A 359,114-nucleotide genomic window follows, 5' to 3' on the forward strand; every position below is an offset into this window, starting at 1 on the left:
CCGTCAGGCCAGCCATATTTGCTGACCTGACAGGCTGTTTTTATCAGTTATATGAAATGCTAAATTGTGTCGTGGCATTAGCCGGCCCGACCGTGACCTTATCCGATGTCGCCATATATTTAGCGACATAGGTAAAGACGTTGTTGATGTCTTTCTGCACGCTCTGCGCATTAGAAAACGAAGCCATAGGAATTTGCGTGGTGCCGTCAGCCTCATAGAGGGCTACGCCAAGACCCGTTGCCACACCGCTTTCTGAATTGAGTGACAACAATGTCGAGTTGCCTTGTGCATATGTCCCGTCGAATTTTACCGACGCTTTTGTCACCGTTTCAGGGCAGCTGGTTAAAGCAATACTGAACTTTGTCGGCAGGGCGGTATCGCCAGCACTTTTAAATGCTTTGGCGCTGATGTTGCCCATCGGAATGGTTTGGTTGGCGCTGCCGGCGACTACGGTGCAGGTTTGATCGGTGACATTGCCGGTGAAATTAATGGTGCCGTCCGCCGCGGCAGCCTTGGTAATGGTGGTCATCGCCAAAGGAACACCGACAAGCAGCAATGAGTTCAGCATGTACTTATTCATATAAATATCCTTGTGTTATAACTGTATGTAAATTATACGTTTTCTACTCTTGTACCATCATGTGTAAATAGATGTTAAATACCCCCTTTTTCTGGTGATTGATACCATGATTTTCATGTTAGATTTCTTTAAAAAACTGATTCTAGTTTTTTAAATGGTGTTTTGTGCTGGTTGTGTCGCGCATTTGGTGTGCTGTTTGTTAATGAAATTCAGTCTACATGAAAAAAAAATTGTCAGTCGTTAAGGGCGGCTATGGCTGTATTTTTGGTTTATAATTCTATATAAATAGTTTTTTGTGCTGTAATGGTGTGAATTTATATCAAATTTTAGCGATGTTAATAGTTTTATCCTCTGATTAATCGCGAAATAGTTAATGTGCTAATTAATGTTGGTTGTTGGTATCTATTGACATTGGTGCTGTTTTCTTGAAGAAACTATTGTCATTATTTCATTACGGCTGGATGAGGTTATCCATGAAAAAAAATAAAAATATCGCAATTGTGGGTGGCGGTGGGGTAACTGCGGCGATGACGGCGCTGGCTTGCGCCAGAAAAGGAATTTCCGTCGATTTCTTCCTTGATGACAGAGATTATGATGACTTTAAAACCTCCTTTGGAAATCATTGTCTGTGGCGACGCATTCATGAAAATAACCAACGCCTCAGCCGTTTATGTACCCAGTCGCAATGGATGTGGGAAAAATTCATTCTTTCCTCCAGCGGTGAGTTCGGCAGAAAAGAAAAGATGGTGCGCATCGTCGAAAGATCTGAAATACCTCACCTCGCGAGACTCTATGAACAGCATGATCTACCCTATGAAGTGAAAAACGGCGGAGATGATGAATCCATCAATTTTCCCTCTTTCCTTAACTGTAAAAATAAATCTGTTTTTGTGAGTTATGATTCCATTTTGCTAAATACGGCAGAAATTTTTTCCTACTTTCAGGATGAGCTGGCTTTCTTTACCAGTGTCAATGTTTTTAGAAACAAAAATATTGGCGACTTGAACAGTATCGAGAGTGGCGTGATTTTTTTTGATGAAAATAAACGCATGTACGACACGGTCATAAAGTTTACAAATGGCTATAATATCAATGAGATAGAATCACCCTTCGAGGTGTGCCCTGCCGTTAATCGGGTATTCAGAGATTATTATCTTTCCCACTCTGTGGGTAATCTGCTTTCGCCTATGATGATTACAGAAAGGGAGTTCAATTTGTGGATTGTCCCTTCTGTTGATGGCAAGATCGTCAGAGTAGGAGGAGATATTCATGTCCCTCAGTCTGCGGAGTTTTTGACGCGAAGCTTAGATATCGGTGCCTACATCGACCGCAGAAAGTTAGATATCATTTCGGATTCGTTGTTTACCATTATCTCTTCATTTTCCTATGTGGAAGGGACTTTGGCGGTGGTTCCATGTTGGACTTCAAGTGAAGATCACAAGAAAATCGTGGTCGTGGAAAGTGTTGATTCTTACTATAATGCGTCGCCGATTATTTCTGAGGAAATCACAGCGTTTTTAACGGATTCGAGCAACTAGCCTTTATTTTTAAAAGTCGGTTCAGAGTAAGGATGCATCTTATCATTAGCCGCTAGTGAACATTCTTCTTCACAATAACGTGCGTTCAATTTTACCGATATAATGGAAAGTACGCCCTAAAAACTAAGGTATTCGTTTTTTAGCGTGTTTTCTTTTTATACAAACTGCAAGTAAGGCTTTATGATTTGGCATGCCAACAGGCGCTGAGATTTATTTCTTCCCAGCGCAGAGGTGAGAGGTGCGGCAAATAATAAAAAAGGCGCCCGCAGGCGCCTTATCATTGCTGTAAATTTCAGGTTTAGCCCAGCACCAGACCCGCGATGGAAGCGGACAGGATGCTGACCAGCGTAGAGCCGTAGACCAGCTTCAGACCGAAGCGGGACACTACGTTGCCCTGGTGTTCGTTCAGACCCTTGATCGCACCGGCCACGATGCCGATGGAAGAGAAGTTGGCGAAGGACACCAGGAACACCGACAGGATCCCCAGGCTGCGCGGCGACAGCTCGGCAGAGACTTTCTGCAGTTCCATCATTGCCACGAATTCGTTGGAAACCAGCTTGGTGGCCATGATGCTGCCGACCTGCAGGGCTTCGTGCTTAGGAATACCCATGATCCAGGCGAACGGATAGAAGAAGTAGCCGAGGATTTCCTGGAAGCTCAGGCCGAAGATGGCGCTGAACACGCCGTTAAGCGCGGCGATCAGGGCGATGAAACCAATCAGCATCGCGGCGACGATAATCGCTACTTTGAAGCCGGCCAGGATGTATTCACCCAGCATTTCGAAGAAGCTCTGGCCTTCGTGCAGGTTGCCGAGGTGCAGCTCTTCTTCTTTATTGGTGTCGTACGGGTTGACCAGCGACAGCACGATAAAGGTGCTGAACATGTTCAGTACCAGCGCCGCCACCACGAACTTGGCGTCCAGCATGGTCATGTAGGCACCGACGATGGACATGGACACCGTAGACATCGCGGTCGCCGCCATGGTGTACATGCGCTTTTCCGACATCTTGCCCAGGATATCCTTGTAGGCGATGAAATTTTCGGATTGGCCCAGGATCAGCGAGCTGACGGCGTTGAACGACTCCAGCTTGCCCATGCCGTTCACTTTCGACAGCACGGTACCGATAATACGGATGATGAACGGCAGCACCTTGATGTACTGCAGAATACCGATCAGCGCCGAAATGAAGACGATCGGGCACAGCACCTTCAGGAAGAAGAACGCCAGGCCTTTGTCGCCCATGCCGCCGAACACGAAATCAGTCCCTTGTCCCGCAAACCCGAGCAGTTTGTCAAACAGCGCGGCGAATCCTTTTACGAAGCCCAAACCCGCTTCCGAATGCAGGAAAAAGTAGGCCAGCAGTACTTCGATAACTAATAATTGAATAACATAGCGAATGCGGATGCTTTTGCGATCGCGGCACACCAACAGGGCCAGGATCGCCACCACCACTATCGCCAACGCAAAGTGCGCAATATGGGACATGTTTGCTCCAAATTTGAGGCAGGCTGAATTTCGGCTGTCATTTTATGTAACGCTACGTTTAAAAACGAGACTTCTATTGCAAATATGGAAAATCATAGTGGGAGTTCTCCTAAAGTGTTGCGCAAAAGCATAAAAAATCAAGATGTTAACTCAGACATAGGAAATTCGTATTCTTGTGCTAACCTGTCTTTCAGGGGTATTGCAGCCAAAATCCCAACCCAAAAGCACGGAAATCGGCAAGTACGGTGTCGAACCCTTCGATAAAACCGTTAATGTTGGCTATTGCAGAGATAAGTTTTACCACTCTAAATGCGCTTGATAATTATTATCATTTATATAGAGTGGAGATAAACGTAATTTCAGTAAGGGTTCAACATATGCTGAACAGTCGCGTGGTTGAAACCACCTCCGGTCGCTCCGCCAGAAAAATCAAACTCTCGCTGATGGGGCCCGCCTTCATCGCCGCTATCGGCTACATCGACCCCGGCAACTTCGCCACCAATATCCAGGCCGGCGCCTCGTTTGGCTATAGCCTGTTGTGGGTCGTGGTCTGGGCCAACGTGATGGCGATGCTGATCCAGCTGTTGTCCGCCAAGCTGGGGATCGCCACCGGAAAAAATCTGGCCGAGCATATTCGCGATCGCTTTCCGCGGCCGGCGGTATGGGCCTATTGGGTTCAGGCGGAGATTATCGCCATGGCGACCGATCTGGCCGAATTCATCGGCGCGGCGATCGGCTTCAAACTGCTGCTCGGCGTCTCCTTGTTGCAGGGCGCGGTGCTGACCGGCATCGCCACCTTTTTAATTCTGATGCTGCAAAAGCGTGGACAAAAGCCGCTGGAATGGGTGATCGGCGGCCTGCTGCTGTTCGTCGCCGCCGCTTACATCGTCGAGCTGGCGTTTTCCCAGCCGCAGCTTGCGCCGCTGCTGAAAGGCATGGCGTTGCCCGATTTGCCCAACGGCGACGCGGTATTCCTGGCCGCCGGGGTATTGGGTGCCACCATCATGCCGCACGTGATCTATCTGCATTCGTCGCTCACCCAAGTTGGCGGTGAGCACGATAAGGCGGAGCGCTATGCTGCCACCAAAGTCGACGTCGCCGTCGCCATGACCATCGCCGGTTTCGTTAACCTGGCGATGATGGCCACTGCCGCCGCCGCGTTTCATTTCAGCGGCCACAGCGGCATCGCCGATCTTGACGTGGCCTATCTGACGCTGCAACCGCTGCTCGGGCAAGCCGCCGCCACCGTGTTTGGCCTGAGCCTGGTGGCCGCCGGTCTTTCTTCCACCGTGGTGGGCACGCTGGCGGGGCAGGTGGTTATGCAAGGGTTCGTGCATTTCCATATCCCGCTGTGGCTGCGCCGCGCGGTGACCATGCTGCCGTCGTTTATCGTCATCATGCTGGGAATGGACGCCACGCGCATTCTGGTATTGAGCCAGGTGCTGCTCAGCTTCGGCATTGCGCTGGCGCTGGTGCCGCTGCTGGCTTTCACCGGCAATCGGGCGCTGATGGGGGAGATGGTTAACGGCCCCGTGGTGCAAAACCTGGGCAAGCTGATCGTGTTGGTGGTGGTGGGGTTGAATGGCTACTTGCTGATCGGCAGTGTGCTGTAGGCGAAAACAGTGCGGGCCGGCGTTGCGCCGGCCCGTTGTCGTTAATCGCGGTCGTCATCGCCGTGGCGGCGCCAGCGATCGCGGTCATGATCGTGGTGGTGTTTTTTCTCTTTCTTCCAGTAATGCTTGTCGCAATGATGGTCGCATTTGTAATAGCGCCCGTCGCGCGAGTAGTAATATTTGCGCCAGTAGTCGCGGTCGCGCCAGCGATAGCCATCCCAGTAATAGCCGCGCGGGCTGCGATCGCCGAGATAGCGTCCCTGATGGCCTTGCCACCAGTCGCGATCGCGCCAGTCGTAACCGTCCCAGTAACGGCCGCGATTGTCCTGATCGCCGATGCGCAATGAAACGCCCGGCATCAGATCGATGCTGATCCCTTCGGCGTGCGCCTGCTGTGCGGCGGGCAGTACCGTCGCCGCCAAGATGGCGGCCAAGAGCAGAGGTTTAAACATGACTTCTCCTTTCCGCTTGCGCGGCCTGGCCGTTGATCACTTTATGAAGCGCGTTCATCAGTTTAAAAAACGGCCTTATCGTTATTTTTACTGCAATATCGGCATCATAGCGCCGGCGCATGGGGTTGAATCTGAGAGCCACTCTGAAAAGGGTGCCGGAGGCCGAGATTTGAGAGTTTTCTGGGGCATCGCCGCTCAATTGAGCGGCGGGATTTGTAAGCGATTACAATAAAATGTTCTCGATCTGCGCAAGCTCTTCTTCAGTGAAGTGACGATTGGCCAGCATGCCCACCGCGTCTTCTATCTGCGCAGTCTTGCTGGCGCCGATCAGCACCGAGGTGACGCGATCGCCGCGCAGCACCCAGGCCAGCGCCATCTGCGACAGCTTCTGCCCGCGTTGCCGCGCCAGCGCATCGAGGCGGCGCACCTTGTCCAGTCGGTCGGCGGTCAGCTGTTCCGGCTGCAGGAAACGGCTGCCGCTGGCGGCGCGGGAATCTTGCGGGACGCCGTGCAGATAACGATCGGTCAGCAGGCCGCCCGCCAGCGGGGAGAAGGCGATCGCGCCGACGCCATGATCCGCCAGCGTATCCAGCAATTCCGCCTCCGGCCCGCGTTCAAACATCGAATACTTGGGCTGGTGGATCACGCACGGCGTACCGAGCCGCTGCAGGATGTCGAACGCCTGGCGCGCGCGCTCGGCCGGGTAGTTGGACAAACCGACATACAGCGCTTTGCCCTGGCGCACCAACAGATCCAGCGCCGCCATGGTTTCTTCCAGCGGCGTGTCCGGGTCCGGCCGGTGGTGATAAAAGATATCTACATACTCCAGCCCCATGCGCTTCAGGCTCTGATCGAGGCTGGCGACCAGGTACTTTTTCGAGCCCCAATCGCCGTAGGGGCCGGGCCACATGGTGTAACCGGCTTTGGACGAGACGATCAGCTCATCGCGCCAGGCCCGCAGATCGGCGTTGAGTATGCGGCCAAAGTTCTCCTCGGCGGCGCCGGGCGGCGGGCCGTAGTTATTGGCCAAATCGAAATGGGTAATGCCGCGATCGAAGGCGCAGCGGATCAGGCCGCGGGCGTTGTCGTACAGCGTGGCGTCGCCGAAGTTGTGCCACAGCCCGAGCGAGACGGCGGGCAGCTTCAGCCCGCTGCGGCCGCAGCGCCGGTATTCCATATCTTGATAACGCGTAGGGGAGGCTTGGTAGGACATAGTTATCCTTGTCGGCGGGAGGTGAAGTGCTTTGAGTGTATACGCTTTCACACCGCGCTGCCGGGGGAGCGATCACAGCGCCGGCATGTAACGCCAGGTTGCCGCTCGACACGGAAAGCGCTGTTCGAAAATTAACCGTCATCTTCGATACTTAAAGATAATCGCTTCAGCTGCAGACAGGTGATGATCATGACTCAGATCTACACGGTGGCCGATTATCTGCTCGATCGTCTGGCCCAGATTGGCATCCGCCACGTCTTCGGCGTGCCGGGGGATTACAACCTGCAATTCCTCGATCACGTCATCGCTCATCCGCAAATCACCTGGGTAGGCTGCGCCAACGAACTCAACGCCGCCTACGCCGCCGACGGCTATGCGCGTTGCAAACCGGCGGCGGCGCTGCTCACCACCTTCGGCGTCGGGGAGCTGAGCGCGCTGAACGGCGTGGCCGGCAGTTATGCCGAATACCTGCCGGTGATCCACGTGGTGGGCACACCGGCGCAGCGTGCCCAGCGCGCCGGCGATTTGCTGCACCATTCGCTGGGCGATGGCGACTTCACTCACTTTGCGCGGATAGCCAAAGAAGTCAGCGTCGCACAGGCCAATCTGACCGCCGACAACGCCGCCAGGGAGATTGACCGCCTGATCGACGCCGCCTTGCTGGAGCATCGTCCGGTTTATCTGATGCTGCCCAGCGACGTAGCGGAAGCGCCGTTGCCGGCTAAACCGGCGCCGCTGATGCTGCGCCAGGCCAGGCTGTCGCGAAGCGCATTGCAGGCGTTTATCGCCGCAGCGCGTGAAAAGCTGCAATCGGCGCGGCAAGTGTCATTGCTGGCGGACTTTCTGGCGGACCGCTTTGGTGTTGAAACGGCGCTGGATAACTGGATGCAGGAGGTGGCTATCCCGCACGCCACGCTGCTGCTCGGCAAGGGCGTGCTGGATGAGAACCGCGACGGTTTTGTCGGCACCTACAGCGGCGGCGCCAGCGCTGCGGCGACCAAAGCGCTGATTGAAAATGCCGATGTCGTGATCACCGTTGGCGTGCGTCTCACCGACACCATTACCGGAGGATTCACGCATCATCTGCCGGCGGAAAAATGCATCGATATCCAACCGTTCGAAGCCTGGGTCGGTCGTCAACGGTTCAGCCGCATCCCGATGTGCGCCGCCGTGCAGGCGCTGCGCCGCCTGACTCTGTCGCTGGCGTCGCGCTGGCCGTTGCCGACGATCGGCCGTCCGGCGATGCCGGAAGGCGATGGGGAAGGGTTGGATCAGCACGCCTTCTGGCGGCAGATACAGGATTTCCTGCGGCCGGGGGATATCGTGCTGGCCGAGCAGGGCACGGCCTGTTTCGGCGCCGCGACCTTGACGCTGCCGCGTGGCAGCCGGATGATCGTGCAGTCGCTCTGGGGCTCGATCGGCTATACCTTACCGGCGACCTTCGGGGTGCAAACCGCCGAACCACAGCGCCGGGTGGTGCTGTTGATCGGCGACGGCGCCGCGCAATTGACCGTGCAGGAGCTGGGATCGATGCTGCGCGACGGGCTTAAACCGGTGATCTTCGTGCTGAATAATCAGGGCTACACGATTGAACGCGCTATCCACGGGCCGGAGCAGAGTTACAACGACATCGCCCGGTGGAACTGGACGCAGCTGCCAACGGCATTGGCCGGTGGGCGGCCGGTGACAGCGTTACGGGTCAGTCAGCCGGAGGCGCTGCGCCAGGCGCTGAGTGAGGCGGCGCAGGGCGACCGGCTGGCTTTCATCGAAGTGATGCTGCCGAAGATGGATATTCCCGAACTGCTCGATACGATCTCGCGCGTCATTCAGTCGCGCAACGCCGCCGCCTGAGCCGCGTCGTCTTCCAGCAATCGCTCCAGCATCCAGTACCCCGCCGGGCCCGGCGGGGTCAGTTTGGACCATACCGCATCCACAGAAATCAGTTTGGGCCAACCGCGCGGGCGCAGCTGGGTGAGCCTGCCGTGGCCGTATTGTTGCACCAGCCAGTGCGGCAGCACCGCCCAACCGAATCCCTGTTCCGCCATCTCGAGCAACAGCAGATAGCTGGGCGCCGACCAGACCAGCCCGCCTTGTCTGGCCGCTTCGGCGCCGGTGTAAGTGTTCAGGATCAGCTGACGAGTGCTGGATAATTGCTCCGGGGTCGGCGCGGCGACCTGCGCCAGCGGATGCCCATGCGCGACGAACAACCCCATTTCGGTCTGCTCAGGCAGGCGGGAGAAGGCGATATCCGGCGGATAACGTTTTTGCACTTCCACCATGCCCAAATGCGCGCGGCCGCTTTGCAGCAGATCGATAACGTCGCCTTCCTCGGCGATCATCCATTCCAGCTCAATCTCCGGGTAACGTTGTTCAAACCGCTGCATCAGGCTGTCGTGATGCTTCGGTTGATAGGTATCGGAAAATACCATGCTCAGGCGCGGTTCGACATTGCCCGCCAGCTGAATGCTCAGCGCGTCGAGTCGCTCGCTGGCGGCGAGGATCTCCTGCACGTGCCCCAGCACCTTGCGGCCGGCGGCGGTGAGCACCGGTTGGCGCGCGCTGCGATCGAACAGCGTCAATGCCAGGTCGGCTTCCAGATTGGCGATGGCGGTGCTGACGGTGGATTGGCTTTTGCGCAGCTTGCGCGCGGCGGCGGAAAATGAGCCGAGGGCGGCGGCTTCAACGAACGCCTGTAACGCTTCCGGTGAATAGTGCATATATCTACTTTATCGATGGAACCCATTTTTAATCTACCCAAAAAAGCGATGATAATCACCTGGCTTTCGCAACAACTGTTGAAAAAAAGGTGATGTATGCAACTGCAAAACAAGTCTCTCATTGAACGTATCGTCCACGCCGTCGGTTTCGAGGCCATCGCCGTGATGGTTTGCGCCCCGCTGGGCGCGTGGCTGCTGAACCGCTCAATGGTGCAGGTCGGTGCGTTGGCGGTGATGCTGTCCACCGTCGCGATGCTGTGGAACATGGTTTACAACACGGTGTTCGACCGCCTGTGGCCGGTCAGCCGGGTGGTGCGTAACCTGAAGGTGCGTGCGCTGCACGCCGTCGGCTTTGAAGCCGGTTTTATTCTGATCGGCGTGCCGATCGCCGCCTGGATGCTGAGCATTTCCTGGGCGCAGGCGTTTATGCTGGAAATCGGTTTCTTCCTGTTCTTCCTGCCGTACACCATGGCCTACAACTGGCTGTACGACACGCTGCGCCAGCGCTGGTTCGAAGCGCGCCAGCCGATCAATTCCGGCGCCAAATAAGGCGTCGTCAGCCCGGCGATTCTCAGGTAAGGTCAGAGGATCGTCGGAAAATACTGAGGAATGAAGGATGAAAGTGTTGGGTCTGCTGGGTGGCATGAGTTGGGAATCCACCATTCCGTATTACCGCACCATCAACGAGCAGGTAAAGGCGCGCCTCGGCGGGCTGCATTCGGCCAAAATCGTGCTCTACAGCGTCGATTTTCAGGAGGTTGAACGCTTGCAGCACCAGGGCGATTGGGATGGCGCCGGCCGGCTGCTGGCCGCCGCCGCCGTGGCTTTGCGCGCCGCCGGCGCCGAAGCTATCGTGATCTGCACCAACACCATGCACAAGGTGTCGGAGGCGGTCGAGCAGGCCAGCGGCCTGCCGCTGATTCACATCGCCGACGCCACGGCGCTGCAGGTGCGGGAGAAAAACATTCGCCGCGTCGGGCTGCTGGGCACGCGTTTTACCATGGAGCAGACCTTCTACCGCGGCCGCCTGCAGGAATTGCACGGCATCGATGTGGTGACGCCGATCAGCGCCGATCGTGACATCGTGCACCGCATCATCTATGACGAACTCTGCCTCGGCAAAATTCGCGACGCCTCGCGCGACGAGTATCGCCGGATCATCAGCGATCTGGAACAACAGGGCGCGCAGGGGATTATTTTCGGCTGCACCGAGATAGGGTTGCTGGTGAGCGAGCGGGATGCCTCGGTGCCGGTGTTCGACACCACCGCGATCCACGCTCGCGCCGCCGCGGCGTTCGCGCTGGCCTAATCGTCGTGCGGCGGTTGCCGGCGGTTCACCAGCATCAAGGGTTTGCCCGCCAGCGCCAGCCAGGCGGGCAGCATCACGATGCACAAGATCGGCAACAGGTGCAGATCCGGCACCACCGCCACCGCCATAAACAGGCTGAGCCAGCCGTCGCGCGTTACCACCAGCACCAGCCCCATGATGGCGCAGGAGACCGTGATCGCCGCCGGCACCGCCGGAACGTGCTGGTGCAGCATCAGCCCCAGCGCCACCCCGACGAACACCGCCGGGAAGATGCGCCCGCCGCGAAAGCCGCAGGCGGCGGCGATCACCAGCGCCGCCAGCTTGGTCAGGGTAACGGCCAACAGCGCCGGCACCGAATAGTTGCCGTCTGCCGCGAGGCGCTTCATTTCATCCAGCCCTTTGAACAGGGTAATCTCTCCGCCCACCAGCGCCAGCAGGCCCAGCACAAAGCCCCCCAGTCCTAGCATCAACACCGGATTCTTCATCGAATGGAACAGACGGTGCACGTGCGGGAAGCACCACAGCGCCACCATGCCGAGCGCGATGGCGATCAGCGCCACGATGGCGCCGCTGAAGATGTCCGGCAGCCGGGTTACGTCATAGGCGTCGAGCTGCAGGGCGAAATTGGGCACGAAGAACAGCTGGGTGGTGACCGCGCCGGCTGCGGCGGCCACGAGCGGGGCGAACAGCCGATCCCACAGCGGCGTTTCGTTATTGCCCGCCAGGGTTTGCGAGAAGATCAGCGCGGCGGCGACCGGCGTGCCGAACATCGCGCCGATGGTGCCCGCGGCCGCCAGGATGATCCAGTCCATGCGCGGCACTTTAGGCAGCAGGCGCGCCCCCGCCGCCGCCACCAGCGCGATATTGATGGCGGTGATCGGGTTCTCCGGCCCCAGGCTGACGCCGCCGGCCAGGCCGACGATCAGCGCCAATCCCAGCCCCGGCAGGGCGGAGAGCGGCAGCGGCATGCCGATCAGTGATTCCGTCGCCGGATCCGGCCCGGCATGGCCCGGCATGTAGCGCACGATCAGGCCGACCGCCACGCCGGTCAGCGTCAGCATGCCGAGCGGCCACCAGGGTGCCTGGGCGTCCAGGCTCAGTGCGTCGGGCAGCGTCACCCACAGCCATTGCTGCAGCGTAGCGGCGACTTTCATCATCAACAGCAGCACCAGACTGGAGGCGGAACCGATAATCAGCGCAGGCAAAGCAAAGGCCAACATGGCATTGGCGCGCGGATGCAGCATGGATAATCCCTTGTCGATGCCTCCATGCAGGGCAGGGAGAGCGGGTGGTTGGACAGTGACCACAGCTTGCCAGACTATCGGCGAGCAGGCACGCATTGATATTGCCCGGCGTCGATGACGGTTAACAGTCGCGGCGGCGCGTTTTTTGCCGCAATTTGTTTCAAATCGCGGCTTGGCGGGCCAGCTGAAACGTTTTTTGTGATCCGGATCGCTATTGGGGTGCAGATCCGAGGCGGGTGATTGTTGTTTTCGCAGCAGGATTTTACAGTGTGGGCAGCTTTTTATTTTTCATTTTGCGGAGACGAAATCAATGACCTATGCCCTCGTGGGTGATGTTGGCGGCACCAATGCCCGCCTGGCGTTGTGCACTGTTGCGACGGGTGAAATTACCCAGGCGAAAACCTATTCCGGCCTGGAGTTTGACAGTCTGGAGGCGGTGATCCGCCAATACCTGAAAGCGTGCGATATCGAGGTGCAGGACGCCTGTATCGCGATCGCCTGCCCGGTGACGGAAGACTGGGTCGCGATGACCAACCACAGCTGGGCGTTCTCGATCCAAGCGATGAAGGCCAGCCTGGGGCTGAGCCACCTGGAAGTGATCAATGATTTCACCGCCGTTTCGATGGCGATCCCGATGCTTTCACCTGATGACGTGCTGCAGTTTGGCGGCGGCGATGCGCAGCCGGGCAAACCGATCGCGGTGTACGGCGCCGGCACCGGGCTGGGTGTTGCCCACCTGGTGCAGGTCGATCGCCGCTGGGTCAGCCTGCCGGGCGAGGGCGGCCATGTCGATTTCGCACCGAATAGCGAAGAAGAAGACATTATTCTGGAGGTGCTGCGCGGTGAAGTGGGGCACGTTTCCGCCGAGCGCGTGCTGTCCGGACCGGGCCTGGTCAACCTGTATCGCGCCATCGTCAAGGCGGACAACCGCCTGCCGGAGAAACTGGAGCCGAAGGACATTACCGAGCGGGCGCTGGCCGACAGCTGCATCGACTGCCGCCGTGCGCTGTCGCTGTTTTGCGTGATCATGGGGCGCTTCGGCGGCAACCTTGCGCTGAATCTGGGCACCTTTGGCGGCGTGTACATCGCCGGCGGCATCGTGCCGCGCTTTATGGAATTCTTCAAGTCCTCGGGCTTCCGCGCCGCCTTCGAAGATAAAGGGCGTTTTCGTGACTATGTGCGAGACATTCCGGTGTTCATGATAACCCATGGCCAACCGGGCCTGCTGGGAGCCGGCGCGCATCTGCGCCAGACGCTGGGCATGCAGCTGTAAGCAACGTGGCGGCATGATAAAAAAAGGGGCGCAACCCGCAGGTTGCGCCCCTTGTCGTTTTCGCGGGGTATCAGGCTTTGGCCAGCTCTGCCGCCTGTGCCGTTTCTTCGCTTTCCACTTCCACGGCTTTCGGCGCTTTGATGAACAGCGTAATCAGCAAGGAGGCGGCGGACAGGACGCCAATCACCATGAAGGTGGCGTGGAAGCCGCCGAAGTATTTGGCGACGAACGAACCGGCCAGCGCGCCCAGGCCGAAGCCCTGGTAGATGATGCCGTAGTTCTTGCTGTGGTTTTTCAGACCGAAGAAGTCGCCGACAATCGCCGGGAACACGGTGATGTTGCCGCCGAAGCAGAAGGCCACTGCGCCGACGCAGATGAAGAACAGCGTGTGGTTCAGGGTCATGAAGCTCAGGGCGACAATCGCCAGCACGGTAACCAGCATGGTGAAGCTGATGACGCGCATACGGCCCACTTTATCGGACAGCGTCCCCAGGATGATGCGGCCGGCGGTGTTGAAGATGGCGACGGCGGACACGGTGTTGGCGGCGGTGGCCAAGTCCATCCCGGCCAGTTGAACGCCCATGTCTTTCACGATGCCAATCAGATACAGACCGCTCATGCAGGCGGCAAAGAAGATGGTGAACAGCAGGTAGGCTTCTTTGGTGGCCAGCATCTGGCGCACGCTGAAGTCGTTGCCCAGACCGTTGGCGCCTGGCTGTGCGGCGTTGGTCGCCAGCACCGGCTCTTTCAGCAGCAGGGAGCCGACGACGATCAGGCCCATCACGATGGCACCCCAGTAGAAGAAGGCGCCGGAAACGCCGACGTCGGCGATCAGGGCGGCGTTGACGTATTTGAACAGCAGGCTGCCGCTGCCGAAGGCGCCGACGGAGATGCCGGAAATCAGACCTTTGTTGGCCGGGAACCATTTGATCAGGTTGGACAGGGTGGAGATGTAGGCGATACCGACCGCAAAGCCCACCACCACGCCGGCCAGCAGGTAGATCATGTCGAGAGAGCTGACGTGAGCGCTGGCGATCAGGCCCAGGCCGACCAGGATGCCGGAGCACAGCGTCAGGTTGCGGATGCCGAAGCGTTCTTGCAGCTTACCGGCGAACAGCGTGGCGAAGGCCAGGAAGAAGCTGGTGATGGAGAAGGTGGTGGCGACGTCCGCCAGCCCCCAGTGGAACTTGTCGACCAGCGGCTGGTTGAACAGGCTCCAGGTGTAGATGGTGCCCAGACCCATCTGACAGATGATGGTGCCGAGAACGATTAAGCTGCGATTTGCCGGTTTGGTGTTCATGGCCGGTCTCCTTCCTGTGTGTGCGTTGCCGGGCGTGAGCCGTTGGCTGAAATTTGCGGGGTGAATCAGCGTTCCCGCGGTATGGGCTTATTATATGGCCGGCCCCTGTGGCGGGCGGCGGATCGGGAATGAGTTGCATGACGGAAGGAATGAAATGCATGTTATGCGGCGTGAGTTGCCGTTTTTGCGCCTGAAAGCCCGTGAAATGCCGGGGATGACACGTGATCTACATCAAAGATATCAACGATTTATTGTTAATCGCCGGTGAACGATTGTGGTGGAATTGTGAAGGATGCGTCTGAAAGGCGTAAATCGGCATTGCGCCTATAGAGCGGCGGTGAGCGCGGGGCTATGTTATCTGCGATCGGACAAGGTCCGCTCTGCAGGAGCCATGAAATGAAAAAAACGCTGTTGTTACTGGCTGCGCTGCTGGCGCTGCCGCTGGCGAGCCAGGCCGACGTCTCCATCGGCGTGAACGTGCCTGGCCTGTCGTTGCATATCGGCGATCGCGACAATCGCGGCCATTACTGGGACGGCTATCGCTGGCGCGATCCGCGCTGGTGGGCCGATCACCGCCGGTATGAACGCCCGCGCGGGTACTATTACGGCCCGCCGCCCCGGATTATTTACTACGGGCCGCCGCGGCGCGACTGGCGCGACCGGCCGCATTACCGCATGCCGCCACCGCCGCCGCCGGGGTATTACTACCGTCCGGGCCCGCGCTGGTAAGCGCTTACAGGCGCATCAGCTGGCGAAACTCTTTCACCTTGCTGCGGCTGACCGGCACTTCAAACTCAAGATCGCTCAGCCGCAAAATGTAGGTATTGTTGAACCAGGGCACGATCTCGCGGATCTTCGCTAGGTTAACGCAGTAAGAGCGGTGGCAGCGGAAAAAATGTTCTTCCGGCAGCCGGCCGTAAAACTCGGTGATGTTCATCGGCATCACGAACTCTTCCCGGCGGGTATAGACCCGCGTCACCTTTTCATCGGCGGCGGCGTAATAGATGTCGTTGATGTCGGTAACGATGATCCGCTCATCTTTGATCAGGTTGATGCTGTGGCTGCCGCGGCTCGGCGCGCTGGCCGTCTCCGTCGCGCCGGCGGGGCGCTGGTGCAGCGCCTCCAGCTTTTGCAGCATGGTGACGATGCGCGCCTCGTGATAGGGCTTGAGGATATAGTCGAACGCTTCGATCTCGAACGCTTCCACCGCGTGCTCTTTATAGGCGGTGATGAACACGATCGACGGGCGATGCGCGAACTTGCTGATGTTTTGCGCCAGCAACACGCCGTCCAGCGACGGGATGTTGATGTCGAGGAAAATGGCGTCGACCTGGTGAGTCTGCAGGTATTTGAGGACGTCGAGGCCATCTTCGAAGGTGGCGACGATATCGATATTGCTGTGTTTCTTGATCAGGTAGCTGAGTTCTTCCTGCGCGAGGAATTCGTCTTCCACGATAATGGCTTTCATGAGGCCTCCCCGACCGGCGGCGCGCTCGGCTCCTGATGCAGCTTGCCGCCGTTTTTGCTGATGTAGAACGCGATTTCGGTGCCCGGCTCCAGGCGGCGGATATGCAGCCCTTCACCGTACAGCAGTGACACGCGGTGGTGTACGTTGAGCAGGCCGATATTGTGGCCCGGCATCTCGTTGCGCGCCACCCGATCGATGGTTTCCTGATTGATGCCGTGGCCGGTATCCTTCACCGAAATTTTCACCCGGTCGCCCTGATCTTTCACTGCGATCACCACCACCCCTTTGCCCTTGCAGGGCTGGATGCCGTGCACGATGGCGTTCTCCACCAGCGGCTGGATCAGCAGGCTCGGAATGCGCACCGAGACGTCGTCGTCGATGTCGTAAATCACCGTCAGCTTGGCGCCGAAACGCGCTTGTTCGATGGCGATGTAATCCTGGATCTGATGCAGCTCCTTGCGGATATCGATCAGTTCGTCGTTCAGCTCCAGGTTGTAGCGCAGGTAGCGCGACAGGTTGATGATCAGCTGGCGCGCGGTGTCCGGATTCAGGCGGATGGAGGAAGAGATGGCGTTCAGAGCGTTGAACAGGAAGTGCGGGTTAATCTTGCTCTGCAGCGCGCGCATTTCGGCTTTATCCGCCATCTGGCGCAGGTGCTCGATGCGCGAAACCTCCATCTGCGTGGAGATGATCTGCGACAGCCCGACCGCCATCACCTTCAGCGTGTTGGTGATCTGGTGAGCGTGGCAGTAGTAAATTTTCAGCGCGCCGGTCACTTCGCCTTTTTCCCACAGCGGCACCACCAGCTGCGAATGGATTTGCGGCGCGGCCGGGTTTTCCAGGTTGTTTTTGATGATGATTTTGCCGTGGCGAATGCTTTCGCGAGTGACGCGGCTCAGCCCTTCGCGGCCGATCGGGTAGGCTTCGCGCCCTACGCCGACGTAAGCCAGCACCTGATGGGTATCGGTGATCGCCACTGCGTCGGCGCGGATATCCTGGCGGATGATATCGCAGATGGTGGCCAGCGATTCGCTGTTGATGTTGCGGAAATAGGGCAGCGTCTTGTGGGCGATATCCAGCGCCAGCTTGGCCTGGCGCGCGGCGATCACTTCTTTCTCATCCTCGACGCTCTGCACCAGCAGCACGATCAGGCCGATGCACACCGTGCCGAGGATCATCGGCAGGGCGATCTGCGACACGATGTCCAGCCCGAGCTCGGTCGGCTTGGCCCACAGCACGATCAGCAGCATGGTGAGGGATTCGCACAGCATGCCGCCGACGATGCCGGCGCGCCAGCGCTGCTCTTTTTTGACCTTGAGGTTGATGTAACCGGCGCTGATGCCGGCGATGATGCTGGTGATAAGGCAGGGCACCGAGGTGATGCCGCCGATGTCGATCAGATAACGGTGCACCCCGGCGATGATGCCGGTGACGATCCCCACCCAGGGGCCGAACAGGATGCCGCCGGCCATGATGGCGATGACGCGCACGTTGACCAGCGAGCCCTCAACGTTGATGCCGGAGTAGGTGCTGAACAGCGCGAACAGCGAGAAGATTGCCGTGACGATGCCGAGCTCAAGCGGCGTATGGTCTTCTTTTTGCAGCAGTTGGCGGAACAGCCGGGTGCGGGTCAGGAAAAACAGACAGATCAACATCAGCGCGGCGCGATCAAACACCGCCAACAGCATTTCAAAAAAAGGGTGCACGACGGGTTCTCGCTGCGGCCTACGGATGACGGCAGTATACCACAGCGAGAGAGGCCCGTGGCTGGGGGCGGCGGTCAGCGCATGCCGAGCTGCGCTTTGCCCAGCGGCGTCAGCAGCTCGACGGTGGCGCGGCCCTCGAAATCGACCTCGAAATCGTCGGGGGCGAAGTCCGGCGGCGTTCTGCCGTCGATAAAGCTCGGCAGCTGGCGCTGCAGATAAGCGTCGTTTTTCTCGCAGCCCGGCGCGGCGGCGATGTACATCACGTTGCTGTCGAACTCGCCGTTATGTTCGTTCTCCACCGCGTGGATCACATCGCAGTGCCAAAAGACCGTGTCGCCCGGCTCCAGATCGGGAATAGGGGAAATCCCGCTTAATAAAAGGGGATGCCATTTTTCCGAGATCGACAGCGCGCGGCCCGGCGCCGCATCGCACAGATCGTCATCGGCGACGTCGTCCTGCAGCGCGCGCAGCAGCACATAGGCCATGGCGTTGGCGATTGGCACCAGGTTCAGCGTGCCGGCGTTGGTGCGCTGCGGCGTCAGCGCCGTCCAGCCCTGGAAGGTGCGGAACATCGAGCAGACCGCCGGAGAGGCTATCTCGCGCACTTCGGTGCGGCCGTCGGCGGCGAAGGGATCGTACTGCTGCCAGTCGCCGGAGAAGACGTGGCGATACACATAGCGGAAGTTCTCGTCCAGCCAGCGCTCGATGGTGCCGCTGTCGACGTGCGGCGACAGGCCCAGCGACGAGGAGTTCGGCGGGCGGCGGCGGGTGCGATCGGCGTAGGTGGCGACGCGAGTCGGATCGAAATGCTGTTTGCCGTTGCTTTCGGTGGCCCACAGGCTGTTGAGGAACACCTGCACCGCATGCATGCGCGCGTCCTGCCGCGCTTCAACCTGCGGTTTTGACCAATAGATGCCGTAGATCTGTGGCTTGCTGGCGGCCAGCTTGCCGAAATAGTTGTCTTCGGCGGCGTTCTTCAATCGCTCGACGAAGTTGTTGCGATCGAGGTAATCGCCGATTTCGCGGTTCCAGCCCTCAGCTTTGGCGCGCGGAAACACCCCGCGAATAGCGCAGGCACCGCGTTGTTTGATCAGCGCTTTTTGTTGTTCAGTGACGCGCTGCTGCAGGATATCTTCCGCGTCAATTTGCGGCACCGGGTTGTGGCCGGCGGCCAGTTCGCGGCGAATCTGTTCGACCTGGCCGCGGATGTTCTCTTCCAGTGCCTGGAATACGTCGCGATAGTTGGGCAATGCCTGGCGCAGCTGACGCTTGACGTTAACGATCGCCTGCGGAATATCGTCGATGACTAAAGAGGCCATGGTGTTCTCCTGATGCCGCGTGGGTAACGGCGGCGGGCAGTTGTAGGGAATCGGGCAAGACGTTATGGTTTTGTGGTTTTAACGTAAATGATTATCGGCAACCAATCGGGGAAAATAAAGAGATATCTTTCATTCGTAAGTTCCTCTTTTTCGTTTTTCGGAGATTTTATGAAGCTGGTCACTGAACGTCTGCAGTTACAGTCGATAACCGCCGAGGATTGGCCGCTGTTTCTGCGCCTGTACCAAGATCCCGAGGTGATCCGTTACATCTCCGATCCGCGCAGCGAAGCGGAGATCCGCGCACGGTTCGAGGAGCGCCTGCCGGTCTGGGACAAACACGGCGACCAGTGGCTGTGCCTGGTGATGCGTGAGAAGCACAGCGGAGAGGCGGTGGGCATTACCGGCTTTCGCCCGCACTGGGCGCCGTATCGGCAGGCGGAAGTGGGATATGGGAGTTTGCCTTCCGGGCAGGGCAAGGGCTATGGCAAGGAGTCGCTGCGGGCGGTGCTGGATTTTGCGGTGAACGCCTGCGGTTTTCACAAGCTGACCGCCACCGTGACCGCCGGCAACCTCGCCTCGCGTGGCCTGCTGGAGTCGTGCGGTTTCCAGCTGGAGGGCACGCTGCGCGACAACTACCGTCTGGCGGATCAGTGGTGCGACGACTGGCTGTTCGGGCTGCTGGCGGCGGAGTTTCAGAGCGCTAAATAAAAATATCGCGCAGGGTATCGACAAGCTCGTCGGCGCTGCGCTATGTTCGATATTCGGTCAGTTCGCTGGCCAGCGTCGCTCGGACGGTCCGGGCGCTAACGTCTATCGAGGAATCCCCTATGGCTGATAACAGTCCACAGCGCCGTTTCACGCGCATTGAACGCCTTCCCCCTTACGTATTCAACATCACCGCCGAACTGAAGATGGCCGCACGCCGTCGCGGCGAGGATATTATCGACTTCAGCATGGGTAACCCCGACGGCCCGACGCCGCCGCACATCGTGGAAAAACTGTGCGCCGTCGCCCAGCGCGACGACACCCACGGTTATTCCACCTCGCGCGGCATTCCGCGCCTGCGCCGCGCCATTTCGCGCTGGTATGCCGATCGTTATCAGGTGGATATCGATCCGGAAAGCGAAGCCATCGTCACTATCGGTTCGAAAGAGGGTCTGGCGCACCTGATGCTGGCGACCCTCGATCACGGCGATACCGTGCTGGTGCCGAACCCCAGTTACCCGATCCACATTTACGGCGCGGTGATCGCCGGCGCTCAGGTGCGCTCGGTGCCGCTGGTGGACGGCGTGGATTTCTTCGGCGAGCTGGAGCGCGCCATTCGCGAAACCATTCCGCGCCCGAAAATGATGATCCTCGGCTTCCCGTCCAACCCGACCGCGCAGTGCGTGGAGCTGGATTTCTTCGAGCGGGTGGTGGCGCTGGCCAAGCAGTACAACGTGCTGGTGATCCACGATCTGGCCTATGCCGATATCGTCTATGACGGCTGGAAAGCGCCGTCGATCATGCAGGTGCCGGGGGCGAAAGACATTGCGGTGGAGTTCTTCACCCTGTCGAAAAGCTACAACATGGCCGGCTGGCGCATCGGTTTCATGGTCGGCAATCCCGAGCTGGTCAGCGCGTTGGCGCGCATCAAGAGCTATCACGACTACGGGACCTTTACGCCGCTGCAGGTGGCGGCCATCGCCGCGCTGGAAGGCGATCAGCAGTGCGTGCACGATATCGCCGAGCAGTATCGGCAGCGCCGCAATGTGTTGGTGAAAGGGCTGCATGAGGCCGGCTGGATGGTAGAAAACCCGAAGGCGTCGATGTACGTCTGGGCGAAAATTCCCGAACCTTATGCCCATCTCGGTTCGCTGGAGTTCGCCAAACGCCTGCTGGCGGAAGCCAAGGTTTGCGTTTCGCCGGGCATCGGCTTCGGCGACTATGGCGATACCCATGTGCGCTTCGCGCTGATCGAAAATCAGGACCGTATTCGCCAGGCGGTACGCGGCATCAAGGCCATGTTCCGCGCGGACGGGTTGCTGATGCCGGGCAAAGGCGGCGGCGCCAAATAATCCTGTCAGGCCGGACGTTTGTCCGGCCTTATTTTTTCCCGTCCCAAGGTTTTCTTCATTATTTCCCCATTATGCTCGACTACGCTGAATTTTATTTTTTGGATAGAGTGTATGAGCAACCGCTACGCGCGATCGCAAATCGTTTTACATTGGTTGACGCTGCTGATGGTGATCCTCACCTACGCGGCGATGTTGCTGAAGGATTCGGTGCCGGAGGCGTGGGCGCCGCTGGTCAAAAATCTGCACTTTAATTTTGGGGCTTCGGTTTTTGCCCTGATGCTGATTCGGCTGGCGGTGCGCACCCTCCACGCGACGCCGCCGACCACGCCGCCGCTGGAGGAATGGCAGGAAGTGGGCGCCAAGATCTTCCATTGGCTGCTGTACGTGGTATTCCTGATGTTGCCGCTGCTGGGCGTGTTAACCCTGGCCTACGGCGGGAAATCGTGGACTTTACTGGGGTGGCCGGTACCGCAATGGGTGACGCCGGATCCGGTGATGCGCAAGCTGGTTAAAACGGTTCATGAGACGCTGGCGAATATCGGCTACTTTATCATTGGCGCGCATGCGCTGGCGGCGCTGTATCACCACTACCTGCGCAAGGACGACACCCTGCGCCGCATGATGCCGGGCAAATAACGGCGAACGACGGAAACGACAAAGGGACGCTCGCGCGTCCCTTTGGCTGTGTTCCCGGTCAGGCAACCATCAACATGAAGGTGCCAACCCAGGCAACCAGCATGAATGACACGCCCATCAAAAAATATTTCACTGAACAACTCCTGTCTGGAGTCCTCGCCAGCAATGATCCCGATTGTTGTGCTGAGTGTTTTATGGGCAACCTGTTTGTCGGGCGGGTTCTTCCAAACGAAAGAACAACGTCCTCGCGCGCGGGTTGTCCGGTTGTCGCGCCTCATGCTCCGTGAGGTAAAATCCGAACCGCGACAGGATCGGCGCTAATGTACTCTCAATACTGGTCTGATTTCAATACTGTGTTTTTGATCACAATTTTCGGCTATTTTTTGAACAGCGCGCGCTGTTTTATAACGCTTTTTATCGGCGGGCGACAGGAACTAGCCCGCCGTGGCGGGCTGTAAAATAAGGGATGAAGCAATGCAGCGGCAGGCGCTCAGGCGACGGCGTTGATGCCGGTCGCCAGAATGACCCAAAAAACGAGACAAGACAGCAGAATAACGGCCCAAATATGACGGCGACTCCACTCCATTTTTAGCCTTCGTTGTTGCGACAGAGGATTAGGTAACGATCACATCGGCGCGAATGGGGGAAAATTTAGCCCCTGCGGATAATATTTTGCTTACCTGTTGCTAACTTATTGGCAAACTTCACTTATTGTCACGCGCACGTCGTAGCCCAACAGATACAGCGCCTGCTCCAACGCTTCCACCTTCGAGGCGTAACCGATATCCAGCAACCGCTCCATTTGCCCGCCGTTGAAACCCAGCTTGCGCGCCAGCGCCGCTTTACCGGTGTTTTTGCGCAGCATGGCGTTGTGCAGTTCGATTTTCAGCGCCACCAGCGCCGGCAGGTGTACCCTCAACTCATCGGCTTGCAGAGGGGAAGGGGCGGGCAGGGGCAAACCTTCATCCATCGTGGCGGCGATGGCGGCCAACAGGCTTTCCTGTGCCTCCAGTTCGATGTCTTCGCGTTTATAGCAGGCGGTTTGCCACTCGGGGAAGTCGCGAAAACCGATCTGCCAGGCGTCGCTGTCGCGATCGAAGGCGTAATGGGCGAAGTAATGGCTGAACATGGCGATCCCTGATTAAAACTTGAATGAGGCGCTATTGTGACGGCACGGCCGGCGGATAGCCATAGCCTTGAGCGGAATGGCGCTCAATCGGTCTGTTCACGCGGCTTGCGTCGCAGCCCGTCGGGCGGCAACAGCAGGGCGCAGAGCATGACTGCCAGACTGAACAGCGGCAGCCAGCGCGCTACCGGGCCGGGGGAGTAGTTGTTGAGCACCGAGCAAACATAGCACGCTACGGCCAACGCCCAACCGGGCAGGCCGATATCGTTGAGTCGGAATGCGGTTTTGGCCATGAACCACGTGACCAGGCCGAAACAGAACAACGCCCACACCATAATGCACAGCAGATACAGCAGCACCGAGACGAATTCGGCGCCGTCGCCGTGCGCGTGGGCGCGAAAATGGTTTTTATCCAGATAGGTCGACAGAAACGACAGCAGCACGATACCGATGGCGAAGATCGCCAGCGAGAAAATAAACGGTTTGCGCGAGATGCGCCCACGGTACAGGTCTTTGGCGAGTTGTCCGAGAGATTCCATCACAGTCCATTGTCGTGATCATTGCGGCGATAGCCGGGTGGCAAGCAGTCGGGCATTTTATCGGGGCAAACGTGGGCGTCAAGGTGATAACTTTTCTCATTTAGTTGCGGTTGAGATTCAGCGCGGCCGCACCGGGCGTTCTTTGCCCGTGCAAAACGTCACAATTTGGCACGTTTGGCTACCTGACGCGGTCATTGGCGGCATAATCCTGTTTGTTCGCGTTGAACAATGCATTAACATAACTCCCACTTATCTCTTGCATGGCTATATGGATATCCGATGCGTCACCTGGTTGCGCTTTTACCGCTGATTACCTTGCTTGCTGCCTGTAGCAGCACGCCGAAACCCAGTACCACCGCTACGCCGCAGAGCACCCCGGTAAAGGGCGGCTTTTTGCTGAGCCCGGCGCACAGCGGCGCGCCGCTGGGTGGGGATTTCGCCAATAACCCGAATACCGCGCGCTTTATCGAGAAGATGGTGCAGGAACACGGTTTTGACCGGCAGCAGCTGCACGACGTGCTGGCGCAGGCTCGGCGATTGGATTCGGTGCTGCGACTGATGGACAGGCAGGCGCCGACGCCGTCTACCCAGGGGCCAACCGGGCCGAATGGCTCCTGGCTGCGCTACCGCAACAAGTTCATCACCCCGGATAACGTGCAAAACGGCGTGGTGTTCTGGAATCAATATCAGGATGCGCTGCAGCGCGCCTGGCAGGTGTACGGCGTGCCGCCGGAGATTATCGTGGGGATTATCGGCGTGGAAACCCGTTGGGGCCGCGTAATGGGTAAAACCCGCATTATCGATGCGCTGGCGACGCTGGCCTTCGACTACCCGCGCCGCGCCGATTACTTCGCCGGTGAGCTGGAAACCTTCTTGCTGATGTCGCGCACCGAAGGCGACGATCCGCTCGAGTTGCGCGGCTCCTTCGCCGGTGCGATGGGCTACGGGCAGTTCATGCCTTCTTCCTTCAAAAGCTATGCGGTCGATTTCAACGGCGATGGGCATATCAACCTGTGGGATCCGGTCGATGCCATCGGCAGCGTGGCCAATTACTTCAAAGCGCACGGCTGGTCCAAAGGCGAGCCGGTCGCCATTCAGGCCAACGGCCAGGCGCCGGGGTTGGAAAACGGCTTCAAGACGCGCTACTCGGTCGCCGCGCTGGCCGAAGCCGGCCTGAGCCCGCAGGGTTCGCTTGGTGATAACCAAGAGGCCAGCCTGCTGCGGCTGGATGTCGGCACCGGCTACCAGTATTGGTACGGTCTGCCGAACTTCTACGTCATCACCCGCTATAACCACAGCACCCATTACGCCATGGCGGTATGGCAACTGGGCGAAGCGGTCGGGCGCTCGGCGCGCGGCGGCTTCTGACGCTGCGTCAATAAACGAAAAAGGCCGCTTGTGCGGCCTTTTTTGCATTCTGAGCAATCAGAAATCGTAGCGCAGACGCACCACGGTCATATCGCCGAGGTTGTCGGTGCTCGATGTCAGCACGTGCTCCACGTCAACGCGGAAACCGTAGTCAAACTGTACGGTCACCCCGAGGCCGTTATCGATGCGCTGGTAGTTGCGGCCGGTGATGTATTCCAGGCGGTCGCCCATGAAGTACGGCATCACCGATTTCACCGCGTACTGACCTACCGGCACGGTATAACCGGCCAGGTATTCGATACCCCACGCATCGCCGGCGAAGTAATTATTGACGTCGGCTTTCTTGGTGGTCAGGAAGTCGTTGTAGTAACCGCCGCCGAAGGTCAGGGTCCAGTTGTCCGGTTTCCAGCTGATGGCGGTGCCGAAAATGTTCTGATCGTAGCTTTTGCTGCCGCTGGTGGACGGGTTGCGCATTTCGGCGCGGGTGTAGTTCCAGGCGGTGCCCCAGGTCAGATCCGGCGTAATATGGTAATCCACACCCAGAGAGCCGCCGCCTTTGCGCTTGTAGCGCAGGCCGTTGCCCGGCAGATAGTCGCTGTCGCTGAACAGGTACGAGGCGTAAACGTCCGCATCGCCGAAGCGGTTCTTGTACTTCAGCATTTTGCGTGAACGGTAAGAGCCGTCGTAGTCGCCGTTAATGCCGTTGCCCGGCGCCTGGGCCAGCATGTCGTAGTCCCAAATATCAGTCTTGGCGCCCACCACGTCATAATAAACGCTGTTCTGTTGACCGAAGGTCATCTGGCCCCAGGTGTTGCTTTTCAGGCCGGTGTACAGCATGCGGCGGCTGGTGTTTCTCGCGCCGTCGGCATAGTGATGATCCCAGTCAAACAGCGCCGGAATGTTCACGCCCAGCTCGTAGTAGCTGATCCAGCTGATATCGTCGAACAGATAGTAGTCCGCCGCGAAACGGAAGCGGGTGCCGCCGTCGAAGCCGTTACGCTTGTACGAGCCCTTGTCACCGTCGCCCGTCATGTTGTTGAACTGCGGACGAATACTGCCGCCAACGGTGAAGTTCAGGCGGCTGAGCGGATCGCCGGCCTGTGGATCTTGCTTCAGCAGGGTGATTTCCGCCTGAGCAGCGAACGACGCGCTGCCGATCGCCAGACCCAGCGCCACCGCTTGAGTCATTACGCGCAATTTCATTGCCATGTGTTATCCCTGTTTTAGGTATGACCGCCCTCATCAGCGCCGCCATGCCGATGTTTTGCGCAGAAAGCTGCGTTTTTGCGCATTTTGACGGTTTTTTTTGGTGTTTTAGCGGCGGGCGGCATTTGTAGCATAAACGGTGAAATAAATAATTACTTTTCTTGCTAATTATTGGCCGGTTTTTGACCATTTCGTGCGGTGAAAGTGGCCGCTCTGCCTCTCTCTCCACTCGGATGAATTCATTTAACGCCAAGGTTTATATTTTTCATTTGTCAGTCACCAACCCCAGCCTGTAATTTCAGCCATGCAAGAGATAATTAATTCCAGCCTGTCACCGCCGTATTAACGTGAGGCATTTTTGCGTAATCGGTTGGCAGGAATAAGCGATTGGGAGGTCGCCATGAGAAACCTGTTAATGTTGTTGGTGGGGCTGTTTTCATTACCGGCGATGGCGGCGGAGTCGCACGTCTGCCATTCTCAAGCTTATGATTATGCAGAGGTTAGTAAGCTAAGGTTGTCTGACGACACTCTGTTTTTCTGCCGCGGCGTGGGGCGCCTGACGATCCCGGAATTGGCGCGAAAAGGCTGGAAGGTGATTCACCTGGCGCAGCAAACTGAATATACCGACTCCGTCGACAGCGATGGCGAAGTTATTAAGCTTTATCAGGAAATCGTGGTGTATAAAGAATAACGCGGCGGCAGCCTGTGATTATTTCAACGGCGGCGGGAACCCTATTATGAATGCAAGAATCGGTATCGACGGCAGGGCTGCCGCCGCCATGATGATGCTATGCGCCATTTGGGGAATGCAGCAGGTGGCGATCAAGGCCGCCGAACCGGATGTGTCGGCGGTGCTGCAAATTGCTATTCGCTCCGGTCTCGCCGCGCTGGGGGTTTACCTGCTGGCGCGCTGCTGCGGCGAGTGCTTCACCTGGGATCGCGCCACGCTGAGCGCCGGTTTGAGCGTAGGGGCATTGTTCGCGCTGGAGTTCTTTTTTGTCTCCGAAGGGCTGCGCTATACCAGCGCTTCGCATATGGCGGTGTTTTTGTACACTGCGCCGCTGTTTTCCGCTCTCGGCCTGCATTTTCTGATTCGCCAGGAACGCCTGTCGCCGGTGCAGTGGCTTGGCATGCTCATCGCCTTTGGCGGCGTGGTGTTGGCCATATCGGGCATGGCTGAGGGCAGCGGCGACGCAGCTCGGTTGAAGGGCGATCTCTACGGCCTGCTGGCGGGGATCGCCTGGGGCGGTTCTACGCTGGTGATCCGTACCTCGCGTCTGGCGGAGTGCCCGGCTAAACAGACGCTGCTGTTCCAGTTGACGGGCGCCTGCGTGCTGCTGTCGTTGCTGGCGATAGCGTCGGGCAATTTGCACGTCGCTCTGAGCCGGGTGGCCTGGAGCAGCCTGCTGTTCCAAACGGTGATCGTGTCGTTTTTCAGCTACCTGATCTGGTTTTCACTGTTGCGCCGTTATCAGGCGTCCTCGCTGGGCATTCTCACCTTTATGACGCCGGTATTCGGCATTCTGGCCGGCGTCGTCATGCTCGGCGAGCCGCTGCAAATTGAGTTTGTATTGGGTGCCGTGCTGATCGTGCTGGGGTTAATCGTGGTGAGTTGTTCATATCTTATTTATTTTGACCGTAGGGTGGCACCAAAAATATAAATTATGGATGTTGATGTACAGAATTACCAAATAAGCTGCGCAAGCCAATTCATTATTCAGCTGCAAATATCCCGCTATGCCTGGGGCGTGCCGTTGATTACGCTCAGCGATAACGGTGACTTTACCGTGATAAGAAGCCGAGGTTGGTCAAAATTGGCTAACGGAATGCCGCTGGAGGTTTATTACTTTGCCAATAATTCCCTGCTGACCTGGGATAAAAATCGCAAATATATCTCTTATTCAAAGGCCGGCCGGCTCTATGCCTGCGCGTTGCATTTTTCTTATTCTCCCAAAGTATGGCGATAACCCTCTGGCCATCAGACCAGAGGGGATATTTTCATGATCCACTGCTTAAATGCGAGGATCTTCGGCCACTGCCGCTCGGAGATGGTCGAGGTAAAATAGCAGTGTTCGCAGGGCACGGTCATATCGGCGAAGGGAATGATCAGCTCGCCGCTTTTGATCCAGTCCTGCACCAGATTAAGCCGCCCCATGGCGACGCCAAGGTGCCGCGTAGCGGCCAGCACCGCGAGATCGGAACGGTCGAACTCCATACTTTTACTGTCGGTATCCAGCCCCAGCGCAAAGTGTTGTGACCAGGTTTGCCACTCATCTTCGCCGGAGTTGTAGCGATCGTGCAGCAGCGTACAGTGAGCCAGGTTTTCCGGCGCATCATACAGATTATGTGCGGCGGCGTACTGCGGCGTGCAGATCGGCACCATCGATTCCTGCATAAAGGCTTCTTCCAGATGCCGCCCCGAGCGCAGTTTGCCGAAGTACATCGCCAGATCCACGCCGCGGTTGGCCAGGTTGATGATTTCTTGCCCGGTCAGAATGTTGAGGTGAATGGTGGGGTGCTGGGCGATAAAGTCGCCGATGCGCGGCAGCAGCAGACATTGCACCAGGGACGGGTGCGAGTAGAGGGTCAAGGTCCCCGTCAACTCGCGATTTTTGATGTCCAGGATTTCCTGATTCAAGGTGTTGAAGGAGCTGTCCAGCGCCCATTGCATGCGCTCGCCCTCCGGTGTCAGCGTAATTCTGCGATGAAAGCGTTGGAATAGCAGAAACCCCAATTCCTTTTCGAGCAAATTAATGCGGTGGCTCACGGCACTGGGGGTGATCGACAATTCTTGTGCCGCCAGCGCAAAAGATAAATGACGGGCGACGCATTCGAAAGTATGCAGCCTGGAAAATTGATAGCTGGTCAGCGGGGTCGCCCGTTGCGAATGTTTTTTACTGGGGAACATGCTATTTCTCCGTGCGCATAATCCGGCAATATTAACATTTAATGGTGCGGAGGATAAACCCAGCCTGATTGATATATTCGGTTTTTATGCCGAGGAATTTCGTTATCTTGAGGGGAAATTAACTTACTGGCATAACACGCGGAAATAACAGACACAGGGGGCGTTGATTGAGAGGGCGATGATAATCAGCAATAGGACGAATATAATAAAAGAGGTGCCGTTAAGCCGTGAGTAAAGGCGGTGTGCGACAGCCTGAACGATAAAGGCTCATGTTCCATGCGGGATAGAATGGTTTCGCCATAATAATCCGTCGCATGGCGACGCAGAGCACGCGTTAAGCCCGGATGCCAACGAGAGGGAGGCAGCAATCCCCCGTCTGGCCAAAGAACCGTGCCCGGTGGCTGCCCACCGGACACGGCATTCAGGGAAAACCGGTTTGCTCGTCGGCGCCCATCAACGGCGACGCAGCAGCAGGCCGGCCAACAGACCTGCGCCGGCAACGAGTGCCAACGCGGCGAGGGGATTTTTCTTCATCATGCTGCCGGCGCAGCTCAGGGCGTCGCCGTATTTTTCTTGCAGCGCGCCCACTGCCTGGCGCGTGACGCCTTCGGCCTGCCAACGTTCGTTGCCGCTGACGTCGCCCGCGATTTCCTGCGCTTTGCCCGCCACTTTTTCCATCATGCCATTGGCTTTTTCGCTGTTCATTATGATGCGCTCCTTAGGTTCGATCCGTTTGGCGTTCGCTCAGGGCGAAAGCCTGCATTTGCACCGCCATGTTATGCACTTCACTCGGTGCTCATAAGGGGCGTTTGCATCGGTATGGCTAGTGCATTTGCAGGCTACTTGCCATTCATCGAGGCCGGTCCGCCGGTAAACAGCCCGCGTTCTCTGGCCCATACGATGGCTTCGCTGCGGCTGTGCACGCCGAGTTTGGAATAGACCGTCGCGACATGATTGCGAATGGTGTTGAGCGCCAGATTGAGGCGCGCCGCGATTTTCTTGTCCGGCAGTCCCTCGCAGATCAAACCCAGCACATCGCGCTCGCGCGGGGTGAGATCGCTGGCGGCAAACCCGGCCTGGTTGGAGCGATTGATGCTTTTCACATTAGCCAGTTTTTCGATCAGGGTTTGGCTAAACCACGAGGCGTCCTGCATCACTTCCTCGATGGCGTTCACCAGCTCCAGCTCAGAGCGCTTGCGTTCGGTAATGTCCATGAGCACCAACAGATAGCAGGGCGCATTATGGATGCTGACGGCATCCGCTGAGGCCACGCAGTCGATTAACTCGCTCCCTTTCTTGCGCACCCGGATGTCCATCCCTTCGACATTGCCGGTTTTTTCCAGGGCGGCAAACAAACGGCTGCCCGCCTCGGGATCGTCAAAAACCGGGATCTCGTCGACCGATTTGCCGACTAAGGCTTCGGCGTCGTATTCGATGGCGCGGACGAAGGCTTCGTTAACGTCCAGCACGCGCCGCCCGTCTGCGGTGCACACCAGCGTTGGCACCGGGCTCAGGCGGAAAGATTTGGCGAACCGCTCTTCACTTTCTCGCAGCGCCGATTCAGCCTGGCGCCGGGGTTCGAGATCGGTAAACGTGAACAGCATGCAGTCGTCTTCATTGATGTCCAACGGTTGACCGGCAACCACCACCAGCTTGCTGCCTCCGTCGGGCAGTTTCAGCTCGGCCTCCATCTGCGGAATGGTGGCGCCTTCCCCCAGGCGCTGCACGGCCAGCTCTTTATGCTCGGCCTGTTGCAGGACGTCCAGTTCATAAACCGAACGCCCCAAGACCTGTTCACGTTGGTAACCGGTCATATCAAGGAACCCTTGATTGACCTTGACGTAGCGCAGATCGCTGAGCCGACAGATGACCGCCGGTGCCGGATTGGCGTTAAAGGTTTTTTCAAAGCGCTGTTCGGCGCTGGCCCACTCCGTCGCGTCGCTCATGATCAGCGCCAGCAGCTCCGGCTGCCCCTGCGGATCGGTGACGATCAGGCTCCGCAGGCGGTGCACCCAGAAACTGTCCGGATCGTCGACCTGGCGAACTTCCACCACCACATCGGTGAAGGTCTCGCCATCGGCAACCCGGTTCAAAGGGTACTGTTCCAAAGCCAGCGGATGGTTGTTGCGATAGCGCAGGGCAAAACGCGCCGCGTACTCGCCGGCATTGGCCCCCAGGGCTTGCTGGTGGCTCACGCCATGCATGGCTAACGCGGCCTCGTTGGCCCATAGCAGGGTTTGATCGGTATCCGTCAGGATCACGCCGTCGGACAAGCCGGAGATGATTTGCTGCAGGTGGCCGCGGTTGGTTTCGCTGGCCAAGACGGATTGGCTCATGTGTTCTCCGCTAGACAGAAGGGGAGCGGCCTCTTTAGGGGCCGCGGGTTACGCTACTCGCTGAGCAGCTTAGTGCATAACGTGCGTATTCGCAGGGTGTGAATGCACCAGGCGTTCTGGCGCAAATGAACCGGGACGGCCGATGATGCCGCGCGGCAGACTGAATTTGTCTGCGCGGTTTTCTGCCGTGTGTGCAATCACTTGTCCAGAAAATATAAGGAACAACGATGACCACTGTCTATGAATCAAATCGCTTTGCGTTTCAGGTGTCATGGGGCTCGATATTGGCCGGGAGTGCCGTGGCGCTGGTGACTTATCTGATATTCAGCGTGCTGGGTACGGCGATCGGCGCCCAGGCCGTGGATATGATGCAAAAGGGCAACCCGCTGAGCGGATTTGGCACCGGCACCGGGATCTGGCTGCTGGTTTCAACGCTGGCGTCGCTGGCCGCGGGCGCATTCGTCGCCGGCCGCACTGCGCCGAATCGCGGCGGCTTGCATGGCCTGCTGAGCTGGGCGATCACCACCTTGCTGACCACCTGGTTGATGGTGTCGCTGGCAAGCGGTGTGGTTGGGCTGGCTGGCAACGCGGTTGGCAAAGGGCTCTCGCTGGCGGGCAGCGGCCTGGCGGCGGCGGCGCCAAGCGTGGGCGACAGCCTGAAGCAACAGTTGGATAAAAAGGGCATCAGCCTGGACTGGGGAAACCTGGAAAGCCAGTTGAACGCAACGCTTAAGCAAACCGGTAAGCCGGAGCTGGATCCGGCTCGGTTGGAGCAGAAAGCCAATCGGGCGGCCGCCGACGGCAAACAGTCGGCCGTGGATGCCGCGGCCGATCCGGCGCAGGCCGCCACCGAGCTTAAGCAGTGGTTCGAGCGCGTTAAGCAGTCCGGTGAGCCGACGTTGAGCGCCGCCGATAAGGACGCGCTGGTGAATATTGTTGCGGCACGCACCGGCAAGAGCCGTGATGAAGCGAGCCAAATCGTCGATAACTACGCCCAGGCTTATCAGCAGGCGGTGCAGAAGGTGGAAAAACTCAAGGCCGAGGCCGAGCAGAAAGCGCGGGAAGCGGCTGATGAAGCGGCCAAGCAACTCTCTCGCGCCGCGTGGGGCTCACTGCTGATACTGCTGCTGGGCGCTGCGTTGAGCGCCGGCGTGGGGCGAATTGCCGAGTCAACCCGCCGTAGCGTCGCGGTGAGTTGAGATGGGCAAAAACCTGTCGTGCATCTCGCTGAATTATCGAAAAGTGGCGGGAGCGTCCGCGCCCGTACTGGTCATCGATTTTTGCAACGAGAACAACGAGCGCTACACCTTGCGCTATAACTTGCCGCCGGATACCCCGGAACGGACCGAGCGACGGGTGTCCTTGCTGCTGTATCTGTTGCGTAAGCACAGAGCGGCAGAGATCGACAACCTGACGGACTAATCCGCTCATTGGATGAAAAGCCCAGCTTTGCGTGCTGGGCTTTTTTTTGAGGAGCGGGCGGTTACGGTAACAAACTATGGCGCGTATCGGCTTGGCGCTTGACGGCGGAGAGGCTGGCGCGGTGCGGGAGCATCAATGCCCCCGGGACGGGAAGGCAATATATGACCTCTAACATGATTTGTTGATGCATCCGCTTTTTCTGTGCAGGGAAAGATAAAAAAGAAACTCACTGTTGCGACACGTGATTATTAAGCCTGATGTTCAGGCTTTGCGTTTATTCCTCTCAGCTTCCTTAGCCACGGCTCAGGCTTTACCCATTAGCTGCAATAAGTGTTATCAACAATCAAGGCTATAAAATGCGATTTCATTTCTGATGATGAAATTCCTATTCGGCCATGCAATTGATGCGATAAAAAACACTTTAAGATAAAAAATTTAACAGAAAGTGTGATTCTCACTGGCGGCGCAAGTGCTCCTTCAATAGATGCACTTTGTGTCGTTAAATTTTGTTTTTCGATTTTCTTGTGGGTGGATTTATATAACATGATCATTTTCAGTTATTTATATAATGACCTCTTGGAGGGTGTGAGAATAAAAAGAAGAGGGCGTGATTTTTTAGGATTAATCTTAATGACTTAATTTCTTCGCTTAACGATTTTAATGAAAATGATACGGCTTTTATAAATGCAAGGAGCGCACATGGATTACAGAAGAGATATTCTTTTACAAGTATTGGAGTATATGGAAAAGAATATTGTGGAAGGGCTTTCGGTTGAGAAGGTTTCAATTATCTCGGGTTACTCTAAATGGCATTTGCAGCGGTTGTTTAAGCATTACTTTGGCATTACGCTCGGGACGTATATAAGGAATAGAAAGCTGAGCCGATCGGCTGTCTTGCTCAAACAGCATCAAGGGAACATATTGGATGTCGCCTTGGCATCGGGGTTTGCCTCTCAGCAATGCTACACCCGGGCATTCAAACGTTTCTTTGGCGAAACGCCCAACAGCTTTAGAAACAGCCGGGGATGGGATTTCTCCACCCAGATCCCCCCGTACGGCAGCGACAATAAACCCTATTTTTATCATACGGTCATGCCGGATGACATCGAGATGCTGAAGCATTACAAAACATTAATTTTCCATTCTATAAGGAAATACAGAGATGCCAATGATATTGCGCAGACTAATGAGAAACGGCTAAGCAAAAATTGGGGGGTATATAATGTAGAGAAAAGCAGGGGGAATAAGTGCCATGCCAACGGCAAGGAGCAGGCAGTTTTTCACTCCATCTTCAACTTCTATATCCCAATGGGCAAATATATTGTTATTCCCTTTATGGGCGAGTTGCCTGAGTACGTTAATTTTTTTGAGGGGATATATGACGCTTACTTGCCGGCTATCAACGTCAAAATGAGGGAGAGCTTCTTTATCGAGCTATATAGAGATGAAAATTCAAACAGTAAAGTTATCAATGTCGATATACTTATTCCTGTGACGTAGTGATGGAAAAGGAGACGTCATGAATAGAGAAAATCGCCCCGATTCGATGAATAAACGGCACCACATACTCCTGCTACTGTATTTAAGGCTGTCTGCCTTTGGCCGAATCATCGTCGCCGGTTTAGGAAAACGGGCCATTCAATTCACGCTGGCATTTATTCTGTTCATGTTTTCAGGAAATGCGATGGCCAATAATCGGGAACATCAGCCAATCGCGTTGGCAGGAATGACCTGGATGGCGTGCCTGCACCCGCAGGGATGAAATTAGGGCTGAACAAGGGATTGGAGCAGGGGCCGCGGGCGGTCGATGCGCATTGGCTCGATAAGGAAAAATGGCGTCCCCGACTGGAATCGAACCAGTAACTAGCCCTTAGGAGGGGCTTGTTATATCCGTTTAACTACGGGGACGCTGCGGACCGGCAACCGAAGCTGCCGGGGCATTATACCTTTTTTTACCCGCAGAATAAGCGCTTAGCGGCGCGTTTGCTCAATACCTCGCCAGTTCGCGCCGAAATTTCCTCGGCTAACCGACGGCGATCACGGTTTTTCCCCGCCGTGGCGCCGTTTTTCCTCTTGCAGGCGCGCCGCCTTATTTTTGGCGCTCAAATCGTTGCGGATTTGTGCGTGGCTTATCAGCGCAAAGATAAAGGTGCCGCCGATGATGTTACCCGCCAGCGTCGGCAGGGCGAACGGATAAACGAATGCTTGCCATCCCATCGCGCCGTTGAACACCAGATACAGGATCTCCACCGAGCCGACCACGATATGCGTCAAATCGCAAATCGCCACCAGGTAAGTCATCAACACGATCACCCAGATTTTCGCCGCGCCGGCGGCCGGGAACATCCATACCATGGTGGCGATGATCCAGCCGGCCAGGATGCCGTTGGCGAACATTTCTCCCGGCGTATGGCGCATCACCTCTTCGCCCAGGCTGATGAAGGCGCGGCGCGTTTCGGCGTCGAACAGCGGCATATGGGTAAACGCCAGCGCCGCCAGCGCGGTGCCGATCAGATTGCCGAGCAGCACCACGCCCCACAGGCGCAGCAGGATAAGCAGGTTGCGCGGCGTGGGCTTATGCATGATCGGCAACACCGCCGTGACGGTGTTTTCGGTAAACAGCTGCTGGCGCGCCATAATGACAATGATAAAACCGAAGGTGTAGCCGAGGTTCTCAATGAAAAAGCGGCTGGGATCGTCCGGCAAGCGGGCGTGGAAAATGCCTTTCGCCGCCAGCGAGGCGCCCATCGACAGCCCGGCGGCGATCGCCGACCACAGCAGCGCCAGCCCGTCGCGCTCCAGCTCTTTTTCGCCTTCCATCCGGATCTGCTCATGCACCGCCGCCGCGCGCGAAGGCAAATTTTCTTCCCTGACTTCGATTTCGCGTTTGCCCTGTTCCTGCTCTTCGCTCTCTACCTGCATTGTCTCATCCGGCTCGTGCTCCTGGCGTGGCTGTTCGTTCATGCTGTCGCTCCTGCTCAATAAGGGTGAGTTCACGTCATTAAGCGTAGTTGCCCGGTCTAAATGCGGCGAAATACAGAAAAAGGTAACAAGAGTTAAAATCCGCCGATTTTTTCCACGCATTCTTGATCCTGCTCGCCATATTGGCCCCTCGGCGCGCCCGCCGCAGGCTGCGTGCGGGGAAAGGCTTATGCTATGATTCGCTATCCCAAAGAAAAATATGAGTTCCCTGATGCTGGAAGCCAAAAGTCTGAGTTGCGTGCGCGATGAGCGCATCCTGTTTAGCGAGCTAAGCTTTTCAGTTCAGCCGGGCGATATCATTCAGGTAGAAGGGCCGAACGGCGCGGGCAAGACCAGTTTGTTGCGCATCCTCGCCGGTCTGGCGCGGCCGGACGGCGGTGAGGTGTGCTGGCGCGGGCGCAACACGCTGCGCGATCGCGCGGCGTATCAGCAAGATTTGCTGTTTATCGGCCATCAACCGGGCATCAAAGCCGTATTGACACCCTTTGAAAATCTGCAGTTTTATCAGGCGGTGCGCGGCGCGGTCGAGCATCAGGCCATCTGGCGCGCGCTGGAGCAGGTGGGGTTGGTGGGGTACGAAGATCTGCCGGTGGCGCAGCTTTCGGCCGGGCAACAGCGGCGGGTGGCGCTGGCGCGATTGTGGCTCAGCGCGGCGCCGCTGTGGATCCTCGATGAACCCTTGACGGCAATCGATAAACAGGGCGTAGCCGAGTTGATTAGCCTTTTTGAACAACATGCGCAGCGGGGCGGCATGGTATTGTTGACCACGCATCAGGATTTGGCCGGCGTCAGCCAAACGGTGGGCAAAATTCGTTTGGCGGAACACGACGCGGGGAGTTTGTGATGTTTTTGACTCTGGTGCGTCGCGAATTGAAGATCGCCTGCCGTAAAGGGTCGGAGATCGTCAACCCACTGTGGTTTTTCCTGATTGTGATCACGCTGTTCCCGCTGGGGATTGGCCCTGAACCGCAGCTGCTGGCGCGCATTGCGCCGGGCATCGTGTGGGTGGCGGCGCTGCTGGCTTCGCTGCTGTCGCTGGAGCGGCTGTTTCGCGACGACTTTCTCGACGGTTCGCTGGAGCAGCTGTTGCTGCTGCCGACGCCGCTGCCGATGACGGTGCTGGGCAAAGTGTGTGCTCACTGGGTTGTGACGGGATTGCCGCTGCTGATCCTGTCGCCGCTGGTGGCGCTGCTGCTGTCGCTCGATATGCAAACCTGGCTGGCGGTGGCGGGTACGCTGCTGCTCGGCACGCCGACGCTGAGTCTGATCGGCGCTATCGGCGTGGGGCTGACCGTCGGCCTGCGCAAAGGGGGCGTGCTGCTCAGCCTGCTGGTGCTGCCGCTGTATATCCCGGTGCTGATCTTCGCCACCGGCGCGATCGACGCCGCCTCGATGGGCATGCCGATCGACGGCTATCTGGCGATACTCGGCGCGATGCTGGCGGGCAGCGTGACATTGGCGCCGTTTGCCACCGCGGCGGCGCTGCGAGTGAGCGTGCACTAGCTAACGTATTGAATGAACAGACGGGGCAAGGCCGACAAGAGCGTACCCCGCAGAAGATTTTCGCCGTTTCGAACGCTCGGAGCGGCCGACGCATAAAAATTACCGTGAGCACTGACGACAATGTGGAAATGGTTACATCAACTGGCGCGGCCCGAACGGCTGTATCACGTCTGCGGCCGCTTTATCCCCTGGCTGGGGCTGGCGGCGGCGGCCTGCCTGCTGCTCGGCTGGGCATGGGGCTTTGGCTTCGCGCCGAAGGATTATCAGCAGGGCGACAGCTTCCGCATCATTTATATTCATGTGCCGGCGGCCATGTGGTCGATGGGCATCTACGCCTCGATGGCGGTGGCGGCGTTTATCGGCCTGGTGTGGCAGATGAAAATGTCCGATACCGTGGTGGCGGCGATGGCGCCGATCGGCGCGGTGTTCACCTTTATCGCGCTGGTGACCGGTTCCGCCTGGGGTAAGCCGATGTGGGGCACCTGGTGGGTATGGGACGCGCGGCTGACCTCCGAGCTGGTGCTGCTGTTCCTCTATATGGGTGTCATCGCGCTGTATAACGCTTTTGAAGACCGTCGCCTGGCGGGCCGGGCCGCCGGCATTCTGGTGCTGGTGGGCGTGGTGAACATTCCGATCATCCATTTCTCCGTCGAATGGTGGAATACGCTGCATCAGGGCTCGACCAACATGCAGCAATCCATCGCGCCAAGCATGCGCACCCCGCTGCGCTGGGCGATCCTCGGCTACCTGCTGTTGTTCGTCACGCTGACGCTGATGCGCCTGCGCAATCTGATCCTGTTCCAGGAGCGCCAGCGCCCGTGGGTTGCCGGGCTGGTGAATAAGGAGCGTCAGTCATGAATGCCGCGTTCGATTCCTGGCCGGCGTTTTTCGCCATGGGCGGTTATGCCTTCTATGTCTGGCTGGCGGTCGCCGTCACGCTGATTTCGCTGTTGGGGCTGGTGGCGCACACCGTCTGGCAGCGGCGGCTATTGCTCGCCGAGATCGGCCGCCGTCAGGCGCGCGAGCGGCGCATTCGCCATGCGCAACAATCAAAACAAAAATCCGCCGCACCGCGGGAGAAATCATTGTGAATCCACGTCGTAAAAGCCGCCTTTATCTGGCGATCGTTGTGCTGATCGGCATCGCGCTGACCGCAACCCTGATGCTGTACGCGCTGCGCTCCAACATCGATCTGTTCTACACCCCGGGTGAAATCCTGCAGGGTAAGGGCGAAAACCATGAGAAGCCCGAGGTCGGCCAGCGGCTGCGCATCGGCGGCATGGTGATGCCCGGCTCGGTGAAACGCGATCCCAATACGCTGCAGGTCAGCTTCAAGATTTACGACGCGCGCGGCGCGATCGGCGTGACCTACACCGGCATTCTGCCGGACCTGTTCCGCGAAGGGCAGGGCGTGGTGGCGCAGGGCGTGCTGGGCGAGGGCAACGTGGTCAACGCGCGCGAAGTGCTGGCCAAGCACGACGAGAAATACACCCCGCCGGAAGTGGCCGACGCGATGAAAGAGAATCACAAAGGGCCGGCGGAAGCGTATAACGCGCCGCAGGCGGAGGGCGCCAAGTCATGATGCCGGAACTGGGCAGTTTTCTGCTGTGCCTGGCGCTGGCGATCGCGCTGCTGCTGAGCATTTACCCGCAGTGGGGCGCGGCGCGGCAGGACAGCCGCATGATGGCGGTGGCCCGCCCGCTGACCTACGGCATGTTCGCCGCGATTGCGCTGGCGTTTCTGTGCCTGGTGCATGCCTTCGTGGTCAATGACTTTACCGTCGCCTACGTGGCCACCAACTCCAATACCCAACTGCCGGTGTATTACCGCATCGCCGCCACCTGGGGGGCGCACGAAGGTTCGCTGCTGCTGTGGGTGTTGCTGCTGAGCTGTTGGTCGCTGGCGGTGGCGTTGTGCAGCCGGGCGATGCCGCAGGACGCGGTGGCGCGGGTGTTGTCGGTGATGGGCATGATCACCGCCGGCTTCCTGCTGTTCATCATCATGACCTCCAACCCGTTCACCCGCACGCTGCCTAACTTCCCGATCGACGGCAGCGATCTCAACCCGCTGCTGCAGGATATCGGCCTGATCTTCCACCCGCCGCTGCTGTACATGGGCTATGTCGGCTTTTCGGTCGCCTTCGCGTTCGCCATCGCCTCGCTGATGGCCGGCCGGCTCGACACCGCCTGGGCGCGCTGGTCGCGCCCGTGGACCACCGCCGCCTGGGTGTTCCTCACGCTGGGCATCGTGCTCGGATCGGCCTGGGCCTACTATGAGCTGGGCTGGGGCGGCTGGTGGTTCTGGGATCCGGTGGAGAACGCTTCCTTTATGCCGTGGCTGGCCGGCACCGCGCTGATGCATTCGCTGGCGGTGACCGAGAAACGCGGCACGTTCAAAGCCTGGACGGTGTTGCTGGCGATCACCGCTTTCTCGCTGTGCCTGCTGGGCACCTTCCTGGTGCGCTCCGGCGTGCTGGTCTCGGTGCACTCCTTCGCCTCCGACCCGGCGCGCGGCATGTTTATCCTCGCCTACCTGGTGATCGTGATCGGCGGTTCGCTGCTGCTGTACGCGGTCAAGGGCGGCCAGGTGCGCAGCCGGGTGCAGCACGAGACCTTCTCGCGCGAGACCTTCCTGCTGGGCAACAACGTGCTGCTGATCGCCGCCATGCTGGTGGTGCTGTTGGGCACGCTGCTGCCGTTGGTGCACAAACAGCTGGGGCTGGGCAGCATCTCGATCGGCGAGCCGTTCTTCAACACCATGTTCACCTGGCTGATGGCGCCGTTGGCGCTGCTGTTGGGCATCGGGCCTTTGGTGCGCTGGCGCCGCGATGAGCCGAGCAAGCTGTGGCGCCGCCTCGGCGTGGCGCTGTTGGCGACGCTGGTGCTGTCAATCCTGCTGCCGTGGCTGCTGCAGGACAGCATCGCCGGCATGACGGTGGTGGGCCTGATCATGGCGCTGTGGGTGATCATCCTGACGCTGATGGAGCTGCATGAGCGCGCTACCCACCGTCACGGTTTCTGGCGCGGCCTGCGCCAGCTGTCCCGCAGCCACTGGGGTATGGTGCTCGGCCACCTCGGCGTGGCGGTGACGGTGATCGGCATCGCCTTCAGCCAGAACTACAGCGTGGAGCGCGACGTGCGGATGAAGGCCGGCGACAGCGTGGATATTCACAACTATCACTTCGTGTTCCGCGACGTGCACGACATTCGCGGCCCGAACTACAGCGGCGGCGTCGGCATCATCGACGTCACGCGCAACGGCAAGCCGGAGGCGACGCTGCACGCGGAGAAACGCTACTACAGCGTGGCGCGCAGCATGATGACCGAAGCGGCGATCGATGGCGGTTTCAGCCGCGATCTGTACGCGGCGCTGGGCGAGGAGCTGGAGGACGGCTCCTGGGCGGTACGCCTGTATTACAAACCCTTCGTGCGCTGGATTTGGTTCGGCGGCGTCTTTATGGCGATCGGCGGCCTGCTGTGCATCCTCGACCCGCGTTACCGCATGAGCAAAAAACTCAAGCGCGAAGGCAAGCTGGAGGCGCAACCATGAATCGTAAGCTGCTGTTTATCCCGTTGGTCCTCTTCCTGCTGCTGGTGGCGGCGCTGATGGTGCAACTGACGCGCAACGCCGGCGGCGAAGATCCGACCATGCTGGAATCGGCGCTGATCGGCAAACCGGTGCCGACCTTCAGGCTGGAATCGCTGGATCAGCCCGGCAAAACCTACGATCAGGCGGTGCTGCGCGACGGCAAGCCGATATTGCTTAACGTCTGGGCCACCTGGTGCCCGACCTGCCGCGCGGAACACCAGTATCTCAATACGCTGGCGGCGCGCGGCGTGCGGGTGGTCGGCCTGAACTATAAAGACGATCGCGCCAAGGCGGTGACCTGGCTGAATTCCCTCGGCAATCCCTATGCCCTCAGCCTGTACGACGGCGACGGCATGCTGGGGTTGGATCTCGGGGTGTACGGCGCGCCTGAGACCTTCCTTATCGACGGACAGGGGATTATTCGCTATCGCCACGCCGGCGACATGAACGAGCGCGTTTGGCAGCAGGAAGTGCTGCCGCTGTATAGAAAGTACGGGGGTGAGGCATGAGGCTGATTGTCCTGCTGTGCGCCGCACTGCTGAGCTGGAGTGCCGCTGCGGCGATCGATACCTATCGCTTCAACTCCGTCGAGCAGGAGCAACAGTATCGCGAGTTGACCGAACAGCTGCGCTGCCCGAAATGCCAGAACAACAGCATTGCCGATTCCAACGCCATTATCGCCGCAGACATGCGCACCAAGGTGTACGAGCTGATGATGCAGGGGCAAAGCAAGCAGCAGATCATCGACTACATGGTGGCGCGTTATGGCAATTTCGTCACCTACGAACCGCCGGTAACGCCGGCGACGCTGATCTTGTGGATCGGCCCGCTGCTGTTCGTGCTGATAGGCGGGGCGGTGGTGATCCTGCGCACCCGTCGCCGGCCCGACGCGGCGGTGGACGATGAATTCTCCGAACGGGAACGGCAGCGCCTGGCGGCGTTGTTGCAAGAGACTGACAGGAAGAAACCCTAATGGCTTTTTGGCTGATTATTTGCGTGTTGCTGGCCGGCGCCGCAGCAACGCTGGTGGTGCCGGCGATGCGCCACGGCAAGCAGAGCGCCGCTACGCGCGATGCGCTGAACAAGGCGTTCTATCAGGATCGCCTCAGCGAACTGGAGCAGGACGAGCAGCAGGGCGTGGTGGCCGAGCGCCCGGAGCTGGTTAAAGAGCTGCAACAGAACCTGTTGAACGACATCCCCGTCGAACAGGCAGAGCAGGCGAAACCGATCAACCGTTGGGCGTTAGTGCCGGGCGTGCTGTTATTGCTGGCGGTGACCGTTGGCTTTTATCTGAAAACCGGCGGGTTGGCGCAGGTGCTGGATTGGCGTCTGGTGCAGGCGCAAATGCCGGAATTGCGTGAGCGCGTCGCCAATGAGCGCGCCAAACCGCTGAGCATGGAAGAGATCGCTCGCCTCGGGCTGGGGCTGCGCACCGAGTTGCAGCAGGACGATCGCAATATCAATGACTGGATGATGCTGGGGCGCGTCGGCATGGCGTTGAACAACGCCACCACCGCCACGCAGGCGTTTGCTCATGCCTATCAATTGAATCCGAATAGTCTGGAAGTGCGGCTCGGCTATGCCGAGGTCTTGACGCGATCCAACGATCCGGAGGATAACAAGCAGGCGACGCAGCTGTTGCGGCGCATGATCGCGGAAAATCACAGCGATCCGCGGGTGCTCAGCCTGTTGGCGTTCAACGCTTTCGAACAGGGCGATTTCAAACAGGCGATCGGCGCCTGGCAAGTGATGCTGCAGCTGCTGCCGGCTAACGATCCGCGCGCGGAAGTGATAAAGCGCAGTATTGCACAAGCAAAAGCCCAGGCCGGCGGAGAAACTGTTAAACTGAATGTGACTGTTTCGCTGTCACCGCAGGTGGCGAAAGCCATGCCGCTGCAGGGGACGCTGGTTATCTCGGTGACCGACGGCGTCAGCCCGGTGCCGGTCGCGGTAAAACAATTGCCGCTGAGCCGTTTTCCGCTGTCTTTCTCTCTGGACGACAGCAACGCCATGATGCCCGAGCGTCTACTCTCGGCACAGCATCAGGTGCAGGTGCGTGTGCGCCTCTCACAGGACGGATTGGCCACGCCGCAGCCGGGGGACTGGTTCGGCGAAAGCTCGCTGCAGACATTCAGCGGCAAAGAGCAGGTTAGCGTTCAGATAAACAAGCAGGTCCCTGAAAAATAAGACCGAACGTGTTTTTATGGAGAAAAATATGAACTTTCGCCTGACTGGGGTGGCATTCGCAGCGGCATTACTGGTGGGCTGTGCCAGCGCGCCAGACAATGAGCCGCAAGGGCGTTCCGATCCTCTGGAAGGATTTAACCGGACGATGTTCGACTTCAACTACAACGTCCTGGATCCTTATATCCTGCGTCCGGTCGCGGTGGCCTGGCGTGACTACGTGCCGATGCCGGCGCGTAACGGCATCAGCAACTTCACCTCCAACCTGGAAGAGCCGGCCAGCATGGTCAACGCCTTCCTGAAGGGGGATCCTTACCGCGGGATGATCCACTTCAACCGTTTCTTCCTGAACACCCTGCTCGGGATGGGCGGCCTGATCGACGTGGCCGGCATGGCCAACCCGAAACTGGCGCGCGAAGAGCCGAACCGTTTCGGCAGCACGTTGGGGCATTACGATGTGGGCTACGGTCCGTACGTGATGCTGCCGGGCTACGGCAGCTTTACCCTGCGTGAAGACGGCGGCGACTTTGCGGATACGCTGTATCCGATGCTGAGCTACCTGACTTTCTGGATGTCGGCGGGCAAATGGGTGGTCGAGGGTATCGAAACTCGCGCTCAACTGCTGGATTCCGACGGCCTGCTGCGCAACTCCTCCGATCCTTATGTCATGGTGCGCGAAGCTTACTTCCAGCGCCACGACTTCATCGCCAACGGCGGTTCGCTCAAGCCGGAAGAGAACCCGAACGCCAAGGCGATTCAGGGCGATCTGGACGAGATCGACTCGCAGTAACCGCCGGCCTTATGCCCATGAAAACCCGCCGTCTGGCGGGTTTTTTTACGCCCGCTGCGAGCGACAGGCAAAGAAAAAGCGCCCCGCGGGGCGCTTTGGCATCCATCTCAAACGAGATTAGAAGCGGTAGTTGAAGTTGGCGCCGTACAGCCAGGCTTTACCCACCGAGTTGAAGGTGTAAGGACCTTCATTGATGGTGACTTTCTGGCCGTGCATGTAGGACACGCCGACGTCAACCGAGGCGTCTTTGTTGAACGCATAGGTAGTACCGGCACTCAGCCAGAAACGATCCTGATCGGGAATGGAAATCGAACGGTTTTGGGCAGGCACCGGGCTGTCATCGAAGGCGATACCGGTACGGAAGGTCCAGTTGTCGTCGTAGAAGTAGGTGGTGCCCAATGCGATACGGTAGGCATCGCGGAAGCCTTCATGCTTCTCGAACAGCGTCTGGCCGTTGTTGCCGGTGGCTCTCAGCTCCTGGAACTGGCTCCAGCTGGTATAAGCCAGGCTGTAGTGAACGGCCCACTGCGGCGCCACTTTGTTGTAACCGGACAGCTCCCACATTTCCGGCAGGTTCAGATCCAGAGAACCTGGAATGGTGCTGCCGCTGGTGCCCCACGGTAAACCAACGCCCAGCGCCTGGGTAATTGGGTTGTACTGTGCCGGCAGGCTGCTCTTGTAATCGCCGTCGAACTTGATTTTCACTTCAGAGCGATAGGTGAAGCCGTAACGGTTGTTTTCATCCACTTCGTAGAGAATACCGGCGTTCCAGCCGAAGCCCCATTTATCGCCTTTCAGGTGAGAAATCTGGGTATCGCCAGGGATTTGAGCGATCATTCCGGCTTGCTGCTGCGTTAATCTACCGGTTTGTAAGCCTTGAGCGGCCAATAGCTTAGGCAATTCACCGGCGTAACGCTCGAGTTTAGCCTTGGCGTAGACGGCGTCAAAGCCCAGGCCAAAGCTGAAGTGTTGGTCCAGACGATAGGCGCCGCTCAGGTTCAGGTTCAGGGTTTCCAGATCGGTTTTACCGCCGTAAGCGCCTGCGGTGTAACCGTTATTGAATTCGGTCGCCAAACCGAAGTTGCTGGTGACCGAGCCGCCTACGGCGAATTGATCGTTAATCGGGTGAACATAATGCAGGTTCGGCACCCAGGCGGTCGGCGCGATGTTTTTCGCATCCAGACTGGCGCGGGAAGGCGAGGTACCGGAAATATCTACGTCCGGATCGATGAAGACTGCGCCGAAAGAGAGTTCCGGGCGGGTATACATCATCAGCAACGCCGGGTTGCGGCTTGCGGAGGCCGCCGTATCCGCCATGGCGCCTTCGCCAGAATACGAACGTCCTAAACCAGCTGATGAGAACTCATTCAGCTGGAATCCTGCGGCAGACACGTTTGAAGAAATAATTGCCACTGCAGCTGCGAGAGCTGATTTAGTCAATAGGTTTTTCTGGCTCATGACCAAAACCTCATTATGTGTTTATTATTTAAACTATTGTTACACGAAGTAACAAGGAGCGCGGGATTGTAGGGTCCGTTATCGTTCAGACAAATCAGACCAGTGGCTGAAGTATAGGTCTGACCTGTGAAAATGTTGCAAGTTTGTTTTTGAAATATTTCCACTCTGATATCAAAAAAGAGATCTGCTTAACAAAAAGACAGTGGTAAATAACAAAATTCTTACCATTTCTTAGCAGGCGCTCATTTTTATTTGTGATTTCCATCACTTAAAACACCCAGTAAAAGTAAGTGCTAGTGATTGCCGGCTTGGGAGCGTAAAATACCCACAGAATTTTGTGGCTTTGCGCCGGTGAATAAAACGGCAATTTGGGCTGATAACAGAGGCCCTTGAGGAGAACCAACCATGTCAGATGCAATTAATAAATGCAGCGCCCAGGAAACCGCCGCGTGTTGCTGCGTGGATGTCGGCACCGTGATGGATAACACCGATTGCACCGCATCCTACAGCCAGGTGTTCAGCAATCAACAAGATGCGGAGGCGATGCTGGCGGCCCTGAGCGAAAAGGCGCGCGCGGTCGAATCCGATCCCTGTGACATCAGCAGTAGCATTAAACCGGTTGACGGCGGCGTACAATTGGAAGCCGATTTTACCTTCGCCTGCCAGGCGGAAACCCTGATCTTCCAGCTCGGCCTGCGTTAATCCCCGCTTTACCCCCGGCGCCGCCCTGCTGCGCGCCGGGGATTTCCTTCCCCGCCTCGTTCCCGATAGAAAGTGCGCCTGCTCGCAGTTTTGATCTCTGCCGGTTTGCCAAATGTAACCGTTTGGTTAACAATGACCTCATCAGGTCAGACCTCTTTCTGCCCATTGCGCTGACGTTATTTTCTTCAGGAGCATTTATGAGTAAGGCACTGCCGTTGGTGACCCGTCATGGTGACCGCATTGCGATTGTGAATGGACTGCGTACCCCCTTTGCCAAACAGGCGACTGCCTATCACGGCATTCCGGCGGTGGATTTAGGGAAAACGGCGGTGAGCGAGCTGTTGGCGCGCAGCGGTATCGAGCCGCAACTGATCGAACAGCTGGTGTTCGGCCAGGTGGTGCAAATGCCCGAGGCGCCGAACATCGCGCGTGAGATCGTGCTTGGCACCGGCATGAGCGTCCATACCGACGCCTACAGCGTGTCGCGCGCCTGCGCCACCAGTTTCCAGGCGATCGCCAACGTGGCGGAGAGCATCATGGCCGGCAGCATCAGCGTCGGCATCGCCGGCGGGGCGGACTCTTCCTCCGTCTTGCCGATCGGCGTCAGCAAGGCGCTGGCGCGCACGTTGGTGGACGTCAACAAGGCGCGCACGCTGTCGCAGCGCCTCAAATTGTTCAGCCGGCTGAAATTCCGCGATCTGATGCCGGTGCCGCCGGCGGTGGCGGAGTATTCCACCGGCCTGCGCATGGGCGATACCGCCGAACAGATGGCGAAAAGCCACGGCATCACCCGTGAAGCGCAAGATGCGCTGGCGCATCGTTCCCACGAGCTGGCGGCCAAGGCCTGGCGGGAGGGGTGGCTGCGCGACGAGGTCATGACCGCCTACGTGCCGCCTTACCGCGCTCAGCTTTCTGAAGACAACAATATCCGCAAAGACTCCAGCCTGGCTTCCTACGCCAAGCTGAAACCGGCGTTCGATCGCAAACACGGCAGCGTCACTGCGGCCAACAGCACGCCGTTGACCGACGGTGCGGCGGCGGTACTGATGATGAGCGAATCGCGCGCCAAAGAGTTGGGGCTGCAGCCGCTCGGCTATCTGCGCAGTTTCGCCTTCGCCGCCATCGACGTGTGGGAAGACATGCTGCTGGGGCCCTCCTACGCCACGCCGCTGGCGCTGGATCGCGCCGGCATCGGCCTGGCCGATCTGACGCTCATCGACATGCATGAAGCCTTCGCCGCGCAAACGCTGGCCAACCTGAAGATGTTCGCCAGCGAAGCGTTCGCCCGCGAGAAGCTTGGCCGCAGCCAGGCAATCGGCGAAGTGGACATGGACAAATTCAACGTATTGGGCGGTTCTATCGCCTATGGTCACCCGTTCGCCGCCACCGGCGCGCGCATGATTACCCAGACGCTGCGTGAGCTGAAACGCCGTGGCGGCGGGCTGGGCCTGACCACCGCCTGCGCCGCCGGCGGGTTAGGGGCCGCGATGATCGTGGAGGTGGAATGATGAGCGTCGAAAACGCATTGCACGAGCAGCGCGCCAAACCGTCGGCCTTTCAACTGACGATCCGCCCCGACAACATCGGGGTGATCACCATCGACGTGCCGGGCGACAAGGTCAATACGCTCAAGGCCGAGTTCGTCGAACAGGTTAACGACGTGCTGATCCGCGCGCAGCAGCATACTGCGCTGGAAGGGCTGGTGATCGTTTCCGGCAAGCCGGACTCGTTTATCGCCGGCGCCGATATCACCATGATCGCCGCCTGCACCAGCGCCAAAGAGGCGGAAACGCTGGCCAAGAAAGGGCAGAGCACGCTGGCGCAGATCGCCGCCTTCCCGGTACCAGTGGTGGCGGCCATCCACGGCGCCTGCCTTGGCGGCGGGCTGGAATTGGCGCTGGCCTGCCACGGCCGCGTCTGTTCACTGGATGACAAAACCGCGCTCGGTCTGCCGGAAGTGCAGCTGGGCCTGCTGCCGGGCTCCGGTGGCACTCAGCGCCTGCCGCGCCTGATAGGCGCCGCCAAGGCGCTGGACATGATCCTGACCGGCAAGCACATTCGCGCCCGCCAGGCGCTGCGCATGGGGCTGGTGGACGACGCCGTGCCGCAATCGATTTTGCTGCAGACCGCCATCGAGCGGGTGAAACAGGGCTGGAAGCATCAGCGCGAGCTGCCGTGGCAGGATCGTCTGCTCAACGGCCCGCTGGGCAGAAATCTGCTGTTCAGCATCGTGCGCAAGAAAACGTTGGCGAAAACGCACGGCAACTACCCGGCGGCGGAGCGCATCATTCAGGTGGTGCGCACCGGGCTGGATCACGGCAGCGCCAGCGGCTATGAAGCCGAAGCGCGCGCCTTTGGCGAGCTGGCGATGACGCCGCAATCGGCGGCGTTGCGCAGCCTGTTCTTCGCTTCCACCGCGCTGAAAAAAGAGCGGGGCGGCGATGCTCAGCCGCGCGCCTTGCATCGCGTCGGCATTCTCGGCGGCGGCCTGATGGGTGGCGGCATCGCCTGCGTCACCGCCACGCGCGGCGGTTTGCCGGTTCGCATCAAAGACATCAATGAAACCGGCATCAATCATGCGCTGAAATACAGTTGGGACGTGCTCGGCAAGCGGGTGCGCAGCAAGCGCATGCGCCCGGCGGAACGGCAAAAACAGATGATGTTGATCTCCGGCTCTACCGATTACACCGGCTTCGAGCAGGTGGATATCGTGGTCGAGGCGGTGTTTGAGGATCTGGCGCTGAAGCAGAAGATGGTGGCCGAGGTCGAAGCGAACTGTGCACCGCATACCGTGTTCGCCTCCAATACTTCCTCGCTGCCTATCGGTCAAATCGCCGAACAGGCCCAGCGGCCGCAGCAGGTGATCGGTCTGCACTACTTCAGCCCGGTGGACAAAATGCCGCTGGTGGAAGTGATACCGCACGCCGGCACCAGCGAACAAACCATCGCCACCACCGTGGCGCTGGCGCACAAGCAGGGCAAGACCGCCATCGTGGTGGGCGACAGCGCCGGTTTTTATGTCAACCGCATCCTGGCGCCGTACATCAACGAAGCGGCGCGCTGCCTGCTGGAAGGCGAGCCCATTGAATCGCTGGACAAAGCGCTGGTGGACTTCGGCTTCCCGGTCGGCCCCATCACCCTGTTGGACGAAGTGGGCATCGACGTCGGCACCAAGATTATTCCGGTGCTGGTTGAGGCGCTGGGGCCGCGCTTCGCCGCGCCTGCCGCGTTCGATGCGGTGCTGAAGGACGGGCGCAAAGGGCGCAAGAACGGCCGCGGCTTCTATCTTTACCCGAGCGAGGGGCAGCAGCGTCAGCGGCGTAAGCGCGCGGACACCTCATTGTATACGTTGCTCGGCGTCACGCCGAAGGCGCACATGCTGCCGGCGACCATTGCCCAGCGCTGCGTGATGATGATGCTGAACGAAGCGGCGCGCTGTCTGGATGAAGGCGTGATCCGCAGCGCGCGCGACGGTGACATCGGTGCGGTGTTCGGCATCGGTTTTCCGCCGTTCCTTGGCGGCCCGTTCCGCTATATGGATGAACTCGGCGCCGAGAAAGTGGTGAAGACGCTGGACTACCTGCGTCAGCAGCACGGCGAGCACTTCGCGCCGTGCGAACGCCTGCAGCGCATGGCGCAGCAGGGCGAACGTTTTTACCCGCTGGGGAGTTGAACGCAGGGCGGCCCGATTTGCACTATAGTTGCAACAGGGCCGCGTTGTGATCGCCATCACTCCTTGCGACAGCGTCAGCCCGTGAGGCTGTACAGCAAGGTTGCGGCAGCGGTAAGTTAGCTTGAGCGCCATCAATAATTTTCATGGCGGGAAGGTTAAAATTTAACCCGTTGAATTGATTGTTCTATGAGCAATCGAGGTTTGCCTGGGGAGGATTGCTGTAAAAAACAGCATTTTCTTTACGCAAACTTTCAGGCAAAATGCCCGGCCGCCATAAAGAGACGGCGCGTTATCGTTTTAAAGCTTTGGCTTTGGGGTTGTAAAACTCGGCGGTACAGCACGCACGGCGTTTCTGTATAGCGTTACTTTGTCAACAACAGCGGTGCAATATGCAAGTTTTGATTATGCGTCACGGAGAGGCGGCGCTCGAGGCAGCCAGCGATGCGGTAAGGCCCCTTACCCTGTGCGGCCGCGACGAGTCCCGTCAGATGGCGGCCTGGTTGAACACCAAGTCTGTGGATATTGAACGCGTGCTGGTCAGCCCCTATCTGCGGGCCGAACAGACGCTGGCGACGGTGCGTGAAGCCTTGACGCTGCCGGAGGGCGAAGAAGTGCTGCCCGAACTGACGCCGGGCGGGAACGCCGAACAAGTCGGCAGCTATCTTCAGGCGCTGGCGATGCAAGGGGTGAGCTCGGTGCTGATCGTGTCGCACCTGCCGCTGGTAGGGTATCTGGTGGCGGAGCTGTGTCCGGGCGAGTGCCCGCCGATGTTCGCGACCTCGGCGATCGCCAACGTCGATCTGCCGGCGGACGGCAGCTACGGCAAATTTGAATGGCAGGTCAGCCCGTCACAGGTAATGGCCAAAGTGTGAGCCGCGGATGCGGTGCGGAATAAACTCAGGGCGATGTCTGACATCGCCCTGAGTCGTTTCTGCGGGAGGCTATTCTGCCAGCTCCACCAACAGCAGGACGGCGGCGTTGCCGCCCCATTCCTTCGGCGCCTGATGGAACGCCAGCACGTCGGGATGCTGCGCCAGCCACAGCGGCGTTTGCTGTTTGAGAATGTGTTTGCCGTGCCCGTGCATCACGCAGGCGCAGTGTACATGCTCGCGTTTGCAGGCGGCGATCAGCGCCCCCAATTCCTGCTTGGCCTGCAGCTGAGTCAGGCCGTGCAAATCAAGAAACAGCTCCGGCGAATAATCGCCACGTCGCAGCTTCTTCAGCTCATACGGGCTGCTGCCGGGGCGCACGTAGCGCGTCGGGCCTTCCTCTTCCAGCTGCGGCTGATATTCATCTGAAAAATAATAGCTGGCATCGACCTGCTCCTGCAGCAGCCGCTGCGGCGCAACCTGTTTGATCTTGAGCTTCGGCGGGCGGTGGACGATGGTGTCCTGGCGCAGCTTTTTTGCGCCCGCCACCGACTCTCTGAAGAGCTGTTGTTCGTCTTTGCTCAGAGGGGGCTTGTTCTTCATGCTTCATTCACCGGAAATCGTTTATTTCGCTAGTTTACCTTGTGAATGAGCGCTGTCGACGCAAAACTCGGGCCAGAGTGAAAAGCGCGAGGGGCGCGCGTGATTTGTCGCGGGCTTCATGGCAAACTATGCGGCTAAATCATGAAACACAGCGCCTGCCGGAGGGCAAATTGGACAAAATTTTCGTCGACGAAGCAGTGAACGAACTGCACACCATTCAAGATATGCTGCGCTGGACGGTAAGCCGTTTCAACGCCGCCAATATCTATTATGGTCACGGAACCGACAATCCGTGGGACGAAGCGGTGCAATTGGTGCTGCCAAGCCTGTTTCTGCCGTTGGACATTCCGGAGGACATGCATACCGCTCGTCTGACTTCCAGCGAGCGCCATCGCATCGTTGAGCGCGTGATCCGCCGCGTCAACGAACGCATCCCGGTCGCCTATCTGACCAACAAGGCCTGGTTCTGCGGCATGGAATTTTACGTCGACGAGCGCGTGCTGGTGCCGCGTTCACCGATCGGCGAGCTGATCAACGATCGTTTCAGCGCGCTGATCCCGCACCCGCCGCGCCATATCCTCGACATGTGCACCGGCAGCGGCTGCATCGCCATCGCCTGCGGCTACGCTTTCCCGGAAGCGGAAGTGGACGCGGTGGACATCTCCAGCGAAGTGCTGGCGGTGACCGAGCGCAATATTCAGGCGCACGGCGTCGAGCACCAGGTGATCCCGATCCGTTCCGATCTGTTCCGCGACGTTCCCGCGATCCAGTACGATCTGATCGTCACCAACCCGCCGTACGTCGATGCGGAAGACATGTCGGATCTGCCGCAGGAGTTCCGCTTTGAGCCGGAACTGGGGCTGGCGGCGGGCAGCGACGGCCTGAAGCTGGTGCGCCGCATCCTGGCCTGCGCGCCGGACTACCTGACCGACGACGGCGTGCTGATTTGTGAAGTGGGCAACAGCATGGTACATCTGATGGAACAATATCCGGACATCCCGTTCACCTGGCTGGAATTCGAAAACGGCGGCGACGGCGTGTTCATGCTGACCAAACAGCAGCTGGTGGATTGCAAGGATCACTTCAGCCTCTATCGCAGCTAAGCCGCATTTCCAAGGCCCGCATGGCGGGCCTCATAACGATAAAAGACTAACGGTAAGGAGCCGTGATGGCAGGAAACAGTATTGGGCAGATTTTCCGCGTCACCACCTTCGGTGAATCTCACGGGGTGGCGCTGGGTTGTATCGTCGACGGCGTGCCGCCCGGCATCCCGCTCACCGAAGCCGATTTGCAACACGATCTGGACCGCCGTCGTCCGGGCACCTCGCGTTACACCACCCAGCGTCGCGAACCGGATCAGGTGCGCATTCTCTCCGGCGTATTCGAAGGCGTGACCACCGGCACCAGCATCGGTCTGATCATTGAAAACACCGATCAGCGCTCGCAAGACTACAGCGCCATCAAAGACGTGTTCCGTCCCGGGCATGCCGACTACACCTACGAACAGAAATACGGTCTGCGCGACTATCGCGGCGGCGGCCGCTCTTCGGCGCGTGAAACCGCCATGCGCGTCGCGGCGGGCGCTATCGCCAAGAAATACCTGCAGCAGAAGTTCGGCGTGCAGGTGCGTGGCTATCTGGCGCAGATCGGCGACGTGACCTGCGAGCTGAAAGACTGGGATCAGGTCGAACAGAACCCGTTCTTCTGCCCGGATCCGGACAAGCTGGAAGCGCTGGACGAACTGATGCGCGCGCTGAAAAAAGAGGGTGACTCCATCGGCGCCAAGGTCAGCGTGATTGCGGAAAACGTGCCGGTTGGCCTGGGCGAGCCGGTGTTTGACCGCCTCGATGCCGATCTGGCGCACGCGCTGATGAGCATCAACGCGGTGAAAGGCGTGGAGATCGGCGACGGATTCGCCGTGGTGACCAAACGCGGCAGCGAAAACCGCGATGAAATCACCCCGGAAGGCTTCCAAAGCAACCATGCCGGCGGCATTCTCGGCGGCATCAGCAGCGGCCAACCGGTGATCGCGCATCTGGCGCTGAAGCCAACCTCCAGCATCATGGTGCCGGGCCGCACCATCAATCGCCACGGGGAAGCGGTGGAAATGGTGACCCGCGGTCGCCACGATCCGTGCGTGGGCATCCGCGCCGTACCGATCGCCGAAGCGATGATGGCGATCGTGTTGATGGATCACCTGCTGCGCCAGCGTGCGCAAAACGGTGATGTGGTTTCCGACGTGCCTCGCTGGTAATCGCCATGAAAAACTGGATGTTGGGCCTGGTGGCCCTGACGGCCTCCGCTTCCGCCATGGCGCTGACGCCGTGGCAGAAAATCGACCATCCGGTGGCCGGCGCGCCGCAGGCGGTGGGCGGTTTCGCCAACGGCTGCATCATCGGCGCGCAGCCGCTGCCGCTGAATTCACCGGACTATCAGGTGATGCGTACCGACCAGCGCCGCTATTTCGGCCATCCGGATCTGCTGGCGTTCATACAGCGCCTCAGCAGCAAAGCGAACCAGAAAGCGCTGGGCACGGTGCTGATCGGCGACATGGCGATGCCGGCCGGCGGGCGCTTCAGCAGCGGCCACGCCAGCCACCAGTCTGGGCTCGACGTCGACATCTGGCTGCAGCTGCCGCGCCAACGCTGGAGCGCGCAGCAATTGCTCAAGCCGCAGCCGATCGACCTGGTGTCGGGCGACGGCAAACAGGTGGTGGCGAGCCAATGGCAACCGCAGATTGAGTCGCTGATCAAACTGGCGGCGCAGGATGCGGACGTGACGCGCATCTTCGTCAACCCGGCGATCAAGCAGCGTCTGTGCCTGGACGCCGGCGCCGATCGCGCCTGGCTGCACAAGGTGCGGCCGTGGTTCGGCCACCGTGCGCACATGCACGTGCGTCTGCGTTGTCCGGCCGGCAGCCTGGAGTGCCAGGAGCAGGATACGCCGCCGCCGGGCGATGGCTGCGGCGCCGAACTGGCGAGTTGGTTCGTACCGCATCAGCCGAACGCGAAGCCGGGCAAACCCGTGCCGCCGCCGTTACCGCCTACCTGTCAGGCATTGCTGGATCACCATTTCTCAGCGGAATAACACATGGACTGGTTCGTCATTGGCCCCGAAATGCTCGGGGTGTTGTTTGCGGTAGCGCTGCTGGCGGGGTTTATCGACTCCATCGCCGGCGGCGGCGGATTACTGACGGTGCCGGCCTTGCTGGCAGTGGGGGTTCCTCCGGCGCAGGCGCTGGCGACCAATAAGCTGCAGTCGGTCGGCGGCTCTTTCTCCGCCAGTCTGTACTTCATTCGTCGGCGAGCGGTGAACCTCAACGACCAGAAGCTGACGATTTTTCTGACGCTGATCGGCTCGATCGCCGGTGCGATTCTGGTGCAGCACATGCGCGCCGATTTGCTGCGGCAGATGTTGCCGCTGCTGGTGATCGGCATCGGTCTCTATTTCTTGTTGATGCCGCGACTGGGTGAGGAAGATCGTCAACGCCGCCTCGGCGCCTTGCCGTTCGGGCTGGTGGCCGGCGGTTGCGTCGGGTTTTACGACGGTTTCTTCGGCCCCGGCGCCGGCTCATTCTACGCGCTGGCCTACGTGACGCTGTGCGGTTTCAACCTCGCCAAGTCTACGGCGCACGCCAAAGTGCTGAACTTTACCTCCAACGTCGGCGGGCTGGCGCTGTTCATCATCGGCGGCAAGGTGGTGTGGAGCATCGGTCTGGTGATGCTGGTGGGGCAGGTGCTGGGGGCGCGTTTGGGCGCGCACATGGTGCTGACCCGTGGCCAGAAATTGATTCGGCCGATGATCGTGATCGTCTCGCTGGTGATGAGCCTCAAGCTGCTTTACGACAATCACGGCGCAGAGATTCAGCAGTGGCTGTCCGCCTTCGTGCACGGCTGACGATGAAAATGGGCGCCGTTTATACGCCCGTATCCCCCCGCCGGTTATCGGGTATAATGGCCTCTTTATTTTTGTGGTTATAGAGTTTTTTATGTCAGACACGCAGACCCGCCATCATTATGGGCAGTTGATCGAGATCTTCAATCGCTGCTTCAGCGATGACTACAACACCCGCCTGGTGAAGGGAGACGACGAACCGATCTACCTGCCGGCCGACGACGAATTGCCGTATCACCGCATCGTGTTCGCCCACGGTTTCTACGCCAGCGGCCTGCACGAAATTTCGCACTGGTGCATCGCCGGTGACGCGCGCCGTCAATTGGTGGACTTCGGCTATTGGTATTGCCCGGATGGGCGGGACGCGCAGACCCAGAGCGAATTTGAAGCGGTAGAGATCAAACCGCAGGCGCTGGAATGGATGTTCTGCGTGGCGGCCGGTTTCCCGTTCAACGTCAGCTGCGACAACCTGAACGGCGACTGCGAGCCGGATCGCATCGCGTTCCAACGCAAGGTGCGCGCCCGGGTATTGGCGCTGCTGGAGCAGGGAATACCCACAAGGCCTGCGCGCTTTATTCAGGCGTTGCAATCGTTCTACAATACGCCACCGTTGGCGGCCGAGCACTTTCCGTATCCGGAAGATCTCAACTGATGCCACAGCCCGTTATTTAATGAGGAAATTTGATGATCGCAGAATTTGAAGCGCGCATTTTGGCGCTGATTGATGACATGGTAGAGCACGCCAGCGATGATGAACTGTTTGCCGGTGGCTACCTGCGCGGTCATCTGACGCTGGCGGTGGCCGAGGCGGAAGAGCAGGGCGAACACACCGCCGAAGCGCTGAAAGCGCGGGTGGAGGAGAGCCTGCACAAAGCGATCGCCGCCGGGGAACTCTCGCCGCCGGATCAGATCCTGGTGCGCGGCATGTGGGAAAACCTCTATCAGGCTGCAACCCCTGCCGCCTGATCGTCATGCCGGGGCGCGTCGCCGCGCCCCTCAAGGTTGATTAAACCGCACGTCCTTTCAGCAATTTCCGCACCCACATCCGATTCGGATTCAACGCCGCCAGCAGGCGTGCATCGCCCGGCAACGGCTCGCCGAACAGCTGCGCCGCCAAAATTTCCGCCGCCAACGGCGCCGAGCACAAGCCGCGCGAGCCTAACCCGCCGATAGCGAACAGACCGGGATAGACCGGCGCATCGGCGACGGTTTCGCCGCGCTGGTTCTGCCGCTGCAAATCCTGATACTGCGCCAGCGTGGCCTGATAGTCCGGCAGCGCGCCGACCATCGGCAGATGATCGCGGGTGGCGCTGCGCACGCCGCAGCGCGCCTGATGAGCGCTGACGTCCACCTGCTGCGGCCAGGCCTGCTCCGGCAGACAGCGCAGCAGGCGCTCGCGGTTCTCCTGTTGCTCCTGCTCGCGGTAGTCGGTGGCGATGTCGCCGCGCTGGTAGCTGGCGCCAATGCAGTGGTGGCCGTTGTTGGCATTAACCGGCGTCAGGTAACCGTCGTAACACAATACCTGTTTCAATTGACCGAGGGCCGGCGAGGTCGGGATATGCGACACCTGCCCGCGTACCGAATACAGCGGCAGGGCCTCCGTCGGCGCCAGTTCGGCCAACCGATGGCCGTTGGCCAGGATCACCGTCGCATGGCGCCGGCTGTCGCCGTTGGCGAAATCGATGCGCCAGCCGTTCTCTTCCTGCGTCAGCCTCTGTGCATCGTGCTGGTAGTGGCAGACCAAGCCCTGACACTGCGCCAGCGCGATAGCGCCGCGCGTCAGCTCGGCCGGGCAGAGCCAGCCGCCTAGTGGGTAGGTGATGCCGCCAAAGCCGGTATCAACACCGCACCGTTCGCTGAGCGTCTCGCGGTCGGCCGCCATCGCCAAGGCCTGCGGCCAGTCGGTTTTCAGCATATTGGCGATCTTGGCGCCGCTCTTTTCGTCATAGGCCAACTGGCTGACGCCGCACCACTGGTGATCAAAGGCGACGCCTTGTTGCAACAGGGCATCGTATTGGCGGCGGGCGAAGGGAAACGCGGCGCTGAAAAAGCTCTCCAGCGCGTCGCCGCTGCCGTTCAGCAAAGGATAAATCGCGCCCTGGCGGTTGCCGGATGCGCCCTCGGCCGCCTGCTCATCGGCGCAGTACAGCGTGACGGTGGCGCCGCGGCGCAGCAAGGCCAGCGCGGTGAGCGCGCTGGCGACGCCGCCGCCGATCAGGGCGATGTCGGCGGTGTTGTCCGCCGCCGGGCGTCGATACCAGGGCGCTGGATGTGCGGCGGGCTGCGCATCGGCCGGGAGCTCGCCGGCGAGCATCTCACGCTTTTGGCCGAAGCCTTTGCAGCGGTTGACCTGAAAACCGGCCTGTTGCAAGCCGCGGCGCACGAAGCCGGCGGCGGTAAAGGTGGCGAAGCTGCCTCCCGGCCGGGCGAAGCGCGCCATGGCGGCGAACAGTTGATCGGTCCACATGTCGGGGTTTTTTGCCGGCGCGAAACCGTCGAGGAACCAGGCATCCACCTGGTTATTCATGCTGGCGTCAAACTGCGGCAGCAGATCGTTGACGTCGCCGAACCACAGATCGAGCGTAATGCGGCCTTCGGCCAACAGCAGGCGATGGCAACCCGGCAACGGCAGCGGCCACTGGGCGCGCAGCTCGTCGGCATAAGGCGCCAGCTCCGGCCAGCGTGCATGCGCCGCCGCCAGGTCAGCCTGCTGCAGGGGGAATTTTTCGAAGCTGATAAAGTGCAGGCGCTGCAGCGTCGCGTCCGGCTCGGCCTGGCGGACGCCGGCGAAGGCCTGCCACAGCGTGAGGAAATTGAGCCCGGTGCCGAACCCGGTTTCCGCCACGACAAACAACGAACGCGGATGGGCGGCGAAACGTTGCGGCAGCCGATTGCCGTGCAGGAAGACGTAGCGAGTTTCTTCCAGCCCATCCTGATTGGAAAAATAGACGTCATCAAACTGTTTCGAAACAGGTGTACCCTGTTCGTTCCAGGTTAGCGTTGCGGTTTGGATGGGGGCGTGGTTCACGGTCAATGGCTCGAAATTCAAGGGATGCCGCGAATTCTAACGGCGCTGGCGCCCCGGCGCAAACTGGACAACAATAAAGCTGAAAAACGCTGATCGGACTTGTTCGGCTTACATCTGTACGCTAAAGTGCGATGCAAAATCCCGTAGGTAAATAGTGGAAGAGGTATTGAATGAAACGTGCAGTGATTACTGGCCTGGGAGTTGTCTCCAGCATTGGTAATAACCAGCAGGAGGTCCTGGCAAGCCTGCAGGAAGGACGTTCTGGGATCACTTTCTCCCAGGAGCTGAAAGATTCCGGCATGCGTAGTCACGTATGGGGGCAAGTTAAGCTCGACACTACCGGCCTGATCGACCGCAAGGCGGTGCGTTTCATGAGCGACGCTTCCATTTATGCCTTCCTGGCGATGCAAGAAGCGATCGCGTCTTCAGGCCTGAAGGAAGAAGAGTATCAAAACAACCCGCGCGTGGGCCTGATCGCCGGTTCCGGCGGCGGTTCTCCGCGCTTCCAGGTGTTCGGCGCCGATGCGATGCGCAGCCCGCGCGGCCTGAAAGCGGTTGGCCCGTACGTGGTGACCAAGGCCATGGCTTCCGGCGTTTCCGCCTGCCTGGCAACGCCGTTCAAAATCCACGGCGTGAACTACTCCATCAGCTCCGCTTGCGCCACCTCCGCGCACTGCATCGGCAACGCGGTTGAGCAAATCCAGCTGGGCAAACAGGACATCGTGTTCGCCGGCGGCGGCGAAGAGCTGTGCTGGGAAATGGCCTGCGAGTTCGACGCGATGGGCGCGCTGTCCACCAAATACAACGACACGCCGGAAAAAGCGTCCCGCACCTATGACGCCGATCGTGACGGTTTCGTCATCGCCGGTGGCGGCGGCATGGTGGTGGTTGAAGAGCTGGAGCACGCGCTGGCGCGCGGCGCGCACATCTATGCGGAAATCGTCGGCTACGGCGCGACTTCCGACGGCGCCGACATGGTTGCCCCTTCGGGTGAAGGCGCAGTGCGCTGCATGAAGATGGCGATGCAGGATCTGGATGCGCCGATCGATTACATCAACGTGCACGGCACCTCTACGCCGGTAGGCGACGTGAAAGAGCTGGGCGCCATTCGTGAAGTGTTCGGCGACAATACCCCGGCCATCTCCTCCACCAAGGCAATGACCGGCCACTCGCTGGGCGCCGCGGGCGTGCAGGAAGCGATCTACAGCCTGCTGATGCTGGAGCACGGCTTTATCGCGCCGAGCATCAACATCGAAACCCTGGATGAACAGGCGGCCGGCATGAACATCGTGACTCAGCCGACCCAGCGCGAGCTGACCACCGTGATGTCCAACAGCTTCGGCTTCGGCGGCACCAACGCCACGCTGGTGATGCGCAAACTGGCGAAATAATCCCGCCGGCGCGTCATTCCGCCAACAAGCCCGCGTTTTCGCGGGCTTTTTACTGCCTAAAGCCCGCCGGCCGGGCGCTCGGAGTTTTCCCAAATCACATCCCCTGACACATCATTACCTCGCCATTACACGCGTTGGGCATACAATAGCCAGGTAGCGTGATTATCGCTCGGCGTAGCTTTCTAAAGTGATCGAACATTGAGGCAAGAAGTATGAAAAAGTTAATTGCGGTTGGGTTACTGTCGGCCGTGTTGGCCGGATGCGCCACCGATTCTCCCTGCGTGCCGGTCTACGATGACCAGGGGCGTCTGGTGCACACCAACACCTGTATGAAGGGCACCACTCAGGATAACTGGGAAACCGCGGGCGCGATCGCCGGCGGTGCGGCGGCGGTTGCCGGTCTGACCCTCGGTATCATCGCGCTGACCAAGTGATCGGCGCGGAACAGGAATAAGCCCGGCCATTGCGCGCCGGGCTTTTTTATCTCACTGCACTAAAAATGCTTTGAACTGCGGCGTCATCACGGCGCTGAAACCGTCGTCGGTTTTGCTGATCAGGTAGACCGCCAGCCCTTTCTCTTCTGCGAGCTGCAACGCTTTCTCCGGGCCCAGCACCATCAAGCCGGTATCCCAGCCGTCGGCCTCGAGCGCGGTCGGGGCGATCACCGTGGCGGAAACCAGCCGGTGGTTGATCGGCCTGCCGGTGGTCGGATCGATGACATGGGAGTAACGCTGGCCGTTTTGTTCGAAGTAGTTGCGGTAGCTGCCGGCGGTGCTGATGCCGTAACCGTGCAGATCCACCAGCGCCTGCACCGCATTTTCACGGTCGGTCGGCTTTTGGATCGCCACCCGCCAGGGTTTGCCCTGGCCGTTGACGCCGCGCGAAGAGACCGCGCCGCCTACCGACACCAGGTAGTTGGTAATGCCGTGACGGTTCATCAGGCGCACCAGCTCATCGGCGCCATAGCCTTCGCCCAGCGTCGAGAGATCGACATACATGCCCGGCAGATCTTTTTGCAGCCACTCCCCGCGATTGTCGCTGATCAGCTTCAGGTGCTGCAGGCCGATGTTCTGCTTCGCCGCGTCGATCTGCGCCTGTTCCGGCACCTTGACCGGATGCTTGTCTGGGCCGAACCCCCACAGGTTCACCAGTGGGCCGACGGTGATGTCCATGGCGCCGCCGGTATCGCGGCCGATGCGTTGGGCCATCAATACGATGTCCGCCATGCCGCGCGGGATAGGCTGCGGCTCGAGGCTGGCGCTGCGGTTAAACCGCGACAGCACCGAATCGGCGCGGTAGGTAGAGATATCGTCGTTGGCCCGTTCGAGCACCGTGTCGATCTGCCGCTGCAGCTCTTGTTTGCCGATCGCGACGTCACCGCTGACCTTAACGCTGTAGAAGGTGCCCATGGTCTTGCCGTCGATATCGATTTGCGGGCGAGAGGCGGGATCGTCACAGGCGGCGAGCAGGGCGCATAAGGCGCTGAGCAACGCCCCTTTAGCGAGCAGGGAAGCCATAACATGTCCTTTGAAAACCGTGAAAGCCGCTACAAATAAAGTAAAGCGCGGCAAATGAAAAGCGGATAAAGGTAAAATAGCATTTTGCTGGCGCTGAAGCCGCGTCTGAGCTAACGTCTGCCCATTCTTTTCGGTGAGGTTCACACTGCCGCTATGAGTTCAACCGCCATTTCTCGGCTTATCCACCCCTTTGTCAAAGATCGCTTCTTGCATACATTGCTGCTGGCCGGCGTGGTGATGTTCGCTTTTCATCCGCAACCGCTGTCGGCGCTGGGTGGTTTCATCGACGGCCGTACCCTCATCACCCTGTTGGGGCTGATGCTGCTGACCAAAGGGGTGGAGGTCAGCGGCTACTTCGATTTTGTCGGCCGCAAGATTATCAACCGCTTGCACAGCGAACGGCGGCTGGCGCTGTTCCTGGTATTTTCCGCCGCGCTGCTGTCGTCGTTTCTGACCAACGATGTGGCGCTGTTTATCGTCATTCCGCTCACCATCACGCTAAAAAAGCTGTCGGCGCTGCCGGTTGGCCGCTTGATCATCTTCCAGGCGCTGGCGGTGAACGCCGGTTCGTTGCTGACGCCGATCGGCAACCCGCAAAATATCCTGCTGTGGAGCCGCTCCGGCCTCTCTTTCCTCGGCTTCATCGGCCAGATGGCGCCGTTTGGCGCCGCAATGATGTTGAGCCTGCTGGCGCTGACCTGGTTCAGCTTCCCGGCGCGCGACATCGTGAAAACGCCGAATACCGAGGGGTATCCCTACCAGCGGCCGCTGTTGCTGAGCTGTGTAGGGCTGTATGCGGTTTTCCTGCTGTGTCTCGATTTCGATCTGCCGTTGTACGGGCTGCTGGCGGTGTTCGCCGGTTTCTTGCTGCTGGCGCGCCGAGTGCTGTTGCAGATCGACTGGAGTCTGATTTTCGTGTTCGCCGCCATGTTCATCGATGTCGGCCTGTTTACCCGTTTGCCGCCGCTTCAGCCGGCGTTCGCCGCCATCGCCGGGCTGAGCGAGGGGAGCGTGTATGCGTTGGGCGTCGGGCTGTCGCAGATCGTCAGCAACGTGCCGGCCACCATACTGTTGCTCAACTATGTGCCCTCCAGCGCTCAGCTGGCCTATGCGGTCAACGCCGGCGGCTTCGGGTTGGCGATCGGATCGCTCGCCAACCTGATTGCGCTGCGCATGGCGGGGGAGCGCAAGATCTGGTTGCACTTCCACTATTATTCGCTGCCGCTGTTGGTATGGGCCGCGTTGCTCGGCTGGGTGATGAGCTAAGCCGGTTGGCCGCTTTGTCGCGCGGCCAGCAGGCAAATGCTGCGGGTCACCTGATAGGATTTCACGAAGGCGCTGACGGGTAAAAACTCGAAGCGCGAGTGGAAGTTATGCGCGCCGGTGAAGTAATTGGGCGTCAGGATGCCACGGCTGGAGAGCGCCGCGCCGTCGGTGCCGCCGCGCATCGGGATCACCTTCGGCGGGATGCCGTGGGCGGCGAGGGCGCCGAAGATCAGATCGATGGCGCGCCGGTCCTCGCCGATGGCGTTGCTGATGTTGCTGTAGATGTCGCTGACGCTGCAGCTGACGTTGGCCCGCGGATAGTTGGCCGCCACCTGGCGCACCGTCTCCTCAAGGCGGGCCTTGCGTGCCTCGAACGCCGCGCGATCGAAGTCGCGAATCGACACCTTCAGCGTCGCCTGATTGGCGTTGGCGGCCAGATCGGTGAACCAGAAATAGCCCTCGCGCCCTTCGGTGTGCTCCGGGGTATCCTGCACGTCGAATCGGTTAATGATGTCGTTGGCGATGCGTATCGGGTTGATTAATACGTTTTTCGCCGACATCGGGTGGGCGGTCACCCCCTCGATGCGGATCTCCGCCGCCGCCGCGTTGAAATTCTCGTACACCACTTCACCCAGTTCGCAGCAGTCGATGGTGTAGGCGAAATCGACGGGGAAACGCTGCAGATCCAGCGCCTTGGCGCCGCGCAGGCCGATTTCTTCGTCCGGCACGAACGCCACTACGATATCACCGTGGCGATCGGCCGCGGTCAGGTTGGCCAGCAGCGTCATCACCACGGTGACCGCCGCCTTATTGTCGGCGCCCAGCACGCTGGTGCCGTCGCTGAACAGGATCTCTTCGTTCCGGTAGGGCAGGATCTCCGGATGCTCGGCGGTACGCAGCCAGATGTCTTGCTCGGCATTCAGGCATAAATCCTCGCCGGTGAAGCGCAGGCGCTGCGGGCGAATCTCGGGCGACAGGCCGACGTCCACGGTGTCGATATGCGTGATGAAGCCGATGCGCGGCGCGCCGGGTTGGGTGCCGGGCTTGCGGGCGGTCACGGTGGCGTGCTCGTCGATTTGAACGTCGGCCAGGCCGAGCCGGCGCAGCTCGTCCGCCAACAGTTGCGCCATCTCATGCTGCCCCGGCGTGCTGGGCAGGGCGGTTGCGGCGGCGTCGCTCTGGCTGGTCACCGCCAGATAGCGGAAGAAACGTTCGGTAAGCTGTTCGGCAATCGGGCTGGTCATCGGAACTCCTCGCGGTTGGCAATCTACCGGTTTTAAAACGAAATCAGCCGATTGTCCAACGGCGCAATGCGTAAACCGCCAGAATGCGAAGCATCGCGCAGAAACGAAAAATAGCGGTGCAACTAGGAAATAGTCGCAGGTTTCTGCGGCAAAATCGGTGTTAGCTGTGGGCCGGGAAGCGCCCGCATAACACTTATCTGTCCCTCAAGGAGAATTCATGCACACCGGTCACGCTTTGCTCATCACCTTACTGTCCCTGGGCATCTCTCACAGCGCCTGGTCGTCCGCCGATACCGGGCACGCCAACAGCAACGCCAACAGCCGCGAGGTGGCCAGCGCGTTGGGCGGCCTGAAGAACAAAACCTACGAACTGGAACAGGCGCCGAAGATCCGCGTCGCCAGCTTCAATATCGCCGCCGGCAAGGTCAGCGACATGACCGCCATCGCCAAGGCGATTCGCGCGATGAACGTCGACGTGGTGGCGCTGCAGGAGGTGGATAAACTCACCGCCCGCAGCGGGCGGGTCGATCAGGCGGCGGAACTGGCGAAGCTGACCGGCATGCAGGCGGTGTTTGGCCGGGCGATCGATTTCGACGGCGGTGAATACGGCCTGGCGTTTCTCTCGAAGTATCCGCTGCACGACGCCGTGATCTATCCGTTGCCGTCCGGCCAGCGCGAGCAGCGCATCGCCTTCAGCGCCAAGGTCGATGTGCCGGAGTTCCCGACGCCGATCACCCTGTTCAACACCCACCTCGACACCAAGGAAGATCCGACGATGCGTCTGGATCAGGTGCGGGAGCTGAACGATCGCACCATCGAAGTGCGCGGCATCAAACTGCTGTTCGGCGACATGAACGACGTGCCGGGCAGCGTCACCTGGCTGGAGCTGAGCCGCTATTGGAACGATATCATGCCCAACGGGCAGGACGGCCGCAGCTGGCCGGCGGAAAACGCCGAAATCAAGGTGGATTACATCTTTAGCGGCAATGCGCAGCGTTGGCATCTGGACAGCCTGACGGTGCCGAACGCCAGCGGCGATTGGAACGGCGTGCACTGGCCGGCGGTGAGCGATCACCTGCCGCTGGTGGCGGAGATGCGCCTGACCGAGCAATAAGCCGGCCGGCGTCTCTCCGGGGCAGGGCTAAGCCGCGGCGATCCGCGCCAGCCGCTCGACGGCGCTGCGGATCTCGCCCGGCGTCAGGGCCGAAAAACCCAGCAGCCAGCCGTCGCGCTGGGCCTGAACCGTTTGGTATTGCGCCGTTAACCCGGGCGTAAGGACGCCGAGCCGCCGCGCCTGTTGGCTGAGCGCCGCCTCCCGGCCAGGCGGCAGCCAAACGCTGAGCTGCAGGCCGCCGGCGGCGGGAGCGGCCGTGGCGAAGTGGCTCAGCTTTTCGCGCACTTCCGTCAGCAGCACATCGCGCCGGCTGTGGTAGAGCTGGCGCATGTAACGAATATGCGCGGCGAAGTGCCCCTGGCGGATGAACTCGGCGGTCACCGCCTGCATCAACTGCGCGCTGTGGCCGTCATAGACCGTGCGTGCGGTGACGAAGGGAGCGACCAGCGCGGGCGGCACGATCAGGTACGCCAGCCGCAGCGAAGGGAACAACGATTTGGAGAAGGTGCCGAGATAGAGCACCCGGCCATGGCGATCCAGGCCTTGCATCGCCGGTATCGGCAGCCCGTCGTAGTGAAACTCGCTGTCGTAATCGTCCTCAATGATCCAGGCCTGTTGCCGCTCCGCCTGCGCCAGCAACGCTAAGCGGCGTGCCAGGCTGAGCGCCGCGCCGGTCGGGTATTGGTGCGAGGGCGTCAGATAAATCAAACGCGGATCGGGCAAGGAAGGTTCTGCTCGCAGGCCATCGCCGTCTACCGCCACCGGCGTCAGCGCGGCGCCGGCGCTGATAAAGGCGTTTCTCGCCCCGGTGTAACCCGGCTCTTCCATCCAGACGCTGTCGCCGCTGTCCAACAGTAAGGTGGCGATCATTTGCAGCGCCTGCTGCGAACTGGTCAGCACGATAACCTGGCTCGCATCGCAGACTACGCCGCGTGTTTGGTTGACGTGGGCGGCAATGGCTTCGCGCAGCGGCAGATAGCCTTGCGGATCGCCGTAGCGCAGCAGGCTTTCCCCCTGCAGGCGCAGGCGTTGAGCGGTCAACTGCTTCCACAGTGCCAGCGGAAACGCGCGCAGGTCCGGCGAGCCGGCAGCGAAGGCCTGAGGATGCTGCGGATCGCGGCAGCCGCCGGTGTGCACGATCTGTTGGCCGCGCAGCGAAAGGCGCGGCATGGCGGTGCGGGTCGCCGGCGGCGGCGATTTGGCGATGTGGATAGCCACAAATGTGCCCTGGCCGACGCGGCGCTGCAAATACCCCTCCGCCTCCAACTGGCCGTACGCTGCTTCGACGGTCACCCTTGAGAGGTTCAGATCCCCAGCCAGCACTCGGCTGGAGGGCAGCCGTTGCCCAACGCTCAATGCGCCGTGGTGGATGGCCTGCCGCAATGCCGCACACAGACGATCGCGCAGCGTGCCGATGGCCTGGGGCGATTGCTGAAACAGCGTGATCAGCGTGTGCCGCATAATGGGTCTTATCATGAGTAAAAAATGGGTATCAATCATAAGACCAAAATCGGGCACTATTGTCATCTGTCTTGATCAACGGGAGTGAGTGATATGTCGAAAGAATCCTTGGTGCTGGCCTTTCCGCCGGCAGCGCCGGAAGAGAGCCTGGCCTATCTGGCGGCCAAGCTGAGCCGCTATGCGGATGCCTGGGACGTGGCGGAAGATTTGCGCAATGGCGTGGACGGGATGGTGGTGATCGACACCCGTGCGGAGGCGCTGTACGCCGCCGGGCATATCCCCGGCGCATTCAGCTTGCCGCATCGCCTGATGGATGAAGCCGGCACGGCGCACCTGGATCGCCAAAAGGTGTATGTGACCTACTGCGACGGCATCGGCTGCAACGGCTCCACCAAAGGCGCCTACAAGCTGGCGAAGTTGGGGTTTAGGGTGAAGGAGTTGATTGGCGGGCTGGATTTCTGGCTGCGCGACGGCCATCCGTTGGCCATCGGCGAACTGCCGGGGTCACTGCGCTCCCGGGCGGCCGCAGCGGACTGCGGCTGCGCCTGAGGCGTTAAAACACCAGCGCCAGCACGACGGCCAACGCCAACAGCAGCAGGATCAGCGCCACGGCGGGCTTACTCAGCGCTTTTTGCAGCGGCAGAGGCAGGGTGGCGATCAGCGGGTTGAGCAGCGGCTGCGGTTCGACAGGGGGGCTTGCGATCGGCTGCGCCTGGCCGGCTTTCTCCAGACGGCGGGCAAACAGCTGATGAATGGCGTCGCTCATTTGCGGATGCGTCAGCGGCGCGTTGGCGCCGCAGTTGAAGCGCGTCTGGCAATAGTCGTTCATTTGCTGCAGTTCTTGCTCATCCGCCGGCTGTTTGAGCGCCGCCAGCAGGTTGTTCAGCGTTGGCGCGTTCTGCGGGCTGAGCGCCACCTTCACCTGTAAAAACTGGTTCAGCAGCTGGAAGTGGCGCGCCGGCAGCGGATCGTTGGTTTTCACGCCCGCCAGATCGAACAGCGTTTGCCAAATTTTAGCCGGCGCTTCACCGGTCGCGGCGCTGAGTTTGGTAACCTGCTGCTGCAGGCTTTGATGCTCTGCGGGCAGCAGCGGGCGATCGCTGGTGGCGGTTTGCTGCGGTTGGGGAATGGTCAGGCCGCCGGTCTGCAACAGATTCAGCACCTGCTGCAGCTGTGGTGGGCTTAACTGGCTCAACACCGTATGGCCGAACCGTTGACGAATAAAGTCACTGACCGCCTGGCGATTATTGCCCTGCGGCAGCAACTCGGCCAGCTGTTGCAGCAGTTGGCGCCCGGCATGGTTTTGCTGCGCCTGCGTCAGGCGCGTTTGCAGCAGCTGTTCCGCCGGTTGAAAATGGCGCGCCAGCAGTTCGCCGCCTTTGTCGGCGCCGAGATCGTGACGCAGAGACGCCCAGATCTCCGCCGATTTTACCGGGCTGAGCGTCATGATTTTCACGATCAGTTTTTCCAGCGTTGTGCGCTGCGCCGGAGAGAGGGGTTGATCGTCAGTGGCCGCCGTTTTGCCCGGGGAAGGGGGGCGCTCGCCGGCGATTGGGGTGCCCGGCCCACTCAAAGGTTGCATATCACCAGTCCTTCGCTGTGTATCCCCGCAGTGTGCCTGGAGGAGAGAATCGTCATTGTACCCGGCGAAAAGCGCAGGCTTACCCTCTATGATACCTGTAATTCGCCGCCATCAATACCGCCGCTCAGACATTTCTTTACCGACAAAACGTTGCTAATCGCGTCTGCGCCGCTAAGATAACCCCAGATCTGAACATGAGGATGGCATGGTTAAACGGCAGCGGATTGCAAAATGGTTTTTATGCCTGGCTTGCCTGGTGGTGCTGACGTGCATGACCCAGCGCATGGCGGGCCTGCATGCGCTGCAGCAAACGCTGGGGATCCCGGCCGCTACCGCCGTTCAGTCCAGCGACGCCGCCGCCGAAGCGCAGCCGACGCCCTGTGAACTGAGCGCCAAATCATTGCTGGCCGCGCCGCCGGTAATGTTCGAAACCGTGCTGTTCGGGCTGGGTCTGCTGCTGGCGCTGTTGGCGCCGACCATTGCCGCGCGTCTGCGCATTCCTCCTCCTCGCGCCATTTCTCCGCCCACCCTCAGGGTGCACCTTCGATTATGCGTCTTCCGTGAATGAGTTAATCGCCCGTTTTTCGCGGTGAATTAATCATTTATGGAGAATTAACATGTTGAAAATTATCAGGCTGGCCTGCGCTTGCCTGTTTATGCTGTGGCTGCCCGCCTTGCAGGCGGCGGACAGCGGCTGGCTGCAAAATCCGGCCAACGATCATGCCAAGGTGCGGCTGCGCGCCGACACGTCACAGCCGGGAGAGACCCGTCTGTTGCTGTCGGTCGAGCTGCAAAAAGGCTGGAAAACCTACTGGCGTTCCCCGGGCGAAGGCGGCATCGCGCCGGCTATCGTTTGGCAAGGCCACCCGCCGCCGGCGACCTGGCACTGGCCGACGCCGCAGCGTTTCGAGGTGGCCGGCATTTCCACCCAGGGCTATCACGATCGGGTCACGCTGCCGATCGTGATGCCAGGCCAGGTGTCCGGCCCGCTGGCGGGTACTTTGACGTTGTCCACCTGCAGCAATGTCTGCATTCTGACCGACTACCCGTTCAGTCTGGATCTGACGACGCCGAACGATCCGCAGTTTAATCACGACTTCGCGCAGGCGATGGGGCAAGTGCCGATCGCCGCCGGGTTGACGGATAACGTCAAGGCCGGGTATCGCAGCGGCGAGCTGCAGATTGCCGCCGAACGCGCCGGCGGTTGGCAGCGGCCCGCGCTGTTCTTCGATACACTGGCGGATGCCGATCTCGGCAAGCCGCAGGTTGAAACCGACGGCGATCAGCTGCTGGCGCGAGTGCCGGTCAGTGATGGCTGGGGAGAGGCGGCGCCGGATCTGCGCGGAAAAACGCTGACGCTGGTGATCGACGACGGCGGCATGGCGCAGCAGATTACGCTGCCGATCGGCGAGCCGCTGGCCGCGCCCGCCGGTGCGGCGTTCCCGTTATGGCAGGCGGTATTGATGGCGCTGGCGGGCGGGTTGATCCTCAATCTGATGCCGTGCGTCCTGCCGGTGTTGGGCATCAAGCTCGGTTCCATCCTGCAGGTGGAGCGGCGCGATCGGCGCAGCGTTCGTTTGCAGTTCCTGGCATCGTCGCTGGGCATCGTCGCCTCGTTTATGGCGTTGGCCCTGCTGATGACGCTGCTGCGGCTTGGCAACCACGCGCTCGGCTGGGGCATTCAGTTCCAGAATCCGTGGTTTATCGGCTTTATGGTGCTGGTGACGCTGCTTTTCAGCGCCAACCTGTTCGGCCTGTTCCATCTGCGCCTCTCTTCCGATCTGAACACGTCGCTGGCCACCCATAACGGGCACGGTCTGAGCGGCCATTTCTGGCAGGGCGCGTTCGCCACGCTGCTGGCGACGCCGTGCTCGGCGCCGTTTCTCGGCACGGCGGTGGCCTTCGCGCTGGCGGCGTCGCTGCCGGTGCTGTGGGGCATGTTCATCGCGCTCGGCATCGGCATGAGCCTGCCGTGGCTGCTGATCGCCGCCGGGCCTTCGCTGGCGCTGCGGTTGCCGCGCCCCGGCCGCTGGATGAATACCGTCAAGCTGGCGATGGGATTGCTGATGCTGGCGTCGTCGCTGTGGTTGCTGAGTCTGCTGAGCAATCATATCGGCGTGCAGGCTACGCTGTGGCTGGGGGTGGTGGCGCTGCTGGCACTGCTGCTGGCGGTGTGGCGCCGGCAGGGGGCACGGTTGGCGGCCAAGCTGGCGGCGGGCACGTTGGTGCTGGCGGGCGCCGTCTTGCTGGCCGGCTCGCTGACCGCCGGTCTGTGGCACCAGCCGTTGCAGGATCGGGTGCAGTGGCAACCGCTGAGCGAACAGGCGATCGCCGAGGCGCTGGCGCAACATAAACGGGTGTTCGTCGACGTGACCGCCGATTGGTGCGTGACCTGTAAAGCCAACAAATTCAATGTGCTGCTGCGCGATGACGTACAGCGCGCGCTGAGCGCCGACGACGTGGTTGCGCTGCGCGGCGACTGGAGCCGCCCGTCGGCCGACATCAGCGCCTTCCTGCAAAAGCGCGGCAGCGTCGCCGTGCCTTTCAACCAAATCTATGGCCCCGGCAGCCCGGACGGCGAGGTGTTATCCCCGCTGTTGACCCGTGACGCCGTGCTGCAAACGCTTTCCCATGCCAAAGGAACCGAACAATGAAAAAGCTACTGATTTTACTGATGATCATCGCCGCCCCGGTGTGGGCCGCCGAGCCTTTCACCCCGGCACAAGAGGCGCGTATCAAAGAGATGATCCGCGAAACGCTGGTGTCCAACCCGGACATTCTGGCGCAGGCGGTGGACGCCTGGCAGCAGCAAACCGCCGGCCAGCAAATCAGCCAGGCTATCAAGCAGAACGCCAAAACGTTGTACCAGGATCCGGCCAGCCCGCGCCTCGGCGCCGCCAACGCCAAACTGACGCTGGTGACTTTTACCGACTATAACTGCCCGTACTGCAAGCGTTTTGATCCGATGCTGGAGAAAATCGTCAAGCAATACCCGGATGTGGCACTGGTGGTGAAGCTGCTGCCGTTCAAGGGCGAAAGCTCGGTCAGTTCGGCGCGCGTGGCGCTCACCACCTGGCAACAGCACCCGGATCAATTCTGGGCCCTGCACCAGCGGCTGATGGCGAAAAAGGGCTTCCACGACAACGCCAGCATCGCCGCCGCGCAAGAGAAAACCGGCGTCAAGGCGGTGGCGCCCAGCGAACAGAGCATGACCACGCTGCGCACCAATATGGCGTTGGCGGAACAACTGGGCGTACAAGGGACGCCGGCGACGCTGATCGGCGATCGGATGCTGCCGGGGGCGGTGTCGTATGAAGAGCTGGAAACGATGGTGAAGCAGCAGCTGGCGAAGGCCAACCATGGCTAAGCTCAAGCGCTGGGGGCGCGAGTTGCTGCTGCTGGCGCTGATCGCACTGGCGGTGATCACGGTGATGGATTGGCTGAACGCGCCGCAGGCGCCGCCGGCCTTCGATGCCCAGACGCTGACCACGTTGGACGATGAGCGCGTGTCGTTGGCGCAGCTCAGTCATGAGCGGCCGCTGCTGGTTTACTTCTGGGCCAGCTGGTGCGGCGTTTGTCGTTTCACCACGCCGGACGTCGCCCGTTTGCAGGCGGCGGGCAGCAACGTGCTGACCGTCGCGCTGCGATCGGGCGACGATACCCAGGTGAAACAGTGGCTGGCGCGCAAACGGCTGGCGCTGCCGGTGGTCAACGATCCGGCCGGTACGCTGTCGGCGCAGTGGCAGATTGGCGTGACGCCGACTTTCGTGGTGGTCTCGCAGGGCAAGGTGGTGCAGAGCACCACCGGCTGGACCAGCTACTGGGGGATGAAGCTGCGGCTGTGGTGGGCCGCCGTCTAACCGGCGTTTTTCTCTGCTATCACTTCCTCAATCGCCCGGCTAAGCCGGGCGATACCTTCTTCAATCTGCGGCGGCGAGTTGGCGGCGAAGTTTAGCCGCAGACTGTGCGCGCCCAGCTGTTCCTGGGCATAAAAGCATTCGCCGCGCGCGAAAGTGACGCCGTGCCGCCAGGCCACCGGCATCAGCTCGGTGGTGGTCACCGTCGCGGGCAGCGTCAGCCAGATAAACAAGCCGCCTTGCGGCGTTTCGAAACGGCACCCCGGCGGCAACCGCCGTTGCAACGCGTCGATCATCACTTCCAGATGCAGGCGATAGACGCGCCCGGCGCGGCGCAGCTGCTTGTCGTAACGGCCGACGGTGACAAACGCGTCCAGCGCCCGCTGGATCAGGCTGGAACTGGTGAAGCTGTCAACGTGCTTGCGCCGCGCAAAGCGCTGATAGTGCTCGCTGTCCGCCACCAGATAGCCGATGCGCATGCTGGGCAGCAGCATCTTGGAGAAGGTGCTGACGTAGATCACCGCGCCCGGCTGCGCCAGCGCACGCAGCGACGGCAGCTGTTTGCCCTGGTAACGCAGATCGCCGACGAAATCGTCCTCCAGGATCACCACGCCGGCCCGTTGGGCGATCGCCAGCAGGCGCCGCCGGCGAGCTTCGCTCAGGCAACGGCCGGTCGGGTTGTGAAAGTTGGGGATGGTGTAGATCAATTTGGGGCGGTGGCGTTCCAGCAACTCGGGCAATCGTTCGACCAGCATGCCGTGGCGATCGCCCGGCACGGTGACGATATTGATGCGGTGCTGGCGCAGCAGGCCCAGCGCTTCGGCGTAGGTCGGTTCTTCGACGATCACCGTATCGCCCGGCGCCAGCAGGCTTTGCACCACCAGGCTGATGGCATGCTGCGAGCCGTTGGTGATCAGCACCTGTTCCGCCTGCGTGGGGATGCCCTGCGCGCTGAGGATGCGGCTCAGCGTATCCCGCAGCGGGTAGTAGCCGCAGTATTCGCCGTAGCTAAAGGCCTCTTCCGCGTGGCGGCTGAGCACTGACAGCAGCACTTTGCGAAATGCCTCCAGCGGGAACACCTTAGGGCTGCCGACGCCGGCGGCGAAGTTGATCAGCCCCTCCGGCAGCGGGGCGTCGGCATAGCCGTCCAGCCGCGAGGTGAGGGTGGTGAAGCTCTCCAGCGGGAAGGGGGCGTCGCTGGTCGGCCGGGCCGGGCGCGTTTGCGCCTGCGGGTGCGCAACATAGGCGCCGCTGCCGCGTCGCTGGTGCAAAAAGCCCTTGGCCGCCAGTTCGGCATAGGCGTTATCCACCGTCAAACGGCTGACCGCCAATTCGGCCGCCAGTGTGCGCGTCGAGGGCAGCTTGTCGCCATCCACGAACACGCCGGTGAGGATGGCGCGCCGCAGCGCTTCTTCGATCTGTAAATAGAGCGGAACGTCCTGCTCGCGATCTAACGGAATGTGCATGCGAAATTGGCCCGGTCAGGGAGAGAGATTTTTACTATACCCCATATCAACAGGGCTTCAAGCGCAGAAAAGTGGCCTGCATGACAAGGCCGAAAAGTGGCTATAGTGGGAAAATATGGCCGCGTTACACTGTGCGCCTGAGCATTTATGTCGCCATTTTCCCGAGGATCTCATGTCATTACCGTCAGGCGTTTCCGCCCGGCCTTTGCTGCCCGGCGCGCGTCTCTTTCAGGGCAGCCGCCAGGGTTACGTCATCGCCATTATCAGCGCCATGCTGCTGGCCTTTACCGCCATCATCATCCGCGCGCTGACCGAATACTATCACCTGCCGACCTTCGTGCTGGCGTTCTGGCGCGCGGCGCTGGTGGCGCTGGTGCTGTTGCCGCTGCTGTTGGTGGTGAAACCGCAGTGGGCACGCCTGCGGCGTGAACAGGTCTTGTTCTACGCGCTTTACGGGCTGCTGCTGGCGTTGTTCAACAGCCTGTGGACGCTGTCGGTGGCGCTGAACGGCGCATCGGTGGCGACCATTCTGACCTACTGTTCGGTGGGCTTTACCGTGTTCCTCGGCTGGGTGATGTACAGCGAACGCCTGACGCTGCGCCAACTGCTGGTGATCGCCATCAGCCTGGGCGGTTGTTTCCTGGTCAGCAACGGCGACAGCATGGGCAACCAGCACTTCGACTTGTTGGGGCTGCTGGTGGGGATGCTGTCGGGCATCGGCTATACCCTGTATACCCTCGGCGGGCGGGTGGCCAGCGAACGGGGCTATCCGGTGTGGAACACCATTTTGTACGTGTTCGGTTTTTCGGCGCTGTATCAGCTGGTGTTCAACGCGGCGCTGACGGCGTTCCCGCTGACGGCGTTCCACGGCATGGCCGGCGATCTGTGGTTCCTGTCGCATGGCGCGCAGGGCATTCAGTGGAGCGGCTGGCTGTTGCTGCTGGCGCTGGCCGCCGGGCCGACGCTGTTGGGCTTCGGGTTGTATAACATCAGCCTGAAAACGCTGCCGCTGGCCGTAGCCAACCTGATCCTGTCGTTGGAGCTGGTTTTCACCGCGGTGATCGCCTATTTCCTGCTGGGGGAAAACATGAATCAGCTGCAGCTGCTGGGCAGCGCGTTGGTCATGGGCGGGGTGCTGCTGTTGAAAAGCAAGACCGCCGAGGCGTGATCGGTTACCATTTCGCCTCGCAAGAGAGGCGGTAATCATGAATAACCCGAGATTGAAACGAGCGCTTATCGCTTGAATGGCCGTGTTGAGTGAACGACAACACGGCCACAGACATTCCGTTCCGTGGCTTTTATTCCCGTAACAAGAGAATACGCCATGTCCGAAAAACACTGGTCCAACACCGAACTGCTGCATCAGACGGTGACTAACCCGAATATTATCGTCAAAGGCACCCACAGCTACTACAGCGACTGCTGGGATAACGGTTTCGAACGCTCGGTGGTGCGCTATCTGCACGGCGACGCGGTCAGCCGGCAATGGCAGCCGCTGGGCGAAATAGATCGCCTGCTGATCGGCGACTATGTCTGCATCGCGGCCGAAGCGGTGATCCTGATGGGGGGCAATCACACCCATCGCATCGACTGGTTGAGCCTGTACCCGTTTATGGCAACCATCAAACAGGCGTACCGCCCCAAAGGCGATACCCGGCTGGGTGACGGTTGCTGGATTGGCATGCGGGCGATGTTGATGCCAGGGGTATCGATAGGCGAAGGGGCGATCGTCGCCGCCGGCAGCGTGGTGACCGGCGACGTTGAACCTTATGCCATCGTCGGCGGCAATCCGGCGAGGTTTATCCGTTGGCGATTCGCGCCGGAAGTTATCGCGCGCTTGCTCGCCCTGCGCCTCTATGAGTTGCCTGAGGCGGACTTTGCGGTGATTCAGCCCCTGCTCGCCGATGACGATATTGGGGCGCTGGAAAGGGGAATTGCGGCCTTGCGCCGTTAAACACAACGGGCGGGAAATTCCCGCCCGTTACGCGTTATTCGGCCTTGGCCTTGGCCTCGGCCGCCGGATGGCGGCGTTTGCGCATCAGGCGCAGCAGCGGCGGCAGCGCCAGCACCGCGACCGCCAGCACCAGCAGCGTTTGCGCGATGCTGCTGCTCCACAGGATGCCGAATTCACCGTTGCTGATCGACAGCGCGCGGCGCAGATTCTGCTCCAGCATCTCACCCAGCACGAAGCCCAGAATCAGCGGCGACATCGGGAAGTGCATTTTGCGCAGGATGTAGCCGAACACGCCCAACCCGACCATCAGCAGCAGGTCGAAGGTGGTGCTGTGCACCGCATAAACCCCCACCGCCGATACCGCGGCGATCGCCGGCACCAGGAACCACAGCGGGATGGTCAGCATGCGGGTGAACAGGCCAACCAGCGGCAGGTTCATGATCAGCAAGATGACGTTAGCGATCAGCAGCGCGGCGATCAGTCCCCAGACGATATCCGGTTGTTCGGTAAACATCGCCGGACCGGGGGTGATGTTGTACAGCGTCAGCGCCCCCATCATCACCGCCGTGGTGCCGGATCCCGGCACCCCCAGCGTCAGCATCGGAATGAACGAACCGCAGGCCGAGGCGTTGTTGGCCGCTTCCGGCGCCGCTACGCCGCGGATGTCGCCTTTGCCGAAGGTGTCGCTGTTGCCGCTGATTTTCTTCTCGGTCATGTAGGTCAGCGCGCTGGCGATGGTAGCGCCGGCGCCCGGCAGAATGCCGACGAAGAAGCCGATCACCGATGAACGCAGGGTCGGGCCGGCGCACTGCGCCGCCTCTTTGCGGTTGAACAGCAACCGGCCGGTTTTACGCACCAGCTTTTGCCCGGCGCTGGTGCTTTCCAGCATCAGCAGGATCTCGCTGACCGAGAACAGGCCGATCACCACCACGATAAACTGCACGCCGTCGGAGAGGTGTACGCTGTCAAAGGTAAAGCGGTAAACGCCGGTGTTGGCGTCGACGCCCACCGTCGCCAGCCCCAGGCCGATCAGCGCCGCCAGCAGGGATTTCAGCGGGTTTTGGCTCATCATGCTGCCGAGGCAGGCGATGGCGAACACCATCAGGGCAAAATACTCCGCCGGGCCGAAGGCCAGCGACCAGCGGGCCAGCAGCGGCGCGAACAGAATAATGCCGCCGATGGCGATCATCGAGCCGACGAACGAGCTGACCGCCGAGATGGACAGCGCCACGCCGGCGCGCCCCTGCTGCGCCATCGGGTAGCCGTCCAGCGCGGTCATGATCGCCGCCGCATCACCCGGCACGTTGAGCAGAATCGACGAGATGCGCCCGCCGTATTCGCAGCCGATATACACCGTCGCCAGCAGGATCAGCGCCGATTCGGCCGGCAGTTTGAGGGCGAACGCCAGCGGCAGCAGGATCGCCACGCCGTTGATCGGCCCCAACCCCGGCAACAGGCCGACGATGGTGCCGACGAAGCAGCCGATCAGGGCGATAATCAGGTTTTGCGGCACCAGCGCCACTTCAAACCCTTGGGTCAAATACATCCAGGTATCCATCATCGCTCCCGTTAGCTCAGCCAGGCGCCGAGCGGCAGTGTGACATCGAGAAGTTGGTCAAAGGCGTAGTACAACGCTGCGCCCATGATGACGCCGGAGATGGCCGCCGCCGGCAGGCTGGCCTGAAACAGCAGGCCGATGCTGAACGTCAGCAGCGCGGTCGCCAGCGGAAAGCCGAGCCATTCAAACCCCCAGGCATACAGCACCAGGGTGATCACCAGCACCAGCAGCCGCTGCATCACCTTGTGGTGCGGCCATTCCACCGCCTGCGGGCGGCGCAGCAACAGCAGCGCCGCGCACAGCGCCATCAGGCTGAGGATCGCCAGCGGGAAAGGGCGCGGCCCCAGCGGTTCATAGCTGTATTCGCTCTGGATGCCCCAGCCGATGAACAGCCCGCCGATACACAGCAGCAGCCAAAAGCCGGCAAAAATACGATCGCTCATGGTTTTCCCCTGCGGTTATTTGGCCAGGCAGAACACTTTCGCCTGCTCACGGTATTGGGCAACCTGATTCTTCACGTAGGCGTCCAGCTCTTTGCCGGTCAGGTTGAATTCGAACAGGCCGCGCAGATCGCGCTGCTGCTTGAATTCGTCGGTCGCCATCATTTTCTGGAAGGTATCGATCCACCACTGATACTCTTCATCGCTGACTTTCGGCCCGACGTAGAAGCCGCGAATGATCGGCCACACCAGGCTGTATCCTTGCTCTTTGGCGGTGGGAATATCGGCCAACTGGCCCGGCAGACGTTGCTCGGCATACACCGCCAGCACGCGGATCTTGTCGCCCTGCAGGTAAGGCACCATTTCGCTCAGATCGCCGGATACCGCCTGGATGTGGTTGCCCAGCAGCGCGGTGACCGGTTCCCCGCCGCCCTCGAACGCCACGTAGCGCATCTTGCGCGGATCCACGCCGACTTCGCGCGCCAGCAGCGCGGTTTTCATCCAGTCCTGGCTGCCGATCGAGGCGCCGGCGCCGAACACCACGCTGTTGGGATCTTTTTGGAAAGCGTCCATCAAGTCTTTCAAGGTTTTGTAAGGCGAGTCGGCGCGCACCGCGATCATGCCGTAGTCGGTACCGACCGCCGCCAGCCATTTCACGTCGTCCACGTTGTAGCGGCCGAACTTGCCCTGGGCCAGGTTGAGCAGCGAACCGCCGGAGAAGGCCACCACGGTGCCGAACTCCGCCGGGCGCTGCGCGACGATGGCGTTGTAGGCCACCGCGCCGACGCCGCCGGGCATATAGGTGACGCGCATCGGTTTATCAATGGCCTTGGTGTCCTGCAGCGATACCTGAATCAGTTTGCAGGTCAGATCGAAGCCGCCGCCGGGTTTGGCCGGCGCAATGCATTCGGTGCGTTTGGGCGCTTCCACGGCAAAGGCCTGAGAGACCGCCAGCAACAGGGCGGCGGCGGTAAAGGTACGGGTCATTATTTTTTTCATTGTGACTTACCCTCGATATTGTCTGATGGTGAATCCCGCCGAATGCGGTTGCGGAATTGTTAAAACAACAACCTTTCATTTACCTTTCAGTGGCCGGAAAAGTTTCCAGTCTGTGATTAGGGTCTCTTGTCGCGAGCGAACGGCGGGTGCGCTAACATAGAATGGGCGCAGAGAACAGCGCGCAAAACCGGCCAAAACCCTGCGTAATGTCAGGATTGCCGATAGTCATTCGCGTTAAAATCATCTGTAATAAAATGAATAGAGATGTAGTGATATGTTTTCGTTAGGGAAATTGTTTGGCGGCAGGGACAGCGCCAAGGTATGTGCGATTAAACGCTTGCCAGAGGTCTACGCCGAGATGGCGGGAGAAGCCGGGCAGTGTCGTGTGAAGCGCTTGCGCCCTGAGATTGGCGTATTTGAGCTGCATTTCGTCAACGCCGACGGTGAAAAGTATGTCTGCCCGATGACCGCCTGCGTGACCGGCATCGATCTGGTGTTTGCCGCCAACAACCGCTCCGTGCTGGTTTCTTCGCCGTTTACCGCCGACAAGCTGCGTCCGGTGTTGGATCTTGCTCTCGCCGATAGCCCCATCACGCTGATCTGAGGCGTCACACGAGCGCGCCCCAGTACGCATAATTGTGTGCCAGCTCCCAAAACTGGCGGCGCGGCGCTCTTTTATCCCCTTATTTTCCATGCCATTCTCTGTTATCGACCTGTTAACAGACGCCGCATCGGTGTCTGGTTGTTCAGGTAAATCAATGGAATGGGAACATGCGACTGTTATTGGTTGAAGATCACCCCGAGCTGTCTCACTGGTTGCAAAAGGCGCTGACCGGCGCCGGATTTGCCGTCGACGTCGCGCCGGACGGCGTGGCCGCCGACCACCTGTTGCTTAATGAACGCTATGCGCTGGCGGTGCTGGATGTGGCGTTGCCGCGTCTGAACGGTCTCGATTTGCTGGCGCGCCTGCGCAAGCGCGGGCAGGATCTGCCAGTGCTGTTGCTGACGGCGCGCACCGACGTGACCGACCGGGTGAAAGGCCTGAATCTGGGGGCGGACGACTACCTGACCAAACCGTTCGAACTGGACGAGCTGGAGGCGCGCATTCGGGCGTTGCTGCGCCGCAGCGTCGGCGCCGCGCAGCCGGCGTTGCAATACGGCGCGTTGACCTATCATGACGAAGGTTATTTCCTGCTGGAGAGCAAACCGCTGGCGCTGACGCCGCGCGAGCTGGCGGTGCTGACCGCGCTGATGCACCGGCGCGGCCGCCCGGTGGCCAAGCAGCAGCTGTTTGAGCAGGTGTTTACGCTGTCTGACGAGGCCAATCCGGAGAGCATTGAGCTTTACGTACACCGTTTGCGGAAAAAGCTGCAGGGCAGCGACGTGGCGATCGTCACGCTGCGCGGTCTGGGCTACAGCCTGGAACTGTGCAATGCGGTGGTTTAACGCGCCGCGTTCGCTGTTTTATCAACTGCTGCTGTTTTTTGGCCTGCCGCTGCTGGCGCTGGGCGGCATCTCTATCTACACCCACTACTTCAGCGCCATGAGCGCCGCCACCCTGGCCTACGACCGCACGCTGCTGGCGTCGGCGCGCACCGTGGCGGAGCGGCTGGTGGTGCGCGAAGGCAAGCTGGCGGTCGATGTGCCTTATGTGGTGCTCGACAGCTTCGAGCGCAACATGAACGATCAGCTCTATTACGAGGTGATCTCGCCACAGGGGAAAAGCATCTCGGGCTATGACGATTTGCCGTCGTTGCCGCCCCACATTCCACGCTCCACCCTCTATCCGGCATTGGTGCATTTCTACGATGCGGAATACCTTGGCCGGCCGATCCGCGTGGCGGCGCTGTTTCAACCGGTCAACGAGTCGGGCGTGAGCGGCATGGCGACCATTCTGGTGGCGGAAACCCTGGAATCGCGTCGTTACCTGGCGCGGCAGATGATGATCGCGGCGCTGTTGAGCCAGGGCACGGTGGTGGTGTTGACCCTGATCCTGGCGTTCGCGCTGCTCAAGCGGGTGTTGAAGCCGATGCGTAAACTCTCCGGCATCATGCTGCGGCGCGATCCGGGCGAACTGACGCCTTTGCCGCGGGTTCTTCCCTGGTCGGAGATGCAGCCGCTGCTGGTGGCCTTTAATCGTTACATCGAACGGCTGCGGCTGATGGTGGCGCGTCAGGAACGCTTCAGCGCCGACGCCTCTCACCAGCTGCGCACCCCGCTGGCGGTGCTGAAGACCCAGGTCGGGGTGGCGCTGGCCAGCGATCGGCCGCAGCAGTGGCGCGAAAGTCTGCAGGCGATGAGCGCGACGCTGGATAACACCGTGGCGCTCACCGACCGTCTGCTGCACCTCTCGCGTCTGAAAGCCAGCGAGCACAGCGCCGATCGCAAGCTGCAGCCAGTCAATTTGGCGCAGGTGCTGCGCGACGCCTGTTTCTCTCGCTTGCCGCAGGCGCGCAGCAAACAGATCGATCTCGGTTTCGAGGGTGAAGCGGCGTGTCAGGTCGCGGGGGAGCCGCTGCTGTTGGCCGAGCTGTGCGCCAATCTGCTGGACAACGCGCTGAAATACACGCCGCGCCAGGGCGTGGTGACCGCCCGCCTTACGCGGGACAAGGCTACGGGGGAAGGGGTGCTGGAGATAGAAGACAGCGGCCCGGGCATCGCCTTGCAGGACAAGGCGTTGGCGCTGCAGCCGTTTCATCGTTTGGACAACGTGGGCGATCAGCCGGGCGCCGGTTTGGGATTGGCGTTGGTGAAGGACATCACCGCGTATCACGGCACCCGCCCGGAGCTGTTGAGCTCCGCCGCGCTGGGCGGCCTGTTGGTGCGGGTGCGTTTCAGGTTGCTGGCTTAGGCCTGTTCTTTGCAGGAATCTGCGCCTGCCGCCGGGGCTTTGGCTTTACGCGTCAGCGGCGTGCGCAGCCGCTGCGACAGGATCACGCCCAGCAGGGTGATGCCGCCGCCGATCAGGTGGTAACCGTGCAATTGTTCATGCAGGAACAGCACCGCGATAGCGGCGGTAAACACCGGCGCCAGGTTCATGAAGATCGAGGTGGTGTTGGCGCCCAGGCGCAGGACGCCCTGGATCCACAGGTACGGCGCGATGATCGAGGCCGGAATGCCGGCGAACAGCACCAGCGGCAGGTTATGGCCGTTCAAGCCAACATCCTGCGCCATCAGGAAATTCGGCAGCAGCAACAGCACGCCGAACAGGATCTGCACGTAGAGCGATTGCCAGTTCGGCAGCGCGATGGCCCAGCGTTTGGTCAACACGCCATACAGCGCGTAAGAGGCGGTGGCGAGCAGCATCATCAATTCCCCTTTGCCGATACCGTGCTGCAACAGCGCGCCGGGCTGACCGCCGCTGACCAGCCAGATCAAACCGCAGAAGGAGAGAATGCTGCCGAGCAGCACGCCGACGGTCGGCGCAATGCGCAGCAGTACGATGCTGATCAGGATGGTCAGCAGTGGGATCAGCGACACGATGATGCCCATAAACAGCGCGCTGACGCTGTGCGCCGCGTAATAGGCCAGGCTTTGATACAGCACCATGCCGAGCAAGCCGAGGATCATCAGCTTCCACCAGTTGGCGCGCACCTGCGCCCAGTTGCGAAGCACGCCCGGCAGCACAAACGGCGTCAGGGCGATCAGCGCCAGCAGCCAGCGGTAGAGCGAGATGGCCGCCGGATCGATGGCGGTGGCGGAGAGTTTGCTGACGACGGCGTTAATCGACCAAATCAGCACGGCCAGCAGGGGGAAAAGCATATTCATGACAATTATTCTCAATAGCGTCCAACATGCTGGCTAGTCTACGCGTGTCCGGTTTATCATATATAACGATATTCAGACAAAAATCGGCGTAAATAAGACAAATCACGAGACGAAACCATGCCAGAAATCCGCCATTTCCCCGAGTCGCTGATCCCGGCGCCAAACCCGGTGCAGTTTCGTTGCGAGGAGTTCAACGTCCGCACCGAATTCCAGCCGCACAGCCATACCTGGGGCCAATTGATGTGGGTCAAAGCCGGGGTGATGGTGCTGCGCATCGGCGGGCAGCGCTTTCTGGCGCCGCCGGAGTACGTGCTGTGGACGCCGGCGGGCATCGAACACTCCTGTTACAACCAGCGGCTGGCGCAGTGCCGCATGGTGGACATCGCGCCGGCGCTGTGCGCCGGCATGCCGGCCGATCCTTGCCTGGTCAATGTGACGCCGATCTTTCGCGCCATCGCCGAGGATTTCTATGCGCGCAAACAGTACATTCCGCAGGCGGAGGCGGATTTGCGCCTCTGCCAGGTGCTGATCGACCAGCTGCATCTGTCGCCGCGCCAGCAAACCTATCTGCCGTCGTCGGACGACAAGTTTTTGGCGCCGGTGCTGGAAGCGCTGGAACATTGCCCGGCGGACAACACTTCGCTGGCGACGTGGGCGAAGCGGGTATACACCACCGAGCGCACGCTGTCTCGCCGCTGCCAGCAGGATTTGGGCATGCCGTTCAGCGAATGGCGCCAGCGCCTGCGGTTCCTGCATGCCGTGTCGCTGCTCGAACAGGGCAAAACCGTGCAGGACGTGGCGCTGGAGGTCGGCTACAGCTCCGCGTCGGCCTTCATCGTCATGTTCCAGCAGATCGCCGGCACCACCCCTGAGCGCTTTCGCCGTGCCTGATTCAGTGGCACACTATTTCGCAGACAAATAGCCGTAAACCGTCGGAGAACGCAGTGAAAATTCTGGTTGATGAAAATATGCCGTATGCGGCCGAGCTGTTCAGCCGCCTGGGCGACGTGCGGGCGGTGCCGGGGCGTCCGATCCCGCTTGAGGCGCTGGCGGATGCCGACGCGCTGATGGTGCGTTCGGTCACCAAGGTCAATGAAGCCTTGTTGGCCGGCAGCCGCATCGGCTTTGTCGGCACCGCTACCGCCGGCACCGATCACGTCGATGACGCCTGGCTGCAACGGCAGGGCATCGGGTTTTCCGCCGCGCCGGGCTGCAACGCCATCGCGGTGGTCGAGTATGTGTTCTCCGCATTGATGCTGCTGGCCGAGCGCGACGGCTTCCAACTGCGGGATAAAACCGTCGGCATCGTCGGCGTGGGCAACGTCGGTTCGCGTCTGGACGCGCGCCTCAAAGCGCTGGGCGTGCGCACGCTGCTGTGCGATCCGCCGCGCGCCGATCGCGGCGACGCCGGGGAATTCTGGCCACTGGAGAAATTGGTGGCCGAGGCCGACGTGCTGACCTTCCATACGCCGCTGAATAAATCCGGCCCGTATCATTCATTGCATCTGGCGGACGCCGATCTGTTGGCGGCGTTGCCGGACAACCGTATTCTGATCAACGCCTGCCGTGGGCCGGTGGTGGATAACGCCGCGTTGCTGCAGGCGCTGGAAAAAGGCAAAAAGCTGAGCACGGTGCTGGACGTGTGGGAACCGGAGCCGGATCTCGCCTTGCCGCTGTTGGCGCGGGTGGATATCGGCACCGCGCACATCGCCGGGTATACGCTGGAAGGCAAGGCGCGCGGCACCACCCAGGTGTTCGAAGCGTTCAGCCGCCATCTGGGGCAGCCGCAACAGGTGGCGCTGGCCTCGCTGCTGCCGGTGCCGGAGTTCAGCCAGATCCGTCTCAACGGCCCGCTGGATGAAGCGCGGTTAAAACGATTGATGCACTTGGTGTATGATGTGCGCCGCGATGATGCGCCGCTGCGCAAAGTCGCCGGGCAACCGGGCGAGTTCGATCGCCTGCGCAAGCACTACCAGGAACGCCGCGAGTGGTCTTCGCTGGCCGTGCAATGCGATGACAGCGCCAGCGCCGAGCTGCTCGGCAAGTTGGGCTTCAGCATCGCGTAGCGCGTAAGGTTGTCTTAAGCCAACGCCGCTACAGTGAGCGGCAAAGATTATCGGGCGGTGGCTGCACTGCCCGTCTGCTTTTATGAATGAAATACTCTGGAGAAAACCCAATGTCTGACGGCTGGAATATCGCGCTGCTCGGCGCCACTGGCGCGGTTGGTGAAGCGTTGCTGGAATTGTTGCAGGAACGCCAGTTCCCGGTGGGTGAGCTCTATCCTCTGGCAAGCGAACGCAGCGCGGGCGCCAATGTGCGCTTCAACGGCAAGTCTCTTCTGGTGCAAAACGCCGAAGAGTTCGATTGGTCGCAGGCGCAGCTGGCCTTCTTCGTCGCCGGCAGCGACGCTTCCGCGCGCTATGCCGAAGAGGCCGGCAATATGGGTTGTCTGGTGATCGACACCAGCGGCCTGTTCGCCATGGAACCGGATGTGCCGCTGGTGGTACCTGGCGTTAACCCGCAGGTGCTGGCGGATTACCGCAACCGCAACATCGTCGCGGTGGCCGACAGCATGGTCAGCCAACTGCTGACGGCGATCAAACCGCTGACCGAACAGGCGGGGCTGTCGCGCCTGCACGTCACGACGCTGATGTCGGTATCCTCGCGCGGCAAGGCGGCGGTGGACGATCTGGCCGGCCAGAGCGCGCGCCTGTTGAACGGCATCCCGGCCGAAGAAGGCGTTTTCACTAAACAGCTGGCGTTTAATATGCTGCCGCTTGTCGCCGACGAGCAGGGCAGCGTGCGCGAAGAGCGCCTGATCGTCGATCAGGTACGCAAGGTGCTGCAGGACGAAGGGTTGCCGATTTCGGTGAGCTGCATCCAGTCGCCGGTGTTTTATGGCCACGCCCAGGTCGTGCATCTGGAAGCGCTGCGTCCGCTGTCCGCCGAAGAGGCGCGCAGCGAGCTTGAAGAGGTCGAAGACGTTCAACTGAGTGAAGAGGATGATTACCCGACTCAGGTCACCGAAGCTTCCGGCAGCGATGCGCTCAGCATCGGGTGTCTGCGCAACGATTACGGCATCCCCGAGCTGTTGCAGTTCTGGACGGTGGCGGACAACGTCCGCTTCGGCGGCGCGTTGATGGCGATCGAAACCGCCGAGCGTCTGGTGCAGGAGCAGATGTACTGATGTCTGAGGTGGTCTCGCCCGCTCAGCCGACGCTGAAGGTAGCGCTGGGCATCGAATATGACGGCAGCCGTTACTACGGCTGGCAGCGGCAGCAAGAAGTGGCCAGCGTGCAGGAACGGCTGGAGCAGGCGTTGAGCAAGGTGGCGGATGCGCCGATCAACGTGCTGTGCGCCGGGCGCACTGACGCCGGGGTGCACGCCACCGGGCAGGTGGTGCACTTCGAAACCACCGCGCGCCGCAAGGACGCCGCCTGGACGATGGGCGTCAACACCCATTTGCCGCCGGACATCGCGGTGCGCTGGGTGAGCCCCGTCGCCGATGATTTTCACGCGCGTTTCAGCGCCACCGCGCGCCGTTACCGCTATATTATTTTCAACCATCGCTACCGGCCGGCGGTGTTGCAACAGGGGGTGACGCATTTTTATCACCCGCTGGACGCGGACCGCATGCATCGGGCGGCGCAGGCATTGCTGGGCGAGAACGACTTTACCTCGTTTCGCGCGGTGCAATGCCAGTCGCGCACCCCGTGGCGCTGCGTAAAACACGTTAAGGTTACGCGCTACGGCGAATATATTGTGGTAGATATCAAGGCGAATGCCTTCGTGCATCACATGGTTCGCAACATCGTCGGCAGCCTGATGGAGATCGGCTGCGGCAATCAGGATGAGAACTGGATGGCCGAGTTGCTGGCGCTGAAGGATCGCAATCTGGCGGCGGCGACGGCGCGAGCCGAGGGGCTGTATCTGGTTTCCGTGGACTATCCCGACCACTTTGGCATCCCGCGGCCGCCGATGGGGCCGCTGTTTTTACCCGACGATTAAACGCCGGCACGCCTGAAAGCGTCGCTCCCTTGTGCTTCTGCCGGGTGATTGAAACGCCCGGTATCAATGAGAGAATTTATGGACATCATCAAGTTTATTATTGATTTCATTCTGCATATTGATGTGCATCTGGCCGAACTGGTCGCACAATACGGCATGTGGGTCTACGCTATTCTGTTCCTGATCCTGTTTTGCGAGACCGGTTTGGTGGTGACGCCGTTCCTGCCGGGGGATTCTTTGCTGTTCGTCGCCGGCGCGCTGGCGGCTTTGCCGACCAACGATCTGAACGTGCACACCATGGTGGCGTTGATGGCCGTGGCGGCGATCATCGGCGATGCGGTGAACTACACTATCGGGCGGTTGTTCGGCGAGAAGCTGTTCAGCAACCCGAATTCGAAAATCTTCCGCCGCAGCTACCTGGATAAAACGCATCAGTTTTATGAGAAGCACGGCGGGAAAACGATTATTCTGGCGCGATTCGTGCCGATCGTGCGTACTTTTGCGCCGTTCGTCGCCGGCATGGGGCATATGTCCTATCGCCACTTCGCCGCCTACAACGTGATTGGCGCACTGGTTTGGGTGCTGCTCTTCACTTATGCTGGCTACCTGTTCGGCGATCTGCCGGTGGTGCAGGAGAACCTGAAACTGCTGATCGTCGGGATCATCATCGTTTCGATTCTGCCGGGGGTGATTGAAATTTGGCGCCACAAGCGCGCCGCCGCCCGCCAGCAAAAACAATAAAAACATCGCTCAACCTGTCGGTTCGACCAGTTTTTTGTCCACAGCGTCGGGCCGATATGGTTTAATGAGCGACATTATGGTCTGTTCCTGCGAACAACCCTGAAGCCGATGCCTCGGTCGCGCGCTTGCCGCGCGGCGAACAGGCATTTTTTCATTGGGGGTGTTTTCAGGGGGATTGTTAAAGCATGAACAGCGGACTGGCGTGTGCCAGGTTCAAACAGAAAGGTCATCGATGAGCTGGATTGAACGAATTCTTAACAAGAGCAATATCACACAAACCCGTAAGGCGAGCATTCCTGAAGGGGTCTGGACCAAATGCGACAGCTGCGGCCAGGTTCTCTACCGCGCCGAGCTGGAGCGTAATCTGGAAGTGTGCCCGAAGTGCGACCACCATATGCGTATGAGCGCGCGCGCGCGTCTGCATACCCTGCTGGATGAAGGCAGCGAAGTGGAGCTGGGCAGCGATCTGGAGCCGAAAGACGTTCTGAAATTCAAGGATTCCAAGCGCTATAAAGATCGTCTGGTCGCCGCACAGAAAGCGACCGGCGAGAAAGATGCGCTGGTGGTGATGAAGGGCACGCTGTACGGCATGCCGATCGTCGCGGCGTCCTTTGAATTCGCCTTCATCGGCGGTTCGATGTCTTCCGTGGTTGGCGCGCGTTTCGTGCGTGCGGTTGAGCAGGCGCTGGAGGACAACTGTCCGCTAGTGTGCTTCTCCGCCAGCGGCGGCGCGCGCATGCAGGAAGCGCTGATGTCGCTGATGCAGATGGCGAAAACCAGCGCGGCGTTGGCCAAAATGCAGGAGCGCGGCTTGCCGTACATCTCCGTGCTGACCGACCCGACCATGGGCGGCGTCTCCGCCAGCCTGGCGATGCTGGGCGACATCAACATCGCCGAGCCGAAAGCGCTGATCGGCTTTGCCGGCCCGCGCGTGATCGAGCAGACCGTGCGCGAGAAACTGCCGCCGGGCTTCCAGCGCAGCGAGTTCCTGATCGAAAAAGGCGCGATCGATATGATCGTTCGCCGCCCGGAAATGCGCCAAACGCTGGCGAGCATTCTGTCCAAGCTGACCAACCAGCCGCAGCCGCATTTCGATGAGGCCGCGCCGGTCATTGAGCCGGAGCAGCAGGCCGACGCCTGAGGCAAAGACGGATCCCCCCCGGGTTCAGCCGCCACTTTGTGGCTAAGTGACGGCTGATGCCCGTTCCCTGCCGGCCGCGGCCTATGACGTTGCGGTTTGCAGGTGGGCGGCAGTGACGAAGCGCATCGCCTTTACCGCGGTGAGGGTGGTGCCCTGATGGATTAATGAACCCAAGTTCAGTGATGGGACTCATGCAAAACCACCAAATTCCCCAAGCCACGTCGCCATTGAGCTCGTGGCTTTACTATCTGGAACGTCTGCACAGCCAGGCGATCGAACTCGGCCTCGAGCGCGTACAGCGCGTCGCGGCGCATCTGGACTTACTGACCCCCGCTCCCACGGTGTTCACCGTTGCCGGCACTAACGGCAAAGGCACGACCTGTCGCACCCTTGAAGCTATTCTGCTGGCCGCCGGCCTGCGCGTCGGCGTTTACAGCTCACCGCATCTGGTGCGCTACACCGAACGTGTGCGCATTCAGGGGGAAGAGCTGAGCGAAGCGGAGCACAGCCGCTCGTTTGCCACCATTGAAGCCGGCCGCGGCGAAACGTCGCTGACCTATTTCGAATTCGGCACCCTGTCGGCGCTGCAGCTGTTCAAACAGGCGCGGCTGGACGTGGTGATCCTGGAAGTCGGCCTGGGCGGGCGCCTCGACGCCACCAACATCGTCGATCCGAGCGTGGCGGTGATCACCAGCATCGCGCTCGATCACACCGACTGGCTGGGCAACGATCGCGAAAGCATCGGCCGTGAAAAGGCCGGCATTTTCCGCAGCGGCAAGCCGGCGGTAGTGGGCGAACCCGACATGCCGGACAGCATTCGCCAGGTCGCCGAAACGCTGGGTGCGCCGCTGTATCGCCGCGGTGAAGCCTGGAGTTTCAGCGAGCAGGGCGATCGCTGGCAGTGGCAGGGCGGCGACACGCTGCTGACCGATCTGCCGACGCCGAACGTGCCGCTGGCGAACGCCGCTACCGCGCTGGCGGCGCTGAACTGTTCCCCGCTGGAAATCGACGAGCGCGCGATCTTCACCGGGCTGCAGCAGGCGACGCTGCCGGGGCGTTTCCAGATCGTGCGGCGGGAGCCGATGCTGATCCTCGATGTGGCGCACAACCCGCACGCCGCCGGCTATCTCGCCGGGCGTCTGGCCAAGCTGCCGCGCGACGGCGGCAAGGTGCGCGCGGTGGTGGGCATGCTGTCGGACAAGGACATCGCCGGTACGCTGGCCTGCCTGAGCGAGCAGGTGGATGAATGGTACTGCGCACCGCTCGACGGCCCGCGCGGCGCCAGCGTCGAACTGCTGGCGCAACATCTGGCGGAACCGCGACGCTTTAATGATGTCGAAACTGCCTGGCGGCAGGCTATGCAGGATGCTGATAAACAGGATATTGTGATCGTCTGTGGATCGTTCCACACCGTTGCGCAGGTGATGGCGGCGTCAGACGAGATGCGGGGAGTGTGAGTGGCGAGTAAATTTCAGAACCGACTGGTCGGAACCGTGATTCTGGTGGCGCTGGGGGTGATCATCCTGCCAGGGTTGCTGGACGGCAAAAAGAAGCATTACGAGGATGAATTCGCGGCCATTCCTTTGGTACCGAAGGCGGGCGACGTCGAAGAGAACGACGTGTTGCCGCCGGTGACGCAGCCGTTGCCGGCGCAGCCGCCGGAAGGGGCGGGGGCGCTGGTCGAGCAGCAGGCGGCTAACGAAGCGGCGGCGCAACAGGCGGTGCGACAGAATGCTCAGCAACCGACGCAGGTGGCGCCGCCGCCGGTCGAGACGCGTCCTCAGCCGGTGCAGCAGCAGCCTAAGCCGAAACCGGTGGAAACCAAACCGGTAGAGGTGAAACCGAAACCGGCGCCGCAGCCGAAGCCGGTGGAAGTGAAACCGACGCCTAAGCCGGAGCCGAAACCTGAACCGACGCCGAAGCCTGAGCCGGCACCGCAGCCGAAACCGGCGGAAGAAAAAGCGCCGGCCGGGCAAGCCTATGTCGTGCAGCTCGGGGCGTTGAAGAATGCCGCCAAGGCGAACGAGATTGTCGCTTCGCTGCGTCTTTCGGGCTATCGCGCCTTCACCGTGCCGTCAACGCCGGTGCAAGGGCAGATCACCCGCATCTACGTCGGCCCGGATGCTTCCAAGCAGAAGCTGCAGGCGGCATTGCCGTCGCTGAACTCGATCAGCGGGCTGAGCGGGCAGGTGAAGCCGTACGGTCGTTAAACCCCGCAGGGGCGCAGCAGGATGCGCCCCTGAATTAAGGAGTGGTGGAGAGATCTCGAGAGAAACCGCGCCTTTTACAGGCGAAATCACCTATGTAGGCGCGGCGATTGGGAATTTTTTAATCGCCGCTTTTTATTTGTAACGTGGTAGGAAATCCCCTACGCAAACGTTTTCTTTTTCTGTTAGAATTCGCCGCGAATTGGATGCAGGGGCGATTCATCATTGGAATAGTTCATGGTCTGGATTGATTACGTCATTATAGCGGTGATTGGATTTTCGGCTCTGGTGAGCCTGATCCGAGGGTTTGTTCGCGAAGCATTGTCACTTGTGACATGGGGATGTGCGTTTTTTGTTGCCAGCCATTTCTACTCTTACCTTGCGGTCTATTTCACTCGTTTTGAAGATGAACTGGTGCGAAACGGCATCGCGATCGCGATTTTGTTCATCGCGACCCTGATCGTAGGGGCTATTGTTAACTATGTGATTAGCTCACTGGTAGAGAAAACCGGGCTGTCGGGCACCGACAGGGTGCTGGGCATCTGCTTCGGCGCATTGCGCGGCGTGTTGATCGTTGCGGCGATCCTGTTCTTCCTGGATACCTTTACCGGCTTTTCACAAAGTGCCGACTGGAAACAGTCGCAGCTGATTCCCCAGTTCAGTTACGTCATCAGGTGGTTCTTTGACTACCTGCAGAGCACGTCGAGTTTCTTGCCGACCCAATTGCCGGGGCGGTAGCGCTGATGAGGAAAAGACAACATGTGCGGTATTGTCGGTATCGCCGGTTTTATGCCGGTAAACCAGTCGATTTATGATGCGCTGACGGTGCTTCAGCACCGTGGCCAGGATGCCGCAGGCATCGTCACCATTGACGCCCACAACGGGTTCCGTTTGCGCAAAGCCAACGGCCTGGTGAAGGATGTGTTTGAGGCGCGCCATATGCAACGCTTGCAGGGCAACATGGGCATTGGCCATGTGCGTTACCCGACGGCCGGCAGCTCGAGCGCCTCTGAGGCCCAGCCTTTCTACGTTAACTCGCCGTTCGGCATTACGCTGGCCCACAACGGCAACCTGACCAACGCCCATGAGCTGCGCCAAAAGCTGTTCGAAAGCGGCCGCCGCCATGTCAACACCACCTCCGACTCGGAAATCCTGCTGAACGTGCTGGCCAGCGAGCTGGATCGCTTCCCGCATTATCCGCTGGAGGCCGACAACATCTTTACCGCGGTCGCCGCCATGCATCAGCAACTGCGCGGCGCTTACGCCTGTGTGGCGATGATTATCGGCCACGGCCTGCTGGCGTTCCGCGACCCGTACGGCATTCGTCCGCTGGTGATCGGCAAACGCACGCTGGAAGATGGCCGCAGCGAGTATATGGTGGCTTCCGAGAGCGTGGCGCTGGATACCCTGGGCTTTGAATTCCTGCGCGACGTGGCGCCGGGCGAAGCGGTGTACATCACCACCAAGGGCCAGCTGTTCACCCGCCAGTGCGCAGAGAATCCGAAAACCAATCCGTGTCTGTTCGAATACGTCTATTTCGCGCGCCCGGACTCCTTTATGGACAAGATCTCGGTCTACAGCGCCCGCGTGCGCATGGGCCAGAAGCTGGGCGAGAAGATTGCCCGCGAATGGGAAGATCTGGACATCGACGTGGTGATCCCGATTCCGGAAACCTCCTGCGACATCGCGCTGGAGATCGCGCGCATTCTCGACAAACCCTACCGCCAGGGCTTTGTGAAGAACCGCTACGTCGGCCGCACCTTCATCATGCCGGGCCAGCAGGCGCGTCGTCAGTCGGTGCGCCGCAAGCTGAACGCCAACCGCGCCGAGTTCCGCGACAAGAACGTGCTGCTGGTGGATGATTCCATCGTACGCGGCACGACCTCAGAGCAGATCGTCGAGATGGCGCGCGAAGCGGGCGCCAAGCGCGTGTACCTGGCTTCCGCCGCGCCGGAAGTGCGTTTCCCTAACGTCTACGGCATCGACATGCCGAGCGCCAACGAACTGATCGCCCACGGGCGCGAAGTGGATGAAATCCGCCAAATCATCGGCGCCGATGGGCTGATCTTCCAGGACCTCGACGATCTGATCGAAGCGGTGCGTGAAGAAAACCCGGACATCACCCAGTTCGAATGCTCGGTATTCAACGGCATCTACGTGACCAAAGACGTCGATCAAAGCTATCTGGAATACCTGGAGTCGCTGCGCAACGACGACGCCAAGGCGCTGCGGGGACAAACCGAAGCGGAAAATCTGGAACTGCATAACGAAGGCTAACCGACTGCGTTGATCCATCAGGGGGCATCGTCGCGTCTGCGGCGGTGCGCCTTGCTTCTGTGAACTTGCTTATCCCTCGCCATTGCGGCAAAGTCTGCCTGATCTTATTTTTTACTTTTTACGGCAGAGGCCATTCTTCATGAAACGACTCATCATCGGCATTTCCGGCGCCAGCGGCGCGATCTACGGCGTGCGCCTGTTGCAGGTTTTGCGCGACGTCGCAGAGGTGGAAACCCATCTGGTGATGAGTAACGCGGCAAGGCAGACGCTGGCGCTGGAAACGCCGTACAGTCTGCGTGAAGTGCAGGCGCTGGCCGATGTGGTTCACGATGCGCGCGATATCGCCGCCGCCATCTCTTCCGGTTCCTTCAAAACCCTGGGCATGGCGATTTTGCCTTGTTCAGTCAAAACGCTGTCCGGCATCGTCAACAGCTACAGCGACGGACTGCTGACCCGCGCCGCCGACGTGGTGCTGAAAGAACGCCGCCGCCTGGTATTGTGCGTGCGTGAAACGCCGTTGCACCTTGGGCACCTGCGGCTGATGACGCAGGCGGTGGAAATGGGCGCGGTGATCATGCCCCCGGTGCCGGCGTTTTATCACCAGCCGAAAAGCGTGGAAGACATCATCGATCAGACCGTCAATCGGGTGATCGATCAGTTTGATATCGAATTGCCGGCCGATCTGTTCACCCGTTGGCAGGGTGCTGATTAACATTTTCATCCCCAAATTGGTACATTTGTGCAACACCGCACTGAATTAGGGCGGCGCATGCACCATAATGATCCCACTTCATCACGTTCACTGTTTCATGGCGCCGTCCTGTCGCGGCTGCCAGTGGCGCGGCCCCGAGCGGCCGATTTAATTTTGCGGTTATCGTCCCAGGAAACAGTATTGTGAAGGCCGGAGCCGTTCCCTCCGCCCGTAGCACCTAATGTGGCACGATTACTGCAAATTGATTTGGTGGGGAAAAGTAATGCCCGTAGTGGCATCAAAAAAATCAATTTGAGGGTAATTTATGAAAAAGCTGGTTAAGGTTCTTCCTTTAGTCTTGGCTTTGGCGGCCGCAAACAGCGCATTCGCCGCTATCCCATCGACATTGAAGATTGGCACCGATCCGACTTATGCGCCGTTTGAATCCAAAAACGCCAAAGGCGAGCTGGTCGGCTTCGATATCGATTTGGCCAAAGAGCTGTGCAAACGCATAAATACCCAATGCACCTTCGTGGAGAGCGACTTTGACGCGCTGATCCCATCCCTCAAGGCGAAAAAGATCGACGCTATCATCTCTTCGCTGTCCATCACCGAAAAACGCCAGCAGGAAATCGCCTTTACCGACAAGCTGTATGCCGCCAACGCCCGCCTGATCGCGCCGAAGGGGTCTAAGCTGTTGCCTACCGTGGATGCGTTGAAAGGCAAGAGCGTGGGCGTGCTGCAGGGCACGACCCAGGAAGCCTACGCCAACGCCATGTGGCAGCCGAAGGGCGTCACCGTGGTGCCTTATCAGAACCAGGATCTGGTCTACGCCGATCTGGCCTCCGGGCGTATCGACGCCGCCTTCCAGGATGAAGTGGCGGGCAGCGATGGCTTCCTGAAACAGCCGCCGGGCAAAGACTATGCGTTCGCCGGCGAATCGGTGAAGGATGACAAATTCTTTGGCGTCGGCACCGGCATGGGGCTGCGCAAAACCGATACCGAGCTGAAAGCGGCGCTGGACAAAGCCTTCGCCGAGATGCGCAAAGACGGCACCTACGATAAATACGCGAAAAAGTACTTCGACTTCGACGTCTACGGCGGCTAATCCGCTAACCGTTCCATGCTGTGACTGCGGGGCCGGTGCGCCGGCTCCGATGGTTCGGATCCTAGACGACAGGGTGAAGTAGATGCTGCAAGGCTATTCCCAACTGATTTTCGAGGGGGCTCTGGTGACGCTGGAGTTGGCCCTCAGTTCCGTATTGTTGGCGGTGGTGATCGGGTTGATCGGCGCCGGCGGCAAACTCTCCCACAACCCCCTTATTTCCGGCCTGTTCGGCGCTTACACCACGCTGATCCGCGGCGTGCCCGATCTGGTGCTGATGCTGCTGATTTTTTATGGCCTGCAAATCGCCTTGAACAACATCACCACGCTGCTCGGTTTCTCGCAGATCGATATCGACCCGCTCGGCGCCGGCATCATTACCCTCGGTTTTATTTACGGCGCGTACTTTACCGAAACCTTCCGCGGCGCCTACTTGGCGGTGCCGAAAGGGCAGATTGAGGCGGCGACGGCCTACGGCTTCAGCGGCGCGCAGATCTTTCGGCGCATTTTGTTCCCGGCGATGATGCGCTTCGCCTTGCCGGGCATCGGCAACAACTGGCAGGTGATCCTGAAGGCGACGGCGCTGGTGTCAATCCTTGGCCTGAACGACGTGGTGAAAGCCACGCAGTTGGCGGGGAAAGGCACCTATCAGCCGTTCTTCTTCGCCATCGTAGCCGGCGTGGTTTACCTGATTTTCACTACCGTTTCCAACGGCGTGCTGTTGTGGCTTGAACGGCGTTACTCACTGGGCGTCAAGAGGGCCGAGCTATGATCGAGATTTTGCAACAGTATTGGCAGTCGCTGCTGTGGAGCGACGGCTACCGTTTCACCGGCGTGGCGGTCACGCTGTGGCTGCTGATCGCCTCCGTGGTGATGGGCGGGCTGCTGGCGATCCCGATGGCGGTGGCGCGCGTCTCTTCCCTGCGCTGGGTGCGTTTCCCGGTGTGGCTCTACACCTACGTGTTTCGCGGCACGCCGCTGTACGTGCAGTTGCTGGTGTTCTACTCCGGCATGTACAGCCTGGAAATCGTGCGCGGCAGCGAGTTTCTCAACGCGTTTTTCCGCAGCGGGCTCAACTGCACCATTCTGGCGCTGACGCTCAACACCTGCGCGTATACCACCGAGATCTTCGCCGGGGCGATCCGCTCGGTGCCGCACGGTGAAATCGAGGCCGCCAACGCCTACGGTTTCTCGCGCTTCAAGATGTATCGCTGCATCATTTTGCCTTCGGCGCTGCGCACCGCGCTGCCGGCCTACAGCAACGAAGTGATCCTGATGCTGCACTCCACCGCGCTGGCGTTTACCGCCACCGTGCCGGATCTGCTGAAGATTGCGCGCGACATCAATGCCGCGACCTATCAGCCGTTTTACGCTTTCGGCATTGCGGCGGTGTTGTACCTGATCATCTCCTACGTGTTAATCAGCCTGTTCCGCAAAGCTGAAAAACGCTGGATGGCACACGTTAGTCACTGATAAATGACGGGAAGAAAAACCATGTCTGAGAATAAATTAGCCGTCACGGAACTGCACAAACGCTATGGCGATCACGAGGTGCTGAAGGGCGTCTCGCTGGCGGCCAACGCCGGGGATGTGATCAGCATCATCGGCTCCTCCGGCTCCGGCAAAAGCACCTTTCTGCGCTGCATCAACTTCCTCGAGAAGCCGAGCGAAGGCTCGATCAGCCTGAACAACGAAGATATTCGCATGGTGCGCGACAAGGACGGCCAGCTGAAGGTATTCGACAAGAAGCAGCTGCAGCTGCTGCGCACCCGCCTGACCATGGTGTTCCAGCATTTTAACCTGTGGAGCCATATGACGGTGCTGGAGAACGTGATGGAGGCGCCGGTGCAGGTGCTGGGGCTGAGCAAGGCCGACGCGCACGAGCGCGCGGTGCGCTACCTGGATAAAGTGGGCATCGACGAGCGGGCGCGCGGCAAGTACCCGGTGCACCTGTCGGGCGGCCAGCAGCAGCGCGTCTCCATTGCCCGCGCATTGGCGATGGAGCCGGAAGTGCTGCTGTTTGACGAACCGACGTCGGCGCTGGATCCCGAGTTGGTGGGCGAGGTGCTGCGCATCATGCAGAAGCTGGCGGAGGAGGGAAAAACCATGGTGGTGGTGACGCACGAAATGGAATTTGCGCGCCACGTTTCGAACCACGTGATCTTCCTGCACAAAGGGTTGATCGAAGAGCAGGGCCCGCCGGCCGAGCTGTTCGGCAATCCCAAAAGCCCGCGCCTGCAGCAGTTCCTGTCCGGCGCGTTGAAGTAACCTCAGATCAGCGGGCTTCGGCCCGCTGATTGACAACGTCATCCAATGCCTGTTCCAGCTCCAGATAACGGAAGTGGAAACCGGCCTCTTCCAGGCGCTTCGGCACCGCCCGCTGGCCGCCGAGCACCAGCACCGCCGCTTCCCCCATCAACAGCCGCATGACGAACGCCGGCACCCGCAGAAACGCCGGGCGATCGAGCACGTTGGCCAATTGGGCGGCGAATTGCTCGTTGTGCACCGGGTAGGGAGCGACCATGTTGAACGGGCCGCTCAGGGTGGCGTGATCCAGCAGATAAATAATGCCGTTGACCATGTCTTCGAGGTGGATCCACGGCAGGTATTGGCGACCGTCGCCGATCGGGCCGCCGAGCCCGAAGCGGAACGGCGGCAGCATTTTGGCCAGCGCGCCGCCCTGTGGCGCCAGCACCACGCCGGTGCGCAGCAGGCAGACGCGGGTGGCGTCGCTTTGCGCCTGCAGCGCCAGCGCTTCCCAGCGTTGACACAGCTGGTGGGTGAATTCGTCGTGCGGCGGCTCCTCTTCGGTCACCACCGCCTGCCCCTGATCGCCGTAGTAGCCGACGGCGGAACCGGAAATCAGCACGCCGGGGGGCGTGCTGCCGGCCTTGATCAGCTTCGCCAAGCGTTCGGTCAGATCCCAGCGGCTGCGGCACAGCCGCTCTTTCTGCTGCGCGCTCCAGCGCTTGTCGGCGATAGGTTCGCCGGCCAGGTTGATCACCGCGTCGAATTCATCCAGCGATTGCCGGTCGTCCAGCGTTCGCCAATAGCTCGGCCGGTCGCCCAGCCGGGCTCGGGCTTGCCGTTCGTCTCGGGTCAGCACCGTAATGTGGTGAGAAAGCGCCAGCAGTCTTGCCGTCAGGCTGCTGCCTATCAATCCCGTTGCGCCGGTGATCAGGATCCGCATGGTCGACCTCCCTGAATTAGTCCCGGCGGTAGCTCATGGTCATGGAAACCGAGTCGGCGTAGCGCAGGGCCAGAAGTTTATCTATCTCCACTTCAGCATAGGTCACCCAGGCGTGTTCTTTTACGATATCGAGCACATCCTGCGTTAATTTTTCCAGCAACGCGAAACGGTTATCTTCCACATGGCGGATGATCGCTTTGGTGATGGTGCGGTAGTTGAGCGCATCGGCGATATCTTCGCTGTTGCGCGCCTTGTCCGCCGGGTAGTGGATCACCACGTTGATCAGGACGTCCTGTCGGTTGTTGATTTCCTCTTCCTTGATACCGATGAACGTACGCAGCCGCAGATTTTTAATGCGAATAACGGCGTCGGGTTGACTGAAAGACATCAGAGATTCTCCATAGGTCTGATTATTAGCGTTCAGAATACACGGAAAGTAGGGAAATGATAACGCAGGGACGATGTGACTCCCCGGCCGACGGGGAGTCGGGGGGGCACTTAGGCTTGTTCGGCCAGTTTGTAGGCGCGCTCGGTCGCCGGGCGATTGCTGATGCGCTCGAACCAGTTGCGCACCGCCGGGTAATCCGCCAGATCGATGCGCTGGCGCGGATGCGACACGACCCACGGGTAGGTGGCGATATCGGCGATGCTGTAGTTATCGCCGCCCAGGTACGGGTGTTTTTGCAGTTCAGCTTCCAGCACGCCGTACAGCCGCTTGGTCTCCAGATGGTAACGCTCGATGGCGTAAGGCACCGGCTGCGGCGCGTAGTGGTTAAAGTGGTGATTCTGCCCGAGCATCGGCCCGAATCCGGCCACCTGCCAGAACAGCCACTGCAGGGTAGCGGCGCGTTCGCGCAGGCCCTTGCTCAGCAGCTTGCCGGTCTTCTCCGCCAGATACAGCAGGATTTCCCCGGATTCGAACAGGCTGATCGGCGCGCCGCCGTCCACCGGTTGCTGATCGACGATCGCCGGGATTTTGTTGTTGGGAGAAATGCTCAGAAAGTCCGGTTTGTACTGCTCGCCGGCGCTGATGTTTACGCGATGGATACGGTAGGGTAAGCCGACCTCTTCCAAAAACAAGGTGATCTTGTGACCATTGGGAGTAGGCGCGTAATACAGGTCAATCATGTTGCCTCCTGCGGTAAGGTGATCTGTAATTCATTACACGTTGCTGCGGTCTTCGCCGCGCACAAAGGTATATCAGAGATCCAACAATAGCAGCTAAGGATAGCAGGCTATGTGGGATTCGTCCGATGCTATCTGCGCAGTTGGATCACAATTCTCCACCGGGGCGGGCGGCGGTTTGCCGCACGGCGCCGGCGCGGTAAAATGGCGCTTATTTCCCTCTATAGGACAAGGTTATGAAGCTGATGTTCGCCTCGGATATCCACGGTTCGCTGCCGGCGACCGAACGCGTGCTGGAATTGTTCGCACAACACGGCGCCGACTGGTTGATTCTTCTGGGTGATTTGCTGAATCACGGCCCGCGCAACGCGCTGCCCGCCGGGTATCAGCCCGCTCAGGTTGCCGAACGATTGAATCGCTATAGCGACAAGATCATCGCCGTTCGCGGCAATTGCGACAGCGAGGTCGATCAGATGCTGCTGACGTTTCCCATCGAGGCGCCCTGGCAACAGGTTTTACTGCAAAAAAGACGATTGTTTTTGACCCACGGTCACCTTTATCATCCCTCGGCACTGCCGCCGTTATCCTGCGGTGACGTCTTGGCCTATGGCCATACGCATCTGCCGCAGGCGGAGCGGCAGGGTGAGATCTATTGCTTCAATCCGGGCTCGGTCAGCATCCCGAAAGGGGGCTTTCCCGCCAGCTACGGCATGTTGGAAAGCGGCACTTTGCGCGTGCTGACGCTCGACGACGGCAAGGTCGTCGCGGAGGTGGCGTTAACACGCTAAACGCACTAATTTATACACACACAATAAAAATCTTTGAAAAACACTCATTGATTAACCAGCGCGCGGGATTGCATCGCGCCAAAATAGAAGGTTTTAGAGGATGGCGGAACAGGGTCAGGCTGCAGATACCGAGTGGGTTGATATCGTCGACGAGCAAAACGAGGTGATTGCTCAATCCAGTCGTCAACAGATGCGGGCGGAGCGGCTGCGTCATCGTGCTACCTATATTGTGGTGCATGATGGGATGGGAAAAATTCTGGTGCAGCGTCGCACCGAGATCAAGGACTTCTACCCGGGCTGGCTGGACGCGACGGCGGGCGGCGTAGTGCAAAGCGGTGAAAACGTGCTGGATTCGGCGCGCCGCGAGGCGGAAGAGGAGCTGGGCATCGCCGGCGTGCCTTTCGCCGAGCACGGTCTGTTCTACTTCGAGGAAGAGCAGTGCCGGGTGTGGGGGGCGCTGTTCAGCTGCGTATCGCACGGGCCGTTCGCGCTGCAGGAAGAAGAAGTGGCCGAGGTGTGCTGGCTGACGCCGGAAGAGATCACCGCCCGCTGTGACGAGTTTACCCCGGATTCGCTGAAGGCGCTGTCGCTGTGGCTGACGCGCAACAATGAACAGGATTACGGCAAGCCGCTCGACAATCACTGAGCCGCCTGCGCATGGAAAAGCCGGTCATCGACCGGCTTTTTTTACGGGCGGATTCAGCAGCTGTCGCGGCGGCACAGCGTGGCGGGCAGGGAGCCTGGCGGCTGCCAGGGATGCTCGTTCAGCCGCGCCAGCAGCGCCTGGCCGGCCTGAATGCCGATGTCGCGATGCGGAATGGTCATGGTGGTCAGCGGCGGCTGGCACACCCGGCTGAACTCGCTGTTGCCGAAGCCCACCACCGCCAGATTATCCGGCACCTTGATGCGCCGCCGCTGGCATTCATACAGCACGCCGCCCGCCAGTTCGTCCGACGCGCACACCAGCGCGTCCAGCTCCGGCCAGGCCAGCAAGAATTCCGGCAGCTGCTGCGCGCCGGTGCTGAAGCTGGCGGGCTGCGCGGCGTTGATGACCCGATGCGGCGACATATGGTTGCGCAGCAGCGCCTTGTGCCAGCCCTGCAGATGCTGCTGGAAAATCCACTGCTCCTGATTGGCGCACAGCAGCCCGATATTCTGGTAACCGCTGGCGATCACCGTTTGCGTCAGCTGATACATGGCCGCCACGTAATCGATGCCGATGCTCATGTCGATCGGATCGGCGCGTACGGCGCCGATCTCCACCACCGGAATGTTGGCGGCGATCAACGCGTTGCGGGCATTTTGCGAATGCTCGACGCTGAGCAGCACCGCCGCCGCCAGGTTGTAAGAGAGCAGCGTCTCCAGCAGTTTCTCCTCGCGTTCCAGGTGGTGCTGCGACTCCGCCAGCATGATGTGATAGCCGGCGGGCTGCAGCACTTTCTGCAGGCCGGCGAACATCTCGGCGCAGCCGGATTCGGACAGGCTGGGCACCACCATGGCGATGGTGTAGGACGAGGCCGAGGCCAGCGAGCTGGCGGCCAGATTGGGCAGATAGCCCAGCTCGTTTACCGCCGCGTCTATCTTCTCGCGCAGTTTGTCCGAAACCTGTTCCGGCGTGCGCAGCGCGCGCGACACCGTCATGGTGCCGACGCCCGCCAGATGCGCTACGTCAGCCAACGTCACCCTGCCTGTGCTGCGGCGTTTTTTACCGATCGACATGCCTAATCCTGACTGAAATGCGCGCGCGGCGCATAAAGATTGTGAGGGTGGGAAGCCGACGGCGCGGCTTCGACGATCCCAGTATGCGGCACATTCTACCCCGTAACCCGGAAGAGCGAGAAAAAATTGTGGTTAACGCCGGCCGCGGCATGGCGTTTTGATAGCGCTATCACAGTTCTGCATGATAGCGCTTTGGTAGCGCTATCTTTGTGATGCCAATCACTGTGCAGCCGAGAGGGGTTGATTAAAGTTTTACCGTCGTCGGTGAATTAATCACCGGCCGAAACCATCAACGCTTGGGAGGGTAACGTGCTGAAAGAATGGCTGACCGCCGATCATATACAGCTGTGCGAACGGGTGGAGGACTGGCGCCAGGCGGTAACGCTGAGCGCGCAACCGCTGCTGCAACGCGGCGTGATTACGCCGAATTACCTGACGGCCATCTTTCATCAGCAGGAGCAGCTTGGCCCCTACTTCGTCCTGGCGCCGGGCATCGCGATGCCGCACGCGCGGCCGGAGCAGGGCGCCAACGCGCTGGGGCTGTCGCTGTTGAAGATCCACCAGGGCGTGAATTTTCATTCTGCGGATAACGATCCGGTTCAGGTGGTGGTGATGCTTTCCGCACCCGACGGCAACAGTCACATTGAAATGATTTCGCAGTTGGCGGAATTATTTTCCGATAACACGGCGATGGAGGCGTTATTTCACGCCACAAATAAACGGCAAATTGAGGATATTATTGCCCGCTATTAACGTTTAATCACCAGGAACATTATTAATGCCCATAACGTCGGGAATATTCCCGGCGGCGCTACCCTACACGCTAAATTCAACAGGTGGATATCATGAAAATCATGGCGATTTGCGGTTCAGGTCTCGGCAGCAGCTTTATGGTGGAAATGAACATTAAAAAGGTGCTGAAAAAGATGGGGGTGGAGGCCGAGGTCGAACACTCCGATCTGTCGTCCGCCACTCCCGGCGCCGCCGACGTGTTCGTGATGGCGAAAGACATCGCCGACAGCGCCAGCGTACCGGCCGAGCAGCTGGTGGTGATCAGCAACATCATCGACATTAATGAGCTGGAAGCCAAGCTGCGCGCTTACTTCGAAGCCCACTCAATCATCTGAATAAAACGATTGGCGAGGTGGATATGTTTATCCAGGAAACGCTTAAGTTTGTGGTGGATATATTAAAGGTGCCTTCGGTACTGGTCGGGCTTATTGCGCTGATCGGTTTGCTGGCGCAAAAGAAATCGTTTTCCGACGTGGTGAAAGGCACGGTAAAAACCATTCTCGGCTTTATCGTGTTGGGCGGCGGCGCCACGGTATTGGTCGGGTCGCTCAATCCGCTGGGCGGCATGTTTGAACACGCGTTTAATATTCAGGGCATCATTCCGAATAACGAAGCCATCGTCTCCATCGCGCTGGAGAAATACGGCGCGTCCACCGCGCTGATCATGGCGTTCGGCATGGTGGCGAATATCGTGGTGGCGCGATTTACCCGATTGAAATACATCTTCCTCACCGGCCACCACACCTTCTACATGGCCTGCATGATTGGCATCATCCTGACGGTGGCGGGCTTCGAGGGCGTACAGCTGGTGTTCACCGGCGCGCTGACCCTGGGGCTGGTGATGGCGTTCTTCCCAGCGATCGCCCAGCGCTATATGCGCCGCATCACCGGCAACGACGATATCGCCTTCGGCCACTTCGGCACCCTGGGCTACGTGCTGTCCGGTTGGATCGGCTCGAAAGTGGGGAAAAACTCGCGCTCGACCGAAGAGATGAACCTGCCGAAAAACCTCAGTTTCCTGCGCGACAGCTCCATTTCGATCTCGATGACCATGATCGTCATCTACCTGATCCTGGCGATCTGCGCCGGGCGGGCCTATGTGGAAAGCGAGCTCAGCGGCGGCCAGAACTACCTGGTGTATTCAATAATCCAGGCCATTACCTTCGCCGCCGGGGTGTTCATCATCCTGCAGGGCGTGCGCTTGATTCTGGCGGAGATCGTGCCGGCGTTCACCGGCTTCTCGGAAAAACTGGTGCCTAACGCGCGGCCGGCGCTGGATTGCCCGGTGGTGTATCCCTATGCCCCCAACGCGGTGCTGATCGGCTTCCTGTTCAGCTTCCTCGGCGGGTTGGCCGGGCTGTTCCTGCTGGGGCAACTGAAGATGGTGCTGATCCTGCCCGGCGTGGTGCCGCATTTCTTCACCGGCGCTACCGCCGGGGTGTTCGGCAACGCCACCGGCGGGCGGCGCGGCGCGATGCTGGGCGCTTTCGCCAACGGTCTGCTGATCACCTTCCTGCCGGTGCTGCTGTTGCCGGTGCTGGGGGCGCTGGGCTTTGCCAACACCACCTTCTCCGACGCCGACTTCGGCGTGATCGGCATCCTGCTGGGCAACATGGCGCGCTTTATGTCGAAAGAGATGATCATGCTGGCGATTGTCGCCGTGTTCGCGCTGCTGGTGGCGCATAACTTCCTGGGAAAACGCAAAGGCGCGCCGGCCGCTGACCGCGTCGAGAAATAACGAGGGCAGAGTGATGAATGACACAACGAGCGAAATGGAAATTGAAGAGCTGCGCGCCCTGGCGCGCGCCATCCGCCTGGAAACCTTGAAGGCGTTGACCGGGCTGGGGTTTGGCCACTACGGCGGCTGTATGTCGGTGGTCGAGACGCTGGCGGTATTGTACGGCGGCGTGATGCGCATCGATCCGGCGGATCCGGACTGGCCGGAGCGCGATGACTTCGTGCTGTCGAAGGGGCACGCCGGCCCGGCGCTGTACAGCACGCTGGCGATCAAGGGCTACTTCCCGCTGGCGGAGTTGCAAACCCTCAATCAGAACGGCACGCGCCTGCCGAGCCATCCGGACCGGCTGCGCACGCGCGGCGTGGATGCCACTACCGGCTCGCTGGGGCAGGGGGTGTCGATCGCCGCCGGCATGGCGCTGTCCCATCGGCTGGCGGGGCGCCGCAATCGGGTGTTCAGCATCCTCGGCGACGGTGAACTGAACGAAGGGCAGTGCTGGGAGGCGTTCCAGTTTATCGCCCACCACAATCTGAACAACCTGACGCTGTTTATCGATTACAACAAACAGCAGCTGGACGGCGCGCTGGACGAGGTGATCCAACCGTTCGATCTGGCCGCCAAGTTCCGCGCTTTCGGCTTTGAGGTGCAGACCATCAAGGGCGACGACATTGCGGCGCTGCTGGCGGCGGTGAGGCCGGCGCGCGGCGGAGAACAGCGGCCGCTGGCGATCGTGCTCGACAGCATCAAGGGACAGGGGGTGACCTATTTGGAAAACCTGTCGAACTCACACCACCTGCGCCTGACGCCGGACGTGCAGCAGGAGATTGAAAAAGCCATCGCCGAACTGGAGGCCGCCCATGTTTAACGTAGTGACGCAGTTGGAAAACGACGCCGTCGAAATGCGCAAAGTCTATGCCGGCGCGGTCCGGCGGCAGATTGAAGCGGGCGCGCCGATCATCGCGCTGGAGGCGGATCTGATGAGCTCCATGGCGATGGACGGCGTGCATAAGGATCACCCGCAGCACGTGATTAACTGCGGCATCATGGAGGCTAACGTGATCGGCGTCGCCGCCGGGCTGTCGCTGACCGGCCGGGTGCCTTTCGTGCACACCTTTACCGCCTTCGCCAGCCGCCGCTGTTTCGATCAGCTGTTCATGTCGCTGGATTATCAGCGTAACAACGTCAAGGTGATCGCTTCCGACGCCGGGGTGAGCGCCTGCCACAACGGCGGCACCCACATGTCGTTCGAGGATATGGGCATCGTGCGCGGGCTGGCGCACTCGGTGGTGCTGGAAGTGACCGACGCCACCATGTTCGCCGACATTCTGCGCCAGCTGATGGATCTGCGCGGCTTCTACTGGGTGCGCACCATCCGCAAGCAGGCGACGCGCATCTACCAGGACGGCTCGCGCTTTACCATCGGCAAGGGCAACCTGCTGCGCGACGGCGACGATATCACGCTGATCGCCAACGGCATCATGGTGGCGGAAGCGCTGAAGGCGGCGGAGATGCTGGCGCGGCAGGGCGTCAGCGCGGCGGTGATCGATATGTTCACCCTCAAGCCTATTGACCGTGAACTGATCAAAACCTACGCGGCCAAGACCGGACGCATCGTCACCTGTGAAAACCACAGCATTCATAACGGGCTGGGGTCGGCGGTGGCGGAGGTATTGGCGGAGGAATGCCCGACACCGATGCGGCGCGTGGGGGTGAAGGAGCGTTACGGCCAGGTGGGCACCCAGGCGTTTTTACAGCAGGAGTACGGCCTGACCGCCGAGCACATTCTGGAGGCTGCCGGGCAGTTGCAGCAAAAGTAGTTTTTGAGTCAATAACAACTGCTGTAACGAATGAGGCTCGGTGCTCTGGAGAAAGCATATACCTTCCGACCCGGAATTTGAGTCATGACTCACGTATTATTAACTGATAAGCCCCTTAGGGGGCTTTTTGTTTTCGGTGAATATAGGTGGCCAATGCTTGGGTAAAAAGAGATAATAAAAATAATGCAATAAATACAATTAGTTATATTCATGGAGTGAATAATGATAACAGCAAGGGGCTCATTCAGAAGGCTGACGCTAGGCGAGATCACGCTATCCCGCTCTCTCTATAAAAATGCCATCGACTACAGTCTTGTTAAAGTGCATAACGCGAGCTATTTCCCGTTTGATTTGCAGAATGAGGAAACGGCCGTTACGCCTAATGGTGAACTTTATTGGCCTGAAAAACACTTCAGGGAAGATTTTTCCACAGAAACAACACGCTATCTATGGTGGTTCATGCATGAAATGGCCCACGTATGGCAGTATCAGATGGGGATGAACGTCCGGCTACGGGGAATAATGAGCTGGGCGGTAACTTATAAATACTCGCTGCCCGATTACTACTCATTAGCTGATTATGGTATGGAGGCGCAAGCCAGCCTTCTTGCAGATTACTTCATCCTTTCTCGTTATGGAAAAGAACGGTGGTTTGAGGTGAAGCTGATGCAAGGTATTATAGGTCCAGATTTGAAAAGCCGTTATGAGCATGTTTTGAAAAGATTTCTTAATGCTCCTACCGACAGGAAAAACCTGAAATGAGAAGAATCTATACCCTCATCATGATGATGTTGCTCAGTGGTTGTATGCTTGAAAAGCAACGTTTTTACACTGCTGATATTACGCTACGGGGAAATGATCTCTGTTTCTCTTTGCCGCAGACTTACCAAACACAGAGTGGCAGGGTCAGTCTGGTCAGTATCGCTATTGAACAACGGTTGGGTAGCCAAACGCATGAACTCTGGCGCAGGACCATTCTACCGCCAAAACCCGCTGAGACGATCACGCCCGGCCAGTGTATCCCATACTCGTTCAAAGCATTTGAGAGCAATATGCCATACACCGTAGCAATCAGTACCGTGGATCCTCAGGATGCGGATTCCAAACGTTTCTGGCAGCGCAGTTTCTCGCTGAAAATCAGTGACGGCCAGATTTCGCAGGTTATTACCAGCGCGGAGTAATAAAAAGTCAGAGAAAGGATGAATGAAATAACAAGGGCCGGCAATGCCGGCCCTTGTTTCGTTTGGCGATGAATTACGCCTTGGCGGCGGCAGCGTCAGCCTGGGAAGACTGGATCGCCGTCAGCGCGACGGTGTAGACGATATCGTCAACCAGTGCGCCGCGCGACAGGTCGTTCACCGGCTTGCGCATGCCTTGCAGCATCGGCCCGATGGAGACCAGGTCAGCGGAACGCTGTACCGCTTTGTAGGTGGTGTTGCCGGTGTTCAGATCCGGGAAGATGAACACGGTCGCCTGGCCGGCCACCGGCGAGTTCGGCGCCTTGGACTTGGCGACGTCGGCCATGATGGCGGCGTCGTACTGCAGCGGGCCGTCGATGATCAGATCCGGGCGTTTTTCCTGCGCCAGACGGGTCGCTTCGCGCACTTTCTCTACGTCGCTGCCCGCACCGGAGTTGCCGGTGGAGTAGGAGATCATCGCCACGCGCGGCTCGATGCCGAAGGCCGCGGCGGAATCCGCAGACTGGATGGCGATTTCAGACAGCTGCTCGGCGGTCGGATCCGGGTTGATCGCGCAGTCGCCGTAGACCAGTACCTGGTCAGGCAGCAGCATGAAGAACACGGAGGAGACCAGCGAGCTGCCCGGTGCGGTTTTGATCAGCTGCAACGGCGGACGGATGGTGTTGGCGGTGGTGTGAACCGCGCCGGAGACCAGGCCGTCGACTTCGCCTTGTTCCAGCATCAGGGTGCCGAGCACCACGTTGTCTTCCAGCTGCTCGCGCGCGACCACTTCGGTCATGCCCTTGCTCTTGCGCAGCTCAACCAGACGCGGCACGTAGTTTTCACGTACGGCGACCGGATCGACGATTTCGATGCCTTTGCCCAACTCAACGCCCTGCGCTGCCGCGACGCGCTGGATCTCGTCCGGGTTGCCGAGCAGCACGCATTCCGCGATGCCGCGTTCGGCGCAGATGGCCGCCGCTTTCACGGTGCGCGGCTCGTCGCCTTCCGGCAGCACGATGCGCTTGCCGGCTTTACGCGCCAGCTCGGTCAGTTCGTAACGGAACGCCGGTGGAGACAGGCGGCGTGAACGCTCAGAGGTGGCGGTCAGCGAGTCGATCCACTCGGTGCTGATGTGGCTGGCCACGTAGTTCTGCACTTTCTCGATGCGCTGGTGGTCGTCCGCCGGCACTTCGAGGTTGAAGCTCTGCAGGCTCAGCGAGGTTTGCCAGGTGTTGGTGTCAACCATGAACACCGGCAGGCCGGTTTGGAAGGCGCGTTCGCACAGCTTCTTGATCGGCTCGTCGATGGCGTAGCCGCCGGTCAGCAGGATGGCGCCGATTTCCACGCCGTTCATCGCCGCCAGGCAGGCGGAGACCAGCACGTCAGGGCGGTCTGCGGAGGTCACCAGCAGGGAGCCAGGGCGGAAGTGTTCCAGCATGTGCGGGATGCTGCGCGCACAGAAAGTCACGGACTTCACGCGGCGGGTCATGATGTCGCCTTCGTTGACCACGCGGGCCTTCAGGTGGCGAGCCATGTCGATGGCGCGGGTGGCGATCAGATCGAAGCTCCACGGCACGCAGCCCAGAACCGGCAGCGGGCTGTTGGCGAACAGCTGCGCAGGATCGACGTGGGCGATGCTGGCCTTGGTGGAGTCGTCGAAGATTTCGGACAGGTCAGGACGGGTGCGGCCCTGATCGTCGACCGGTGCGTTCAGCTTGTTGATGATAACGCCGGTGATGTTTTTGTTCTTGCTGCCGCCGAAGCTGGTGCGCGCCAGTTCGATGCGCTCTTTCAGCTGCGCCGGGGAATCGTTGCCCAGTGCCAGCACGAAGACGATCTCGGCGTTCAGGGTTTTGGCGATCTCGTAGTTCAGCGCGTTGGCGAACTGGTGTTTGCGAGTCGGCACCAGGCCTTCGATCAGCACCACTTCCGCGTCTTTGGTGTTCTCGTGGTAACGCGCCACGATCTCTTCCATCAGCACGTCTTGCTGGTTGGAGCTCAGCAGGCCCTCAACGTAGTCCATGCGCAGCGGTTCGGCCGCCGGAATGGTGGAGTTGCTGCGGATGATGGTGGTGGTCTGGTCGAGTGCGTTGTCGCCGGTGCGCGGTTGAGCGATAGGTTTGAACACGCTCAGACGAACGCCTTTTTGCTCCATGGAGCGGATGACACCCAGGCTGACGCTGGTCAGGCCGACGCTGGTGCCGGTGGGGATCAACATAATAGTACGTGACACAGAATAGTCCTCTTCACGATTAACATGAGGCTAAAACAACACCGTCAGCCTGGGCTGACGGTGTTTTGAGAGCATTACGCGGTCAGGCGGGATGCGTCCTGCGCGATGACCAACTCTTCATTGGTCGGGATCACCAGCGCCAGGCGGCTGCCGTCTTTGGTGATGGCGCCGGATTTGCCGAAGCGAGCGGCCATGTTGCGGTCGTGGTCGATTTCGAAGCCCAGCAGGCCCAGTTTGTTCAGGGTCAGCTCACGCACCATGCCGGCGTTCTCGCCGATGCCGCCGGTGAAGATCACCGCGTCCAGACGGCCTTCCATCAGCGCGCTGTAGGCACCGACGTATTTGGCCAGACGGTGGCAGAACACGTCCATGGCACGTTTGGCGTCGGCTTTGCTGTCGTAGTTGTCTTCAACGTAACGGCAGTCGCTGGTGACTTCGGTCAGGCCCAGCAGGCCGGATTCTTTGGTCAGCATCTTGTTGATCTGGTCAACGCTCATGCCCAGAGAATCGTGCAGGTGGAAGATGATAGCCGGATCGATGTCACCGCTGCGGGTGCCCATCACCAGGCCTTCCAGCGGGGTCAGACCCATGGAGGTGTCAACGCACTGGCCGTTGCGCACTGCGGTGACGGAGCCGCCGTTGCCCAGGTGGCAAGTGATCACGTTCACTTCGTCTACCGGCTTGTTCAGCATCTTCGCGGCTTCTTGAGTCACGTAGAAGTGGCTGGTGCCGTGTGCGCCGTAGCGGCGAACGCCGTGGTCGCGGTACAGGCTGTACGGCAGGGCGTACAGGTAAGATTCTTCCGGCATGGTCTGGTGGAACGCGGTGTCGAACACGGCAACGTTCTTGTCAGCCAGGTGAGGGAAGGATTTCAGTGCTTCCGCGATGCCGATCAGGTGAGCTGGGTTGTGCAGTGGTGCAAACGGCACGGAATCTTTGATACCCTGCAGAACTTCGTCGTTGATTACGGCGGAAGCGGTGAACTTCTCGCCGCCGTGCACGATGCGGTGGCCGATAGCGGTCAGCTGCGCAGAAAGCTCTGGTTTTTGTGCCAGAATAGTATTAACAATGAAGTTCAGCGCTTCGCTGTGTGCAGCGCCGGCCCCCAGGGCAGCTTCGTGTTTGGCGCCGTCCATTTTCCACTTGATGCGAGCTTCAGGCAGGTGGAAACACTCGGCCAAACCGGAGAGGAATTCGTCGCCGTTAACGGCATCGATGATGGCGAATTTCAGAGAAGAACTGCCGCAGTTAAGAACCAGTACTAGCTTACTCGACATGGAAGTACCTACTTAAATAGTCGTGTTGTTAAAAGAAAATCGAACACACGTGGTGAATTAATCGTCAATCAGACAACAAGCGTAGCGCATAGTGCCGATGACATTTATGATTAACATCATGTGAAGAGCACAAATCACAGGATGATGGAAAAACCGATGATTTCTCTGCGGTTTAAATAATCTTGATTTTTATAGGGCTAAAAGTTGACAAAATTTACGTCATCTTCTACCGGCCACAAGGCCGGCTTAGGATACCGATAGCCCGGTGCAAACACAAAATAAATTTAAAGCTTCAAATTTTTTAGTATGGGCTCTGGCAGCACGCTTTTAGTTTCTTTACGTGACGTTGAGGTACGCAATGACGAGCAAACCGTCCGGTTCCGTAAGCTGGTTTCAGGTCTTCCAGCGCGGGCAGCATTATATGAAAACCTGGCCGTCAGACAAACGTCTGGCACCGGTCTTTCCGGAGAACCGCGTTGCGCGTGCCACCCGTTTCGCTATCCGTTTCATGCCGCCGTTGGCGATTTTCACGCTGACCTGGCAGATCGCGCTGGGCGGCCAGCTCGGCCCGGCGATCGCCACCGCGCTGTTTGCCTGCAGCCTGCCGATGCAGGGCTTGTGGTGGCTGGGGCGCCGTTCTGTTACGCCGCTGCCACCGACGCTGCTGCAATGGTTCCATGAGGTGCGCAACAAGCTGACGGAAGCCGGGCAGGCGGTGGCGCCGCTCGAGGGCACGCCCACCTATCAGACGTTGGCCGATCTGCTTAAGCGCGCCTTCAAGCAGTTGGATAAAACCTTCCTCGACGATCTGTAAATGAAAAAGGCCGCGCTGATGCGGCCTTTCTCGTGAAAGCGCCAATAACCCCGGTTTAAATCAAAGAACGGTCGAGTTGTGATTTCCTGCGTTCTTGCGCTGTGCGATGCTCCCGCCATCATACAGAAATGAGGAAATCCTGATGGAAATGACCCATGCCCAGCGCCTGATCCTGTCGAATCAGTATAAGATGATGACGCTACTCGATCCGGACAACAGCGATCGTTATCGCCGGTTGCAAACCATCGTCGAACGCGGCTTCGGCTTGCAAATGCGCGAGCTGGATCGTGACTTTGGCGAACTGAGCGAAGAGGTGTGCCGCACCATCATCAACGTGATGGAGATGCACCATGCGCTGCAGGTTTCCTGGGGCAATCTGAAAGAGAAACAGGGGCTGGACGAGCGCCGCCTGGCGTTTCTCGGCTTCGACGCCGCCACCGAGGCGCGCTACCTGAGCTATGCGCGTTTCCTGGTCAACACCGAGGGGCGCTATACTCACTTCGATTCCGGCAGCCACGGTTTCAACGCCCAGACCAAAATGTGGGAAAAATACCAGCGTATGCTGGCGATCTGGCTGGCCTGCCCGCGCCAGTATCACTTGAGCGCCGTTGAGATAGCGCAAATCATCAATGCTTGATTAAAAAGAGGTTTTCTGTGGAGTGTAAGGGTTTTCTGTTCGATCTTGATGGCACCCTGGTGGATTCGCTGCCGGCGGTAGAGCGCGCCTGGACGCACTGGGCCGAGCGTCGCGGCGTCGATCCGCAAGCGGTGCTGGACTTCATTCACGGTAAACAGGCCATTACTTCTCTGCGCCACTTTATGCCGGGTGAAAGCGAAGCGGAAATTCAGCGCGAGTTCCAACTGCTGGAGCAGGTGGAAGCGCAGGATACCGAAGGCGTTCGCGCGCTGCCGGGCGCCATCGCGTTGTTGGCGCGCCTGAACGCGCTCGGCATCCCTTGGGCGATCGTCACCTCCGGTTCGGTGCCGGTGGCCGGCGCTCGCCGCCAGGCCGGCGGTTTGCCGCAGCCGGCGGTGTTCATCACCGCCGAGCAGGTTAAACATGGCAAGCCTCAGCCCGATGCCTACCTGCTGGGCGCCGAACGTCTGGGGCTGGCGCCGCACGAGTGCGTGGTGGTTGAAGACGCGCCGGCCGGCATTCTTTCGGGGCTGGCGGCGGGCTGCCAGGTGATTGCGGTCAACGCCCCGGCCGACGCGCCGAAGCTGGAGCAGGTTGACCTGCGGCTGGATTCGCTGGCGCAGATCGCCGTTGATAAAACGGCGCAGGGCGCGATCGTTCGTCTACTGGCCTGAGTGGCATTATCTTCACCCTAATTGATTAGACCCCGCCTTTGCGGGGTTTTTTTATGCTATTTTTTAAGCCCTTGGACATTTGCCGGATGAGGCCGTTTTGAACAGCGAATTACTGTGGGTGCTGAGTTTACTGCTGATTGCCATCGTGCTGTTTACCACCAACAAGCTGCGCATGGACGTGGTGGCGCTGTTGGTGATCATCGCCTTCGTGCTGAGCGGCACGCTCAGCCTGCAGGAGGCGACGGTCGGGTTCAGCGATCCCAACGTGATTCTGATTGCCGCGCTGTTCGTGATCGGCGAAGGGTTGGTGCGCACCGGGGTGGCCTATCAGGTGGGCGACTGGCTGGTCAAAGTGGCCGGCAGCAGCGAAACCAAAATGTTGATGCTGCTGATGGTGACGGTCGCCGGGCTGGGGGCATTTATGAGCTCGACCGGCGTGGTGGCGATCTTTATCCCGGTGGTGCTCAGCGTGACGGCCAGAATGAAGATCGCGCCGGGGCGGCTGATGATGCCGCTCAGCTTCGCCGGGCTTATCAGCGGCATGATGACGTTGGTGGCCACGCCACCCAATATGGTGGTCAACAGCGAGCTGGTGCGCGAAGGCATCCATGGTTTCGGTTTCTTCAGCGTGACGCCGATCGGCCTGGTGGTGCTGGCGCTGGGCGTCGGCTACATGCTGATCGCCCGGCGTTGGCTGGGCAGCGGTGACACGGGCAAAGCCGGCGACGGCTGGCAGCGCCGCACCTTCCGCGATTTGATCCGCGATTACAGACTGACCGGCCGCGCGCGGCGGCTGGCTGTCCGCAGCGCTTCGCCGCTGATTGGGCGTTCGCTGGATGAACTGCACCTGCGTGCGCGCTACGGCGCCAACGTGGTGGGCATCGAACGCTGGAAACGCTTTCGGCGGGTGATGGTCAGCGCCTCCGGCAGCACCGAGCTGCGCGAGGGCGACGTCCTCTTGATCGACATGTCGGACAGCCAGGTCGATCTGCGCGAATTCTGCGGCGAACAGCGGCTGGAGCCGATGGTGCTGCGCGGCGATTACTTCTCGGAACAGTCGCGCAACGTCGGCATGGCGGAGGTCTCGCTGATCCCTGACTCGGCGCTGCTGGGCAAAAGCCTGCGCGAAGCGGCGTTCCGCAGCCGCTACGATCTGAACGTGGTGGGCATCCGCCGCCACGGCGAGACGCTCGGCGGCAAACTGGTGGACGAGCCGCTGGAGCTGGGCGACATTTTGCTGGTGATCGGCGACTGGAAGGCGATCCGTCAACTGCAGGCCAAAACCCATGACTTTATCGTGCTCAACTTGCCGGCCGAAGTGGACGAAGTGGCGCCGGCCATCACACAGGCGCCGCACGCGCTGTTTTGCCTGGCGTTGATGGTGGCGATGATGCTGACCGACGAAATCCCCAACCCGATCGCGGCGCTGATCGCCTGTTTGCTGATGGGCAAATTCCGCTGTATCGACATGGAAAGCGCTTATAAATCGATCCATTGGCCGAGCATCATTTTGATCGTCGGCATGATGCCGTTCGCGCAGGCACTGCAAAAGACCGGCGGGGTCAGTCTGATCGTCAGTGGGCTGATGGATGTCGCCGGCGGGGCGGGGCCGCGCGTGATGCTGCTGTGCCTGTTCGTCTTGTGCGCGACTATCGGGCTGTTTATTTCCAACACCGCGACGGCGGTGCTGATGGCGCCGATCGCCATCGCCGCCGCGCGCGAAATGGGCGTCTCGCCATACCCGTTCGCGATGATTATCGCCATCGCCGCGTCCGCCGCCTTTATGACGCCGGTCTCTTCACCGGTCAACACGCTGGTGCTGGGGCCGGGCAATTACAAGTTCGGCGATTTCGTGCGTCTCGGCGTGCCGTTCACCCTGCTGGTGATGGCGATCAGCGTGATTGTGGTGCCGTGGCTCTACGGTTTTTAACGGCGCAGCGAGGCTGCGCCGGCGGGGTTACAGCGAACTGTCGAGGCTGATTTCGTCCAGCGACAGGCTGAAGCTGGGAATGAACACTTCCATGAAGTAGTCCATCTCCGGGCTGCGGCGCTGTTCCAGGGTTTTATCCAGCCTCGCCTTGGCCAGGGTGAATTCGTTGTTGCCGGCAGACAGCTCTTCCAGGCATTTCAGGTAGGCGCACAGCGCGTCAGCCTGCTTCACCACCTGCTTTTCATCTTCGCTGTAATAATGCTCATCGAGAATGGTGCGAAAATCGTTGCGCAGCTCCGCCGGGATCATATCCAGCAGCTTTTGCTGGGCGATCTTTTCGATCTTCTTGTACTCATGGGCGATCTGCGGATTGTAGTATTTGATCGGCGTCGGCATGTCGCCGGTGATCACTTCGCTGGCGTCATGGTACATCGCCAACAGCGCAACGCGGTCGGCGTTGAGGTTGCCGTTGAATTTGCGGTTCTTGATCACCGCCAACGCGTGGGCGACAAAGGCCACCTGCAGACTGTGTTCGGAGACGTTCTCGGTGCGCACGTTGCGCATCAGTGGCCAGCGGTTGATCAGTTTCAGGCGGGACAGATGGGCGAAGAAATGGCTCTGACTCATGGTGCTCTCTTTAACGGCAAGTGAGGGCCCCATTGTGAAGCAGTGTCGGCGAATTTTGCAACCGGGCTGTGAGGGAAGGGCGCAGCGAGGCGCTGCACCCCTGATGATTATTGGTGATAGCCTTCCAGGAAGCGGCCCAGCTTGCCGACCGCCATTTCCAGTTCGTCTACGCGCGGCAGGGTGACGATGCGCACGTGATCGGGGTAAGGCCAGTTGAACGCGGAGCCCTGCACCAGCAGCACTTTTTCCTGCAGCAACAGATCCAGCACCAGCTTCTGGTCGTCATGGATGTTGAAGCGTTTGGCATCGATGCGCGGGAACATGTACAACGCGCCCTGCGGCTTCACGCAAGAGACGCCCGGGATGTCGTTGAGCAATTCCCAGGTGCGGTTGCGCTGTTCGTACAGGCGGCCGCCGGGCTGAATGAATTCGCTGATGCTCTGATAACCGCCCAGCGCGGTCTGAATCGCGTGCTGCATCGGCACGTTGGCGCACAGGCGCATCGAAGCCAGCATCTCCAGCCCTTCGATATAACCTTTGGCGTGCTTTTTCGGCCCGTTCAGTACCATCCAGCCTTGGCGGAAGCCCGCCACGCGGTAGGTCTTCGACAGGCCGTTGAAGGTCACGGTCAGCAGATCCGGCGCCAGCGCGGCGATAGAGTGGTGCTCTGCTTCGTCGTACAGGATCTTGTCGTAGATCTCGTCGGCGAAGATGATCAGGTTGTGTTGACGGGCGATCTCGACGATCTGCTCAAGCAGCGCTTTGCTGTAGACCGCACCGGTCGGGTTGTTCGGGTTGATGATCACGATGCCGCGGGTGCGCGGGGTGATCTTGCTGATGATGTCGTCCAGATCCGGGAACCAGCCGGCCTGCTCATCGCACAGGTAATGTACGGCCTTGCCGCCGGACAGCGACACTGCGGCGGTCCACAGCGGATAGTCCGGCGCCGGCACCAGCATTTCGTCGCCGCTGTTGAGCAGCGCCTGCATGGACTGAACGATCAGCTCGGAGACGCCGTTGCCAATGTAGATATCCTCAACGGTCACGTCACGCATGTTGCGCGCCTGATAGTGCTGCATGATCGCTTTACGCGCCGAGAAGAGGCCTTTGGAATCGGAGTAGCCTTGCGCCGTGGGCAGATTGCGGATCACGTCGACCAGGATTTCGTCCGGGGCGTCGAAGCCGAACGGGGCAGGGTTGCCGATGTTCAGTTTCAGGACTTTATTGCCTTCTTCTTCAAGACGTTTAGCTTCTTTAAGCACCGGGCCGCGAATGTCATAGCAGACGTTGTCCAGTTTGCTGGATTTCTCAATGGGGGACATAAAAAGTTGAGCCTTTTGCTGGGATAGGGGCGCTCCTACCGTGGGACGCCGCAACCCGCCCAATGTACTCCTGGCGTAGTTGCTTTTGAAGGGTTTTGCACGCCTTTGGTGCAAATGCATGTCGTAACGGGGGATTTTAGTTATGATAAGCAAAGGTAAAGTTATTTTGTGGTTCATAATTTCATGAACTATAATTTTACTAGGGTTTTGTTCTGTGAAATCGAGCGTCGTTCAACGCGACGCGCTGGCGTCAGCGCTTGGGTGTGGAGAACTGATAAGCCATAAGGGAGAATGGTTTTCAGTAACTGTAAAGGAACGATAATACCGGAGTTGTCTGATAGCGGGTTGTCAGATGACACACCACACTAAGAAAAATGGCATATTTACATAAGCTTTACTTTATATTTTATCTTAAGCATTGTTTATGTGGTTATGAGAATATTATTTAAAGTAAAAATCTTACTGATTGAATTTATTAAATTCATTGCGTGGTGATACGAAGTCGGTGCCGTTAATTATTTATATTTCTTGCTCGTAAATGCAGTCTGAACGCCAGTTGATAAGGGTTATCAGTAGCACGAATGGAGTGGAAATTAGGCAGTATGAATGAGTAAAATCTCAGGCCCGGTGGGGGTTTTCCCCGTATGCCGGCATTTAGTCCCCCGCGTTCTATAAGCAGTATCGATAGATCGCATTTCAAAAAGCGATAGAGGTAACGAATCATAAGTAATTTTTTTGCCCTCCACTTATGAGTGGGGTACTGTCATAACAGGCTCCGTCCTTTTTCAACGGCGTCTGAGAAACACACCAGGGTAGTAGTTCGTAAATTAGAATTTAAAAAAGTGAAGAATACACTATGACAACTGCAAATCGTCCGATACTTAATCTCGACCTCGATCTGCTAAGAACCTTTGTTGCGGTTGCTGATTTGAATACTTTCGCAGCGGCGGCTGTCGCCGTTTGCCGTACTCAATCAGCCGTCAGCCAACAAATGCAGCGATTAGAGCAACTGGTCGGCAAAGAACTGTTTGCCCGCCATGGGCGCAACAAACTTCTGACTGAGCATGGTATTCAGCTTCTCGGTTATGCCAGAAAAATCCTGCGCTTTAACGATGAAGCCTGTACCTCTCTGATGTACAACAATATTAAAGGTGTTCTGACCATCGGCGCTTCCGACGACACCGCCGATACCATTCTGCCTTTCCTGCTGAACCGCGTAACCGCCATCTATCCGAAGCTGGCTATTGACGTGCGCGTGAAGCGCAGCACGACGATGGTCGATCTGCTGGAGGAGGGCGAGATCGATCTGGCGGTGACCACGGCCGATCCCGAAGGGCATCCGCACATCGTGCTGCGCACGTCGCCGACGTTGTGGTACTGCGCCGCCGATTACCATTACCAGGCCGGCGAGCCGATCCCGCTGGTGGTGATGGACGAGCCAAGCCCGTTCCGTTCGCTGGCGATCAAGCAGTTGGACGAAGCCGGCATCCCGTGGCGCATCGCCTACGTCGCTTCCACGCTGTCCGCGGTGCGGGCGGCTTGCAAGGCCGGCCTGGGCGTGACCGCGCGGCCGATCGAGATGATGAGCCCTGACCTGCGGGTGCTGGGCGCGGCGGAAGGTTTGCCGCCGTTGCCGGATACCCAGTATGCGCTGTGCAAAAACGCGCAGTGCAGCAACGAGCTGGCGATGGCCATCTTCAGCGCGATGCAGGGCGGCAATGACGGCTATGGCTTCAACGGCGCGGAAGGCGGTCTCCAGAGCGATCAGGATGACACCAGCCTGGTGGACGAAGAAGAATAACGCTGCGGCGCGATATCTGATGAAAACCTCTGCTTCGGCGGAGGTTTTTTTTGTCCTTTTTTTACCTAAAATTGTATTTATATGTATTTGGTTTGTTTTTTAAATTGAGTTGGCTGTTTTGTTAACTTTTAAGCGTTACTGAAAAGAGAGTTTGGCCGGGTTTAATACGCTAAGTTCGTTTTTTGAGCAATAAGATTGAATGGGTTAAAGGCATGGTAATAGCAGGGTTATTTTGTTAGCTTATAGCGGCCGTTTTTGCGGCTCAATTTGAGGAAAATTGTTAAAGGGCCACACTTTTTTTGAGGATTTATGCTGAAAACGTGTCCTGGATCAAAAAAATACCCCTAGGTAGTGAGTGGAAGAACAGGGAATTCCTGAGACAATGGTATAGTAAAACTGAAATGTGCATGTTGGTTTATATCTATCTGTTTCTACACAAAAATTAACTGACACGATTTAGCCTGTCCCTGGCGCATCAAATGTTAATCAAATGATACGTATGTAAACTAGTGTGTAGATACTTTTGTCAAAGTTGACAAAAGGTTATAGAAAGGAGTAAAAAGCCCACAGAAAAACGCTGCCTAACTCGCTGTAAAAGCAGTTTGTTTGTGTGGTTATTTATCCTTCCCTTAAATCGATGTGGCGCACTAACTGCCGGTGACAAGAGCAGTGCGATCGACGCCACTTTTGATGAGTAAGCATAGAGTATGTCAACAACCACTGAAGTTATCGCTCATCACTGGGCGCTCGCCGTATTTCTCGTTGTGGCTATCGGGCTCTGCGGCTTAATGCTGCTGGGCGCGTTCTTCTTGGGCGGGAGAGCCCGGGCGCGCGCCAAACACACCCCGTTTGAATCAGGCATCGACTCGGTCGGCACGGCGCGCATGCGTTTGTCCGCCAAGTTCTACCTGGTGGCCATGTTCTTCGTTATTTTCGACGTTGAAGCCTTATACCTGTATGCCTGGTCGGTCTCGATTCGCGAGAGCGGCTGGGTGGGCTTTATCGAAGCCGCCATTTTCATTTTGGTGCTATTGGCCGGTCTGGTTTATCTGGTGCGCATCGGCGCGTTGGATTGGACTCCGGCGCGTTCCCAACGCCGCAGCAAACCGAGCACGATCACTAACACCAACAGTCATCCGCAGTAACAGCGAGGCATTAAGATGGACTATACGCTCACCCGCATAGACCCGAACGGTGAGAACGACCGTTATCCCCTGCAAAAACAGGAGATCGTCGCCGATCCCCTGGAACAACAGGTCCACCGCACGGTTTACATGGGTAAACTCGAACATGCGCTGCATGACATGGTGAACTGGGGGCGTAAAAACTCTATTTGGCCGTATAACTTCGGCCTTTCGTGCTGTTACGTGGAGATGGTGACGTCGTTTACCGCCGTTCACGACGTGGCGCGTTTCGGTGCGGAAGTACTGCGCGCCTCCCCGCGTCAGGCTGACCTGATGGTGGTGGCCGGCACCTGCTTCACCAAGATGGCCCCGGTTATCCAACGCCTGTACGAGCAGATGCTGGAGCCCAAGTGGGTGATCTCGATGGGCGCTTGCGCCAACTCCGGCGGCATGTACGACATCTATTCCGTGGTGCAGGGCGTGGACAAGTTCCTGCCGGTCGACGTGTACATTCCCGGCTGCCCACCGCGTCCGGAAGCCTACATGCAAGCGCTGATGCTGCTGCAGGAATCCATCGGCAAAGAACGTCGCCCACTGTCGTGGGTTGTCGGCGATCAGGGCGTTTACCGCGCCAATATGCAGTCTGAAAGAGAGCGTAAACACGGCGAGCGCATCGCGGTGACCAACCTCCGGACGCCTGACGAGATTTAAGACGTTCATTTAACGTCCATCTTAGTGCGCTATTGGTTAACACAGCGAAAAGTGAAACTTGCGGCGAATAACCCTTTAGTGTGGTGAAAAAAAATTATGACAGATTTGACGACGCACGACGCCTTGCCTGCCTGGCAGACCCGAGATCACCTTGACGACCCGGTGATCGGCGAACTGCGCAACCGTTTTGGGCCGGAAGCCTTTACTGTTCAGGCCACCCGCACCGGCATGCCCGTGGTATGGGTTAAACCTGACCAGTTACTGGAAGTAATGACGTTCCTGAGAAAACAGCTGAAGCCGTATGTCATGCTGTTCGATCTGCATGGCGTGGACGAACGTCTTCGCACCCACCGCGACGGCCTGCCGGCTGCGGATTTCTCCGTTTTCTACCATCTGATTTCCATCGAGCGCAACCGCGACATCATGCTGAAGGTGGCGCTGTCTGAAAAAGACCTGCACGTGCCGACGGCTACCAAGGTGTTCCCAAACGCCAACTGGTATGAGCGCGAAACCTGGGAAATGTTCGGCATCACCTTCGACGGCCACCCGCACCTGTCGCGCATCATGATGCCGCAGACCTGGGAAGGGCACCCGCTGCGCAAGGACTACCCGGCGCGCGCCACCGAATTCGATCCTTTCGTGTTGACCAAGCAGAAAGAAGATCTGGAGATGGAAGCGCTGACCTTCAAACCGGAAGACTGGGGCATGAAGCGCGGCACCGAGAACGAAGACTTCATGTTCCTCAACCTCGGCCCGAACCACCCGTCTGCGCACGGTGCGTTCCGCATCATTCTGCAGCTGGACGGCGAAGAGATCGTCGACTGCGTGCCGGATATCGGTTATCACCACCGCGGCGCCGAGAAGATGGGCGAGCGTCAATCCTGGCACAGCTACATTCCGTATACCGACCGTATCGAGTACCTCGGCGGCTGCGTGAACGAAATGCCTTACGTGCTGGCGGTTGAAAAGCTGGCCGGCATCAAGGTGCCGGAGCGCGTTGACACCATTCGCGTGATGCTATCCGAACTGTTCCGCATCAACAGCCACCTGCTGTACATCTCCACCTTCATTCAGGACGTCGGCGCGATGACCCCGGTGTTCTTCGCCTTTACCGACCGCCAGAAGATCTACGATCTGGTGGAAGCGATCACCGGCTTCCGTATGCACCCGGCCTGGTTCCGCATCGGCGGCGTTGCGCACGATCTGCCGCGCGGCTGGGATCGCCTGCTGCGTGAATTCCTCGACTGGATGCCGAAGCGTCTGGACTCCTACGTGAAAGCGGCGCTGAAGAACAGCATCCTGAAAGGCCGTTCCATCGGCGTCGCGTCTTACAACGCCAAAGAAGCGCTGGAGTGGGGCGTGACCGGTGCCGGCCTGCGCGCCACCGGCGTCGAGTTCGACGTGCGTAAATGGCGTCCGTACTCCGGCTACGAGAACTTCGACTTCGAAGTGCCGGTCGGTGACGGCAACAGCGACTGCTACACCCGCGTGATGCTGAAGGTGGAAGAGCTGCGCCAGAGCCTGCGCATCCTCGAACAGTGCCTGAACAATATGCCGGAAGGCCCGTTCAAGGCCGATCACCCGCTGACCACGCCGCCGCCGAAAGAGCGCACGCTGCAGCACATTGAAACGCTGATCACCCACTTCCTGCAGGTTTCCTGGGGCCCGGTGATGCCAGCCAACGAATCATTCCAGATGATTGAAGCCACCAAAGGGATCAACAGCTACTACCTGACCAGCGACGGCAGCACCATGAGCTACCGCACCCGGGTACGTACGCCGAGCTTTGCGCACCTGCAGCAGATCCCATCGGTCATCCGAGGCAGCCTGGTTTCCGACCTGATCGTCTATCTGGGTAGTATCGATTTTGTAATGTCAGATGTGGACCGCTAACTATGCATGATCAAAAAGACAATCACGCAGTCAATGATGCGCTTGAGCCCATCAACGCAGCCGCTCCTCAGAGCGGCGTTGATGCATTTGTACTGAGCGCGGAAGAACGTGATGCGATCGAGCACGAAAAGCACCATTACGAGGATCCGCGCGCCGCTTCCATCGAAGCACTGAAAATTGTGCAGAAGCAGCGCGGCTGGGTTCCGGACGGTGCGATTTACGCCATCGCGGAAGTGCTGGGCATCCCCGCCAGCGACGTAGAAGGCGTGGCCACGTTCTACAGCCAGATTTTCCGTCAGCCAGTAGGACGTCACGTGATCCGTTATTGTGACAGCGTTGTCTGTCACATCACCGGTTACCAGGGCATTCAGGCCGCTATCGAGAAGAAGCTGAACATCAAACCGGGTCAAACCACCTTTGATGGCCGCTTCACGCTGCTGCCGACCTGCTGTCTGGGCAACTGCGATAAAGGGCCGACCATGATGATTGATGACGACACGCACAGTCAGCTGAAGCCTGAAGATATCGAGACGCTACTGGAGCAGTATCAATGACCAAGCACATTGTACGCACTCCCGAAACGCATCCGCTGACCTGGCGTCTGCGCGATGACAAGCAGCCGCTGTGGCTGGACGAATACCGCAGCAAAAACGGCTATGCCGGCGCAGAGAAGGCCCTCAAAGGCCTGGCCCCGGACGAGATCGTCGGCCTGGTGAAAGATTCCGGGCTGAAGGGCCGCGGCGGCGCGGGCTTCTCCACCGGTTTGAAGTGGAGCCTGATGCCGAAGGACGAATCCATGAACATCCGTTACCTGCTGTGTAACGCCGATGAGATGGAGCCGGGCACCTATAAAGACCGCCTGCTGATGGAGCAGCTGCCGCACCTGCTGGTGGAAGGCATGCTGATCTCCGCGTTCGCGCTGAAAGCCTATCGCGGGTACATCTTCCTGCGCGGCGAGTACATCGAAGCGGCGGCGCACCTGCGTCGCGCCATCGCGGAAGCCACCGAAGCCGGCTATCTGGGCAAGAACATTCTCGGCACCGGGTTTGATTTCGAGCTGATCGTGCACACCGGCGCCGGCCGTTACATCTGCGGCGAAGAAACCGCGCTGATCAACTCGCTGGAAGGCCGCCGCGCCAACCCGCGTTCCAAGCCGCCATTCCCGGCCAGCGCCGGCGTCTGGGGCAAGCCGACCTGCGTCAATAACGTCGAAACGCTGTGCAACGTGCCGGCCATTTTGGCGAACGGCGTGGAGTGGTACACCGGCATCTCCGGCAGTGAAGACAAAGGCACCAAGCTGATGGGCTTCTCCGGCCGGGTGAAAAATCCGGGCGTCTGGGAGCTGCCGTTCGGCACCACCGCGCGCGAGATCCTGGAAGACTACGCCGGCGGCATGCGCGACGGTCTGCGTTTCAAAGCCTGGCAGCCGGGCGGCGCGGGCACCGACTTCCTGACCGCCGATCACCTCGATCTGCCGATGGAATACGGCGCGATCGGCAAAGCCGGCAGCCGTCTCGGCACCGCGTTGGCGATGGCGGTAGACCACGAGATCGGCATGGTGCCGCTGGTGCGCAACCTGGAAGAGTTCTTTGCCCGTGAGTCCTGCGGCTGGTGTACGCCATGCCGCGACGGCCTGCCGTGGAGCGTGAAGATCCTGCGTGCGTTGGAAAACGGCGAAGGGCAGCCGGGGGATATCGAAACCCTCGAACAGCTGTGCCGTTCCCTCGGCCCGGGCAAAACCTTCTGCGCCCACGCGCCAGGTGCCGTAGAGCCACTGCAAAGCGCGATTAAATATTTCCGTGAAGAGTTCGAGGCGGGTATCGCCGTGCAGCACTTCGGCAACGCGCATGCGATTGGCGGCATTCAGCCGAACAATCTGCTGAAGCAACGCTGGTAAGCCGACTCGCCCGAACACGGCCAGAATTTTTGATTAACGCCTGCCGCAAGGCAGGCCACTTGGAAGCATGCTGACTATGGCTACGATTCATGTAGACGGCAAAGAGTATGAGGTAGACGGGGCGGACAACCTGCTGCAGGCTTGTCTCTCCCTCGGCCTTGATATTCCTTACTTTTGCTGGCATCCGGCGCTGGGAAGCGTCGGCGCTTGCCGCCAATGTGCGGTAAAGCAATACCAAAACGCGGAAGATACGCGCGGCCGTTTGGTGATGTCCTGTATGACCCCGGCATCCGATGGCACCTTCATCTCTATCGATGACGGCGAAGCGAAGCAGTTCCGTGAAAGCGTGGTTGAGTGGTTGATGACCAACCACCCGCACGATTGCCCGGTGTGTGAGGAAGGCGGTAACTGTCACCTGCAGGATATGACGGTAATGACCGGCCACAGCTTCCGTCGCTACCGTTTCACCAAGCGCACCCATAACAACCAGGAGCTGGGGCCGTTTATCTCGCACGAGATGAACCGCTGCATCGCCTGCTATCGCTGCGTGCGTTACTACAAAGACTATGCGGACGGCACCGACTTCGGCGTGTACGGTGCGCACGACAACGTCTACTTCGGTCGCCCGGAAAGCGGCACGCTGGAAAGCGAGTTCTCCGGTAACCTGGTGGAAGTGTGCCCGACCGGCGTCTTCACCGACAAAACGCACTCCGAACGCTACAACCGTAAATGGGACATGCAGTTCGCGCCGAGCATTTGCCAGCAGTGCAGCATCGGCTGTAACACCAGCCCGGGCGAGCGCTATGGCGAGCTGCGCCGTATCGAAAACCGTTACAACGGCAGCGTGAACCACTACTTCCTGTGCGACCGCGGCCGTTTCGGTTACGGCTACGTCAACCAGAAAGATCGTCCGCGTCAACCGCAGCAGCTGCGCGGCGACGACTGGATCACCCTGAACGCCGAGCAGGCGATGCAGGGCGCGGCGGACATCCTGCGTCAGGCGAAGAAAACCATCGGCATCGGCTCCCCGCGCGCCAGCCTGGAAAGCAACTTCGCGCTGCGCGAGCTGGTCGGCGCCGAGAACTACTACACCGGTATCGCTCAGGCGGAGCAATCACGCCTGGCGCTGATGCTGAACGTGCTGAAGAACGGCGGCGTGCATACGCCGGCGCTGCGTGAGATCGAAGATTACGACGCGGTGCTGGTGCTGGGCGAAGACCTGACGCAAACCGGCGCGCGCATCGCGCTGTCCGTGCGTCAGGCCGTCAAGGGTAAAGCCCGCGCGATGGCGGCGGCGCAGCGCGTTGCCGACTGGCAGATCGCGGCGGTGCAGAACATCGGCCAGCACGCCAAGTACCCGCTGTTTACCACCAACGTCGACAACACCCGCCTGGACGACATCGCCGCCTGGAACTACCGCGCGCCGGTTGACGAGCAGGCGCGCTTCGGCTTCGCCATCGCGCACGCGCTGGATAGCGCGGCGCCGACGGTGAACGATCTGGCCGAAGGCCTGAACAAGAAAGTCGACATCATCGTGCAGGCGCTGACCGGCGCACGCAAACCGCTGATCATTACCGGCAGCAACGCCGGCAGCGAAGCCATCATCGAAGCGGCGGCCAACATCGCCAAAGCGTTGAAAGGCCGCGGTTCCGACGTCGGCATCACCTTCGTGGCGGGCGCCGCCAATAGCATGGGCCTGGCGATGATCGGCGGCGGTTCGCTCGATCAGGCGCTGGAACAGCTGGCGAGCGGCGCAGCCGACACCGCCATCGTGATGGAAAACGATCTCTATCGCCATGCGCCAGCGGCGCAGGTGGACGCGGCGTTGGCCAAGGTCAATAACCTGATCGTCGCCGATCACCAGCGCACCGCGATCATGGACAAAGCCAACCTGATCCTCTCCTCGGCCAGCTTTGCCGAGAGCGACGGTACGCTGATCAACCAGGAAGGCCGCGCGCAGCGCTTCTTCCAGGTATACGATCCGGCTTACTACGACGACGCCAAGAAGAATCAGTTCACCGTGATGCTGGAAAGCTGGCGCTGGATGCACTCGCTGCACTCCACCTACACCAGCCGCCATGTGGACTGGACTCAGCTCGATGACGTGATCGCCGCTTGCGTCGCCGCGTTGCCGCAGCTGCAGGGCATCGTCGATGCCGCGCCGGACGCGACTTTCCGCATTCGCGGTCAGAAGCTGGCGCGTTCGCCGCACCGTTCCAGCGGCCGTACCGCCATGCGCGCCAACATCAGCGTGCACGAGCCGCGTCAGCCGCAGGATAAAGACACCATGTTCGCCTTCTCGATGGAAGGGAACAACAGCCCGCTGGCCGATCGTCAGCAGATCCCGTTCGCCTGGGCGCCAGGCTGGAACTCACCGCAGGCATGGAACAAGTTCCAGGCCGAAGTGGGCGGCAAATTGCGCCACGGCGATCCGGGCGTGCGCCTGATCGAAGCGGGGGAGGGCAGCCTCGGTTACTTCGACCGCGTGCCAGCCGCCTTCAATCCGAACGACGGCTGGCGTGTCGCGCCTTACTACCACCTGTTCGGCAGCGATGAAATGTCGCAGCGCTCTCACGTGATCCAGCAGCGCATGCCGGAAGCCTACGTGATGGTCAACCCGGCCGACGCGGCGACGCTTGGCGTCAACGCGGGCAGCCTGGTGGAGTTCAGCTGTGCGGGCCAGACCTTGCGTCTGCCGGTGCGTCTGAGTGAAACCCTGACCCAGGGCCAGGTTGGTTTGCCGCTCGGCTTGCCAGGGATCCCGCCGATCTTGGTGGGTGCTAAGGTAGACAATCTGCGGGAGGCGGCACGATGAGCTGGTTTACCCCTGAGGTGATCGACATTCTGATCGCCGTTCTTAAAGCGGTCGTGATCCTGTTGGTGGTCGTGGCGTGCGGGGCGTTCATGAGCTTCGGCGAACGCCGCCTGCTCGGCCTGTTCCAGAACCGTTACGGACCGAACCGCGTAGGCTGGGGCGGCTCGCTGCAGCTGGTCGCCGACATGATCAAAATGTTCTTCAAGGAAGACTGGGTGCCGAGATTCTCCGACCGGGTGATCTTCACCCTGGCGCCGATGATCGCCTTTACTTCCCTGTTGCTGGCATTTGCCATCGTACCGGTCAGCCCGACCTGGGCGGTGTCCGATCTCAACATCGGTATTCTGTTCTTCCTGATGATGGCCGGCCTGGCGGTGTACGCCGTGCTGTTCGCCGGCTGGTCGAGCAACAACAAATACTCGCTGTTGGGCGCGATGCGTGCCTCCGCGCAAACCCTGAGCTACGAAGTGTTCATTGGCCTGTCGCTGATGGGCGTGGTGATGCAGGCGGGTTCGTTCAACATGCAGGCTATCGTTGAATCGCAGGCGCACGTCTGGAACGTCATTCCGCAGTTCTTCGGCTTCGTGACCTTCGCGATCGCCGGCGTGGCGGTGTGTCACCGTCACCCGTTTGACCAGCCGGAAGCCGAACAGGAACTGGCTGACGGTTACCACATCGAATATTCCGGCATGAAGTTCGGTCTGTTCTTCGTGGGGGAATACATCGGTATCGTCACCGTGTCCGCCCTGATTGTGACGTTGTTCTTCGGCGGCTGGCAGGGTCCGTTCCTGCCGCCATTCATCTGGTTCGCGTTGAAAACGGCCTTCTTCATGATGATGTTCATCCTGATCCGCGCCGCGCTGCCGCGTCCGCGTTATGACCAGGTGATGTCTTTCGGCTGGAAAGTGTGCCTGCCGCTGACGCTGCTGAACCTGCTGGCAACCGCCGCGGTCATTTTGTACAACGCTCAATAAGGGGTGAATAAACCATGACATTGAAAGAGTTAGTGGTTGGTTTCGGCACCCAGGTGCGCAGCATTTGGATGATTGGCATGCATGCCTTCGCCAAGCGTGAAACCCAGATGTACCCGGAAGAACCGGTTTACCTGCCGCCGCGCTACCGCGGCCGCATCGTGCTGACGCGCGATCCGGACGGCGAAGAGCGCTGCGTCGCCTGTAACCTGTGTGCGGTTGCCTGCCCGGTCGGCTGTATCTCGCTGCAAAAAGCGGAACAGAAAGACGGCCGTTGGTATCCGGAGTTCTTCCGCATCAACTTCTCGCGCTGCATCTTCTGTGGCCTGTGCGAAGAGGCTTGCCCGACTACCGCTATCCAGCTGACGCCGGATTTCGAACTGGGTGAGTACAAGCGTCAGGATCTGGTGTACGAAAAAGAAGATCTGTTGATCTCGGGGCCGGGTAAATATCCGGAATATAACTTCTACCGGATGGCCGGTATGGCGATTGACGGCAAAGCCAAAGGCGAAGCCGAAAACGAAGCCAAACCGATCGACGTCAAAGGTCTGTTGCCCTAAGGAGCCAGCAAGCATGGAAATTGCATTTTATCTGGCAGGTTTGATTGCGGTGGCCGCGACGATTCGCGTGATCACCCATACCAACCCTGTGCATGCGCTGCTGTATCTGATCGTCTCGTTATTGGCGATCTCGGCAGTCTTCTTCTCTCTCGGCGCCTACTTTGCCGCCGCGTTGGAAATCATCGTTTATGCGGGCGCCATCATGGTGCTGTTCGTGTTCGTGGTGATGATGCTGAACCTCGGCAACGTGCAGCAGCAAGAGCGCGACTGGATGAAGCCGACGGTGTGGATCGGGCCTGGCCTGCTGTCGCTGGCGCTGCTGGTGGTATTGATCGTCGCGATCCGCAGCGTATCCGATCAGGGTATCAGCGGTGAGATGGTCGACGCGAAGGCGGTGGGCATCAGCCTGTTCGGGCCTTACGTACTGGCGGTTGAGCTGGCTTCAATGCTGCTATTGGCGGGTCTGGTTGTCGCCTTCCATATCGGCCGCGAGCACAAGCCTGGCGAGGTGCTGAGCAACGCGCCGGCGAGTGGCGAAATGGCGAGAAGAAAATCGGAGGAGCAAGCATGATCCCTCTTCAACATGGCCTGATCCTGGCGGCTATCCTGTTTGTGCTCGGGCTGACCGGGTTGCTGGTGCGCCGCAACCTGCTGTTTATGCTGATCAGCCTGGAAGTGATGATCAACGCTGCGGCGTTGGCGTTTATCGTGGCGGGAAGCTACTGGGGCCAGGCGGACGGACAGGTGATGTACATCCTGGCGATCAGCCTGGCGGCAGCCGAGGCCAGTATCGGCCTGGCGCTGCTGCTGCAGCTCTACCGTCGTCGTCATACCCTGAATATTGATACTGTCAGTGAGATGCGCGGATGAACCTATTATATTTAACAATTCTGCTACCGCTGATCGGGTTCCTGCTGTTGGCATTTTCCCGCGGTCGTTGGTCTGAAAACACGGCGGCCACCGTCGGCGTGGGTTCTATCGGCCTGGCTGCGCTGGTCACCGTCTATGTGGCGATGGATTTCTTCGCCCAGAAAGCCGCCGGCGTGCAGCTGTTCGAGCAAAGCCTGTGGACCTGGATGGCCGTCGGCAACTTCAATATCGGCGTGACCCTGGTGCTGGACGGCCTGTCGCTGACCATGCTGTCGGTGGTCACCGGCGTCGGCTTCTTCATCCACATGTTCGCTTCCTGGTACATGCGCGGTGAAGAGGGCTATTCGCGCTTCTTCGCTTACACCAACCTGTTTATCGCCAGCATGGTGGTATTGGTGCTGGCGGACAACCTGCTGTTGATGTACCTGGGTTGGGAAGGCGTGGGCCTGTGCAGCTACCTGTTGATCGGTTTCTACTACAAAGATCCGGCCAACGGCGCGGCGGCGATGAAAGCCTTTATCGTGACCCGCGTGGGCGACGTGTTCCTGGCGTTCGCGCTGTTCATCCTCTACAACGAGCTGGGCACGCTGAACATCCGCGAGCTGATGATCCTGGCGCCGCAGAAACTGGCGGTGGGCGACACGGCCATCACCTGGGCGACCCTGATGCTGCTGGGCGGCGCGGTCGGCAAATCGGCGCAGCTGCCGTTGCAAACCTGGTTGGCGGACGCGATGGCGGGCCCAACCCCGGTTTCCGCACTGATCCACGCGGCGACCATGGTGACCGCGGGCGTCTATCTGATCGCCCGCACGCACGGCCTGTTCCTGATGGCGCCGGAAGTGCTGCACCTGGTGGGCATCGTCGGTGCGGTCACTCTGCTGCTGGCCGGCTTCGCCGCGCTGGTGCAGACCGACATCAAGCGCGTGCTCGCTTACTCCACCATGAGCCAGATCGGTTACATGTTCCTGGCGCTGGGCGTGCAGGCATGGGACGCGGCGATCTTCCACCTGATGACCCACGCGTTCTTCAAGGCGCTGCTGTTCCTGTCATCCGGTTCGGTGATCCTGGCTTGCCACCACGAGCAAAACATCTTCAAGATGGGCGGTCTGCGCAAGAGCATCCCGCTGGTGTACGTCTGCTTCCTGGTGGGCGGCGCGGCGCTGTCTGCGTTGCCGCTGGTCACGGCCGGCTTCTTCAGTAAGGACGAGATCCTGGCGGGCGCGATGGCCAACGGCCACATCAACCTGATGGTTGCCGGCCTGGTCGGTGCGTTCATGACCTCGCTGTACACCTTCCGTATGATTTTCATCGTGTTCCATGGCGAAGAGAAAATCAAAGCGCATGCCGGTAAAGGCATCACTCACCACTTGCCACTGCTGGTTCTGCTGGTGCTGTCCACCTTCGTCGGCGCGATGATCGTGCCGCCGTTGCAGGGCGTGCTGCCGGAGACCACCGAGCTGGCGCACGGCAGCGTGCTGCGGCTTGAAATCACCTCCGGCGTGGTGGCTATCGTCGGCATTCTGCTGGCGGCCGCGCTGTGGCTGGGCAAACGCAGCCTGGTCAACAGCATCGCCAACAGCGCGCCGGGTCGTTTCTTCTCGACCTGGTGGTTCCATGCCTGGGGCTTCGACTGGCTGTATGACAAAGTGTTCGTCAAGCCGTACCTGGGCATTGCGAAGCTGCTGCAACGCGATCCGCTGAACTCGCTGATGAACCTGCCGGCCGTCTTCTCCCGCTGGGGGAACCGCGGTCTGACGGTGAGCGAGAACGGTCAGGTGCGTTGGTATATAGCGTCTATGGGTGTGGGTGCAGTGGTCGTATTGGCTCTGTTGATTTTGGTTTAATTGAATAATTTAAACAGACGCATTTTTCGGGCGTAGCGCCGGGCAGGCGCTACGTACAAAGTTTGAAATTATTCGTATAAGGGACACAAAACGCCATGCTATTACCTTGGCTAATTCTTATCCCCTTTATCGGCGGTCTGCTGTGCTGGCAGCTTGAGCGCTTCGGTACTAAGGTGCCGCGCTGGATAGCGCTGATCGCAATGGGGCTGACGTTGGCGCTCTCTCTGCAGCTGTGGATGCAGGGCGGCTATACATTGACCACGCCGAAAGGCATTCCGCAGTGGCAGAGCGAATTCCTGCTGCCGTGGATCCCGCGCTTCGGCATCTCCATCCACCTGGCGCTGGACGGTCTGTCGCTGCTGATGGTGGTGTTGACCGGTCTGCTGGGCGTGCTGGCGATCCTCTGTTCCTGGCGTGAAATCCAGAAGTATCAGGGCTTCTTCCACCTCAACCTGCTGTGGATCCTGGGCGGCGTTATCGGCGTGTTCCTCGCCATCGACATGTTCCTGTTCTTCTTCTTCTGGGAAATGATGTTGGTGCCGATGTACTTCCTGATCGCGCTGTGGGGTCACAAGGCGTCGGACGGTAAAACCCGCATCACCGCGGCGACCAAGTTCTTCATCTACACCCAGGCCAGCGGTCTGGTGATGCTGATTGCGATCCTGGGCCTGGTGTTCGTGCACTATAACGCCACCGGCGTGTGGACCTTCGATTACGAAGACCTGCTGCAAACGCCGATGTCCCATAACGTGCAATATATGCTGATGCTGGGCTTCTTCATCGCCTTCGCGGTGAAAATGCCGGTGGTGCCGCTGCACGGCTGGTTGCCGGATGCGCACAGCCAGGCGCCAACCGCAGGTTCCGTCGACCTCGCGGGCATCTTGCTGAAAACCGCGGCCTACGGCCTGCTGCGTTTCAGCCTGCCGCTGTTCCCTGAGGCTTCGCACGAGTTCGCGCCAATCGCCATGTGGCTGGGCGTGATCGGCATCTTCTACGGCGCCTGGATGGCGTTCGCGCAGACCGACATTAAGCGCCTTATTGCTTACACCTCGGTATCGCACATGGGCTTCGTGCTGATCGCCATCTACACCGGCAGCCAGCTGGCTTACCAGGGCGCGGTTATCCAGATGATCGCGCACGGCCTGTCCGCCGCCGGCATGTTTATCATCTGCGGCCAGCTGTATGAGCGTCTGCATACGCGCGACATGCGCCAGATGGGCGGCCTGTGGGGGCGCATCAAGTTCATCCCTGCGCTGTCGCTGTTCTTCGCCGTGGCTACGCTGGGGATGCCGGGTACCGGTAACTTCGTCGGCGAATTCATGATTCTGTTCGGCAGCTACCAGGTGGTGCCGGTGATCACCGTGATCTCCACCTTCGGTCTGGTGTTCGCTTCGGTTTACTCGCTGATCATGATGCAGCGCGCTTACTACGGTGCGCCTAAATCCGACCAGCCGCTGCAGGGCATGACCGCGCGCGAACTGTTCATCATTCTGCTGCTGGTGGTGTTGCTGGTTCTGCTGGGGGTTTACCCGCAGCCGATTCTGGATACTTCCAACGCGGCGATGAGCAACGTGCAACACTGGTTTGGTTCGTCAGTTTCAGCAATTTCAACAACAAGGCCGTAATTCGCCATGACAATAACTCCTCAACAACTGATCGCACTGCTGCCGCTGTTGATCGTCGGATTGACGGTGGTGGTTGTGATGCTAGGCATTGCGTGGCGACGCGACCACTTTATCAACGCCACCCTGACCGTGATCGGTCTCAACCTGGCGCTGCTTTCGCTGTACTTTGTCGGCCAGGCAGGCCCAATGGACGTCACCCCGCTGCTGCGGGTTGACGGCTACTCGATGTTCTACACTGGGCTGGTGCTGCTGGCGAGTCTGGCGACCTGCACCTTCGCGTATCCGTGGCTGGTCGGCTATCCGGATAACCGCGAAGAGTTCTACCTGCTGGTGCTGATCGCCGCCATGGGCGGCATCCTGCTGGCGAGCGCCAACCATCTGGCTTCGCTGTTCATCGGTATCGAGCTGATCTCGCTGCCGCTGTTCGGCCTGGTGGGCTATGCCTACCGCCAGAAGCGCCCGCTGGAAGCCGCCATCAAGTACATGCTGCTGTCCGCCGCCGCGTCGTCGTTCCTGCTGTTCGGTATGGCGCTGCTGTACGCCGAATCCGGCGATCTGTCGCTGGCCGGCCTCGGCAAGAGCCTGCAGGAAAACATGATGCACCAGCCGCTGATTCTGGCCGGCATGGGCATGATGATCGTCGGTCTGGGCTTCAAGCTGTCGCTGGTGCCGTTCCAACTGTGGACGCCGGACGTTTATCAGGGCGCGCCTGCGCCGGTCTCGACCTTCCTGGCGACCGCCAGCAAGATCGCGATCTTTGCGGTCGTGATGCGTCTGTTCCTGTATGCCCCGGCCGCCGACAACGAAGCGCTGCGCATGGTATTGTCGATCATCGCGTTCTGCTCCATCTTGTTCGGTAACCTGATGGCCATCAGCCAGACCAACATCAAGCGTCTGCTGGGCTACTCGTCGATCGCTCATCTGGGCTACCTGCTGGTGGCGCTGATTGCGGTGCAAACCCATCAGCTGTCGCTGGAAACCGCCGGCGTTTATCTGGCCGGTTACCTGTTCAGCAGCCTGGGCGCCTTCGGCGTGGTCAGCCTGATGTCCAGCCCATACCGCGGCCCGGATGCGGATTCGCTGTTCTCTTACCGTGGTCTGTTCTGGCACAAGCCAATCTTGTCCGCGGTAATGACGGTGATGATGCTGTCGCTGGCCGGTATCCCGATGACGCTGGGCTTTATCGGTAAGTTCTTCGTGATCGCGATGGGCGTCAGCGCGCACCTGTGGTGGCTGACCGGCGCAGTCGTGGTAGGCAGCGCCATCGGCCTGTACTACTACCTGCGCGTGACCGTCAGTCTGTTCCTCAGCGCGCCGGAATCGCTGCAGCGCGACACCCCGAACAACTGGGCGTTGACCGCCGGTGGCGTCGTGGTGCTGATCTCAGCCGCGCTGGTGCTGCTGTTGGGGGTTTATCCTCAGCCGCTGATTTCGCTGGTGCAGATGGCGCAGCCGACGTTCTGATAACGCTTCAGACGGTAAAAAGGTCGCTTCGGCGGCCTTTTTTTATGGAGAAACGGCACTCAGTCGTAATGGGCGCTAAACGACGTTTCCAGCGCCTGCACCACCGCGCGCACGCGAGCGGCGCGTTGCAAATCGGGGTGCAGCACCAGCCAGATATCCACCCAGTCTTTGCTCTCGGGAAAGAGGCGCACCAGTTCCGGGTCGTGGTCGGCCAGGCACGACAAGAGCAGCCCGATGCCCAGCCCGCTGCGGGTGGCCGAACGTAACAACAGCTGCGAATTGCATTGCAGCACGGCGTTGGGCTCGAACAGGGTCTCGCCGCCGAAATTGCTCCAGTGGCGCGGCACCAGTTCGCGCGGGAACATCAGCAGATCGTGGCCGCGCAGCTGCTCGCCTTTGACCGGCATGCCGCGTTGCGCCAGATAGTGCGGGCTGGCGTACAGGCCCATTTCGATAGTGGCTAAGCGTTTGATGATCAGCTCATCGTCATCGGGGCGCGCGCCGCGGATCGCCAGATCCGCGCTGTGGTAAGCGATATCGGTGATGTTCAGCGCCGTCAACAGCGTGACGGTGATGGCCGGATAGCGTTGCCGCAGATCTTGCAGCGCCGGTATCACGAAGGCTTCGGCCAGGGTATCGGTGGTGGCGATGCGCACGTTGCCGCACAGACTTTCGTCGCCGCCGGCGGCTTTGCGAGCGATCGCCTGCACGGCATTTTCCATCTTCATCATGTCCGCCAGCATGGATTCGCCCAGCGGGCTGAGGGAGAAGGATTTTGGCGTGCGGATAAACAATTTCGAACCCAGCGAGTTTTCCAGGGCGGTGAGACGTCGGCCGACTGTCGCCTGATCAACCTGCAGCTGGTTGGCGGCTTTACGTAACGTGCCGCAGCGCGCGACGGCCAGAAAGAAGCGCGCGTCATCCCAATTCATCATGCCATTTCCTCTCTGCAGATTTGTCGGCGCCAGGGGAGCAGTGCGGGCCGGGCGAACGATAACGGTATCTATCATAAAGCGTTGTTCCGCCTGGAGGGAGAGAAAGACGGTCAACGGCACGCACATCGGCGGTTATTTCTCCGGTGATGCAAGAATGCATCAGGGTGATTCATTCTTGACGATACTTCGCCCGTCGCCGTAACGCTATGATAAGCGCCGTTCCCGGTAGGCCGGGTGAGGAAAGACGACGATGGCAGGCCGCCGCCTGCCGACTTTGGGAGTGGAAGCATGTCAGAAAATACCGCCATCCAGGACGCGGCGCCAGCAAACGCACAGGCGTCGCGCACGGCCATTTTACTGTTCCTGGCGCTGGCTTTGATGTCGGCATTGCTGAACAGCAGCGCGCCGACGCCGCTTTATCCGCTGTATCAGCAGCAGCTTGCGCTAAGCTCGGTCAGTCTGACCGTCATCTACGGCGCCTATGCCGCCGGCGTGCTGATCTCTTTGTTCGGCGTCGGCAATCTGGCCGGCAAAGTAAAGGATTTACGCAGCATGATCGTGCCGGCGTTGCTGGTGGTGTTGAGCGGCGCGCTGCTGTTCGCGCTGGCTGATACCTTTGCCATGATGCTGATGGCGCGGCTGCTGGCCGGGGTAGGCACCGGGGCGCTGACCGGCGCGGCGAACATCGCGTTGGTGCGGTTTGGGCCGCGCGACGGCGGTAAAAGCGCGGCGTTAATCGCAACGCTGTCATTCACCACCGGATTAGCGCTGGGGCCGATCTTCAGCGGCATCGCTTTGCAGACCGGTTTTCATCCTACGACGCTGCCGTTCGTTTTCATCATGGCCATTGCCGCCATGGCGGCGTTGGGCGTCATGCTGCTGTGGCCGCGTGGCCAGGTTGCGTCGCCGGCCCGCGCAGCGCCGGCCGAACAGGAAAAAAGCACGCTGCTCGATGGCCTGCGCGCTACCGGCGGTAAATTCTTTGTGTGCGCCGGAGCGCTGTTTGTCTGTTGGGCGCTGGCCGCCAGTATTTTGGCAATCGGTCCCGGTGTGGCGGAAACGCTGTTAGGCATGCACCAGCGTGGCGTCTTTGGCTATGCGATTGCGGTGTATCTGCTGATCGCCGGCATCAGCCAGATCCTGAGCCGCCGCGTTAACGCCCGCCATTCGCTGTTGTTCGGTTGCCTGGCGCAGGTGCTGGCGGCAGTGGTGTTCGCCATGGCGATCCAGTGTCATTCTGTGGGGCTGGCGGCGGTGGGGCTGGTGGTGGCCGGCTATGCTTACGGCGCCATTTTCGTCGGCAGCGCGACCCTGGTGAACTTGATTTCGCCGCCGACCAGCCATGCGCGTTTGCTTTCTCTGTTTTACGTTATCGCTTATATCGCCAACTGGGTGCCGATCTTGCTGGGCGTGGTGGTCGATCGCGTCGATCTGCAGCAGGCGACCCATTTGCTGTTCTTGAGCAGCAGCGCAGTGTGCCTGTTGCTGGCATGGAAAACGTCCCGGGTGGGGTTCCCTTGCTAATTATTTTGTGATGAATATCTATTTTTTATAATTAATGATTCTTTAATTACATTTATGGTGTGATTTGTATCGCATAAATTGGCCTGTTTTCGGGTAAACTGCGCGCTTTCTTTTTGCTGCAGGTCACTTTATGAACGTTCTTTTCGCCATTGCCGTCACCACCGGGATCCTGTCCGGCGTTTGGGGATGGGTTGCCGTCAGTCTGGGCCTGATCGGTTGGGCCGGTTTTCTCGGCTGCACGGCCTATTTTGCCTGCCCGCAGGGCGGCCTGAAAGGGCTGTTGATCGGCGCGTTGACCTGCTGCAGCGGCGTTTTCTGGGCAATGGTCATCATCCACGGCAGTGAACTGGCGCCGCAATGGAATTTGCTGGGGTATCTGCTGACCGGCGCCGTGGCGTTCTTGATGTGCATACAGGCCAAACAGCAATGGCTGGGGTTCGTGCCCGGCACCTTTATCGGCGCCTGTGCGACCTTCGCCGGCGGCGGCGACTGGCCGCTGGTGACGCTCTCTTTGCTGGTGGGCCTGCTATTCGGCTATGCGATGAAAAACAGCGGGCTGTGGTGGGCGGCGCGCAGCGAAAAAGCCCGCGCTGCACAGCCGGTCAGCCGGCATACCGGCTCAAACGGTGCCGCCGAGTGAGAGGCGGTAGTGCAGATCGAGACGCTCGGCGCTGGGCTCGCCCGCGATCCGCTGCAGCAACAGTTCACTGGCGGCCTTACCCATCTCAAAGCGCGGCGTGATCACGCTGGCGATGCCCGGCGTGGTTGCTTGGCCGATATCCAGACCGTGAAAACCCGATAGCGCAACCTCCTGCGGCACGCGCACGCCGAGACGCAGGCAGGCCTGCAACACGCCTACCGCCAAATCGTCGTTGGTGCACAGGATACCGTCCAACTGCGGGTAGCGTTCGCGCGCCATTGCCAGCATGTCGGCGCCGATCGAAACCGATGAGACCCGATGCGGCGTGATCTGGCGCGGCGTTTGCCCCTGAGCCGCCATGGCGCGGCAGTAACCCTGGTAACGTTTAGTGTCGCGGGCGTCGGACATGGCGCCAAAGTAAACGATATGGCGTTTGCCGCTGGCCAGCAGCGCGGCGGTCATGTCATACCCCGCCTGTTCATTGTCAAATCCCACCGCGATCCGCCCCGGCGGCGCGTCGAGATCCATCACCTGCGCGATGGGAATTTTCGCGGCGGCGAGATAGGTCTCCGCGCGTAAGGTGTGCGCCGAATCGGTGAGGATTAGCCCGGCGATTGGATAAGCCAGCAGTTGTGCAATCTGCTCTTCTTCCCGCGGCGGGCTGTAATCGTAGTTCACCACCAGCGTTTGATAACCCCGCGCCTGGGTGACGGATTCGATGCCGGCCAGCAGATCGGCGAAAATCTGGTTATTGAAAGAGGGGATCAACACGCCGATGCGCGGTTTTCTGCCGGCCTGTGCGGTATCGGCGTCAGTGATGTTCAGCTCCCGCATGACCTGCGCAATGCGTTCAGCGGTGTCGGCCGCCACTTTGTCCGGCGTGCGCAGAAAACGGCTGACGGTCATTTTGGTCACGCCGGCCAATTGCGCGATGTCCTGTAGCGTTACGCGGGGGTGTTTCATTCGGTAGCCTTAACGGGCGGCGCGGCAAGGGTGGATAGCGGTATGTTAACAAATCGATTTGGTGATAACAACGCATGCGATTTTATTGAAAGTGGCTATTTTTCAATTTGATAGGTTGGTTTTGTTCTCTCGCTGTCTGCGTGAGTTCACGTTAAGGGTAACAGGGTTTCGTAACATTATTTTCAGTGATTTCCATCACGTTTTTACCGGTAACAATCGGCTGAGATAGAGGCCTGTCCGATTGGAGGCCTGAAGGCCGGGAATTACCATGAACAACCTGTTTTCTCTGGATAACAAAACCGTCTTGATCACCGGCGCCTCGCGCGGCATCGGTTTTCTGCTGGCGCGCGGCCTGGCGCAGCAAGGCGCGCATATTCTGGTCAACGCCACCACCGAAGAACATGCCCGGCACGCCGCCGATCGCCTGCGCGAAGAGGGGCTGCGCGCCGACGCGGCGGCGTTCGACGTCACCGACTCTCAGGCGGTGCATGCCGCCATCGGCCGTATCGAAGCGGACATCGGCGCGATAGACGTGTTGATCAACAACGCCGGCATCCAGCGCCGTCATCCCTTCACCGAGTTCCCGGAGCAAGACTGGGACGACATCATCGCCGTCAACCAGAAGGCGGTCTTCATCGTGTCGCAGACCGTGGCCCGTTACATGGTGCCGCGCCGGCGCGGCAAGATAGTCAATATCGGCTCGATGCAAAGCGAGCTGGGGCGGGACACCATCACCCCTTACGCGGCGTCCAAAGGGGCGGTGAAAATGCTGACGCGCGGCATGTGCGTGGAGTTGGCGCGTTACAACATTCAGGTCAATGGCATCGCCCCCGGCTATTTCAAAACCGAGATGACGCAGGCGTTGGCCGACGACCCGGCCTTTACCGCCTGGCTGACCCAGCGCACGCCCGCCGCGCGTTGGGGGGATCCGCAGGAGCTGATCGGCGCGGCGGTGTTCCTGGCTGCCGACGCTTCCAGCTTCGTCAACGGGCAACTGCTGTTTGTCGATGGCGGCATGTCCGCCGCGGTGTAATCCCTCTTTCGTGGAGTGTTGAGATGAAAATTCAAACCCAGTCCTGCATGGTCAACGGCAAACGCGACGTGGCGGTGATCGCGCAAGAAGTGAATTATCAGGGGCAGGGCACGCTGGTGAAAATCCGCCGCGGCGGCATCTGCGGCTCGGACCTGCATTACTTTCAGGAAGGGAAGGTCGGCAATTTTCAGGTACGCCAGCCGATGGTGCTGGGCCACGAGGCGATCGGCGAGGTGGTCGCCAGCGATTCGCCGCAGCTGGCGATCGGGCAGAAGGTGGCGCTCAATCCCAGCAAACCCTGCGGGCAGTGCAAATATTGTCTGGCGCAGCAAAGCAATCAGTGCGTTGAAATGCGCTTTTTCGGCAGTGCGATGTATTTCCCGCACGTCGACGGTGCTTTCACCCAATACAAGGTGGTGGATAGTGCGCAGTGCATTCCTTACGCCGCCGATCGCGACGACAGGGTGATGGTATTCGCCGAACCGCTGGCGGTGGCGATCCACGCGGCGAAACAGCCCGGTGCGGTGAAGGGTAAAACGGTTTTCGTGTCCGGCGTCGGCCCGATCGGTTGTTTGCTGGTGGCGGCGCTGAAAGCGCTGGGCGCCGCCGAGATCGTCTGCGCCGATCTCAGCCCGCGCTGTCTGGCGCTCGCCGGCCAGATGGGGGCGGACCGCTGTCTGCATGCCGCAGACGACGATTTCAGCGTATATCAGCAACACAAAGGCTATTTCGACATTGCTTTCGAGGCAGCAGGGCATCCGACGTCGCTGCAGCGCTGCCTGGAAGTCACGCGCGCCAAGGGCACCGTCGTGCAGGTCGGGATGGGCGGCAGCTTCCCTGATTTCCCGCTGATGCTGTTGATCGCCAAGGAGTTGAATCTGCTCGGCTCCTTCCGCTTCGTGGAGGAATTCGCGCTGGCGGTGGCCTGGCTGGCCGGCGATGTGGTCGATCCGCTGCCGCTGCTGTCGGCGGAGTTCGCCGGGGACCAACTGGCGCAGGCGCTGGAGTTTGCCGGCGACAAGCGCCAGGCCGCCAAGGTGCAATTAGTGTTTTAGGGTAAAAGTCCGATGGCCGCAGGTGACGATCGTTGTCTATAGTGTAGGAACGCTTAATTTTTCAACCACGGAGATCTCACGATGGCAAGACATACGGATGCTGAGCAAACTACGCTGGATGACGATCTGAGAATGCTGACCGAAACGCTGGAAGAAGTGTTGCAATACAGCGGCGATCGCGCGGATCAGGCCTACATCGACATCAAGTCGCACGCCGAGCAGGCGCTGAGTGAGGTCAAGGCGCGCTGGGTGAACACCGGCGAATCCTACTATGCCCGCGCCAAAGAAGCGGTGCACCGCACCGACGACTATGTGCGGGATAAACCCTGGCACAGCGTGGGCATCGGCGCCACCGTCGGGCTGGTGCTGGGGCTGCTGCTGGCCCGCAAATAAATCACGAGCCGGGGGCGGCGCAAGCCGCCTCGTTCTTTTCTGCAGACTGTGTGCTTCATCCCGCTGTTTCTCCGATAGTTCTTCCATATCCCGCCTATACTTTCCGCTAGCCGCCGCAGGCGGGGCGCTATTCCCCTATTTTTTGTGCGGACGGATTGAGGCCATGTCGCCGCAGGTGTAAAGTGTTTGTGTATTTATTGTTTATTTTTTGTTCTAAATCAAATAATTATCTGGTGTAAACACCCAGGGATATACGGCGTTTTTGCGCTGGCGCAAAAGCCGTGAAAATAACACCTCATATAATACAGAGCGTAACTACAGGCGCGGCGTTCGTCGGCTGCGCCGGGGACGATCTCTGCTAACTGACTTGTGAGCGAACTATGTCGACAAGTGTTTTTAATCGCCGGTGGGCGGCTGTGCTGCTCGAGGCGCTGGCCCGCCATGGGGTGCGGCATGTTTGTATCGCTCCGGGATCGCGCTCCACGCCGTTGACGCTGGCCGCTGCGGCCAACCGATCTTTTATCTGTCATACCCACTTTGATGAACGCGGGCTTGGCCATTTGGCGCTTGGGCTGGCGAAGGCGGCGCGTGAGCCGGTAGCGGTGATTGTCACGTCCGGCACCGCGGCGGCGAACCTTTACCCGGCTTTAATCGAGGCCGGCCTGACCGGTGAGCGGCTGGTGTTTCTCACCGCCGATCGGCCGCCGGAACTGATCGACTGCGGCGCCAATCAGGCGATCCGTCAAAACGGCCTCTACAGCAGCCACCCGACGTTGGCGATCGATCTGCCGCGTCCTACGCCGGATATTCCGGCCGCGTGGCTGGCCTCCAGCGTCGACAGCGCGATGGCGCGCCTGCAGCACGGCGCGTTGCATATCAACTGCCCGTTCGCCGAACCGCTGTACGGCGGCGATGAACGTCAGTATGCCGATTGGTCCGCCGCGCTGGGCGGCTGGTGGCAGAGCGATCGGCCTTGGCTGCAGGAAAGCGAGACGCGTGCGGCGCCGTCGCCGCAGCCGGACTGGTTCTTCTGGCGGCAAAAACGCGGCGTGGTGCTGGCTGGCCGTATGAGCGCGGAAGAGGGCGCACAGGTGGCCGACTGGGCCGAGACGCTGGGCTGGCCGCTGATCGGCGATGTGCTGTCGCAGACCGGGCAACCGCTGCCCTGCGCCGATTTATGGCTCGCTCATCCGCAGGCGCAGCGCGTGTTGCAAGACGCGCAGCTGGTGGTGCAGTTCGGCGGCAGTCTGACCGGTAAACGCTTGCTGCAGTGGCAGGCGCAGTGTCGGCCGGAAGAGTATTGGGTCATCGACGAGCTGCCGGGGCGGCTCGATCCGGCCCAGCACCGGGGGCGGCGTCTGCGTGCCGGGGTGGCGCAGTGGTTGGCGCAGCATCCGGCGCAACCGCGCGCGCCGTGGGCCGCCGGGCTGGCGGTCTTGGCGGATAAGGCGCTGACGGCGGCGTCCACGCATCTGCACGATAACTTTGGCGAAGCGCAGCTGGCGCACCGCCTGCCGGAACTGCTGCCGGAGAACGGCCAGCTGTTTCTCGGCAACAGCCTGGTGGTGCGACTGATCGACGCGTTAACCACGCTGCCTGTCGCTTACCCGGTATTCAGCAACCGCGGCGCCAGCGGCATCGACGGTCTGATTTCCACCGCCGCCGGCGTACAGCGCGCCACCGCCAGGCCGACGTTGGCGGTGGTGGGCGACCTTTCCGCGTTGTATGACCTCAATGCGCTGGCGTTGTTGCGCCACTGTTCGGCGCCGACGGTGCTGATCGTCGTCAATAACAACGGCGGCCAAATTTTCTCGCTGTTGCCGACGCCGGACGAGGAGCGCCAACGCTTTTACTGCATGCCGCAGAACGTCGAGTTCAGCCACGCGGCGGCGATGTTCCAGCTTGACTACGCGCGGCCGGAAAACTGGCGCCAACTGCAACAGGCGGTTGAGCAAGGCTGGCGGCGCGGCGGCGCCACGCTGATAGAACTGCAGGTGTCGCCGAGCGCAGGGGCCGAGAGTCTGCAATTCCTGGTACAACAGATGGCGGTGCAATGATGCTGGCGACGCGAATTTTGCAACAGGGCGAAGCGGGGCGTCCGTGGCTGGTATGGCTGCACGGCCTGCTGGGCAACAACAATGAATGGCGGGTGATCGCCGCGCGTTGCCCGGAATGGCCGTCGCTGGCCATCGATCTGCCCGGCCACGGCGATTCCGTGGCGGTGAGCTGCCGCGGCTTCGACGACATCAGCGCGCAAATCGCCGCGACCCTGCAACTGCGCAATATTGAACGTTATTGGTTGGTGGGCTACTCGCTCGGCGGGCGCATCGCCATGTATCACGCTTGCCACGGCCGCCATGACGGCCTGCAAGGCGTGATCGTCGAGGGCGGCAACCCGGGGCTTGAGGACGAACAACAGCGCCGCGATCGTTGCGAGCAGGATGCGCGATGGGCGGCGCGTTTTCGAAGTGAGCCGATTGCCGAAGTCCTGGCGGACTGGTATCAGCAGCCGGTGTTCAAAGAGCTTAGCCATGTGCACCGCCAGGCGCTGATCGCCGCGCGTTCGGTCAACAGCGGCCCGGCGATTGCCGACATGCTCGAAGCCACCTCGCTCGGGAGACAGCCTTATCTGGCGCCGCAGCTGCGCCAACTGACCGTGCCGCTGCGGGTGCTGTGCGGTGAGAACGACCCCAAATTTCAACGGCTGGCGCGCGACGCCGGGTTGCCGTTGCGCATCGTGCCGCAGGCCGGCCACAACGCGCATCTGGCCAATCCGCAGGATTTCGTCGCCGAGCTGCAGACCTTTCTCGTTAACCCTGGTTAAAGGAACCGAACATGCTTTATCCGAATGAAGAACACCTGTATGCCGCCATCGCCTGGCAGGATTGCACCGGCGATTTCGAAGACATTCTGTATCACAAGTCCGCCGACGGCATCGCCAAAATCACCATCAACCGGCCGCAGGTGCGCAACGCGTTTCGTCCGCAAACGGTCAAAGAGATGATCGACGCGCTGGCCAACGCCCGTTACGACGACGGCATCGGCGTCATTATTCTGACCGGCGCCGGCGATAAGGCCTTCTGCTCCGGCGGCGATCAGAAAGTGCGCGGCGACTACGGCGGCTATCGCGACGACAGCGGCGTACATCACCTCAACGTGCTGGACTTCCAGCGCCAGATCCGCACCTGCCCGAAGCCGGTGGTGGCGATGGTGGCCGGCTATTCGATCGGCGGCGGCCACGTGCTGCACATGATGTGCGATCTGACCATCGCGGCGGATAACGCCATCTTCGGTCAGACCGGCCCGAAAGTGGGCTCGTTCGACGGCGGCTGGGGCGCGTCTTACATGGCGCGCATCGTCGGCCAGAAGAAGGCGCGCGAAATCTGGTTCCTGTGCCGCCAGTACGACGCCGCCGCCGCGCTGGACATGGGCCTGGTCAATACCGTCGTGCCGCTGGCCGATCTGGAAAAAGAGACGGTGCGCTGGTGCCGCGAAATGCTGCAGAACAGCCCGATGGCGCTGCGCTGCCTGAAGGCGGCGCTGAATGCCGACTGCGACGGCCAGGCCGGTTTGCAGGAGCTGGCGGGCAACGCCACCATGCTGTTCTACATGACCGACGAAGGGCAGGAAGGGCGCAACGCGTTCAACGAGAAGCGCCAACCGGACTTCAGCAAATTCAAGCGTAACCCGTAATGAGCGGGGCAAACCGCAGCGCGGCGCTATACCGTTACAGCCTGCCGATGGAGGCGGGCGTGGTGCTGCGCAATCAACGGTTGAAAACGCGTGACGGATGGGTGGTGCAGCTGCGTCAGGGCGAGCGTGAAGGTTGGGGCGAGATCGCGCCGCTGCCGGAATTCAGCCGGGAAACGCCGGCGCAGGCCGAACAGGCCGCGTTGGGCTGGCTGCAGGCGTGGTTGGCGGGCAACGAACCGGAGCACAGCGCGCTGCCCTCGGTGGCCTTTGGGCTCAGCTGTGCGCAGGCCGAGCTGGAGCAGCGTTTGCCGATGCAGGCGGATTTTCGCAAGGCGCCGCTGTGCACCGGCGATCCGGATGAGCTGTTCGAGACATTGAGCGCTTTGCCGGGCGAGAAAGTCGCCAAGGTGAAGGTGGGGCTGTATGAGGCGGTGCGGGACGGCATGATCGTCAACGTGTTGCTGGAGGCGCTGCCGGATCTGCGGCTGCGGCTGGACGCCAACCGCAGCTGGACCCGCGCCAAGGCCGACGGCTTCGCCAGGTACGTTAACCCGGCGTGGCGCGATCGCATCGCCTTCCTGGAAGAGCCCTGCAAGACCCGTGATGAATCGCGCGACTTCGCCCGGGCGACCGGTATCGCCATCGCCTGGGATGAGAGCGTGCGGGAGGCGGACTTTGTGGTGCAGGCCGAGCCGGGCGTGGCGGCCATCGTGATCAAGCCGACGCTGGTCGGCAGCCTGGCGCGTTGCCAGACGCTGGTGGCGCAGGCGCACGCGGCGGGCCTGACGGCGGTGATCAGCTCCAGCCTCGAATCCAGCCTGGGGTTGACTCAACTGGCGCGCATCGCCCATTGGCTGACGCCGGATACCGTGCCGGGCCTGGACACGCTGGGGTTGATGCAGGCGCAGGTGCTGCGCCCGTGGCCGGGCAGCGCGTTGCCGCTGCTGGATGTCTCGGCGCTGGAGTGCCTATGGCGCCGTTGAACGATTGGCCGTGGCGGCACTGGGCACGCACTCAGCCGCAGGCGACGGCGCTGATGCTCGGCGAACAACCGCTGAGCTGGCTGGCGTTGCAGAGCCAGGTGGATGAGCTGGCGGCGGATTTCCAGCATCAGGGCGTTGAACCGGGCTGCGGCGTGGCTCTGTGCGGTAAAAACAGCTATCCACTGCTGCTGGCCTATCTGGCGCTGTTGCAGTGCGGCGCACGCCTGTTGCCGCTCAATCCCGCCTTGCCGACGCCGCTGCTGGCGCAGCTGTTGCCGGAATTGGATATGACCTTTGTCTTCGGCCCGGACTCGTTGCCGGCGCTGCCGGAAGACGTGATTCGATTGACCCCGCCGTCGACAGAGCCGCGTTGGCCAGACCTGCCGACGTGGGATGCGCAGCGTCTGGCGACGCTGACGTTGACCTCCGGTTCCAGCGGCATGCCGAAAGCGGCCGCGCACAGCTATGCCAACCATCTGGCCAGCGCCGCCGGGGTGTTGGGGCTGATGGCGTTTCAGCGCGAGGATTGCTGGCTGCTGTCATTGCCGCTGTTTCACGTCTCCGGACAGGGCATTGTCTGGCGCTGGCTGGCGGCGGGCGCCCGGTTGGCGGTGCGCGAGATGCACCCGCTGAACGAGGCGTTGGCGGGATGCACGCATGCCTCGTTGGTGCCGACCCAGCTGTGGCGGCTGCTGGCGCAACCGCTGGCGGGTATGACGCTGAAGGCGGTGCTGCTCGGCGGCGCGATGATCCCGGTGGAACTGACCGAACGGGCGGAGGCGGCGGGGATCCGTTGCTGGTGCGGCTACGGGCTGACCGAACTGGCCTCCACGGTGTGCGCCAAGCGTGCCGATGCGCGGGCGGGCGTCGGCCTGCCGCTCGGCGGCTGCGAGGTAAAACTGGTGGATGAAGAGGTCTGGATCCGCGCCGACAGCCTGGCGCTTGGCTACTGGCGTCATGGCCATCTGCAGCCGTTGGCCGATGAGCAGGGCTGGTTCCCGACCCGCGATCGCGGCGCGATGATCGAGGGGGAACTGCGAATTCTCGGCCGGCTGGACAACCTGTTTTTCAGCGGCGGCGAAGGGGTGCAGCCGGAAGATATCGAACGCGTGCTGGCGGCGCATCCGCAGATCACACAGGCGTTTGTAGTGCCGGTGGCGGACGCCGAATTCGGCCAGCGGCCGGTGGCGGTGATCGACGGCGATCCGTCGCTGTCGCTGGCGACGCTGCTCGCCTGGTCGCAGGATAAGCTCGCCAATTTCCAACGCCCGACGGCATTGCTTCCGCTGCCTGACGAGCTGAAAAACGGCGGCATCAAGATTTCGCGCCGCCGGTTGCAGGCGTGGGTGGCGGAGCGCCTGCGTCAGGCATAAAAAAGCCGCCCGAAAGGGCGGCTGAGCGAATGATGACGGCGGGTTATTTCAGTCCCAACGCCTTGGCGACGCCGGCGCCGTAGTCCGGGTGCACCTTGGTGAACAGCTCGACCTGACGGCGCTGGATGTGTTCCGGCACCTGCGACAGTTCGCCGGCGATGCGGGTGAACATGCGCTGGTGCTCTTCGGCGCTCAGCAGGTTGAACAGCGCGCGCGGCTGGCTGTAGTAATCGTCGTCTTCACGATGATTCCAGTGGTCGGCCGCGCCTTCAATGCTCAGCGGCGGTTCGCTGAAGTCCGGCTGCTCTTGGAACAGGCCAAAGCTGTTCGGTTCGTAGGTTGCGCCGTTGCCGCTGTTGCCGTCCACGCGCATCGCGCCGTCGCGATGATAGTTGTGGAACGGGCATTTGGCGCCGTTCACCGGGATTTGGTGGTGGTTGACGCCCAGGCGGTAGCGGTGCGCATCGCCATAGGAGAACAGGCGGCCCTGCAGCATTTTATCCGGCGAGAAACTGATGCCCGGCACCACGTTAGCGGGGTTCATCGCCACCTGCTCGACCTCGGAGAAGTAGTTGTCGGGGTTGCGGTTCAGCTCGAAAAAGCCGACGTCGATCAGCGGGTAGTCGCCGTGCGGCCAGACCTTGGTCAGATCGAACGGGTTATACGGCGTCTGCGAGGCTTCGTGTTCCGGCATGATCTGGATCTGCAGTTTCCAGCGCGGGAAGTCGCCGCGTTTGATCGCATCGAACAAATCGCGCTGTGAGCTTTCGCGATCCTTGGCGATGATCGCTTCCGCTTCTTCATCCATCAGGTTTTCAATGCCTTGTTCGCAGCGGAAGTGGAATTTCACCCAGAAGCGCTCGTTGGCGGCATTGATAAAGCTGAAGGTGTGGCTGCCGAAACCGTGCATGTGGCGGTAGGACTTGGGAATGCCGCGATCGCTGAAGTCGATGGTCAGCTGGTGCAGCGATTCCGGCAGGTGAGAGAAGAAATCCCACTTGTACACCGGATTACGCAGGTTGGTATGCGGATCGCGTTTCACCACGTGATTAAGATCGGGGAATTTCAGCGGATCGCGCAGATAGAACACCGGCGTATCGTTGCCCACCAAATCCCAGTTGCCTTCTTCGGTATAGAACTTCATGGCGAAACCGCGAATGTCGCGTTCGGCGTCGGCCGCGCCGCGCTCACCGGCGACGGTGGAGAAGCGGATAAACATGTCGGTCTGCTTACCGATTTCGGAGAAGATCTTGGCGCGCGTGTAGCGGGTGATGTCATGGGTGACGGTAAAGGTGCCGTAGGCGCCGGATCCTTTGGCGTGCATGCGGCGCTCGGGGATGACCTCGCGGTCGAAGTGGGCCAGTTTTTCCAGGAACCACACGTCCTGCAACAGCATCGGGCCGCGTTTGCCCGCGGTGATCACGTTATTGTTATCGACAACCGGGGCGCCGGCTGCGGTGGTCAGTCCTTTCTTGCTCATCACTTGCTCCTTATCGTAGTGCAGTTAAGTAAAGACTCGGGCGGTTTAAGCGTTCATCAGCATAGTCCTTTGGCGGGGCTTCTTCCCCTGACCTTGGTCAAAGCCACTACTAGTTGTAGCCCTATTGCCGAGCGACGGCAAATAGGTCTCGGTTATCGTTGGCATCGCCTTGACGAATATGGATTTTTGTTTGCAAATTTTTACATTTATTTGATTATTGAAGAATTTTTTCGCTTTTATCCCTTAAATACTCATTGCGCTTTGGTATAGACTCATGACGTTATTATTTTACGTTGATTCGATCATTCGGTACGGATGACAAACCAGAGGGAAAGATGATGAAAAAGACTTGGGTCGCGTGCGCGGCAGGATTGCTGTTTGTGACCGGCGCGGCGAACGCCATCAGCGTGTCGGGCGAAGCCGGGCAACACTACACCAACCTGGGCGTTGGCATGAGCACCGGCTCTTCAGGTCTGGGCCTGACCGGCAACTGGGCGCGCAGCGACCACGACGGCAACGTCGGCAGCGTGGGCCTGAACTTCGGCGTGCCGCTGGGGCCGTTGACGGCGACCGTGGGCGCCAAAGCGCTGTACCTCAGCCCGAAAGACGGGAAGAGCGGCGGGGCGGTGGCGCTGGGCGGCGGCCTGGAGTGGGAAATTAACCGTTACTTCAGCCTGCACGGCGAAGGTTACTTTGCCCCTGAGTCTTTCACCAGCGGCGTGAAGGCCTATAACGAAGCCAGCGGCGGCCTGCGCTGGAAGTTCCGTCCGCTGAGCGTGGACGTGGGCTACCGTTACATGCAGATGGAAGGCAAAGACGGGCGTCGCGACAACACCCTGGCCGATGGCCCTTATGTCGGTGTCGGTCTGAGCTTCTGACGCTCAGCAAAAAGGGGCCATTGCGGCCCCTTTCTCTTTATCATTCTTTGTCTTTCGTCGCTTACCCGACCGCCGGCAGCATGCCGCTGGCGATGCCCAGTTGGATGGCGATCACCGTTACCCCACAGACGAACACCAGCGCCAGCGCAGGGGTGCCGCCCCAGACGCGATACTGCGCCTGATGCTCTTGGCGGGTTTTCCACACCAGCAGCGAAGGCAGCAGCAGCGCCAGCACCGACAGGGCGATGGCGGCGAAACCCAACGCCAGCACGAAACCGCGCGGATAGAACAGCGCGAAGGCCAGCGGCGGCAGGAAGGTGATGGCGCCGGTTTGCAGGCGGCCACGCACGTTATCTTGCCGCTTGAACAGGTCAGCCAGGAAATCGAACAGCCCAAGCGCAACGCCGAGGAACGAGGTCGCCAGCGCCAGATCGGCGAACAGGTGCACCGCCAGTTCAACGTGCGGCGAAGCTACTGCATCACGCACCGCCTGCAACAGGCCATTCAGCCCGGCCTGCTGCGCCAGAATGCCGACGAAGGTGTCGGAGCTGATACTGCCCAACGTCGCCAGCTGCCAGAAGATATAGGCGATCAGCGGGATGGCGCTGCCGATGATGAACACCCAACGCAGTTTGCGAATGTTGCCGCCCATGTAGTTGACGATGCTCGGCACGCTGCCGTGGAAGCCGAATGAGGTGAAGATCACCGGAATGGCCGATAACGCCAGGCCTTGCTCCAGCGGCAACGTCATCAGATTGGTCTGGTGGATATTCGGCAACATCAGGCCGAGCATCACCACCAGAAACACCACTTTCGCGCTGAACAGGATGCGGTTGAACAAGTCGACCGAGTGGGTGCCGATGCACACCACGCCGCCGGCCACCAGGGTGAACAGCAGGACGCCGAGCGACACCGGGAAGTCCTGTGATGTCCATTGGCTGATGCTGGTGGCGAGCAGTTCGCCGGCGCCGCTAATGTAGGCGGCGGTGAGGGCATACATCAGGAACATCATGCTAAAGCTGGTCAGCCACTGGCCGCCGCCGCCGAGATAACGTTTGGCGAGCGTGCCCAGACCGGTATCCGCCTGCTCATGCTGGTAAACCTCCACCAGTAACAGCGCGGTGTAACACATCAACAGCCACAGCCCGACCAGTAAGGCCAGCGTGACGCCGAAACCGACGCCGGCCGCCGCCAGCGGCATCGCCAGCATCCCGGCGCCAATGGTGGTACCCGCCACGATAAAAACACTGCCAAGAGTGCGATTCTTCACGTTTTTTCTCTACCAGCCGAAAGATTTTGAAAATTATAGGTAACGATTTATGAGGATGGCAGGATAGTGGAAGCCCTAATTTGTGTCAAACCGGCGTTACGCGCATTGTAAATTAAAGTTTACAACCTTGCGGGCGGCATGGCGCATGATGAACGACGCGATGGCGGAAATAATCCGACGGCGGCTAGTGAAAAGTTATTTACGGGCTTCTATAGTGGAATGACCAAAAAATGTGGGAGAGATCAATGTTAAGGGTGGAGATGCTCAGCACCGGCGATGAGGTGCTGCACGGGCAAATTATTGATACCAACGCCGCCTGGCTGGCGGACTACCTGTTCCAGCAGGGCGTGCCGATGAGTGGGCGGGAAACGGTAGGGGACAGCCTCTCTGCTTTGATCGAGATCCTGCAGGAACGCAGCCATATCGCCGATGTGCTGATCGTCAACGGCGGCCTGGGGCCGACCAGCGACGATTTGAGCGCGCTGGCCGCCGCGAAAGCCTGCGGCGTAGAGCTGATTGAACGGGCCGACTGGCTGGCGCGTATGGAAGCCTATTTCGCCGAGCGCGGGCGGCCGATGGCCCCTTCCAACCGCAAGCAGGCGCAGATCCCGGCCAATGCGGAAATGCTGGATAACCCGGTGGGCACCGCCTGCGGTTTCGCGTTGCAGCTGAACCAATGCCTGATGTTCTTCACCCCCGGCGTGCCTTCGGAATTCAAAGTGATGGTCGAACAGCAGATCGTGCCGCGTCTGCGCCAGCGCTTCACTTTGCCGGCGCCGCCGCTGTGCCTGCGTCTGACGACGTTCGGTACCTCCGAGAGCGATCTGGCCGCCGAACTGGACAGCCTGCCACTGCCGCCGGACGTGGTGCTGGGTTACCGCTCGTCCAGCCCGATCATTGAGCTGAAGCTGACCGGGCCGGAAAGCCGGCGCGCGGAGATGGAGCTGGCCTGGCGACGCGTGCGCGAGGTAGCGGGGGACAACTGCATCTTCGAAGGCACCGTCGGGTTGCCGGCGACGCTGACGCAGCGCCTGAATCAGCAAGGGCTGAAGCTGGCGTTGAGCGAGCAATTCAGCGGCGGCTTGATCAACCTGCAGCTGCAGAGCGAAGGCGCGCCGCTGGCGGGGGGAGAGCTGCTGCCGGCCCACTGCATCGAAACGCTGGAAACGACGCTGGCGCGCGCCCGCTCGCTGGCGGAATTGACCGGCGCGCCGTTGGCGTTGGCGGTCAGCGCCATGCGCGATGAGCAGGTGAGCATTGCGCTGCACACGCCGCGCGGCGGGATTGGCCAGACCGTGCGTTATCGCGCGTCGCGCCACGGGCTGCGGCTGCGGCAGGAGTCGGTGGCGATGCTGGCGCTGGATATGCTGCGCCGTTGGTTGAATGGGGGCCAGGCGTGCGGTAAAAACGCCTGGCTGGAGGTGGTGGAAATTATCGAGTGACGCTCATGGCGCTGAGTTGTCTGCCTCACTGTTTTGTTGTAGCCGTTCGGACGCCAGGCGTGAAAGACGTATTGCCGCCGCGCCTCGCGTTTGCAGCTCTGTACCGTAGTTCCTGAGCGCCTGCGCGGCGCTGTCTGAGTGCGCCAGATGCGCCGCCAGGCTGGCGGCGTCTACCAGCGCGGTGTTGGCGCCGAGCCCACCTGCCGGGCTCATGGCGTGCACGGCGTCGCCGAGAAAGGCGATGCGTTCGCTGTGCCATTCCGGCATCGCCGCCGTAACCTGCACCGTCCGCACGCTGAGCGATAGGGGATCCGCCAGCGCTAACGCCGTTTGCAAGGCGGGCGCCCATCCTTGCGAGATATGCCGTACGCGCGCCTGCAACGCGGTGTTCTCCTCCAGTCCCGGGGCTCCGCCGAGACGTTCAGCCGATCCGATACAGGCCCAATAGAGATAGTCGTCGACCGGCGAGAGGCGGCAATCGGGCGCGTAGTCGGCCGCCAGTTGCGCCATGGGGGCCTGAAAGCGCATCGGTTCAACCACCAGCGACACGCCGTCGGCGAAGATCACCGATACGCCGTTCAGCAGCTCAGGGGCCAATTGGGCCCGGGTCGCCGCATCGAGCGGCGTTTTGCCGTAGAGGGTGACCGCACCGCTGTCTTCTGGCCCCGCCTCGGGCAGGCAGCGCCGCCGCACCAGCGAGTTGACGCCGTCGGCGGCGATCAGCACATCGACTCGCACTTGCTCGCCGTTGGCGAACTGAAGTTCCACACCCTGCGGCGTTTGTGCAAATTCACGCAAGGTATGGCCGAAACGCACCCGGTCTTGCAGGCCGGCAAGCAGGATCTCGCGCAGCGTTTGGCGATGAATGCCGAGATCGCCGCCCGGTTCTTGCGTTTGGCGCTGGCTGGAGGGCAACCAGTGCTCGGGGCGCCGGCCGGTGAGCGGGGCAAGCTGCGGATCCCATAGATTACTCTCGCCGCTGTTTTGCGCGCTGCCGGCGCAGAGCAAGCGGTAGTGCGCCGGCGGCAGGCAGGCGGCCAGCGCCTGCTGGCCCGACGGATCGATGCGCAGCCGGTAGCCCTGATCGCGTGCTTGCGGTGTGGTGTCGCGTTCAAACACCGTGGCATGGATGCCAAAGCGGCGCAGTCCCTGAGCCAGACACAGGCCGCCGGGCCCGGCGCCGATAATGCCAATGCTGAGTGTTGTCATCATGTTCCCTCGTGAGTCAGTGGCCGCAGACGGTCGCGGCCGGAAGCATTTCATTATGTCGGTGCAGGAAAAGGTTGGTATAACGGTATCTGGACTAAAAATAGTGATTAGTGGCCAATATGAATGCGAACCTTCACGCCCTCGACGCTGACTGCAGCGAATGGTCGACGGGCCCCTGGCTGATCGCCCTCGGCGGCCGCGACGCGGCAGGCCGGGAGTATCGGTTGGGCACGCGCGAATACGACTGGCATCAGCATGTGCGCGGGCAGTTGCTGTGCGTTGAAAGCGGTTTGCTGCATGTAAGCACGGCGCAGGGCGATTGGGTGCTGCCGCCTCAGCGGGCGGGTTGGATCCCGCCGGCGACGGAGCACCGGGTGCAGGTTTGCGGCGCGCTGAGCGGCTGGAGTTTACTGCTGGCGCCGGAGGCCTGCCACGATCTGTCGAATACACCTTGCGTTATCGGCATCAGCGCAGTGCTACAGGCGCTGGCTCAGCGTGCGGAAGGTTGGGACAAACGCAGCGCGCTTACCCTGGAGCAGGAGCGTATGGCGCAGGTGATGCGTGACGAGATACGGCTGGCGCCGACGGAGCCGCTGTATTTACCGATGTCGTCCCATCCGCGCCTGGCCGGCGTTCTGCAGGCCTTGCTGGCGCAACCGGGGAGCGAACGTTCACTGGAGGCGTGGGCTGAATGGGGGGCGATGTCGCCGCGTACCCTGCGGCGGCTGATGATCGGCGAGACGGGGTTGAGTTTTGCCCAGTGGCGTCAGCAGGCTCGGTTGTCATATGCGTTGGCGAAGCTGGCCGAAGGCGAAACGGTGCTGCAGATTGCGGAGGCGCTGGGGTATGCCTCGCCGAGCAATTTTATCGCCATGTTTCGTAAAGCCTTCGGCGATTCCCCGGCGCGTTATTTTTCCACATCGGCGGGAAAGGGGGCGCTAAGGGAAATACTTTGAGGATAGTTATATATCCCTGATTAATCATAATCTTATAGGGGATATTCGCGGTGAGGGAATGCTGTTACTCTCTTGACGGGTGCTTGAGACTGTTCGTCTTGGGCATTGTGTGACAAGGCGGATAGATGAAAGCCCCAGACTGACTCTCAATCAGAATGGGGCTGCCCTAACGTCTAGACACCGTTATGGTAGCCCCTTCACAGCAAGGAGGCAAGCATGCGCTTAAGGCATGTGTTTCACTCGCTAACCGTTGTATGTATTACGGTTTTGTTATTTATCTGGATGATAAGAGACTCGCTGTGCGAGTTGAAAATCTACCAGGAAAATATCACTATCCTGATCAGGTTGGCGTGTGAGGTGAAGCGGTAATCCTAGGGCGGGGGCAACCCCGCCTTCTGGTCTCCAGGCGCGGTTTCCGGCACCCGACTTTACATTTCCAGCTCGATATCCGTCAGCGGCATGCAGCAGCAGGGCAGGATTTCACCGGCGTTGATAAACGCCAGCGGCTGTTGGCGGTAGGCCACTTCGCCTTTCACCAGCTTCAGGCGGCAGGCGCCGCAATAGCCGGAGCGGCATTGGTACTCCACCTGCACGTCGTGCAGTTCCAGCACGTCGAGCAGGCAGTTTTCACTGTTAGGGCAAGAGAGCTGCGTGCCGGCGGCGCGCAGCGTTACGGTTGGCGTCGCCATCGCTTACAGTTCGAAGTCGCTCAGGTCGTCGGCGTTGATCTCCGAGTCGATCTGGCCAACCAGGTAAGAGCTCACTTCCACTTCCTGCGGCGCTACCTGCACGTTGTCGGACACCAACCAGGCATTGATCCACGGGATCGGGTTGGAGCGGGTTTCGAACGGCAGACCGAGGCCGACCGCCTGCATGCGGATATTGGTGATGTACTCCACATACTGGCACAGGATGTCTTTGTTCAGGCCAATCATCGAGCCGTCGCGGAACAGGTATTCCGCCCACTCTTTCTCCTGCTGGGCGGCCAGCACGAACAGATCGTAGCACTGCTGCTGACATTCCTCGGCGATCTCCGCCATTTCAGGATCGTCGGCGCCGGAACGCATCAGGTTCAGCATGTGCTGGGTGCCGGTCAGGTGCAGCGCTTCGTCGCGGGCGATCAGTTTGATGATTTTGGCGTTGCCTTCCATCAATTCGCGCTCGGCGAAAGCGAAGGAGCAGGCAAAGCTGACGTAGAAGCGGATCGCTTCCAGCGCATTCACGCTCATCAGGCACAGGTACAGCTGCTTCTTCAGCGCACGCAGATTGACGGTGACGGTTTTACCGTTCACCTGGTGGGTGCCTTCACCCAGCAGGTGATAGTAGCTGGTCATCTCGATCAGATCGTCGTAGTAGCCGGAAATGTCTTTCGCGCGCTTCTTGATCTCTTCGTTGGTGACGATGTCGTCGAACACCAGCGCCGGATCGTTGACGATGTTACGGATGATGTGGGTGTAGGAACGGGAGTGGATAGTCTCGGAGAACGACCAGGTTTCCACCCAGGTTTCCAGCTCAGGGATCGAGATCAGCGGCAGCAGGGCGACGTTCGGGCTGCGGCCCTGGATGGAGTCCAGCAGGGTCTGATACTTCAGGTTGCTGATGAAGATGTGCTTCTCGTGCTCCGGCAGCGCCTGGTAATCGATGCGATCGCGGGAAACGTCAACCTCTTCCGGGCGCCAGAAGAAGGAGAGCTGTTTTTCGATCAGTTTTTCGAAGATTTCATGCTTTTGCTGGTCGAAACGCGCAACGTTTACCGACTGGCCGAAGAACATCGGCTCTTGCAGCTGGTCGTTTTTGGTCTGAGAAAAAGTGGTGTAAGCCATAAGCCTGAATCCATCGTAACGTGGCTAAATGAAGGGGCCGGAAAATTCCGGCCCGCTAGGTCAAACTTTAGATCTTGCAGGCGCCGCTTTCGCAGTCGTCATCGCCGGCCTTGGCAGGCTGCAAATCTTCCTGGGCGTCTTCCGCACCGTCGCGGGTGTTTTGGTAGTACAGCGTTTTCACGCCGAACTTGTAGGTGGTGAGCAGGTCTTTCAACAGCTGCTTCATCGGCACCTTGCCGCCCGGGAAGCGGGTCGGATCGTAGTTGGTGTTGGCCGAAATCGACTGGTCGATGAATTTCTGCATCAGCCCCACCAGCTGCAGATAGCCGTCGTTGCTCGGCATTTCCCACAGCAGCTCGTAGTTGTCTTTCAGACGCTCATACTCCGGCACCACCTGGCGCAGGATGCCGTCTTTCGACGCCTTGATGCTGATGTGACCGCGCGGCGGCTCGATGCCGTTGGTGGCATTGGAAATCTGCGAAGAGGTTTCCGACGGCATCAGGGCGGACAGCGTCGAGTTGCGCAGGCCGGTTTCCTGGATCTCTTTACGCAGGGTTTCCCAGTCGTAGTGCAGCGGCTCGCTGCAGATCGCATCCAGGTCTTTCTTGTAGGTGTCGATCGGCAGGATGCCCTGCGAATAAGTGGTTTCGTTGAACCACGGGCAAGCGCCTTGTTCCTGCGCCAGACGGTTGGAGGCTTTCAGCAGGTAGTACTGAATGGCTTCGAACGTTTTGTGGGTCAGGTTGTTGGCGCTGCCGTCGGAGTAGCGCACGCCGTTCTTCGCCAGATAATAGGCGAAGTTGATGACGCCGATGCCCAGGGTGCGGCGACCCATCGCGCCACGGTGCGCGGCCTTGATCGGATAATCCTGATAATCCAGCAGGGCGTCCAGCGAACGTACCGCCAGGGTCGCCAGCTCTTCCAGATCGTCCAGGCTGTCGATCGCGCCCAGGTTGAAGGCGGACAGGGTGCACAGCGCGATCTCGCCGTTTTCGTCGTTGACGTCTTCCAGCGGCTTGGTCGGCAGGGCGATTTCCAGACACAGGTTGGACTGGCGCACCGGCGCGATCTGCGGATCGAACGGGCTGTGGGTGTTGCAGTGGTCGACGTTCTGGATGTAGATACGGCCGGTAGAGGCGCGTTCTTGCATCATCAGCGAGAACAGCTCAACCGCTTTCACGCGCTTCTGGCGAATGCTGTCGTCTTTCTCGTACTGGGTGTACAGGCGCTCGAATTCGTCCTGATCGGCGAAGAACGCATCATACAGCCCCGGCACGTCGGACGGGCTGAACAGGGTGATGTCTTCGCCTTTGATCAGGCGCTGGTACATCAGACGGTTCAACTGCACGCCGTAGTCCATGTGGCGCACGCGGTTGCCTTCAACGCCGCGGTTGTTTTTCAGCACCAGCAGGCTTTCCACTTCCAGGTGCCACATCGGGTAGAACAGCGTTGCCGCGCCACCGCGCACGCCGCCCTGCGAGCAGGATTTGACGGCGGTCTGGAAGTGTTTGTAGAACGGGATGCAGCCGGTATGGAAGGCTTCACCGCCACGGATCGGGCTGCCCAGCGCGCGGATGCGGCCGGCGTTGATGCCGATGCCGGCGCGTTGCGAAACGTATTTCACAATGGCGCTGGAGGTGGCGTTGATGGAGTCCAGGCTGTCGCCGCACTCGATCAGCACGCAGGAGCTGAACTGGCGGGTTGGGGTGCGCACGCCGGACATGATCGGCGTAGGCAGCGAAATCTTGAAGGTGGAAATCGCGTCGTAGAAACGTTTGACGTAGTCCAGACGAGTTTCACGCGGGTAGTTGGAGAACAGGCACGCGGACACCAGCATGTACAGGAACTGGGCGCTTTCGTAGATCTCGCCGCTGACGCGGTTCTGCACCAGATACTTGCCTTCCAGCTGCTTGACGGCGGCATAAGAGAAGTTCATGTCGCGCCAGTGATCGATAAAGGAGTCCATCTGCTCGAACTCTTCAGCGCTGTAGTCTTCCAGCAGATGTTTATCGTATTTGCCCATCTCGACCATGCGGGTCACGTGAGCGTGCAGCTTCGGCGGTTCGAACTGACCGTAAGCCTTTTTACGCAGGTGGAAGATCGCCAGGCGAGCGGCCAGGTACTGATAGTCCGGCGCATCGCGGGAGATCAGATCGGCAGCGGCTTTGATGATGGTTTCGTGAATGTCGGCGGTTTTGATGCCGTCATAAAACTGAATGTGGGAACGCAACTCTACTTGAGAAACCGAGACGTTGTGCAATCCTTCTGCGGCCCAATCGATGACCCGGTGGATTTTGTCGAGGTTGATGCGCTCTTTACGGCCATCGCGTTTAGTTACAAGCAGACTTTGGTTCATGTGGTGTTTTACCTGTCCGTATGGTGCCCCTAAGCAGAAGTGTAGTCGCTCTGCTCAGTATGTAAACACTATATATAGGGGTTGTATGTCGGTGAGGTAACAAGATAGTGAGAAAAAACGGCGTTTGCAAGTGAACAAAACCGGCCTAATTTGTGGATAACTTGGGGGTGAAATGTAACTTGCCGTTCGCAGTGCGCGCCGTGACTGGCGCGACAAGCTTGTCAATAAGCGAGATCAGATTTTACTGAAAAACTGAAAAAACCGATCGTTTGGCGCTTTATTAAACGTTAGAAAAAAACGGCATATTGATCTGATTTAATATTCTAAAAAACTGTCTACAACCACGATTTTGATCGAAGTCGCGGAAATTAGGTATTTTTCCTAACAGCGCGTTGGCGCCGAACCCCGATAACGCAGGGCCGGCGCGGTTTACAGCGCTCAGCCTTCGTGCTGGGTGTGCACCATGTAGTTCACGTCAACGTTGCGCCCAAGCTTGAAATGATCGGTGATCGGGTTGTAATGCAGGCCGATCATGTGCTTTTCGCGCAGCGGCGTGCCGTCGACCCAGCCGATCAGTTCGGAAGGGCGAATAAACTTCTTATGATCGTGGGTGCCCTGCGGCACCATCTTCAGCACGTACTCCGCGCCGATCACCGCCATCAGCCAGGCTTTGGTGTTGCGGTTGATGGTGGAAAAGAACACGTGGCCGCCCGGTTTCACCAGTTGGGCGCAGGCGCGCACCACCGAGGCCGGATCGGGCACGTGCTCCAGCATTTCCATGCAGGTGACCACGTCGTAGCGCTGCGGGTTGGCCTGAGCGTGGCTTTCCACCGTCTCCTGCACGTAAGTCACGTTCACGCCGCTTTCCAGCGCGTGCAGCCGGGCGACCTGCAGCGGCTCCCCGCCCATGTCCAGGCCGGTCACTTCGGCGCCTTCGCGCGCCATGCTTTCCGCCAGAATGCCGCCGCCGCAGCCCACGTCGAGCACCTGCTTGTCAAAAATGCCGCCGGCGCGCTGCATGATGTAGTTCAGGCGCAGCGGGTTGATACGGTGCAGCGGTTTGAACTCGCCTTCCAGATCCCACCAGCGGGAGGCGACGGCCTCGAACTTGGCGATTTCCTGGTGGTCAACGTTTTGCACTCGGCTGGATGATTCTGCGTTCATGGGCTTGTCTGGCTCCTTGTTCTCGTTGCGCGGATTATACATGTTCCGGCGCGGCATCGTCTGCGTCGATGCGTTTTTAGCGCACTAATCTGTACAATTTCCGTGAAACAGCGGCGGTTATTTTCCCGTAAAGCGTGCTTTGTGATATAGTTTTACACCTTTGCCACTATGGCAGCGGGCAGATGAATCATTAGTAGAGGGATAGCAGCTCCATGAGCGACCTTGCCAGAGAAATCACACCGGTAAACATCGAAGACGAGTTGAAAAACTCGTATCTGGACTACGCGATGTCCGTTATTGTCGGACGTGCGCTGCCAGATGTTCGTGATGGACTGAAGCCGGTTCACCGCCGCGTTCTTTACGCGATGAGTGTATTGGGTAACGACTGGAATAAACCATACAAGAAATCGGCCCGTGTCGTCGGGGACGTGATCGGTAAATATCACCCGCACGGTGACAGCGCGGTTTACGACACTATCGTGCGTATGGCTCAGCCGTTTTCACTGCGCTACATGCTGGTGGACGGTCAGGGTAACTTCGGTTCCGTCGACGGCGACTCCGCCGCGGCGATGCGTTATACCGAAGTGCGCATGTCCAAGATTGCTCACGAACTGTTGGCGGATCTGGAAAAAGAAACCGTCGACTTCGTGCCTAACTATGATGGCACCGAGCAGATCCCGGCCGTTATGCCGACCAAGATCCCGAACCTGCTGGTAAACGGCTCGTCGGGCATCGCCGTGGGCATGGCCACCAATATTCCGCCGCACAACCTGGCTGAAGTCGTCAACGGCTGCCTGGCCTATATCGATGATGAAAACATCAGCATCGAAGGGCTGATGGAACACATCCCGGGGCCGGACTTCCCGACGGCGGCGATCATCAACGGCCGTCGCGGCATTGAAGAGGCCTACCGCACCGGGCGCGGCAAAGTCTACCTGCGCGCGCGCGCGGAAGTGGAAGCCGACGCCAAAACCGGCCGCGAAACCATCATCGTTCACGAGATCCCGTATCAGGTGAACAAGGCGCGTCTGATCGAAAAGATCGCCGAGCTGGTGAAAGAAAAACGCGTAGAAGGCATCAGCGCGCTGCGTGACGAGTCCGATAAAGACGGCATGCGCATCGTGATCGAAGTCAAACGCGACGCGGTCGGCGAAGTGGTGCTGAACAACCTGTATGCGCTGACGCAGCTGCAGGTTACCTTCGGCATCAACATGGTCGCGCTGCATCAGGGGCAGCCTAAGCTGCTGAACCTGAAAGATATCCTCGAAGCCTTCGTGCGCCACCGCCGCGAAGTGGTTACCCGCCGCACCATCTTCGAACTGCGCAAGGCCCGTGACCGCGCCCATATCCTGGAAGCGCTGGCTATCGCGTTGGCTAACATCGATCCGATCATCGAGCTGATTCGCCGTGCGCCGACGCCGGCGGAAGCGAAAGTCGCGCTGGTGGCTCAGCCGTGGGATCTGGGCAACGTCAGCGCTATGCTGGAACGCGCCGGTGACGACGCCGCTCGCCCTGAGTGGCTGGAGCCGGAGTTCGGCATCCGCGACGGCAAGTACTACCTGACCGAGCAGCAGGCTCAGGCGATTCTGGATCTGCGTCTGCAGAAACTGACCGGCCTGGAGCACGAAAAGCTGCTGGACGAATATAAAGAGCTGCTCAACTTCATCGCCGAGCTGATCTTTATTCTGGAAAGCCCAGAGCGCCTGATGGAAGTGATCCGCGAAGAGCTGGTGGCGGTCAAAGAGCTGTACAACGACGGCCGTCGCACCGAGATCACCGCCAATACTTCCGACATCAACATCGAAGACCTGATCAACCAGGAAGATGTTGTGGTGACCCTGTCTCACCAGGGCTACGTGAAGTATCAGCCGCTGTCCGACTATGAAGCTCAGCGCCGCGGCGGCAAAGGCAAGTCCGCCGCGCGCATTAAAGAAGAAGACTTTATAGATCGCCTGCTGGTGGCCAACACCCACGATACGATCCTGTGCTTCTCCAGCCGTGGCCGCCTGTACTGGATGAAGGTGTATCAACTGCCTGAAGCCAGCCGTGGCGCGCGCGGCCGCCCAATCGTCAACCTGTTGCCGCTGGAAGCCGATGAGCGTATCACCGCCATTCTGCCGGTGCGCGAGTATGAAGAAGGGCGTCACGTGTTCATGGCCACCGCCAGCGGTACCGTGAAGAAAACCGCGCTGACCGAGTTCAGCCGTCCGCGCAGCGCCGGCATTATCGCCGTCAACCTCAACGAGGGCGACGAGCTGATCGGCGTCGATCTGACCGATGGCACCAACGAAGTGATGCTGTTCTCCGCCAACGGTAAAGTGGTGCGCTTCCCGGAAACGCAGGTGCGTTCGATGGGCCGCACCGCGACCGGCGTGCGCGGCATCAACCTCGGCGAAGGCGACAGCGTGATTTCGCTGATCGTGCCGCGCGGCGAGGGCGACATTCTGACCGTCACGCAAAACGGCTTCGGTAAACGTACCGCAGTCACCGAGTACCCGACCAAGTCACGCGCCACCCAGGGGGTTATCTCCATCAAGGTGAGCGAGCGTAATGGCCAGGTGGTCGGCGCCGTGCAGGTGGAAACCAGCGACCAGATCATGATGATCACCGATGCCGGCACGCTGGTGCGTACCCGCGTTTCGGAAGTCAGCGTGGTCGGTCGTAACACCCAGGGCGTGACGCTGATCCGTACGGCGGAAGACGAAAACGTCGTCGGTCTGCAGCGCGTGGCCGAGCCGGTGGAAGACGAAGAGCTGGACAGCCTGGAACCGGGCGCGGAAGCGGTAGAAGAAGACACTACGCCGCTGGACGATGGCGACGACGCGGCTGAGCCGATGGACGACGACAACGTTTAAGCAAGGTGAGGGCGTCGGTATGCCGACACCGTAATGCACTGAGACAAAAGGGCCTGGCAGCGATGCTAGGCCCTTTTTCAGTTATATGGTTTAATTGGCGCACCGAGCCGCCGGCCGCTGCGCCGGCGACAACGCGCGCCGCCACTGACTTTCGTATGGTATCCGATTGAAATATTTAGCCTCTTTTCGAACTACGCTGAAGATATCCCGCTATCTGTTCCGGGTGCTGGCGATGTTGCTGTGGTCGTTGGGAGCGCTGCTCACCACCTTTTATATTCTGAATATCCTGCATCAGAAAGAATCGGACATCCGCCAGGAGTACAACCTCAATTTCGATCAGGCGCAGGGCTATATTCGCCATTCCGCCGACATCATACGCGACATCAAGTACATGGCGGAAAACCGCCTCAACGGTTCGGTCAGCGGCCTGGACATGTTCAGCGGCGTGATCCCCGGCAAGGGCAGCCCACCGCAATTCTATCCGCTGTATCCAGAGTCTAACTGCGCCCTGAGCGCCACTTACCGCAGTTCACTCGATTCGCTGAGCGGCCTGATCCAGTATTGGAAAGAGAACTTCGTGGCGGCCTACGATCTCAACCGGGTGTTCTTTATCGGCGGCGACAGCCTGTGTCTGGCGGAATTCGGCGGCGGCAACGCGGTCGCCAACCGGGAAAACATGCTGAAGTTGCTGCACGAGCGCATTCTGAAATACCGCAACGCCAAGAATCTGGACAAAGACAACAACCTGTATTGGATTAGCCCCAGCGCGCAGCGGCCTGACATCGGTTATCTGTATGTGCTGACGCCTCTCTATATCGGCAACAAGCTGGAGGCGCTGCTGGGCATCGAGCAAACCGTCCGGCTGGAAGATTTCGTCACCGCCGGCAACCTGCCGATCGGCGTCACGCTGCTGGATGAAAACAACGATCCGATACTGCGCCTGGCGGATGGCGATCGCTATGCCGCTGCGCTCAACAGCTACCCCGAAGAGCATGCTTACTTCGGTTATGTCGATAACTACCGCGATCTGATCCTGAAAAAAGCGCTGCCGCCTTCATCGCTGAGCATCGTTTATGCGCTGCCGGTGAAAAGCGTGGTGGAACGCTTCAAAATGCTGATTCTCAATGCGCTGTTGCTGAACCTGTTGTCGGCAATCGTGCTGTTCACGCTGGCGTGGCTGTTTGAGCGCAAGATGTTCCTGCCGGCGGAGGACAATGCCTTCCGGCTGGAAGAACACGAACAGTTCAACCGCAAGATCGTCGCCTCGGCGCCGGTGGGCATCTGTATCCTGCGCATCAGCGATGGCACCAATATTCTGAGTAACGAACTGGCGCACAACTACATCAACCTGTTGACCCACGAAGATCGCGATCGCATTACGCGCATCATCTGCGAACAGCAGGCGAACTTCGTCGATGTGATGACCAGCAACAACAATAACCTGCAGATCAGCTTTGTCCATTCGCGTTACCGCAACGAAGAGGTGGCGATCTGCGTGCTGGTGGACGTCAGCGCGCGCGTGAAAATGGAAGAGTCGCTGCAGGAGATGGCGGCGGCGGCGGAGCAGGCCAGCCAGTCTAAATCGATGTTCCTGGCCACCGTCAGCCATGAGCTGCGTACGCCGCTGTACGGCATTATCGGCAACCTCGATCTGCTGCAGACCAAGGCGCTACCGCCAGGGGTCGATCGGCTGGTCAATGCGATGAACAATTCTTCCGGGCTGCTGCTGAAAATCATCAGCGATATTCTCGACTTCTCCAAAATCGAGTCCGAGCAGTTGAAGATTGAACCGCGTGAGTTCTCCTGCCTGGAGGTGATCACCCATATCGCCGGCAACTATTTGCCGTTGGTGGTGAAGAAACGTCTGGGGCTGTACTGCTTTATCGAGCAAAACGTGCCGGAGCGTATCTTCGGCGATCCGGTGCGGCTGCAGCAGGTGCTGTCCAACCTGGTGAACAACGCCATCAAGTTCACCGATACCGGCTGCATCGTGCTGCAGGTCTGCACCCGCGGCAGCTACCTGGAATTCAGCGTGCGCGATACCGGCGTCGGTATTCCGGAGAAGGAGATCTCACGCCTGTTCGATCCGTTCTTCCAGGTGGGCACCGGCGTGCAGCGCCACTTCCAGGGCACCGGTTTGGGGCTGGCGATCTGCGAGAAATTGGTCAACCTGATGGACGGCGACGTCTCCGTCGAGTCCGAACCGGGGCTGGGCAGCTTGTTCAGCATTCGCATTCCATTGTTTAACGCCCAGTTCCCGATCCCGCAGGCCAGCGATACCTGGCAGGGCCGGCGGCTGTGGCTGGATATCCGCAATCAGCGGCTGGAAAGCTACCTGATGGCGATTCTGGGCGGCTACGGCGCCGATATCCAGCGCTATGACGGGCAGGAGACCGCCGCCGACGAGGTGATGCTCAGCGATTATCCGCTGATGCTGAACACGCCGCTGTTGGCTCAGATCCAGTTCTCGACCGAACATATCGGCCCGTCGCTGGAAACCCGGCCAGGCTATTGGATGCACAGCACCTCTACGCCGCGTGAAACGCTGACCTTGATCAACCGATTGTTCGGCGTCGGCAACGGCGCGGCAGAGGCGCTGGTGCAGCTGCCGGTGCCCGCCAAGGCCAGCGCGGCGGACAACGGCGATATTCATCTGCTGGTGGTCGACGATCATCCGATCAACCGTCGCCTGCTTTCCGATCAGCTGGGGTCGCTGGGGTATCAGGTGGTGACCGCCAACGACGGCGTAGACGCGCTAAGCGTACTGAAACAGCACCACGTCGATATTGTGTTGACCGACGTCAATATGCCGAACATGGACGGCTATCGCCTGACGCAGGCGCTGCGGGAGATGCAGTTCAGCGCGCCGGTGATCGGCGTGACGGCGAACGCGTTGGCGGAGGAGAAGCAGCGCTGTCTCGAGGCGGGCATGGATAATTGCCTGTCGAAACCGGTTACGCTGGAGACGCTGGAGCAGACATTGGCTTATTACAGCCAGCAGGTACGCTACAACCGCAGCGAGGCCTGAAAAGCAAACAGGCACGGCGGATGCCGTGCCTGTTTGGCGTTAACCTGCCGTGAGGCGGGCTTTAGTCTTTGTCCAACGGCGTCATGCTGACGGACGAGAGGTAGTTGAGCAGGGCGATGTCGTTTTCTACGCCCAGCTTCATCATCGCCGATTTCTTCTGGCTGCTGATGGTTTTGATGCTGCGGTTGAGTTTCTTGGCGATTTCGGTCACCAGGAAACCTTCGGCGAACAGACGCAGCACTTCGCTCTCTTTCGGCGACAGGCGTTTGTCGCCATAGCCGCTGGCGCTGATTTTCTCCAGCAGTTTGGAGACGCTTTCCGGCGTGAACTTCTTGCCTTTCTGCAGGGCGGCCAGCGCCTTCGGCAGATCGGTCGGCGCGCCTTGTTTCAGCACGATGCCTTCGATATCCAAATCCAATACCGCGCTCAGGATCGCCGGGTTGTTGTTCATGGTCAGCACGATGATCGACAACTGCGGATAATGACGCTTGATGTACTTAATCAGCGTGATGCCGTCGCCATACTTGTCACCCGGCATCGACAGATCGGTGATCAGCACGTTGGCATCCAGCTTGGACAGATTGTTGATCAGTGCGGTTGAGTCTTCGAACTCCCCAACGACATTCACCCATTCAATTTGCTCAAGTGACTTCCGGATGCCAAACAGTACGATAGGATGGTCATCAGCAATAATTACGTTCAGGTTATTCATGTTGTTGGCTACCTTGCTTCAGCAGTCTGCTGACGAAAAAATCAATCTGACTGATGTTATTCTCGATCTCGGGCGCATCACCTTCTGCGATGCGCTGTTCTAACGATTCGCACAGCTGCTTGCCGGGAAGCAGATTTAACATGGCAAACACGCCTTTCAGGCGGTGTGCGGTTTGTGACAGCGCATTGAAATCACTGCTGCCCGCCTCAGTATACAGTTTTTTGACATCATCGGGTACTGTATCGACAAACAGCCCATAGTAATCACTTGATTTCAATTGTTTTTCATAGAGTTGGATATCTTCTGAGCTCAATGAAAGCGGACTTTCTTCCTGCTCCAGCGCGGCCATTTGCTGTTCGATCAGCATCAGCACGGCGTCGATTAATGCGCCGTTCAGGTTATAGTTCACCCGAATGTAGCGTTTATCCAGCGCTTGCCAACCCGGTTCATCGGTCGCCAGCAACAGCGTGTAATCATCGGCTCGCTGCGGGTTATCGGTCAGCAGCACGTCATAATCGCGGTTGACCGCGCGATCTTCGGCGACGAGGCAGTCGGCGCCGTAAGCCTGCAACAGGCGGGTCACGATGCCGCGCACTTCATCTGACGTGATGTCCAGCAGGGCGGTGACGCCGTCGAGCAGCTTTTCCTGTTCCTGCGGCTCTTTTCTCTCCATCTCCATGGCGACGCGAATGGTATAGCGAGTACCGATATCCACTTTGCTGCGAATGTCCAACTGGCCGTTAAGCTTCTTGCACAGCTGATTGCACAGGAAGAAAGTGAGGCCGGAACCGTGGTTGAAGCGGTCCACCAGCGTCTGGCTGAGGAACGGGTAATTGAGATTGCTGATCTCTTCGTTGGAGATGCCGGAGCCGGTGTCGTTGATTTGGAAAATCAGGCGATCCGGGTGTTCGGGCTCATGGTCGATGACCAGAGAAATCTTGCCGCAGGCGGTGGTGATAATGGCGTAATGCACCAGCAGCGAGATCACTTTGCGCAGCGCGTTGGCGTCGCCGATGTAGTTCTGTTCGACGTCCAGCTGGAAATGCTTGAACAGCGCCAGCCCCTTTTGATTGAGGGCGGGCAGGGCTTCCAGCAGCAACTCGTCGATCATTGCCGCCGGGTTGAACGGCTCGCGCGTCGGTTGCCAGTCCTGGGTTTCCAGCCGCGTCAGCAGAGTGATGTTATCGATCAATCCCAGCACCGACGACGACGCCGCCGTCAGTTGGCCCAGCAGCGCCTGCTGTTGTTCCTCATCCGGCTGGTTGCGCAGGCTGTCGACCAGATCGTACATCTGGCGCACCGGCTGATTCAGTTCGATGCCCAGGTTGTGCAACATCAGTTTGCGCGCCTGCACGTTCTTGTCGTATTCACGCCGTGCCTGCTGCAGCCGCTTGTTCACCATGACCTCTTTATCCTGATCGTGCATCAGGAACAGGTAGGTATCCGGCGACAGTTGGCTGCGGAAAATACGGATTTCATACACCTCGTTGTTGACCGTTGCCTGAATGACGCCGTGGTGCTGTTCGGCCATATGGGCGATTTTTTGCAGGCTGAGGTGCGGCAGCAGGTGCTCGGCGATTTTGTTGCTGGCGATCACCGCATTGTTGGCGAAGCTGTAAACCAGCAGGCCGGAGGGCAGGCTGGAGACGATTTCCTGATTCAGCGCGCGCTCGGCCTCCAGCTCAACCGCCATGTTTTCGCTCGGGCGGATGTACTGGCGGCGGATAAAGTAGATGCTCAGCATCGAGAGCGCCAACAGCAGCAGGTTGACCGCGATCAGCCAGATGTTGTTGCGCAGCAGATCGATGGCCAGATTAATGGCCGAAACGCGATACACCACCTTCAGCGGCGCATTGGGCAGGGCGGCGCTGAACTCCACCCAGCCGCCGCTCATCGCCGCCTGGGCGCCGAGGGCGGTTTCCGCCGGGATGGCGCTGTCGTCGAGCTCGACATCGTCCGGCTGCAGCAGGAAATTGGCGCGGGCCAGGTTGGCCGGAATGATGTCGTTGATCGGCAAGTCGAAGGCGATCACCGTCGCCAGATGTCCCGGCTGATTAAAGGTGGTGCGAATCGAGAATGAATAGGCGTTCTGGAAGCGCTGTTTGCGCAGATCGGAAAAGCTCTCGCGTTCGTCGAGCATATTGGCCTGTTGCAGCATCTCGGCGCGGCGTTCGTCCGCCGAAGTGGTCAGGTAGCTTTCCCTAAAGCGCGAAGCCAGCTCTTTGAGCGGCTGAGTGGTGATCAGACTGAGGCTGTTGTCCTGACCATTGAGGTAATACATGGCGTAGCTCTCGGTCTTGGCGCCCCAACGGTTGTCCAGGTAGTCCGAGATGTTGGCGATCATCGCCAGCGTGTTCTCGTCATGGCTGCCGAAGATCACCGCGTCGGTTTTCTTGTGCGGCTTCTCGACATAGTAGACGTCGGGGCGCAGGCGGGTTTCCTGCAAACCGGGATCGACATTCTGCGCCGGCGCGTTGCCGAATTTGTCATAGACCTGATAGGTCATGTAGCGATAGGTATCGATGCGCTTTTGCAGCGAACCGGCGATGCTGTTCAGCGTGTACTTCTTTTCCGCCAGCCAGGCGTTGGTGTAGTTGTAGCCATACAGGCCGATGCCGATCGTCAGCAGCACGATAAACAGCAGGAAGCAGCGAGTGATATTGCTGGAGCTAATGGTCAGTTGTTTATTTTGCATAGTGGCTGCGCATTCCTGAATCAGCGAGTGACGGCCCTGGCGCTGGCGGTCACCGCCAACAGCAGAGCGGCTACGCAGGCGAAGGCCACCGTCAGGCTGGAAAACTGAGCGACAAAGCCGATCAGCGCCGGGCCGGCCAGAATACCGGCATAGCCGACGGTGGTAACGGACGCGATCGCCAAATTGGCCGGCATATCGCGTTGGTTGCCCGCGGCGCTGAACAGAATCGGCACGACGTTGGAAGCGCCCAGGCCAACCAGCATAAAGCCGGCCAGCGAAACGGTGGCGTGATTGAAGGCGATAGCCAGGCTGAGACCGACAGCGGCGCACAGGCTGCCCAGCAGCAGCACCCGGTAGCGGCCCAGCGAGTTCACCACCCGATCGCCATTGAGGCGGCCGAGCGTCATGGTGATGGAAAACAGCGCATAGCCCAGCCCGGCCTGGCTGTGTTCGACGCCGCGCAGCGTGGTGAGGAACAGCGCGCTCCAGTCGAGCATCGAGCCTTCCGCCAGGAACATGATAAAGCACAGAATGCCGATAAACATCACCCAACCGCGCGGCAAGACGAACATCGGTCCGCCGTCGTCGTCGGCGCCGCTGTCACGCAGCAGATGGCGGCTGGCGAACGCCAGCAGCACGATCACCGCCAGCACGGTGATCAGGGTGGATTGCAGCGGCGTCAGCCCCAGCCACAGCAGCGCGCTGACGCCGCCTGCGCCGGCGATGCCGCCGATACTGAAGAAGCCGTGAAAGCCGGACATCATCGCCTTGCCGCTGTTGCGCTCGACGATCACCGCCTGCACGTTCATCGCCACATCTATCATGCCGATCGCCGCGCCGAACAACAGCAGCGCCACGGCCATGCCGCCGAGGGAGTCCATCAGCGCCAACAACGGCAAATCGATGCACAGCCCCAGCCCCGCCATCAGGATCACCGCGCGGCAGCCCAGTTTGCCGGTCAGGAAGCCGGTCAGCGGCATCGCCAACATGGAGCCGGCGCCGATACATAACAACAGCAGGCCGAGCGAGCCGTCATCGAGGCCGATGCGCGTTTTGGCGAAGGGCACCAGCGGCGCCCAGGCGGCCATGCCGAGGCCGGCGACGAAAAAGGCCAGGCGGGTGGCGATCTGTTGAGGAACGCCGGGCGTTTGCTGTTCATTGCACAAGGTGGCTGTCATGTAAGCGTCAGGATCTTGGGTCAAAAGAGTGGCGAAAGTTACTGACAGTTTTTATCACAATCCGCGATCCGGGTCGAAAAGATTCGCGCCTGATTCCTCTCTGGCGCCGCCTCGGCGCACCAGCCACAGGGCGATCGCCTGGACAATATAGTCTTTTTGCTGTTCGTCCAGCGCGATGCCCTGCGGTATGCCGTGCCATTTTTCCAGGCAGCTTCGGCAGCAGGTGGCGGTGGCGTGTTGGGCGACGAACACCGGATGGCCGCGCATCGGCGTCTGCTTGCCATCGTTTTTGGGGTGGGCGGCGGCCAGACGGCGATCGATAAAGTCGCGGGCATGGCTGAGGATCAGCGGCAAGCCTTTGTCGTCAAGATAGCTCTGGTCTTTGGGATTCAAACGGAAACGGGCGCGGAAGGGCGAGCCTTGCAGCCGCCGCCATAGCGCCTCTGGGTGAAATGGCATCATGACTTTACTCGCTGAGGGTGAGCTTTTTTTCAGGCTACCAGAAGTGAAACTCTGCGGCCAATTTTGCCTGTGACACACAATATTCGGCGAGATAAAGCACGAAATGAAAAACAAATTCAATTTGTAGACCAAAATAAGAGAAAAGATTAGCAATTAGTGCGGATGTAAATTGGCGAAACTATATCGCGAGGTTATTTATTTGCGTGCTATTTGTGCGGATTGAAATTGTGAGGACAGTGTGGAGGAAAATAAAAAACCGGCCAGAAGCCGGTTAAAGGTATGCAGAAATTATCTTCGGATAATGAAGGTAATAATGAAAATAATGATGATAGCGAGGTGATTATAGCGGCTGCGTGCAGGCGGCGTTTTGGCACAATGTGCTTATTGTCCAGTACAATTGTATGGTTGGCTTTTTTTTCTTAAAGATTTGTATAAATGTATGATTTTTTATCAATTAATCTATTCTTTGTCTTTAAGTGCTTTATTTTGTTTGTCGGTAATGTTTTGTGAAAGTTCGCGCACATTTACATTTTGAAACCTTTATTAATCACGCTGAAACACTATCGGATACTTGGTATCATTTTCTTTCTGGATTAATATAACCCTTGTTACCAGAATGGTAATGCACAGTCGTGCTAATAATGCTCGAAAAGGGCAGTGGCCGTAGCTCGACATAATTAACGAGGATAATAACGATGAAACTTCGAGTACTCTCTCTGATGGTACCCGCACTGCTGGTTGCAGGCACAGCAGGCGCGGCGGAAATCTACAACAAAGACGGTAATAAACTGGATTTGTACGGTAAAGTCGACGGTCTTCACTATTTCTCCAGCAACAACGGCGTGGACGGTGACCAGTCTTATATGCGTTTTGGCCTGCGCGGCGAAACGCAAATCAGCGATCAGCTGACCGGCTACGGCCAGTGGGAATATCAGGCTAACCTGAACCACGCTGAAAACCAGGACAACAAGAACTTCACCCGTTACGGCTTCGCCGGTCTGAAATTCGGCGACTACGGTTCCTTCGACTACGGCCGTAATACCGGCGTGCTGTACGACGTCGCGGCGTATACCGACTTGCAGCCTGAGTTCGACGGTATGACCTACGGCGCCGACCAGTTCATGTTCCAGCGTTCCAGCGGCCTGGCGACCTACCGTAACAACGACTTCTTCGGTCTGGTTGACGGCCTGAACTTCGCCCTGCAGTACCAGGGTAAAAACGGTAATGGCGAAGAGACCAACAACGGTCGCGACGTCCTTGGCCAGAACGGCGAAGGCTACGGTATGTCCATGAGCTATGACATGGGCTACGGCATCAGCGCGGCGGGCGCCTTCTTCAACTCTCGCCGCACCAGCGAGCAGAACGGCGCTAACGGTCACCAGAACATCATGGGCCGCGGCGACAAGGCCGAAGGTTACTCCGGCGGTCTGAAATATGACGCCAACGACGTCTACCTGGCGGTGATGTTCACCCAGTCCTACAACGCGGCGCGTTTCGGCAGCTCCGACAGCAGCGTTTACGGCTACGCCAACAAGGCGCAGAGCTTCGAAGCCTACGCGCACTACCAGTTCGATTTCGGTCTGCGTCCGTTCGTCGGCTATAACCAGACCAAAGGTAAAGACCTGGGCCGCGCCGGTAACGGCAAGGACTACGGCGATCAAGACCTGGTCAAATTCGTCGACCTGGGTGCGACCTACTTCTTCAACAAAAACATGTCTACCTATGTTGATTACAAAATCAACCTGGTAGACAACAACGACTTCACCGACGCTGCCGGGATCAACACCGACAACGTGGTTGCCGTGGGCCTGGTTTACCAGTTCTAAGCACCTCAGTGTGAACGTCATCGCGCGGCCTTCGGGCCGCGTTTTTTTTGCCTGTAAACCGGTAAAAAGCACGGATTGATCCGCTATCGGCACGGGAAGCACCGTGGTTTTCCTCCTCTAAGCCTACGCTGTCAGTACAAAAAAGAGGGGGATGATATGGAACTCAAGATCGATAAGGTGATCGAAACGGTGCTGTACGTCAGCGATATTGAGCGAGCGGACGCCTTCTACCGAGAAGTGCTGAAGCTGCCGGCGATGGTCGCCAACGAGCGGTTCCGCGCCTATAACGTTGGCGATCGGAGCGTATTGTTGCTGTTTGTCGAGGGCGATTCGCTGCGTGGGGCGCATTATCCGACCGGCTTTATTCCCGCGCACGATGGCGTGGGGCCGGCGCATATCGGGCTGGCGGTGGCAAAAGACCAACTGCCGCACTGGGAACGGCATCTGACGGCCAACGGCGTGGAAATTGAGGGGCGCATGCGTTGGGATCACGGTGGCGAGAGCATCTACTTTCGCGATCCCGACGCCCACCTGTTGGAACTGGTGACGCCGGGCATCTGGGCCAATTACTGATCGAACCCGCCTTGCGCCAACAACGCCAGCGCGGCATTCAGCACCTGCAACGCCGGCTGCGGCTGGCGCTCAATCTGTACCCTGACGATGGCGCCGTCGATCAGCATCGCCAATATCGCGGCGTGCTGTTCCCGCTGCGGGCCTGCGGGCAGGTGGCGCGCCAGTTCATCCGTCATCTGTTGCTTATGCCGGCCGGCGAGGTGCAGGCTTTCCGGCAGCAGATCGGCGATCTCCACGGCCGTATTGATAAACGCGCAGCCGCGAAAACGCGGATCGTCGAACCATTCCGCCAGGCAGGGCGCCAGCGCCGGCAGTAACCCGCCGCTCTGCGCCACATGTCGATCCAACGCTGTACTGAACCAGGTTAGCCACTGCTGGTGGCGATAGGCCAAAAACGCCGTAATCAAATCGTTCTTGCTGGGAAAGTGGCGATAAAACGTCACCTTAGTGACGCCTGATTCCTTGATGATGCGATCGATGCCGGTGGCGCGGATCCCTTCCTGATAGAACAGATCGTGGGCCGTCAGCAGGATGCGCTGACGGGCGGGCAAGGTGTTGCGATCAACGGTCATCATTTTTCTCCCAGGCTATTTTCGAGTGATTGTAGACAACTCTGTCTACATGCGCTAGCGTAATGATGTAGACAGAGTTGTCTACGCACCTTCACCCAGGAGATGATCATGAGCATTAAACCCCCATTGCCGCCTTTTACCCGTGAATCTGCCATCGAAAAAGTACGGTTGGCGGAAGATGCCTGGAACAGCCGCGATCCTGAGCGGGTTTCGCAGGTCTATTCCCTCGATACCCATTGGCGTAATCGCGCGGAGTTTGTCGACGGCCGCGCGGCGGTGGTCGCATTTTTGCAACGCAAGTGGGCGAAAGAGCTGGAGTATCGGCTGATTAAGGAACTGTGGGCGTTTGACGGCGCGCGCATCGCGGTGCGTTTCGCCTATGAGTGGCGCGACGATTCCGGCAACTGGTATCGCAGCTTCGGCAACGAAAACTGGGAGTTCAATCAGGAAGGGTTGATGATCAACCGCCATGCCTGCATCAACGACATGCCGATTCGCGAACAGGGTCGGCGTTTTCATTGGCCGCTGGGTCGGCGCCCAGACGATGTCCCGGCGCTGAGCGATTTCGGCTTTTGAATCCGATGTCGCGCCCGCGCCGGCCGATCGCGAGAAAAAGCGCACCGATCGACAAAGGGGAGTTTGTAGAAAAGCCTTTCCACTTCTAGACTTAGGGGACAACAAACGTACTCCAAGAGGACAAGCTATGACGAAGAAGTTGGTTTTGGCCGTCGGCACTGCGGCGGTATTTTCCATTCTTGCCGGCTGCACCGCCTATGACCGTGCAACCAGTTATGTCAATGAGCCGGTGGTCAGCGATGTCAAAGTAGGGATGACCAAGCAGCAGGTGCGGGCGATTGCCGGTCCGCCGTCGACGTCTGCCACGCTGATCCATGCGCAGGGCACCTGCGACACCTATGCGGTCGCGCCGCGCGATGGCAAAGTGCAAACGTATTTTGTCAGCTACAACGACACGGGCCATGTCATGAACAAGGGCTATCAAACCTGTTCAGACTACGATTCGCAGCCGAAGTAATCGCGTTTCAGCCGAACATAAAAGCCTCGCTTTTGCGGGGCTTTTCATTTTTTAAGCGTTTAAGGCCTGAAGTTTAGGCAACTGCGCCACCGATGTGATTTTTTTGCATCAAAACGATAGACATTTCATAACGGTATCGCTAATATCAGCGCCCATTGGAAGGATGGCCGAGTGGTTTAAGGCAACGGTCTTGAAAACCGTCGAGTGTAACAGCTCCCAGAGTTCGAATCTCTGTCCTTCCGCCAAATTCAGCCGGCTTAGCTCAGTAGGTAGAGCAACTGACTTGTAATCAGTAGGTCACCAGTTCGATTCCGGTAGCCGGCACCATGACAAAGCAGTACCGGCGCCCTGAGTGCCAAAAAAACCGTCAGCCGCAAGGTTGGCGGTTTTTTGCATTATGTCGTCTCAAACGGGTAGGTCAGGGCAGCCAGGCACCGAGCACCACCCCGAGAATCATGTACTCATCGGCATTCAAAGTCGGACAACCCGGCATGTTCCCCTTAAGCCACTGATGACCGGCTTCCTCAACATATCTTCTAAAGATAAGTTCTGCGCTGTCGCAGCGTTTCGCTATCACCTTATCACCGGACACGAGCTCGGTTATACCGGCAGTCATGGGTTCGACAAGAATCAATGCTCCCTTTGGGTAATTGGCGCCGGCAGAGCCGCTCATCGTGTCATCCCGCACCGGCAACCAGTAGGCCAGAGCGCTGCATTGCACCATCGCCGGGTAGTGGACGGTCGTTCCTTTGCGCAACTGTTCATGAGACAACGGCAATGTCCACGCCAGCAGCGGCAGCGTTTTAGCCAAGGCCTGTGCGGCCTTCTGCCTGACGGGGCGTTGCCCGGTCTGCTCCAGGCCATCCAGCCAGCCGATTTGCACGGCGAAGTACTGTTCAATCCTTCGCGCCATGTCCCCACTGATGCCCTTTTTACCCTTCTTGCCCGGCGGGTAGAGCAGACGAGAAACATAGTCTGCGGCAATGCCGAGCGCCTCGGCAAGGCGCTTTTGCCCCCCGACGCCGAGGTTATCGATCAGGATGATCAGGCGCTCTCGCCGCATCTCCTGCAGGTGCATTTTTTGCTCGTTTTTCATGAGGCCATCGTACCTAAATTTACCTGCAGGTAAATGGATTTTCGCTATTGAAAAAAAGATACCTCTGGGTATACTTGGTACTGGTTATTTGTACAGTATTTTGTGCGATATCCCTCGGTGAGCCCGCCGGGCGGATCGGTTGTTGCGTCTTGGCGCACGCCGAGCAGAAGAACGGCTCGAACGACGTCGGTCAACAACATGGAGCCCTGGCGATATGGCAAACGCCCAAAGGAGGTGGAAGCATGAGAGATATGAATGAAGTTTTGGAGCGGTGGGGCGTATGGGCCAGGGATAACAGCGGCATCGACTATTCCCCCATTGCTGCCGGGTTCAAAGGGCTGTTGTCCTATAAGTCGAATGGCGAGCGTTCCTGCTGCGATGATGACGGCCTGGTGATCGACGGTTGCGTGGGCAGATTGAAGAAATACAAACCCGAAGAGTTCGATCTCATCATTGCCCACCATGTTTATGGCATATCTCTGCGTAAGATCGCCCTGAAAAGGAAATGTTCAGACGGTACGATACGCAAAGAGATGCAAACGGCGGAGGGATTTATCGGGGGATGCCTGGCGATGTTGGATATAAAGTTGAGTATGGATCGCTGAAACGCCTGTCGTTGACGTTGATGAGGGTTTATTTCTTGTTTCCCTATTGCGTCAGGAATAACAATAGCGCATGCGCGTTGCAATAATTAATAAAAGGCTCACGCGTACGCAAATAAGCGTGTAATCTGATAAAACTGAATTGTTGCCGGCGCCGCCGCACGATAGCTAAACCTCGCTTCGGCGGGGTTTTATTTTTTATAATAAAAGGCTCGCGCGTACGCAAATAAGCGTGTAATCTGATAAAACTGAATTGTTGTCGGCGCCGCCGCACGATAGCTAAACCTCGCTTCGGCGGGGTTTTATTTTTTATAATAAAAGACTCACGCGTACGCAAATAAGCGTGTAATCTGATAAAACTGAATTGTTGCCGGCGCCGCCGCACGATAGCTAAACCTCGCTCCGGCGGGGTTTTATTTTTTATGATAAAAGACTCACGCGTACGCAAATAAGCGTTTAATCTGATAAAACTGAATTGTTACCGGCGCCGCCGCACGACAAATAAACCTCGCTTCGGCGGGGTTTTTCATTTTTAGCCTCCTTGTCAAAACGGTCAATCACTCACTGAATAATGACTGTCGTTGAATGGCCACGACGGGAGGCTAATCCTTCTCCTTTATAAAACGGCGCAATCCTTATTTATCTGCTCAGGTTGGGCAGAACGGATAAGCCATTTTCGACAGCGTAAATGGCCGTTTTTTAAATGGAACAGGAATGACGGTTAGGGGCTGCATTTCGCCGCTCTTTTCCATGACTCCCGACGATCGGGCTATGCCCCGGTAAGGGGAGGGGGATGACTATGCCTTGGAAAAATGAACCAAACATCCTTTCAATGCTGCTTGCTTTCGGTATGACGCTGCTGGGGGCGATCGCCAGCTATTCCTTCAAGGTCTTGAACGGCGAAACCTTTAGCTGGAGGACGCTGTTTTTGCAGCTGTTCGTTTCTATTTTCGCTGGTTTGACCATGGTGATGATTGCGCTGCATTACGACTGGCCTTCGGAGGTGATGGGCGGCGTATGCGGTATGGCGGGATGGTCGGGAGCATCGCTGATCAAGGCATTGGAACGCCGATTTCTCAATAAAGCGTCAGGAGGAAACCATGAAGATAAGTGACGACGGCATGGCGCTGATTAAGCGTTTCGAAGGCCTGCGGTTGCAGGCTTATCAGGACTCGGTCGGCGTTTGGACGATCGGCTACGGGTGGACTCAACCGGTAGCGGGACGAAAAGTTGGGGCCGGCATGGCGATCGATGCCGCAACGGCCGAGCGTTTGCTGGTGTGCGGTGTCGCTCAATTCGAACAGGGCGTCGAACGGCTGGTGGCGGTGACGATCACGCAGGGGCAGTTCGATGCGCTGGTGAGCTTCGCCTATAACCTGGGCCTGCGCGCGTTGGAAAACTCGACGCTGTTGCGCAGGCTGAACGCCGGCGATCGGCAGGGGGCGGCCGACCAGTTCGGCCGATGGGTGAATGCGGGCGGTGTGCGGCTCGATGGGCTGGTTGCCCGGCGCGCGGCGGAACGCGCGCTATTCCTTTCCTGATGCCCAAATGCATCTGCAGAACGATTCAACTCTCGAAACGACGGAGACCTTGTCCAAATGATTGAAGATGAAATCCAACGCTCGCTGACTGCGCTAACCCATCTGGCGGTTCATCCGCTGATCCTGCCGGATCCGCAGCAAGAAGGCGTGACCTATCAGAAGATCAGCGATCTGAAAGTGAACACCGGTCTGGTTGACAGCTCGCTGGTGCAGAGCCGTTTTCAGGTCGTGTTGTACGTAATCGACGATTACTCCCGGCTGATCGCTCTGGACAAAGCGGTTTTGAATGCCTGGGAAGGGGTTCGACATGGTCATATCGGCGAATGGCCGGTACAAGCGGTCACGCGCAGCACCCTTTTGCAGAGCGCCACGCCCCTGGCGGATAACCGCGTCCAGTATCGGATGGCCCGCGATTACCTCATCACCCATTCCGAGGTGGCGGCGTGATCGCCATAAACGTTACCGGCATGGCGGAATTGACTCGCCGTTTGGAAGCGATTCGGCGCGAGGTCGCCAGTCACATTCTGCCGGAGGCCGGCCACGCCGCATTGGCCCCGGTTCTTGGCACCATGCGGCAGTGCGCCGAACGAGGGGCGCCAAACAGCGGACCCTCGCTGAGCGCCGGTATCGCGATACGCCCGGCCGTTACCGGATGGAACGCGGTGACGTTGCGCGTCGGCCCCAGTAAACAGCATTACCGCAGAGCCCTGGAGCAGGAGTACGGCACGGCAACGCAAGCCGCCGCCCCGTTTATTCGCCCTGCGCTGGATCACCACAAGCACCAAGTGTTACGCATCCTGGCGGCTCACGTCCGCTATGGCATCGAAAACCGGTAGCGACCGCTACCATCCTTCATCAAAAAGAGAGAGAAAAACTATGGCTGATAAAACTTCGCCAGAATACGCCATGCTGCCTGCCGGCACTATCGTCAAATGGGGCACCGTCGGGGCTGCAACCACGGCCATGAAGGCGCTGACCAACTGTAAAGCGGTAGGTGAAATGGGGCAAACCGGCGGTTTTGTCGATTGCACCACGCTGCTGGATACCGCCAAGCAGTTTATTTCCGACCTGCCGGAAGGCGCGGAGAAATCCATCGGTTTCATCGACGATCCGTCCAACGCCGATTTTGCGGCGCTGCTGAATGCGGCAGACAAGCGCGAAACGGTGCAGTTCTACGTCGAGTTGCCGAACGGCCGCACCTCCACCTCCATCCTGTCGCTGTCCGGCTGGAAAATGAATGAGATTACCGCCCCGGCGAGCGAAGTCATTCAGATTACCGTCCAGGGCAAGCAAAACAGCAACACCTGGGGCACGGTCACCCCGAAAGTGTGACAAACCGACGGTTCGCGCTGGCTTAACGTCTGAGGGCGTTCGGCGCGAACGCTTCCGCCGCGGGCCATGTGGCCTGTGGCAACCCGCTTATGTACAGAGTAAACCGAATTGAACAAGGAAAAACTGATGACAGAGAAATACGATCTGAAAGCGCTGAAAGCGGCGCTGCTGAAATCCGACGACCACGTGATTGAAACGCAGATCTTTGGCGCCAAAGCCTTTATCCGCCGCCTGAAAGCGGCGGAGCTGCAGGAAAATGAAGACGGCATGAAGGCCGCCATCGACAGCGGTGACATGAACAAAGCCGCGCAGCTTAACGTGCAGCTGCTGCTGTCATGCCTGATGACGCCGGACGGCAAACGCATTCCGGCCGGCGCCTTGCCGAGCGTTGACGATCTGCTGGCGGCGCACGATAACCCAACGCTGGTCGAAGCCATCGGCGCCGTCAAGCGCCATGCGGTCGGCAGCCTGGAGGAAGCGGAAAAAAACTGACTGACTCGCCCTGGCTGATGTTGGTGTTCCAACTGGCCGATCGCTGGGGTGAGTCGGATCCTCGCAAGATCGCCGCGATGCCGGCGCACATCCTGAATCACTGGCGGGCATACTTCAAACTGCAAGGCATGACGGCCGATGCGGCGGAGAGTGCCCCCGTTCATCAATCCGGTCAGCCCGCGCAAAGCAGTATTGATATGCAGTGTGCTGACGTTATGCGAGTGCTGGGAAATGGCTGATACCGCACAGTTGGTCGTCGGGTTGCAACTGAATGACACCAACTTTAAAAACAAACTGACGGCGGCTTACCGTACCGCCGGGGAACAATCCGCCAAATTTAACCGCCAGGCTCAGCAGGACGCGAAAAAGACCGACGAGTCCTATCAACGCATCGGCGGCACGCTTGGCGGCCTGGCGGGGAAACTGGCGGGGCTGGCCGGCGTTGAATTGTCGCTGCAGGGCCTCGCCGCCACCTCGCGCCAGTATGGACAGGCGCTCACCGAACTTGCGTCCATCACCGTCGCCGCGACGGCGCAGATGAAGCAGTTGGACGACGCGGCTCGCCAGGCGAGCAGCGCCTCCGGCGACGGCGGCAGCCGCGCGGAGGAGATGCTGAAACTGGCCGGCGGCCTGAATGACAGCGCGGCGGCCTGGCGCGATCAGGCGGCGGCGGCGCGCGGGGCGGCTCAGGCGACATCAGGCGTCGGCGCGGCGTCTCGCGTTGCGCTGGGGATGCTTGGTGGCCCGATCGGTGTCGCCATCCAGGCGGGATTGGGGATGGCATACTTTTATGAGCAAACAATGCAAGCCAAAGAGGCTGCGGTGAGTCTGAAAGATGCTGCGATTCTAACCACGTCAGAGCTTATAAAACTGTCTAGTAAGCAACTTGCCCTGAGAAAGTTAGATCTCAGTGAGCAGCTCGAGGAACAGCTTAGTGAGCGAGATAAGCAGCAGAATTTGTTGAATTACGCAAACGAGAGAATAGAACGAATCCAGAGTAACCCAGGTCGACTGGGTGACATATTTGGTGTTGAAAAGCAGTTGCAAGCTACGCGGGTGCGTGCAGAAGCGGCTCTCGAGTCAATAGACATCGGGATTCAAAATACTCGCACTAGCATGCAAAATATTGACCAAGCTAACCTTCTTGTTTTGACAGGGGCTGCTCGTCATTTTAATCAGCCAGCAGGTAATATTTTGCCCGCTACTGCAACTGCGCAGGCGCAGTTGATGCCCTCTCCGCCCCCTGCTTATACATTGGATATTGTAAATACAGATAATCGTGGACGTGAGCGACAGCAGGTTCTTGATCAGTACCAACAACTGCGTCAGGAAATCGAGCAGGCGCATCTGAGCAGCCTCGAAAAAATCACCCAGGATGAACAAAGCGCACAGACCAAGCTGGCGTCAGCGGCCAAGGCGGCCGGTGCCGGGCAGGCCGATGTGCAGCGTGCGATGGCGCTGAACGCCGAGAAGTATCAGCGGCAGCGGCAACAGCTCGCTGAACAATACGCGCCAGGGCAGGCGGCGGTGCGCAAAGAGCAGGAGGTCGGCAAGGAGCTGAAGGCGTTGTATGACGGGCGGCTGTTGACCGAACGCGAGTACCACACCGCCAGCCGGATGCAGCAGCAAGAAACGACGCGCCAGCGGCTGAAGGCTGAAACCGATGCGCTTGCCGCGCCGCGTATGAACATTGCCGGTGATGTGGATCCGGTCGCTCGCCTTAACAACCAGCTGGTGCAGCAGCAGGCGCAATACCAGGCTTACTACCAGCAAGGCATTCTGGATAAACAGCGCTATGAACAGCTGATGCAGGCGGCGACGCAAGAATCGTCGGACGCTCAGTATCAGCAGGCGCTAAGTCTGTTCGGCGGGCAGAGCCGCGTGCACAAGATGGCGCTGGGGCTGGTGGACATGACGCGGGAACGGACCTCCGGCATGATGTTCGATCTGCTGACCGGGACGCAAAACTTTAAGCAAAGCATGCTCGGTTTGATGACCTCCATGACGCAGTCCATCATTCAGCAACTGATCGATCTGGCGATGCAGGCGCTGTTGACCAGAACCATTCTTTCCACCTTTATGAATATCGGCAGCGGCTTGCTGGGCGGGGCTGCAAGCGCCGGCACGGGCGCGGCCGGTTCAGGTGCGATGGGCATGCCGACCGGTTGGCAAGGCTATGTCCCCAACGCCAAAGGCGGCGTATACGCCTCGCCTTCGCTGAGCGCATTCAGCGGCCAGATCGTCAGTAATCCCACGTTGTTCGCGTTCGCCAGAGGCGCCGGCTTGATGGGCGAAGCCGGGCCGGAGGCCATTATGCCGCTCAAACGCAGCGCGGACGGTTCGCTCGGCGTGCGGGCGATCGGCGGCGGCCAGCAGTCTGCGGCGGCGCCGAATGTCTACATCACCATCGAGAACGGCGGCAACGTCAGTTCGCAGGCCGATCCGGGATGGGGCGAGTTCGGTAAACGGATGGGCAATATCGCCGCGCAGGAAAGCCAAAAGGTAATCAACCGTAACCTGATGCCGGGCCAGCCGATTTGGAAAGCAATCAAGGGGATGTAATGGGCATTCAGACATTTGAATTTCCGGCGCGCGTCAATGCCGCCGGCGATATGCGCTTTCGCGTCAGAAAGGCGCAGTTCGGCGACGGCTATGCGCAGGTCTCCGGCGACGGCATTAATCCGATCGTGCGCTCCTGGGAGCTGACCTTTGTCGGCAAGTATGACTACATCACGCCGATCATCGTCTTTCTGGAAAATCATCATGGGGTGAAATCTTTCCAATGGACGCCACCGACGCAGGTTCCCGGCCTTTACCGCTGCGAGGGTTATAAGCCGGTCGCGATGGGCGGGGACAACTATTCACTGACGGCCACGTTTACCGAGGCTTTTCACGTTTAACCGGGGGAGATGATGCTGAATTCAGATTTGCAAAAGCTGGAGCCGGGCAACCGCATCCGCCTGATTGAGGTGGACGGCACCCGGTTTGGCGCCGATATTCTGCGCTTTCATTGCGATACCCTGCCGTTTACGCCGCAAGAGCTGGCCGCCGCCGGCGGTGATGAAAGCAAACTGCCGGCGAAATCGGTCTGGTGGCAGGGGCTGGAGTACGGCCCGTGGCCGTTTAGCGTTGAAGGGCTGGAGATTTCCGCCGACAGCCAGGGCAACGCGCCCAAGCTGTCGGTCGCCAATATCAACGGCCTGATCAGCGCGCTCTGCCTGCAGTTTGAGGACATGGCGCAGGCTAAGGTGCGGATCCACGACACGCTGGTGCACTACCTTGATGCCCGCAATTTCCCGCAAGGGAACTCTTCGGCCGATCCGCTGCAGGAAAAGCTGCAGGTGTTCTACATCGATCGCAAGGCGACGGAAAGCGACGAAGCGGTGGAGTTCGAACTCTCCAGTCCGGCGGACCTGCGGGGATTGCGCATCCCGACCCGGCAAATCCACAGCCTGTGCACCTGGTGCTCGCGCGGCGGCTATCGCACCGGCAAGGGCTGCGATTACGCCGGTAGCCGTTACTTTGACGACAAGGGCAACCCGGTGGATGACCCGAGCCAGGATCGCTGCGGCGGGCTGTTGAGCGACTGCCAAAAACGTTTTGGCGAGCACGAGCCGCTGCCGTTCGGCGGCTTCCCCGGCGCGGCGTTGATCCGGCAGTAGGGGGCGAGCATGAAAGAAAAAACCGCGGCAGCCATTATGGCGCACGCCAGGGCCGAGTATCCGCGCGAATGTTGCGGTGTGGTGGCGCAAAAGTCCCGCGTGGAGCGCTATTTCCCGTGTCGTAACCTGGCGGACAACCCCACCGAGCAGTTTCATCTGGCGCCGGAAGACTACGTGGCCGCCGCCGAATGGGGCACCATCACCCTCATAGTGCACAGCCACCCGGACGCCACCACGCAGCCGAGTGAACTGGACAAGGCGCAGTGCGACGCGATGGAGTTGCCCTGGGCGATAGCCAGCTGGCCGGAGGGGGATTTGCGCACCATTTTGCCGCGCGGCGAACTGCCGCTGGTGGGCCGCCAGTTCGTGCTGGGGCATACCGACTGTTGGGGACTGATCATGAGCTATTTCCGCCAGGAGCACGGCATAACGCTCCAGGATTACCGCGTTGATTACCCGTGGTGGGAGCAAGGTGAAAACCGCTATCTGGAAAACTGGCATGCCTGCGGCTTTCGCGAGTTCGATGGCCCGCCGCAGCAGGGGGACATGGCGATCATGCAGGTTTCTGCGCCGGTGGCCAACCACGCCGGCATTCTGCTGGCAGATGGCCTGTTGCTGCACCATATGTACGGCATGCTTAGCCAGCGGGTGCCTTACGGTGGGTATTGGAAAGAGCGAACGGTGAAGGTGTTGCGCTACAAAGCCCTGATGTGATGCTATCATTCCACTTTTCAGCTTAAGGAAAAGGTAATGAAGAAAATTATCGCTGCAATTGCCACAGTAATTTTGTCTGGCTGTTCAACTACGGCTAACGAACTTCGATTGACAACACCGGCTATCCAAGGCCATACAATTAAAGCAGCGGATGTATATATTGGATGTGTTCTTAATGTTTGGAATGAAAAAAACACCATCTCACCAATTAGCCCACAGCCTGCGGAGCGCGGTTATACAGCTCAGATAAATGATATGTCTAGAGGTGTTGTAATGTTAATTGACGTGAAAAAGACTGACTCTGGTAGCGATTTCTTATTTTATAAAAAACGAGATATGGACTTCTATGAGGCGGCAGTTAATGCATGTAAATAGTATCTTGGTTACACGCTATATACCCGCCTAGGCGGGTTTTTTATTGGGGGTCATATGAGCTTTATCGAGGTGCCATTAAGAGTAGTTCACTTCCACGGCCCGATGGTTAGGTTGTTTGGTAAAAACTTTAAATATCGTGCTCACAATGTTCCAAAAGCTATCGATGCTATGAAAAATCTAATAGACGGATTTGAACGATATATGTTGGAAGCACATAAGCGCGGACTGACCTTCGCTGTATTTGTGGGGAAACGTAACGTTGGTCAAGACGAGATGGAGCTGACGAAAGGCACGGAAGACATTCACCTGGTGCCAGTGGTTATTGGAAGTAAACGTGCAGGGCTTTTTCAAACTATTGCAGGAATAGCATTAATTGCTCTGGCTGCTTGGAACCCAGTTATAGGTGGAGCGGCAATGATGTCGGCAACCACAGCCACTTCCGTTGGCCTGATGGGTGCTTCCCTTGCCCTCGGCGGCGTCGTCCAAATGCTTTCCCCGCAAATGGGCGGGCTGCGCATGCGGCAAGGCCCGGAAAATAAACCGAGCTATGCCTTTGGCGGGCCGGTCAACACCACGGCGCAGGGCAACCCCGTCGGCGTGCTGTACGGCACGCGTGAAATTGGCGGGGCGATTATCTCCGCAGGTATTTATACCGAAGACCAGCAATAACGACATCCGTTTGAACAGACAGCCGCAATAGCGGCTTTTTTTATGGGCGAAATATGGCACAGAACATGATCCGTGGGCGAAAAGGCGGCGGCGGTGGCGGCCACACGCCGGTAGAATCGCCGGACAGCATTCAGTCGATCGCCAGAGCGAAGATGCTGTTCGCATTAGGCGAAGGGGAATTTGCCGGCGGGCTGGATGGCACAAACATTTTTGTTGACGGTACGCCGGTACTGAGCAGCGACGGCACGGAAAACTTTCCCGGTTTCCGCTGGGAGTTCCGCCCTGGCTCGCAGGCGCAGGAATATATCCAGGGCATTCCCGCCGTTGAAAATGAGATCTCGGTCGGCAGCGAACTGAAAAGCGGCGCGCCGTGGGTGCGCTCCGTCTCTAACCTGCAGCTTTCCGCCGTCCGCCTGCGCCTGGGTTGGCCCATGCTGCAAAAGCAGGCGGACAACGGCGACGTCAACGGCTATCGCATCGAGTACGCCATCGACGTGGCGACCGACGGCGGCAGCTATCAGGAGGTGTTAACGGCGGCGATCGACGATAAAACCACCTCGCTGTATGAACGCTCGCACCGCATCAATTTGCCGAAGGCCACCACGGGATGGCAGCTGCGCGTGCGCCGGTTGACGCCTAACGCCAACAGCGCCCGGATCGCCGACCGGATGAACATCGAGGCGCTGACCGAAATCATCGACGCCAAGCTGCGCTATCCGAACACTGCGCTGCTTTACGTGGAGTTTGATTCAAAGCAGTTCCCCAACATCCCGAAGATCAGCTGCAAACCGCGCGGCCGCCTGATCCGCGTGCCGGACAATTACGATCCGCAAACGCGCAGCTATACCGGCATCTGGAGCGGCGGCTTTAAGTGGGCCTACAGCGATAACCCGGCGTGGGTGTTTTACGACATTATTTTGGCCGAGCGCTTTGGCCTGGGCGATCGCATCGACGCCTCCCAGGTCTCCGAGTCCGAACTGTACCGCATCGCGCAGTATTGCGATCAGCCGGTGCCGGACGGGCGCGGCGGCGAGGGCATGGAGCCGCGCTTTACCTGCAACGTTTATCTACAGTCGCGGGAAGAGGCCTGGACGGTACTGAGCGATTTGGCCGGCATCTTCCGCGGCATGACCTATTGGGGGCAAAACCAAATGGTCGCCCTGGCGGACATGCCGCGCGATATGGACTTCACCTACACCCGCGCCAACGTGATCGACGGCAAGTTTACCTACTCGTCCGCCAGCGAACGCACCCGCTACAGCACCGCGATGGTCAGCTGGTCCGATCCGGGCAACCATTACGCCGATGCGATAGAGGCGGTATTCGACAGCGATCTGGTGCGCCGCTACGACGTGAACCAGACCGAGCTGACGGCTATCGGCTGCACCACGCCGAGCGAAGCGAACCGCCGCGGCCGCTGGGCGCTGTTGACTAACAGCAAGGATCGTACGGTCAGCTTTTCCGTGGGGCTGGACGGCATGATCCCCATGCCGGGGCATATCGTCGGCGTGGCAGACCAGATGCTGGCTGGGCGGGTGATTGGCGGGCGCCTCAGCGGCGTGGACGGCCGTAAACTGACGCTGGACAGGACGCCGGGCGCCAAAGCCGGCGATCGCCTGATCGTCAACCTGCCTTCCGGCCGGGCGCAGGCGCGCACCGTGCAGGCGGTGAATGAACGCGTAGTGACCGTCACCACGGCCTACAGCGAGACGCCGGCGCCGGAAGCGGCCTGGTCCATCGACGCGGACGACCTGGCGGTGCAGCTTTACCGCGTGGTGGGTATCGCCGACAACGGCGACAACACCTATACCGTCAACGCGGCGGAACACGATCCGAACAAGTACGCCCGCATCGATACCGGCGCGCGTATCGACGATCGTCCGATCTCCATCATTCCGCCCGGCGTGCAGGCGCCGCCGAAGAACATCACCATCGACAGCTACTCCTCGGTGAGCCAGGGTATCGCCATTACCACCCTGCGCGCCGCCTGGGGCTCGGTTGAAAATGCCATCGCCTATGAGGCGGAATGGCGCAAAGATAACGGCAACTGGGTGTCGGTGCCGCGCACCTCGGCGCTCGGCTTCGAGGTGCCGGGGATTTACGCCGGTCGTTATCGGGTGCGGGTGCGAGCCATCAACGCCAGTGACGTATCGTCTATTTGGGCGACGTCGATGGAAACCTACCTCAAGGGCAAAGAGGGTAAACCGCCGATGCCGCTTGGCTTCAAGGCATCGCCTTTGCTGTGGGGCATCCAGCTCGACTGGGCGTTCCCTGGCGGCGCTGAAGATACGCTCAAGACCGAAATTCAGTATGCGGACAACGCGGCCGGAAATAACGCGATGCTGCTGGCCGATATCCCGTACCCGCTGCACACCCACGCCATGACAGGGTTGAAGGCGGGGCAGGAGTTCTGGTTCCGCGCGCGGTTGCAAGACCGCACCGGCAATCAGGGCGACTGGACAGGCTGGACCGCTGGGCAGGCGAACGCGGACGCCGGCGATTATCTCGAGAACATCGGCGACGATCTCCTGACCGCGAAAGACGGCGAGCGGTTGGTGGGCGATATCGACACCAACATCGACGCTATCTTGCAGAATGCGCTGGCCAACAACGCGACGGTGGGTCACCAATGGGCGCAGTACGGTACGGTGCGCGCCGATATTATGGTGGTGAAAACCACCATCGCGGAGGTCGATCGCGGGCTGGCCGAGATGAAAACCCAGGTGCAGGCGCAGATTGACGACGTGGCGGCGGTGCTGGAAGACAAACTGACGGCGACGGTAGACGCCGACGGCGCCACGGCCATCCATACGTTGAAAGCGGGCGTGCGGGTGAACGGCACCTTCTACAACGCCGGCATGTCGATCGCGGTATTGGCGGAAAACGGCAGGCCGGTTACCACCCGCGTGGGCTTTAACGCCAACCAGTTCGTGCTGATGAGCGGCAACAACAGCAATCAGTATTCGCCGTTTGCCGTGGTGGATGGGCAGGTGTTTATTAGCGACGCGTTTATTCGCAATGGTACTATCGATAGCGCAAAGATCGCACAGCATATCCAGTCTTCTAATTGGGTAAGTGGGCAGCGTGGCTGGGCGATAAATAAAGATGGCGGGGCACAATTCAATAACATTAGCGCCCGTGGAGCGATATATGCCGACACTGGTGAGTTTAAAAATGGCGTGATTGGCAATTGCCGGATCCTTGAGAATTGCTCCATTGAGGGAAAACTTTCCGCCGCGAATATCGAAGGCGCGATCATGGATGGCTCGATGTTAAGCTGGACGGGTTATCATACTAATGCGAGTCGGTTATTACGCTTTGGCGGTAATAATGTTATTCCCGTTCGTGTCTTTGGACAGATTCAAATTAAAAGAAGTGGACGAGGCTATCCTCACGGTTATGGCGGGGTTAGGCAAAACACAACCGGCGGAGGCTATATGCCAGAGGTTTCCTTTAGTTCCAGTTCTAGTAGCGGGCAACCTTCAGTATCCATCGTTTATATCGATACATTAATTGGAAAGTCTTCGACTGCCTTTTGGCAGCTTGCCGCAGGAGAGCTTGACCAAGGACAATCGCACTCAACGACTTTTATTGTGAACATCTTTGCCACTCCGCAATATACAGCCTTTGGGCTGGAGTAACCATCATCTCCGTAACGAGGTTTTTATCAGGCTAATTCAGGAGGATATTTATGCCAGCAGGCACTCTCACCCTAACAAATAATTCCACAATAGTAAAAGGTACCGGAACGGCCTTTAATACCGAGCTGAAAGCCGGTGATTTCATCGTGAGCGTGGTCGGCGGCGTAACCTATACGCTGCCGGTTAAAACCGTTGATAATGCTACGCAGGCAACGCTGGTTAAAGCCTATGACAGCTCGACTCAGGTCGGTGTTGCCTGGAATGCTGTACCGCGCGATGCAATGAACGCCATCACTGCCCAGCTGGCTGCCGAGACGGCGAAAGCCCTGCGTGGGTTGAATTCCGATAAAGAGAATTGGCAGCAGGTCTTCAGCGGCAGCGGAAATATTACGGTAACGCTCCCTGATGGCAGCACCTATACCGGTCCAGCCTGGAATAATATTGCAGATTCACTCAATAATAAATTAGACAAGACGATTAGCGCTGCCCAGGAAATTAAAGGTTCACTGTCTTTACAGGGTTCTTTGGTGACAGGGCAAACGGCAAACCTTGACGTGGGGGGATATTCACGCTTCCGTAAGTCAACGACATTTGATGATACCATGATGGGGCGAAATGGGATTCATTTGAACTCTGGTGATACGGGGTCTTCTAATGTCCGTGCTGAAAAAACGTTTACTAGGTCTACCGGAACTGTAGATGGCCCCACATTACTATCGGTTATGACAACTGCAGGTGGTGTTGTCACAGCTATGCAAATGTTTTGTCGCCGTGAAATTGGTGTAACTGATTATGGTGCGATTTCATTTAAGGATTATGCCAATGTTTGGCATGAGGTTCGTCTACAGAATAACGGAGACTTTAATAACTTAACTGGAAATTGGGTGACCGGCTCAGATCTTAGAATTAAAACTGAAGTAAAAGAAATTGAAGATCCCATAACACTCATTCGTGGTCTAAAACTCTATACCGGCAAGCGCGATGGCAAGCCCTTTATCGGTGGTATCGCACAAGAAATTGAAAAGAAGCTTCCTCAGGTTGTTGCTGAAGGTGGTTCTTTAGAGTTGCAAAATGGCGAAACCGTTACTCGAGTAAAATCCGTCGATTATTCAACGTTGGGATATGTGGCCTTGGCTGCCTTGAATCAGGCTCTGGATAGAATCGATCGCCAGGATGAATTAATCAAAGAACTCATGGAGAAAGTGCAATGACTTTAATCAGCGGCGTATTAAAAGGGCCTTATGGCGATCCTCGTTCCGGCGTAACCATTACCATGCGCGCAGTCAGAACCTCGTCAACGGTATTGAGCCTGGCTAAATCACAATCGGTGACGGATGACAGCGGTAAATACGCTCTATCCGTGGAGCCGGGCGCTTACGAGGTTATCATCTCTGTCTATGGCGCACAGCCGGAACGGGTGGGGGCTATCGAGGTGTATAGCGATTCCTTGCCCGGCACGCTCAATGATTTCCTGAGCCGGCCAGGGGAAAGCGATATCACGCCGGAGATTGTGCAAACCGTCGATCGTTTGCGTGCAGAGGCGGCCGCCTCCGCAGGCAAGGCATCTTCCTCCGCTACGGCGGCGAAAACCAGCGAGCAAAATGCGGCGAAGAGCGCCGCACAGGTGGTGACCGCCTTTGATAATGTGCGGTTCAAGTTCCCGGAAAACAACACCAATATCGCCACTTGGTTCCTGTTGGGGCAGTTTAAAAATGTGGGGCAAAATGGTGTCGGGATCGCGCTCAATTTCTACGGTTCGAACGGCTATAACGGATTTGTTTATAACGCCGGCCTGTCACGCCTGATGCTGAGGACGGGTAATCTTGGCGCCAGCGATACGACCAATAAGGCCAATCGTATCGGCGGCACCTTTCTTAACGATACCGGAACGGCGATCTTGGATATTCAGGTTATTGAATCCAGTCGCGATAATTATGATATCTATGTGAAAGTGAATACTTTCACCATCAACTGCTGGTATACGGTTGAGCAAATCACCTATGCGAACGCGGCCGGCTTGCGCTGGGAGCATAAGGCGGTAAAGCAATCGGTGGAACCGAGCGGGGTGATGAAAATTGATATGCGCACGGGCGTTTCGTTTTCGCAATCCCAGGCGTTACCCGATTATGCTACTGTCGCCCAATCTGCTATCGGTGGTTTTGGTACCGGACCAATTCATACCGAGGATGCATTTGCGAAGGATAATAAATCCTCCATTCAGCGCTACACGGTAGCGACGGTCAATCGGCCGGGCAACGTGTCCGGGGGCATATTAACGCTGCCGGTGGATGGCGGGCCATCTTGCGCGTATTTTGCCACATCGGTTTCGCGGCAGGCTTGGGTGGGGAGTTCATCTACCGCATTGCCTTCGACTATCACCTGGTCGCGGTTATTTAGCTCGTCCGATCAACCCACCGTCGCGGATATTGCAAACCTGAAAGATTGGGGCTTGAGTAAAGGTGCTACCGCCGCAAACAAAGGCAACTTCAATGCGCAAATGCAGAGCCGACGGGGTTATGTGAGCACAGCTCCCATTGGCAATCCCTTCAAAGATGTCGGCACTCACTTTCTCGATACGCGATCGTGGGCGGTGACGCAGGCGGGAACCGACGACAGTTACCGTACGGTGCAAACCTGTTACGGCTATGGTGTAAGTGCGGCGCAATCGGGGAAAATTGCCGTGCGCAGCTGGAATGGCGCTACGTTTACCCCCTGGGTTTGGATGTGGTCGGAAGCCAACACCACCGTTGACGCCAACGGCTTTATCAAGAAAGCCTCGCCGATCGCCAGATTGTCCGCGGCGCCGCAGCATATGCAAGCGGACTATCTGGACGGTGGCTTTGCTTTGGCCGGCTATGTCGCCGTTAATGGCGAAGCGGCCGGGGTGAGCGCGGAACGAATCGCTACCGGCCTTTATCAGCTGAATGGGTCGCTGGGGTTGGCAAAGGAGGGCTGGACTATCGAAGTGCCGCAGGACGTGAACGGCAACCGCCTGTGCTTTGTGGAAACCGCCACCGATAACGACGGCGTCATTACGGTGAAAATCAGCAAACGTCGTTTTGACATCGATACCGCGACGGTCGTGGCCGGCGAAGCGATGGATATCCCTGAGGGGCGCTGGATCGATCTGCGCCTCGCCATGCCGGTGCGTGAAGAGGTGGAGGTGTTGCCGCCGGAGGCGCTGGTGTTAAACGATGACACGCCATCGGAAACCAACGCGGTTTCATAAACTCGAATGGATGCCAGGTAAATAATGCCGGTGCAGTCGGTTTCAGGTATCTGCGCCGGCATCATCGCCGCCAGGCTCGGGCAGAGTCACTGCCCGTTCCGCTATGCAGGGTTCCCGCTGAGTGGGAGTTCGCCCCTGCGAATAACGTTCTTTCCCGTCAAATATCAGTGACCAGCCACTGATCCGCTTCTTCGAACATCTCTTCCAACATCCGGTTCAGCTTTTCGCGATCGCTTTTGCTGGCGTCGGAGTTCAGGCCGTTGGCCTGCATCGGTTTCACGCGCACTTCCGCCTCCGGGAACAGCACATGCACGCGTTTTTCCAGCTCGCTGCGAATAATCTCGGCGGCGTTGGGCAGCCCAGCGACGTTGCGTTTGTCGTACACCAATTCTACAAACATGACTCACCTGTAAATACTGATTTAATGTACAGTATTCTGGCCTGAGCCGCTCGGGTTGGCAAGAGGGGGCGCGGAATTTTACAAGGGGTGTTTATTCTTGCGCGGCGTGCGCTAAAGCCCGCCGCTGAATCCCCGTTCTGCCAGAAAAGGGAGCCGTCGCGTTAAGGCGATTTTTATCTGGCCTGCGTCAGCAGCTGCAAAAAGCGGCTCAGTGCGGCAAAAGGCGGCTCGCTGTTGCGCCAGAAAACACCCACGCTGCCTTTCTGCTCAATCTTCGGCAGGTTCAGGATCGCCAGTTGCCCCTGGCTGGCATAACGCTGCGCCAGCCGTAGTGAAAGAATGGAGATCATGTCGCTGCTTTGCAGCAGGTTGGTGCTGACGTTCATCGATGCCGATTCAACCGTGTTTTCAGGCAGCATCACGCCGTTATCTGCCAACGCATTATCGATGCTGAGGCGGATTGGCGTGCCGGTCGGCCAGACTATCCAGCGCCAGTGGGTGAGATCGTGCCAGGTGAGGGAGGCGGATTTTGCCAGCGGATGGTGAGGGCGGGCAACGAAGCATACCGGTTCGGTGTAGAGCACTTGATAGTTGAGCGGCAGTTGCAGCGCCCGCCCCCCGACGCGGCCAACGACGACATCCACCGCGCCCGCGAGCAGATCGTGCAGCAGGGGGGTCATCACCTTTTCCTCAATATTGAGATGCAGCGTCGGCATTTCCTGCAGCAGGCTCAATATGGCCTGCGAAACGCAGTCGGTCGCCACCGGCGAGCAGCCGATTTTCAGGCTTCCCACCAGCCCGCCTTGCTTAAAGCGGGCGATTTCAGACTGCGAACGCTCCAGATCATTGATCAAACGCTGCGCATGCTGAAGCAGCAATTTCCCCCCCTCGGAGGGGCGTAGCCCTTTGCTATGCCGCTCAAAGAGCGTGAGCCCAATCTCATCTTCGAGCTGCGACAACCATTTTGACAGAGCGGGTTGGGAGATGTTCATCATCCGCGCAACGTGGGTCAGATTTCCCTGTTCACCCAATGCCACCAACATTTGCAGATGGTGCAGCTTCAATTTCTGCGCCCAGTTCGCCATTTGTTATAGCCCTCCGGTTATGTCTCCGCCCGAAAAGCCATTGTACATTTTATCGCTAAAGATACAAATTCGTAACATACCTAAAACAACACAGACATCTCCCTACCTGCTGCGAGGCGCTCACTATGACTCAACGGCGTGATTTACAAGCACTGATCGACGCAGCCCCTATCGGCAAGACGCAGTGGCGCGTCATTCTCTGCTGCTTTTTGGTGGTGATGCTCGATGGTTTTGACACCGCGGCCATTGGTTTCATCGCGCCCGACATCCGTACCCAATGGCAACTGACCGCCGGCGAACTGGCACCGCTGTTTGGCGCGGGGTTGCTGGGATTGACGGCGGGCGCGCTGCTTTGCGGCCCGCTTTCTGACCGCTTTGGCCGCAAGCGCGTTATCGAACTTTGCGTGGCACTGTTTGGCACGCTGAGCCTGATTTCGGCCTTCTCCCCCGATATGCCAACGCTGGTCATTTTACGTTTTCTCACCGGCCTGGGGTTGGGGGGCGCGATGCCGAACACCATCACGATGACCTCTGAATATCTGCCTGCTCGCCGCCGTGGTGCGCTGGTCACGCTGATGTTCTGCGGTTTCACGCTCGGTTCAGCCCTGGGCGGGATCGTCAGCGCCCAACTGGTGCCGGTGATGGGGTGGCACGGCATTTTGGTGCTCGGCGGCGTCTTGCCGCTGATGCTCTTTGTAGTGCTGCTGTTTGCCCTGCCGGAGTCCCCGCGCTGGCAGGTTCGCCGCCAACTGCCGCAAAAGGTGATTGCCAAAACGGTCAGCGCCATGACTGGCGAGTGCGATGAAGAGACCCATTTTTATCTGAACGAAGCCGCCACGGCAGCCAAAGGCAGCATCAGCCCACTGTTCGCCGGCCGCCAGTTGCGCATCACCCTCATGCTCTGGGCGGTTTTTTTCATGAGCATGCTGATCATCTACCTGCTCTCCAGCTGGATGCCGACGCTGCTTAACCACCGCGGTATTGATCTGCGGCATGCCTCCTGGGTGACCGCCGCTTTCCAGATAGGCGGCACGGTGGGCGCGCTGGGGCTGGGCGTGTTGATGGACAAATGCAATCCCTTCCGGGTGTTGGCGGTGAGCTACGCCTTGGGCGCCGTGTGTATCGTCATGATTGGCCTGAGCGAGAACGGCCTGTGGCAAATGGCGCTGGCCATCTTCGGCACCGGCATCGGCATCAGCGGGTCGCAGGTCGGGCTGAATGCTTTGACCGCCACGCTCTATCCGACGCAAAGCCGGGCGACGGGCGTCAGCTGGTCCAATGCCATTGGCCGCTGCGGCGCGATTGTCGGCTCGCTTTCCGGCGGCGTGATGATGGCGATGAATTTCTCATTCGATACGCTATTTTTCATTATTGCCCTTCCGGCGGCGCTCAGTACGGTGATGTTAATGCGGCTGACGGCTGTCGTTCGTCTGTCTGCCCCAGCCCCTGACACGTTGCCTCGCGCAGCGTCGTGAATGAAAAAGGAGAATCCCTATGCCTGAACGCCATCAGGATGTTAACCCCAGCCGCCAGCAGTTTTACCGGCAGATTTCCGGGCAGAACCTGACCCCGTTGTGGGAGTCGCTGCACTATCTGGTACCGTCAACGCCGAATGCAAACTGCGCACCGGCTTACTGGAACTATCAGGAGATTCGCCCGCACCTGCTGGCCAGCGGCGAGTTGATTGGCGCCAAAGAAGCGGTGCGCCGCGTGCTGGTGCTGGAAAACCCGATGTTGCGCGGACAAGCCGCCATCACCCCGACGCTGTACGCCGGATTGCAATTGATCATGCCGGGCGAAATCGCGCCGAGCCATCGCCATAATCAGTCCGCGTTGCGTTTTATCGTCGAAGGGAATGGGGCGTTTACCGCCGTTGACGGCGAACGAACGCAAATGCATGAAGGCGACTTCATTTTGACGCCGCAGTGGCGCTGGCACGATCACGGCAATCCCGGCGCTGAGCCGGTGGTATGGCTGGACGGTCTGGATCTGCCGCTGGTGAACCTGCTGGGCTGCGGTTTCGCGGAAGACTATCCGCAAGAACAGCAGCCCGTGACGCGCCGGGAGGGGGACTATTTACCGCGTTATGCGGCCAATATGCTGCCGCTGCGCCATCAGAAAGGCAACTCATCGCCCATTTTCAACTACCGCTACGATCGCAGCCGCGAAACGCTGTACGACCTCACCCGCATGGGGGACGCCGACGAGTGGGACGGCTACAAGATGCGCTACGTCAATCCGGTGACCGGCGGCTATCCCATGCCCTCGATGGGCGCCTTCCTGCAACTGTTGCCGAAAGGCTTTTCCTCACGAAAGGCGCGCACTACGGACAGCACCCTCTACCACGTGGTGGAAGGGCGCGGCCAGGTCAGCATCGGCAATGAAACCCTTCACTTTTCGGCAAAAGATATCTTTGTGGCGCCGACCTGGTTCGACGTGTCGTTTCAGGCGGATGAAGACACCGTGTTATTCAGTTTTTCGGACCGGCCGGTTCAGGAAGCCCTGGGGCTGTTCCGTGAAGCACGTTATTAATTTGGGAGAGACAAAATGACGCAATACGTATTTGCACCGCCAGCCCCCGTGACTGTTCCTGTCGTGGGGAGTGATAAACAGTTCCCCGTGCGCCGTGTCTACTGCGTCGGGCGCAACTATGCCGCCCATGCTCGCGAAATGGGCTTTGATCCGGATCGTGAGCCGCCGTTCTTCTTCTGTAAGCCTGCCGATGCGGTGGTGCCGGTGGCGGCCGGCGAAACGCTGGCGCTGCCGTATCCGGCGCAAACGGACAACTATCACTACGAAATCGAACTGGTGGTGGCGATTGGCAAACGGGGGAGCGATATTCCGTTGGAAAAGGCGCATGAATATATCTGGGGATATGCCACGGGCCTGGATATGACCCGCCGCGATCGGCAGATGGACATGCGTCAAATGGGGCGCCCATGGGAAATCGGCAAGTCGTTCGATCTCTCTGCGCCCATCGCGCCACTGCATAAAGCCGGCGACAGCGCAGACGTCAACCATGCGCCTATCTGGCTGCAGGTCAATGGCAGCGATCGTCAGCGCAGCGACATCCGTCATCTGATCTGGTCGGTGAATGAAACCATCAGCTATCTGTCCGGCTTTTTTGAGCTGCAGCCCGGCGATCTGATTTTTACCGGTACGCCGGAAGGGGTGGGGGCAGTGGTGAAAGGCGATGTGATTACCGGGAATGTAGAGGGGCTTACCCCTATCGCCGTGAAGATTGTCTGAGGCTGATTCTGAGGTGAATGATGAAGCTGTACAGTTTTTTTAATAGCTCAGCGTCCTACCGCGTGCGCATTGCGCTGGCGCTGAAAGGTATCCATTACCAGACGGTGGGCGTCAATATTCGCATCGGGCAGCAGAATGAGCTGGCTTATCGGCGTATGAACCCGGTCGGGCTGGTGCCGACGCTGCTCACGGACGACGGCGAGTCTCTCAGCCAGTCGCTGGCGATTACCGACTGGCTGGATCGCCATTTCCCCCAGTCGCCGCTGTTGCCGACGGCAGATCCGGCGCGCAGCCGGGTACTGGAAATCGTTTATGTCATCGCTTGCGATATTCACCCGGTCAATAACCTACGGGTGTTACGCTACCTGAGTGAAGAGCTGAAGGTGAGTGAGGAAGAGAAAAAACGCTGGTATGCGCACTGGATCCGACAAGGGCTGAGCGCCGTGGAGCAGCTGTTGCTCCAGAGGCCGCCAGGGCCCTTCTGCGTTGGCGACAACCCGACGTTGGCGGATTGCTGCCTGATCCCTCAGTGGGCGAATGCCCTGCGGATGGGGTGCGATCTGAGCGGGTACCCGCGCTGTAAAGCGATTTACGACGCCTGTACTCAGCTCCCGGCGTTCATCGCCGCAGCGCCCGAAAACCAACAAGACAAAATCTCAGCCTGAGCTTGATAAGGAGAAAGGCCGTCGCGAAAGCGAGGCGCGCAATGATCGTTGGGGGAGGCAGTGGTGCAGCGGCTGCGCTCTCATCCTCTCGACGTGCAGACGAAAAAAACCTGCTGTTACAGCAGGTTTTTTTGAATTTGGTCGGCATGAGAGGATTATGCGCATCTTCGATGCTTGCCCTGCGGGCCGTTGCTAAAGCAACGTGGTCTCACTACGTTCGGCTCAAACCTCCTTCGGAGATTCTCATCCTCTCACGTACAGACGAAAAAAAACCTGCTGTTACAGCAGGTTTTCTTGAATTTGGTCGGCATGAGAGGATTCGAACCTCCGACCCCCGACACCCCATGACGGTGCGCTACCAGGCTGCGCTACATGCCGACGCTATGAAAAATCATACTACCGATTCTCGATGTTTATGCAAGCGCCTTACCACTTGATTGCTTTAGTTTTAGGCAGTTAGTTGGCGATAAAGCGTTTTACATCGGTCAGCACCTGCAACAGCAGAGCAAGCTGCGGTTTCTCGTCTTTTATTTCATCGCCGTTCTGATCGTAGACGCGATAGTTGCCGCTGTTGTCCAGCATCAGCGTCTGCGTCGGCGTGGTGATCACCAGCTGGTTGCCATCGCCGGTGGCGATCCAGTTGTTGCGGCGCTGGGCGGTAAACAGATCTTCGCCCTGCGAATAGTCTTTCGGCGCGGTTTTCACGTGCAGCAGCCGTTGCATCAAGGTACGCATCACGTCGTTATGGCCGGTCAGCTTGTTGATGGTCTGCGCCGGCGTGCCCGGCCAGTGGATCACCAGCGGCACCTGCAGCTGCGCCTGGTTGAAGGCGGTGCCGGCGCCCCATTGGCCTTTGCCGCTGTCGTTGAACTCGACGCCGTGCTCGGCGGTGATCACCACCACGGTTTTATCCAGCAGGCCACGCTGTTTCAGGGTATCCAGCACCTGGGCTATCTGGGCGTCCACGTCCTGAGCGCCGGTGCGATAGCGTTGGATAAAATCGGCCGGCGCCGGAGTTTTAGCGCCTTCGGCCGGCTCGGCGCCGCTGAAGTTGATATAGGAGAACCACGGCTCTTTGTCGCCCTGATCCGCCAGCCAGCGTTGCCATTGCTGCGTGGTTTGCGCGTCGCTTTGCGGCGCCGGCGTCGGCAGCGAGAAGTCGGTCAACAGGGCCTGACGGTACAGGCTGGCGTTGAAGCCGTCGGACGAGAACAGCCCCAGTTGGTAACCCTGCTCGCCGAGCGCGTTGATCAGCGCCGACGGCTTGCGGCCGGCGAGCACGCTGTCCAGATAGGTCGGGGAAATGCCGTAGAACAGGCCGAACAGCCCGGTGTCGGCGTGGTTGCCCGAGCTGTAGTGATCGCTGAAGCGCACGTTTTCCTGGGCGAAACGCGTCAGCGTCGGCATGTCCTGCGCCACGTCTTTGGCGCGAATGCCGTCCACCACGATCATCAGCAGGTTATAGCCGCTGCCTTTATCGCCGTAGCTGAGATCGCTGAGCGGGTACTCCACCGCCACCGCTTCCGGATTGCCCTGTTGCACCAGGCGGCGTTCATATTCCTGCTGATCGAGCAGGCCGTGTTTTTCGAGGAACTTGCGCGCGGTCATCGGGTACGAGAGCGGCAGGTTGGCCCGCTGCATGGTGATCGGGCGATAGAAGTTGGCGTCGGCCCAGATGTAAATCAGGTGCGAGGCGAAAAAGGCGCTGATGAACAGCGCCGCCAGCGGCTTGCCGAAACGGCGGCGGTTCAGGCTGCGCAGCTTCTGCCAGCTCCAGGTGCCGAACAGCATCTCCACCAGGAAGATCACCGGCACGCAGATAAACATCAGCTGCCAGTCGCGCGACAGCTCGCTTTGATCCGGGTTGACCACCAGATCCCACACCACCGGATTTAGGTGCAGGTGGAAATGGGAGAACACCTCGCTGTCGACCAGCAACAGCGTGAGCCCGGCGGTGGCCAGCGCGGCGGAAATAAATCGCAGCAGCCGCTGCGACATCACCACGAAGGTGAGCGGGAAGATCACCAGCAAATAGCCGGCGAACACGATAAAGCTGAAATGCCCCAGCAGGCTGACCAGGGCATAGACCCGGCCCAGCAGGGAAGCGGGCCAGTCGGTGACAAACAGGTAGCGGCTGCCCAGCCCAAGGGCGAGCAGGATGTTGAATAAGGCGAACCAGTGCCCCCAGCTGATCATCTGGGAGACTTTTTCACGATAACGCTGACGGTTTGTCACCATAAATAAATATTAATGCGCTTTATCTTCACGGACAGAAGCCTGTAGGGCTTCCGCGAACGATCTCGCCAGGGTTTTCCGCTGCGCGGGGGCAACGCTGGTGTTGATCAAATTAGTGACCATATTGCCCAGCACCATCAGGGAAAGATCGGTGGGGGTATGGTGTTTTTCCAGAACATTGACCAGCTCTGAGAGCAGTTGTTCAACGTGTTCGTCACTGTAACGGGATGATTGTGGCATAAAATTGCGCTTAGTAATCTGCAAAGTGCCCTATCTTACCGTATAGGACAGTGATTTTCCGCTCTTTTATCACTTCCTGTCATTCGGGAAAGGGTTCGCCCGCGACGGGGCGGCTCACCGCTGCGCCTTTCCGGTTTGCCGCGGTTTTTTAGTATTGCAGGGCGGGGCCTTCAGTGTTTGAATACGCGCCTAAAGAACAGGAGGATTTACCATGAGTCTGGATATCGACCAGATCGCTCTGCACCAGTTGGTGAAACGCGACGAGCAAACGCTGGACGTGGTGCTGCGCGATTCCTTGCTTCCCACCAACGCGGCGGTGGAAGAAATGATGGCGGAACTGCATCGCGTCTACAGCGCCAAGAGCAAGGCCCTGGGCTTGTTCAACGAGGGCAGCGAGCTGGCGGAAGCGCTGCGCACTTGCCGCAAGGACGATAAGGACTTTCTGGCTTTCAGCCGCGCGGCGACCGGCCGTCTGCGCGACGAACTGGCGAAGTATCCATTCGCCGAAGGCGGCGTGGTGCTGTTCGGCCAATACCGTTATCTGGCGGTCGAGTACCTGCTGATCGCGGTGCTGAACAGCCGTAACAGCATGCGCGTCAACGAAGAGCTGGATATCAACACTACGCACTATCTGGACATCAACAACGCCGATATCGTTGCGCGTATCGATCTGACCGAGTGGGAAACCAACCCGGAATCGACCCGCTACCTGACCTTCCTGCGCGGGCGCGTGGGCCGCAAGGTCGCCGACTTCTTCATGGACTTCCTGGCGGCGTCCGAAGGGTTGGACACCAAGGCGCAAAACCGCGGGCTGCTGCAGGCGGTGGACGACTACTGCGCCGACGCGCAGCTGGACAAGAATGAACGCCAGTCGGTGCGCCAGCAGGTGTACAGCTACTGCAACGAACAGCTGCAGGCGGGCGAAGAGATTGAACTGCAGGCGCTGTCGCAGGAACTGTCGCCGGTCGGTGAGAAAGACTTCATGCAGTTCTCCAGCGAGCAGGGCTATCAGCTGGAAGACAGCTTCCCGGCGGATCGCGGCACGCTGCGTCAGCTGACCAAATTCGCCGGCAGCGGCGGCGGCATCAGCCTGAACTTCGACGCCATGCTGCTTGGCGAGCGCATTTTCTGGGATGCGGCCACCGACACGCTGACCATCAAAGGCACGCCGCCGAACCTGCGCGATCAGCTGCAGCGCCGGACCGGCAGCGGCAAGTAAGCGTGCCGAAGTGCAGACAATAAAAAACGCCGCAATTGCGGCGTTCTTTATTTCGGCGTCCCGAAAGGTTCGAAAACGTAGCGATTAAACGCGAACGAAGTCGATGTGAGCCAGTTTTGGCTTGAACGGGTGACGCTGTACAGCCTGAACCTTAACTTTGGTTTCTTTACCGTCGATAACCAGAGTTACTGCTTCGCTGTAGAATTCTGGTTTAGCTTCCATGTTCTTGACAGAATCATGATCCAATTCGATGGAAACTGCAGCTTCTTTGCCACCGTAAACGATAGCTGGGAATTTGTTTGCTGCACGCAGGCGGCGGCTCGCACCTTTACCCTGGTCTTTACGTACTTCTGCATTGATAGTGAACATTGTTTTTTCTCTTAAAAGAAAATTTACCCTGCTACAGGCGACCCAAGTAGCAAGTTCGGAATTCCGCTTTAACGCTGGGCAGGCCCAGGTAAAGCGCGCGGCATTTTAACGGAAAGCCGCCCGCAGGGCAACGAAAACCTGCCCAGATTGAGGGCCGTTCGCTCAGGCCAACTGATTGGCACGGCGGAAACGGCCTTGATAATCGAACACTTTCTCACGCACCTGCCAAAACTGCCCGCGCTTGCGCGCCACCACGAAATCCGGATGGCGCAGCGCCTGCTGTTGCGACAGCACGTCGGCGGCGGTGTGCCAGGCGAACGGCACGCCCGGCGCGCGCTGGTGCGGGCGCAGGAACAGCATCTCGAACGCTTTGCGCTGCGCCGGCGTCTGCAGGCGGAAGCGCTCGCTGGTGCTGGTGCCGTCCTCGTCGTAATAGGTGGCCTTCAGCCATTCGCCCTTGTCGTCGCGGCCGCTCTGCAGTTCCATGCCGCCGCAGCGCAGCACCAGCGCGTCTTTCAGCTTCAGCGCCGCCTTCAGCATGTCGTCGGGATCGACCAACACCTCCTGACACTGATGGCAGCGGCGTGCGGCGATGTCGTTCTCCGCGCCGCAGTGCGGGCAGCTCTTGAACCGGAAGCGGTAATTGCACTGTTCGCGGTGGCCGTCGTCGTCCTCCAGCCAGCCCTGGCAGCGGCGGCCGTAGTGTTCGATGATGTCGCCGTTTTCGGTGCACTTGCCCCAGAACAGGTTGGCGAAACCGCAGGCCGGGCAGAACACCTGCACCGGCTGGCTGTCGCCGTGCGGTTTACTGACGCCGACCTCCGGCGTAAACAGATCGTGCGGGTTGCCGGCGTAGTCGAGGATCAGGCAATCCTTTTTGTCGGGAGCCAAACGCAGCCCGCGCCCGACGATCTGCTGATACAGGCTGACGGACTCGGTGGGGCGCAGGATAGCGATCAGGTCGACGTGCGGCGCGTCGAAGCCGGTGGTTAACACCGCCACGTTGACCAGATAGCGCAGACGCTGCTGTTTGAACGCCTCGATGAGCGCATCTCGCTCGGCGGGCGGCGTTTCGGCGCTGACCAGCGCGGCTTCGCCGTTCGGCAGCAGGCCGTGGATCTCGCGGGCGTGCTCGACGGTGGCGGCGAAGATCATCACGCCTTTGCGATCGTCGGCGTACTCTACAATCTGGCTGATGATATGCGGCGTGACGCGGTTTTGCCGTTTCAGCTCACGGTTCAGGTCCGCTTCGCTGAACAGGCCGTTGCTCCTGGCCTCCAGACGGCTGAAGTCGTATTGCACGATCGGCATATCCAGCCGCTCCGGCGGCACCAGAAAACCGTGTTTAATCATGTAGCGCAGCGGCAGCTCATAGATGCAGTCGCGAAACAGACTGGCACCGTCGCCGCGGGTGAAACCATGGTAGTGGTACTGGTAAATCCAGCCCTTGCCCAGCCGGTACGGCGTGGCGGTCAGCCCCAGCAGCCGCAGCTGCGGGTTGGTTTTCTGCAGGTGCTGGATGATTTGCTGGTACTGGCTGTCGTCGTCATCGCTGATACGGTGGCATTCATCGACGATCAGCAGCGAAAAGGCGCCGTCGAACAGCGGCAGGTTGCGCGCCACCGACTGCACGCTGCCGAACACCACCTTGCCGGCGCTCTCTTTCTGCTGCAGGCCGGCGGCGAAGATGTCCGCCTCCAGGCCGTAGGCGCAGTATTTGGCGTGGTTTTGCGCCACCAGTTCCTTGACGTGCGCCAACACCAGCACTCGCCCACGGGCGCGCTTCGCCAGCTCGGCGATCACCAGGCTTTTGCCGGCGCCGGTCGGCAGCACGATCAGCGCCGGCTCGGGATGCCGCCGGAAATGGTTGATGGTGGCTTCGACCGCTTCCAGTTGGTAGGGGCGTAGGGTAAAGGCCATAAATGAACGCCGTAGGTTGGAATGGGCCGCGGGGGTTAGGTTTGTCAGCGCTGTTGCCACAGAAACGCTGACATTTTACGCCCCGGGCGACCGAGAAATGTCTATATTATGCCTTCTGAGCGCGCGCGGTGCGAGAAGCGTGAAAATTACCCCTGTCGGGCAGCGCGTTGTGCCGCTATACTCGTGTGACAGCAATCGCTGTGCCCCCACGCGATTTCCCCCCTGAGCCTGCCATTTGCACCCGGTGCAACGGCGGGCGTCATATTTTGGCAATACGATCAATGCGATCATAACAACGACAGGCAAAGCAGATCCCATGCGATTGGACAAGTTTTTATCTCAGCAGTTAGGCATCAGCCGTGCGCTGGTCGCGCGCGAACTTCGGGCTAAACGCGTCACCGTAGACGGTGAGGTGGTGAAGAGCGGGGCTGTCAAACTGACCCCGGAACAAGAGGTGGCGTTCGACGGCAATCCGCTGCAGCAGCAGAACGGCCCGCGCTATTTCATGCTCAACAAACCGCAGGGTTACGTCTGCTCCACCGACGATCCTGATCATCCGACGGTGCTGTACTTCCTCGATGAGCCGGTCGCGTACAAACTGCACGCCGCCGGACGGCTGGATATCGACACCACCGGGCTGGTGCTGATGACTGACGACGGCCAGTGGTCGCACCGCGTCACCTCGCCGCGCCACCACTGCGAGAAAACCTATCTGGTGACGCTGGAGCACCCGCTGGCGGAAGACACCGCGCAGCGTTTCGCCGCAGGGGTGCAATTGCATAACGAGAAAGATCTGACGCGGCCGGCGACGCTGGAGCAGGTTGACGAGCATGTGGTGCGCCTGACCATCAGCGAAGGGCGCTACCACCAGGTGAAGCGGATGTTCGCTGCGGTCGGCAACCGGGTGATCGAGTTGCACCGTGAGCGCATCGGCGCCATCGTGCTGGATGACGATCTTGCGCCGGGCGAATATCGCCCACTGACCGAAGAAGAGATCGCCAGCGTGGGCGCGCCGCACCTGCAGGACTGATAACCGATCATTGATTGCGGCCGATTAAGGAGTCGTGGAACGTGCAACAGAACCGAACCTCTCATCTCGGTTTGATTTTCATTCTGGGCCTGCTGTCCATGCTGATGCCGCTGGCCATCGACATGTACCTGCCCAGCATGCCGGTGATCGCCGCCCAGTTTGGCGTCGAGTCCGGCAGCGTGCAGATGACGCTCAGCGCCTATATGCTCGGCTTCGCCTTCGGGCAGCTGTTCTATGGGCCGATGTCGGACAGCATCGGCCGCAAACCGGTGATCCTGTGGGGAACGCTGATCTTCGCCATTGCCGGTTGCGCCTGCGCCATGGCGCAGTCGATCGATCAGCTGATCGGATTGCGTTTCTTGCACGGCCTGGCCGCCGCCGCCGCCAGCGTGGTGATCAACGCCTTGATGCGCGACATGTTCACCAAGGACGAGTTCTCGCGCATGATGTCGTTCGTCATTCTGGTGATGACCATCGCGCCGCTGCTGGCGCCGATGATCGGCGGGGCGCTGCTGCTGTGGTTCAACTGGCATGCCATCTTCTGGACCATGGGCGCCGCGGCGCTGATCGGTTCACTGCTGGTGGCCTTGTTCATCAAGGAGACGTTGCCGAAAGAGCGTCGACAGCGGTTCCACCTGCGCACTACGCTGGGCAACTTCGGTTCGTTGTTCCGCCACAAGCGGGTGCTGAGCTACATGCTGGCCAGCGCCTTCTCGTTCGCCGGCATGTTCTCGTTCCTCAGCGCCGGGCCGTTCGTCTACATCGAACTGAACCATGTTTCGCCGCAGCACTTCGGTTACTACTTTGCGCTGAATATCGTCTTCCTGTTCCTGACGACGCTGATCAACAGCCGCAACGTGCGGCGGTTCGGCGCGGTCAAGATGTTCAAACTGGGGCTGCTGGTGCAGCTGGCGATGGGGCTGTGGCTGCTGGCGGTGAGCGCCGTCGGGCTGGGCTTCTGGGCGCTGGTGATCGGCGTAGCGGTCTATCTGGGGTGCATCGCGATGATCTCCTCCAACGCCATGGCGGTGATCCTGGATGATTTTCCTCATATGGCGGGCACCGCGTCTTCCCTGGCCGGCACGTTGCGGTTCAGCATCGGCGCGCTGGTGGGCGCGGTGCTGTCGATGGCGCCGGGCAAGAGCGCCTGGCCGATGGTCACCTCGATGGCGCTGTGCAGCATTGTGGCGGTGTTGTTCTATCTGTACGCCAGCCGGCCGCGCGATCGCGCAGCCTGACGTTCTCCAGGTTCGGGGCGAGGTTGCCCCGAGCCGTCACAGGGTTGCGCCTTGCCAGTTTGCGGTGCAACCGGCAATGAAAATTTTGTTGCCAAACATATGCCTGCTAATCAATTGGGCGTTTACCCTTCTGTGTGCTTTTTGTTAAAAAATACCGTCGCTGAGCTGCCCGATATCCTCCGGTATGCGCGGCGTTTTGCCGGCGGGTCGGTGCGGGCGGTTTGCATTAGGGGTGATGTAAATCAAGGCATTAGCGGAGGACGGTGCGCTAACGCGACGGGTGAAATGTTTCTTCAATGTAAAAATATGGCGACGAAAAAGTAGTCGCATTGCAAGAAAAAAGAGTTGAGATCGCTGCGGGAAAGGGTTACATATAACGCAAAAATGCGAGCTGAGTCGCAAAATGCCGTGAAATAACACCGCACGGCGCGCCAAAAAATGGCACGGCATCGGCAAGCACGGGGTCAGGTTAATGGCTTGCGGCAAAATTTACATTTAAATAACATTTGTGCGCGGCAGAGTCGGGAGTCAACGGCTATAACTTAGTAACCCTGTCAGGTAAAAGTGTTTCACCTTTTCAAACTAGGGATTTCATGTGGAGAGTATCCAACTTTCGGTAGTGCATCGCTTGCCGCAAAGTTATCGTTGGCTATCCGGTTTCACCGGCGTAAAGGTCGAACCGATTCCGTTTAACGGAATAGACGAGGATAACAACCTGATTGGGCTGAAGCTGCTCAGCCATGAAGGGGCCGAGGCCTGGCAGGTGATGCAACAGCTTAATCTGTCGTTGCAGGAGATTCAGGTCGACTGCGCGATCGTCGAATGGGAAGGGGAACCTTGCCTGTTCGTGCAGCGCAGCGATGAGAGCGCGACGATGTGCCGCCTGAAAAACGTCGGCGCCGCGATCGCCGAACCGCTCAGCGCGCAATACCCCTTCTGAATTCGCCGCTAATCCGCCAACTGCAACAGTTGTCGGGTATAGTCGGCTGCGGGCGCCGCGAAAATCGCCCGGCAGTCTCCCTGCTCAACCACTTCTCCCTGTCGCAGCACAATCACCTGGTGGCACAGCGAACGCACCACCTGCAGGTCATGGCTGATGAACAGATAAGCCAGCCGGTGGCGTTGCTGCAGCGATTTTAGCAGCGTCAGGATCTGCGCCTGCACCGATTTATCCAGCGAAGAGGTCGGCTCGTCGAGGATCAGCAGCTGCGGCTGCAGGATCAGCGCGCGCGCGATGGCGATGCGCTGGCGCTGGCCGCCGGAAAACTCGGTGGGGTAGCGGTGGCGCAGCTGCGGATCCAGGCCGACCTCCTGCAATACCTCGATCACGCGCTGTTCCCGCTGCTCGGCGTTCAGCCGCTGGTGCACTTCCAGCCCTTCGGCGATGATCTGCTGTACGTTCAGGCGCGGGTTGAGGGCGGAATACGGATCCTGGAAGACGATTTGCATCCGGCTGCGGTAGGGCAGCATTTGTTTCATCGTCAGCGGGTGCAGCGGTTCGCCGTCGAACCAGATGGCCCCCTGCGAGGCCAGCAGACGCAATAGCGCCAGCCCGGTGGTGCTTTTACCCGATCCGGATTCCCCCACCAGCCCCACGCTCTCTCCGGCGCGCAGTTCGAAACTCAATGACTTCAACGCATAGTGATAGTCCACCGTGCGGCGCAGCAGGCCGCGCCGAATGGGGAATCGCACCTGCAGGTCTTCCACCTTAAGCAGCGGCCGCTCATCGCCGGGACGCGCGCTGGCTGTGGCCGGCAGCGGCAGCGGTTCGCCGACGTCCTCGGCGGCCAGCAGTTGCCGCGTGTAGGGATGCTGCGGCCGGCTGAACAGCTGTGCGCGGCCGTTTTGCTCCACGCAACGGCCCTGACGCATCACCGCCACGTTGTCCGCCAGACGGCGCACAATATTCAGGTTATGGGTGATGAACAGCAACCCCATGCCCATTTCTTGTTTCAATTCTTGCAACAGCGTCAGGATCTGCGCCTGGATAGTCACGTCGAGCGCGGTGGTGGGTTCGTCGGCAATCAGCAATTTCGGGCGGGTTAACACCGCCATGGCGATCATCACGCGTTGGCGTTCACCGCCGGAGAGCTGATGCGGATAGTCCTGCAACCGGGTTTTGGCCTGGCGGATGCCGACGCGCTCCAGACAGTCGACGATCTCTGCGCGCGCGGCTTCGCGCCGCAGGCCGCGGTGCAGCATCAGCACTTCCGCCAGTTGCTTCTCAATGGTGTGCAGCGGATTGAGCGACACCATCGGTTCCTGAAAGATCATCGCGATCTGATTGCCGCGCACCTTGCGCAGTTCAGCCTCCGGCGCATGCAACAACGAGTTGCCGTTGAACAGAATATCGCCGCCAGGGTAAACCACCGGCGGCGCGGGCAGCAGTCGCAGTATCGACAGGGCGGTGACGCTTTTGCCGGAGCCGGATTCTCCTACCAGCGCCAGCGTTTCCGCCGGGGCTATTTGCAAAGAGAGTTCGTTGACCACCGGCGTGACGGCGTCGCCCTGGCGGAAGGCGATGCTGAGATCCTGGATGGCGAGCAGAGGTGTAGCCATATCAATGTGCCTTGCTGGGGTCAAAGGCGTCGCGTACCGCTTCGCCGATAAAGATTAATAACGACAGCAGCACTGCCAGCACCAGGAAGGCGGTGATGCCGAGCCACGGCGCCTGCAGATTGTTTTTGCCTTGCAGCAGCAGTTCGCCGAGCGACGGCGAACCGATCGGCAGACCGAAGCCGAGAAAATCGAGCGACGTCAGGGTGGTGATCGAGCCGCAGAGGATAAACGGCAGGAAGGTCAGCGTCGCCACCATGGCGTTGGGCAGCATGTGGCGGGACATGATCACGCGATCCGGCACGCCCATGGCGCGTGCGGCGCGGATATAGTCATAGTTGCGGGTGCGCAGGAACTCGGCGCGCACCACGCCCACCAGGCTCATCCAGCCGAAAAGAATAGTGATGCCGAGCAGCCACCAGAAATTGGGCTGGACGACGCTCGACAGCAGAATGATCAGAAACAGCGTTGGCATGCCCGACCACACTTCGATAAAGCGTTGCCCCCACAGATCGAAACGCCCGCCGTAATACCCCTGTGTCGCGCCGACGCACACGCCGATCAGGCTGGAAAACAGCGTCAGCGCCAGGCCGAACAGCATCGAAATGCGAAAACCATACAGCACGCGGGCCAGCACGTCGCCGCCGTTGCTGTCGGTGCCCAGCAGGTTATGGCGCGAAGGCGGGGAGGGGAAGGGCACCTCGGTGGCGAAGTTGATCGTGTCGTAGCTGAAACGGATCGGTGCCCAGATCGCCCAGCCATGCCGGTCGATTTGGCGCTGGACGAACGGATCCTGATAGTCGGCTTCGGTGTTCAGTTCGCCGCCGAACGCGGTTTCGCTGTAGTTGATCATAAACGGCAGGTATAGCCGGCCTTCATAACGCACCAACAGCGGTTTGTCGTTGGCGATAAGATCGGCGGCCAGGCTGAGCGTGAACAGCGCCAGAAAGATCCACAGTGACCAGTAACCGCGGCGGTTGCGGCGAAAACGCGCCCAGCGCGCCTGATTGATTGGGCTAAGGCGGCTCATTGGCGGGCCTCGAAGTCAATGCGCGGATCGACCAGGGTATAGGTGATATCGCTGAGGATGTTCAACAGCAGGCCGATCAGGGTGAAGATATATAACGTGCCGAACATCACCGGGTAGTCGCGCTGCAGCGTGGCGTCGTAACCCAGCAGCCCCAGGCCGTTGAGCGAGAACATCACCTCAATCAGCAGCGAGCCGGTGAAAAACATGCTGATAAAGGTAGCCGGAAAACCGGCGATCACCAGCAGCATGGCGTTGCGGAACACGTGGCGGTACAGGATCTTTTTCTCGTCCAGGCCCTTGGCGCGAGCGGTGGTGACGTACTGTTTGCGGATCTCGTCGAGGAACGAGTTTTTGGTCAGCATGGTCAGGGTGGCGAAACCGCCGATCACCGTCGCCAGCACCGGCAGCGTGATGTGCCACAGATAGTCGGCGATCTTCGCCGGCCACGAGAGGGTATCGAAGTTGCTGGAGACCAGGCCGCGCAGCGGGAACCAGTCGAGATAGCTGCCGCCGGCGAACAGCACGATCAGCAGGATGGCGAACAGGAACGCCGGAATGGCGTAGCCGATAATGATCAGCGTGCTGCTCCAGGTATCGAACGCGCTGCCGTTGTGGACGGCCTTGCGGATGCCGAGCGGGATCGACACCAGATAGATGATCAGCGTGCTCCAAAGGCCCAGCGTGATGGAGACCGGCAGGCTTTGGCCGATCAGTTGCATCACCGAAGCGCCGCGAAACAGGCTGTCGCCGAAGTCAAAACGCATGTAGTTCCACAGCATGGTGAAATAGCGTTCATGCAGCGGTTTATCGAAGCCATAACGCTGGGTGATCTCGGCGATCACCTCCGGATCCAGGCCGCGCGAGCCGCGGTATTGCCCTTCGGTCGCGGCCGGGACGCCGGCTCTGGCGTGCCCCAGGCCTTCATTGACCCCGCCGCTGCCGAAACCGCTGCCCTGACCCAGTTCGATGGCGGCGATGGCCTGATCGACCGGGCCGCCGGGGGCGATTTGCACGATAAAAAAGTTGATGGTGATGATCGCCCACAGCGTGGGGATCACCAGCAACAGTCTGCGTATCAGATAGGCCGCCATGCCGACTCCTTATTGCCGTTGAGCCGGCAAGCGCGCCGCCTTGTTGACGTCGTACCACCAGTTGTCGAAGCCGATGGCGTAGGCCGGGCGGATCGGCGGCGTGGAGAACTTGTCCCAATAGGCGTAGCGGTCGTGGTTGGAGTACCACATCGGCAGCATGTAGCGGTTCCAGGTCAACACCCGATCCAACGCGCGGCCGAGCGGCAGCAGCGCTTTTTCGTCGCCCTGATGCTCAGCGATTTGCCTGACCAGGCTGTCGACCGCCGGGTCCTTGACGCCGGGGGTGTTATAGCTGGAGTTGATGTACTCCGAATCCCAAATGATGCGTAAATTGGCGGTGGGGAACGGCATCGCCATGTACACCGTCGGCATCATATCGAAGTCGCGTTCGCGCATGCGGCGCGTATATTGCGAGGCGTCGATCTCGCGGATTGCCATATCGATGCCCAACCGCTGCAGGTTGTGGCGGAACGGCAACACGTACTGGAAGTTGCTGCCGCTCAGCAGCATCAGCTCAAAGGCGAACGGCTGGCCGGTTTTGGCGTTGACCAACTTTTGATTTTTGACCACCCAACCGGCCTCTTTCAACAGTTGGGTCGCCTTCAGCAGATTTTGCCGATCGTTGCCGCTGCCGTCGGAGGCGGGCGGTTGATAGATGCTGGTGAACACCTCAGGCGGCACCTGGCCTTTGAGCGGCGCCAGCAGCGCCAGTTCGGCGGCGTCCGGATAGCCGCGGGCGGCGTAGGCGGTGTTTTGGAAATAGCTGTCGGCGCGTTGATAGGCGTTGTAATACAGCGCCTTGTTCATCCAGTTAAAGTCGAAAGCCAGGGTGATCGCCTCGCGCACGCGCGGGTCGGCAAACAGCGGTTTTTGGATGTTGAACGCCAGCCAGCGGGTGTTTTGCGCCGCCTGGTTGGTCTCGTCCTGTTTGATGATATAGTTGCGCGCGAAGTTGCCACCCTGATACTGGGTGGCCCAGCTCTTGGGCGACGGCTCGATGCGGAAATCGTAAGCGCCGGCCTTGAACGCTTCCAGCGCCACTTTATCGTCCAGATAATAATCGTAGCGAATGCTGTCGAAGTTATAGCGGCCGCGGTTCACCGGCAGGTTGGCGGCCCAGTAGTCCCGCACCCGTTGATAGGTGATGTACTGGCCGAGGCGATAATCGCCGATTTTATACGGGCCGCTGGCCAGCGGCGGCGTGTTGAGCGGCTCGTTGAGCTTATGGTTTTGCCAAAAGGCGGCCGGGAGAATAGGCAGGCTGCCGAATAACGACAGCATCGCTTCTTTGTTCGGCTGCGGGAATTCAATGCGCACCGTCAACCGAGAGATGGCTTTGACCGTGACGCCTTTGTAGTAGGAGCGAAACTGCGGCACGCCCTCGGCCATGAATTTGCTGAAGGTGAAGGCCACGTCGGCGGCGGTGATCGGGCTGCCGTCGTGGAAACGCGCGCGGGCGTTGATATCCACTTCCACCCAACGCATGTCGGCCGGGAAGCGCGCCGATTCGGCAATCAGCGGATAAAAGCTGCCGGGTTCGTCGTCGGACGTTGCGAACAGCGTGTCGTAAAGTTGATCCGTGCGCTCGCCGGGCACGCCCCGGGTAGCGAAGCGGTTGAAGTTATCGTAGGTGCCGATGGCCGCCAGGCGCACGTCGCCGCCCTTGGGCGCCGCCGGATTGACGTAGTCGAAATGGCTGAAGTCGGCGGCGTATTTCGGTTCACCGAGAAGGGCGAAAGCGTAGCTTTCGTTGAGGGCTTCGGCCTGCGAGGCGAAGCTCAGTGCCGAGAGCACCAGAGCAGCGAAAATGCGCACGGACATCAGACGGTAAGCTCCTGCTGTGGAATAAAGTACAACCGGCGCCCAGCATAACATTCTTCGGGCGGGCGCAGGGTAAAGATGCTTAAAGATTAACTATTTTTTTCCTGATAATCAAAGACCTGATGAGCATTGCAGTAAGCGACGAAATTAGCGATGCTAAGCGGCTTGCTGAAGTAATAGCCCTGCATGAAGTTAACGCCGCGTTCTTGCAGGAACTGCATCTGCTCGGCGGTTTCCACGCCTTCGGCCACCGTCAGCATTTTCAGCTTTTTCGCCAGCGAAATCACCGCATCCAGCACCGGCGCGGTGACGGTGTCCTGGCCGATGGTGTTGACGAAGCCGCGATCGATCTTCAGGTAATCCATGGTGAAACGCTCAAGATAGATCAACGCGCTGTGGCCGGTGCCAAAATCGTCCACCGCGATCTCGATACCCTGTTTGTGCAGCCAGTCGAACTCCGCCAGCGCGCTCTCTTCTTCCACCATGCCGCGTTCGGTGATTTCGAACACCAGCGTAAAGTAATCGCCCGGCAGCTGCGCCAACAGTTCATACACGTCCTGATGGAATGACGGCGCGCTAAGGTGGGCGGGGGAAATATTGAGGCCGACCTTGCCTCCCCGCGGCAGCGCCTTGGCGAGCTGCGGCGCATCTTCGGCAATCAGCCTGAACAGATGGCGGGTGAGCGGCACGATCAGCCCGTTGCTTTCGGCGTACGGGATAAAGACATCCGGGGGAATGCGGCCCTCGATAGGATGCTGCCAGCGGATCAACGCTTCCAGCCCGCCGATGCTGTTGCTGCCGGTATGGAACACCGGCTGATATTCGATGAAGAACTCGTTGCGCTTGATGCCGCGCAGCAGCGCGCGCTCCGGGCTTTGCCGCAACAGCAGCATGTAGTAGCAGAGCACGCCGATCATCAGCGACAGCACCAGGCTGCCCAGCAGCGTCAGGCGAATATCGTTAGGCGTCAGTTTCTCGTTGTAGAACAGGATGCTCAGCGGCAGATTGGGCAGCGTCAGGGTGTCCGCCTTGTCTTGAGGCAACTGTGCGATCGGCATCAGGTTCGGGCTGAAGGTGGTCAGCGCGCGGTTGCCCATCACGATGGCGATACCCGGCGCCTGCTCGTCATGCGAAGTGAACAGCAGGTAGGGCATCAAATTGATGTCCAGCGTGGCGAGGATGCCGGTCGCCGATGCGCCAGGATGCCGTAGCCAAACCGCGACCGCCGGCTTGTCCGGCACGATCGGCGTGCCCTGCTGCAGCTTCAGATCCAAAGGCAGGTGGGTATCGATGTCCTGATACAGGTTTTTCATCGGCAGCATCATGTCGCCGGTGGCGGAGGAGCAGTAGGCGTAACCGTCTTTCACCAGCAGGAAGGTGCGTACGCCGCTGGTAAAGGCCGCCTGATAGGTGATGTCCGACTGGCTTGAGAGACAGGGTTTGTCCAGCAGCGGCATCATTTTTTGCATGACATCCGTCAGGTGCGAGATATAACCCAGCGCGAATTTTTGCGTACGCGCTTCAACCTTGTGTTGATATTGCGTGCGCTGGTGGTTGATCAAAGAAAGTGTGACCGCGGTGAATAGCGTAAAAAATAGCAGGGCGGCGACGACGCTTTTGGCCAGACTGCGTTGTCGGTGCGACACGCTGCGAGAGAACGCCCTTTTCAAGCCCATAACCGAGACCTCTGCAACGGGGCGTCAGGCGTGTCGCGCAGCCATTTAATGGATTGTGCCAACGGCTTTTTATTCATTTTTTGCCTTTTATCCCGTACCCAACCGGCGACGCCGTTTAAATACAAGGCGTCGCCGACAGAAATATAATGCACCTATTAAGCGGAAACGTTTTAAATAACGCCGGGCGCGCCGTTGCCGTCATCTGACGATAATAGGCGAGTTTTTCCTCGTCGGCGCGATTTCCGGCCGGCAGTTTATCAAAATAATGGTGTGAGGTGACGATAAGGCCTGGCTCAGCCCCGGGGGCTCTCATTCGACAGCCAAAAAAAACGCCGCCCGTAGGCGGCGTTTATCGCTCGTTTGGTATTCAGGATCTTCAGGGCGTTGCGCCGTCAGCCGTTGGTCAACACTCGGCGCGCTTCTCGATAACGTTTATTCCAATAGTTATCGGTCAGCTTGGAAATCATGACGCCACTGCTGGTAGAAGCGTGAACGAACTGATCGTTGCCTAAATAGATGCCGACATGGCGCCCGGTAGAACCGGCGCGGAACAGCACCAAATCGCCGGCGCGCAGTTTGGTGCGCTGGATTTTCTTACCGAGGTCTTCCTGTTCGTAGGTAGAACGCGGTAAATCCATGCCGAACTGTTCGCGGAAGGTGCGCTGTACAAACGCCGAGCAATCGATGCCGCGCTTGGTGTCACCGCCTAAACGGTAGCGAACGCCTTTCCAGTCCGCGTACTGATCCATAATCTTTGATTTGACGTCAACGTTGCGGACCATCGCTTCGAATTCATCCTGAGAGGCTTGCAGTAAAAGACCATCTTTGTCATTAACTGCACGCATCTCAGTTTGTGCGTTACTCAAGTTCGAAGTGTGAGTCGAGCTGCACGCTGACAGCATAACCGCAGCGGCAATTGCAGGGACTACCCGCAAAAAATATCTCAGAAACGGTTGAGATTTGACCATTGTTGTTGTTTTCCCTTGAAGTCCTTAACGACGAAAGTCGCTACCTGAAAAATGCCAAACGAAACGAGCCTAGTCCGCACCTGTTGCATCGACAATCAGTTACCGTTGAAAACGTGCGGGAACGCACATTTTTATCGGATTCCGTACTGATTCGACTTAAACCAGGCACAAACGCATCTGAGATTACCGGAACAAATAGGGGATTGCGAGTCTTTTTCCGGTCTTTTTTATATGAATTTGTGATGTAACATAATGTAAATCTTCATATAAAAAACGCCAATTGTCCGATGTATGAATCTGGCGTGAAATCAGGTTGCAAAAGCGTTAACGGGGGGCGGAGAAATTTTGCGCATCGCGAGGGGATAAAACGCGGGAGGCGGGCGCCTCCCGGAATGACTCATAGACGTAAGTTATGGTTGGCCGGGGCGGGGCTTGCCGGGCAACAGACGATTCAACCGTTCGATAATCCAGTCGCTGCAAGGCGTCATCAGCACCCAACTGGCGCCAACCAAGACCACGGACAGCGAGCCTACGGCGATATCGGTAAACCAGTGGGCGCCAATCATCACGCGCGGCAATGAAAAGATCAGCGTAATCAGCAGGGCGACGGCGAAGGCGCCGCGGCCGAAATAGCGCAGCATAAAGCAGGAAAAAATAATCAGCATCATGCCGTGGTCGCCGGGGAAGCTGTCGCCGGAGGCGTCCTTGGTGGGGATGCCGGTCAATGCGCTGACGCGATTGATATTGTCGAAGGTCAGGGTGGGGCTCGGATGCTTCACCGGCAGCAGGTGGCCAAGCTGATTCAGCACCACGGCGGTCAGCAGCATCACCACGCCGGTGATCACCAGACGGCGGCGGCCGGCGGCGTCCTGCTTCAGGTAGAAGTACAAATACAGCAGGCCCATGGCGAGCAGCGAAATCACATCGAACGCGCGGTTGTTGGTGATGGCCACCAGGTGCAAAAATGCCGGGTCGGTGGCCAGATGGCGGTTAAAGAAGAAGAAGATCGCCGAATCCAGGGTAAACCAGCCGCCGTGATTGGCCGGCAGGAACCAGGACAGAAACAGCGCAACGCCCAGTAAGTTGAAGAAGAGAATGAAGGGTAAATTGCGGCGTGTCATGACATAAACCTGTTGGAAAAATGAAAACGAAACAAAACCGGCCGCCCTGCGGCAACCGGGGGGCAACGGTACGGGGTTTAACTTAAACGAATCTTAAACAAGGCGGATTGCAGGGCGTTCCAGTCGGCATTTTCGCTGTGGATCAGTTCAACCCGGCTGTCGAGCGGCGCGTTCGGGCGGGTTTCGATGTTGAGATCCTGGCCCTGGCGATTGATCAGCAACGTGCCTTCGGGGATGCGCACCACGCCTTTGGCACGTTCGACCGGCGCCAGCCGCACCCATTCCATAAAGCCGACGGTGTCGAACCGGGTGTCGCCGTCAAAAATCCAGCCGCAGCTGGTGAAGCCTTGCCCTTCGTTCAGCGCTCGCCGCCAACGCGCGTTCTCCGGCAGCCGCAACGCCGCCAGTCCCTGTGTTTTCGCCTGACCATGATGATGTCGTGCGTCCGGCAATTCTGTACGATTTGTGCGAGGAAGTGACAACAACGCGACATCCGCTTCGCCTTGCGCGATGGCGTAGCAGGGCCGCTGCAGCGGATCTTGCGCCGTCCAGGCTTCCAGCGCCCGTCTGTCTTCCGGCCGATAGGTATCGCTTTTGCTGGCCAGGATAACGTCGGCCGCGGCCAGCTGATCGCGGAAGTTTTCGTTGTCGCGGTAGCGGGGCTGACTGAGTTGACGGGCATCCAGCAGGCACAGCGTGGCCTGCAGATCGATCCAGCCGGCATAGCTCTCCTGGGTCAGCAGCGACAGGATTTGCTTCGGATGCCCGAGCCCGGTCGGCTCGATCAGCAGACGGTCCGGTTTGGTCTGCTGCAACAGCATATTCAGACCCACCTGCATCGGCAGGCCGTTGACGCAGCACATGCAGCCGCCGGGGATCTCTTTGAGCACCGCACCGCTGTCCGCCAGCAGCGCGCCGTCGATGCCTATTTCGCCGAATTCGTTGACCAGTACCGCCCAGCGTTCATGCTCGGGCTTATGGGCCAGCAAATGGCGGATGGCGGTGGTTTTACCGCTGCCGAGGAAGCCGGTAATCAGATTGGTTTTAGTCATTAATCATTCCTGGGTGCAAAAATCAACCTGCCTAATAAATGAGCGATTCTGCGCGGTCGCGGCGGCGAGCGCGATTTAATTTGTGCTCTACCTCGCAAATTTTGCACGCCACCCTGCGCTTTTCAACCGGCAAAATCCACTTTTTTTGGCAAGAAAATTCTTAGATAAAACCCTGTATTAGATACGGTTAACTTTTGTTAGTAGCTTGTTTTTACATTGTTAATGACGCGATTAACGATCAAATCTCGTCCCTTTCCTTGCGATTATTCCGAACAAGATCCTCTATGGTTAAATTGGCTTAACTAAAAATGAGGTTGCCATGAATACCTTTCGGTTATTTTTGATCGTAGGAATGTTGTTTTCATGGACGGCAGTGAGTCAGGCAGGAGTGGCCGGCGGGGTAATTCGCTTCGTCGGCTCTATCGTTGAAAGTCCTTGCACGGTCAAGATTGCAGATTCTAAGGCGAATACGCAATGTTACCGCAACGGCCAGCATTATCAGGCCCAGCAAGCGTTGTCAGGTTTTGATACTACACGCAAAGAACTTCCGCTGAATCTTGGCACAACCGAAATGAAGTGGGTAGACCAACAGAAGAAACTTGCTGTTATGACGGTCGTTTATCGTTAAGTCGTTCCGCCATGCCGGCGTAACGTTACGCCGGCATGGTTATTCTCAGCCTGCAGGCACTTCACCGCTTCACCCACTCCTTCACCGTTTCACGCGCACCGCGATCGCGCAGTGACAAATAGGCTTGCGTCACCGCCTCGATAAACGCGGCATGCGTCGCCAGCTGTTCGCCAAACACCGATTTCAGCGCCAGGAGCGCCGTTACGCGCCGCCGATCGTCCGGAGTGGCGGCGATCGTCTGTTGCAGGACATCTGCCAGCGGATCGCGAATGTCGATGGGTTGGCCGGCGTCATCGACACCGCCGACGTACCGCATCCAGCCCGCCACGCCCAGCGCCAGCCCGCCATAGTCGCCGCCGTGCCGCAGATGCCAGCGCACGGCGTCCAGCAGGCGCTGCGGCAGCTTTTGCGTGCCGTCCATGGCGATCTGCCAGGTGAGGTGTTGCAGCGCCGGATTGCTGAAACGCGCGATAAGCTGCGCGGCGTAGTCGGGCAGACTGATGCCGGTGACGTTCAGGGTCGGGGCCTGCTCGCACAGCATCAGCCGCTGTGCGGCGCGGCGGTAGTGCTCGTCCGCCATGCACTCGTTGATATAGCGGTAGCCGCCCAGGTAACCGAGATATGCCAGGAACGAGTGGCTGCCGTTCAGCATGCGCAGCTTCATATGCTCAAACGGCAGCACATCGCGGACCAACTGGGCGCCGGCCAGCTCCCACGCCGGGCGTCCGGCGGCGAAATTGTCTTCCACGACCCATTGAATGAAGGGCTCGCAGGCGATGGCGCATTCGTCACGCACGCCGCCCAGCGCGGCGGCGATCTCGTCCAGCGTGGCCGGCGTGGCGGCCGGCACGATGCGATCGACCATGGTGCAGGGGAAGGTGGCGGCGGAGGCGATCCAGTCGGCGAGCGACGGATCCCGCGCCTGCGCCAAATCGAGCACCGCCCGGCGCAGCACGTGGCCGTTCTCCGGAATATTGTCGCAGGAGAGCAGGGTGAAGGCGGGCAGCTCGCGTTCACGCCGCAGCCTCAGCGCTTCCACCAAAATGCCGGGCGCGGTCTGCGGCTGATGCGGCGCCGCCAGATCGGCGACGATCCCCGGATGCCGCCGATCCAGCCGCCCGCTGCCGGGTTCGATGCAGTAGCCCTTTTCGGTAATGGTCATCGAGACGATCGCCACCTGCGGTTCGGCCAGCTTCTCCAACACTGCGGCGATGCCCTCCAGCTTGCGGTGCACGCTCTCATGCACTGCGCCGATCACCAGGGCCTGATGGCCGTCCGCGCCTTTCTCCAGCACGCTGTATAAATGATCCTGTTGCCGCAGCGCCTGAAACAGCGGCACGCCGCCGGACAGGCTGATCTCGCAAATGCCCCAGTCGCCGCCCTGGGCGTTCAACACCCGATCGGTCAGCAGCGCCTGATGCGCACGGTGGAACGCGCCGAAACCCAGGTGCACGATGCGGCTGCGCAGGGCCCGGCGATCATAATTCGGTTGCCGGACGGCGCCCGGCAGCGGGGTGTTGGCGATCGTATTCATCTCATCTCCAAAGCGAGTAGACAGCTGGCGGGCCACTTGCGTCAAGTTAGCGGACCAGTTTGCCGACGCATGGGCAGCGGGGCCCGGCGATAAAAAACTGCCACCAGTCTAAAGTTGTCGGCAGGTTAAGGGAATTGGTCAGGCCAAAATAAGCCAGAATCGTGAAGCGGATCAACCAATGAACGGTTCAATTTTGACAGCGCGCGGTGAAAGAGTAAGTTAAAGCTAGCTGACATCTAAATTAAACTGGTATAACAACATCGCGATGCGAGACAGGCATAAGGACACAACATGGAACAAACATGGCGTTGGTATGGCCCGAACGATCCGGTCTCTTTGGATGACGTGCGTCAGGCTGGGGCGACCGGGGTGGTCACGGCGCTGCACCATATTGCGAACGGCGAAGTCTGGCCGATCGACGAGATCCGCGCGCGGCAGGCGCTGCTGGCGGAAAAAGGGCTGGTGTGGTCGGTGGTGGAGAGCGTGCCGGTACATGAAGAGATCAAAACCCACAGCGGCGATTGGCGGCGGCATATCGCCAACTATCAACAGACGCTGCGCAACCTCGCGGCCTGCGGCATCGACACCGTCTGCTACAACTTCATGCCGATCCTCGACTGGACGCGCACCGATCTGGCCTATTCGCTGCCGGACGGTGCCAAAGCGCTGCGTTTCGATCAAATCGCCTTCGCCGCGTTCGAGCTGCATATCCTACAACGCGCCGGCGCCGAGGCGGACTATACGGCGCAAGAGCGCAGTCAGGCGGCGGCCTATTTCGCCGCCATGAGCGAGGAGGAGAAAGCCACGCTGACGGGCAATATCATCGCCGGGCTGCCGGGGGCGGAAGAAGGCTATACGTTGGAGCAGTTCCGCCGCCGCCTGACGGAATACGACGGCATCGACAAGGCGCAGCTGCGCGAAAACATGGCGGTCTTTCTGCGCGCCATCGTGCCGGTGGCGGAAGAGGCCGGCATCCGGCTGGCGGTGCATCCCGACGATCCGCCGCGGCCGATCCTCGGCCTGCCGCGCATCGTCTCCACGATCGAAGACATGCAGTGGCTGAAGCAGACCGTCGACAGCATTCATAACGGCTTCACCCTATGCACCGGTTCCTACGGCGTGCGCGCCGACAACGATCTGGTGCGGATGATTGAAACCTTCGGCGATCGCATTCACTTTACCCACTTACGCGCCACCTGCCGCGAGGAAAACCCGAAAAGCTTCCACGAGGGGGCGCATCTGCAGGGCGATGTGGACATGGTGGCGGTGATCGAAGCGATCCTGACCGAAGAACTGCGTCGGCAGCGGGCGGGCGATCGGCGGCCGATCCCGATGCGCCCCGATCATGGGCATCAGATGCTGGACGATTTGAAAAAGAAAACCAATCCGGGCTATTCGGCCATCGGGCGGTTGAAAGGGCTGGCGGAGCTGCGCGGCGTCGAGCTGGCGCTCAAGCGGCGCTTTTTCCCGGAATTGCCGTAGCGGAAAATGAAACGGGGCCGAATATCGGCCCCGCTGGCGCGACTAGTCGGCGCGGCTCATGTAGCGGCGTTCGGCGATATGAATGCGGATCTTGTCGCCGGCGCTGAGGTATTCCGGCACATGGATCACCAGACCGGTCGCCATGGTGGCCGGCTTGTTGCGGGCGCTGGCGGAAGCGCCTTTGATGCCCGGCGCGGTCTCGACGATTTCCATATCCACGGTCTGCGGCAGCTCCAGCGCCAGCACCTGGCCGTCCAATGTCAGCACCTGCATGCCCGGCAGGCCGCCTTCCGGAATGAACAGCAGCTCGTCTTCGATCTGGTCTTTCTTGAAGATGTACGGCGTGTAATCTTCGTCATCCATAAACACGTATTCTTCGCCGTCGATATAGGAGAAGTTCACCTTGCGGCGCGACAGGGAAATGGTGTCCAGGATATCGTCGCCCTTGAAGCGTTCTTCCACTTTCAGGCCGGTGCGCACGTCGGAGAAGCGCATTTTGTACAGGGTGCTGGCGCCGCGGGCGCTCGGGCTCTGCACGTCGATATCTTTTACCAGCAGCAGCTTGCCGTTGTAGCTGATCGCCATGCCGCGTTTAATTTCGTTAGCTCTTGCCATTTCAATTCATCCGCAATGAAGAGTATTAGAGAAGTTGCGACAAGGTACTCGCGCCGCCGATTTCAGGCAATAGCCCGGCGCAAAAACAGTGCGGGAAAGGGAGGGCGGCAGCCCTCCCGTCGGGGATTACCGGAAGACCGGCAGCAGGCCGAACAGCGACAGAATATGCGCGGTGGCGTTGATCAGTCCAAACAGGATGACGAACAGGATCACGCCGTTGCCGCCCGGTGCGCGATAACCGGCCTGTGGATAGCGACGGCGGCTGGCGCGTGCCATCAGCGCCGGCACGATCACCGCCCAGATGGTGGCCGCCAGCCCGGCGAAGCCGATGGCGTACAGGAAACCGTTCGGGAACAGCAGCGCGGCCAGCGTCGGCGGTACAAAGGTTACCAGCGCGGTCTTGCTGCGCCCGACGGCGTCGTCCTTGAACTTGCAGAAGTCCGCCAGGTAGTCGAACAGGCCCAGCGACACGCCGAGGAACGAGCTGGCCAGCGCCATATAGGAGAAGGCGTTCAGCAGTTGGCTGACGGTCTGGCTGCTGGAGACGTTGCCCATTTGCTTGAGCAGGCTGCCGATATTGCCGCCCTCGGCGATCACCTGCTTAAAGGCGTCGCGCGCGATATTGCCCTGAATCACATACTGCCACAGGATGTAGATAGCCAATGCCAACAGGGTGCCGTACACCAGGCTGCGCACCACGGAGCCGCTGTCCTTGTGGTAGTACTTCACCAGCCCGGGAATGTTGCCGTGGTAGCCGAACGAGGTCAGCAGGTAAGGCAACGCCGCCAGGGCATAAGGCAGATAGCTGGCCTGGTCATCGCCGGTATTGAACAGCACCGCAGGCTGCACGTGGGTGAACATGTCGCCCACCGACATCACGAAGGTGATCACCATGCCGCCGATCAGAATGGTGCTCAGGCGGTCGACCGCGCGGGTGGAGAGCCAGACGATAAACGCCACGACCAGCGCGAACACCAGGCCGGCGGTGGTCTGGCCGACGCCGACGATCCCCTCCAGCGTGTGCGCGATGATCGAACCGCCCGCGGAGATATAGGCGTAGGTCAGGATATACAGCACGAACGCCACCGACAGGCCGTTCACGGCGTTCCAGCCTTTGCCCAGTAGATCCTTGACCATGGTGTTGAAGCTGGCGCCGCTCGGGTAGTGCAGCGTGGCTTCAAGGATCATCAGGCCGGAAAGCAACATGCAGGCCCAGGTATACACCAGCAGCGCGACGGAGCCGCTGAACCAGACACCGGAAGTGACGATCGGAATGGAAAACATGCCGGCGCCTACGGCGGTACCGGCAATGATCATCGCGCCGCCGAGAACGGAAGGGCGGGCCAGCTTCTGGATGGTGTCCGTAGACATGTGTGCTCCTGATGGAAGAGGTTCTTTTGTACTAGCTCAATGGTACATGGGCGCATGGCGCATGTAAAGCGTGGGAATTGCATGCTTCACGCGTTTTTGTCTTTAAATTGCGGCTTTTTGGGCGTTTATTCGCCAGGCGGCGAATCCGGCGGGGCAAGACGGTTGCGAGAGGAGTGTAAAGATCGCCAAGGCGCAGGGATTCTGCTGGCGGCCGCCGCATGCGGCTGCTATTGTCGCGCTTCTTTTCCCCAGCCCACCAGGAGTAGCGCTGATGGACTGTCGCAGCGACTGCGGCGCCTGCTGTATCGCGCCGTCAATATCCAGCCCGATCCCCGGCATGCCGAACGGCAAGCCCGCCAATACCCGCTGCATTCATTTGGATGAACAGCTGCGCTGCGGCCTGTTTCATTCGCCGCTGCGGCCGAAGGTGTGCGGCAGCCTGCAGCCGAGCCGCGACATGTGCCACGATCACCGCGATCAGGCGCTGATTTATCTCGCCAGGCTGGAAGCGGACACCGCGCCTTAAGCGTCTTTCAATCGCCACAGACACAGCGTCGCGCCTGCCGCCATCGCCAGCGCGGCGTAAAACACCGCATGGTAATTCCAGATTTCCGCCACCGCGCCGGCGATGGCGCCGGCGATGATCCAACCCACCCGAATGGTATTGGTGAACAGCGTGGTGGCCGTGCCGGGCTGACCGGGCATCAAATCCTGGAAGTAGAGCATGCCGATCCCCGCCAGTACGCCGATAAACGCCGCATTCAACAGCTGCAGAGCGATGAGTTGCCCACTGCCGGTGATAAACAGCAGGCCGCAGTAGAACAGTACGCCGGCGACGGCGGCGCCGAGCATCAAACACCGTTTGCCGCAGCGTTTCGCCACCATGCCGGCGATCAGCATGATCGGGATCTCCAGCCCGGCGGCGGTGCCCATCAGCACGCCGACCAGCCGCTCCGGCAACCGCAGTTCGTGCACCATATACAGCGGCATGTTGATCAGGTACATGCTGTTGGCGGTCCACATCAGGGTGCTGGCGCCAAACAGCAGCAGCGCGTCGCGGCGATGCTGGCGCGGTGCGGCCAGAGGCGCGCTCGCCACGGCGCTTTTCGGCATGGAGGGCAGCCGTTTCCACACCAGCAGGCCGCACAGGACAAAGGCCGCCGCGCCCGCCAGATACAGGGTTTTGAAGCCGAAACCCAGCGCCAGCGCGAAGGCGATCGGCGGGCCTATCACCCAGGCGAGCGAGACCTGCGCGCGCATGATGGAGGTGAACATCATCGCCTCGCGCCCGGTGCGATCGGCGTGTTCGCGCGCCAGGGCGAACATTTGCGGGTTAGCGGTGGAACCGAAGCTGGTGAGCAGTACGCCGACGAGCAGCAACAGGGAGTAATTGCGACTCCAGGCGAACAGCGTGAACCCCAGCGCACCCAGCATACAGCAGAGGAAGATCAGCGATTTGCGGTCGCCTTTTTTATCCGAGCGGCCGGCGAGAAACTGGCTGACCAGAATGCCGATCACCGCGCTGCCGGTGAAGAACAGGCCAACCAGCGCCGGCCGCACCTTGACTTCGGTTTCCAGAAACAGGCTCAGCGTCGGGGTTTGCAACGCGCCGGCGATGCCGGTCAGGAAGGCCACCGCCAAAAAGGCCAGCGAAGTGAGATCGGGCGCGCGTCGCGTTACTGCGGATGAAGTCGGCATGGTGGTTGAGAATTCGTCGAAAAAGTGAGGTCGCGCGCATCATACGCCCGTTGAAAAGAAACGCAAACCGCTATCCCTCGGCGCAGGGTAAGCGGCTATGTCGCGCGGCGACGAGGAAAACAGAGGGCGCGTTGCGCCCTCTGTTTATCGCGGGATCAGGCGCCTTGCGGCACGGCGTGCGCGGTATTTTTCAGCGCCGGCCCCTGATACTTCTCGATCTGCAGCTGCGCCATCTGCCCGCAGTTGCCCTGCGCCAGGCTGGAGGAGCCGATGTCGAAGGTCAGGCAGTTGACGTTGCCGTTCTTGCACAGTGAGCCGGGCTGCGCCGGATCGGCCGGATCGAACCAGGCGCCTTCGCTGATGCGCACCACGCCAGGCCGCACGTCTTCGCTGACCACCGCCCCTACCAGGATCTGGCCGCGATCGTTAAACGCCCGTACCAGATCGCCGCCGGTAATGCCGCGCGGCTGCGCGTCCTGCGGGTGGATCAGGATCGCTTCACGATCCGCCACCGCGTATTTCTTGCGCAGCGGCGTATTGTCGAGCTGGGAGTGCAGCCGGTTGGTCGGGTGCGCGGTATTGAGCGACAGCGGATACTTGGCCGCTTCCGGCCCGCGATACCACTCGTGCGGCGGCATCCAGGTCGGGATGCCCGGGCAATCCTCATAATGCATTTTGGCGATGGCGTCGGAGTAGATTTCGATCTTGCCCGACGGCGTGCCCAGCGGGTTCAGCAGCGGGTTGTCGCGGTAATCGGCGAAGCGCACCCACTGCTTATTGGCCTCCGGCACCGGGAAACGCACGTAGTTATTGGATTGCCAGAACATGTCGAACGGCGGCAGCGCCACCCGCGCGGCGCGCGCCTGGTTTTTCATGTCGTCGTACATGCCTTTCAGCCACTGGGTTTCATCCTTGCCCTCGGTAAAGGCCTCCTGCACGCCCAGCCTGGCCGCCATCGCCGAGAAGATGTCGAAGTCGCTGCGCGACTCGTGCTGCGGCGGCACGCATTGATGCATCGGGAACACGTAGAGCTGCGAATAGTCGCCGCCCATTTCCAGATCGTTGCGCTCGTAGCTGGTGGTGGCCGGCAGGACGATATCGGCATGTTTGGCGGTGGCGGTCCAGTAAGGCTCGTTGACCACGATGGTGTCCGGCCGCTGCCAGGCTTTGACCAGGTTATTGGTGTCCTGATGCTGGTGGAAGGTGTTGCCGCCTGCCACATACACCATTTTCACCTCGGGGTAGGTGACCTTGGCGCCGTTGAAGTCGATGGTTTTTCCCGGATTGCTCAGGCATTCGGCGATGCGCGCTACCGGGATCGGCGCCGGCGAGTTCTTCGGCGCGTTGCCGGCGGAGATGCCGGCGATGATGCCGCCCTTGGCGGTCGGGCTGCCGCCGGACGAATAGTGGTAGCTGAAGCCGAAGCCGCCGCCCGGCAGGCCGATCTGGCCGAGCATCGCCGCCACCGTCACCAGCAGCCAGTGCTGCTGTTCGCCGTGATGCTGGCGCTGAATGCCCCAGCCGCCCATGATCATGGTGCGGTGCTTCGCCATCTCGCGCGCCAGCGCGCGCAGCGTGTCGGCATCGACGCCGCTGATGTCGGCCGCCCATTCGGCGGTTTTCGCCACGCCGTCGCTCTCGCCCAGCAGGTAGGCCTGGAACTTGTCGAAGCCGACGGTATAGGTTTTCAGGAAGTCCGGGTTATGCAGCTTCTCGGTCAGCAGCGTATGGGCGATGCCGATCAGCATGGCGCCGTCGGTGTATGGGCGCGGGGCGATCCACTGCGCATTGACGAACTTGGCGCTGTCGTTGTGTACCGGATCGATGCTGATCACCCGGGTGCCTTTTTTCTTCAGCGCCTCGAAGCCGGTCTGGCCGACGTGATCCGGCACGTTCCAGCTGTTTTTCAGCGTGACCATCGGGTTGCAGCCCCACAGGATCACCAGCTCGCTGTTCTCGATCACGTTCGGCCAGGCGGTCTGCTGTTCGTAGACCTCCATCGAGCCGACCACGTGCGACATGATCACCTGCGCCGCGCCGGTGGAGTAGTCGCCGGCGTAGCCGAGGAAGCCGCCGGTCAGGTTCATCAGGCGCTGCAGCAGCGTGCGGCTGTTGTGCAGCATGCCGACGCTTTTCCAGCCGTAGGAACCGGCGTAGATCGACTGCGGGCCGTGATCTTTTTGCAGGCGGGTGATCTCATTGCACACCAGCTCGGTTGCTTTGTCCCAGCTGACGCGCACCCACTCGTCGCGGCCGCGCAGCTCGGTGCGGCTGCCGGGGCCGCCTTCCAGCCAGCTTTTGCGCACCATCGGGTATTTGATGCGGTTCTCGGCGTGCACCTGATAAGGCGCCATGGTGATCAGCTCATTGGGATACGGATCGTCCTGCACCGGCTGCACGCCGACCATCTTGCCGTCCTGCACGATGGCTTCAAACGCGCCCCAGTGGGCGCCGGTCAGAATGCCTTTCTGCGCCTGACGCAAGACGATGAACTGCGGCAGCGCTTCGCTGATGGCCTGCGCCAGCGCCGCTTTGGGCCATAATCCCGCCAGCAGCGGGGCGGCGGTCAGCGCGGCGGCGCCGGTCAGGAAGCGGCGGCGGCTCATGGTTAACGGTTTTTGGTTGCTCATTGCGCTTCTCCCTTAAAGCTTGGCCGGTGCGGCAGGTGGCATGTCGCTGGCGTGTTTTTGTACGTATTGTGTCAGCACGCGCAGCTGTTCCTGCGTCAGCGAGGTACGCGGCGCCATGCCTTTGATGACGCCGATCCATTGGTTGGCGTTGAAGCGATCGAGCGCGGTCAGCCCGTGGCAGCCGGTGCAGTTGGCCGACATCATGTCCGCGGCGTAGCGCCAGATTTTTTGCTGATCGTCGATCAGCTGCTTGCGCGGCAGCCACACCTGCAGAGAGACCTGATGCCAGACCAGGCCGGTTTCCGCATCGGTCTGGGTGGACGCGGTCTTCAGCTGTTTGCGCGCGTCTTCACCCAGCAGCACGCTGAGGATGCGTTTGCCCTGCGCGGCGTAGAACACTTCGCTGACCCCGTCTTGCTGCCAGCCGCTCACGGTGGCCAGCACCTTGTCGCCATCCTGTTTCACCACCTGCACTTCGGTGGACGGCATCAGGTTGCCGGCATTATGGCTGTCGTCTGCGCTGAGGAAGAACGGTTCGGTGGCGATGGTGTAGAGGGTGGTGGCGCCCGGTGCGGTCAGCGCCGCGGCCTTGGCCAGCTCGGCGGCGCCGGCCTGGGTTTCGCCGCTCATGTCCGGCAGGATGTGGGCCACGCCTTTATGGCAGTCGATGCAGGTTTCGCCCTGTTTGATCGCCACCGGGTGCTGCAGGCGCGCTTCGGGACGCTGGGCGGTGATGTCCATGGCGTCGTAGCTGTGGCAGGAGCGGCAGGTGGCCGAGTCGTTCTCTTTCAGCGTCTTCCAGACCGACTGCGCCATCGCCAGCTTGTGCGCTTCATATTTTTCCGGCGTATCGATGGTGCCGACCATCTCGCCGTAGATGTCTTTTACCGCGCGGATCTTGGTCCACAGGTAATCGATCGGCTGGTGCGGCACGTGGCAGTCGGCGCACTCGGCGCGGATACCCTTGGTGTTTTGGAAGTGGACGCTGCCCTGATATTCGGCCAGCGGTTGTTGCATGGTGTGGCAGGAAACGCAGAAGGCGGTATCGCTGGTTTTATGGAATACGGTGGCGGTCCCGGCCAACAGCGCCGCGCCGAGGATAATCCCCAGCAGCAAAAGCCATAGCCATCCCCACCGGTGCTTTTTTTCAAAGCCAGTCAGTTTTTTGCTCATGGTAAACCCGCTTATAATTATGAATTTAAAATAAAATCTTGCCAAAAGGCCGCCGACCGGAGGTCAGAATGCCACGTCGATTGCAGGGGTAATGATAGAAGAGGGTTAACCCCATGGGGTTATCCGTAGTCAAAAAAATGGCGTATATCGCAAAAAATAGCGCTATATTCTATTTTATATAACGATGAGCTGTGAGGCAGGCAACGCGAACGCCGCGCGCTCGCGAAGGGCTCAGGCCGTTGGCAAGTAGGTTTGGCCGCTCAGCCACAGGCGGATCGCCGTGCGGCTGGCTTCGAAATGGGGTTCCGGCAGAGAGTCTGGCGCGCACCAGCGCCATTCGGCGCATTTTTCGGGTTCTTTCAGCTCGGCTTCGCCGCCGGGATGCGCCACCTGCAGACAGATGGACACCGTGTGTTTGCCTTCGGCGCGCCAGGTTTGCAGATTGTTGCTGACGCCAACGAAGCGCGGCGGATCGATGATCAACCCGGTTTCTTCGGCAATTTCGCGCTGGGCGCACTGCTCGAAGGTTTCACCGGCATCCAGATGCCCGCCGGGGATCGACCAAAAGGGCGCGTGGGAGCCGCAGCGTTTGCCCAGCAAAATTTCGCCTTGCGGGTTCACGATGATCACCCCGACGCCCGTCACTACATTCATGCTTTTCTCCGTCAGCAAAGTTTCAGCACAGTATGTCATTTTGCCCCGGCGCTGACCAATGCGCCGATGAAAGTGTGCGTAAGCTCAAAAATCTGCAATGGCGAAAGGGAGAAAGCTTGCTTTCATCTTGCGCTGCTTACACACTCCTTGAAACGTTTCAGCGTTATCCGACCGCTTGTGGGCAGCGGGTAACGCTCCTTTTTCTCAATGAAGCTGAAACGATTCAATTCAGCAGGAGAGGAGAATCATGTTCCAGTTGTCACCGCAAGACATTCATCTGGGCGCCGCTGCCGCCGATAAGCAGGAGGCCATCCGTCAGGTGGCCGCCGCGCTGACCGAAGCCGGCTGCGTCAGCGCCGGTTATGTGGACGGCATGCTGCAGCGCGAACTGCAGACGTCCACCTACCTGGGCAACGGCATCGCCATTCCGCACGGCACCACCGATACCCGCGATCTGGTGTTGAAAACCGGCGTGCAGGTGTTCCAGTTCCCGCAGGGCATCGCGTGGGGGGAAGGCCAGACCGCCTATGTGGCGATCGGCATCGCCGCCCGTTCCGACGAGCATTTGGCGCTGCTGCGTCAGCTCACCCACGTGCTGAGCGATGACAGCGTGACGGAGCGGCTGGCGAAAACCACCTCCGCGGAAGAGCTACGCAGCCTGTTGATGGGCGAACGGCAGAGCGCCGAATTCCAGTTCGACGTTTCGCTGATTGCGCTCGACGTCGCCGCCGACAGCCTGATGACGCTGCAGGCGCTGAACGCCGGCCGTCTGCAAAAAATCGGGGCGGTCAATGCGCAGTTCGTCAGCGATGCCATTACCCGCAAGCCGCTGAATCTGGGGCAGGGCATTTGGCTCAGCGACAGCGTTGAAGGCAACCTGGCCAGCGCGGCCACCGTCAGCCGCCCGGCGCAGGCTTTTGTGGAAGACGGCGAGCCGGTGGCGCTGCTGCTGACGGTGTCGGTCGCCGACGCGCAGCCGCTGGCGGTGCTCAACTACCTCAGCGATCTGCTGCTGGCCAACAAAGCTGAACGCTTGCTGAAGGCGGATGCCGCCGGCGTGCTGGCGCTGCTGACCAGCGAAGTGGCTGAGGAGAGCAGCGTGCTGAGCGCCGAATTCGTGATCCGCAACGAGCACGGTCTGCACGCGCGGCCGGGCACGGCGCTGGTCAACGTGATCAAAAGTTTCAACAGTGACATCACCGTCACCAACCTGGACGGCAGCGGCAAGCCGGCCAACGGGCGCAGCCTGATGAAGGTGGTGGCGTTGGGCGTGAAGAAAGGGCATCACCTGCGCTTTACCGCCAATGGAGAAGATGCTGAAGCCGCGCTGAAGGCGATCGGCGAAGCGATTAATGAAGGACTGGGCGAGGGCGCAGCATGAGCAGAAGAGTAGCAACAATCACCCTGAACCCGGCGTACGATCTGGTGGGTTTCTGCCCGCAGATTGAACGCGGGGAAGTCAACCGGGTAAAAACCGCCGGCCTGCACGCCGCCGGTAAGGGCATCAACGTCGCCAAGGTGTTGAAAGATTTAGGCATCGACGTCACCGTCGGCGGCTTCCTGGGCAAAGATAATCAGGACGGTTTCCAGCTGCTGTTCAGCGATCTGGGGATCGCCAACCGCTTTCAGGTGGTGCCGGGGCGCACCCGCATCAACGTCAAGCTGACGGAAAAAGACGGCGAAGTGACCGATTTCAACTTCTCCGGCTTCGAAGTGACGCCGCAGGACTGGGATCGCTTCGTCAGCGACTCGCTGAGCTGGCTGGGCCAGTTTGACATGGTGGCGGTGAGCGGCAGCCTGCCGGCCGGCGTCGATCCCGACGCGTTTACCGACTGGATGACCCAACTGCGCGCCAAGTGTCCGTGCATCATTTTCGACAGCAGCCGCGAAGCGCTGGTCGCCGGGCTGAAGGCCTCGCCGTGGCTGGTCAAACCGAACCGCCGCGAGCTGGAAATCTGGGCCGGGCGCCCGCTGCCGACGCTGGCAGACGTGGTCGAGGCCGCGCATGCGCTGCGCGAACAGGGCATCGCCCACGTGGTCATCTCCCTCGGCGCGGAAGGCGCGCTGTGGGTTAACGCATCCGGCGCCTGGATCGCCAAACCGCCGTCCTGTGAGGTGGTCAGCACCGTGGGCGCCGGCGATTCGATGGTCGGCGGCCTGATTTATGGCCTGCTGATGCGCGAATCCAGCGAACACACCCTGCGTCTGGCCACGGCGGTAGCGGCGCTGGCGGTCAGCCAGAGCAACGTCGGCGTGACCGATCGTCCCCAGTTGGCCGCGATGATGGCGCGCGTCGATCTGAAACCTTTCAATCAATAGCAGGAGGCAGAATGAAAACGCTGCTGATGGTAGACAGTTCGCAGGGACAGGCCCGTGGCCACCTGGCGAAACGCATGCTGGAGGCCGCCGCGGCCAAAGCCGGCCTGACGCTGGTCGAGTCGCTGCAGGACGCCGAACTGGTGGCGGTGGCGGGGCAGGCTGCTCCTGCTGACGCCGCGCTGAACGGCAAATTGATCTATGTGGGCGAGGTAGAACAGGCGGTGCGTGAACCGGACGCGTTTCTGGCGCGCGCCCAGGCCGAAGCTGAAACTTATCAGGCGCCGCAGGCGGCTGCGGTGAAAGCCGATGGACAAAAACGCATCGTGGCGATCACCGCTTGCCCAACCGGCGTGGCACACACCTTTATGGCGGCCGAAGCCATTGAAAGTGAAGCCAAGAAACGCGGCTGGTGGGTGAAGGTGGAAACGCGCGGCTCCGTCGGCGCCGGCAACGCCATCACCCCGGAAGAAGTGGCGGCGGCGGATCTGGTGATCGTCGCGGCGGACATCGAAGTGGATCTGGACAAGTTTGCCGGTAAGCCGATGTATCGTACTTCCACCGGTCTGGCGCTGAAGAAAACCGCGCAGGAACTGGACAAGGCGCTGGCCGAAGCCGAAGTGTTCCAGCCGCAGCAGCGTAGCGGTAGCGGCGCGGCGCCGACGGCGAAGAAGAAAGAGGGCAGCGGCCCGTATCGTCACCTGCTGACCGGCGTGTCCTACATGCTGCCGATGGTGGTGGCGGGCGGTTTGTGCATCGCGCTGTCGTTCGTGTTCGGCATCAAGGCCTTTGAGGTCAAGGGCACCCTGGCGGCGGCGCTGATGCAGATCGGCGGCGGCTCCGCCTTCGCGCTGATGGTGCCGGTGTTGGCCGGTTTCATCGCCTTCTCCATCGCGGATCGTCCGGGCCTGACGCCGGGCCTGATCGGCGGCATGCTGGCGGTGAGCACCGGCGCCGGGTTCCTTGGCGGCATCATCGCCGGTTTCCTGGCGGGTTATGTCGCCAGGGCGATCAGCAGCAAGCTGCGCCTGCCGCAAAGTATGGAAGCGCTGAAGCCCATCTTGATCATTCCGCTGGTGGCCAGCTTGATCACCGGCCTCATCATGATTTACGTGGTTGGCACGCCGGTGGCGAAAATCATGGAAGGCCTGACCCATTGGCTGCAGTCTCTGGGCACCGCCAACGCCGTGCTGCTGGGGGCGATCCTGGGCGGCATGATGTGCACCGACATGGGTGGCCCGGTGAACAAAGCGGCCTACGCGTTCGGCGTGGCGCTGCTCAGCTCCTCGGTGTATGCGCCGATGGCGGCCATCATGGCGGCGGGCATGGTGCCACCGCTGGCGATGGGCCTGGCGACGCTGCTGGCGCGCCGCAAGTTCCCGAAATCCGAACAGGAAGGCGGCAAGGCGGCGTTGGTGCTGGGGCTGTGCTTCATCACCGAAGGGGCGATTCCGTTCGCCGCCCGCGATCCGATGCGCGTGTTGCCGTGCTGTATCGCCGGCGGGGCGCTGACCGGCGCGCTGTCGATGGCCTTCGGCGCCAAGCTGATGGCGCCGCACGGCGGCTTGTTCGTGCTGCTGATCCCGGGCGCGATTTCGCCGGTGTTGCTGTACCTGGTGGCGATCGCCGCCGGCACGCTGTTGGCCGGGGTGGCTTATGCCCTGCTGAAACGTGCTGAAACGCCGGTCGCCGCCGCGGCGTAAGCCTCGCCGATACCGCAAAACGCGCAGCCCAAGAGCTGCGCGTTTTTATTTGTGTCTTAGGCAGTTCACGATTTACCCCTGGTCAGAAACCACAAGGCTTTCTAAGCTGATAGCGCGACTTTGTTCCTGCGAACAAGGAATGACTCAAGGAGATTCATCAGTGGCTAAAAAAGTGGCGATCGTACTGACATCCGGTTTCGCCGATTGGGAATACGCGCTGATTGCCGGCGTTGGCGGCCCGTTTTATGGGCTGGATGTGGCGTTTTTTGCGCCGCAGGCCGGAAGGCTTCGCTCACAGGGCGGGTTGACGGTGGACGTTGCTCACGGCGTGGCTGAATTGGCGGACTGGCGCCCCGAGGTGCTGGTGGTGGTCGGCGGCACCCTGTGGGAAACCGAACGGGCGCCGGATATCCGCGCGTTGCTCAATGAGCAGCGTCAACGCGGCGCGACCCTGGCGGGTATTTGCGGCGGGACGTTGGCGTTGGCGCGGGCCGGCCTGTTGAACAGCAGGGCGCATACCTCCAACGATGCCGAGTTCTTGACGCGCAACGTTGCGGGCTACAGCGGGCAGCGCCATTACGTTGCGAGCGCCGTCGCCGTTGTGGATGACCGCGTCATTACGTCACCGGGATCGGCGCCGGTCAGTTTTACCACCGCGGTGTTCAGGGCTGCGGGCCTGGATGAAGAAACGCTGCGTCAGTTCGGCGCCATGCTGGCGGCGGAGCACGCGGTGGGGGAAACCGCTCGCGCTTAAGCGAGCGGCCAGGGGAGGGTTACTGCTGCGCCTTCAGCCAGGCGATCTCTTCGGCCCAGATATCCGGATTTACCGTTTCCAGAATCAGCGGGATGTTGTCGAAACGCGGATCGCGCATGATGTAGCTGAACACCGTTTTGCCGATGTTGCCTTCCCCCAGGCTGTGATGGCGGTCGACGCGGCTGTTGAACTCGCTCTTGGCGTCGTTCAGGTGCATGCCGCGCAGGTAGTTGAAACCGACGATGTCGCCCAACTGCTTGAAGGTGCGCTCGCATTCTTCTTCGGTGCGCAGATCGTACCCGGCGGCGAAGGCGTGGCAGGTGTCGATGCAAACGCCGACGCGGCTTTTGTCTTCGACGCCGTCGATGATCGCCGCCAGGTGCTCGAATTTGAAGCCCAGGTTGCTGCCCTGGCCGGCGGTGTTCTCGATCACGGCCGTCACGCCGGCGGTTTTATCCAGCGCGATGTTGATCGATTCGGCGATGCGCGCCAGGCACTTGTCTTCATCGATTTGCAGCAGGTGGCTGCCGGGGTGGAAGTTCAGCAGCGTCAGCCCCAGCTGTTCGCAGCGCTGCAGCTCGTCGATAAACGCCTCGCGCGATTTTTCCAACGCGTCGGCTACCGGGTGCCCCAGATTGATCAGGTAGCTGTCGTGCGGCAGGATTTGCCCCGGCCCGTAACCGTACTGGGCGCAGGCGCTCTTGAACTTATCGATCACGTCGGCGGCCAGCGGGGCGGCCTTCCATTGACGCTGATTTTTGGTGAACAGGGCGAACGCGGTCGCCTCCAATTCGTGCGCGCGGATAACCGCCTGATCCACGCCGCCTGACGCGCTGACATGTGCACCGACAAACTTCATCTTCATTCTCCTGTGTTATCGGTGACATTATGGCATTGATGGCGGGCGGATTGAATGGAGAAAAGCGGCAGCCCGCCGAAGCGGGCCGCCGAGGGAGATTACAGCAGGTGTTGCACCAGTTGGTTTATCGCGCCGCCGCCGACCAGCAGCCAGACGAACAGCAGCGTTGCCAGCAGAATCGGTTTCATCCCGGCCTGGCGCACGGCGCTGATGTGGGTAGTCAGCCCCAGCGCCGCCATCGCCATCGCCAGCATCCAGGTGTCGGCGGTGATCAGGTGCCGCACCAGCGTGGCCGGCAGCAGGTTGAAGGAGTTCAGCCCGGCGACGGCGATAAACAGCACGGCGAACCACGGAATGGTGATGGCGGATTTTTCCGCCTTGCCTGCGCTGCCTCGGCTGATGTAGCCCGACAGCAGCAGCAGGAACGGCGCCAGCATCATCACGCGGATCATCTTGGCGATCACCGCCGCATTTTCGGCGTCCGGCCCGATGGCGTGCCCGGCGGCGACCACCTGAGCCACTTCGTGGATGGTGGAGCCGGCGTAGATGCCGAAGGTTTCCTGGCTGAACGGCAGCCACTGGAAGTGTTCATTCAACTGATACAGCCACGGATAGGCGAAGATCGCCAGGGTGCCGAACACCACCACGGTCGAAACCGCCACCGCCACTTTGCTGGAGTCGGCCTTCAGCACCGGCTCGGTGGCCATCACCGCCGCCGCGCCGCAAATGCTGCTGCCGGCGCCAATCAGTATCGCGGTTTGGCTGTCGATGCCGAACACTTTCTTGCCGAGCCAGCAGGCCAGCAGGAAAGTGGTGATCAGGGTCAGCGCATCGATGATTATGCCGCTGGCGCCCACGTCGGCGATCTGCTGAAAGGTCAGCCGGAAGCCGTAAAGGATAATGCCCAGACGCAGCAGGCGCTGTTTGGCCAGCTGTACGCCGCTGTGACAAACGGTTTGCCAGCGGGGGTACAGCGTGTTGCCCACCAGAATGCCGAGCAGGATCGCCAGCGTCAGCGCCCCCAGCCCCAGCTCCGCCACCCAGGGAATGTCGCCGGCCCAGACGGCCAGCGCGGTGAGCGCGCCGGTCAGCGCCAGCCCCGGCACCAGCCGCGGCAGGCCGAACAGCGGGAAGCGTCGCTCGGGGTAAGTGTGAGTGGTATCAGTCGCCATATAAAGTCAGTCCTTCAGTCTGTTTCTTGCGGTCAAGAGTACGTTTGGGCTGAATAAAAGAGAAATTGATTATATATTTATAACCTATCTGAATAAGTGGTATGGGGTCAGCCATTGGCATAACGCCGCATTGCGGCTAGGGTGTGGAGGAGCGGCGAGCCGCCGTCAATTTTCCAACTAACAGGAGCAGGCGATGGATACCGACGATCAACGCAGAGAGCAGGTAGATCAGGAAGTGGGCCGCGCGGTGCGGCGGTTGATTGAAGAAAACAAGGCGATCGACCGCGACCATCTCGCAGCGATGCTGCAATTGATACTGCGGGACGAAACCGGCACGCCGCGAGAGCCGGTGCTGGCCGCGGCGGCGCAGCTGGTCGCGTTGGGCAAATAGCGCGCCGATCTGGCCGCAAACAGGGTAGCCCGGCCGGGCTGCCCACAACACCATGTGGGGGTTCTCTGGCAGAACCTTCTTTCAATACCGGGACAGCTATGCATATCACGTTGCGTCAACTGGAAGTCTTTACCGAAGTGCTGAAAAGCGGTTCGACCACGCAGGCCTCTGTGGTGCTGGCGCTGTCGCAGTCGGCGGTCAGCGCGGCGCTGGCGGATCTGGAGGGGCAGCTGGGCGTGCAGCTGTTCGATCGCGTCGGCAAACGGCTGGTGATTAACGAGCACGGCCGGTTGCTGTATCCCAAGGCGCTGGCGCTGTTGGAACAGGCGGGGGAGATAGAGCAGCTGTTTCGCCATGACGGCGGGGCGTTGCGCATCGCCGCCAGCAGCACCATCGGCAACTACATGCTGCCGGAGATGATCGCCCGCTACCGCCGGGATTTTCCCGCCACGCCGCTGGAGCTGAACGTCGGCAACAGCCAGGACGTGATCGTGGCGGTGGCGGATTTTCGCGTCGATCTGGGGCTGATCGAAGGGCCTTGCCATATGCCGGAGCTGGTGACGCAGCCGTGGCTGGAGGACGAGCTGGTGGTGTTCGCCGCGCCGGATAACCCGCTGACCCGTCAACCGCCGACGCTGGAGGCGCTGGCCAATGCGCCGTGGATCTTGCGCGAGCGCGGTTCCGGCACCCGTGAGGTGTTGGACCATCTGCTGTTGGCGCATCTGCCGCACTTCCAGCTGGTGATGGAGCTGGGCAACTCGGAGGCGATCAAGCATGCGGTGCGGCACGGCATCGGCATCAGCTGCCTGTCGCGGCGGGTGGTGGCGGAACAGCTGGCCAGCGGCGCGCTGGTGGAACTGCCGGTGCCGTTGCCGCCGCTGCGCCGCACCCTGTACCTGATCCGCCATCGGCAAAAGCACGTCTCCAACGCGTTGCAACGTTTTCTCAGCTATTGCGTGCTGTAACCGGCGGCACGTCAAGCCCTCTGCTGCCGCGCAGGCCGGAAAAAGCATAAAAACCTGCGCGCGCTCACATTAATGAGAGTAAGTAAGGCTATAAGGGCCGCAGCTAATAATTGCCTCTGAATTATGAAGCTATCTTATATCGGTGCAATGTTGCTAGTTCACCGGCGGGTATTTGTTACAATCCGCCCTCATTTTTCGAAGAGCAGATAGATAGGGAACGAATGGCTCAGCAGGATATAAAAACATCGGGGCAGCAAGCACCCGGATTGCGCCGTGAATTGAAAGCCCGGCATTTGACCATGATCGCCATCGGCGGCTCCATCGGCACCGGCCTCTTCGTCGCCTCGGGCGCCACGGTTTCTCAGGCAGGCCCCGGCGGGGCGCTGCTGTCTTACGCTCTGATCGGTTTGATGGTGTACTTCCTGATGACCAGCCTGGGCGAACTGGCGGCCTTTATGCCGGTCTCCGGTTCATTCTCCACCTACGGCGCCAAATACGTAGAAGAAGGCTTCGGCTTCGCGCTGGGCTGGAACTACTGGTACAACTGGGCGGTGACCATCGCCGTTGACCTGGTGGCCTCGCAGTTGGTGATGAGCTACTGGTTCCCGGACACCCCGGGTTGGATCTGGAGCGCGCTGTTCCTCGGCCTGATGTTCCTGCTGAACTACATTTCGGTGAAAGGATTCGGCGAGGCGGAATACTGGTTCGCGCTGATCAAGGTCAGCACCGTGATTATCTTTATCGCCGTCGGCGTGATGATGATCGTCGGCATTCTGAAGGGCGGCGAGCATGCCGGCTGGCAGAACTGGACAATAGGGGACGCGCCGTTTGCCGGTGGCTTCTCGGCGATGATCGGCGTGGCCATGATCGTCGGCTTCTCGTTCCAGGGCACCGAACTTATCGGCATCGCGGCCGGCGAATCGGAAAACCCGGGTAAAAACATCCCGCGCGCGGTGCGTCAGGTGTTTTGGCGTATCCTGCTGTTCTATATCTTCGCCATTCTGATCATCAGCCTGATCATTCCGTACACCGATCCGAGCCTGCTGCGCAACGACGTGAAAGACATCAGCGTCAGCCCGTTCACGCTGGTGTTCCAACATGCCGGCCTGCTGTCGGCGGCGGCGGTGATGAACGCGGTGATCCTGACGGCGGTGCTGTCGGCCGGTAACTCGGGCATGTATGCGTCGACCCGCATGCTGTACACCCTGGCTTCGGAAGGCAAGGCGCCGCGCATCTTCGCCAAGCTGTCGAAAGGCGGCGTGCCGCGCAACGCGCTGTACGCGACCTGCGTGGTGGCCGGCCTGTGCTTCCTTACGTCGATGTTCGGTAACCAGTCGGTTTACCTGTGGCTGCTGAACACTTCGGGCATGACCGGTTTCATCGCCTGGTTGGGCATCGCCATCAGCCACTACCGTTTCCGTCGCGGCTACATGCTGCAGGGGCGCGATCTGAACGATTTGCCGTACCGTTCCGGTTTCTTCCCGCTAGGGCCGATCTTCGCCTTCGTGCTGTGTCTGATCATCACCCTGGGGCAGAACTACCAGGCCTTCCTGCAAGACAAGATCGACTGGTACGGCGTGACCGCGACCTACATCGGTATTCCGCTGTTCCTGCTGATTTGGTTTGGTTACAAGCTGTCGCAAGGCACCCGTGTCGTGAAGTACAGCGAGATGGAATTCCCGAAGATGGACGTGAAGTAATTTTCGGTGAGTGACACGCGGCGGGGGCTCCCGCCGCGTTTTGTTTTACTTTTTCCCGCCTTTGGCTTCCGCCAGCGCCTGCTGCGCCGAGCTCATCAAACTCTCTACCGTCGCGTAATCCTGCGTCAGCGCCACAATGCCGGCGTTAAGCTGCATGTTCACCTCGCCGAACGCGCCAAAATCGTAGGGCGCCTCCAGCGGCGGCACAATGCGCGCCAGAAACTCGCTTTCCGCGCCGTAGGGCAGATCGTGCACCAGAATCAGAAACTGGCCGCCGGTATAGCGGCAGATATAGTCGCTGGGGCGGATCAGCGTCTTGAGGCGCTCGCCGACGGTGCGCAGCACGTCGTCGCCGATCTGGACGCCGTGGCTTTGGTAGAGCGCCGCCAGCGGGCCGAATTCAAGAATGAACAGATGGGAGATCGGCTGCGCCGTTCCGGGACGGCAGATGCTGCGCATCACCGCCTCGCCGCCTGCGCGGTTGAGAAAACCGGTCAGGCGATCGCGGTGCGACGCCTGCTGCTTCTCCCACGCCAGCGTGACGTGCTGCACCAGCTGGCGGTGGTAGCGCGCGATCATGCCGTGGGCCAGCACCAGCCACAGCGGCGCGAGGTCCGCCAGGACAAACAGGTTTTGCACGCGCGACAGCGGCGCCGCCAGCAGGTAAGGCAGCGTCAGCGCGATCACCTCAAGCAGCGCGAAGCGCGGGGCGGCGGCGTGGCGCTGCATCAGCCAGCAGGCCAGGGCGGTGATCGTCAGGCCGGCGAACAGCATTAAGACGAAGCGGCCCGAGAGCATCGCCAGAGCGGCGCTGGCGCCGACCAGCAGCGCCCACAGCAGCACCGTCACCAGCATGGCGTTCGGCCAGGCCGGTTGACGCCGGCGCGCCAGCCAGGCTCGCCCGGCGGTCAACAACAGCAGCAGCAGCAACAAACCGATGCCGAGCGGCCGCTGGACCAGCCAGGCGTACCCCGCCAGCAGCGCGGCCGGCCCTGCGGCATTCAGCCAGGGCGTGAGAGGAGAGGGCGTCAGCGTGAGACGCAGCTGGCGTTGAAACGGCTCGTCATCGGCGTGCAGCGGGCTGTATAACAGCCAGTTCAGCAGCGCCGGGCGTTTGGGCGTTACCGCCGGAGATGGACTTCTCATTACAGCCTCGTCAATCAATAAGGCCGCTCTTGCGGCGGCCTGAAGTTTTTTTGCACGCGCGGTGCTGTGATTTTGGATTCTATGTGGTTTTGCCGTTATTTGTCAGAGTCTGGTCGGATCAGGAAGAATTTTCAGAATAATTAACCTACTGGCCGTTGGCGGGGGAAAGCGTGGCGGTTTGAAAAATGGCGATAAAAAACAAATTATTACATTTCGACAACGCCGTTTTCACCTATTGATATGATTGATAAGTATTATCGTTTGTTTTATTGTTAACGGCCGTGCGCAGGCTGCTGCCGCACACTTTTCGGTTCACGGCGGCCGCTTTCGCGCCGCTGTCATGATGGTTGCAACAGGTATCTTAACTAATGAGCGTATCCACCGATCCCATGACTGAAGCCAAGGGGCAACCCGACGCCGGCGTGATGGGGCGTTATCAGCATATTCTTCGCCATCGCCTGTTGATGATGGGCGTATTGGCATTGGCGATCCTGGGCTCGCTGCTGCTGGATTTCACCATGGGGCCGTCCGGCCTGTCGTTGTCGTCCTTATGGCAAACGCTGCTTGATCCCGCCGCGGCCGATGCCGGCACGCGGGTGATCGTCTGGGACATCCGCTTGCCCTATGCGTTGATGGCGGTGGTGGTGGGCTTTGCGCTCGGCCTGGCCGGGGCGGAAATGCAGACCATCCTGAATAACCCGCTGGCCAGCCCCTTCACCCTCGGGGTGTCTTCCGCCGCGGCCTTTGGCGCTGCGCTGGCGATCGTGCTAGGCATCGGCATTCCGGGGATCCCCGATCAGTGGTTCATCTCCGCCAACGCCTTTATCTTCGCGCTGTTCGCCGCGCTGATGCTTGACGGCATCACGCGCTGGACGCGGGTCGCCACCTCCGGCGTAGTGCTGTTCGGCATCGCGCTGGTGTTTACCTTCAACGCGCTGGTCTCGATGATGCAGTTCATCGCCAGCGAGGACACGCTGCAGGGGCTGGTGTTCTGGACCATGGGCAGCCTGGCGCGCGCCTCGTGGGACAAACTGGGCATTCTGTTCGGGGTGTTCGCCGTGCTGCTGCCGCTGTCGATGATGAGCTCGTGGAAACTGACCGCGCTGCGTCTGGGTGAAGACCGGGCGGTGAGCTTCGGCATCGACGTGCGTCGGCTGCGTTTGACCACGCTGCTGCGCATCAGCATGCTCTCGGCGCTGGCGGTGGCTTTCGTCGGGCCGATCGGCTTTATCGGTCTGGTGGCGCCGCACATCGCCCGCATGATCTTCGGCGAAGATCACCGTTTCTACCTGCCGGCCAGTGCGCTGATTGGCGCGCTGGTGCTGTCGATGGCCTCGGTGGCGTCGAAAAACCTGGTGCCTGGGGTAATCATCCCGGTGGGGATCGTGACGTCGTTGGTCGGGGTGCCGTTCTTCCTGAGCATTATTCTGCGCCACCGGGGGAACGTATGAGCCAGGGTTTACGGATAGAAAACTTCTCGGCGGGTTACCCGAAACGCCAGGTGATCGACAATCTCTCGGTGCCGATGCTGCCGCGCGGGCAAATCACCGTGTTGCTGGGGCCGAACGGCAGCGGCAAATCGACATTGCTGCGCTCGCTGGCCGGGCTGAACCCGGCGCAGGGCAAGCTGTGGCTGGACGACGGCGATTTGATGCAGATGCCGTTCGCCCGTCGGGCGGAGAAAGTGGTGTACCTGCCGCAGTCGCTGCCCGCCGGGGTGCATCTGCACGTGCTGGAGTCGATCATCGTGGCGCAGCGCGCCTCGGGCGGCCGCAGCAACGCCGGCAGCGAAGCGGAAGTGATGGCTTTGCTGGAACAGCTGGGCATCGCCCACCTGGCGCTGAGTTATCTCGATCAGCTGTCCGGCGGCCAGAAACAGTTGGTGGGGTTGGCGCAGTCGCTGATCCGTCAGCCGTCGCTGCTGCTGCTGGATGAGCCGCTGAGCGCGCTCGATCTCAACTACCAGTTCCACGTGATGGATTTGGTGCGCCGCGAAACCCGCAAGCGCGATATCGTGACGGTGGTGGTGGTGCATGACATCAACATTGCGCTGCGTCACGGCGACCACGTGCTGATGCTGCAGGATGGCGATCTGATCGCCGACGGCGCGCCGGATCAGGTGATTACGCCGCAGAGCCTGGCGCGGGTCTATGGCGTGCGCGGGCGCATCGAGCGTTGCTCGCAGGGCACGCCGCAGGTGCTGATAGACGGTCTGGTGAATCAGCCGACGATATAATCCAAGAAAAGCCCGGCATCGCCGGGCTTTTTTTATCGCGCAGCGCGGTTCAGTGCTTCGCTCACGCGTTCGACGACGTGCTGGGCGGTGACGATGCCGCCGGACAGATAGACCTCGGCCGCCGGCAGGTAAACCACCTGGCCTTTTTTCACCGCCGTGGTTTTCTTCAGCGCGGTGCCGGTGAGGATTTTCTGCGGCGCCACCGCGTTCGGCCGACCGGTCGCGGCATCTCTGTCGATGACGAACAGCCAGTCCGGGTTCAGTTTGGCGACCTGCTCAGGCGTCAGCTTATTGCCACGCACGTCTTTTTCGTCGGACTGCAGCGCGGACGAGAAGCCGAGGGCGTCATAGACGAAGCTGAAACGGCTCTTGGGCGCGTAAGCGCTGATCTTGCCGCCGGAGAACAGCACCACCAGCCCGCGTCCGGCCTGGGCTGCCTGCGGTTTGACCGCCGCGATCTGCGCATCCAGCTTATCGATCGCTGCCTGCGCCTGTTGCGGCTTATCGAACAGCTCGCCCAACTGCAGGGTGCGCTGTTTCAGGCTGCCCAACTGATCCTGCTGATCGACGGACATGTTCAACGTCGGCGCCAGCGCGTTCAGCTCGTCATAGGCTTTGGACGCCCGGCCGGCGATCAGGATCAGGTCCGGTTTGGCGGCGCGCAGCACGGCCATATCCGGCTCGAACAGGGTGCCGGCATTGAGGTATTTGTCATCCTGATAGCGCTTCAGGTTATCCGGCAAGTTCTTGCGGTTGCCGGGCAGCGCCAGCGGCTCGACGCCCAGCAGCTGCAGCGTTTCCAGCGAAGCGTAATCCAGCACCACGATACGCTGCGGGTGCTTCTTCACCTCGGTGCTGCCGTTCAGGTGCTGGACGTTGACGGTGGCCGAGGCCGCCGGCGCGTCGGTTTTGCTGTGGCAACCCGCCAGCGCCATCGCGGCCAGCAGGGCGATCATCAGGGGGGAGCGACGTAATCTCATGGAGCTTCCTCTCGGTGATGGAATGAAAAGGGCGCGCAGTGCGCGCCCGGGGGCATCAGAAGTTGTAGGTCATGCCGACGGTGTAACGGCGGCCGTCCAGCGTGGTGCGGTAGTGATCGTAATCCACGGTCTTGTCGAGAATGTTGTAGACCCCGCCGGTCAACTGCAGGTTTTTCGCCGCCTGGTAGCTCAGGCCCGCATCGACGAAGGTGTAGGACGGGGTGCTGGTCTCCATCGACGTGCGGCTCAGGTAGTCTGAGGTGCGGCTGCGGAAGTTAACGCGCGACCACAGGCTGAGGTCTTGCGTAGCCTGCCAATCCAGCACGGTGTTGAGCATGTGCTTAGGCATCTGGTTCAGCGCCTTGCCCTGGAACTCGCCGCTCTTCTGCTCGGAAGCGGTGTAGGTGTAGTTGGCGTTCCACTTCCAGTCTTTATTGATCTGCCAGCCGAAGGTGGCCTCTACGCCGCGCATATTGGCTTTGTCGACGTTGACGCGATCGCTGATAAAGTCGTAGACGTCATTGCCGATCTTACAGTCCGGCGTGTCTTCGCAGCGGCGCACTTCGGTGATCTTGTTCTTGAAGTCGGTGTTGAAGACCGTCACCCCGGCATTGACGCCTTTCAGGCTATCCCACATCAGGCCGATCTCTTCGCTCAGGCTCTTCTCCGGCTGCAGATCCGGGTTGCCGACGATGATGCCGTTACGCACGCCGCCGCCGGTGACCTGGCCCCAGCTGGCGGAGGATTGGCGCAGATCCGGCGAACGGTAGCCGGCGGAGACGCCGCCTTTCATCGTCCACTGTTCGGTCAGGTGCCAGACGCCGTACATGCGCGGCGACCAGTGGCTGCCAAAGTTTTGATCGCGATCCATACGGATGCCGCTGGTCAGGCTGAAGTCGTTGGTCAGCGCCCATTCGTCCTCGGCGAACAGCGCCCAGCTCCAGCGCGTCAGCTGGTTGACGTCTTGCGCCGAGCTCAGCTGGTTGCCGCTGTCGCCCAGTTTCTCATAGCGGTATTGGCCGCCGAGGTTCAGCATGTGGGCACCCAGCTCGAACTGGTTCTGGGTGTTGAAGATGGTGTTGTACATCTTCATCTTGCGGCCCGGGTTGTTGGTCTCTTCGCGCTGAACGTAGCTGGTGGAGTTGCCGAAGTCGTAATAACCGTTGTGGGTCAGCGAGTAGTTGGTGCGGGTGTAGAGATCTTCGCTGCGTGAGGACGGTTTGCACTTGCCTTTGCTGCAGCGCTCCGCCACCACCGATTTGCCCGGCGTGCTGTTGCGATCCTGCAGCGAGCGGCCGATTTCGAAGTCGAATTCGTTTTTCTCGTCCGGGGTCAAGGTGAACACCGCGGTGCCGCTGCGCATGCGCTGTTCGTTGTAACCGTTGGCGATTTTATCTTCGGCGCGGCGCGACAGCAGGCCGTTGACCCGCACGCCGAGCAGGCCTTCAATCAGCGGACCGGACGCGTAGGCGTTGGTCTGGAACAGATCGCCGGAATCGCGGTTTTCCTGAAGGGTGGCGTCGCCGTGCAGCGAGCCTTTCCACTCGGTGCGGGAAGTCTTGCGGGTGATGACGTTGATCACGCCGCCCATGGCGTCGGAACCGTACAGCGAAGACATCGGCCCGCGCACCACTTCGATACGTTCGATGGCTTCCATCGGCGGCAGCCAGCCCTGTTCGATGCCGGCGTTATCGCTGTTCGGCCGGGTGCCGCGGGTGTCGACGCGCTTGCCGTCCACCAGAATCAGCGTGTACTTGGAGGACATGCCGCGGATGCTGATGTCGCTGCTGCTGGCGCCGCCGGTGACGACCACGCCCGGCACGTCTTTCAGCGCATCGGTCACATCGCGATAGGCTTTATCTTCAATTTGCTGGCGCGGGATCACTGAGATGGAAGCGGCGGAGTCCTGAATTTTTTGCTGAAAGCCGGAGGCGGTGACGACCATGGTGTCCTGGGCGTCAGTCTGCGGCGCGGCCAGCGCGGCGGTGGCGCTGAGCGAGGCGATGACCATGGCGGCGAGCTTGCTGTAACGTGGCGTTTCCATGAGGTAAACCTTTCCTGGATTGAAGTGAAAGTAATTAACCAATTGAATTTCTAATGAAATTATTCATCGTTCGCTGAGAAATCCGGTGCTTCGTCAGCGTTGCGTGAGGGTATTGTAAGGATTTTTTACTTAATGTAAACGCTAATGATAATTCATATCATTTGTATACTTGATATTCTTGCTGGAAAGAGTAACCGGATGAATTAAAGGGAAAACCGGCGCAGCGGATGTGCGCCGGGCAGGATCAGCGTTTCTGGATGTAAGTGATGGCCAGTGCCAGCGCCAGCACCAGGCCTTTGATAATGTCCATGGCGTAGTAGGGCACCGACAGCATCACCAGGCCGTTTTGCAGCACGCCGAGGATCACCGCGCCGATCAGGGTGCCGAGCGCATTGGGTTTGCCGGAGCCCGCCAGCGAGAAACCGATGTAGGCCGCGGCCACCGCATCCATCAGATAGCCGCCGCCGGCATTGACCTGCGAAGAGCCGATACGTGACGCCAGCAGGATGCCGCCAAGCGCCGCCAGCCAGGAAGAAATGACGTAAGCGGCAACCCTGTAACGCACGGTGCGAATGCCCGACAGGCGCGCCGCCTCGGGGTTGCCGCCGATGGCGTACATGCGGCGGCCGTGCTTGGTCAACGACAGGAACAGCTGCACCGCCACGGTGACCGCCAGCATGATCAGCACGATCACCGGCACCTGGCCGAGGGCGGAAAACACTTCCGGGATCAGGCCTTCCGCTATGTCGCCATTCGGCAGCACCATGTTTTGGGTGATGGAGCCGCCGTAGCTGTAGGTCATCGCCACGCCCTGGATCACGAACAGGCTGGCCAGCGTCGCCAGCATATCGGGGATTTTGAGCACCACGATCAGCAGAGCGTTGAACAGGCCGACCAGCGTGCACAGCAACAGCGTCACCACGATGGCGCCGGCGGTGCCGAACCCGTGCCAGACGAACAGTGAAATCACCAGCGCGTTGGCCAGCGAGGCGGTCGAGCCGACCGACAGATCGAAACCGCCGACCGACAGCGAGATAGAGACGCCGATGGCGATCACCGTCACGATGGCGATCGAACGCAGGATATTGATGATGTTGTTGGCATCGAGAAAGTTGTCCGACGCCAGGCCAAACAGGGCGATCAGCGCCGCGACGGTCAGCAGCATGCCCCACTTGTAGAGGAAATCAAACAGCTGTTGGCGCCAGGGCAGCGCAGGCCGCAAGGCAAATTCTTTACTCACGCAGGGGTTCCTCCGGTGGAATAGATCAATAAGGTTTCTTCGTCGGTATCGGCGGCGTTCAGCTCCGCCACGATGCGGCCATCCCACAGCACGCAGATGCGATCGCACAGGCCAACCAGCTCGGCGAACTCGCCGGAGGCGTAAATCACGCCTTTGCCGGCGCGGGCCAGGCCGTCGATCAGGCTGAACAGCTCCTGTTTGGCCTTGATGTCCACGCCCTTGGTCGGCTCATCGAAGATCAACACGTCGGCGTCACCGCGCAGCCACTTGCCGATCGCCACTTTTTGCTGATTGCCGCCGGACAGGCGCGCCAGCCGCTGTTGCGGACCGGAGGCGCGAATGTTCAGACGCTGCATGATCTCGCGCGCCCAGCGCAGCTCTTGCCGCCGGCTGAACAGGCTCCAGCGCGAGAAGCTGTCATCGGCGCTGACGCTCAGGTTCATCGGGATCGCCTCATCGATAAAAATGCCTTCTTTGCGGCGTTCTTCCGGCACCAGCGCCAGCCCCTGTTCGACCGACAGATGCGGCGCACGCGGCGCCCAGGGCTGCCCGCGCAGTTCGCCGCGTTCCAGCTGCACGGCGCAGGCGCCGAACAATGCCTTGCACAGCTCGCTTTTCCCGGCCCCGGCCAGCCCGGCGATGCCGAGGATCTCGCCTTCATGCAGCCGCAGCGAAACGTCGCGCAACTTATGGCGATCGCGCAAGCCTTGCACCTGCAGCAGCGTACGCTCCGCGTGCGGCGGGCGCGGCGGCGGGAAAATGTCGTCCAGCCGGTGGCCAAGCATTTTCTCGACGATCTGTTCGCCGCCTAGGCCGCGCATGGCGTCTTCGCTGACGCGGCGGCCGTCGCGCAGCACCGTCAGCCGATCGCAAATGTCGCTCAGTTCGTGGATGCGGTGAGAAATGAATACGATGCCGATGCCTTCGGATTGCAGGCGGCGCACCACGTTGAACAGGCGCTCGCTCTCGGCGCGATCGAGCGGCGCGGTCGGTTCATCGAGCACCAGAAAACGGCAGCGGTGCGACAGCGCGCGCGCCAGCAGCACCTGCTGTTTTTCCGCCAGCGTGCAGTCCGCCAGGCGTCTGCGCGGGTTGAGCGGCAGCGCCCATTGCTGCAGCAGCTGTGCGGCGCGGCGGTGCAGTTCCGCCCAGTTCAGCCAGTGGCCCGGTTCGTTCAGCCAGTCCAGCATGATGTTTTCCGCCACCGACAGCGTGGGGATCAGCGCGACATCGACCTCTTGCTGCACCACGTGGATGCCGTGGCGGCGCGCCTGCAGCGGGGAATGAATTTCCACTGCCCGGCCGTCGATCAGGATCTCGCCGCGGTAGTGATCGTGGGCGCCGGAGAGGATCGCCATCAGCGTTGACTTGCCCGCGCCGTTGGCGCCGACCAGCGCGTGGATTGAGCCGCCGTGCAGCGTGAAGTCCACGTCCTGCAGCGCGTTGAAGCCGGCGAAGGCGATCGAGATATTGCGCATCTCGAGGCGCGAAGGCGTTGCGGTTGACATTGCGTAGTAAGGCCGTTTAGATGTTTAGATGGCTATTTTGCTCTGTTGTAACACAGATTGCGCCGTTGGCAACCAACAAAATGGCATAACGACGATGAAAGCGTGGGCGGACAGGGGCGCAACCCGCGTCAGGCTGCGCCGGAGCGATAAACGGTCAGAAGGTGGTGGGGGTGTGTGCGCTGACGATGCGGCAGATGCGCGCCGACGTATTGCTGAAGCTGTGCGGAATGCCGGTGTTGATGGCGTAGCTCTGACCGGCGGTCAGGCAGTAACTCTGGCCGTTGATGGTCAGCACGATCTCGCCCTCCAGCAGGGTGCCTATCTCTTCGCCCTGATGCTTGATCTTTTCGCCGGTGGTGGTGCCGGGCTGGTAGGTTTCCAGCATCATCGCCAGGTTGCGCGTCGGGCTGCCGTTGTGCACCAGCTTCATCGACACCCCCTGGCTGCCGATCTCAATCAGATCCTCGGCGTCGATCACCACGCGCGGTTCGTCGACGGCCTCCGGTTCGGCAAAGAATTCCGACAGCGACAGGCCATACACCTTAAGCAACTTTTGCAGCGTGCTGATGGCCGGGCTGACTTTGTCCTGTTCGATGGTGCTGATCGCACTGTGGGTTAACCCGGACAGTTCGGCGACCCGGCGCTGCGACAAACCCAATTGCTGGCGGATCTGCGACAGGCGTTTGCCCGGTGCCAAGCTGGCTTCGCTCATAGCGGTACTTCCTTCTGGTAAGGGCGACAGGCAGAAATGACGATCGGTATCGGGCGCCTGCCTGGTCGATAACGATGCTGCATGATATCGGTAGTTAGGGTAGGTTTGGAAAATATATTGCCCATGCTCACCGTCGGCGCGGCGGACAAAATAGTTGACGTGAAAATGGCGACAAGGCCTTTTCGGTCAATATTTTATCAATTTAGCAGCCGGTGGCGAATAATCAAACAGGATTGTAACATTTGCAAACCCATTCTGTTAAGACTATGTTTCATATTGTGGATGTTATTTTGAGCGCCCGCAGCGGCGCGACCTGGCGAGAAATCCAATCATGTGTTGAATCGAACGGCGGACGGGCGCCAACGCGCCTTAAGAGCATAATGGCGGGTGACGTATGCAAACCAATAGCGCAGCAGTTGAACATTTTGCACAGCATCATGAAGAGAGGCGAAGTAGCGCGTTCCAAAATGAGGTCGCTCATTATTTGGAACGCCATCCCGCCACGCAGTATATCGATATCCTTCTCACCGATCTCAATGGTTCCTTCCGCGGCAAACGCATACCCGTCTCAGGGTTGAAAAAACTGGAAAAAGGCAGCTACTTCCCCGCGTCGGTGTTCGCTATGGACATCCTCGGCAACGTGGTGGAGGAGGCTGGCCTTGGGCAGGAACTCGGCGAACCGGATCGCGTATGCCTGCCGGTGCCCGGTTCGCTGACGCCGTCGGCGGCCGATCCGCAGCACATCGGCCAGGTGCTGCTCACCATGCTGGATGAAGATGGCACTCCCTTTGACGTTGAACCCCGCAATGTGCTGAACCGCGTGTGGCAGGCGCTGCGACAGCGCGGTTTGTTCCCGGTGGCAGCGGTAGAGCTGGAGTTTTATCTCATCGATCGGCTGCGCGACGCGGAAGGCGATTTGCAACCGCCGTGTGCGCCCGGCACGCAGGAGCGCAACACCCAAAGCCAGGTGTACTCCGTCGATAACCTGAACCATTTCGCCGAGGTGTTGAACGATATCGACGCGCTGGGGAAGCTGCAGGGGCTGCCGGCGGACGGCGCGGTGGCGGAGGCCTCGCCAGGGCAGTTCGAGGTCAACCTACGCCATACCGACGATATCTTGCAGGCCTGCGACCACGCGCTGGCGCTGAAGCGGCTGGTGCGGCTGGTGGCCGAGAACCACGGCATGCACGCCACCTTTATGGCCAAGCCCTATGAGGATTACGCCGGCAGCGGCATGCACGTGCACGTCAGTATGCAGGATGGCGCGGGCAACAACCTGTTCGCCGACGGCGAAGGCGAGGATTCGCCGCTCTTGAAACAGGCGCTGGCCGGGATGATCACCCTGATGCCGGCGTCGATGGCGCTGTTGGCGCCGAACGTCAATGCCTATCGGCGTTTCCAGCCGGGGATGTATGTGCCGATCCAGGCCGCCTGGGGCCACAATAACCGCACCGTGGCGCTGCGCATTCCCTGCGGCGAACCGGAGAACCATCGGGTGGAGTATCGCGTGGCCGGCGCCGACGCCAATCCGTATCTGGTGATGGCGGCGATCCTGGCCGGCATGCTGTACGGGCTGGACAACCTACTGCCGCTCCCTGAGCCGGTGACCGGTAACGGGCTGGAGCAAGAGGGGCTGCCGCTGCCGATCCGCCAGAGCGACGCGCTGTACGAGTTTGAACATCAGCACGCGCTGACGCACTATCTCGGCGAGCGTTTCACCCGCGTTTATCACGCCTGCAAGACCGACGAACTGCTGCAGTTTGAACGGCGAGTGACGGAAACCGAGATCGACTGGATGTTGAAAAATGCCTGAATAGGCGTATAAAGTAAGAGGTATGTGCGGGCGACTGGCCTGCCGGCAGCGGATTAATTCGCCTGCCGGGCTGGTTTTCCGTGCGATCGACAAAAAGAATTTGTATTTGAGGGTTTCCGGATCTTGTCATTCGGAGGCATTCTGGTGCAAAATATCTCAAATGCAGATAGCCGACGTTTTGAAAGCGTCGGTTATTTTTTTTGCATTATGTTTTACCAACGTAGCGTTTCATACACCAAGCGAGGCCGGACACCGATCCGGATAGATAAATAGTTTCGTGCACGATCAAACAAAACTTTATGGTCGTGACTCATGAGGATTAGAAAGATGGGGCAATTTTTCACTTTAGCGCCGGTGCCCGCCGGTTTCCGCTGTGGCCGCAGCGACTATGGAGCAGCCGAGGTTACCTCGACCCGTTATCCAGCTTACAACCCCCTTCTTTTAGAATTAAGTCGCTCGTTGCGAAGTTTCCCCGCAACCTTAAGTCTTGGCGTGTCCGCCATCCGCAAGGCTCAAGGTAAGGGGGGGCTGAACAATGTCCGATAACACCATCAACGCCGCTCCGGCTCAGCGCACTCAGCTGCGTAAAACCCTGACTTTAGTTCCGGTAGTGATGATGGGCTTGGCTTACCTGCAGCCAATGACCATTTTCGATACCTTCGGCATCGTATCCGGCCTGACCGATGGTCACGTCGCGACCGCGTACGCCTTCGCTCTGCTGGCGATCCTGTTTACCGCCCTGAGCTACGGCAAGCTGGTGAAGAAGTTCCCTTCCGCCGGTTCCGCCTACACCTACGCCCAGAAAGCCATCAGCCCGCACGTCGGCTTTATGGTGGGCTGGTCATCGCTGCTGGACTACCTGTTCATGCCGATGATCAACATTTTGCTGGCCAAGATTTACCTGGAAGCGATTTTCCCGGGCGTACCGTCCTGGATCTTCGTGGCGGTGCTGGTCGGCTTGATGACGATTTTCAACCTGCGCGGCATCAAGCTGGTGGCTAACCTGAACTCCATCATCGTGGTGGTGCAGGTGGCGATCATGATCGTGTTCCTCGGCCTGGTGATCAACGGCATTTACCACGGCGAAGGCGCCGGTACGCTGGTCAGCAGCCGCCCGTTCTGGTCCGATAACGCTCACGTGGTGCCGATGATTACCGGCGCGACCATCCTGTGCTTCTCGTTCCTGGGCTTCGACGGCATCAGCTCGCTGTCCGAAGAGACCAAAGACGCGGAAAAAGTGATCCCGAAAGCCATCTTCCTGACGGCGCTGATCGGCGGCATCATCTTTATCGTGGTGTCTTACTTCGTGCAGCTGTACTTCCCGGACATTTCGCGCTTCAAGGATCCGGATGCGTCGCAGCCTGAAATCATGCTGTACGTGGCGGGTAAATTCTTCCAGTCGGTGATCCTGGTGTTCTCCTGCGTGACGGTATTGGCGTCGGGCATGGCGGCGCACGCGGGCGTTTCGCGTCTTATGTACGTGATGGGCCGCGACGGCGTGTTCCCGACTCGCTTCTTCGGCTATGTGCATCCGAAGTGGCGTACCCCGGCGCTGAACGTGCTGCTGGTAGGCGCCATCGCGCTGTCCGCGGTGTCGTTTGACCTGGTGACCGCGACAGCGCTGATCAACTTCGGTGCGCTGGTGGCCTTCACCTTCGTTAACCTGTCGGTGATCTCGCAGTTCTATATTCGCGATAAGATGAACCGCACCGTGAAGGACACGTTCAACTACCTGATCCTGCCGGTGATGGGCGCACTGACCGTCGGCGCGCTGTGGATCAACCTGGAAGCCAGCTCGATGACGCTGGGCCTGGTTTGGGCGGCCATCGGCCTGATCTACCTGGCCTTCGTCACCCGCAGCTTCCGTCTGCCGGTGCCGCAAGCGAGCGAAGACGCCGCCTAAGCGCGAGCCGTCTCCTCAGCCACAAAAAAGGCCGCTTTCGCGGCCTTTTCCTTTTCTGCTGCGGCGGGTTTTATCCCACCAACTCTTTGCCGTAATCGAACAGCGCTTTCAGCAGGGCGGTTTTCTCTTTGTCGCCTTCGTGCAGGTTATACAGCGATTCGAGCTGCAGCAGATAGCTCTGCACGCGCTCCGCGCTCAAGGCTTCCTGACGATGTTGCAGCCAGCGGCGCTGCTCGGCGTCGTCCAGCGTATTCGGGTAGTTGCGCGCGCGGAAGCGGAACAGCAGCTCTTTCATGCGGCCGTCGCTGAAGGCCAGATCCAGCGCCGGCAGGTTCTGCGGCTTGGTCTGCTGGATAATCCTCATCGCCGCCTTGTCGGCGTCGCTGAAGAAACCGTCGTACAAGCGGGCGTCGACGTCCTCGGAACCTTTGAACGGCTCGGCTTCGGCGAACAGCGCGACCACTTTCTCGCGCACTTCCGGATGCTGTTTCAGCAGCTGCAGATTTTGCAGGCACGCCTGACGATCGATGCCCAGCCGCTCGGCGTTCTCCGGCAGCAGGGTTTTGGCCGGCGCCAGCACCGGGCATTTGTTGATGTGCACCAGCTTGATCGGCACCGGCGCCTGATCCGGCGCCAGATCGTCGCGGCGGGTGTACAGCCGCTCACGCAGCTGCTCGGCGCTCAGCGTCAACAGCGGCGTCATGTCGCCGGCCAGATCGCACATGATCACCGCGTTCTTGTTGTCCGGGTGCCAGGCCAGCGGCGACACCCAGCTGGTATTGCCGCGCGCCGCGCCGAACATGCCGGAGACATGCACCAGCGGCGTCATGTCGGCGACGTCGATCAGGGCGTTCAGCTTGTGTTTATTGCGGTGCTGCAACAGGAAATCGAACAGCCGCGGCTGCGCCTGCTTGACCAGCTTGGCCATGGCGATGGTGGCGTAAACGTCCGACATCGCATCGTGAGCCTGCGTGTGCTCGACGCCGTTGGCGCGCGTCAGGTGTTCCAGGCGGAAGCTGGGGAAACCGTCTTCGTTTTCCGGCCAAACGATGCCGTCCGGGCGCAGAGCGTAGCAGGCGCGCATCACATCCAGCAGATCCCAGCGCGAGTTGCCGTTTTGCCAGCTGTAGGCGTAGGGATCGTAGAAGTTGCGATAGAAGATATTGCGGCTCACTTCGTCATCGAAGCGGATGTTGTTGTAACCGAGAATGCAGGTGCCGGCCACGCTGAAGGCCTGATGGATTTGGCGGGTGAATTCGGCTTCGTTAACGCCTTTGGCGCGCGCCACCTGCGGCGTGATGCCGGTGATCATCACCGCCTCCGGTTCCGGCAGGTAATCGTCGGCCGGGGCGCAGTAGATGACCAGCGGCTCTTCGATAATGTTGAAATCCATATCGGTGCGCACGCCGGCGAACTGCGCCGGGCGGTCCAGCGACGGGCTCTTGCCGAAGGTCTCGTAATCGTGAATGTAAAATGTGGCCGTTGCCTTGCTGCTCAAAATCGCGTCTCTTCAGTGGCGGATACAATATGCCTCTATTGTAACGGCGTGGGGAGCGATGCCAAGCGGCGGTTAGCGAAATGCGCGCAATTACGCACGGCGATAATAATTCAGCCGTTGATGAAAGTAGGGGAGCAGGTGGTCGGGGATCTGTTGTTCTGTTTCCGCCTGAGTGGAGGCGATGCCGTAGCGTTCGTTGTAGATCACGCTGATGGCCAGCAAATCGGTTTCTATTTTCTCGCGTTGCGCCTGCGGTAAGCTATCCAGCTTTCGAGCCATCGTTATCTCCCTGTTAACCTTAGGGCATAATAGGATCGTTAGCGGATATTGTCCCTACCCATTCCGGGGGGCAGTCGACGCCTGAGCGCCGGGTTGCGCGCAAGGCGCCTGGCCGTGGCGGGCGGCGAACTCGCTCTCTGCGTGATGTGCCTGGAAGCGATCCACGCGTTGATACAGCGAACAGGCGCCGCCGATCACCGCCACCCAAAACAGGGTGCATAGCAGCAAAACCCCCAACCAGATTTTTTGGTTATAGGTCATAAGTCCTCCACGGACGCTAAGAGAAATAACATTGACCGTTAAATTAAATCAGGGGTTACATCAATGGTATTTAAACAGCAGGGATTAATCGTAATCTTGTCCCGACTCTTTTGTTACTAAACCCATGATGGATGTTTCAAAAGATTCCTTAAGATAATATTAAGAAAAGTGTTTAAGGGCGCCGTAATTCTATTTAATAATTGTTTAATTATCCGCAGATACAATCTTCCACATTCAATGCCAATGTGGGTGACAATTATGAAAACGCTGCTGTTGACCGGCGCTACCGGCTTTCTCGGTGGTGCGGTTCTTGAAAAATTATTGATTGAAAATCAGGCTGTTAATTATCTTTTACTGGTGCGCGCCGACGATGCGCAGCAAGGGCTGGCCCGTATTCGCGCGAATATGGAAAAATTTAATATCGACGCGAATCTGCTGTCTAAAATTACGATAGAAAATATATTGTTGGGCGACCTTTCCGAACCGGCCGACTTTTTAACTGACGCACGCATTAACAAAGTCACGCACGTTATTAACTGCGCGGCCGTTGCTTCTTTCGGTAATAACCCGCTCATTTGGAAGGTAAACGTAGAAGGCACACTGGCCTTTGCCGAAAGAATGGCGCAGGTGCCGGGATTAAAACGCTTCCTGCACGTCGGTACCGCCATGTCCTGTTCGCCGGAGCCGGGTTCACTGGTGTCGGAGAGCGGCGAGTTTGAGGAAGACGCCGAACACCTGGTGGAATATACGCGTTCCAAATCCACCATCGAACAGCTGATGCGCCAGCGCTGCCCGCACATGCCGCTGACCATCGCCCGTCCGTCGATCGTCGTTGGCCACACTCGCCTGGGCTGCCAGCCTTCCAGCAGCATTTTCTGGGTGTTCGGCATGGCGCTGATGCTGCGCAAGTTCATGTGTTCGCTGCAGGACAATATCGATGTGATCCCGGCGGACTACTGTGCGGATGCGTTGGTGATGCTGATGAACAGCGAAACGCTTGAGAACGACGTTTATCATATCTCCGCCGGTGAGGAGAGCAGCGTCAGCTTTGCCGAAATCGACCGCGCCATGGCGGCGGCGCTGGAAAAGGCGCCGGTGGGCGATGAGTATGCGCAGGTGACGTATGACGCGCTGGTGAAAATGCGCCGTCAGCTGAAAGACATTTTCGGCCCGTGCAACGAGCGGCTGATGCTCAAAGCGATGCGCCTGTACGGATCGTTCGCCATGCTCAACGTGCGTTTCAGCAACGAGAAAATCCTCAAGCTGGGCATGCCGAAACCGCCGCGCTTCACCGACTACATCGCCGGCTGCGTGCAGTCGACCCGCGGGCTGTCCATTCAGCAGCAGATGGTGGTGGACTTCAAATAACCGCCGGGCGCCCTGGGCGCCCGACGCTGTGGTCCGTTACCAGGACGAAGATGACCAGAAGACGCGGCCGAGCACCACCAGTTGCTCTTTGCGCTGCTGATAGCTGAGATGCTCGTCCTGGTACTCTTCCCGGTTGAGGGAGCGGATGATGACGCCGCCGTCCGGCTGCTCAATAAGCACCTTCACCCGCAGCAAATTGCCGTGGCGGATGGCGTAGGTCTTGCCCTCGCGGATGCGCGTGTCGTCGGTGTTGATGCCGACCACGTCGCCGTCCTGCAGGCGCGGTTCCATGCTGGAGCCGGAGATGCGGATAATGCGCGCGGCGTTGACCGCTACCCCCATCTTGTGCAGATAGTAACGGCGAAAGATCAGCGAAAACTCCTCGCGATCGACGATTTCGTAGCAGCCGTCGCCGGCGGAAAAATCGATATCCAGCAGCGGGATCTCCACAAACTCTTCCTTGTCTTGTTCGGTATCTTCCCATACCACCGGTTTCAAGCGGGCGGGTTGGAAGTCCGACTCTGCCGCCACGTTGTCAAACGGGCGCACCAGCTGCTTTTCATGAAACACGTCGAACCAACCCTTGGGCAAATTCAGCTTGGCCTCGATCCGCCTGGCCAGATTGTCGCCAAGATTGCGGGAGGATTTCTCCCCGATGATTTGGCTCAGCGTCGGCGCGGAAGACTCAACCAGCGTGGCGAATTCATTCTGGTTGACGCCTTGCCGGGCGTAGCGGGCCATCAATTCGCGCAGATTGTTGCGCCTGATTTCTTTAGTTTCCATCGTGCAATGATCGCACTCTTTAGCAAAAAGGTAAATAACGATTTTGCTAAAAAAGACTTGCGCATGATTTAGCAATTAGCTAAAACAAAAAGGGTGAGCCAAGGGTTCACCCGTGCGGGGCGGTCTGTCATGATGAGGGGCCGCTCAGTGAAATCAAACGAGAGAGGGACTTTACGATGTACAAGATTGATTACAATAGCTACCGATCGGTCGCCAGCTTCGGCCACCGCGTGCGCTTTCTGGTGCTGCACTACACGGCGCAAAACTTCGCCGACTCGGTGAAGTCGTTGACCGGAAAATCGGTCAGCGCGCACTATCTGGTGCCGGATCCGACCGAGGCGACCTATCAGGCGGCCGGCTTCAGCGGCGTGCGCATTTTCAACCTGGTGGACGAGAATGAGCGCGCCTGGCATGCCGGCAGCAGCCAATGGGGCACCCGCAGCAATATCAACGACACCTCAATCGGCATCGAGATCGTCAACCTGGCGAGCGGCGACGGTGGAAACATCACCTTCCCGCCGTTCAATCCGCAGCAGATCGAGGCCGTCACCCAGCTGGCGCAGAACATCCTGCAGCGTTATCCGGACATCTCGCCGGTGAATGTGGTGGCGCACTCCGACATCGCGCCGGGCCGCAAGAGCGATCCGGGCCCGCAGTTCCCATGGCAGCAGCTGTATCAGGCCGGCGTCGGCGCCTGGTATGACGAAGCGACCAAGCAGCAGCGCCAGCAGGAATACTGCAGCCAGGGCCTACCGGCGCAGGCCGATCTGCTGAAACTGTTCGCCCAATACGGCTACGACACCTCGGCGGCGAACACCGCAGAAGGCTGTCGCCAGCTGGTGCGGGCGTTCCAGCTGCACTTCCGTCAGCAGAAGTATGACGGCGTGATGGATGTTGAAACCGCCGCCGTTCTGCGCGCGCTGGTCGACAAGTACGTCGCCTGAGCCTGAAGGTGAATGGGGGACGCCTCATTCGCCTTTTCCTCGCCGGGCTTCCTCCGCTAAAATAGCGGCCTGGCTGGTCTTTATCGGAGGCACTGTGCGCCTCGATCGAAAAATCTCTTCCCTTGAACTGCTGACCTATCGCCACTACCGCATCGTTCACGGCGTGCGCATCGGGCTGGCGTTTATCCTGACCTTTCTGCTGATCCGCCTGCTGGCGGTGCCCGAAGGCACCTGGCCGCTGATCACCCTGGTGGTGGTGATGGGGCCGATCTCGTTTTGGGGCAACGTGCTGCAGCGGGCGCTGCAACGCATTGCCGGCACGGTGTTCGGCGCGGCTTCCGGCCTGATCGCCCTGTATCTGGAACTCTATTCGCTGCCGCTGATGCTGATTTGGTGCGGCGTGGTGATGTTCGTCTGCGGTTACCTGACGCTCGGCAAACGGCCGTATATGGCGCTGCTGGTGGGGATCACGCTGGCGGTGGTGTGCGGCGCGGGCGCCGGTGACATGCACACCGCGCTGTGGCGCAGCGGCGACGTGATCTTCGGCTCGCTGTTGGCGCTGCTGTTCACCAGCATCTACCCGCAGCGCGCCTACATTCTGTGGCGCATGCAAATGGCGGACTGCCTGCAAACCGCCGCCCGCCTCTACGGCGCGTATTTTTCGCCGAACGTTATCGAGCGGCCGCGGTTGGAGCCGCAGCTCAAGGATCTGTTGAATCAGGTGGTGAAGCTGCGCAGCCTGATCGTGCCCGCCAGCAAGGAAACCCGCATCCCCAAAGCGGTGTTCGAAGCGGTGCAAACCCTCAGCCGCAATCTGGTGTGCACGCTGGAGCTGATGGCCGATGCCTACTGGGCCTCGCGCGAAACGCACTTCATCATGCTGAACGCCCGCACGCTGCGCAGTACCCAGCTGCTGACGCTGAGCTCGCTGGAGTCGCTGGCGGTGCTGATGCGCGAAGGGCCGCAGGCGCAGCGCCAGGCGGCGGCGGGGCAGCTGGCGGAAATCGCCGGCGAGCTGAAAACGCTGATGCAGGAAGTCAGCGTCGGCCAACACGGCGAAGCGCCGATTTACGGCTACGTTTGGCTCAGCATGGAGCTGGCGCAGCAGTTGGAAGAGTTGGGGGATTTACTCCAGGTTTGCACCGCCGCCGGGCGCGAATAAGGGGTCAGATCATGAAGGCGGCGCTTTGGGTTTTGGCCGCCGGGGCAAAGTGGGTAAGATAAGCCAATCACTGTTGTGCCGGACCGCCACAAACCTGTATCTTGGTGCCATGTGGCCGTAAGCAAATGAATCTGTGTATTACTAAAGCAAGGGTATAAAGATGGATAATGCAAATAAGCCGAGTTTCCAGGACGTGCTGGAGTTTGTGCGTATGTTCCGCCGCAAAAACAAACTGCAACGCGAGATCGTCGACAACGAAAAGAAAATTCGTGATAACCAGAAGCGCGTGCTGCTGCTCGACAACCTGAGTGAGTACATCAAGCCCGGCATGAGCATTGAAGACATTCAGGGCATCATCGCCAACATGCGCAGCGACTACGAAGATCGCGTTGATGACTACATCATCAAAAATGCCGATCTGTCCAAAGAGCGCCGCGAGCTGTCCAAAAAGCTGAAAGCGATGGGCGAAGTGAAGTAACCCGTTTTATCGGGCCGGGCGCGATGCCTGGCCCGTATCCTTATCCCGCCTGATTTCCCGTTCTTGCCGACACTGCCGTTTCCGTTGGGGGCGTTCCCCGGCGGCCGAAGGCGCCTCCCCATCCGGCAGGATCTGTAGGTGACCGCCGGGGAACGCGTGTTACTGCTCCGCGCCGTACATGTCGAAGTCGAAATATTGGTCGTTGATTTTCTTGTAAGTACCGTTGGCGCGGATCGTCTGCAGCGCGTCGTTGAAGGCGTTAAGCAGCGCGGTATCGTCTTTGCGCACCCCGATACCGTCGCCGACGCCGAAGTATTTGCTGTCGGTCAGCTCGGCGCCGATAAAAGCGAAATCTTTACCGCCGGGCGTTTTGAAAAACTCGCTGGCGCTGACGCTGGCCAGCAGCGACGCATCCAGGCGGCCGTTGGCCAGATCCTCATTCACTTCCTGCTGGCTTTGGTAGGCGACCACGTTGACGCCGGCCGGGCGCCACAGCGCGTTGGCGTAGGCTTCCTGGCTGGAACCTTGCTGCACGCCGACCGATTTGCCCTTCAGCGAGGCGGCGGTCGGCTGCAGGTTGCTGCCCTTATGCGCCACCAGCCGCGCCGGGGCGTTGGAGACTTTGCTGGAGAAAGCGATCTGCTGCCGGCGCTGCGGCGTGATGGTCATCGATGAGGCGATGGCGTCGAACTTCTTCGCCTGCAGGCCGGGGATCATGCCGTCCCAACTGCTTTCTACCCACACGCATTTGGCCTGCATCTGGTCGCACAGCGCCTGGGCGATATCGACGCCGAAGCCGGTCAGCTTGCCCTGCGGGTTTTTATACTCCAGCGGCGGAAAGGTGGGATCGATGCCCAGCTTGATCACTTTGCCGCTAAATTCACCGCTCAGCGCGGGAAAACTCGCGGCCAGCGGCAGCAACAACAACAGCCCTTTGATGGTTTTCATGTCATTTCCTCAGCGTTGGTGATTAAACCGCGGGGCGAGCCAAAAAGCGCTCGACCAATTTGACCCAGTAGGTGGCGCCCAACGACAGACTGTCGTCATTGAAGTCATAACCGGGGTTGTGCAAAGAATTGCCCGGCGTGGCGGGGCCGTTGCCGATCGAGATGTAGCTCCCTGGGCACTTCTCCAGCATAAAGGCAAAATCTTCGCTGGCGGTAAACGGCCGCAGCGTAGGAATAACTCGACTCTCTCCGGCCCACTCCAGGGCTACGGCGCGCGCCAGCTCGGTTTCTGCCGGGTGGTTCACCAGCACCGGGTAGCCGTGCTGGTAGTCGATCTCCGCGCGGGCGCCGAAGCTGGCGGCCTGCGCCGTGACCAGCTCGGTGATGCGCTGCTCCAGCCTCGCTCGCACCGCCGCCGTCAGCGCACGCACGCTGAGCGTCAGGCTGGCGGTCGCCGGGATCACGTTGGCGGCCTGGCCGGCCTGCATCGCCCCCACGGTGACGATCGCCGTTTCCTGTGGATCGATATTGCGCGCCACGACGGTTTGCAGGCTCATGACGATGGCCGCGCAGACCACCACCGGATCAACGGTGCTCTGCGGCACTGCGCCGTGGCCGCCGTGGCCGTGCAGGGTGATGTGTACCGTATCGGCCGAGCACATGAAGGGGCCGCTGGCGAAGCCCAGGTGGCCGGTGGGGAAACCGGGCACGTTGTGCATGGCGAACACTGCGTCGCAAGGGAAGCGCTCAAACAGGCCGTCTTCGATCATCACTTTGGCGCCGCCGCCGCCTTCTTCCGCCGGCTGAAAGATCAGGTGCAGCGTGCCGCTGAAGTTCGGCTGCTGCGCCAGATAGCGTGCAGCCGCCAACAGCATGGCGGTGTGCCCGTCGTGGCCGCAGGCGTGCATCACCCCGGCATGGGTGCTGGCGTGCGGTAAGCCGGTTGTTTCGGCAATCGGCAGGGCGTCCATGTCGGCGCGGATGCCGAGTGATTTTCCCGGCCCGCGCTGCAGTGTGGCGACAACGCCAGTTTGTCCTACGCCGCGCGTGACGCGGTAACCCCATTCCTCCAGCCGCCGCGCCACCAGATCCGAGGTGGCGAACTCCTGGAAGCCCAATTCCGGATGGGCGTGAAGGTGGCGGCGAAGGGCGACCATCTCATCATGAACGGCGGCGATATCAGGCAGTGCCAGTGAATGCATCATCACGATCTCCGGTAAAGGGTTCCGGCTAACGGGCACGGAACGGGGCAGAGGGGTAGGCATCGAGACTAGCAAACTCCGTTTTTGCCGGGTAGCCACCGTTCGGTTATGCTGACAACCAATGATTGTCAGGGGGCGAACATGAAACTGCACCAACTGCAGGCGCTGGTGGCCAGCGCCGATAGCGGCAGCATTCGCGCGGCGGCGCGGCATCTGGGGTTGTCGCAGGCGGCGGTGACCCGCGCGCTGCGCGAACTGGAACAGGAGCAGGCGCTGCCGCTGCTGATCCGCACCCCGACCGGGCTGGGCTTTACCCCCTACGGCAAAACCCTGCTGGCGCACGCCCGGCTGGTGTTGAATCAGCTGGAGCAGGCGCAGGGGGAAATGGCGGCGCTGCGCGGGCGGACGGCGGATCTGGTCAAGGCGGCGATCACCCCCTGGCTGATGCTGACGGTGTTGCCGCCGGCGGTGATGGCGTTTCGCAGCAAGGTGCCGGCGGTGCGGCTGGAATTGTCGGAAAGCCTGATGGCCAACGCTCAGTCGCAGCTGCGCGAGGGCACGATGGACTTTGCCATTACGCCGCTGCCGGCATCGTCGGCGCCGCAGGAATTTCACTGCGAGCCGCTGCTGGAGTATGAAACGGCCTACATGGTGCGGCGCGGTCACCCGCTGGCGCACAGCACCTCGCTGCATCAGCTGCTGGAGCAGGATTGGGTGATGAGCTATACCCCGGAAAGTTTTGATGCGCTGCTCGACGAGGTGTTCCACCGCCACGGCGCGCGCCTGCCGCGTCAGCGCATTATCCAGGCGCATTCGTTCGGCATGCTGCAGGCGCTGGTGGAGTCCGGCGAGATGTGCACCTGGTGCCCGCGGCCGATCGTCGCGCTGCCGCAGTTCGCCTCCCGCCTGCAGCCGCTGGCGCTGCGGGAAAGCTGCCAACCGACGCAGCTGAATATCGTCACTCGGCGCAACAGCATTCTGAGCGCCGCCGCCCATGCGTTTATCGACACACTGGTGCGCACCCTGCGCCAGCAGGCGCGATCGTCGCGGCCGGAAGATCGCCAGATCTACGATCGCGTGCGCCTGCTGATTTAGCGGATCCCCCCGGATCGACGATCCCGTAAATGGGATCGCGATCCGCATTTGTAGCATTTTTAGCCGCAATGTTAACGATATGTGATTTCGCTCAAATAATTATTTTTGCAGCTTTGGTTATATGTCGCTCTATGTTCACGTTGTCATTTTGAGTTTTCCTGGGTGTTTTATGATTAATCAATTGAAATTTATCACTTCATAACGTTTGTTGTTTTTTGTTGGATAAAAATGACAACGTCAACATTAAGAAAATTCAAGCGTTTAACGAGTGTATTGGAGGAAGAGATGAGCCAGTTGCCGGAAAAAATGCGCGCGGTCGTTTGCCACGGCCCGCAGGACTATCGTTTCGAACAGGTGCCCACGCCGCTGCCGAAGGCGCGCGAGCTGGTGATCAAGGTGGAAGGCTGCGGCATCTGCGCCGGCGACTGCAAGTGCAAGAACGGCGCACAGATGTTTTGGGGGGAGAACCCGTGGGTCAAACCGCCGGTGGTGCCGGGGCATGAGTTCTACGGCCGCATCGCCGCACTGGGCGAGGGCGCGGAAGGCAAATACCGGCTCGGCGAGCGGGTGATCGCCGAGCAGATCGTACCGTGCTGGGAGTGCCGCTACTGCAAATCCGGCAGTTACTGGATGTGTGAGACGCATAACATTTACGGTTTCCAAAAAGACGTGGCGGAGGGCGGCATGGCGGAATACATGCGCTTTTCCGAGAACGCCATCGTGCACAAGATCCCGGAAAGCCTGAGCCATGAAGACGCGGTACTGATCGAACCGATGGCATGCGCCATCCACACCGTGGCGCGCGGCGACATCCAGCTGGACGACGTGGTGGTGTTGGCCGGCGCCGGGCCGCTCGGGCTCTGCATGGTGCAGGTGGCGCGCCTGAAAACGCCAAAGAAACTGATCGTGATCGACGCCATCGACGAGCGGCTGGCGCTGGCGAAGGAATTCGGCGCCGACGTGGTGATCAACCCGCTGAAGGAAGACGCCGACCAGATCGTCAAATCGCTGACCGGCGGCTACGGTTGCGACGTGTACATCGAGGCCACCGGCGCGCCGATCGGCGTCACCCAGGGGCTGCAGATGATCCGCAAGCTGGGCCGCTTCGTGGAGTTCAGCGTGTTCGGCAAGGAAACCACCGTCGATTGGTCCATCATCGGCGATCGCAAAGAACTGGACATCCGCGGCGCGCATCTGGCGCCCTACAGCTACGAAATCGCCATCGATCTGTTCGAGCGCGGGCTGGTGACCTCCAATGGCGTGGTTACCCACAGCTATTCATTGAACGACTGGGACGAAGCCTTCGCCTTGGCGGACTCGACCGACTCCATCAAGGTGATCCTGGTTCCCTGACCCTCCCGCCGTACCGCTGTTGCAGTCACGACCGCCGACCCGCCCGCAATGGGGGGCCGGCCGGTCGGCCAAACGTAAAGACATGCTGTTGCTCTGATAACCACAACAAGAAGCTTCCCTACAGGAGAATTGGCTATGTTTTCATTATTCAAAAAGACCCTGCCTTTTATCGTCGCCGGTGGAATGTTGGCGGCCAGCCATGGGGCGCTGGCCAAGCAAATCACTATCGGTATGTCGTTCCAGGAAATGAACAACGACTACTTCGTCACCATGAAACAGGCGCTGGATCAGGCGGCGGCGGATATCGGCGCCAAGGTGTACGTGGCCGATGCGCGCCATGACGTCGCCAAACAGATCGGCGACGTGGAAGACATGCTGCAGAAGAAGGTGGATATCCTGCTGATCAACCCGACCGATTCGGTGGGGGTGCAGTCGGCGGTGATCTCCGCCCATAAAGCCGGCGCGGTGGTGGTGGCGATCGACGCCCAGGCCGAAGGGCCGCTGGATGCGTTCGTCGGCTCGGAAAACTACGACGCCGGCTTCCAGGCGGGTGAATACCTGGCGAAAGCGCTGGGCGGCAAAGGCAAGGTGGCGATCCTCGACGGCATCCCGGTGGTGCCGATCCTGGAGCGCGTGCGCGGCTTTGAAGCGGCGATGAAGAAATACCCCGACATCAAGATCGTCACCAAGCAAAACGGTAAGCAGGAGCGCGACACCGCGTTGACCGTGACCGAAAACATGCTGCAGTCGGCGCCGGATCTGGCGGGCATCTTCAGCGTCAACGACGTCGGCGCGCTCGGCGCCCTGGCGGCGATCGAAAGCAACGGCGCCAAGGTCAAGCTGGTGAGCGTCGACGGCCAGCCGGAAGCCATCAAAGAGATCCTCAAGCCTAACTCGCCGTTTATCGCCACCTCGGCGCAGTTCCCGCGCGACCAGCTGCGCATTGCGCTTGGCATTGCGCTGGCCCGCTACTGGGGCGCCACGGTGCCGAAAACCGTGCCGGTCAAAGTGAAGCTGATCGACCGCAGCAATGCGGCCGGCTTTAGCTGGTAACAGCGGCCAGGTTCGCCCCGCTGCGGCGGGGCGTTCGGCGCGGAGGGCAATACGGTGACACCTTTACTGGAACTGAAGCGAATAAAAAAGAGCTTTCCCGGCGTGAAGGCGCTGGACGGTATCGATCTGGCCATTCAACGCGGCGAGGTGCACGCCCTGCTGGGCGAAAACGGCGCCGGCAAATCGACGCTGGTAAAAATCATGTGCGGCATCTATCAGCCGGACGAGGGCGATATTTTTATCGACGGCGAGCAGCGCCGCTTTAACAACTATCGCCAGGCGATCGAGGCCGGGGTCGGCATTATTTTTCAGGAATTCTCGTTGATTCCCTACATGAGCGCCATCGACAACATCTTCCTCAACCGGGAGATCAGGAACCGCTGGGGCCTGCTGGATCGCCGGGCGATGCGGCGCAAGGCCGAGGCGATCTTCAAGCGGCTGACGGTGGCTATCGATCTCGATTGCCCGGTGGAGCAACTGAGCGTGGCGCAGCAGCAGTTCGTTGAGATCGCCAAGGCGCTGTCGCTGGAGGCGCGGGTGCTGGTGCTGGATGAACCGACCGCCACGCTGACGCCGGGCGAGGCCGAACACCTGTTCAGCGTGATGAACGATCTGCGGCTGCTGGGCGTCGGCATGGTGTTTATCTCGCACCACCTGGATGAGATCTTCACCATCTGCGATCGCATCACCGTGCTGCGCGACGGCGCCTACATCGAAACGCTGGCCACCGGCGACACCAACGTGGAAGAGCTGGTGCGGCTGATGGTCGGGCGCAAAATCGAGAACGCCTTCCCGGTGAAACAGCACCCGGTCGATACCGCGACGGTGCTGCTGGAGGCGGAGATCCAGCGCGAGAAGCACGGCGCGACCGACCGTCTCCGGCTGCACAAGGGCGAGATCCTCGGCTTCGCCGGGCTGGTGGGCTCCGGGCGCACCGAGACCGTTTCGGCGCTGATCGGCGCCAGCCGCTGCCACCGTAAACGTGTCCGCCTCGGCGGCCAACCGGCGGCGCTGCGCTCCCCGGCGCAGGCGCTGGCGCAGGGCATCGGCCTGCTGCCGGAGAGCCGCAAAACCGAGGGCCTGGTGCTGCCGTTCTCGGTGGCGCAGAACATCACCCTCAATCGGCACCACCGGCGCGGCAAGATCTTCGTCAGCGCCCGCAAGGATCGCGACGTGGTGCAGCGGCTGATCCGCGCCGTGGGGGTGAAAACCCCGGACGCCGAGACCGCCGTCAGCACCCTGAGCGGCGGCAACCAGCAGAAGGTGGTGATCGCCCGCTGGCTCAACAACGACTGCAACATCCTGATCTTCGACGAGCCGACGCGTGGCATCGACGTGGGTGCCAAGGCCGAGATCTACCAGCTGATGCAGCAACTGACCCAGCAGGGAATCTCCATCATCATGATTTCCTCCGAACTGCCGGAGATCATCGGCGTGTGCGACCGCGTGCTGGTGTTTCGCGGCGGCCACATCGTCGCTGAGCTGACCGGCGACGACATCGAATCCAACCACATAATGCTTCACGCGACCGGGAGTGCCTTATGATCGGAATTGAACAACCCGCCGTGGCGCGCCGCGCCGCCGGCCCCAGCCTCGGCAAGCGCTGGGAAAAACTGCTGCATCACCCGGCGGTCTTGCCGTTTATCGGCTTCGTAATCTTGTTCGTATTGATGAGCCTGCTGAACGACAGCTTCCTCAGCGTCAACAACCTGACCAACGTGGCGCGCCAGGTGTCGATCAACGCCATCATCGCGGTGGGCATGACCTGCGCCATCCTGACCGGCGGCATCGATCTCTCGGTGGGGCCGGTGATGGCGCTGGCCGGCTCGGTCGCCGCCGGGCTGATGCTGGCGGCGATGCCTATCCCGCTGGCGATGGTGGCGGCGCTGGCGGTCGGCGCGCTGTTCGGCCTGGCCAACGGCGCCTGCATCGCCTACCTGCGTATGCCGCCGATCATCGTCACCCTGGCGTCGATGGGCATCGCCCGCGGCCTGGCGCTGCTCTATACCGGCGGCTACCCGATCTCCGGCCTGCCCGACGTCTTCTCGTTCTTCGGCCGCGGCACGGTGCTGGGCATCCAGGTGCCGATCCTGATCATGCTCGGCGTGTACGTGCTGGCCTGGCTGATGCTCAACCAGCTGCCGTTCGGCCGCTACGTCTACGCGATGGGTGGCAACGAAGAGGCGGCGCGCCTGAGCGGCATCCGCGTACCGCGCTACAAGATGCTGGTGTACGTGATCAGCGGCCTGACCGCCGCGCTGGCCGGGCTGGTGCTGACCTCGCGCCTGATGAGCGGGCAGCCCAACGCCGGCGAAGGCTTCGAGCTGGACGCCATCGCCGCCGTAGTGCTGGGCGGGGCGGCGATCTCCGGCGGGCGCGGCGCCATCGTCGGCACGCTGGTGGGGGCGATGATGCTCGGGGTGCTCAACAACGGCCTCAATCTGATGAACGTATCGCCGTATATCCAGAATGTGGTGAAGGGCGGCATCATCCTGGCCGCCATCTACCTCAGCTCCTTGCGGCGCAAATAGGAGGCGCGATGTCAGTCTTTCTTGGCATAGACGTCGGCGGCACGGTGATCAAGGCCGGGCTGTACCGGGCAAGCGGTGAAGAGCTGGCGATCGCCGAGCGCGACGGCGCGGCGATTGCCGCCCAGCCGGGCTTCAGCGAACGCAATATGGACGCGCTGTGGGATGACGTTTGCGCGGCGATCCGCCAGACGCTGCACGCGGCGGGGCTGGAGGCCGGACAGGTGCGCGGCGTCAGCTTCTCGGCGCACGGCAAAGGCCTGTACGCCATCGACCGCCACGGCAAACCGGTCGGCAACGGCATCCTCTCTTCGGACAACCGCGCGGCGGCCACGGCGGCTGAGCTGCGCCGCGCCGGGGTGGACGCACAGACCTACCCGCGCAGCCTGCAGCCGCTGTGGCCCAGCCACCCGGCGCTGCTGCTGCGCTGGCTGAAGCAGCGGCAACCGACGCAGTACGCCGCCGTCGATCGCATCCTGATGGCGCACGACTACCTGCGCTTTCGCCTCACCGGCGAGGCAGCGGCCGAAGTGACCAACATCTCCGGCAGCAACCTGTTTAACCAGCGCAGCGGCGCTTACGATCCGGCGCTGATGGCGGCCTTCGGCATCGAAGAGGCGCAGGAGAAGACCGCGCCAACGATCGGCTCGGCGCAGCTGGCCGGGCGAGTGACGGCCGCGGCGGCGGCGCAGTGCGGCCTGCGAACGGGCACCGCGGTGTACGGCGGCTTGTTCGACGTGGTGGGCGCGGCGCTCAGCTCCGGCGTGGCCGACGATCGCACGCTCAGCGCGGTGGCGGGCACCTGGTCGATCGCCACCTGCGTGACCGAGCGCATCATTCCTGCCGACTATCCCTACGCCTGGGGGCGCTACTGCATCGACGGCCGCTATTTCGTGCACGAAGGCAGCCCGACCTCGGCCGGCAACCTGGCCTGGTTCCTGCGCCAGTTCTGCGCCGACGACCGGCAGCGCTACGCCCAGTTCAACGCCTGGGTGGCCGAGCGCCGCGAGCAGCCGAGCGGGCTACTGTTCCTGCCTTATCTGTATGGCTCCAACCTTGGCGGCAACACGCCGGGCGGGCTGATCGGCCTGAGCGCCCACCACGAGATGGCGGACGTGGTGCAGGCGATCTACCAGGGCATCGTGTTCTCGCACCTGATCCATCAGGAGCGCATGGTGCAGCTGAACCCGCGTATCGAACGGGTGCGCATGACCGGCGGGCCGACGCAGTCCGAGGTGTGGATGCAGATGTACGCCGACGCCGGCAACCTGCCGCTCGAGGTGGTGGAAACGCGCCAGAGCGGCTGCCGCGCCGCCGCCCTGTGCGCCGCCGTCGGCGCCGGGGAGTACGCCGGGTTCGCCGAAGCGATCGCCGCCGCGCCGCCCAAACTGCGCTGTTATTATCCCGCGACCGCCGCCCACCGGCGCCTGCGCGCCCAGCAGGCGCGCTATCTGGCGGTCGCTCAGGCTTTGAGTGAGGTGACTGATGCAAACGACTAACGCCGCCTGTCTGGGGCTGTATGAAAAGGCACTGCCTGCCGATCTGAGCTGGCCGCAGCGGCTGGCCACCGCCGCCGAGCTGGGCTTTGAATTTGTGGAGATGTCGATCGACGAACAGCCGGCGCGCCAGCAGCGGCTGGACTGGGATCGCCGCCAGCGGCTGGCGTTTATCCAGGCGCGGCTCGACAGCGGGGTGACGGTGCCGAGCCTGTGCCTGTCGGCGCACCGGCGCGATCCGTTCGGCAGCGCCGACGCCGCCACCCGTGAGCGGGCGCGGGTGCTGATGAGCAAGGCGCTGGAACTGGCGACGGATCTCGGCATCCGCAACATCCAGCTGGCGGGCTACGACGTCTATTACGAACCCGCCGATCGCCACAGCCGCGAGCGCTTTATCGAGGGCATGCAGTGGGCGGCGGCGCAGGCCGCCAGGGCGCAGGTGATGCTGTCGGTGGAGGTAATGGACACGCCGTTCATCAACAGCATCAGCAAATGGCGCGACATCGCCCACCACGTTAGCAGCCCCTGGTTCACGGTGTATCCCGATCTCGGCAACCTCAGCGCCTGGGGCAACGACGTCGCCGCCGAGCTGGCGCTGGGCATCGGTAGCATTACCGCCGTGCATCTCAAAGACACCGTCGCGGTGGGGCCGGGCAGCGCCGGGCAGTTCCGCGACGTGCCGTTCGGCGAGGGCTGCGTGGATTTCGCCCACGCCTTTTCCGTACTCAACGCGCTCGGCTATCGCGGCCCCTACCTGCTGGAGATGTGGGCGCGCGAAGACGGGCAGGACAAGCAACGCATCGCCCAGGCCAAGGCCTGGATCGAACAACAGATGATCGAGGGAGGCATCGCATGCTGAACGAACTCAAGCGGCAGGTGCTGGCCGCCAACCTCAGCCTGCCGGCATACGGGCTGGTGACCTTTACCTGGGGCAACGTCTCGGCGATCGACCGCCAGAGCGGGCTGGTGGTGATCAAGCCTTCGGGCATCGCCTACGAGGCGATGACGCTGGAGGATCTGGTGGTGGTGGATCTGGAGGGCAAGGTACGCGAAGGGCACCGCAAGCCCTCATCCGACACCGCCACCCATCTGGCGCTGTACCGCGCCTTCGCCGATATCGGCGGCGTGGTGCACACCCACAGCCGCAACGCCACCATCTGGGCGCAGGCCGGGCAGCCGATCCCGGCGCTGGGCACCACCCACGCCGACTACTTTTACGGCGACATTCCCTGTACCCGGCCGATGAGCGAGGCGGAGATCGCCGGCGATTACGAGGGGGAAACCGGCAAGGTGATTATCGAGACCTTCAATCAGGCGGGGCGCGATCCGCATCAGGTACCGGGAGTATTGGTCTATTCCCACGGTCCGTTTGCCTGGGGCAAGGACGCGGCGGATGCGGTACACAACGCGGTGGTGCTGGAAGAGGTGGCGATCATGGCGATGGCGACACGCCAGCTGGCGCCGGCCATCGCCCCGATGCAGCCGGAGCTATTGGACAAACATTTCCTGCGCAAGCACGGCAAACACGCCTACTACGGGCAATAGCGCCCGTCAGCGATTCAACAGCGAGCCGGTGAAGAACTCTCTGCGCACCGGCAGCTCGCCGCGCGGGCTGTGAATGGCGCTGAACAGCAGCTCCGCGGCGATCTCCCCCAGTTTCTGCGTATCGTGATACACCCCCGGAATGTGCAGGCCGTAAGCGCCGGCGCGCGGCGGTTCGTCTATCGAGAAGAACTTCACCTGCTCATAAAGCCCCATCTCGTGGCAGATGGCGATGGCGCCCAGCGTGATGATGCCGTTCAGGCCGATGATGTAATCCGGGCGGTTCTCCGGCTGCGCCAGATAGGCGCGCACCTCGCTCTCTTGCGAGGTGAAATCGTAGTCGCCGTTGATGATATGAATCTCACGGCCGCTGCCCTGCAGCGCCGCGACGATGCCGGCGGTGCGCGTTAAGGTAATTTCCGAATCCGCCGGGCCGCCGATAATCAGCAGCTTCTGCTCTGGCTGCTCCGCCAGATAGCGCCCGGCCAGCACGCCGATCTCGCGGTTATCGAGGAACACGCCGCTCAGCTGCTGATCGTAGAGATCGCGGTCGATCAGGATCAGTGGCACGCCGTACACCTCGGCCAGCTCGAGATAGGCGGGGCGGTAGCGCTTGTCGTCGCGCACCGCCGAGAGCAGGATGCCGCGCGCCTTGTAGCCGAACAGCGCCTGAATGGCGCGCATTTCCGCCTCTTCGCTGCCGTCGGTGTCGAACAGCATGATCTGGTAGCCCTGCTGGCGCGCAATGCGCGACACGGTCTTGATCAGGCCGGAATAGAACGGGTTGTACATGCTGCTGGTGACGATGCCGATAATCTGGCTGCTGCTGCTTTTCAGCCCCTGCGCGAAGGCGTTGGGCACATAGTTCAGCTCTTTGGCGATGGCGTGAATGCGCTCGCGGGTTTCCGGCTTGACCAGCTCGGGCTTATTGAAGGCGCGGGAAACGGTGATATTGGTCACCCTGGCGCGGCGGGCGATATCCACGATAGTGGCATTGGGATTGGCTTTCGACACCGTCTTTCCTTGCGTTATGCCTCAACAGATCCCTTATTGTAGGGAAAGGGCGGGGGCGGTGCTAGGGGGGAGTTGGGGGGGGGAGGGACTTTCGTGGGGAAGGGAAAATAACGAAATGAAAACGGAAATAATAATTTCATTTATTTATTAATTTCCAATCAAATCATTTCATGCGTTTTTATTTTGTTGGCGGAGAGTTTGGTAAGGTGTGTTTCATGTCCGAAGTTAGGTGTCAATGGCTGCTGGACTGACCCCACCTCAGTGACGATAAGCGTTTCATCATCGCAAGGTAGCCTTTTAATAAGCTCCACAGCCTCAATATAGTACCTGAGGCTGCGGAGTTATTCAGCGTTTCACTTATATCGACAACAGTATGAATTTTGGCTCATCGTAAAGTTTCAGGTTCCATCATCCAGGAATACCTGCTCACAGGGATGGATCAGAGTTTTGCAACGGCGAAGCGGCTTTCCGGTAAACCGGCGAATACTGCGGATTCAGCCTTTAATAATGCACCGTCATACTTCGATGGCCCGGATAGCCCCATGCTGGCTGTCGTGCAATAAAGCGTTGTCAGGTCTTCACCAGCGAGTGTAGGGCACGTGCTCTGAACAGCCGGAGAGGGCAGAATACAGTCCGTTGTTCCATCCGGATGGTAACGTACTACACGATTTCCACCCCATTCGGCATTCCATAAATATCCCATTGCATCCACGCATGAGCCGTCTGGTGCACCTTTCCCTTCTGTTTCACTGAACACGCGCTGGTTATTGAAAGAGGGATAGTCACAACAGAATATGCGGCCTTGCATGGAGTCGCAGTAATACATTGTATCGCCATCAGGGCTAAAACAAATACTGTTGGGAATAGCAACACGCGGAAGGGGAAGTGTTTCAATGGTCAGCGTCTCGGCATTGAGTCTGTGAAATTGACCGACGACAGCAACGGGATAACCATCATCCATGGTTCCAAAGATAAAATTACCAGAGCGGTCGCATCGGCCATCCCCCGTACGGGTACCTGCTTCTCCGGGAGAGACTGCTATTGTAGTGAAAGTGCCCGTACTGAGCTCATAGAAGCCAAGTCGGGATGCCAGCCCCATCAACAACACATCATTTTTTTCGGTAAGAGCAAAGGATCCTAGTCGTTCAGGTAGAGACCATCGCGTCACAACTCCTGAGCCCTCTTCTAAGGCAAGCAGTTCACTGCCTTCAATGTCGGTCCAGTAAAGTCTGCGCGTCCTTTCACACCAGAGGGGGCACTCCCCCAGAGAATTCCTGACATTAGCTGCAATTGAAAACATTTTTTCTCCAGTGTAGAAACAGTACGCATTGCGTTCAGAAAAATATATAAGGACGTCTGCACCAGGGCAGACGTCCTTAACGGGCAAGTTATTGCATTCTTTTAATTCAGAAAACGCTCAGAAAGTCGATCGCCAAATAGCATAATGGCGAGTCCGGCCAGCATGACGAGCATTCCCCCCAGCCTGAGGAGCGAAACCGGTCGCCTCATGGCACCCAGCAGACCAAAGTGATCAATCATCTGAGATGAGAGTAACTGGCCAACAATCGCCAGCCCGAGCAGGGCTGAGAAACCGATTTTTGGTGCCAGCACCACATAGCTAAACAGTGCACCGGCTCCGATCAGTCCGCCCGCCAGGCTCCACAGTGGCTGGGAAGGAATTGCCGCAAGCGAGGTGAATAATCCCCCGCGCAGCAGCGAGTAAATCCCCAGCGTAAATGCCCCGGCAGAGAAGGAAAACAACGCGGCGGTGACCGAATCGCCTCCAAGGCCTCGTGCAAGCTGGCTGTTCAGGGTTGTTTGCAGGGTGATCCCGAGGCCTGCGGCAAAAGCGATTAGGTAATAAATCATGCTCATGCGTTTCATCCCTTTCAGTGCGCCTGCTCCAGAGGCAGGAAGGTTTCTGCAAACATGTCAGGTTTGTACCCAGCGGCGGCAAACAGGTGTTCACGCGATTCATCAATCGCTGCATGGAGGCGTGCTCTGTCAACGCCCACGACCATGCCGTTCTGTTTAACAATACGCCCGCCAATCATGACGGTATCAATATTGCTGCGCTCTGTTGCATGTACCACCGTGCCAAAGGCATTCCCGTTGGGGTAGAGGTTAATGTCGCCGGCATTAATCAGGATCAGGTCAGCCTGTTTGCCTGGCGTCAGGCTGCCGACTTTATCCTGCAGCCCTGCACAGTAAGCGCCATCGACCGTAGCAGCCTTGAGAAGTTGCGCTGCCGGAAGCGTTGTCAGCGAATGCTCTGTACCGCAGCAGTGCTGTCGCTTATGCATGCCCATCACTCGCTGCAGGTAAAATGCCACGCGCATTTCCATAAACATGTCGGTGCTGTAGGACGTTTCATTATCGACGCTCAGACCCGGCGTGATGCCGTGACGTTGTGCCGCCTCGATGGCAAACATGCCGTCTTCAATACCATAGTGCGCATCAGACCGCGGACACACGTTCACCCGGACACCGGCTTCGCGTAGGATCTTCCATCCCTCGTCTGGCAATGCCGTGCAGTGGTTGAAAATATTGTCCGGACCAAGAAGTCCTTGCTGGTGCAGTGACTTGAGTTCAGAACCCATTTCCGCGCCAAAGAATTCAGTGACGATAGGGAGCCCAAGTCTGCGGGCTTCGGCCCACAATTCAGGCTCCAGCTGGGCCATTACACCAAGGGAAACAAGGCCCTCAGGATGGCTCTTGAAATACTTGTCCTGCAGACGCTGCCAGTTACCCGGCCAGTGCGCTCTGTCCCAGTCACCTGACACCGGCGCACCGGAAGCGTGGATGGCGCGAATACCTGCGTCAAGCAATGCCTCTACCGCTGCGTCTGAATGTGCAGCAGTGCGGCTGTTATGGGAATTATCAATGATTGTCGTGATACCTGCGTCAATAGCGCCCAGTGCGGTCAGCAGGTTACCCACATAGATATCGGAGGGGCGATAGTATTTTGCAAACGAGAAGTGCGTGGCGTTGCTGTAGTCGTCCAGACAGGTGGCATTCGGGTTGATGCGGCGCAATTGCCCTTCCCATGAGTGACGATGAGAGTCCACCATCCCCGGCATAGCAATCATGTTCGTGGCATCAATGATATGCGCACCCTCTGCGTTCAGGTTCTGCCCCACGGCGGTAATGGTTGTGCCCGTGATAAGAATGTCACCTCGCTCAAAGTTGCCGACATTCTCATCCATGCTCAGTATGGTCGCGCCACGGATCAGCGTCATCGGTGGGGTTATGGCCTGATTATTAATGATATTTCTGATGTAATCGGTCATTTAAATAGCCTTTTTTCTGGTCAACAGGAAAAAGATACGTTACGAAATTAATCCGAAAAAGATGCTTAACGTGTTTTCATAATTCAATATTTACGAATAATAGTGACTACAACAGACAGCCCAGAGATGCTCGGGAGCAGTAAAATGGATCGTATTCAGGCAATGCAGATCTTTATGCGGGTGGCTGAAGCCGGCAGTTTTGTGAGGGCGGCGGAAACAATGTCACTGCCGCCCTCAACGGTAACGAGTTCGATCAAGGGTCTCGAGAAATACCTGCAGGTACGCCTGCTTAACCGTACGACGAGGCGGGTAAGCCTCACCCCTGAGGGATTTCAGTATCTGGCGCAATGCCGGGAAATTCTCTCATTAATTGAGCATTCTGAATCCAGCTTGACGGATTCCGTCAAACGGCCTCAGGGAAGGTTACGCGTGGATATGCCTGGCGGCATCGCCAATTTCATCGTCATGCCCAGTCTGAAAGACTTTTACCGTCGTTATCCGGATATCTATCTGATGATTGGGGTGAGCGACCGTCAGGTCGATCTCGTTCAGGAGGGGGTTGACTGTGTGATAAGAACGGGTGAGCTAATTAACTCCACGCTCGTTGCCCGTCCGCTGGGGCGGTTACGCTGGGTAACATGTGCCTCTCCGGACTATCTGAGGGAATACGGCATCCCCCGGTCTCCTGAAGACTTATCTCAGCATCGTGCAATCCACTATTTTTCTGGTCAGCACCGTCGTAATGACGAATTACGTTTCATGAAGGGGACCGAGACTATTTCCGTATCTGTCAGCGGACAAGGGGCCGTTAACGAAACAGGACTGTATATTAAAATGTGCCTGGAGGGGTTCGGGCTGGCTCAGCTGGCCGGGAATATTGTTTCTGAGCATCTGCAGCAAGGCACGCTGGTCGAAGTGATGTCCGACTGGCAACCACCGTCAGTTCCGGTCGCTTTGCTTTATCCTCATCAGCGCTTTCTATCTCCTGCAGTGCGCGCGTTTGCTGACTGGGTAGCCGGACTTTTCCTGAAGTGATGGTCGGAGGACAGGTACACCGTATCTGAAAGAAGCATTTTTCTGAATGAGATCATGTACGAACTGTCGGATAGCGTTAACACGCGCCGGACTCCGAACGACTATAGCCCGGTCCTGAAAAACACCGGGCTATATCCTGGTTCAGGAAAAGGTTGCTATCAGATGATCGCTGAAACGACGGATTTCATTTTCCACATTCGGCGATTTGACCACCTCATTTGTGATGAAAGTGGGGAGTGGCGTCATACCCAGGAACTGATTGGCCTTATGGATATGCAGGTATAATCCGTCCACGCCAACGCCCTCAAAGAACTGCTCAGGATCGTTAAAAGCTTCCAGTGGGGCATTCCAGGTCAGGGACAGCATGTACTTTTTGTTCTGAAGAAGCCCACCCGAACCGTATTTTTTTGAGTCATCAGAACGCGTACGGCCATCACTTTCATACAGAGAACCATGACCTTCGGTAAAGACTTCATCGATCCATTTTTTTACCGTCCACGGCTCGCCCATCCACCATCCCGGCATCTGATATATCAGAACATCACTGTTAAGAATCTTGGTGATTTCGTTCTGTGGGTCATAATCGCTGTCAGCCTTGGTAACGGAGACCTTATGTCCGAGTTGGCTCAACACCTCATTTGCTGTGTTGACATAAAGTTCGTTTAGCTCGCCTCTGGCAAAGTTAAAACTTTTAGCGCCATTAATAATAAGAATGTTACTCATATAATTACTGCCTTTTCTTCATGTTTGAACCTGTATTAATAGAACAGTCAATTTTGTTTGAAATAAGATAAGAATTAGCCCGCTGATGTCGCTGGTTGCAGGTAGACGTTTCGACCTGCTGCCAGCCCAGTTAAGGCGCCGGCTACCGTAATTACAGCAGTCATCAGCAGGGGAATGGTCCAGCCACCGTACCAGTCATGGACCTTACCCAGCAAAAGGGGACCCATTGCAGCCATAAGATAGCCCACGCACTGCGCCATGCCGGACAGTGCTGCAGCATCACCTGCATTTGTTGTACGTAACCCGACAAAGGTCAGGCCCAGCATCATGCTGGCACCGCAGCCGAATCCCAGAATGGCAGCCCACAACATCGACAGGCCCGGCGCGTACAGTATTCCTATAAGAGAAATTCCCGAAAGCAAACTGACAACAACAGCCGCCATTTTCTGGTCCTTCAGACGACGCAGCGTAGCCGCCAGCATTAGTCCAGGAATTGCGGTAGTGAACTGAAGCATCCCGTGTACGGCTCCGGCTTTTTCAGGTGAAATCCCATTATCCGTAAGAATGGCTGGCAGCCAGCCTACCGCAACATAAAATGGCATTGCATTCAGTCCCATAAACAGTGTGACCTGCCATGCCAGGGGAGATGTCCATACGGAGACACTGGTGTGCTGATTAGGACTTGAGAGCTTGTGCTTCTGGTGATTGCTCAATTGTGGGGACCAAAAAACCAGGGCAAGCACAGGCGCTATCACTAACAGGGCAAGCGCATTGTCCCAGCCCCATTGCTGGGACAATGGAATGATAATAGCGGAGCCAACGGCACCTGCGGCCCCCATTGTGATGGAATATGCGCCTGTCAATGATGCGACGTTTCCGGCAAAGTCACGCTTGATAAGGCTAGGCAACAGGACATTCCCCAGCGCGATACCGGTGCCTATGAGCATCGTTCCGATGTATAGCGCCCACACACTACCTGCTGAACGTAGTAGAATACCTGCAGAAATCACTATCAGCGCGCCGAACAGTGTACGTTCCAGACCAAATTTTCGGGCAATAATCGCACTCACAGGTGAAAACACAGCAAAGGCAAATAACGGTAATGAGTTAAGCCATCCTACGGACGTTATACTCAGTTGAAAGTGATCCTGAATGAGCTTTAAAACCGGTGCTATCGAAGTAAAGGGGACTCGCAGGTTAATGGCGATGAAAAGAATTCCCGTCACAAGGGCCGCAGTGCGCCACTTGTTAGTGATATTTGACATATTTCTGACTTTCTCTGAAAAAAGAGAGACTTTAAGATACAGACCGTTTACAAGATATAGATAACCAGACAACATATTTCTAAAATATGCCAAAACATAAAAAAGTAGTTTCGTCGCCCGATGAATTTGACTCTGACATCTTTCTGCAGCCAGCGGTTGCCCTTTACGCTGCACCGGCGCAAGAGTATTCCGGCATAACGCCGCATGCACACCGGAAAGGTCAGCTTATCCTGTCCTTACACGGTGCAGTGAGTTGTGAAGTTCAAAATGCTCTGTGGCTTGTCCCTCCCCGACATGCCGTCTGGATACCCGGAAATACGCCTCACCGATGTCGTGTAACAAATAATGCCCGAACCTGTTTTCTGTTTATAGAACCCGGGGCGGCTGTCATGCCCGAAACATGTTGTACTATTGCCGTTACGTCTCTTGTTCGGGAACTTATTCTTTATCTTGCCGAGCAGGAACCCTCTTATTCCGCTGGTAGTAAGACGGCCAGGCTGGCTGCTGTGCTCCTGGAACAAGTGCCAGACGCACCGGTTGACGCACTCCACCTGGCCATATCAGACCATCCTAAAATAAGGCAAATGGCTGAGACACTTTTTGCGGATCCGGGAGACAGGACGACTTTACAGCAATGGGCTTCCCGCCTTGCAACCAGTGAGCGCTCGTTGGCCAGAATGGTGCAATCAGAGACGGGAATGAGCTTCGGACGCTGGCGGCAACAGTTACATTTGATGATTGCCCTGAATGAGTTGGCTGAAGGTAAATCGGTACAGAACGTCGCTGGCACTTTGGGCTATGACTCTGTGAGTGCCTTCATCACCATGTTCAAAAAAGCGTTGGGTAAATCGCCTACACAGTATTTTGCTTCGCTAAATTAAGTTTTACCGGCAGGCTGTAAGTTTGAAGATTACGTAATAATTCCGATAAATGAGAATGGAATGAAGCTTAATCCATAAGCAGTGAAATTATTACGGATGTCCGCTCGTCGCTCAAAACCGCCCCTCTAATACCGCCGTTCAAAGCAATAAATCAACACCAGCAGCTGTGGAACGGAGGTGTTATGGGGCTAACAGGGGAAAACCGCAATTCCCGCTTAAGGATGATAGAAAAAGCAACGGGACGATGAGCCCTACGACCGTCTACCGGTAACAACAGCGCTAATCTAACAGCGACTTTTCACCCCCCAACCTCCCGCCACAACCCCGGCAGCAACCCCAACGTCTCATCAATCAGCGCCCGCCGGTCATTGCCCGGCTTCCAGATGGTCACCATGGTTTGGCTGATCCCCTGGCTGCCCACTTCGGTGCGCAGCGTGTTGACGTTTTTCCACCGTTCGGCATGCATATGCGTCGGCAGGAAGCCCCAGCCGCAGCCTTGTTCAAGCAGGGCGCGCAGCATCTCCAGCTCGTTGGTAAATATGGTATGCCCCGAAATTTGCAGGCGGCGCGCCACCGGTTCGTCAGAATCCGGGTGCATGATCACCTGCGGCGTGAGCGAGAGTTCCAGCAGCGAGAGCGGCTGTTCCGCGCCGGGGAAAAGCGTTTCGGCGGCGTAGAAATCCATCTCTATCGCCCCTAAGGCGCGCCACTCCATGGCGTCGCCCACGCTGCGATGGCGCGCCTGGCAGATGCCCAGATCGGCCTGGCCGTTTGCCAGCAGGCTTTCTGCTTCTTCGCGCGAGGCGTTAATCAGGCTCAGGCGCGTGTTGCGTTGGGCCATAGCGGCAATCAGCGCCTGCAGTAACGCACGGGGGGTAAAGGGATCGTAGACCAGTGAGATTTCCTGCGCCGCGCTCTTCGGCACGTCTTTGGCGAACGCCTCAAACGCTTTCACCTGCCGCATCAGCAGGTGCGCCTGGCGTTGCAACTGCTCGCCTTCCGGCGTCAGGTGCAGGCTGCGCCCCTCGCGCAGGAACAGCGCATAGCCCAATCCATCCTCGAGAAAATCAATCAAATCGCGCAGCGTCGTGCGGTCTTTGCCCAGCTTGAGCGCGGCTTTCGCCAGGCTGCCGTGCTCGGCCACGGCGGTGAAGGCTTCCAGTTGGGCAAAGGAATAAATCAGGCTCGGCACGCGGCTCTCCCGTCGTTTTTGCGGGGGATTTTCCCCCATCAGGCGTTTTTTATTATAGGCCGCGTTTTTTTAAGCTGAACGCCTTCCTGAGCTAAACGAGAAAAAATATGAAAAGCAAAGTGTTTAACCGCAGCCTGCTGGCGGGCGTCGTCATCAGTCTCTGCAGCGGCCTGTTGGCGCCCGCCGCGCTGGCCGCCTGTGCGGGCACCGAACTCAGCGCCTGTCCCGCGCCTTTCGATGCGCAATTGCCGGATACGCACAAGATGCTCACCTGGAGCCAGAGCGACCGGGTGATCGGTTTTCGTAACGACTACCGCAACTATGCGGGGGATGTATTTCACCATGGCAACGCCACGCCGCTGCTTACTGCCGCTAAACAGCTAACCGATGCCAGTTATCGGGTGAATGGCAAAACCTACCACCTGCAGGATTACCTGCAGCGCCAGAACGTCAGCGGCATGCTGGTATTGAAGGACGGCAAAATCGCCTGGAAATACCTGGGGCAGGGCAATACCGACGCTACCCTGTGGACGTCGCGCTCCGTGGGCAAATCCGTGGTCGCCACGCTGGTGGGCGTGGCGATTAAACAGGGCAAGATCCGCTCGCTCGACGATCTCATCACGCAATACGAACCCGATCTGAAAGGCACCGCGTGGGACGGCGTGACCCTCAGGCAGCTGATCACCCACACCTCCGGCGTGGCGTGGAATGAGGATTACACCAACCCGAAATCGGACTTCGCGCAGCTGACCGAGTGTGAAGCCAAGCCCGGCACCTACGCCTGCGTGCGCAAGCTGGTGGCCGGTTTGCAGCGTGCGCATCCGGCCGGGCAGAACTGGTCTTACTCCTCCGGCGGCGCGTGGCTGCTGGGCGACGTGCTGGAGCGCGCCACCGGCATGCCGCTGGCGGCCTATCTGCAGCAAAGCATCTGGCAGCCCTACGGCATGGCGAGCGACGGCGTGTGGCATGCCTACGCCAAAGGCCAGCACGACGTGGGCGCGCACGGGCTCAACGCCACTCTGGAAGACTGGGGGCGCTTCGGCGAATTCATTCTGCATAACGGGAAGCTGCCGAACGGCAAACAGATCTTGCCGGAAGATTGGGTAGCCCAGTCATCCAACTGCACTCAGGCGGCGGGCTCGGTATCGGCGGCGCATCCTAACGGCATCTACGGCTACCAGTGGTGGAACAACGAAGTGCCGGTGAATGCGACCAACGTGGAACCTGCCCCGCAGGCATCCCTGAAACATTCCCTGTGGGCGCTGGGGATCTTCGGTCAGATGATCATGGTCAATCAGGCGGAGAATCTGGTGATCGTCCAGTGGTCCACCTGGCCGCAGGCGGAGCCGTCCTTCAGCGCGCAACCGCTGGAGGCATCGCTGATGTTTAGCGCGATAGCGAAGGCATTGCGTTAATTCCACGGAGCGAGCAGGGGCGGATGGCAGTTGCCATTCTGCCCCTGAACGGCATATTACATGTCTTCGACGTCGACCTTAGGGGAGTCTCAATTCTCTACAGGTAGTGGAGGCCAGTCACCACCCTTTTTAATTAATAACTCTTTTATCTTGTCAATTTTCTCTTTATCCTCGGCATCTCCTACGCCTCTATCTATAAAGCGCTGAAGCTGATTGCCCATAGTCCAACCAAACTTCCCTTTGATTTTACTATCCGCACCTCTCTCTAACAAAAGAATCGTGTGGTCAAATGAATGAGAATCCAGTGAGTTTATTAACAAGGTGTTTCCCAATGAGTCCCTTGTGTTTATATCCGCACCATAATCCAGCATCACCTTTAATGTTTCAGGGTTTTTCGCGTCTAATGCTTCGAATATAATTGGCTCGTTATGAACTTTATCTCTAGAATTCGGTGGTAACCCGCCATCCAACATTGCTTTTATCCAGACGTCTTTATCGCCCTGCAGGACAAACTCAGCTGGACTGCTTCCCCCTTCCGGTCTGGGTTGCAATGGGTCTGCACCTGCTTTAACCAAGTCAGTAATAATCCTCAGTCTTTTCGGCGTATTTTTATCGTAGATTGCGTTTAGCACCGACCAAAACAGCAGGGTCATGTCTGCTTTCACTGGTCGATTCAGTTCTTGCTTGCTTATTGAAGGAAGCTTTTCTTTCAGTTTCACTTCATCGCCATCATAAATCAGCTGTGCGATGTCCAGTTGATGGCCTTCAAAAAAATCCTGTGGCTCATATTCCATGCTCTTGTTGCATCCTTGCATCATGAGAACAGTAAATAGTAACGCCATGGCCATTATCAACTTGCTCATATTCTCTCCCTGATAGTGGCGACGTCCTCGTCTTTCTGATATTCAATCAACTTTATTGTCTGGTCTATACCGTGTTTATCGAGCAAGGTATTTTTTATAAGTTCATAATTACTTTTGTTACTAACTTCTTGATCCGTGGTGAGTGTACGATGGCATTCATCAGGTGAAATAATATCATCGGCGATATACAGCAGTTTCAAACAGGAAAACATAGTGTGTATCTTCCTTTGCTTGCTGCGTCTCGGCCTGTTCAGGCGGGCGCTCGCACTCCTTGCACTCGATGGGCCCTGAGGGGGCATGTTATCGAACGGCAGTCAGCGGTAGCTAACGGCGCATAGGACACCAGATAAGGGATGATAACGGCTCAAGCCAATTTGTAAAGCCGGCCAAATGTTAACCGGAAAGTTCTTGTTTTCCAAAGGTTGATGCGATGTTTGATCCCATTGCCGGCACAACCGCACCAACAAAAAAATACGCGCATGGCGTGGTGCACCAGCATGTTATCCCAGCCTTATCTGCCCGTTTTATGTGGCGCTTTTACTGCCGCATGATCCTGCGGCGGCAAGGTGGGGCGCAGCAGCACTTGTCTTATCTTCGACGTCTGATCGTCAGTCCATGCTGCCTGGCAAGCGTTTTGCCGGCGTTCAGAGCGGTTTCATCGCGATTGCCATAGCGGCTATAATCCGCCTGACGACGCAATTCACCGTGAACCAGCGTTTGCCGCTAAGGCGGGCGCAGGAGATGTTTTGATATTCCTTGAGACAATGCCGCATTGTAACCAAATTCCAGGATGGTCACTCGTTGTTAACCTGGGTTCATTGAGCTAAGCTTGAAAAATGACTAAACACACAAATGCGAATCCCCCGCGGGGCCCATCTGACCACAGCGTCCGCGATCAGATCGTGGACGCTGCCATGGAGCATTTCGGGCATTTTGGCTATGAAAAAACCACGGTCTCCGATCTGGCTAGATCAATAGGTTTTTCTAAAGCCTATATCTATAAATTCTTTGATTCCAAGCAGGCGATAGGCGAGGTGATCTGCGCCAACCGGCTGGCGATGGTCATGGAGATTGTCAATTCAGCGATCGCAGATGCGTCTACGGCTGCCGAAAAAATGAGACGCTTGTTGAGGGCGCTCACTGAAGCCGGCAGCGATCTGTTTTTTCACGATCGTAAGCTGTATGACATTGCCGCGGTCGCGGCGCGTGATAAGTGGCCCTCCGCCGTGCGGCATGAAGAGCGCCTGCGGCAACTCGTTGAACTCATTATCCTTGAAGGACGGCAGACGGGGGAGTTTGAGCGAAAAACGCCGCTGGATGAGGCTGCGGATGCAATATATCTGGTCATGCGGCCTTATATCAGCCCGATACAGCTGCAATGCAATCTGGAGACGGCATCCTCAGCCGCCACGCTCCTGTCATCGCTGATACTGAGAAGTTTGTCACCTTGATTTGTGACCATTGACAATATTGGTCACTAGTCAGAGAATGCGGTTACTGTCCTGTTAAATCAGTAAGGGAACCCATGCTCCGGCTTAACCCCGTCACCCTCGTTATTTGCCTGTTGCCGCTCGCCCTGGCGGGCTGCGACGACGTTTCCGGTATTGACGATCCGCGAACGCAACCGCCTCTGGTGAGAACGGCAATCGTAGTCAATGCCGTCGATACTGCTCGCGCATTCAGTGGCGTAGTCGTCGCGCGGATTCAAAGCGACCTTGGTTTTAGAGTGCAAGGCAAAATCCTTGAACGCCTGGTGGATGCCGGCCAGAGCGTTAAACGCGGCCAACCCTTAATGCGTCTCGATCCCGTTGATTTGCACCTACAGGCGCAGGCTCAGCAACAGGCCGTCGCCGCTGCGCGAGCCCGTGCCCGGCAAACCGCCAATGATGAAGCTCGCTATCGCGGTCTGGTTGCCGCCGGCGCTGTCTCTGCATCGGCTTACGATCAGATCAAGGCCACCGCGGAGACGGCCAAAGCGGAACTTAGTGCCGCCCAGGCTCAGGCCAACGTGGCGCAAAACGCGACGGGCTACGCCGTGCTGCTGGCCGATGCCGATGGCGTGGTCATGGATACGCTGGCTGAACCCGGTCAGGTTGTCAGCGCCGGTCAGCCCGTTGTCCGGCTGGCCAGGGCGGGGCAGCGCGAGGCCTTCGTGCAATTGCCCGAGACGCTGCGCCCGGCGGTCGGAAGCGAAGCCCAGGCTGCGCTGTACGGTAACGATCAACAGTCAGTGCCTGCGAAACTGCGCCTGCTCTCCGATGCGGCTGACCCTGTGACGCGCACCTTCGAGGCGAGATATGTGCTTGAGGGCGCGCTGGCGAGCGCACCGCTCGGCTCCACCGTCACGCTGCGCATTACCGAAGATAAAGTAACCCGTCAGGTAGTGCAGGTGCCTTTGGCGGCCATCTATGATGCGGGCAACGGGCCGGGCGTCTGGGGGATTGCCGGCAAGCCGGCCAAAGTGTCATGGCGACCGGTCCAGGTGCTGAGCCTCGGGGACGATGCGGCAAACGTCACGGGCGGACTGCAGGCCGGTGAACGGGTGGTCGCCCTCGGGGCGCATTTGCTGCATGACGGTGAACCTGTGCGCACGGCGCAACAAGACGATGGCGCTGTCGCGGGGAGCCGGCTATGAGCGGCGGGCGTTTTAATCTCTCGGCGCTCGCCGTGCGCGAGCGAGCCATTACCTTATTCCTGATCGTCCTGATTACGGTCGCCGGCATTTTTTCGTTCTTTGAACTGGGACGAGCGGAAGATCCGCCGTTCACGGTCAAACAAATGACGATCGTTTCCGCTTGGCCGGGAGCCACCGCGAAGGAAATGCAGGAGCAGGTCGCCGAACCGCTTGAAAAGCGTTTGCAGGAGCTCAAGTGGTATGACCGCAGTGAGACTTACACGCGTCCGGGCCTGGCTTTTACTCAGCTGTCACTGCAGGACGGCACGCCGCCCGCGCAGGTGCAGGAAGAATTCTACCAGGCGCGCAAGAAGCTTGGCGATGAGACGAAAAGCCTGCCGGCAGGCGTGATCGGGCCGATGGTGAATGACGAATTCTCCGACGTGACCTTCGCGCTTTTTGCGCTAAAGGCGAAAGGGGAGCCGCAGCGGTTGCTGGTTCGCGATGCGGAATCGTTACGCCAGCGTCTGCTGCACGTGCCTGGGGTCAAGAAGGTCAATATTATCGGTGAACAGGCGGAGCGCATCTTCGTCTCGTTCTCGCATGACAGGCTGGCGACGCTGGGCGTTTCTCCTCAGGATATTTTCTCCGCTCTCAACAACCAGAACGTCTTGACGCCGGCCGGTTCGATCGACGCCCAGGGCGCGCAGGTCTTTATTCGCCTGGATGGCGCCTTTGACAAGCTGGAGAAGATCCGTGCGACGCCCATCGTCGCTCAGGGCCGGACGCTGCAGCTCTCAGACGTGGCGACGGTGGAGCGCGGCTACGAAGATCCGGCGACCTTCCTGGTGCGCAATCAGGGAGAACCGGCATTGCTGCTGGGTATCGTTATGCGCGAGGGATGGAACGGTCTGGATTTGGGCAAGGCGCTGGATGCGGAAACGGTGAAGATCAATCAGGACATGCCGCTGGGCATGACCTTGACGAAGGTCACCGATCAGGCGGTTAACATTAGCTCCGCCGTTGACGAGTTCATGATCAAATTCTTTGTCGCGCTGCTCGTGGTCATGGGGGTTTGCTTCGTCAGCATGGGATGGCGCGTGGGGGTGGTGGTCGCGGCGGCGGTGCCGTTGACGCTGGCTGTCGTTTTTGTCGTGATGGCGGCGTCAGGCAAAAATTTCGACCGCATTACGTTGGGTTCCTTAATCCTGGCGCTGGGGTTGCTGGTGGATGATGCCATCATCGCCATCGAAATGATGGTGGTAAAAATGGAGGAGGGATACGATCGCATCAAAGCCTCCGCCTATGCCTGGAGCCACACCGCCGCGCCGATGCTGGCCGGTACGCTGGTCACGGCGGTCGGTTTTATGCCGAACGGGTTTGCACAATCCACCGCCGGTGAGTACACCAGCAACATGTTTTGGATCGTGGGCATCGCGCTGATGGCCTCCTGGGTGGTGGCGGTGGTGTTTACGCCTTATCTGGGCGTGAAAATGCTGCCGAACATCAAAACGGTGCAGGGCGGGCACGCGGCCATTTACGACACCCGGCACTACAACCGTTTTCGCCGGCTGCTGACCCGCGTTATCGCGGGCAAATGGCGCGTCGCGGGCACCGTTATCGCCGTCTTTACCGTCGCGATTCTCGGCATGGGGCTGGTAAAAAAACAATTTTTCCCTACATCCGACCGCCCGGAGGTGTTGGTCGAAGTTCAGATGCCATATGGCACCGCTATTGAGCAGACCCGCGTCGCAACGGCGAAAATCGAAGCCTGGTTGAGCAAGCAGGAAGCAGCGAAAATCGTCACCTCTTACATCGGCCAGGGAGCGCCGCGTTTTTATCTGGCTATGGCGCCCGAGCTTCCCGATCCCTCGTTTGCGAAAATTGTCGTGCTGACGGACAGCCAGGCCGCGCGTGAGACGCTCAAGCTGCGCCTGCGTGAAGCGGTGGCGGGCGGGCTGGTGCCGGAGGCGCGTATCCGCGTGACCCAACTGGTGTTTGGCCCGTATTCACCGTATCCGGTGGCATTCCGCGTCATGGGGCCGGATCCCGCCAAACTGCGCGAGATTGCGGAGGGCGTGGAAAGGGTGATGCGGGCCAGTCCGATGATGAGGACCACCAACACCGACTGGGGCCCGCGCGTGCCGACGTTGCATTTTGCGCTCAATCAAGATCGCTTGCAGGCGGTGGGATTGACCTCGAATGCGGTGGCCCAACAGCTTCAGTTTTTGCTCTCCGGTATTCCTGTCACCTCTGTACGTGAAGACATCCGTTCTGTGCAGGTCATGGCGCGCGCGGCGGGAGATATCCGGCTCGATCCGGCGAAAATAGCGGGTTTTACCCTTGTCGGATCTTCCGGACAGCGCATTCCGCTGTCTCAGATCGGAACGGTTGACGTGCGAATGGAAGAACCTGTCCTGCGTCGTCGCGATCGCACGCCGACCATTACCGTGCGGGGGGACATTGCCGAAAACCTGCAGCCGCCGGATGTCTCAACGGCCATCATGAAGGCGCTGCAACCAACCATCGACGCGCTTCCGGCCGGATATCGCATTGAGCAGGCCGGATCCATTGAGGAGTCGGCAAAGGCGACCAAAGCGATGGCGCCCTTGTTCCCAATCATGATTGCCGTGACGCTGTTGATCATCATTCTGCAGGTGCGTTCGATGTCGGCAATGGTCATGGTGTTTCTCACCGCGCCGCTGGGGCTGATTGGCGTGGTACCAACGCTACTGCTCTTTAACCAGCCCTTTGGCATCAATGCGCTTGTGGGGTTAATCGCGCTGTCGGGCATTCTGATGCGCAACACCTTGATCCTGATTGGCCAGATCCATCACAACGAGCAGCAAGGGCTGGCGCCTTTCCACGCGGTCGTGGAGGCGACGGTACAGCGAGCCCGGCCGGTGTTGCTGACGGCGATGGCCGCCATATTGGCATTTATCCCGCTGACTCACTCGGTGTTTTGGGGAACGCTCGCTTATACCCTGATTGGCGGGACGTTTGGCGGCACCGTTATCACGCTGGTGTTTCTGCCGGCAATGTATGCCATTTGGTTCAAGATACGCCCTGACGATCGGCGGCAGAATGAAAGGGCCGCGTCTTAGGTCTGTCTCTGGCCCGCATTATTCACCGCTCAGTCTAACCGCAGACCATGGCCATGAGGCTACGGTCTGCGGTTTTTCATCATTGGCGGAGAAAGGAATGTTTGCAAGCGAACGATCGCCGCCTCTCGCTGAATCCTAACCCCGCCGATCAAACCGATAAACCAGCGCCAGCGCCAACGCCAGGAGCAAAAGCGGCGGGGCGAGGGCGGTGAAGGGCGCGTTGAGGGCGAACAGCAATCCCAGGTTGAGGACGATCTGGTAAGCGATGTAGGTCAGCAGCCCGATGATGACGCCGAGCGCTAACCGGCTGCCCATGCCGGGGGCGCGCGGGGCGGTGAAGGTAAACGGGATGGCCAGCAAAATCATCGCCAGCACCAGCAGGGGCTGGCCGAGTTTTTTCCACAGCGCCAGGCGGTATTCGGTGCTGGGTTGCCCAGAGCCCTGCAGATAATAGATATAGCGATCCAGCTGTTGGAGCGAGAAACTGCCCGCCGGCAGGGTCAGCTCTTTCAGGCTCGGCACGGCGAACAGCGAGCGCCAGAGCAGGCTATCTTGCCGATTAATCGTCTCCTTTCTGCCTTGCCAGCTTTTTTGCATCACGTTGTGCAGCAGCCAGTTGCCGTCGGCGGCGGCGGTGCTGGCGCTGTCGGCGTAAATGTAAGATTCCAGCGCGCGGTTGGCCTGATAACGGAAGATCTCTATGCCGTGGGGCTGGTCGTTCTCATCGACGGTTTTGACCGTCACAAACTCGTTGCCACGCCGCGCCCACAGCGGGTTAACGGTAACATCATTACTGTTCGACTGCGCCAGCGCGTTGTTCTTCATCTGCAGCGCGCGTTGCTGCAGCGGCGAAGCGGCCCATTCATCGAGGGCGCCGAGCGAGAGGTTCATCAGCAGCCCAGCGGCGAGCATCACCAGCGCAATGCGGAATATCGACATCCCGGCGGAACGGATCGCCGTCAGCTCCAGAGTTTTCGACAGCTGCCCCAGCCCGACGATGCCGCCGAGCAGCGCGATAAACGGCCCCAGATCGACCAGGCTGCGCGGCAGGGTCATCACGGTCACCAGCAGCGCTTGCTGCCAGCGGTAGCCGCCCGGAGTGACGTCCTCCAGCTCGTTGATCAGCGTGAAGGTGGTGAACAGCGGGATGAGCAGCCCGGCCGCGGCGGCGAAGCCGATGAACACGTTGCGCATTAGGTAGCGGCTAAAAATAGTCATCGGGAGGGTTTCCGCAGCAGGGATAAGTCGCGCGCCAGCAGCAGGGCGATGCCGACAGCCATCGCTATCGGCACCAGCCAAACGCCGGGGATCGTTGGCAGAGAGCCGTTGGCCACCAGCGTGCGGCAAATGTTGCCGCCATAGAAAATCACGGTAAACAGCACCGTCAGGGGCAGCAGCGCGGCGTAGCGGCCCTGTCGCGGCTTGATGCGGCTCAAGGGGATCGCCAGCAGCACCATCAGCACGGTGGTCAGCCCGCGGCTTTCGCGCCATTGCAGTTCGGCGGCGTCACCCGGATCGGCGGAGCGCGCCAGCTCAGCCAGCGAGGCCGACTTGTGCCGGCTCTCGGCGCTGGGCACGAACGGTTTGAGCGCGATGTCGAAGTTGTCGTAATTCTGCCCGTTGTCGTCGGCACCCTCACGATCCAGCACATAGGCGGTGCCGGTTTTCAGCCGCACGGCGGGGCTGGCGGGGGAGGCGTCGAGCACTTCCACCGACTGCGCGCGGTACAGGTTGGTGTGATGGCCGCCGCGCACATAAATCAGGGCGTCCGTCAGGTGGTTGGCCGTTTTGTCGACCTGATTGGCGAGGATCATGCGGCCGTTGCCGCTGACGTTGAATTTGTCGGCCTGCAGGTGGCTCATGTCCAGCACCGACTGCGACTGTTGCTGCAGCTGATAAATATTGGCGTACGCCCAGGGCCTGCCATACAGCGACAGCAGCGTGACCGCTATCGCCAGCGGCACCGCGAGCAGCAGCACCGCCTTGTACAGCCGCAGCGGGCTGGCGCCGGCGGCCAGCATGGCGGTGATCTCCGCATCGCTGTACAGCTGGCTCAGCGCCACCGCCACCGAGACATACAGCGCGACGGGCAATATCATCTCCAGCGCGATCAGCGATTTATAGAAAACCACGTCGGCCACCACCCGCAGCGCCAGCGTGCCGTTGGCGGCGTCGGTCAGGTAGCGCTGGGCGGAGTAGCTGGCGAACATGAAGATCAGAAACCCGGCGATCATCATCACCAGGCGGCGGATCTCAACCGTGATATAGCGTTCAATCAAAGGCATGCGTCATCGGCTCCCGGCGGCGTGCGCGTCATGGCGTCTCCTGCGCGATCAGCGCGCGCAGCAGGGCGATCACCTGGTCAACTTCCTGCGGGGTGAGTGCGCCGTCCTTCGCCCACTGCACGCGCCCGGCCTTGTCCAGCACCACGATGGTGGAGCTCTCCTCCGGCAGCCGCCAGGCCATGCGCCCCAGCCCGTCGCTGTCGACGATGAACTGCGCCCAGGGGTAATGCCGTTTGTTTTTCTCGATCTTGCCGCGCACGAAGAAGCCGGAGCCCGGTATCGCATCGTCGGTGTTGACGATGGTGGTCGGCTGGAAGCGATCGCCCGGCAGGTTCGCGTCCTTGACGGCGTTGATCAGCAGCGAGTTCTTCTTTTTGGCGGAGGTGCGCCCGGCGATGTACTGGATCACCCGCACCTTACCCGCCAGTTTTGCGCTGCTCCACGGCCGGTAGCTGAAATCGCCGTTACGCAGCAACAGCTCGCCGCGATCGGCGATGGCGATCGGCGCCACTGGCCGGCCATGCACGAAGTTATGCGCGGACGCCGCCAGCGGCGACAGCAGCAGCGCGAGGATTAGCAAGCGGCGTAACGTCATCATGGCTCCGCGCAACCCGCTTATCTGCCCGCCGCGATGGCCGGCTGGGAAAACGACAGCGGAAAGCGCGCCAGCAGCAACTCCAGGCGCTGGCGGATGTCGATATCCAGGATCGCCGGCCGATCATAGATATCGCCGCCGGCCAGCTTGTCCGCCACCATCACGTCGTGCCGGTCGCCCATCAGGCCGTTAATCGCCGCCAGGAAGCGTGAGATCTGCCGGGCCTCGCGGTTGTCGGGATCGATCGATCTCAGCGTGTCGTAGAACGACACCTGGCGGCTGACGATTTTGCGCACGTCGTGAAACTGATGCCCGGTCAGCGCCGGGCCGGCGATCAGCGTTTGCAGCTGGCGCATCTGCTCCTGGCGGTAGGTGATAAAGCCCTGGGCGCTTTCCAGGCGGGTGTGGCGCAGCGCATAGCGCACGTAAGACCACACCGGCTTGCTGAGCAGCAGCCGCAGCAGGTTGCCGTACAGCGTCAGGTTCTTCTGGTTGCCGTTGCGAAACGCGTCCTGAAAATGGCCGAGCACCACGGTGGTGGTGTGGAACAGGCGGTTGGCGCGGTGGGGAGCGCCGTACAGCTGTTGGGCGAAGCGCAGGTGCTTATAGCGGGCGCGGATATATTTGTAGCGCATGCGGGTAGCCGCCGCCAACTGTGGGTCTTGCAGGAAACCGTTCACCAACTGCAGCAGCTCGCGGCGGGAAAAGCCGTCTTCCCAAAACTGCAGGCACAGCGCGTAGTTGTCCCGAATGCTCTCGGGGGAGCATTCCAGACCGATCTGCTGCGGCAGGCTGATATTCGCCTCGACCAGGTCGTCCTCTTCCACCGCGACAAACAGCGCCTGGGTGGTTTCGGCGGAGAACTTCTTCCAATTCGTGTTAGCGGTCATTGATTACTCTCTTTGGGCACATTCAGCCCCAACATAAAGCGATTGCGGTAGGCGCCGATCGTCGGTATCAGGGATAACAGAACGTCTAAACATTGCCCCAGTAAATAAGCGAAGGCGGCGCCCTGCACGCCGAAGGCATACGCCATTGACACCAGCAGCGCAATGTAGGCCGCCGAGGCCGTCGCCTGCGCGATCAGGAAGGCACGCTGCTTGCCTGCCATAAACAGTAAGGATTCCTGCGGGAAGCCCATCATGGAAACGATGATCGCGCCCAGCATGATTTGAATCAGGTCATAGGCTTCCAGGTATTGCTGCCCGAACACCGCGGAAATAAGCGGTTTGCCCACCAGCAACATCAACACCGCGACGGCCAGGCCGATGCCCCCGGCCAGCAGCGAGGAGCGCAGGCCCAGCAGCCACGGGGTCTTGGTGCGCGGATCCAGGCGCATGATCTCCGGATAGAAGCTTTTCTCCAGCAGCTTGGCCGGGGTGCCCGTCGCATCGAAGAAGGTCATGGCGATCTTGAACAGCCCGGCGGCGGCCGGCCCGAGCACCACGCCCACCAGCACGGTGGTGCAGGAGTTGCGCGCGGCCCAGATGGTATGCGCGATGTTGGTGGTCCAGACGAAGTTCCAGGCGCCCTCGATGCGGCGCGCGACGTTGAACAGGCGCGGCCTCAGCGCGCCGTGGATATCGCGGCGGCGCAGTTCGCGCGCGGTGAACCACCAGAACAGCGTGCCGCCGATCAGGTTAGAGGCGTACCAGGTGACGATAAAGCCGGGGAACCCCAGATCGAAATAATAGGAGATGACGCTGCCCACCGCCTGTAGGAACGGCTTGATCGCCTGTTGGATGGCGATGAGATCGAAGCGGTTGAAGGCACGCAGCACGCCGGTCGGCGTGGACGAGGTCATCGACGGGATCAGGGTGCAGTACAGCATGGCGAGCCAGAAGCTTTCACTGTCCAGCCCCAGGGCGTGAGACAAGAACGGCAGCATGATCATGCCGCCCAGCACGGCGATGACGCCGCTGGCGATATCCAGCCCGAAGGAGAAGGCGACGACGTCGCGGAAGCGCCCGGTGTTTTGATGCTCCAGCGCCGGGGTACCGAATTGCACCACAAACTGCCAGGTCTGGAATTTGATGAAATCGCTGACCGCTTTGGTGTAGGCCTGGATCACCACCAGCACGCCGAACATTTCAGGCGACATGCCTTTACCGGCGCAGGAGAGCGCCAGCAGGCCAAGCAGCGCGCTGGCGACGCTGCCGGAGCCTAAATAGGCGGCATTACGTAAAATGGAACGAAACGCGCCATCGGAAAACCACCGTTTCATAACTTAAACCAGCCATCATCGTTATTTTTGTGCATCTTGTGTTCCGCACTCATGCGCTTGCCCTGTCTCTTTTTAATAAACCTGAGTTTCTTTGCCGGCGTTTTCGCCGGGTTGCCCGATGTCGCTCTGTGGGCGCTTCGCGGGGGGCACCACGGCCGAAATGGCGTTGAGCGCGTTGCTCAGCACCTCGTCATAAGGGGCTCTGGCGTCCAGCTCGATGATGCGCGCGCCGTTGTATTGCAGGCGCACCATGGCGGAAATCTTGTCTTTCAGCTCTTCGTAACTGTGATCGGGCTTGCGGGAAAACGCCGTATCGACGTCGATATCAAGGCGAATGATCAATTCCGGCCGATAGACGGCCATGCGTTGATATAAGCGGCGTTCGCGCGCCGCCAGGTGGCTCAATATCCAGCCTTTTGCGCGTTCCACGCCGATGCCGGGCCCATCGTAGTAAAAACCTGAAATTTCCGCCTGCGGGTAGCGATCGCTGATCACCAGCACGCCGCTCTGCGCCAGCCGCCGCACCTTGCGCAGGTTGGAGGCGCGCCACAGCGAGAAGCCGTACATGATCAGCGCCGCCCACAGCGCCGGCGGCCTGTTGCTCATGCGCTGGGTTTTATCGGATTTGGCCGCCAGGCGCCGTTCCAGCCATACGCCGATGAACGGCAATTTCTTGATTTTGTCGCCGTCTTCGCCGGAGATCAGCCCTAAATAGCGCCGCTGCGTGGGGCGATGCTGCTGCAGGTTTTTCACCAGATCGGCGGTCAGCGTGGACTTGCCCGTGCCGTCGCTGCCCACCACGGCAATCAGTCCGGTGATGCAGGTGGAAGAGGTATCCTGTTCGGCGGTGAGTTTATTTTTTTTCATCTGTTTCGGTACGAAAAGGTTATTTGTCGGCTAGGCATTGGCTGCCCTCAGCGATATTTTAACGGCGCGCAGCGAAGCATCGAAAATATGGTCGGCGGGTTCGCGGCCGTCTAAATCCAATATGTTAGCGCCGTTAAACGTCAGGTGCGGGATGACCGCGATCTTTTCACGCAACGCCGCCAGCGAGTGATCGGGTTTGCGTGAATAGGCCGTTTGTTCGTCAATATCCAGCCGAATTAATAATAAGGGCTGATAAGACGCCATCCATTGGTACAGGTTTTGTTCGCGCTTTCTTAGCCAGCGTACCCAGCGATTACCGCCGGCGGTTTTTGCCAGCTGCGGGCCATCAAAACGAAATCCCGCCACTTCGGCCTGCGGATAACGATCGGTGATCAGTAATGCGCCGCTGCGGCTTTTCTCCAGCATGCGACGGAATTTATAAACGCGCCAATAGGAGAGTAAAAAAATCACCAGCGCCGTGGCATTATCCGGCGGCGTGGAAGGGCGCTCATGCACGCGCTCCGACTTCTTCAGCAAATAACGCCCGAAAGGCGCGCCAATAATCGGCAGCGAACTGATCCATTCGCCGATACGCCCGGAGGACTGGCCGAGATAAAGCAGTTCGGCAGGTTCTTGTGGCGATAAGGCGTTGACCAGGCTGGCGGCTAATGTGGATTTTCCCGAGCCGTCACAGCCGGTTATCGCTATTACGCGCACGGGCGAGCGATCAGATGAAGGTCTTATCTGCTGACTCACAATAATTGATCCAATGCGAAAAAAACTATTGTATTCCAATACGCCTTGGGTTCAAGATATTTATTGTGCTTTGCTGCGATAAAATAATGAGATTGCTATTCCTGTTCGCTATTTGAATTGATATTTATGGCGTTCGTTCTTGTTATTTTGTGCTAATTGTTGGTGCGTGGGCCGGTTTCGCTTTTTATGTTAATTTCCGGCCAAGCTTATGGCGAAAAAAGAGCAGAGGTTTTCAATTTTCGCTTAATATTTTGTGCTTTTTGGGCGTCGCGTTACGGCAATTTTTTTTCACGCGGCAGCCACGGCAATGATAAGCGGTAGTTCGCTTCAAATATGGCACGCCGTTTCTGGTGTATTGAAAGAGAGTCTTATTATGAGTGCAAAATTTCCGCCGCTGATTGCGGTTATCGGCAGCGACGGATCGGGTAAGTCCACCGTTTGTGAACATCTGATCGCGTATATGAAACATTATGGCCCGGCGGTGCAGGTGCATCTGGGCAAACAGGCGGGCAACGTCGGGCGCGCGGCGGCGAAATTGCCGCTGCTCGGGCGCTCGGTGGGCAAGGCTATCGAGAGCAATACCAAAAAAGTCAAAACGAAAAAATCCCGGATTGGCCTGTTGCCGTCGGCGGTGATCATCGCTTTTGTGGGGCGGCGGCTGCTGCGTTTTCGCCGCATGCTGGCGTATCGGCGGCAAGGGTTCATCGTGCTGACCGACCGTTTTCCGCAGGCGCAAATCCCCGGCGCTTATGACGGCACGGTATTTCCCGTCGATGTTGAAGGCAGCCGTTTCGTCCGTTGGCTGGCGGCGCGGGAGCGGGCGGCGTTCCAGTGGATGGCGAAGCAAAAACCGGATCTGGTGCTCAAGCTGAATGTCAGTCTGGACGTGGCCTGCGCCCGTAAACCCGATCACCGCAAAGCGGCGCTGGAGAAGAAGATCGCCGTCACGCCGTTATTGACCTTCGAAGGCGCCGACATCGTGGATCTCGATGCCGATCGGCCGATCGAGGAGGTGCTTTCGGCGGCGGAAAAAGCCATCGCGGAATTTATGGCGGCGCAGGGGTATCGCTATTCGGCTGATGGGGCATCACCGGCTGCGTGCTGAGGCGCAGCGATTCGACAGGGCGGCGATGCTATTTTGGCACCGTCGCCGCGGCCGAGAGGGAAAGGCTTTATTTTTTCAGCGCCGCAAAGGCGCGCACGATGGTGTCGATCTCTTCATCGCTGTGCGCGGCATTGACGCTGCAGCGCAGCAGGGTGACGCCCGCCGGCGCGGCCGGTGGCAGCACCAGATTCACATACACGCCGTGGGCGATCAGCTCGCGCCAGAAACGCAGCCCTTCTTCCTTTGACCCGATCATCACCGGTACCACCGGGCTGATGCGCGGCCCCAGGGTATAGCCCAGCTCGGCGAGGCCGTGGTACAGGCGGTGCGCGTTGCTCCACAGTTTTTCCCGCAGCTCGGGTTGGAGCGCGATTTTTTGCAGCGCCGTGCGCACCGACGCGATGCTGGACGGCGACGGCGAAGCGGTAAAGATATACGGCCGGCTGCTGTAGCGCAGCACGTCCATCCCCTTGCCGCCGACGGCGAAACCGCCGATCGAAGCCAGGCTTTTGCTGAAGGTGCCCATGATGATATCCACGTCTTGCTCAACGCCCAGCGCTTCGGCCAGGCCGCGGCCGTGTTCGCCCATCACGCCGAAGGAATGCGCTTCGTCGACCAGCAGATACCCGCCCAGCCGCCGCTTGATATCGACGATTTCCACCAGCGGGGCGACGTCGCCCAGCATACTGTAGATGCCTTCCACGATAATGAGCGCCTCGCGGGCGCGTTCGCCCAGGCGCACCATGCGGCGCTCCAGATCGGCGGCGTCATTGTGGCGGAAGCGAATAATCTCCGCGCCGCCGAGGGCGCAGGCGTCGTAAATGCTCGCGTGGCTGTCCGCGTCGATCAACACCACGGATCCCGGCCCCGCCAGCGTGCTGATGACGCCCAGGTTGGCGGTGTAGCCGGTGGAGAACACGATGGCGCTCGGGCGATCGAAGAATGCCGCCAGCTCCCGTTCGAGCGCCAGGTGCGATCCGTAGCTGCCGTTCGCCATGCGCGAGCCGGTGGTGCCGGTGCCGAGTGCGGCCAGGGCCGATTGGCCGGCGGCGATCGCCTGCGCATCGAACGTCAGGCCAAGGTAGTTATTGGTGCCGGCGAGGACAATCTTTTGATCGCCGATGCGGCCCTGGGTGGCGGAATACACTTCGTCGATACAGGTGCCGAACGGATTCAGACCGGACGTTTGAAATTGTTCACGGTCATTGGCGAGCCGCGCAAACTTATCATACAGTCCCATGGCTTTTCTCCAGATAAGGGCGCAGCGCGTCAAGCAGTTGCTCAGGCGTTCTGACATCAAGCAATATATTGATCGGAATGGAGATATCTAATTCATCTTCCAGCATCATCAGCAGATCCAAGACTCTGATGGATTCCAGGCCAAGATCATTGACGAGATCGCTATCAGGTTTTATTTCCACTCCGCCTTCGACGATACCTTGCAAACACGTCAGAATATAATCCATTACAGCATCGCGATTTAGCATAAGAACGTTGTCACACCTCTATTTGGAATAATTAAAACAGCCCTTCGCGCAGCGCGCGCTCCAAACTTACCTGTGGAAACCAATTAATCTGTTGCGACAGCGCGTGATTGCTGGCGGACCAGTCGTGATGGGTTAATTCGCGTATTTTGCTGCGCGTCAGCATCGGCTCCTGTTTTATCAGGCGGTTCCACACCACGCTGATATCCGCCAGGGCTTTCAGCAGCGGCAGCGGAATGCCCACCAGCCGCACCGGCCCGTGACGCACGGCGGCGCCGATGTCCCGCAGGCGCAGCCAGTCATAACCATCGGCCACGCCGTCGCACAGTTCGTAAATATTCGACTGCGCGGGCTGCGCCAATAACCATTGGCCGACCGCCTTCGCCAAATCGCTCACGTGCAGAAAAGAGAGCCTGGCGTCAGGCGCGCCCAGCCGGGGCAGCACGCCGCGCAGCAGGCCGTTGAACAGCGGTTTCAGCTCTTTATCGCCCGGCCCGTAAACCGCCGTCGGGCGGAAAATCCCCAGTGCGATCTCGCCCGAGGCGGCGATGAGTTGCTGCTCGGCGGCCTGTTTTGAATGGGCGTACCAGGACAGCGCCGGATGGCGCGCCGCCAGCGACGACATGAACAAGAAACGATTGCAGCGGCCGTTTTGCCTGGCCGCCTGCATCAGATTCAGGCTGCCGGTGACGTTGCAGCGGGTGAACACCGCTTCCGCATGCCCGCGCACCTGGCCCGCACAGTGCACGACGCACTCGGCGCCGCGCACCAGTTCGGTGAGCGAAGGCCGATCTTCCAGCGCGCCGGGGATCCACTGCAGGTTGTCCGCGGCGGCTTTGTCGGCTTGCCGCGTCAGGGCGCGCACGCTAAACCCCTGCGCCAGCAGTTCCCGGACGATATGCCGGCCGATAAAGCCGGTCGCGCCCGTCACCGCCACGGTGCCGCTCATTGCGCGAAACCGGCCAACTGCGGCATTTGCGGGTAGAGCGAAGCGCTCAGCCAGCGTTTCTTGGCTTCGGCGCGGGCGGGTTTGCCCGACGACGTGCGGGGAATGCTGTGCGGCGGCAGCAGCTCGATGTCCACCGCGATGCCGAATTCGCTTTGAATGCGCGCGCTCAGCGAATGCACGATCTGCTCCCGGCGCTCTTCCGAACTGACTCGGCATTGGATCTGCAAAATGATCCTGGCCGCTTCGTCGTGTTCTTCGGTCACGAAGGCGATCGCATCGCCGGAACGGATTTCCGGTTCGGATTCCGCGACGTACTCGATATCCTGCGGCCAGATATTGCGGCCGCGAATGATGATCAGATCTTTCTTGCGGCCGGTGACGTACAGATAGCCGTCCAGCAGATAGCCCAGATCGCCGGTGTCCATCCAGCCGGTCACCTGGATCTGTTGCTGGGATTCGTCGTCGCAGAAATAGCCGTTCATCAGGCTAGGGCCGGAAATCGTGATATGGCCGACCTGGCGTTCCGGCAGCGGCTGCCCGGTTTCGCTGCGGATCTCGATGCGGTGGCCGGGCAGCGCTCGGCCGCAGTTGACGAAGGTCGAGACGGCGCGGGTCTTCTTGCCGGGCGCGACCGCTTTACCCTCGTACTCCAAAATATCGCGGTCGACCGCATTGGTTTGCGGGCCGGAGCAGGGATCGGAAAAACTCACTGCCAGGGTGTTCTCGGCCAGCCCGTAGCACGGCATGAAGGCTTTGCTGTCGAAGTTGATGCTGCTGAAGTGTTCGCCGAACTGGCCGAGCAGCTCGGCGGGGATCGGCTCGGCGCCAACGCCTGCAACCCGCCAGCTGGAAAGATCCAGATCGGCCAGCTCTTTGGCGTTGCTGCGGCGCAGGCACAGATCGTAGCCGAACGGCGGGGCGACGGACACCGTGCCGCGATTTTTGGCGATCAGTTTCAGCCACTGCATCGGGCGCATGGCGAAATCTTGCGTGCGCAGATAATCGACGGACAGCTGGGTCGCCACCGGTGTGAGCAGGAAACCGACCAGGCCCATATCGTGATAGAAGGGCAGCCACGAAACGCAGCGGTCGCCCGCGCGCAGCTTGATCCCGTCGCGACTGATCGCGTTCAGGTTCGCCATCGCTGCCCGCTGGGTGATGATCACGCCACGCGGAAAGCGGGTGCTGCCGGAGGTGTATTGGAGATAGGCGATGTCGTCGGGCGAAGGCGCGGGCAACGCGATCTCCGGCTCCGGCAAGGCGTTAAAATCCTCGTCGCTGAGGATGTGCGGCGCCGAGGTGTTTTCCGTGGCCGACGCAATCAGTGGCGTCCACTCTTCGCTGCTGACGATCGCCGCGGGGTTGCAGCTGGCGATCAGCCCTTTCAGTTTGGCGGTGTAGGAGTCGCGTTGGCCCACGCCCATCGGGATCGCGAGCGGCACCGCCACCAGGCCGGCGTATTGGCAAGCGAAAAAGGCTTCGACGAATCCCGCGCTGGTTTCGGCGATAAGCGCCACGCGATCGCCTTTCTTGAGTTTCAGGGACAATAAACGCCGCGCGCCCGAGATCGCTTTTTGCTGCAGCGTGCGATAATCGAGAACGGTCACGAGTTGATTGCGCCGATCGTAAAAATTCATTCCCGTATTACCGAGCGCCGCGTAATCCAACGCGTCCACTAAAGTGGGGAAGTCCGCATAGCGCATGGGAAGAGAATGAACGGAACTTGTTTCAGACATAGACAAACTTAGCCATAGATTAAAAATCACCAAAAGAGTTAAATCACTCTTGGCGAGGTAATTGATGTTTTACTATGAATAGGTTTTGAATAAGTTTGTTATTCAACCATCTTCATTCCGCGAATTGCGTATATTGCCGTACTTGAGCGGCACGCCGGTTATTAACCCGGTAGCGCGTGAGCGGCCTGCATTATCAGCCTTGAGCGGCGACCTGGAGATATACGAGAGGTGATTGTAATACCCGAGGTTCGCCGTTCTTTAGTCTGCATCTGTCGGGCAGGAAATACCTGTCGGCTCATAGGTTATGACCTCATGCATGGCTATCTTCGAACTTAAACACTTCCTAAACAGTATGCCGCAAGAAATCAAAAAGTGAATGCCTCATTTAAGTTGATTCTTAAAAATAGCATTAAGTGATAAAAATGGCGGCGCGCCTCCTGATTAAAGTCGGTACACTTAAAGCGGCGGGTTTCTTTTGCCATAACAGCACGAAATAATAAAAGAGCACCATTAGCGTAGCCTGGCTGCGCCGCTTTGGGCTTTCCTTTTTTTGTTTAATCACGCCGCCTCAGTGCGCGTGATAGGCAAATAATGCGCTGGTTCACAGGGGGAAATATTCGGTTTTTCTTATCGTTGAACCGGAGGCGATACACAATCCAATAAAAGAGAACAGCATAAAAAATGCTAAAGGCGTTGTCGCGCTCATATTTAATTATTTTATTAAAACGTAAGGCTATTTATGATCCGTATTGAGAAAGTTCTGAGTAAACGCGAACTTAAAGAATTTATTGCTTTCCCCTCGCAACTGTTTCGCGATGATCCGAACTGGATTGAGCCGCTGCATATAGAGCGCGAAGAGCACCTGTCAAAGAAGAATCCCGGCACCGACCACATTGAATGGCAGGCATGGGTGGCCAAAAAACAGGGCAAAGTCGTTGGGCGCATCACGGCGCAAATCGATTCTTTGCACCGGGAGTTGCATGGCGAGGATACCGGCCACTTCGGCATGATTGACGCCGTTGACGATCCCGCCGTTTTCAGCACCTTATTCACGGTGGCGGAGGAGTGGCTGAGGTCGAAAGGCGCGCGTAAAATTACCGGGCCATTCAGCCTCAATATCAATCAGGAAAGCGGCCTGTTGGTCGAGGGGTTCGACACCCCGCCATCGGCCCTGATGACGCATGCCAAACCCTACTACGCGGCGCAAATAGCGCAACAGGGCTACAGCGAAGGGATTGATTTGCTTGCTTATTGGATGAAAAGAACCGATCTGCACTTTTCGCCGTCTTTAACCCGGATGATGGATCAGGTGCGCAAAAAGGTGACCGTTCGCCGCCTCAACCGCAAGCGCTTTCGCGAGGAGATGCAGGTGCTGCGCGAGGTGTTCAACTCGGGATGGCAGCATAACTGGGGGTTTGTTCCGTTCACCGAGCATGAGTTCGCCACCATGGGGGATCAGCTGAAGTTCCTGGTGCCCGACGATATGATCCATATCGCCGAGGTGGATGGCGCGCCCTGCGCCTTTATCGTCGGGTTGCCGAACATTAATGAGGCGATTGCCGATCTGCAGGGGCGGTTATTGCCGTTCGGTTGGGCGAAGTTATTGTGGCGGCTGAAAGTCAGCGGCGTTCGCACCGCGCGCGTGCCGCTGATGGGCGTTCGCCAGGAATATCAATTCAGCCGCATCGGGCCGATTATTGCATTGCTGTTAATTGAGGCGCTGCGCGAGCCGTTCGCCAAGCGCAATATCGACGCGCTGGAAATGTCGTGGATCCTGGAAACCAATACCGGCATGCGGACGATTTTAGAACGTATCGGCGCGGTGCCTTATAAGCGCTACCGTTTGTACGAAAAGACGCTTTAATCGACTGATATCGCATCGCCTTTTAACGCCATCAGGATAATAAGCGTATTGCGTGCGGCGCCGTTCGTTTTGGGGGACTGAGCGTGAGTGAAAGCATTGTCCCCAGAGTGGAACGGTTAAGGCCGTTAATTAATAAACCCGAGATAAATTCACGGCGCGTGATTTATTGAACCACGATCGCCGTGATGCTGAAGAGAGCAGAATGCATGCCTGTAGAAAAGAAAAAGGGAATAAGCCGATTAACCTACAGCATAAGGAACTCCTGGGCCGGCTTTATTGACGCCGCGCTGACCGAAAATGCGTTTCGTGAATTATTGGTTATTAACGCCATTTTACTGGTTGTTACATTTACTCTGGATATTACAAAAATGGAGCGGCTGTTATTAATCGCCTGCAGTTTCCTGCTGCTGGTGGTTGAGCTGCTTAATACGGCGATTGAAACCGTGGTCGATCGCATTTCGCTGGCGTTGCATCCGTTATCCAAACGCGCCAAAGATCTGGGCGGCGCAGCGCAGCTGGTGGCGGTGATAATGACCATCATTATTTGGGGGACGGTGCTGCTGGGAGGATAACGGCGAGGCGCGCTCCGGCGTTAAACCGGTTGCTGCGGCTAAATAAGCGGCTATTATCGTTGCTTTACGCCTTTGGTGCCATGGTAAGGATAGGTTGCCGTTATGCCCGTGAATTTTGATCTCAACGATCTTTATGCGTTTCGCGCGCTGGTGGAGTACGGCAATTTTCGGCTGGCCGCAGAGTCCATCTGCCTGTCGCAGTCGGCATTGAGCCGCAGGATTGAGAAGCTGGAAAACGCGCTGGGCATCAAACTGTTCGATCGCACCACCCGGCGCGTGACCTTGACGCTGTACGGGCAGGCCTTCGCCGAACGTTCGGAGCAGCTGCTGATGAACGTCGAAGCGGTGATGGCCGATATCGATAAGGTCAGCCAGGAGCGGGTGGGGCTGGTCACCGTCGCCACGGTGCCGTCGGCGGCCTACTATTTCATGCCCGACGTGATACGCCGTTTCCGGCTTCGCTATCCGCGCGTGCGCGTTAAGCTGATCGACGGCAGCGCAGGCAATGTCATCGAGGCGGTCACCGGCGGCCAGGCCGATTTCGGCATCTGCTTCGCCGGGCGGCTGCAGCCCAATCTTGAGTTTGTGCCGTTGGTGGGGGACGTCTACGTGGCCGCCTGCCGGCGCGACCATCCACTCGCCGGTAAAAAGAGCCTCACCTGGCGGGAGTTTTATCAGCAGGATTACGTGTCGCTGGATAAAACCTCCGGCAATCGCAATCTGCTCGATCAGCGCCTGGAACACCTCGTGCCGGAACGCCCCAGCGTATGTGAAACTCGCCATGTGACGACCATGCTGGGCATGGTTGAGGCGGGCATCGGCATTGCCGCCGTGCCCGCCATGTCGATGCCCGCTTCAGAGCACTCGGTGTTGACGTCGGTGCCGCTGGTCGATCCGGTGGTGAAACGCACCGTAGGCCTCATCAGACGCGGCGGCCGCATGCAGTCTTTCGTCGCCGCCGAGCTGGAAAAGCTGATTACTGAACAGTATCACTCTGCCTGACCGGCTGCGGCGCCGGCACGGTTCGCATGCCGGTCGCGCGAATGGTCGGCTGCGCCTGAGAGGAGGCGAGGAAGTCCAGCAGCGCTTTGCCTTCGCGGCGGTGTTCCGCCTTGGCGGTTACCGCGCCCGCGAAGCGGGTGATGTACTGCACGTTTTCAGGCAGCTCGCCGATAAAGGTCACGCCCGCCACGGGCAGCAATTCGCTGACCTGCTGGAAGCCCAGCGCGTATTTCCCCTGCGCCACTTCAGAGGCCACCGGAATGCGCTCAACCTTATGCGCTTTCCCTTTCACCTGTTCCTCGATGCCCAGCTTTTTGAACAGTTGGCCGCTGACATAGCGGCCGCTGGCGCTGTCGGAATAGGCGAAAGAGTCCGCCTGCAGCAAGACATTGCGCAGGTCGGCATCCGTTTTTATCACCGGCTTGGGCGCGCCCTGTTTGACCACCATGCCGATCGGCGAATCGGCCAGCTCCACGCGCGAACCCGGCTGGGTCCAGCGCTCTTTTTCCAGTTGGGTGAGCGCGTCGCCCACCATGATCAGCACATCGGCTTGCTCTCCGCGCGCCAGCCGCGCGGGGATCGCCTGCGGCGTTTTGCCCATCGAGGGGCCGGACACCAGAATGATTTTGTCGCCGCTTTGGGCTTCATACTCCGGGGCCAGCTTCTCCAGCGCGGCTTTGAAGCCGCCGGAGATCATGACGGTCACGTCTTTGGCCTGCGCCGCCGTACTGCAGGAGGCGCACACCAGCGCGGCGAGGATCGAACGAGTGAGTTTTTGCATGGCATCATTCCTTTTGAGATGGCGGCTTAGCGCGCGGTTTGCAGCGGCATGGCGATGCGGCGATACATATACAGCGTCGCCAGCAGGGCGCACAGCGCGGCGAAGCTCATCCAGTAACCCGGTGAAGCCTTGTCGCCGGTGTATTCGATCAACGCGGTGGAGACTACCGGCGTAAAGCCGCCGAACACCGCCGTCGCCAGGCTGTAGGCCAGCGAGAACCCGGCCACCCGCACTTCCGTTGGCATGATCTCCGTCAAGGCCGGGATCATGGCGCCGTTGTAGAGGCCGTAAATGAAGGACAGCCACAGCAGCACGGCCAGCATCATGCTGAAGCTGGGGGCGGCGGCGAGCAGGCTCAGCGCCGGGTAGGCGGTGGCCAACGTCAGCAACGTCATGGCGACCAGCACCGGTTTGCGGCCGAAACGGTCCGACAGCGCGCCGCCGATGGGCAGCCAGATGAAGTTGGAGATCGCCACCAGCAGGGTGACCAGCAAGCTGTCGGAAGCGCTGAGCAGCAGCACCTTTTTGCCGAAGGTCGGCGCATAGACGGTGATCAGGTAAAACGCGGTGGTGGTCATGGCGACCATCAGCATGCCGGCGATCACCACCGGCCAGTTTTTCAGCAGGGTTTTAAACACGTCGCGCATCGCCAGGTGGTGACGGCGAGCGGTAAATTCCTGCGTCTCTTCCAGCTTGCGGCGCAGGAAGAAGATAAAGGGAACGATCAGGCAGCCGAACAGGAAAGGCAGGCGCCAGCCCCATTCGCGAATGGCGCTTTCTTCCAGCGCCGCATTGAGCGCGAAGCCCATGGCCGCCGCCACCATGATAGCCACCTGCTGGCTGCCGGACTGCCAGCTGGTGTAGAAGCCTTTACGGCCCGGCGTGGCGATTTCAGCCAGATAGACGGACACGCCGCCCAGCTCCGCGCCCGCCGAGAAGCCTTGCAACAGACGCCCGCACAGCACCAGCAGCGGCGCCCAAAGCCCGATGCTTTGGTAAGAGGGGATCAGCACGATCAGGAAGGTGCCCGCGGCCATGATCGACAGGGTCACGATCAACCCTTTGCGGCGGCCGACTTTATCGATGTAAGCGCCCAGCACGATGGCGCCGATCGGGCGCATCAGAAAACCTGCGCCGAATACCGCGAAGGTCATCATCAGCGAGGCGAACTCGCTGCTGGCCGGGAAAAAGGTGTGTGCGATGTAGGTAGCGTAAAAGCCGAACAGGAAAAAATCGAACTGCTCTAAAAAGTTGCCGGAGGTGACGCGCAGTATCGCGCCGGTTCTGGCCCGGGTGGTCATGGGTGAGGTAGAGGAATGCATCTTTATCTCCAGTTTGTTATTGGCGCTTGACGCCGCGCCTGTTGCTGAAGACTCGCTCAGGAAAATAAAGTAAATAAGCGCAATAAACTCATGGCGCGATGCGTTTGACGCATCAATCGGCGTTAACAATGTTGCCTAACCCGATGTAACGTGGCGTTAACAAGTTTGTCGCTCATCGCCCGCTGCGCAGAACGCCGAAAACGTTATGCGCTTTTTGTGACAGGGTTCATAAAGGGGCGGCGGGGAAGCGCCCCGTGCCTCTGAACGATTGTTCGATACCGTGCGTAAAAAGGTGAATGCCTCGCACTGCGTTTGCAAAATACGTGGATGTACGTTCAGCCTTGCAGTATCCACGTATGCCTTTGCATGCTATCCCAGCGCCTCTCTGCTATATGTTGAGGCGGCCGGCGGCAAACTGCGCCTGGACATCGAACTGCCGGACGGCTCTCACTACGAGTTTGTGCTGTAAGCGCTAACGGCAGAAAGGCACAAAGCCCGCTCAGGTTCCCCGGAGCGGGCTTTGTGCACCAGGGCTCCTTTGACACAAGCAGGCGGCCGTGAAAGCAACGAGGCTCAAGACGGGCAGGCTGCCTGAGCGCTTTCGTTTGGGCCGGATAGCGTTAAACAAGCCACCCGCACTCCCTTCACGATGTCTTGCTTGCCCGTAACTGTCTCCTTGCTCCTTAGCTGAAACGATACAGATTATGTTGATAAGCAGCTCGTTTTGTGTGCAAAAAATCAACGTCTTTCATTAAAACTGCAATGAGATTCGTATTTTTATCGCGCTATTTCTTCAAATACTCACCCGGTGAAGCTCATCACATTTCTTTAACCTGCTTAACAGTAGATTTTCTTTGCTTAGAAAAAAATCGATTCAGCTAAAGGGGAAGGGAAATGAAAAAGACATGGGTTATGGCGGTGTTTTCGGCCCTGATTTCAGGGCAGGCGGCGGCGCAGAGTTGGGTGCTGACCAGCGCTGAAGATGGCGTGGAGAAAGGAAACTGGAAGATTTCGAGTGAGGCGCTGAAGGTGAAGGATAAAACGTTCAGCATTGAGCAGAAAGTGTTGCACGGCGGCAAGCAAGAAGGTAGCAAAGTCGTCATTATCCGCAGCGAGGATGGCCTGACCATCACGCTGAGTCCCACCCGCGGCATGAACCTCCTGCGGGCAGAAGGCTTTGGCGCGAAAATGGGATGGGATTCCCCGGTCAAAGAGGTGGTCAACCCCGCCTTTATCAACCTGGAAAGCCGCAATGGGCTCGGCTGGCTGGAAGGTTTCAATGAGATGATGGTGCGTTGTGGCTATGAGTGGACCGGGCATCCGGTGACCGACGCAGGGCAAATTTACACGTTGCACGGCAAAGCGGGCAATACGCCGGCCTCGCGGGTTGAGGTTGAGGTAGCGGATGCGGCGCCGTATGAAATTCGTATTCGCGGCCTGATCAAAGAGAGCACATTCAAAAAAGCCGATCTGCAAACCCTGACCGAATTGCGCTATGTGCCCGGCAGCAACAGTTTCAGCCTGCATGATGTGTTAACCAACCGGGCGGATTATCCCCATGACTACCAGATTATTTATCACAGCAATTTCGGCGCGCCGATTCTGGAAAATGGCGCCCGCTTCCTGGCGCCGATCGCCAGCATCAGCCCGTTTAACGACTATGCCAAAGCCGGGCTGAAGACCTGGGGAACCTATGCCGGGCCAACCAAAGGGTTCGATGAAATGGTCTTTAACATTAAGCCATTATCGGATCCGAATCATCAAACGCTGGCGGCGCTGGTCAATAACGCGGGCGACAAAGGGGTGGCGATTCAGTTCGATACCCGCCAGTTGCCCGTCCTGACGCTGTGGAAGAATACCGATACGTTAAAACAGGGGTATGTGACGGGGATTGAGCCGGGCACCAGCTATGCCTACCCGGTCACTATTGAGCGCGAACAAAAACGCGTTAAGCAACTGCAGCCTGGCGCCAGTGCGCAGTTTGATCTGACCTATACCTTGCTGCACAGCAAAGCGCAGGTGGCGGATCTGGAGAAGAAGATTGCGGATATTCAGGGCAAGGTAAAAATTGAAGAGAATGACGCGCCGATAGCCAAAGAGTAACGCTGTCTGCCCATGCATTCAGCGTTAAAGCAAAAAGCCCGCTTAAGTTTCCTTAAGCGGGCTTCTCTAAATATGGCTCCTCTGACTGGACTCGAACCAGTGACATACGGATTAACAGTCCGCCGTTCTACCGACTGAACTACAGAGGAATCGTTGGAACGGGGCGAATAATAGCGGGGCATCCGGGGTTTGTCAAAGCGCTAAACTGCAAAAAAAGCGCGTTTGCTGAGGGAATGAGCACCTTGCGCTGTTTTTCGGCATTTTCCATCGCTATGCGTTGATTTTTGCATCCCCAATCGTTTTGACGCCGCTTGCACACGCCTTTGCACGGCGATGGTGCAGGGCCGTTCTCCCACCCATACTTCCACTCGCGCTAACCGTATTGGCCAGACCCTGGTTAACGCCGCCACACGCCGCGCCGCAACTGATATGTAGGATGAATAAGCAAACAATATGTATTCGTCGTCACAATGGCTGGATTTTTGCTTACCCATTTTTGGGGAATGCGACTGCGCTCTCAAGAAAATTATTTTCCCCGTCTACACATAAAGTGACTGATCCGCGCCCCAGGGCGTTTCGCTACAACAGTGCTGAGGAAGATAACAATGTCATCGAAATTGATAAAAAGTCCGCTCGCTGCTTTGCTCATCGGTTGTTTAGGTACGGCGTTTTCCGCGCAGGCCGATATCGTCATCGGCGTCGCCGGGCCGTTCTCCGGGCCGAACGCCACCTATGGCGATCAATATTGGCGCGGGGCTTCGCAGGCGGCGGCGGACATCAACGCCGCCGGCGGCATCAAAGGGGAAAAAATCAAACTGGTGCAGGGGGATGACGCCTGTGAACCGAAACAGGCGGTCGCGGTCGCTAACCGGCTGGTGGATCAGGACAAGGTGTCGGCGGTGGTCGGCCACTTCTGTTCCTCATCCACCATGCCCGCCTCCGAGGTGTATGACGAGGCCGGCATCATCGCCATTACCCCCGGCTCCACCAACCCGCAGATCACCGAGCGCGGCATGAAGACCATGTTCCGCATGTGCGGGCGCGACGATCAGCAGGGCGTCATCGCCACCAACTACATGCTGGATACTCTGAAGGCCAAACGCATCGCGGTGATCCACGATAAAGACACCTACGGCCAGGGGTTGGCGGACGCCGCCAAGGCGGCAATGAACAAGCGCGGGGTTAAAGAGGTGCTGTATGAGGGGCTGTCGCGCGGCGAGAAAGACTTCAACGCCCTGGTGACCAAGATCGCCTCGGTCAAGCCGGACGTGGTCTACTTCGGCGGCTGCCATCCCGAAGCCGGGCCGCTGGTGCGCCAGATGCGCGAGCAGGGCGTGACCGCCAAGTTCTTCTCCGGCGACTGCGTGGTGACCGAAGAGCTGGTGACCGCCGCCGGCGGGCCGCAGTACACCAACGGCGTGCTGATGACCTTCGGCAACGATCCGCGTCAGATCGCGGAAGGCAAGGCGGTGATCGCCAAGTTCCGCGCCAGCGGCTTTGAGCCGGAAGGGTACACCCTTTACTCCTACGCTTCGATCCAGGCGATCGCCGCCGCCTTCAACGCCACCGGCGGCAAAGACAGCGCCAAGGCCGCAGAATGGCTGAAGTCGCACGATGTTGACACCGTGATGGGTAAAAAAGCCTGGGATCAGAAGGGCGATCTGAAGGTCTCGGATTACGTGGTCTATCAATGGGATGACAAGGGCAAATATCACCAACTGTAAACGGCCGAACATTGAGGGTGTGACCCTATGACCGACGGGCCGCCGCCTTGGCGCGCCCGTTCCGCGACTACCTTTGGGCCGCGTCGGACTGCGTTGGCGGCCTTACCAGGCGAGACTGCTCATTATGGATGTATTCTTTCTGCAACAGCTGATCAACGGCCTGACCCTCGGCGCGGTGTATGGCCTGATCGCCATCGGCTACACCATGGTTTACGGCATCATCGGCATGATCAACTTCGCCCACGGCGAGGTGTACATGATCTCCGCCTACCTGTGCGCCATCGGTCTGGCGCTGCTGTCGTTCTTCGGGCTGCAATCGTTCCCGCTGCTGATCCTCGGCACGCTGGTATTCACCATCGTCATCACTGGGGTGTACGGCTGGGTGATCGAGCGTATCGCCTACAGGCCGCTGCGCAACTCCACCCGCCTGGCGCCGCTGATCTCCGCCATCGGCATGTCGTTAATCCTGCAAAACTATGCGCAGATAAGCCAAGGGCCGCGCCAGCAGGGCATCCCGACGCTGCTGAGCGGCGTGTTCCGCCTGGAATTCGACGGCGGCGTGGTGCAGATCACCTACACCAAGGTGTTCATTCTGGTGGCGTCGCTGCTCGGCATGGCGATCCTCACCTACATCATTCAGCGCACCCGGCTGGGGCGCATCTGCCGCGCCACTCAGCAGGATCGCAAAATGGCCTCGATTCTCGGCATCAATACCGATCGGGTGATCTCGCTGGTGTTCGTGATTGGCGCCGCCATGGCCGGGCTGGCCGGGGTGCTGATCACCATGAACTACGGCACCTTCGATTTTTACGTCGGTTTTATCATCGGCATCAAGGCCTTCACCGCCGCGGTGCTGGGCGGCATCGGCTCGCTGCCGGGCGCGATGCTGGGCGGGCTGCTGCTCGGCGTGGCGGAGGCGCAGTTCGCCGGCATGGTGAATTCGGATTACAAGGACGTGTTCTCCTTCGGGTTGCTGGTGGCGATCCTGATCTTCCGCCCGCAGGGCCTGCTCGGCCGGCCGCTGGTCGCCAAGGTTTAAGGAGAACGCCATGTCGCAATCCGCAATCAACGGCGGGCTGAACGTCAAACGCAGCCTGCTGGATGCCGTTTTGGCCGGGCTGATCGCCCTGATCGTGTTCGGGCCGATCGTCGGCATCGTGCTGAACGGCTACAGCTTTAACTTCGAGCCGCACCGGCTGGTGTGGATCATCGTCGCGGTGATGGCCGGGCGGCTGCTGCTGAGCCTGTTCCTGCAAACCGCGCCGGGCCGCAAGGTGCTGGCGCGCTTCGACGGCGGCAACGACGGCGTGTACGTACGTCCGCTGGGCTATAAATCCAATCTGCGCTGGTTCCTGCCGCTGATGGCGGCGATTGCGCTGCTGTTTCCGTTCGTCGCCACCAAATACCTGCTGACGGTGGCGATCCTCGGCCTGATCTACGTGCTGCTCGGCCTGGGGCTGAACATTGTGGTCGGGTTGGCGGGGCTGCTCGATCTGGGGTACGTGGCGTTTTACGCCATCGGCGCCTACGGGCTGGCGTTGGGCTACCAGTATCTCGGGCTTGGTTTTTGGGCGATGCTGCCGCTCGGGGCGCTGATGGCGGCGTTGGCGGGCGCGCTGCTGGGCTTTCCGGTGCTGCGGATGCACGGCGACTATCTCGCCATCGTCACGCTCGGGTTCGGCGAGATCATCCGGCTGGTGCTGAACAACTGGATGTCGCTCACCGGCGGGCCGAACGGCGTCTCGGTGCCGGCGCCGACGGTGTTCGGCCTGGAGTTCGGCCGGCGCGCTAAAGACGGCGGGGTGCCGATCCACGAGTTTCTCGGCATCGATTACAATCCCAACCTCAAGTTCATCTTCATCTACGCGATGCTGTTTTTGGTGGTGCTGCTGGTGCTGTACATCAAGCACCGGCTGACGCGCATGCCGATCGGCCGCGCCTGGGAGGCGCTGCGCGAGGACGAGATCGCCTGCCGCTCCCTCGGGCTGAACCACGTGCTGGTGAAGCTGTCGGCGTTTATGCTGGGCGCCTCCACCGCCGGGCTGGCGGGGGTGTTTTTCGCCACTTACCAGGGGTTCGTCAACCCGACTTCGTTCACCTTCTTCGAGTCGGCCCTGATCCTGGCGATCGTGGTGCTGGGTGGCATGGGCTCCACCCTCGGCGTGGTGCTGGCGGCCTTTGTGCTGACGGTGGCGCCGGAGCTGCTGCGCAGCTTCGCCGAATACCGGGTGCTGCTGTTTGGCGTGCTGATGGTGGCGATGATGATCTGGCGGCCGCGCGGGCTGGTGCGCATCAGCCGCGCCAGCTTTGCGGAACGCAAGGGGGTGGCGCCATGAGCGACGCCATTTTGCGGGTGGAACACCTGATGATGCGCTTTGGCGGCATCAAGGCGCTGAACGACGTCAATCTGGAGGTGGAGCGCGGCTCCATCACCGCCCTGATCGGCCCCAACGGTGCCGGCAAGACCACGGTGTTCAACTGCCTGACCGGTTTTTACCGCGCCACCGGCGGCGCGATCCTGCTCAATACCCACAAGCGGCCGACCGACGTGATCCAGGTGCTGGGGCAGAAGTTCCGCGCCGGTGATTGGATACGCCCAAAGCGGCTCGGCTCGCGCCTCTATTACAAGATGTTCGGCGGCACTCATTTGGTCAACCGCGCCGGGCTGGCGCGCACCTTCCAGAATATCCGCCTGTTCCGCGAAATGTCGGTGGTGGAGAACCTGCTGGTGGCGCAGCACATGCAGAGCAACCGCAACCTGATCGCCGGGGTGCTGAATACGCCGGGCTACCGCCGGGCGGAAAGCGCCGCGCTCGATCGCGCCTTCTACTGGCTGGAGGTGGTGGATCTGGTGGACTGCGCCAACCGGCTGGCGGGGGAGATGTCCTACGGCCAGCAGCGGCGGCTGGAGATCGCGCGCGCCATGTGCACCGCGCCGGAGATGATCTGCCTCGACGAACCGGCCGCCGGGCTGAACCCGGTGGAGACGGCCGCGCTGAGCCGCATCATCCGCTTCCTGCGCCAGCATCACGGCATCACGGTGCTGCTGATCGAGCATGACATGGGCATGGTAATGGAGATCTCCGATCGGGTGATCGTGCTCGATCACGGCGATGTGATCGCCCGCGGCACGCCGCAAGAGATTCAGCACAACGAGGCGGTGATCGCCGCTTACCTGGGCGCGGACGAAGAGGAGCTGGCGGGATGAGCGAAGCGATGTTGGAATTTCGCGAGGTCGATGTGTTTTACGGGCCGATCCAGGCGCTGCGCCAGGTGTCGCTGCAGGTGAACTCCGGGGAGACGGTGGCGCTGATCGGCGCCAACGGCGCGGGCAAGTCCACGCTGTTGATGTCGATCTTCGGTCAGCCGCGCATCGCCGGCGGGCAGATCCTGTTTCGCGGTGAGGACATCAGCCGCCGCTCCACGCACTTTGTTGCCAGCAGCGGCATCGCGCAGGCGCCGGAGGGGCGGCGCATCTTTCCGGACATGAGCGTGGAGGAGAACCTGCTGATGGGCACCATCACCGTCGGCAATCGCTACCTGGAAGAGGATTTGCCGCGCATGTTCGAGCTGTTTCCGCGCCTCAAGGAGCGGCGCAACCAGCGGGCGATGACCATGTCCGGCGGCGAGCAGCAGATGCTGGCGATCGCCCGCGCGCTGATGAGCCGGCCGAAGCTGTTGCTGCTGGATGAGCCAAGCCTGGGGCTGGCGCCGATCGTGGTGCGGCAGATCTTCGGGGTGCTGCGCGAACTGACCCGCAGCGGCATGACGCTGTTTCTGGTGGAGCAGAACGCCAACCATGCGCTGAAACTGTCCGATCGCGGCTATGTGATGGTCAACGGCCAGATCCGCCTCACCGGCAGCGGGGAAGAACTGTTGAACGATCCGCAGGTGAGAAAGGCGTATCTGGGCGGCGGCTGATAGCCGCCTGCGGGCAGGGAAGCCCGCGTTCATTTTTCGGCGTCGCGCTCTTGGCCATCGTAGTGCGAGCGGGCTGTCCTGAAGGCGTCGGCGGAGGAGATAATCCACGACCAGAGCGGCAGCATGTTGAGCAGCATTTCTTCCCCGGCCTCGGTGATGGTGTAAACCACGCGGGGCAGTTTCTCCTGATAATCGCAGCGCGATATCAACCCATCCCGCTCGAGATGGCGCAGCGTCCGCGTCAGCATTCTCTGCGTCACGCCCGCTAATTGGCGGCCTAGTTCGCCGTGGCGCAGCGGCCCGTGGGTGCCCAGGAGATGCAATACGCCCAGCGACCAACGGTTGCCCGCATGCGCGAGGATCTCGCGCTTCAATCCTTCATCGTCGTTGCTCAATGCTTCACAGAACGCTTGCGAAAATTGCAGCAGCGCTTCCCGATCGCTCGTCATATTCCTCCCCGGTATCACGCGTGTACCTAATTGAACCCGTTTTTGTCAGCTGTCAGGATGACGCAGTGTCAAGACAGGAGGCAAGCATGAAATCCACAAATCCATCCATCAATACCGTGCTCATACTCGGCGCCGGCGAACTGGGGCTGCCGGTACTGCGAGCGATGAGCCGGCAGGCTCGGTTATCTCCATCTTTAAAAATCAGCGTACTGCTCCGGCCGGAGGCCGCCCGCGCCGTGAGCGGCCCGCTCCGGGCGCGGCGGGATGAGCTGGCGCGGCTCGGGATCGCCGTGGTGGAAGGCGATCTGCAGCAAAGCGGGGTGGATGCGCTGAGCGTGCTGCTGCGTGGCTTTGATGCGGTAATCAACTGCAGCGGCTTCGTCGGTGGGGCGGGCACGCAGATAAAGATCACCCAGGCCGTTTTGCAGGCCGGCGTGGCGCGCTACTTCCCGTGGCAGTTCGGCGTGGACTACGATGTCGTCGGTAAAGGCAGCGGGCAGCCGGTGTGGGATGAACAGCTCGAGGTGCGTCACCTGCTGCGCGCGCAGAGCGCAACGGAGTGGGTGATTGTTTCCACGGGTATTTTCACCAGCTACCTGTTTGACTCGGGTTTTGGCGTGGTGGATGTGGAACGCAAAACCGTGCGCGCGCTGGGTGACTGGCAGTATGCGGTGACGCTGACCACTCCCGAGGACATTGGCCGGCTGACGGCCGCGATTTTTTTCCATCGGCCCGCGTTTCGCAACCAGGTGGTCTATATCGCCGGGGACACGCTGACCTACCGTGAGCTTGCCGATCTTATGCAGGCGCACTGGGGCGTGGAGGTCAACAGAGTCCTGTTGGACAAAGAGCGGCTGCAGGCGGAGGTGCGGAACCATCCGCATGACGTCGGCGCGAAATACCGGTTGGCTTTCGCCCGACCCGACGGCGTGGCCTGGGATAAGGCGAACACCTTCAATGCGCGCCAGGGCATGGCCGCCACCACCGCCGGCCAGTGGCTGGCTTCTCAGGGCGGTTAATCGCCTGTGCGCCGCAGTCAAAACTGGCGCTGCATCCAGCGCACGTTCAGCCGCACCAGCGCGATGATGGCGCTGGAGAGCAGCCGCAGCCCGCCGGGCATGTCGCGGCGGCGAATATCCAGCAGCAGCACGGTGCGCACCTGCGGGCTGTCGTTCCATACCTCGTGCTCGAAGGTATCGTCCCACAGCATGAACTCCCCCTCGTGCAGCCGATATTCGCGGCCGTCCACCTTCAGCACCGCCGCCGGCGCGCCGTCGGCGCGTTTGGGCATGTCCAGCACCAGATAGCCGCGCAGAATGCCGCGGAACGGGCCGCGATGGGGCGGCACCTGTTTGCCGGGCGCCAGGAAGGAGAGCGACGCGGACAGCACGTCCGGCGAGGAGGCGATCAGCGCCGCCAGCGTCGGACAGCGCGCCAGGTTGCGGGGGATGGGCTGGCCATAGGCCTTCATGATGAACATGCGCCAGTCGCGCGCGTCGTTGGCGGAGATGGACGCCTGCTGGCTCATGATCTCGTGGAAGCGCGGGATATTGTGCAGATCGTGGGCGACCGTCAGCGCCTCTTCGCGGATCTGCCGCCATTGGGCGGTAAAGCGTTCGGCGTCGGGGAAGAGGGCCGCGCTGTCGAGCACCGGCTGGCCCTGGATGCGGCGATCGTAAACATTGCGCAGGGCAAGTACGGACCAATCATAAATCGCGGACATCATAATGACCTCGCCTCAGGAAACGCCAAAGGGACACTGCGCGGGTCTTCGGCGCGGCGCGTGGGCGGCCGGGGAAGAGCGGCAGGAAAAATTGGTACGCTTCAATAGATTAGCACAGCATTTTGGCAACCGTGCGTCGGTGAGCGGTGAAAAAAACCACACAATTAAAATGTGACGCGTATCGCATTTAGCGGGCCGGTTGGTTAAAATATCGCGACTTGCCCGCACCTGTCCGGATTTTTTTTACCATGGAACACGCTCCCGTTTCCCGCTCAACCGCCTGGTTGCGCGTGGTCATCCTCGCCGTCTCGGCCTTTATATTCAACACCACCGAGTTTATTCCGGTCGGTCTGCTGAGCGATATCGCCGCCAGCTTTTCGATGCAAACCGAACAGGTCGGATTGATCATTACCATTTACGCCTGGATCGTCGCCGCCGCCTCGCTGGCGTGCATGCTGCTGACCAGCAAGATCGAGCGCCGCAAACTGTTGATCGGCGTGTTCATGCTGTTTATCGCCAGCCACATACTGACCGCCGTGGCCTGGAACTTTACCACGCTGGTTATCTCGCGCGCCGGCGTGGCGCTGGCGCACTCGGTGTTCTGGTCGATCACCGCCTCGCTGGCGATCCGCGTGGCGCCGCCGGGCAAGAAAGCCCAGGCGCTGAGCCTGCTGGCGGGCGGCACCGCGCTGGCGATGGTGCTCGGGTTGCCGCTCGGGCGGGTGGTGGGGCAGTTGCTCGGCTGGCGCATGACCTTTATCGGCATCGCGGTGTGCGCCACCCTGGCGCTGGTGCTGCTGTGGCGCCTGTTGCCGGTGCTGAAAAGCGAGCACTCCGGTTCGCTGGCCAGCGTGCCGCTGCTGTTCAAGCGCCCGGCGCTGGTGGCGCTGTACATGCTGACCATCATTGTGGTGACGGCGCACTTCACCGCCTACAGCTACATCGAGCCGTTTATCCAGACCGTGGCCGGGCTGTCGGAGAACTTCACCACGCTGATGCTGCTGCTGTTCGGCGCCGCCGGCATCGTCGGCAGCCTGCTGTTCAGCCGCTACAGCGAGCGTTTTCCTTCCGGCTTCTTTATCGGCGCCATTACGCTGCTGGCCCTGAGCCTGCTGCTGCTGTTGCCGGCCGCCGGCAGCGAAAGCCATCTGACGGTGCTGTGCATTTTCTGGGGCATGGCGATCATGGCGATCGGTCTGTCGATGCAGGCCAGGGTCTTGAGCCTGGCGCCGGACGCCACCGACGTGGCGATGGCGATCTTCTCCGGCCTGTACAACTTCGGCATCGGCAGCGGCGCGCTGCTGGGCAACCAGGTGAGCCTGCATCTGGGCATGGGCAACATCGGCTTCGTCGCCGCGCCGCTGGCGCTGATCGCCCTCGGCTGGTGCTTGTTGAGCGCCTACCGCAGCGAACGGCTGCAGCACCACCACAGCCGTTAAGCGGCCGCGTTTCCCTGTCTTCCTGAGCCGGCGGCTGCGCCGGCCTCTTCAGCAAAAAAACTCGCGATCATGCGAAAATTATTCCGTTATCACTGCCTTTGCGCCTGCCGTACTGTTAACCCGTTCAAAATCCAATTCGATACCGAGCGGGGAACACGTCATGAGCACTCTTACCGCGCCCGATGGCGCACGCATTTTCTATAAGGATTGGGGCCGCGGCCAGCCGATCCTGTTCTCGCACGGTTGGCCGCTGTCCGCCGATGCCTGGGACAACCAAATGCTGTTTTTCGGCCAGAGCGGGTTCCGCGTGATCGCCCACGATCGCCGCGGCCACGGCCGTTCTGATCAAACCTGGCACGGCAACGACATCAACCAATACGCCGACGATCTGGCCCTGCTGATCGAAACGCTGGATCTGCGCGATCTGATCCTGGTCGGCCATTCCACCGGCGGCGGCGAAGTGGCGCGCTACATCGGCCGTCACGGCAGCGATCGGGTGGCGAAGGTGGTGCTGGTCGGCGCCGTGCCGCCGCTGATGCTGCAGACGCCGGTCAACCCAGAGGGCACGCCGATGGCGGCGTTTGACGGCATTCGCAGCGGCGTGGCGGGCAACCGCTCGCAGTTCTTCAAAGAGCTGGCGGTGCCGTTCTACGGCTTCCACTGCGACGAGGTGGAGAGCAACGCGGGGCTGATCGACAGCTTCTGGCTGATGGGCATGCAGGGCGGCGTGAAAGGGCAGTACGACTGCGTGCGCGAGTTCTCCGAAGTGGATTACACCGCCGATCTGCTGGCGATCGACAAGCCGACGCTGCTGGTGCACGGCGACGCCGATCAGATCGTGCCGATCGGCGCCTCGGCGCTGAAAGCCGCTAAGCTTATGCAACAGGCGGAGCTGAATGTTTACGCCGGCGGCTCTCACGGTTTGGCGCAGGCCGATCCCGATCGCTTCAACGCCGATCTGCTGGCCTTCATCCAGAATTCGCCGTTTTAAGGAGGCGCGATGAACCTGACTGTTATCGCCGCCCGCTGCGCGCAGCGGCTGCACGCGCCTGCGGTGCGCTGGGTGCTGCTGCTCGCGATCTGCGCCGCCTATATTCAGGGCGGGCTGGTCAAGGCGCTGAACGTTGAGGGCGCCATCGCCGAGATGACCCACTTCGGCCTGCAGCCGGCGGCGCTGTTCGCCGTGCTGGTGACGCTGCTGGAACTGGCGGCGTCGGCGCTGATCCTGAGCGGTTTTTATCGCTGGCTCGGCGCGTTGGCGCTGGCCGGTTTTACCCTGATGGCGACGCTGATGGCCAATCCGTTCTGGCAGTTCGACGGGGCGGAGCGCGGCCAGATGATGAACGGATTTTTTGAACACCTCGGGCTGGCCGGCGCGCTGTTGCTGGTGGCATTTAACGATTTGAAGGAGCGAACGGATGGCTGAACAGACGGAAAACAAGGCGGCGGCGGGCGGCTTCGCGCCGCTGAAAATTCCATTATTTGCGGTGCTGTGGGGCGCCACGGTGCTCGGCAACGTCGGCAGTTTTATGCGCGACGTCGCCAGCTCGTGGCTGATCACCGACCTGTCGAGCAACCCTTCGGCGGTGGCGTTGATGCAAACCGCCGCCACGCTGCCGGTGTTCCTGCTGGCCATCCCGGCCGGGGTGCTGTCGGACATTCTCGATCGGCGACGCTTTCTGATCTTCGTGCAAATTCTGCTGGCCTGCGTCAGCGGCAGCCTGTTGCTGCTGTCGCAGACCGGCGCGCTGACGGTGGAATACCTGCTGGCGCTGACCTTCGTCGGCGGTATCGGCGCGGCGCCGATGGGGCCGACCTGGCAGGCGATCGTGCCGGAGCTGGTGCCGCGCGCCGAGCTGAAAAACGCCGTGGCGCTGAACTCGCTGGGCATCAACATCGCCCGCTCCATCGGCCCGGCGGCCGGCGGTTTGCTGCTGGCCAGCTTCGGTGCCGGCGCGGCCTACGGCGCGGACGTGATGAGCTATGTGCTGGTGATCGCGGCGCTGCTGTGGTGGAAGCGGCCGAAGGCCGAGGACAGCGGGCTGTCGGAACACTTCTTCGGCGCCTTCCGCGCCGGGCTGCGCTATGCCCGTTCCAGCCGCGAGCTGCATGTGGTGTTGCTGCGGGCGGCGGTGTTCTTCGCCTTCTCCAGCTCGGTTTGGGCGCTGCTGCCGCTGGTGGCGCGCCGCATGCTGGGCGGCAGCGCCGGTTTTTACGGCGTGCTGCTGGGGGCGGTGGGCGCCGGGGCGATCCTCGGGGCGATCGTGCTGCCGCGCCTGCGCCAGCGGCTGAACGCCGACGGGCTGGTGTTGCTGGCGGCGGTGCTCACCGCCGTGGTAATGGCGGCCCTGTCGCTGGCGCCGCCGCAGTGGCTGGCGGTGGTGCTGTTGTTGGTGCTGGGCGCCGGCTGGATTATCGCGCTGACCACGCTCAACGGCGCGGCGCAGGGCGTGCTGCCCAACTGGGTGCGCGGCCGCGGCCTGGCCATCTATCTGATGGTGTTCAACGGCGCGATGGCGGCGGGCAGCCTGTTGTGGGGGCTGGTGGCGCAGGAGCTGGGCGTGGCCGCCACGCTGCTGGTCGGCGGCGTCGGCCTGTTGGCGGCGGGGCTGCTGTTCCACCGCCTGCGTCTGCCGACCGGTGAGGCCGATCTGCAGCCGTCGAACCATTGGCCGGAGCCGTTGGTTAACACGCCGGTCGAGAACGATCGCGGCCCGGTGATGATTCAGGTGGAGTACCGCATTCGCGAGCAGGATCGGCCGCAGTTCTTGCGTACGCTTCTGATGCTGGAGCGGGCGCGTCGCCGCGATGGCGCTTACGCCTGGGGCATCACCGAGCACACCGGCGATCCGGAATGCATCATGGAGTGGTTCCTGGTGGAGTCCTGGGCAGAGCATCTGCGGCAGCACCAGCGGGTATCGCACGCCGACGCCGATCTGCAGCAGGAGGCGCTGCGCTTCCATATCGGCCCTGAGAAACCGGTGGTGCATCACTTCCTGTCGCTCGACCGGCGTCAGGTGAAGCATTAACTGCACGGCCAGGCGGTGAGAAGGTGCTATGCTTTTGGTCGGTTCGGCGGCGCGGCCGCCGTAAGACGAATGTAGTCAGCACAGGGAGACATATTGATGACGGCACCTTCTGCTTTTGCCCGCGAGCTTGGGCTGCGCTATCCGATCGTTCAGGGGCCGATGAACGGCGCGTCGCCGCCGGCGCTGGCGGTGGCGGTGAGCAACGCCGGGGCGCTGGGATCGTGCGCGGCGGCGCTGTTTTCCCCGGCGGTGATCCTCGAGCGCGTGCAGCAGATCCGCGCGCAGACCGCCGCGCCGTTCAACATCAACCTGTTTCTGCTCGATGAGCAGCACCCGGATCTCGCCGAGCTCAAGCGCGCCCAGCACCTGCTGCGGCCGTTCCGCGAAGCGCTGGGGCTGAGCGAGCCGCCGATCCCCACCCAATTCGCCGAAAACAACCGCGACCAGATCGCGGCCCTGCTGGAGGCTGCGCCGCCGGTGGTCAGCTTCACCTTCGGCGTGCTGCCGCGCGCGACGGTCACGCAGTTCAAGAAGGCCGGCTCGCGGGTGATCGGCACCGCCACCACGGTGGCGGAAGCCCGCGCCTGGGAAGAGGCGGGCGCCGACTTCGTCTGCGTCTCGGGCGCGGAGGCGGGGGGGCATCGCCCGACCTTCCTCGGCGATATCGAACAGTCCTGCGTCGGCCTGATGGCCCTGTTGCCGCAGGTGGTGGCGGCGGTGAAGATCCCGGCGATCGCCGCAGGCGGCATCATGAACGGGCGCGGCATCGCGGCGGCGCAATTGCTGGGTGCGCAGGCGGTGCAGCTGGGCACTGCATTCCTGTGCAGCCCGGAGTCGGGCATCGCCGAAGCCTGGCGAGCGGCGCTGCGCAACGCCGGCGATGACAGCACGCGCCTGACGCGTGCCTTCAGCGGCCGCCCGGCGCGCGGCATCGTTAATGATTTCATGCGGCAGATGCGCGCGGAAGAGGCGCAGATCCTGCCTTATCCGGTGCAGAACGCGCTCACCGGCGATATTCGCCAGGCGGCGGCCAAGGCCGGACGCGCGGAGTTTATGTCGCTGTGGGCCGGGCAGGGCGTGGGCCTGGCGCGGCCGATGCCGGCGGCGGAGCTGGTCGCCACGCTGGCGGCGGAGCTGGAAGCGGTGTGACCTCGTCGGCGCGATTTATTGCTGTGGCAATGTAAAAAGACGCCGGGGTGAGGCCTGAGAGAGATAAACAGTCCGGCGTGAAGGCCGGACTGCGGGTTTGCCTTGGCTAGACGAGAATATCGGCGGAAGCGTCGACGTGCCCAACGATTTTGACAAGGAAATCAGGCAATTGATTGCCGGAGAGAGTGATGGCCAGATCGGTGACATTCTGCTGCGCGTCATAATTCAGCGCCGCTTCATACAACGAGCCGCTTAAACTATCCACGAAGTGCAATTCGCTCCCTTCGGCCTTAGCCGTCTGGTTGAGCCACGACAGGTCGATTTTATCCACCGCCGTCTGGAAATCGCGGATCCAATCCGGTGCGGCGGCTTGGCTGTCGCCGGCTTCGCGGAAGACGAAGGTGTCCGCGCCTGCATTGCCCCAGAGCTGATCGGCGCCGCCGGCACCGTAAATGATGTCGTTGCCTGCACCGCCTTTTAACGTATTGTTCAGCGCGTTACCCACAAGAATGTCGGCGCCGCTGCCGCCGATGATATTTTCGATCTGCGCGCCGTAGGCGATGGCGATATTCGCCTTCAAGCCGCCGACATCAGAGAATGCGCCTTCGTTAATGTTGATGCGCTGATCCTGGCTGTAGCCTGAAAAATCCAGCGTGTCATTGCCGCCGGCATCCCAGATAGCCGCCACGATTTTGTCCGTGGACGCCTTAACGCTCAAAAAGTCTCTGTCCGTATTCGAGTTGAAACCATAGGTGGTATCGCCGGTGCGCGTGGTGGTATTCGCGCCGTAAAGCTTCTGTATGGCGGTAATATCATCCAGCTGCGGCCCCGATGGCCAAACGCCTTTATAGTCAGCGCTGGTGTATTGTTCGTTAAAATAGCTCATCAAAGAATATTGATGGTCGTCTTCATAATACTTCGCCGAGTTGGCGTAGGTGGGGTAGGTGGCATTTGACGCATCATAATTGCCGGGATGAGAAAGCCCCAACGCATGCCCTATTTCATGGGTGAGTGTATCCCTGGCGTAATTATTGGTTTGCGGATTGGAGGCGTCGTAGCCGTTATTGCCGCTGATCCAAATGGTGCTTTTTAGATTGCTCTGCGTACTTTCATACGAGGTGTAATTGCCCCCGCTGGCCGCCTTATAAAAACCAAACTTTATATCTGCATTTTTCGCGTCGTTGCCTTTAACCTCGGTGAACGTGATGTTGGCCACATCCGACCAGGATTGCAATGAAAGCTTGGTTTGGGCTTGCTGGGCGGCGGTAAGCTGCGCGGCGCCCGTCTTGTCGCTGCCCGTATAGACGGGGAAAGAGTAGGTCAAGGTAGCCGCATGGTCGGTCACGCCTTTGCCATTGGCGGAATAATGGCTCCTCAGCAGCAGATCTGAAACCTCTTGCGTGGTATATGACGGTTTACTGCTCCCCGCGTGATCGCCTCTTTCATAACGGGTTAAATAATCGGAAATCTTATCGGTCGCTAATGACATATCAAACTCCTTTGGACGTTGACAATATTGCACCTAACGCTCTATATGCTCGTACACAGGTTTGAAAATCAGGGGTAATTAAAGTGATATCATTGGTTTGCCTCCTTGGTCTGGCTTGAATATTGCGTTCAAGCGGAATATATCCTTATCATTAATCACGGTGAGGAATTAATTGTGCACTGTGATTGAGTTAAAGCAGTATAAACACAATTATTTTATTAATGAGTTATTCTTATATGAATCTTTTACATAAGATATGAGTAAAAGACGTGTTTAAATAACTCGTTGGAATTAAATCTTTATTTAATATTTCTCTGTAATCGGCGCGCGGCGTTTGCGTCGCTGATTTATCTTTCTGCTTTTCCAGCTTTTTATCTGTGAAATGCGGTGAGTAGCCGCCATTGCCGTAACGCATAGAGGCGGCCGCACGCCGGCTGTCGTCATTAATCGGATACGGTATTATTGAGGGCGCCCGCGTACACCGATTAACTTGCCTGATACTTAAAAACTGTAGGTGCCCTGCGCCAGGACGAAGTTCATGCTTTTCAGCCCGGCATGGTGCTGCAGGCTGTTGCTGACGTCGAAGTAGACATAGGCCACCTTGAACTGAAGATCGCTGCGCGGTGTCCAGGTTGTTTCGACCTGGTACTGGTTGCCGATAAAGCGCGAGCCCTGCGCGCTGCCTTTCACCGGGCGCATCGGGCCGAGGTAGAAGGCATCCTCGCGGCGTTGCCGCCATAGCGCGTCCCAGCTGAAGTCGATGGACAGGGTTTGCCACGGCGTGATCGTGACCGAAGGATGGATGGCGATCAGGTTCGCCGGCGCCACCAGCCCGTTCTCGGTCAGGTAGGGCAGCTTGGGGTACATGGCGTTAAAGGTATTGAGCTGCCCGTCGTGACCGTTTTTGTCGCCGCTGGCGATGCCGATTTTGCCGCCGAAGCGCGGCCGCCAGCGCCAGTCGTTCGCCGTATAGCCGGCGTGCGCCGACGCCGACCAGGCGCGGATGTCGCGCTGTTCCGCGCTGCCGAACTGCCAGGCGGCCTCATTGTCCCAGTCGAAGCCCTGCGCCGCGCCGAAAATGCGCGCGCCGACGGTGTAGCGCCGCTCTTGCCCGCTGAGCTGCGCGTAGTGGGCGTCGTTATCTTCAAAGCCGAAGGTATAAAGATCGAGCGAGGAAGCCAGCGGCGTCAGCGGTGTGGTGCCGTACAGCCCCCATACCTTTTGGCTGTTGTCGGTATCGTCGTCGAAACTGCCGGTCTTGAGCGTAATGGGGTGGCCGATAAAGGCGTCGAGGCGGTTTTTGTCCTTGACCCAGCTGGCGCGGATAGCGTCGAAGGAGCGGCGTACGTTGGGGCCGTCGCGGGTGCCCAGCAGGTGCAGTGAGCCCAGCGCAATCTCCTGGCGGCCGATCCGCAGGGTGCCGAGGCCGTAGGCGGTGGGCAGTTTCATATCCACATAGCCCTGGCCGAGGTAGGCATGATCTTCGTCGGTCGGCTTGCGCCCGCGGTCGCGCGGCGTGGCCAGCGACGATCCCACCTGCACATAGGCGCCGACATAGTCGCCGTAGTCGAGGCGCGCGCCAACCAGCAAGCGCTGCATGAAGGTGTCGTCGCGTCCGCCGTTCAGATCCCGCTGATCCGTCCATTCATAGCGCTCGCGCAGTGAACCGTCGAAAGACAACGTGGCCGCATCGCCCAACGGGATGTTTTTCCAGGGGGAAGCGGCGGGCTCCGCCGCCAGCGCGGGGAGCGTGGAGAACAGCAACAGTGCGGGTAGCGTGCGTTTCATCATGGATATCCGAAGAAAAAAGCGCGCCGCAGCGCGCCTTGGGTTTATTTAGCCGTCTGGTGAATTTCGGCGATATAGCCGCCGGGGAAACTCACCAGCGCCGAGGCGCGGCGTTCCGCCGCCGTCGAATGCCACAGCACCTGCGCGCCGCTGGCCGTCGCTTTGGCCAGCGTGGCCGACAGATCGTCGACGCCATAGCCGGTGCGCTCATGGCCGAACGGATAAGGCAGATGCCCGTCGGTGACGAAAATGCGCGTTTTGCCGAAGCGGGAGTCCAGTTCGATCTGGCGGATCTTGCCGTTGCCGTTACGGCCGATCGCCGCATCGCTGATTTGCGCGTCGCTCGCCACCTTGGCGTGCGAGAATGCCCGATAGCTGTTAAGGAAGTCGTCGACGCGATAGGCGGAGAGGTACAGGCGGTTTTCCGGCACGCTCAGCAGCGGCTTGTAGTTGGGCGCTTTGGTGTGCCAATAAAGCTGCATGTTGACGCCGCCGGGCCACTGGATCACCGCGTCGCGGCCAATCGGGTCGTCGAAGGGTTCGACCTGCACATCGGCGCCGGCGGCCTTGGCTTGCCGGATGGCGGCGTCCATATCCCTGACCAGAAAACCGTTGCGCTCAGCGCCAAACGGATGCGGGATCGGCGTTTTGAAATCGAACACCGAGAAGCTGCCGGCCGGCGTCAGTATCAGCTGGGAGTAGGTTTCGCTGGGCGTGGGCGTGACGTTGACCAGCACGCGTTCGGTGCTGGTGCCGCCGAAGGTTTTCAGGATGCTGTCGACAAAGGCATCCATCTTGCCGCGTTCGACGTAGACATGGGTGGTGTCATACTGCGGCCCTACGGCGACAGACGCCGTATCGGCCGCCCATGACATCGCCGGGAGCAGCAGCGCAAGGGCCGATATCCTCAGCCGACGAGAAGAAATGCCGATAATATGTTGCATGTTGACCTCCAGGTAGCGGTTATTTTCCTGAGTGAAGCATAATTTTCCATGAGCTTTCCCGTCGGCTGAAAAATAAAAACCAAAAGCGCAATGCGCGCCGTGAAACATTAACGAAGGGCAAACGTCAGGCGCCCAGGCGAATATCGCGCAGGTGCAGAACATCTATTTTTATGGCGTAAAACGATGGGGCGCCTTTGCCGGCCAAACCCGCTGCCGCTAAGGGACGGAGATGATGAGACCCGCCTCGTCGCGTGTTGAGGTGTATCGAGGATAATCCATAACGGTCATCTCCTTGATGGGATATATCGCATTAACGATGTGAGTTTACGCTCTTCATTGCCCTCTAAATATAAATACAGCATTAAAAGAATTGCCGCCCATCAAATTTTTATATGACTTGTTGAGTAAATACGAATAAGCGGGAAAAGAGAATATCGCGGCGCCAGCCATGGCTCGCCGAAGCAGGCTGTTGAGGGGGCTTACGCCAGGTTTGGGCGATCGTCGTAAGGGTTGTTGAGGTTCTTTGCGGGAAGGAACAGCGCGAAGATCAGCATCACATAGGGTGTGAAGCAGAACCAGGTCAGGCACCAACCACCGGAGTAACCCGCATCGTGCAAACGGCGCACATTGGCCGCTAGCATAGGCAGCAAAAACGCTGCAAGCGCGAAAATGGAAATCTCATTCATCTTGCTGGCGATAACAGCGAGATAAAGCAGAAACCAAACGTGCTGGCACAAAAGCAGCATTGAATAAGGCCCACGGCTTTCGCGACCTGAGTAGGTGAAGGTCTTTTTGTAACAGTTGAGTAGACTATTCAGGATTCTCGGTTGTTTAGACATTGCGTGCTGATTGTCCTGACTTGTTGACGAGCCATAGCGACGAACAGGTTAAAACCAGAGAAATAAGCGCTGGGCCAGCAAGGTTAAACTGTTCAACAGCAATTGCATCCATCGGGATTTTGTTGAGAGGTTCTAGGAACTTGCTCTTAAGTATCAAGATGACGAGAAGGTAGACGAAGTGGATACCCACCCAAGTGCTATAGATAACGGCATATCGTCTAACGGATTTTGATTTTTTTGTCAGTACGCTCTGCGTCAGGATGATGACACCGCACAAAATGAAAATCCCGGCGGCCTTAAACTGGGTAACGACCGTTGCTGCAACGTCAGAAACAAACAATGTTTTCCCGGCAAAGTAGAGCTTTGCCATTGGGATGTGCAGAAAATAACCAATAAAACCATAAATGACTATCAGACTAATGAACAGCATCGTTTTCTTCATTTTTTTAGCTCCTTGGCGCTGCTCAAGGATAACATCAAATTTTTCATTTCTAGTTCAGTACGAATCATTATCAGATTCTTGGTCGTCTTGTTGTATTTTGCCATTGCAGTAGGGGCTGATTGTCCACCGTTGCTCATAATGAATGAGACGTCTTTCCTGCCATAGAGCTTCATCTCTGGGATAGGCTCTTGGCCATAAATGTAAGGTGTGGGTACGTTAATCTTATAGGATTTTCCTAAAAATTCGGGGAGGGGTGCTTTTGCTCCATCCAGAGGTGTTATTCTTGTTTCAAATCCGGCGAACTCCAGTGAATAGAGCGTGCTGCCCCCTTGTTTGTCTCTACTGACCAAGTCGTTGCCCATCAGTATCTTAAATTTTTCCCAAATGCCGAGCTGTGTATAGTCGATCTTTCGCCCCTCCCAAAAAACCTCTTGTTCCTTACGCAATTGGTAGACGTAGCGCTGGATTTGTACAGCAGAAGGAGAGAAGTGTCCTATGGACGGGAGTCCATTTTTGCTGAAAATTTGTTCTTTAATGATAAATATTCCTGTTTCTCCGTAAACATTAATATCGTCCATGATTACTCCTATTTTATTGATTTTTAATATTTTTAAATTGTCTTTGTATACATTTAATCGCCTAACCTATCATGGGGTTATAAATTTTATCAATCAGTTAGTCATTTTTATGTGTTGTGTCGTCGGTTTTTACCCTCAAATAAAAAAGCCCGCCGACTTGCCGTGGCGGGCTTTGTGCTGTCGCTAAGTTACGCCAGATCGAAGCGATCGAGGTTCATCACTTTGTTCCAGGCGGCGACGAAGTCGTGGGCGAACTTCTCTTGCCCGTCGGCGCTGCCGTAGACTTCGGCCAGCGCGCGCAGCTGCGCGTGCGAACCGAACACCAGATCGACGCGGGTGCCGGTCCATTTAACCGCGCCGCTGCGGCGATCGCGGCCTTCGAACAGGCCGTCTTCACCGACCGGGTGCCAGGTGGTGCCCATGTCGAGCAGGTTGACGAAGAAGTCGTTGGTCAGCGCCTGCGGGCGATGGGTGAACACGCCGTGCTGCGTGCCGCCGACGTTGGCGCCGAGCACGCGCAGCCCGCCGACCAGCACCGTCATTTCCGGCGCGGTCAGGGTCAACAGCTGCGCCTTATCGACCAACAACGCTTCGGCCGGCACGCGGTATTTGCCCTTCAGGAAGTTGCGGAAACCGTCGGCGAGCGGCTCCATCGCCTCGAAGGAGTCCACGTCGGTCTGTTCCTGCGAGGCGTCCATGCGGCCCGGGGCGAACGGCACCGTCAGGGTGAAACCGGCGTTCTTCGCCGCCTGTTCCACGCCCGCCGCGCCGGCCAGTACGATCAGGTCCGCCAGCGAGACGCGCTTGCCGCCGGTCTGCGCATCGTTGAAGGCGCGTTGGATGCTTTCCAGCTTGGCCAGCGTCGCGGCGAGCTGCGCAGGTTGGTTGACCGCCCAGTCCTTTTGCGGCGCCAGGCGAATGCGCGCGCCGTTGGCGCCGCCGCGCTTGTCTGAGCCGCGGAAGCTGGAAGCAGAAGCCCAGGCGGTGGAGACCAGCGCCGACACCGACAGGCCGGAAGCCAGCACGGCGTTTTTCAGCGCGGCGATGTCCTGCTCATCGATCAGCGGATGATCGACCGCCGGGATCGGATCTTGCCAAATCAGTTCTTCCTGCGGCACTTCCGGGCCGAGGTAGCGCGCGCGCGGCCCCATGTCGCGGTGGGTCAGCTTGAACCAGGCGCGGGCGAAGGCGTCGGCCAGCTCCTCCGGGTGCTCATAGAAGCGGCGCGAAATCTTCTCGTAGGCCGGATCGAAGCGCAGCGACAGGTCGGTGGTCAGCATGGTCGGGCGGCGTTTTTTGTTGGGATCGAAGGCGTCGGGAATGGTGTCACCGATGTCTTTCGCCACCCACTGGTGCGCGCCGGCCGGGCTTTGGCTCAGCTCCCATTCGTATTCGAACAGGTGGCGGAAGAAGTCGTGGTTCCACTGGGTCGGGGTGGTGGTCCAGGTGACTTCCAGGCCGCTGGTGATGGCGTCTTTGCCGACGCCGGTGCCGAAGGTGCTGTGCCAGCCGAGGCCCTGCGCTTCCAGTCCGGCGGCTTCCGGATCGGCGCCGACGTGAGACGCCGGGCCGGCGCCGTGGGTCTTGCCGAAGGTGTGGCCGCCGGCGATCAGCGCCACGGTTTCTTCGTCGTTCATCGCCATGCGGGCGAAGGTTTCACGGATGTCGCGCGCGGCGGCCACCGGATCGGGATTGCCGTCCGGGCCTTCCGGGTTGACGTAAATCAGGCCCATCTGCACCGCCGCCAGCGGGTTTTCCAGATCGCGGTCGCCCGAGTAGCGGCTATTCGGCCCGCCGCTCAGTTCCAGCCAGATCTTCTCAGAGCCCCAGTAGACGTCGTCCGGCTCCCAGGTGTCGGCGCGGCCGCCGGCGTAGCCGAAGGTTCTGAAGCCCATCGATTCCAGCGCCACGTTGCCGGTCAGGATAATCAGGTCGGCCCAGGAGATGTTGCGGCCGTATTTCTGCTTGATAGGCCACAGCAAACGGCGCGCCTTGTCGAGGCTGACGTTGTCCGGCCAGCTGTTGAGCGGGGCGAAGCGCTGCTGGCCTTCGCCTGCGCCGCCGCGGCCGTCGCCGATGCGGTAGGTGCCGGCGCTGTGCCAGGCCATGCGGATGAACAGGCCGCCGTAGTGGCCGAAGTCCGCCGGCCACCATTCCTGCGAGTCGGTCATCAGGGCGTGCAGATCCTGTTTGACCGCCGCCAGATCGAGGCTGTTGAAGGCATCGGCGTAGTTGAAGTCTTTATCCATCGGATCGGACAGGGGGGAGTGCTGGTGCAGCGGTTTCAGGCTGAGCTGATTAGGCCACCAATCCTGATTGGTGGGGCCGTTCTGCGGTGCGGGCTGCTTGCCGCCCGAAAACGGGCATTTGCTTTCAGTTGTCATAATGCGCTCTCTGCTTCCGTAAAGATGCTCCAGCCGCCGGGCGTGGAGCGGTTAACAAGGCATGCGGGTAAGGCTTGCGTCGGGTGTTGCGCTAAATAACTGAACTCAATCGATTTACGTCACCCTCGCCGCCAACGGGCAAAGGGGGACATAGGGCTAAGCTTAGTCAGCGGCGGCGGAGAGATAAAATAGGAATGAGTGAATATTGTGATAGCTTGCGGCGATTTATGGGTGTGCTATTGATAGTCAACACGCCGCGTTATCGGCGCCGCAACATGAACGCGAGCACTGCGTCCGCCAGCTTGCCGAACGGCGCGCGCAGCAGGTCGGTAAAACGCCAGCGGCTCTGGATGAAAACGCCTTTGGCGTGGCTCAGCGCCCGAAATCCTTCGATGCCGTGACAGGCTCCCATGCCGCTGGGGCCGATGCCGCCGAACGGCAGGTCGTCCTGGGCGAAGTGCAGCAGGGTGGCGTTGATGCTGACGTTGCCGGAGGCGGTGCGCGCCAGCAGCCGGTCCCGATCCTCGCCCGGCGGGCCGAAGTAGTAGAGCGCGAGCGGGCGCGGCGCGGCGTTGATAACGTCGATCGTTTCATCAAAGGCGGCGTAGGTGCGCACCGGCAGCAGCGGCCCGAAGATCTCTTCTTGCATGATCGCGCTGTCATCGGGGGCGCCGACGATAAGCGTAGGGGCCAGCGTGTTCGGCCGTTCAGACGCCGAGTCCGGGCGGTGGCCGACCGGATGGATTTTCGCGCCGCGCGCCTGTGCGTCGGCAAGCAGCGCTTGCAAGCGGCGATAGTGCCTGTCGTTGATGATGGCGCCGTAGTCGTCGCCGGTTGGCCCGTCGGGATAAAAGCTTTTAACCGCCGCGTCATAGAGCGCCATGAAGCTTGCCAGATCGTCCTGATGAACCAGCAGGTAATCGGGCGCGATACAAGTTTGGCCCGCGTTCGACAGCTTGCCGAACGCCACGCTCTTGACGTTTCTGGCGTTAACCGCGCCGCGCGCCATGACGGCAGGGCTTTTGCCGCCCAGTTCGAGCGTTAACGGCACCAGATGTTTGCCGGCCGCCTGCATGACCTGACGGCCGATCGCCGTGCTGCCGGTGAACACCAGATGGTCGAACGCCAGCTCGCTGAATCTGGCCCCGACGTCCGGCCCGCCGGTCACGACGGCGACCTCATCGGCGGGAAACAGCGCCGCCAGCATCGTTTCGATGAGGCGGCTGGTATGCGGCGTGAGCTCCGAAGGTTTCAGCATCACGCGGTTGCCGGCGGCCAGGGCGGTGGCCAGCGGGATGAAGGTCAACGAAAACGGGTAGTTCCACGGCGCCATGATGCCAATCACGCCCTTGGGCTGATAGTGCACATAGGCGCGTGCGGCCTGATACGGCAGGGCGACGTGGCGGCGCTCCAGCTTCATGAAGCGTTTCAGGTTGCGCAGCAGGTAATCGATCGCTTGAACGGTGACCAGAATCTCCAGAATGTCGGTTTCGTAGGGCGAGCGGTGGCCGAAGTCCGCGCTGACGGCCGCCGCCAGCGAGTCGCGCTGGGCCAGAATGGCGCTCCGCAAGCGGCGCAGGGCGGCCTGGCGCTGTTGCATCGTCGGCGCGCCGTCGCGCAGGAAGGCGTGGCGCTGGGCGGCAAGCCGCGGCTCCATCGTCATGAGGATGTCATCTCCCTGCACTTGAATTCTCCTGATGCCGAGTGAAAGCCGGAATGCGGTTTGCCGAATGGGGTTTGACCTTAAAGTGAACTTTAAACCTATACTCGTTAAACGATCAACGCAAGATCGTCGGCCAACCGGGATGAGGGAGCCAGAGATCCCGGCGCCGTGCGCAGTATACACCTTCTTTTTTAACCATAGTGTAAATGGGAGAAACGACATGGGTTATGTAACGACCAGCGATGGCGTCGAGATTTTCTACAAGGATTGGGGCCCAAAAAACGGCAAGGTTATCTACTTCCACCACGGCTGGCCGCTGTCCAGCGATGACTGGGATGCCCAGATGCTGTTCTTCGTGAACAAAGGGTTCCGCGTGGTTGCGCACGATCGCCGCGGCCACGGCCGCTCCAGCCAGGTGTGGGAAGGGCACGACATGGATCACTACGCCGATGACGTCGCCGCGGTGGTAAAACACCTCGGCGTACAGGGCGCCATGCACGTGGGCCACTCGACCGGCGGCGGCGAGGTGGTGCGCTATATCGTGCGCCACGGCGAGGACAAGGTGTCCAAAGCGGTGCTGATCAGCGCGGTGCCGCCGCTCATGGTGAAAACGGACAGTAACCCGCAGGGCACCCCAAAATCGGTATTCGATGATTTCCAGGCGCAGCTGGCCGCCAACCGGGCGCAATTCTATTACGACGTGCCTGCCGGCCCGTTCTACGGCTATAACCGTCCGGGCGCCAAACCGTCGGAGGCCATTATCTGGAACTGGTGGCGGCAGGGCATGATGGGCGGCGCCAAGGCGCACTATGACGGCATCGTCGCCTTCTCGCAGACCGATTTCACCGAAGATCTCAAGAAGATTGCCATTCCGGTGCTGGTGATCCACGGTGACGACGACCAGGTGGTGCCTTATCAGGACTCCGGCGCGCTGTCGGCCAAGCTGGTGCAAAACGGCACGCTCCATACCTATAAGGGCGCGCCGCACGGCATACCGACCACCCATGCCGATCAGGTCAACGCCGATCTGCTGGCGTTCGTGAACAGTTAAGCGCGAACAAGCACTTTTGCTCCGCCCTGAGTGGGCGGAGTTTTTTTCATTGCGATGAGGAACGCCAATGCAAACGATCCTGGGCGCCAGTGGCCAGATCGCCCAAGAGCTGGCGCGTGAACTGAAGCGCGCGTACACCGATGATTTAAGATTGGTCAGCCGCAACCCGAGGCAGGTCAACGACAGCGATACGCTGGTCGCGGCCGACCTGCTCGATGCACAGCAGACCCTGGCGGCGGTGAAGGGCAGCGACGTGGTGTATTTCGCCGCCGGCCTGCCGCCGGATTCGGCGCTGTGGGAGCGGCAATTTCCGACCATGCTGCAGAATGCGTTGGACGCCAGCCGTACCGCGGGCGTGCCCTTTGTCTATTTCGACAATACCTATATGTATCCGCAGAACGGCGAGCCGCAGACGGAATCGACGCCGTTCGCGCCTCGGGGGCGCAAGGGACGGGTGCGCGCTCTGATGACCGAGAAGGTGCTCGACGAGATGGAGCGCAAGCAGATCCCCGTGCTGATCGGCCGTGCGCCCGAGTTTTATGGGCCGGGAAAAACGCAGAGCTTCACCAATGCGCTGATCGTCGACAGGCTGAAAGCGGGGGAAAAACCGCGCGTGCCGGTTCGCGACGACAGGCTGCGCACGCTGATCTGGACGCCCGACGCCAGCCGTGGGTTAGCCCGGCTCGGCAATACGCCCGACGCGTTCGGCCAGACGTGGCATCTCCCGTGCTGCGACGAGCGGCTCACCTATGCGCAGTTCGCCGCGTTGGCCTGCGAGGTGTTTGGGAAGGACATTTCATATTCCGTTATCGGCAAATGGGCGTTGATCGCCGCGGGGTTGGTTTCGTCCGGGGCGCGAGAGATGCGCGAGCTGCTGCCGCGCTACGAGCACGATAACCTGTTCGACTCGACCAAGTTCAAACAGCGTTTTCCCGACTTCGCCGTCACGACGTATCGCGCCGGGCTGGAAACGATTTGGCGGGAGTGGAAAAACGCGCAAGCGCCGCGCTGAGGCGTCCGTCGCGCCATGAGCAGGCGCATTCGGCTCCCTGTCATCACTCTGCCCTCATGATCCTCTCGCACCGTCTCGATCGGCGCGAGCGAGCCTCGCCCTTCGCCGGGCGGGGCTTTTTATTGGCTGCGGCAGCGCGTCACCAGTGATAGCTGATGCCCATATCGAGTTTGTCTGACGCATCGACGCCGGGGGCGTGCCGAGAAAGGTTATTGAATTCATAGTTAATAAACACCTGCATGTTGCTATTGAGCAACCAGGTCACGCCCAACTCCTCGTAGTTCAATAAGTCGGTGTTGCGGCCTGCCCGGGCCTGTATCAAACGGGTATAGCCGATGTTGGGTTGGATGTGGTCCGTCAGCCGGTATTTGGCGAGTGCTTCATAACTGGACGCCGAGCCGCGGTTAGCGGTTTGTTGCGGGCTGATAGCGTTGTCGCTTTGGGTGAACACGGCCGCGAGATAGATTTTTTTCGACGCATAGAGAACCCCCTCGGCCAGCGTATCGATGCGCCGACGATAGCCGGCGGCGCGTTGCTGCCGCTGCGTGGTTTGAGACGCCGAAGCGGCGGCGATGAAGCTGAGCGTCGGCGTCAGCGCATAGCGGAAGGAGGCGCCGAACCCGTTGCCGTTTTGTTTGCCCGGCGCCTGTCGATCGTCGCCGTCTTTGAACTGATACTGCAGCGCGAGGGCGGCGTGCCGCTGAAATAGGCTGAAAGGTTTGCGGTAAGTGAGCAGGTTGTGCGCCCGGCCGCGCATAAAGTTGTCGATGTAGTTGTAGGCCATTTCTCTGAACAGCGGGGAGCGATCGGTCAGGGCGGTCACATCATAGAGCACGCCCCAGTTGCGGCCGATATCGAGGCTGCCCAGGGCGGCGTTCTGCACGCCGAGGTAGGCGAGCCGGGTGCTGTTTCGGGTGGCGTCGGCGAAGCTGACGGTATATTCCCAATGGGCGTAGGCCCGCCAGCGCGGCGCGATCTTTTTTTTGCCGATCAGGCCTAAATAGAGATAGCTGCGGTCGCCGTCGTCGCGTTCGCTTTGGCCGCTGTAGCGTCTGGCGATAATCGTGCCGTAGAAATTCAGGCTGCTGTGTTGCGATACCGTCAGCGGCACGGCGAAGGCGCTGCGCGGCAACAGGGCCAGCAGCGGGAGCCACAGGCTCGCCGAAAAAGCGCGAGGATTGCATTTTATCATGATGACGCCGTCCCTGTGCGCGGCAAGCCGGCCGGCTTGCCGTCCTGGTGAAGCTTAAGCGTGTGTGACGTGTTTAAAGTAGCTGACGATCCCCTGCGTGATGGCGGTGGCGATTTTATTTCGGAATGCAGGGGTGCCCAGCAGCCTTTCTTCCTCGGGGTTGGTGATGAACGAGGTTTCCACCAATACCGAAGGAATGTACGGGGATTTCAACACCACGAAGGCCGCCTGTTCGGTATTTTTGGCATGCAAATGATGGATGGGCGCAATATGTTGGATCAGGTGCGAGCCCAGCGTCAGGCTTTCTTTGATGGTTTCCGTTTGTTCCAAATCAAACAGTATCTTCTGCAAATAGCGATCTTTCTTGATGACGTGGGGGCCGGCGAGATCGTCCGCCGCGTTTTCACTGTTCGATAAGTATTTCGCCATCGCGCTGCTGGCGCCCTTAGTGGAAAGCGCAAAGACCGAAGCGCCGCAGGCGCTGGGGCAGGTAAAGCCGTCGGCATGAATCGACATGAAAAGATCCGCGCCATGCCGGTGCGCGATCTCCACCCGATCGTACAGCGGAATAAAAACGTCGCTGTCGCGCGTCAGGCGGGCATCGATGCCGTGTCGATCGAGCTGTGCCCGCACGTTTCTGGCGATCGCCAGAACGACATGTTTTTCCAGCGAACCGGTGTGGCCAATGGCGCCGGAGTCGATGCCGCCATGGCCGGGATCCAACATGACCAGGAATCGTTTTCGCGCACCCTGAGGGCCCGCCTGTTTTTTGGGGCGTGGCAAGCCGTGGGCGCTAGCCAGCGGAGAAACGGCGCTATTGAGCGCCAGAGCCGCCAGCCCGGCCAGCATCATTCTGCGGCGGGACAAGCGCGTGTTCAAAAGGTCCTTCTTAGCCATAAGGTTAACCCGCATAAAGGGAAGGTTGTTTTGTTATAACATAACAATTCATGCTGGCATCATCGTTGTCTGTTAGCGCCTGTTACTTTTAATGTCATTCTATAAATCAACCGGTTTTTTATACTGAGTGTGGTTATTTTATTGGGTGTTTATATTGTGATTTATTTGTATTGCATTTGTTAATTCTTATTTTGAAACACTATGCAACCCAATATTTCAAATGAGATTTATTACCACCCAATAATGATATGTTATAACGTAATTACAAAAATTGATAAAAACGGCGTCTTTGCCGCCGGCATGCCGGCATAAAGACACCCACGTTTTTGGAGCGTTAACATGACTTTTAAACACCAGGAAAAAGAGACGCTAAATCTATTCGCGGTTCTCGCCGTCTCGTTAAGCACGGTCATCGCCATGCTCGACAGCACCATCGCTAACGTAGCGCTGCCGGTGATCGCGAAAGATTTCGCCGTTTCCGAATCGGCCTCCATCATGATTATCAATGCCTACCAGTTTGCCGTCGTCGCGTCGTTGATGCCCTTTGCGGCGCTGGGCAGAGCGGTGGGCAATAAAAAAATCTTTATGGCCGGGGTGGTGCTGTTTGCTTTTTCCTCGTTGGGCTGCGCGCTTTCCGACACGCTGGCGATGCTGACGGCGTTCCGAGTGATACAGGGCTTCGGCGCGGCGGCGGTGCTCAGCGTCAATGCGGCGCTGATTAAGGAGATCTACCCGGCAAGGCTGCTGGGGCGCGGCCTGGGGATTAACGTGATGGTGGTGTCGGTTGCCGCCGCCGCCGGGCCGTCCATCGCCTCGGCGATACTTTCTCAAACGAGCTGGAACTGGCTGTTCACCATCAATGTTCCCATCGCCTGCCTGTCGCTGCTGCTGAGCGTGATATTTCTGGGCTCCCGCGAGCGGCGCAGCGTTGGCTTCGACAGCGGGGGCGCCCTGTTGGTGTTTGTGCTGTTTATCGCTTTCTCGCTCAGCACGATGAGCATGACCACCCGCCATCTGCCGGCGGCGGCGCTGAGCTTTGCGGTATTCGCCGGACTGGCCGGGTGGCTGTACATCAATCAGAAAAGAAAGGCCAACGCCGCGCTGATCCCGGTCGCGATGCTGCATAACCCGACGCTGTCATTGTCTTTGCTGATGTCGATGCTGTCTTACAGCACCCAGCTTTTGGCTTTTGTATCGCTGCCTTTTTATTTCCACAATGTCCTGCAAAGAAACGTGGTGGAAATCGGTCTGCTGCTGACCGCCTGGCCGCTGGCCACCATGGTGTCGTCGTTGATTTCCGGCGATTTGACCAAGAAATACGATCCCAATCTCGTCGCCCTGTCAGGCCTCGCCTGCTTATTGGCCGGCATGCTGCTGATGGCCAACCTGCCGGGCGATCCGTCGAATGGGGCGATCGTATGGCGCGTGGCGCTGTGCGGCATCGGTTTCGGCCTGTTTCAATCACCGAACAACCTGCTGATCATGACTTCGGTCTCTCATGAAAACAGCAGCATCGCCAGCGGTCTGTTGGGCAGTTCCCGGTTGATCGGGCAAATCGTCGGTTCGGCGTTAGTGGCGATTTTCTTCAATATGCGCGGCGCGCAAGCGACGACAATCAGCTTAATGGCGGGGGCGGCGTTCTCGTTTCTCTCTCTGGCCGTGAGCTATATGCGCTTCAAGTCCGCCGTTACGTTAAAAACCAGCAAATAAGCACGTTCGAGGTTTCCCATGCGATTCACCCACCTGGTGCCGCTCATTATCGGAATGGCGGCGTTTTCCCTCAGCGGCTGCTCAACCTACCACGACGTGGCGCTGCAACAAAAAGAGGCGGGGCTCAATAGCCCGTATTATCTGTTGCAGCCGCCGGTCTATGTCGGCGATCGGCTGAAATACGGCCTGAAGGACGGCAGCGGCGGCGAGCTGACGGTTGCGAAGGTTGAACCGAAAGACATCGTTGCCGACAGCGGAAAAATCATTCCCCTGTCGCAACTCTCTTTCCTGCAGCGAAAAGAGATTTCCGAAGGAAAAACCGCCGCGTTGGTCGGCGGCGGCGCGGTCGCCACCGCGGCGATCGTTTTCGTTGCCGGGATCACCATCATGGCCGCCGGCATCGCCGCCTCGGCCTGACACCATTCATCGACGCGCGCCATTGCGCGCGTGCGCAGGAGGCCTCATGGCCGTAAAACTGACATTCATCGCCACCGCCTTGCTGGCGATAGCCGCTTTGCCGATGCTGCCTTGCGCCGGCGCCAGCCAGCCGGAAGCGACCGCGCTGCCGCAGAGCGCGGCGGCGCAAACGCTGCCCGGCAGCTACCCGCGGATCGTCATCACCGGCAACTGCCCCTTCGGCGTGATCCTGGCCAACGAGGCGGCCTATCGGCACGTCGTCGGCGTCGGCCCCTGGGCATTCATGCATGCCGATATGCATGTGTTGAAAGACATGAAGCCTGACATCGGCAGGATCACGTCCGATTTCATCAATAAGGACTATCGGGTCAACATGGAGTCGTTAATGAATCTGCGGCCCGACATCATTTATTACTACGGCAAAAGCCAGGACGATCGGCTGGAAAGGGCGGGCGTGATGACGGTCGATCTGGACGCCGGCGGGGAGACCAAATACCAGCCGATGGTCACCCAGGTGTATTGGGAAAATACCTTCGCCGACACCCTCGGCCTGCCGCGCACGCATAAATTCAAAGACGCCTGGGAAAGGACCCTGAAGCAGATCCGCCCCTATGCCGCAGCCATCCGCGCGCAGCACGTCAGGGCGTTATATCTGGAAGAAAGCGACGGCAGGCAGCTGAAGGTGAGCGGCCCGCACACCTACGGCGACACCTATCTCAAAATGGCCGGCATGGATAACGTCGCCGGGAATTTGCCGGTGAAGGGCGATGCCGGCAGGTACATCAACGTGTCGATGGAGCAGATCATGGCCTGGGATCCGGATGTGATTTTCGTGGTGTTCGGCAGCGCAACAGCGCTGCTGCACGGGGGGATCCCCGGCCAGGCGTGGGAGACGCTCAGGGCGGTGAAGAACGGCAAGGTTTTCTCGACGCCGGTGGGCATTCACAACTGGGGGGGCCTGTCGGCGGAAACGTCACTGTTGCCGCTGTTCATGATCAACCGATACGCGCCCGAAGACATTAGCGACAAGACGCTGCGGCAGGAAACGCGTCGTTATTATCAGACGATGTTCTCCTACGCGATCCCGGACCGGTTGCTGGATGAGGTGCTGGCGCAACGCTAGCGCCACGGTTGAATAGCGTTAATCCATTGGAGGAGCTTGGGGATGCCGGGCAGAGGAAAATATGCGGCGATCATGGCGGGATTGTTCATTTCGCTGTGTGCAGTCGCCTTCGCATCGCTGTTTGCCGGCCGCTACGCCTTGTCGGCCCATGATGTGGCGCAGATTTTATGGCAGGGGAACATGCCGGGGGAAAATGAGGCCCGCTATTCGGTGATTTTTAACCTGCGCGCGCCGCGGATAGTGGCGGTGATGCTGGTGGGCGGCGGGTTGGCGGTCGCCGGCGCGACCTTTCAGGCGGTGCTGAAAAACGCATTGGCCAGCCCGGACGTGCTGGGTACGTCTTCCGCCTCCGCCTTTGGCGCTGCGCTGGGCATTCTATTGAGTTTGCCTTTTGCCCTGAGTTCGCTGCTGTCGTTTCTTTTCGGCGTGGTGAGCCTGTTGCTGGTGCTCGGCATCTGCCGCCTCAAACGCCGGCAGGATGCGCTCACCACGATTTTGTCCGGCATGATTATCGCGTCGCTGTTTATCGCGTTTGTCTCGGTCATAAAATATGTCGCCGATCCGCAGGATACCTTGCCGGCGATCGTCTTCTGGCTGATGGGCAGCTTCGCTTCGGTAGCGAAAGCGCAGGTTTATTGGCTGATCCCGCTGTTTGCGGCGTGTTACCTGACTATCTACCGGCTCAGGTGGAATATGAACATTCTCTCTCTTGGGGACGACGAGGCGCGCATCGCCGGTCTGAATCCGCCCCGGCTGAAGATCCTGTTGCTGATCGCCGCCTCTCTGCTGGTTTCCGCCTCGGTGAGCTTGGCCGGCGTGGTGGGGTGGGTCGGCTTGGTGATCCCGCATTTGGTGCGAAGCGTATTGGGGTATAACCACGGTCGCCTGATCCCGGCTTCGGCGCTGAGCGGGGCGCTGTTTTTGCTGGTGATCGACAATATCGCCAGAGGCGCCACCTACGCTGAAATCCCGATCGGCATCCTGACCGCGCTGATCGGCGCGCCGCTTTTCGCCCTCCTTTTTATTATGAGCAGCAAACATGATCACCGTTAGCCAGTTGACCCTGGGGTTCAAAGGGTGCGAGCCCATTCTCGACAACGTCAGTTTTCATCTGAAACGCGGTGAGATCCTCAGCGTGCTCGGGCCGAACGGCGCCGGTAAAACCACGCTGCTGAGACATATCGCGGGCCTGTGCCGGCCCCTGTCAGGCGTGTGCCAGATCGGCCGCATCGACAATCGGCCCGCCCGACTGGCCTATGTGCCGCAGGCGAAAACGCCGCATTTCGCGTATGGCGTGCTCGATTTTGTCACTTTCGGCTGCGCTCGCCAGGCGGGGTGGTTCGCCGGGCCGCGGCGGCAAGATTTCGCCAAGGCGCAGGCGGTGTTGCACGCGCTGGAGATCGCGCCGCTGGCGCAGAAAAACATCAATCAGATCAGCGGCGGGGAACTGCAGATGTGTTATTTCGCCAAGGCGCTGGCGGCGGACCCCGACGTCATGATCCTCGACGAACCGGAGTCGAACCTGGATTTTTACAATCAGGCTAAAATGATCGAGATGCTCTGGCGCCTCGCCAAAGAGCGGCAGATGACGATCGTGCTGAATACGCATTTTCTGCATTACGCCGATCGCATCTCCGACAAGTGCCTGCTGATGAATAAGCGACAGTGCATGTTTGGCGATAAAAACGCCTTGCTGCAAGAGGATATCCTGGAGCGCTACTTCCAGGTGCCGGTGAGAAAGTGCCGGTACGAATATGCCGGCGTCAGCGAAGAAACGTTCATTGTCGCGCTACGGCACCCCGCTTGAGCGCCGCCAGTGCGAGGGCGATTGAGGGATATCCCTCATTGCGGCCCCGCCGGCGGTTATTTAAGCTGAAAGAGAAATGCAACGGTGAATATGGAGATAATCATGACTGATTCAGTATCCAACGATCGTAATCCCACCCCGGATGTGGCGGAAGACAACGCGTTCTTCCCATCACCTTACTCCCTCAGCCAGTACACCTCGTCCAAAACCGACTTCACGGGCGCCAGCTACCCGAACGCCTATCGCGGCGGCAAGTGGAAGGTGCTGATGATCGCCTCGCAGGAGCGCTACCTGCTGATGCAAAACGGCAAGTTCTTCTCCACCGGCAACCATCCGGTCGAGATGCTGCTGCCGATGTATCACCTGGATCTGGCCGGTTTCGAGATCGACATCGCCACGCCGTCCGGCGATCCGGTGAAGCTGGAGATGTGGGCGTTCCCGCATGAAGACCCAGCGGTCAAGGCCACCTATGAGAAGTACCGCAGCCAACTCAAGCAGCCGAAAAAGCTGACGGAAGTCGTGAAGGATCTGGATGGCGGCAACTACCTCGGCGTTTTCATTCCCGGGGGCCACGGCGTGCTCAATGATATCCCGTTCAGTGAAGAGGTGAAAAAGACGCTGCACTGGGCCCATGACAACGATCGCTACGTGATCTCGCTGTGCCACGGGCCGGCCGGTTTGCTGGCGGCGGGCATCGGTGAGAGCAAAGACGATTTCCTCTATCGCGGCTATGAGATGTGCGTGTTCCCGGATGCTCTCGATACCGGCGCCAACATCGACATCGGCTATATCCCCGGCCCGATGCCCTGGCTGGTGGGCGAACGCCTGCGTGAGCTGGGCGTGAAGATCGTCAATGCCGACATCACCGGCAAGGTGCATAAAGATCGGCGCCTGCTGACCGGCGACAGCCCGCTGGCTTCCAACAACCTCGGCAAACTGGCGGCGGAGACGCTGCTGGCCGACGTCGCCGCGCGATGAGCGACGAGATCGCGCAGCGCGCTTTCCAGACGGCGTTGGCGATGGACCACGAGCGAACCCTGTCCGCCATTCAGGGGCGGGTTCGCGCCTTCGCCGCGCCGTTCGGCTTCGATCGCTTTGTGCTGTTTTCCGCTTCCGCCACGGCGGAGGCGGGGATCGAGCATATCTATTGGGTCGAAGGCGACTGGTTCGGCGAGGGGGGGGCGGTCGATGCGCTGACCTACGTGCGGCACTGCCCGGTGACTCGCCACATGCTGCGGGCCAGCGAACCGTTCTTCTGGACCAAGACCCGGGCGCAGCAGGGAGAGCGCTACCGGATTGTGCGCACGCCGCGCGGCGCGGGCCTGCACGGCGTGCAAATCCCGGTGTTCGGCCCCGCCGGCCTGGAGGGCGCCGTCAGCCTGGGAGGCGAGCGCATCGACGCCTCACCGCCGGTGCGGTTGGCGCTGTCGCTTGTGGGCACGGCGGCCTTTTTGGCGGCGCGGCGGTTGTTCGAACCGGCGGCCGGCAAAGAAGAAGGCCGGCTGTCGGCGCGCGAACGTGAGGTGCTGAGCTGGACCGCCATCGGCCGACGACAGGCGGATATCGCCGCGATGCTCGGCCTGTCTGAACGCACGGTGGAAAACCACCTGCGCCGCATTCGCCGGCGCCTTGGCGCCGCCACCACCGCGCAGGCGATCAGCGTGGCGATCCGCCTGGGCGAAATTGCCCCCGAGAGCCGTTAGCCTGCCGCCATTTGCCGCAGCAGCCACTCGCGCAGCGCAATGATATCGGGGCGCTGCGCGGTCTCTTCGGTGGTCATCAGATAGTAGTTGGCGCCGGGTAACGCCATCTCGAACGGCGCGGCCAGCACGCCGCGCTGCAACAAATCGCGCGCCAGCAGCCGGCTGGCGATCACCACCCCCTGGCCGGCCACCGCCGCCTGCAGCGCATGGGTTTCGTCGCTGAAGGTCAGCCCGGCTTCCACGTTCAACCCTTCCGGCCCGTAGCGCCGCCGCCAGTTCTCCCAGGTCGGCGAGTCGGCGGGCACCTGCCGATGCGCCACGTGAAACAGCGTCACCCGCTGTAAATCCTCGATGTGCGCCAGCGCCAGCGCCGGGCTGGCGACCACGATAAAGCGATCCTCATGCAGCAGGGTGCAGTGCAGATCGGTTTCCGGCGTTTCACGGTAGCGGATGGCGACGTCCACGGTGCGTTGGCTGAGATCGACCCGCTCGACGCTGGTGTGCAGGCGCAGATCGATGGCGGGAAACTCCGCCTTGAAATCCGCCAGGCGCGGCACCAGCCAGTGGGTGAGAAAATTGGAGGTGGTGGTGACGGTCAGCGCCGGCGGCTGCCGGGCGCGGGTGATTTGGGCGACGGACTGTTCCAGCGCGGCAAAGGCGCGCTGGGTGCCGGCATACAGGATCTCGCCGGTCTCGGTCAGGCTGACGCCCTGCGCGCTGCGCTCGCACACCCGGCATTCCAGCACCGATTCCAGCAGCTTGATCTGGTGGCTGACCGCCGTCGCGCTCACGCCCAGCGCCTCGGCGGCCAGTTTGAAGCTGCGGCAGCCGGCCACGGCGTGGAAAGCGCGCAGCGCGCCCAGCGGCGGCAAACGGGGTTTTCTCATGGCTGAGTTATTCTCATCTAAGGCTGAAAACTATGAGTTTGTCTGACCGATTATACAAGAGATAGGCTACTGACATGTGAACAGGGAAATGAATTTATTTCATCATTTCCACCCTATCGGGAGTGAGCGATGAGCCTTTCTATCAACAACGGCGCCCTGGGCGCCATGACACACATGGGAACGGCGGCGAGCGCCCTGGCGCTCAGCGTGCCGGTCGCGGCGGGCGCTTTGCTGCTGGAGGCGGAGAGCCTGCAGGGCATCGGCGCGACCCTGATGCTGCTGACGGCATTGGCGCTGGCGTTTCTCGGCGGCGCCGCACTGGCCCGCTGGCAGCCGCTGCGGAACCGGCCTGCGCTGGCGATTCTCCGCCACGGCTTTTTGCTGGCGGCGGCGGGATGGCTATTCACATTGCTGATGCTGTTCGGCGGCCATGACTGGCCGGCTCTGCTGGCGGGTCTCGCCCTCGGCGGCCTGGGGCAGGGCGTTGCCTACCGCACGGCGGTGGAGGAGAAAGCGGCGTTCGCCGTGGCGTGCAGGCTGACGACGGTGGTGACTATCGTGGCCGTAGTGATTGCCGCTTCGCTGGTGCAAACCTACGCCGCGCCGGGCGTGAGGGGAAGCTGTTTCGCGCTGGCGTTGCTGGTCGATCTGGCGTTGCTGGGGGCGTTGCTGGCGCGGGTGGCGGAGCGGGATGGGGCCTGAGCCGTCGCGCTGCAGGTAAACAACCCGCCGGTAAACCGGCGGGCTTCGTTTAGGCGGCCGCCAGTTCTTGCGGCGTAACGGTTTGCAAACCGACAAGCTGAATGGCCGGCTGCTCCAGATTGATGCCAAAGTATCCTTGATCCCAATTGTAGATATTGACGACGTGCTGATTGAGTGCGCTTTCGCCCTGCATGAATATCGACAGATCCTGCGTATGGGTTTGCGCGTTGTAGTTCAGTGAGAAGCTGCTGTTTGATCCTTCGGCGCCGAAGGCCAGCAGGTGGTTGTCGATAGACAGGGAGGAGGCCTGTAAAAAACCCAGCTCGAAGCTGTCGTCGATGTAGATATTGTGGGTCTGCTTCACGGGAATATTCAGCAGGCTGTTGGGGAAAGGCACATCGTTGGACAGCATGCTCAGGTTCACGCCGAGATAATCCTGCGGCGCGCTCCCTCCCGGCGCAGTGGTATAACCGTGCTCGAAACGAATCTCGCTGGAGCCTTTGCCCAGGTTGACCTCCAGGCCGTTGGCCGGCGTCAGCACCCGATCGTTAAAGGTGAGGTTGTCCTTAAAGTCGGTCAGTTTCACCGCTTCGATGTTGTACAGCCCGTCCTTAAAGCCATACAGCCCGATGCCGTTTTTCTCGATCACCCCGCGCCCGCCGTAGCTGCCCTGAGCGTCAAACTTCAGGTTTACCCCGTGCGACAGGCTGGAATAATCGACCGTATCGTGGCCGCTGCCGCCGTCGATCACCGTCCAGCCGTAGTTGCCGGCGTTGTTTTGCCAGCCGCGCGGCACGCTGATGATGTCGTCGCCGCTGCCGGTGTTAACGGCGATATTGCCGAACGCCAGCGTGAAATCGTCGTCATGCAGCGTACCGACGCGGTACAGATTCGGCGTAGACAGCACGTCGGCAATGTCGTTGAAAATCGCCGAGCCGATATCCAGCTTGCCGGGAATGAGGCTGCCGCCGCCGGTCACGCTGCTGCCGTAGGATTCGGTGTAGAAATCACGCGCCGCTTCGGCGGCGAGGCGGATGGTCTCGTGGCCAATGCCCAGGGTGGTCAAATAGGTGGGCACTTCGCCCGCCAGCAGCGTTTCAACCACGTAACTGAGGTTTTTCATTTGCATGGAGACCTGCGCCGCGGCAATGAGATCGTAAGTCCCGCCTTCCACCTTAAAGGCCGAGGTGTCGTTGGTCGCCACCCATTCGGTAAAGAACGAGGTATCGCCTAAATAAGAGAACAGCGTGGTGCCGGCCCAGGGGGAATAGTTGGGGGCGCCGGTCGAGGAGGCATCGGTGAACACCTCGGACGCCGCCGCGCCGGCGTCGATCAGGCCGACCTCGTGAATGTCCGGCACTTTGGCGCTGGTGGGCGGGGCATCCGGCAGCGGCGCGTTGGGATCGCTGCTCAGATCGACGCCAAACAGCGTTTTGGCAAAGTTTTTGGCGATGTTGTCGGAGGCATTCTGAATGCGCGCCTCCCAGTCATCGGGCACATGCCCGGTGCGCAGCTCATACTGCAGCTTGGTTTGGTCGCGAATGTAATGGGCAAACGCCCCCTGATTCGAGTTCACGCCATAGGCGCCTTTGATCCAGGTATACACCGCGATATCCACGCCCTCAATGGGTTGGTTGGCATGGTTGGGATCGGTGAGCGCATCGACGGATGCGGCATATACCGCTGGCCAGTCGCCGGCTTTGGCGGCCTCCCAAATCGCTTGCAGTTTTTCTCGGTCGGTAATGACGTAAGCCATATAAACACTCCTTGTTGCTGAGAGATTGCTGTGAAATTCAACATGATGAATGGAAGCGCGCGATGGAATAAAACCGAAACCCGAACAGCCAGAAACGCGCATGCCGCGATCTGCAGCGAACGATGGGCGGCAGGCGCCCATAGCGAAAGGATAGACGCAACTTGCTGAGCGAGAGAGTTTGGCTTATCGATTGTTTTTTCAGGATTATTGCTGTAAATCGGCGGGTAAATCCGCGTATTGGCGTCAGGAAGGCATTTCCGTCAGCTCGGTTAGGAATCTTCTTAGATAAAAGAGTGGGTTTCGCTGGTTGGGGATTGGCTAAACGTTGGCGGCATTGCGGTGATGGATGCAGGGAGGGGATTGCCCAGGGGCGAAACGGGTAGGAAAGGTTGACTGAGTAATCTGACGGTTGGCTTTGAGCCAACAGCAGACATTGGCTGAATAATGCAGCCGTGATGTGTTTTCATTAACGCCGGTTACGTTAGAATAGCCTCGTTGAAAGTGAGAACACTGGAGTAAAAATGTTTGCTGATTTTGGTGTCGTGAATTTCTGGACGTACCTGCTTGGTGCGACGCTGATAGTCCTTGCGCCTGGCCCTGAAACCATGTTCGTGATTAAAACGAGCATCACCAGCGGCATCAAGCGGGGCTTTGCTGCAATATTTTCCATTCTCCTGAGCGACGTTATTCTGGTTCTGCTGGCATGGTGTGGGTTGGCCGCGGTCATAAGCTCAACCCCTGCTTTGTTTAACGCCATCAAATACGCAGGCGCTGCTTATCTTTTCTATCTCGGTGTCCAGACGCTACGCGCTATCTTTAAGCCAGCTGTCGAAACGAGTGAGGAAAAGAAATCTTCAGCTGATGCCGGGGGGATCATCGGACGCGGAATGCTGGTTACTCTACTAAACCCAAAGACGCTGCTGTTCTATATCTCTTTCTTCGCCCAGTTCATCAATGTTCAGGCTGAACATTCTTGGATGGCGTTTATCATTCTTGCAGCAGTGATGTTCGCAATTACTCTCGTTTATTTCGGCTTTCTCGTTTTCTGCGGCTCTTATCTGCTCAGCCGTGTAAAAGGTAACCGTAGGTTATCTGCCATCGGAAACGCGCTGGTAGGTATGTTCTTCATTGGATTTGCAGCACGACTTGCAAGCGCAACTTCCTAACTGGATAGTTAAACCGCCGTGAGGCGGTTTTTTTACGTTCTTTCGCTGGATGGACTTCTGCTCTTCGCTCATAACCGCCCATGGCTAACGCCAACAGCAAAAAGCCCGCTCAGGTTTCCCTGAGCGGGCTTCTCTAAATATGGCTCCTCTGACTGGACTCGAACCAGTGACATACGGATTAACAGTCCGCCGTTCTACCGACTGAACTACAGAGGAATCGTGTGAACGGGGCGAATAATAGCGAGGCGCCGTCGGCATGTCAAAGGCGGATTACACATTCTGTGACTGTTTGCTTACAGAATGCGCAACCCGTTGAGTTTTTTGGCAGATTTAGCCCTCGGGAGCCCGCAGCAGGCGCAGCTGATAGCGGTAAACGCCGGCGGTGAGCAGGTAATCCCGGTGCACGCTCGGGCTCCAGGAGTCGTCGCCGCCCACCCCCATATGGAAACCGTCCAGGTGCAGCCAGGTGCCCGCTTCCGGTTGCAGCAGATGCTGGTGGCTGCAGGCCATCAGCTGTTGCAGGCCGTAGCGGCTGAGCGAGAAGTGGAAGCGGCCGTCGATGCGCCAGCCGCCGTAGCGCAGGCTGCGGGTGTCGCAGCGCAGGCCGTTCTCGCCGGGGAAAATATACGGCGTGTGCAGATCCGCCAGCGGCAGGCGCCAGCGCCCGTGCTGCGCGGCCAGGCGGCGATCCGGGTAGTTCTCGTGCGGGCCCAGACCCAGCCATTCCGCCTGCGGCTGCACCGTCGCCAGTTGGCAGTTCAGGCCGATGCGCGCCGGCGGCGGCAGGGCGTCGGCCACCTCGACCTCCACGTTCACGCTCACCGCGCCCAGCGCGTCGAACAGCCACTGCTTGCGGCTAATCAGCAGAATCTGCCCGTCCACGCCGAACTGGTGTTCGCTCACCACCCGCACGCCGTTTTGCAGCGCATCCGCCTGCAGCCGCACGCAGTGCTCCTCCAGCCGGTACAGGCCCGCCAGCTTCCAGCGTTCGACCCAGGCGTTGGGATCGATATGGTCCGCTTCGCTGACGCCGATGTCGTTATCGATCGGCGCGCGCGCAAAGCCGTCGCGCAGCGGCGTCAGCAGCTGCGGCTGCTCATTCTGCCACCACTGCGTCAGGTGGCCGCTGCTGCGCTCGAAGCGCCAACGCTGGTCGCCGTGGGTGAGCGTCAGCCCCTGATCGTCTTCAATCAGCGTGGGCGGCACGCCCTGCGTCGGCGGCGGCGCGGGATGCAGCGCGCGCGGCACCCGCCACTGATCCCAGGCGCAGCGGTGGTGCGCTTCAGACCAGTCGGTGGCCTGCGGCTGCACCACCTCCACGTTCAGCCACAGCTCGCCGGGCTGATGCAGCATCGGCAGGCGGTCGAGCAGGGTGAAGCGAGTGCTGCCCTGCGGCGGCAGCGCCAGATCGAAGCTGCCGCTGGCGCGCTCCACGCCGTCCAGCTCCAGCCGCCAGTTGAGCTGTTCGTTGTCGGTGTGGCGGAACAGGTAATCGCTGGTGACGGTCAGCGTCAGCGAGGCGGCGTCGAAGGCGAAGCGGAACAGCTGCTGTGCCCGCTGCGCTTCGAACAGCGCCGGGTGCGGGGTGCGATCTGCGAACACCAGCCCGTTCAGGCAGAACTGGCGATCGTTGGGGGTGTCGCCGAAGTCGCCGCCGTAGGCCCAGAACTCTTCGCCGCGATCGTCGCGTTTGATCAGCGCCTGATCGACCCAGTCCCAGACAAAGCCGCCCTGCAGGCGCGGATATGCGTGGAACGCGTGCCAGTAGCGCTCGAAACCGCCGAAACTGTTGCCCATCGCGTGGGCGTATTCGCACAGGATCAGCGGGCGCGGCTCCTCCGGCAGGCCGATCCACTTGCCGATCGCCCATTTGGGCACTGCCGGGAACGGCTGATCCTGATCCACTCGCGCATACATCGGGCAGATGATGTCGGTGGCGGCGGTGTCGGCGCCGCCGCCTTCATATTGCACCGGGCGGGTCGGATCCTGGCTTTTCACCCAGCGATACAGCGCATCGTGGTTCACGCCGTGGCCGGACTCGTTGCCCAGCGACCAGATAATGATGCAGGGGTGGTTGCGATCGCGCTGCACCATGCGGGTGACACGCTCGCTCATCGCCGGCAGCCACAGCGGATCGTCAGCCAGGCGGTTCATCGGCTGCATGCCGTGGGTCTCGATATTGGCTTCGTCCACCACGTACAGCCCGTAACGGTCGCACAGCCGGTACCACAGCGGGTGGTTGGGATAATGGGAACAGCGCACCGCGTTGAAGTTGTGCTGCTTCATCAGCAGGATGTCGTGGCGCATCGTCGCCTCGTCCATCACCTGGCCGTGGCGCGGATGATGCTCGTGGCGGTTAACGCCGCGGATCAGCAGCGGCTGCCCGTTGAGCTTCAGCAACCCGCCGCTGATTTCCACCTGGCGGAAGCCGACGTCATAGGCCTCCACCTCGATAATCTCCCCTTCGGATGAGAGCAGGGCGACGGTAGCGCGATACAGCGTGGGCGTTTCGGCGCTCCACAGCGCCGGGCGTTCCACCGGCAGCCGCAGCGTGACGCGATCGTCATAGGCGCCGCGCTCATCCACGATCTCGCTGCCGAGCGGTTGGGTGCGTTCGGCCACTCGCGCGCCGTCGCGCCACAGCTGAACCTGCACCTGCAGCGGGCCGGGCCGGCTGGCGCGCGCCGTCACCACCAGTTCGCCGCGGGTAAAGCTGTCATGCAGCGGCGTGGTGATGCGCACATCGCTCAGGTGCGCGGCGGGTTTGTGCAGCAGGCTGACGTCGCGGAAGATGCCGCTCATGCGCCACATGTCCTGATCTTCCAGGTAGCTGCCGTCGCACCAGCGCAGCACCATCACCGCCAGCCGGTTTTCTCCCGGCAGCAGCCACGGGCTGAGGTCGAACTCCGCCGGCAGACGGCTGTCCTGCGAATAGCCCACCCAGTGGCCGTTGCACCACAAATAGAACGCCGAGTTGACGCCGTCGAAGATGACGCGCGTCTGGCCGGCGGCCAGCCAGGCCGGATCGACGCTGAAGGTGCGCGAGTAGCAGCCGGTTGGGTTGTCTTCCGGCACGCGCGGCGGATCGACCGGGAACGGGTAGCGCACGTTGGTATAGATCGGCGCATCGTAGCCGGCGAGCTGCCAGTTGCCCGGCACCGCCAGCGGGGCGGCGTCCGGCAGATCCTGCCGCAGCCAGCCTTCCGGTGCCGCCTCTGGGCGCGGGAAATAGTTGAAGCGCCACTCGCCGTTCAGCGATCGGCGGCTGGCGCTGGGGGCATCGTCGCGCGCGTCTTCCACCGTGCGCCAGCTGGCGAACGGCGGGTGGGCGTCCAGCCGGCGGTAGTGGGTGCAGGTCGGGTTTTGCCAGTCACGGCGGGCGAGGATCTCGGTCAGGGAAGCAAGGGGCGCAGCGGGCATCGGCGATCGTCCAGTCGGCTAGGTGATGCTCACCAAGATGCTGACCGGCGCATAAAAAGTAAAGCGGTTACACGCAACCTTGCAAGGGCGATCAAATAACCGTTAATGCGGTTCGCCGGCGCGGTAGATCCGCTGTGGGCGGCCGACCTTGCCGTAAATGATCTCGGCGCGCAGCTGCTGCGCGGCGGTGCAAAACTCCAGATAACGGCGCGCGGTGGTGCGGCTGAGCCCCATTTTTTGCGCAACGCTTTCAGCGGTGTGGCGCGCAGCGGGTTCGGCAAACAGCGCGCGGACCTTGCCCAGCGTCAGCTCGTCGATGCCGGCGGGCAGCGCCGCCTGCTGCTCGCCGCGGGCGTAGGTATTGAACATCTCGTCGATGCGGCGCTGGTTGAGGCGCGCTTTGTCCTTCAACGCTTCGCGGCGCTGGCTGAAGCGCAGCAGCGTCTGGCTCAGCCGGTCATAGGCCAGCGGTTTGATCAGGTAGTCGAACACGCCGTAGCGCAACGCCTCGGCCACGGTGGCCATGTCGCTGGCGGCGGTGATGAACACGATGCCGCCGCGATACCCGCTCAGCGTCAGTTCGCGCAGCAGGGTGATGCCCTGGCCGTCCGGCAGAAAGTTGTCCAGCAGGATCAGATCCGGCTTGAAGCGTTCGGTCATGGCGCGCGCCTGCGCCAGCGTGCCGGCCAGCCAAATCTGGCGGCAGCCGCCGTTCTGGCGGATAAACTCCGCGTGCATCTCCGCCAGCGGCGTTTCGTCTTCAACGATCAGGATGTTCAGCCATTCCATAGTGCGACCCGTAATTGCAATAAAAATGCTAAGTGAATGTAAGTGAATTGCGGCGCCAAATAAAGATTATCTCAATAATAAACACCATAAGATTAATTAAGCAAATAAAGAACATTAAATAACTTATTAACCGGGATCGGTTTGTGAAATAGGTCAATAATCCGCGTTTTTTTTCTGCTTACCATGGGTTTATCGAACGAGAGGATGATTTTATCTTCATGGTTTTTAAGATTTTAATTGCCATTTCTGATGTTAATTAAAATGCCTTTTTGTATTTCATTTGTTGTTTGCCAGTTAACCCAGAGAGCGTGTTATGTTAGGCGATGCCGTATTTAATCGGGTAAAGCGATCGGATCATAAAGCGATTTCGGAAATAAGCGCCTTCTTGCGCAGTAACGATCTGAATATCGACACCACGGTTGAAATATTTATTACCGTTACCCAGCACGACAAATTGGTCGCCTGCGGCGGCATCGCCGACAATATTATCAAATGCGTCGCCATCAGCCCGCTGATGCGCGGCGAAGGGTTGGCGCTGGCGCTGGCGACCGAGCTGGTGAACCTGGCCTACGAGCGCCATCACACCCAGCTGTTTATCTACACCAAGGTGCAGAACGAGCCGCTGTTCCGCCAGTGCGGTTTCTACCCGATCGCCACCGTGCCGGGCATCGTGGTGCTGATGGAAAACAGCCCGTGCCGCCTGAAGCGCTACGCCGCCCAACTGGCGAGCCAACGTCGGCCGGGCGACACCATCGGCAGCATCGTGATGAACGCCAACCCCTTTACCCGCGGGCACCAGTATCTGGTGCGTCAGGCGGCCAAGCGCTGCGACTGGCTGCACCTGTTTCTGGTGAAGGAAAACACCTCGCGCTTCAGCTATGAAGACCGGCGCCGGCTGGTGCTGGCCGGCACCGCCGATATCCCCAACCTCACGGTACACGAAGGCTCGCAGTACGTGATCTCGCGCGCCACCTTCCCCTGTTACTTCATCAAGGACCAGGGCGTGGCCGACGACTGTTACACCGAAATCGATCTGAAGATCTTCCGCCAGTATCTGGCGCCCGCGCTGGGCATCACCCACCGCTTCGTCGGCAACGAGCCGTTCTGCGCGGTGACCGCGAAGTACAACCGCGACATGCGCTACTGGCTGGAAACGCCGGCGCTGCCCAGCCCGCCGATCGCGCTGGTGGAAATCGAGCGTTTGCAATATCAGGGCACGGCGATCTCCGCCTCCTGGGTGCGCAAGCTGCTGGCGGCGGGGGACTTCCACGCCGCCGCGCCGCTGGTGCCGCCGGACACCCTGTACTACCTGCAGGATCTGCAAACGCAGCGCCGGGCCAAGGCGGCCCCGCATCCTTTTGAGTCCGCACAATCAGGTGAATGATGAAAATTATCCGAGAAGCAATGGCCGGCACGCTGGAATCCAGCGATGTCATGGTGCGCATCGCGCCCGCCGAGGGGCCGCAGCACGATCTGTTGATCGCCAGCAGCGTGGAAAAACAGTTCGGCGCGGCGATCCGCCGCACCCTGCTGGAGGTGCTGCAGCGTTATGAGGTGGAGCCGGTGCAGGTGATCGTCGACGACAAAGGGGCGCTGGACTGCGTGCTGCGCGCCCGGCTGGAAACCGCGCTGATGCGCGCCTGCGAGAGCGGCCAACTGCCGTGGGAGGCGAAAGATGAAAACGCTGAATAAAACCCGGTTGCGCCGCAGCATGCTGTTCGTTCCCGGCGCCAACGCGGCGATGGTCAGCAACGCCTTTATCTATCAGGCCGATGCGCTGATGTTCGATCTGGAAGACTCGGTGATCCTGCGTGAAAAAGACGCGGCGCGCCGGCTGGTGTACCACGCGCTGCAGCACCCGCTGTACCAGGAGGCGGAAACCATCGTGCGCGTCAATGCGCTCGATTCCGCCTACGGTCTGGCGGACCTGCAGGCGGTGGTGCGCGGCGGCGCGGACATCGTGCGCCTGCCGAAGACCGACAGCGCGCAGGACGTTGTTGACATGGAGCGCGAGATCGCCGCCATCGAGGCGGCCTGCGGCCGGCCGGTAGGCAGCACCGGGCTGCTGGCGGCGATCGAATCGGCGCAGGGCATCACCAACGCGGTGGCGATCGCGCACGCTTCGCCGCGTCTTATCGGCATCGCGCTGGGGGCGGAAGACTATGTGCGCAACCTGCGCACCGAACGCTCGCCGGAGGGCATTGAGCTGCTGTTCGCCCGCTGCTCGCTGCTGCAGGCGGCGCGCGCCGCCGGCATTCAGGCGTTCGACACCGTCTACTCCGACGCCAACAACGAGGCCGGCTTCCTGCAGGAAGCGGCGCTGATCAAACAGCTCGGCTTCGACGGCAAATCGCTGATCAACCCGCGCCAGATTGAGCTGCTGCACAACCTGTACGCGCCGACCGCCAAAGAGGTGGCGCACGCGCAGCGGGTGGTGGACGCCGCCGAAGCGGCGGAGCGGGAAGGGCGCGGCGTGGTGTCGCTCAACGGAAAAATGGTCGACAGCCCGGTGATTGAACGCGCCCGGCTGGTGCTGGAGCGCGCCGCGCTGTCCGGCTTACGGGAAGAACCGGCGCAGCACGGGGAGGAAGTATGATGAACCGCCAACAACGATTGATGACCTTCGCCAACCCGGCGGATCTGCCGGGCTATCAGGACGTGTCCAAAGCCAATCTGCAGGCGCGTAAACCGCGCGATCTCAAGCTGTGCGACTCCTTGCAGGAAGCGGTGCGCCGCAGCGGGCTGCAGGACGGCATGACCATCTCCTTTCACCATGCGTTTCGCGGCGGCGATCTGGCGCTCAATCAGGTGATGGAGACGCTGGCGGCGATGGGGTTCCGCAACCTGACGCTGGCCTCCAGCTCGCTGACCGACTGCCATGCGCCGTTGGTTGAGCATATCCGCCACGGCGTGGTGAGCCGCATTTACACCTCCGGGCTGCGCGGCCCGCTGGCGGACGCCGTATCGCGCGGGCTGCTGGCGGAGCCGGTGCAAATTCACTCGCACGGCGGCCGGGTCAATCTGATCGAATCCGGCGAGCTGAAGATAGACGTGGCCTTCCTCGGCGTGCCGGCCTGCGATGAGTTCGGCAACGCCAACGGCTACAGCGGTGAAGCCTGCTGCGGCTCGCTCGGCTATGCGCGGGTGGACGCCGAGGCGGCGGGCACCGTGGTGTTGCTGACCGAGCAGCTGGTGCCGTATCCGCATCATCCCGCCAGCCTGGCGCAGGATCGGGTGGATCTGATCGTGCAGTTGGAGCGGGTGGGCGACGCCGACAAGATCGGCGCCGACGCCACGCGCATGACCTCGAACCCGCGCGAGCTGTTGATCGCCCGCCGCGCCGCCGAGGTGATCGCCGGTTCCGGCTACTTCACCGAAGGGTTCTCGCTGCAAACCGGCACCGGCGGCGCCTCGCTGGCGGTGACCCGGTTCCTGGAGGACAAGATGCGCGCCCGCGGCATTCGCGCCGCGTTCGCCCTCGGCGGCATCACCTCGACCATGGTGGATCTGCACGAGAAAGGGTTGATCGGCAAGCTGCTGGACGTGCAGAGCTTCGATCGGGCGGCGGCGACCTCGCTGGCGCGCAACCCGCGCCATATCGAAATCAGCGCCAATCAGTACGCCAACTTCAGCTCCAAGGGCGCGTCGGTCGATCGGCTCGACGTGGTGGTGCTGAGCGCGCTGGAAATCGACACCGGCTTCAACGTTAACGTGCTGACCGGCTCCGACGGCGTGCTGCGCGGCGCGTCCGGCGGCCATTGCGACACCGCCGCCGCCGCGCGGCTGGCGATCATCGTCGCGCCGTTGGTGCGCGGGCGCATCCCGACGCTGGTGGAGCAGGTGACCACCTGCGTCACGCCGGGCTCCAGCATCGACATTCTGGTGACCGACCACGGTATCGCCGTCAACCCGGCGCGGCCCGAGTTGGCGCAGCGCCTGCGGGAGGCCGGGCTCGAGGTGGTGAGCATCGACTGGCTGCGCGCCCGCGCGCTGCAGCTGACCGGCGAACCGCAACCGATCGCCTTTACCGACAAGGTGGTGGCGGTGGTGCGCTACCGCGACGGCTCGGTGATCGACGTGGTGCATCAGGTGGCGGAGTAACCGATGGCCGCCGTCGATCCTCAACTGGCCGCCGAACGCGCGGTCAGCCTGCCGGAGCTGCTCACCAGCCGCGAATGCCGCCAGGCGCGCCAGCAGGCGTGGCTGGCGCAGTACGAGTGCACGCTGCTGGTGCTGACGCTGGTGGTGCCCGGCCCGGTGAAGGACAGCGCGTTGACGCGCGGCATTTTCAACCTCGGGTGGGCGGCGCTGCTGCGGCTGTGCGCCGAACAGGGCTGGCCGAGCCCGCAGGCCGAGGCGCTGGCGCTCGCCACCGGCTGCGAAGGGTTTGTAGCGCTGCGCGCCGACGCCCAACGGGTGAAAGATTGCGCCATGCAGCTGGAGGTGAGCCGCCCGATCGGCCGGCTGTGGGATATCGACGTGCTGGATGCGCAGGGGCGAATCCTGTCGCGCCGCGACATCGGCCTGCCGGCGCGGCGCTGCCTGCTGTGCGGCCAGCCGGCCAAGATCTGCGCCCGCCAGCGGCGGCATGGCAGCGAGCAGCTGCTGCAAGAAATGGAAAGGATGTTCAACGATGCGATCTCTGCCGATTAATCCACCCGCCCGCCGAGCCGAGCCGGCCTGCGACTTCGCCCGCGCCGCCTTTCGCGCGCTGTTGGTGGAGGTCAACCTCACGCCCAAACCGGGGCTGGTGGATCGCCATAACACCGGCGCCCACCGCGATATGGATCTTGGGCATTTCTACCGCAGCGCCCGCGCCATCGGCGTGTGGCTGCCGCGTTTTATCCAGCGTGGCCGCGAAGACGCCTGCCGGCCGGCGGAGCGGCAGTTGGCGCGGCTGCGGCCGCTCGGCCTGGCCTGTGAAAACCAGATGTTTCGTGCCACCGGCGGCATTAACACCCACAAGGGCAGCGTGTTCTCACTCGGTTTGCTGTGCGCCGCCTTCGGCCGCCTGCAGCAGCAGGGCCGGGCCATCAGCGCCGCATCGTTATGCGCCGAAGTGGCGGCGATGTGCCGAGGGCTGGTGGACAGCGAGCTGCGATGCAACAACGCCGGGCAGACCGCCGGCCAGCGCTTGTTCGCTGCGTATGGCCTCAGCGGCGCGCGCGGCGAGGCGGAATCCGGTTTTCGGTTGGTGCTTGACGGCGCGCTGCCGCTGTATCGGCAACGGCTGGCCGCCGGCGGCGGCGAACAGCGGGCGCTGCTGGACAGCCTGCTGTGGCTGATGGCCCACAACGATGACACCAACGTCGCCTCGCGCGGCGGCCTGCACGGGCTGCGCTGGCTGCGGCGGCGGGCGGCCTTGCTGCTGGCGCAGGGCGGCTCGGCGGGGGAAGCGGGCCTGGCGCGCCTGCGGCGCTTCGATGCCGACTGCATTGCCCGCAACCTCAGCCCCGGCGGCAGCGCCGACTTGTTGATAGTGACCTGGCTGCTGGCGCAGCTGGGTGCCCAAGAATAATAACCAAGCCTTCAGGAGAGTCCCTATGTCCCAAACCCAGGAAAAGATCTGGAAAGCGATAGCGCCGCTGGCGGTGCTCGCGATCCTGTTATTGATACCGGTGCCCGACGGCATGCCGCCGCAGGCGTGGCACTATTTCGCCATCTTTGTGGCGATGATCGTCGGCATGATTCTGGAGCCGATCCCGGCCACCGCCATCAGCTTTATCGCGGTGACCGTCAGCGTGCTGAGCGCCAACTGGGTGCTGTTCGGCGCGCAGGAACTGGCGGAGCCGGGCTTCAAGGCCGGTAAAGAGGCGCTGAAATGGGGGCTGGCGGGCTTCTCCAGCACCACTGTCTGGCTGGTGTTCGGCGCCTTTATCTTCGCGCTGGGCTACGAGGCCACCGGGCTGGGGCGGCGCATCGCGCTGTTCCTGGTGAAGTTCATGGGCAAGCGCACGCTGACGCTGGGCTATGCGGTGGTGATCATCGATATCCTGCTGGCGCCGTTCACGCCGTCCAACACCGCGCGCACCGGCGGCACGGTGTTCCCGGTGGTGAAAAACCTGCCGCCGCTGTTCGATTCCTTCCCTAACGATCCCTCTTCGCGCCGCATCGGCGGCTACCTGATGTGGATGATGGTGGTCGGCACCAGCATCAGCTCCTCGATGTTCGTCACCGGCGCCGCGCCGAACGTGCTGGGCATCGAGTTCGTCGGCAAGATAGCCGGGGTGCACATCAGCTGGATGCAGTGGTTCCTGGCGTTCCTGCCGGTTGGCCTGCTGCTGCTGATCATCGCGCCGTTGATCTCCTACTACCTCTACAAACCGGGCGTGACCCACAGCAGCGAAGTGGCCGCCTGGGCGAATACCGCGCTGGGGGAAATGGGTAAGCTGACGCGCAAGGAGTACACCCTGATCGGCCTGGTGCTGCTCAGCCTGTGCCTGTGGGTGTTCGGCGGCAAGGTGCTGGACGCCACCGCGGTGTGCCTGTTGGCGGTGTCGCTGATGCTGGCGCTGCACGTGGTGTCGTGGAAAGACATTACCAAATACTCCAGCGCCTGGAATACGCTGGTTAACCTGGCGACGCTGGTGGTGATGGCCAACGGCCTGACGCGCTCCGGCTTTATCGACTGGTTCGCCCAGACCATGAGCACCCACCTGGACGGCTTCTCGCCGAACATGACGGTAGTGGCGCTGGTGCTGGTGTTCTACTTCGCCCACTACCTGTTCGCCAGCCTGTCGGCGCACACCGCCACCATGCTGCCGGTGATCCTGGCGGTCGGCAAAGGGTTGCCGGGCGTGCCGATGGAGCAGCTGTCGATGCTGCTGGTGCTGTCGATCGGCATCATGGGCGTGCTGACGCCGTACGCCACCGGGCCGGGGGTGATTATCTACGGCTGCGGCTATGTGAAGTCGAAAGACTACTGGCGCCTGGGCGGCATTCTCGGCGTGGTGTACATCGCCGCGCTGTTGCTGATCGGTTGGCCAATCATGAGCCTGTGGTACTGAGTTGACGCACAGCGGCCGCCGCCCGGTGGCCGCTGGTACGATCTTTTCCCGTGAACCCTGTCACACACTTGTCACACTAACCCCGCCATCATACGCAGGCAAACGCTAACACCTTAAAAATAATCATTTTCCGGGAGCCTCTGCGGATGAGAAAAAAAACGTTATTGCTGTGCCTGCCTTTGTTATTCACCGGGAACGCGCTGGCGGACGCCGGCGGTTATCAATTGGAACAGGTGCTGGTGATGAGCCGCCATAACCTGCGCGCGCCGCTGGCCAACAACGGCAGCGTGTTGGCGCAGTCCACGCCGAAGGCTTGGCCGGCCTGGGAAACGCCGGGCGGCCAGCTGACCACCAAGGGCGGGGTGCTGGAAGTGTATATGGGGCACTATTTCAACGCCTGGCTGAAGCAGACCGGCCTGTTGCCGCAAGAGGGCTGCCCGACCGCCGGCAGCGTGTACGTCTACGCCAACAGCCTGCAGCGCACGGTGGCCACCGCGCAGTTCTTCAGCAATGGCGCGTTCCCGGGCTGCGACGTCAGCGTGCACCATCAGGACAAGATGGGCGAGATGGATCCGACCTTCAACCCGATCATCACCGACACCAGCGAAGCCTTCAACCAGCAGGCGCTGGCCGCGATGAACGCCGCGCTGGGATCGCTGAAGCTGGACGCCTCTTATCAGCAGTTGGCGAAGATCATCGACTACAAGGATTCCGCCGCCTGCAAGACCGACAAACACTGCGACCTGACCAAAGAAGCCAGCGTGATGAGCGCGGTGCCGGGCAAAGAGCCGGGCGTCTCCGGCCCGCTGCGGGTGGGCAACTCGCTGGTGGACGCCTTTATGCTGCAATACTACGAAGGTTTCCCGATGAAAGAGGTGGCCTGGGGCAAAATCGCCACGCCGCACCAGTGGCAGCAGCTGGCGCAGTTGAAAGACGGCTATCAGGATTCGCTGTTCACCTCGCCGGTGGTGGCGCAGAACGTCGCCAAGCCGCTGCTGACCTACATCAACAACGCGCTGCTGGGCGAGCGTAAACCGGACGCGCCGAAGCTGACGGTGCTGGTGGGCCACGACTCCAATATCGCCTCGCTGCTGTCGGCCATGCAGTTCCAGCCGTATCAGCTGCCGCAGCAGTACGAGAAAACGCCGATCGGCGGCAAACTGGTATTCCAGCGCTGGCGCGACGCGCAGAACGACCGTGAATTGCTGAAGATCGAGTACGTCTATCAGTCCACCGAACAGCTGCGCAAGGCGACGCCGCTGACGCTGCAAACCCCGCCGCAGCGCGTGACGCTGGCGCTGAAAGGCTGCCCGATCGATAAAGACGGCTTCTGCGCCTGGAGCGATTTCGAGAAGACCATGAAAGGCATCTTGTAATGCCCGGCCTCTCTCCCGAATGCGGGGGAGAGGCCTTTTCCCACTTCGTCCAACGCGCCTCCGCGCGGGACTTAACGCCATTTATTTTGCCCAGGGTCATTGTTGCAGGCCGTTTCGGGGGCTAACATCATCAGCCTGCCTGCTTATCATGGATACCGCCGTTGCCCACTTTTATCCGCAATATCGAATTTTTCACGCCGGACGGCTATCCGGGGCAGGTGGCGCGCTGCCAGTTTGCGCTGGCGGAGTATCGCGACGACAGTTTTCCCGAGGCGGGATTTGCGCTGCCGGACCATCTGGCGCGCGCGGTGCCGAAACGCCGTGCGGAGTATCTGGCCGGGCGTGTGCTGGCGCGGCAGCTGCTGGCGCCGCTCGGTTTCGCCGATTTCACCCTGGCGCGCGGCGAAGATCGCGCGCCGCAGTGGCCGACGGGCATCGCCGGGGCGCTGAGCCATAATTCGCATACCGCGCTGTGTGCCGTACACCGAGAGAGCGGGCTGGGCGGCGTTGGGCTGGATGTGGAGACGCTGCTGTCCGTGGCGCGAGCAGAGGAGCTGTGGAGCGCGATCGTTTCACCGGCGGAGCGCGAGACGTTGCTGGGCGAAACGCTGCCGTTCAACGAGCTGCTGACGCTGACGTTTTCCGCCAAAGAGAGCCTGTTCAAAGCGCTGTACCCGCAGGTGCGCCGATATTTCGATTTTCTTGATGCGCGGATGGTGGCGGTGGATGCGCAGCGGCAGACGTTCGAATTGGCGCTGCTCACCACGTTGACGCCGCATTGCTGCGCCGGACGGCGTTTCGCCGGGCGGTTTTGGCGCGAAGGTGACGATGTCACGACTTTTATTTTTTGCTAAAACACAATAATAACAGTGTGTTATTTCTTGTTGTGGCGTAACGCGAATTTGCCGCGGCGTGCGGAAAGATTCATTCATCGGAGATTGACCGACGGTGGGGATCCGGTGTAATTTACCCACCCTTTACAGCTAATGATAATTATTCGCATAAACATTATCATTGGTGAGGCGCAACAAAGGAGTGGTCTTGTGGCGACACTGACGACAGAAAACCAAACCTTCTCCGGGTTTGAGTACGCCGAACAATCGACCTTTTTGTACCGGTCAGAATTCCGTTCCCTCTCTGCCCACGGCGTGTTTGAGCGTATCGAGACGCCGGCGTTCGGCGGCGAGCAGGAAGGCAGCGCGCTGGCGCAGCATATTCGCCAGGCGCTGGCGCGCGCCAAAGCCGCCGGCCAGGCGGCCCCGGTGGTGGTGGGCGCCATTCCGTTCGACACGCGCCGGCCTTCCTGCCTGTATATCCCTGAAGAAAGCCGATTCGTCGCCAACGACAGCTTTATCCGCGCCGCGCGCCCGATGCTGCAACAGCCGCATCGCCTGGTCGCCTGCACCAGTATTCCAGACGAACCGCGATTCAAACACGCGGTCGCGGAAGCGGTCAGCCGCTTTAAACAAGGCAAGCTGGACAAGGCGGTGCTGTCGCGCATCCTCGATATCGAGCTGGAGGATCCGGTGGCCGGCCACCGGAT

The 359,114-nt window shown here is 59.9% G+C and carries 334 protein-coding genes, 6 tRNA genes, 1 other RNA gene and 2 pseudogenes (1 of these 343 running past the window's edge); 212 read left to right on the plus strand and 131 right to left on the minus strand.

What is annotated here, in order from left to right; genetic code table 11:
* A protein-coding gene (locus tag ACJ8PE_RS00285; protein WP_053056854.1) for a fimbrial biogenesis chaperone crosses the window boundary here: on the minus strand, positions 1–16 show its start. Its footprint begins 707 nt before the window's first position; 16 of the gene's 723 nt are visible here — the first part of the coding sequence; it begins with the start codon at positions 14–16; the stop codon falls past the left edge of the window.
* Positions 17–43: 27 nt separating this feature from the next.
* Positions 44–580, minus strand: coding sequence for a fimbrial protein (locus ACJ8PE_RS00290; RefSeq protein WP_033648118.1), 537 nt, complete (start codon positions 578–580; stop codon positions 44–46).
* 473 nt (positions 581–1,053) lie between these two features.
* On the opposite strand from ACJ8PE_RS00290, the gene ACJ8PE_RS00295 reads away from it, so the two are divergent.
* A complete protein-coding gene (locus tag ACJ8PE_RS00295) occupies positions 1,054–2,118 on the plus strand; it encodes an FAD-dependent oxidoreductase (protein ID WP_197761687.1) in 1,065 nt (354 codons plus the stop codon).
* Positions 2,119–2,416: 298 nt separating this feature from the next.
* Here the strand turns inward: ACJ8PE_RS00295 and ACJ8PE_RS00300 are convergent, their stop codons facing one another.
* Positions 2,417–3,604, minus strand: coding sequence for a NupC/NupG family nucleoside CNT transporter (locus ACJ8PE_RS00300; protein ID WP_004936373.1), 1,188 nt, complete (start codon positions 3,602–3,604; stop codon positions 2,417–2,419).
* A gap of 377 nt (positions 3,605–3,981) precedes the next feature.
* On the opposite strand from ACJ8PE_RS00300, the gene ACJ8PE_RS00305 reads away from it, so the two are divergent.
* Positions 3,982–5,217: an Nramp family divalent metal transporter gene (locus tag ACJ8PE_RS00305; RefSeq protein WP_046896265.1), complete on the plus strand. Its 1,236-nt coding sequence runs from the start codon at positions 3,982–3,984 to the stop codon at positions 5,215–5,217.
* 41 nt (positions 5,218–5,258) lie between these two features.
* On the opposite strand, the gene ACJ8PE_RS00310 is transcribed toward ACJ8PE_RS00305, so the two are convergent.
* Positions 5,259–5,669 carry a DUF2502 domain-containing protein gene (locus ACJ8PE_RS00310; RefSeq protein ID WP_046896266.1) on the minus strand — a complete coding sequence of 137 codons (411 nt, stop codon included), beginning with the start codon at positions 5,667–5,669 and terminating at the stop codon, positions 5,259–5,261.
* Between ACJ8PE_RS00310 and ACJ8PE_RS00315 the strand changes: the two genes are divergently transcribed.
* A complete protein-coding gene (locus tag ACJ8PE_RS00315) occupies positions 5,668–5,901 on the plus strand; it encodes a hypothetical protein (RefSeq protein ID WP_197761689.1) in 234 nt (77 codons plus the stop codon). The genes ACJ8PE_RS00310 and ACJ8PE_RS00315 overlap by 2 nt on opposite strands.
* Here the strand turns inward: ACJ8PE_RS00315 and mgrA are convergent.
* Complete coding sequence (gene mgrA / locus ACJ8PE_RS00320) at positions 5,893–6,882, minus strand: L-glyceraldehyde 3-phosphate reductase (RefSeq protein WP_442536689.1); 990 nt, start codon at positions 6,880–6,882, stop codon at positions 5,893–5,895. The two genes, ACJ8PE_RS00315 and mgrA, sit on opposite strands and share 9 nt — an antisense overlap.
* A 189-nt stretch (positions 6,883–7,071) precedes the next feature.
* Here mgrA and ACJ8PE_RS00325 point away from each other — a divergent pair, with 189 nt between their 5' ends.
* Positions 7,072–8,733 (plus strand): alpha-keto acid decarboxylase family protein, encoded by a 1,662-nt coding sequence (locus tag ACJ8PE_RS00325; RefSeq protein WP_197792570.1) that lies wholly within the window; start codon positions 7,072–7,074, stop codon positions 8,731–8,733.
* Here the strand turns inward: ACJ8PE_RS00325 and ACJ8PE_RS00330 are convergent.
* A complete protein-coding gene (locus ACJ8PE_RS00330; RefSeq protein WP_033651995.1) occupies positions 8,709–9,599 on the minus strand; it encodes a LysR family transcriptional regulator in 891 nt (296 codons plus the stop codon). The two genes, ACJ8PE_RS00325 and ACJ8PE_RS00330, sit on opposite strands and share 25 nt — an antisense overlap.
* Positions 9,600–9,695: 96 nt before the next feature.
* Here ACJ8PE_RS00330 and ACJ8PE_RS00335 point away from each other — a divergent pair, with 96 nt between their 5' ends.
* Together ACJ8PE_RS00335 and ACJ8PE_RS00340 are read left to right on the plus strand one after the other, a co-directional pair.
* A complete protein-coding gene (locus tag ACJ8PE_RS00335) occupies positions 9,696–10,148 on the plus strand; it encodes a multidrug/biocide efflux PACE transporter (RefSeq protein ID WP_016926809.1) in 453 nt (150 codons plus the stop codon).
* Between the two features lie 67 nt (positions 10,149–10,215).
* Positions 10,216–10,908, plus strand: a complete 693-nt coding sequence (locus ACJ8PE_RS00340; protein WP_197792571.1) for an aspartate/glutamate racemase family protein — start codon at positions 10,216–10,218, stop codon at positions 10,906–10,908.
* Here the strand turns inward: ACJ8PE_RS00340 and ACJ8PE_RS00345 are convergent.
* Positions 10,905–12,152 (minus strand): ion channel protein, encoded by a 1,248-nt coding sequence (locus ACJ8PE_RS00345; RefSeq protein WP_033643940.1) that lies wholly within the window; start codon positions 12,150–12,152, stop codon positions 10,905–10,907. The two genes, ACJ8PE_RS00340 and ACJ8PE_RS00345, sit on opposite strands and share 4 nt — an antisense overlap.
* A 310-nt stretch (positions 12,153–12,462) precedes the next feature.
* Here ACJ8PE_RS00345 and glk point away from each other — a divergent pair, with 310 nt between their 5' ends.
* Entirely contained in the window at positions 12,463–13,425 is a 963-nt protein-coding gene (gene glk / locus ACJ8PE_RS00350; RefSeq protein ID WP_197779735.1) for a glucokinase, read from the plus strand.
* 70 nt (positions 13,426–13,495) lie between these two features.
* Here glk and ACJ8PE_RS00355 read toward each other — a convergent pair whose 3' ends face one another.
* Complete coding sequence (locus ACJ8PE_RS00355) at positions 13,496–14,725, minus strand: L-lactate MFS transporter (RefSeq protein WP_033643939.1); 1,230 nt, start codon at positions 14,723–14,725, stop codon at positions 13,496–13,498.
* Between the two features lie 396 nt (positions 14,726–15,121).
* Between ACJ8PE_RS00355 and ACJ8PE_RS00360 the strand changes: the two genes are divergently transcribed.
* Positions 15,122–15,454 carry a DUF2502 domain-containing protein gene (locus ACJ8PE_RS00360; protein WP_197792573.1) on the plus strand — a complete coding sequence of 111 codons (333 nt, stop codon included), beginning with the start codon at positions 15,122–15,124 and terminating at the stop codon, positions 15,452–15,454.
* A 4-nt stretch (positions 15,455–15,458) separates the two neighbouring features.
* Here the strand turns inward: ACJ8PE_RS00360 and ACJ8PE_RS00365 are convergent, their stop codons facing one another.
* The 3 genes from ACJ8PE_RS00365 to ACJ8PE_RS00375 all read right to left on the minus strand — a co-directional run bounded on the left by ACJ8PE_RS00365 (position 15,459) and on the right by ACJ8PE_RS00375 (position 19,218).
* Complete coding sequence (locus tag ACJ8PE_RS00365) at positions 15,459–16,193, minus strand: LytR/AlgR family response regulator transcription factor (protein ID WP_197761702.1); 735 nt, start codon at positions 16,191–16,193, stop codon at positions 15,459–15,461.
* Positions 16,190–17,881: a sensor histidine kinase gene (locus ACJ8PE_RS00370; RefSeq protein ID WP_025303750.1), complete on the minus strand. Its 1,692-nt coding sequence runs from the start codon at positions 17,879–17,881 to the stop codon at positions 16,190–16,192. The genes ACJ8PE_RS00365 and ACJ8PE_RS00370 overlap by 4 nt, the downstream gene beginning before the upstream one ends.
* Before the next feature lie 92 nt (positions 17,882–17,973).
* Entirely contained in the window at positions 17,974–19,218 is a 1,245-nt protein-coding gene (locus ACJ8PE_RS00375; RefSeq protein ID WP_042785138.1) for a DUF1479 domain-containing protein, read from the minus strand.
* Between the two features lie 168 nt (positions 19,219–19,386).
* Here ACJ8PE_RS00375 and ACJ8PE_RS00380 point away from each other — a divergent pair, with 168 nt between their 5' ends.
* The 3 genes from ACJ8PE_RS00380 to ACJ8PE_RS00390 all read left to right on the plus strand — a co-directional run bounded on the left by ACJ8PE_RS00380 (position 19,387) and on the right by ACJ8PE_RS00390 (position 21,911).
* Positions 19,387–19,926, plus strand: a complete 540-nt coding sequence (locus ACJ8PE_RS00380; protein ID WP_072627244.1) for a GNAT family N-acetyltransferase — start codon at positions 19,387–19,389, stop codon at positions 19,924–19,926.
* 119 nt (positions 19,927–20,045) lie between these two features.
* Positions 20,046–21,275, plus strand: a complete 1,230-nt coding sequence (gene alaC / locus ACJ8PE_RS00385; RefSeq protein WP_197792575.1) for an alanine transaminase — start codon at positions 20,046–20,048, stop codon at positions 21,273–21,275.
* Positions 21,276–21,386: 111 nt separating this feature from the next.
* Positions 21,387–21,911, plus strand: a complete 525-nt coding sequence (locus ACJ8PE_RS00390) for a cytochrome b (protein WP_033643933.1) — start codon at positions 21,387–21,389, stop codon at positions 21,909–21,911.
* Between the two features lie 58 nt (positions 21,912–21,969).
* Here the strand turns inward: ACJ8PE_RS00390 and ypdK are convergent, their stop codons facing one another.
* The 3 genes from ypdK to ACJ8PE_RS00405 form a co-directional block, all read right to left on the minus strand.
* Positions 21,970–22,044 (minus strand): membrane protein YpdK, encoded by a 75-nt coding sequence (gene ypdK / locus ACJ8PE_RS00395; RefSeq protein WP_099782600.1) that lies wholly within the window; start codon positions 22,042–22,044, stop codon positions 21,970–21,972.
* Between the two features lie 558 nt (positions 22,045–22,602).
* Positions 22,603–23,040: an antitoxin HicB gene (locus ACJ8PE_RS00400; RefSeq protein WP_033651988.1), complete on the minus strand. Its 438-nt coding sequence runs from the start codon at positions 23,038–23,040 to the stop codon at positions 22,603–22,605.
* Between the two features lie 83 nt (positions 23,041–23,123).
* Positions 23,124–23,576 (minus strand): DUF805 domain-containing protein, encoded by a 453-nt coding sequence (locus ACJ8PE_RS00405; protein WP_047574204.1) that lies wholly within the window; start codon positions 23,574–23,576, stop codon positions 23,124–23,126.
* Positions 23,577–23,855: 279 nt separating this feature from the next.
* Here ACJ8PE_RS00405 and mltB point away from each other — a divergent pair, with 279 nt between their 5' ends.
* Positions 23,856–24,944, plus strand: a complete 1,089-nt coding sequence (gene mltB, locus ACJ8PE_RS00410; RefSeq protein WP_046687577.1) for a lytic murein transglycosylase B — start codon at positions 23,856–23,858, stop codon at positions 24,942–24,944.
* 57 nt (positions 24,945–25,001) lie between these two features.
* Here the strand turns inward: mltB and ACJ8PE_RS00415 are convergent, their stop codons facing one another.
* Positions 25,002–26,153, minus strand: a complete 1,152-nt coding sequence (locus ACJ8PE_RS00415) for a porin (RefSeq protein ID WP_033632458.1) — start codon at positions 26,151–26,153, stop codon at positions 25,002–25,004.
* A gap of 397 nt (positions 26,154–26,550) precedes the next feature.
* On the opposite strand from ACJ8PE_RS00415, the gene ACJ8PE_RS00420 reads away from it, so the two are divergent.
* From ACJ8PE_RS00420 to ACJ8PE_RS00430, 3 genes are read left to right on the plus strand one after another with little or no spacing between them, the layout of a single operon-like run.
* A complete protein-coding gene (locus ACJ8PE_RS00420) occupies positions 26,551–26,841 on the plus strand; it encodes a hypothetical protein (protein ID WP_033643929.1) in 291 nt (96 codons plus the stop codon).
* Positions 26,842–26,887: 46 nt separating this feature from the next.
* Positions 26,888–27,811, plus strand: a complete 924-nt coding sequence (locus tag ACJ8PE_RS00425) for a DMT family transporter (RefSeq protein ID WP_197792576.1) — start codon at positions 26,888–26,890, stop codon at positions 27,809–27,811.
* A 3-nt stretch (positions 27,812–27,814) separates the two neighbouring features.
* Positions 27,815–28,117, plus strand: a complete 303-nt coding sequence (locus ACJ8PE_RS00430; protein WP_060660412.1) for a hypothetical protein — start codon at positions 27,815–27,817, stop codon at positions 28,115–28,117.
* Between the two features lie 11 nt (positions 28,118–28,128).
* On the opposite strand, the gene dsdC is transcribed toward ACJ8PE_RS00430, so the two are convergent.
* The 3 genes from dsdC to ACJ8PE_RS00445 form a co-directional block, all read right to left on the minus strand.
* The gene (gene dsdC / locus ACJ8PE_RS00435; RefSeq protein ID WP_033651984.1) at positions 28,129–29,058 is read right to left on the minus strand and encodes a DNA-binding transcriptional regulator DsdC; all 930 of its coding nucleotides are present in this window, start codon (positions 29,056–29,058) and stop codon (positions 28,129–28,131) included.
* Positions 29,059–29,511: 453 nt separating this feature from the next.
* Entirely contained in the window at positions 29,512–29,763 is a 252-nt protein-coding gene (locus tag ACJ8PE_RS00440; RefSeq protein ID WP_033643925.1) for a CsbD family protein, read from the minus strand.
* Positions 29,764–29,897: 134 nt separating this feature from the next.
* Positions 29,898–31,394: a PAS domain S-box protein gene (locus tag ACJ8PE_RS00445; RefSeq protein WP_197792577.1), complete on the minus strand. Its 1,497-nt coding sequence runs from the start codon at positions 31,392–31,394 to the stop codon at positions 29,898–29,900.
* 227 nt (positions 31,395–31,621) lie between these two features.
* Between ACJ8PE_RS00445 and ACJ8PE_RS00450 the strand changes: the two genes are divergently transcribed.
* The 4 genes from ACJ8PE_RS00450 (at position 31,622) to ACJ8PE_RS00465 (ending at position 34,578) form a co-directional block, all read left to right on the plus strand.
* Entirely contained in the window at positions 31,622–32,593 is a 972-nt protein-coding gene (locus tag ACJ8PE_RS00450) for a hypothetical protein (RefSeq protein ID WP_197760986.1), read from the plus strand.
* Position 32,594: 1 nt separating this feature from the next.
* Complete coding sequence (locus tag ACJ8PE_RS00455; protein ID WP_033643922.1) at positions 32,595–32,816, plus strand: hypothetical protein; 222 nt, start codon at positions 32,595–32,597, stop codon at positions 32,814–32,816.
* 699 nt (positions 32,817–33,515) lie between these two features.
* Positions 33,516–34,316 (plus strand): helix-turn-helix domain-containing protein, encoded by an 801-nt coding sequence (locus ACJ8PE_RS00460; protein WP_197760984.1) that lies wholly within the window; start codon positions 33,516–33,518, stop codon positions 34,314–34,316.
* Positions 34,317–34,335: 19 nt separating this feature from the next.
* Positions 34,336–34,578, plus strand: coding sequence for a hypothetical protein (locus ACJ8PE_RS00465; protein WP_197760982.1), 243 nt, complete (start codon positions 34,336–34,338; stop codon positions 34,576–34,578).
* A gap of 71 nt (positions 34,579–34,649) precedes the next feature.
* Here ACJ8PE_RS00465 and ACJ8PE_RS00470 read toward each other — a convergent pair.
* A tRNA-Arg gene (locus ACJ8PE_RS00470) sits at positions 34,650–34,724 on the minus strand.
* A 129-nt stretch (positions 34,725–34,853) separates the two neighbouring features.
* Positions 34,854–35,780, minus strand: coding sequence for a formate/nitrite transporter family protein (locus tag ACJ8PE_RS00475; RefSeq protein ID WP_042785128.1), 927 nt, complete (start codon positions 35,778–35,780; stop codon positions 34,854–34,856).
* 229 nt (positions 35,781–36,009) lie between these two features.
* Between ACJ8PE_RS00475 and ccmA the strand changes: the two genes are divergently transcribed.
* The 10 genes from ccmA (at position 36,010) to mlaA (ending at position 43,863) form a co-directional block, all read left to right on the plus strand.
* Positions 36,010–36,642 carry a cytochrome c biogenesis heme-transporting ATPase CcmA gene (ccmA, locus tag ACJ8PE_RS00480; RefSeq protein WP_047574213.1) on the plus strand — a complete coding sequence of 211 codons (633 nt, stop codon included), beginning with the start codon at positions 36,010–36,012 and terminating at the stop codon, positions 36,640–36,642.
* Positions 36,642–37,301: a heme exporter protein CcmB gene (ccmB, locus tag ACJ8PE_RS00485; RefSeq protein ID WP_025303731.1), complete on the plus strand. Its 660-nt coding sequence runs from the start codon at positions 36,642–36,644 to the stop codon at positions 37,299–37,301. Before ccmA ends, ccmB begins: the two co-directional genes overlap by 1 nt.
* 120 nt (positions 37,302–37,421) lie before the next feature.
* Entirely contained in the window at positions 37,422–38,159 is a 738-nt protein-coding gene (locus tag ACJ8PE_RS00490) for a heme ABC transporter permease (protein WP_004936270.1), read from the plus strand.
* Positions 38,156–38,392, plus strand: a complete 237-nt coding sequence (gene ccmD, locus ACJ8PE_RS00495) for a heme exporter protein CcmD (RefSeq protein WP_033651976.1) — start codon at positions 38,156–38,158, stop codon at positions 38,390–38,392. The genes ACJ8PE_RS00490 and ccmD overlap by 4 nt, the downstream gene beginning before the upstream one ends.
* Positions 38,389–38,883: a cytochrome c maturation protein CcmE gene (gene ccmE / locus ACJ8PE_RS00500; protein WP_004936264.1), complete on the plus strand. Its 495-nt coding sequence runs from the start codon at positions 38,389–38,391 to the stop codon at positions 38,881–38,883. Before ccmD ends, ccmE begins: the two co-directional genes overlap by 4 nt.
* Positions 38,880–40,850 carry a heme lyase CcmF/NrfE family subunit gene (locus ACJ8PE_RS00505; protein ID WP_039564915.1) on the plus strand — a complete coding sequence of 657 codons (1,971 nt, stop codon included), beginning with the start codon at positions 38,880–38,882 and terminating at the stop codon, positions 40,848–40,850. Before ccmE ends, ACJ8PE_RS00505 begins: the two co-directional genes overlap by 4 nt.
* Entirely contained in the window at positions 40,847–41,398 is a 552-nt protein-coding gene (locus ACJ8PE_RS00510; RefSeq protein ID WP_148875229.1) for a DsbE family thiol:disulfide interchange protein, read from the plus strand. Before ACJ8PE_RS00505 ends, ACJ8PE_RS00510 begins: the two co-directional genes overlap by 4 nt.
* On the plus strand, positions 41,395–41,862 hold the full coding sequence (locus tag ACJ8PE_RS00515; protein ID WP_033632470.1) for a cytochrome c-type biogenesis protein: 468 nt from the start codon (positions 41,395–41,397) through the stop codon (positions 41,860–41,862). The genes ACJ8PE_RS00510 and ACJ8PE_RS00515 overlap by 4 nt, the downstream gene beginning before the upstream one ends.
* Positions 41,862–43,076 carry a c-type cytochrome biogenesis protein CcmI gene (gene ccmI, locus ACJ8PE_RS00520; RefSeq protein ID WP_197792578.1) on the plus strand — a complete coding sequence of 405 codons (1,215 nt, stop codon included), beginning with the start codon at positions 41,862–41,864 and terminating at the stop codon, positions 43,074–43,076. Before ACJ8PE_RS00515 ends, ccmI begins: the two co-directional genes overlap by 1 nt.
* Positions 43,077–43,104: 28 nt before the next feature.
* Positions 43,105–43,863 carry a phospholipid-binding lipoprotein MlaA gene (gene mlaA, locus ACJ8PE_RS00525; protein WP_033643913.1) on the plus strand — a complete coding sequence of 253 codons (759 nt, stop codon included), beginning with the start codon at positions 43,105–43,107 and terminating at the stop codon, positions 43,861–43,863.
* 117 nt (positions 43,864–43,980) lie between these two features.
* Here the strand turns inward: mlaA and fadL are convergent, their stop codons facing one another.
* A complete protein-coding gene (fadL, locus tag ACJ8PE_RS00530; protein ID WP_042785124.1) occupies positions 43,981–45,321 on the minus strand; it encodes a long-chain fatty acid transporter FadL in 1,341 nt (446 codons plus the stop codon).
* A gap of 405 nt (positions 45,322–45,726) precedes the next feature.
* Between fadL and ACJ8PE_RS00535 the strand changes: the two genes are divergently transcribed.
* From ACJ8PE_RS00535 to sixA, 4 genes are all read left to right on the plus strand, one after another.
* Positions 45,727–46,023 (plus strand): YfcZ/YiiS family protein, encoded by a 297-nt coding sequence (locus ACJ8PE_RS00535; protein WP_072145088.1) that lies wholly within the window; start codon positions 45,727–45,729, stop codon positions 46,021–46,023.
* A gap of 197 nt (positions 46,024–46,220) precedes the next feature.
* Positions 46,221–47,531, plus strand: a complete 1,311-nt coding sequence (fadI, locus tag ACJ8PE_RS00540; protein ID WP_046896287.1) for an acetyl-CoA C-acyltransferase FadI — start codon at positions 46,221–46,223, stop codon at positions 47,529–47,531.
* Positions 47,531–49,696, plus strand: coding sequence for a fatty acid oxidation complex subunit alpha FadJ (fadJ, locus tag ACJ8PE_RS00545; protein ID WP_047025283.1), 2,166 nt, complete (start codon positions 47,531–47,533; stop codon positions 49,694–49,696). The genes fadI and fadJ overlap by 1 nt, the downstream gene beginning before the upstream one ends.
* A 389-nt stretch (positions 49,697–50,085) precedes the next feature.
* Positions 50,086–50,568, plus strand: coding sequence for a phosphohistidine phosphatase SixA (gene sixA / locus ACJ8PE_RS00550; protein WP_004936230.1), 483 nt, complete (start codon positions 50,086–50,088; stop codon positions 50,566–50,568).
* A 69-nt stretch (positions 50,569–50,637) separates the two neighbouring features.
* Here the strand turns inward: sixA and smrB are convergent, their stop codons facing one another.
* Positions 50,638–51,168 (minus strand): endonuclease SmrB, encoded by a 531-nt coding sequence (gene smrB / locus ACJ8PE_RS00555; protein WP_197760971.1) that lies wholly within the window; start codon positions 51,166–51,168, stop codon positions 50,638–50,640.
* A 170-nt stretch (positions 51,169–51,338) separates the two neighbouring features.
* On the opposite strand from smrB, the gene prmB reads away from it, so the two are divergent.
* The 6 genes from prmB to ACJ8PE_RS00585 all read left to right on the plus strand — a co-directional run bounded on the left by prmB (position 51,339) and on the right by ACJ8PE_RS00585 (position 56,028).
* Positions 51,339–52,271 carry a 50S ribosomal protein L3 N(5)-glutamine methyltransferase gene (prmB, locus tag ACJ8PE_RS00560; protein WP_025160157.1) on the plus strand — a complete coding sequence of 311 codons (933 nt, stop codon included), beginning with the start codon at positions 51,339–51,341 and terminating at the stop codon, positions 52,269–52,271.
* Between the two features lie 65 nt (positions 52,272–52,336).
* Positions 52,337–53,422, plus strand: coding sequence for a chorismate synthase (gene aroC, locus ACJ8PE_RS00565; protein WP_033643909.1), 1,086 nt, complete (start codon positions 52,337–52,339; stop codon positions 53,420–53,422).
* Between the two features lie 5 nt (positions 53,423–53,427).
* A complete protein-coding gene (gene mepA / locus ACJ8PE_RS00570) occupies positions 53,428–54,255 on the plus strand; it encodes a penicillin-insensitive murein endopeptidase (protein ID WP_025303719.1) in 828 nt (275 codons plus the stop codon).
* A 3-nt stretch (positions 54,256–54,258) separates the two neighbouring features.
* Positions 54,259–55,065 carry a sulfite exporter TauE/SafE family protein gene (locus ACJ8PE_RS00575; protein WP_047025284.1) on the plus strand — a complete coding sequence of 269 codons (807 nt, stop codon included), beginning with the start codon at positions 54,259–54,261 and terminating at the stop codon, positions 55,063–55,065.
* 91 nt (positions 55,066–55,156) lie between these two features.
* Positions 55,157–55,714, plus strand: a complete 558-nt coding sequence (locus tag ACJ8PE_RS00580) for an elongation factor P hydroxylase (protein ID WP_197792579.1) — start codon at positions 55,157–55,159, stop codon at positions 55,712–55,714.
* A 32-nt stretch (positions 55,715–55,746) separates the two neighbouring features.
* Complete coding sequence (locus ACJ8PE_RS00585) at positions 55,747–56,028, plus strand: YfcL family protein (RefSeq protein ID WP_016926855.1); 282 nt, start codon at positions 55,747–55,749, stop codon at positions 56,026–56,028.
* Between the two features lie 40 nt (positions 56,029–56,068).
* Here the strand turns inward: ACJ8PE_RS00585 and mnmC are convergent, their stop codons facing one another.
* Positions 56,069–58,090 (minus strand): bifunctional tRNA (5-methylaminomethyl-2-thiouridine)(34)-methyltransferase MnmD/FAD-dependent 5-carboxymethylaminomethyl-2-thiouridine(34) oxidoreductase MnmC, encoded by a 2,022-nt coding sequence (gene mnmC, locus ACJ8PE_RS00590; protein ID WP_442536690.1) that lies wholly within the window; start codon positions 58,088–58,090, stop codon positions 56,069–56,071.
* A gap of 170 nt (positions 58,091–58,260) precedes the next feature.
* Between mnmC and fabB the strand changes: the two genes are divergently transcribed.
* Positions 58,261–59,481, plus strand: a complete 1,221-nt coding sequence (gene fabB, locus ACJ8PE_RS00595) for a beta-ketoacyl-ACP synthase I (RefSeq protein ID WP_016926857.1) — start codon at positions 58,261–58,263, stop codon at positions 59,479–59,481.
* A gap of 212 nt (positions 59,482–59,693) precedes the next feature.
* Positions 59,694–59,915, plus strand: a complete 222-nt coding sequence (locus ACJ8PE_RS00600) for a hypothetical protein (protein ID WP_004936201.1) — start codon at positions 59,694–59,696, stop codon at positions 59,913–59,915.
* 51 nt (positions 59,916–59,966) lie between these two features.
* Here the strand turns inward: ACJ8PE_RS00600 and apbE are convergent, their stop codons facing one another.
* Positions 59,967–60,998 carry an FAD:protein FMN transferase ApbE gene (gene apbE / locus ACJ8PE_RS00605; protein WP_047025285.1) on the minus strand — a complete coding sequence of 344 codons (1,032 nt, stop codon included), beginning with the start codon at positions 60,996–60,998 and terminating at the stop codon, positions 59,967–59,969.
* 153 nt (positions 60,999–61,151) lie between these two features.
* Between apbE and ACJ8PE_RS00610 the strand changes: the two genes are divergently transcribed.
* Positions 61,152–62,264, plus strand: a complete 1,113-nt coding sequence (locus ACJ8PE_RS00610; protein ID WP_197792581.1) for an SLC13 family permease — start codon at positions 61,152–61,154, stop codon at positions 62,262–62,264.
* Here ACJ8PE_RS00610 and pepT read toward each other — a convergent pair.
* Positions 62,261–63,508, minus strand: coding sequence for a peptidase T (pepT, locus tag ACJ8PE_RS00615; RefSeq protein ID WP_042785118.1), 1,248 nt, complete (start codon positions 63,506–63,508; stop codon positions 62,261–62,263). The two genes, ACJ8PE_RS00610 and pepT, sit on opposite strands and share 4 nt — an antisense overlap.
* A 217-nt stretch (positions 63,509–63,725) precedes the next feature.
* Between pepT and ACJ8PE_RS00620 the strand changes: the two genes are divergently transcribed.
* Positions 63,726–64,622: an endonuclease/exonuclease/phosphatase family protein gene (locus ACJ8PE_RS00620; RefSeq protein ID WP_016926861.1), complete on the plus strand. Its 897-nt coding sequence runs from the start codon at positions 63,726–63,728 to the stop codon at positions 64,620–64,622.
* Positions 64,623–64,649: 27 nt separating this feature from the next.
* Here ACJ8PE_RS00620 and pdxR (ACJ8PE_RS00625) read toward each other — a convergent pair whose 3' ends face one another.
* Positions 64,650–66,083 carry a MocR-like pyridoxine biosynthesis transcription factor PdxR gene (gene pdxR / locus ACJ8PE_RS00625; protein ID WP_197792582.1) on the minus strand — a complete coding sequence of 478 codons (1,434 nt, stop codon included), beginning with the start codon at positions 66,081–66,083 and terminating at the stop codon, positions 64,650–64,652.
* A 93-nt stretch (positions 66,084–66,176) separates the two neighbouring features.
* Between pdxR (ACJ8PE_RS00625) and ACJ8PE_RS00630 the strand changes: the two genes are divergently transcribed.
* A complete protein-coding gene (locus ACJ8PE_RS00630) occupies positions 66,177–66,632 on the plus strand; it encodes a rhodanese-like domain-containing protein (RefSeq protein ID WP_033651965.1) in 456 nt (151 codons plus the stop codon).
* Between the two features lie 4 nt (positions 66,633–66,636).
* On the opposite strand, the gene flk is transcribed toward ACJ8PE_RS00630, so the two are convergent.
* Positions 66,637–67,665, minus strand: a complete 1,029-nt coding sequence (gene flk / locus ACJ8PE_RS00635; protein ID WP_197792583.1) for a flagella biosynthesis regulator Flk — start codon at positions 67,663–67,665, stop codon at positions 66,637–66,639.
* 205 nt (positions 67,666–67,870) lie between these two features.
* Between flk and ACJ8PE_RS00640 the strand changes: the two genes are divergently transcribed.
* The 4 genes from ACJ8PE_RS00640 to ACJ8PE_RS00655 are packed head-to-tail and all read left to right on the plus strand — an operon-like array spanning position 67,871 to position 71,525.
* Positions 67,871–68,233, plus strand: a complete 363-nt coding sequence (locus ACJ8PE_RS00640; protein ID WP_033639760.1) for a hypothetical protein — start codon at positions 67,871–67,873, stop codon at positions 68,231–68,233.
* A gap of 49 nt (positions 68,234–68,282) precedes the next feature.
* On the plus strand, positions 68,283–70,319 hold the full coding sequence (locus ACJ8PE_RS00645) for a protein-disulfide reductase DsbD family protein (RefSeq protein ID WP_442536691.1): 2,037 nt from the start codon (positions 68,283–68,285) through the stop codon (positions 70,317–70,319).
* Positions 70,316–71,032 carry a DsbA family protein gene (locus ACJ8PE_RS00650; RefSeq protein ID WP_197792585.1) on the plus strand — a complete coding sequence of 239 codons (717 nt, stop codon included), beginning with the start codon at positions 70,316–70,318 and terminating at the stop codon, positions 71,030–71,032. The genes ACJ8PE_RS00645 and ACJ8PE_RS00650 overlap by 4 nt, the downstream gene beginning before the upstream one ends.
* The gene (locus tag ACJ8PE_RS00655) at positions 71,025–71,525 is read left to right on the plus strand and encodes a protein disulfide oxidoreductase (RefSeq protein ID WP_197798077.1); all 501 of its coding nucleotides are present in this window, start codon (positions 71,025–71,027) and stop codon (positions 71,523–71,525) included. Before ACJ8PE_RS00650 ends, ACJ8PE_RS00655 begins: the two co-directional genes overlap by 8 nt.
* On the opposite strand, the gene pdxR (ACJ8PE_RS00660) is transcribed toward ACJ8PE_RS00655, so the two are convergent.
* Entirely contained in the window at positions 71,522–72,988 is a 1,467-nt protein-coding gene (gene pdxR / locus ACJ8PE_RS00660; RefSeq protein WP_033643897.1) for a MocR-like pyridoxine biosynthesis transcription factor PdxR, read from the minus strand. The genes ACJ8PE_RS00655 and pdxR (ACJ8PE_RS00660) overlap by 4 nt on opposite strands.
* A gap of 172 nt (positions 72,989–73,160) precedes the next feature.
* Between pdxR (ACJ8PE_RS00660) and ACJ8PE_RS00665 the strand changes: the two genes are divergently transcribed.
* Positions 73,161–74,156 (plus strand): DMT family transporter, encoded by a 996-nt coding sequence (locus tag ACJ8PE_RS00665; RefSeq protein WP_197792588.1) that lies wholly within the window; start codon positions 73,161–73,163, stop codon positions 74,154–74,156.
* A 156-nt stretch (positions 74,157–74,312) separates the two neighbouring features.
* Positions 74,313–74,942, plus strand: coding sequence for a CatB-related O-acetyltransferase (locus ACJ8PE_RS00670; protein ID WP_046896303.1), 630 nt, complete (start codon positions 74,313–74,315; stop codon positions 74,940–74,942).
* 34 nt (positions 74,943–74,976) lie between these two features.
* On the opposite strand, the gene ACJ8PE_RS00675 is transcribed toward ACJ8PE_RS00670, so the two are convergent.
* From ACJ8PE_RS00675 to ACJ8PE_RS00685, 3 genes are read right to left on the minus strand one after another with little or no spacing between them, the layout of a single operon-like run.
* The gene (locus ACJ8PE_RS00675) at positions 74,977–76,500 is read right to left on the minus strand and encodes a tripartite tricarboxylate transporter permease (protein WP_089192068.1); all 1,524 of its coding nucleotides are present in this window, start codon (positions 76,498–76,500) and stop codon (positions 74,977–74,979) included.
* An 11-nt stretch (positions 76,501–76,511) separates the two neighbouring features.
* Positions 76,512–76,943: a tripartite tricarboxylate transporter TctB family protein gene (locus ACJ8PE_RS00680; RefSeq protein ID WP_033643891.1), complete on the minus strand. Its 432-nt coding sequence runs from the start codon at positions 76,941–76,943 to the stop codon at positions 76,512–76,514.
* Positions 76,944–76,958: 15 nt separating this feature from the next.
* Entirely contained in the window at positions 76,959–77,939 is a 981-nt protein-coding gene (locus ACJ8PE_RS00685; protein WP_442536692.1) for a Bug family tripartite tricarboxylate transporter substrate binding protein, read from the minus strand.
* A gap of 274 nt (positions 77,940–78,213) precedes the next feature.
* Between ACJ8PE_RS00685 and ACJ8PE_RS00690 the strand changes: the two genes are divergently transcribed.
* From ACJ8PE_RS00690 to ACJ8PE_RS00700, 3 genes are all read left to right on the plus strand, one after another.
* On the plus strand, positions 78,214–78,543 hold the full coding sequence (locus tag ACJ8PE_RS00690; protein WP_047025296.1) for a hypothetical protein: 330 nt from the start codon (positions 78,214–78,216) through the stop codon (positions 78,541–78,543).
* Positions 78,544–78,710: 167 nt separating this feature from the next.
* Complete coding sequence (gene tctD / locus ACJ8PE_RS00695; RefSeq protein ID WP_033643888.1) at positions 78,711–79,385, plus strand: transcriptional regulator TctD; 675 nt, start codon at positions 78,711–78,713, stop codon at positions 79,383–79,385.
* Positions 79,372–80,790, plus strand: coding sequence for a sensor histidine kinase (locus ACJ8PE_RS00700; protein ID WP_033651954.1), 1,419 nt, complete (start codon positions 79,372–79,374; stop codon positions 80,788–80,790). The genes tctD and ACJ8PE_RS00700 overlap by 14 nt, the downstream gene beginning before the upstream one ends.
* Here the strand turns inward: ACJ8PE_RS00700 and ACJ8PE_RS00705 are convergent.
* Complete coding sequence (locus ACJ8PE_RS00705; protein ID WP_033651953.1) at positions 80,787–81,707, minus strand: DMT family transporter; 921 nt, start codon at positions 81,705–81,707, stop codon at positions 80,787–80,789. The two genes, ACJ8PE_RS00700 and ACJ8PE_RS00705, sit on opposite strands and share 4 nt — an antisense overlap.
* Before the next feature lie 117 nt (positions 81,708–81,824).
* Here ACJ8PE_RS00705 and ACJ8PE_RS00710 point away from each other — a divergent pair, with 117 nt between their 5' ends.
* From ACJ8PE_RS00710 to hisP, 15 genes are all read left to right on the plus strand, one after another.
* On the plus strand, positions 81,825–82,598 hold the full coding sequence (locus ACJ8PE_RS00710) for an AraC family transcriptional regulator (protein ID WP_033643885.1): 774 nt from the start codon (positions 81,825–81,827) through the stop codon (positions 82,596–82,598).
* A gap of 53 nt (positions 82,599–82,651) precedes the next feature.
* Complete coding sequence (gene pdxB, locus ACJ8PE_RS00715) at positions 82,652–83,773, plus strand: 4-phosphoerythronate dehydrogenase PdxB (protein ID WP_033643884.1); 1,122 nt, start codon at positions 82,652–82,654, stop codon at positions 83,771–83,773.
* 110 nt (positions 83,774–83,883) lie between these two features.
* Complete coding sequence (locus ACJ8PE_RS00720; protein WP_033643883.1) at positions 83,884–84,894, plus strand: aspartate-semialdehyde dehydrogenase; 1,011 nt, start codon at positions 83,884–83,886, stop codon at positions 84,892–84,894.
* A complete protein-coding gene (gene truA / locus ACJ8PE_RS00725) occupies positions 84,894–85,715 on the plus strand; it encodes a tRNA pseudouridine(38-40) synthase TruA (protein WP_033651950.1) in 822 nt (273 codons plus the stop codon). Before ACJ8PE_RS00720 ends, truA begins: the two co-directional genes overlap by 1 nt.
* 78 nt (positions 85,716–85,793) lie before the next feature.
* On the plus strand, positions 85,794–86,456 hold the full coding sequence (locus ACJ8PE_RS00730) for a DedA family protein (RefSeq protein ID WP_004936130.1): 663 nt from the start codon (positions 85,794–85,796) through the stop codon (positions 86,454–86,456).
* 232 nt (positions 86,457–86,688) lie between these two features.
* Entirely contained in the window at positions 86,689–87,597 is a 909-nt protein-coding gene (gene accD, locus ACJ8PE_RS00735) for an acetyl-CoA carboxylase, carboxyltransferase subunit beta (RefSeq protein WP_033643880.1), read from the plus strand.
* Positions 87,598–87,788: 191 nt separating this feature from the next.
* Positions 87,789–89,054, plus strand: a complete 1,266-nt coding sequence (gene folC, locus ACJ8PE_RS00740) for a bifunctional tetrahydrofolate synthase/dihydrofolate synthase (RefSeq protein WP_033651949.1) — start codon at positions 87,789–87,791, stop codon at positions 89,052–89,054.
* Positions 89,055–89,807, plus strand: a complete 753-nt coding sequence (gene dedD / locus ACJ8PE_RS00745; RefSeq protein WP_033643878.1) for a cell division protein DedD — start codon at positions 89,055–89,057, stop codon at positions 89,805–89,807.
* A 234-nt stretch (positions 89,808–90,041) separates the two neighbouring features.
* On the plus strand, positions 90,042–90,542 hold the full coding sequence (gene cvpA, locus ACJ8PE_RS00750) for a colicin V production protein (protein ID WP_004936119.1): 501 nt from the start codon (positions 90,042–90,044) through the stop codon (positions 90,540–90,542).
* Positions 90,543–90,563: 21 nt separating this feature from the next.
* The gene (gene purF, locus ACJ8PE_RS00755) at positions 90,564–92,081 is read left to right on the plus strand and encodes an amidophosphoribosyltransferase (RefSeq protein ID WP_033632500.1); all 1,518 of its coding nucleotides are present in this window, start codon (positions 90,564–90,566) and stop codon (positions 92,079–92,081) included.
* Positions 92,082–92,220: 139 nt separating this feature from the next.
* Complete coding sequence (locus ACJ8PE_RS00760; RefSeq protein WP_033643877.1) at positions 92,221–92,793, plus strand: UbiX family flavin prenyltransferase; 573 nt, start codon at positions 92,221–92,223, stop codon at positions 92,791–92,793.
* A gap of 304 nt (positions 92,794–93,097) precedes the next feature.
* Positions 93,098–93,880 carry a histidine ABC transporter substrate-binding protein HisJ gene (gene hisJ / locus ACJ8PE_RS00765; protein ID WP_033643876.1) on the plus strand — a complete coding sequence of 261 codons (783 nt, stop codon included), beginning with the start codon at positions 93,098–93,100 and terminating at the stop codon, positions 93,878–93,880.
* A gap of 82 nt (positions 93,881–93,962) precedes the next feature.
* Positions 93,963–94,649: a histidine ABC transporter permease HisQ gene (locus ACJ8PE_RS00770; protein ID WP_033635345.1), complete on the plus strand. Its 687-nt coding sequence runs from the start codon at positions 93,963–93,965 to the stop codon at positions 94,647–94,649.
* Positions 94,646–95,350, plus strand: coding sequence for an ABC transporter permease (locus ACJ8PE_RS00775; RefSeq protein ID WP_033643875.1), 705 nt, complete (start codon positions 94,646–94,648; stop codon positions 95,348–95,350). Before ACJ8PE_RS00770 ends, ACJ8PE_RS00775 begins: the two co-directional genes overlap by 4 nt.
* Before the next feature lie 21 nt (positions 95,351–95,371).
* Positions 95,372–96,145, plus strand: a complete 774-nt coding sequence (gene hisP, locus ACJ8PE_RS00780; RefSeq protein ID WP_004936098.1) for a histidine ABC transporter ATP-binding protein HisP — start codon at positions 95,372–95,374, stop codon at positions 96,143–96,145.
* A 7-nt stretch (positions 96,146–96,152) separates the two neighbouring features.
* Here the strand turns inward: hisP and ACJ8PE_RS00785 are convergent, their stop codons facing one another.
* The 3 genes from ACJ8PE_RS00785 to yfcG all read right to left on the minus strand — a co-directional run bounded on the left by ACJ8PE_RS00785 (position 96,153) and on the right by yfcG (position 98,195).
* Positions 96,153–97,067 (minus strand): TIGR01777 family oxidoreductase, encoded by a 915-nt coding sequence (locus ACJ8PE_RS00785; RefSeq protein WP_273873613.1) that lies wholly within the window; start codon positions 97,065–97,067, stop codon positions 96,153–96,155.
* A gap of 16 nt (positions 97,068–97,083) precedes the next feature.
* Complete coding sequence (gene folX / locus ACJ8PE_RS00790; protein WP_025303682.1) at positions 97,084–97,455, minus strand: dihydroneopterin triphosphate 2'-epimerase; 372 nt, start codon at positions 97,453–97,455, stop codon at positions 97,084–97,086.
* 110 nt (positions 97,456–97,565) lie between these two features.
* Entirely contained in the window at positions 97,566–98,195 is a 630-nt protein-coding gene (gene yfcG / locus ACJ8PE_RS00795; RefSeq protein ID WP_197792593.1) for a GSH-dependent disulfide bond oxidoreductase, read from the minus strand.
* A gap of 233 nt (positions 98,196–98,428) precedes the next feature.
* Here yfcG and yfcE point away from each other — a divergent pair, with 233 nt between their 5' ends.
* Together yfcE and yfcD are read left to right on the plus strand one after the other, a co-directional pair.
* Positions 98,429–98,980, plus strand: coding sequence for a phosphodiesterase (gene yfcE / locus ACJ8PE_RS00800; RefSeq protein WP_033643871.1), 552 nt, complete (start codon positions 98,429–98,431; stop codon positions 98,978–98,980).
* A 100-nt stretch (positions 98,981–99,080) separates the two neighbouring features.
* The gene (yfcD, locus tag ACJ8PE_RS00805; RefSeq protein WP_004936086.1) at positions 99,081–99,626 is read left to right on the plus strand and encodes an NUDIX hydrolase YfcD; all 546 of its coding nucleotides are present in this window, start codon (positions 99,081–99,083) and stop codon (positions 99,624–99,626) included.
* A 53-nt stretch (positions 99,627–99,679) separates the two neighbouring features.
* On the opposite strand, the gene ACJ8PE_RS00810 is transcribed toward yfcD, so the two are convergent.
* Complete coding sequence (locus ACJ8PE_RS00810) at positions 99,680–100,699, minus strand: LacI family DNA-binding transcriptional regulator (protein ID WP_197792594.1); 1,020 nt, start codon at positions 100,697–100,699, stop codon at positions 99,680–99,682.
* Between the two features lie 309 nt (positions 100,700–101,008).
* Between ACJ8PE_RS00810 and ACJ8PE_RS00815 the strand changes: the two genes are divergently transcribed.
* The 7 genes from ACJ8PE_RS00815 (at position 101,009) to ACJ8PE_RS00845 (ending at position 106,227) form a co-directional block, all read left to right on the plus strand.
* Complete coding sequence (locus tag ACJ8PE_RS00815) at positions 101,009–101,452, plus strand: PTS sugar transporter subunit IIA (RefSeq protein ID WP_197760954.1); 444 nt, start codon at positions 101,009–101,011, stop codon at positions 101,450–101,452.
* A gap of 92 nt (positions 101,453–101,544) precedes the next feature.
* Positions 101,545–101,826 (plus strand): PTS sugar transporter subunit IIB, encoded by a 282-nt coding sequence (locus ACJ8PE_RS00820; protein ID WP_025303676.1) that lies wholly within the window; start codon positions 101,545–101,547, stop codon positions 101,824–101,826.
* A gap of 23 nt (positions 101,827–101,849) precedes the next feature.
* On the plus strand, positions 101,850–103,229 hold the full coding sequence (locus ACJ8PE_RS00825; protein WP_043140091.1) for a PTS ascorbate transporter subunit IIC: 1,380 nt from the start codon (positions 101,850–101,852) through the stop codon (positions 103,227–103,229).
* 13 nt (positions 103,230–103,242) lie between these two features.
* Positions 103,243–104,094 (plus strand): transketolase, encoded by an 852-nt coding sequence (locus ACJ8PE_RS00830; RefSeq protein ID WP_180336639.1) that lies wholly within the window; start codon positions 103,243–103,245, stop codon positions 104,092–104,094.
* The gene (locus ACJ8PE_RS00835) at positions 104,087–105,046 is read left to right on the plus strand and encodes a transketolase family protein (protein ID WP_197760952.1); all 960 of its coding nucleotides are present in this window, start codon (positions 104,087–104,089) and stop codon (positions 105,044–105,046) included. Before ACJ8PE_RS00830 ends, ACJ8PE_RS00835 begins: the two co-directional genes overlap by 8 nt.
* A 222-nt stretch (positions 105,047–105,268) precedes the next feature.
* Positions 105,269–105,808: a hypothetical protein gene (locus ACJ8PE_RS00840; protein WP_197760950.1), complete on the plus strand. Its 540-nt coding sequence runs from the start codon at positions 105,269–105,271 to the stop codon at positions 105,806–105,808.
* Positions 105,805–106,227, plus strand: coding sequence for a putative T6SS immunity periplasmic lipoprotein (locus ACJ8PE_RS00845; protein WP_197760949.1), 423 nt, complete (start codon positions 105,805–105,807; stop codon positions 106,225–106,227). Before ACJ8PE_RS00840 ends, ACJ8PE_RS00845 begins: the two co-directional genes overlap by 4 nt.
* Positions 106,228–106,300: 73 nt before the next feature.
* Here the strand turns inward: ACJ8PE_RS00845 and pta are convergent, their stop codons facing one another.
* On the minus strand, positions 106,301–108,460 hold the full coding sequence (pta, locus tag ACJ8PE_RS00850; protein ID WP_004936066.1) for a phosphate acetyltransferase: 2,160 nt from the start codon (positions 108,458–108,460) through the stop codon (positions 106,301–106,303).
* Positions 108,461–108,534: 74 nt separating this feature from the next.
* Complete coding sequence (gene ackA / locus ACJ8PE_RS00855; protein ID WP_197760948.1) at positions 108,535–109,737, minus strand: acetate kinase; 1,203 nt, start codon at positions 109,735–109,737, stop codon at positions 108,535–108,537.
* A 358-nt stretch (positions 109,738–110,095) separates the two neighbouring features.
* Between ackA and yfbV the strand changes: the two genes are divergently transcribed.
* The 4 genes from yfbV (at position 110,096) to ACJ8PE_RS00875 (ending at position 113,792) form a co-directional block, all read left to right on the plus strand.
* Positions 110,096–110,551, plus strand: coding sequence for a terminus macrodomain insulation protein YfbV (gene yfbV / locus ACJ8PE_RS00860; RefSeq protein WP_004936061.1), 456 nt, complete (start codon positions 110,096–110,098; stop codon positions 110,549–110,551).
* A 142-nt stretch (positions 110,552–110,693) separates the two neighbouring features.
* Complete coding sequence (locus ACJ8PE_RS00865; RefSeq protein ID WP_442536693.1) at positions 110,694–111,188, plus strand: YfbU family protein; 495 nt, start codon at positions 110,694–110,696, stop codon at positions 111,186–111,188.
* A gap of 17 nt (positions 111,189–111,205) precedes the next feature.
* Entirely contained in the window at positions 111,206–111,862 is a 657-nt protein-coding gene (locus tag ACJ8PE_RS00870) for a sugar phosphatase (protein ID WP_094141784.1), read from the plus strand.
* A 97-nt stretch (positions 111,863–111,959) separates the two neighbouring features.
* The gene (locus ACJ8PE_RS00875) at positions 111,960–113,792 is read left to right on the plus strand and encodes an SLC13 family permease (RefSeq protein WP_232099369.1); all 1,833 of its coding nucleotides are present in this window, start codon (positions 111,960–111,962) and stop codon (positions 113,790–113,792) included.
* 27 nt (positions 113,793–113,819) lie between these two features.
* Here the strand turns inward: ACJ8PE_RS00875 and yfbR are convergent, their stop codons facing one another.
* Both yfbR and ACJ8PE_RS00885 read right to left on the minus strand, forming a co-directional pair.
* The gene (gene yfbR / locus ACJ8PE_RS00880; protein ID WP_015378582.1) at positions 113,820–114,419 is read right to left on the minus strand and encodes a 5'-deoxynucleotidase; all 600 of its coding nucleotides are present in this window, start codon (positions 114,417–114,419) and stop codon (positions 113,820–113,822) included.
* A 107-nt stretch (positions 114,420–114,526) separates the two neighbouring features.
* A complete protein-coding gene (locus ACJ8PE_RS00885) occupies positions 114,527–115,741 on the minus strand; it encodes a pyridoxal phosphate-dependent aminotransferase (RefSeq protein WP_019453720.1) in 1,215 nt (404 codons plus the stop codon).
* Between the two features lie 856 nt (positions 115,742–116,597).
* On the opposite strand from ACJ8PE_RS00885, the gene lrhA reads away from it, so the two are divergent.
* The 14 genes from lrhA (at position 116,598) to nuoN (ending at position 133,316) form a co-directional block, all read left to right on the plus strand.
* Entirely contained in the window at positions 116,598–117,542 is a 945-nt protein-coding gene (lrhA, locus tag ACJ8PE_RS00890; RefSeq protein ID WP_197792596.1) for a transcriptional regulator LrhA, read from the plus strand.
* 707 nt (positions 117,543–118,249) lie between these two features.
* The gene (gene nuoA, locus ACJ8PE_RS00895) at positions 118,250–118,687 is read left to right on the plus strand and encodes an NADH-quinone oxidoreductase subunit NuoA (RefSeq protein WP_004936040.1); all 438 of its coding nucleotides are present in this window, start codon (positions 118,250–118,252) and stop codon (positions 118,685–118,687) included.
* 15 nt (positions 118,688–118,702) lie between these two features.
* The gene (locus ACJ8PE_RS00900; protein WP_004936039.1) at positions 118,703–119,377 is read left to right on the plus strand and encodes a NuoB/complex I 20 kDa subunit family protein; all 675 of its coding nucleotides are present in this window, start codon (positions 118,703–118,705) and stop codon (positions 119,375–119,377) included.
* A 96-nt stretch (positions 119,378–119,473) separates the two neighbouring features.
* Positions 119,474–121,270, plus strand: coding sequence for an NADH-quinone oxidoreductase subunit C/D (gene nuoC / locus ACJ8PE_RS00905; protein WP_197792597.1), 1,797 nt, complete (start codon positions 119,474–119,476; stop codon positions 121,268–121,270).
* 2 nt (positions 121,271–121,272) lie between these two features.
* Positions 121,273–121,824: an NADH-quinone oxidoreductase subunit NuoE gene (gene nuoE, locus ACJ8PE_RS00910; protein ID WP_015378580.1), complete on the plus strand. Its 552-nt coding sequence runs from the start codon at positions 121,273–121,275 to the stop codon at positions 121,822–121,824.
* Positions 121,821–123,167 carry an NADH-quinone oxidoreductase subunit NuoF gene (nuoF, locus tag ACJ8PE_RS00915; protein ID WP_015378579.1) on the plus strand — a complete coding sequence of 449 codons (1,347 nt, stop codon included), beginning with the start codon at positions 121,821–121,823 and terminating at the stop codon, positions 123,165–123,167. Before nuoE ends, nuoF begins: the two co-directional genes overlap by 4 nt.
* Before the next feature lie 76 nt (positions 123,168–123,243).
* Complete coding sequence (gene nuoG, locus ACJ8PE_RS00920) at positions 123,244–125,982, plus strand: NADH-quinone oxidoreductase subunit NuoG (protein ID WP_197792598.1); 2,739 nt, start codon at positions 123,244–123,246, stop codon at positions 125,980–125,982.
* Positions 125,979–126,956: an NADH-quinone oxidoreductase subunit NuoH gene (nuoH, locus tag ACJ8PE_RS00925; RefSeq protein WP_033643858.1), complete on the plus strand. Its 978-nt coding sequence runs from the start codon at positions 125,979–125,981 to the stop codon at positions 126,954–126,956. Before nuoG ends, nuoH begins: the two co-directional genes overlap by 4 nt.
* 14 nt (positions 126,957–126,970) lie before the next feature.
* Positions 126,971–127,513, plus strand: coding sequence for an NADH-quinone oxidoreductase subunit NuoI (gene nuoI, locus ACJ8PE_RS00930; protein ID WP_025160170.1), 543 nt, complete (start codon positions 126,971–126,973; stop codon positions 127,511–127,513).
* Between the two features lie 13 nt (positions 127,514–127,526).
* Entirely contained in the window at positions 127,527–128,084 is a 558-nt protein-coding gene (gene nuoJ, locus ACJ8PE_RS00935) for an NADH-quinone oxidoreductase subunit J (protein WP_019453717.1), read from the plus strand.
* On the plus strand, positions 128,081–128,383 hold the full coding sequence (gene nuoK / locus ACJ8PE_RS00940; protein ID WP_004936014.1) for an NADH-quinone oxidoreductase subunit NuoK: 303 nt from the start codon (positions 128,081–128,083) through the stop codon (positions 128,381–128,383). The genes nuoJ and nuoK overlap by 4 nt, the downstream gene beginning before the upstream one ends.
* The gene (gene nuoL / locus ACJ8PE_RS00945) at positions 128,380–130,227 is read left to right on the plus strand and encodes an NADH-quinone oxidoreductase subunit L (protein ID WP_004936005.1); all 1,848 of its coding nucleotides are present in this window, start codon (positions 128,380–128,382) and stop codon (positions 130,225–130,227) included. The genes nuoK and nuoL overlap by 4 nt, the downstream gene beginning before the upstream one ends.
* A 95-nt stretch (positions 130,228–130,322) precedes the next feature.
* Positions 130,323–131,852 (plus strand): NADH-quinone oxidoreductase subunit M, encoded by a 1,530-nt coding sequence (gene nuoM, locus ACJ8PE_RS00950; protein WP_033643857.1) that lies wholly within the window; start codon positions 130,323–130,325, stop codon positions 131,850–131,852.
* Positions 131,853–131,858: 6 nt separating this feature from the next.
* Entirely contained in the window at positions 131,859–133,316 is a 1,458-nt protein-coding gene (gene nuoN, locus ACJ8PE_RS00955) for an NADH-quinone oxidoreductase subunit NuoN (RefSeq protein ID WP_033635324.1), read from the plus strand.
* Positions 133,317–133,375: 59 nt separating this feature from the next.
* Here nuoN and ACJ8PE_RS00960 read toward each other — a convergent pair whose 3' ends face one another.
* Positions 133,376–134,251, minus strand: coding sequence for a LysR family transcriptional regulator (locus ACJ8PE_RS00960; protein WP_047574272.1), 876 nt, complete (start codon positions 134,249–134,251; stop codon positions 133,376–133,378).
* Positions 134,252–134,539: 288 nt separating this feature from the next.
* Here ACJ8PE_RS00960 and ACJ8PE_RS00965 point away from each other — a divergent pair, with 288 nt between their 5' ends.
* On the plus strand, positions 134,540–135,775 hold the full coding sequence (locus tag ACJ8PE_RS00965; RefSeq protein WP_197760944.1) for an MFS transporter: 1,236 nt from the start codon (positions 134,540–134,542) through the stop codon (positions 135,773–135,775).
* 130 nt (positions 135,776–135,905) lie between these two features.
* Positions 135,906–136,415 carry a DUF1097 domain-containing protein gene (locus tag ACJ8PE_RS00970; RefSeq protein WP_197760942.1) on the plus strand — a complete coding sequence of 170 codons (510 nt, stop codon included), beginning with the start codon at positions 135,906–135,908 and terminating at the stop codon, positions 136,413–136,415.
* Here ACJ8PE_RS00970 and ACJ8PE_RS00975 read toward each other — a convergent pair.
* On the minus strand, positions 136,395–137,378 hold the full coding sequence (locus tag ACJ8PE_RS00975) for a LacI family DNA-binding transcriptional regulator (RefSeq protein ID WP_273873606.1): 984 nt from the start codon (positions 137,376–137,378) through the stop codon (positions 136,395–136,397). The genes ACJ8PE_RS00970 and ACJ8PE_RS00975 overlap by 21 nt on opposite strands.
* A 268-nt stretch (positions 137,379–137,646) precedes the next feature.
* Between ACJ8PE_RS00975 and idnO the strand changes: the two genes are divergently transcribed.
* The 8 genes from idnO to menE all read left to right on the plus strand — a co-directional run bounded on the left by idnO (position 137,647) and on the right by menE (position 145,908).
* Positions 137,647–138,411, plus strand: a complete 765-nt coding sequence (idnO, locus tag ACJ8PE_RS00980) for a gluconate 5-dehydrogenase (RefSeq protein WP_099784650.1) — start codon at positions 137,647–137,649, stop codon at positions 138,409–138,411.
* Between the two features lie 23 nt (positions 138,412–138,434).
* Positions 138,435–139,466: an L-idonate 5-dehydrogenase gene (gene idnD / locus ACJ8PE_RS00985; RefSeq protein WP_033643851.1), complete on the plus strand. Its 1,032-nt coding sequence runs from the start codon at positions 138,435–138,437 to the stop codon at positions 139,464–139,466.
* Positions 139,467–139,547: 81 nt separating this feature from the next.
* A complete protein-coding gene (gene elaB, locus ACJ8PE_RS00990) occupies positions 139,548–139,859 on the plus strand; it encodes a stress response protein ElaB (RefSeq protein ID WP_033643850.1) in 312 nt (103 codons plus the stop codon).
* A gap of 380 nt (positions 139,860–140,239) precedes the next feature.
* On the plus strand, positions 140,240–141,916 hold the full coding sequence (gene menD, locus ACJ8PE_RS00995) for a 2-succinyl-5-enolpyruvyl-6-hydroxy-3-cyclohexene-1-carboxylic-acid synthase (protein ID WP_197792601.1): 1,677 nt from the start codon (positions 140,240–140,242) through the stop codon (positions 141,914–141,916).
* Complete coding sequence (gene menH, locus ACJ8PE_RS01000; RefSeq protein WP_033643848.1) at positions 141,913–142,683, plus strand: 2-succinyl-6-hydroxy-2,4-cyclohexadiene-1-carboxylate synthase; 771 nt, start codon at positions 141,913–141,915, stop codon at positions 142,681–142,683. The genes menD and menH overlap by 4 nt, the downstream gene beginning before the upstream one ends.
* A gap of 11 nt (positions 142,684–142,694) precedes the next feature.
* On the plus strand, positions 142,695–143,552 hold the full coding sequence (gene menB / locus ACJ8PE_RS01005) for a 1,4-dihydroxy-2-naphthoyl-CoA synthase (RefSeq protein WP_033639797.1): 858 nt from the start codon (positions 142,695–142,697) through the stop codon (positions 143,550–143,552).
* Positions 143,552–144,535: an o-succinylbenzoate synthase gene (gene menC, locus ACJ8PE_RS01010; protein ID WP_033651932.1), complete on the plus strand. Its 984-nt coding sequence runs from the start codon at positions 143,552–143,554 to the stop codon at positions 144,533–144,535. The genes menB and menC overlap by 1 nt, the downstream gene beginning before the upstream one ends.
* Positions 144,523–145,908 (plus strand): o-succinylbenzoate--CoA ligase, encoded by a 1,386-nt coding sequence (gene menE, locus ACJ8PE_RS01015; RefSeq protein WP_197760923.1) that lies wholly within the window; start codon positions 144,523–144,525, stop codon positions 145,906–145,908. The genes menC and menE overlap by 13 nt, the downstream gene beginning before the upstream one ends.
* Positions 145,909–145,951: 43 nt before the next feature.
* Here the strand turns inward: menE and katA are convergent, their stop codons facing one another.
* Positions 145,952–147,388: a catalase KatA gene (gene katA / locus ACJ8PE_RS01020; protein ID WP_033651930.1), complete on the minus strand. Its 1,437-nt coding sequence runs from the start codon at positions 147,386–147,388 to the stop codon at positions 145,952–145,954.
* A 338-nt stretch (positions 147,389–147,726) separates the two neighbouring features.
* Here katA and ACJ8PE_RS01025 point away from each other — a divergent pair, with 338 nt between their 5' ends.
* The gene (locus tag ACJ8PE_RS01025; RefSeq protein ID WP_033643844.1) at positions 147,727–148,266 is read left to right on the plus strand and encodes a YfaZ family outer membrane protein; all 540 of its coding nucleotides are present in this window, start codon (positions 147,727–147,729) and stop codon (positions 148,264–148,266) included.
* Positions 148,267–148,327: 61 nt separating this feature from the next.
* Here ACJ8PE_RS01025 and tyrP read toward each other — a convergent pair whose 3' ends face one another.
* A complete protein-coding gene (gene tyrP, locus ACJ8PE_RS01030; RefSeq protein ID WP_099784638.1) occupies positions 148,328–149,536 on the minus strand; it encodes a tyrosine transporter TyrP in 1,209 nt (402 codons plus the stop codon).
* A gap of 245 nt (positions 149,537–149,781) precedes the next feature.
* Here tyrP and ACJ8PE_RS01035 point away from each other — a divergent pair, with 245 nt between their 5' ends.
* Entirely contained in the window at positions 149,782–150,978 is a 1,197-nt protein-coding gene (locus ACJ8PE_RS01035) for a nicotinamide mononucleotide deamidase-related protein YfaY (RefSeq protein ID WP_033651929.1), read from the plus strand.
* 3 nt (positions 150,979–150,981) lie between these two features.
* Here the strand turns inward: ACJ8PE_RS01035 and ACJ8PE_RS01040 are convergent, their stop codons facing one another.
* Positions 150,982–152,190, minus strand: coding sequence for an FAD-dependent oxidoreductase (locus tag ACJ8PE_RS01040; protein WP_442536694.1), 1,209 nt, complete (start codon positions 152,188–152,190; stop codon positions 150,982–150,984).
* Between the two features lie 116 nt (positions 152,191–152,306).
* On the opposite strand from ACJ8PE_RS01040, the gene ACJ8PE_RS01045 reads away from it, so the two are divergent.
* A complete protein-coding gene (locus ACJ8PE_RS01045; RefSeq protein ID WP_404768833.1) occupies positions 152,307–153,143 on the plus strand; it encodes an AraC family transcriptional regulator in 837 nt (278 codons plus the stop codon).
* 216 nt (positions 153,144–153,359) lie between these two features.
* On the plus strand, positions 153,360–153,512 hold the full coding sequence (locus tag ACJ8PE_RS01050; protein ID WP_004935921.1) for a Hok/Gef family protein: 153 nt from the start codon (positions 153,360–153,362) through the stop codon (positions 153,510–153,512).
* Between the two features lie 59 nt (positions 153,513–153,571).
* Here the strand turns inward: ACJ8PE_RS01050 and yfaE are convergent, their stop codons facing one another.
* The 4 genes from yfaE to ubiG form a co-directional block, all read right to left on the minus strand.
* A complete protein-coding gene (gene yfaE, locus ACJ8PE_RS01055; protein WP_015378558.1) occupies positions 153,572–153,832 on the minus strand; it encodes a class I ribonucleotide reductase maintenance protein YfaE in 261 nt (86 codons plus the stop codon).
* Positions 153,833–153,835: 3 nt separating this feature from the next.
* The gene (nrdB, locus tag ACJ8PE_RS01060; RefSeq protein ID WP_019453694.1) at positions 153,836–154,966 is read right to left on the minus strand and encodes a class Ia ribonucleoside-diphosphate reductase subunit beta; all 1,131 of its coding nucleotides are present in this window, start codon (positions 154,964–154,966) and stop codon (positions 153,836–153,838) included.
* Between the two features lie 67 nt (positions 154,967–155,033).
* Positions 155,034–157,322, minus strand: coding sequence for a class 1a ribonucleoside-diphosphate reductase subunit alpha (gene nrdA / locus ACJ8PE_RS01065; protein ID WP_033632525.1), 2,289 nt, complete (start codon positions 157,320–157,322; stop codon positions 155,034–155,036).
* Positions 157,323–157,760: 438 nt separating this feature from the next.
* The gene (gene ubiG / locus ACJ8PE_RS01070; protein ID WP_033644327.1) at positions 157,761–158,486 is read right to left on the minus strand and encodes a bifunctional 2-polyprenyl-6-hydroxyphenol methylase/3-demethylubiquinol 3-O-methyltransferase UbiG; all 726 of its coding nucleotides are present in this window, start codon (positions 158,484–158,486) and stop codon (positions 157,761–157,763) included.
* Between the two features lie 212 nt (positions 158,487–158,698).
* Between ubiG and gyrA the strand changes: the two genes are divergently transcribed.
* Both gyrA and rcsC read left to right on the plus strand, forming a co-directional pair.
* Entirely contained in the window at positions 158,699–161,341 is a 2,643-nt protein-coding gene (gyrA, locus tag ACJ8PE_RS01075; RefSeq protein WP_033643840.1) for a DNA topoisomerase (ATP-hydrolyzing) subunit A, read from the plus strand.
* A 166-nt stretch (positions 161,342–161,507) separates the two neighbouring features.
* Positions 161,508–164,369 carry a two-component system sensor histidine kinase RcsC gene (gene rcsC, locus ACJ8PE_RS01080; protein WP_197760910.1) on the plus strand — a complete coding sequence of 954 codons (2,862 nt, stop codon included), beginning with the start codon at positions 161,508–161,510 and terminating at the stop codon, positions 164,367–164,369.
* A gap of 61 nt (positions 164,370–164,430) precedes the next feature.
* Here rcsC and rcsB read toward each other — a convergent pair whose 3' ends face one another.
* Genes rcsB through ACJ8PE_RS01100 form a run of 4 tightly spaced genes read right to left on the minus strand, consistent with a single transcriptional unit; the run spans position 164,431 to position 169,416 of the window.
* Positions 164,431–165,081, minus strand: coding sequence for a response regulator transcription factor RcsB (rcsB, locus tag ACJ8PE_RS01085; protein WP_004935900.1), 651 nt, complete (start codon positions 165,079–165,081; stop codon positions 164,431–164,433).
* Positions 165,074–167,776: a phosphotransferase RcsD gene (gene rcsD / locus ACJ8PE_RS01090; RefSeq protein WP_047025314.1), complete on the minus strand. Its 2,703-nt coding sequence runs from the start codon at positions 167,774–167,776 to the stop codon at positions 165,074–165,076. The genes rcsB and rcsD overlap by 8 nt, the downstream gene beginning before the upstream one ends.
* Positions 167,777–167,796: 20 nt before the next feature.
* The gene (locus ACJ8PE_RS01095; protein ID WP_197792606.1) at positions 167,797–168,954 is read right to left on the minus strand and encodes an MFS transporter; all 1,158 of its coding nucleotides are present in this window, start codon (positions 168,952–168,954) and stop codon (positions 167,797–167,799) included.
* A 54-nt stretch (positions 168,955–169,008) separates the two neighbouring features.
* The gene (locus ACJ8PE_RS01100) at positions 169,009–169,416 is read right to left on the minus strand and encodes a DUF4186 domain-containing protein (RefSeq protein WP_089192050.1); all 408 of its coding nucleotides are present in this window, start codon (positions 169,414–169,416) and stop codon (positions 169,009–169,011) included.
* Between the two features lie 695 nt (positions 169,417–170,111).
* Here ACJ8PE_RS01100 and ompC point away from each other — a divergent pair.
* Both ompC and ACJ8PE_RS01110 read left to right on the plus strand, forming a co-directional pair.
* Positions 170,112–171,242 carry a porin OmpC gene (ompC, locus tag ACJ8PE_RS01105; RefSeq protein WP_033643836.1) on the plus strand — a complete coding sequence of 377 codons (1,131 nt, stop codon included), beginning with the start codon at positions 170,112–170,114 and terminating at the stop codon, positions 171,240–171,242.
* 156 nt (positions 171,243–171,398) lie between these two features.
* Positions 171,399–171,815 carry a VOC family protein gene (locus ACJ8PE_RS01110; RefSeq protein ID WP_033643835.1) on the plus strand — a complete coding sequence of 139 codons (417 nt, stop codon included), beginning with the start codon at positions 171,399–171,401 and terminating at the stop codon, positions 171,813–171,815.
* Here the strand turns inward: ACJ8PE_RS01110 and ACJ8PE_RS01115 are convergent.
* On the minus strand, positions 171,809–172,387 hold the full coding sequence (locus ACJ8PE_RS01115) for a TetR/AcrR family transcriptional regulator (protein ID WP_033643834.1): 579 nt from the start codon (positions 172,385–172,387) through the stop codon (positions 171,809–171,811). The genes ACJ8PE_RS01110 and ACJ8PE_RS01115 overlap by 7 nt on opposite strands.
* A gap of 108 nt (positions 172,388–172,495) precedes the next feature.
* Here ACJ8PE_RS01115 and ACJ8PE_RS01120 point away from each other — a divergent pair, with 108 nt between their 5' ends.
* The 4 genes from ACJ8PE_RS01120 to ACJ8PE_RS01135 all read left to right on the plus strand — a co-directional run bounded on the left by ACJ8PE_RS01120 (position 172,496) and on the right by ACJ8PE_RS01135 (position 173,747).
* On the plus strand, positions 172,496–172,963 hold the full coding sequence (locus ACJ8PE_RS01120) for a nuclear transport factor 2 family protein (protein WP_197760906.1): 468 nt from the start codon (positions 172,496–172,498) through the stop codon (positions 172,961–172,963).
* Between the two features lie 127 nt (positions 172,964–173,090).
* Positions 173,091–173,420 (plus strand): osmotically-inducible lipoprotein OsmE, encoded by a 330-nt coding sequence (gene osmE / locus ACJ8PE_RS01125; RefSeq protein WP_004935874.1) that lies wholly within the window; start codon positions 173,091–173,093, stop codon positions 173,418–173,420.
* A gap of 157 nt (positions 173,421–173,577) precedes the next feature.
* Positions 173,578–173,665, plus strand: a tRNA-Ser gene (locus ACJ8PE_RS01130).
* Between the two features lie 6 nt (positions 173,666–173,671).
* Positions 173,672–173,747 (plus strand) — tRNA-Thr (locus ACJ8PE_RS01135).
* Positions 173,748–173,838: 91 nt separating this feature from the next.
* Here the strand turns inward: ACJ8PE_RS01135 and ACJ8PE_RS01140 are convergent.
* Positions 173,839–174,516, minus strand: coding sequence for a LexA family protein (locus tag ACJ8PE_RS01140; RefSeq protein WP_089192046.1), 678 nt, complete (start codon positions 174,514–174,516; stop codon positions 173,839–173,841).
* Between the two features lie 242 nt (positions 174,517–174,758).
* Between ACJ8PE_RS01140 and ACJ8PE_RS01145 the strand changes: the two genes are divergently transcribed.
* The 17 genes from ACJ8PE_RS01145 to ACJ8PE_RS01225 all read left to right on the plus strand — a co-directional run bounded on the left by ACJ8PE_RS01145 (position 174,759) and on the right by ACJ8PE_RS01225 (position 190,773).
* Complete coding sequence (locus tag ACJ8PE_RS01145; RefSeq protein WP_042785760.1) at positions 174,759–175,121, plus strand: antiterminator Q family protein; 363 nt, start codon at positions 174,759–174,761, stop codon at positions 175,119–175,121.
* A gap of 790 nt (positions 175,122–175,911) precedes the next feature.
* On the plus strand, positions 175,912–176,232 hold the full coding sequence (locus ACJ8PE_RS01150; RefSeq protein ID WP_033652509.1) for a phage holin family protein: 321 nt from the start codon (positions 175,912–175,914) through the stop codon (positions 176,230–176,232).
* Positions 176,219–176,659, plus strand: a complete 441-nt coding sequence (locus ACJ8PE_RS01155; RefSeq protein ID WP_033652510.1) for a lysozyme — start codon at positions 176,219–176,221, stop codon at positions 176,657–176,659. The genes ACJ8PE_RS01150 and ACJ8PE_RS01155 overlap by 14 nt, the downstream gene beginning before the upstream one ends.
* A 57-nt stretch (positions 176,660–176,716) precedes the next feature.
* Positions 176,717–177,106: a hypothetical protein gene (locus ACJ8PE_RS01160; RefSeq protein ID WP_033652511.1), complete on the plus strand. Its 390-nt coding sequence runs from the start codon at positions 176,717–176,719 to the stop codon at positions 177,104–177,106.
* Positions 177,103–177,495, plus strand: coding sequence for an HK97-gp10 family putative phage morphogenesis protein (locus tag ACJ8PE_RS01165; RefSeq protein ID WP_089192044.1), 393 nt, complete (start codon positions 177,103–177,105; stop codon positions 177,493–177,495). Before ACJ8PE_RS01160 ends, ACJ8PE_RS01165 begins: the two co-directional genes overlap by 4 nt.
* 40 nt (positions 177,496–177,535) lie before the next feature.
* Entirely contained in the window at positions 177,536–177,991 is a 456-nt protein-coding gene (locus ACJ8PE_RS01170) for a major tail shaft subunit (RefSeq protein WP_033652513.1), read from the plus strand.
* A 126-nt stretch (positions 177,992–178,117) separates the two neighbouring features.
* Positions 178,118–178,483: a phage tail protein gene (locus tag ACJ8PE_RS01175; RefSeq protein WP_025160180.1), complete on the plus strand. Its 366-nt coding sequence runs from the start codon at positions 178,118–178,120 to the stop codon at positions 178,481–178,483.
* Between the two features lie 17 nt (positions 178,484–178,500).
* On the plus strand, positions 178,501–178,722 hold the full coding sequence (locus tag ACJ8PE_RS01180; RefSeq protein WP_004935830.1) for a hypothetical protein: 222 nt from the start codon (positions 178,501–178,503) through the stop codon (positions 178,720–178,722).
* On the plus strand, positions 178,715–181,045 hold the full coding sequence (locus ACJ8PE_RS01185; protein ID WP_442536695.1) for a phage tail tape measure protein: 2,331 nt from the start codon (positions 178,715–178,717) through the stop codon (positions 181,043–181,045). Before ACJ8PE_RS01180 ends, ACJ8PE_RS01185 begins: the two co-directional genes overlap by 8 nt.
* On the plus strand, positions 181,045–181,383 hold the full coding sequence (locus ACJ8PE_RS01190) for a phage tail protein (RefSeq protein ID WP_072627296.1): 339 nt from the start codon (positions 181,045–181,047) through the stop codon (positions 181,381–181,383). Before ACJ8PE_RS01185 ends, ACJ8PE_RS01190 begins: the two co-directional genes overlap by 1 nt.
* Before the next feature lie 9 nt (positions 181,384–181,392).
* Positions 181,393–182,145: a phage minor tail protein L gene (locus ACJ8PE_RS01195; RefSeq protein WP_033639816.1), complete on the plus strand. Its 753-nt coding sequence runs from the start codon at positions 181,393–181,395 to the stop codon at positions 182,143–182,145.
* 9 nt (positions 182,146–182,154) lie between these two features.
* Positions 182,155–182,859: a C40 family peptidase gene (locus tag ACJ8PE_RS01200; protein WP_099784201.1), complete on the plus strand. Its 705-nt coding sequence runs from the start codon at positions 182,155–182,157 to the stop codon at positions 182,857–182,859.
* Positions 182,860–182,895: 36 nt separating this feature from the next.
* Positions 182,896–183,234: a hypothetical protein gene (locus tag ACJ8PE_RS01205; RefSeq protein WP_143557036.1), complete on the plus strand. Its 339-nt coding sequence runs from the start codon at positions 182,896–182,898 to the stop codon at positions 183,232–183,234.
* Between the two features lie 168 nt (positions 183,235–183,402).
* Positions 183,403–183,903 (plus strand): tail assembly protein, encoded by a 501-nt coding sequence (locus tag ACJ8PE_RS01210; protein ID WP_404757993.1) that lies wholly within the window; start codon positions 183,403–183,405, stop codon positions 183,901–183,903.
* A 53-nt stretch (positions 183,904–183,956) separates the two neighbouring features.
* Positions 183,957–187,544, plus strand: a complete 3,588-nt coding sequence (gpJ, locus tag ACJ8PE_RS01215; protein WP_197792608.1) for a TipJ family phage tail tip protein — start codon at positions 183,957–183,959, stop codon at positions 187,542–187,544.
* Positions 187,545–187,594: 50 nt separating this feature from the next.
* Positions 187,595–188,755, plus strand: coding sequence for a tail fiber domain-containing protein (locus ACJ8PE_RS01220; protein ID WP_442536696.1), 1,161 nt, complete (start codon positions 187,595–187,597; stop codon positions 188,753–188,755).
* Entirely contained in the window at positions 188,752–190,773 is a 2,022-nt protein-coding gene (locus ACJ8PE_RS01225) for a phage tail fiber protein (RefSeq protein ID WP_197792609.1), read from the plus strand. The genes ACJ8PE_RS01220 and ACJ8PE_RS01225 overlap by 4 nt, the downstream gene beginning before the upstream one ends.
* A 157-nt stretch (positions 190,774–190,930) precedes the next feature.
* Here ACJ8PE_RS01225 and ACJ8PE_RS01230 read toward each other — a convergent pair whose 3' ends face one another.
* Together ACJ8PE_RS01230 and ACJ8PE_RS01235 are read right to left on the minus strand one after the other, a co-directional pair.
* Positions 190,931–191,173 (minus strand): DinI family protein, encoded by a 243-nt coding sequence (locus tag ACJ8PE_RS01230; protein WP_042785072.1) that lies wholly within the window; start codon positions 191,171–191,173, stop codon positions 190,931–190,933.
* Between the two features lie 173 nt (positions 191,174–191,346).
* On the minus strand, positions 191,347–192,258 hold the full coding sequence (locus ACJ8PE_RS01235; protein WP_033643831.1) for a LysR family transcriptional regulator: 912 nt from the start codon (positions 192,256–192,258) through the stop codon (positions 191,347–191,349).
* A 125-nt stretch (positions 192,259–192,383) separates the two neighbouring features.
* On the opposite strand from ACJ8PE_RS01235, the gene mhbT reads away from it, so the two are divergent.
* Genes mhbT through maiA form a run of 4 tightly spaced genes read left to right on the plus strand, consistent with a single transcriptional unit; the run spans position 192,384 to position 196,172 of the window.
* Positions 192,384–193,733: a 3-hydroxybenzoate transporter MhbT gene (gene mhbT, locus ACJ8PE_RS01240; RefSeq protein ID WP_197760904.1), complete on the plus strand. Its 1,350-nt coding sequence runs from the start codon at positions 192,384–192,386 to the stop codon at positions 193,731–193,733.
* A 19-nt stretch (positions 193,734–193,752) separates the two neighbouring features.
* On the plus strand, positions 193,753–194,790 hold the full coding sequence (gtdA, locus tag ACJ8PE_RS01245; protein ID WP_197760902.1) for a gentisate 1,2-dioxygenase: 1,038 nt from the start codon (positions 193,753–193,755) through the stop codon (positions 194,788–194,790).
* A gap of 15 nt (positions 194,791–194,805) precedes the next feature.
* A complete protein-coding gene (locus ACJ8PE_RS01250; protein ID WP_047025322.1) occupies positions 194,806–195,507 on the plus strand; it encodes a fumarylacetoacetate hydrolase family protein in 702 nt (233 codons plus the stop codon).
* Between the two features lie 20 nt (positions 195,508–195,527).
* Positions 195,528–196,172 (plus strand): maleylacetoacetate isomerase, encoded by a 645-nt coding sequence (gene maiA, locus ACJ8PE_RS01255; RefSeq protein WP_197760994.1) that lies wholly within the window; start codon positions 195,528–195,530, stop codon positions 196,170–196,172.
* Between the two features lie 138 nt (positions 196,173–196,310).
* Here the strand turns inward: maiA and ACJ8PE_RS01260 are convergent.
* From ACJ8PE_RS01260 to ACJ8PE_RS01275, 4 genes are all read right to left on the minus strand, one after another.
* A non-coding RNA gene (locus ACJ8PE_RS01260) (RtT sRNA) lies at positions 196,311–196,440 on the minus strand.
* A gap of 33 nt (positions 196,441–196,473) precedes the next feature.
* A tRNA-Pro gene (locus ACJ8PE_RS01265) sits at positions 196,474–196,550 on the minus strand.
* Positions 196,551–196,628: 78 nt separating this feature from the next.
* Complete coding sequence (gene yejM, locus ACJ8PE_RS01270) at positions 196,629–198,410, minus strand: LPS biosynthesis-modulating metalloenzyme YejM (protein ID WP_197792611.1); 1,782 nt, start codon at positions 198,408–198,410, stop codon at positions 196,629–196,631.
* A 9-nt stretch (positions 198,411–198,419) separates the two neighbouring features.
* Positions 198,420–198,647 (minus strand): YejL family protein, encoded by a 228-nt coding sequence (locus ACJ8PE_RS01275; RefSeq protein ID WP_004935782.1) that lies wholly within the window; start codon positions 198,645–198,647, stop codon positions 198,420–198,422.
* 211 nt (positions 198,648–198,858) lie between these two features.
* Here ACJ8PE_RS01275 and yejK point away from each other — a divergent pair, with 211 nt between their 5' ends.
* Positions 198,859–199,866 carry a nucleoid-associated protein YejK gene (gene yejK / locus ACJ8PE_RS01280; RefSeq protein ID WP_197792612.1) on the plus strand — a complete coding sequence of 336 codons (1,008 nt, stop codon included), beginning with the start codon at positions 198,859–198,861 and terminating at the stop codon, positions 199,864–199,866.
* Positions 199,867–199,950: 84 nt separating this feature from the next.
* Here the strand turns inward: yejK and rplY are convergent, their stop codons facing one another.
* Positions 199,951–200,235 (minus strand): 50S ribosomal protein L25, encoded by a 285-nt coding sequence (rplY, locus tag ACJ8PE_RS01285; protein WP_004935776.1) that lies wholly within the window; start codon positions 200,233–200,235, stop codon positions 199,951–199,953.
* A gap of 162 nt (positions 200,236–200,397) precedes the next feature.
* Positions 200,398–202,155: a DEAD/DEAH box helicase gene (locus ACJ8PE_RS01290; protein ID WP_197792613.1), complete on the minus strand. Its 1,758-nt coding sequence runs from the start codon at positions 202,153–202,155 to the stop codon at positions 200,398–200,400.
* Positions 202,156–202,471: 316 nt separating this feature from the next.
* Here ACJ8PE_RS01290 and rsuA point away from each other — a divergent pair, with 316 nt between their 5' ends.
* The 3 genes from rsuA to ACJ8PE_RS01305 all read left to right on the plus strand — a co-directional run bounded on the left by rsuA (position 202,472) and on the right by ACJ8PE_RS01305 (position 205,363).
* Positions 202,472–203,185 carry a 16S rRNA pseudouridine(516) synthase RsuA gene (gene rsuA, locus ACJ8PE_RS01295; protein WP_033652527.1) on the plus strand — a complete coding sequence of 238 codons (714 nt, stop codon included), beginning with the start codon at positions 202,472–202,474 and terminating at the stop codon, positions 203,183–203,185.
* Between the two features lie 41 nt (positions 203,186–203,226).
* Entirely contained in the window at positions 203,227–204,423 is a 1,197-nt protein-coding gene (locus ACJ8PE_RS01300) for a Bcr/CflA family multidrug efflux MFS transporter (RefSeq protein WP_033643821.1), read from the plus strand.
* A 595-nt stretch (positions 204,424–205,018) separates the two neighbouring features.
* A complete protein-coding gene (locus ACJ8PE_RS01305) occupies positions 205,019–205,363 on the plus strand; it encodes a YejG family protein (RefSeq protein ID WP_004935763.1) in 345 nt (114 codons plus the stop codon).
* Positions 205,364–205,371: 8 nt separating this feature from the next.
* On the opposite strand, the gene yejF is transcribed toward ACJ8PE_RS01305, so the two are convergent.
* The 8 genes from yejF to ACJ8PE_RS01345 form a co-directional block, all read right to left on the minus strand.
* On the minus strand, positions 205,372–206,982 hold the full coding sequence (yejF, locus tag ACJ8PE_RS01310; RefSeq protein WP_197792614.1) for a microcin C ABC transporter ATP-binding protein YejF: 1,611 nt from the start codon (positions 206,980–206,982) through the stop codon (positions 205,372–205,374).
* A gap of 1 nt (position 206,983) precedes the next feature.
* On the minus strand, positions 206,984–208,009 hold the full coding sequence (locus ACJ8PE_RS01315; RefSeq protein WP_197792615.1) for an ABC transporter permease: 1,026 nt from the start codon (positions 208,007–208,009) through the stop codon (positions 206,984–206,986).
* A complete protein-coding gene (locus tag ACJ8PE_RS01320) occupies positions 208,006–209,100 on the minus strand; it encodes a microcin C ABC transporter permease YejB (protein WP_033643818.1) in 1,095 nt (364 codons plus the stop codon). Before ACJ8PE_RS01320 ends, ACJ8PE_RS01315 begins: the two co-directional genes overlap by 4 nt.
* Positions 209,101–209,109: 9 nt before the next feature.
* Entirely contained in the window at positions 209,110–210,921 is a 1,812-nt protein-coding gene (locus ACJ8PE_RS01325) for an extracellular solute-binding protein (RefSeq protein ID WP_042785061.1), read from the minus strand.
* Positions 210,922–211,010: 89 nt separating this feature from the next.
* A complete protein-coding gene (locus ACJ8PE_RS01330; RefSeq protein WP_033652531.1) occupies positions 211,011–212,597 on the minus strand; it encodes a cyclic di-GMP phosphodiesterase in 1,587 nt (528 codons plus the stop codon).
* A gap of 392 nt (positions 212,598–212,989) precedes the next feature.
* The gene (mepS, locus tag ACJ8PE_RS01335) at positions 212,990–213,565 is read right to left on the minus strand and encodes a bifunctional murein DD-endopeptidase/murein LD-carboxypeptidase (RefSeq protein ID WP_033643815.1); all 576 of its coding nucleotides are present in this window, start codon (positions 213,563–213,565) and stop codon (positions 212,990–212,992) included.
* 410 nt (positions 213,566–213,975) lie between these two features.
* Positions 213,976–214,686: a phosphatase PAP2 family protein gene (locus tag ACJ8PE_RS01340; RefSeq protein WP_197792616.1), complete on the minus strand. Its 711-nt coding sequence runs from the start codon at positions 214,684–214,686 to the stop codon at positions 213,976–213,978.
* A gap of 77 nt (positions 214,687–214,763) precedes the next feature.
* Positions 214,764–215,738 carry a CobW family GTP-binding protein gene (locus ACJ8PE_RS01345; RefSeq protein WP_033652532.1) on the minus strand — a complete coding sequence of 325 codons (975 nt, stop codon included), beginning with the start codon at positions 215,736–215,738 and terminating at the stop codon, positions 214,764–214,766.
* A 319-nt stretch (positions 215,739–216,057) separates the two neighbouring features.
* Between ACJ8PE_RS01345 and ACJ8PE_RS01350 the strand changes: the two genes are divergently transcribed.
* Complete coding sequence (locus tag ACJ8PE_RS01350) at positions 216,058–216,366, plus strand: type 1 fimbrial protein (protein ID WP_004935734.1); 309 nt, start codon at positions 216,058–216,060, stop codon at positions 216,364–216,366.
* Between the two features lie 61 nt (positions 216,367–216,427).
* Here ACJ8PE_RS01350 and ACJ8PE_RS01355 read toward each other — a convergent pair whose 3' ends face one another.
* Positions 216,428–217,900, minus strand: coding sequence for a mannitol dehydrogenase family protein (locus tag ACJ8PE_RS01355; RefSeq protein ID WP_197792617.1), 1,473 nt, complete (start codon positions 217,898–217,900; stop codon positions 216,428–216,430).
* A gap of 291 nt (positions 217,901–218,191) precedes the next feature.
* On the opposite strand from ACJ8PE_RS01355, the gene uxuA reads away from it, so the two are divergent.
* Positions 218,192–219,382 carry a mannonate dehydratase gene (gene uxuA, locus ACJ8PE_RS01360; RefSeq protein WP_047025329.1) on the plus strand — a complete coding sequence of 397 codons (1,191 nt, stop codon included), beginning with the start codon at positions 218,192–218,194 and terminating at the stop codon, positions 219,380–219,382.
* A gap of 42 nt (positions 219,383–219,424) precedes the next feature.
* Here the strand turns inward: uxuA and yeiP are convergent, their stop codons facing one another.
* Together yeiP and mtr are read right to left on the minus strand one after the other, a co-directional pair.
* Positions 219,425–219,997: an elongation factor P-like protein YeiP gene (yeiP, locus tag ACJ8PE_RS01365; RefSeq protein ID WP_004935725.1), complete on the minus strand. Its 573-nt coding sequence runs from the start codon at positions 219,995–219,997 to the stop codon at positions 219,425–219,427.
* A gap of 126 nt (positions 219,998–220,123) precedes the next feature.
* Positions 220,124–221,368 (minus strand): tryptophan permease, encoded by a 1,245-nt coding sequence (mtr, locus tag ACJ8PE_RS01370; protein WP_442536697.1) that lies wholly within the window; start codon positions 221,366–221,368, stop codon positions 220,124–220,126.
* Positions 221,369–221,639: 271 nt separating this feature from the next.
* Between mtr and ACJ8PE_RS01375 the strand changes: the two genes are divergently transcribed.
* A complete protein-coding gene (locus ACJ8PE_RS01375; RefSeq protein ID WP_019453627.1) occupies positions 221,640–221,894 on the plus strand; it encodes a YkgJ family cysteine cluster protein in 255 nt (84 codons plus the stop codon).
* Here the strand turns inward: ACJ8PE_RS01375 and ACJ8PE_RS01380 are convergent.
* The 4 genes from ACJ8PE_RS01380 to ACJ8PE_RS01395 all read right to left on the minus strand — a co-directional run bounded on the left by ACJ8PE_RS01380 (position 221,891) and on the right by ACJ8PE_RS01395 (position 227,523).
* Entirely contained in the window at positions 221,891–223,066 is a 1,176-nt protein-coding gene (locus ACJ8PE_RS01380; protein ID WP_197792620.1) for a sugar efflux transporter, read from the minus strand. The two genes, ACJ8PE_RS01375 and ACJ8PE_RS01380, sit on opposite strands and share 4 nt — an antisense overlap.
* 155 nt (positions 223,067–223,221) lie before the next feature.
* Positions 223,222–225,696, minus strand: coding sequence for a trimethylamine-N-oxide reductase TorA (torA, locus tag ACJ8PE_RS01385; protein ID WP_101453943.1), 2,475 nt, complete (start codon positions 225,694–225,696; stop codon positions 223,222–223,224).
* Positions 225,697–225,708: 12 nt separating this feature from the next.
* Positions 225,709–226,869, minus strand: coding sequence for a NapC/NirT family cytochrome c (locus ACJ8PE_RS01390; RefSeq protein ID WP_442536698.1), 1,161 nt, complete (start codon positions 226,867–226,869; stop codon positions 225,709–225,711).
* 231 nt (positions 226,870–227,100) lie between these two features.
* Positions 227,101–227,523: a nucleotide triphosphate diphosphatase NUDT15 gene (locus ACJ8PE_RS01395; protein WP_033652539.1), complete on the minus strand. Its 423-nt coding sequence runs from the start codon at positions 227,521–227,523 to the stop codon at positions 227,101–227,103.
* A gap of 247 nt (positions 227,524–227,770) precedes the next feature.
* Between ACJ8PE_RS01395 and fruB the strand changes: the two genes are divergently transcribed.
* The 4 genes from fruB (at position 227,771) to ACJ8PE_RS01415 (ending at position 232,296) form a co-directional block, all read left to right on the plus strand.
* The gene (gene fruB / locus ACJ8PE_RS01400) at positions 227,771–228,904 is read left to right on the plus strand and encodes a fused PTS fructose transporter subunit IIA/HPr protein (RefSeq protein ID WP_197792621.1); all 1,134 of its coding nucleotides are present in this window, start codon (positions 227,771–227,773) and stop codon (positions 228,902–228,904) included.
* Complete coding sequence (fruK, locus tag ACJ8PE_RS01405) at positions 228,901–229,842, plus strand: 1-phosphofructokinase (protein ID WP_015378523.1); 942 nt, start codon at positions 228,901–228,903, stop codon at positions 229,840–229,842. The genes fruB and fruK overlap by 4 nt, the downstream gene beginning before the upstream one ends.
* A gap of 11 nt (positions 229,843–229,853) precedes the next feature.
* Positions 229,854–231,542, plus strand: coding sequence for a PTS fructose transporter subunit IIBC (fruA, locus tag ACJ8PE_RS01410; RefSeq protein ID WP_197792622.1), 1,689 nt, complete (start codon positions 229,854–229,856; stop codon positions 231,540–231,542).
* A 160-nt stretch (positions 231,543–231,702) separates the two neighbouring features.
* Positions 231,703–232,296 carry a DJ-1/PfpI family protein gene (locus tag ACJ8PE_RS01415; RefSeq protein WP_197760882.1) on the plus strand — a complete coding sequence of 198 codons (594 nt, stop codon included), beginning with the start codon at positions 231,703–231,705 and terminating at the stop codon, positions 232,294–232,296.
* A gap of 19 nt (positions 232,297–232,315) precedes the next feature.
* On the opposite strand, the gene nfo is transcribed toward ACJ8PE_RS01415, so the two are convergent.
* Positions 232,316–233,155, minus strand: a complete 840-nt coding sequence (gene nfo, locus ACJ8PE_RS01420) for a deoxyribonuclease IV (protein ID WP_033643802.1) — start codon at positions 233,153–233,155, stop codon at positions 232,316–232,318.
* 98 nt (positions 233,156–233,253) lie between these two features.
* A complete protein-coding gene (locus ACJ8PE_RS01425) occupies positions 233,254–234,327 on the minus strand; it encodes a YeiH family putative sulfate export transporter (protein WP_033652542.1) in 1,074 nt (357 codons plus the stop codon).
* Between the two features lie 193 nt (positions 234,328–234,520).
* On the opposite strand from ACJ8PE_RS01425, the gene ACJ8PE_RS01430 reads away from it, so the two are divergent.
* The 3 genes from ACJ8PE_RS01430 to ACJ8PE_RS01440 all read left to right on the plus strand — a co-directional run bounded on the left by ACJ8PE_RS01430 (position 234,521) and on the right by ACJ8PE_RS01440 (position 237,383).
* The gene (locus ACJ8PE_RS01430) at positions 234,521–234,718 is read left to right on the plus strand and encodes a hypothetical protein (protein WP_033643799.1); all 198 of its coding nucleotides are present in this window, start codon (positions 234,521–234,523) and stop codon (positions 234,716–234,718) included.
* A 98-nt stretch (positions 234,719–234,816) separates the two neighbouring features.
* The gene (gene yieE, locus ACJ8PE_RS01435) at positions 234,817–235,683 is read left to right on the plus strand and encodes a DNA-binding transcriptional regulator YeiE (RefSeq protein WP_021505917.1); all 867 of its coding nucleotides are present in this window, start codon (positions 234,817–234,819) and stop codon (positions 235,681–235,683) included.
* Between the two features lie 221 nt (positions 235,684–235,904).
* Positions 235,905–237,383, plus strand: a complete 1,479-nt coding sequence (locus ACJ8PE_RS01440; protein WP_033643798.1) for an amino acid permease — start codon at positions 235,905–235,907, stop codon at positions 237,381–237,383.
* 45 nt (positions 237,384–237,428) lie between these two features.
* Here the strand turns inward: ACJ8PE_RS01440 and ACJ8PE_RS01445 are convergent, their stop codons facing one another.
* Complete coding sequence (locus ACJ8PE_RS01445; RefSeq protein WP_033652543.1) at positions 237,429–238,529, minus strand: GGDEF domain-containing protein; 1,101 nt, start codon at positions 238,527–238,529, stop codon at positions 237,429–237,431.
* Between the two features lie 368 nt (positions 238,530–238,897).
* Here ACJ8PE_RS01445 and ACJ8PE_RS01450 point away from each other — a divergent pair, with 368 nt between their 5' ends.
* Both ACJ8PE_RS01450 and ACJ8PE_RS01455 read left to right on the plus strand, forming a co-directional pair.
* A complete protein-coding gene (locus tag ACJ8PE_RS01450) occupies positions 238,898–239,980 on the plus strand; it encodes a FecCD family ABC transporter permease (protein ID WP_033643796.1) in 1,083 nt (360 codons plus the stop codon).
* Complete coding sequence (locus ACJ8PE_RS01455) at positions 239,977–240,765, plus strand: ABC transporter ATP-binding protein (RefSeq protein WP_033643795.1); 789 nt, start codon at positions 239,977–239,979, stop codon at positions 240,763–240,765. The genes ACJ8PE_RS01450 and ACJ8PE_RS01455 overlap by 4 nt, the downstream gene beginning before the upstream one ends.
* A 32-nt stretch (positions 240,766–240,797) precedes the next feature.
* On the opposite strand, the gene ACJ8PE_RS01460 is transcribed toward ACJ8PE_RS01455, so the two are convergent.
* From ACJ8PE_RS01460 to puuR, 5 genes are all read right to left on the minus strand, one after another.
* The gene (locus tag ACJ8PE_RS01460; RefSeq protein ID WP_099784159.1) at positions 240,798–241,745 is read right to left on the minus strand and encodes a siderophore ABC transporter substrate-binding protein; all 948 of its coding nucleotides are present in this window, start codon (positions 241,743–241,745) and stop codon (positions 240,798–240,800) included.
* Positions 241,746–241,800: 55 nt separating this feature from the next.
* On the minus strand, positions 241,801–243,789 hold the full coding sequence (locus ACJ8PE_RS01465) for a ligand-gated channel protein (RefSeq protein WP_197792624.1): 1,989 nt from the start codon (positions 243,787–243,789) through the stop codon (positions 241,801–241,803).
* 244 nt (positions 243,790–244,033) lie between these two features.
* The gene (locus ACJ8PE_RS01470) at positions 244,034–245,029 is read right to left on the minus strand and encodes an ABC transporter permease (protein ID WP_197792625.1); all 996 of its coding nucleotides are present in this window, start codon (positions 245,027–245,029) and stop codon (positions 244,034–244,036) included.
* On the minus strand, positions 245,026–246,537 hold the full coding sequence (locus tag ACJ8PE_RS01475; RefSeq protein WP_197792626.1) for a sugar ABC transporter ATP-binding protein: 1,512 nt from the start codon (positions 246,535–246,537) through the stop codon (positions 245,026–245,028). Before ACJ8PE_RS01475 ends, ACJ8PE_RS01470 begins: the two co-directional genes overlap by 4 nt.
* Positions 246,538–246,691: 154 nt before the next feature.
* Positions 246,692–247,249 carry an HTH-type transcriptional regulator PuuR gene (gene puuR / locus ACJ8PE_RS01480; protein WP_016927000.1) on the minus strand — a complete coding sequence of 186 codons (558 nt, stop codon included), beginning with the start codon at positions 247,247–247,249 and terminating at the stop codon, positions 246,692–246,694.
* 394 nt (positions 247,250–247,643) lie between these two features.
* Here puuR and ACJ8PE_RS01485 point away from each other — a divergent pair, with 394 nt between their 5' ends.
* Positions 247,644–249,062 (plus strand): glutamine synthetase family protein, encoded by a 1,419-nt coding sequence (locus ACJ8PE_RS01485; RefSeq protein ID WP_197792627.1) that lies wholly within the window; start codon positions 247,644–247,646, stop codon positions 249,060–249,062.
* 535 nt (positions 249,063–249,597) lie between these two features.
* Positions 249,598–250,965, plus strand: coding sequence for an APC family permease (locus ACJ8PE_RS01490; protein ID WP_025303526.1), 1,368 nt, complete (start codon positions 249,598–249,600; stop codon positions 250,963–250,965).
* A gap of 70 nt (positions 250,966–251,035) precedes the next feature.
* Here ACJ8PE_RS01490 and sbcB read toward each other — a convergent pair whose 3' ends face one another.
* The 3 genes from sbcB to ACJ8PE_RS01505 all read right to left on the minus strand — a co-directional run bounded on the left by sbcB (position 251,036) and on the right by ACJ8PE_RS01505 (position 253,003).
* Positions 251,036–252,463, minus strand: coding sequence for an exodeoxyribonuclease I (sbcB, locus tag ACJ8PE_RS01495; protein WP_033643788.1), 1,428 nt, complete (start codon positions 252,461–252,463; stop codon positions 251,036–251,038).
* Between the two features lie 90 nt (positions 252,464–252,553).
* Positions 252,554–252,742, minus strand: a complete 189-nt coding sequence (locus ACJ8PE_RS01500) for a DNA polymerase III subunit theta (RefSeq protein WP_055312730.1) — start codon at positions 252,740–252,742, stop codon at positions 252,554–252,556.
* A 54-nt stretch (positions 252,743–252,796) separates the two neighbouring features.
* On the minus strand, positions 252,797–253,003 hold the full coding sequence (locus tag ACJ8PE_RS01505) for a hypothetical protein (RefSeq protein ID WP_033643786.1): 207 nt from the start codon (positions 253,001–253,003) through the stop codon (positions 252,797–252,799).
* A 258-nt stretch (positions 253,004–253,261) separates the two neighbouring features.
* Here ACJ8PE_RS01505 and ACJ8PE_RS01510 point away from each other — a divergent pair, with 258 nt between their 5' ends.
* Positions 253,262–254,371, plus strand: a complete 1,110-nt coding sequence (locus ACJ8PE_RS01510) for an SDR family oxidoreductase (protein WP_197761550.1) — start codon at positions 253,262–253,264, stop codon at positions 254,369–254,371.
* Between the two features lie 36 nt (positions 254,372–254,407).
* Here the strand turns inward: ACJ8PE_RS01510 and ACJ8PE_RS01515 are convergent, their stop codons facing one another.
* The gene (locus ACJ8PE_RS01515) at positions 254,408–255,154 is read right to left on the minus strand and encodes a S24 family peptidase (protein WP_033643785.1); all 747 of its coding nucleotides are present in this window, start codon (positions 255,152–255,154) and stop codon (positions 254,408–254,410) included.
* Positions 255,155–255,330: 176 nt separating this feature from the next.
* Here ACJ8PE_RS01515 and ACJ8PE_RS01520 point away from each other — a divergent pair, with 176 nt between their 5' ends.
* The 3 genes from ACJ8PE_RS01520 to tmaR all read left to right on the plus strand — a co-directional run bounded on the left by ACJ8PE_RS01520 (position 255,331) and on the right by tmaR (position 257,738).
* Entirely contained in the window at positions 255,331–256,098 is a 768-nt protein-coding gene (locus ACJ8PE_RS01520; RefSeq protein WP_404768835.1) for an N-acetylmuramoyl-L-alanine amidase, read from the plus strand.
* A gap of 94 nt (positions 256,099–256,192) precedes the next feature.
* A complete protein-coding gene (locus tag ACJ8PE_RS01525; protein ID WP_197761551.1) occupies positions 256,193–257,260 on the plus strand; it encodes an FUSC family protein in 1,068 nt (355 codons plus the stop codon).
* A gap of 160 nt (positions 257,261–257,420) precedes the next feature.
* Positions 257,421–257,738 (plus strand): PTS system regulator TmaR, encoded by a 318-nt coding sequence (tmaR, locus tag ACJ8PE_RS01530; RefSeq protein ID WP_004935612.1) that lies wholly within the window; start codon positions 257,421–257,423, stop codon positions 257,736–257,738.
* A 159-nt stretch (positions 257,739–257,897) separates the two neighbouring features.
* Here the strand turns inward: tmaR and ACJ8PE_RS01535 are convergent, their stop codons facing one another.
* Together ACJ8PE_RS01535 and ACJ8PE_RS01540 are read right to left on the minus strand one after the other, a co-directional pair.
* Positions 257,898–258,686 carry an ABC transporter substrate-binding protein gene (locus tag ACJ8PE_RS01535; RefSeq protein WP_197761552.1) on the minus strand — a complete coding sequence of 263 codons (789 nt, stop codon included), beginning with the start codon at positions 258,684–258,686 and terminating at the stop codon, positions 257,898–257,900.
* 22 nt (positions 258,687–258,708) lie between these two features.
* On the minus strand, positions 258,709–259,890 hold the full coding sequence (locus ACJ8PE_RS01540) for a M20 aminoacylase family protein (RefSeq protein ID WP_197761553.1): 1,182 nt from the start codon (positions 259,888–259,890) through the stop codon (positions 258,709–258,711).
* A gap of 138 nt (positions 259,891–260,028) precedes the next feature.
* Here ACJ8PE_RS01540 and ACJ8PE_RS01545 point away from each other — a divergent pair, with 138 nt between their 5' ends.
* The 8 genes from ACJ8PE_RS01545 (at position 260,029) to araD (ending at position 268,957) form a co-directional block, all read left to right on the plus strand.
* Entirely contained in the window at positions 260,029–260,982 is a 954-nt protein-coding gene (locus tag ACJ8PE_RS01545; protein ID WP_197761554.1) for a LysR family transcriptional regulator, read from the plus strand.
* Between the two features lie 285 nt (positions 260,983–261,267).
* Complete coding sequence (locus ACJ8PE_RS01550; protein WP_033643780.1) at positions 261,268–262,335, plus strand: zinc-binding dehydrogenase; 1,068 nt, start codon at positions 261,268–261,270, stop codon at positions 262,333–262,335.
* A 135-nt stretch (positions 262,336–262,470) separates the two neighbouring features.
* Positions 262,471–263,388, plus strand: a complete 918-nt coding sequence (locus tag ACJ8PE_RS01555) for an ABC transporter substrate-binding protein (protein ID WP_148874970.1) — start codon at positions 262,471–262,473, stop codon at positions 263,386–263,388.
* Between the two features lie 54 nt (positions 263,389–263,442).
* Complete coding sequence (locus tag ACJ8PE_RS01560) at positions 263,443–264,933, plus strand: sugar ABC transporter ATP-binding protein (RefSeq protein ID WP_197792630.1); 1,491 nt, start codon at positions 263,443–263,445, stop codon at positions 264,931–264,933.
* Positions 264,930–265,919, plus strand: coding sequence for an ABC transporter permease (locus ACJ8PE_RS01565; protein ID WP_442536699.1), 990 nt, complete (start codon positions 264,930–264,932; stop codon positions 265,917–265,919). The genes ACJ8PE_RS01560 and ACJ8PE_RS01565 overlap by 4 nt, the downstream gene beginning before the upstream one ends.
* Positions 265,920–265,927: 8 nt before the next feature.
* Positions 265,928–267,415, plus strand: coding sequence for an FGGY-family carbohydrate kinase (locus ACJ8PE_RS01570; protein ID WP_197761557.1), 1,488 nt, complete (start codon positions 265,928–265,930; stop codon positions 267,413–267,415).
* Positions 267,402–268,271, plus strand: coding sequence for an L-ribulose-5-phosphate 3-epimerase (locus ACJ8PE_RS01575; protein WP_197761559.1), 870 nt, complete (start codon positions 267,402–267,404; stop codon positions 268,269–268,271). The genes ACJ8PE_RS01570 and ACJ8PE_RS01575 overlap by 14 nt, the downstream gene beginning before the upstream one ends.
* Positions 268,265–268,957, plus strand: coding sequence for an L-ribulose-5-phosphate 4-epimerase (gene araD, locus ACJ8PE_RS01580; protein WP_232098772.1), 693 nt, complete (start codon positions 268,265–268,267; stop codon positions 268,955–268,957). The genes ACJ8PE_RS01575 and araD overlap by 7 nt, the downstream gene beginning before the upstream one ends.
* 6 nt (positions 268,958–268,963) lie before the next feature.
* Here the strand turns inward: araD and ACJ8PE_RS01585 are convergent, their stop codons facing one another.
* From ACJ8PE_RS01585 to ACJ8PE_RS01600, 4 genes are all read right to left on the minus strand, one after another.
* A complete protein-coding gene (locus tag ACJ8PE_RS01585; RefSeq protein WP_043136352.1) occupies positions 268,964–269,968 on the minus strand; it encodes a LacI family DNA-binding transcriptional regulator in 1,005 nt (334 codons plus the stop codon).
* Between the two features lie 439 nt (positions 269,969–270,407).
* Positions 270,408–271,268 (minus strand): SMP-30/gluconolactonase/LRE family protein, encoded by an 861-nt coding sequence (locus ACJ8PE_RS01590; RefSeq protein ID WP_197792633.1) that lies wholly within the window; start codon positions 271,266–271,268, stop codon positions 270,408–270,410.
* Between the two features lie 101 nt (positions 271,269–271,369).
* Entirely contained in the window at positions 271,370–271,843 is a 474-nt protein-coding gene (locus ACJ8PE_RS01595) for a DMT family transporter (protein WP_197792634.1), read from the minus strand.
* A 14-nt stretch (positions 271,844–271,857) separates the two neighbouring features.
* On the minus strand, positions 271,858–273,258 hold the full coding sequence (locus ACJ8PE_RS01600; protein WP_197792635.1) for an amidohydrolase family protein: 1,401 nt from the start codon (positions 273,256–273,258) through the stop codon (positions 271,858–271,860).
* 144 nt (positions 273,259–273,402) lie between these two features.
* On the opposite strand from ACJ8PE_RS01600, the gene ACJ8PE_RS01605 reads away from it, so the two are divergent.
* Complete coding sequence (locus ACJ8PE_RS01605) at positions 273,403–274,293, plus strand: LysR family transcriptional regulator (protein WP_197792636.1); 891 nt, start codon at positions 273,403–273,405, stop codon at positions 274,291–274,293.
* Positions 274,294–274,434: 141 nt separating this feature from the next.
* On the opposite strand, the gene ACJ8PE_RS01610 is transcribed toward ACJ8PE_RS01605, so the two are convergent.
* Together ACJ8PE_RS01610 and ACJ8PE_RS01615 are read right to left on the minus strand one after the other, a co-directional pair.
* Positions 274,435–275,016, minus strand: a complete 582-nt coding sequence (locus ACJ8PE_RS01610; protein WP_197792637.1) for an NAD(P)H-dependent oxidoreductase — start codon at positions 275,014–275,016, stop codon at positions 274,435–274,437.
* A gap of 74 nt (positions 275,017–275,090) precedes the next feature.
* A complete protein-coding gene (locus tag ACJ8PE_RS01615; RefSeq protein WP_197792638.1) occupies positions 275,091–276,281 on the minus strand; it encodes a CynX/NimT family MFS transporter in 1,191 nt (396 codons plus the stop codon).
* Between the two features lie 86 nt (positions 276,282–276,367).
* Between ACJ8PE_RS01615 and ACJ8PE_RS01620 the strand changes: the two genes are divergently transcribed.
* Complete coding sequence (locus tag ACJ8PE_RS01620; RefSeq protein ID WP_197792639.1) at positions 276,368–277,162, plus strand: AraC family transcriptional regulator; 795 nt, start codon at positions 276,368–276,370, stop codon at positions 277,160–277,162.
* A gap of 298 nt (positions 277,163–277,460) precedes the next feature.
* On the opposite strand, the gene ACJ8PE_RS01625 is transcribed toward ACJ8PE_RS01620, so the two are convergent.
* Positions 277,461–278,354: a LysR family transcriptional regulator gene (locus ACJ8PE_RS01625; protein ID WP_197792640.1), complete on the minus strand. Its 894-nt coding sequence runs from the start codon at positions 278,352–278,354 to the stop codon at positions 277,461–277,463.
* Positions 278,355–278,461: 107 nt separating this feature from the next.
* Between ACJ8PE_RS01625 and ACJ8PE_RS01630 the strand changes: the two genes are divergently transcribed.
* Complete coding sequence (locus tag ACJ8PE_RS01630) at positions 278,462–279,769, plus strand: serine hydrolase domain-containing protein (protein WP_442536700.1); 1,308 nt, start codon at positions 278,462–278,464, stop codon at positions 279,767–279,769.
* Positions 279,770–279,858: 89 nt separating this feature from the next.
* On the opposite strand, the gene ACJ8PE_RS01635 is transcribed toward ACJ8PE_RS01630, so the two are convergent.
* Entirely contained in the window at positions 279,859–280,632 is a 774-nt protein-coding gene (locus tag ACJ8PE_RS01635) for an ankyrin repeat domain-containing protein (protein ID WP_197792642.1), read from the minus strand.
* 836 nt (positions 280,633–281,468) lie between these two features.
* Here ACJ8PE_RS01635 and ACJ8PE_RS01640 point away from each other — a divergent pair.
* The 3 genes from ACJ8PE_RS01640 to ACJ8PE_RS01650 all read left to right on the plus strand — a co-directional run bounded on the left by ACJ8PE_RS01640 (position 281,469) and on the right by ACJ8PE_RS01650 (position 286,350).
* Positions 281,469–282,083, plus strand: coding sequence for a TetR/AcrR family transcriptional regulator (locus tag ACJ8PE_RS01640; RefSeq protein ID WP_033651890.1), 615 nt, complete (start codon positions 281,469–281,471; stop codon positions 282,081–282,083).
* Between the two features lie 74 nt (positions 282,084–282,157).
* Complete coding sequence (locus ACJ8PE_RS01645) at positions 282,158–283,267, plus strand: efflux RND transporter periplasmic adaptor subunit (RefSeq protein WP_197761568.1); 1,110 nt, start codon at positions 282,158–282,160, stop codon at positions 283,265–283,267.
* Positions 283,264–286,350: an efflux RND transporter permease subunit gene (locus tag ACJ8PE_RS01650; protein WP_197761569.1), complete on the plus strand. Its 3,087-nt coding sequence runs from the start codon at positions 283,264–283,266 to the stop codon at positions 286,348–286,350. Before ACJ8PE_RS01645 ends, ACJ8PE_RS01650 begins: the two co-directional genes overlap by 4 nt.
* Before the next feature lie 135 nt (positions 286,351–286,485).
* Here ACJ8PE_RS01650 and lptG read toward each other — a convergent pair whose 3' ends face one another.
* The 7 genes from lptG to ACJ8PE_RS01685 all read right to left on the minus strand — a co-directional run bounded on the left by lptG (position 286,486) and on the right by ACJ8PE_RS01685 (position 293,077).
* Positions 286,486–287,568, minus strand: a complete 1,083-nt coding sequence (gene lptG / locus ACJ8PE_RS01655; RefSeq protein ID WP_197761570.1) for an LPS export ABC transporter permease LptG — start codon at positions 287,566–287,568, stop codon at positions 286,486–286,488.
* Complete coding sequence (lptF, locus tag ACJ8PE_RS01660; protein WP_197761571.1) at positions 287,565–288,635, minus strand: LPS export ABC transporter permease LptF; 1,071 nt, start codon at positions 288,633–288,635, stop codon at positions 287,565–287,567. Before lptF ends, lptG begins: the two co-directional genes overlap by 4 nt.
* Positions 288,636–288,663: 28 nt before the next feature.
* Positions 288,664–289,230: a YtfJ family protein gene (locus ACJ8PE_RS01665; protein WP_197761634.1), complete on the minus strand. Its 567-nt coding sequence runs from the start codon at positions 289,228–289,230 to the stop codon at positions 288,664–288,666.
* A gap of 20 nt (positions 289,231–289,250) precedes the next feature.
* On the minus strand, positions 289,251–290,120 hold the full coding sequence (locus ACJ8PE_RS01670) for a hypothetical protein (protein WP_197761572.1): 870 nt from the start codon (positions 290,118–290,120) through the stop codon (positions 289,251–289,253).
* Positions 290,117–291,454: a lipopolysaccharide biosynthesis protein gene (locus ACJ8PE_RS01675; RefSeq protein WP_004935553.1), complete on the minus strand. Its 1,338-nt coding sequence runs from the start codon at positions 291,452–291,454 to the stop codon at positions 290,117–290,119. Before ACJ8PE_RS01675 ends, ACJ8PE_RS01670 begins: the two co-directional genes overlap by 4 nt.
* A gap of 72 nt (positions 291,455–291,526) precedes the next feature.
* Entirely contained in the window at positions 291,527–292,321 is a 795-nt protein-coding gene (locus ACJ8PE_RS01680) for a hypothetical protein (RefSeq protein ID WP_197792644.1), read from the minus strand.
* 30 nt (positions 292,322–292,351) lie between these two features.
* The gene (locus tag ACJ8PE_RS01685; RefSeq protein ID WP_197792667.1) at positions 292,352–293,077 is read right to left on the minus strand and encodes a hypothetical protein; all 726 of its coding nucleotides are present in this window, start codon (positions 293,075–293,077) and stop codon (positions 292,352–292,354) included.
* 373 nt (positions 293,078–293,450) lie between these two features.
* Here ACJ8PE_RS01685 and ACJ8PE_RS01690 point away from each other — a divergent pair, with 373 nt between their 5' ends.
* Entirely contained in the window at positions 293,451–294,182 is a 732-nt protein-coding gene (locus ACJ8PE_RS01690) for a thymidylate kinase (RefSeq protein ID WP_197792645.1), read from the plus strand.
* Between the two features lie 67 nt (positions 294,183–294,249).
* On the opposite strand, the gene spt is transcribed toward ACJ8PE_RS01690, so the two are convergent.
* From spt to ACJ8PE_RS01710, 4 genes are read right to left on the minus strand one after another with little or no spacing between them, the layout of a single operon-like run.
* Positions 294,250–295,422 carry a serine palmitoyltransferase gene (spt, locus tag ACJ8PE_RS01695; protein ID WP_197792646.1) on the minus strand — a complete coding sequence of 391 codons (1,173 nt, stop codon included), beginning with the start codon at positions 295,420–295,422 and terminating at the stop codon, positions 294,250–294,252.
* Positions 295,409–295,669 carry an acyl carrier protein gene (locus ACJ8PE_RS01700; RefSeq protein ID WP_019453571.1) on the minus strand — a complete coding sequence of 87 codons (261 nt, stop codon included), beginning with the start codon at positions 295,667–295,669 and terminating at the stop codon, positions 295,409–295,411. The genes spt and ACJ8PE_RS01700 overlap by 14 nt, the downstream gene beginning before the upstream one ends.
* A gap of 31 nt (positions 295,670–295,700) precedes the next feature.
* The gene (locus tag ACJ8PE_RS01705) at positions 295,701–296,615 is read right to left on the minus strand and encodes an NAD-dependent epimerase/dehydratase family protein (RefSeq protein ID WP_197792647.1); all 915 of its coding nucleotides are present in this window, start codon (positions 296,613–296,615) and stop codon (positions 295,701–295,703) included.
* A complete protein-coding gene (locus tag ACJ8PE_RS01710; RefSeq protein ID WP_442536701.1) occupies positions 296,612–298,351 on the minus strand; it encodes a fatty acyl-AMP ligase in 1,740 nt (579 codons plus the stop codon). The genes ACJ8PE_RS01705 and ACJ8PE_RS01710 overlap by 4 nt, the downstream gene beginning before the upstream one ends.
* A gap of 739 nt (positions 298,352–299,090) precedes the next feature.
* On the opposite strand from ACJ8PE_RS01710, the gene ACJ8PE_RS01715 reads away from it, so the two are divergent.
* From ACJ8PE_RS01715 to ACJ8PE_RS01725, 3 genes are all read left to right on the plus strand, one after another.
* Entirely contained in the window at positions 299,091–300,215 is a 1,125-nt protein-coding gene (locus tag ACJ8PE_RS01715) for an N-acetyltransferase (protein ID WP_197792649.1), read from the plus strand.
* 206 nt (positions 300,216–300,421) lie between these two features.
* Positions 300,422–300,787 carry a diacylglycerol kinase gene (locus ACJ8PE_RS01720; RefSeq protein ID WP_033643759.1) on the plus strand — a complete coding sequence of 122 codons (366 nt, stop codon included), beginning with the start codon at positions 300,422–300,424 and terminating at the stop codon, positions 300,785–300,787.
* 102 nt (positions 300,788–300,889) lie between these two features.
* Positions 300,890–301,789 (plus strand): LysR family transcriptional regulator, encoded by a 900-nt coding sequence (locus tag ACJ8PE_RS01725; protein WP_046896395.1) that lies wholly within the window; start codon positions 300,890–300,892, stop codon positions 301,787–301,789.
* Here ACJ8PE_RS01725 and ACJ8PE_RS01730 read toward each other — a convergent pair.
* Both ACJ8PE_RS01730 and ACJ8PE_RS01735 read right to left on the minus strand, forming a co-directional pair.
* The gene (locus tag ACJ8PE_RS01730; protein WP_099784446.1) at positions 301,764–302,570 is read right to left on the minus strand and encodes a substrate-binding domain-containing protein; all 807 of its coding nucleotides are present in this window, start codon (positions 302,568–302,570) and stop codon (positions 301,764–301,766) included. The two genes, ACJ8PE_RS01725 and ACJ8PE_RS01730, sit on opposite strands and share 26 nt — an antisense overlap.
* Before the next feature lie 26 nt (positions 302,571–302,596).
* The gene (locus ACJ8PE_RS01735) at positions 302,597–303,892 is read right to left on the minus strand and encodes an MFS transporter (RefSeq protein ID WP_033643756.1); all 1,296 of its coding nucleotides are present in this window, start codon (positions 303,890–303,892) and stop codon (positions 302,597–302,599) included.
* Between the two features lie 391 nt (positions 303,893–304,283).
* Between ACJ8PE_RS01735 and ACJ8PE_RS01740 the strand changes: the two are divergent.
* Both ACJ8PE_RS01740 and ACJ8PE_RS01745 read left to right on the plus strand, forming a co-directional pair.
* Positions 304,284–304,361: pseudogene (locus ACJ8PE_RS01740) on the plus strand (transcriptional regulator); the annotation flags it as partial.
* Between the two features lie 425 nt (positions 304,362–304,786).
* A complete protein-coding gene (locus ACJ8PE_RS01745; RefSeq protein WP_197792651.1) occupies positions 304,787–305,995 on the plus strand; it encodes an aldose 1-epimerase family protein in 1,209 nt (402 codons plus the stop codon).
* Positions 305,996–306,068: 73 nt separating this feature from the next.
* Here ACJ8PE_RS01745 and ACJ8PE_RS01750 read toward each other — a convergent pair.
* Positions 306,069–306,144: transfer RNA gene (locus ACJ8PE_RS01750), tRNA-Asn, on the minus strand.
* 456 nt (positions 306,145–306,600) lie between these two features.
* Here ACJ8PE_RS01750 and ACJ8PE_RS01755 point away from each other — a divergent pair.
* From ACJ8PE_RS01755 to ACJ8PE_RS01775, 5 genes are all read left to right on the plus strand, one after another.
* On the plus strand, positions 306,601–307,719 hold the full coding sequence (locus ACJ8PE_RS01755; protein ID WP_016927040.1) for a branched-chain amino acid ABC transporter substrate-binding protein: 1,119 nt from the start codon (positions 306,601–306,603) through the stop codon (positions 307,717–307,719).
* 124 nt (positions 307,720–307,843) lie between these two features.
* On the plus strand, positions 307,844–308,758 hold the full coding sequence (locus tag ACJ8PE_RS01760) for an ABC transporter permease subunit (RefSeq protein WP_033643752.1): 915 nt from the start codon (positions 307,844–307,846) through the stop codon (positions 308,756–308,758).
* Positions 308,759–308,768: 10 nt separating this feature from the next.
* Positions 308,769–310,055, plus strand: a complete 1,287-nt coding sequence (gene livM / locus ACJ8PE_RS01765) for a high-affinity branched-chain amino acid ABC transporter permease LivM (RefSeq protein ID WP_197761595.1) — start codon at positions 308,769–308,771, stop codon at positions 310,053–310,055.
* Entirely contained in the window at positions 310,052–310,927 is an 876-nt protein-coding gene (locus ACJ8PE_RS01770; RefSeq protein ID WP_197792652.1) for an ABC transporter ATP-binding protein, read from the plus strand. Before livM ends, ACJ8PE_RS01770 begins: the two co-directional genes overlap by 4 nt.
* Positions 310,924–311,640, plus strand: a complete 717-nt coding sequence (locus tag ACJ8PE_RS01775; RefSeq protein ID WP_197792653.1) for an ABC transporter ATP-binding protein — start codon at positions 310,924–310,926, stop codon at positions 311,638–311,640. Before ACJ8PE_RS01770 ends, ACJ8PE_RS01775 begins: the two co-directional genes overlap by 4 nt.
* Before the next feature lie 29 nt (positions 311,641–311,669).
* Here the strand turns inward: ACJ8PE_RS01775 and ACJ8PE_RS01780 are convergent, their stop codons facing one another.
* On the minus strand, positions 311,670–312,089 hold the full coding sequence (locus ACJ8PE_RS01780; protein WP_197792654.1) for a winged helix-turn-helix transcriptional regulator: 420 nt from the start codon (positions 312,087–312,089) through the stop codon (positions 311,670–311,672).
* Positions 312,090–312,175: 86 nt separating this feature from the next.
* Here ACJ8PE_RS01780 and ACJ8PE_RS01785 point away from each other — a divergent pair, with 86 nt between their 5' ends.
* Entirely contained in the window at positions 312,176–313,108 is a 933-nt protein-coding gene (locus ACJ8PE_RS01785; protein ID WP_197761602.1) for an aromatic alcohol reductase, read from the plus strand.
* A gap of 17 nt (positions 313,109–313,125) precedes the next feature.
* Here the strand turns inward: ACJ8PE_RS01785 and ACJ8PE_RS01790 are convergent, their stop codons facing one another.
* A complete protein-coding gene (locus ACJ8PE_RS01790; protein WP_028127723.1) occupies positions 313,126–313,812 on the minus strand; it encodes an aspartyl/asparaginyl beta-hydroxylase domain-containing protein in 687 nt (228 codons plus the stop codon).
* A 248-nt stretch (positions 313,813–314,060) separates the two neighbouring features.
* Here ACJ8PE_RS01790 and ACJ8PE_RS01795 point away from each other — a divergent pair, with 248 nt between their 5' ends.
* The 5 genes from ACJ8PE_RS01795 to ACJ8PE_RS01815 all read left to right on the plus strand — a co-directional run bounded on the left by ACJ8PE_RS01795 (position 314,061) and on the right by ACJ8PE_RS01815 (position 319,429).
* On the plus strand, positions 314,061–315,251 hold the full coding sequence (locus tag ACJ8PE_RS01795; protein ID WP_042785012.1) for a sugar transporter: 1,191 nt from the start codon (positions 314,061–314,063) through the stop codon (positions 315,249–315,251).
* Between the two features lie 160 nt (positions 315,252–315,411).
* Entirely contained in the window at positions 315,412–316,242 is an 831-nt protein-coding gene (locus tag ACJ8PE_RS01800; protein ID WP_197761604.1) for an alpha/beta fold hydrolase, read from the plus strand.
* Positions 316,243–316,251: 9 nt separating this feature from the next.
* Positions 316,252–316,677: a DoxX family protein gene (locus ACJ8PE_RS01805; protein WP_033651867.1), complete on the plus strand. Its 426-nt coding sequence runs from the start codon at positions 316,252–316,254 to the stop codon at positions 316,675–316,677.
* Entirely contained in the window at positions 316,670–318,280 is a 1,611-nt protein-coding gene (locus ACJ8PE_RS01810) for an MFS transporter (protein WP_404768837.1), read from the plus strand. Before ACJ8PE_RS01805 ends, ACJ8PE_RS01810 begins: the two co-directional genes overlap by 8 nt.
* 96 nt (positions 318,281–318,376) lie before the next feature.
* Complete coding sequence (locus tag ACJ8PE_RS01815; RefSeq protein WP_404768838.1) at positions 318,377–319,429, plus strand: NAD(P)H-dependent flavin oxidoreductase; 1,053 nt, start codon at positions 318,377–318,379, stop codon at positions 319,427–319,429.
* Positions 319,430–319,535: 106 nt separating this feature from the next.
* Here the strand turns inward: ACJ8PE_RS01815 and ACJ8PE_RS01820 are convergent, their stop codons facing one another.
* From ACJ8PE_RS01820 to ACJ8PE_RS01855, 8 genes are all read right to left on the minus strand, one after another.
* The gene (locus tag ACJ8PE_RS01820) at positions 319,536–320,918 is read right to left on the minus strand and encodes a serralysin family metalloprotease (protein ID WP_197792657.1); all 1,383 of its coding nucleotides are present in this window, start codon (positions 320,916–320,918) and stop codon (positions 319,536–319,538) included.
* A 501-nt stretch (positions 320,919–321,419) separates the two neighbouring features.
* Complete coding sequence (locus ACJ8PE_RS01825) at positions 321,420–322,709, minus strand: alginate export family protein (RefSeq protein WP_047574490.1); 1,290 nt, start codon at positions 322,707–322,709, stop codon at positions 321,420–321,422.
* A 41-nt stretch (positions 322,710–322,750) separates the two neighbouring features.
* Complete coding sequence (locus ACJ8PE_RS01830) at positions 322,751–323,650, minus strand: VOC family protein (RefSeq protein WP_232095033.1); 900 nt, start codon at positions 323,648–323,650, stop codon at positions 322,751–322,753.
* Between the two features lie 479 nt (positions 323,651–324,129).
* Entirely contained in the window at positions 324,130–324,489 is a 360-nt protein-coding gene (locus ACJ8PE_RS01835) for a DUF805 domain-containing protein (RefSeq protein WP_046896410.1), read from the minus strand.
* Positions 324,482–324,931: a hypothetical protein gene (locus tag ACJ8PE_RS01840; RefSeq protein WP_197792658.1), complete on the minus strand. Its 450-nt coding sequence runs from the start codon at positions 324,929–324,931 to the stop codon at positions 324,482–324,484. The genes ACJ8PE_RS01835 and ACJ8PE_RS01840 overlap by 8 nt, the downstream gene beginning before the upstream one ends.
* The gene (locus ACJ8PE_RS01845) at positions 324,928–325,509 is read right to left on the minus strand and encodes a hypothetical protein (RefSeq protein ID WP_442536702.1); all 582 of its coding nucleotides are present in this window, start codon (positions 325,507–325,509) and stop codon (positions 324,928–324,930) included. The genes ACJ8PE_RS01840 and ACJ8PE_RS01845 overlap by 4 nt, the downstream gene beginning before the upstream one ends.
* A 188-nt stretch (positions 325,510–325,697) precedes the next feature.
* Positions 325,698–327,893: a catalase/peroxidase HPI gene (katG, locus tag ACJ8PE_RS01850; protein WP_197792659.1), complete on the minus strand. Its 2,196-nt coding sequence runs from the start codon at positions 327,891–327,893 to the stop codon at positions 325,698–325,700.
* Between the two features lie 259 nt (positions 327,894–328,152).
* Positions 328,153–329,556 carry a coniferyl aldehyde dehydrogenase gene (locus tag ACJ8PE_RS01855; protein ID WP_442536703.1) on the minus strand — a complete coding sequence of 468 codons (1,404 nt, stop codon included), beginning with the start codon at positions 329,554–329,556 and terminating at the stop codon, positions 328,153–328,155.
* A gap of 220 nt (positions 329,557–329,776) precedes the next feature.
* Here ACJ8PE_RS01855 and ACJ8PE_RS01860 point away from each other — a divergent pair, with 220 nt between their 5' ends.
* Entirely contained in the window at positions 329,777–330,607 is an 831-nt protein-coding gene (locus ACJ8PE_RS01860; protein WP_033643735.1) for an alpha/beta fold hydrolase, read from the plus strand.
* 67 nt (positions 330,608–330,674) lie between these two features.
* Complete coding sequence (locus ACJ8PE_RS01865) at positions 330,675–331,619, plus strand: NAD-dependent epimerase/dehydratase family protein (protein WP_033651860.1); 945 nt, start codon at positions 330,675–330,677, stop codon at positions 331,617–331,619.
* Positions 331,620–331,758: 139 nt separating this feature from the next.
* Here ACJ8PE_RS01865 and ACJ8PE_RS01870 read toward each other — a convergent pair whose 3' ends face one another.
* Positions 331,759–332,811: a porin gene (locus ACJ8PE_RS01870; RefSeq protein ID WP_197792660.1), complete on the minus strand. Its 1,053-nt coding sequence runs from the start codon at positions 332,809–332,811 to the stop codon at positions 331,759–331,761.
* A gap of 54 nt (positions 332,812–332,865) precedes the next feature.
* Positions 332,866–333,708, minus strand: a complete 843-nt coding sequence (gene amiA, locus ACJ8PE_RS01875) for an N-acetylmuramoyl-L-alanine amidase AmiA (protein WP_033643732.1) — start codon at positions 333,706–333,708, stop codon at positions 332,866–332,868.
* 339 nt (positions 333,709–334,047) lie between these two features.
* Between amiA and ACJ8PE_RS01880 the strand changes: the two genes are divergently transcribed.
* The 7 genes from ACJ8PE_RS01880 to ACJ8PE_RS01910 all read left to right on the plus strand — a co-directional run bounded on the left by ACJ8PE_RS01880 (position 334,048) and on the right by ACJ8PE_RS01910 (position 340,468).
* Positions 334,048–335,418: an MFS transporter gene (locus ACJ8PE_RS01880; protein ID WP_197761621.1), complete on the plus strand. Its 1,371-nt coding sequence runs from the start codon at positions 334,048–334,050 to the stop codon at positions 335,416–335,418.
* Positions 335,419–335,436: 18 nt separating this feature from the next.
* Entirely contained in the window at positions 335,437–335,835 is a 399-nt protein-coding gene (locus ACJ8PE_RS01885; protein ID WP_227414444.1) for a hypothetical protein, read from the plus strand.
* Positions 335,836–335,881: 46 nt separating this feature from the next.
* On the plus strand, positions 335,882–336,958 hold the full coding sequence (locus ACJ8PE_RS01890) for an ABC transporter substrate-binding protein (protein ID WP_232098699.1): 1,077 nt from the start codon (positions 335,882–335,884) through the stop codon (positions 336,956–336,958).
* A gap of 42 nt (positions 336,959–337,000) precedes the next feature.
* Positions 337,001–338,011: a FecCD family ABC transporter permease gene (locus ACJ8PE_RS01895; protein ID WP_442536704.1), complete on the plus strand. Its 1,011-nt coding sequence runs from the start codon at positions 337,001–337,003 to the stop codon at positions 338,009–338,011.
* Positions 337,998–338,765, plus strand: coding sequence for an ABC transporter ATP-binding protein (locus ACJ8PE_RS01900; RefSeq protein ID WP_033643729.1), 768 nt, complete (start codon positions 337,998–338,000; stop codon positions 338,763–338,765). Before ACJ8PE_RS01895 ends, ACJ8PE_RS01900 begins: the two co-directional genes overlap by 14 nt.
* 102 nt (positions 338,766–338,867) lie before the next feature.
* A complete protein-coding gene (gene hchA, locus ACJ8PE_RS01905) occupies positions 338,868–339,743 on the plus strand; it encodes a glyoxalase III HchA (protein WP_033643728.1) in 876 nt (291 codons plus the stop codon).
* Positions 339,740–340,468 (plus strand): PA1136 family autoinducer-binding transcriptional regulator, encoded by a 729-nt coding sequence (locus ACJ8PE_RS01910; protein ID WP_197761624.1) that lies wholly within the window; start codon positions 339,740–339,742, stop codon positions 340,466–340,468. The genes hchA and ACJ8PE_RS01910 overlap by 4 nt, the downstream gene beginning before the upstream one ends.
* On the opposite strand, the gene ACJ8PE_RS01915 is transcribed toward ACJ8PE_RS01910, so the two are convergent.
* Positions 340,465–341,355: a LysR substrate-binding domain-containing protein gene (locus ACJ8PE_RS01915; RefSeq protein WP_197761626.1), complete on the minus strand. Its 891-nt coding sequence runs from the start codon at positions 341,353–341,355 to the stop codon at positions 340,465–340,467. The two genes, ACJ8PE_RS01910 and ACJ8PE_RS01915, sit on opposite strands and share 4 nt — an antisense overlap.
* 129 nt (positions 341,356–341,484) lie before the next feature.
* Between ACJ8PE_RS01915 and ACJ8PE_RS01920 the strand changes: the two genes are divergently transcribed.
* Entirely contained in the window at positions 341,485–342,057 is a 573-nt protein-coding gene (locus ACJ8PE_RS01920) for a hypothetical protein (protein WP_197792661.1), read from the plus strand.
* 49 nt (positions 342,058–342,106) lie between these two features.
* On the opposite strand, the gene ACJ8PE_RS01925 is transcribed toward ACJ8PE_RS01920, so the two are convergent.
* Entirely contained in the window at positions 342,107–343,813 is a 1,707-nt protein-coding gene (locus ACJ8PE_RS01925; protein ID WP_197792662.1) for a hemolysin, read from the minus strand.
* Between the two features lie 521 nt (positions 343,814–344,334).
* Between ACJ8PE_RS01925 and leuE the strand changes: the two genes are divergently transcribed.
* Positions 344,335–344,979 carry a leucine efflux protein LeuE gene (gene leuE, locus ACJ8PE_RS01930; RefSeq protein WP_197761632.1) on the plus strand — a complete coding sequence of 215 codons (645 nt, stop codon included), beginning with the start codon at positions 344,335–344,337 and terminating at the stop codon, positions 344,977–344,979.
* Positions 344,980–345,119: 140 nt separating this feature from the next.
* Here the strand turns inward: leuE and ACJ8PE_RS01935 are convergent.
* The 3 genes from ACJ8PE_RS01935 to dpiA form a co-directional block, all read right to left on the minus strand.
* Positions 345,120–345,195, minus strand: a tRNA-Asn gene (locus ACJ8PE_RS01935).
* A gap of 114 nt (positions 345,196–345,309) precedes the next feature.
* Positions 345,310–348,399: a beta-galactosidase gene (locus ACJ8PE_RS01940; RefSeq protein ID WP_404768839.1), complete on the minus strand. Its 3,090-nt coding sequence runs from the start codon at positions 348,397–348,399 to the stop codon at positions 345,310–345,312.
* Between the two features lie 102 nt (positions 348,400–348,501).
* Positions 348,502–349,188: a two-component response regulator DpiA gene (gene dpiA / locus ACJ8PE_RS01945; RefSeq protein ID WP_033654924.1), complete on the minus strand. Its 687-nt coding sequence runs from the start codon at positions 349,186–349,188 to the stop codon at positions 348,502–348,504.
* 313 nt (positions 349,189–349,501) lie between these two features.
* Between dpiA and citC the strand changes: the two genes are divergently transcribed.
* The 10 genes and pseudogenes from citC to ACJ8PE_RS01995 form a co-directional block, all read left to right on the plus strand.
* Positions 349,502–350,572: a [citrate (pro-3S)-lyase] ligase gene (gene citC / locus ACJ8PE_RS01950; protein WP_004940809.1), complete on the plus strand. Its 1,071-nt coding sequence runs from the start codon at positions 349,502–349,504 to the stop codon at positions 350,570–350,572.
* Positions 350,572–350,880: a citrate lyase acyl carrier protein gene (citD, locus tag ACJ8PE_RS01955; protein ID WP_046687418.1), complete on the plus strand. Its 309-nt coding sequence runs from the start codon at positions 350,572–350,574 to the stop codon at positions 350,878–350,880. Before citC ends, citD begins: the two co-directional genes overlap by 1 nt.
* A complete protein-coding gene (citE, locus tag ACJ8PE_RS01960) occupies positions 350,864–351,784 on the plus strand; it encodes a citrate (pro-3S)-lyase subunit beta (RefSeq protein WP_197793375.1) in 921 nt (306 codons plus the stop codon). Before citD ends, citE begins: the two co-directional genes overlap by 17 nt.
* Complete coding sequence (gene citF, locus ACJ8PE_RS01965) at positions 351,784–353,289, plus strand: citrate lyase subunit alpha (RefSeq protein ID WP_028130661.1); 1,506 nt, start codon at positions 351,784–351,786, stop codon at positions 353,287–353,289. Before citE ends, citF begins: the two co-directional genes overlap by 1 nt.
* A 3-nt stretch (positions 353,290–353,292) precedes the next feature.
* Complete coding sequence (citX, locus tag ACJ8PE_RS01970) at positions 353,293–353,841, plus strand: citrate lyase holo-[acyl-carrier protein] synthase (protein ID WP_197762193.1); 549 nt, start codon at positions 353,293–353,295, stop codon at positions 353,839–353,841.
* Entirely contained in the window at positions 353,822–354,706 is an 885-nt protein-coding gene (gene citG, locus ACJ8PE_RS01975; RefSeq protein WP_197798100.1) for a triphosphoribosyl-dephospho-CoA synthase CitG, read from the plus strand. Before citX ends, citG begins: the two co-directional genes overlap by 20 nt.
* Positions 354,707–354,731: 25 nt before the next feature.
* On the plus strand, positions 354,732–356,195 hold the full coding sequence (locus ACJ8PE_RS01980; protein ID WP_033643712.1) for an anion permease: 1,464 nt from the start codon (positions 354,732–354,734) through the stop codon (positions 356,193–356,195).
* Between the two features lie 146 nt (positions 356,196–356,341).
* Positions 356,342–357,571, plus strand: a complete 1,230-nt coding sequence (gene agp / locus ACJ8PE_RS01985; RefSeq protein WP_043143150.1) for a bifunctional glucose-1-phosphatase/inositol phosphatase — start codon at positions 356,342–356,344, stop codon at positions 357,569–357,571.
* Between the two features lie 161 nt (positions 357,572–357,732).
* Entirely contained in the window at positions 357,733–358,425 is a 693-nt protein-coding gene (locus ACJ8PE_RS01990) for a 4'-phosphopantetheinyl transferase family protein (protein WP_197762199.1), read from the plus strand.
* Between the two features lie 189 nt (positions 358,426–358,614).
* A pseudogene (locus ACJ8PE_RS01995) lies at positions 358,615–359,114 on the plus strand (isochorismate synthase); the annotation flags it as partial.

Source organism: Serratia sp. CY74737, assembly GCF_052166775.1.
In the GTDB taxonomy this organism is placed as follows: domain Bacteria; phylum Pseudomonadota; class Gammaproteobacteria; order Enterobacterales; family Enterobacteriaceae; genus Serratia; species Serratia ureilytica.

Excerpts from the sequence above, each read along its gene's own strand:
- ACJ8PE_RS00290 (WP_033648118.1), bottom strand. The coding sequence starts at position 580 with ATGAATAAGTACATGCTGAACTCATTGCTGCTTGTCGGTGTTCCTTTG.
- ACJ8PE_RS00295 (WP_197761687.1), top strand. The coding sequence starts at position 1,054 with ATGAAAAAAAATAAAAATATCGCAATTGTGGGTGGCGGTGGGGTAACT.
- ACJ8PE_RS00300 (WP_004936373.1), bottom strand. The coding sequence starts at position 3,604 with ATGTCCCATATTGCGCACTTTGCGTTGGCGATAGTGGTGGTGGCGATC.
- ACJ8PE_RS00305 (WP_046896265.1), top strand. The coding sequence starts at position 3,982 with ATGCTGAACAGTCGCGTGGTTGAAACCACCTCCGGTCGCTCCGCCAGA.
- ACJ8PE_RS00315 (WP_197761689.1), top strand. The coding sequence starts at position 5,668 with ATGACTTCTCCTTTCCGCTTGCGCGGCCTGGCCGTTGATCACTTTATG.
- ACJ8PE_RS00310 (WP_046896266.1), bottom strand. The coding sequence starts at position 5,669 with ATGTTTAAACCTCTGCTCTTGGCCGCCATCTTGGCGGCGACGGTACTG.
- mgrA (WP_442536689.1), bottom strand. The coding sequence starts at position 6,882 with ATGTCCTACCAAGCCTCCCCTACGCGTTATCAAGATATGGAATACCGG.
- ACJ8PE_RS00325 (WP_197792570.1), top strand. The coding sequence starts at position 7,072 with ATGACTCAGATCTACACGGTGGCCGATTATCTGCTCGATCGTCTGGCC.
- ACJ8PE_RS00330 (WP_033651995.1), bottom strand. The coding sequence starts at position 9,599 with ATGCACTATTCACCGGAAGCGTTACAGGCGTTCGTTGAAGCCGCCGCC.
- ACJ8PE_RS00335 (WP_016926809.1), top strand. The coding sequence starts at position 9,696 with ATGCAACTGCAAAACAAGTCTCTCATTGAACGTATCGTCCACGCCGTC.
- ACJ8PE_RS00340 (WP_197792571.1), top strand. The coding sequence starts at position 10,216 with ATGAAAGTGTTGGGTCTGCTGGGTGGCATGAGTTGGGAATCCACCATT.
- ACJ8PE_RS00345 (WP_033643940.1), bottom strand. The coding sequence starts at position 12,152 with ATGCTGCATCCGCGCGCCAATGCCATGTTGGCCTTTGCTTTGCCTGCG.
- glk (WP_197779735.1), top strand. The coding sequence starts at position 12,463 with ATGACCTATGCCCTCGTGGGTGATGTTGGCGGCACCAATGCCCGCCTG.
- ACJ8PE_RS00355 (WP_033643939.1), bottom strand. The coding sequence starts at position 14,725 with ATGAACACCAAACCGGCAAATCGCAGCTTAATCGTTCTCGGCACCATC.
- ACJ8PE_RS00360 (WP_197792573.1), top strand. The coding sequence starts at position 15,122 with ATGAAAAAAACGCTGTTGTTACTGGCTGCGCTGCTGGCGCTGCCGCTG.
- ACJ8PE_RS00365 (WP_197761702.1), bottom strand. The coding sequence starts at position 16,193 with ATGAAAGCCATTATCGTGGAAGACGAATTCCTCGCGCAGGAAGAACTC.
- ACJ8PE_RS00370 (WP_025303750.1), bottom strand. The coding sequence starts at position 17,881 with ATGCTGTTGGCGGTGTTTGATCGCGCCGCGCTGATGTTGATCTGTCTG.
- ACJ8PE_RS00375 (WP_042785138.1), bottom strand. The coding sequence starts at position 19,218 with ATGGCCTCTTTAGTCATCGACGATATTCCGCAGGCGATCGTTAACGTC.
- ACJ8PE_RS00380 (WP_072627244.1), top strand. The coding sequence starts at position 19,387 with ATGAAGCTGGTCACTGAACGTCTGCAGTTACAGTCGATAACCGCCGAG.
- alaC (WP_197792575.1), top strand. The coding sequence starts at position 20,046 with ATGGCTGATAACAGTCCACAGCGCCGTTTCACGCGCATTGAACGCCTT.
- ACJ8PE_RS00390 (WP_033643933.1), top strand. The coding sequence starts at position 21,387 with ATGAGCAACCGCTACGCGCGATCGCAAATCGTTTTACATTGGTTGACG.
- ACJ8PE_RS00400 (WP_033651988.1), bottom strand. The coding sequence starts at position 23,040 with ATGTTCAGCCATTACTTCGCCCATTACGCCTTCGATCGCGACAGCGAC.
- ACJ8PE_RS00405 (WP_047574204.1), bottom strand. The coding sequence starts at position 23,576 with ATGGAATCTCTCGGACAACTCGCCAAAGACCTGTACCGTGGGCGCATC.
- mltB (WP_046687577.1), top strand. The coding sequence starts at position 23,856 with ATGCGTCACCTGGTTGCGCTTTTACCGCTGATTACCTTGCTTGCTGCC.
- ACJ8PE_RS00415 (WP_033632458.1), bottom strand. The coding sequence starts at position 26,153 with ATGGCAATGAAATTGCGCGTAATGACTCAAGCGGTGGCGCTGGGTCTG.
- ACJ8PE_RS00420 (WP_033643929.1), top strand. The coding sequence starts at position 26,551 with ATGAGAAACCTGTTAATGTTGTTGGTGGGGCTGTTTTCATTACCGGCG.
- ACJ8PE_RS00425 (WP_197792576.1), top strand. The coding sequence starts at position 26,888 with ATGAATGCAAGAATCGGTATCGACGGCAGGGCTGCCGCCGCCATGATG.
- ACJ8PE_RS00430 (WP_060660412.1), top strand. The coding sequence starts at position 27,815 with ATGGATGTTGATGTACAGAATTACCAAATAAGCTGCGCAAGCCAATTC.
- dsdC (WP_033651984.1), bottom strand. The coding sequence starts at position 29,058 with ATGTTCCCCAGTAAAAAACATTCGCAACGGGCGACCCCGCTGACCAGC.
- ACJ8PE_RS00440 (WP_033643925.1), bottom strand. The coding sequence starts at position 29,763 with ATGAACAGCGAAAAAGCCAATGGCATGATGGAAAAAGTGGCGGGCAAA.
- ACJ8PE_RS00445 (WP_197792577.1), bottom strand. The coding sequence starts at position 31,394 with ATGAGCCAATCCGTCTTGGCCAGCGAAACCAACCGCGGCCACCTGCAG.
- ACJ8PE_RS00450 (WP_197760986.1), top strand. The coding sequence starts at position 31,622 with ATGACCACTGTCTATGAATCAAATCGCTTTGCGTTTCAGGTGTCATGG.
- ACJ8PE_RS00455 (WP_033643922.1), top strand. The coding sequence starts at position 32,595 with ATGGGCAAAAACCTGTCGTGCATCTCGCTGAATTATCGAAAAGTGGCG.
- ACJ8PE_RS00460 (WP_197760984.1), top strand. The coding sequence starts at position 33,516 with ATGGATTACAGAAGAGATATTCTTTTACAAGTATTGGAGTATATGGAA.
- ACJ8PE_RS00465 (WP_197760982.1), top strand. The coding sequence starts at position 34,336 with ATGAATAGAGAAAATCGCCCCGATTCGATGAATAAACGGCACCACATA.
- ACJ8PE_RS00475 (WP_042785128.1), bottom strand. The coding sequence starts at position 35,780 with ATGAACGAACAGCCACGCCAGGAGCACGAGCCGGATGAGACAATGCAG.
- ccmA (WP_047574213.1), top strand. The coding sequence starts at position 36,010 with ATGCTGGAAGCCAAAAGTCTGAGTTGCGTGCGCGATGAGCGCATCCTG.
- ccmB (WP_025303731.1), top strand. The coding sequence starts at position 36,642 with ATGTTTTTGACTCTGGTGCGTCGCGAATTGAAGATCGCCTGCCGTAAA.
- ACJ8PE_RS00490 (WP_004936270.1), top strand. The coding sequence starts at position 37,422 with ATGTGGAAATGGTTACATCAACTGGCGCGGCCCGAACGGCTGTATCAC.
- ccmD (WP_033651976.1), top strand. The coding sequence starts at position 38,156 with ATGAATGCCGCGTTCGATTCCTGGCCGGCGTTTTTCGCCATGGGCGGT.
- ACJ8PE_RS00505 (WP_039564915.1), top strand. The coding sequence starts at position 38,880 with ATGATGCCGGAACTGGGCAGTTTTCTGCTGTGCCTGGCGCTGGCGATC.
- ACJ8PE_RS00510 (WP_148875229.1), top strand. The coding sequence starts at position 40,847 with ATGAATCGTAAGCTGCTGTTTATCCCGTTGGTCCTCTTCCTGCTGCTG.
- ACJ8PE_RS00515 (WP_033632470.1), top strand. The coding sequence starts at position 41,395 with ATGAGGCTGATTGTCCTGCTGTGCGCCGCACTGCTGAGCTGGAGTGCC.
- ccmI (WP_197792578.1), top strand. The coding sequence starts at position 41,862 with ATGGCTTTTTGGCTGATTATTTGCGTGTTGCTGGCCGGCGCCGCAGCA.
- mlaA (WP_033643913.1), top strand. The coding sequence starts at position 43,105 with ATGAACTTTCGCCTGACTGGGGTGGCATTCGCAGCGGCATTACTGGTG.
- fadL (WP_042785124.1), bottom strand. The coding sequence starts at position 45,321 with ATGAGCCAGAAAAACCTATTGACTAAATCAGCTCTCGCAGCTGCAGTG.
- ACJ8PE_RS00535 (WP_072145088.1), top strand. The coding sequence starts at position 45,727 with ATGTCAGATGCAATTAATAAATGCAGCGCCCAGGAAACCGCCGCGTGT.
- fadI (WP_046896287.1), top strand. The coding sequence starts at position 46,221 with ATGAGTAAGGCACTGCCGTTGGTGACCCGTCATGGTGACCGCATTGCG.
- fadJ (WP_047025283.1), top strand. The coding sequence starts at position 47,531 with ATGAGCGTCGAAAACGCATTGCACGAGCAGCGCGCCAAACCGTCGGCC.
- sixA (WP_004936230.1), top strand. The coding sequence starts at position 50,086 with ATGCAAGTTTTGATTATGCGTCACGGAGAGGCGGCGCTCGAGGCAGCC.
- smrB (WP_197760971.1), bottom strand. The coding sequence starts at position 51,168 with ATGAAGAACAAGCCCCCTCTGAGCAAAGACGAACAACAGCTCTTCAGA.
- aroC (WP_033643909.1), top strand. The coding sequence starts at position 52,337 with ATGGCAGGAAACAGTATTGGGCAGATTTTCCGCGTCACCACCTTCGGT.
- mepA (WP_025303719.1), top strand. The coding sequence starts at position 53,428 with ATGAAAAACTGGATGTTGGGCCTGGTGGCCCTGACGGCCTCCGCTTCC.
- ACJ8PE_RS00575 (WP_047025284.1), top strand. The coding sequence starts at position 54,259 with ATGGACTGGTTCGTCATTGGCCCCGAAATGCTCGGGGTGTTGTTTGCG.
- ACJ8PE_RS00580 (WP_197792579.1), top strand. The coding sequence starts at position 55,157 with ATGTCAGACACGCAGACCCGCCATCATTATGGGCAGTTGATCGAGATC.
- ACJ8PE_RS00585 (WP_016926855.1), top strand. The coding sequence starts at position 55,747 with ATGATCGCAGAATTTGAAGCGCGCATTTTGGCGCTGATTGATGACATG.
- fabB (WP_016926857.1), top strand. The coding sequence starts at position 58,261 with ATGAAACGTGCAGTGATTACTGGCCTGGGAGTTGTCTCCAGCATTGGT.
- ACJ8PE_RS00600 (WP_004936201.1), top strand. The coding sequence starts at position 59,694 with ATGAAAAAGTTAATTGCGGTTGGGTTACTGTCGGCCGTGTTGGCCGGA.
- apbE (WP_047025285.1), bottom strand. The coding sequence starts at position 60,998 with ATGGCTTCCCTGCTCGCTAAAGGGGCGTTGCTCAGCGCCTTATGCGCC.
- ACJ8PE_RS00610 (WP_197792581.1), top strand. The coding sequence starts at position 61,152 with ATGAGTTCAACCGCCATTTCTCGGCTTATCCACCCCTTTGTCAAAGAT.
- pepT (WP_042785118.1), bottom strand. The coding sequence starts at position 63,508 with ATGACCAGCCCGATTGCCGAACAGCTTACCGAACGTTTCTTCCGCTAT.
- ACJ8PE_RS00620 (WP_016926861.1), top strand. The coding sequence starts at position 63,726 with ATGCACACCGGTCACGCTTTGCTCATCACCTTACTGTCCCTGGGCATC.
- pdxR (WP_197792582.1), bottom strand. The coding sequence starts at position 66,083 with ATGCGGCACACGCTGATCACGCTGTTTCAGCAATCGCCCCAGGCCATC.
- ACJ8PE_RS00630 (WP_033651965.1), top strand. The coding sequence starts at position 66,177 with ATGTCGAAAGAATCCTTGGTGCTGGCCTTTCCGCCGGCAGCGCCGGAA.
- flk (WP_197792583.1), bottom strand. The coding sequence starts at position 67,665 with ATGCAACCTTTGAGTGGGCCGGGCACCCCAATCGCCGGCGAGCGCCCC.
- ACJ8PE_RS00640 (WP_033639760.1), top strand. The coding sequence starts at position 67,871 with ATGGTTAAACGGCAGCGGATTGCAAAATGGTTTTTATGCCTGGCTTGC.
- ACJ8PE_RS00645 (WP_442536691.1), top strand. The coding sequence starts at position 68,283 with ATGTTGAAAATTATCAGGCTGGCCTGCGCTTGCCTGTTTATGCTGTGG.
- ACJ8PE_RS00650 (WP_197792585.1), top strand. The coding sequence starts at position 70,316 with ATGAAAAAGCTACTGATTTTACTGATGATCATCGCCGCCCCGGTGTGG.
- ACJ8PE_RS00655 (WP_197798077.1), top strand. The coding sequence starts at position 71,025 with ATGGCTAAGCTCAAGCGCTGGGGGCGCGAGTTGCTGCTGCTGGCGCTG.
- pdxR (WP_033643897.1), bottom strand. The coding sequence starts at position 72,988 with ATGCACATTCCGTTAGATCGCGAGCAGGACGTTCCGCTCTATTTACAG.
- ACJ8PE_RS00665 (WP_197792588.1), top strand. The coding sequence starts at position 73,161 with ATGTCATTACCGTCAGGCGTTTCCGCCCGGCCTTTGCTGCCCGGCGCG.
- ACJ8PE_RS00670 (WP_046896303.1), top strand. The coding sequence starts at position 74,313 with ATGTCCGAAAAACACTGGTCCAACACCGAACTGCTGCATCAGACGGTG.
- ACJ8PE_RS00675 (WP_089192068.1), bottom strand. The coding sequence starts at position 76,500 with ATGGATACCTGGATGTATTTGACCCAAGGGTTTGAAGTGGCGCTGGTG.
- ACJ8PE_RS00680 (WP_033643891.1), bottom strand. The coding sequence starts at position 76,943 with ATGAGCGATCGTATTTTTGCCGGCTTTTGGCTGCTGCTGTGTATCGGC.
- ACJ8PE_RS00685 (WP_442536692.1), bottom strand. The coding sequence starts at position 77,939 with ATGAAAAAAATAATGACCCGTACCTTTACCGCCGCCGCCCTGTTGCTG.
- ACJ8PE_RS00690 (WP_047025296.1), top strand. The coding sequence starts at position 78,214 with ATGTTTTCGTTAGGGAAATTGTTTGGCGGCAGGGACAGCGCCAAGGTA.
- tctD (WP_033643888.1), top strand. The coding sequence starts at position 78,711 with ATGCGACTGTTATTGGTTGAAGATCACCCCGAGCTGTCTCACTGGTTG.
- ACJ8PE_RS00700 (WP_033651954.1), top strand. The coding sequence starts at position 79,372 with ATGCGGTGGTTTAACGCGCCGCGTTCGCTGTTTTATCAACTGCTGCTG.
- ACJ8PE_RS00705 (WP_033651953.1), bottom strand. The coding sequence starts at position 81,707 with ATGAATATGCTTTTCCCCCTGCTGGCCGTGCTGATTTGGTCGATTAAC.
- ACJ8PE_RS00710 (WP_033643885.1), top strand. The coding sequence starts at position 81,825 with ATGCCAGAAATCCGCCATTTCCCCGAGTCGCTGATCCCGGCGCCAAAC.
- ACJ8PE_RS00720 (WP_033643883.1), top strand. The coding sequence starts at position 83,884 with ATGTCTGACGGCTGGAATATCGCGCTGCTCGGCGCCACTGGCGCGGTT.
- truA (WP_033651950.1), top strand. The coding sequence starts at position 84,894 with ATGTCTGAGGTGGTCTCGCCCGCTCAGCCGACGCTGAAGGTAGCGCTG.
- ACJ8PE_RS00730 (WP_004936130.1), top strand. The coding sequence starts at position 85,794 with ATGGACATCATCAAGTTTATTATTGATTTCATTCTGCATATTGATGTG.
- accD (WP_033643880.1), top strand. The coding sequence starts at position 86,689 with ATGAGCTGGATTGAACGAATTCTTAACAAGAGCAATATCACACAAACC.
- folC (WP_033651949.1), top strand. The coding sequence starts at position 87,789 with ATGCAAAACCACCAAATTCCCCAAGCCACGTCGCCATTGAGCTCGTGG.
- cvpA (WP_004936119.1), top strand. The coding sequence starts at position 90,042 with ATGGTCTGGATTGATTACGTCATTATAGCGGTGATTGGATTTTCGGCT.
- purF (WP_033632500.1), top strand. The coding sequence starts at position 90,564 with ATGTGCGGTATTGTCGGTATCGCCGGTTTTATGCCGGTAAACCAGTCG.
- ACJ8PE_RS00760 (WP_033643877.1), top strand. The coding sequence starts at position 92,221 with ATGAAACGACTCATCATCGGCATTTCCGGCGCCAGCGGCGCGATCTAC.
- hisJ (WP_033643876.1), top strand. The coding sequence starts at position 93,098 with ATGAAAAAGCTGGTTAAGGTTCTTCCTTTAGTCTTGGCTTTGGCGGCC.
- ACJ8PE_RS00770 (WP_033635345.1), top strand. The coding sequence starts at position 93,963 with ATGCTGCAAGGCTATTCCCAACTGATTTTCGAGGGGGCTCTGGTGACG.
- ACJ8PE_RS00775 (WP_033643875.1), top strand. The coding sequence starts at position 94,646 with ATGATCGAGATTTTGCAACAGTATTGGCAGTCGCTGCTGTGGAGCGAC.
- hisP (WP_004936098.1), top strand. The coding sequence starts at position 95,372 with ATGTCTGAGAATAAATTAGCCGTCACGGAACTGCACAAACGCTATGGC.
- ACJ8PE_RS00785 (WP_273873613.1), bottom strand. The coding sequence starts at position 97,067 with ATGCGGATCCTGATCACCGGCGCAACGGGATTGATAGGCAGCAGCCTG.
- folX (WP_025303682.1), bottom strand. The coding sequence starts at position 97,455 with ATGTCTTTCAGTCAACCCGACGCCGTTATTCGCATTAAAAATCTGCGG.
- yfcG (WP_197792593.1), bottom strand. The coding sequence starts at position 98,195 with ATGATTGACCTGTATTACGCGCCTACTCCCAATGGTCACAAGATCACC.
- yfcE (WP_033643871.1), top strand. The coding sequence starts at position 98,429 with ATGAAGCTGATGTTCGCCTCGGATATCCACGGTTCGCTGCCGGCGACC.
- yfcD (WP_004936086.1), top strand. The coding sequence starts at position 99,081 with ATGGCGGAACAGGGTCAGGCTGCAGATACCGAGTGGGTTGATATCGTC.
- ACJ8PE_RS00810 (WP_197792594.1), bottom strand. The coding sequence starts at position 100,699 with ATGTCGATCGGTAAAAAACGCCGCAGCACAGGCAGGGTGACGTTGGCT.
- ACJ8PE_RS00820 (WP_025303676.1), top strand. The coding sequence starts at position 101,545 with ATGAAAATCATGGCGATTTGCGGTTCAGGTCTCGGCAGCAGCTTTATG.
- ACJ8PE_RS00825 (WP_043140091.1), top strand. The coding sequence starts at position 101,850 with ATGTTTATCCAGGAAACGCTTAAGTTTGTGGTGGATATATTAAAGGTG.
- ACJ8PE_RS00830 (WP_180336639.1), top strand. The coding sequence starts at position 103,243 with ATGAATGACACAACGAGCGAAATGGAAATTGAAGAGCTGCGCGCCCTG.
- ACJ8PE_RS00835 (WP_197760952.1), top strand. The coding sequence starts at position 104,087 with ATGTTTAACGTAGTGACGCAGTTGGAAAACGACGCCGTCGAAATGCGC.
- ACJ8PE_RS00840 (WP_197760950.1), top strand. The coding sequence starts at position 105,269 with ATGATAACAGCAAGGGGCTCATTCAGAAGGCTGACGCTAGGCGAGATC.
- ACJ8PE_RS00845 (WP_197760949.1), top strand. The coding sequence starts at position 105,805 with ATGAGAAGAATCTATACCCTCATCATGATGATGTTGCTCAGTGGTTGT.
- ackA (WP_197760948.1), bottom strand. The coding sequence starts at position 109,737 with ATGTCGAGTAAGCTAGTACTGGTTCTTAACTGCGGCAGTTCTTCTCTG.
- yfbV (WP_004936061.1), top strand. The coding sequence starts at position 110,096 with ATGACGAGCAAACCGTCCGGTTCCGTAAGCTGGTTTCAGGTCTTCCAG.
- ACJ8PE_RS00865 (WP_442536693.1), top strand. The coding sequence starts at position 110,694 with ATGGAAATGACCCATGCCCAGCGCCTGATCCTGTCGAATCAGTATAAG.
- yfbR (WP_015378582.1), bottom strand. The coding sequence starts at position 114,419 with ATGAGTCAGAGCCATTTCTTCGCCCATCTGTCCCGCCTGAAACTGATC.
- ACJ8PE_RS00885 (WP_019453720.1), bottom strand. The coding sequence starts at position 115,741 with ATGTCCCCCATTGAGAAATCCAGCAAACTGGACAACGTCTGCTATGAC.
- lrhA (WP_197792596.1), top strand. The coding sequence starts at position 116,598 with ATGACAACTGCAAATCGTCCGATACTTAATCTCGACCTCGATCTGCTA.
- nuoA (WP_004936040.1), top strand. The coding sequence starts at position 118,250 with ATGTCAACAACCACTGAAGTTATCGCTCATCACTGGGCGCTCGCCGTA.
- ACJ8PE_RS00900 (WP_004936039.1), top strand. The coding sequence starts at position 118,703 with ATGGACTATACGCTCACCCGCATAGACCCGAACGGTGAGAACGACCGT.
- nuoC (WP_197792597.1), top strand. The coding sequence starts at position 119,474 with ATGACAGATTTGACGACGCACGACGCCTTGCCTGCCTGGCAGACCCGA.
- nuoE (WP_015378580.1), top strand. The coding sequence starts at position 121,273 with ATGCATGATCAAAAAGACAATCACGCAGTCAATGATGCGCTTGAGCCC.
- nuoF (WP_015378579.1), top strand. The coding sequence starts at position 121,821 with ATGACCAAGCACATTGTACGCACTCCCGAAACGCATCCGCTGACCTGG.
- nuoG (WP_197792598.1), top strand. The coding sequence starts at position 123,244 with ATGGCTACGATTCATGTAGACGGCAAAGAGTATGAGGTAGACGGGGCG.
- nuoH (WP_033643858.1), top strand. The coding sequence starts at position 125,979 with ATGAGCTGGTTTACCCCTGAGGTGATCGACATTCTGATCGCCGTTCTT.
- nuoI (WP_025160170.1), top strand. The coding sequence starts at position 126,971 with ATGACATTGAAAGAGTTAGTGGTTGGTTTCGGCACCCAGGTGCGCAGC.
- nuoJ (WP_019453717.1), top strand. The coding sequence starts at position 127,527 with ATGGAAATTGCATTTTATCTGGCAGGTTTGATTGCGGTGGCCGCGACG.
- nuoK (WP_004936014.1), top strand. The coding sequence starts at position 128,081 with ATGATCCCTCTTCAACATGGCCTGATCCTGGCGGCTATCCTGTTTGTG.
- nuoL (WP_004936005.1), top strand. The coding sequence starts at position 128,380 with ATGAACCTATTATATTTAACAATTCTGCTACCGCTGATCGGGTTCCTG.
- nuoM (WP_033643857.1), top strand. The coding sequence starts at position 130,323 with ATGCTATTACCTTGGCTAATTCTTATCCCCTTTATCGGCGGTCTGCTG.
- nuoN (WP_033635324.1), top strand. The coding sequence starts at position 131,859 with ATGACAATAACTCCTCAACAACTGATCGCACTGCTGCCGCTGTTGATC.
- ACJ8PE_RS00960 (WP_047574272.1), bottom strand. The coding sequence starts at position 134,251 with ATGATGAATTGGGATGACGCGCGCTTCTTTCTGGCCGTCGCGCGCTGC.
- ACJ8PE_RS00965 (WP_197760944.1), top strand. The coding sequence starts at position 134,540 with ATGTCAGAAAATACCGCCATCCAGGACGCGGCGCCAGCAAACGCACAG.
- ACJ8PE_RS00970 (WP_197760942.1), top strand. The coding sequence starts at position 135,906 with ATGAACGTTCTTTTCGCCATTGCCGTCACCACCGGGATCCTGTCCGGC.
- ACJ8PE_RS00975 (WP_273873606.1), bottom strand. The coding sequence starts at position 137,378 with ATGAAACACCCCCGCGTAACGCTACAGGACATCGCGCAATTGGCCGGC.
- idnO (WP_099784650.1), top strand. The coding sequence starts at position 137,647 with ATGAACAACCTGTTTTCTCTGGATAACAAAACCGTCTTGATCACCGGC.
- idnD (WP_033643851.1), top strand. The coding sequence starts at position 138,435 with ATGAAAATTCAAACCCAGTCCTGCATGGTCAACGGCAAACGCGACGTG.
- elaB (WP_033643850.1), top strand. The coding sequence starts at position 139,548 with ATGGCAAGACATACGGATGCTGAGCAAACTACGCTGGATGACGATCTG.
- menD (WP_197792601.1), top strand. The coding sequence starts at position 140,240 with ATGTCGACAAGTGTTTTTAATCGCCGGTGGGCGGCTGTGCTGCTCGAG.
- menH (WP_033643848.1), top strand. The coding sequence starts at position 141,913 with ATGATGCTGGCGACGCGAATTTTGCAACAGGGCGAAGCGGGGCGTCCG.
- menB (WP_033639797.1), top strand. The coding sequence starts at position 142,695 with ATGCTTTATCCGAATGAAGAACACCTGTATGCCGCCATCGCCTGGCAG.
- menC (WP_033651932.1), top strand. The coding sequence starts at position 143,552 with ATGAGCGGGGCAAACCGCAGCGCGGCGCTATACCGTTACAGCCTGCCG.
- menE (WP_197760923.1), top strand. The coding sequence starts at position 144,523 with ATGGCGCCGTTGAACGATTGGCCGTGGCGGCACTGGGCACGCACTCAG.
- katA (WP_033651930.1), bottom strand. The coding sequence starts at position 147,388 with ATGAGCAAGAAAGGACTGACCACCGCAGCCGGCGCCCCGGTTGTCGAT.
- ACJ8PE_RS01025 (WP_033643844.1), top strand. The coding sequence starts at position 147,727 with ATGAAAAAGACTTGGGTCGCGTGCGCGGCAGGATTGCTGTTTGTGACC.
- ACJ8PE_RS01035 (WP_033651929.1), top strand. The coding sequence starts at position 149,782 with ATGTTAAGGGTGGAGATGCTCAGCACCGGCGATGAGGTGCTGCACGGG.
- ACJ8PE_RS01040 (WP_442536694.1), bottom strand. The coding sequence starts at position 152,190 with ATGATGACAACACTCAGCATTGGCATTATCGGCGCCGGGCCCGGCGGC.
- ACJ8PE_RS01045 (WP_404768833.1), top strand. The coding sequence starts at position 152,307 with ATGAATGCGAACCTTCACGCCCTCGACGCTGACTGCAGCGAATGGTCG.
- ACJ8PE_RS01050 (WP_004935921.1), top strand. The coding sequence starts at position 153,360 with ATGCGCTTAAGGCATGTGTTTCACTCGCTAACCGTTGTATGTATTACG.
- yfaE (WP_015378558.1), bottom strand. The coding sequence starts at position 153,832 with ATGGCGACGCCAACCGTAACGCTGCGCGCCGCCGGCACGCAGCTCTCT.
- nrdB (WP_019453694.1), bottom strand. The coding sequence starts at position 154,966 with ATGGCTTACACCACTTTTTCTCAGACCAAAAACGACCAGCTGCAAGAG.
- nrdA (WP_033632525.1), bottom strand. The coding sequence starts at position 157,322 with ATGAACCAAAGTCTGCTTGTAACTAAACGCGATGGCCGTAAAGAGCGC.
- ubiG (WP_033644327.1), bottom strand. The coding sequence starts at position 158,486 with ATGAACGCAGAATCATCCAGCCGAGTGCAAAACGTTGACCACCAGGAA.
- gyrA (WP_033643840.1), top strand. The coding sequence starts at position 158,699 with ATGAGCGACCTTGCCAGAGAAATCACACCGGTAAACATCGAAGACGAG.
- rcsB (WP_004935900.1), bottom strand. The coding sequence starts at position 165,081 with ATGAATAACCTGAACGTAATTATTGCTGATGACCATCCTATCGTACTG.
- rcsD (WP_047025314.1), bottom strand. The coding sequence starts at position 167,776 with ATGCAAAATAAACAACTGACCATTAGCTCCAGCAATATCACTCGCTGC.
- ACJ8PE_RS01095 (WP_197792606.1), bottom strand. The coding sequence starts at position 168,954 with ATGACAGCCACCTTGTGCAATGAACAGCAAACGCCCGGCGTTCCTCAA.
- ACJ8PE_RS01100 (WP_089192050.1), bottom strand. The coding sequence starts at position 169,416 with ATGATGCCATTTCACCCAGAGGCGCTATGGCGGCGGCTGCAAGGCTCG.
- ompC (WP_033643836.1), top strand. The coding sequence starts at position 170,112 with ATGAAACTTCGAGTACTCTCTCTGATGGTACCCGCACTGCTGGTTGCA.
- ACJ8PE_RS01110 (WP_033643835.1), top strand. The coding sequence starts at position 171,399 with ATGGAACTCAAGATCGATAAGGTGATCGAAACGGTGCTGTACGTCAGC.
- ACJ8PE_RS01115 (WP_033643834.1), bottom strand. The coding sequence starts at position 172,387 with ATGACCGTTGATCGCAACACCTTGCCCGCCCGTCAGCGCATCCTGCTG.
- ACJ8PE_RS01120 (WP_197760906.1), top strand. The coding sequence starts at position 172,496 with ATGAGCATTAAACCCCCATTGCCGCCTTTTACCCGTGAATCTGCCATC.
- osmE (WP_004935874.1), top strand. The coding sequence starts at position 173,091 with ATGACGAAGAAGTTGGTTTTGGCCGTCGGCACTGCGGCGGTATTTTCC.
- ACJ8PE_RS01140 (WP_089192046.1), bottom strand. The coding sequence starts at position 174,516 with ATGAAAAACGAGCAAAAAATGCACCTGCAGGAGATGCGGCGAGAGCGC.
- ACJ8PE_RS01145 (WP_042785760.1), top strand. The coding sequence starts at position 174,759 with ATGAGAGATATGAATGAAGTTTTGGAGCGGTGGGGCGTATGGGCCAGG.
- ACJ8PE_RS01150 (WP_033652509.1), top strand. The coding sequence starts at position 175,912 with ATGACTATGCCTTGGAAAAATGAACCAAACATCCTTTCAATGCTGCTT.
- ACJ8PE_RS01155 (WP_033652510.1), top strand. The coding sequence starts at position 176,219 with ATGAAGATAAGTGACGACGGCATGGCGCTGATTAAGCGTTTCGAAGGC.
- ACJ8PE_RS01160 (WP_033652511.1), top strand. The coding sequence starts at position 176,717 with ATGATTGAAGATGAAATCCAACGCTCGCTGACTGCGCTAACCCATCTG.
- ACJ8PE_RS01170 (WP_033652513.1), top strand. The coding sequence starts at position 177,536 with ATGGCTGATAAAACTTCGCCAGAATACGCCATGCTGCCTGCCGGCACT.
- ACJ8PE_RS01175 (WP_025160180.1), top strand. The coding sequence starts at position 178,118 with ATGACAGAGAAATACGATCTGAAAGCGCTGAAAGCGGCGCTGCTGAAA.
- ACJ8PE_RS01180 (WP_004935830.1), top strand. The coding sequence starts at position 178,501 with ATGTTGGTGTTCCAACTGGCCGATCGCTGGGGTGAGTCGGATCCTCGC.
- ACJ8PE_RS01185 (WP_442536695.1), top strand. The coding sequence starts at position 178,715 with ATGGCTGATACCGCACAGTTGGTCGTCGGGTTGCAACTGAATGACACC.
- ACJ8PE_RS01190 (WP_072627296.1), top strand. The coding sequence starts at position 181,045 with ATGGGCATTCAGACATTTGAATTTCCGGCGCGCGTCAATGCCGCCGGC.
- ACJ8PE_RS01195 (WP_033639816.1), top strand. The coding sequence starts at position 181,393 with ATGATGCTGAATTCAGATTTGCAAAAGCTGGAGCCGGGCAACCGCATC.
- ACJ8PE_RS01200 (WP_099784201.1), top strand. The coding sequence starts at position 182,155 with ATGAAAGAAAAAACCGCGGCAGCCATTATGGCGCACGCCAGGGCCGAG.
- ACJ8PE_RS01205 (WP_143557036.1), top strand. The coding sequence starts at position 182,896 with ATGAAGAAAATTATCGCTGCAATTGCCACAGTAATTTTGTCTGGCTGT.
- ACJ8PE_RS01210 (WP_404757993.1), top strand. The coding sequence starts at position 183,403 with ATGAAAAATCTAATAGACGGATTTGAACGATATATGTTGGAAGCACAT.
- gpJ (WP_197792608.1), top strand. The coding sequence starts at position 183,957 with ATGGCACAGAACATGATCCGTGGGCGAAAAGGCGGCGGCGGTGGCGGC.
- ACJ8PE_RS01220 (WP_442536696.1), top strand. The coding sequence starts at position 187,595 with ATGCCAGCAGGCACTCTCACCCTAACAAATAATTCCACAATAGTAAAA.
- ACJ8PE_RS01225 (WP_197792609.1), top strand. The coding sequence starts at position 188,752 with ATGACTTTAATCAGCGGCGTATTAAAAGGGCCTTATGGCGATCCTCGT.
- ACJ8PE_RS01230 (WP_042785072.1), bottom strand. The coding sequence starts at position 191,173 with ATGTTTGTAGAATTGGTGTACGACAAACGCAACGTCGCTGGGCTGCCC.
- ACJ8PE_RS01235 (WP_033643831.1), bottom strand. The coding sequence starts at position 192,258 with ATGGCGAACTGGGCGCAGAAATTGAAGCTGCACCATCTGCAAATGTTG.
- mhbT (WP_197760904.1), top strand. The coding sequence starts at position 192,384 with ATGACTCAACGGCGTGATTTACAAGCACTGATCGACGCAGCCCCTATC.
- gtdA (WP_197760902.1), top strand. The coding sequence starts at position 193,753 with ATGCCTGAACGCCATCAGGATGTTAACCCCAGCCGCCAGCAGTTTTAC.
- ACJ8PE_RS01250 (WP_047025322.1), top strand. The coding sequence starts at position 194,806 with ATGACGCAATACGTATTTGCACCGCCAGCCCCCGTGACTGTTCCTGTC.
- maiA (WP_197760994.1), top strand. The coding sequence starts at position 195,528 with ATGAAGCTGTACAGTTTTTTTAATAGCTCAGCGTCCTACCGCGTGCGC.
- yejM (WP_197792611.1), bottom strand. The coding sequence starts at position 198,410 with ATGGTGACAAACCGTCAGCGTTATCGTGAAAAAGTCTCCCAGATGATC.
- ACJ8PE_RS01275 (WP_004935782.1), bottom strand. The coding sequence starts at position 198,647 with ATGCCACAATCATCCCGTTACAGTGACGAACACGTTGAACAACTGCTC.
- yejK (WP_197792612.1), top strand. The coding sequence starts at position 198,859 with ATGAGTCTGGATATCGACCAGATCGCTCTGCACCAGTTGGTGAAACGC.
- rplY (WP_004935776.1), bottom strand. The coding sequence starts at position 200,235 with ATGTTCACTATCAATGCAGAAGTACGTAAAGACCAGGGTAAAGGTGCG.
- ACJ8PE_RS01290 (WP_197792613.1), bottom strand. The coding sequence starts at position 202,155 with ATGGCCTTTACCCTACGCCCCTACCAACTGGAAGCGGTCGAAGCCACC.
- rsuA (WP_033652527.1), top strand. The coding sequence starts at position 202,472 with ATGCGATTGGACAAGTTTTTATCTCAGCAGTTAGGCATCAGCCGTGCG.
- yejF (WP_197792614.1), bottom strand. The coding sequence starts at position 206,982 with ATGGCTACACCTCTGCTCGCCATCCAGGATCTCAGCATCGCCTTCCGC.
- ACJ8PE_RS01315 (WP_197792615.1), bottom strand. The coding sequence starts at position 208,009 with ATGAGCCGCCTTAGCCCAATCAATCAGGCGCGCTGGGCGCGTTTTCGC.
- ACJ8PE_RS01320 (WP_033643818.1), bottom strand. The coding sequence starts at position 209,100 with ATGGCGGCCTATCTGATACGCAGACTGTTGCTGGTGATCCCCACGCTG.
- ACJ8PE_RS01325 (WP_042785061.1), bottom strand. The coding sequence starts at position 210,921 with ATGTCCGTGCGCATTTTCGCTGCTCTGGTGCTCTCGGCACTGAGCTTC.
- ACJ8PE_RS01330 (WP_033652531.1), bottom strand. The coding sequence starts at position 212,597 with ATGGGCTTGAAAAGGGCGTTCTCTCGCAGCGTGTCGCACCGACAACGC.
- mepS (WP_033643815.1), bottom strand. The coding sequence starts at position 213,565 with ATGGTCAAATCTCAACCGTTTCTGAGATATTTTTTGCGGGTAGTCCCT.
- ACJ8PE_RS01340 (WP_197792616.1), bottom strand. The coding sequence starts at position 214,686 with ATGACACGCCGCAATTTACCCTTCATTCTCTTCTTCAACTTACTGGGC.
- ACJ8PE_RS01345 (WP_033652532.1), bottom strand. The coding sequence starts at position 215,738 with ATGACTAAAACCAATCTGATTACCGGCTTCCTCGGCAGCGGTAAAACC.
- ACJ8PE_RS01350 (WP_004935734.1), top strand. The coding sequence starts at position 216,058 with ATGAATACCTTTCGGTTATTTTTGATCGTAGGAATGTTGTTTTCATGG.
- ACJ8PE_RS01355 (WP_197792617.1), bottom strand. The coding sequence starts at position 217,900 with ATGAATACGATCGCCAACACCCCGCTGCCGGGCGCCGTCCGGCAACCG.
- uxuA (WP_047025329.1), top strand. The coding sequence starts at position 218,192 with ATGGAACAAACATGGCGTTGGTATGGCCCGAACGATCCGGTCTCTTTG.
- yeiP (WP_004935725.1), bottom strand. The coding sequence starts at position 219,997 with ATGGCAAGAGCTAACGAAATTAAACGCGGCATGGCGATCAGCTACAAC.
- mtr (WP_442536697.1), bottom strand. The coding sequence starts at position 221,368 with ATGTCTACGGACACCATCCAGAAGCTGGCCCGCCCTTCCGTTCTCGGC.
- ACJ8PE_RS01375 (WP_019453627.1), top strand. The coding sequence starts at position 221,640 with ATGGACTGTCGCAGCGACTGCGGCGCCTGCTGTATCGCGCCGTCAATA.
- ACJ8PE_RS01380 (WP_197792620.1), bottom strand. The coding sequence starts at position 223,066 with ATGCCGACTTCATCCGCAGTAACGCGACGCGCGCCCGATCTCACTTCG.
- torA (WP_101453943.1), bottom strand. The coding sequence starts at position 225,696 with ATGAGCAACCAAAAACCGTTAACCATGAGCCGCCGCCGCTTCCTGACC.
- ACJ8PE_RS01390 (WP_442536698.1), bottom strand. The coding sequence starts at position 226,869 with ATGAGCAAAAAACTGACTGGCTTTGAAAAAAAGCACCGGTGGGGATGG.
- ACJ8PE_RS01395 (WP_033652539.1), bottom strand. The coding sequence starts at position 227,523 with ATGAATGTAGTGACGGGCGTCGGGGTGATCATCGTGAACCCGCAAGGC.
- fruB (WP_197792621.1), top strand. The coding sequence starts at position 227,771 with ATGTTCCAGTTGTCACCGCAAGACATTCATCTGGGCGCCGCTGCCGCC.
- fruK (WP_015378523.1), top strand. The coding sequence starts at position 228,901 with ATGAGCAGAAGAGTAGCAACAATCACCCTGAACCCGGCGTACGATCTG.
- fruA (WP_197792622.1), top strand. The coding sequence starts at position 229,854 with ATGAAAACGCTGCTGATGGTAGACAGTTCGCAGGGACAGGCCCGTGGC.
- nfo (WP_033643802.1), bottom strand. The coding sequence starts at position 233,155 with ATGAAGTTTGTCGGTGCACATGTCAGCGCGTCAGGCGGCGTGGATCAG.
- ACJ8PE_RS01425 (WP_033652542.1), bottom strand. The coding sequence starts at position 234,327 with ATGGCGACTGATACCACTCACACTTACCCCGAGCGACGCTTCCCGCTG.
- ACJ8PE_RS01430 (WP_033643799.1), top strand. The coding sequence starts at position 234,521 with ATGGATACCGACGATCAACGCAGAGAGCAGGTAGATCAGGAAGTGGGC.
- yieE (WP_021505917.1), top strand. The coding sequence starts at position 234,817 with ATGCATATCACGTTGCGTCAACTGGAAGTCTTTACCGAAGTGCTGAAA.
- ACJ8PE_RS01440 (WP_033643798.1), top strand. The coding sequence starts at position 235,905 with ATGGCTCAGCAGGATATAAAAACATCGGGGCAGCAAGCACCCGGATTG.
- ACJ8PE_RS01445 (WP_033652543.1), bottom strand. The coding sequence starts at position 238,529 with ATGAGAAGTCCATCTCCGGCGGTAACGCCCAAACGCCCGGCGCTGCTG.
- ACJ8PE_RS01450 (WP_033643796.1), top strand. The coding sequence starts at position 238,898 with ATGAGCGTATCCACCGATCCCATGACTGAAGCCAAGGGGCAACCCGAC.
- ACJ8PE_RS01455 (WP_033643795.1), top strand. The coding sequence starts at position 239,977 with ATGAGCCAGGGTTTACGGATAGAAAACTTCTCGGCGGGTTACCCGAAA.
- ACJ8PE_RS01460 (WP_099784159.1), bottom strand. The coding sequence starts at position 241,745 with ATGAGATTACGTCGCTCCCCCCTGATGATCGCCCTGCTGGCCGCGATG.
- ACJ8PE_RS01465 (WP_197792624.1), bottom strand. The coding sequence starts at position 243,789 with ATGGAAACGCCACGTTACAGCAAGCTCGCCGCCATGGTCATCGCCTCG.
- ACJ8PE_RS01475 (WP_197792626.1), bottom strand. The coding sequence starts at position 246,537 with ATGTCAACCGCAACGCCTTCGCGCCTCGAGATGCGCAATATCTCGATC.
- puuR (WP_016927000.1), bottom strand. The coding sequence starts at position 247,249 with ATGAGCGAAGCCAGCTTGGCACCGGGCAAACGCCTGTCGCAGATCCGC.
- ACJ8PE_RS01485 (WP_197792627.1), top strand. The coding sequence starts at position 247,644 with ATGCAAACCAATAGCGCAGCAGTTGAACATTTTGCACAGCATCATGAA.
- ACJ8PE_RS01490 (WP_025303526.1), top strand. The coding sequence starts at position 249,598 with ATGTCCGATAACACCATCAACGCCGCTCCGGCTCAGCGCACTCAGCTG.
- ACJ8PE_RS01500 (WP_055312730.1), bottom strand. The coding sequence starts at position 252,742 with ATGGCTCGAAAGCTGGATAGCTTACCGCAGGCGCAACGCGAGAAAATA.
- ACJ8PE_RS01505 (WP_033643786.1), bottom strand. The coding sequence starts at position 253,003 with ATGACCTATAACCAAAAAATCTGGTTGGGGGTTTTGCTGCTATGCACC.
- ACJ8PE_RS01510 (WP_197761550.1), top strand. The coding sequence starts at position 253,262 with ATGAAAACGCTGCTGTTGACCGGCGCTACCGGCTTTCTCGGTGGTGCG.
- ACJ8PE_RS01515 (WP_033643785.1), bottom strand. The coding sequence starts at position 255,154 with ATGGAAACTAAAGAAATCAGGCGCAACAATCTGCGCGAATTGATGGCC.
- ACJ8PE_RS01520 (WP_404768835.1), top strand. The coding sequence starts at position 255,331 with ATGTACAAGATTGATTACAATAGCTACCGATCGGTCGCCAGCTTCGGC.
- tmaR (WP_004935612.1), top strand. The coding sequence starts at position 257,421 with ATGGATAATGCAAATAAGCCGAGTTTCCAGGACGTGCTGGAGTTTGTG.
- ACJ8PE_RS01535 (WP_197761552.1), bottom strand. The coding sequence starts at position 258,686 with ATGAAAACCATCAAAGGGCTGTTGTTGTTGCTGCCGCTGGCCGCGAGT.
- ACJ8PE_RS01540 (WP_197761553.1), bottom strand. The coding sequence starts at position 259,890 with ATGATGCATTCACTGGCACTGCCTGATATCGCCGCCGTTCATGATGAG.
- ACJ8PE_RS01545 (WP_197761554.1), top strand. The coding sequence starts at position 260,029 with ATGAAACTGCACCAACTGCAGGCGCTGGTGGCCAGCGCCGATAGCGGC.
- ACJ8PE_RS01550 (WP_033643780.1), top strand. The coding sequence starts at position 261,268 with ATGAGCCAGTTGCCGGAAAAAATGCGCGCGGTCGTTTGCCACGGCCCG.
- ACJ8PE_RS01555 (WP_148874970.1), top strand. The coding sequence starts at position 262,471 with ATGTTTTCATTATTCAAAAAGACCCTGCCTTTTATCGTCGCCGGTGGA.
- ACJ8PE_RS01565 (WP_442536699.1), top strand. The coding sequence starts at position 264,930 with ATGATCGGAATTGAACAACCCGCCGTGGCGCGCCGCGCCGCCGGCCCC.
- ACJ8PE_RS01570 (WP_197761557.1), top strand. The coding sequence starts at position 265,928 with ATGTCAGTCTTTCTTGGCATAGACGTCGGCGGCACGGTGATCAAGGCC.
- ACJ8PE_RS01575 (WP_197761559.1), top strand. The coding sequence starts at position 267,402 with ATGCAAACGACTAACGCCGCCTGTCTGGGGCTGTATGAAAAGGCACTG.
- araD (WP_232098772.1), top strand. The coding sequence starts at position 268,265 with ATGCTGAACGAACTCAAGCGGCAGGTGCTGGCCGCCAACCTCAGCCTG.
- ACJ8PE_RS01590 (WP_197792633.1), bottom strand. The coding sequence starts at position 271,268 with ATGTTTTCAATTGCAGCTAATGTCAGGAATTCTCTGGGGGAGTGCCCC.
- ACJ8PE_RS01595 (WP_197792634.1), bottom strand. The coding sequence starts at position 271,843 with ATGAGCATGATTTATTACCTAATCGCTTTTGCCGCAGGCCTCGGGATC.
- ACJ8PE_RS01600 (WP_197792635.1), bottom strand. The coding sequence starts at position 273,258 with ATGACCGATTACATCAGAAATATCATTAATAATCAGGCCATAACCCCA.
- ACJ8PE_RS01605 (WP_197792636.1), top strand. The coding sequence starts at position 273,403 with ATGGATCGTATTCAGGCAATGCAGATCTTTATGCGGGTGGCTGAAGCC.
- ACJ8PE_RS01610 (WP_197792637.1), bottom strand. The coding sequence starts at position 275,016 with ATGAGTAACATTCTTATTATTAATGGCGCTAAAAGTTTTAACTTTGCC.
- ACJ8PE_RS01615 (WP_197792638.1), bottom strand. The coding sequence starts at position 276,281 with ATGTCAAATATCACTAACAAGTGGCGCACTGCGGCCCTTGTGACGGGA.
- ACJ8PE_RS01620 (WP_197792639.1), top strand. The coding sequence starts at position 276,368 with ATGCCAAAACATAAAAAAGTAGTTTCGTCGCCCGATGAATTTGACTCT.
- ACJ8PE_RS01630 (WP_442536700.1), top strand. The coding sequence starts at position 278,462 with ATGAAAAGCAAAGTGTTTAACCGCAGCCTGCTGGCGGGCGTCGTCATC.
- ACJ8PE_RS01635 (WP_197792642.1), bottom strand. The coding sequence starts at position 280,632 with ATGAGCAAGTTGATAATGGCCATGGCGTTACTATTTACTGTTCTCATG.
- ACJ8PE_RS01640 (WP_033651890.1), top strand. The coding sequence starts at position 281,469 with ATGACTAAACACACAAATGCGAATCCCCCGCGGGGCCCATCTGACCAC.
- ACJ8PE_RS01645 (WP_197761568.1), top strand. The coding sequence starts at position 282,158 with ATGCTCCGGCTTAACCCCGTCACCCTCGTTATTTGCCTGTTGCCGCTC.
- ACJ8PE_RS01650 (WP_197761569.1), top strand. The coding sequence starts at position 283,264 with ATGAGCGGCGGGCGTTTTAATCTCTCGGCGCTCGCCGTGCGCGAGCGA.
- lptG (WP_197761570.1), bottom strand. The coding sequence starts at position 287,568 with ATGACTATTTTTAGCCGCTACCTAATGCGCAACGTGTTCATCGGCTTC.
- lptF (WP_197761571.1), bottom strand. The coding sequence starts at position 288,635 with ATGCCTTTGATTGAACGCTATATCACGGTTGAGATCCGCCGCCTGGTG.
- ACJ8PE_RS01665 (WP_197761634.1), bottom strand. The coding sequence starts at position 289,230 with ATGACGTTACGCCGCTTGCTAATCCTCGCGCTGCTGCTGTCGCCGCTG.
- ACJ8PE_RS01670 (WP_197761572.1), bottom strand. The coding sequence starts at position 290,120 with ATGACCGCTAACACGAATTGGAAGAAGTTCTCCGCCGAAACCACCCAG.
- ACJ8PE_RS01675 (WP_004935553.1), bottom strand. The coding sequence starts at position 291,454 with ATGAAACGGTGGTTTTCCGATGGCGCGTTTCGTTCCATTTTACGTAAT.
- ACJ8PE_RS01680 (WP_197792644.1), bottom strand. The coding sequence starts at position 292,321 with ATGAAAAAAAATAAACTCACCGCCGAACAGGATACCTCTTCCACCTGC.
- ACJ8PE_RS01690 (WP_197792645.1), top strand. The coding sequence starts at position 293,451 with ATGAGTGCAAAATTTCCGCCGCTGATTGCGGTTATCGGCAGCGACGGA.
- spt (WP_197792646.1), bottom strand. The coding sequence starts at position 295,422 with ATGGGACTGTATGATAAGTTTGCGCGGCTCGCCAATGACCGTGAACAA.
- ACJ8PE_RS01700 (WP_019453571.1), bottom strand. The coding sequence starts at position 295,669 with ATGCTAAATCGCGATGCTGTAATGGATTATATTCTGACGTGTTTGCAA.
- ACJ8PE_RS01705 (WP_197792647.1), bottom strand. The coding sequence starts at position 296,615 with ATGAGCGGCACCGTGGCGGTGACGGGCGCGACCGGCTTTATCGGCCGG.
- ACJ8PE_RS01710 (WP_442536701.1), bottom strand. The coding sequence starts at position 298,351 with ATGTCTGAAACAAGTTCCGTTCATTCTCTTCCCATGCGCTATGCGGAC.
- ACJ8PE_RS01715 (WP_197792649.1), top strand. The coding sequence starts at position 299,091 with ATGATCCGTATTGAGAAAGTTCTGAGTAAACGCGAACTTAAAGAATTT.
- ACJ8PE_RS01720 (WP_033643759.1), top strand. The coding sequence starts at position 300,422 with ATGCCTGTAGAAAAGAAAAAGGGAATAAGCCGATTAACCTACAGCATA.
- ACJ8PE_RS01725 (WP_046896395.1), top strand. The coding sequence starts at position 300,890 with ATGCCCGTGAATTTTGATCTCAACGATCTTTATGCGTTTCGCGCGCTG.
- ACJ8PE_RS01730 (WP_099784446.1), bottom strand. The coding sequence starts at position 302,570 with ATGCAAAAACTCACTCGTTCGATCCTCGCCGCGCTGGTGTGCGCCTCC.
- ACJ8PE_RS01735 (WP_033643756.1), bottom strand. The coding sequence starts at position 303,892 with ATGCATTCCTCTACCTCACCCATGACCACCCGGGCCAGAACCGGCGCG.
- ACJ8PE_RS01745 (WP_197792651.1), top strand. The coding sequence starts at position 304,787 with ATGAAAAAGACATGGGTTATGGCGGTGTTTTCGGCCCTGATTTCAGGG.
- ACJ8PE_RS01755 (WP_016927040.1), top strand. The coding sequence starts at position 306,601 with ATGTCATCGAAATTGATAAAAAGTCCGCTCGCTGCTTTGCTCATCGGT.
- ACJ8PE_RS01760 (WP_033643752.1), top strand. The coding sequence starts at position 307,844 with ATGGATGTATTCTTTCTGCAACAGCTGATCAACGGCCTGACCCTCGGC.
- livM (WP_197761595.1), top strand. The coding sequence starts at position 308,769 with ATGTCGCAATCCGCAATCAACGGCGGGCTGAACGTCAAACGCAGCCTG.
- ACJ8PE_RS01770 (WP_197792652.1), top strand. The coding sequence starts at position 310,052 with ATGAGCGACGCCATTTTGCGGGTGGAACACCTGATGATGCGCTTTGGC.
- ACJ8PE_RS01775 (WP_197792653.1), top strand. The coding sequence starts at position 310,924 with ATGAGCGAAGCGATGTTGGAATTTCGCGAGGTCGATGTGTTTTACGGG.
- ACJ8PE_RS01780 (WP_197792654.1), bottom strand. The coding sequence starts at position 312,089 with ATGACGAGCGATCGGGAAGCGCTGCTGCAATTTTCGCAAGCGTTCTGT.
- ACJ8PE_RS01785 (WP_197761602.1), top strand. The coding sequence starts at position 312,176 with ATGAAATCCACAAATCCATCCATCAATACCGTGCTCATACTCGGCGCC.
- ACJ8PE_RS01790 (WP_028127723.1), bottom strand. The coding sequence starts at position 313,812 with ATGTCCGCGATTTATGATTGGTCCGTACTTGCCCTGCGCAATGTTTAC.
- ACJ8PE_RS01795 (WP_042785012.1), top strand. The coding sequence starts at position 314,061 with ATGGAACACGCTCCCGTTTCCCGCTCAACCGCCTGGTTGCGCGTGGTC.
- ACJ8PE_RS01800 (WP_197761604.1), top strand. The coding sequence starts at position 315,412 with ATGAGCACTCTTACCGCGCCCGATGGCGCACGCATTTTCTATAAGGAT.
- ACJ8PE_RS01805 (WP_033651867.1), top strand. The coding sequence starts at position 316,252 with ATGAACCTGACTGTTATCGCCGCCCGCTGCGCGCAGCGGCTGCACGCG.
- ACJ8PE_RS01810 (WP_404768837.1), top strand. The coding sequence starts at position 316,670 with ATGGCTGAACAGACGGAAAACAAGGCGGCGGCGGGCGGCTTCGCGCCG.
- ACJ8PE_RS01815 (WP_404768838.1), top strand. The coding sequence starts at position 318,377 with ATGACGGCACCTTCTGCTTTTGCCCGCGAGCTTGGGCTGCGCTATCCG.
- ACJ8PE_RS01820 (WP_197792657.1), bottom strand. The coding sequence starts at position 320,918 with ATGTCATTAGCGACCGATAAGATTTCCGATTATTTAACCCGTTATGAA.
- ACJ8PE_RS01825 (WP_047574490.1), bottom strand. The coding sequence starts at position 322,709 with ATGATGAAACGCACGCTACCCGCACTGTTGCTGTTCTCCACGCTCCCC.
- ACJ8PE_RS01830 (WP_232095033.1), bottom strand. The coding sequence starts at position 323,650 with ATGCAACATATTATCGGCATTTCTTCTCGTCGGCTGAGGATATCGGCC.
- ACJ8PE_RS01835 (WP_046896410.1), bottom strand. The coding sequence starts at position 324,489 with ATGTCTAAACAACCGAGAATCCTGAATAGTCTACTCAACTGTTACAAA.
- ACJ8PE_RS01840 (WP_197792658.1), bottom strand. The coding sequence starts at position 324,931 with ATGAAGAAAACGATGCTGTTCATTAGTCTGATAGTCATTTATGGTTTT.
- ACJ8PE_RS01845 (WP_442536702.1), bottom strand. The coding sequence starts at position 325,509 with ATGGACGATATTAATGTTTACGGAGAAACAGGAATATTTATCATTAAA.
- katG (WP_197792659.1), bottom strand. The coding sequence starts at position 327,893 with ATGACAACTGAAAGCAAATGCCCGTTTTCGGGCGGCAAGCAGCCCGCA.
- ACJ8PE_RS01855 (WP_442536703.1), bottom strand. The coding sequence starts at position 329,556 with ATGACGATGGAGCCGCGGCTTGCCGCCCAGCGCCACGCCTTCCTGCGC.
- ACJ8PE_RS01860 (WP_033643735.1), top strand. The coding sequence starts at position 329,777 with ATGGGTTATGTAACGACCAGCGATGGCGTCGAGATTTTCTACAAGGAT.
- ACJ8PE_RS01865 (WP_033651860.1), top strand. The coding sequence starts at position 330,675 with ATGCAAACGATCCTGGGCGCCAGTGGCCAGATCGCCCAAGAGCTGGCG.
- ACJ8PE_RS01870 (WP_197792660.1), bottom strand. The coding sequence starts at position 332,811 with ATGATAAAATGCAATCCTCGCGCTTTTTCGGCGAGCCTGTGGCTCCCG.
- amiA (WP_033643732.1), bottom strand. The coding sequence starts at position 333,708 with ATGGCTAAGAAGGACCTTTTGAACACGCGCTTGTCCCGCCGCAGAATG.
- ACJ8PE_RS01880 (WP_197761621.1), top strand. The coding sequence starts at position 334,048 with ATGACTTTTAAACACCAGGAAAAAGAGACGCTAAATCTATTCGCGGTT.
- ACJ8PE_RS01885 (WP_227414444.1), top strand. The coding sequence starts at position 335,437 with ATGCGATTCACCCACCTGGTGCCGCTCATTATCGGAATGGCGGCGTTT.
- ACJ8PE_RS01890 (WP_232098699.1), top strand. The coding sequence starts at position 335,882 with ATGGCCGTAAAACTGACATTCATCGCCACCGCCTTGCTGGCGATAGCC.
- ACJ8PE_RS01895 (WP_442536704.1), top strand. The coding sequence starts at position 337,001 with ATGCCGGGCAGAGGAAAATATGCGGCGATCATGGCGGGATTGTTCATT.
- ACJ8PE_RS01900 (WP_033643729.1), top strand. The coding sequence starts at position 337,998 with ATGATCACCGTTAGCCAGTTGACCCTGGGGTTCAAAGGGTGCGAGCCC.
- hchA (WP_033643728.1), top strand. The coding sequence starts at position 338,868 with ATGACTGATTCAGTATCCAACGATCGTAATCCCACCCCGGATGTGGCG.
- ACJ8PE_RS01910 (WP_197761624.1), top strand. The coding sequence starts at position 339,740 with ATGAGCGACGAGATCGCGCAGCGCGCTTTCCAGACGGCGTTGGCGATG.
- ACJ8PE_RS01915 (WP_197761626.1), bottom strand. The coding sequence starts at position 341,355 with ATGAGAAAACCCCGTTTGCCGCCGCTGGGCGCGCTGCGCGCTTTCCAC.
- ACJ8PE_RS01920 (WP_197792661.1), top strand. The coding sequence starts at position 341,485 with ATGAGCCTTTCTATCAACAACGGCGCCCTGGGCGCCATGACACACATG.
- ACJ8PE_RS01925 (WP_197792662.1), bottom strand. The coding sequence starts at position 343,813 with ATGGCTTACGTCATTACCGACCGAGAAAAACTGCAAGCGATTTGGGAG.
- leuE (WP_197761632.1), top strand. The coding sequence starts at position 344,335 with ATGTTTGCTGATTTTGGTGTCGTGAATTTCTGGACGTACCTGCTTGGT.
- ACJ8PE_RS01940 (WP_404768839.1), bottom strand. The coding sequence starts at position 348,399 with ATGCCCGCTGCGCCCCTTGCTTCCCTGACCGAGATCCTCGCCCGCCGT.
- dpiA (WP_033654924.1), bottom strand. The coding sequence starts at position 349,188 with ATGGAATGGCTGAACATCCTGATCGTTGAAGACGAAACGCCGCTGGCG.
- citC (WP_004940809.1), top strand. The coding sequence starts at position 349,502 with ATGTTAGGCGATGCCGTATTTAATCGGGTAAAGCGATCGGATCATAAA.
- citD (WP_046687418.1), top strand. The coding sequence starts at position 350,572 with ATGAAAATTATCCGAGAAGCAATGGCCGGCACGCTGGAATCCAGCGAT.
- citE (WP_197793375.1), top strand. The coding sequence starts at position 350,864 with ATGAAAACGCTGAATAAAACCCGGTTGCGCCGCAGCATGCTGTTCGTT.
- citF (WP_028130661.1), top strand. The coding sequence starts at position 351,784 with ATGAACCGCCAACAACGATTGATGACCTTCGCCAACCCGGCGGATCTG.
- citX (WP_197762193.1), top strand. The coding sequence starts at position 353,293 with ATGGCCGCCGTCGATCCTCAACTGGCCGCCGAACGCGCGGTCAGCCTG.
- citG (WP_197798100.1), top strand. The coding sequence starts at position 353,822 with ATGCGATCTCTGCCGATTAATCCACCCGCCCGCCGAGCCGAGCCGGCC.
- ACJ8PE_RS01980 (WP_033643712.1), top strand. The coding sequence starts at position 354,732 with ATGTCCCAAACCCAGGAAAAGATCTGGAAAGCGATAGCGCCGCTGGCG.
- agp (WP_043143150.1), top strand. The coding sequence starts at position 356,342 with ATGAGAAAAAAAACGTTATTGCTGTGCCTGCCTTTGTTATTCACCGGG.